Annotated in this window: 331 protein-coding genes, 1 other RNA gene and 6 pseudogenes; 145 read left to right on the top strand and 193 right to left on the bottom strand. The window is 60.0% G+C overall.

The genetic code is table 11. The features are described 5' to 3' along the window. Nucleotides 1-45: 45 nt before the first annotated feature. The gene (locus AC1DWG_RS01980; RefSeq protein ID WP_477762953.1) at nucleotides 46-1,101 is read right to left on the bottom strand and encodes a haloacid dehalogenase-like hydrolase; all 1,056 of its coding nucleotides are present in this window, start codon (nucleotides 1,099-1,101) and stop codon (nucleotides 46-48) included. Between the two features lie 255 nt (nucleotides 1,102-1,356). Between AC1DWG_RS01980 and AC1DWG_RS01975 the strand changes: the two genes are divergently transcribed. Further along, nucleotides 1,357-2,748, top strand: a complete 1,392-nt coding sequence (locus tag AC1DWG_RS01975; protein WP_477762954.1) for an L-cystine transporter — start codon at nucleotides 1,357-1,359, stop codon at nucleotides 2,746-2,748. A 113-nt stretch (nucleotides 2,749-2,861) separates the two neighbouring features. Here the strand turns inward: AC1DWG_RS01975 and AC1DWG_RS01970 are convergent, their stop codons facing one another. Continuing rightward, a complete protein-coding gene (locus AC1DWG_RS01970; protein ID WP_477762955.1) occupies nucleotides 2,862-3,374 on the bottom strand; it encodes a dihydrofolate reductase in 513 nt (170 codons plus the stop codon). A gap of 85 nt (nucleotides 3,375-3,459) precedes the next feature. On the opposite strand from AC1DWG_RS01970, the gene AC1DWG_RS01965 reads away from it, so the two are divergent. Together AC1DWG_RS01965 and AC1DWG_RS01960 are read left to right on the top strand one after the other, a co-directional pair. Continuing rightward, on the top strand, nucleotides 3,460-4,830 hold the full coding sequence (locus AC1DWG_RS01965) for a DUF2868 domain-containing protein (RefSeq protein WP_477762956.1): 1,371 nt from the start codon (nucleotides 3,460-3,462) through the stop codon (nucleotides 4,828-4,830). Then, nucleotides 4,823-6,199: a GTPase/DUF3482 domain-containing protein gene (locus AC1DWG_RS01960; RefSeq protein WP_477762957.1), complete on the top strand. Its 1,377-nt coding sequence runs from the start codon at nucleotides 4,823-4,825 to the stop codon at nucleotides 6,197-6,199. The genes AC1DWG_RS01965 and AC1DWG_RS01960 overlap by 8 nt, the downstream gene beginning before the upstream one ends. Before the next feature lie 132 nt (nucleotides 6,200-6,331). On the opposite strand, the gene AC1DWG_RS01955 is transcribed toward AC1DWG_RS01960, so the two are convergent. The 7 genes from AC1DWG_RS01955 to AC1DWG_RS01925 form a co-directional block, all read right to left on the bottom strand. Next, on the bottom strand, nucleotides 6,332-6,889 hold the full coding sequence (locus AC1DWG_RS01955) for a phosphonate degradation HD-domain oxygenase (RefSeq protein WP_477787162.1): 558 nt from the start codon (nucleotides 6,887-6,889) through the stop codon (nucleotides 6,332-6,334). Beyond that, nucleotides 6,889-8,022 carry a TIGR03364 family FAD-dependent oxidoreductase gene (locus AC1DWG_RS01950; RefSeq protein ID WP_477762959.1) on the bottom strand — a complete coding sequence of 378 codons (1,134 nt, stop codon included), beginning with the start codon at nucleotides 8,020-8,022 and terminating at the stop codon, nucleotides 6,889-6,891. Before AC1DWG_RS01950 ends, AC1DWG_RS01955 begins: the two co-directional genes overlap by 1 nt. 116 nt (nucleotides 8,023-8,138) lie before the next feature. Continuing rightward, entirely contained in the window at nucleotides 8,139-9,164 is a 1,026-nt protein-coding gene (locus AC1DWG_RS01945; protein WP_477762960.1) for a putative 2-aminoethylphosphonate ABC transporter substrate-binding protein, read from the bottom strand. Between the two features lie 39 nt (nucleotides 9,165-9,203). Next, nucleotides 9,204-10,928, bottom strand: coding sequence for a putative 2-aminoethylphosphonate ABC transporter permease subunit (locus tag AC1DWG_RS01940; protein WP_477787161.1), 1,725 nt, complete (start codon nucleotides 10,926-10,928; stop codon nucleotides 9,204-9,206). After that, on the bottom strand, nucleotides 10,928-12,004 hold the full coding sequence (locus tag AC1DWG_RS01935; RefSeq protein WP_477762962.1) for a putative 2-aminoethylphosphonate ABC transporter ATP-binding protein: 1,077 nt from the start codon (nucleotides 12,002-12,004) through the stop codon (nucleotides 10,928-10,930). Before AC1DWG_RS01935 ends, AC1DWG_RS01940 begins: the two co-directional genes overlap by 1 nt. Before the next feature lie 221 nt (nucleotides 12,005-12,225). Beyond that, nucleotides 12,226-13,089, bottom strand: coding sequence for a LysR family transcriptional regulator (locus tag AC1DWG_RS01930; RefSeq protein ID WP_477754017.1), 864 nt, complete (start codon nucleotides 13,087-13,089; stop codon nucleotides 12,226-12,228). A 16-nt stretch (nucleotides 13,090-13,105) separates the two neighbouring features. Next, complete coding sequence (locus AC1DWG_RS01925) at nucleotides 13,106-15,367, bottom strand: heavy metal translocating P-type ATPase (protein WP_477762963.1); 2,262 nt, start codon at nucleotides 15,365-15,367, stop codon at nucleotides 13,106-13,108. 93 nt (nucleotides 15,368-15,460) lie between these two features. Between AC1DWG_RS01925 and cadR the strand changes: the two genes are divergently transcribed. Next, nucleotides 15,461-15,910 (top strand): Cd(II)/Pb(II)-responsive transcriptional regulator, encoded by a 450-nt coding sequence (gene cadR / locus AC1DWG_RS01920; RefSeq protein WP_477762964.1) that lies wholly within the window; start codon nucleotides 15,461-15,463, stop codon nucleotides 15,908-15,910. A gap of 107 nt (nucleotides 15,911-16,017) precedes the next feature. Here cadR and AC1DWG_RS01915 read toward each other — a convergent pair whose 3' ends face one another. From AC1DWG_RS01915 to AC1DWG_RS01905, 3 genes are all read right to left on the bottom strand, one after another. Further along, complete coding sequence (locus AC1DWG_RS01915; RefSeq protein ID WP_477762965.1) at nucleotides 16,018-16,989, bottom strand: thymidylate synthase; 972 nt, start codon at nucleotides 16,987-16,989, stop codon at nucleotides 16,018-16,020. A 48-nt stretch (nucleotides 16,990-17,037) separates the two neighbouring features. After that, entirely contained in the window at nucleotides 17,038-17,850 is an 813-nt protein-coding gene (gene lgt, locus AC1DWG_RS01910; protein ID WP_047534642.1) for a prolipoprotein diacylglyceryl transferase, read from the bottom strand. Between the two features lie 97 nt (nucleotides 17,851-17,947). Further along, nucleotides 17,948-18,730: a sulfite exporter TauE/SafE family protein gene (locus tag AC1DWG_RS01905; RefSeq protein ID WP_477754013.1), complete on the bottom strand. Its 783-nt coding sequence runs from the start codon at nucleotides 18,728-18,730 to the stop codon at nucleotides 17,948-17,950. A gap of 134 nt (nucleotides 18,731-18,864) precedes the next feature. On the opposite strand from AC1DWG_RS01905, the gene AC1DWG_RS01900 reads away from it, so the two are divergent. Further along, nucleotides 18,865-19,611 (top strand): NRDE family protein, encoded by a 747-nt coding sequence (locus AC1DWG_RS01900; RefSeq protein WP_477762966.1) that lies wholly within the window; start codon nucleotides 18,865-18,867, stop codon nucleotides 19,609-19,611. A 112-nt stretch (nucleotides 19,612-19,723) separates the two neighbouring features. Here the strand turns inward: AC1DWG_RS01900 and ptsP are convergent, their stop codons facing one another. Continuing rightward, nucleotides 19,724-22,003 carry a phosphoenolpyruvate--protein phosphotransferase gene (gene ptsP, locus AC1DWG_RS01895; RefSeq protein ID WP_477754012.1) on the bottom strand — a complete coding sequence of 760 codons (2,280 nt, stop codon included), beginning with the start codon at nucleotides 22,001-22,003 and terminating at the stop codon, nucleotides 19,724-19,726. A gap of 22 nt (nucleotides 22,004-22,025) precedes the next feature. Beyond that, on the bottom strand, nucleotides 22,026-22,505 hold the full coding sequence (locus tag AC1DWG_RS01890; RefSeq protein ID WP_003229203.1) for an RNA pyrophosphohydrolase: 480 nt from the start codon (nucleotides 22,503-22,505) through the stop codon (nucleotides 22,026-22,028). Nucleotides 22,506-22,648: 143 nt separating this feature from the next. Between AC1DWG_RS01890 and AC1DWG_RS01885 the strand changes: the two genes are divergently transcribed. Next, nucleotides 22,649-23,305: a histidinol-phosphatase gene (locus tag AC1DWG_RS01885; protein ID WP_477762967.1), complete on the top strand. Its 657-nt coding sequence runs from the start codon at nucleotides 22,649-22,651 to the stop codon at nucleotides 23,303-23,305. Nucleotides 23,306-23,391: 86 nt separating this feature from the next. On the opposite strand, the gene AC1DWG_RS01880 is transcribed toward AC1DWG_RS01885, so the two are convergent. Together AC1DWG_RS01880 and ilvA are read right to left on the bottom strand one after the other, a co-directional pair. Beyond that, nucleotides 23,392-23,817 (bottom strand): DUF2269 domain-containing protein, encoded by a 426-nt coding sequence (locus AC1DWG_RS01880; protein WP_477787160.1) that lies wholly within the window; start codon nucleotides 23,815-23,817, stop codon nucleotides 23,392-23,394. 39 nt (nucleotides 23,818-23,856) lie between these two features. Next, nucleotides 23,857-25,371 (bottom strand): threonine ammonia-lyase, biosynthetic, encoded by a 1,515-nt coding sequence (gene ilvA, locus AC1DWG_RS01875; protein ID WP_007982951.1) that lies wholly within the window; start codon nucleotides 25,369-25,371, stop codon nucleotides 23,857-23,859. Nucleotides 25,372-25,652: 281 nt separating this feature from the next. Between ilvA and rpiA the strand changes: the two genes are divergently transcribed. Beyond that, nucleotides 25,653-26,327 carry a ribose-5-phosphate isomerase RpiA gene (rpiA, locus tag AC1DWG_RS01870; protein ID WP_477762969.1) on the top strand — a complete coding sequence of 225 codons (675 nt, stop codon included), beginning with the start codon at nucleotides 25,653-25,655 and terminating at the stop codon, nucleotides 26,325-26,327. Between the two features lie 120 nt (nucleotides 26,328-26,447). Here the strand turns inward: rpiA and AC1DWG_RS01865 are convergent, their stop codons facing one another. From AC1DWG_RS01865 to AC1DWG_RS01850, 4 genes are all read right to left on the bottom strand, one after another. Beyond that, nucleotides 26,448-27,365, bottom strand: coding sequence for an SdiA-regulated domain-containing protein (locus tag AC1DWG_RS01865; RefSeq protein WP_477787159.1), 918 nt, complete (start codon nucleotides 27,363-27,365; stop codon nucleotides 26,448-26,450). Between the two features lie 106 nt (nucleotides 27,366-27,471). Then, the gene (locus AC1DWG_RS01860; RefSeq protein ID WP_477762971.1) at nucleotides 27,472-28,398 is read right to left on the bottom strand and encodes an SdiA-regulated domain-containing protein; all 927 of its coding nucleotides are present in this window, start codon (nucleotides 28,396-28,398) and stop codon (nucleotides 27,472-27,474) included. 145 nt (nucleotides 28,399-28,543) lie between these two features. Then, nucleotides 28,544-29,209: a fumarylacetoacetate hydrolase family protein gene (locus AC1DWG_RS01855; RefSeq protein WP_007995532.1), complete on the bottom strand. Its 666-nt coding sequence runs from the start codon at nucleotides 29,207-29,209 to the stop codon at nucleotides 28,544-28,546. A 39-nt stretch (nucleotides 29,210-29,248) separates the two neighbouring features. Then, complete coding sequence (locus AC1DWG_RS01850) at nucleotides 29,249-30,643, bottom strand: FAD-binding oxidoreductase (protein WP_033052123.1); 1,395 nt, start codon at nucleotides 30,641-30,643, stop codon at nucleotides 29,249-29,251. Nucleotides 30,644-30,849: 206 nt separating this feature from the next. Here AC1DWG_RS01850 and serA point away from each other — a divergent pair, with 206 nt between their 5' ends. Further along, the gene (gene serA, locus AC1DWG_RS01845) at nucleotides 30,850-32,079 is read left to right on the top strand and encodes a phosphoglycerate dehydrogenase (RefSeq protein WP_477787158.1); all 1,230 of its coding nucleotides are present in this window, start codon (nucleotides 30,850-30,852) and stop codon (nucleotides 32,077-32,079) included. Nucleotides 32,080-32,139: 60 nt separating this feature from the next. Here serA and AC1DWG_RS01840 read toward each other — a convergent pair whose 3' ends face one another. Then, complete coding sequence (locus tag AC1DWG_RS01840; protein ID WP_477755142.1) at nucleotides 32,140-32,565, bottom strand: DUF4399 domain-containing protein; 426 nt, start codon at nucleotides 32,563-32,565, stop codon at nucleotides 32,140-32,142. 135 nt (nucleotides 32,566-32,700) lie between these two features. Here AC1DWG_RS01840 and AC1DWG_RS01835 point away from each other — a divergent pair, with 135 nt between their 5' ends. Then, complete coding sequence (locus AC1DWG_RS01835; protein ID WP_477787157.1) at nucleotides 32,701-33,291, top strand: transporter substrate-binding domain-containing protein; 591 nt, start codon at nucleotides 32,701-32,703, stop codon at nucleotides 33,289-33,291. A gap of 124 nt (nucleotides 33,292-33,415) precedes the next feature. Here AC1DWG_RS01835 and AC1DWG_RS01830 read toward each other — a convergent pair whose 3' ends face one another. Further along, a complete protein-coding gene (locus AC1DWG_RS01830) occupies nucleotides 33,416-33,901 on the bottom strand; it encodes a 2-thiouracil desulfurase family protein (RefSeq protein WP_477762975.1) in 486 nt (161 codons plus the stop codon). 2 nt (nucleotides 33,902-33,903) lie between these two features. Beyond that, nucleotides 33,904-34,536, bottom strand: coding sequence for a 2OG-Fe(II) oxygenase (locus tag AC1DWG_RS01825; RefSeq protein ID WP_150757513.1), 633 nt, complete (start codon nucleotides 34,534-34,536; stop codon nucleotides 33,904-33,906). A 108-nt stretch (nucleotides 34,537-34,644) separates the two neighbouring features. Here AC1DWG_RS01825 and AC1DWG_RS01820 point away from each other — a divergent pair, with 108 nt between their 5' ends. Continuing rightward, entirely contained in the window at nucleotides 34,645-35,397 is a 753-nt protein-coding gene (locus AC1DWG_RS01820; RefSeq protein ID WP_477755145.1) for a DUF2059 domain-containing protein, read from the top strand. Between the two features lie 73 nt (nucleotides 35,398-35,470). On the opposite strand, the gene bipL is transcribed toward AC1DWG_RS01820, so the two are convergent. After that, a complete protein-coding gene (bipL, locus tag AC1DWG_RS01815) occupies nucleotides 35,471-36,418 on the bottom strand; it encodes a phospholipase BipL (protein WP_477762976.1) in 948 nt (315 codons plus the stop codon). A gap of 96 nt (nucleotides 36,419-36,514) precedes the next feature. Here bipL and AC1DWG_RS01810 point away from each other — a divergent pair, with 96 nt between their 5' ends. After that, the gene (locus AC1DWG_RS01810) at nucleotides 36,515-37,096 is read left to right on the top strand and encodes a DUF6436 domain-containing protein (RefSeq protein WP_477755147.1); all 582 of its coding nucleotides are present in this window, start codon (nucleotides 36,515-36,517) and stop codon (nucleotides 37,094-37,096) included. A gap of 103 nt (nucleotides 37,097-37,199) precedes the next feature. After that, the gene (locus tag AC1DWG_RS01805) at nucleotides 37,200-39,599 is read left to right on the top strand and encodes a penicillin acylase family protein (RefSeq protein ID WP_477762977.1); all 2,400 of its coding nucleotides are present in this window, start codon (nucleotides 37,200-37,202) and stop codon (nucleotides 39,597-39,599) included. Nucleotides 39,600-39,744: 145 nt separating this feature from the next. On the opposite strand, the gene AC1DWG_RS01800 is transcribed toward AC1DWG_RS01805, so the two are convergent. Then, nucleotides 39,745-40,710: a GlxA family transcriptional regulator gene (locus tag AC1DWG_RS01800; protein WP_477762978.1), complete on the bottom strand. Its 966-nt coding sequence runs from the start codon at nucleotides 40,708-40,710 to the stop codon at nucleotides 39,745-39,747. 305 nt (nucleotides 40,711-41,015) lie between these two features. Here AC1DWG_RS01800 and AC1DWG_RS01795 point away from each other — a divergent pair, with 305 nt between their 5' ends. Next, complete coding sequence (locus AC1DWG_RS01795) at nucleotides 41,016-41,657, top strand: HD domain-containing protein (RefSeq protein WP_477762979.1); 642 nt, start codon at nucleotides 41,016-41,018, stop codon at nucleotides 41,655-41,657. A gap of 89 nt (nucleotides 41,658-41,746) precedes the next feature. Here the strand turns inward: AC1DWG_RS01795 and AC1DWG_RS01790 are convergent, their stop codons facing one another. The 7 genes from AC1DWG_RS01790 to AC1DWG_RS01760 form a co-directional block, all read right to left on the bottom strand. Next, nucleotides 41,747-42,637, bottom strand: coding sequence for an ABC transporter permease subunit (locus tag AC1DWG_RS01790; RefSeq protein ID WP_008015386.1), 891 nt, complete (start codon nucleotides 42,635-42,637; stop codon nucleotides 41,747-41,749). Next, nucleotides 42,634-43,515, bottom strand: a complete 882-nt coding sequence (locus tag AC1DWG_RS01785) for an ABC transporter permease subunit (RefSeq protein WP_477753094.1) — start codon at nucleotides 43,513-43,515, stop codon at nucleotides 42,634-42,636. The genes AC1DWG_RS01790 and AC1DWG_RS01785 overlap by 4 nt, the downstream gene beginning before the upstream one ends. A 35-nt stretch (nucleotides 43,516-43,550) precedes the next feature. After that, nucleotides 43,551-44,693 carry an ABC transporter ATP-binding protein gene (locus AC1DWG_RS01780; RefSeq protein ID WP_477762980.1) on the bottom strand — a complete coding sequence of 381 codons (1,143 nt, stop codon included), beginning with the start codon at nucleotides 44,691-44,693 and terminating at the stop codon, nucleotides 43,551-43,553. A 72-nt stretch (nucleotides 44,694-44,765) separates the two neighbouring features. Further along, the gene (locus AC1DWG_RS01775) at nucleotides 44,766-45,863 is read right to left on the bottom strand and encodes a polyamine ABC transporter substrate-binding protein (RefSeq protein WP_477762981.1); all 1,098 of its coding nucleotides are present in this window, start codon (nucleotides 45,861-45,863) and stop codon (nucleotides 44,766-44,768) included. 187 nt (nucleotides 45,864-46,050) lie between these two features. Beyond that, nucleotides 46,051-47,160, bottom strand: coding sequence for a polyamine ABC transporter substrate-binding protein (locus tag AC1DWG_RS01770; RefSeq protein WP_442096317.1), 1,110 nt, complete (start codon nucleotides 47,158-47,160; stop codon nucleotides 46,051-46,053). A 171-nt stretch (nucleotides 47,161-47,331) separates the two neighbouring features. Next, nucleotides 47,332-48,696 (bottom strand): aspartate aminotransferase family protein, encoded by a 1,365-nt coding sequence (locus AC1DWG_RS01765; RefSeq protein ID WP_477762982.1) that lies wholly within the window; start codon nucleotides 48,694-48,696, stop codon nucleotides 47,332-47,334. Between the two features lie 59 nt (nucleotides 48,697-48,755). Next, nucleotides 48,756-50,114, bottom strand: coding sequence for a glutamine synthetase family protein (locus tag AC1DWG_RS01760; RefSeq protein ID WP_477753070.1), 1,359 nt, complete (start codon nucleotides 50,112-50,114; stop codon nucleotides 48,756-48,758). Between the two features lie 667 nt (nucleotides 50,115-50,781). Between AC1DWG_RS01760 and AC1DWG_RS01755 the strand changes: the two genes are divergently transcribed. Together AC1DWG_RS01755 and AC1DWG_RS01750 are read left to right on the top strand one after the other, a co-directional pair. Then, nucleotides 50,782-52,158, top strand: a complete 1,377-nt coding sequence (locus AC1DWG_RS01755; RefSeq protein WP_015097275.1) for a glutamine synthetase family protein — start codon at nucleotides 50,782-50,784, stop codon at nucleotides 52,156-52,158. Between the two features lie 227 nt (nucleotides 52,159-52,385). Further along, on the top strand, nucleotides 52,386-53,024 hold the full coding sequence (locus AC1DWG_RS01750; RefSeq protein WP_477753071.1) for a TetR/AcrR family transcriptional regulator: 639 nt from the start codon (nucleotides 52,386-52,388) through the stop codon (nucleotides 53,022-53,024). A 4-nt stretch (nucleotides 53,025-53,028) separates the two neighbouring features. Here the strand turns inward: AC1DWG_RS01750 and AC1DWG_RS01745 are convergent, their stop codons facing one another. The 10 genes from AC1DWG_RS01745 to AC1DWG_RS01700 all read right to left on the bottom strand — a co-directional run bounded on the left by AC1DWG_RS01745 (nucleotide 53,029) and on the right by AC1DWG_RS01700 (nucleotide 62,751). Beyond that, complete coding sequence (locus AC1DWG_RS01745) at nucleotides 53,029-53,646, bottom strand: LbetaH domain-containing protein (RefSeq protein WP_477753072.1); 618 nt, start codon at nucleotides 53,644-53,646, stop codon at nucleotides 53,029-53,031. Nucleotides 53,647-53,772: 126 nt separating this feature from the next. Then, entirely contained in the window at nucleotides 53,773-53,988 is a 216-nt protein-coding gene (locus AC1DWG_RS01740; protein WP_007967989.1) for a TOBE domain-containing protein, read from the bottom strand. Between the two features lie 33 nt (nucleotides 53,989-54,021). Next, nucleotides 54,022-54,828, bottom strand: coding sequence for an aliphatic sulfonates ABC transporter ATP-binding protein (gene ssuB / locus AC1DWG_RS01735; RefSeq protein WP_477762983.1), 807 nt, complete (start codon nucleotides 54,826-54,828; stop codon nucleotides 54,022-54,024). After that, nucleotides 54,825-55,607: an aliphatic sulfonate ABC transporter permease SsuC gene (gene ssuC / locus AC1DWG_RS01730; RefSeq protein WP_477753074.1), complete on the bottom strand. Its 783-nt coding sequence runs from the start codon at nucleotides 55,605-55,607 to the stop codon at nucleotides 54,825-54,827. The genes ssuB and ssuC overlap by 4 nt, the downstream gene beginning before the upstream one ends. A 9-nt stretch (nucleotides 55,608-55,616) precedes the next feature. Then, complete coding sequence (gene ssuD / locus AC1DWG_RS01725; RefSeq protein ID WP_477762984.1) at nucleotides 55,617-56,765, bottom strand: FMNH2-dependent alkanesulfonate monooxygenase; 1,149 nt, start codon at nucleotides 56,763-56,765, stop codon at nucleotides 55,617-55,619. Between the two features lie 25 nt (nucleotides 56,766-56,790). After that, entirely contained in the window at nucleotides 56,791-57,756 is a 966-nt protein-coding gene (locus AC1DWG_RS01720; RefSeq protein ID WP_477762985.1) for a sulfonate ABC transporter substrate-binding protein, read from the bottom strand. 90 nt (nucleotides 57,757-57,846) lie between these two features. Continuing rightward, complete coding sequence (gene ssuE, locus AC1DWG_RS01715; RefSeq protein ID WP_007993145.1) at nucleotides 57,847-58,440, bottom strand: NADPH-dependent FMN reductase; 594 nt, start codon at nucleotides 58,438-58,440, stop codon at nucleotides 57,847-57,849. Nucleotides 58,441-58,723: 283 nt separating this feature from the next. Then, nucleotides 58,724-59,362 carry a peroxiredoxin gene (locus AC1DWG_RS01710; protein WP_477762986.1) on the bottom strand — a complete coding sequence of 213 codons (639 nt, stop codon included), beginning with the start codon at nucleotides 59,360-59,362 and terminating at the stop codon, nucleotides 58,724-58,726. 292 nt (nucleotides 59,363-59,654) lie between these two features. Beyond that, nucleotides 59,655-60,998, bottom strand: a complete 1,344-nt coding sequence (locus AC1DWG_RS01705) for an OprD family porin (protein WP_477762987.1) — start codon at nucleotides 60,996-60,998, stop codon at nucleotides 59,655-59,657. 412 nt (nucleotides 60,999-61,410) lie between these two features. Beyond that, nucleotides 61,411-62,751, bottom strand: a complete 1,341-nt coding sequence (locus AC1DWG_RS01700; RefSeq protein ID WP_057398764.1) for an OprD family outer membrane porin — start codon at nucleotides 62,749-62,751, stop codon at nucleotides 61,411-61,413. Nucleotides 62,752-63,184: 433 nt separating this feature from the next. Between AC1DWG_RS01700 and tauA the strand changes: the two are divergent. Further along, nucleotides 63,185-63,319, top strand: a pseudogene (gene tauA, locus AC1DWG_RS01695) (taurine ABC transporter substrate-binding protein); the annotation flags it as partial. 50 nt (nucleotides 63,320-63,369) lie between these two features. Here the strand turns inward: tauA and argA are convergent. Together argA and argE are read right to left on the bottom strand one after the other, a co-directional pair. Beyond that, nucleotides 63,370-64,668, bottom strand: a complete 1,299-nt coding sequence (gene argA / locus AC1DWG_RS01690) for an amino-acid N-acetyltransferase (protein ID WP_477762988.1) — start codon at nucleotides 64,666-64,668, stop codon at nucleotides 63,370-63,372. A 243-nt stretch (nucleotides 64,669-64,911) separates the two neighbouring features. After that, a complete protein-coding gene (gene argE / locus AC1DWG_RS01685) occupies nucleotides 64,912-66,081 on the bottom strand; it encodes an acetylornithine deacetylase (RefSeq protein WP_477762989.1) in 1,170 nt (389 codons plus the stop codon). 157 nt (nucleotides 66,082-66,238) lie between these two features. Between argE and AC1DWG_RS01680 the strand changes: the two genes are divergently transcribed. Beyond that, a complete protein-coding gene (locus tag AC1DWG_RS01680) occupies nucleotides 66,239-67,606 on the top strand; it encodes a CYTH domain-containing protein (protein WP_477787156.1) in 1,368 nt (455 codons plus the stop codon). Between the two features lie 113 nt (nucleotides 67,607-67,719). Here the strand turns inward: AC1DWG_RS01680 and AC1DWG_RS01675 are convergent, their stop codons facing one another. Next, nucleotides 67,720-68,184: an Lrp/AsnC family transcriptional regulator gene (locus AC1DWG_RS01675; protein ID WP_057398760.1), complete on the bottom strand. Its 465-nt coding sequence runs from the start codon at nucleotides 68,182-68,184 to the stop codon at nucleotides 67,720-67,722. Nucleotides 68,185-68,310: 126 nt separating this feature from the next. Here AC1DWG_RS01675 and AC1DWG_RS01670 point away from each other — a divergent pair, with 126 nt between their 5' ends. The 5 genes from AC1DWG_RS01670 (at nucleotide 68,311) to AC1DWG_RS01650 (ending at nucleotide 72,373) form a co-directional block, all read left to right on the top strand. Next, a complete protein-coding gene (locus AC1DWG_RS01670; RefSeq protein WP_477762991.1) occupies nucleotides 68,311-68,649 on the top strand; it encodes a hypothetical protein in 339 nt (112 codons plus the stop codon). A 90-nt stretch (nucleotides 68,650-68,739) separates the two neighbouring features. Then, nucleotides 68,740-70,524 carry a type IV pilus assembly ATPase TfpB gene (gene tfpB, locus AC1DWG_RS01665; RefSeq protein ID WP_477787155.1) on the top strand — a complete coding sequence of 595 codons (1,785 nt, stop codon included), beginning with the start codon at nucleotides 68,740-68,742 and terminating at the stop codon, nucleotides 70,522-70,524. 84 nt (nucleotides 70,525-70,608) lie between these two features. Then, nucleotides 70,609-71,529, top strand: a complete 921-nt coding sequence (locus tag AC1DWG_RS01660) for an SPFH domain-containing protein (RefSeq protein WP_046039079.1) — start codon at nucleotides 70,609-70,611, stop codon at nucleotides 71,527-71,529. A gap of 8 nt (nucleotides 71,530-71,537) precedes the next feature. After that, nucleotides 71,538-71,987, top strand: a complete 450-nt coding sequence (locus AC1DWG_RS01655) for an NfeD family protein (protein WP_477759739.1) — start codon at nucleotides 71,538-71,540, stop codon at nucleotides 71,985-71,987. Nucleotides 71,988-72,055: 68 nt separating this feature from the next. After that, nucleotides 72,056-72,373, top strand: coding sequence for a DUF2388 domain-containing protein (locus tag AC1DWG_RS01650; RefSeq protein WP_477753086.1), 318 nt, complete (start codon nucleotides 72,056-72,058; stop codon nucleotides 72,371-72,373). 194 nt (nucleotides 72,374-72,567) lie between these two features. Here AC1DWG_RS01650 and gcvP read toward each other — a convergent pair whose 3' ends face one another. Continuing rightward, nucleotides 72,568-75,441 (bottom strand): aminomethyl-transferring glycine dehydrogenase, encoded by a 2,874-nt coding sequence (gene gcvP / locus AC1DWG_RS01645; RefSeq protein WP_477762993.1) that lies wholly within the window; start codon nucleotides 75,439-75,441, stop codon nucleotides 72,568-72,570. A 154-nt stretch (nucleotides 75,442-75,595) separates the two neighbouring features. On the opposite strand from gcvP, the gene AC1DWG_RS01640 reads away from it, so the two are divergent. Continuing rightward, nucleotides 75,596-76,735 (top strand): DegT/DnrJ/EryC1/StrS family aminotransferase, encoded by a 1,140-nt coding sequence (locus tag AC1DWG_RS01640; RefSeq protein WP_477787154.1) that lies wholly within the window; start codon nucleotides 75,596-75,598, stop codon nucleotides 76,733-76,735. Nucleotides 76,736-76,750: 15 nt separating this feature from the next. On the opposite strand, the pseudogene gcvH reads toward AC1DWG_RS01640, so the two are convergent. The 9 genes and pseudogenes from gcvH to AC1DWG_RS01595 all read right to left on the bottom strand — a co-directional run. Further along, nucleotides 76,751-77,110 (bottom strand): annotated as a pseudogene (gene gcvH, locus AC1DWG_RS01635) (glycine cleavage system protein GcvH); the annotation flags it as partial. A 49-nt stretch (nucleotides 77,111-77,159) separates the two neighbouring features. Next, the gene (gene gcvT / locus AC1DWG_RS01630) at nucleotides 77,160-78,242 is read right to left on the bottom strand and encodes a glycine cleavage system aminomethyltransferase GcvT (protein ID WP_477762995.1); all 1,083 of its coding nucleotides are present in this window, start codon (nucleotides 78,240-78,242) and stop codon (nucleotides 77,160-77,162) included. Between the two features lie 155 nt (nucleotides 78,243-78,397). Further along, a complete protein-coding gene (locus tag AC1DWG_RS01625) occupies nucleotides 78,398-80,014 on the bottom strand; it encodes an ABC transporter permease (RefSeq protein ID WP_477753091.1) in 1,617 nt (538 codons plus the stop codon). 138 nt (nucleotides 80,015-80,152) lie between these two features. Further along, nucleotides 80,153-81,157, bottom strand: a complete 1,005-nt coding sequence (locus AC1DWG_RS01620; protein ID WP_477762996.1) for an extracellular solute-binding protein — start codon at nucleotides 81,155-81,157, stop codon at nucleotides 80,153-80,155. A gap of 232 nt (nucleotides 81,158-81,389) precedes the next feature. Then, nucleotides 81,390-82,607 carry a 2-octaprenyl-3-methyl-6-methoxy-1,4-benzoquinol hydroxylase gene (locus AC1DWG_RS01615; protein WP_477763145.1) on the bottom strand — a complete coding sequence of 406 codons (1,218 nt, stop codon included), beginning with the start codon at nucleotides 82,605-82,607 and terminating at the stop codon, nucleotides 81,390-81,392. A gap of 9 nt (nucleotides 82,608-82,616) precedes the next feature. Further along, nucleotides 82,617-82,727: pseudogene (locus AC1DWG_RS01610) on the bottom strand (tetrameric acyl-CoA thioesterase); the annotation flags it as partial. A 38-nt stretch (nucleotides 82,728-82,765) separates the two neighbouring features. Continuing rightward, on the bottom strand, nucleotides 82,766-83,953 hold the full coding sequence (gene ubiH, locus AC1DWG_RS01605; protein ID WP_477762997.1) for a 2-octaprenyl-6-methoxyphenyl hydroxylase: 1,188 nt from the start codon (nucleotides 83,951-83,953) through the stop codon (nucleotides 82,766-82,768). Continuing rightward, nucleotides 83,950-85,284, bottom strand: a complete 1,335-nt coding sequence (gene pepP / locus AC1DWG_RS01600; protein WP_477762998.1) for a Xaa-Pro aminopeptidase — start codon at nucleotides 85,282-85,284, stop codon at nucleotides 83,950-83,952. The genes ubiH and pepP overlap by 4 nt, the downstream gene beginning before the upstream one ends. 27 nt (nucleotides 85,285-85,311) lie before the next feature. After that, nucleotides 85,312-85,869 carry a YecA/YgfB family protein gene (locus AC1DWG_RS01595; protein WP_477762999.1) on the bottom strand — a complete coding sequence of 186 codons (558 nt, stop codon included), beginning with the start codon at nucleotides 85,867-85,869 and terminating at the stop codon, nucleotides 85,312-85,314. A 240-nt stretch (nucleotides 85,870-86,109) separates the two neighbouring features. Here AC1DWG_RS01595 and AC1DWG_RS01590 point away from each other — a divergent pair, with 240 nt between their 5' ends. From AC1DWG_RS01590 to AC1DWG_RS01575, 4 genes are all read left to right on the top strand, one after another. Then, nucleotides 86,110-86,319, top strand: a complete 210-nt coding sequence (locus tag AC1DWG_RS01590) for a TIGR02449 family protein (protein ID WP_007982902.1) — start codon at nucleotides 86,110-86,112, stop codon at nucleotides 86,317-86,319. Beyond that, nucleotides 86,316-86,633: a cell division protein ZapA gene (locus tag AC1DWG_RS01585; protein WP_477754658.1), complete on the top strand. Its 318-nt coding sequence runs from the start codon at nucleotides 86,316-86,318 to the stop codon at nucleotides 86,631-86,633. Before AC1DWG_RS01590 ends, AC1DWG_RS01585 begins: the two co-directional genes overlap by 4 nt. Nucleotides 86,634-86,663: 30 nt before the next feature. Beyond that, a non-coding RNA gene (gene ssrS, locus AC1DWG_RS01580) (6S RNA) lies at nucleotides 86,664-86,842 on the top strand. Nucleotides 86,843-86,928: 86 nt separating this feature from the next. Further along, nucleotides 86,929-87,534: a 5-formyltetrahydrofolate cyclo-ligase gene (locus tag AC1DWG_RS01575; RefSeq protein WP_477754657.1), complete on the top strand. Its 606-nt coding sequence runs from the start codon at nucleotides 86,929-86,931 to the stop codon at nucleotides 87,532-87,534. A 35-nt stretch (nucleotides 87,535-87,569) separates the two neighbouring features. Here the strand turns inward: AC1DWG_RS01575 and AC1DWG_RS01570 are convergent, their stop codons facing one another. Beyond that, nucleotides 87,570-87,725: a hypothetical protein gene (locus AC1DWG_RS01570; protein ID WP_007978897.1), complete on the bottom strand. Its 156-nt coding sequence runs from the start codon at nucleotides 87,723-87,725 to the stop codon at nucleotides 87,570-87,572. Nucleotides 87,726-87,920: 195 nt separating this feature from the next. Here AC1DWG_RS01570 and AC1DWG_RS01565 point away from each other — a divergent pair, with 195 nt between their 5' ends. Continuing rightward, nucleotides 87,921-88,370, top strand: a complete 450-nt coding sequence (locus AC1DWG_RS01565) for an EVE domain-containing protein (RefSeq protein WP_477763000.1) — start codon at nucleotides 87,921-87,923, stop codon at nucleotides 88,368-88,370. Nucleotides 88,371-88,469: 99 nt separating this feature from the next. Here the strand turns inward: AC1DWG_RS01565 and AC1DWG_RS01560 are convergent, their stop codons facing one another. Beyond that, nucleotides 88,470-88,877: a flagellar basal body-associated protein FliL gene (locus AC1DWG_RS01560; protein ID WP_477763001.1), complete on the bottom strand. Its 408-nt coding sequence runs from the start codon at nucleotides 88,875-88,877 to the stop codon at nucleotides 88,470-88,472. A 150-nt stretch (nucleotides 88,878-89,027) separates the two neighbouring features. On the opposite strand from AC1DWG_RS01560, the gene AC1DWG_RS01555 reads away from it, so the two are divergent. After that, a complete protein-coding gene (locus AC1DWG_RS01555; protein WP_477754654.1) occupies nucleotides 89,028-90,005 on the top strand; it encodes an NADPH:quinone oxidoreductase family protein in 978 nt (325 codons plus the stop codon). Between the two features lie 123 nt (nucleotides 90,006-90,128). Here the strand turns inward: AC1DWG_RS01555 and AC1DWG_RS01550 are convergent, their stop codons facing one another. Beyond that, nucleotides 90,129-90,797 carry a gamma-glutamylcyclotransferase gene (locus AC1DWG_RS01550; RefSeq protein ID WP_477754653.1) on the bottom strand — a complete coding sequence of 223 codons (669 nt, stop codon included), beginning with the start codon at nucleotides 90,795-90,797 and terminating at the stop codon, nucleotides 90,129-90,131. A 313-nt stretch (nucleotides 90,798-91,110) separates the two neighbouring features. Here AC1DWG_RS01550 and AC1DWG_RS01545 point away from each other — a divergent pair, with 313 nt between their 5' ends. Further along, nucleotides 91,111-91,587: a sn-glycerol-3-phosphate transporter gene (locus AC1DWG_RS01545; RefSeq protein ID WP_477754652.1), complete on the top strand. Its 477-nt coding sequence runs from the start codon at nucleotides 91,111-91,113 to the stop codon at nucleotides 91,585-91,587. A gap of 12 nt (nucleotides 91,588-91,599) precedes the next feature. Here AC1DWG_RS01545 and AC1DWG_RS01540 read toward each other — a convergent pair whose 3' ends face one another. The 5 genes from AC1DWG_RS01540 to AC1DWG_RS01520 all read right to left on the bottom strand — a co-directional run bounded on the left by AC1DWG_RS01540 (nucleotide 91,600) and on the right by AC1DWG_RS01520 (nucleotide 96,840). Continuing rightward, the gene (locus AC1DWG_RS01540; RefSeq protein WP_477754651.1) at nucleotides 91,600-92,568 is read right to left on the bottom strand and encodes a CDP-6-deoxy-delta-3,4-glucoseen reductase; all 969 of its coding nucleotides are present in this window, start codon (nucleotides 92,566-92,568) and stop codon (nucleotides 91,600-91,602) included. Continuing rightward, complete coding sequence (gene ubiD / locus AC1DWG_RS01535; RefSeq protein ID WP_108217171.1) at nucleotides 92,568-94,034, bottom strand: 4-hydroxy-3-polyprenylbenzoate decarboxylase; 1,467 nt, start codon at nucleotides 94,032-94,034, stop codon at nucleotides 92,568-92,570. The genes AC1DWG_RS01540 and ubiD overlap by 1 nt, the downstream gene beginning before the upstream one ends. 140 nt (nucleotides 94,035-94,174) lie before the next feature. Continuing rightward, nucleotides 94,175-95,434: a transcription termination factor Rho gene (gene rho / locus AC1DWG_RS01530; protein WP_046039047.1), complete on the bottom strand. Its 1,260-nt coding sequence runs from the start codon at nucleotides 95,432-95,434 to the stop codon at nucleotides 94,175-94,177. A gap of 247 nt (nucleotides 95,435-95,681) precedes the next feature. Further along, complete coding sequence (gene trxA / locus AC1DWG_RS01525; protein ID WP_003206727.1) at nucleotides 95,682-96,011, bottom strand: thioredoxin TrxA; 330 nt, start codon at nucleotides 96,009-96,011, stop codon at nucleotides 95,682-95,684. A 121-nt stretch (nucleotides 96,012-96,132) separates the two neighbouring features. After that, nucleotides 96,133-96,840: a FadR/GntR family transcriptional regulator gene (locus AC1DWG_RS01520; protein WP_477763002.1), complete on the bottom strand. Its 708-nt coding sequence runs from the start codon at nucleotides 96,838-96,840 to the stop codon at nucleotides 96,133-96,135. A gap of 256 nt (nucleotides 96,841-97,096) precedes the next feature. On the opposite strand from AC1DWG_RS01520, the gene AC1DWG_RS01515 reads away from it, so the two are divergent. The 5 genes from AC1DWG_RS01515 to ppx all read left to right on the top strand — a co-directional run bounded on the left by AC1DWG_RS01515 (nucleotide 97,097) and on the right by ppx (nucleotide 101,704). After that, nucleotides 97,097-97,882, top strand: a complete 786-nt coding sequence (locus AC1DWG_RS01515; RefSeq protein ID WP_477754648.1) for a transporter substrate-binding domain-containing protein — start codon at nucleotides 97,097-97,099, stop codon at nucleotides 97,880-97,882. 22 nt (nucleotides 97,883-97,904) lie between these two features. Further along, complete coding sequence (locus AC1DWG_RS01510) at nucleotides 97,905-98,573, top strand: amino acid ABC transporter permease (RefSeq protein WP_477759736.1); 669 nt, start codon at nucleotides 97,905-97,907, stop codon at nucleotides 98,571-98,573. Beyond that, nucleotides 98,570-99,220 (top strand): amino acid ABC transporter permease, encoded by a 651-nt coding sequence (locus AC1DWG_RS01505; RefSeq protein WP_477763003.1) that lies wholly within the window; start codon nucleotides 98,570-98,572, stop codon nucleotides 99,218-99,220. The genes AC1DWG_RS01510 and AC1DWG_RS01505 overlap by 4 nt, the downstream gene beginning before the upstream one ends. Continuing rightward, nucleotides 99,207-99,944 carry an amino acid ABC transporter ATP-binding protein gene (locus AC1DWG_RS01500; protein WP_477763004.1) on the top strand — a complete coding sequence of 246 codons (738 nt, stop codon included), beginning with the start codon at nucleotides 99,207-99,209 and terminating at the stop codon, nucleotides 99,942-99,944. The genes AC1DWG_RS01505 and AC1DWG_RS01500 overlap by 14 nt, the downstream gene beginning before the upstream one ends. A gap of 257 nt (nucleotides 99,945-100,201) precedes the next feature. Further along, nucleotides 100,202-101,704 carry an exopolyphosphatase gene (gene ppx, locus AC1DWG_RS01495; protein ID WP_477763005.1) on the top strand — a complete coding sequence of 501 codons (1,503 nt, stop codon included), beginning with the start codon at nucleotides 100,202-100,204 and terminating at the stop codon, nucleotides 101,702-101,704. Between the two features lie 154 nt (nucleotides 101,705-101,858). Here the strand turns inward: ppx and ppk1 are convergent, their stop codons facing one another. Beyond that, nucleotides 101,859-104,081 carry a polyphosphate kinase 1 gene (gene ppk1, locus AC1DWG_RS01490; protein WP_477763006.1) on the bottom strand — a complete coding sequence of 741 codons (2,223 nt, stop codon included), beginning with the start codon at nucleotides 104,079-104,081 and terminating at the stop codon, nucleotides 101,859-101,861. A gap of 18 nt (nucleotides 104,082-104,099) precedes the next feature. Then, on the bottom strand, nucleotides 104,100-105,113 hold the full coding sequence (gene hemB / locus AC1DWG_RS01485) for a porphobilinogen synthase (RefSeq protein WP_007998953.1): 1,014 nt from the start codon (nucleotides 105,111-105,113) through the stop codon (nucleotides 104,100-104,102). Between the two features lie 205 nt (nucleotides 105,114-105,318). Here hemB and AC1DWG_RS01480 point away from each other — a divergent pair, with 205 nt between their 5' ends. Then, on the top strand, nucleotides 105,319-105,951 hold the full coding sequence (locus AC1DWG_RS01480) for a DedA family protein (protein ID WP_477754328.1): 633 nt from the start codon (nucleotides 105,319-105,321) through the stop codon (nucleotides 105,949-105,951). Here AC1DWG_RS01480 and AC1DWG_RS01475 read toward each other — a convergent pair. Continuing rightward, entirely contained in the window at nucleotides 105,932-107,167 is a 1,236-nt protein-coding gene (locus AC1DWG_RS01475; protein ID WP_477754327.1) for a sterol desaturase family protein, read from the bottom strand. The genes AC1DWG_RS01480 and AC1DWG_RS01475 overlap by 20 nt on opposite strands. 115 nt (nucleotides 107,168-107,282) lie before the next feature. On the opposite strand from AC1DWG_RS01475, the gene elbB reads away from it, so the two are divergent. After that, nucleotides 107,283-107,951 (top strand): isoprenoid biosynthesis glyoxalase ElbB, encoded by a 669-nt coding sequence (elbB, locus tag AC1DWG_RS01470; protein WP_477763007.1) that lies wholly within the window; start codon nucleotides 107,283-107,285, stop codon nucleotides 107,949-107,951. 86 nt (nucleotides 107,952-108,037) lie between these two features. On the opposite strand, the gene AC1DWG_RS01465 is transcribed toward elbB, so the two are convergent. The 5 genes from AC1DWG_RS01465 to AC1DWG_RS01445 all read right to left on the bottom strand — a co-directional run bounded on the left by AC1DWG_RS01465 (nucleotide 108,038) and on the right by AC1DWG_RS01445 (nucleotide 113,919). Continuing rightward, on the bottom strand, nucleotides 108,038-108,493 hold the full coding sequence (locus AC1DWG_RS01465; protein WP_477763008.1) for a YaiI/YqxD family protein: 456 nt from the start codon (nucleotides 108,491-108,493) through the stop codon (nucleotides 108,038-108,040). A 46-nt stretch (nucleotides 108,494-108,539) separates the two neighbouring features. Then, the gene (locus AC1DWG_RS01460; protein WP_477763009.1) at nucleotides 108,540-110,438 is read right to left on the bottom strand and encodes an FTR1 family protein; all 1,899 of its coding nucleotides are present in this window, start codon (nucleotides 110,436-110,438) and stop codon (nucleotides 108,540-108,542) included. A 162-nt stretch (nucleotides 110,439-110,600) separates the two neighbouring features. Next, a complete protein-coding gene (rhtB, locus tag AC1DWG_RS01455; RefSeq protein WP_477763010.1) occupies nucleotides 110,601-111,233 on the bottom strand; it encodes a homoserine/homoserine lactone efflux protein in 633 nt (210 codons plus the stop codon). A gap of 194 nt (nucleotides 111,234-111,427) precedes the next feature. Then, a complete protein-coding gene (locus AC1DWG_RS01450) occupies nucleotides 111,428-112,009 on the bottom strand; it encodes a mechanosensitive ion channel domain-containing protein (protein WP_477763011.1) in 582 nt (193 codons plus the stop codon). Next, nucleotides 112,009-113,919 (bottom strand): ATP-binding cassette domain-containing protein, encoded by a 1,911-nt coding sequence (locus tag AC1DWG_RS01445; RefSeq protein ID WP_477787153.1) that lies wholly within the window; start codon nucleotides 113,917-113,919, stop codon nucleotides 112,009-112,011. Before AC1DWG_RS01445 ends, AC1DWG_RS01450 begins: the two co-directional genes overlap by 1 nt. A gap of 50 nt (nucleotides 113,920-113,969) precedes the next feature. Between AC1DWG_RS01445 and AC1DWG_RS01440 the strand changes: the two genes are divergently transcribed. Further along, a complete protein-coding gene (locus tag AC1DWG_RS01440; RefSeq protein ID WP_477754322.1) occupies nucleotides 113,970-114,434 on the top strand; it encodes a TIGR02444 family protein in 465 nt (154 codons plus the stop codon). Here AC1DWG_RS01440 and AC1DWG_RS01435 read toward each other — a convergent pair. After that, on the bottom strand, nucleotides 114,431-115,552 hold the full coding sequence (locus AC1DWG_RS01435) for an AlgP family protein (RefSeq protein ID WP_477787152.1): 1,122 nt from the start codon (nucleotides 115,550-115,552) through the stop codon (nucleotides 114,431-114,433). The genes AC1DWG_RS01440 and AC1DWG_RS01435 overlap by 4 nt on opposite strands. Nucleotides 115,553-115,744: 192 nt before the next feature. Here AC1DWG_RS01435 and AC1DWG_RS01430 point away from each other — a divergent pair, with 192 nt between their 5' ends. Further along, on the top strand, nucleotides 115,745-116,410 hold the full coding sequence (locus tag AC1DWG_RS01430; RefSeq protein WP_477763014.1) for an FKBP-type peptidyl-prolyl cis-trans isomerase: 666 nt from the start codon (nucleotides 115,745-115,747) through the stop codon (nucleotides 116,408-116,410). Nucleotides 116,411-116,470: 60 nt separating this feature from the next. Here AC1DWG_RS01430 and rsd read toward each other — a convergent pair whose 3' ends face one another. From rsd to AC1DWG_RS01390, 8 genes and pseudogenes are all read right to left on the bottom strand, one after another. Then, entirely contained in the window at nucleotides 116,471-116,929 is a 459-nt protein-coding gene (gene rsd / locus AC1DWG_RS01425) for a sigma D regulator (RefSeq protein WP_477763015.1), read from the bottom strand. A gap of 178 nt (nucleotides 116,930-117,107) precedes the next feature. Beyond that, nucleotides 117,108-117,659 carry a disulfide bond formation protein B gene (locus AC1DWG_RS01420; RefSeq protein ID WP_477763016.1) on the bottom strand — a complete coding sequence of 184 codons (552 nt, stop codon included), beginning with the start codon at nucleotides 117,657-117,659 and terminating at the stop codon, nucleotides 117,108-117,110. 263 nt (nucleotides 117,660-117,922) lie between these two features. Next, nucleotides 117,923-119,161 carry a heme biosynthesis HemY N-terminal domain-containing protein gene (locus tag AC1DWG_RS01415; RefSeq protein ID WP_477763017.1) on the bottom strand — a complete coding sequence of 413 codons (1,239 nt, stop codon included), beginning with the start codon at nucleotides 119,159-119,161 and terminating at the stop codon, nucleotides 117,923-117,925. Continuing rightward, nucleotides 119,158-120,321, bottom strand: coding sequence for a uroporphyrinogen-III C-methyltransferase (locus AC1DWG_RS01410; protein WP_477787151.1), 1,164 nt, complete (start codon nucleotides 120,319-120,321; stop codon nucleotides 119,158-119,160). The genes AC1DWG_RS01415 and AC1DWG_RS01410 overlap by 4 nt, the downstream gene beginning before the upstream one ends. A 16-nt stretch (nucleotides 120,322-120,337) precedes the next feature. Beyond that, nucleotides 120,338-121,105 (bottom strand): uroporphyrinogen-III synthase, encoded by a 768-nt coding sequence (locus AC1DWG_RS01405; RefSeq protein WP_477763019.1) that lies wholly within the window; start codon nucleotides 121,103-121,105, stop codon nucleotides 120,338-120,340. Further along, on the bottom strand, nucleotides 121,102-122,043 hold the full coding sequence (gene hemC / locus AC1DWG_RS01400) for a hydroxymethylbilane synthase (protein WP_477754314.1): 942 nt from the start codon (nucleotides 122,041-122,043) through the stop codon (nucleotides 121,102-121,104). Before hemC ends, AC1DWG_RS01405 begins: the two co-directional genes overlap by 4 nt. 138 nt (nucleotides 122,044-122,181) lie before the next feature. Further along, nucleotides 122,182-122,928, bottom strand: coding sequence for a LytR/AlgR family response regulator transcription factor (locus tag AC1DWG_RS01395; protein WP_223456459.1), 747 nt, complete (start codon nucleotides 122,926-122,928; stop codon nucleotides 122,182-122,184). Further along, nucleotides 122,925-123,047: pseudogene (locus AC1DWG_RS01390) on the bottom strand (sensor histidine kinase); the annotation flags it as partial. The pseudogene AC1DWG_RS01390 and the gene AC1DWG_RS01395, both read right to left, overlap by 4 nt. 341 nt (nucleotides 123,048-123,388) lie before the next feature. On the opposite strand from AC1DWG_RS01390, the gene argH reads away from it, so the two are divergent. Further along, a complete protein-coding gene (argH, locus tag AC1DWG_RS01385; RefSeq protein ID WP_477754313.1) occupies nucleotides 123,389-124,783 on the top strand; it encodes an argininosuccinate lyase in 1,395 nt (464 codons plus the stop codon). 124 nt (nucleotides 124,784-124,907) lie between these two features. On the opposite strand, the gene AC1DWG_RS01380 is transcribed toward argH, so the two are convergent. Further along, the gene (locus AC1DWG_RS01380) at nucleotides 124,908-125,567 is read right to left on the bottom strand and encodes a glutathione S-transferase family protein (RefSeq protein WP_477752297.1); all 660 of its coding nucleotides are present in this window, start codon (nucleotides 125,565-125,567) and stop codon (nucleotides 124,908-124,910) included. A gap of 124 nt (nucleotides 125,568-125,691) precedes the next feature. On the opposite strand from AC1DWG_RS01380, the gene AC1DWG_RS01375 reads away from it, so the two are divergent. The 3 genes from AC1DWG_RS01375 to AC1DWG_RS01365 all read left to right on the top strand — a co-directional run bounded on the left by AC1DWG_RS01375 (nucleotide 125,692) and on the right by AC1DWG_RS01365 (nucleotide 129,490). Next, entirely contained in the window at nucleotides 125,692-125,976 is a 285-nt protein-coding gene (locus AC1DWG_RS01375) for a hypothetical protein (RefSeq protein ID WP_007992234.1), read from the top strand. A 234-nt stretch (nucleotides 125,977-126,210) separates the two neighbouring features. Beyond that, the gene (locus tag AC1DWG_RS01370; protein WP_007980796.1) at nucleotides 126,211-126,456 is read left to right on the top strand and encodes a TIGR02647 family protein; all 246 of its coding nucleotides are present in this window, start codon (nucleotides 126,211-126,213) and stop codon (nucleotides 126,454-126,456) included. A gap of 190 nt (nucleotides 126,457-126,646) precedes the next feature. Further along, on the top strand, nucleotides 126,647-129,490 hold the full coding sequence (locus AC1DWG_RS01365; RefSeq protein WP_477763020.1) for a class I adenylate cyclase: 2,844 nt from the start codon (nucleotides 126,647-126,649) through the stop codon (nucleotides 129,488-129,490). Between the two features lie 7 nt (nucleotides 129,491-129,497). Here AC1DWG_RS01365 and rnk read toward each other — a convergent pair whose 3' ends face one another. The 3 genes from rnk to cyaY form a co-directional block, all read right to left on the bottom strand. After that, complete coding sequence (rnk, locus tag AC1DWG_RS01360; protein WP_007992229.1) at nucleotides 129,498-129,908, bottom strand: nucleoside diphosphate kinase regulator; 411 nt, start codon at nucleotides 129,906-129,908, stop codon at nucleotides 129,498-129,500. Nucleotides 129,909-130,135: 227 nt separating this feature from the next. After that, nucleotides 130,136-130,357, bottom strand: coding sequence for a DUF1289 domain-containing protein (locus tag AC1DWG_RS01355; RefSeq protein WP_477752295.1), 222 nt, complete (start codon nucleotides 130,355-130,357; stop codon nucleotides 130,136-130,138). Nucleotides 130,358-130,361: 4 nt separating this feature from the next. After that, complete coding sequence (gene cyaY / locus AC1DWG_RS01350; protein ID WP_007980802.1) at nucleotides 130,362-130,694, bottom strand: iron donor protein CyaY; 333 nt, start codon at nucleotides 130,692-130,694, stop codon at nucleotides 130,362-130,364. 295 nt (nucleotides 130,695-130,989) lie between these two features. On the opposite strand from cyaY, the gene lptM reads away from it, so the two are divergent. The 6 genes from lptM to AC1DWG_RS01320 are packed head-to-tail and all read left to right on the top strand — an operon-like array spanning nucleotide 130,990 to nucleotide 135,603. Further along, nucleotides 130,990-131,166: an LPS translocon maturation chaperone LptM gene (gene lptM / locus AC1DWG_RS01345; RefSeq protein ID WP_477752294.1), complete on the top strand. Its 177-nt coding sequence runs from the start codon at nucleotides 130,990-130,992 to the stop codon at nucleotides 131,164-131,166. A gap of 9 nt (nucleotides 131,167-131,175) precedes the next feature. Beyond that, complete coding sequence (gene lysA / locus AC1DWG_RS01340) at nucleotides 131,176-132,423, top strand: diaminopimelate decarboxylase (protein WP_477763021.1); 1,248 nt, start codon at nucleotides 131,176-131,178, stop codon at nucleotides 132,421-132,423. Between the two features lie 4 nt (nucleotides 132,424-132,427). Continuing rightward, complete coding sequence (gene dapF, locus AC1DWG_RS01335; protein ID WP_150671962.1) at nucleotides 132,428-133,258, top strand: diaminopimelate epimerase; 831 nt, start codon at nucleotides 132,428-132,430, stop codon at nucleotides 133,256-133,258. A gap of 13 nt (nucleotides 133,259-133,271) precedes the next feature. Then, nucleotides 133,272-133,997, top strand: coding sequence for a DUF484 family protein (locus tag AC1DWG_RS01330; protein ID WP_477752292.1), 726 nt, complete (start codon nucleotides 133,272-133,274; stop codon nucleotides 133,995-133,997). Nucleotides 133,998-133,999: 2 nt separating this feature from the next. Beyond that, a complete protein-coding gene (gene xerC / locus AC1DWG_RS01325) occupies nucleotides 134,000-134,899 on the top strand; it encodes a tyrosine recombinase XerC (RefSeq protein WP_477763022.1) in 900 nt (299 codons plus the stop codon). Beyond that, on the top strand, nucleotides 134,896-135,603 hold the full coding sequence (locus tag AC1DWG_RS01320; protein WP_477763023.1) for an HAD family hydrolase: 708 nt from the start codon (nucleotides 134,896-134,898) through the stop codon (nucleotides 135,601-135,603). Before xerC ends, AC1DWG_RS01320 begins: the two co-directional genes overlap by 4 nt. A gap of 197 nt (nucleotides 135,604-135,800) precedes the next feature. Here AC1DWG_RS01320 and sutA read toward each other — a convergent pair whose 3' ends face one another. From sutA to glnK, 4 genes are all read right to left on the bottom strand, one after another. After that, on the bottom strand, nucleotides 135,801-136,121 hold the full coding sequence (gene sutA / locus AC1DWG_RS01315) for a transcriptional regulator SutA (RefSeq protein ID WP_108217207.1): 321 nt from the start codon (nucleotides 136,119-136,121) through the stop codon (nucleotides 135,801-135,803). Nucleotides 136,122-136,222: 101 nt separating this feature from the next. Beyond that, the gene (locus AC1DWG_RS01310) at nucleotides 136,223-136,648 is read right to left on the bottom strand and encodes a secondary thiamine-phosphate synthase enzyme YjbQ (protein WP_008015517.1); all 426 of its coding nucleotides are present in this window, start codon (nucleotides 136,646-136,648) and stop codon (nucleotides 136,223-136,225) included. A 214-nt stretch (nucleotides 136,649-136,862) separates the two neighbouring features. Further along, entirely contained in the window at nucleotides 136,863-138,200 is a 1,338-nt protein-coding gene (locus tag AC1DWG_RS01305) for an ammonium transporter (protein WP_477759735.1), read from the bottom strand. A gap of 35 nt (nucleotides 138,201-138,235) precedes the next feature. Then, the gene (glnK, locus tag AC1DWG_RS01300) at nucleotides 138,236-138,574 is read right to left on the bottom strand and encodes a P-II family nitrogen regulator (protein ID WP_002555808.1); all 339 of its coding nucleotides are present in this window, start codon (nucleotides 138,572-138,574) and stop codon (nucleotides 138,236-138,238) included. A gap of 420 nt (nucleotides 138,575-138,994) precedes the next feature. Here glnK and AC1DWG_RS01295 point away from each other — a divergent pair, with 420 nt between their 5' ends. The 4 genes from AC1DWG_RS01295 to AC1DWG_RS01280 all read left to right on the top strand — a co-directional run bounded on the left by AC1DWG_RS01295 (nucleotide 138,995) and on the right by AC1DWG_RS01280 (nucleotide 142,807). Beyond that, a complete protein-coding gene (locus tag AC1DWG_RS01295; RefSeq protein ID WP_046038993.1) occupies nucleotides 138,995-139,255 on the top strand; it encodes an accessory factor UbiK family protein in 261 nt (86 codons plus the stop codon). 436 nt (nucleotides 139,256-139,691) lie between these two features. After that, nucleotides 139,692-140,138, top strand: coding sequence for a hypothetical protein (locus AC1DWG_RS01290; RefSeq protein WP_477787150.1), 447 nt, complete (start codon nucleotides 139,692-139,694; stop codon nucleotides 140,136-140,138). A gap of 102 nt (nucleotides 140,139-140,240) precedes the next feature. Then, the gene (locus AC1DWG_RS01285) at nucleotides 140,241-141,041 is read left to right on the top strand and encodes a hypothetical protein (protein WP_477787149.1); all 801 of its coding nucleotides are present in this window, start codon (nucleotides 140,241-140,243) and stop codon (nucleotides 141,039-141,041) included. Between the two features lie 272 nt (nucleotides 141,042-141,313). After that, a complete protein-coding gene (locus tag AC1DWG_RS01280) occupies nucleotides 141,314-142,807 on the top strand; it encodes a YifB family Mg chelatase-like AAA ATPase (protein ID WP_477763027.1) in 1,494 nt (497 codons plus the stop codon). A gap of 6 nt (nucleotides 142,808-142,813) precedes the next feature. Here the strand turns inward: AC1DWG_RS01280 and AC1DWG_RS01275 are convergent, their stop codons facing one another. Both AC1DWG_RS01275 and AC1DWG_RS01270 read right to left on the bottom strand, forming a co-directional pair. After that, nucleotides 142,814-144,028 carry an aldose 1-epimerase family protein gene (locus tag AC1DWG_RS01275; protein ID WP_477752282.1) on the bottom strand — a complete coding sequence of 405 codons (1,215 nt, stop codon included), beginning with the start codon at nucleotides 144,026-144,028 and terminating at the stop codon, nucleotides 142,814-142,816. Nucleotides 144,029-144,178: 150 nt separating this feature from the next. Further along, on the bottom strand, nucleotides 144,179-145,099 hold the full coding sequence (locus AC1DWG_RS01270; protein ID WP_477752281.1) for a LysR substrate-binding domain-containing protein: 921 nt from the start codon (nucleotides 145,097-145,099) through the stop codon (nucleotides 144,179-144,181). Nucleotides 145,100-145,256: 157 nt separating this feature from the next. On the opposite strand from AC1DWG_RS01270, the gene AC1DWG_RS01265 reads away from it, so the two are divergent. Next, nucleotides 145,257-146,654, top strand: coding sequence for a NorM family multidrug efflux MATE transporter (locus AC1DWG_RS01265; RefSeq protein WP_477763028.1), 1,398 nt, complete (start codon nucleotides 145,257-145,259; stop codon nucleotides 146,652-146,654). A 113-nt stretch (nucleotides 146,655-146,767) separates the two neighbouring features. Here AC1DWG_RS01265 and AC1DWG_RS01260 read toward each other — a convergent pair whose 3' ends face one another. Beyond that, a complete protein-coding gene (locus AC1DWG_RS01260; protein WP_477759734.1) occupies nucleotides 146,768-148,441 on the bottom strand; it encodes a putative bifunctional diguanylate cyclase/phosphodiesterase in 1,674 nt (557 codons plus the stop codon). A 264-nt stretch (nucleotides 148,442-148,705) separates the two neighbouring features. On the opposite strand from AC1DWG_RS01260, the gene rep reads away from it, so the two are divergent. Both rep and AC1DWG_RS01250 read left to right on the top strand, forming a co-directional pair. Continuing rightward, nucleotides 148,706-150,715 (top strand): DNA helicase Rep, encoded by a 2,010-nt coding sequence (gene rep, locus AC1DWG_RS01255; protein WP_477763029.1) that lies wholly within the window; start codon nucleotides 148,706-148,708, stop codon nucleotides 150,713-150,715. A gap of 55 nt (nucleotides 150,716-150,770) precedes the next feature. Continuing rightward, nucleotides 150,771-151,343, top strand: coding sequence for a xanthine phosphoribosyltransferase (locus AC1DWG_RS01250; protein WP_217829247.1), 573 nt, complete (start codon nucleotides 150,771-150,773; stop codon nucleotides 151,341-151,343). 105 nt (nucleotides 151,344-151,448) lie between these two features. Here AC1DWG_RS01250 and AC1DWG_RS01245 read toward each other — a convergent pair whose 3' ends face one another. The 6 genes from AC1DWG_RS01245 to dadA form a co-directional block, all read right to left on the bottom strand. Next, complete coding sequence (locus tag AC1DWG_RS01245) at nucleotides 151,449-153,380, bottom strand: acetyl-CoA hydrolase/transferase C-terminal domain-containing protein (RefSeq protein WP_477787148.1); 1,932 nt, start codon at nucleotides 153,378-153,380, stop codon at nucleotides 151,449-151,451. A 137-nt stretch (nucleotides 153,381-153,517) separates the two neighbouring features. Then, entirely contained in the window at nucleotides 153,518-153,940 is a 423-nt protein-coding gene (locus tag AC1DWG_RS01240; RefSeq protein ID WP_477752300.1) for a c-type cytochrome, read from the bottom strand. Between the two features lie 182 nt (nucleotides 153,941-154,122). Then, nucleotides 154,123-154,671 (bottom strand): cupin domain-containing protein, encoded by a 549-nt coding sequence (locus AC1DWG_RS01235; protein WP_008023455.1) that lies wholly within the window; start codon nucleotides 154,669-154,671, stop codon nucleotides 154,123-154,125. Between the two features lie 128 nt (nucleotides 154,672-154,799). Beyond that, entirely contained in the window at nucleotides 154,800-155,873 is a 1,074-nt protein-coding gene (gene alr / locus AC1DWG_RS01230; protein WP_477763031.1) for an alanine racemase, read from the bottom strand. A gap of 97 nt (nucleotides 155,874-155,970) precedes the next feature. Beyond that, entirely contained in the window at nucleotides 155,971-156,324 is a 354-nt protein-coding gene (locus AC1DWG_RS01225; RefSeq protein ID WP_477763032.1) for a RidA family protein, read from the bottom strand. Then, a complete protein-coding gene (gene dadA / locus AC1DWG_RS01220; RefSeq protein ID WP_477752275.1) occupies nucleotides 156,296-157,600 on the bottom strand; it encodes a D-amino acid dehydrogenase in 1,305 nt (434 codons plus the stop codon). The genes AC1DWG_RS01225 and dadA overlap by 29 nt, the downstream gene beginning before the upstream one ends. A 157-nt stretch (nucleotides 157,601-157,757) precedes the next feature. Between dadA and AC1DWG_RS01215 the strand changes: the two genes are divergently transcribed. Beyond that, nucleotides 157,758-158,246, top strand: a complete 489-nt coding sequence (locus AC1DWG_RS01215; protein ID WP_007975155.1) for an Lrp/AsnC ligand binding domain-containing protein — start codon at nucleotides 157,758-157,760, stop codon at nucleotides 158,244-158,246. An 80-nt stretch (nucleotides 158,247-158,326) separates the two neighbouring features. On the opposite strand, the gene AC1DWG_RS01210 is transcribed toward AC1DWG_RS01215, so the two are convergent. After that, nucleotides 158,327-158,680, bottom strand: coding sequence for a YkgJ family cysteine cluster protein (locus AC1DWG_RS01210; protein WP_477752274.1), 354 nt, complete (start codon nucleotides 158,678-158,680; stop codon nucleotides 158,327-158,329). A gap of 147 nt (nucleotides 158,681-158,827) precedes the next feature. On the opposite strand from AC1DWG_RS01210, the gene AC1DWG_RS01205 reads away from it, so the two are divergent. Then, nucleotides 158,828-160,135, top strand: a complete 1,308-nt coding sequence (locus AC1DWG_RS01205) for an NAD(P)/FAD-dependent oxidoreductase (protein ID WP_477787147.1) — start codon at nucleotides 158,828-158,830, stop codon at nucleotides 160,133-160,135. Between the two features lie 32 nt (nucleotides 160,136-160,167). Here the strand turns inward: AC1DWG_RS01205 and AC1DWG_RS01200 are convergent, their stop codons facing one another. After that, nucleotides 160,168-160,413, bottom strand: a complete 246-nt coding sequence (locus tag AC1DWG_RS01200; RefSeq protein ID WP_477787146.1) for a DUF1127 domain-containing protein — start codon at nucleotides 160,411-160,413, stop codon at nucleotides 160,168-160,170. A 179-nt stretch (nucleotides 160,414-160,592) separates the two neighbouring features. Between AC1DWG_RS01200 and AC1DWG_RS01195 the strand changes: the two genes are divergently transcribed. Continuing rightward, the gene (locus AC1DWG_RS01195; protein WP_477763035.1) at nucleotides 160,593-162,026 is read left to right on the top strand and encodes an aminotransferase-like domain-containing protein; all 1,434 of its coding nucleotides are present in this window, start codon (nucleotides 160,593-160,595) and stop codon (nucleotides 162,024-162,026) included. A 60-nt stretch (nucleotides 162,027-162,086) separates the two neighbouring features. Then, a complete protein-coding gene (locus AC1DWG_RS01190) occupies nucleotides 162,087-163,661 on the top strand; it encodes a phospholipase D-like domain-containing protein (protein ID WP_477763036.1) in 1,575 nt (524 codons plus the stop codon). Nucleotides 163,662-163,755: 94 nt separating this feature from the next. Here AC1DWG_RS01190 and AC1DWG_RS01185 read toward each other — a convergent pair whose 3' ends face one another. Both AC1DWG_RS01185 and AC1DWG_RS01180 read right to left on the bottom strand, forming a co-directional pair. After that, entirely contained in the window at nucleotides 163,756-164,898 is a 1,143-nt protein-coding gene (locus tag AC1DWG_RS01185; protein WP_477787145.1) for an MFS transporter, read from the bottom strand. Nucleotides 164,899-165,085: 187 nt separating this feature from the next. Beyond that, nucleotides 165,086-166,579, bottom strand: coding sequence for an aldehyde dehydrogenase (locus AC1DWG_RS01180; protein ID WP_007996504.1), 1,494 nt, complete (start codon nucleotides 166,577-166,579; stop codon nucleotides 165,086-165,088). Between the two features lie 235 nt (nucleotides 166,580-166,814). Between AC1DWG_RS01180 and AC1DWG_RS01175 the strand changes: the two genes are divergently transcribed. Continuing rightward, nucleotides 166,815-167,177 (top strand): cupin domain-containing protein, encoded by a 363-nt coding sequence (locus AC1DWG_RS01175; protein ID WP_108217231.1) that lies wholly within the window; start codon nucleotides 166,815-166,817, stop codon nucleotides 167,175-167,177. Nucleotides 167,178-167,294: 117 nt separating this feature from the next. Here the strand turns inward: AC1DWG_RS01175 and rpmG are convergent, their stop codons facing one another. Together rpmG and rpmB are read right to left on the bottom strand one after the other, a co-directional pair. After that, nucleotides 167,295-167,450 carry a 50S ribosomal protein L33 gene (gene rpmG, locus AC1DWG_RS01170; protein WP_003177274.1) on the bottom strand — a complete coding sequence of 52 codons (156 nt, stop codon included), beginning with the start codon at nucleotides 167,448-167,450 and terminating at the stop codon, nucleotides 167,295-167,297. A gap of 11 nt (nucleotides 167,451-167,461) precedes the next feature. Then, on the bottom strand, nucleotides 167,462-167,695 hold the full coding sequence (gene rpmB, locus AC1DWG_RS01165) for a 50S ribosomal protein L28 (RefSeq protein ID WP_007975166.1): 234 nt from the start codon (nucleotides 167,693-167,695) through the stop codon (nucleotides 167,462-167,464). A gap of 446 nt (nucleotides 167,696-168,141) precedes the next feature. On the opposite strand from rpmB, the gene AC1DWG_RS01160 reads away from it, so the two are divergent. Further along, nucleotides 168,142-169,728, top strand: a complete 1,587-nt coding sequence (locus tag AC1DWG_RS01160; protein WP_477763038.1) for an ABC transporter substrate-binding protein — start codon at nucleotides 168,142-168,144, stop codon at nucleotides 169,726-169,728. Between the two features lie 127 nt (nucleotides 169,729-169,855). Here AC1DWG_RS01160 and radC read toward each other — a convergent pair whose 3' ends face one another. Then, entirely contained in the window at nucleotides 169,856-170,530 is a 675-nt protein-coding gene (gene radC / locus AC1DWG_RS01155; RefSeq protein ID WP_477763039.1) for a RadC family protein, read from the bottom strand. Between the two features lie 135 nt (nucleotides 170,531-170,665). Here radC and coaBC point away from each other — a divergent pair, with 135 nt between their 5' ends. The 4 genes and pseudogenes from coaBC to argB all read left to right on the top strand — a co-directional run bounded on the left by coaBC (nucleotide 170,666) and on the right by argB (nucleotide 174,901). Then, complete coding sequence (gene coaBC, locus AC1DWG_RS01150; RefSeq protein WP_102700099.1) at nucleotides 170,666-171,874, top strand: bifunctional phosphopantothenoylcysteine decarboxylase/phosphopantothenate--cysteine ligase CoaBC; 1,209 nt, start codon at nucleotides 170,666-170,668, stop codon at nucleotides 171,872-171,874. A 5-nt stretch (nucleotides 171,875-171,879) separates the two neighbouring features. Beyond that, nucleotides 171,880-172,335, top strand: coding sequence for a dUTP diphosphatase (dut, locus tag AC1DWG_RS01145; protein WP_007975171.1), 456 nt, complete (start codon nucleotides 171,880-171,882; stop codon nucleotides 172,333-172,335). Nucleotides 172,336-172,601: 266 nt separating this feature from the next. Beyond that, nucleotides 172,602-173,978: pseudogene (locus tag AC1DWG_RS01140) on the top strand (phosphomannomutase/phosphoglucomutase); the annotation flags it as partial. A gap of 17 nt (nucleotides 173,979-173,995) precedes the next feature. Next, the gene (argB, locus tag AC1DWG_RS01135) at nucleotides 173,996-174,901 is read left to right on the top strand and encodes an acetylglutamate kinase (protein WP_008047078.1); all 906 of its coding nucleotides are present in this window, start codon (nucleotides 173,996-173,998) and stop codon (nucleotides 174,899-174,901) included. Nucleotides 174,902-174,999: 98 nt separating this feature from the next. Here argB and pyrE read toward each other — a convergent pair whose 3' ends face one another. Continuing rightward, nucleotides 175,000-175,644 carry an orotate phosphoribosyltransferase gene (pyrE, locus tag AC1DWG_RS01130; protein ID WP_477763040.1) on the bottom strand — a complete coding sequence of 215 codons (645 nt, stop codon included), beginning with the start codon at nucleotides 175,642-175,644 and terminating at the stop codon, nucleotides 175,000-175,002. 82 nt (nucleotides 175,645-175,726) lie between these two features. Here pyrE and AC1DWG_RS01125 point away from each other — a divergent pair, with 82 nt between their 5' ends. Continuing rightward, nucleotides 175,727-176,506 (top strand): exodeoxyribonuclease III, encoded by a 780-nt coding sequence (locus AC1DWG_RS01125; RefSeq protein WP_003176915.1) that lies wholly within the window; start codon nucleotides 175,727-175,729, stop codon nucleotides 176,504-176,506. Between the two features lie 106 nt (nucleotides 176,507-176,612). Here the strand turns inward: AC1DWG_RS01125 and gltS are convergent, their stop codons facing one another. From gltS to rph, 3 genes are all read right to left on the bottom strand, one after another. Then, nucleotides 176,613-177,818, bottom strand: coding sequence for a sodium/glutamate symporter (gene gltS, locus AC1DWG_RS01120; protein WP_477752266.1), 1,206 nt, complete (start codon nucleotides 177,816-177,818; stop codon nucleotides 176,613-176,615). A 383-nt stretch (nucleotides 177,819-178,201) separates the two neighbouring features. Further along, complete coding sequence (locus tag AC1DWG_RS01115) at nucleotides 178,202-178,570, bottom strand: DUF4870 domain-containing protein (protein WP_477763041.1); 369 nt, start codon at nucleotides 178,568-178,570, stop codon at nucleotides 178,202-178,204. 28 nt (nucleotides 178,571-178,598) lie between these two features. Next, nucleotides 178,599-179,321, bottom strand: a complete 723-nt coding sequence (gene rph / locus AC1DWG_RS01110; RefSeq protein WP_477763042.1) for a ribonuclease PH — start codon at nucleotides 179,319-179,321, stop codon at nucleotides 178,599-178,601. Nucleotides 179,322-179,589: 268 nt separating this feature from the next. Between rph and AC1DWG_RS01105 the strand changes: the two genes are divergently transcribed. The 6 genes from AC1DWG_RS01105 (at nucleotide 179,590) to AC1DWG_RS01080 (ending at nucleotide 184,897) form a co-directional block, all read left to right on the top strand. Then, nucleotides 179,590-180,453, top strand: coding sequence for a YicC/YloC family endoribonuclease (locus AC1DWG_RS01105; RefSeq protein ID WP_477763043.1), 864 nt, complete (start codon nucleotides 179,590-179,592; stop codon nucleotides 180,451-180,453). A 12-nt stretch (nucleotides 180,454-180,465) separates the two neighbouring features. Beyond that, nucleotides 180,466-181,086, top strand: coding sequence for a guanylate kinase (gene gmk / locus AC1DWG_RS01100; RefSeq protein ID WP_046038947.1), 621 nt, complete (start codon nucleotides 180,466-180,468; stop codon nucleotides 181,084-181,086). Nucleotides 181,087-181,253: 167 nt separating this feature from the next. Continuing rightward, nucleotides 181,254-181,517 carry a DNA-directed RNA polymerase subunit omega gene (rpoZ, locus tag AC1DWG_RS01095; RefSeq protein ID WP_007921129.1) on the top strand — a complete coding sequence of 88 codons (264 nt, stop codon included), beginning with the start codon at nucleotides 181,254-181,256 and terminating at the stop codon, nucleotides 181,515-181,517. 57 nt (nucleotides 181,518-181,574) lie between these two features. Next, nucleotides 181,575-183,680, top strand: a complete 2,106-nt coding sequence (gene spoT, locus AC1DWG_RS01090) for a bifunctional GTP diphosphokinase/guanosine-3',5'-bis pyrophosphate 3'-pyrophosphohydrolase (protein ID WP_477763044.1) — start codon at nucleotides 181,575-181,577, stop codon at nucleotides 183,678-183,680. A 28-nt stretch (nucleotides 183,681-183,708) separates the two neighbouring features. Next, nucleotides 183,709-184,089 (top strand): RidA family protein, encoded by a 381-nt coding sequence (locus tag AC1DWG_RS01085; protein WP_003229509.1) that lies wholly within the window; start codon nucleotides 183,709-183,711, stop codon nucleotides 184,087-184,089. A 67-nt stretch (nucleotides 184,090-184,156) separates the two neighbouring features. Further along, nucleotides 184,157-184,897, top strand: coding sequence for a hypothetical protein (locus AC1DWG_RS01080; protein ID WP_477752263.1), 741 nt, complete (start codon nucleotides 184,157-184,159; stop codon nucleotides 184,895-184,897). Nucleotides 184,898-185,024: 127 nt separating this feature from the next. On the opposite strand, the gene AC1DWG_RS01075 is transcribed toward AC1DWG_RS01080, so the two are convergent. Next, on the bottom strand, nucleotides 185,025-185,882 hold the full coding sequence (locus AC1DWG_RS01075) for an SDR family oxidoreductase (RefSeq protein ID WP_477763045.1): 858 nt from the start codon (nucleotides 185,880-185,882) through the stop codon (nucleotides 185,025-185,027). Nucleotides 185,883-186,070: 188 nt separating this feature from the next. Between AC1DWG_RS01075 and exbB the strand changes: the two genes are divergently transcribed. From exbB to AC1DWG_RS01045, 6 genes are all read left to right on the top strand, one after another. Next, nucleotides 186,071-187,042, top strand: a complete 972-nt coding sequence (gene exbB, locus AC1DWG_RS01070; protein ID WP_477787144.1) for a tonB-system energizer ExbB — start codon at nucleotides 186,071-186,073, stop codon at nucleotides 187,040-187,042. A gap of 6 nt (nucleotides 187,043-187,048) precedes the next feature. After that, nucleotides 187,049-187,477 carry a TonB system transport protein ExbD gene (exbD, locus tag AC1DWG_RS01065; protein WP_007975187.1) on the top strand — a complete coding sequence of 143 codons (429 nt, stop codon included), beginning with the start codon at nucleotides 187,049-187,051 and terminating at the stop codon, nucleotides 187,475-187,477. After that, nucleotides 187,474-188,223, top strand: a complete 750-nt coding sequence (locus AC1DWG_RS01060; RefSeq protein ID WP_477763047.1) for an energy transducer TonB family protein — start codon at nucleotides 187,474-187,476, stop codon at nucleotides 188,221-188,223. Before exbD ends, AC1DWG_RS01060 begins: the two co-directional genes overlap by 4 nt. 186 nt (nucleotides 188,224-188,409) lie before the next feature. Further along, nucleotides 188,410-189,339: a LysR substrate-binding domain-containing protein gene (locus AC1DWG_RS01055; protein WP_477763048.1), complete on the top strand. Its 930-nt coding sequence runs from the start codon at nucleotides 188,410-188,412 to the stop codon at nucleotides 189,337-189,339. A gap of 9 nt (nucleotides 189,340-189,348) precedes the next feature. Then, nucleotides 189,349-191,424 (top strand): ATP-dependent DNA helicase RecG, encoded by a 2,076-nt coding sequence (gene recG, locus AC1DWG_RS01050; RefSeq protein ID WP_223460471.1) that lies wholly within the window; start codon nucleotides 189,349-189,351, stop codon nucleotides 191,422-191,424. 78 nt (nucleotides 191,425-191,502) lie between these two features. Then, on the top strand, nucleotides 191,503-192,903 hold the full coding sequence (locus AC1DWG_RS01045; protein WP_477787143.1) for an aminoacyl-tRNA deacylase and HDOD domain-containing protein: 1,401 nt from the start codon (nucleotides 191,503-191,505) through the stop codon (nucleotides 192,901-192,903). 97 nt (nucleotides 192,904-193,000) lie between these two features. Here the strand turns inward: AC1DWG_RS01045 and AC1DWG_RS01040 are convergent, their stop codons facing one another. Further along, nucleotides 193,001-193,384 (bottom strand): helicase, encoded by a 384-nt coding sequence (locus AC1DWG_RS01040; RefSeq protein WP_477763049.1) that lies wholly within the window; start codon nucleotides 193,382-193,384, stop codon nucleotides 193,001-193,003. A gap of 387 nt (nucleotides 193,385-193,771) precedes the next feature. On the opposite strand from AC1DWG_RS01040, the gene AC1DWG_RS01035 reads away from it, so the two are divergent. Beyond that, nucleotides 193,772-194,164: a DUF6124 family protein gene (locus tag AC1DWG_RS01035; RefSeq protein ID WP_477763050.1), complete on the top strand. Its 393-nt coding sequence runs from the start codon at nucleotides 193,772-193,774 to the stop codon at nucleotides 194,162-194,164. 89 nt (nucleotides 194,165-194,253) lie between these two features. On the opposite strand, the gene AC1DWG_RS01030 is transcribed toward AC1DWG_RS01035, so the two are convergent. The 3 genes from AC1DWG_RS01030 to AC1DWG_RS01020 form a co-directional block, all read right to left on the bottom strand. Next, nucleotides 194,254-194,529, bottom strand: a complete 276-nt coding sequence (locus AC1DWG_RS01030) for an HU family DNA-binding protein (protein WP_003195589.1) — start codon at nucleotides 194,527-194,529, stop codon at nucleotides 194,254-194,256. A 194-nt stretch (nucleotides 194,530-194,723) separates the two neighbouring features. Next, nucleotides 194,724-195,872 (bottom strand): NAD(P)/FAD-dependent oxidoreductase, encoded by a 1,149-nt coding sequence (locus tag AC1DWG_RS01025; RefSeq protein ID WP_218431562.1) that lies wholly within the window; start codon nucleotides 195,870-195,872, stop codon nucleotides 194,724-194,726. 18 nt (nucleotides 195,873-195,890) lie between these two features. Next, entirely contained in the window at nucleotides 195,891-196,061 is a 171-nt protein-coding gene (locus AC1DWG_RS01020) for a rubredoxin (RefSeq protein WP_007995385.1), read from the bottom strand. Between the two features lie 200 nt (nucleotides 196,062-196,261). Here AC1DWG_RS01020 and AC1DWG_RS01015 point away from each other — a divergent pair, with 200 nt between their 5' ends. Together AC1DWG_RS01015 and ubiA are read left to right on the top strand one after the other, a co-directional pair. Beyond that, nucleotides 196,262-196,825, top strand: coding sequence for a chorismate--pyruvate lyase family protein (locus AC1DWG_RS01015; protein WP_477763051.1), 564 nt, complete (start codon nucleotides 196,262-196,264; stop codon nucleotides 196,823-196,825). Further along, nucleotides 196,825-197,715, top strand: a complete 891-nt coding sequence (gene ubiA / locus AC1DWG_RS01010) for a 4-hydroxybenzoate octaprenyltransferase (RefSeq protein ID WP_477787142.1) — start codon at nucleotides 196,825-196,827, stop codon at nucleotides 197,713-197,715. Before AC1DWG_RS01015 ends, ubiA begins: the two co-directional genes overlap by 1 nt. 78 nt (nucleotides 197,716-197,793) lie before the next feature. Here the strand turns inward: ubiA and AC1DWG_RS01005 are convergent, their stop codons facing one another. Next, nucleotides 197,794-198,177 (bottom strand): COG4315 family predicted lipoprotein, encoded by a 384-nt coding sequence (locus AC1DWG_RS01005; RefSeq protein ID WP_477763053.1) that lies wholly within the window; start codon nucleotides 198,175-198,177, stop codon nucleotides 197,794-197,796. Between the two features lie 153 nt (nucleotides 198,178-198,330). Here AC1DWG_RS01005 and phoB point away from each other — a divergent pair, with 153 nt between their 5' ends. From phoB to AC1DWG_RS00990, 3 genes are all read left to right on the top strand, one after another. Then, on the top strand, nucleotides 198,331-199,020 hold the full coding sequence (phoB, locus tag AC1DWG_RS01000; RefSeq protein ID WP_003229608.1) for a phosphate regulon transcriptional regulator PhoB: 690 nt from the start codon (nucleotides 198,331-198,333) through the stop codon (nucleotides 199,018-199,020). 75 nt (nucleotides 199,021-199,095) lie between these two features. After that, nucleotides 199,096-200,382 carry a phosphate regulon sensor histidine kinase PhoR gene (gene phoR, locus AC1DWG_RS00995; protein WP_477763146.1) on the top strand — a complete coding sequence of 429 codons (1,287 nt, stop codon included), beginning with the start codon at nucleotides 199,096-199,098 and terminating at the stop codon, nucleotides 200,380-200,382. Between the two features lie 123 nt (nucleotides 200,383-200,505). Continuing rightward, a complete protein-coding gene (locus AC1DWG_RS00990) occupies nucleotides 200,506-201,846 on the top strand; it encodes a hemolysin family protein (RefSeq protein ID WP_477787141.1) in 1,341 nt (446 codons plus the stop codon). A gap of 115 nt (nucleotides 201,847-201,961) precedes the next feature. Here the strand turns inward: AC1DWG_RS00990 and AC1DWG_RS00985 are convergent, their stop codons facing one another. The 8 genes from AC1DWG_RS00985 to AC1DWG_RS00950 all read right to left on the bottom strand — a co-directional run bounded on the left by AC1DWG_RS00985 (nucleotide 201,962) and on the right by AC1DWG_RS00950 (nucleotide 212,509). Continuing rightward, the gene (locus AC1DWG_RS00985) at nucleotides 201,962-202,858 is read right to left on the bottom strand and encodes a peptidoglycan DD-metalloendopeptidase family protein (RefSeq protein WP_477752250.1); all 897 of its coding nucleotides are present in this window, start codon (nucleotides 202,856-202,858) and stop codon (nucleotides 201,962-201,964) included. A gap of 89 nt (nucleotides 202,859-202,947) precedes the next feature. Then, nucleotides 202,948-203,856, bottom strand: a complete 909-nt coding sequence (locus AC1DWG_RS00980; RefSeq protein WP_477787140.1) for a response regulator — start codon at nucleotides 203,854-203,856, stop codon at nucleotides 202,948-202,950. A gap of 169 nt (nucleotides 203,857-204,025) precedes the next feature. After that, the gene (phoU, locus tag AC1DWG_RS00975) at nucleotides 204,026-204,787 is read right to left on the bottom strand and encodes a phosphate signaling complex protein PhoU (protein ID WP_046038908.1); all 762 of its coding nucleotides are present in this window, start codon (nucleotides 204,785-204,787) and stop codon (nucleotides 204,026-204,028) included. Between the two features lie 111 nt (nucleotides 204,788-204,898). Continuing rightward, on the bottom strand, nucleotides 204,899-205,732 hold the full coding sequence (gene pstB / locus AC1DWG_RS00970; RefSeq protein WP_477752248.1) for a phosphate ABC transporter ATP-binding protein PstB: 834 nt from the start codon (nucleotides 205,730-205,732) through the stop codon (nucleotides 204,899-204,901). A 176-nt stretch (nucleotides 205,733-205,908) separates the two neighbouring features. After that, nucleotides 205,909-207,579, bottom strand: a complete 1,671-nt coding sequence (gene pstA, locus AC1DWG_RS00965; RefSeq protein WP_477763056.1) for a phosphate ABC transporter permease PstA — start codon at nucleotides 207,577-207,579, stop codon at nucleotides 205,909-205,911. A gap of 15 nt (nucleotides 207,580-207,594) precedes the next feature. Next, the gene (locus tag AC1DWG_RS00960) at nucleotides 207,595-209,877 is read right to left on the bottom strand and encodes an ABC transporter permease subunit (protein WP_477763057.1); all 2,283 of its coding nucleotides are present in this window, start codon (nucleotides 209,875-209,877) and stop codon (nucleotides 207,595-207,597) included. Nucleotides 209,878-210,040: 163 nt separating this feature from the next. After that, a complete protein-coding gene (locus AC1DWG_RS00955; protein WP_007992839.1) occupies nucleotides 210,041-211,042 on the bottom strand; it encodes a phosphate ABC transporter substrate-binding protein PstS in 1,002 nt (333 codons plus the stop codon). A gap of 168 nt (nucleotides 211,043-211,210) precedes the next feature. Then, nucleotides 211,211-212,509: an MFS transporter gene (locus AC1DWG_RS00950; protein WP_477763058.1), complete on the bottom strand. Its 1,299-nt coding sequence runs from the start codon at nucleotides 212,507-212,509 to the stop codon at nucleotides 211,211-211,213. 363 nt (nucleotides 212,510-212,872) lie between these two features. On the opposite strand from AC1DWG_RS00950, the gene AC1DWG_RS00945 reads away from it, so the two are divergent. Both AC1DWG_RS00945 and AC1DWG_RS00940 read left to right on the top strand, forming a co-directional pair. After that, nucleotides 212,873-213,277, top strand: coding sequence for an acyl-CoA thioesterase (locus AC1DWG_RS00945; RefSeq protein ID WP_007942704.1), 405 nt, complete (start codon nucleotides 212,873-212,875; stop codon nucleotides 213,275-213,277). Nucleotides 213,278-213,334: 57 nt separating this feature from the next. Beyond that, complete coding sequence (locus AC1DWG_RS00940; protein ID WP_477763059.1) at nucleotides 213,335-214,234, top strand: D-hexose-6-phosphate mutarotase; 900 nt, start codon at nucleotides 213,335-213,337, stop codon at nucleotides 214,232-214,234. Between the two features lie 83 nt (nucleotides 214,235-214,317). On the opposite strand, the gene AC1DWG_RS00935 is transcribed toward AC1DWG_RS00940, so the two are convergent. The 5 genes from AC1DWG_RS00935 to AC1DWG_RS00915 all read right to left on the bottom strand — a co-directional run bounded on the left by AC1DWG_RS00935 (nucleotide 214,318) and on the right by AC1DWG_RS00915 (nucleotide 218,089). Then, nucleotides 214,318-214,854, bottom strand: coding sequence for a DUF3299 domain-containing protein (locus AC1DWG_RS00935; RefSeq protein WP_477752244.1), 537 nt, complete (start codon nucleotides 214,852-214,854; stop codon nucleotides 214,318-214,320). A gap of 86 nt (nucleotides 214,855-214,940) precedes the next feature. Further along, entirely contained in the window at nucleotides 214,941-215,186 is a 246-nt protein-coding gene (locus AC1DWG_RS00930) for a GlsB/YeaQ/YmgE family stress response membrane protein (protein WP_007928514.1), read from the bottom strand. A gap of 107 nt (nucleotides 215,187-215,293) precedes the next feature. Continuing rightward, complete coding sequence (locus AC1DWG_RS00925) at nucleotides 215,294-216,376, bottom strand: 5-(carboxyamino)imidazole ribonucleotide synthase (RefSeq protein WP_477787139.1); 1,083 nt, start codon at nucleotides 216,374-216,376, stop codon at nucleotides 215,294-215,296. A gap of 11 nt (nucleotides 216,377-216,387) precedes the next feature. Next, on the bottom strand, nucleotides 216,388-216,879 hold the full coding sequence (purE, locus tag AC1DWG_RS00920) for a 5-(carboxyamino)imidazole ribonucleotide mutase (protein WP_046038893.1): 492 nt from the start codon (nucleotides 216,877-216,879) through the stop codon (nucleotides 216,388-216,390). A 292-nt stretch (nucleotides 216,880-217,171) separates the two neighbouring features. Next, the gene (locus AC1DWG_RS00915; protein ID WP_008045548.1) at nucleotides 217,172-218,089 is read right to left on the bottom strand and encodes a LysR substrate-binding domain-containing protein; all 918 of its coding nucleotides are present in this window, start codon (nucleotides 218,087-218,089) and stop codon (nucleotides 217,172-217,174) included. Between the two features lie 180 nt (nucleotides 218,090-218,269). Here AC1DWG_RS00915 and AC1DWG_RS00910 point away from each other — a divergent pair, with 180 nt between their 5' ends. The 6 genes from AC1DWG_RS00910 (at nucleotide 218,270) to AC1DWG_RS00885 (ending at nucleotide 226,301) form a co-directional block, all read left to right on the top strand. Further along, a complete protein-coding gene (locus tag AC1DWG_RS00910; protein WP_046038891.1) occupies nucleotides 218,270-219,694 on the top strand; it encodes an aspartate ammonia-lyase in 1,425 nt (474 codons plus the stop codon). 494 nt (nucleotides 219,695-220,188) lie between these two features. Continuing rightward, nucleotides 220,189-221,640 (top strand): alanine/glycine:cation symporter family protein, encoded by a 1,452-nt coding sequence (locus AC1DWG_RS00905; RefSeq protein ID WP_477787138.1) that lies wholly within the window; start codon nucleotides 220,189-220,191, stop codon nucleotides 221,638-221,640. 107 nt (nucleotides 221,641-221,747) lie between these two features. Further along, nucleotides 221,748-222,752 (top strand): asparaginase, encoded by a 1,005-nt coding sequence (locus AC1DWG_RS00900; protein WP_477763061.1) that lies wholly within the window; start codon nucleotides 221,748-221,750, stop codon nucleotides 222,750-222,752. Nucleotides 222,753-222,914: 162 nt separating this feature from the next. Next, nucleotides 222,915-223,913 carry an AraC family transcriptional regulator gene (locus AC1DWG_RS00895; RefSeq protein WP_477763062.1) on the top strand — a complete coding sequence of 333 codons (999 nt, stop codon included), beginning with the start codon at nucleotides 222,915-222,917 and terminating at the stop codon, nucleotides 223,911-223,913. Between the two features lie 243 nt (nucleotides 223,914-224,156). Next, nucleotides 224,157-225,188 carry a histone deacetylase family protein gene (locus tag AC1DWG_RS00890; RefSeq protein WP_477787137.1) on the top strand — a complete coding sequence of 344 codons (1,032 nt, stop codon included), beginning with the start codon at nucleotides 224,157-224,159 and terminating at the stop codon, nucleotides 225,186-225,188. A gap of 12 nt (nucleotides 225,189-225,200) precedes the next feature. After that, entirely contained in the window at nucleotides 225,201-226,301 is a 1,101-nt protein-coding gene (locus AC1DWG_RS00885) for a polyamine ABC transporter substrate-binding protein (RefSeq protein ID WP_477763064.1), read from the top strand. A gap of 87 nt (nucleotides 226,302-226,388) precedes the next feature. On the opposite strand, the gene pdxR is transcribed toward AC1DWG_RS00885, so the two are convergent. Next, nucleotides 226,389-227,942: a MocR-like pyridoxine biosynthesis transcription factor PdxR gene (gene pdxR / locus AC1DWG_RS00880; protein WP_477787136.1), complete on the bottom strand. Its 1,554-nt coding sequence runs from the start codon at nucleotides 227,940-227,942 to the stop codon at nucleotides 226,389-226,391. Nucleotides 227,943-228,034: 92 nt separating this feature from the next. On the opposite strand from pdxR, the gene AC1DWG_RS00875 reads away from it, so the two are divergent. From AC1DWG_RS00875 to AC1DWG_RS00865, 3 genes are read left to right on the top strand one after another with little or no spacing between them, the layout of a single operon-like run. Continuing rightward, nucleotides 228,035-228,658, top strand: a complete 624-nt coding sequence (locus AC1DWG_RS00875; RefSeq protein ID WP_477763066.1) for an FMN-binding negative transcriptional regulator — start codon at nucleotides 228,035-228,037, stop codon at nucleotides 228,656-228,658. A 10-nt stretch (nucleotides 228,659-228,668) separates the two neighbouring features. Further along, a complete protein-coding gene (locus AC1DWG_RS00870; protein ID WP_477763067.1) occupies nucleotides 228,669-229,115 on the top strand; it encodes an N-acetyltransferase family protein in 447 nt (148 codons plus the stop codon). A gap of 16 nt (nucleotides 229,116-229,131) precedes the next feature. After that, nucleotides 229,132-229,803 (top strand): GNAT family N-acetyltransferase, encoded by a 672-nt coding sequence (locus AC1DWG_RS00865; RefSeq protein WP_477763068.1) that lies wholly within the window; start codon nucleotides 229,132-229,134, stop codon nucleotides 229,801-229,803. An 11-nt stretch (nucleotides 229,804-229,814) separates the two neighbouring features. Here the strand turns inward: AC1DWG_RS00865 and AC1DWG_RS00860 are convergent. The 3 genes and pseudogenes from AC1DWG_RS00860 to AC1DWG_RS00850 form a co-directional block, all read right to left on the bottom strand. After that, nucleotides 229,815-230,045 (bottom strand): annotated as a pseudogene (locus AC1DWG_RS00860) (hypothetical protein); the annotation flags it as partial. Between the two features lie 532 nt (nucleotides 230,046-230,577). Continuing rightward, entirely contained in the window at nucleotides 230,578-232,386 is a 1,809-nt protein-coding gene (gene oadA / locus AC1DWG_RS00855) for a sodium-extruding oxaloacetate decarboxylase subunit alpha (protein WP_223459013.1), read from the bottom strand. Between the two features lie 11 nt (nucleotides 232,387-232,397). Continuing rightward, nucleotides 232,398-233,813, bottom strand: a complete 1,416-nt coding sequence (locus AC1DWG_RS00850) for an acetyl-CoA carboxylase biotin carboxylase subunit (protein WP_046038868.1) — start codon at nucleotides 233,811-233,813, stop codon at nucleotides 232,398-232,400. Nucleotides 233,814-234,002: 189 nt separating this feature from the next. Between AC1DWG_RS00850 and AC1DWG_RS00845 the strand changes: the two genes are divergently transcribed. Further along, nucleotides 234,003-234,965: a LysR family transcriptional regulator gene (locus AC1DWG_RS00845; protein WP_477752235.1), complete on the top strand. Its 963-nt coding sequence runs from the start codon at nucleotides 234,003-234,005 to the stop codon at nucleotides 234,963-234,965. Here AC1DWG_RS00845 and AC1DWG_RS00840 read toward each other — a convergent pair. Both AC1DWG_RS00840 and hexR read right to left on the bottom strand, forming a co-directional pair. Then, the gene (locus AC1DWG_RS00840; RefSeq protein ID WP_007971698.1) at nucleotides 234,907-235,116 is read right to left on the bottom strand and encodes a PA3496 family putative envelope integrity protein; all 210 of its coding nucleotides are present in this window, start codon (nucleotides 235,114-235,116) and stop codon (nucleotides 234,907-234,909) included. The two genes, AC1DWG_RS00845 and AC1DWG_RS00840, sit on opposite strands and share 59 nt — an antisense overlap. A 176-nt stretch (nucleotides 235,117-235,292) precedes the next feature. Then, nucleotides 235,293-236,159: a transcriptional regulator HexR gene (gene hexR / locus AC1DWG_RS00835; RefSeq protein WP_007954250.1), complete on the bottom strand. Its 867-nt coding sequence runs from the start codon at nucleotides 236,157-236,159 to the stop codon at nucleotides 235,293-235,295. Nucleotides 236,160-236,512: 353 nt separating this feature from the next. Here hexR and AC1DWG_RS00830 point away from each other — a divergent pair, with 353 nt between their 5' ends. Then, nucleotides 236,513-236,827 carry a hypothetical protein gene (locus tag AC1DWG_RS00830; RefSeq protein ID WP_477787135.1) on the top strand — a complete coding sequence of 105 codons (315 nt, stop codon included), beginning with the start codon at nucleotides 236,513-236,515 and terminating at the stop codon, nucleotides 236,825-236,827. A 62-nt stretch (nucleotides 236,828-236,889) separates the two neighbouring features. Here the strand turns inward: AC1DWG_RS00830 and AC1DWG_RS00825 are convergent, their stop codons facing one another. Beyond that, the gene (locus AC1DWG_RS00825) at nucleotides 236,890-239,760 is read right to left on the bottom strand and encodes an EAL domain-containing protein (RefSeq protein WP_477787134.1); all 2,871 of its coding nucleotides are present in this window, start codon (nucleotides 239,758-239,760) and stop codon (nucleotides 236,890-236,892) included. Between the two features lie 257 nt (nucleotides 239,761-240,017). On the opposite strand from AC1DWG_RS00825, the gene uvrD reads away from it, so the two are divergent. The 4 genes from uvrD (at nucleotide 240,018) to AC1DWG_RS00805 (ending at nucleotide 244,450) form a co-directional block, all read left to right on the top strand. Next, nucleotides 240,018-242,201, top strand: coding sequence for a DNA helicase II (uvrD, locus tag AC1DWG_RS00820; RefSeq protein WP_477763072.1), 2,184 nt, complete (start codon nucleotides 240,018-240,020; stop codon nucleotides 242,199-242,201). A gap of 136 nt (nucleotides 242,202-242,337) precedes the next feature. Next, nucleotides 242,338-242,778: an EamA family transporter gene (locus AC1DWG_RS00815; protein WP_116579800.1), complete on the top strand. Its 441-nt coding sequence runs from the start codon at nucleotides 242,338-242,340 to the stop codon at nucleotides 242,776-242,778. 179 nt (nucleotides 242,779-242,957) lie between these two features. After that, on the top strand, nucleotides 242,958-243,836 hold the full coding sequence (locus AC1DWG_RS00810) for a Tim44 domain-containing protein (protein ID WP_477752233.1): 879 nt from the start codon (nucleotides 242,958-242,960) through the stop codon (nucleotides 243,834-243,836). Between the two features lie 206 nt (nucleotides 243,837-244,042). Next, nucleotides 244,043-244,450: an SMI1/KNR4 family protein gene (locus AC1DWG_RS00805; RefSeq protein WP_077430996.1), complete on the top strand. Its 408-nt coding sequence runs from the start codon at nucleotides 244,043-244,045 to the stop codon at nucleotides 244,448-244,450. A 22-nt stretch (nucleotides 244,451-244,472) separates the two neighbouring features. Here AC1DWG_RS00805 and AC1DWG_RS00800 read toward each other — a convergent pair whose 3' ends face one another. Then, the gene (locus tag AC1DWG_RS00800) at nucleotides 244,473-246,236 is read right to left on the bottom strand and encodes a cation:proton antiporter (protein ID WP_477787133.1); all 1,764 of its coding nucleotides are present in this window, start codon (nucleotides 246,234-246,236) and stop codon (nucleotides 244,473-244,475) included. A gap of 286 nt (nucleotides 246,237-246,522) precedes the next feature. On the opposite strand from AC1DWG_RS00800, the gene AC1DWG_RS00795 reads away from it, so the two are divergent. Next, nucleotides 246,523-247,005, top strand: coding sequence for an acyl-CoA thioesterase (locus AC1DWG_RS00795; RefSeq protein WP_046038855.1), 483 nt, complete (start codon nucleotides 246,523-246,525; stop codon nucleotides 247,003-247,005). Nucleotides 247,006-247,163: 158 nt separating this feature from the next. On the opposite strand, the gene pdxY is transcribed toward AC1DWG_RS00795, so the two are convergent. Beyond that, a complete protein-coding gene (gene pdxY, locus AC1DWG_RS00790; RefSeq protein WP_477787132.1) occupies nucleotides 247,164-248,036 on the bottom strand; it encodes a pyridoxal kinase PdxY in 873 nt (290 codons plus the stop codon). 119 nt (nucleotides 248,037-248,155) lie between these two features. On the opposite strand from pdxY, the gene AC1DWG_RS00785 reads away from it, so the two are divergent. Next, nucleotides 248,156-248,569 (top strand): DUF3301 domain-containing protein, encoded by a 414-nt coding sequence (locus AC1DWG_RS00785; RefSeq protein WP_056726805.1) that lies wholly within the window; start codon nucleotides 248,156-248,158, stop codon nucleotides 248,567-248,569. A 4-nt stretch (nucleotides 248,570-248,573) separates the two neighbouring features. Here the strand turns inward: AC1DWG_RS00785 and AC1DWG_RS00780 are convergent, their stop codons facing one another. After that, nucleotides 248,574-249,545 (bottom strand): CobW family GTP-binding protein, encoded by a 972-nt coding sequence (locus tag AC1DWG_RS00780; RefSeq protein WP_477787131.1) that lies wholly within the window; start codon nucleotides 249,543-249,545, stop codon nucleotides 248,574-248,576. Nucleotides 249,546-249,572: 27 nt separating this feature from the next. On the opposite strand from AC1DWG_RS00780, the gene AC1DWG_RS00775 reads away from it, so the two are divergent. Next, nucleotides 249,573-249,929, top strand: a complete 357-nt coding sequence (locus AC1DWG_RS00775) for an NADH:ubiquinone oxidoreductase (protein ID WP_477763075.1) — start codon at nucleotides 249,573-249,575, stop codon at nucleotides 249,927-249,929. Nucleotides 249,930-249,944: 15 nt separating this feature from the next. Here the strand turns inward: AC1DWG_RS00775 and zigA are convergent, their stop codons facing one another. Beyond that, complete coding sequence (gene zigA / locus AC1DWG_RS00770) at nucleotides 249,945-251,150, bottom strand: zinc metallochaperone GTPase ZigA (RefSeq protein ID WP_477763076.1); 1,206 nt, start codon at nucleotides 251,148-251,150, stop codon at nucleotides 249,945-249,947. A 142-nt stretch (nucleotides 251,151-251,292) separates the two neighbouring features. On the opposite strand from zigA, the gene AC1DWG_RS00765 reads away from it, so the two are divergent. Next, a complete protein-coding gene (locus tag AC1DWG_RS00765) occupies nucleotides 251,293-251,670 on the top strand; it encodes a glutamine synthetase (RefSeq protein ID WP_477787130.1) in 378 nt (125 codons plus the stop codon). Here AC1DWG_RS00765 and AC1DWG_RS00760 read toward each other — a convergent pair. Continuing rightward, nucleotides 251,667-252,869: an N-acetylmuramoyl-L-alanine amidase gene (locus AC1DWG_RS00760; protein WP_477787129.1), complete on the bottom strand. Its 1,203-nt coding sequence runs from the start codon at nucleotides 252,867-252,869 to the stop codon at nucleotides 251,667-251,669. The genes AC1DWG_RS00765 and AC1DWG_RS00760 overlap by 4 nt on opposite strands. A gap of 86 nt (nucleotides 252,870-252,955) precedes the next feature. On the opposite strand from AC1DWG_RS00760, the gene folE2 reads away from it, so the two are divergent. From folE2 to AC1DWG_RS00730, 6 genes are all read left to right on the top strand, one after another. Beyond that, nucleotides 252,956-253,852, top strand: coding sequence for a GTP cyclohydrolase FolE2 (gene folE2 / locus AC1DWG_RS00755; RefSeq protein WP_477763079.1), 897 nt, complete (start codon nucleotides 252,956-252,958; stop codon nucleotides 253,850-253,852). After that, nucleotides 253,849-254,517 (top strand): metal ABC transporter ATP-binding protein, encoded by a 669-nt coding sequence (locus tag AC1DWG_RS00750; RefSeq protein WP_477763080.1) that lies wholly within the window; start codon nucleotides 253,849-253,851, stop codon nucleotides 254,515-254,517. Before folE2 ends, AC1DWG_RS00750 begins: the two co-directional genes overlap by 4 nt. Next, nucleotides 254,517-255,383, top strand: coding sequence for a metal ABC transporter permease (locus tag AC1DWG_RS00745; protein ID WP_477763081.1), 867 nt, complete (start codon nucleotides 254,517-254,519; stop codon nucleotides 255,381-255,383). Before AC1DWG_RS00750 ends, AC1DWG_RS00745 begins: the two co-directional genes overlap by 1 nt. 11 nt (nucleotides 255,384-255,394) lie before the next feature. Next, nucleotides 255,395-256,270: a metal ABC transporter substrate-binding protein gene (locus AC1DWG_RS00740; RefSeq protein ID WP_477787128.1), complete on the top strand. Its 876-nt coding sequence runs from the start codon at nucleotides 255,395-255,397 to the stop codon at nucleotides 256,268-256,270. Then, nucleotides 256,267-256,827, top strand: coding sequence for a gamma carbonic anhydrase family protein (locus AC1DWG_RS00735; protein ID WP_477787127.1), 561 nt, complete (start codon nucleotides 256,267-256,269; stop codon nucleotides 256,825-256,827). The genes AC1DWG_RS00740 and AC1DWG_RS00735 overlap by 4 nt, the downstream gene beginning before the upstream one ends. Nucleotides 256,828-256,947: 120 nt before the next feature. Beyond that, entirely contained in the window at nucleotides 256,948-257,826 is an 879-nt protein-coding gene (locus AC1DWG_RS00730) for a His/Gly/Thr/Pro-type tRNA ligase C-terminal domain-containing protein (RefSeq protein WP_477787126.1), read from the top strand. An 84-nt stretch (nucleotides 257,827-257,910) separates the two neighbouring features. Here AC1DWG_RS00730 and AC1DWG_RS00725 read toward each other — a convergent pair whose 3' ends face one another. Then, nucleotides 257,911-258,432, bottom strand: coding sequence for a DUF3617 domain-containing protein (locus tag AC1DWG_RS00725; RefSeq protein WP_477763085.1), 522 nt, complete (start codon nucleotides 258,430-258,432; stop codon nucleotides 257,911-257,913). Nucleotides 258,433-258,564: 132 nt separating this feature from the next. Here AC1DWG_RS00725 and cls point away from each other — a divergent pair, with 132 nt between their 5' ends. Then, nucleotides 258,565-260,004, top strand: a complete 1,440-nt coding sequence (gene cls, locus AC1DWG_RS00720; RefSeq protein WP_477763086.1) for a cardiolipin synthase — start codon at nucleotides 258,565-258,567, stop codon at nucleotides 260,002-260,004. Here cls and cfaB read toward each other — a convergent pair. The 5 genes from cfaB to hflK (AC1DWG_RS00695) form a co-directional block, all read right to left on the bottom strand. Continuing rightward, complete coding sequence (cfaB, locus tag AC1DWG_RS00715; protein WP_477763087.1) at nucleotides 260,001-261,182, bottom strand: C17 cyclopropane fatty acid synthase CfaB; 1,182 nt, start codon at nucleotides 261,180-261,182, stop codon at nucleotides 260,001-260,003. The genes cls and cfaB overlap by 4 nt on opposite strands. Nucleotides 261,183-261,401: 219 nt before the next feature. Next, entirely contained in the window at nucleotides 261,402-263,312 is a 1,911-nt protein-coding gene (locus AC1DWG_RS00710) for a cation-translocating P-type ATPase (RefSeq protein WP_477787125.1), read from the bottom strand. Continuing rightward, the gene (gene hflK, locus AC1DWG_RS00705; protein ID WP_477763089.1) at nucleotides 263,309-264,367 is read right to left on the bottom strand and encodes a protease modulator HflK; all 1,059 of its coding nucleotides are present in this window, start codon (nucleotides 264,365-264,367) and stop codon (nucleotides 263,309-263,311) included. Before hflK (AC1DWG_RS00705) ends, AC1DWG_RS00710 begins: the two co-directional genes overlap by 4 nt. Further along, a complete protein-coding gene (hflC, locus tag AC1DWG_RS00700) occupies nucleotides 264,364-265,407 on the bottom strand; it encodes a protease modulator HflC (protein WP_477752220.1) in 1,044 nt (347 codons plus the stop codon). Before hflC ends, hflK (AC1DWG_RS00705) begins: the two co-directional genes overlap by 4 nt. After that, nucleotides 265,404-267,362, bottom strand: coding sequence for a protease modulator HflK (gene hflK, locus AC1DWG_RS00695; RefSeq protein WP_477787124.1), 1,959 nt, complete (start codon nucleotides 267,360-267,362; stop codon nucleotides 265,404-265,406). Before hflK (AC1DWG_RS00695) ends, hflC begins: the two co-directional genes overlap by 4 nt. Before the next feature lie 214 nt (nucleotides 267,363-267,576). Between hflK (AC1DWG_RS00695) and lpdA the strand changes: the two genes are divergently transcribed. After that, nucleotides 267,577-268,977, top strand: coding sequence for a dihydrolipoyl dehydrogenase (gene lpdA / locus AC1DWG_RS00690; protein WP_477787123.1), 1,401 nt, complete (start codon nucleotides 267,577-267,579; stop codon nucleotides 268,975-268,977). Between the two features lie 111 nt (nucleotides 268,978-269,088). Here lpdA and AC1DWG_RS00685 read toward each other — a convergent pair whose 3' ends face one another. Further along, on the bottom strand, nucleotides 269,089-269,562 hold the full coding sequence (locus AC1DWG_RS00685) for an Lrp/AsnC family transcriptional regulator (RefSeq protein WP_008045644.1): 474 nt from the start codon (nucleotides 269,560-269,562) through the stop codon (nucleotides 269,089-269,091). A 145-nt stretch (nucleotides 269,563-269,707) separates the two neighbouring features. On the opposite strand from AC1DWG_RS00685, the gene AC1DWG_RS00680 reads away from it, so the two are divergent. Continuing rightward, nucleotides 269,708-270,337, top strand: coding sequence for a LysE family translocator (locus AC1DWG_RS00680; RefSeq protein ID WP_223443659.1), 630 nt, complete (start codon nucleotides 269,708-269,710; stop codon nucleotides 270,335-270,337). 3 nt (nucleotides 270,338-270,340) lie between these two features. Here the strand turns inward: AC1DWG_RS00680 and AC1DWG_RS00675 are convergent, their stop codons facing one another. The 5 genes from AC1DWG_RS00675 to AC1DWG_RS00655 form a co-directional block, all read right to left on the bottom strand. Beyond that, nucleotides 270,341-272,455 carry a hypothetical protein gene (locus AC1DWG_RS00675; RefSeq protein ID WP_477787122.1) on the bottom strand — a complete coding sequence of 705 codons (2,115 nt, stop codon included), beginning with the start codon at nucleotides 272,453-272,455 and terminating at the stop codon, nucleotides 270,341-270,343. Further along, complete coding sequence (locus AC1DWG_RS00670; protein WP_477763093.1) at nucleotides 272,442-273,638, bottom strand: DUF3142 domain-containing protein; 1,197 nt, start codon at nucleotides 273,636-273,638, stop codon at nucleotides 272,442-272,444. Before AC1DWG_RS00670 ends, AC1DWG_RS00675 begins: the two co-directional genes overlap by 14 nt. Before the next feature lie 109 nt (nucleotides 273,639-273,747). After that, entirely contained in the window at nucleotides 273,748-275,778 is a 2,031-nt protein-coding gene (locus AC1DWG_RS00665) for a pyridoxamine 5'-phosphate oxidase family protein (protein ID WP_477787121.1), read from the bottom strand. Nucleotides 275,779-275,841: 63 nt separating this feature from the next. Then, complete coding sequence (locus AC1DWG_RS00660; protein ID WP_477763095.1) at nucleotides 275,842-276,468, bottom strand: glutathione S-transferase family protein; 627 nt, start codon at nucleotides 276,466-276,468, stop codon at nucleotides 275,842-275,844. Between the two features lie 126 nt (nucleotides 276,469-276,594). Then, the gene (locus tag AC1DWG_RS00655) at nucleotides 276,595-277,497 is read right to left on the bottom strand and encodes a LysR family transcriptional regulator (protein WP_477763096.1); all 903 of its coding nucleotides are present in this window, start codon (nucleotides 277,495-277,497) and stop codon (nucleotides 276,595-276,597) included. A 579-nt stretch (nucleotides 277,498-278,076) separates the two neighbouring features. Between AC1DWG_RS00655 and AC1DWG_RS00650 the strand changes: the two genes are divergently transcribed. Genes AC1DWG_RS00650 through AC1DWG_RS00635 form a run of 4 tightly spaced genes read left to right on the top strand, consistent with a single transcriptional unit; the run spans nucleotide 278,077 to nucleotide 282,886 of the window. Further along, the gene (locus AC1DWG_RS00650) at nucleotides 278,077-279,234 is read left to right on the top strand and encodes an AI-2E family transporter (RefSeq protein ID WP_477787120.1); all 1,158 of its coding nucleotides are present in this window, start codon (nucleotides 278,077-278,079) and stop codon (nucleotides 279,232-279,234) included. A gap of 14 nt (nucleotides 279,235-279,248) precedes the next feature. Further along, nucleotides 279,249-280,760, top strand: a complete 1,512-nt coding sequence (locus tag AC1DWG_RS00645; protein ID WP_477787119.1) for an efflux transporter outer membrane subunit — start codon at nucleotides 279,249-279,251, stop codon at nucleotides 280,758-280,760. Continuing rightward, nucleotides 280,753-281,871 (top strand): HlyD family secretion protein, encoded by a 1,119-nt coding sequence (locus AC1DWG_RS00640; protein WP_477763099.1) that lies wholly within the window; start codon nucleotides 280,753-280,755, stop codon nucleotides 281,869-281,871. Before AC1DWG_RS00645 ends, AC1DWG_RS00640 begins: the two co-directional genes overlap by 8 nt. Next, a complete protein-coding gene (locus tag AC1DWG_RS00635) occupies nucleotides 281,861-282,886 on the top strand; it encodes a DUF2955 domain-containing protein (protein WP_477787118.1) in 1,026 nt (341 codons plus the stop codon). The genes AC1DWG_RS00640 and AC1DWG_RS00635 overlap by 11 nt, the downstream gene beginning before the upstream one ends. A 46-nt stretch (nucleotides 282,887-282,932) precedes the next feature. On the opposite strand, the gene glmS is transcribed toward AC1DWG_RS00635, so the two are convergent. From glmS to rpmH, 21 genes are all read right to left on the bottom strand, one after another. Beyond that, complete coding sequence (gene glmS, locus AC1DWG_RS00630; protein ID WP_477763102.1) at nucleotides 282,933-284,765, bottom strand: glutamine--fructose-6-phosphate transaminase (isomerizing); 1,833 nt, start codon at nucleotides 284,763-284,765, stop codon at nucleotides 282,933-282,935. Between the two features lies 1 nt (nucleotide 284,766). Further along, entirely contained in the window at nucleotides 284,767-285,543 is a 777-nt protein-coding gene (locus tag AC1DWG_RS00625; protein ID WP_477763103.1) for a DeoR family transcriptional regulator, read from the bottom strand. Nucleotides 285,544-285,716: 173 nt separating this feature from the next. After that, the gene (gene glmU, locus AC1DWG_RS00620) at nucleotides 285,717-287,084 is read right to left on the bottom strand and encodes a bifunctional UDP-N-acetylglucosamine diphosphorylase/glucosamine-1-phosphate N-acetyltransferase GlmU (protein WP_477763104.1); all 1,368 of its coding nucleotides are present in this window, start codon (nucleotides 287,082-287,084) and stop codon (nucleotides 285,717-285,719) included. A 113-nt stretch (nucleotides 287,085-287,197) separates the two neighbouring features. Next, nucleotides 287,198-287,623: a F0F1 ATP synthase subunit epsilon gene (locus AC1DWG_RS00615; RefSeq protein ID WP_007969909.1), complete on the bottom strand. Its 426-nt coding sequence runs from the start codon at nucleotides 287,621-287,623 to the stop codon at nucleotides 287,198-287,200. A 45-nt stretch (nucleotides 287,624-287,668) separates the two neighbouring features. Continuing rightward, complete coding sequence (gene atpD, locus AC1DWG_RS00610) at nucleotides 287,669-289,048, bottom strand: F0F1 ATP synthase subunit beta (protein WP_034152182.1); 1,380 nt, start codon at nucleotides 289,046-289,048, stop codon at nucleotides 287,669-287,671. 27 nt (nucleotides 289,049-289,075) lie between these two features. Next, nucleotides 289,076-289,936 carry a F0F1 ATP synthase subunit gamma gene (gene atpG / locus AC1DWG_RS00605; RefSeq protein ID WP_085723558.1) on the bottom strand — a complete coding sequence of 287 codons (861 nt, stop codon included), beginning with the start codon at nucleotides 289,934-289,936 and terminating at the stop codon, nucleotides 289,076-289,078. Nucleotides 289,937-289,986: 50 nt separating this feature from the next. Beyond that, nucleotides 289,987-291,531 carry a F0F1 ATP synthase subunit alpha gene (atpA, locus tag AC1DWG_RS00600; protein ID WP_477787117.1) on the bottom strand — a complete coding sequence of 515 codons (1,545 nt, stop codon included), beginning with the start codon at nucleotides 291,529-291,531 and terminating at the stop codon, nucleotides 289,987-289,989. A gap of 21 nt (nucleotides 291,532-291,552) precedes the next feature. After that, on the bottom strand, nucleotides 291,553-292,089 hold the full coding sequence (locus tag AC1DWG_RS00595; protein WP_108218799.1) for a F0F1 ATP synthase subunit delta: 537 nt from the start codon (nucleotides 292,087-292,089) through the stop codon (nucleotides 291,553-291,555). A gap of 12 nt (nucleotides 292,090-292,101) precedes the next feature. Continuing rightward, entirely contained in the window at nucleotides 292,102-292,572 is a 471-nt protein-coding gene (locus tag AC1DWG_RS00590; protein ID WP_116262423.1) for a F0F1 ATP synthase subunit B, read from the bottom strand. A gap of 58 nt (nucleotides 292,573-292,630) precedes the next feature. After that, a complete protein-coding gene (atpE, locus tag AC1DWG_RS00585) occupies nucleotides 292,631-292,888 on the bottom strand; it encodes a F0F1 ATP synthase subunit C (RefSeq protein WP_003097235.1) in 258 nt (85 codons plus the stop codon). Nucleotides 292,889-293,022: 134 nt separating this feature from the next. Continuing rightward, complete coding sequence (atpB, locus tag AC1DWG_RS00580; RefSeq protein WP_477754448.1) at nucleotides 293,023-293,892, bottom strand: F0F1 ATP synthase subunit A; 870 nt, start codon at nucleotides 293,890-293,892, stop codon at nucleotides 293,023-293,025. 16 nt (nucleotides 293,893-293,908) lie between these two features. Then, complete coding sequence (locus AC1DWG_RS00575; protein ID WP_477763105.1) at nucleotides 293,909-294,316, bottom strand: F0F1 ATP synthase subunit I; 408 nt, start codon at nucleotides 294,314-294,316, stop codon at nucleotides 293,909-293,911. Between the two features lie 148 nt (nucleotides 294,317-294,464). After that, a complete protein-coding gene (locus tag AC1DWG_RS00570) occupies nucleotides 294,465-295,337 on the bottom strand; it encodes a ParB/RepB/Spo0J family partition protein (RefSeq protein ID WP_108218795.1) in 873 nt (290 codons plus the stop codon). Between the two features lie 9 nt (nucleotides 295,338-295,346). Further along, entirely contained in the window at nucleotides 295,347-296,144 is a 798-nt protein-coding gene (locus tag AC1DWG_RS00565) for a ParA family protein (RefSeq protein ID WP_007969897.1), read from the bottom strand. Between the two features lie 18 nt (nucleotides 296,145-296,162). After that, nucleotides 296,163-296,807: a 16S rRNA (guanine(527)-N(7))-methyltransferase RsmG gene (gene rsmG / locus AC1DWG_RS00560; RefSeq protein WP_007969895.1), complete on the bottom strand. Its 645-nt coding sequence runs from the start codon at nucleotides 296,805-296,807 to the stop codon at nucleotides 296,163-296,165. Next, a complete protein-coding gene (gene mnmG / locus AC1DWG_RS00555; RefSeq protein WP_477763106.1) occupies nucleotides 296,804-298,702 on the bottom strand; it encodes a tRNA uridine-5-carboxymethylaminomethyl(34) synthesis enzyme MnmG in 1,899 nt (632 codons plus the stop codon). Before mnmG ends, rsmG begins: the two co-directional genes overlap by 4 nt. A gap of 550 nt (nucleotides 298,703-299,252) precedes the next feature. Next, a complete protein-coding gene (gene mnmE / locus AC1DWG_RS00550; RefSeq protein WP_477754446.1) occupies nucleotides 299,253-300,623 on the bottom strand; it encodes a tRNA uridine-5-carboxymethylaminomethyl(34) synthesis GTPase MnmE in 1,371 nt (456 codons plus the stop codon). Nucleotides 300,624-300,702: 79 nt separating this feature from the next. After that, complete coding sequence (gene yidC, locus AC1DWG_RS00545; protein WP_477763107.1) at nucleotides 300,703-302,382, bottom strand: membrane protein insertase YidC; 1,680 nt, start codon at nucleotides 302,380-302,382, stop codon at nucleotides 300,703-300,705. A gap of 2 nt (nucleotides 302,383-302,384) precedes the next feature. Beyond that, the gene (gene yidD / locus AC1DWG_RS00540; RefSeq protein ID WP_010207715.1) at nucleotides 302,385-302,630 is read right to left on the bottom strand and encodes a membrane protein insertion efficiency factor YidD; all 246 of its coding nucleotides are present in this window, start codon (nucleotides 302,628-302,630) and stop codon (nucleotides 302,385-302,387) included. Continuing rightward, nucleotides 302,623-303,024: a ribonuclease P protein component gene (gene rnpA / locus AC1DWG_RS00535; protein WP_056727027.1), complete on the bottom strand. Its 402-nt coding sequence runs from the start codon at nucleotides 303,022-303,024 to the stop codon at nucleotides 302,623-302,625. The genes yidD and rnpA overlap by 8 nt, the downstream gene beginning before the upstream one ends. Nucleotides 303,025-303,040: 16 nt before the next feature. Then, nucleotides 303,041-303,175 carry a 50S ribosomal protein L34 gene (rpmH, locus tag AC1DWG_RS00530; RefSeq protein ID WP_003213577.1) on the bottom strand — a complete coding sequence of 45 codons (135 nt, stop codon included), beginning with the start codon at nucleotides 303,173-303,175 and terminating at the stop codon, nucleotides 303,041-303,043. Nucleotides 303,176-303,741: 566 nt separating this feature from the next. On the opposite strand from rpmH, the gene dnaA reads away from it, so the two are divergent. Genes dnaA through gyrB form a run of 4 tightly spaced genes read left to right on the top strand, consistent with a single transcriptional unit; the run spans nucleotide 303,742 to nucleotide 309,952 of the window. Further along, nucleotides 303,742-305,262: a chromosomal replication initiator protein DnaA gene (gene dnaA, locus AC1DWG_RS00525; RefSeq protein WP_477759768.1), complete on the top strand. Its 1,521-nt coding sequence runs from the start codon at nucleotides 303,742-303,744 to the stop codon at nucleotides 305,260-305,262. A 39-nt stretch (nucleotides 305,263-305,301) separates the two neighbouring features. Continuing rightward, a complete protein-coding gene (dnaN, locus tag AC1DWG_RS00520; protein WP_007969885.1) occupies nucleotides 305,302-306,405 on the top strand; it encodes a DNA polymerase III subunit beta in 1,104 nt (367 codons plus the stop codon). A 20-nt stretch (nucleotides 306,406-306,425) separates the two neighbouring features. After that, the gene (gene recF, locus AC1DWG_RS00515) at nucleotides 306,426-307,529 is read left to right on the top strand and encodes a DNA replication/repair protein RecF (protein WP_007985068.1); all 1,104 of its coding nucleotides are present in this window, start codon (nucleotides 306,426-306,428) and stop codon (nucleotides 307,527-307,529) included. 5 nt (nucleotides 307,530-307,534) lie between these two features. Further along, the gene (gene gyrB / locus AC1DWG_RS00510) at nucleotides 307,535-309,952 is read left to right on the top strand and encodes a DNA topoisomerase (ATP-hydrolyzing) subunit B (RefSeq protein WP_057397325.1); all 2,418 of its coding nucleotides are present in this window, start codon (nucleotides 307,535-307,537) and stop codon (nucleotides 309,950-309,952) included. Between the two features lie 62 nt (nucleotides 309,953-310,014). Here gyrB and AC1DWG_RS00505 read toward each other — a convergent pair whose 3' ends face one another. Continuing rightward, entirely contained in the window at nucleotides 310,015-310,731 is a 717-nt protein-coding gene (locus AC1DWG_RS00505; protein ID WP_477787116.1) for a response regulator transcription factor, read from the bottom strand. Nucleotides 310,732-310,901: 170 nt separating this feature from the next. On the opposite strand from AC1DWG_RS00505, the gene AC1DWG_RS00500 reads away from it, so the two are divergent. Beyond that, complete coding sequence (locus AC1DWG_RS00500; RefSeq protein ID WP_477763109.1) at nucleotides 310,902-312,437, top strand: sensor histidine kinase; 1,536 nt, start codon at nucleotides 310,902-310,904, stop codon at nucleotides 312,435-312,437. A gap of 206 nt (nucleotides 312,438-312,643) precedes the next feature. On the opposite strand, the gene AC1DWG_RS00495 is transcribed toward AC1DWG_RS00500, so the two are convergent. From AC1DWG_RS00495 to glyQ, 4 genes are all read right to left on the bottom strand, one after another. Then, nucleotides 312,644-313,423 carry a lysophospholipid acyltransferase family protein gene (locus AC1DWG_RS00495; RefSeq protein ID WP_477759767.1) on the bottom strand — a complete coding sequence of 260 codons (780 nt, stop codon included), beginning with the start codon at nucleotides 313,421-313,423 and terminating at the stop codon, nucleotides 312,644-312,646. A gap of 91 nt (nucleotides 313,424-313,514) precedes the next feature. After that, nucleotides 313,515-314,060 carry a D-glycero-beta-D-manno-heptose 1,7-bisphosphate 7-phosphatase gene (gene gmhB, locus AC1DWG_RS00490; RefSeq protein WP_477755072.1) on the bottom strand — a complete coding sequence of 182 codons (546 nt, stop codon included), beginning with the start codon at nucleotides 314,058-314,060 and terminating at the stop codon, nucleotides 313,515-313,517. 4 nt (nucleotides 314,061-314,064) lie between these two features. Continuing rightward, nucleotides 314,065-316,119, bottom strand: a complete 2,055-nt coding sequence (gene glyS, locus AC1DWG_RS00485; protein WP_477787115.1) for a glycine--tRNA ligase subunit beta — start codon at nucleotides 316,117-316,119, stop codon at nucleotides 314,065-314,067. Beyond that, a complete protein-coding gene (gene glyQ, locus AC1DWG_RS00480) occupies nucleotides 316,116-317,069 on the bottom strand; it encodes a glycine--tRNA ligase subunit alpha (protein ID WP_003187265.1) in 954 nt (317 codons plus the stop codon). Before glyQ ends, glyS begins: the two co-directional genes overlap by 4 nt. An 81-nt stretch (nucleotides 317,070-317,150) precedes the next feature. Between glyQ and tag the strand changes: the two genes are divergently transcribed. Both tag and AC1DWG_RS00470 read left to right on the top strand, forming a co-directional pair. After that, nucleotides 317,151-317,708 (top strand): DNA-3-methyladenine glycosylase I, encoded by a 558-nt coding sequence (tag, locus tag AC1DWG_RS00475; RefSeq protein WP_477755066.1) that lies wholly within the window; start codon nucleotides 317,151-317,153, stop codon nucleotides 317,706-317,708. 40 nt (nucleotides 317,709-317,748) lie between these two features. Further along, complete coding sequence (locus AC1DWG_RS00470) at nucleotides 317,749-318,636, top strand: lysophospholipid acyltransferase (protein WP_477755065.1); 888 nt, start codon at nucleotides 317,749-317,751, stop codon at nucleotides 318,634-318,636. A 108-nt stretch (nucleotides 318,637-318,744) separates the two neighbouring features. Here AC1DWG_RS00470 and AC1DWG_RS00465 read toward each other — a convergent pair whose 3' ends face one another. From AC1DWG_RS00465 to def, 5 genes are all read right to left on the bottom strand, one after another. Beyond that, on the bottom strand, nucleotides 318,745-319,068 hold the full coding sequence (locus AC1DWG_RS00465) for a tetratricopeptide repeat protein (protein WP_223459118.1): 324 nt from the start codon (nucleotides 319,066-319,068) through the stop codon (nucleotides 318,745-318,747). 110 nt (nucleotides 319,069-319,178) lie between these two features. Next, nucleotides 319,179-320,555, bottom strand: coding sequence for a Trk system potassium transporter TrkA (gene trkA / locus AC1DWG_RS00460; RefSeq protein ID WP_429386834.1), 1,377 nt, complete (start codon nucleotides 320,553-320,555; stop codon nucleotides 319,179-319,181). 22 nt (nucleotides 320,556-320,577) lie between these two features. Then, the gene (rsmB, locus tag AC1DWG_RS00455) at nucleotides 320,578-321,888 is read right to left on the bottom strand and encodes a 16S rRNA (cytosine(967)-C(5))-methyltransferase RsmB (protein WP_477763110.1); all 1,311 of its coding nucleotides are present in this window, start codon (nucleotides 321,886-321,888) and stop codon (nucleotides 320,578-320,580) included. Further along, entirely contained in the window at nucleotides 321,885-322,844 is a 960-nt protein-coding gene (gene fmt, locus AC1DWG_RS00450) for a methionyl-tRNA formyltransferase (protein WP_477763111.1), read from the bottom strand. The genes rsmB and fmt overlap by 4 nt, the downstream gene beginning before the upstream one ends. Nucleotides 322,845-322,901: 57 nt before the next feature. After that, complete coding sequence (gene def / locus AC1DWG_RS00445; RefSeq protein WP_477754537.1) at nucleotides 322,902-323,408, bottom strand: peptide deformylase; 507 nt, start codon at nucleotides 323,406-323,408, stop codon at nucleotides 322,902-322,904. A 173-nt stretch (nucleotides 323,409-323,581) separates the two neighbouring features. Between def and AC1DWG_RS00440 the strand changes: the two genes are divergently transcribed. From AC1DWG_RS00440 to tsaC, 3 genes are all read left to right on the top strand, one after another. Further along, nucleotides 323,582-324,406, top strand: a complete 825-nt coding sequence (locus AC1DWG_RS00440; RefSeq protein ID WP_477763112.1) for a peptidoglycan-binding protein — start codon at nucleotides 323,582-323,584, stop codon at nucleotides 324,404-324,406. A gap of 81 nt (nucleotides 324,407-324,487) precedes the next feature. Further along, on the top strand, nucleotides 324,488-325,594 hold the full coding sequence (gene dprA / locus AC1DWG_RS00435) for a DNA-processing protein DprA (protein WP_477754535.1): 1,107 nt from the start codon (nucleotides 324,488-324,490) through the stop codon (nucleotides 325,592-325,594). A gap of 54 nt (nucleotides 325,595-325,648) precedes the next feature. Further along, the gene (tsaC, locus tag AC1DWG_RS00430) at nucleotides 325,649-326,206 is read left to right on the top strand and encodes an L-threonylcarbamoyladenylate synthase type 1 TsaC (RefSeq protein ID WP_347909892.1); all 558 of its coding nucleotides are present in this window, start codon (nucleotides 325,649-325,651) and stop codon (nucleotides 326,204-326,206) included. A gap of 87 nt (nucleotides 326,207-326,293) precedes the next feature. Here tsaC and AC1DWG_RS00425 read toward each other — a convergent pair whose 3' ends face one another. Further along, nucleotides 326,294-327,271: an NADPH:quinone reductase gene (locus tag AC1DWG_RS00425; RefSeq protein WP_477787114.1), complete on the bottom strand. Its 978-nt coding sequence runs from the start codon at nucleotides 327,269-327,271 to the stop codon at nucleotides 326,294-326,296. Between the two features lie 163 nt (nucleotides 327,272-327,434). Here AC1DWG_RS00425 and hemF point away from each other — a divergent pair, with 163 nt between their 5' ends. Together hemF and aroE are read left to right on the top strand one after the other, a co-directional pair. Then, the gene (hemF, locus tag AC1DWG_RS00420) at nucleotides 327,435-328,349 is read left to right on the top strand and encodes an oxygen-dependent coproporphyrinogen oxidase (RefSeq protein ID WP_477763114.1); all 915 of its coding nucleotides are present in this window, start codon (nucleotides 327,435-327,437) and stop codon (nucleotides 328,347-328,349) included. Nucleotides 328,350-328,362: 13 nt separating this feature from the next. Next, the gene (gene aroE, locus AC1DWG_RS00415; RefSeq protein ID WP_477763115.1) at nucleotides 328,363-329,184 is read left to right on the top strand and encodes a shikimate dehydrogenase; all 822 of its coding nucleotides are present in this window, start codon (nucleotides 328,363-328,365) and stop codon (nucleotides 329,182-329,184) included. A gap of 78 nt (nucleotides 329,185-329,262) precedes the next feature. On the opposite strand, the gene AC1DWG_RS00410 is transcribed toward aroE, so the two are convergent. The 3 genes from AC1DWG_RS00410 to betC all read right to left on the bottom strand — a co-directional run bounded on the left by AC1DWG_RS00410 (nucleotide 329,263) and on the right by betC (nucleotide 333,434). Next, complete coding sequence (locus AC1DWG_RS00410; protein WP_477763116.1) at nucleotides 329,263-330,831, bottom strand: SulP family inorganic anion transporter; 1,569 nt, start codon at nucleotides 330,829-330,831, stop codon at nucleotides 329,263-329,265. A gap of 151 nt (nucleotides 330,832-330,982) precedes the next feature. Next, nucleotides 330,983-331,903 carry a choline ABC transporter substrate-binding protein gene (gene choX, locus AC1DWG_RS00405; RefSeq protein ID WP_477763117.1) on the bottom strand — a complete coding sequence of 307 codons (921 nt, stop codon included), beginning with the start codon at nucleotides 331,901-331,903 and terminating at the stop codon, nucleotides 330,983-330,985. A gap of 16 nt (nucleotides 331,904-331,919) precedes the next feature. Continuing rightward, nucleotides 331,920-333,434, bottom strand: a complete 1,515-nt coding sequence (gene betC / locus AC1DWG_RS00400; protein WP_477763118.1) for a choline-sulfatase — start codon at nucleotides 333,432-333,434, stop codon at nucleotides 331,920-331,922. A 114-nt stretch (nucleotides 333,435-333,548) separates the two neighbouring features. On the opposite strand from betC, the gene AC1DWG_RS00395 reads away from it, so the two are divergent. Beyond that, complete coding sequence (locus AC1DWG_RS00395; RefSeq protein WP_150728139.1) at nucleotides 333,549-334,499, top strand: choline sulfate utilization transcriptional regulator; 951 nt, start codon at nucleotides 333,549-333,551, stop codon at nucleotides 334,497-334,499. Here AC1DWG_RS00395 and AC1DWG_RS00390 read toward each other — a convergent pair. Next, a complete protein-coding gene (locus AC1DWG_RS00390) occupies nucleotides 334,496-335,158 on the bottom strand; it encodes an NAD(P)-dependent oxidoreductase (protein ID WP_477754527.1) in 663 nt (220 codons plus the stop codon). The genes AC1DWG_RS00395 and AC1DWG_RS00390 overlap by 4 nt on opposite strands. Before the next feature lie 86 nt (nucleotides 335,159-335,244). Here AC1DWG_RS00390 and AC1DWG_RS00385 point away from each other — a divergent pair, with 86 nt between their 5' ends. Next, nucleotides 335,245-335,571, top strand: coding sequence for a DOPA 4,5-dioxygenase family protein (locus AC1DWG_RS00385; protein WP_477754526.1), 327 nt, complete (start codon nucleotides 335,245-335,247; stop codon nucleotides 335,569-335,571). Here AC1DWG_RS00385 and AC1DWG_RS00380 read toward each other — a convergent pair whose 3' ends face one another. Beyond that, nucleotides 335,572-335,973, bottom strand: a complete 402-nt coding sequence (locus AC1DWG_RS00380) for a GFA family protein (protein WP_477754525.1) — start codon at nucleotides 335,971-335,973, stop codon at nucleotides 335,572-335,574. 366 nt (nucleotides 335,974-336,339) lie between these two features. Between AC1DWG_RS00380 and AC1DWG_RS00375 the strand changes: the two genes are divergently transcribed. The 9 genes from AC1DWG_RS00375 (at nucleotide 336,340) to AC1DWG_RS00335 (ending at nucleotide 346,650) form a co-directional block, all read left to right on the top strand. Then, complete coding sequence (locus AC1DWG_RS00375) at nucleotides 336,340-337,647, top strand: CitMHS family transporter (RefSeq protein WP_477754524.1); 1,308 nt, start codon at nucleotides 336,340-336,342, stop codon at nucleotides 337,645-337,647. Nucleotides 337,648-337,732: 85 nt separating this feature from the next. Continuing rightward, entirely contained in the window at nucleotides 337,733-338,500 is a 768-nt protein-coding gene (locus AC1DWG_RS00370) for a TerC family protein (protein WP_477763119.1), read from the top strand. A 292-nt stretch (nucleotides 338,501-338,792) separates the two neighbouring features. Then, nucleotides 338,793-340,451 (top strand): Na/Pi cotransporter family protein, encoded by a 1,659-nt coding sequence (locus AC1DWG_RS00365; RefSeq protein WP_477753455.1) that lies wholly within the window; start codon nucleotides 338,793-338,795, stop codon nucleotides 340,449-340,451. A gap of 56 nt (nucleotides 340,452-340,507) precedes the next feature. Beyond that, on the top strand, nucleotides 340,508-341,884 hold the full coding sequence (locus AC1DWG_RS00360) for a M16 family metallopeptidase (RefSeq protein ID WP_477787113.1): 1,377 nt from the start codon (nucleotides 340,508-340,510) through the stop codon (nucleotides 341,882-341,884). A gap of 175 nt (nucleotides 341,885-342,059) precedes the next feature. Continuing rightward, nucleotides 342,060-343,088: a DUF5924 family protein gene (locus AC1DWG_RS00355; protein ID WP_477763121.1), complete on the top strand. Its 1,029-nt coding sequence runs from the start codon at nucleotides 342,060-342,062 to the stop codon at nucleotides 343,086-343,088. A gap of 53 nt (nucleotides 343,089-343,141) precedes the next feature. Further along, complete coding sequence (locus AC1DWG_RS00350) at nucleotides 343,142-344,290, top strand: ABC transporter permease (RefSeq protein WP_477763122.1); 1,149 nt, start codon at nucleotides 343,142-343,144, stop codon at nucleotides 344,288-344,290. Continuing rightward, entirely contained in the window at nucleotides 344,287-345,090 is an 804-nt protein-coding gene (locus tag AC1DWG_RS00345) for an ABC transporter ATP-binding protein (protein WP_477763123.1), read from the top strand. The genes AC1DWG_RS00350 and AC1DWG_RS00345 overlap by 4 nt, the downstream gene beginning before the upstream one ends. A 1-nt stretch (nucleotide 345,091) precedes the next feature. After that, a complete protein-coding gene (locus AC1DWG_RS00340; protein WP_477763124.1) occupies nucleotides 345,092-346,030 on the top strand; it encodes an MlaD family protein in 939 nt (312 codons plus the stop codon). Beyond that, a complete protein-coding gene (locus AC1DWG_RS00335; RefSeq protein ID WP_477763125.1) occupies nucleotides 346,027-346,650 on the top strand; it encodes an ABC-type transport auxiliary lipoprotein family protein in 624 nt (207 codons plus the stop codon). Before AC1DWG_RS00340 ends, AC1DWG_RS00335 begins: the two co-directional genes overlap by 4 nt. Nucleotides 346,651-346,771: 121 nt before the next feature. Here AC1DWG_RS00335 and AC1DWG_RS00330 read toward each other — a convergent pair whose 3' ends face one another. Together AC1DWG_RS00330 and AC1DWG_RS00325 are read right to left on the bottom strand one after the other, a co-directional pair. Then, nucleotides 346,772-347,422, bottom strand: coding sequence for an HAD family hydrolase (locus AC1DWG_RS00330; protein ID WP_477763126.1), 651 nt, complete (start codon nucleotides 347,420-347,422; stop codon nucleotides 346,772-346,774). A gap of 26 nt (nucleotides 347,423-347,448) precedes the next feature. Continuing rightward, the gene (locus AC1DWG_RS00325; protein WP_477763127.1) at nucleotides 347,449-347,994 is read right to left on the bottom strand and encodes a gamma carbonic anhydrase family protein; all 546 of its coding nucleotides are present in this window, start codon (nucleotides 347,992-347,994) and stop codon (nucleotides 347,449-347,451) included. Between the two features lie 88 nt (nucleotides 347,995-348,082). On the opposite strand from AC1DWG_RS00325, the gene prlC reads away from it, so the two are divergent. Beyond that, complete coding sequence (prlC, locus tag AC1DWG_RS00320; RefSeq protein WP_477787112.1) at nucleotides 348,083-350,134, top strand: oligopeptidase A; 2,052 nt, start codon at nucleotides 348,083-348,085, stop codon at nucleotides 350,132-350,134. Next, nucleotides 350,131-350,418: a YheV family putative zinc ribbon protein gene (locus AC1DWG_RS00315; RefSeq protein WP_008018424.1), complete on the top strand. Its 288-nt coding sequence runs from the start codon at nucleotides 350,131-350,133 to the stop codon at nucleotides 350,416-350,418. Before prlC ends, AC1DWG_RS00315 begins: the two co-directional genes overlap by 4 nt. 41 nt (nucleotides 350,419-350,459) lie before the next feature. Here AC1DWG_RS00315 and AC1DWG_RS00310 read toward each other — a convergent pair whose 3' ends face one another. The 3 genes from AC1DWG_RS00310 to AC1DWG_RS00300 all read right to left on the bottom strand — a co-directional run bounded on the left by AC1DWG_RS00310 (nucleotide 350,460) and on the right by AC1DWG_RS00300 (nucleotide 352,250). Next, nucleotides 350,460-351,104, bottom strand: coding sequence for a phosphatase domain-containing protein (locus AC1DWG_RS00310; protein ID WP_477763129.1), 645 nt, complete (start codon nucleotides 351,102-351,104; stop codon nucleotides 350,460-350,462). A 158-nt stretch (nucleotides 351,105-351,262) separates the two neighbouring features. Further along, the gene (locus AC1DWG_RS00305; RefSeq protein WP_477787111.1) at nucleotides 351,263-351,847 is read right to left on the bottom strand and encodes a hypothetical protein; all 585 of its coding nucleotides are present in this window, start codon (nucleotides 351,845-351,847) and stop codon (nucleotides 351,263-351,265) included. A gap of 97 nt (nucleotides 351,848-351,944) precedes the next feature. Next, nucleotides 351,945-352,250 (bottom strand): hypothetical protein, encoded by a 306-nt coding sequence (locus AC1DWG_RS00300; protein WP_477763131.1) that lies wholly within the window; start codon nucleotides 352,248-352,250, stop codon nucleotides 351,945-351,947. A 209-nt stretch (nucleotides 352,251-352,459) separates the two neighbouring features. Between AC1DWG_RS00300 and AC1DWG_RS00295 the strand changes: the two genes are divergently transcribed. Continuing rightward, nucleotides 352,460-353,518: a PA0069 family radical SAM protein gene (locus AC1DWG_RS00295; protein WP_477763132.1), complete on the top strand. Its 1,059-nt coding sequence runs from the start codon at nucleotides 352,460-352,462 to the stop codon at nucleotides 353,516-353,518. Nucleotides 353,519-353,684: the final 166 nt, after the last annotated feature.

The following is a 353,684-nucleotide window of genomic DNA, read 5'->3' as shown; positions in this document are numbered from 1 at the left end:
AAAGATCGCAGCCTTCGGCAGCTCCTACAGTGAATATCGCCTGTGTTACTGGATGTCTTCAGGCTTGACGATCACCCAGTTCTTGTCCGCAGTCACCGTCAACCCTTCCTTGGCCTGGGCCGCGGCGTTCTTGGCCATCATGCCGTTGATCTGGGTCATGTACTTGTCCTTGCGGTTGACCCACAGGTGGATGCCGCCCTTGGCCACGTCAACGCTGTGGAACAGCATGTAACCGTCGCTGCTCGGGGTATCGCCGCCAACCAGCACCGGTTTTTTCCACTCGTCGATGTAGGTCAGGATTGCCGCCTGCTTGCCGGCCATCCAGGTTGCCGGGGTCCACAGGTACGGGGTCAGTTCCAGGCCGAGGTTGGCCTTCTCGTCATATTTGCCGGCGGTGACCTGCTTGCGCGCGGTGGTCAGCTCGCCAGTCTTCGGGTCCTTGAGCAGCAGCGATACGCCGATCACGTTCTGCGGTTTGACGTTGTAGCCGTACTTGGGATCGGCCGCGACCATGCGCACCAGTTCTTCGGAGGCGGCGGTCATCACATAGACCTCGATGCCGTTCTCCATCAGTTTGTTGTACAGCTCTTGCTGGCCGGTGAAGATTTTCGGCGGGTTTACGTCGAGTTTCTTGACCACGTCGCCTTCGTAATACGTGGCCGGCACCGATTTGCCGGACGCCATCATCTCGTCGACATAGCCCTTGAGTTCCTTGAGCGTAAAGCCGGAGAACACCTGGGCGACCCATGGATAGCAGACCATATCGTCGACTTCGCAGAGGCGGTAGTAGTAGCTGAACAGGCTTTCCTTGTGGTCGGCGGTGTCCTTGAACGGCATCAGTTTCAGGGAGGGATCGAGCTTGTCGCGGGTGATCAGGCCCTTGTTCTCCATGAATGGCAGCAACGACTCTTCGAGGTCGTAGCGGTAACTGGTGTTGTCCATGTCGAACACCGCGTAGTTACCCTTGTTGGCGTTGGCGGCGATCATGGCATCCAGCGCCTTGGCCTGATCGGCGGGCCAGTGCTTCAGATCCGTTGCAAGCACCTGGCCGGCGAGGCCCAGGCAAAGTGCTGCTGCCAGCAATTTCGGTGCGAACTTCATTGGCATGCTTCCCTTATAAAAAGACCCTGAATGAAAGAGATCGACGCTAACAAATAAGTGTGACAGTCCTCGTCTGTCAGCGACCGCCTTCGTCCCTTTCGCGCCAGTTGCATTTCTGACAGCGACATCCGCTTATTCCAAAAACGACGGAAACCATGCGTTTTTGATATTAATTCATTAATTTTCAAGCTGTTAGGCTTGCCGGTTCGCAGCTACCCCGGATGGTAGCTGGCACAAGTCTCACTCGGAGTTCTCATGAATCTGCCGCTGATCCTCAATCTGCTGGTGTTCCTCGCCCTGCTCCTGGGCCTGGCGCAAACCCGCCACACCACATGGAGCCTGGCGAAAAAAGTCCTGCTCGCGCTGGTGCTGGGCGTGGCGTTCGGTGCGGCGTTGCACACTGCCTACGGTGCCGGCAACCCGGTGCTGAAAACCTCGATCGGCTGGTTCGATCTGGTGGGCAACGGTTATGTGCAGCTACTGCAAATGATCGTGATCCCGCTGGTGTTCGCCTCGATCCTCAGCGCCGTGGCCCGTCTGCACAAGGCTTCGTCTCTGGGCAAGATCAGCTTCCTGACCATCGGCACGCTGCTGTTCACCACGGCCATCGCGGCCTTGATCGGCATCGGCCTGACCAACCTGTTCGGCCTGACCGCCGAAGGCCTGGTGGCCGGCACCCAGGAAATGGCCCGGCTGCAAACCATCCAGACCGATTACGCAGGAAAGGTCGCCGACCTGAATGTGCCGCAGCTATTGCTGTCGTTCATTCCGCAAAACCCGTTCGCCGATCTGGCGCGGGCCAAGCCGACGTCGATCATCAGCGTGGTGATATTCGCTGCGTTCCTGGGTGTCGCGGCCCTGCAGTTGCTCAAGGATGATGTCGAGAAAGGTCAGAAGGTGATCAACGCCATCGACACCCTGCAAGCCTGGGTCATGCGACTGGTGCGCCTGGTGATGAAGCTGACCCCGTACGGCGTGTTGGCGCTGATGACCAAAGTGGTCGCCGGCTCGAACCTGCAAGACATCATCAAGCTCGGCAGTTTTGTCGTGGTTTCTTACATCGGCCTCGGTCTGATGTTTGTGGTGCATGGCGTGCTGGTGTCGGCCGCCGGGATCAACCCGCTGCGTTTCTTCCGCAAGATCTGGCCGGTGCTGACGTTTGCCTTCACCAGCCGCTCCAGCGCTGCGACGATTCCGTTGAGCATCGAGGCGCAGACCAGTCGTCTGGGCATTCCGCAGTCCATCGCCAGTTTCGCCGCTTCGTTTGGCGCAACCATTGGCCAGAACGGTTGTGCCGGCCTGTACCCGGCGATGTTGGCGGTGATGGTAGCGCCGACTGTGGGCATCAACCCGCTGGACCCGCTGTGGATCGCAACGCTGGTGGCGATTGTCACGCTGAGTTCGGCCGGTGTGGCCGGGGTTGGCGGCGGTGCGACGTTCGCCGCGCTGATCGTGCTGCCGGCGATGGGCTTGCCGGTGTCACTGGTGGCGTTGCTGATTTCGGTCGAGCCGCTGATTGATATGGGGCGTACGGCGTTGAATGTCAGTGGGGCGATGACGGCGGGGGCGATTACCAGCCAGGTGATGCAGCAGACCGATAAGGCGCTGTTGGATGCGGATGAGCATTCGGAGTTGGCGCACGTTTGATCGGCGTCTGATAGACCGCTTTCGCTGGCAAGCCAGCTCCTACAGTTTGTGTGTCGATCGTGAAAATTGCGTACGACACGAACCTTGTAGGAGCTGGCTTGCCAGCGAAGCTTTCAAGCTTTTTCCCAAACCTCAAAGCTGTACGCCGGCTTGTCGTCCACCGCCGGGTTCGGCACATTCGACACCAGTTTCCACTGGTTCAAATCAAACTCCGGAAACCAAGCGTCCCCTTCCGGGCTCAGTGCCACGCGGGTCAGGTACAACCGATCAGCCTGCGCCAGCCCTTGCGCATACAACTGCGCACCACCAATCAGCATCAACTCATCAACGCCTTGTTCCTTCGCCCATGCTTCGGCGCGAACGACGGCAGCTTCCAGCGACGGATAAACCTCCGCGCCTTCCAGCACCAGATCCACCTGACGGCTGACCACGATGTTCAAGCGGCCCGGCAACGGACGACCGAGGGAGTCCCAGGTCTTGCGGCCCATGATGATCGGCTTGCCGAGCGTGGTGGCCTTGAAATATTTGAAGTCCCCCGGCAAGTGCCAGGGCATGCTGTTGTCGACGCCGATCACACGGTTTTCACCGAGGGCTGCGATCAGGCTGAGGGGGAGTGATTTAGTCATGCCCGCGAGGATACCAGAGCCTCGCTTTCGCCGATAAGCGCCACAGCGGTTATGCTCACAGCTCAATTAAGCGACGGGATGCCGCGTGACTGAACTCAATACCCTCTGGCTGACAGAAACCATCCGGCTGCGCGAAGAACACGCAGGCCCCCTGGAAGACCTTGAAGCCAACCGGCTGGCCCGCAGCGCCGGCGGCGATTTGCCGTCGCGCATTCAACGCCGGGCCCTGTGGCTGGCCGAGCGCGATGGCTTGAGCGATGCTCTCAAGCACTGGCTGCAAGGCGCGCGACTGGCGCTGATCGTCATGGCGGTGCTGGCGGTGATCAGCGGCGCCGGCCTGGCCTTTGCTGCAATGGGCGACGGCCTGCACCCGGTGAATGTGTTCTGGGCCTTGGGCAGCCTGCTCGGGCTCAATCTGATCCTGCTGCTGAGCTGGGCCCTGGGACTGGTGTTCGCCGGCGAACACGGCGCCAGCCTCGGACGCCTGTGGCTGTGGCTAAGTGAAAAACTTGCGCGTGACGCCAAAGCCGCACAACTGGCACCGGCCCTGCTTCTGTTGCTGCAACGCCAGAAACTCAATAGCTGGGCGATCGGTGTGCTGGTCAACGGCCTGTGGTTGCTGGCGATGCTCAGCGCGCTGGTGATCCTGCTGACGTTGATGGCGACCCGACGCTACGGCTTCGTCTGGGAAACCACCATCCTCAGTGCCGACACCTTTATTGCCGTGACCCAGGCCCTTGGCGCGCTCCCGGCCCTGCTCGGCTTCAGCGTGCCGACCGAGGAAATGATCCGTGCCAGCGGCGATGCCGCACTGAACATCGAAAGTGCCCGCCAAGCCTGGGCCGCGTGGCTGGTGGGCGTACTGCTGGTCTACGGCCTTGTGCCGCGTCTGCTGCTCGCGCTGTTTTGCCTGTGGCGCTGGAAGACGGGGCAAAAGGCGCTGCGTCTGGATTTGAACCTGCCCGGTTACGCACAACTGCGCGAACGCTTGATGCCCACCAGCGAGCGCCTCGGCGTCAGCGATGCGGCACCGGCACAACTGCATCGCGTGGAAAGTGGCGTGACTGAACAGCAAAGCGACGGCGCGTTGTTAGTCGCTATCGAGCTGGACGATCAACGCCCGTGGCCGCCACACCTGCCAAAAAATGTCAGCAACGCCGGCATCCTCGACAGCCGCGAATCGCGACACAAACTCCTCGAACAATTGAGCCGTTTCCCCCCGGCGCGCCTGGCCATTGCGTGCGATCCACGGCGCTCGCCGGATCGCGGCAGCCTGGCCTTGATTGCCGAACTGGCCCGCAGCGCCAGCGCCACCCGCGTGTGGTTGTTGCAGGCGCCGCCCGGTGAAGCGCTGGACGCCGAGCGCCTCGGCGACTGGCACGTGGCGCTGCAACAACTTGAGCTGCCATTTGCCGATTGCGCGCCGATGAACTGGCTGGAGTCCGGTCATGACTGACACCTGGAAGCAGCCTCTGAAACTCGCCGTGGTCGGCCACACCAACGTCGGCAAAACCTCGTTGCTGCGCACCCTGACCCGCGACGTCGGCTTCGGTGAAGTGTCCCATCGCCCCAGCACCACGCGACACGTCGAAGGCGCACGGTTGTCGGTGGACGGCGAGCCGCTGCTCGACCTCTATGACACCCCCGGTCTGGAAGACGCCATCGCCCTGCTCGATTACCTCGAACGCCTGGAGCGTCCCGGCGAACGTCTCGACGGCCCGGCACGTCTGGCGCGTTTCCTTGATGGCAGCGAAGCCCGGCAACGGTTCGAACAGGAAGCCAAGGTGTTGCGCCAGTTGCTGGCGTCGGACGCCGGGCTCTACGTGATCGACGCCCGCGAGCCGGTGCTGGCCAAGTATCGCGACGAGCTGGAAGTGCTGGCCAGTTGCGGCAAACCCTTGCTACCGGTGCTGAACTTCGTCAGCAGCGCCAACCACCGCGAGCCGGCATGGCGTGAAGCGCTGGCGCGGCTGGGATTGCATGCCTTGGTGCGCTTCGACAGCGTCGCGCCGCCGGAGGATGGCGAGCGTCGGCTCTATGAAAGTCTCGCCCTGTTGCTGGAGTCTGCCCGGCCGCAACTGGAACGCCTGATTTCCGATCAGCAAGCCCAGCGTCTGGCTCGCCAGCAAAGTGCGGCGCGGTTGATTGCCGAATTATTGATCGATTGCGCGGCTTGTCGGCGCAGCGTGGTCAGTGAAGCCGAGCAGGAACAGCAAGCCATCAGCGAACTGCGCAAAGCCGTGCGCCAGCGTGAGCAGCGTTGCGTCGAGGCCCTGCTCAAGCTTTACGCCTTCCGCCCACAGGATGCCGCCGCCAGTGATTTGCCGCTGCTCGACGGTCGTTGGGGCGATGACCTGTTCAACCCGGAAACCCTGAAGCAACTGGGCGTGCGGGTCGGTGGCGGAATCGCTGCCGGCGCGGCTGCCGGGGCCGGGGTCGATTTGCTGGTCGGTGGCATCACGCTAGGCGCAGCGGCATTGGCTGGAGCGATTGCCGGCGGCGCCCTGCAAACCGCCCGCAGTTATGGCAGCCGTTTGCTCGGCAAGCTCAAGGGCCAGCGCGAACTGACGATGGATGACAATGTGCTGCGGCTGTTGGCGCTGCGCCAGCGGCAATTGCTGCAAGCGCTCAATGCCCGTGGGCACGCAGCGATGGACAGCATTCAGGTGGCCACGCCTCAGGATAAAACCTGGCGCGAAGGCAAACTGCCCGAGGCGCTGAACAAGGCGCGGGCGCATCCGCAGTGGTCGTCGCTCAATCCTCATCCCAAATTGAATCAGGCGGAGCGGCAGGAGCAGGTTGAGGTATTGGCGCAGCAGCTCTAGTGGCCTGACCGGCCTCTTCGCGAGCATGCTCGCTCCCACAGTGGTTTCGCAGTGGACACAGAATCTGTGATCGACACAGCTCCCTTGTGGGAGCGAGCCTGCTCGCGAAGGCCGCGCCTCGGTTCAAAGGCTTTATGCAGCCAACAACCGCACCGCTTTTTCCTTCAACACCGCCAGATCAATCACCGGCACATGCATCTCTTTGGCCAGTTCATCCCACTGGCGCATGCGCAAACTCACGGCACACAGCGGGTCCTGCTCGAACGCCTCAGCCTCTTCAGCCGTCATCACCCCGCCCTGATATTCCAGGGTCCGGCGACTGGCTTCACTCAAGCGCTCGTAGTATCCCGCCTCCTTGAGCGTCAGATAACGCTTGGCTTGTACGTGGTATTCGACCAGCCGCGCCATGCGTTCGCTGAAGCCGGCGCGGCGCAGGTAGTCGGCACCGAGACGCTCATGGCTGACCACACCGAAGCCGTCCATGTTCTCCACGCTGTCCGCGCAGATATGCCCGATGTCATGAAAAAACGCCGCCAGTACCACTTCATCGTCGTAGCCTTCGGCCATGGCCAATTGCGACGCCTGGGACATGTGCTCGATCTGCGACACCGGCTCGCCGATGTAGTCGCTGTCGCCAAAACGCTCGTACAAGGCGAACACGTCGGCGATCACTTGCGCATTGCGCTCCATCAGATTTCATCCAATACCGTGGCAACGTTGTGTTCAGCCATTGCCGGCCCGACGCTCATGCCGACACCCGTGTGCATCAACGCCACGCTCAGACCTTCTGCCGGGCGCAGGAACGAGAACGGTCCCGGCCCCCGTGAACCATAGACCCCCTGCCAGCGTTCGACCACTTGCACCTTACAGCCCAGAGTCTGCTCGGCCAGCTCGATCATCCAGTCGTCGACCTGCTCGGCATTGAAGGGCGACGGATCGCTTCCGTAATGGTGCGAATCGCCAATGATCAACTCGCCATAGGGCGTCGGGCTGATCAGCAGGTGGATGCCGTTTTCGTGCAGGTGCGGTGCGGACTTCAGAATTTCTGCCTGTACCGCCGCGACCTCCGGCAAGTCGGCGAAGGCACCGTAGTGCACGCAGCTCAAACCGGTGAGCAGCGCGTGTTTCAGGTTGAGGTTGATTTGCGGACGGGCGCGGAGCATTTGCAGGCGGCAGATTTGCGGGTCGAGTTCGGCGATCTGTTCGGCCAGCAACGTCTGATAATCGTGGCCGGAACAGACGATGATCTGCTCTGCACTGAAGCTGCCGGCAGTGCTGTACAGGTGACCTGGCTCGATATCGCGCACCAGGGTAGAGAAGTGAAACTTGACGCCAAGGTCGCGACGCAGGAAATCGATCAACGCCGGAATCGCTTCGCGGGAATACAGCTGCTGATCGTCCATACCGTGCAACGCAGCGCGGTGATGGCGAAACTGACCGCCGTACAAATCGCGCAGCGCAGCGCCGCGCAACAGGTCGACGCGGTAACCGTGTTCGACGGCGCGGCCCTCGCAGAAGGCTTCCAGCAGTTGCTCTTCCGCCTCGGTGCGGGCGAACAGGTACGAGCCATTGCGCTTGAGTTGCAGGCCGGCGAGCTGCGCCCAATCGCCCCAGATACCGCGACTGGCGCGAGCCAGTTCCAGCATCGGCCCCGGCGGTTGGCCGGTGACCAATGCCTGGCCGAAGTTGCGCACCGAAGCGCCGAGGGGCGTTTCGCTGCGCTCGAAAACCGTGACCTTCAGACCGCGCTTGGCAGCGGCATACGCGTGGGACAAACCCAGGATGCCGGCGCCGACGATCAGCATGTCGTTGTGTTGTGTCATGGAGTCTTGTCCTGAATTTGAATCCGCCTTCGCGGGCAAGCCCGCTCCTACAGAGTTCACGTGCACTTGTAGGAGCTGGCTTGCCAGCGAAGAGGTCCTTTCAGCCGATAAAGATCTTACTTGGCCGCCACTTTCTCGGACTTGCCGTCGTAGCGCTTGCGCCATTCGGTCAGGATCTCGTCGCGGTTCTTCGAAGCCCAGGCGAAGTCGTTCTTGATCAGGCGTTGCTCGTAGTCGGCTGGCAGTTCGGTCTGCGGCTTGGCGATGCCAGGCTGGGCGAGCACGGCGAAGTTTTCTTTGTAGAGATCCATCGCCTCAGGGCTGGCGGAGAAGTCAGCCAGTTTCTTCGCCGCTTCTTCGTGGGCAGTGCCCTTGATCACGGCAGTCGCTTCGATCTCCCAGCCCAGGCCTTCCTTCGGCAGGATGATGTCCAGCGGTGCGCCCTGGCGCTTCAGTTGAACAGCCGGGTACTCGAAGGAAATACCGATCGGGAATTCGCCAGCAGCTGCCAGCTTGCAAGGCTTGGAACCGGAGTGAACGTACTGGCCGATGTTCTGGTGCAGGCCGTCCATGTACGCCCAGCCCTGTTTCTCGCCGAAGGTCTGCAGCCAGGCGCTGACATCGAGGAATCCGGTGCCGGACGATGCCGGGTTCGGCATGACGATCTTGCCTTTGTACTCAGGCTTGGTCAGGTCCTGCCAGCTCACAGGCTTGGTCAGGCCCTGTTTCTCGGCTTCGACGGTGTTGAAGCAAATGGTCGCGGCCCAGACGTCCATGCCGACCCAGGCCGGTGGGTTGGCCGCGTCGCGGTAGTTGGCGCCGATCTTGCCCAGGTCTTTCGGCGCGTAGCTTTGCAGCATGCCTTGCTGATCGAGGATCGCCAGGCTGGAAGCAGCCAGCCCCCACACGGCGTCAGCCTGCGGACGAGCTTTTTCGGCCAGCAGTTTGGCGGTGATAATGCCGGTGGAATCACGCACCCATTTGATGTCGACGTCCGGGTTGGCCTTTTCGAAAGCTTCTTTGTAGGTCTTCAGTTGTTCGGCTTCGAGGGCGGTGTACACCGTCAACTCGGTTTTCGCCGCAAAGGCGTTCAGGCTGAAAGCGGTGAGGACAGCAGCGGCCAGGGCCATAGGCTTGAACATGATCTTTTCCTGTTTTTTGAGTTGATGGGTTGTGCAGATTCAATGACCGGGCGCGGTCTGCCGCCAGGCCTGGGAGCGGCGCAGCAAACCGCGCGAGGCCCAGGCCAGCAGCAGGGACACGCCCGCCGAGGTAATCAGGATCAGGGTCGACATCGCTGCCGCACCGCCGACGTTGCCGGCGTCGTCCATGTTCAACACCGCCACCGCCGCGAGGATGGTGTCGGGGCTGTAGAGAAAGATCGCCGCCGAAACGGTGGTCATGGCCGAGACGAACAGGTAGCGCACGATGTCCAGCAGCGCCGGCAGGCAGATCGGCACCGTGACCCGCAGGTAATGGCGGTACAGTGGCGCCTTGAGCGACAGCGCGGCGGCTTCGAACTCGGCGTCGAGCTGACGCAGCGCGGTGGTGGCGGTCATTTGCGCGGTGGTCAAATAGTGCGCAATGGTGCAGACGATCAGCAGGGTCATGGTCCCGTAGAGCACATGCAGCGGGTTGCCGGTGAGGTTGAAGAAGAAGACGTAACCCAAGCCCAGTACCAGTCCCGGCACCGCCATCGGGACGAAACTGAGCATGCGCAAGGTCAGGTTCAGGCCGCGTTGGCCCTTGGTTTTTTCCATCAGGTAGGCGCCGGTGAAAATCAGCACGCTGCCGATCAACGCCGTGCCCAGGGCCATCTTCAGGCTGTTGCCGTAGGCCAGCCAGCCACCGCCGGCGGTTTCGTTGAACTGATAATGGTTGAGCGACAGCGACAGGTTGTACGGCCAGAACTTCACCAGGGACGAGAACGCCGCCATGCCGAATACCAGCAGTAAGGCGGTGCAGATCAGCAGGACGATGGCCAGGTAGCAGCCGTCGCGCAGCTTCGAGGGTGCAGGCTTGAACACTTGGGCGCGACCGCTCATGGAGTCGCCATGGCGCCGACGCAACCAGGCATCGACGCCGAAACTGAACAGCGCCGGCAGCAGCAACACCATACCGATCAACGCACCGCGACCGAACTGTTGCTGGCCGACCACGGCTTTGTAGGCTTCCAGCGCCAGCACCTGATAGTCACCACCAACCACCACGGGTACACCGAAATCGGTGATGGTCAGGGTAAACACCAGGCAGAACGCAGCGAATACGGCCTGACGGGTCGCCGGCCAGGTGATGCTGCGGAAGGCTTTGGCCGGGCTCGCGCCCATGCTGGAGGCGGCGTCGAACAGTCGCGCATCGGCCAGGGACAGGGCCGACAGAAGAATCATCAAGGCGTGCGGGAAGGTGTAGATGACTTCGCCAACTACAATGCCCCAGAAGCCGTAGATGTTGTCCGAGAGCAGGGCACGCAGCATGCCCTGGTTGCCGAACAGATAAACCAACGCGATGCCGGGCAGCATTGATGGCGCCATCAATGGCAGCAGCGAAATGCCACGCCAGATGCCTTTAGCCGGAATCAAGGTGCGTTGCAGGGCGAAGGCAAACAGGTAGGCCAGCGGTACGACGATGGCCGCGACGCTGAGGGAAACTTTCAGGCTATTGCCCAGGAGCCAGTGGAAGTTCTCGCTGGTCACCAGCTCTTTCGAGGCGACCCAGCCACCGCCCTGCCCGGCCTCGGCGCTGAAACCACGCCAGAAGATCGCCAGCAACGGCATCAATACGGCAACACCCAACAACATCAACAGAAGGACTTTTCCGCCGACCACGAACAGCCGGTCACCGATTTCGGCACGGGTGGTCTGCCGCAACTGCTTGTGTGGCAGCGGCAGCGCGATGTTCGCGCTCATCAGGCAAACACCTGCAGGCTGCGCGGCGGCAAGGCGACCATGATCTGCTGGGCGCCAAGGCGCGGCATGGCTTCCGGCGCCAGTTCCGCCAACAGCGCATGCCCCGGCAACTGATCGAGTTCGAAGCTCATGCGGCAGCGGTTGCCGAGGAAGGTGATTTCACGAACCTTGGCGGGGAACAGGTTTTCCTCATGCACCAGCGGGTTGACGTTGATCGCTTCCGGACGGCAGAACAAACGGCCCGAGGCGGTCTTGGCGCCGCCATCGGCCAGTCGCATGCTCATTCCGCCGACCTGGGCATGGCTGTCGCCGCTGCGCTGGAACGGCAACCAGTTACCCTGGCCGACGAACTCCGCCACGAATGGCGTGGCCGGACGGTTATAGATTTCCTGCGGCGTGGCGTACTGCTCGACCTTGCCGTTGTTCATCACGGCGATACGGTCGGCCATCAGCATGGCCTCGTCCTGATTGTGGGTGACCATCAGGGTGGTGATGCCGAGGTTGCGTTGCAGTTGGCGCAGTTCGGTGCACAGATGCTCGCGCACCCGGGCATCGAGGGCCGACATCGGTTCGTCCAGCAACAACAACGAAGGCGCAGGCGCCAGGGCGCGGGCCAGTGCCACACGTTGCTGCTGACCGCCAGACAACTGGCCCGGGTATTTTTTCTCGCTACCGGTCAGGCCGACCAGTTCCAGCATCTGACCGACACGACGGCGCACTTCGTCGCGACCGCTGCCGGCGAGGCCATAGGCAATGTTCGCTTCGACGGTGAGGTTGGGGAACAAGGCGTAGGACTGGAACAGAATGCCGTAATCCCGCGCCTGGGGGGCCAGGTGGGAAACGTCGCGATCCCCCAAGTACAACTCGCCGCTGTCCTGCTTCTCAAGACCGGCGATGCAGCGCAGCAAGGTGGTCTTGCCACAGCCCGAAGGGCCGAGCAGACACACCAGCTCACCGGCCGCCACGTCGAGGGAAACGTTATCCAGCGCCGTGAAGGCGCCAAAGCGCTTCTGCACTCCGCGCACTTTCATCGGTGCGCCGGGGTTGGTCAAGGCAGTTGCGATCGGGTTGTTCATGGACGGACCTCATCTGGCAGATGGGGCCATCCTAGAGTTGTAATGAGTCCGTCATGTGGCAGTAAGGCAAAAACCGCCGATAGTGGTATTCAAGGATTTTGGTTCAGGTGCTGTGTTGTCAGGACTGACGCCTTCGCTGGCAAGCCAGCTCCTACAAGGTTTCGCATTCCCCTGTAGGAGCTGGCTTGCCAGCGATGAGGCCTGAACAGCCGCCAAAGATCTCAGACCGGGGCCATTTCCTGCGCCAACCCCAGAAACGCCGCCGGCAGTCGCGCGTTTTTGCGCTCCTTGAGGCAGTACAGGTATTCGGGAATCTGCGGCGCATTCTCGATGGTCAGCACCCGCAGCTGCGGATCATGGGGCACTTCCTGGCGGGCAATGATGCTGATACCGATGTTGCGCAGTACCGCTTCGCGGATCGATTCGCGGCTGCCGATTTCCAGCAGCGGCCCAAAACATACGCCAGCACTGGCCAGCAACTCTTCGGTCAGGCGACGGGTGGTCGAACCCGGTTCGCGCATCAGTAGGGTATGCCCGGCCAATGCACTGAGCGAAACGTGATCGTGAACCGCCAGCGGATGATTGCGATGCACGGCCAACACCAGCGGATCGCTGCCGAGCACCCGGCGAATCAGCCGTGCGTCATCGAGTAACTGCGACGACGCCGCGACATCGACCCGATAATCCTCCAGCGCTTCAAGCACCTGTTGGGAGTTGCCGATTTCCACCGACACCTCCACTTGCGGCAGACGTTCGCGGAATGTTTTTACCAGGTCGAGGATGTAATACGGCGCCGTGGCAGCAATGCGCAATGTGCCCTGGACCTGGCCGCAGTTACGCAGGAAAAACTCGATGTCGGCTTCCTGCTGCATCAGCACCTTGACCATCGGCAGCAGCCGCGCGCCCTCCTCGCTGACACTGAGACGCCGGCCACCACGGTAGAACAGCTCGACCGAATACTGGCTTTCGAGGTTGCGGATCTGCGTCGTCACCGTCGGCTGGCTCAGGCCAAGCTTTTTTGCAGCCTGGGTAATGCTGCCCAGGCGGGCCACCATGTAAAACGCCTTCAGCTCCGCACTCAGCACAACCGTCCCTCATCCTTTACTTGCGCAGCAGGCGCAAACCGTTGAACACCACCAGCAAACTCACGCCCATGTCGGCGAACACTGCCATCCACATGGTAGCGAGCCCGGCGAAGGTTACCCCAAGAAAGATCGCCTTGATGACCAAAGCCAGGGCGATGTTCTGCTTGAGGATGCTTGATGTCTGCCGCGACAGGCCAATGAATGCCGGAATTTTTCGCAGATCGTCGTCCATCAGGGCGACATCGGCGGTCTCGATCGCGGTATCGGTGCCAGCGGCGGCCATGGCGAAACCGATCTCGGAACGCGCCAGTGCAGGCGCGTCGTTGATGCCGTCGCCGACCATGCCGACCCGATGCCCTTGGGCATAAAGAGCCTCGACAGCCTGCAATTTGTCGCCTGGCAACAGGTCGCCCTTGGCCTCGTCGATGCCGACTTGCGCGGCAATGGCTTGCGCGGTGTGGACGTTATCACCCGTGAGCATCAGGGTTTTGATGCCCAGGTCATGCAGTTGCCGGATGGCTTCGCGGCTGGACGCTTTTACCGTATCGGCGACGGCGAACAGCGCCAATGGCCCGGACTGATCAAGCAGCAGCACCACCGACTTGCCCTGTTTTTCAAGGGCGAACAGTTTCTCTTCCAGCGCCGGCGAGCACAGCCCCAGATCCTCCACCAGTCGATGGTTGCCCAAATGGTAGAGCTGGCCGTTGATTTCGCCGCGCACACCGCGCCCGCCCAGCGCTTCGAAGTTATCCACAATCAGCGTCGCGGTTTGGTTATCCACAGCCGCTTTGGCAATGGCCTGGGAAACCGGGTGATCCGAGCGCCTGGCCAGCGCGGCGGCAATGGCAGGCGCCGAATCGTCGGCGGTCGGATCCAGCGACAGGTAATCGGTCTGCACCGGTTTGCCGTGGGTGATGGTGCCGGTCTTGTCCAGGGCCAGGTAGTCGAGCTTGTAACCGCCTTCCAGATAGACGCCGCCCTTGACCAGGATGCCTTTGCGCGCCGCCGCCGCGAGGCCACTGACGATGGTCACCGGCGTGGAAATCACCAGCGCACAGGGGCAGGCCACCACCAGCAGCACCAGCGCCCGGTAGATCCAGTCGAACCACAACGCGCCCATGAACATTGGCGGGATCACCGCCACGGCCAAGGCCAGGATGAACACTGCCGGGGTGTAGATTTTCGAGAAGCTGTCGACGAAACGCTGGGTCGGCGCCCGCGCGCCCTGAGCCTGCTCGACGGCGTGGATAATGCGCGCCAGGGTCGAGTTGTCAGCCGCAGCGGTTACTTCATATTCCAGGGATCCGGCCTGATTGATGGTGCCGGCGAAGACTTTGTCGCCGACGGTTTTTTCCACCGGCAGGCTTTCACCGGTGATTGGCGCCTGGTCGATGGTCGAGCGACCGGACAGCACTTCGCCGTCCAGGCCGATACGCTCACCGGGACGGACCCGTACCCGCGCGCCAAGCCCAATGGTTTTTACACCCTGCTCAAGCCAGCCCCCGTCAGCCTGCAACACCGTCGCCGTGTCCGGGGTCATCTGCATCAGGCCGCCGATGGCGTTACGCGCACGGTCGAGGGACCTGGCTTCGATCAACTCGGCCACAGTGAACAGGAACATCACCATCGCCGCTTCCGGCCACTGGCCGATCAGAACCGCGCCGGTCACGGCAATGCTCATCAGGGCGTTGATGTTCAGGTTGCGGTTTTTAAGGGCGATCCAGCCTTTTTTGTAAGTACCAAGGCCGCCACTGAGAATCGAGACCAGCGCGATGACCGCCACCACCCAGTTCGGTGCGGAACCGGTGAAGTGGATAACTTCTGCCAGCAATGCACCAACACCGGACAGCGCCAAGGGCCACCACGGCTTTTGCCGGGGCGCCGGGGTCGGGGTTTCAGCCCCCTGGTCCATCGGCTCGGCCTGCATGCCCAAGGACTTGATGGCCTCGACGATCGGCTCGATACCGGGCAAATCGTGGGTCACACCAAGCACCCGATTAATCAGATTGAACTCCAGCTGCTGTACCCCGGTCAGTTTGCTTAGCTTATTTTGGATCAGCGTCTGTTCGGTCGGGCAGTCCATTGCCTCGATACGGAAACTACTCAGCCTAGCGCCAATCGTCGGCGATTCGCTCAGTTTTACCAGCGCAGGCGCTGCCGCTTTAGATGAGCAGCAGGAGTCGTCGTGACCGCCGTGCCCATGTTTTTGCACGGGCTTGAGCTTGTGGCTGTGCTCGTGTTCAGCCCCGGGTTTGTGGGAGTGCAGGGAATCGCTCATTGGTTACGTCCATAAGAGTGCCTGTTGCCAAGTAAAGACCCTGTAGCCACTATAGGGTCAAGCACCCATTCTGGAGTTTTGGAGATTGTTGTCATGAAAATTGGAGAATTGGCGAAACTCACGGACTGCGCCGTGGAAACGATCCGCTACTACGAGCGCGAGTACCTGCTGCCGGAACCAGCCCGCAGTGACGGCAATTATCGCGTCTACACCCAAGCCCACGCCGAGCGCCTGACCTTCATCCGTAACTGTCGCACCCTCGACATGACGCTTGAAGAAATCCGCAGCCTGCTGGCGTTTCGCGACAGCCCGCAAGACCAGTGCGAAAGCGTCAACGCACTGATCGACGAGCACATCCACCACGTCAGGGCGCGGATCGACGGCTTGCTGGCCTTGCAGACACAACTGCTCGAGCTGCGCCAACGCTGCGACGAGGGACCGGGTATCGATCAATGCGGGATTTTGCAGCGGCTGGAAGTGAGCGGCGGGGTGGTGGCGACGGAGGTTGAGCATTCCCATGTCGGGAGAAGTCATGGGCACTAAAGACGCCTTCGCTGGCAAGCCAGCTCCTACAGGTTATCGCGTTCCTCTGTAGGAGCTGGCTTGTCGGGTCGCCGCATCGCAGCGAACACCGCGTAGCGGTGCCAGATTCAGACCGCCATCGGCGCGGTCATCGGCGCGTGGTGCTCGTAGCCTTCCAGCGAGAAATCGCTCGGTTCCACCAGCTCCAGCCATTGCGGCTGATACTCACCAGTCTTGGCAAACTCCGGCACACGCTCGGAAATCACCAGTTTCGGCATCGGGAACGGCTCGCGCTTGAGCTGTTCGTTGAGCATGTCCAGGTGGTTTTCGTAGACGTGGGCATCACCGATGAAATAGGTGAACCAGCGCGGCGTGTAGCCCGTCAGGCGACCGATCAGGCTCAGCAGAGCAGCACCTTCGGTGAGGTTGAACGGCGTGCCCAGGCCCAGGTCGTTGGAGCGGATGTAGAGGGTCAAGGAAATCTCCCTGGTCTCGACATTCGGGTGGAACTGATACAGCAGGTGGCACGGTGGCAGGGCCATTTCATCGAGCTGGGCGCAGTTCCAGCCGTGGAAGAGGATACGGCGGCTGCCCGGGTCCTTGATGATGGTATCGACGCACTGGCGGACCTGGTCGATGGCCTTGTACAGCACCACGTAGGTCTGGCCGTCCTCCTCGCCTTCGGCAATCTGGCGGTAGCCTTGCTTCAGAGTCTGCTCGATGGCAGCCGGGTTGCTGACCGGGATCTGCTTGTACGCCGGCCATTTGCGCCATTGCACGCCGTAGATTTCGCCGAGGTCGTCTTCGCCCTGGCGGAACGGGTTGGCCAGCCACTGGGCGTTTTCGTTGGCGTTCTGGTCCCAGACCCTGCAGCCCAATGCGCGGAATTCGGCAGCGTTGTTCACGCCACGCAGGAATCCGCACATTTCGCCGATGGCCGATTTGAACGCCATCTTGCGCGTGGTGATCGCCGGAAAACCTTCCTGCAGGTCATAACGCAGCATCGCACCGGGAAAACTGATGGTGTTCACGCCGGTACGGTTGGCCTGCTTGGTGCCGTTCTTGATGACGTGGGCGACCAGTTCGAGATATTGCTTCATGAATTACCTGTGTCCTTGAACCCGGGACCCAAGCCCCGGGGTTCGATTTTATACGGCTGCCGCTGGAGTCGCCGGGGCGCGGTGATAGGCCAGCCAGATCAGGAACAGCCCGCCGACGATCATCGGCACGCACAGCACCTGGCCCATGGTCAGCCAGTTCCAGGCCAGATAGCCCAGCTGGGCGTCCGGTACGCGGACGAACTCGACGATGAAGCGGAAGATGCCATAGAACAGCGCGAACATCCCCGATACCGCCATGGTCGGACGTGGCTTGCGCGAGAACAGCCAGAGGATCAGGAACAGTGCCACGCCCTCGAGGGCGAACTGGTACAGCTGCGACGGGTGACGCGGCAACTGCGCCGGGTCGCTGAACGGCGGGAAGATCATTGCCCACGGCACGTCGGTCGGCTTGCCCCACAGCTCGGCATTGATAAAGTTGCCGATACGACCGGCACCCAGGCCAATCGGCACCATCGGCGCAACGAAATCCATCAGCTGGAAGAACGACTTGTTGTTCTTTTTACCGAACCACAACGCCGCCAGCATCACACCGATGAAACCGCCGTGGAACGACATGCCGCCCTTCCACACTTCGAAAATCAGCGTCGGGTTGGCCAGGTAAGCGCTCAGATCGTAGAACAGCACGTAACCCAGTCGCCCGCCGACGATCACCCCCATCGACATCCAGAACACCATGTCGGAGAGTTTCTCCTTGGTCCAGGTCGGGTCGAAGCGGTTCAACCGGCGGGACGCCAGCAGCCAGGCGCCGCCGATGCCGATCAGGTACATCAGACCGTACCAGTGGATTTTCAGCGGACCGATGGCCAGGGCCACCGGGTCGATCTGCGGGTAAGGCAGCATTGCGACTCCTCGTTAGAGTTCAAATCTTAAAAATTCCCGGGCGACGCTGCCACCTCAGGATTAAGCCAGGATTGCGCTGCCCGTCAGAGCAGATGCTTCAGACTAGAAAGTTCAGACCGACGCAGAACAGCAAAGCGGCAAACAGCCGTTTCAGCAACTTTGGCGACAGGTTGTGGGCCAGTCGCGCACCGAAGCGGGCGAAGACCATACTGGTCAGGGCAATGCCCAGCAACGCCGGCAAATAAATGAAACCGAGACTATGGGCCGGGAGCAACGGATCGTGCCAGCCCAGAATCATGAAACTTAATGCACTGGCCAGGGCAATCGGCAGACCGCAGGCCGATGAAGTGGCCACGGCTTGCTGCATCGGCACGCTGCGCCAGGTCAGGAATGGCACGGTCAACGAACCGCCGCCAATGCCGAAAATCGCCGAAGCCCAGCCAATCACGCTGCCGGCCACGGTCAGACCGAGTTTGCCCGGCACGGTTCGGCTGGCCTTGGGTTTAACGTCCAGCGCCAGCTGAGCGGCGATCACCAGGGCAAATACACCAATGAGTTTCTGCAGATTGGGACCGGAAATCGCTTCCGCCGTCAGCGCGCCGAACCCGGCACCGATCAGAATGCCGACGGTCATCCACATGAAGATCGGCCAACGTACGGCACCACGGCGGTGATGCTCGCGTACCGCGTTGACCGAAGTAAAGATGATCGTCGCCAGGGAGGTACCCACTGCCAGATGCGTGAGGATCGACGGATTGAACCCTTGGGCCTTGAAGCTGAACACCAGCACCGGGACGATGATGATCCCGCCGCCCACGCCAAACAGCCCGGCGAGCACACCTGCACAGGCGCCGAGCGCCAGATAGAGCAGAAATTCCATTGTCGTCCCGCCCGTATCCCCAAAACCGGAGCGGCATGGTAACGGATGCATGGCCTCGAGCTCCACTGTGCAAGGCGATGGATCGATGAGCGATGTCTGCGTACAGTGAGCAAAAAACACACAAGGACAGCCTTATGTGCCTGATTGTCTTTGCCTGGCGCCCGGGTCATGCCCAACCGCTGGTCGTGGCGGCCAATCGCGATGAGTTCTACGCCCGCCCCAGCCTGCCTCTGGCGCCATGGCCCGAAGCGCCGCACGTACATGCGGGGCGCGACCTCGAGGCCGGTGGCACCTGGCTCGGTGTCGGTGCCCAGGGACGTTTTGCGGCGCTGACCAATATTCGCGATCCCCATCGACCGCCGGGGCGCAAGTCTCGTGGGGAGCTGGTAGCGCGTTTTCTCACAGGGGAAATGCCAATTGACGACTATTTAGCCGACGTTGTCGACCGTTCGCTGGAATATGGTGGCTTTAACCTGCTGGTCGGCAATACCAATGAGCTCTGGCACTTCAATCAACTGGAATCGGAAGCGGTGATGCTGGCCCCGGGGGTCTACGGGTTATCCAATGCCGGGTTGGATACGCCGTGGCCGAAACTGCTCAAAGCCAAGGCGGCGTTGAGCGAGGTGCTGGATGATCCGCAGCCTCAGGCGCTGTTGGCGTTATTGAGCGATGCGCAGACCGCACCGCTTGCCGAGTTGCCAGATACCGGCGTGGGGCTGGCCACCGAGACGTTACTGTCGAGCGTGTTCATTGCCAGTCAGAGTTATGGAACGCGGGCGAGTACGGCGTTGATTGTGCAGGCGGATGGGGCGCGGCATATGGTCGAGCGCAGTTTCGGGCCGTATGGCGGGCATCTTGGGGAAGTGGAGATCAGGCTTTAGTTTTGTGTTGCCAGGTCCGGCCTCATCGCGAGCAGGCTCGCTCCCACAGGGGATTTGCGTCGTTCACAAGTCCAATGTAGGAGCGAGCCTGCTCGCGATGGGGCCTCGCGTTTTAGAGGGGCTTGATCGCCGCCGGATTGATCATCCGCGCCAACCCGAGGTTCTTCAGCGCCAGCTGTAACGAGCTGTGAATCACTTGCGGGTTGTCGATGGTCATTAGTTCCGCCAGCAATTCCTTGGCCTTGCTCAGGTTGATCTGGCGCAGCATCCACTTCACTTTCGGCAAGTTGGTGGCGTTCATCGACAGGCTGTCGAAGCCCATCGCCATCAACAGCACGGCCGCCGCTGGGTCACCGGCCATTTCGCCGCAGATGCTCACCGGCTTGCCTTCGGTATGGGCATCACGCACCACGTTCTGCAGCGCCTGAAGCACTGCCGGGTGCAAGTAGTCGTAAAGATCGGCCACCCGCGGATTGTTGCGGTCCACGGCCAGCAAGTACTGGGTCAGGTCGTTGGAACCGACCGAAAGGAAGTCCACTTGCCGAGCCAGCTCCTTGGTCTGATACACCGCTGCCGGAATTTCGATCATCACGCCAATCGGCGGCATCGGCACGTCGCAGCCTTCGTCGCGGACTTCGCCCCAGGCGCGGTGGATCAGATGCAAGGCTTCTTCCAGCTCGTGAGTGCCGGAGATCATCGGCAGCAGGATGCGCAGGTTGTTCAGGCCTTCGCTGGCCTTGAGCATGGCGCGGGTCTGCACCAGGAAAATTTCCGGGTGGTCGAGGGTGACGCGAATGCCGCGCCAGCCGAGGAACGGGTTGTCTTCCTTGATCGGGAAGTATGACAGTGACTTGTCGCCACCGATGTCCAGGGTGCGCATGGTCACCGGTTGCGGATGAAACGCGGCGAGCTGCTCGCGGTAGATCGCCAGTTGTTCCTTTTCGCTCGGGAAACGCTGGTTGATCATGAACGGCACTTCGGTGCGGTACAGGCCCACGCCTTCGGCACCGCGCTTCTGCGCCCGCGCCACATCCGCCAGCAAACCGGTGTTGACCCACAGCGGCATGCGGTGGCCATCGACCGTCACGCACGGCAGATCGCGCAGCGCATCCAGCCCCAGGGCCAGTTGTTTCTCTTCCTCGACCACCTCGGCGAACTGCTTGCGCAGCACTTCACTCGGGTTGGTGTAGACCTCGCCGTGGTAGCCATCGACGATCATCTGGATGCCGTCGACCTTGGAGTACGGCAGGTCGACCAGGCCCATCACGGTCGGAATACCCATGGCGCGGGCGAGGATGGCGACGTGGGAGTTGCCTGAGCCGAGCACCGACACCAGGCCGACCAGCTTGCCCTCCGGCACCTCGCCGAGCATCGCCGGCGTCAGTTCTTCGCTGACCAGAATGGTGTTGTCGGGGTAGACCAGGGTTTGCTGACGCTCTTCCTGCAAGTAAGCCAGCAATCGCCGACCAAGGTCCTTGACGTCCGAGGCCCGCTCGCGCAGGTAGGCGTCGTCCATCAATTCGAAACGGTTGACGTGATCGGTGACCACCTGGCGCAAAGCGCCCTGGGCCCACTGCCCGGTCTTGATCACGGTGGTGACTTCGCTGCCCAGCGCGGCATCGTCGAGCATCATCAGGTAGACGTCGAACAAGGCCCGCTCTTCCGGGCGCAGCTGCGTGGCGAGTTTGGCGGACAAGGTGCGCATGTCGGCGCGCACGCCTTCGATGGCGGTCTTGAACAAACCGAGTTCGGCGTCGATGTCGGTGATGTTCTTGTCCGGCACCACGTCCAGATCGGCGGGCGGCAGCATGACCACCGCCGTACCGACTGCCGCACCCGGCGAACCCGGAACGCCGATGAACTTGGCCTCCTGAATGCCTTTACCCTGACGGCCCAGGCCGCGGATCGAACCGGTGGCCTCGGCGTGGGCGATAACGCCAGCGAGCTGCGCGCTCATGGTCACGAGGAAAGCTTCTTCACCCTCATCGAACTGGCGACGTTCTTTTTGCTGGATGACCAACACGCCGACAACGCGGCGGTGGTGAATGATCGGTGCCCCGAGGAATGAGGCGAAGCGCTCTTCACCGGTCTCGGCGAAGTATCGGTAGCGCGGGTGATCCGCAGCGTTTTCGAGGTTCAGGGGTTCTTCGCGCGTACCGACCAGGCCAACCAGACCTTCGTTGGGTGCCATGCTGACTTTACCGATCGAGCGCTTGTTCAAGCCCTCGGTGGCCATCAGCACGAAGCGGTTGGTCTCGGGGTCAAGCAGGTAGACCGAGCAGACCTGGCTGCCCATGGCCTCTTTGACGCGCAACACAATAATCCCCAACGCCGCCTTGAGATCCTTGGCGGAGTTAACTTCCTGGACGATCTTGCGCAGCGTATTGAGCATGGCTCGGGGTCGAACTCCGTCGTCAGTCGCGCGCTAAAAGGCGCGGGGCAAGCTCTTTGAGAGCGCGTCGATACACCTCGCGCTTGAATGTCACCACCTGGCCCAACGGATACCAATAGCTGACCCAGCGCCAGCCATCGAATTCCGGTTTACCGGTCAAATCCATCCGCACCCGCTGCTCGTTGGAGATCAGGCGCAGGAGAAACCATTTCTGTTTCTGGCCGATGCACAGCGGTTGGCTGTGGGTACGCACCAGACGTTGCGGCAAACGATAGCGCAACCAGCCCCGGGTGCAGGCAAGAATTTCAACATCTTCGCGCTCAAGGCCCACTTCTTCGTTCAGCTCGCGGTACAAGGCGTCTTCCGGTGTCTCTTCGGGGTTGATTCCCCCCTGCGGAAATTGCCAGGCATCTTGATTGATTCGGCGAGCCCATAGCACCTGGCCGGCGTCATTCGTCAGAATGATCCCGACATTGGGGCGAAAACCATCGGGGTCGATCACGGCAACAACCTCGCAAACGCATGTCGCCGCATTGTTCCACAAAGGTTGTGAAGGCGGCAACGAAGGTTCCTACCTTATGTGCACTCTTGTGAAAAGACCGTATTCTTGTCGCCTTTTTACTGACTTTTCAGCGGGTAACTGCAATGCGCCTGGCTTTATTCGATTTGGACAACACCCTTCTGGGCGGTGACAGCGATCACGCTTGGGGCGATTACCTGTGCGAGCGCGGCTTTCTCGACGCCGTCGCCTACAAGGCTCGCAACGATGCGTTCTACCAGGATTACCTGGCCGGCAAACTCGATAATGCCGCTTACCTGAACTTCTGCCTGGAAGTTCTCGGCCGCACCGAAATGGCCACGCTGGATCAGTGGCACAGCGATTACATGCGTGACTGCATCGAACCGATCGTGCTGCCCAAGGCCATCGACCTTTTGGCCAAACACCGCGCAGCCGGCGACAAACTGGTGATCATCACTGCCACCAATCGCTTCGTCACCGGGCCGATTGCCGTGCGCCTGGGCGTCGAAACCCTGATCGCCACCGAGTGCGAGATGGTCGACGGCCGCTACACCGGGCGCAGCATTGATGTGCCGTGCTTCCGCGAAGGCAAGGTGACGCGCTTGAATCGCTGGCTGGAGGAAACCGGGTATACGCTGGAAGACAGCTACTTCTATAGCGACTCGATGAATGATTTTCCGTTGCTGGAGCAGGTGACCCATCCGGTGGCGGTTGATCCTGATCCGAACTTGCGGGCCGAGGCCGAGAAGCGGGGTTGGCCGGTGATTTCGTTGCGCGACTGATAAAGCAAAAGATCGCAGCCTTCGGCAGCTCCTACAGGGTATCGCGCACACCTGTAGGAGCTGCCGAAGGCTGCGATCTTTTTGGGTCAAACAGGCTTGGCCCCCATCAAACCGGCAATGGCAACAAAACAGACAAAACTGAACAACGCCAAGGCAAAGGTGAATTTACCTACACCCCCCGGCGTCTTGCGCAGTTTATTGAGGCGTACCAGCAACCAGAACCAAGCCAGCGCCGCCACGGCGTACAGCACACTGGACGCCAGCAACCAGGTCTGCCCCAATGGCCAGCCCACCAGATGCACCATCCACCAGCCGGTAAACGGCATGCTCAGCAGCGCCAACCCCATCAACAGCCAGACAAATACACGTGGCCGTTGCAGGGTGCGGCTTCCCGCCGTCGCATCACCCTTGCGCCGCGCAAGCAAAACCCAGGCTCCCAGACCCAGCGCACAAGCCAGCAATACAACAGTTGCCACCATGTGCGCCGCTTTCAGGGCAGTTAACGTTTCCATTGTTCGATTTCCTTATGACCCGCCCATCAGCGTAGCCCCTCAGCCAAGAAACAGCTGATAGGCCGGATTGTCGCTTTCGTCCCAGTACGGGTAACCGATTTCTTCCAGCGCCGCCGGTACCAGGTGGCGCTCGTCATGGGGCACTTGCAGGCCCGCGACGACACGGCCATCGGCCGCGCCATGGTTGCGGTAGTGGAACATCGAGATGTTCCAGCGCCCGCCAAGCTTGTTGAGGAAGTTGAACAGCGCGCCCGGACGCTCCGGGAATTCGAAGCGCAGGATCACTTCATCGACCACATGCGCCGCACGCCCACCCACCATATGGCGGATGTGCAGCTTGGCCAGTTCGTTGTCGGTCAGGTCCAGCACCGGGAAACCCTGCTCGCTCAGGCTGGCAATCAACGCGCTGCGCGGGTCGCTTTCCGGGTGGGTCTGCACACCGACAAAGATGTGCGCTTCGCTGCCGGTGTTGTAGCGGTAGTTGAATTCGGTGATCTGGCGCTTGCCGATGGCCTCGCAGAACGCCTTGAAGCTGCCCGGCTTCTCGGGAATGGTCACGGCGATGATCGCTTCGCGGCCCTCGCCCAGTTCCGCACGCTCGGCGACGTGGCGCAGGCGATCGAAGTTGACGTTGGCCCCGGAGTCGATGGCCACGAAGGTCTGGCCGCTGACGCCGCGCTGCTCGACATACTTCTTGATCCCGGCCACGCCCAAAGCGCCGGCAGGTTCGGTGATCGAGCGGGTATCGTCGTAGATATCCTTGATGGCTGCGCAGATTTCGTCGGTGCTGACGGTGATCACTTCATCGACATGGTCTTTGCAGATATCGAAGGTGTGCTGACCGATCTGGGCCACCGCAACGCCGTCGGCGAAGAGGCCCACGGTCGGCAGCACCACACGCTCGCCCGCCGCCATGGCGGCTTGCAGGCAATTGGAGTCATCCGGTTCGACGCCGATGATCTTGATGTCCGGGCGCAGGTACTTCACGTACGCCGCGATGCCGGCGATCAGCCCGCCGCCGCCCACCGGGACGAAAATCGCATCCAGTGGCTGCGGGTGCTGGCGCAGAATCTCCATTGCCACGGTGCCCTGCCCGGCAATGGTGTGGGGATCGTCGTACGGGTGAATGTAGACGTAGCCTTTTTCGTCGACCAGTTTCAGCGAGTAAGCCAGGGCTTCCGGGAACGAATCGCCGTGCAGCACCACTTTGCCGCCACGTGAGCGCACGCCTTCGACCTTGATCTCCGGAGTAGTTTTGGGCATGACGATGGTCGCCTTCACACCCAGCACCTTCGCCGCCAGGGCCAGGCCCTGGGCATGGTTGCCCGCCGACGCGGTGACCACGCCGCGAGCGCGTTCTTCGTCGCTCAACTGGGTCAACTTGTTGTAGGCGCCGCGAATCTTGAACGAGAACACCGGCTGCAAGTCTTCGCGCTTGAGCCAAATGCTGTTGCCCAGCCGCTCAGAGAGCTGGCGGGCAGTCTGCAGCGGGGTTTCTACGGCAACGTCATAAACGCGCGAGGTGAGGATCTTTTTGACGTACTGTTCAAGCATCGGAAAGCATCACTGAGCGGGTTGGGCAGGATCAAGGAGTCTAACCCGCATTTTGGCCGCACGACCACCAGTTGTAGGAGCGAGCTTGCTCGCGAAAAACGCAATGGCACCGCTGCACATCTATTTTCACGCGTTATCGTTCACGACCATCGTCGGATCGCCGCCCGGAGCAAGCTCGCTCCTACAAGGAACGGTCGACCTGCCAATCGGGCAATGACCTTCCCCGCCCCGAAGCCTATAATGCCGGCCTTTCGTTCCCTCCTCGGCACTCCGGAGCCCGCATGAACCAGGATCAACTCAAACAGGCAGTGGCTCAGGCCGCCGTCGACTTCATCCTTCCGAAACTCGACGACAACAGTATCGTCGGGGTCGGCACCGGCTCCACCGCCAACTGCTTCATCGACGCCCTGGCCCAGCACAAAGGTGCGTTCGACGGCGCGGTCGCCAGTTCCGAAGCCACCGCCGCGCGCCTCAAGGGCCACGGCATTCCGGTGTACGAACTGAACACCGTCAGCGACCTGGAGTTCTATGTCGACGGCGCCGATGAGAGCGACGAACACCTGAACCTGATCAAGGGCGGCGGCGCTGCCCTGACCCGCGAGAAGATTGTCGCGGCCGTGGCCAAGACTTTCATCTGCATCGCCGATGCCAGCAAACTGGTGCCGACCCTCGGTACCTTCCCGTTGCCGGTGGAAGTGATCCCGATGGCCCGCAGCCACGTGGCCCGCGAGCTGGTGAAGCTCGGCGGCGACCCGGTTTACCGCGAAGGCGTACTGACCGACAACGGCAACATCATCCTCGACGTGTTCAACATGCAGATCACCAATCCGGTGGAGCTGGAGACGCAGATCAATGCAATCGTCGGCGTGGTCACCAATGGTTTGTTCGCGGCGCGCCCAGCGGATCTGCTGCTGCTGGGTACCAGCGAAGGTGTGAAGACTCTGCGCGCGCAGTAAGCCACACACAGCCTTTGTAGGAGCTGGCTTGCCAGCGATAGCGGTGTAACAGCCAACAAACATGCTGAATGTCATGGCCTCATCGCTGGCAAGCCAGCTCCTACACAAGCAGGGCAAGCTTCAGGGTTGTCCCGATTTCTTGAAAACGTAAAACAGGTTTGGCTCACTGACGAGGTAAAGCGTACCGTCGTCATCCATGGCAACCCCTTCCGCTTGCGGTACGTTTTTCTGCAAGCCGTGCTGCCCCTTGCTCAATGACATTGTACTCAGCGGACGCCCATCCACATCCAGTTCCAGAATCAATCGCGACTCATCCGATAGCGCCAGCAAATGCCCGCTGCGCTCGTCGTATTGCAAACCCGACAGGTCCCGCACAAACATCCCGGCATCACGCTTGGGGTCGTTGATCACGTGCACCGAGTAGGATTCTTCAGGATTGAATCGCGGAAAACCGTACACCTCATAGATCAGCATCGGGTCGCGCTCCTTGGCCACGAACAGGCGCTTGCCCACTGAATCGTAAGCCAAGCCCTCGAAGCCCTTGTTGCTGCCCATGTGTACACCAACAGTCATCTGTTCGGCGTCTGCCGCGTCGACGAAGGTCGTGTCCTGCTCCAGATGAATTTTGATCAACCGTTGCTGGCTTTCGTCAGTGACCACGTAGGTGTCCGCGCTGATGAACTCCACCGCCTCGGGATCGCCGAAACCGACCAGTGCCACACGACGCAAGATCCTGCCGTCGAGGGACAACTCGATCAACTCGCTTCGCTTATTGGTAACGGTGAACAGGCTGTCGCGCACAGGGTCGTAGGTCAATGCTGAAACGTTGTCAACCTGGCCATCGATCACCCGCGCCTCGGTCACGACCTGATAATGGTCCAGCCCCATGGACCGGGAACTCACCGGCTGCCACAGCGCGTGCAGATTGAACCAGGCACGCTCGAACAGGCGCTGGTATTGGCCGAGTGCAATCAACGCAATCAGCGAGACCACCGACAGGATCAGAATCAGGAATTTGAGGCGGGCAAATCGACGCATTCGGGGGGCTCAGGTTCAATACAGGCGGATGAAATATCACGCCTGTCTGAACTGAAGCTTAATGGCCGCCGGCCTTTTACGTACAGGCAATCAGCGCAGGCGCTGGTTACTTCTGTTTTTCGAAGCGATAAAACAGGTTCGGCTCACTCACCATGTACAGCGTGCCCGCTTCATCCATGGTCACGCCTTCGGCACGGGGAATGGTATTTTTCAGGCCGTTGAAGCCACGCAGCAGCGTAATGAAACTGACCTGCTCACCCTTCTTGTCCAGCTCCAGCAGCAGGTGCGAGTCGGCGGACAGCACCAGCATGTGGCCGGTTCGCGGGTCGATGGCCAGTGCCGACAGGTTGCGCATGTCCAGCGCATGACTGGCTAACTTCAGCTTGTCGCCGGAAAGGACCTTGCCGTCACCTTTCCAGGCAAACAATGCCGGCGGGCGCTCTTCGCCCAGCAGCAGCTGCTGATTGCGCTGATCCCAGGTGACACCTTCAAAGGCCTTGTTCTGGTCTTTGGAAGGCCCGAGGTCGTATGTCGGGAAATCGGTGATGTTCAGTTCGCGGGTGTCGGCATCGACCTTGACGATGGCGATCAGGTGGTCGCGCTCATCGACAATCGCCATTCGGCCGTCACCCAGCACGGTGACGCCTTCAGGGTTGCTCCAGCCGACCAACGGCATTTTGCGCAGCACATCGCCCTGCAAGTTCAATTCGACCAGAAACGGGTTCTTGCCCATGACCGAAAACAGGGTCTTGGTCTGGGGGTCGTAGGACAGATCCGACGCTTCGTCCTTTTCCATGCCAGGCAACGGCTTCGCATCGATCACCGCGCGGTAGTCCGGAAGCCAGATACTGGCCTGACGCTCGGCCGGGCTCTTGAATTGCTCTTTCACCCAGAGCAGGCCCCGCGCATCCCAATGCATGGCAAAGGCGACGCCATAGGCGACAACGGCCACCAGCAGCAGCCAGGTGTGCCAACGCAGGGCGAAGCGTGAGCGGCGGGCAGGTTTAAGCGTGGAAAGCGGAGAAGTGGCCATCGGAGAATGCGTTCCAGAAATTCAGGCTAGGGGTAATAGCTGTAGGAGCTGGCTTGCCAGCGAAAGCGGTGCAACAGACAACATGGATGTTGAATGTTAAGGCCTCTTCGCTGGCAAGCCAGCTCCTACATTGGGCGTGGCGTGATCAGCGAACGCTGCTGGTGAACCGACTGGCGCCCGGCAACTCCAGAACGATCTCATCACCGACATTCAGCGGACCGACGCCCACTGGTGTGCCAGTCAGAATCACATCACCGGCCTGCAACGAGAAGCAGCCGGCCATGTGCTGGATCATCGGCACGATCGGGTTGAGCATGGCGCTGCTGTTACCGTCCTGGCGTACTTCGCCGTTGATGGTCAGGCGAATGCCGATGTCGGTCAGGTCGGCAAACGTGCTGCCGGACACGAACGGGGCAATCACTGCCGCGCCGTCGAAGGACTTGGCGATTTCCCAGGGCAGGCCCTTGGATTTCAGCTCGGCCTGCTTGTCGCGCAGGGTCAGGTCCAGGGCCGGGGCGAAACCGGAGATGGCGTCGAGCACTTCTTCACGGCTCGGTTTGGTCGACAACGGCTTGCCGATCAAGACCGCGATTTCCGCTTCGTAATGCACCGAACCACGCTCGGTCGGAATGCTGAAACCACCTTCCAGCGGCACCACACAACTGCCCGGCTTGATGAACAGCAGTGGCTCGGTCGGCACCGGGTTATCCAGTTCCTTGGCGTGTTCGGCGTAGTTACGGCCGATGCACACCACTTTCCCCAGCGGGAAATGAATACGCGTACCGTCGACATACTGGTGCTGATAGCTCATTACCGACTCCTGCCTTCATGGATGCTTAAGGATTGCAGATCAAACCGCGAAGATCTTGCCCGGGTTCATGATGCCGTTCGGGTCGAACACTGCCTTGACCGCTTTCATGTACTCGATCTCGACCGGGGAGCGACTGTAGGTCAGGTAGTCACGCTTGGTCATGCCCACGCCGTGCTCGGCAGAGATCGAACCGTTGTACTTCTCGACGGTTTCGAACACCCACTTGTTGACGGTGGCGCACTTGGCGAAGAACTCGTCCTTGCTCAGGTTATCCGGCTTGAGGATGTTCAAGTGCAGGTTGCCGTCGCCGATGTGGCCGAACCAGACGATCTCGAAGTCCGGGTAGTGTTCGCCGACGATCGCGTCGATCTCTTTCAGGAACGCCGGAACTTTCGACACAGTGACCGAAATGTCGTTCTTGTACGGCGTCCAGTGGGAAATGGTTTCGGAGATGTATTCGCGCAACTTCCACAGGTTCTGCAGTTGGGTTTCGCTCTGGCTCATCACGCCGTCCAGCACCCAGCCCTGCTCAACGCAGTGCTCGAAGGTTTCCAGGGCGTGGTTGGCCACTTCTTCGGTGGTCGCTTCGAATTCCAGCAATGCGTAGAACGGGCAGTCGGATTCGAACGGCGCCGGTACATCGCCACGGGCCATGACTTTGGCCAGGGCTTTGTCGGAGAAGAATTCGAAGGCGGTCAGGTCGAGCTTGCTCTGGAAGGCGTGCAGCACCGGCATGATCGAGTCGAAATCGGCGGTACCGAGAACCATCGCAGTGAGGTTTTTCGGTGCGCGATCCAGGCGCATGGTCGCTTCGACCACGAAACCGAGGGTGCCTTCGGCGCCGATGAACAGCTGACGCATGTCGTAGCCGGTGGCGTTCTTGATCAGGTCGCGGTTCAGTTCCAGCACGTCGCCCTTGCCGGTGACGACTTTCATGCCAGCGACCCAGTTACGGGTCATGCCGTAGCGAATCACCTTGATCCCGCCGGCATTGGTGCCGATATTGCCGCCAATCTGGCTCGATCCTGCCGAAGCGAAGTCCACCGGGTAGTACAGGCCTTTTTCTTCGGCCACGTTCTGCAGATGCTCGGTGACGACGCCCGGCTGACAAACGGCCGTGCGGTCAGTGAGGTTCACGTCGAGGATCTGGTTCATGTAGTCGAACGACACGACCACTTCGCCATTGGCCGCCACGGCAGCGGCGGACAACCCGGTACGACCGCCGGACGGCACCAGCGCCACCTTGTGTTTATTGGCCCACAGGACAATGGCCTGGACCTGCTCGGTGGTCTTGGGGAACACGATGGCGGTCGGAGCGGGGGCGAAATGCTTGGTCCAATCCTTTCCGTAAGCATTCAGGGAGTCGGCATCGGTCAGCACCTTGCCAGGCTCAACCAGGGTCTTCAGCTCTTCAATCAGGGCAGGATTGGTCATCGACAGAACTCTCGAACAATTCATGGTCATCCTGAGAACGCTTCACGTCGCAGGAATGAGTGTTTAGCGGGGTGCATATGCTAGCATACCGACCCCGCAGGATAGTGCCCAAGGGCTGTTCTGCGGTGACGGCTTTCCTGCCGTGCGGGTCAGCTCCGGGCTGCTCCCTTTCCTGCCATTTTTCTCCGGGATACAGGTTTACGCAGATGAGCAAGACTTCTCTCGATAAGAGCAAGATCAAGTTCCTTCTTCTCGAAGGCGTCCACCAATCGGCTGTCGACGTCCTCAAGGCGGCGGGCTACACCAGCATCGAGTACCTCACTGGTTCTCTGCCTGAAGCCCAGCTCAAGGAAAAGATCGCTGATGCTCACTTCATCGGCATTCGCTCCCGCACTCAACTGACCGAAGAGATCTTCGATCACGCGAAGAAGCTCGTGGCCGTAGGGTGTTTCTGCATCGGCACCAACCAGGTCGACCTGGACGCTGCCCGCGAACGCGGCATCGCGGTGTTCAACGCACCGTACTCCAACACCCGTTCCGTAGCGGAGCTGGTGCTGGCCGAAGCAATCCTGCTGTTGCGCGGCATCCCTGAGAAGAACGCTTCCTGCCACCGTGGCGGCTGGATCAAGAGCGCGGCCAACTCCTTCGAGATCCGTGGCAAGAAGCTGGGCATCGTCGGTTACGGTTCGATCGGTACTCAACTGTCGGTCCTGGCGGAAGGCCTGGGCATGCAGGTGTACTTCTACGACACCATCACCAAGCTGCCATTGGGTAACGCGACTCAAGTAGGCAACCTGCACGAACTACTGGCGATGTCCGACATCGTTTCGCTGCACGTACCGGAAACCACCGCCACCCAGTGGATGATGGGCGAGAAAGAAATCCGCGCTATCAAGAAAGGCGGCATCCTGATCAACGCCGCCCGCGGCACCGTGGTCGAACTGGACCACCTGGCTGCTGCCATCAAGGACAAGCACCTGATCGGCGCAGCCATCGACGTATTCCCGGTGGAGCCACGCTCCAACGACGAAGAGTTCGAAAGCCCGCTGCGTGGCCTGGACAACGTGATCCTGACCCCGCACATCGGTGGTTCCACCGCTGAAGCTCAGGCCAACATCGGTCTGGAAGTGGCGGAAAAACTGGTCAAGTACAGCGACAACGGTACTTCGGTATCGTCCGTGAACTTCCCGGAAGTGGCCCTGCCGGCTCACCCTGGCAAGCACCGCCTGCTGCACATCCACGAGAACATCCCGGGTGTGATGAGCGAGATCAACAAGGTCTTCGCCGAAAACGGCATCAACATCTCCGGTCAGTTCCTGCAGACCAACGAGAAGGTCGGCTATGTGGTAATCGACGTCGACGCCGAGTACTCGGACCTGGCGCAAGAGAAGCTGCAACACGTCAACGGCACCATCCGTAGCCGCGTGCTGTTCTAAAGAACAGCGGCGAGCTTGCATGTAATAAAAAGGGAGCCCCTGCGAAGGGGCTCCCTTTTTTTATTTCACATTGACGGTGATTTTCTTGGAAACGATCGGCGGCTCGAACGGCATATGGTTGCTATCGCCCAGTTCAAGCTGCAAGGTGTGTTTGCCCGGCGTGAGCGTTATTTCAGCCTGGGTCTGCGCACCGCCGAAATGCAGGTGGTTGGCATCCTTGGGGATCGGCGCACCGGCGGCTGGCAGCTCATCGACGTCGATCAGCACATGGTGATGACCGGTGTTCTTGGTGGTATCGCCCGCCGGTGCCAGGGCAATGTTCTCGACCGCGAACTTGACGACAACTGTCTGTGGAATCGTCGCACCGTCCGTGGGAGAAACAATGGACACTTCGGCGCCTTTCGGAGCCGGCGTTGCAGCACTGGCCAGCACCGAAACACCCATCAACAGGCCAGCCAAAGCAGCACGTGACATAAAGGTTTTCATTCTCTTCTCCAGTTTTTCCATAAAATTCGCGTGACCATGACAACTTCATGGCCATTCGTTGTCGAAGGCACTCGACAACCATAGCAAAGCGAGCCTGAATCAGAGGGTCCGCGATAAAAATTCAAAGGAGTGACCATGCGCTTTCTGCCTGGCCTGATCTGCCTGCTACCCCTTTTGAGCCCTTTGGCTCACGCCGAACTGATAGATGACGTCAACGACCGGGGCGAATTGCGCATTGCCGTTGAAGCCAACACTCCCCCATTCAACTTCAAGGATGACGACAAGCTCACCGGTTTCGAAGTCGAGCTGGGCCAACTGCTGGCAAGTGAGCTCGATGTCCGGGCCGACTTTGTCGTCACCGACGGCAGCGATCTGCTGACCGGCGTCGAAAGCGGCAAATATGACATCGCCATCAACCACATAGCAGCGACCCCGGATCTCCAGGATCGTTTCGACTTCAGCGAGCCCTACATTCAAACCCATGCGCAATTGATCGCGCAGAAAGAAGAGCCGCGCTCCATTCTGCTGGTGCAGTCGCTGACAGAAGAGAAGCCCAAAACCAACCCGGCCGTAAACCTGGCGATTCCGTTTCAGAAGGGTAATCCGGCGTTCCATGCCAGCCTGGAAAACGCATTGCAGCGGATCAAGGATGACGGGCGACTGCAAGCGCTGGAGCAGAAGTGGTTGGGGGCGGATGCCGGTGTGGGTGTGGTGCCGAAACAATAACCTGTAGGAGCTGGCTTGTCGGGTCGCCGCATCGCAGCGAAGGCGGTCTTCCAGCCAACATTTTTATCGACTGTGACGCCCTCTTCGCTGGCAAGCCAGCTCCTACAAGGAGGGGTGCTCGGTGTTAGCTCAGTGTTGCCAAGGCTGCCGCCGCTTGCGGCAACTCCAGCTCACTGAACACCTGCACCCCGTGGCGCTTGAGTAGCGCCGCTGTCACGCCCTCGCCACTGACCTTCACGCCGCTGAACGTCCCGTCATAGGTCAGCAGATTGCCGCAGGACGGGCTGTTGGCCTTGAGGACTGCGATGCGGATGCCATGCTTTTGTACCAGCTCCAGCACCTGATACGCCCCCGACAGAAACTGCGCACTGACGTCCTCGCCCTCGGTAGTGATCACCAACGCCTGGCCGTCGAGAACTTGCGCGCCCTGCCCGCCTGGAATTTCCGCTGCCGGCCGTGGCGTTGGCAAGCCACCGGCGACCTCTGGGCACAATGGCACGACCCGACCTTCATCCAGCCACTGCTGGAGCTGTTCGAACGGCCCGCTGGCCCCGCCGTCGTAACGGACGCGGTGACCCAATAGGCAGCGGCTGACGAGAATTTTCTGCATGATCAAAACGGCTCGTTGCCGCGCCGGCGGAACCAGCCGGTCAGCGACAGGCGATCCCGGGTCGCGGGCAGGACTTCGTGGGGAACCTCTCCGGAGAGAAACACCACCAGGCAGCCGCCAATAGGTTGCACGTCGTGGACGCGATCATTGTCGAGGTACATGCGCAACTGGCCGCCGTGTTCGGGAAGCCAGGCGTCATTGAGGTAAACCACCGCCGAAACCATGCGCCGGTCGTCATCGCGAAAGCGGTCGACGTGCTTCAGGTAGAACGCCCCGGGCGGGTACATCGCAAAATGGCTTTCGAAATCCTCCAGGCCGAGAAACAGACCGCGATTGATCGCCTCCCGCAGGCTGTCCATCAAACTCAGGTAGCTGTCGCAAGCCTCGGCCTGGCCGGGGTCGATCCACTGAATATGGTCGCCACGAATCCCTTCGCGGATCTCCGATGACGGCCCACGGCCCACAGCGGCCGGAGCCAGCTCACCCTCGGCAGCACGTTTGCGACACTCGCCCGCCAGCGCTCGGGTCAGATCCAGAGGCAGGAAAATATTCTGCTGCGACCAGCCGTGCTCGGCCAGGTCATCGACGATTCGTAACAGCAGCGGGTGATCAGAGGATATTTGCATGCCGCGCATAGTATTCCTGTGCCCGAAAATCCGACAGAGCCGCGCAGCGGGTTGATACGAATTCTCGACAAGTACGGATGCCGCACGGAGAATAGTCGCCTGCTGACTGGAGTCCCTATGCGCCGTTTGCTTTTATCACTGTTGCTGTTCTGCGTCTTGCCCGCCTGGGCAGACGGCCACGACCAGTTGTACAAGGTCGCCGGCTGGCCGGAACAACGCGCGCATTTCAACGACGCCCTCTCGGCTGCTCAGCAACGCTACCAGGGCAGCCTGCCTCCGGCGGTGTTTCAGGCACTGGTCAATAACAGCAATCAGCGTTTTTCCGCCAAGGCGGTGGACCAGCGTGCCGAAGCGCAATTGCGCAAGAACCTCGCCAACCCCAAACCCGCGCTGACGTTTTTCCAATCGCCCTTGGGCAAGAAAATCGTCGCCGCCGAGCTGTTGGCGACCCGTCGCGACCAACTGGCGAAAAACGCCAAGGGCCTGCCGAAGATGCAGGCCAGCGACAGCCGCCTGCTGATCATCGGCCACTTGGCACAATCCCTGCCCGCACGCGAGGCCGGCGCGGAAGTCAGCCTGGCGATTGCCGGTGTTGCCGCCGACAGCTTGAGTTCGATGATCCCGGGGTTGCTCGGTGCCGGCCAGGCCCAGGGCATGCTCAACGGCCAGCGCCAGCGCCTGATGGACCAGATCGGCAGCGACCTCAACAACACACTGCTGTATGTCTATCGCGACCTGTCGGACGACGAGCTGGAAGAGTTCGCGACCTTTGCTGAATCTTCGGAAGGCCAGGCTTATTATCAGGCCGCATTGGCTGCGATTCGGGCGGGGTTGGCGGTGGGGCAGAGCAATTCGAATCTGACCCAGTGATATTTAGAGCCAGATAGATCGCTATCGTCGGAACGCCGCCCGGAGCAGGCTCGCGATGAGGCCGGCACAGACGCTAAGGATTCCGGCCCTTGATCCGCTTGCTCAAAAACCCGAAAAATTCCTGCCGCATCACCAGCGTTTCATTCGCCAGATGATGCCGTGCCTCGGGCAGCATCAGCACCTGCGGCCGATCAAACTTGCCCCGCAACACTTCCAGGTTGTGCTCCCAATCCACCGTCATATCGGCTTGCCCCTGCACGATCAACGGCCGGCGGGTACTCATGGGGGCGGCCTCGATGCGTTTGATCCAGCGCGCCAATGCACCCACCCAGGCCGTCGGCAGGCGAAGCGGCTGCAACGGATCTGCTTGCAGGAACGGCAAAAACGCCGGGTCGTTGGAGTTCTCGCTGAAACGCCGGGCGATGGCTTTAACGAAAGGCTTGAGCAGGTAGTAACTCAGTTGCGACCAACCCCACGCCCGCGGCCGCACCAGCGGCGACAGCAGAATCACCTGACCCTGCGCCGGGCTGTTCGCCCCCGCATTCAACACATGATCAATCACGATCGCCCCGCCGGTACTCTGCCCGCACAGGTGCCACGGTTGCGGCAAGTCGAGGGATTGCGCCTCGCCGAACAACCCTTGCAACGCGTCCTGATACTCGGCGAAATCCTTGATGCTCGCCCGTTCGCCACTGGACAGGCCGTGCCCCGGCAAGTCGCAGGCAATCACCGCAAAGCCCTGGTCCAGCGCCCACTCGATCACATGCCGGTAGAGCCCGGTGTGATCGTAGAAACCGTGGATGACAAACAGCGTCGCCTTGGCTCGCTCGGGCCACCAGAACTGGCTGACCAGCTCATAACCATCGACCTCGAACCGCCCAAGGCCACTGCGCACCTGACACTGCGCAAAATCCAGCCCGTAGAATCGCCGGTAAGCCTGCGCCTGTGCTGACAACGGCTGCCCGGCTGCCAGAGGCAGCAAGCTGGCGCGTAGAAGATCAGGGTCGAAAGTAGCCGGCATGGACGATTCCAGAACGTGAAACAGACTTTATAGGCCTGCGATATTCTTCTGTCGCGGCAAGCATGGCAAGCTAGCCGACCTTCGAGGACTGAACCGATGCACTCGCCCTTTCGCGCCGCCCTGTTTGCCTGCCTGCTCGCCGTGGTGTGTGCCGGCGTGTTGTGGGCGGCCTACGACTGGTTCCAGGGGCGTTACCTGCGCACGTTCAGCGAGCACACCGCGATGTTTTCGGGTGATCCGCTACGCCTTCCCGAATCCCTCGCCGGCCCTGGCGCCATCCGCCTGGTGCATTTCTGGGACCCGGCCTGCCCGTGCAATGTCGGCAATCAACAACACCTGACCGAACTGGTCGAGCGCTATGTACCCCATGGCGTGGAATTCTATGTCGTGCAAAAACCCGGAAGCCACGGCCAGTTGCCGGGCACCTTGAGCAGCCTCAAATCCATCGACATCCTGCCCGGTTCCGAACAGATCCCCGCCAGCCCGGCCGTGGCGATCTGGGATCGCAGCGGCAAACTGGCGTACTTCGGCCCGTACAGCGAAGGCCTGACCTGCAACTCCAGCAACAGCTTTATCGAACCGATCCTGCAAGCGCTGGATGAAGGCCGTGCGGTGAGTGCCACGCACACACTGGCCGTGGGGTGTTATTGCCCGTGGCCTGTCGATCCCGCGAAATAGGGAAAAACGCGCCAATACGAATCCCTCCTACGGGCGATGCGCCATATCGGCGCGCCGTGTTACACAGTGGCGCCAGGAATCACAATAACAACAAGGAGTCGCCATGAAACGCAGCCTGACCGCTCTCGTGCTGTTGATCGTCGTGCTGGCCGCCGGGGCCGGCGGATACCTCTACAGCAAGCAGCCGTCACGCCAGGGCATGGTGGAACTGCAACACCTGCAAGGCTCGGTCACCGTGCGCTACGACGAGCGCGGCGTCCCGCACATCCGCGCCGAAAACGAAACCGACCTGTACCGCGCCCTCGGCTACGTCCATGCCCAGGACCGCCTGTTCCAGATGGAAGTCCTGCGTCGCCTGGCCCGAGGCGAGCTGGCTGAAGTGCTCGGGCCGAAACTGCTCGACACCGACAAACTGATGCGCAGCCTGCGAATTCGCGAACGCGCCGAAACCTACTTCGCGAACCTCGACAAGCAGTCGCCCTCCTTCATCGCCATGCAAGCCTATCTGGACGGCATCAACCAGTATCAGGACAGCCACGCAAAACCCGTGGAGTTCGATGTGCTGGGCATTCCAAAACGCCCGTTCACCGCCCAGGACACCATCAGCATCGCCGGCTACATGGCCTACAGTTTTGCCGCGGCATTTCGTACCGAACCCTTGCTGACATTCGTGCGCGATCAACTGGGGCCCGGATACCTGAACATCTTCGATCTCGACTGGCAGCCAAAAGGCGTGCTCAATGGGACCGCCCCCACATTGGCCAGCGCCGACTGGAAAGACCTCAATGCCCTCGCCCGCCTGAGCGAACAGGCCCTGGCTGACAGCGGCCTGCCACAGTTCGAGGGCAGCAACGCCTGGGTCGTCGCGGGCAGCCGGACCCAAAGCGGCAAGCCGCTGCTGGCGGGTGATCCGCATATCCGTTTTTCCGCGCCGTCGGTGTGGTACGAAGCGCAGCTCTCGGCTCCGGGCTTTGAACTCTACGGCCACTATCAGGCCTTGATGCCGTTCGCCTCCCTGGGCATGAACCACGACTTCGGCTGGAGCATCACCATGTTCCAGAACGATGACCTCGACCTGATCGCCGAGAAGGTCAACCCGGACAACCCCAATCAGGTCTGGTATCGCGGCAAGTGGGTGGACATGACGACCAGCGAGCAGCAAATCGCGGTCAAGGGCCAGGCACCGGTGACGCTGGTGCTGCGCCAGTCGCCCCACGGTCCGATCGTCAACGATGCCTTGGGCAACGGCGTCGGCAAGACACCGATTGCCATGTGGTGGGCGTTTCTCGAAAGCCAGAATCCGATCCTGGAGGGTTTCTACCAGCTCAATCGCGCCGACACCCTGGCCAAGGCCCGTGGTGCCGCGGCAAAAATCCAGGCCCCGGGCCTGAACGTTGTCTGGGCCAATGCCAAGGGTGACATCGGCTGGTGGGCGGCGGCGCAATTGCCTAAACGTCCGGCGGGCGTACGCCCGTGGTTCATCCTCGACGGCAGCACTGCCGAGGCGGACAAGGATGGCTTCTACCCGTTCACGGCCAACCCCCAGGAAGAAAACCCGGCGCGGGGCTACATCGTCTCGGCCAACTTCCAGCCGGTGTCGCCGACCGGCATGGAGATTCCCGGCTACTACAACCTTGCCGATCGCGGTCAGCAACTCAATCGCCAGCTCAGCGAAAAGGCCGTCAAATGGGACCTGGAAAACAGCCAGCTGCTGCAACTGGGCACCACCACCGCCTACGGCCCGCGCCTGTTGGCACCGCTGTTGCCGGTGTTGCGCGAAGTGGTGAGCGATCCCGCCGAACTCAAACTGGTGGAGCAACTGGCCCAGTGGAAAGGCGATTACCCGCTCGACTCCACCAGCGCCACGCTGTTCAACCAGTTCCTGTTCAACCTGGCTGACGCGACGATGCACGATGAGCTGGGCAACGACTTCTTCGAGACGCTGCTCTCGACCCGGGTGATCGACGCCGCGTTGCCCCGCCTGACCGCCAGCGCCGATTCGCCGTGGTGGGACAACCGCGGCACACTCGGCAAGGAAACCCGTGTCGACACGGTCAAGGCAGCCTGGCAAGCCAGCATCGCGCACCTCAAGACCACCCTCGGTGCAGACTCCGCGCAATGGCAGTGGGGCAAGGCGCACACATTGACCCATGGCCATCCGCTGGGGCAGCAGAAGCCGCTGGACCTGTTCTTCAATATCGGCCCCTTCGCCGCACCCGGCACCCATGAAGTGCCGAACAACCTCTCGGCGAAGATCGGCCCGGCTCCGTGGCCTGTCACCTACGGCCCTTCGACCCGGCGCCTGATCGACTTCGCCGACCCGGCCCACAGCCTGACCGTCAACCCGGTCGGCCAGAGCGGCGTACTGTTCGACAGTCACTATGATGATCAGGCCGAGGCCTACGTCGAGGGGATGTACTTCCAGGCGCATCTCAATGACGAAGAAGTCACGGCCAATACCCGCAGCACCTTGAAGCTGTTGCCGGCGCGGGCTGCGCCATAGATTTTTGCTGGCCGGGCTGGCCACATCGCGAGCAGGCTCGCTCCTACAGGTTTTTCTGGTGTTCACAAAATTTGTGTTCGACAGCGATCCCTGTAGGAGCGAGCCTGCTCGCGATGGGGACCTGACAGACAACAACAATGTCTCCTCAAACCATCGCCGCAAAATTCAACCGAAACTGCTGCGGCGTCACCCCCAATCTACGATTGAACACACTGCGCATGTGCTGGGCATCGCGAAAGCCGCATTGATAGGCCACAGTCTTGAGCGGCGCGCGGGTGCTTTCGAGCATCACCCGCGCCGCATCGACCCGTGCCCGCTCGACGAACTCGGCCGGGGTGATTTTCGCTTCCCTGGCGAACACCCGGGAGAAGTTGCGTGCGCTCATATTGGCGGCATTGGCCAGGTCGGCGATGGTCAAATCTCCCGTCAGGTTGGCCAGCACGTAATGCTGGACCATCGCCACCGCCGAAGTCGGTTCGGCGTGGGGCGTAAGGAACGGGCTGAATTGCGATTGCCCACCCGAACGCTGGGTGAACACCACCAGCCGCTTGGCGACATTCAGCGCCACTTCCGGCCCGTGATCCCGGCCCAGCAGGTACAGGGACAGATCGATGCCTGCAGTGACCCCGGCCGAGGTGAACAGCTCCCCGTCCTCTACGTAAAGGCGATCCGCTTCAACCCGGGTCGACGGGCACAACATTGCCAGCGCCGACGCATCATTCCAGTGGGTAGTGACCGTGCGCTCTTCCAGCAACCCCGCCCGAGCGAGCATAAACGCTCCATTGCAGATCGAGCCGAAGCGCTTGGCCCGCACACAGGCATCGCGCAACCAGCCATCGAATGCCACACCGAAATCCATGAACGGCAACTGCGGCCCCCCGGCCACCAGCAACAGGTCATACGCCTCCAGCGCTTCGCTGAAATGCCGATGGGCATTGAGCGCCAAACCGTTGGAGCACGCCATCATTCCGTGCTCGACGCCGATCACTTCCAGCCGGTAGTGATCCTGCGGGGCGAGGAAACGATTGGCCTCGGAAAACACATCCATGGGGCCAGTGATATCCAGCGACTGGACACCGGCGAACACCACGATGGCAACGGTTTTACTCATGGTTCGAAGCGCCTCTCATGCTACTGATTGCAACGCTCACCTGTAGGAGTGAGCCTGCTCGCGATGGACATCAACGATGACGGGGGCTACCTGGATGTACGCGGCGCCCTCACGTGCATCGCGAGCAGGCTCGCTCCTACAGGGTCTGCATGCACCCTAGCCAATCCAGGTCCAACAAGCGAGGTTGGCGCGATATGCACGCTCATTGGCCGGGATCGCAGCCATGGATCGATTGTCCGGTTTTGGGGCCCGGAACAGACTGAATCCCTCAGCGCCACCAGGGCGTTCACGACGAGGAATACTCCATGAGCACCACCATCGCCGGCATCAGGATCCCGGACAGCGCACTGGCCAAGGCCACCACCGAATACATCCGTGACATCGAATCGGACCTGCTCTACCACCACTCGCGCCGGGTCTTCCTGTTCGGTGCACTGAGCGGTGAGCGCAAGCAACTGGCCTACAACCCGGAGTTACTGTACGTCGGCTCGATGTTCCATGACCTGGGCCTGGTGCAAGGTCATCGCAGCGACAACGAGCGCTTCGAAGTCGACGGTGCCAATGCGGCAGCCGCATTTCTCAAGCCTTACGGATTGAGCGATGACGACATCGAACAGGTCTGGCTATCGATTGCCCTGCACACCACACCGGGCGTGCCTCAGCACTTGCGTCCCACCGTGGCGCTGGTCACGGCTGGCGTCGAGATGGACGTGCTGGGCATGGACTACGCGGCGTTTTCCAGCGTGCAGCGCAAAGCAGTGGTGCATGCACATCCGCGGGGCGAGGGATTCAAGGAGTGCATCATCTGCGCATTTGCCGACGGTTTGCGCCATCGTCCGCAGACCACGTTCGGTAATGTGAAGACTGACGTATTGGTAGATCAGGAGCCGGGGTTCAAGCCGATGAATTTCGTCGAGGTCATTCGCAAATCCCCTTGGGTGACCTAACCAAAAATCAAAAGATCGCAGCCTGCGGCAGCTCCTACAGGGAACCGTATTCCTCTGTAGGAGCTGCCGCAGGCTGCGATCTTTTGCTGTTAAGCCGCTTCCGGTGCCTGTGCGCGACGCACGTCCGGTTGCTTCCACGAATCGGCTGCCGCTTCTTCGATCGCTTGCTGGATCGCACGCTTGCGGCTTTCTTCGGCACGACGGCTGAAGAACCAGACCATGAAGGTCACGATCGACACCGCCAGCAGGATCAGGCTGGCCACGGCGTTGATCTCGGGCTTGACCCCAAGGCGCACCGCCGAGAACACTTCCATCGGCAGGGTCGTGGAACCTGGGCCCGACACGAAGCTCGCCAGCACCAGGTCATCCAGCGACAGCGCGAAGGACATCATGCCGCCCGCTGCCAGCGATGGGGCGATCATCGGAATGGTGATCAGGAAAAACACCTTCCACGGTTTCGCACCGAGGTCCATGGCCGCCTCTTCGATGGACAGGTCCAGCTCGCGCAAACGCGCCGAGACCACCACCGCCACATAGGCCGCACAGAACGTGGTGTGGGCGATCCAGATGGTGACGATGCCGCGTTCCTGCGGCCAACCGATCATCTGCGCCATGGCCACGAACAGCAGCAACAGCGACAGACCGGTGATCACCTCAGGCATCACCAGTGGCGCAGTCACCAGGCCACCGAACAGGGTACGGCCCTTGAAACGGGTGATGCGCGTCAGGACAAACGCTGCCAATGTACCCAGTGCCACCGCCGCCACCGCCGTGTAGCAGGCGATTTCCAGCGAACGCACCACCGAGCCCATCAGCTGGGTGTTGTCGAGCAGGCCGACGTACCACTTGATCGACCAGCCGCCCCACACCGTTACCAGTTTGGAGGCGTTGAACGAGTAAATCACCAGGATCAGCATCGGCAGGTAGATAAACAACAGACCCAGTACCAGCATCAGGCTGGAGAAACGGAAGCGCTTCATTCTTTACCCTCCATTTCCTTGGCCTGACTGCGGTTGAACAGAATGATCGGCACGATCAGGATCGCCAGCATCACCACCGCCAGGGCAGACGCCACCGGCCAGTCACGGTTGTTGAAGAACTCCTGCCAGAGTACTTTACCGATCATCAGGGTTTCCGGACCGCCCAGCAGTTCCGGGATCACGAACTCGCCCACCACCGGGATGAACACCAGCATGCAGCCTGCGATGATGCCGTTTTTCGACAGCGGCACGGTGATTTTCCAGAAGCTGTTGAAGGTGCTCGACCCCAGGTCCGACGCGGCTTCCAGCAGGCTCTGGTCGTGCTTCACCAGGTTGGCGTACAGCGGCAGGATCATGAACGGCAGGTAGGAATAGACCACGCCGATGTAGACCGCCAGGTTGGTGTTGAGGATCTGCAGCGGTTCGTCGATCCAGCCCATGCTCATCAGGAAACCGTTGAGCAGGCCGTTGTTGCTGAGGATGCCCATCCACGCATAAACGCGGATCAGGATCGCGGTCCAGGTCGGCATCATGATCAGCAGCACCAGCACCGTCTGCATTTCCTTGCGGGCAACGGAGATGCCGTAGGCCATCGGGTAGCCGATCAGCAGGCAGAGGATGGTGCTGAAAAGCGCCATCTTCAACGAGCCGAGGTAAGCGGCGATGTACAGCTCGTCACCGGCCAGCATCGCGTAGTTGCCCAGGTTAAGCAGCAACTGCAGCTTCTGCTCGGCGTAGCTGTAGATTTCGGTGTACGGCGGAATGGCCACGTCCGCTTCGGCGAAGCTGATCTTCAGGACGATGAAAAACGGCAGCATGAAGAACAGGAACAGCCAGATGAATGGAATGCCGATGACCATCTGACGGCCACCGGGAATTATTCGATCGAGACGACGTTTGAATTTGCGCATGTTCATGAGCGAAGTACCACGCCGCTGTCGTCTTCCCAGTACACGTAGACCTGATCACCCCAGGTCGGACGCTGCCCGCGACGTTCGGCGTTGGCCACGAACGACTGCACCAGCTTGCCACTTGGCAGTTCGACGTAGAACACCGAATGGCCGCCGAGGTAGGCGATGTCGTGCACCTTGCCGCTGGACCAGTTGTACTGGCAGGTCGGCATGTCGGCGGTGACCAGCAGTTTTTCCGGACGTATCGCGTAGGTAACCGACTTGTCCTGCACCGAAGTGCTGATTCCGTGGCCGACGTAGATCTGACGATCCAGGTCTTGGCAGGTAATGATCGCGTGGCCTTCGGCGTCGTCGATCACTTCGCCTTCGAAGATGTTCACGTTACCGATGAATTCGCAGACCAGGCGACTGGTCGGGGTTTCGTAGATGTCGATCGGACTGCCGATCTGGGCGATCCAGCCCAGGTGCATGATCGCGATGCGCTCGGCCATGGTCATGGCCTCTTCCTGGTCGTGGGTCACCATGACGCAGGTTACGCCGACGCGCTCGATGATCTCCACCAGCTCCAGCTGCATTTGCGAACGCAGCTTCTTGTCCAGTGCGCCCATCGGTTCGTCGAGCAGCAAAAGCTTCGGACGCTTGGCCAGGGAACGGGCCAGGGCCACACGCTGACGCTGGCCGCCGGACAACTGATGCGGCTTGCGCTTGGCGTACTGACTCATCTGTACCAGCTTGAGCATGTCGGCCACGCGGGCATCGACTTCAGCGTTCGGCAGCTTGTCCTGCTTGAGGCCGAAGGCGATGTTCTGCGCCACGGTCATGTGCGGGAACAAGGCGTAGGACTGGAACATCATGTTGATCGGCCGCTCGTAGGGCGGCATGTCAGTGATGTCTTCGCCATCGAGGAAAATGCGCCCCTCCGTGGGCCGTTCGAAACCTGCGAGCATGCGCAGCAACGTGGACTTGCCCGATCCCGAACCGCCGAGCAGGGCGAAAATTTCGCCTTTCTTGATTTCCAGGGACACATCGTCCACGGCAATCGTCTCGTCGAACTTCTTCGTGACCCGGTCGATTTTGACCAGCACCTGTTTAGGTGACTGGTCGCCCTCGAGGGCTTTCTTATAGGCGCCGGAGGCAACTGCCATTTACGAAACTCCCAGAAAAAAAGAGTGCAGTTCGCTCAAGGTGAGCCAACCTGGATAGTTTGAGCCTTGAAACTATTTACCCGACTTGACCTTGGTCCAGCTGCGGGTCATCAAACGTTGAATATTCGGCGGTAGCTCGATGGACACGTAGGTCTTGTCGAGCACCTCTTGCGGTGGATAAACCGCTTCGTCGGTGCGAATGGACTGTTCCATCAGTTTGTCCGACCCCGGGTTAGGGTTGGCATAGCCGACGTAATCACTGACCTGGGCAATCACCTCAGGCTTGAGCAAATAGTTGATGAAGGCGTGGGCCTGCTTGACGTTGGCCGAGTCCTTCGGAATCGCCAGCATGTCGAACCAGAGCGCGCCGCCCTCTTTCGGAATCGAGTAGGCGATGTTCACGCCTTTCTTGGCTTCTTCGGCCCGGTGCTTGGCCTGGAAGATGTCGCCGGAGAAACCGATCGCCACGCAGATGTCGCCGTTGGCCAGATCCGCGATGTATTTCGAAGAGTGGAAGTAGGTCACGTAAGGCCGCACCGCGAGCAACTTGGCTTCTGCCTTTTTGTAGTCTTCAGGGTTGGTGCTGTTGGCATTCAGGCCCATGTAGTTGAGCACTGTCGGCATCATTTCATCGGCGGAATCGAGGAACGCGACGCCACAGCTGTGCAGTTTCTTGATGTTTTCCGGCTCGAACAACACCCCCCAGGAGTCGATCTTGTCGACGCCCAGCACAGCCTTGACCTTGTCGACGTTGTAACCGATGCCGTTGGTGCCCCACAGGTACGGCACGGCGTACAGATTGCCCGGATCGTTCTGTTCCAGACGCTTGAGCAGCACCGGGTCGAGGTTCGAGTAGTTCGGCAGCTGCGACTTGTCGAGCTTCTGGAATGCCCCGGCCTTGATCTGTTTGCCGAGGAAGTGGTTCGACGGCACGACCACGTCATAACCGGTACGCCCGGCCAGCAACTTGCCTTCCAGGGTTTCGTTGGAATCGAACACGTCATAAACCGGCTTGATACCGGTCTCTTTCTGGAAGTCGGCCAGGGTGGTCTCACCGATGTAGTCCGACCAGTTATAAATATGCACGGTGCCGGCGGCCTGGACACTGACAGCAATCGTCAGCCCGGCGCCGACCAGCATGGCTTTGCGCAAGAAAGAAAAAACAGGCAAGTGGAGGTCCTCTGAAATTAGTTGGGCCCAAGTTGCCCCGCGTTACATGACAACCGTGGTTGCCCGGCAACAAAACCGGCGCGCAACTTACCCTCGAAAAACCGTTCCAGCAAAACTTTTGTCATTTAATTCAACCTGTTGCCGCCACCGCGCAGGTGGCGACAACAGGCTGTTGCATCAAACCGGCTTATTTACCGGATTTGATCTTGGTCCAGCTGCGGGTCATTTCACGCTGGGTCGCCGCTGGCAGGTCGGCGATGGCATACAACTTGGCCTGCACATCGGCTGGCGGGTAGATGCCTGGATCGCTGGTGATGTCTTTTTCTACCAGAGCTGTTGCAGCGGCGTTACCGTTCGGGAAACGTACGGCGTTGGTGATAGCGGCCATGACTTCAGGCTTCTGCAGGAAGGTCATGAACTTGTAGGCGCCCTGAACGTTCTCGGCATCCTTGGGAATCGCGACCATGTCGAAGAAGCTGCCAGCGCCTTCTTTCGGAATGGCGTAGCTTACTTTGACCTTGTCACCCGCCTCTGCGGCACGGGACTTGGCCTGCTGAACGTCACCCGAGTAGCCAACCGCTACGCAGATGTTGCCATTGGCCAGGTCCGAGATGTACTTGGACGAGTGGAAGTAGGTGATCGAAGGACGAATCTTGAGGAATAGTTCCTCGGCTTTCTTGATGTCTTCTTTCTTCTGGCTGTCGGTTGGCAGGCCCAGGTAGTGCAGCGCGACCGGGAGCATTTCGGTCGGCGAATCGAGGAAACTCACACCGCACCCCTTGAGCTTGGCAATGTTTTCCGGTTTGAGCAGCACGTCCCAGGAGTCGATGGTATCGACGCCCAACGCAGCCTTGACCTTCTCCGGGTTGTAACCGATGCCGATCGAGCCCCACATGTACGGGAAGGCGTGCTTGTTGCCAGGGTCACTGACCGAAACGGCCTTGAGCAGATCCTGGTTCAGGTTTTTCCAGTTAGGCAGCTTGGACTGGTCCAGCTCCTGATATACGCCGGCCTTGATCTGCTTGGCCAGGAAGTTGTTCGATGGCACGACCACGTCGTAGCCGGACTTGCCCGCCAGCAGTTTGGCTTCCAGGGTCTCGTTGCTGTCGAATACGTCGTAAACGACCTTGATCCCCGACTCTTTCTCGAAGTTCGCGATGGTGTCCGGAGCGATGTAGTCAGACCAGTTGTAGACGTGCAACACCTTGTCGTCCGCCTGAACCGCACCCGCCATCATGCCCGCGACGGACAGGGCGAGAAGTGTCTTGCCAGCAAGCTTTTTACCTAATGCCTTCATGCGTCATGCTCCAAATTTTTCTTTTTTGAACCACTTTGTTCAGCGACCGAACCCTGACAACTGGAACTGCGGCTAGTCTGGCAAGATCCGAGGCGGTCTTTCAAGAAAAGACCGGCCTTTGTGACAGCTTTGAGCGAGAGCGCCGCAGCTCCCTCGCTCTGAGCCTAGCACCTAGCCCTGCAATGCACTCAGGGTCAGGTCAAGGCACTTGCGAGCCTTGGTCACCAGCTCATCGATTTCCGCCGGCGTGATCACCAGTGGCGGAGCGATGATCATGGTGTCGCCGACTGCGCGCATGATCAGGCCATTGTCGAAGCAGAACTGACGGCAGATCATGCCGACGCCCTTGCCCTCGTAACGCTTGCGAGTGGCCTTGTCCTGGACCAGTTCGATGGCCCCCAACAGCCCGACCCCACGAACTTCACCCACCAGCGGGTGATCGTTCAGTTCCCGCAGACGCTTTTGCAAATACGGTGCCGTTTCTGCCTTCACACGCTCGACAATTTTTTCGTCGCGCAGGATACGGATGTTTTCCAGCCCCACAGCCGCCGCCACCGGGTGCCCGGAGTAGGTGAAACCGTGGTTGAAGTCGCCGCCCTCATTGAGCACCTCCACCACTTCATCGCGCACGATCAGGCCACCCATCGGGATGTAGCCCGAGGTCAGGCCCTTGGCGATGGTCATCATGTCTGGCTTGAGGCCGTAGAAATCGCTGCCAAACCACTCGCCGGTGCGACCGAAACCGCAAATCACTTCGTCCGCCACGAACAGGATGTCGTACTTGGCGAGGATTTCCTTGATGCGCGGCCAGTAGGTGTCTGGCGGAATGATCACGCCGCCGGCGCCCTGGATCGGCTCGGCAATAAAGGCACCGACGTTGTCGACGCCGACTTCCAGAATCTTTTCTTCCAGCTGGTTGGCCGCCCATACACCGAACTCTTCCGGAGTCATGTCGCCGCCTTCGGCGAACCAGTACGGCTGGGCAATGTGAACGATGCCCGGGATCGGCAAGTCGCCCTGTTCGTGCATGTACGTCATGCCGCCCAGGCTTGCGCCGGCCACAGTAGAACCGTGGTAACCGTTCTTGCGGCTGATGATGACTTTCTTTTTCGGCTGGCCCTTGATCGCCCAGTAGTGACGAACCATACGCAGCATGGTGTCGTTGCCTTCGGAACCGGAACCAGTGAAGAACACGTGGTTCATGCCTTGCGGCGCGATGTCGGCGATAGCCTTGGCCAGCTCCAGTACCGGTGGATGCGCGGTCTGGAAGAACAGGTTGTAGTAAGGCAGCTCGCGCATCTGTTTGCTGGCGGCATCGGCCAGTTCATCGCGACCATAACCAATCGCGACACACCACAGGCCGGCCATACCGTCGAGAATCTTGTTGCCTTCGCTGTCCCAGAGGTAAACGCCCTTGGCGTTGGTAATGATCCGCGGGCCTTTCTCTTTCAGCTGCTTGAAGTCGCTGAACGGAGCCAGGTGGTGATCATTGCTCAAGGTTTGCCATTCACGGGTTTGCGGATTGTTGCTGGTCATACGAATCTCCTAAGAAAATCAGGTGAAAGCGCCGCCAGGTAGCGGCGGCGCCCGACGTATCAGACGGCAAAGAGCAGGAATTCCCTTTCCCACGAACTGATCACGCGCTTGAAGTTTTCATGCTCGGCCCGCTTGACCGCGACGTAGCCAGTGATGAAATTTTTGCCCAGGTAACGCTCGACGATCGCGCTGTTTTCCATGCGTTCCAGCGCGTCTTCGATGGTCAGCGGCAGGCGCAGGTTGCGGCGTTCATAGCCACGTCCCACCACCGGCGCACTCGGGTTCAGGCCTTCGACCATGCCGATGTAACCGCAGAGCAGGCTCGCGGCAATCGCCAGGTACGGGTTGGCATCGGCGCCTGGCAGGCGGTTTTCCACCCGACGATTTTGTGGCCCCGCATCCGGCACCCGCAGGCCCACCGTGCGGTTTTCTTCGCCCCACTCCACGTTCACCGGCGCCGAGGTGTCCGGCAGGAAGCGGCGGAACGAGTTGACGTTGGGAGCGAACAGCGGCAACAGCTCGGGAATGAGCTTCTGCAAGCCACCGATGTGGTGCAGGAACAGCTGGCTCATGGTCCCGTCTTCATTGGAGAAGATGTTCTTGCCGGTCTCGATGTCGATGATGCTCTGGTGCAAGTGCATGGCACTGCCCGGCTCGCCGGTCATCGGCTTGGCCATGAAGGTCGCGGCGACGTTGTGCTTGAGCGCGGCCTCGCGCATGGTGCGCTTGAACACCAGGATCTGGTCGGCCAGGGACAGGGCATCGCCGTGACGGAAGTTGATTTCCATCTGCGCCGTGCCGTCCTCGTGGATCAGCGTATCGAGGTCAAGGTCCTGCAGTTCACACCAGTCGTAGACGTCTTCGAACAGCGGATCGAACTCGTTCGCCGCTTCAATGGAGAACGACTGACGACCGGTTTCCGGGCGACCGGAGCGACCGACCGGCGGCTGCAACGGGTAGTCCGGGTCGTCACTGCGCTTGGTCAGGTAGAACTCCATTTCCGGCGCCACAATCGGCTGCCAGCCTTTGTCGGTATAGAGTTTCAGGACTTTCTTGAGCACGTTGCGCGGCGACAGCTCGATCGGGTTGCCTTGCTTGTCGTAGGTATCGTGGATGACGATGGCGGTCGGCTCGATGGCCCATGGCACCAGGTACACCGCACTCTGGTCGGGACGGCAGATCATGTCGATGTCGGCCGGGTCGAGCAGTTCGTAATAGATGTCGTCTTCGACGTAATCGCCGGTCACAGTCTGCAACAGCACGCTCTCTGGCAGGCGCATGCCCTTTTCGGCGATGAATTTGTTGGTCGGCGAAATCTTGCCCCGGGTAATCCCGGTCAAGTCGGCGATCATGCATTCGACTTCTGTGATCTTGTGGTTTTTCAACCAATCGGTGAGCTGGTCGAGGTTGTTACTCATAAATGCCTCTAGGCTTGAGTTGTCTGACCCTTTTAAGGTCAGGCGTTGTTTGACGCATCGGCGTCGCGTTGTAGAGCGTTTGCGCGGCAGATTATCGTGCTTGCCAACACGGCTGCAGAGGCCGGGCGTGCTGAATCGCGAGCGGAGCCCTGAACGATGGTCAGGCCGCTATTGTGAATCGGTTCTATATTGAATGGAGTAACCGTAATGGGGGTGCCATCGCGACCGTCCAGAATAACGGACGGGGACGGTTGAACCGTCACGGATGGGAGGATCACCGGTACCGCTGAGGCCACGGAACGGACGGGCGTGTCATCACTGATGTGACAAACATGCCGACCGACCTGTCTTGAGCAGTCGGTGACGCCGATTATCGGCAGGCGAGACATGAAGCACCCCGGTATTATTGCTGTTATGGGTTTGATTCGAGCTTAGCCTTGTTCATTTTTTTACACAACACCCCCGTAAAAAATACAACACGGCCCGCTCAAGCCTGCGGGCGCCACAGGGGCCAAGGGCATAAAAACGCCAAAAAGCGCCTCAAAAAAGCCCCACGAGCGCTTTTTTAGGGCAAAAAAGGCCTCGCTTGACTTCGGCATGCCATTCGGGTTGACTGGAATCCGAAAAGATCAATGATTGATATTTTTAACAACAAAGGTGTTGCATCATGTCGGTACCCCCGCGTGCCGTTCAGCTTAACGAAGCGAACGCGTTCCTTAAGGAACATCCTGAGGTTCTGTACGTTGACCTTCTGATTGCGGATATGAATGGTGTGGTGCGCGGCAAGCGCATCGAACGCACCAGCCTCCACAAGGTTTACGAGAAAGGCATCAACCTGCCGGCCTCTCTATTTGCTCTGGATATCAATGGCTCGACGGTGGAAAGCACCGGCCTGGGCCTGGACATCGGTGATGCTGACCGAATCTGCTATCCAATCCCCGATACCCTATGCAACGAGCCATGGCAGAAGCGCCCGACCGCGCAACTGTTGATGACCATGCACGAACTCGAAGGCGAGCCATTTTTCGCCGACCCGCGTGAAGTGCTGGCCAATGTGGTACGCAAGTTCGACGAAATGGGCCTGACCATCTGCGCCGCGTTCGAACTGGAGTTCTACCTGATCGACCAGGAGAACGTGAACGGTCGTCCGCAACCACCTCGCTCGCCGGTTTCCGGCAAACGTCCGCACTCGACTCAGGTCTACCTGATCGACGACCTCGACGAATACGTCGACTGCCTCCAGGACATTCTGGAAGGTGCAAAAGAGCAAGGGATTCCGGCCGACGCCATCGTCAAGGAAAGTGCCCCGGCGCAGTTCGAAGTGAACCTGCACCACGTGGCTGACCCGATCAAGGCCTGCGACTACGCGGTCCTGCTCAAGCGACTGATCAAGAACATCGCCTACGACCATGAAATGGACACCACCTTCATGGCCAAGCCTTACCCGGGCCAGGCGGGTAATGGTCTGCACGTCCACATCTCGATTCTCGACAAAGACGGCAAGAATATTTTTGCCAGTGAGGATCCCGAGCAGAACGCCGCACTGCGTCACGCGATCGGCGGTGTGCTCGAGACCCTACCGGCGCAGATGGCGTTCCTCTGCCCGAACGTCAACTCGTACCGTCGTTTCGGCGCACAGTTCTACGTGCCGAACTCGCCGTGCTGGGGCCTGGATAACCGCACTGTGGCGATTCGAGTACCGACCGGTTCCGCCGATGCCGTGCGCATCGAACACCGCGTGGCCGGCGCCGATGCCAACCCTTACCTGCTGATGGCTTCGGTCCTGGCGGGCGTGCACCACGGCCTGGTCAACAAGATCGAGCCTGGCGCTCCGGTCGAAGGCAACAGCTACGAGCAGAACGAGCAGAGCCTGCCGAACAACCTGCGTGATGCACTGCGCGAGCTGGACGACAGCGAAGTCATGGCCAAGTACATCGATCCGAAATACATCGATATCTTCGTGGCCTGTAAAGAGAGCGAGCTGGAGGAGTTCGAACACTCCATCTCCGACCTCGAGTACAACTGGTACCTGCATACCGTTTAATCGGTTGCAGTAGCGAAGAAACGCCGCCGGCCTCATAGCCTGCGGCGTTTTTTTATGGCCGCCTTCGGCGGATCGCGAGCAGGCTCGCTCCCACAGGGATCTTCTGTGGGCAAAAAATTGGCGTTCAGCACAGATCCAATGTGGGAGCGAGCCTGCTCGCGAAGGCGGCCGAGAAGACAACACACAACCCGACTCGTACAATGCCCGCTGCCCCGCAGGAGACTCCAATGACACGCGTAGCCACCCCCCGCAAACCCCGCGCACGCAGCCAGACCCGGATCGATTCGATACTCGATGCGGCCCGTACGCTGCTGGCTGCCGAGGGCGTGGCCAGCCTGTCGATCTATAGTGTCGCCGAGCGCGCGGAGATTCCGCCCTCCTCGGTCTACCACTTCTTCGCCAGCGTGCCTGCCCTGCTCGAAGCCCTGACCGCCGATGTCCACGCCGCCTTCCGCGCCTGCCTGCAAGCCCCTATCGATCATCCTGCCTTGAACGGCTGGCGCGATCTGTCGCGACTGGTGGAACAACGCATGCTCGACATCTACGCAGAGGACGCTGCCGCCCGCCAACTCATTCTGGCCCAGCATGGCCTGACCGAAGTCACCCAGGCCGACCGCCAGCACGACATCGAACTGGGCGACCTGATGCACAAACTCTTCGATCATCACTTCGAGCTGCCGAAGCTTCCCGACGATGTCGATGTGTTTGCCCTGGCCATGGAGCTGGGTGACCGGGTGTATGCGCGCTCAGTGCAACAGCACGGACAGATCACGCCGCGCATGGCCGAGGAAGGAATGCGGGTGTTTGATGCTTACCTGGGGTTGTACCTGCCGCCTTACCTGCCCAAGCGCACCCTCGGCGACTGATGCACTAAATCACTTCGCAATCGTAAAGTGCCAGGCGTCGAATCACTGTTCCTGGTCGCAACAACCCGCCTGGTGCGACGACCGCGTTGGCACCGAGCCGCGATCCGTCGCCCAGCAGCGCGCCAAACTTGTCGCAACCGGTCGGCACCAGCACATCATCGACCCGCACGTTCACAGCTTTGTCAGCACGCTCGTTGCGATAGTTGGCAACGATGCTGCCCGCTTCCAGATTGACTCCGGCACCCAATACCGAATCACCGACAAAATTGAAGTGCGCCAGTTTGCTGCCGCCGAACACGAAGGAAGACTTGAGCTCGGCGCCGGGGCCGATGATGCAATGCTCATCCAGCCAACAACCACCACGCAGATAAGCACCGGCGGCGATAAAACAGCCAGCGCCAATGATCAGCGGCGCCTTGAGAATGGCGCCCTCTTCGACCTGCGCCGTGCGGTGGACGGCAATATCATCCAATACCTGGTAATCATCATCCGGCAACTGCTTGAGTAGCTCGCGCACACGCTCGGGGGCATTGCTCACCAGCTCCCAGGGCGTCAGGTCGGCCCATCGGGCAAGCTTCGAGAGGGCCACACCATGAATGTAATCCGAAATCCTGACTGTCATCTTTGATCTCCTTGTCGCCAATCCTTGCTGCGAAAAAAATCCACACCGGACTCTACCACCGCCAGCAAGGCCAACAAAAACCCCGAAGGGCTAAAACCGTCCGGGGTTGTTGTTTACGCATACGGCTTACAACTTGGCGATCGACACCTCGGTGGATTTCACAAACGCAATCACTTCACTGCCGACCGCCAGTTCCAGCTCTTTCACCGAGCGTGTGGTGATCACCGAAGTGACGATGCCGGACGCGGTTTGCACGTCGATTTCCGAGAGCACGTCGCCGAGGACGATTTCCTTGATGGAGCCTTTGAACTGGTTGCGAACGTTGATGGCCTTGATCGTCATGAAGTTGATTCCTGTCGTTGGGTAAGACTTGAGTTATTGAGCCCAGCGCAATTGCGTGGGCAAGGGTGAAACAGGTTCCGGTTCCGGCGGCTGGCCGGGCAGCGCCAGCACGCGATTGAGCACTTCGGATTCCAGCGCCGCCAGCCGATGGGAACCGCGCACCCGAGGGCGCGGCAGGTCCACGTGCAGGTCGAGGCCGACTTCGCCGTCTTCGATCAGGATCACCCGATCGGCAATCGCCACGGCTTCACTGACGTCATGGGTCACCAGCAACACCGTGAAGCCATGCTGTTGCCAGAGCCGTTCGATCAGTTGCTGCATTTCAATTCGGGTCAGGGCATCCAGCGCACCCAAGGGTTCGTCGAGCAACAGCAGGCGCGGCTGATGAATCAACGCACGGGCCAAAGCCACGCGTTGCTTCTGTCCACCGGACAGCGCTGCAGGCCACTCGTGGGCGCGATCGGCCAGGCCCACCGCTTCCAAAGCTTCAAGCGCCTGCGGCCGCCAGTTGCCCTTGAGGCCCAGACCGACGTTGTCGATGATCTTTTTCCAAGGCAGCAAACGCGCCTCCTGGAACATCAACCGCGTGTCTTCCCGTGCCTCACTCAAGGGCGCAGCACCGGCGAGCAACTCACCGCCCGTGGGTTGATCGAGGCCAGCGAGCAAGCGCAGCAAGGTACTTTTACCGCAACCACTGCGGCCCACTACAGCGACAAACTGGCCCGCCGGAATGTGCAGGTCGATCTCGCGCAGCACCTGTCGCGAGCCAAAGGTTTTTTGCAGCTTGCGCACCGCCAGCGGAATCCCGCGCAGCAGGCGTGGAGGTTGTTCCGCGATCATGCTGCACCTCCCTTGGCAGCCTGATACGCCGGGTGCCAGCGCAGCCACACACGCTCAAGTCCACGGGCCGCGAGGTCGGCCAGTTTGCCGAGCACCGCGTACAACAGAATCGCCAGCACCACCACGTCAGTCTGCAAAAACTCCCGGGCATTCATGGCCAGATAGCCGATGCCGGAACTCGCGGAAATGGTTTCCGCCACGATCAACGTCAGCCACATAAAACCCAGGGCAAAGCGCACGCCGACCAGAATCGAAGGCAGCGCCCCCGGCAGAATCACCTGCCAGAACAGACCGAAACCGGACAAGCCATAACTGCGCGACATCTCCACCAGCGCCGGGTCGACGTTGCGGATGCCGTGATAGGTATTGAGGTAAATCGGGAACAACGTGCCCAGCGCCACCAGGAAAATCTTCGCCGACTCGTCGATACCGAACCAAAGAATCACCAGCGGAATCAGCGCCAGGTGCGGCACATTGCGGATCATCTGCACCGAACTGTCGAGCAGACGCTCGCCCCACTTCGACAGGCCGGTGATAAAGCCCAGGGTCAAACCGATGCCGCCGCCAATGGTGAAACCCAGCGCGGCACGCCAGCCGCTGATGGCCAGGTGTGTCCAGATTTCGCCGCTGCGCACCAGGTTCACGCCGGCTTCGATCACGGCGATCGGTGCCGGCAGGATCCGTGTCGACAACCAGCCCGCCGACACACTCAACTGCCACACCGCCAGCAGCAACACCGGCAACGCCCAGGGCGCCAGGCTGTGGATGATTTTCTTCATGACCGCGCCTCAGCTCTGGGACGCGGCTTTGGGCAGAATGTCGTTGGCGACCATCTCGCCGAACGGGCTAACGTAGCCGGCACTTTTCGGCATCTCGGGACGTTCGATATCGAGGTGTGGGAACAGCAGTTCGGCCACCCGGTACGACTCTTCCAGGTGTGGATAACCGGAGAAGATGAAGGTATCGATGCCGAGGTCCGCGTACTCCTTCACGCGGGCGGCCACGGTTGGACCATCGCCCACCAGCGCCGTACCGGCACCGCCGCGCACCAGGCCGACGCCGGCCCACAGGTTCGGGCTGACTTCCAGGTTGTCGCGGCTGCCGCCATGCAACGCGGCCATGCGTTGCTGACCGACCGAATCGAAACGCGCCAGCGAGGCCTGGGCACGAGCGATGGTCTCGTCGTCGAGATGGGAGATCAGCCGATCCGCGGCGTTCCATGCATCTTCATTGGTTTCGCGAACGATGACATGTAAACGAATGCCGAAGCGCACGGTGCGGCCAAGCTTGGCGGCTTTGGCGCGGACCTGTTGGATTTTTTCCGCCACAGCGGCCGGTGGCTCACCCCAGGTCAGGACCATTTCCACCTGTTCGGCGGCCAGGTCTTGCGCGGCATCCGAAGAGCCGCCGAAGTACAGTGGCGGACGCGGTTGCTGGATCGGTGGATAGAGCAATTTCGCGCCTTTCACGCTGATGTGCTGACCATCGTAATCGACGGTTTCGCCTTCCAGCACCCGACGCCATATACGGGTGAACTCCACCGAGGCCTGGTAGCGTTCTTCGTGGCTGAGGAACAGACCGTCGCCCGCCAACTCTTCCGGATCACCGCCTGTCACCAGGTTGAACAGCGCACGACCACCAGACAGCCGATCCAGGGTCGCGGCCTGACGCGCCGCCACCGTCGGGGAAATGATCCCGGGGCGCAGGGCGACAAGGAACTTCAAGCGCTGGGTCACCGGAATCAGCGACGCCGCCACCAGCCACGAGTCTTCGCAGGAACGACCGGTAGGGATCAGTACCCCGCCGAACCCCAGGCGATCCGCTGCCTGTGCGACTTGTTGCAGGTAACCATGATCGACGGCACGTGCGCCTTCAGCGGTGCCAAGGTAATGGCCGTCGCCGTGGGTAGGCAGGAACCAGAAAATATTGAGGCTCATGGAGTGGTCTCCTTGGGGAATCGATTTATTGGGCTTTGGCAACGGCAGCCGGCGGCGTCCAGATCACGTCTTTGATGCTCAACTGCTTGGGAATCAGCTTGAGCTGGTAGAAGCTGTCGGCGATTTTCTGCTGTGCGGCGACCACTTCCGGGGTGAGGAACAGCGCGCCATAGCCCTGGCGTTTCACCGAGGTCAGGGTGATGTCGGCAGGCAGGCCGAGCAGCGGTGAAACCTGTTGGGTCACCTCTTGTGGGTTAGCCTTGGACCACTCGCCAACCGCGCGCACTTCTTCCACCAGGGTCTTGATTACCTCGGGATTTTTCTGCGCATAAGGCTTGGTCGCCAGGTAGAACTGATGGTTGTCGACGATGCCCTGGCCATCGCGCAGGGTGCGCGCTTGCAGCTGTTGTTCGGCGGCAGCCTGGTACGGGTCCCAGATCACCCAGGCGTCGACGCTGCCACGCTCGAACGCGGCGCGGGCATCGGCCGGCGGCAGGAATACGGTCTGGATGTCGATGTATTTGAGGCCGGCGTCTTCCAGTGCACGCACCAGCAGGTAGTGCACATTGGAGCCCTTGTTGAGCACGACTTTCTTGCCCTTGAGATCCGCCACCGACTTGATCGCCGAGTCCTTCGGCACCAGGATCGCTTCGCTGTGCGGCGCTGGCGGCTCATAGGCGACATAGAGCAAATCGGCGCCGGCCGCTTGAGCGAACACGGGCGGAGTCTCACCGGTAACACCGAAGTCGATGGAGCCGACGTTCAGGCCTTCAAGCAGTTGCGGGCCACCGGGGAATTCAGTCCATTGCACGTCCACGCCTTGGGCGGCGAGACGCTTTTCCAGGGTGCCTTTGGCTTTGAGTAGCACCAGGGTGCCGTACTTTTGATAGCCGATTCGTAAGGTCTCGGCCTGAGCTTGAGTAATGGCGCCGAAGGTGACAGCCGCAGCAAACAGAGCGACCAGACCACGACGCAAAATGACAGGGCGCATGGCGCTCTCCTTTTTGCAGTTGGGTTTTGGCTGCACCTGCTTGCCCGTTGGCGGGCGAGTAAGGCCAGTACTTCAATTTTTCGGTGAGACTCAAATGCTCCAGCGAGCACTCAACAAACGATCATTCAACAGGTTCGGATCAAGCGGCTTGGGCCGTCGCGCCATGGCGCTGAAAAACAGCTCCAGCGATTCATTCAGTCGTTGTTCCAGCTCCGGCGCCAACTGCGCCAGGGCGCTGCCTTCGCCGTAGGCGATCTGGCTGTCGACGGCGAAAATCCCTTGCAGCATTTCCTGGGCCTTCAATGCCGACAGCACCGGCTTGAGTGCGTAATCCACCGCCAGCATGTGGGCGATGCTGCCGCCAGTGGCCATCGGCAGAACCACCTTGTGGCTCAAGGCGCGTTCGGGCAGCAGATCCAGCACGACTTTCAGTGCTCCGGAAAACGATGCCTTGTAAACCGGTGTGGCGATCAGCAGGCCATCGGCGTTTTCAATCTGTTGCAGCAAGTCGATCACCTTGGGGCTGTCGAAGCGTGCGTGCAGCAAGTCCTCGGCCGGGAAGTCCCGTACCTGGTAACTCACCACTTCCACGCCCTGCCCTTGTAACCAACGCTGGGAGCGATCCAGCAGCACCCCGGAACGAGAGCGCTGACTGGGACTGCCACCGAGTGAGACGACCAACATTCAGACGATTCCTTGCACGGTGTTGGCGATTCGCGGCTTGCGATCTCGCTTCGATGGAGTGACCTTAACAGCTGATTTATATATCTATAAATCATATTTATTCATTTGGTTATTCGTTATAGAAATATGAAAACCGATTTCTTCCAGGCAAAAAAACAGGCCGTCGAAACGGCCTGAAATCCCCTGCTTTGTGGGTGCCTTGAAAAGATCGCAGCCTGCGGCAGCTCCTACAGGGATCGGCGTATGCACGTAGGAGCTGCCGCAGGCTGCGATCTTCTGACCTTCAACGGTTCGGCTGCGGCGTCAAGCGCAAGTAAGGCTTTACCGCCCGATAGCCCTTGGGAAAACGCTGCTTGATTTCATCCTCATCCTTGAGCGACGGCACGATCACCACCTCATCACCGTCCTGCCAGTTGGCCGGTGTGGCCACCTTGTAGTTGTCGGTGAGTTGCAGCGAGTCGATCACCCGCAGGATTTCATTGAAGTTGCGGCCGGTGCTCGCCGGGTAGGTAATCGTCAGCCGGACCTTTTTGTTCGGGTCGATCACAAACAGCGAGCGCACGGTCAGGGTGTCGTTGGCGTTGGGGTGGATCAGGTCATAGAGATCAGAGACCTTGCGGTCGGCGTCATCCAGGATCGGAAAGTTGACCACGGTATCCTGGGTTTCGTTGATGTCCTCAATCCACTTGTGGTGCGACTCCACCGGATCCACCGACAAGGCGATAGCCTTGACGCCACGCTGGGTGAATTCATCCTTGAGCCTGGCGGTGAAGCCCAGCTCGGTGGTGCACACTGGCGTGAAATCCGCCGGATGGGAAAACAGCACGCCCCAGCTATCGCCCAGCCACTGATGAAAACGGATGATGCCGGCGCTGGAGTTCTGTTCGAAATCGGGGGCGATATCGCCAAGTCTGAGGCCCATGGTGCTGCTCCTTCTGAGTGCTAGATGGGTTCAACTGTGCCTGTGTTTTTTAACTATTAAAAAGAATAAATATCGATTTATTTAGATCATAAAGAAATATTAAAGAACTGTTCACTGGACGTGCACGCACAAGCCGCCGAACATCGGCCACGAGGTTCGAGAAGGCCTTGAGTTGCTGCAAAGAGGGAACTTCAAGGCGGGATTACGGGGGTGAACCCGTCTTGAAAATGTAAAAGCCCCGCCCGGTGCAATACCGGGCGGGGCTTTTTTTGTCTCGATTACGCGAGCGCTATTACAACAGCGGGATCGAGTAGCTGAGGATCACACGGTTTTCGTCCTGCGAACGAGTGTTCGGCAGGTCGGTGCGCCAGGTAGCGTTTTTCCACGCCAGGCCCAGGTTCTTCAGCGGACCTTCCTGAACGACGTAAGCCACGCTCAGATCGCGCTCCCACTCGGAGGCACCATTGGCCGCCTCGCCACCCTTGGCGTTAACGGTATCGATATTGTCGCCATGCAGGTACACCAGACCCGCCGTCAGGCCAGGTACGCCGACCTTGGCGAAGTCATACGCGTAGCGTGCCTGCCAGGTGCGTTCGCCGGCACGGCCGAACTTCTGGATTTGCGAGTCGGTGATGATGTAGGCCGACGATCCGTCGCCCTGGTTCAGCCAAGGGAAGTCGCTGTCGCCGTTGCTGACCTGGTAACCGGCGCCGAAGGTGTGACCGGCAACGGAGTACAGGAACAGGCCGCTGTACAGGTTGTTGTCGACCTTGCCTTTACCGTTGGCTGCACCGCTGTAATTGCCAGTGGTGAAGAACAGAGGGTCGTGACCGTTGGCACCGTCGTCGGAGCTGTTGAAATAACGGAAGTCCGACTTCAACACGCCAGGGCCGATGGCCCAGTTATGCACCAGACCCAGGAAGTGTTGCTTGTAGAACTCTTCCAGGTTGCCATAGTAGTACTGGGCCGTCAGGTCCTTGGTGATCTTGTAGTCGCCACCGGCATAGATGAACTTGTTGCTGTCGCGGAATTTGGGGCCGCGAGTGTTCGCGCCCGAAATCGACATCTGCTCATTGTTGCTGGAGTTACGGCCTTTAACGGCTTCGATCTGGCCACCGACCAGGGTCAGATCCTTGATGTCGCCGGATGTGATCTGGCCACCCTGCCAGGTTTGCGGCAGCAGGCGGCCGTCGTTGGTCACGATCACCGGCAGTTTTGGCTGCAGGGTGCCCAACTTCAGTTCGGTCTGGGAAACCTTGGCTTTGGCGGTCAGGCCCAGGCTGGAGAAATCATCAACCGCCTCGCCGTTGGATTTGCTCGGGAAAACCGTGCCGCCGTAAGAGGTCGCCGTGGCGCCGTTGGTACCGCCACCCGAATCCAGCTTGACGCCCAACAGGCCGATCGCATCGATACCGAAGCCGACGGTGCCTTGGGTGTAACCGGAGATGAAACGCAGGTCGAAGCCTTGGCCCCACTCTTCGTTTTTGTTCGGGCCAGTGCCGTCACGGTAATCGGTGTTGATGTAGAAGTTACGCAGCCCCAGTGTTGCCTTGCTGTCTTCGATAAAACCCGCGGCGTTTGCCTGCTGGGCCAATGCCCCGACGGCCACAGCCATGGCCAAGGTGGACTTGTTCATGTTTCGCTCCTCTCGTTTCTAGTTCTGATGTTCCTGGTCCCGAATCGATTGCCCGGGATCCTGAATGCATAAATTCGCGGCAAACCGTCTAGGACGGTCGTTTGGCGGGCCGCAGGATACATGGCCTTAAAGCCAAAAGAATTTTTTAGCGGTTTTTAATGCCGTTTTGGAATATGACTTCCCACAACAGATCCGAGGTATCGGCAGCGAGGCCAATTCCTGTAACTGATCAATTGTCGAGGGAGGAAAATGCCAAATCCGAGCTCATGGATGAGTGTCGGACAGGTGCACTTTAAGGTGCGGATTAAAAAACCAAAAAGAATAAAAAAGAAATAGAACCTTTTCTTATGGAATATGAAATTCGACGCGAAAAAAAACCCCGCCAATCGACGGGGCTCTTTTCTTACGGCTATTACATGAAGCTGTAGGTGTAGTTGAAGATCAGACGGGTCTGGTCTTGATCGAGGGTGCTGGTGTTGCCACGGTAGGTACCGTGACGCAGCGTCGTACCAAACCCTTTCAGTGCGCCCGTTTGAATCACATAATCAATACGCGCGTCGGTCTCGTGTTCACTCAGGTCTTTACCAACACCGCTGGTAGCCTTGATGTCCTGGCCATTCAAGTAAGCAATCGAAGCTTTCAAGCCTGGTACACCCAGGGAGGCGAAGTCATAGGAGTACTGACCGAACGTGGTGTTTTCACCGGCACGGATAAAGCTGCCAACCGTGGCGTCGGTAAACGAGTAGAAGCTCGCGCCGCCGGCACCTTCTTGACGACCGTTGCTATCAATAAGACTGCCTTGGTTCAAGAAAACGAAGCCGCCGTCATCGCTGACACGCTGATGCCCGAGCAGGAACGCGTTGCCACCCAGGGTATAGGTGAACATGGCGCTCCAGGTCTTGTTATCGACCTCACCCGGGGTCTTGGCGAAACCGTTGTTGTTGTTGAAACGGAAACCCGGATCGCCGTTCTTGCCGTCGGAGCTGCTGTCGAAATAACGGATATCGGTCTTGAACGACTGATTGGCCGCGATCGGGTAGACGTGCACCAGGCCGAGGAAGTTCTGCTTGTAGAAGTCTTCCAGGTTCGCATAGTAGTACTGCAGCAAGAGGTCTTTGGTGACCTTCCAGTCAGCACCGGCGTATTGGAATTTGTTGCTGTCCTGAGTAGCGCCAGCCACAGACAGGCCAGTGGAGTTCGAGGAGGCGCGACCCGACGCGTGCTCCAGTTGACCCAAGTTGAAGGTCACGTTGTCGATTTCTTTGGAGGTGATGGTGCCACCTTCAAAGGTCTGCGGCAGCACACGGCTGTCGTTCGCGATCAGGATCGGCAGGTTAGGTGCCAGAGCGCCACCCAAGTGGGCTTCGGTCTTCGAGAAGCGAGCCTTGACGTTGCCATCCAGACGGCTCCACTCGTTGGCCGCCTCATTGCCATCGCTAGGGAAGAATGAGTTGCTGTTACCTATCGGGTGATGCCCCTTGCCGCCATCCAGGTGGATACCCACAAGAGCCTGGGCGTCGATACCAAAACCTACGGTACCTTGGGTGAAACCGGACAGGTAATCGAACTTCAGACCCTCAGCGGTTTCGCGCTGACGGTTGGCAGGAGTGCTCGCACCTTCACGCATATCGGCGTCGTAATACATGGTGCGAGAGCTGATGGAAGCCTTGCTGTCTTCCAGGAAACCGGCGGCGCCTGCCTGCTGCGCCAAAACCCCTACGGTCACGGCCAGAGCCAAGGTGGACTTGTTCATTGTGTAGCTCCTCTCGATTCTAATTCTTGTATTCCTGGTCTCGAGTCGACGCCCGAAATCCTAAGATGTGCGATTAGCGCCAGAGCGTGACCCACAAGTCAATCGTAACCATGTGTGTCTACGACCATAGTCTAATCCCCCGGTTTTTTGGTCCCTGCAGGGTCATGAATTCGTCATGAACCTGAAAAGAATTACCCGATTCTTTTCCAATACCGTTTAGGAATTTAGCTCCCCACTCCCCAACCATCCCAGAATAGAAGGTTTGGCACATAAGCCAATTCCTAATCGGTATTTATTTTTGATTTTTTAGATCAATTAGTTTCTGACGCAATTTGGAAACAAATCTTATACCGAAAGGCAGCCCCATGACGTCCAAACGCGCACTATCCGGACCAATTGTTACAGTTTGTGTATCGTTCGCATTTTCTTTCACTTTGAGGTCTGGGTGACGCGCAAGGATTACGCCGAAAAACATCCGGAGGTCGTGGCCGGTTCCGCTTTTCCGGATGCCAGGGCGCAACAGAGCGCTGCGCTGCTGGATAGCGGCACGGCCAAGGCGATTGGCGAGGGGGTTTGTCGGAACGCCGCATCACCACAAAGAAGCTCACAGCTAAAACATCAAAGGGCTTTTTCGAAGATCTTCGAATTACGCTGATAGTTGTACAGCGACGCCCGCGCCGACGGTAGCCGGTCGACGCTGCTGGGTTCGAAGCCACGTTCGCGGAACCAGTGCGCAGTGCGGGTGGTGAGGACGAACAAGGTTTTCAACCCCTGAGCCCGCGCGCGGTTTTCAATGCGTTCCAGCAGCTCATCGCCGCGACCGCCATGGCGGTACTCCGGATTTACCGCCAGGCACGCCAGCTCGCCCGCGTCCGAATCGGCGATTTGGTACAGCGCCGCACAGGCGATGATCATGCCTTCGCGTTCAACCACACTGAACTGCTCGATTTCGCGCTCCAGCACCTCACGGGAACGGCGCACCAGGATGCCTTGCTCTTCCAGCGGACTGATCAAGTCCAGCAAACCACCGACGTCTTCAATGGCCGCTTCGCGCACCACTTCGAACTGTTCCTGGGCGACCAGGGTGCCGCCACCGTCGCGGGTGAACAGCTCGGTCAAAAGTGCACCGTCTTCGGCGTAACTGACGATATGGCTACGAGCCACGCCGCCACGGCAAGCTTCGGCCGCGGCATCGAGCAATTCTGCCTGATAGTTGCTGCCCAGCCGTTGCAGATGCGCTGGCACTTGCTGTGGACGCAGTTCGCGCACCAGGCGCCCGTGTTCGTCGATCAGGCCCAGGTCAGCGCCGAACAGCAGCAGCTTGTCCGCCTCCAGATCGATGGCCGCGCGCGTGGCGACGTCTTCGCAAGCGAGGTTGAAAATCTCCCCGGTCGGCGAATAGCCCAGCGGCGACAGCAACACGATGGAGCGCTCGTCCAGCAGACGGTTGATGCCCTTGCGGTCGACCCGGCGCACTTCGCCGGTGTGGTGATAGTCGACGCCTTCGAGCACGCCGATCGGGCGTGCCGTCACCAGGTTGCCGCTGGCCACCCGCAGGCGTGAGCCCTGCATCGGTGACGAAGCCATGTCCATCGACAGGCGAGCCTCAATGGCAATGCGCAACTGGCCGACCGCGTCGATCACGCACTCCAGGGTCGCGGCATCGGTGATGCGCATGCCGTGGTGGTAATGCGGGGTCAGGCCACGGGCCACCAGGCGCGCTTCGATTTGCGGCCGGGAACCGTGAACCAGCACCAGACGCACACCCAGGCTGTGCAACAGCACCAGGTCGTGGACGATATTGCCGAAGTTCGGGTGTTCAACGCCGTCGCCGGGCAGCATGACGACAAAGGTGCAATCGCGGTGGGCGTTGATGTAAGGCGAAGCGTGACGAAGCCAATTGACGTATTCGGGCATGAACCTGGGCCTGTAATAAATAGCAGCCGAAAAAAGGGCGAAACTGAAAACGCACAGCGGGCTGATGGTTATCGTCGGAACAGGCTTGGCGACACGCGCGCTCTCCTCATGAATACGGGTTTGGAAACTGGCAATTTAATCGCGCCCCTGTAGGAGCTGCCGAAGGCTGCGATCTTTTGATCTTTGGCTTTAGAATCAAAATCAAAAGATCGCAGCCTTCGGCAGCTCCTACAAGTGTTGCGTTCAACTGGTTGGCACCGCCGTTTTGGCCGGTGTCAGGCAATAGTGTTCGATCAGTTGCCTTAATAGATGCACCGTAGGCTGCAAACGTGACATTTCGAGGTATTCCCCCGGCTGATGGGCGCAGGCAATATCACCCGGACCAAGCACCAGCGTTTCACAGCCAAGGCGCTGAAGATAAGGTGCTTCGGTGCCGAACGCCACTGCTTCGGCGCTATGACCGGTGAGCTTTTCAGCAAGGCGCACCAGCTCGGCGTCCTCGGCCTGCTCGAACGGCGGCACTTCGGGGAACAACGGCGCGTAATCGATCTTGACCTGATGCCGCTCGGCAACCGGCTTGAGCTTTTGCAGGATCTCGGCGCGCAGGACCTTGGGGTCCATGCCTGGCAACGGCCGCAAATCGAATTCCAGCGAGCACTGGCCGCAAATGCGGTTGGGGTTGTCGCCGCCATGGATACAGCCGAAATTCATCGTTGGTGTCGGCACGCCGAATTGAGGATTGCGGAATTCGCGCTGCCATAACAAGCGCAGGCCACGCAATTCACCGATGGCATCGTGCATGGCTTCCAGGGCGCTATGGCCCAGGCGCGGGTCAGAGGAATGACCGCTCTGCCCCAGGATGTCGATGCGCTCCATCATGATGCCTTTGTGCATGCGGATCGGCTTGAGCCCGGTCGGCTCGCCAATCACCGCCGCCCGCCCCAGCGGTCGCCCCGCTTCGGCCAGCGCGCGGGCGCCGGACATCGAGCTTTCTTCATCGCAGGTGGCGAGAATCAGCAACGGCTGTTTGAACGGCTGATCGAGCAGCGGCTTGACCGCCTCGATGGCCAGGGCGAAAAAACCCTTCATGTCGCAACTGCCCAGGCCGACCCAGCGACCGTCGACTTCAGTCAGCTTCAGCGGGTCGGTTTGCCACAGCGCACCGTCGAACGGCACGGTGTCGCTGTGCCCGGCCAGCACCAGACCGCCGGGGCCGGAACCGAAACTGGCCAGCAAGTTGAACTTGCCGGGGCTGACCTGCTGGATCTCGCAGGTAAAGCCCAGCTCTGCGAGCCACGTCGCCAGCAGATCGATGACCGGGCGATTGGTTTGATCGAGACTGGGTTGGGTGCAACTGACCGACGGTGCAGCGATCAACGCAGCGAATTGTTCTTTCATCGACGGCAATGGCATCGCTGACTCCCGGCACCCGAATTGAAGTCCATCATAGAACCAACCGATGGCAGGAATAAACCGTCGCGACGCGGACTAACCTTGAGTCCTGTACACTGCACGACCTTGGCAGCCACACATTCCCCCGGCTGCGCTCCCGATCCTGGATTTTCCGGCCATGCAGAAAGAAACCGAAATCAAACTCCGCGTCAGCCGCGAAACCCTCGCCGCCCTGCGCGAGCACCCGTTACTGAAAAAACGCAACAAAAGTGGCTGGGAACGCCGTGAGTTGATGAACCAGTACTTCGACACGCCCGAGCGCGACCTGGCCCAGGCCAAAGTCGCACTGCGCCTGCGCAAGGATGGCGAAGAAGTGATTCAGACCCTCAAGACCCGCGGCCAGAGCGTCGCCGGTTTGTCGGTACGTAACGAGTACGACTGGAACCTGCCCAAAGCCAAGCTCGACCTGAAGAAACTCGACGGCGAATGCTGGCCCGAGGAACTGGCCGAACTGGACAAGAAAACCCTGAAGCCGATCTTCACCACCGACTTCGTCCGCGAACGCGCGGAAATCGCCTGGGGCCGCGGCAAGACCAAGGTGGTCATCGAAGCCGCGCTGGACCTGGGCCATGTCGTGGTCGGCAAGCAGAAAGAAGAAATCTGCGAACTGGAACTGGAACTGCGCGAAGGCGAGCCGGCAGCCCTGCTGGAACTGGCCGCCGAACTGGCCGAGAAACTGGCCCTGATGCCATGCGACATCAGCAAGGCCGAGCGCGGTTATCGCCTGTACGACGCCCACAGCTATTCGTTGAGCCTGCCGGCGCCGCAGATCACCGCCGAAACGCCGCTGGACGACGCGTTCACCGCGCTGAGCTGGCATTTGCTCGGCAGCAGCCAGCGTCTGGCCGAGCAGTATCGCTTCAACGGTCACTGGCGCCTGTTGCAGGACTGGGTCGAATGCCTCGCGGAAATGCGCGCGCTGATCAGCAGCCTGGGCCAGGCCGCACCACGTCAGTCGACCCACGACCTGCGGATCGCCCTCGATGCCTTGCTGGAAGACTGGCGCCCGCTGGTCCAGGCCGGCCTGGAAGATGAAGACGTGCGCAAAGCGGCGCCCGAGCAGTTCCTCGAAGAACTCGAAGACCCACGCTGGGGCCTGTTCTCCCTGACCACCTCGCGCTGGCTGCTGGCCCGCACCTGGGCTGCCGACCGCAACACCCGTGGCAATCGCCAGGGCGCTGCGCAACTGGGCAGCTGGTTGCCGCGCCTGCTGGGCGAAGAGGCCAACTCGCTGCAATTGCAGCGCTACCAGCAACAACCGGAAGATCTGGCCGAGCAACTGCCGCGCATCGAACGCATCCAGGTCTGGCTGCACCATGCGCGCAACGTACTGGAGATCCCGGAAATGGATCGCCTGTACGGTGAGCTGAACAAACTGGCGCAACTGGCCAACGAATCGATCACCGACGAAGTCCTGGATGCGCGCAAGCAGCAGGCAATCGCGGTGTATCAGAACCGTGCCTGGAAGATGCTGTTGCGTCTGTAAATCCGCCTTCGCTGCGATGCGGCGACCCGACAAGCCAGCTCCTACAGAGAATCACCGAAACCCTGTAGGAGCTGGCTTGCCAGCGAAGAGGCCAGCTCATTCACCACAAAGTTTCAGACCGGCAAACTGGTGGTCGACTTGATCTCCGACAACGCCACGATCGAATTGACCTCCTGAATCCCCGGCACCATCGACAGCTTCTCGAAGAAGAAGCGCTCGTAGGCCTCGATGTCCGCCGTGACAATCCGCAGCAAGAAATCCACCGCCCCCATCAGCACATAACACTCCAGCACCTCCGGAAAGCCGCGAATCGCCTCGGTGAATTCGGTGAAGTTCGAACGCCCGTGGGCATTGAGTTTCACCTCCGCGAAGATCTGCGTGTTCAGGCCGATTTTCTTGCGGTCGAGCAAAGTCACCTGGCCGCGAATGATGCCCTCCTCTTTCATCCGCTGAATCCGCCGCCAGCACGGCGATTGCGAGAGCCCCACCTGCTCGGCGATCTGTGCGCTGGAAAGCGAAGCATCCTCTTGCAGCAAGGCGAGGATCTTGCGGTCGTAGCCGTCTAGTTCGCTTTGCATAAAAAAACCCTTAACCGAGTAATAAGTGAATTGATTGATTCTTCATTTCTGCAATACAGCCAATCATAGAGAAGAAATACCCGGCACAGGATGTAAACATTTCTCCAATGATTTTGGAGCCAGACCATGCCGTATCTCGAAGCCGTGAACACCCCACCTGCCCGCGCCGATGTCTGGAACGTCGGCAACGCCCATTGCCGGGTTCGCTATCAAATGCTGGCCGAGGCAGAACCGGACCTGCTGTGTCGCACTCTCAATCTGTTCGCTTTGCAATTGCTCACGCCGGAACAGGTCAACGCGCAGCGCCAGGACGACTGGCTGAGCATCGAGATCGTCATCGACGGTTTGAGCTGGCACCGCGCGCAAGTGATTGCGGAAAAACTTCGTAACTTGATCAGCGTCTGCTCGGTGGAGCTGCAAGAAGCTGATTCCACATGGGCCGAAGCGGTTCAAGCGGCGGGCTGAAAGACTCCGAAACGCCTTCGTCGGGTAGTGGCCCAGCGGTCAGCCGGGCCACGGCTATCCTTTGCGCACTGTCGTTCAAAAGGAGCCCGCATGTCCGTACATCTCGCCTTTCAGGACCGCTGGCTGGATCTCAATGACCTGCTGCGCGAACTGGTCGCCCAGGGCTTTATCAGTCAGGATTCGGCCGAACACGCGCTCAATGCCCGCCGCCGCAACGCCTCCCTTGGGCAGATGCATCCGCTGGAGTTCATTGCCAGCCAACAGCTGGACGATCTCAGCCGTCCCGGCAAACCGCTGGACCTCGAGAGCCTGACCCTGTGGCTATCCCGGCAGGCCAGCCAGCCTTACCTGCGCATCGACCCACTGAAAATCAATGTCGCGGCCGTGACCCCGCTGATGTCCTATGCCTTCGCCCAGCGCCACAAGATCCTCGCGGTAGCGATCGACCGCGAGGCGGTCACCGTGGCCAGCGCCCAGCCTTATGTCAGCGGCTGGGAGGCTGACCTGACCCACGTGCTCAAATTGCCGATCAAGCGCGTGGTGGCCAACCCGGTGGACATACAGCGCTTCAGCGTCGAATTCTTCCGCCTGGCCAAATCGGTCACCGGTGCGAACAGCGCCGACCCGCAAGTCAGTACCCTCGGCAATTTCGAGCAGTTGCTCAACCTCGGCGCCAGCGACCAGGAGCCGGACGCCAACGACGCACACATCGTCAACATCGTCGACTGGCTGTTCCAGTACGCGTTCCAGCAGCGCGCCAGCGACATCCACATCGAGCCTCGGCGCGAGCAAGGCACGGTGCGCTTTCGCATCGACGGTGTGCTGCACAACGTCTATCAATTCCCACCCCAGGTCACCATGGCCATCGTCAGTCGCCTGAAAACCCTGGGGCGCATGAACGTCGCGGAGAAACGCAAACCCCAGGACGGCCGGGTGAAAACCAAGACCCCGGACGGCGGTGAAGTCGAACTGCGCTTGTCGACACTGCCCACGGCCTTCGGCGAAAAAATGGTCATGCGGATCTTCGATCCGGAAGTCCTGCTAAAGGACTTCGACCAGCTTGGTTTTTCCGCCGACGACCTGCGCCGCTGGCAGGACATGACCCGCCAGCCCCACGGCATCATCCTCGTCACCGGGCCGACAGGTTCGGGCAAAACCACAACCCTCTACACCACCCTGAAAAAACTGGCGACGCCGGAGGTCAACCTCTGCACCATCGAAGACCCGATCGAAATGGTCGAGCCGGCGTTCAACCAGATGCAGGTCCAGCACAACATCGACCTGACCTTCGCCGCCGGCGTGCGCGCGCTGATGCGGCAAGACCCGGACATCATCATGATCGGCGAGATCCGCGACCTCGAGACCGCGGAGATGGCGATCCAGGCGGCGCTCACCGGGCACCTGGTGCTGTCGACCCTGCACACCAACGACGCGCCCAGCGCCATCAGCCGCCTGCTGGAACTCGGCGTGCCGCATTACCTGATCAAGGCCACAGTGCTTGGCGTCATGGCCCAGCGACTGGTGCGAACCCTGTGCCCGCACTGCAAGGCGCCGCTGACGCTGGGCGAAGACGACTGGCAAACCCTGACCCGGCCCTGGCAAGCACCGTTGCCGGCCAATGCCCAGCGTGCCATCGGTTGCCTGGAATGCCGCGACACCGGTTATCACGGTCGCGCCGGGGTCTACGAAATCATGCAGCTCAGCGACAGCATCAAAGCGCTGATCAGTCCCGACACCGATCTGCTGGCCGTGCGGCGGCAGGCATTCAAGGAAGGCATGCGCAGCCTGCGGCTGTCAGGAGCGCAAAAGGTCGCCGCCGGGCTGACGACCATTGAGGAAGTTCTGCGGGTGACGCCCCAGAGCGAGCAGAGCTGAGCCCGGCTGTACTTATCCGGCATCGGCACAGCTACACTCCAGCGATTGCAACTCCACAGATCCACACATCAACAAGGAATCGTTATGCAGATCGGTAGTGTGCTTTTGCTTTTTGTCGGCCTGGTGGTCGCCATTCTGTTCATGGGTTTCAAGGTCGTGCCCCAGGGCTTTGAATGGACCGTCGAGCGTTTCGGTCGCTACACCAACACGCTCAAGCCAGGGCTGAACGTCATCATTCCGGTCATGGACCGCATCGGGCGCAAGATGAATGTGATGGAAAGCGTGCTGGATATTCCGCCGCAGGAAGTCATCACCTCCGACAACGCCACGGTGCAAATCGACGCCGTGTGTTTCTTCCAGGTGGTCAACACGGCCCAGGCCGCCTACGAGGTGAACAACCTCGAACATGCCATCCGCAACCTGCTGCAAACCAACATCCGTACGGTACTCGGCTCGATGGAACTCGACGCCATGCTCAGCCAACGTGACGGGATCAACGAAAAACTGTTGCGCACTGTCGACGAAGCGACCGCGCCGTGGGGCATCAAGATCACCCGGATCGAGATCAAGGACATCAGCCCACCCGCCGACCTGATGGCGGCGATGTCGGGGCAGATGAAAGCCGAACGGATCAAGCGTGCCCAGATCCTCGAGGCCGAGGGCCTGCGCGCCGCAGCGATCCTGACCGCCGAAGGCAAGAAGCAGGCGCAGATCCTCGAAGCCGAAGGCAGTCGCCAGGCCGCCTTCCTGGAGTCCGAAGCCCGCGAGCGGCAAGCCGCGGCAGAAGCCCAGGCGACCAAAGTGGTGTCCGAAGCCATCGCCAGCGGCAACGTGCAAGCGGTCAACTACTTCGTGGCGCAGAAGTACATCGATGCGCTGGGCAAGCTGGCTTCGGCCAACAACAGCAAAGTGATCCTGATGCCGCTCGAGGCCAGTTCAATGATCGGCGCAGTCGGTGGCATTGGCGAAATCGTCAAGGCCACTTTCGATAACAAGAAAGCCTGAGGCGCGCCATGTGGGCATTTTTGCAGCACCTTTCGTTCTGGGACTGGTTGGCGCTGGGCACGGTGCTGTTGATTCTCGAAGTGTTCGGCGCCGGCGGTTACCTGCTGTGGATCGGCATGGCCGCGGCAGCCGTGGGCGTCTTGACCTTCCTGCTGCCGAGCTTGTCCTGGGAATGGCAGTTTCTGTTGTTCGGCCTGCTGTCGATCACCACCGCGTTGTACTGGTGGCGGCGTCAGCGCACGGCGATGCGTCCGAGCGATCAGCCGCACCTGAATCTGCGCGGCCAGGAACTGATCGGCAAAACCTTTGTGGTGCATGAAGCGATTATCGACGGTCGCGGCAAAATCAAGGTGGCCGACGGCGTGTGGATGGCCCGAGGACCGGACGCTGCACTAGGTAGCCGCGTGCGGGTGGTTGGCCAGCAAGGCGCGATCCTGCTGGTCGAAGCAGCGGAATAGGCGACCACGGAACTCGATTGGGGGTTGGCAATCCAACCGCGTAGTCAACCCAGTGGAGTCACCCTGTCATGCGTTTCAAACTTGCTGTCGCTACCGTCGCGCTGTTGTCCCTGCCTGTCGGTTCGGCGATGGCCGATACTTTTTGGCGTAACGTTCTTACCTCCGGTGCAACCACCGGTTCGAGCTATCTGACATCCAAGGATAACAAGATGGTCGTCGCGGCCCAGGACGATGCCAGCAGCTTCGTCGCCAGTGATGGCAGTATCCGCGGCCCGTACCTGGAAGCGGCCATGCAGAAAGTCCGCGCCGACAATCCTGGCCTGCAAGCCACGGACATGGAGTTGGCGAACGCGATTCTGGCGAAGAATGCCGTGGCTTCGAAGTAAGCGTTGCGAATGAAAAATGCCGCTCACATGAGCGGCATTTTTTTGCCCCGAGATTACAAACCCCACGTTCACCGAGCCTCCCTGTAGGAGCGAGCCTGCTCGCGATAGCGGTGGATCAGTGAAATATTCAGTGACTGTCACACCGCATTCGCGAGCAGGCTCGCTCCCACAGGGGTTACGTGCATCCAGAAGTGTCAGCGGTAATCATCCACCGGCACACAGGCACAAAACAGATTCCGGTCCCCATACACATTGTCCACCCGGTTCACTACCGGCCAATACTTGTGAGCCTTGGTGTGCGCGTCCGGCGTGACCGCTTGCACGATGCTGTACGGCCGCTCCCACACGCCGGTGATGTCGGCCAACGTATGCGGCGCACCTTTCAACGGGTTCTCTTCAGCCGGCCAGTTACCATTTTGCACCTCGTTGATTTCCGCGCGGATGCTCAGCATCGCCCCGATGAAACGGTCCAGTTCCGCCTTCGATTCACTTTCGGTCGGCTCGACCATCAGCGTCCCCGGCACCGGAAACGACATGGTCGGGGCATGGAAGCCGTAGTCCATCAGGCGCTTGGCCACGTCCTCTTCGGTAATGCCGGTCAACGCCTTGAGCGGTCGCAGGTCGAGGATGCATTCGTGGGCCACCCGCTCGTTGCGCCCGGTGTAGAGCACCGGGAAGGCACCGGACAAATGCCGCGCCAGGTAGTTCGCGGCGAGGATCGCCACTTCGCTGGCGTCCGCCAGTTGCGGCCCCATCATGGCGATGTACATCCAGCTGATCGGCAGAATGCTTGCGCTGCCCCAGGGCGCTGCGCTGACGGCGCCATTTTGCGGGTGCGGTCCGTCGATCGGCACCACCGGATGGTTGGCCACGAACGGCGCCAGATGCGCCCGAACACCAATCGGCCCCATGCCCGGCCCACCGCCACCATGGGGAATGCAGAAGGTCTTGTGCAGGTTCATGTGCGAGACATCGGCGCCAATATCGGCCGGCCGCGCCAGCCCGACCTGGGCGTTGAGGTTGGCGCCATCCATGTACACCTGACCGCCGTGATGGTGGATCACTTCACAGATTTCGCTGATGCCTTCCTCATACACGCCATGGGTCGAAGGATAGGTCGCCATCAGGCAGGCAAGTTTGTCTGCCGCCTGCGCGGCTTTTTCCTTGAGGTCATCAAGGTCGACGTTGCCCGCCTCGTCACATTCGACGATCACCACGCGCATCCCGGCCATTTGCGCCGACGCGGGATTGGTGCCGTGAGCCGACGAAGGAATCAGGCAAATGTCGCGGCCACCCTGTTGACGGCTCTCATGGTATTTGCGGATCGCCAGCAGCCCGGCGTATTCGCCCTGAGCACCGGAGTTGGGCTGCATGCAGATCGCGTCGAAACCGGTGATCGCGCACAGCCAGCGTTCCAGTTCTTCGATCATCAGCCCGTACCCGACGGCCTGTTCCTTGGGCACGAACGGATGCAGGTTGGCGAACTGCGGCCAGGTAATCGGGATCATCTCGCTGGTGGCATTGAGCTTCATGGTGCAGGAGCCCAGCGGGATCATCGATTGATTGAGCGCCAGGTCCTTGTTTTCCAATTGCTTGAGGTAGCGCAGCATCTCGGTTTCGCTGTGATGGGCGCTGAACACCGGATGGCGCAGATAAGGCGAAGTTCGCGCCAGCCCTTCGGGAATTCCGCCAGGCAAGACTTCGGCATCCAGGGCGTCGATGCTGAGCCCGTGATCGGCCCCCAGAAACACGTCGAACAGCTTCGCCACGGTGCCTTCGTCGCAGGCCTCGTCGAGGCTCAGGCCCAGTTGGCCGCGCCCGAGAATGCGCAGGTTGATCTGTGCGGCCCGGGCACTTTCGATGATCGCTGTCTGGGCTCCGCCGACCTCCAGCGTCAGGGTGTCGAAGAAGTGCCGGTTGACCCGGGTGATACCGTTGCGTTCAAGCCCGGCGGCAAGGATGCAGGTCAGTCGATGAACCCGCTGGGCGATCCGCTTGAGCCCTTCCGGGCCGTGGTAGACCGCATAGAAACTGGCGATATTGGCCAGCAGCACCTGGGCCGTGCAGATATTGGAGTTGGCCTTCTCCCGGCGGATGTGTTGCTCGCGGGTTTGCAGGGCCATGCGCAGGGCGGTGTTGCCCCGCGCATCTTTTGAAACACCGATGATCCGCCCGGGAATCGCTCGCTTGTATTCATCGCGACTGGCAAAAAATGCCGCGTGCGGCCCGCCGTAACCCATGGGCACGCCAAATCGCTGGGACGAGCCGAACACCACATCGGCACCCAGTTCACCCGGCGGGGTCAGCAACAACAGGCTCAGCAAATCCGTGGCGACACATACCAGGGCCTGTTGCGCGTGCAGGTGATCAACCAGCGGCCGCAGGTCGTGGATTTCACCGTGGGTGTCGGGGTATTGCAGCAGCGCGCCGAACACCTGGTGCTGCTTCAAGTTATCCACAGCGTCGACGATCAGCTCGAAGCCGAAACCTTCAGCGCGGGTCTGCACCACGGAAATGGTTTGCGGGTGGCAGTTTTCGTCGACAAAGAACAGGTTGCTTTTGGACTTGGCGACCCGCTTGGCCAGGGCCATGGCCTCCGCCGCGGCGGTGGCCTCATCGAGCAGAGAGGCATTGGCCAGTTCCAGACCGGTCAGGTCGATGGTCAGTTGCTGGAAGTTCAGCAGCGCCTCGAGCCGCCCTTGTGCGATCTCCGGCTGATAGGGGGTGTATGCGGTGTACCAGCCGGGATTTTCCAGCACGTTACGCAATATGACGGCCGGTGTGAGGGTGCCGTGGTAGCCCATGCCGATCAGGCTGGTCCAGACCTGGTTCTGCTCGGCATAACCACGCAGCTTGGCCAGCGCGGCCTCTTCATCGAGTGCCGGGGGCAGGTCCAGCGCCCGGTTGAGGCGGATGCCCGGCGGCACCGTTTGCTCGATCAATTCGACCCGACTGCCCAGGCCGAGGCTGTCGAGCATCGCCTGTTGCTCGGCGGCATCGGGTCCGAGGTGACGGCGCAGAAAGGCATTGGGGTCGCGTAACTGGCTCAGGGACGGCAATTGGGACATGACGGGCTCTCTCTTGACTGGCGCTCGGCGTCGATGCAACACGGTCAAAACAGCATAGCAGTCGATCTTCGCGTGGATGACGTGGCGCGGTCGACCAATCCGGATCATCATGTCCGTCGCCAACTTAATGTCCGCTGATCGGGTGACTGTATCCATGAGCCAACTGCCTTTCCTGCCGTTTTCCAAACCCACCATCGATGAAGCCACGATTGCCACCGTCGGCGAGGTATTGCGCTCGGGCTGGATTACCAGCGGCCCCAAGGTCCAGGCCTTCGAAGCGCAACTTTCGGAGTATTTCGGTGGGCGCCCGGTACGCACCTTCAATTCCGGCACCTGCACCATGGAAATCGCCTTGCGCATTGCCGGGGTCGGGCCGGGCGATGAAGTGATCACTACGCCGATTTCCTGGGTGGCCACCGCCAACGTCATTCTGGAGGTCGGCGCCACCCCGGTGTTTGCCGACATCGACCCGGTGACCCGCAACATCGATCTGGATCAGCTGGAAGCGGCGATTACCCCCCGCACCAAAGCCATCATCCCGGTGTACCTCGCCGGGTTGCCGGTGGACATGACGCGGTTGTACGCCCTGGCGAAAAAGCACGGCCTGCGGATCGTCGAAGATGCGGCCCAGGCACTCGGCTCCAGCTGGAACGGCCAGCGCATTGGCTCGACGGGGGATTTCGTGTCCTTCAGTTTCCAGGCGAACAAAAACGTCACCTCCTCCGAGGGCGGTTGCCTGGTGCTGAATACGGCCGAAGAAGTACGACTGGCAGAGAAGTACCGGCTGCAGGGCGTTACCCGCAACGGCTTCGATGGCCTGGACGTCGACGTGCTGGGTGGCAAATTCAACATGACCGACGTTGCGGCGGCCATTGGTCTGGGTCAGTTCGCCCATATCGACGCGCTCACCGCTCATCGCCGTGACCTGGCCCGGCACTATTTCGCCTGCTTTGGCGAGGATTTCGAAGCGCAGTACGGGGCGCAACTGCCTCCGGCGGATTTCACCCAAAGCAATTGGCATTTGTTCCAGCTGGTATTACCGGAACGTACAGACGGCAAACCGGCGCGGGCGACTTTCATGGAGCAGATGCAGGCATTGGGTGTCGGGATCGGCTATCACTACCCGCCGATTCACCTGTTGAGCCTGTACCGCGAGCGCGGTTTCAAGGAGGGCATGTTCCCGGTCGCTGAGCGGGTCGGTCGGCTGATTGTCTCGCTGCCGATGTTCACGGCGATGAGCAAAGCCGATGTCGAGCGTTCGGTGGCGGCGGTGAAGGCCGTACTCAAGCCTTGAACCATCCGTGTAGGAGCCGGCAGCATCCAGCAGCTTTTCCAGGTCTGCAGCGTTGCTTGGCTTGAGCTTGAAGATCCACGCGCCGTACGGGTCGCTGTTGAGCAGTTCCGGCGAAGCGCTCAGCTCTTCGTTGACCGCGATCACTTCACCGGCAATCGGGGAGTAGATGTCGGAAGCGGCTTTGACCGATTCAACGACACCAGCCTGATCTTCAGCGGCAAACACGTTGCCGACTTCAGTCAGCTCGACAAATACCACATCACCCAGCGCTTCCTGCGCGTGATCGCTGATGCCCACGGTGACGGTGCCATCGGCTTCCAGACGTGCCCATTCGTGACTTTCGGCAAAACGCAGGTTGGCAGGGATATCGCTCATGTTCTGTGTCCTCAGGAAAAGGGTCGGCGGGCATGCCCGCCAGAAAAGGTTAGATCAAGGTTTTGCCGTGACGTACGAAGGTCGGTTTGACCACTCGGACCGGGTACCACTTGCCACGGATTTCCACTTCAGCGCGGTCGGCAGTAGCCATCGGCACGCGCGCCAGTGCAATCGACTTGCTTAGCGTAGGAGAGAAACTACCACTGGTGATCTCCCCTTCGCCAACATCGGCGATACGGACCACCTGATGAGCACGTAAAACCCCGCGCTCCTCAAGGACCAGACCGACCAGTTTGTGCTGCACACCGGCGGCCTTTTCGGCTTCCAGGGCCTTGCGCCCGATGAACTGCCGGGTGGCAGGCTCCCAGGCGATGGTCCAGGCCATATTGGAGGCCAATGGTGAAACATCTTGCTGGATGTCCTGACCGTAAAGGTTCATGCCGGCTTCGACCCGCAAGGTATCCCGTGCGCCAAGGCCGATGGGAGAAATCCCGGCTCCGACCAGATCGTTGAAAAAGCCGGGCGCCTGATCAGCGGGCAGAATGATTTCCAGGCCGTCTTCGCCGGTATAACCGGTGCGCGCGATGAACCAGTCACCATCGGGCAGGCCTTCGAAGGGTTTGAGTAGCTGGATCAGGTTGCCGCGGGACTGGCTGACCAGCTCGGCAATTTTCTGCCGGGCGTGGGGGCCCTGGATGGCCAGCATCGCCAACTCGGAACGTTCGCGAAGTTGCACGTCGAAACCGTCGAGATGAGCTTGCATCCAGGCTATGTCCTGATCGCGAGTGGAGGCGTTGACCACCAGGCGATAACCCGCATCGAGACGGTAGACGATCATGTCGTCGACGATCCCGCCCTGCTCGTTGAGCATGGTGCTGTACAACGCACGGCCGGGGCTGTGCAGGCGTTCGACATCATTGGCCAGCAAATGCTGAAGCCAGGCTTTTGCCTGGGAGCCACCGACGTCGATCACGGTCATGTGGGATACATCGAAGACACCGCAATCGCGGCGCACCTGATGGTGTTCCTCGACCTGCGATCCATAATGCAGAGGCATGTCCCAACCGCCAAAATCGACCATCTTCGCGCCAAGTGCGAGATGAAGGTCATACAGAGGCGTACGCTGTCCCATGGGTTTCTCCTTCCGGGCGTGGCGAAGGTGCGGGCAGGTGCTGCACGGACTGAATGCCTTGAAACAAGGGCCTTCAGCCGCTTTCAGCTACCTGGTCTGTCAGACGGACCGCACCGAATGCCGCGCATTGTAGCCGCAAGGTGTAGGACTGACACCTAGCTGTTTCGATGTGCTGAACGCCGAATCAACCCGATGACCGGTAACAGCCCGACCAGCACCAGGGTCAATGCCGGCAAAGACGCCCGCGCCCATTCGCCTTCGCTGGTCATTTCGAAGATTCGCACCGCCAGCGTGTCCCAGCCAAACGGGCGCATCAGCAAGGTTGCGGGCATTTCCTTGAGCACATCGACGAACACCAGCAGCGCGGCGCTCAGCGTGCCGGGTAATAACAACGGTAGATACACTTTGAAAAACAGTCGTGGCCCACTGACGCCCAGGCTACGTGCCGCTTCGGGCAAAGATGGCCGTATACGTGCCAGACTGCTTTCCAGTGGCCCATAGGCCACCGCAATGAAGCGCACCAGATAGGCCAGCAACAACGCCGACAGACTGCCCAGCAGCAGCGGCTTGCCCGCGCCACCGAGCCAGCCCGAGAGCGGGATCACCAGCTCGCGATCCAGGTAACTGAACGCCAGCATGATCGACACCGCCAGCACCGAACCGGGCAAGGCGTAACCCAGGTTGGCCAGACTGACCCCGGAACGAATGACCCGGGTGGGCGCCAGTCGTCGGGCGAATGCCAGTAACAAGGCAACGCTTACGGTGATCAACGCCGCCATCGCCCCCAAATACAAGGTATGGACGATCAACCCGGTATAACGCTCGTCGAGATCGAAGCGCCCACGCTGCCAGAACCACACCATCAGTTGCAGCATTGGAATGACAAAGGCGCAGGCAAATACCAGCCCGCACCATGTCACGGCTGCCAGTGCCTTGAAGCCTCGCAGGTGATACAGCGCCTTGACCCGTGGTCGCTCGTTGCTCGCCCGGTTGGCCCCGCGAGCACGCCGTTCGCCATACAGTACTAGCATCACCACCAGCAGTAGCAAACTGGCCAGTTGCGCGGCGGACGACAGACTGAAAAAACCGTACCAGGTCTTGTAGATGGCCGTGGTGAAGGTATCGAAATTGAACACCGACACGGCGCCGAAGTCCGCCAGGGTTTCCATCAGTGCCAATGCCACCCCTGCACCGATGGCTGGCCGCGCCATGGGCAGAGCTACCCGCCAGAACGCTTGCCAGGGCGATTGGCCAAGGACCCGCGCCGCCTCCATCAGGCCTTTGCCCTGGGCGAGGAAGGCCGTACGGGCCAGCAGATATACATAGGGATAGAAAACCAGCACCAACACCACAATCACCCCGCCCGTGGAGCGCACGCGTGGCAGTCGCAGACCACTACCGAACCACTCGCGCAGCAGGCTTTGCACGGGCCCGGCGAAATCCAGCAGGCCGACAAACACGAACGCCAGCACGTAGGCCGGTATCGCGAAGGGCAGCATCAGCGCCCAATCGAGCCAGCGCCTGCCGGGGAATTCACAAAGGCTGGTCAGCCAGGCGAGGCTGACGCCCAGCAGGGTGACTCCCGCACCGACACCAAGCACCAGCGTCAGCGTGTTGCCCAGCAGGCGCGGCATCTGCGTGTCCCACAGGTGGGACCAGATTTGAACGTCGATGGTTTGCCAGGAAAGCAGCAGAACGCTCAGGGGCAACAGGACCAAAGCCGCGATGGCGAAGACGACTGGATACCAGCGGCGTTGGGCGGGATGGGCCAAGGAAAAGCTCTCTGGATAAATCTTGGAGTTTAGGGAAAACGCAAAAAGATCGCAGCCTGCGGCAGCTCCTACATTGGGTTGATGATCACCCTGTAGGAGCTGCCGCAGGCTGCGATCTTTAGCTTTTTTAAAACCGACTCAGTTCCAGCCAGCCCTGTCCATCATGCGGATCGCTTCAGCCTGGCGCTTGCCGGCAATTTCCACCGGCAAGGTATCGGCAATGAATTTGCCCCAGGCCGCCACTTCTTCAGAAGGTGCCACCGCCGGGTTGGCCGGGAACTCCTGGTTCACGTCGGCAAAGATTTTCTGCGCTTCAGGGGTGGTCATCCACTCCACCAGGGCCTTGGCCGCTTCCGGGTGTGGCGCGTGTTGTGTCAGGCCGATACCTGACAGGTTGATGTGTACGCCACGGTCAGCCTGGTTCGGCCAGAACAGTTTCACCGGCAGGTCTGGTTTCTGCTTGTGCAGGCGACCGTAGTAGTAGGTGTTGACGATTCCAACGTCGCACTGGCCGGCGTTGATCGCTTCCAGCACGGCGGTGTCGTCGGAGAACACGTCGGTGGACAGGTTCTTGACCCAGCCCTTGAGGATTTCCTCGGTCTTCTCGGCGCCGTGCACTTCGATCATGGTCGCGGTCAGGGACTGGTTGTAGACCTTCTTCGCCGTGCGCAGGCACAGGCGGCCTTCCCATTGCTTGTCGGCCAGCGCTTCGTAGGTGGTCAGTTCACCCGGCTTTACCCGATCAGTGGAGTAGGCAATGGTCCGCGCCCGCAGGCTCAGGCCAGTCCAGGCATGAGAGGCGGCCCGGTATTGCAGCGGAATGTTGGCGTCGATGGTTTTCGAGGTGAACGGCTGGAGGATGCCCATCTGCTCGGCTTGCCAGAGGTTGCCGGCATCGACGGTGAGCAGCAGGTCGGCCGGCGTATTCGCGCCCTCGGCCTTGAGCCGCTGCATCAGCGGCGCCTCCTTGTCGGTGATGAACTTCACCTTAACGCCGGTCTTGGCGGTGTAGGCATCGAATACTGGTTTGATCAGCTCGTCGATACGCGAGGAGTAGACCACCACCTCGTCAGCAGCCTGGGCGGCGGTGCTGCCGATCAGGGTCAGGGCCAGTGCGGTCAGTAGACGCTTTGGTGCCAACATGGGAGCGGTCCCTCGATTGAAAATGAGGGCAAATGATAAGGACTCACATTTACCTTCTCAATCGAACCTGTCCGCGGAGGAGTTACCAGATGTTGCGCAGGCGTTAAAATTTACCGCGTTCCATGTAGGAGCTGCCTCAGGCTGCGATCTTTTGATGTTGAAGAGCAAGATCAAAAGATCGCAGCCTGCGGCAGCTCCTACAGGGGAACCTCGCCGGCAGCCTCAACAAAAATCAGGCCTTGGCGAGAACGGGCAAATCCCCGATCAACCCCAGCGCTTCACGCACGAACAACGCCTTGGCTTCCGGCATCTTCTCCACCATTTTCAACCCGGTATTACGCAACCAACGCACCGGCAACGGATCAGCCTGGAACAACCGCTCGAAGCCTTCCATCGCCGCCATCAGTGCCAGGTTGTGAGGCATGCGCCGACGCTCGTAACGACTGAGGACTTTCACATCTGCCAGACGTTCGCCTCGTGTTGCCGCTTGCAGCAACACTTCGGCCAGCACGGCGGCATCGAGGAATCCGAGATTCACCCCCTGCCCGGCCAACGGGTGAATGGTGTGGGCCGCGTCGCCGATCAACGCCAGACCTTCAGCCACATAACGCTTGGCATGTCGCTGGCGCAGGGGCACGCACAACCGTGGGTCGGCGCTGAGCACTTCACCGAGTCGCCCCTCGAAGGCGCGCTCCAGTTCTTTGCAGAAACCCTGGTCATCCATCGCCATCAGGCGTTCGGCTTCGCCAGGCGTGGTCGACCAGACGATCGAACACCAATCCTGTTGGCCGTCGCGCTCAAGGGGCAGGAACGCCAACGGACCGTTGTCGGTGAAGCGCTGCCAGGCCGTCATTTGATGCGGTTTGGCGCAACGCACGCTGGTGACGATAGCATGGTGCAGATAATCCCATTCGCGAGTCGCGACCCCGGCCAAGCGCCGCACCGCCGAGTTGGCGCCATCCGCTGCGATCACCAGCGGCGCGCGCAGGGTGCGGCCATCGGCCAGGGTCAGCAGCCAGTCATCGCCGGAGCGGCGCATCTGTTCCAGGCGCGCATTGGCCAGCAACCCCAGATCGCAATCGTGCAGGCGCTCGAGCAAGGCATCCTGGACCACGCGGTTTTCGACGATATGCCCCAGCACCTCGGTATGCACGCTGGCCGCCGAGAAGTGGATTTGCCCGGTGCCGCTGCCATCCCAGACCTGCATGTCGGTGTAGGGGCTGCTGCGCCGCCCGGCGATGCCATCCCAGACGCCGAGGCGTTCGAGAATCCGCTGGCTGGCGGCCGACAAGGCGCTCACCCGCGGTTCAAAAGCGGCCTGAGCGTTGAAGGGTTTGACACTCATGGGGCTGCCGTCCAGCAGCAGGACTTCCAGCCCGCTGCCCTGCAACGCCAGCGCCAGGGCGCTGCCGACCATTCCGGCCCCGACAATCAGCAGATCTGCGCGCATTTCCATGCTTTAAGCCTGTCTCTCTTGCGGCTTGAGCCGCACGTAAAGGGTTTTCCCGACACGCGCCACCAAGTGGCCGGCGCCGTCATGAATGTCGACCTGCAATTGCGGCAGGTATTTTTATCAATCGCGCCTTGCCGAATCGGCGGATCAACCAGTTACGCACCTGGACGCGTACCCAAACCCATCGCCTGTCGGGCAAACCAGCGTTTGGCCGGTGGCAACAGGTCGAGGCCGAGCAGTCCGATGTTGCGCCCCAGGGATACCAGCGGCTGCGTACTGCCGAACAGGCGCGTGACCTGATCGGAGAAACCCACGGTGAGGTCCTGATCGAGACGCTGGCGTTCGCGATAGGCCTGCAACGTGGCGAAGTCGCCCAATGGTTTTTCGCTGGCGAGCAAGGTATCGGCCAGGGCCTGGGCATCGCGCAGGGACAGGTTGAACCCCTGGCCGGCAATCGGATGCAGGCTGTGCGCCGCGTTGCCGAGCACCGCCAGATGCGGACGCACCTGTTCTTCGGCCTCGACCAGTGTCAGCGGATACAGATGTCGTGCACCGACCTGTTTCAACGTACCAAGGCGATATCCGAATACCCCCTGCAACTCGCTAAGGAAACTGCGTTCATCCAGCGAAGCCAGGCGTTGCGCATCCATCCCCAGGCGGGTCCAGACCAGTGCACAGCGATTTTCCGGAAGCGGCAGCAACGCCATCGGGCCTTCGTCGGTGAAACGCTCGAAAGCCATGCCGTTGTGGGCTTCGCTCGGGGTGATGTTGGCGATCAGCGCGCTCTGGTTATACGGACGCTTGCGGATGCCGATCCCCAATTGCTCGCGCAGGCCGGAGCGGCCACCATCGGCGAGCACCGCGAGGTCGCATTCCAGGGTAGTTTCATCATTGAGGGTCAGACGATAGCCATCGGTCAGCGGCTCCATGCGAGCGACTTCCGCCGGGCAGCGCCAACTGATCACGTCCTTGTCCAGGCCTTGCCACAGGCATTGGCCGAGCCAGGCGTTTTCAACGACATAACCCAGCGCAGGAACGCCCTCTTCCATCGCCGACAACCGCGCCGTCGAGAAACGCCCACGGTCGGAAACATGAATCTGCTTGATCGGCTCGGCGCGGCGGGAGATTTCCTGCCAGACGCCCAGCCGTTGATAAATTTGCCGGGAGCCAAAGGACAACGCCGAAGAACGGGCGTCGTAACTCGGTTGATACGTGTCGCCGGGGGCGAACGGTTCGATCAGCACGATTTTCCAGCCCCGGGCCTTGGCTCCAGCTTGCAAGGCCAGCGCCAGACTCGCACCGACCAGCCCGCCACCGATGATTGCCAGATTGACTCGACTCATGCCGCTTGTGTCCGCGCGGCGGCCATCAGGGCCTCGATCTCGGCGACCGTTCTCGGCACGCCGCCCGTCAATATTTCACAACCGGTTTTGGTGACCACTACGTCGTCCTCGATGCGCACGCCAATGCCGCGCCATTTCTTCGCCACGCTCTGGTTGTCCGCAGCGATATAGATCCCCGGCTCCACGGTCAGCGCCATGCCGACTTCCAGCACGCGCCATTCGCCGCCGACCTTGTATTCGCCGACGTCATGTACATCCAGGCCCAGCCAGTGACCGGCGCGGTGCATGTAAAACGCTTTGTAGGCTTCGCTGGCGATCAGTTCGTCGACGTCGCCCCGGAGCAGCCCCAGCTTGACCAGCCCGGCCGTGATGACCCGGACCGTGGCTTCATGTGCCTGATTCCAGTGTTTGTTCGGGGTGATTTCGGCAAAGGCAGCCTCTTGGGAAGCCAGCACCAATTCGTAAATCGCTTTCTGTTCCGCTGAATACTTGCCGCTGACCGGAAAGGTCCGGGTGATGTCGCTGGCGTAGCAGTCGATCTCGCAACCGGCGTCGATCAGCACCAGATCCCCGTCCTTGAGCACTGCGTCGTTCTGCTGGTAATGCAGGATGCAACTGTTGCGCCCCGCCGCGACGATCGACCCGTAGGCCGGCATCTTCGCCCCGCCCTTGCGGAATTCGTAATCGAGCTCGGCTTCCAGGCTGAATTCGTGCAACCCGGCGCGACAGGCCTGCATTGCCCGTACGTGCGCCCGGGCGGAAATCCGCGCCGCCTCGCGCATCACTTTCACTTCTGCCGCCGATTTATACAGGCGCATGTCGTGCAGCAGATGATCCAGGGCAACGAATTCGTTCGGCGGCTGGGCACCGAGGTTGGCCTTGGAGCGGATCACGTTGATCCACTCCATCAGGTGGCGGTCGAATTCGGGGTTGCTGCCCATGGCCGAATACACCCGGTCACGGCCTTCGATCAGGCCCGGCAGGATGTCGTCGATATCAGTGATCGGAAAGGCGTCGTCGGCGCCGAAGTCGCGAATCGCGCCCTCTTGCCCGGCACGCAGGCCATCCCACAGCTCGCGTTCGGCATTGCGTTCGCGGCAGAACAGAATGTATTCGCCATGCACTCGCCCCGGCATCAGCACCAGTACGGCCTGGGGCTCGGGAAATCCGCTGAGGTACTGGAAGTCGCTGTCCTGACGGTAGACATGCTCGACGTCGCGGTTACGAATGGCCACCGCGGCGGCGGGCAGGATGGCGATGCTGTTGGGTTCCATCTGCGCCATCAGGGCCTTGCGGCGACGGCTGTATTCCGATTTCGGGATGTGGATCATGGGCAGATGGCGTTCCCTGGCAAACGATTAATGCAACGACGGTTTGGCGGCGGCCGACACGTCTTTTTTGGTCTCGGAGAACAGCAGCAGCGGTGCGACGCGCAGGTATTCCATGACTTCCATGTAGTCGCTCTCGCCGTCTTCGGACTCTTCCAGGGCATCCTGCACCTGGGAAATGGCCGCCAGATCCTGCAGCACTTCGGTGGCCTCGGTGCTCAGGGAGCTGCTGTCACGGCAGTTCAGGCCGAATCCGCTGAGGAAGCCCTGGCACCATTGGCCCAGTGCGGCGGCACGTTCGATGAGCGGAGCGTCGTCAGTTGGCAGCAACAGAACGACCGTCACGTCATCACCAGTGAGCTCGCCTTTAACCATCTCTTGCAGGCCGATCAGGGCACTGCGAACGTTGTCCTGAGGCTCGCTTTCGAGCAGTTCGGCGGCGTCGATCAGCCAGCCTTCGGCATCGAAACCGGCGCCAGCGCAACTGCGACCGAGCAGCAGGCCGTGCAGTTCGGCGGGCGAGACGTTATGACCGCTGGAAGTCAGCAGGGTGGCGAAGGCTTGGTACGGGGAATTCTGAATGGTCATGGGCAGCTAGGCGCCAGACGGCGCTATGTCTAGAATGAAGGCCTTGTATCCTACATCGACTACCCCTGTAGGAGCGAGCTTGTTCCGGGCGGCGTTCCGACGATGGTCGTCAACGATAACGCTGGGGACCTGATACTCCGCGGCGTTCTCAAGTTCATCGTCGGAACGCCGCCCGGAACAAGCTCGCTCCTACAGTGGTCCGCCCGCTACCTCCGGTCAGACACGAACTCAGTGGACACAATGGAAGACACCGATCTGCAAGCGCTGATGGCCAGACTCGAACTGCTGATTACCCGAGTCGAGCAACTTAAGAGTCAAAACGGACTCTTACTAGCTCAGGAAAAGACCTGGCGCGAGGAACGCGCGCACCTCATTGAAAAAAACGAAATCGCCCGGCGTAAGGTCGAATCGATGATTTCGCGCCTCAAGGCCCTGGAGCAAGACTCATGAGTTCAAGCAATAGCGTCACCGTGCAGATCCTCGACAAAGAGTATTCGATCATCTGCCCTCAGGAAGAGCGCAGTAATCTGATCAGCGCCGCCCGTTATCTGGACGGCAAGATGCGCGAGATCCGCAGCAGCGGCAAAGTCATCGGCGCTGACCGTATCGCCGTGATGGCAGCGCTGAACATCACCCACGACCTGCTGCACAAGGAAGATCGCCCGGATATCCAGGCCAGCGGCTCGACCCGCGAACAGGTGCGTGACCTGCTCGATCGCGTCGATCTGGCGCTCGCCACCGATCCGGACGTCACCAAAGGCTGATTCGCGCCACCACTTGCGGTATAATCCCCTCACTCCCTGGGGTGCTTGCCAGTTGGCGATGTCCCTGAGCCGATTTGCTATACCCTGGAGGTTGCACGTTGGGCTGGTGTGCATGTCCGCTAGACGGAAAGCCTTAAAGCCTACTGCATCTTCCACCTTGAACTTTCGGGTTCAAGGGCTAAGTCGACAGCGGCACATTCGGGGAGCCTGATTTCAGTCCAATGCCGGTTTTGATACCGGCATTGGCGTTTTTACGGGTACGCTTCACGTATCCGCATTGTTGAAGCCCGAATACATGACCGAACCTGCGCTGCTCCCCCGCCCGCAACTTCGACGCATGCTGCGCAAGGCCCGCCGCGCACTGACACCCAGTCAGCAGCGCCAGGCCGCTCGCGGGCTGTACAAGCAATTGGCCCAGCAACCGCTGTTCCGCCGCGCCAGACACATCTCGCTCTACCTGCCCACCGACGGTGAAATCGATCCGCGCCTGTTGCTGCGCGCCGCGCAGCGCCGGGGCAAAGCCACCTATCTACCGGTGCTGAGCGCCTGGCCGCGAACCAAAATGGTGTTCCAGCGCATCCGTCCTGGGGAAAAACTCAAACCCAACCGCTTCCGCATTCTCGAACCTCGGGCCAACCTCGCCCGGCAGCGCAAGATATGGGCGCTGGACCTGGTGTTGTTGCCATTGGTGGGGTTTGACGATGTCGGCGGGCGCCTGGGAATGGGCGGCGGTTTCTATGATCGGAGCCTGGCCTACCTGGCACGACGAAATGACTGGCGCAAGCCGACGCTGTTGGGGCTGGCCCATGAATGTCAGAAGGTGGGGCGATTGGCTCAGGCGAGCTGGGATGTGCCGCTGCAAGGAACGGTGACGGACAAGGCCTGGTATTACGCAGGCTAGGCGCCACTTCGATCAGCGACGCCGAGGCAACAGGATCAGCGCTTGAAGGCGGTCGACTGTTGCTGCAATTGGGCGAGCTCGACTGGTGCATCGGTCTTGCTGGCCCACAGGCTTTGGGCATAGCCAGTGGTCACGACGCCAAGGCCAAACAAAATGACCAAAATCCATAGTAAATCCGGTTTGCGTTTCATCGATTACCCCCCAAAGGCATATCTACACGATGACAGCAGCGGTTTCCGTTTATAGGCCGTGCAGCAGCGTCAAGCTTTAAAGGCCGGCATTTTGCGACAACGTGAACCGCTGCGCAAATGCTGACGTCAACCGACTGTCGGTTTGTCATAAAATCGCCGACAAGCGGCTCAATCACCTCGCAAGGAGCAAAAGACATGGCCTATTGGCTGATGAAATCCGAGCCCGACGAACTCTCGATAAAAGGACTGGAAAAGCTCGGAAAAGCGCGCTGGGACGGGGTTCGCAACTATCAGGCACGCAATTTCCTGCGGGCCATGGCAGTGGGGGACGAGTTCTTTTTCTACCATTCCAGCTGCCCTGAGCCGGGCATCGCCGGAATCGGCAAAATTGTCGAAGCCGCGTATTCGGACCCGACGGCACTGGAGCCGGAGAGCCATTATTTTGACCCGAAGGCCACCCCGGACAAAAATGCCTGGAGCGCGATCGATGTCGCGCATGTCGAGACGTTTGTCCGGGTGTTGAAGCTGGATTACCTGAAGCAGCAGACGGCGCTGGCCGAGTTGCCGCTGGTGCAGAAAGGCTCCCGGCTTTCGGTGATGCCGGTAACCCCGGAGCAGTGGGCGGCGGTTATAGCGCTGCGCTGATGACTGCCAAAAGATCGCAGCCTTCGGCAGCTCCTACAGGATTACGCGCCTGATGTAGGAGCTGCCGAAGGCTGCGATCTTTTGATTTTCAAAAAAGACTTACTGAATGATCAGGTTATTGAACAACAAATCCTCAACCACCGGCTTACCGGTTTCATCATTCATGATCTGCTGGGTCTGCTTCAGCGCTTCCTGACGCAGCTTTTCCTTGGCCTCGACGTTGTTCATTGTCTCGGTAGTCTGCTGGGCGAACAGCGCGACCAATTGATTGCGGATCAAAGGTTCATTGGCCTTCACCGCTTTGGCCGCCTCGTCACCGGTCACCCGCAACGCCACATCGGCCTTGTAGACCTTCAGTTTCGGCGTGCCGTCCAGCCCGTAGTTACCCACGAACGGCGGGCTCAGGGTGATGTAACTGACCTTCGGAGCTGTATCCTCTTTGGCTTCTTCGGCCACCGCTGTCACAGGCAGAGACAGGGCCAGCATCAACATGATCCACGCTTTCAAAATTCGCTCCTTATCCGGTTTGCGGCCTGGCATAACGACCCGCCGCGCAAGCACAAGCTTATGGCTGGCTATCAGGGTCGGGCATGCTCGTTGACCCATCGACCCACACACCTACACTTATCGGCCATCACTCCCAAAGGAATAGCCCTGATGAAAGCCGTGCTGTGCAAAGCCTTCGGCCCTGCCGAATCGCTGGTGCTGGAAGACGTCGCCAGTCCTGTCGCGAAGAAGAATGAAATCCTGCTGGACGTGCACGCCGCCGGGGTCAACTTCCCCGACACGTTGATCATCGAGGGCAAATACCAGTTCAAGCCGCCCTTCCCGTTCTCTCCCGGTGGCGAAGCGTCCGGTGTGGTCAGCGCTGTGGGCGAAAAGGTCAGCCACTTGAAAGTCGGTGACCGGGTCATGGCCCTGACCGGCTGGGGCAGCTTTGCCGAACAGGTCGCCGTGCCGGGCTACAACGTGTTGCCGATCCCGCCGTCCATGGACTTCAACACCGCCGCCGCCTTCAGCATGACCTACGGCACCTCGATGCATGCCCTGAAGCAGCGCGGCAACCTGCAACAGGGCGAAACCCTGCTGGTGCTTGGTGCCTCCGGCGGTGTCGGCCTGGCGGCGGTGGAAATCGGCAAAGCCATGGGCGCCCGGGTGATCGCCGCAGCCAGCAGCGCAGAGAAACTCGCCGTGGCCAAGGCCGCCGGCGCCGACGAACTGATCAACTACAGCGAAACCAGCCTGAAGGACGAAATCAAGCGCCTGACCGATGGCCAGGGCGCTGACGTGATCTACGATCCGGTGGGCGGTGACCTGTTCGACCAGGCCATCCGTGCCATCGCCTGGAACGGCCGCCTGCTGGTGGTCGGCTTCGCCAGCGGGCGCATTCCCGAATTGCCGGTGAACCTCGCGCTGCTCAAAGGCGCAGCGGTACTCGGTGTGTTCTGGGGCTCCTTCGCCCAACGTCAGCCACAGGACAACGCCGCGAACTTCCAGCAACTGTTTGGCTGGTTTGCCGAAGGCAAATTGAAGCCGCTGGTGTCACAGGTTTATCCGCTGGACAATGCGGCGCAAGCCATCAATGATCTTGGTCAGCGCAAGGCTGTCGGGAAGGTTGTTGTGCAGGTTCGCTGAGCCGAGGCAAGCGATCTGAACTTCGAAAGACGCCGTTCAGATCGCTTTTCATTGGCGCGTGGACCCAAGCACCTTGCGAAGATACTCAGGCAAAAAGCTCATGTGTTACGAACCAGTCGCCAGTCAGGGCAGCGTGGCATTCGTCCAGGCGGACTTTGATTTACAGCGCTTGAGCCGCGCCTCCAGATTCCGGTCTGGCATGGCGTGGCTGCGCAGGGCATGCGCGGTCTGCTCGACATAATCGCGAGTGGTGCCGTAGCGCCCGCAGGCGTTTTCGAACACATGGCTCAGCACATGGTCCGGCAGGTTGCCGGCATAGCTGGGCAGGTGTCGCTCCAGCACAAAGCCCAATGCCTGTACCTGGCTGCCATCTTCGAGACGGCAGTTGAGCCAGTGCGGACGGTAGGAAGGGAATGGCATCTCGCGCTGCCAAAGTGCGTACAGCGACGCTTCGAGTTGCTCTTCGGGCAAGCGATAGGCGAAACCGCTGCAAGAGCCACCGCGATCCAGGCCAAACACCAGGCCGGGCATTTCCGGGGTGCCACGATGTTCGTGGGACCACAGGTACAACCCGCGATGATAGCCATGCACCCGGCCGCGAACCCGCTCAACCGCTGTGCATTCAGGGCGCCAGATCAGCGAACCATACGCAAACAACCAGACCGGCCCGCCCTTGTGGCGCGCCATGGTCGATTGCATCGAGCTGAGCAGTTGTTCGTGAGTGAGTTGCGGCCCCAGATCGAGCCGCGGAGGGTAAGCCAGATTCAAAAAAGCAGATTCAATGGCGCTCATGGCAACAGTTGTTCGGCCCCGCAAGCATTACAAAATGTAAACACTATTAATGTAATAGAACATATAGCAGTAAAGGTAAAACGAAAAGTGATAAAGGACGTTTGCCTGACTGTTTATATACCCTAATGTCATTCTGCAAATATCTTAAATACCAGAATGAAATATGCATAAGCATTGAGTCCTTCCGGGAATAAAGCCGCTTATCAGAAACGTCCTACTCCCCCTTCAGATTTGCCGCCTTCTGGCCTCCATCGGGCGTCGCGTATAACGGCCACACAGGCGCAAGCCAGACTGCCTTCACAGGGGGCCGCCGATGAAAAAACCATGGTTTTACGCAGTGCTGTTGATGGTCTTGGCGCCATTGGCGCTGGCACAGCATGCAAGCTCAAAGGACACCGGCTCCTGGTATTTGCAGACCAGTGTTTATACGAAGCACTATTCGCCCGACCCCAGGCACAACAACAATCAGGATCTTATTGGTCTTGAACGTATCGACGCGTCCGACTGGCTGTTTGGCGCTGCCACTTTTCGCAATTCGTACAGTCAGCGCTCACATTATGTCTACGCGGGTAAACGCTACGAAAGCGCCTCCTATCCCGTGTATATCAAATTCACGGGCGGCCTGCTGGAAGGCTACCGTGGCAAACATAAGGACAAGATCCCCCTGAATCGCTTCGGGGTCGCACCGGTGATCATCCCCTCACTGGGCACACATTACGGTCCGGTGGCAGCCGAGCTGGTGTTGCTCGGCTTCAACGCCGCCATGGTGACCACTGGCGTGCGCTTCTGATCCCACGCTGACCTACGAGCGTGGCGCGTAGGCAAAAACGTCAGCACGCATCTGATGCGCATCCATTCCCGCTTCCACCAGCGCATCCAGCGTGCCGTAGACCATGGCCGGAGAGCCACTGGCGTACACATGCAGCGACTTGAGGTCAGGGAAGTCTTCACAGACCGCTTCATGCAACATGCCGCAACGCCCTTCCCAACCGCATTGATCACTGACGACCTTGTGCAGGAACAGGTTGGGCAGTTTCAGCCATTCGTCCCAATGCTCGACTTGATAAAAGTCTTCTGGGCGACGCACACCCCAATACAGATGCACCGGATGCTTGAAACCCGAGGCCCGGCAATGTTCGATCAGGCCGTGGACCTGGCCCATGCCGGTGCCAGCGGCGATCAGCACGAGAGGACCGTCCGGCAACTCCTCCAGGTGGGTATCGCCAAACGGCAACTCGACCCGCACCATGCTGTTGCGCTGAAGCTGTTCGATCAGGCTCAACGCACTGGATTCGCGCGCCAGTACATGGATTTCCAGGTCGCGCCCAGCATGTGGTGCCGAGGCGAGGGAGAAGGCGGACTTTTCGCCGTTCTCGCGTTCGATCATCAGGTACTGGCCGGCATGGTAGCGCGGCGGTTTACCGGCCGGAGCCCGCAGACGCACGCGCCAGGTGTCGCCGCCCACGTCCTTGCACTCAATGACCTGACACGACACGCTGCGCACCGGCAGTTCTCCCAGCGCGAGCACGCCATCCCACAGCACGATGCAGTCTTCCAGCGGCTCCGCTATGCAAGTGTAGAACTCGCCATGATCACGCACATCGCCGGTCTGTTCGACCCGGCCTTCCACCAGCAGTGCCGCGCACACGTGGCAATTGCCGTTGCGGCAGCTTTGCGGGCATTCGTAGCCCAAACGTCGTGCGCCATCGAGAATCCGCTCACCGGGCAATATCTCAAGCACTGCTCCGGAGGGCTGCAAGGTTACACGCATCAATCTATTCCTAACTGATTCCAGATGGCATCGATCCGCTGGGTCACGGCATCGTCCTTGACGATGACTCGGCCCCACTCGCGGGTGGTTTCGCCCGGCCATTTATGCGTGGCATCGAGGCCCATTTTCGACCCCAGGCCGGACACCGGCGAGGCAAAGTCGAGATAGTCGATCGGCGTGTTGTCGATCATCACCGTGTCGCGCTTGGGGTCCATGCGCGTGGTGATGGCCCAGATCACGTCGTTCCAGTCCCGGGCGTTGATATCGTCGTCGGTGACGATAACGAACTTGGTGTACATGAACTGTCGCAAAAACGACCAGACACCCAGCATTACCCGCTTGGCGTGGCCCGGATACGACTTCTTCATGGTCACGATGGCCATGCGGTACGAGCAGCCTTCGGGCGGCAAGTAGAAATCGGTGATCTCCGGGAACTGCTTCTGCAGGATCGGCACGAACACTTCGTTCAGCGCAACGCCGAGAATCGCCGGCTCATCCGGTGGACGGCCGGTGTAGGTGCTGTGGTAGATCGGTTTGATCCGGTGGGTGATGCGCTCGACAGTGAATACCGGGAAGCTGTCGACTTCGTTGTAGTAACCGGTGTGGTCACCGTACGGGCCTTCATCGGCCATTTCGCCTGGATGGATCACGCCTTCGAGGATGATCTCGGCGGTGGCCGGCACTTGCAGGTCATTGCCGCGGCATTTCACCAGCTCGGTGCGGTTGCCGCGCAACAGGCCGGCGAAAGCGTATTCGGAAAGGCTGTCGGGCACCGGGGTCACGGCGCCGAGGATGGTCGCCGGGTCCGCGCCCAATGCCACGGAAACCGGGAACGGCTGGCCGGGATGCTTCTCGCACCACTCGCGGTAATCCAGCGCGCCGCCACGGTGGCTCAGCCAGCGCATGATGACCTTGTTGCGACCGATCACTTGCTGACGATAGATGCCGAGGTTCTGGCGATCCTTGTTCGGGCCTTTGGTGACGGTCAGGCCCCAGGTGATCAACGGGCCAACGTCGCCCGGCCAGCAGGTCTGCACCGGCAACATCGCCAGGTCGACGTCGTCGCCTTCGATGACCACTTCCTGGCACACCGCGTCCTTGACGACTTTCGGCGCCATCGAAATGATCTTGCGGAAGATCGGCAGCTTGGACCAGGCATCCTTCAAGCCTTTCGGTGGCTCGGGTTCTTTGAGGAACGCCAGCAGCTTTCCAATTTCGCGCAGTTCGCTGACCGCCTCGGCGCCCATGCCCAGCGCCACGCGCTCGGGGGTGCCAAACAGGTTGCCGAGCACAGGAATGTCATAACCGGTGGGTTTTTCGAATAGCAGGGCCGGGCCTTTGGCGCGCAAAGTGCGGTCACAGACCTCGGTCATTTCGAGCACTGGGGACACCGGAACCTGAATGCGCTTGAGTTCACCGCGCTGTTCCAGCCCGCTGATAAAGTCGCGCAAGTCGCGATACTGCATGCGTAAGCCTCGTGTTGGCCGTGGCGTTCGGGGCAGGCAGTTTAGCGCCGAACCCTTCGGTTCAGAACCACGAACTGCCGCCCGATCAAAAATCGGATAGCAAAAAGCCGGGTTTCCCCGGCTTTTTGTGCCTGCTCGACTTACTTGCGTTTCATCGACAGGAAGAACTCATCGTTGGTCTTGGTCGTCTTCAGCTTGTCGACCAGGAACTCGATGGCAGCCACTTCATCCATCGGGTGCAGCAGCTTGCGCAGAATCCACATACGCTGCAGCTCGTCGTCGGCGGTCAGCAACTCTTCGCGGCGGGTGCCGGAACGGTTGATGTTGATGGCCGGGAACACGCGTTTTTCAGCGATACGACGATCCAGCGGCAGTTCCATGTTGCCGGTGCCTTTGAATTCTTCGTAGATCACTTCGTCCATCTTCGAGCCGGTTTCTACCAGCGCGGTAGCGATGATGGTCAGCGAGCCGCCTTCTTCGATGTTCCGCGCAGCGCCGAAGAAACGCTTCGGTTTCTCCAGGGCGTGGGCATCGACACCACCGGTCAGTACCTTGCCGGAGCTCGGGATCACGGTGTTGTAGGCGCGAGCCAGACGGGTAATGGAGTCGAGCAGGATCACCACGTCTTTCTTGTGCTCGACCAGGCGCTTGGCCTTCTCGATCACCATTTCGGCAACCTGCACGTGGCGGGTTGGCGGCTCGTCGAACGTCGAGGCAACCACTTCGCCGCGCACGGTGCGCTGCATTTCGGTCACTTCTTCCGGACGTTCGTCGATCAGCAATACGATCAGATGAACTTCAGGATTGTTACGAGCGATGTTTGCCGCGATGTTCTGCAGCATGATCGTCTTGCCGGCTTTCGGCGGTGCAACGATCAGGCCGCGCTGGCCTTTACCGATCGGGGCGCACAGGTCGATGACACGACCGGTCAAGTCTTCGGTGGAACCGTTGCCGGCTTCCATCTTCATGCGCACGGTCGGGAACAGCGGGGTCAGGTTCTCGAAGAGAATCTTGTTTTTCGCGTTCTCGGGACGATCGTAGTTGATCGTGTCGACCTTGAGCAGCGCGAAATAACGCTCGCCTTCCTTTGGAGGACGGATCTTGCCAACGATGGTGTCACCGGTGCGCAAGTTGAAACGACGGATCTGGCTCGGCGAGACATAGATATCGTCTGGACCTGCGAGATAGGAAGCGTCAGCGGAGCGCAGGAAGCCGAAGCCGTCCTGGAGAATCTCCAGCACGCCATCACCGGAGATTTCCTCACCGCTTTTCGCGTGCTTCTTGAGCAGGGAGAAAATCACGTCCTGCTTGCGCGAACGGGCCATATTTTCTATGCCCATCTGTTCGGCCAATTCGAGCAGTTCGGTAATCGGCTTTTGCTTGAGTTCAGTCAGATTCATATAGGAATGACGTAATCATTTATGGAGGGGGGAAATTAAGCTTTTGGCTTAATGAGGCCGCGCCGCAGAGAAGGCGACAGGATCGCGTACTTATTCGAAAAGGAGTGCGTCGGCGACGGCTAGCAGGGGGCAATGGAGAAACCAGTGCGGGGCCGAATGTACCACCTGAGTTTAGGAGCGTCTAGCCCTGAATACGCAAAAAGCCCCGCTATTTGCGGGGCTTTTTCAGGAAACTTTACAGCGACGCTTAGATGTTGGCGTCGAGGAAAGCAGCCAGTTGCGACTTCGACAGTGCGCCGACCTTGGTCGCTTCAACGTTGCCGTTCTTGAACAGCATCAGGGTCGGGATACCGCGCACGCCATGCTTGGCCGGGGTTTCCTGGTTTTCGTCGATGTTCAGCTTGGCAACGGTCAGCTTGCCTTTGTAGGTCTCGGCAATTTCGTCCAGAACAGGAGCGATCATTTTGCAAGGGCCGCACCACTCAGCCCAGTAATCGACCAGTACAGCGCCTTCAGCCTTGAGTACGTCGGCCTCGAAGCTAGCGTCGCTAACGTGTTTGATAAGATCGCTGCTCATGGAATTCTCCAGGGTTGTAAGCAAAAAAACGTGGCCCATCATAGCTGCCCTTCCCTCGTTCAGGAAGGTGCAGTTGATTGAGTCTCGCTATGGTGTTCCATGAGTTTGGGTATAGCCCAGGTCACGCCGTGGCGGGAGCGACGAAGGCGATTCCGGTGCGCAACGCCGCGTTACGCACATGCTCGTGCATGGCTTTCTGCGCGGCGCCAGAGGCTCGGCGAGCCAGCGCGCGAAGGATCTTGCGGTGTTCCTGCCAGGTTTCCATGGCCCGCTCGGCCCGGATGAACGGTAGCTTCTGGCTCTCCAGGAAGATGTCGGCGCTGACAGTCAGGATGCTCAGCATCGCCTGATTGCCGCTGGCCAGCAGGATGCGGCGGTGGAATTCGAAGTCCAGGCGCGCCGCCGCTTCGAAATCGGCGGCTTTCAGTTCGTTGCGCATGGCGGCGACATTGTCTTCCAGCGCATCGAGTTCATCGGTGCTCAAGGTCACGGCCGCCAGCCCCGCGGCAAACCCCTCCAGCGCATAGCGCAACTGGAAGATATCCAGCGGCGAAGCCTGCGCCGCGAACGGCCAGCCTGGCGCTGCCTCGCCTCGCGGCAGCTCCACCGGCGCCTGCACGAACACGCCTTTGCCCGGCTGGATGCTGATCACGCCCAGCGCACTCAACGATGACAACGCCTCGCGCAACGACGCCCGACTAACCCCCAATTGCACCGCCAGTTCCCGTTGCGAGGGCAAGGCATCCCCCGGCCCGAAGCCCTGCTCGGTAATCAGTTTGCGGATGGCTTGCAACGCCACTTCAGGTACGGCACGGGAGATCGAATTCATGGTTTTCCAGACGAACCAGGCCAATGTGCGCTCAGTTGTAAAGCTATTCGCGACGCCCGGCAAGTCGTGCCCCATGGGGGTTCGGTGATTTTCACGGCTGCGCCATCGGGGTGCGAAACGCAACCTGACTGTTCAGACCAGTAAGACCGTGCGACGCCAGCAAAACCGCGCCCTGGCGCCCTCAAAACCCCATGTTGGCATGGCCCATGCTCTGTCGATCCGCAGAAATCACTTCTTGCCGATTCGGAGATTTGCCATGACCCAGCGTTACAGCGCCCTCCTTGCTGCCCTGTTTGCCAGCCTGATGCTGAGCCAGGCACCCGCCCACGCCGACGGTCTGGACGATGTGGTCAAGCGCGGAGTCCTCAAGGTCGCCGTGCCCCAGGACTTCCCGCCGTTCGGCTCGGTCGGCCCGGACATGCAACCCCGCGGCCTCGACATCGACACCGCGAAACTGCTGGCCGACCAGCTCAAGGTCAAACTTGAACTGACCCCGGTCAACAGCACCAACCGCATCCCGTTCCTCACCACTGGCAAGGTCGACCTGGTGATCTCCAGCCTCGGCAAGAACCCGGAGCGCGAAAAAGTCATCGACTTCTCCCGCGCCTACGCGCCGTTCTACCTCGCCGTGTTCGGTCCGCCAGACGCCAACATCAAGGGCCTGGACGATCTCAAGGGCAAAACCATCAGCGTCACCCGTGGCGCCATCGAAGACATCGAGCTGACCAAGGTCGCCCCCGAAGGCGTGACCATCAAGCGTTTCGAAGACAACAACTCGACCATTGCCGCCTACCTGGCCGGCCAGGTCGACCTGATCGCCAGCGGCAACGTGGTGATGGTGGCGATCAGCGAGAAGAGCCCGAAACGCGTGCCGGCGCTGAAAGTGAAGCTCAAGGATTCGCCGGTCTACGTCGGCGTTAACAAGAACGAGCCGGCGCTGCTGGACAAGGTCAACCAGATCCTCGTGACCGCCAAGAGCGATGGCGCGCTGGAAAAGAACGCCCTGACCTGGCTGAAAGAACCGCTGCCAGCCGATCTCTGATTCGGCGCGCTGGAGACGTTTTATGGCTTATCAATTCGATTTCCTGCCGGTGGTGAACAACACCGATCTGTTGCTGCGCGGTGCGTTGTTCACCCTTGAGCTGACCGCCATCGGCGCTGTGCTCGGCGTGGGGCTGGGCATCGTCGGGGCGCTGGTGCGGGCGTGGAACATCCGGCCTTTCGCGGGGGTTTTCGCGGTCTACGTCGAGCTGATCCGCAACACGCCATTCCTGGTGCAGTTATTTTTCATCTTCTTCGGTTTGCCGTCCCTGGGCGTGCAGATTTCCGAATGGCAGGCGGCGGTGCTGGCGATGGTCATCAACCTCGGAGCCTATTCGACCGAGATTATCCGCGCTGGCATCCAGGCGATCCCCCGGGGTCAGTTGGAAGCCGCGGCGGCGTTGGCGATGACACGTTTCGAAGCCTTCCGTCACGTGATGCTGCTGCCGGCGCTGGGTAAGGTCTGGCCAGCCCTGAGCAGCCAGATCATCATCGTGATGCTCGGCTCGGCGGTGTGTTCACAGATTGCCACTGAAGAGCTGAGCTTCGCGGCCAACTTCATTCAATCTCGCAACTTCCGAGCCTTTGAAACCTACGCCCTGACCACGCTGCTCTATCTGTGTATGGCGCTGCTGATCCGCCAATTGCTGAACTGGATCGGGCATCGGTTTATCGCGAGGAACAGCCAATGAGCGATTTCACCTTCTGGGACATCGTGCGCAACCTGCTCACCGGCCTGCAATGGACGCTGGCGCTGTCGCTGGTGGCGTTCATTGGCGGCGGGCTGATTGGCTTGCTAATCATGGTCATGCGCATCTCGGATAAATCCCTGCCGCGCAGTTTCGCTCGCACTTATATCGAACTGTTCCAGGGCACGCCGCTGTTGATGCAGCTGTTCCTGGTGTTTTTTGGCGTGGCGCTGGCCGGGGTGGAGATTTCGCCGTGGATGGCAGCGGCGATCGCGCTGACGCTGTTCACCAGCGCTTACCTGGCGGAGATCTGGCGCGGTTGCGTCGAGTCGATTCCCAACGGCCAGTGGGAAGCCTCGTCGAGCCTGGCGCTGACCCCGCTGGAACAATTGCGCTATGTGATCCTGCCCCAAGCGTTGCGCATCGCCGTGGCGCCGACCGTGGGTTTCTCGGTGCAAGTGGTCAAAGGCACCGCCGTCACCTCGATCATCGGTTTCACCGAACTGACCAAGACTGGCGGCATGCTCGCCAACGCCACCTTCGAACCCTTCATGGTCTACGGCCTCGTCGCTCTCGGCTATTTCCTGCTCTGTTATCCCTTGTCGCTCAGTGCGCGCTACCTGGAAAGGAGACTGCATGCCTCTGCTTAGAATTTCCGCCCTGCATAAATACTACGGCGATCACCATGTGCTCAAAGGCATCGACCTGAGTGTCGAGGAAGGCCAGGTGGTGGCGATCATCGGCCGTAGCGGTTCGGGCAAATCGACCTTGCTGCGCACCCTCAACGGCCTGGAGTCGATCAACGACGGCGTGATCGAAGTCGACGGCGAATACCTCGACGCCGCCCGCGCCGATCTGCGCAGCCTGCGGCAGAAGGTCGGCATGGTATTCCAGCAGTTCAACCTGTTCCCGCACCTGACCGTGGGTGAGAACGTGATGCTCGCGCCGCAAGTGGTGCAGAAAGTACCGAAAGCCAAGGCCGCCGAGCTGGCGCGACAGATGCTGGAAAGGGTCGGACTGGGGGAAAAGTTCGATGCCTTCCCTGATCGGCTGTCCGGCGGGCAGCAACAGCGGGTGGCGATTGCCCGTGCCCTGGCGATGTCGCCGAAAGTGCTGCTGTGCGATGAAATCACCTCGGCACTGGACCCGGAGCTGGTCAATGAAGTGCTGAGCGTGGTCCGGCAACTGGCGAAGGAAGGCATGACGCTGATCATGGTCACCCACGAAATGCGCTTCGCCCGGGAAGTTGGGGACAAGCTGGTGTTCATGCACCTGGGCAAGGTGCATGAAACAGGCGATCCGAAGGTATTGTTCGCCAATCCGCAGACGGCGGAGCTGGCGAATTTCATCGGGACGGTTGAGGCGGTGGCCTGACAGATCTTTGGTGCCAGTGACGCCGCCTTCGCGGGCAAGTCGGACCGCCGCACCGCCGCTCCTACAGGGTCTTCTGTTGAAATACGATTGCGTATTCGCTGCAAAAACCTGTGGGAGCGGGCTTGCCCGCGAAGAGGCCAGTGGCCGCACCACTGGAGTCCCATGGTGAAAGATCGCAGCCTTCGGCAGCTCCTACGCGTTGGCGGCAGGCTGTGATCGTGGCACGATGTCGAGGTTATCGACCGAGACCCCTGACCATGCCGCAATCCCAAGCCAAGAATCTGTCCCTGATCGCCGCAATCGACCTGGGCTCCAACAGCTTTCACATGGTCGTGGCCAAGGCCCAGAACGGCGAGATCCGTATTCTCGAGCGTCTCGGGGAGAAGGTTCAGCTGGCCGCCGGCATCGACGAAGAGCGCCATCTCAACGAAGAATCGATGCAGCGCGGGCTCGACTGCCTCAAGCGCTTCGCCCAACTGATCAGCGGTATGCCCACCGGCGCCGTTCGCATTGTTGGCACCAACGCCTTGCGTGAAGCCCGCAACCGCGCCGAATTCATCCGTCGCGCCGAAGAAATCCTCGGCCACCCGGTGGAAGTCATCTCCGGTCGTGAAGAAGCGCGCCTGATCTACCTCGGCGTGTCCCACACCCTCGCCGATACCCCGGGCAAGCGCCTGGTGGCCGACATCGGCGGCGGCAGTACCGAATTCATCATTGGCCAGCGCTTCGAACCGCTGCTGCGCGAAAGCCTGCAGATGGGTTGCGTCAGCTACACCCAGCGCTATTTCAAGGACGGCAAGATCACCCCGGCCCGTTACGCCCAGGCGTACACGGCGGCGCGGCTGGAGATCATGAGCATCGAGCACGCCTTGCACCGCCTGACCTGGGATGAAGCCATCGGTTCCTCGGGCACCATCCGCGCCATCGGTCTGGCGTTGAAGGCTGGCGGTCACGGCACCGGCGAGGTCAATGCCGAAGGCCTGGCCTGGCTCAAGCGCAAACTGATCAAGCTCGGCGACGTCGAGAAAATCGACTTCGATGGTATCAAGCCGGATCGCCGTGCGATTTTCCCGGCCGGCCTGGCGATCCTCGAAGCGATCTTCGATTCCCTCGAACTGCAACGCATGGATCACTGCGAAGGCGCCCTGCGCGAAGGCGTGCTCTATGACCTGCTGGGCCGCCATCATCACGAAGACGTGCGCGAGCGCACCCTCACTTCGCTGATGGAGCGCTACCACGTCGATCAAGAGCAAGCGGTACGGGTCGAGCGCAAGGCGCTGCATGCGTTCGATCAGGTGGCCGCGGACTGGGATCTGGAAGACGGCGTCTGGCGCGAACTGCTCGGCTGGGCGGCCAAGGTCCATGAAGTGGGCCTGGATATCGCCCACTACCAGTACCACAAGCACGGCGCCTACCTGATCGAGCACTCGGACCTCGCCGGGTTCTCCCGCGAAGACCAATTGATGCTCGCACTACTGGTGCGCGGCCACCGCCGCAATATTCCCAAGGACAAGTTCGCCGATTTCGGCGACGACGGCATCAAGCTGATTCGCCTGTGCGTGCTGCTGCGCTTTGCAATCCTGTTCCACCACATCCGTGGCACCCAGCAAATGCCCCAGGTGGAGCTGAACGCCTATGGCAACAGCCTGGAAGTAGTGTTCCCGGAGAACTGGCTGGACGAAAACCAGCTGACCCAGGCCGACTTCGAAATTGAAGCACAATGGCTGACCCGGGTCGATATCGTGTTGAGCGCTCGCTAATAATGATGGACACAAACCTGTAGGAGCTGCCGCAGGCTGCGATCCTTTGATCTTGTTTTTTAAGAWCAAAAGATCGCAGCCTGCGGCAGCTCCTACAGGGCGGACACAAAAATGGCGATCCGCAGGGATCGCCATTTTTTACCCGAGGCTTGTTCTAACGCACAGCCAGTATCGGACTGCCCAAACGCTCCAGCAATGTCGCCTGGGCGCTGCGCGGGTTCTGGTTGCCGGTCGGTGTGTTACGGATGTAACGACCGTCCGACTGCAGGCTCCAGCTGTGGGTGTTATCGGTCAGATACAACTCCAGCTCTTTCTTGACCCGCATGATCAGCTTCTTGCCTTCCACCGGGAAGCAAGTCTCGACGCGCTTGTCGAGGTTGCGTTCCATCCAGTCGGCACTGGACAGGAACATCTGCTCGTCGCCGCCATTGAGGAAGTAGAAGACCCGGGTGTGTTCCAGGAAACGGCCAATGATCGAACGCACATGGATGTTGTGGGAAACACCGGCGATACCCGGTCGCAGGCAGCACATGCCACGCACCACCAGATCGATGCGCACACCTGACTGGCTGGCCTTGTACAGCGCGCGGATGATCTTCGGATCGGTCAGCGAGTTGAACTTGGCGATGATGTGCGCCGGTTTGCCGTCGAGGGCGAACTGGGTTTCGCGGGCAATCATGTCGAGCATGCCCTTTTTCAGGGTGAACGGCGCGTGTAGCAACTTCTTCATGCGCAGCGTCTTGCCCATGCCGATCAACTGGCTGAACAGTTTGCCGACGTCTTCGCACAAGGCGTCGTCGGAGGTCAGCAAGCTGTAGTCGGTGTACAGGCGGGCGTTGCCGGCGTGGTAGTTACCCGTGCCGAGGTGCGCGTAACGCACGATTTCGCCGGCCTCGCGACGCAGGATCAGCATCATCTTGGCGTGGGTCTTGAAGCCGACCACGCCATAGATCACCACCGCACCGGCCGCTTGCAGACGGCTGGCCAGTTGCAGGTTGGACTCTTCGTCAAAACGTGCACGCAACTCGATCACCGCGGTGACCTCCTTGCCATTACGCGCCGCATCCACCAGCGCATCGACGATTTCCGAGTTGGCGCCAGAACGGTACAGCGTCTGGCGCACCGCCAGCACGTGCGGATCCTTGGCAGCCTGACGCAGCAGGTCGACCACCGGGGTGAACGACTCGAACGGGTGCAGCAGCAGGATGTCCTGCTTGCTGATCACGCTGAAAATGTTCTCGCTGTTCTGCAGCAGTTTCGGAATCTGCGGGGTGAACGGCAGGTATTGCAACTCGCGCTGGCTGTCGAGGCCAGTGATGCTGAACAGCCGCGTCAGGTTCACCGGACCGTTGACCTGATACAACTCGCTCTCAGCCAGGTTGAACTGCTTGAGCAGGTAGTCGGACAGGTGTTTCGGGCAGGTATCAGCCACTTCCAGACGTACCGCATCGCCATAACGACGGGAGAACAGCTCGCCGCGCAAGGCACGGGCCAGGTCTTCTACATCTTCGGAATCCAGCGCCAGGTCGGCGTTCCGGGTCAGGCGGAACTGGTAGCAGCCCTTGACCTTCATCCCCTGGAACAGGTCATCGGCATGGGCGTGGATCATCGACGACAGGAACACGTAGTTGTCGCCTGCGCCGCCGACTTCTTCCGGCACCTTGATGATGCGCGGCAGCAGGCGTGGCGCCGGGATGATCGCCAGACCGGAATCGCGACCGAAGGCGTCGATACCTTCGAGTTCGACGATGAAGTTCAGGCTCTTGTTCACCAGCAACGGGAACGGGTGCGTCGGGTCGAGGCCGATCGGGGTGATGATCGGGGCGATCTCGTCGCGGAAATAGCGGCGGACCCAGGTTTTGAGCTTGGTCGTCCAATTGCGGCGACGGATGAAGCGGACCTGATGCTTTTCCAGCTCCGGCAACAGAATGTCATTGAGGATTGCGTACTGACGATCGACGTGACCGTGAACCAGCTCACTGATGCGAGCCAGGGCCTGGTGCGGTTGCAGACCATCGGCACCGGCCTGTTCACGGGCGAAAGTGATCTGCTTCTTCAGGCCGGCGACACGAATTTCGAAGAACTCGTCCAGGTTGCTGGAGAAGATCAGCAAAAACTTCAGCCGCTCCAGCAACGGGTAGGACTCGTCCAGCGCCTGCTCCAGCACGCGGATATTGAACTGCAGTTGCGAGAGCTCGCGGTGGATGTACAGGCTGCTGTCATCCAGACCGGGGATGGCCACCGCTGGCACTGGCGCAGCGGTCTCGACGACCGCCGCGGGCGGAGCCGGCTCCAGCTCCGGCGGGGTCTCGTCGACTTGCTCCACCACAGGTTGAGCGTCTTTTACGGCAACTTCAGTGAGCACTTCGGTATTCATCGAATGTTCCTGGGAGGGCTATTTTTGCTCTCGTAACAATTGAGCAGCACGAACGGCAAAGTACGTCAGGATGCCATCTGCCCCTGCACGTTTGAAAGCGGTCAGGGACTCGAGGATAACCCCTTCGCTCAACCAGCCATTCTGGATCGCCGCCATGTGCATGGCGTATTCGCCGCTGACTTGATAAACAAACGTCGGCACTTTGAATTCTTCTTTTACCCGGCACAGGATGTCCAGGTACGGCATGCCTGGCTTGACCATGACCATGTCTGCGCCTTCTGACAAGTCCGCCGCCACTTCGTGCAGGGCTTCGTTGCTGTTGGCCGGGTCCATCTGATAGGAGGCCTTGTTGGCCTTGCCCAGGTTCAGCGCCGAACCGACCGCATCGCGGAACGGGCCGTAATAAGCGCTGGCGTACTTGGCCGAGTAAGCCATGATTCGCACATTGACGTGACCGGCCACTTCGAGGGCTTCGCGGATCGCCTGGATGCGGCCGTCCATCATGTCCGAAGGCGCCACGACCTGTGCGCCGGCTTCGGCGTGGGACAGGGCTTGCCTGACCAGTGCGTCGACGGTGATGTCGTTCTGCACGTAGCCTACTTCATCAAGAATGCCGTCCTGGCCGTGGGTGGTGAACGGGTCCAGGGCGACGTCGGTGATCACGCCCAGCTCAGGGAATTGCGCACGCAGCGCACGGGTCGCGCGTTGGGCGATGCCTTCCGGGTTCCACGCTTCGGCGGCGTCCAGCGACTTGAGCTCCGAGGGTGTTACCGGGAACAGCGCCAGCGCCGGAATCCCCAGCTCGACCCACTTGGCCGCCTCTTCCAGCAACAGGTCAATGGTCAGGCGTTCGACACCCGGCATCGAGGCCACCGCTTCGCGACGGTTTTCACCGTCCAGCACGAATACCGGCAGGATCAGGTCATCGACGGTCAGGACATTTTCACGGACCAGACGACGCGAGAAGTCATCACGACGGTTGCGGCGCAGGCGGGTTGCGGGGAACAAACGGTTGGCGGGGGTAAAGCTCACGGCAGACTCCTGAGCCCGCAGACGTGCGAGCGTGACAGTTATAAGCGGCCATTATGACGAACGTATTACAGTTATGTGCACGCTGCGACAGGTAGCCGCATTCCATTGTCCTTGTAGGAAATGTTCACGTCGAGACACATTTGGACACTTTCCTGAATGTGTCCGAAGGGTTAGGCTGCGCGTTCATTTCGCCAGCACCCAGACAATGCTCCAACAATTCCTGCATGACTTCGGCTACTTTGCCCTCTTTCTAGGCACGTTCTTCGAAGGCGAAACCATTCTGGTACTCGCGGGCTTCCTCGCGTTCCGTGGATACATGGACATCAACCTGGTGGTGGTCGTGGCCTTCTTCGGCAGCTATGCCGGCGACCAACTGTGGTACTTCCTGGGACGCAAGCACGGTCGCAAGCTGCTGGCGCGCAAACCGCGCTGGCAAATGATGGGCGACCGGGCGCTGGAACACATTCGCAAGCATCCGGACATCTGGGTGCTGAGCTTCCGCTTCGTCTACGGTTTGCGCACGGTCATGCCGGTGGCCATTGGGCTGTCAGGCTATCCGCCGGGCCGTTACCTGCTGCTCAACGGAATTGGCGCGGCGATCTGGGCCGCCGCATTGGCGGCGGCCGCGTACCATTTCGGCGCCGTGCTCGAAGGCATGCTCGGCAGTGTGAAGAAGTACGAACTCTGGGTGCTCGGCGCCCTGCTGGTCCTGGGATTCGTGCTATGGCTGCGCCGGCGCTTCAAGAATGCCCGCCTGGCCAGGCAGGTCTACGCCGACGAGCAAGCCATGAAGGTCGAACGAACCAAAATCGAGGGTCCTACGACGCCAACCGAGTAATGCGATTTCTGCAACAGTAGAGACCGATTCCGCTCAACAGGCTGTAACTGAGCAGGCCGACCCAGCCCACCGCACTGGCCGGCCACAACCCCACCATCGGGGCCAGCCATACCAATGGCAGATTCGACGCCAGCCGCACCCACTCCAGCTTCAACGCCCACGGGCGATTCTCCAGGGCCACGCCCAGCACAAACAGACCGAACGCCACCGCCCCCCAACCCAACATAAGGGCGGCGACTGGCAGTTTCGGTTCAAGATTCATCAAGTAGCTGCCCAGCGCGATGTAGACGCAGAACTGCAGCAGGATATAAAGCTGCTGACGCCCGTCCAGCGGCACCTCGAATTTGCGGAACAAGGACAGGTCCGGCTTGTTCATCGGGTATTTGGCCGCCACGTCCGCCGGGCGCCAACCGGTGCGCATGAACCAGATCCGCAGCTTGTCCCAGGTGCTCTCAGCACGCCGCGCATCTGCCCACAATTGCGCGTAGAACTGCACGTTTGCCCACACAGGATTCCAGCTCGCCAGCGGCGTGGTCACGCCGAAGATTACCGGCTCGTTGTCGTCTTCTTCCTGGAACGAGCCGAACAGACGGTCCCAAATAATGAACACGCCGCCGTAGTTGCGATCCATGTAGAGAGCGTTCTGTGCATGGTGAGCCCGATGATTGGACGGCGTGACAAAGAACCATTCGAACCAGCCAAGCTTGGGAATGTGCCGGGTGTGCACCCAGAACTGGTAGAGCAGGTTGAGCGCCGCGACGCTGACGAACATCAGCAGCGGCACGCCGAACACGGCCATCGGCAGATAGAAGATCCAGCTCAGCAGGAATCCGGTACTGGTCTGGCGCAACGCCGTGGACAGGTTGTAGTCCTCACTCTGGTGATGCACCGAATGGGCGGCCCAGAGGATGTTGCGCTCGTGGCCCATGCGGTGCAGCCAGTAATAGCAGAAGTCATAGAAGACAAAGGCGAACACCCAGACCCACACACTGTCGACCGACAGTTCGAACAGCGCCAGGTACTTGAGGGCGAACGCGTAGGTCACCAGCCCCACGCCTTTGGTCAGCAGCCCCGTGGTGGTCGACAGCACGCCGGTGCTGATGCTGTTGATCGCGTCCGCCACCCGATAATTACTGACCCCGCGCCAACGGTCGGCCAGCAGTTCGACGGCGATCAGCACAAAGAAAAACGGCACCGCATACAGAATGAAGTCCATGACGCGCCCTGACCGGAATCTTGAGGACAGATGCTATGTGTAGTCGTGAATTAACCCTATGGCAACGAGTGACAAATTAGTGGACATTTAACGCCATGAATCTGGAGAAAAGCCCATGAGCAAAAAAGTTGCAGTGATCCTTTCCGGTTGTGGCGTGTACGACGGCGCCGAGCTCCACGAGAGCGTCATCACCCTGCTGCGTCTGGACCAGCGCGGTGCCCAGGTGCAGTGTTTCGCACCGAACATCGCGCAGTTGCATGTGATCAATCACCTGACCGGCGAAGAAATGCCTGAATCGCGCAACGTGCTGGTGGAGTCGGCACGGATAGCCCGGGGCAACATCAAGGATATCCGTGACGCGAACGTCGATGAGTTCGATGCGCTGATCGTGCCCGGCGGCTTCGGCTCGGCCAAGAACCTGTCCAACTTCGCCATCGAAGGCGCTGGCTGCACCGTTCAACCGGATGTCCTGGCATTGACCGAAGCCTTTGCCGAGGCCGGCAAGCCGGTGGGGTTGATGTGTATCTCCCCTGCCCTGGCGGCAAAGATCTACGGCCCTGGCGTGACCTGCACCATTGGCAATGACACCGACACCGCTGCCGCGATGAACAAGATGGGTGCCACCCATGCCGATTGCGCGGTCAGTGACATCGTCGAGGACAAGGCACGCAAACTGGTGAGCACACCGGCCTATATGCTGGCGCAATCGATCAGTGAAGCGGCATCGGGCATCAACAAGTTGGTGGACCGGGTACTGGAACTGACCCACGAAAACGATGCGTAAAAACAAGATCAAAAGATCGCAGCCTGCGGCAGCTCCTACAAGGGGACGGTGTATACCTGTAGGAGCTGCCGCAGGCTGCGATCTTTTCAGGCGTTGCGGGATAACCTGGTCAAAATCCGGTCCAGCGCATTAGCAAACGCCTGCTTCTCACGGTCGCCGAACGGCGCTGGCCCCCCACCCATTTGCCCCTGTTCACGCAAATCGGTGAACAGGTTGCGCACCGCCAACCGCTCCCCCATGTTCTGCGCATCAAACTCCTTGCCCCGCGGATCGAGCGCAGCCACGCCCTTCTTCACCAGACGGTCGGCCAATGGCACGTCGCTGCAGATCACCAGCTCACCGGGCACCGCGTGTTCCACCAGATAATCGTCCGCTGCATCCGGGCCGCTCGGCACCACGATCAGCTTGACCAGCGCCAGACCCGGCTTGATTTGCGGCTGCCCGGCCACCAGCACCACTTCGAACTGGCGCTTGAGGGCGAACTTCACCACCAGATCCTTGGCTGCCCGTGGGCAGGCGTCGGCATCGATCCACACACGCATCATGTTTTCCTCTATTGCCCGCGAATATGAGCGCAGCGAATGCCCTTTAAGAAACCTGCACCCGCTGCTTCTCAACCACCCGGCTACGGCCATACAACACGATGATTGCTGCAATCGCCACAGCCTGTGCACTCAGCGAATACGCATCGGCATGGATCCCCAACCATTCAAAGTCAAAGAACGGCACCGGTCGAGTGCCGAAGATCCCGGCTTCTTGCAGCGCTTTCACTCCATGCCCGGCAAACACCACCGACAAGGCGCACAAAAGACCGGCGTTGATGCTGAAGAACAGCGCCAGCGGCAGCTTCGCCGAACCGCGCAAAATCACCCAGGCCAGGCCGACCAGCAGCACCAGCGCCGTAGCCCCACCGGCCAGCACCGCGTTATGCCCCGCCGGACCTGCCTGCAACCACAGGGTTTCGTAGAACAGAATCACTTCGAACAGTTCGCGATACACCGAGAAAAACGCCAGGGTCGCAAAGCCGAAACGCCCACCGCCACCCACAAGGCTGGTCTTGATGTAATCCTGCCAGGCCGCCGCGTGACGACGGTCATGCATCCACACGCCCAGCCACAACACCATGACACTGGCAAACAACGCCGTCGCACCTTCCAGCAATTCGCGCTGCGAACCGCTGACGTCGATCACATAGGCTGCCAGCGCCCAGGTACCCAGTCCCGCCAAAAACGCCAACCCCCAACCGGCGTTGACGCTGCGTACCGCCGCCTGTTGACCCGTGTTGCGCAGGAAAGCCAGGATCGCCGCCAGCACCAGAATCGCTTCCAGACCTTCGCGCAGCAGAATCAGCAGGCCGGAAATGTAACTCAGCGACCAGCTCAAACCGTCGTTGCCCAGCAGGCCGGCCGATGCCTTCAACTTGGCCTTGGTCACGTCCAGGCGCTGCTCGACCTCGCTCACCGGCAGACCGTCCTGCAACGACTGACGGTAGGCCATCAGGGATTTTTCAGTGTCTTTACGCACGTTGGCGTCAATGTTATCCAGCGAGCTCTCAACCAGCTCGAAGCCTTCCAGATACGCCGCTACGGATAAGTCATAAGCCTGATCATGCTCACCGGTACGATACGCCGCGATGCTCTTGTCCAGAGTGGCTGCGGTGTAGTCGAGCAGTTGCGCCGGGCCACGCTTGACCTGCGGCGGTTGCGCCCGCTGGGCACGGAAGGTTGCGGTGGCTTGCGGGCCTTCGGCGGTCTGTACTTCGGCCGGGGTCTGACGAGCCAGGTCGGCGATGTTGTAGGTCTTTTCAGCCTTGGCCGTCGCCGGGTCAACACTGAAGCTGGCGATATAGGTGGCAAGGTCCCAACGCTGACGATCATCCAGTTGATCGGCAAAGGCCGGCATGTCAGTCCCCTCGACGCCCAGACCCAAGGTGCTGTAGATCGCGTAGAGGCTCTGTCGATCCAGCCGCTTGGTATCGCGCAGGTTGGACGGCGGTGGCTTCATCCCGACGCCCGCCGGGCCGTCGCCGGCCCCTGTATCGCCATGGCAGACCGAGCAATGCTGAGCGTACAACGGCGCGCCACGCGCCGGGTCCGGCGTAATGACCGGGGCCTGGCTGACTTCATAGGCCACAGCCAGCTTTGCACCGAGTTGCCGGGCCTGGCGAGTGACATCAGCACCGTCCTGACGGGCGCCGATGGAATTTCCCAGCGCGGTCAGGCTTTGCTCCAGCGCGGCTTTTTCCGGTTTGGCCGGCATGGCCGCAATCAGACTTCCCAGCGTCTTGACCGACTCTTGTTGCGCGCGAAATCCGGCCTGGTCCGTGATGCTGCCCGCCTGCACCGTGTCCGGGTAATCCGCGCCGATGTAATCGAGCAAGTGCAGCGCCTGCGGCGCACCTTCGGCGGGGGCGGCCAGCAGTTGAACGCTGCACGCCGCGAACAGCGGCAGCAACAGCCAGGCCAGCAAACGGGAGGGGGCAATCATGAATGAATCTCAATTTGAAAAACGAAGTTACATATTGTTAACGCCCAACGGGTTTCGCTCAAGCATTGTCGGGACTTCCGGTGAAATCACGGGCTCTCCAAGGTATTGATACACCAATGAAAAAGGCGACCTCATGGGTCGCCTTCCTGGATTTCTGCGGGTTTAGACCGCAGCTTTGCGCAGCGTCGCCATGAATGCTGCCGCACCGATGAACAGTCCGGCAAAGGTCCGATTCATGCGTTTTTGCTGTTTCGGTGTGCGCAGCAGACGCAACACCCTGGACGCCAGACCGGTGTAGCCGGCCATGACGATCAAGTCGACGCAGATCATGGTCACGCCGATCACCAGATACTGAATCAGCAGTGGAGCATGAGGATCGATGAACTGCGGCAACACCGCCAGCATGAACACCAGCGCCTTGGGGTTACTGATGTTCACCAGGAAACCACGGAACACCAGGGCCATCGGCTTGCCGATCTGACGCACCGCCGCGTCATCGCTCATATCGCTGGGCAGCGCACGCCATTGCTTGATCGCGAGGTAGACCAGGTACGCCACGCCAAACCATTTGATCGCAAGAAAGGCTGTGGCCGACGCCGTCAGAATCGCGCCCACACCGGCGCCGACGATGGCGATCTGCACTGCAAGGCCCAATTGCAGACCCAGGGCGTTCCAGTAGCCGCGCCAGAATCCGTATTGCAGACCGCTGGACATCGACGCAATGGCGCCGGCACCGGGGGACAGGCTGATCACCCAGCAGGCGGCAAAAAACGCCAGCCATGTTTCAAGCTCCATTGCACACCTCGACTCAGACTCGTGACAGATGTCTAAGCTAATGCGGCTTTGATTGGATGACTACCGATTTTTTACAGGACATGGCGACTGCTAACAGCCAAAAGCAAAGATCGCAGCCTTCGGCAGCTCCTACAGGGAAACGCATTCCAATGTAGGAGCTGCCGAAGGCTGCGATCTTTAGATCTTGAGCTGGCTTACTTTTCAAATCCGCTGGAAGGAAACACATCCGTCCCGCGCCAGCGCCGCACCGAACGCTGGAAGAACAAACTGTTGGGCACTTGCACCATGGCGCTGCCAGTGCCGAGTTCTTCGGCCTCGATCAGCGTGGTGTACAGCAGGTTGATCGCCACCACCCGGCCTTTGACGCCAGGCTTGTCGGTGGTGTCCACCAACTCGACCACATCACCGAGGCGGAACGGACCGACGGTAAAGATCAGAATCGCGCAGAGAAGATTGGAGAGTACGCTCCACATGGCGAAAAACGCCACCGCCGCGACCGCGACAAAACCGGATAGCGCGGTCCAGAGCACCGTGGCCGAAACCCCGAGGCGCTCCAGCACGAAAATCAACGCACTGCCCATGATCAGCCAGCGCAGGCCCCCGCGCAGCGGCATCAGCAACTGCGGCGGAAACGGGTAGCGCTCACCGAGACGAGTCAGGCATTTGGCAACAAAGCGCTGGGTGATGTAACCGGCGAGCAGGATCAGCAGGATTTGCACGCCGAGCCAGATCGGCTCGACCCACACCGCCGGCAGCGGCAGCTTGAAGGCGTCCATCAGGACAGTGCCTCCAGCTCCGCCTGCATGCCTTCCAGCAATTCCAGGGCTTCCATCCACGCGTCCTCCAGCTCCGCCTCACGCACCTTCAGCTTGGCCTGTTCGGCTAGCAGATCACGCAATTCGTTCTTACGTGCCGGTTCGTAGATGTCACTGTCGCCGAGACTGGCATCGATTTTCGCCAGCTTTTCGTGGAGCTTGCCCAGCTCGGCTTCGAGCTTGTCAGCCTCGCGCTTGTGCGGTGCCAGTTGCTGACGCAACGCAGCAGCGGCCTGACGCTGGGCTTTCTTGTCGGTCTTGTCCGGGTTGACCGGCGTGTTGCTGACCGGGGCGTTGCGCTGGCGATACTCCACCAGCCAGCGGGTGTAGTCCTCCAGATCGCCGTCGAACTCTTCGACTTTGCCGTCCGCCACCAGATAGAAATTGTCGGTGGTGCTTTTGAGCAAGTGACGATCGTGAGAGACCACCAGTACCGCACCACTGAATTCCTGCAGGGCCATGGTCAACGCCAGGCGCATTTCCAGGTCCAGGTGGTTGGTCGGTTCGTCGAGCAGCAACAGGTTCGGTCGGTCCCAGGCGATCAAGGCCAACGCCAGGCGCGCTTTCTCGCCACCGGAGAAATTCAGTACCGGTTCGTCGATTCGCGCGCCACGGAAGTCGAAACCGCCGAGGAAGTCGCGCAGGGTCTGTTCGCGCTCGGTCGGCGCCAGGCGCTGCAAGTGCAGCAAAGGGCTGGCCTTGGAATCCAGAGAATCGAGTTGATGCTGGGCGAAGTAACCGACCACGGTGTTCTCGCCACGGGTCAAGCGACCGGCCAATGGCGAGAGCTCACCGGCAAGGTTCTTGATCAGGGTCGATTTACCGGCACCGTTCGGGCCGAGCAGACCGATTCGCGCACCCGGGGTCAGTTGCAGCTTGACCTTCTCCAGCACGGCTTTGTCGCCGTAACCCAGGCGGGCATCGGACAGGTCGATCAGCGGGCTGGAAATCTTCTGCGATTCACGGAAGACAAAGTCGAACGGCGAATCGACGTGGGCAGCGGTCAGCTCTTCCATCCGCTCCAGTGCCTTGATCCGGCTCTGGGCCTGACGCGCCTTGGTGGCCTGGGCCTTGAAGCGGGCGATGTAGCTTTCCATGTGCGCACGTTGCACCTGCTGCTTCTCGTACGCCTGCTGTTGCTGGGCCAGGCGTTCGGCACGGGCACGCTCGAAGGCACTGTAGCCACCGCGGTACAGGGTGATCTTGCGCTGATCGACGTGGGCCACGTGATCGACCACGGCATCGAGGAAGTCGCGGTCGTGGGAAATCAGCATCAAGGTGCCGGGATAGCTCTTGAGCCATTCTTCGAGCCAGATGATGGCGTCGAGGTCCAGGTGGTTGGTTGGTTCGTCGAGCAGCAGCAGGTCCGATGGGCACATCAAGGCCTGTGCCAGGTTCAGACGCATCCGCCAGCCACCGGAGAAATCCCCGACCTGACGATCCATCTGCTCATTGGTGAACCCGAGACCGGCCAGCAACTTGCGCGCCCGGGCGTCGGCGGTGTAACCGTCGGCGCTGTCGAGTTCGGAGTGCAGGCGGGCCTGTGCGGCACCGTCATGGGCCGCTTCGGCTGCCGCCAGGTCGCGTTGCACCTGGCGCAGGCGCAGGTCGCCATCGAGCACGTAGTCGACCGCCAGGCGTTCGAGGGTGTCGACCTCCTGGCGCATGTGGGCGATACGCCAGTCGGCCGGCAGGAAGCAATCACCCGAGTCCGGGTGCAGCTCGCCCCGAAGCAAGGCGAACAGGCTCGATTTGCCGGCGCCGTTGGCACCGATGAGGCCGGCTTTGTGGCCGGCGTGCAGGGTCAGCTCGGCGTCTTCTAGCAGACGTTGCGGGCCACGCTGTAAAGTCAGGTTCTGAAGTCGAATCATAATGGCGGCGGAGTCTACCAGCTTCGCTCGCAACTGGCGCGAGTAGCACTATGTCCTCTGACCTGTGGAGTTTTTCCCTTAGTACTTATGCCCAGCCCGGCGTTGAACCCGCATGCCTGCAATTGCAGTCGGCGGGCATCAATGTGTGCTTGCTACTCTGCGGACTGTGGCTGGGAGAACGTGGCGTCGCCTTTAACGAACACCGATTGCAGCAACTGCGTAGCGTGGCCGAGCCGTGGGACGCAGACGTGGTGCGACCGCTGCGAGCCTTGCGGGTGAATTGGAAAGTCGTTGCCGCCGACGATGGCGAACTGAATGCTTTGCGCGAGCAAGTGAAGGCACTCGAACTGGAAGCCGAGCGACATCTGTTGGTACGACTGGAACGATCGGCGTTGAGTTGGCCGCAAGGTGAGGCGACCGATCTATCGGCCTGGCTCAATGGTGTGGCGGCAGGCGCCGCCCACCTGGACCGCGACGCGCTGCATCAGCTGCGCGTCGCGGTAACCGGCACTTAGGAAGCGCTGGTTGGGGTGGTTGCTGCGATCGATGCGGCGGCCGGCGTTGGCGCTGGCGTGGCTGTCGAGGTGGCTGCTGCTAAAGCAGACGTTGCTGCCGGAGCCGGGTTGGCTGGCTTGGCAACTGGCGCGGCGGCCGGCTTGGCGGCAACAGGTTTTTTCACTGCTGGTTTTGCAGCTGGCTTCGCCGCCGCTGGCTTGGCAGCGGGTTTGGCGGTGGCCGGTTTGGCAGTGGCCGGTTTGGCAGCAGCGGCAGGTTTAGCCGCAGCAGGTTTGGCTGCCGGTTTAGCGGCCGACTTGGCCGCTGCTTTTACAGCGGGTTTGGCCGCAGTTTTCGCAGCAGGTTTTGCAGCGGTTTTAGCCGCGACAGATTTGGCGGCCGGCTTCCCAGCAGGCTTCGCTGCTGCAGTTCTGGCTGCGGGTTTTGCTGCTGGTTTTGCTGCGGGTTTAGCGGCCGTTTTTGCAGCTGGTTTTGCAGCCGCGGTTTTCGCCACGGCGGGTTTGACAGCAGCAGTTCTTGCAGCACTAGATTTGGCTGCGGCAGGCTTGGCTGGCGTCGTTTTAACAGCCGGTTTCGCAGCGCTGGCAGCGACTGCTTTTCTCGCTGCTGGTTTGGCTGCGGCTTTCACCGGTGCTTTGGCGGCCGGCTTGGCCGGTGCTTTTGCAGCAACCGGTTTGGCAGCGGCTTTCTTCGCAGGTGCCGCAGCAGGTTTGGCTGCACGCAGGGACAACGCCTTGCCGACAGCCTCTTGTACACGACCGACGCCCTGGGCCAGTTTCAGGCTTTCCTGGGCATCGCGCTTGAGTTGCAGAATGTAGCCGCGGGTTTCCGATTGACGATCCTTGAGGGCATCGAGCAGCTCTTCAAGGTCGGCCACTGCGTCCTTGGCCTTGGCTTGTGCCTTGGCTTTTCCGGCCGCCGCAGCGTCCTGCAATTTGGTGCGGGACTTGTGCAGTTTTTCTTGCGCTTTTCCGCGCTGCTTTTCCAGTTTGGCGAGCAGTTTTTCAGCATCAGCCAAGGCTTCGGAACAAGCGGTTTCCAGGTGCTCGAGCAGGCTGCCCGAGAGTTGTTGGAGCAGGTGCAATGGAGTGTTTACTGGCTTCTTGGTGGCCGACATGGTTTACCTCCTGGCTGAAGTGAGTGCGGCTCATACTAGACCTCTGCTGCAACCGCCGCTAGGGCATGTTGACACTATCGAAAGCCCCGCGTTGCAAAGGATCGAAAAACTTCTGCCGCGACGCAAAAGCAGTTCACCGTTGCGCGCATTCTCACTGGCATAATCGCCCGCAATTCAGGTCGGAGAGTGCCCATGTCGCGCTACCTTTTTTTATCGCTGTGCGTGTTTTTTTCGGCGGCCCAAGCCGCCGCGACAACACAGGAAAATGAAGCCCGCGATCTCGCTTACAGCCTGGGTGCGAGCCTTGGCGAACGCTTGCGCCAGGAGGCTCCCGACCTGCAACTCCAGGCGCTGGTCGAAGGATTGCAGCAGGCCTATCAGGGCAAACCGCTGGCGCTGAAGGACGAGCAGATCCGGCAGATATTGACCGAACATGAAGCCCGGATCGCCATGCAGTCAGCCGAGCCGCAAAGCGAAATGGCGCTGGAAAAGGAACAGCGTTTTCTCGCCACAGAAAAGACCAAGCCCGGCGTGCGCGAACTGGCTGATGGCGTGTTGCTGAAGGAGTTGACGCCAGGCACTGGTGCCAAGGCCGGACCGAATGGCAAAGTGCAGGTGCTGTACATCGGTCGCTTGCCCGATGGCACGGTGTTCGATCAGAACAGCCAGCCACAATGGTTCAGTCTCGACAGCGTGATCGCCGGATGGCGCAGTGCATTGCAAAACATGCCGGTCGGGGCGAAATGGCGACTGGTGATTCCGTCGGCCCAAGCCTATGGCGCCGACGGTGCCGGCGACGTGATCGCACCGTTCACTCCATTGGTGTTCGAAGTCGAATTGCGCGGTGCAACCAGCTGACAGCGGAAATGAAAAACGGCGTGCCTTGGCACGCCGTTTCGGGGTCTTGCAGGAAGTGCTTCAGGCCTGAACCGAATCGGCTTCCTTGTGGGCTGTGTGCAGCACTTCGATCAGGCAGTCTTCCAGTTCGAAGCGTTCGTGCAACAGGCTACCCAGTTCCTTGAACTTCTGCGCAACGCATTTGCCTTCGTCGCAAAGGTCATTGAACGCAAGCAGCTTTTCAGTGATGACATCGATGCGCGGGTAGATGGTCTCGGCGAGCTCCAGCCCACGCTTGTCGTTGAAGGCCTTGGCCTCCCCCGTCAGCTGTTCGTAGATCTCGAAATGCCCGGCCGATACATAATCGACCAACACGCCGCAGAACTCCTGCAATGGCTTGCGATTCGTGGACAGTGCCTCTGGATCGGCACCGAGCTTGTCGTATGCATCGATCAGCTCTTCGCGCTCCTGCAACCAGCGATCGATCAGCAGGTGCACTCCACCCCAGCGTTCCTGAGCATTCTGACAACTTTCGAGCATGGTGATCTCTCTTCCCTTGTGGGTCAGCTGCTCAATGCCCGTCGCCCTCTTGTTACGTCGGGGGCGATTTCAGGCAGAGCGTCATCGAGCAACATAATTCCAATGACACGTGCGGGCCAGATTATGCCCGCACGACACTGGCTTCAAGGTACGCAGGCGATAAAGTTCATACAAGTGTTTAATCGCCCGCAAAGGCCCGGTGCGACGACTCGCCGCTAAGTGGTCGCTGATAGCTGGTCCAGACCAGTCGCAACGACTGGTAAACGGCCAGAATCATCATCGCGACGAAGAACAGCAGGCTCCACTCGGTGAGACTCAGATCGAACAGCGTCCAGGAAATTTCCACACAATCGGCAGCGCCCTTGAACATTTGTTGTACGACGGATAGCCACGGAGAACTGGCCAACAGGTCCTCCAGATGGGTCGAGCACTCTGCTGCCTGTTCCGTCGGAAGGCTTTGCAGCAGGACCTGTCGCCACGCCGTGACAGTGCCGGCGAGGCTGCAACAAAGACTGAGCAGCCAATACAGAACGTTTCCGATGCGACCGGGGCCATGGACCGAAGCCAACAGGCAGACACCGGCAAAGAGCGCCATGCAAAACCGTTGCAACAGACACAATCCACAAGGCCGCAGGCCGACTGCATATTCCAGGTAGTAGGAAACGCCCATCGCCAGAGCGCCCGCAATGAAAGCCATGAAAAACAAGGAGCGTGAGCAGGCCAAAGACATGGCTTTTCCGTAAAAGTAGTGACAGACCATTACGGTAGAGGAAAGCGCGACGGCCTTACAAGGCAAGTGCCCACAGACACTTCAGCACAGGCGTAGGGAAATCCCGACGCAGGCGAGAGGATAAAATGTAGTCCTCTGTAGGACTTTGCCTGCGACGAGATGCGGCAACTGAATTTCAACTATTCATCGCACTGCGGCGAGGGCGATCACTCCTTCGCCGCAGGTCATCGCTCAGACGCCGAAACCTGGCGCCAGCGAACGGGTCAAGCGCGGACTGGCACTGGCAGAGGGGCCGCGAGCAAGCGTTCATCCAATAACCCCAGGCCTTCCTGAAACAGCTGGTTGCTGCGCTCGGTATCGCCCATTTGCGCCAGCAAGCGTGCCAGTTCCGCACAGGCTTCCGGATTGCGTTGTACACGCAGGCTGTTTTCCAGATAGTCCCGGGCCTTGCCCCACAAACTGTTTTGCAGGCATAGACGCCCCAGTGTCAGTAGCAGGCCCGGATCGGCCGGATGGTCCTTGAGCCAGCCTTCGGCGGCCTGCAACTGGCGGGCCGGATCATTGCCGCGAACCAGTCCGTAGAGTCGTGCCAGATGACTGTCGTAACTGCGTTTGAGAGCAGTACGCAGCACTTCTTCGGCCTCGACCTGAGCCCCCAATTGACGCAGTTGTTCGGCATACGCGAGCACCAGTTGCGGCTCCTGACGCTGTGCCGAGGTCAATTGTTGCCAGGCACGTTCAAGCGATTGCTGCCCCTCCGTTCCGTTTTCTTCCCGTTGCGCTGCCAGAGACAGGTTCGCCCCCCAGGCCCGACGCTCCAGCTCGGCGAGCTCGGCCGCCGGCAGGATTTTGTCTTTGCGCAGCTCCGGCAGCAGGCGAATCACTGCCGACCAGTCACCACGCTGCTCAAGCAAGCGCTGCAACTGCCGCAGGGTCTGTGCGTTATGAGGATGGCGTTCACGCATGGCTTGCAGGGTGGCGAGTGCACCTTCGGTATCACCGCGATCGGTCTGCAACTGAGCGTGGCTCAAGGCGATAGCCAACTCGGCCTGAGGCTGACGCTCCAGGGCGCGCTCCAGCAAGTTGTCGCTTTCTTCGTAATGGCCTTGTTCGTTCGCGGCACGGGCCGCACCGAGGTAGTAAAGCAGCGGCTGGCGCTCGGCTTCGGCGGCCCGATGCAAGTGACGTTGCGCACTGGCCCAGCGACCCTCGGCCAGGTCCAGTTGACCGTGCTCGATCGCCACCTGCACCCGACGACTGCGGTTACGCCGAGACCACGGGTTGACCACGCCACTGGATGTCATCACCAGTTCGACCAGCGATTTGACGCCCCAGATCACCAGCCAGAGCACAGCCACCAGCGCCAAAGTAGCCCACAGGCTCGACTCGTAGCGGAAGGTCTTGTAGGCAATCAGCACGTAACCGGAGTGTTCGGCAATCGCCAGCCCCAGCGCAGCGGCAGCGGCGATCACGAGGAACACGATCACATAGAGGCGTTTCATGGCGTGGCCTCCGGCGCGGTGTTCGCGGCAGGCCTGGCCAGTGGCTTGACCGAGTCTTCGGCATTGACGTTGCGCCGCTCCAGATACCCCTGCACCGAGCTCAGGGTGCCGGTCATGTCCGGAGTGACTACGGTGACAGGTTGCTTGCTCAACTCGGCCACCTGCTCAAGCATCACTTTGCTTTGTGCGTTGTCCGGGTTGAAGTTGCCCTTGAGGATGTCCCGCGCTTCGTCCAGCACCTGGGAGTAAACCGCCGCCTGGCCATTGAGTGCGGCCCACTGCGCTTGCTCCAGCGCCAGGCTCAGGGCCAGGCGTACCTGACTCAGGCTCTGGCCGGCCAGCAATGGGCGAACGTTTTTGTCGGCACTGAAATCGATACGGATGTAGCGGGAAATCTGATCCCACCATTGCGCCCAGCGGCTGGCACCGTCGCCATCGGCGGTCAGGCCCAGCAACGAATCGCCACGGTCCTTGTACTCCGGCGCCAGCTCGGTGAGGCTGGCCACTTGATCGCGCAGCGCGCCCAGACGCAGAAACAGCCCGGTGCGATCCGGTTGTTCGGTACTGCGCAAGGCAATCAGGGTCTTGGCCACCTGCTCGCGAGCGGCAAAAGAGCCTGGGTCGTTCTGCTCGCGCAGTATCTCATCGGCACCCTGGACCAGTGCCTGGGCGCTGCTGATGTCCTGCAAGGCCGACAGTCGCAGGCTGGCCAGACGCAGCAGGTGCTCGGCCTCGGCCAGACGCCAGTCCTTGCGACTGGCGCCGAGTACGGTTTCCAGCCGTTGGTTCAGCCGCTGCTGATCACCTTGCAGCTGAATCACCAGACGGCTACGTGCTTCCAGTTCATCGGCGGGAGGTAATTGCGCCAGGCGTGCGCTCAGGCGCTCCTCATTGAGCTTGAGGTTTTGCGCCTGGTCATTCAGCACCTGCATCTGGCTCAGTTGCTGCTGATTATTGGCTTGCAGGTGACGCACCTGCCAGACACCCCAACCGCCCACCGCGACACCGGCCGCTCCCAACAGCAGCGCAATGATTGCCAGACCATTGCCTCGACGCTGCTCGGCAGCAGGTGGCGGCGGCGGTATTTCATCAACAGGTGCATCAACAGGTGCATCAAGCACCAGTCGCGAGTCATCTTTAGGCAAGGCTGTTTCGCTCACGTATCCATCCTTTGCATTAGAAAACGGGTACGGGATGCTCCCGTAACGCCGTCAGCAAGGCCGCGGCACTCGCACCGCGACAATCCACAACTGTTTTGGCCCCGGCGGCACGCGCCAGCTCGGCAACCCTGGGGCTTGGTACAAACAACGGCAACTGCGCCAACTGCGGCCAGGCGTCGCCGGCCAATTGATGCAGGTGCTCAAAACCTTGTCCACTGCTGACCACCAGCCCGTTCAGGCGTTCCGCCTGGATCCGTTGCGGCAGTAGTGTCGGCGGGTAAATCGGTAATGCCCGGCGGTACAGCTCCAGATACTCGACACTAGCACCAAGCTCACGCAAACGCTCAGCCAGCAACTCGCGCCCGCCCTCCCCGCGCAGGATCAGCACTCGCGCATCGGGTTGTGCGATAGCCTCGCGCAGTCGGGAAAGTTCGAGCAAGGCTTCACTGTCATCGCCCTCTGCCGGGAAGCTCACGTCCAACCCGTGATCCTCGAGGATCTGCGCAGTCGCCGCGCCGACGCTGAACCACTTCACACCGGGCGGTGTTGGCCAATACCGCTCGAGCAGTTCGACGCCGATCCGGGCGGCCGGCTTGCTGACCACGATGACGGCGCAGAACTGATCCAGCGCCAGAATCACCTGGCGCATTGTGTCAGTGGCCGCAATGGGCATGATGTCCAAAAGCGGCAGACTGTTACTGAATATCCCCTGCTCGGCCAAAAGACTGCTCAGCGCCGCCGACTCATCGGCGGGACGCGTCAGCAGCAAGCGCCAGCCGATCACTCGTGACCAGCCTCGCCATAGACCGCTTTGAGTATGGCGTCGGCACCCTGGCTGAGAAGGTCTTCGGCCACTCGCACTCCCAGCGCTTCGGCATCGCCGCGAGGAGCGCGGGCCTCTGCGCTGAGCAGCAGACCACCCTTTGGATCGCCCACCAGCCCGCGCAACCACACCTGCTCACCTTCCAGCACGGCGTAGCAGGCAATCGGCACCTGGCAGCCACCATTGAGGTGCTTGTTGAGAGAGCGTTCGGCGGTCACGCGGGTGGCGGTGTCCTGGTGATGCAGGGGCGCCAGCAGAGCGTGGATTTCACGGTCGGCGCTGCGGCATTCGATACCCACCGCGCCCTGGCCACCGGCTGGAAGGCTGTCGTCGACGCTGATGGCCGAGGTAATGCGATCTTCAAATCCCAGGCGTATCAGGCCGGCAGCGGCGAGGATGATGGCGTCGTATTCGCCGGCATCGAGCTTGGCCAGGCGAGTGTTGACGTTGCCGCGCAGGAAGCGGATTTCCAGGTCCGGGCGACGGGTCAGCAATTGAGCCTGGCGGCGCAGGCTGGAGGTGCCGACGATGCTGCCATGGGGCAACTCATCGAGACTGGTGTAGGTGTTGGAAACGAAGGCGTCGCGCGGGTCTTCCCTTTCGCAAATGCAGAACAGGCCAAGGCCTTCGGGGAAGTCCATCGGCACGTCCTTCATGGAGTGCACGGCGATGTCTGCTTCATTGTCCAATAGAGCGGTTTCGAGTTCCTTGACGAACAGGCCCTTGCCGCCGATTTTCGACAGCGGTGAGTCAAGCAGCTTGTCACCACGACTGACCATGGGGACGAGTGTCACCAGCAGGCCCGGATGAGCCGCTTCAAGACGGGCTTTGACGAATTCGGCCTGCCACAGGGCGAGAGCGCTTTTGCGGGTGGCGATGCGGATCTGGCGAGAGGACATGGATCAATCCGTACTGAATAGATACGGCGGATAATAACAGCTCAGCCAAATCCACTTTGACTTGTATCAGATACTACTCGGCCTCCCTGGCCCCGGATGTCCGGCAATCGGGTGTGAAATTCGCCTGCGAACAGCTGTTTAAAGCTGTTGCATCATCTTGCGCACGCCAGCCACATGACGCCGGCTGACGATCAGCGCATCACCATTGAGGCCTTTGAGGAACAGCTGAAAATGCCCCAGGGGTGTGCGTTGCAGTCGCTCGATACGCTCGCGGGCGACCAGCGCATTGCGATGGATACGCACGAAACGGTCACCGAATTCGTCTTCGAGGGCCTTGAGCGGCTCATCGAGTAGCACTTCGCCGCCTTCGTGGCGCAAGGTCACGTATTTGTGGTCGGCAATGAAATACACCACCTGATCCAGCGGAATCAGCTCGATCCCTTTACGGGTTCGGGCGCTGATATGGCTGCGCGGTCCGTTGCCGCTTTCGGCAGCAGGGCGGGTCAGGGCGGCGAGCTGGGCACGATTGGGGCGCTCGGCTCTCTTTAATGCGTCATGTAATTGTTCAGTTCTCACAGGTTTCACCAGATAGCCTACGGCGCTGGCCTGTAAGGCTTCCACGGCAAATTCATCGGGCCCGGCGCAGAACACCACGGCGGGAGGGGTTTCGCGTTCGCACAACCGCGCAGCCACTTGCAGGCCATCCAGGCCGGGCATGCGGATATCAAGCAGCACGATATCCGGTTTGTGGCTGTCGATCAGTGCCAACGCCTCTTCGCCATTCGTGGCACTAGGCTCCAGGACACTGTATCCCTCGAGTTCGCCAACCATTCGGCTCAGGCGCTCGCGGGCCAAGGGTTCGTCATCAACGATCAGGACATTCATATTGCGCTGGATTCCTGCGTGAGTCTCGCACAAGGATAGCGTAGACAGGTGAAGTGACGTCCGTCACCGCGATCCACGCTAAGACTAGCGCGAGCGTCAAAAAGTGCCGCTGGTCCGGCGGCTAAATTTTCATCTGCCGGGCGATTGGCGGCCCAGGCCCGCATTGGCGACACGTCGCCACAGGGTTTGCTGTTACGCAATCTGAACACTCCCCTCTTTTTATAATCAGCGGCTGCAACGAAAAGTGCGCTGATCCTACTGTCCAACTGTAGACGGTTGCCGGGACGATACAGCTCAATTGGAAAATATCGTTCCGCAAAAATGCGCGGGGCTTACCCAAGCCTGGACTCGTCCCCCCAAAAAAACCTGTCGACCAGTGTCAGCGACAGGATTGGCAACCCTGTTATTATCCGCGTCAGCGTTCCACGCCTTCCTACTTCAAGCCGATACGAGCGAATTCATGAGCACTGACAAGACCAATCAGTCCTGGGGCGGCCGCTTCAGTGAACCCGTCGACGCCTTCGTCGCCCGCTTCACCGCCTCCGTCACCTTCGACCAGCGCCTGTATCGCCACGACATCATGGGCTCGATTGCCCACGCCACCATGCTGGCCAAGGTCGGCGTGCTGACCGATGCCGAGCGCGACAGCATCATCGATGGCCTGAAGACCATCCAGGGTGAAATCGAGGCCGGCCAGTTCGACTGGCGCATCGACCTCGAAGACGTCCACATGAACATCGAGGCGCGGCTGACCGACCGCATCGGCGTGACCGGTAAAAAACTGCACACCGGCCGCAGCCGTAACGATCAGGTCGCTACCGACATCCGCCTGTGGCTGCGTGACGAAATCGACCTGATCCTGGCCGAAATCACCCGCCTGCAAAATGGCCTGCTGGAGCAAGCCGAGCGCGAAGCCGCCAGCATCATGCCGGGGTTCACCCACCTGCAGACTGCACAGCCGGTGACGTTCGGGCACCACATGCTGGCCTGGTTCGAAATGCTCAGCCGCGACTACGAGCGCCTGGTCGACTGCCGCAAGCGCACCAACCGCATGCCGCTGGGCAGCGCCGCGCTGGCCGGCACTACCTATCCGATCGATCGTGAATACACCGCTCAACTGCTGGGTTTCGACGCGGTAGGCGGCAATTCGCTGGATAACGTCTCCGATCGCGATTTCGCCATCGAATTCTGCTCGGCCGCCAGCATCGCGATGATGCACCTGTCGCGCTTCTCCGAAGAGTTGGTGCTGTGGACCAGTGCGCAGTTCCAGTTCATCGATCTGCCGGACCGTTTCTGCACCGGCAGCTCGATCATGCCGCAAAAGAAAAACCCGGACGTACCGGAGCTCGTGCGTGGCAAGACCGGTCGCGTATTCGGCGCGCTGATGGGCCTGTTGACCCTGATGAAAGGCCAGCCTCTGGCCTACAACAAGGACAACCAGGAAGACAAGGAACCGCTGTTCGACGCCGCCGATACCCTGCGCGACTCGCTGCGGGCCTTTGCCGACATGGTTCCGGCGATCAAGCCCAAGCACGCGATGATGCGCGAAGCGGCCCTGCGCGGGTTCTCCACCGCCACCGACCTGGCCGACTACCTGGTGCGTCGCGGCCTGCCATTCCGTGATTGCCACGAAATCGTCGGTCATGCCGTGAAGTACGGCGTGGACAGCGGCAAGGACCTGGCGGAAATGAGCCTGGAAGAGCTGCGCAAGTTCAGCGACCAGATCGATCAGGACGTGTTCGCCGTGCTGACCCTCGAAGGCTCGGTCAATGCCCGTAACCACATCGGCGGTACTGCGCCGGCGCAGGTGAAGGCTGCTGTAGTGCGCGGCCAGGCACTTCTGGCCAGTCGCTAAATCGTCAAATGCATCGCGAGCAGGCTCGCTCCCACACTGGATAGTGTTCGCACATCCAACCCTGTGGGAGCGAGCCGGCTCCGGGCGGCGTTCCGACGATGACTGACTTCAAAACCCCGCAGAACTACTTCTTGGCAGCAATCATCGCCATGAACGCCGGCATCGCCGCTTCCCTGTCCGCCGCCACTCGCTGAACGTTCGGGTTTTCCCCCAACCGCTGCAACAGCGCCTTGGCCGCCGGCAGCTCGGCCAACAGATCGATGTCAAACAACTTCTTGGCGACCCCACACGCCAGCGGCACGCTGAACAGGAAATACAGATCCGCCACGCTCAAGCTGTCGCCAGCCACGTAAGGGCTGAATTTGCCGTGCCGGCCCAGGGCTGCCATCCCCAACAACAGTTCGGCCTTGGTTTTTTCCTTGATCGCTTCCGGTACGGTCATGCCGAAGAATGCTTCGCCGTAACAGGCCCGCCCCGGCAATTCGATATACAGCTCGATCTCTTTGGCCAGTGCCAGCACCTGCGCGCGTTCGAACGGATCGCTCGGTAGCAGCGGCGTGCCGTTCTGACTTTGCTCGATGTATTCGAGGATCACGCTGGTTTCATTGATGAAGCCCTGTTCTACGTGCAACACCGGGACCTTTCCGCGGGGGCTGATTGCCAGTGCCTCGGGGCTGGTGCCGGCGTAAAACGGCACTTCTTCGAAGGGCAGTCCTTTTTCCAGCAGCGCCAGTTTGACCATGTTGTAGTAGTTACTGACGGAGAATCCATAAAGCTTGATCATCACAAAGCCTCCAGACCATGCGGGGTGGGCAGTGCCTGTTTATAGAACGCTGCCGGGATTCTTGCCAGCAGCATCACGCCGCCGAATGCGGGTAAACTGGCCGCCTTTCCCTGAGGAGCCTGCCATGAGCGAGCTGAACGATATCGACAACGACGAAGAAGAGTTCGCCGAAAGTACCCTGATCCAGGCCATCGAAAACCAGATCGAAAGCGACAACCCGCCAGCGGCCAAGGCGACGTTCAACAAGCTGACGCTGGTGGGTTACGAGCGGGAAGAAATCCTCAACTTGATGGCTCACGTTTTGGCGGTAGAAATCGACGCGATCCTCGAAGAAGACCGCGCGTTCAACACCGAATGGTATGAAGCGGCGTTGCGCGCGCTGCCTGAGCTGCCGCCGGAAAAGCAGTAAGATCAAAAGATCGCAGCCTTCGGCAGCTCCTACGTGGATCGCATTCCAGGTAGGAGCTGCCGAAGGCTGCGATCTTTTTTATGCGGTCTACACTGGAAACACCCCGCCGCCCCACCACTCGCCGAGGAATGCTTCCCGAGGCAAAAAATCTCTGCCGCCAGCACTGGACATGCCGGACAAGCGGGTTCACCTTAGGGGCGCTGTCGTCCAATTCCTAGAAAGTCTGGAGTCCTTATGTCGCTTACCCCTGAGTTGGTTGCCGAACTGGAAGTCCTCGCACTCTTCAACCTGGACAGTTCCCAGGAAGGTCTGAAAATTCATCAGACCGCTGCCCCGAAACACATTGCCGCCGCCAAACGCCTCTTTGAAAAAGAACTGACCGACCAGCCTGATGGCGGTTACCTGACCAGCCTGGGTCGTGACGCCGCGCAAAATGTGCAATCCGTGCTGACCATTCTTAACGCCGAAGTAACAGCCTGAATTCTGCCGCATCGCCCACGGAGACCCCGATCCAGGGATTTCCGCGGGCACATTCCCCTGATTTCCGTCTCCAGCCGATAGAATTCTGACACCAGAAAAAATCAGCTTAAAGGTCCTCGCCTCAAGACGCTAAACTGCCCCTCATCCGAAGAGCCCCACGTCCGAGCCCTGCGAGCCGGTTTGAGCTGACATGACCCGCAACCATGAAATCCGCCCCGATCTGGACGAGGGAATCGACCGCAAGGTTCTCAGCCAGCTGCGCGCACGCTTTCTGAAACTCAACGAAGGACGCATGGCTCGCGCCATGGAAGGGTTGTCGACCCGCCAGCAAGAGGTCCTGACCTTGCTGCCGCTGTTTTTCCACGTGAACCATCCGCTGTTGCCCGGCTACGTTTGCGGCAGTACGCCGGCCGGGCTGTCGAATTTCGAACCGGATGCCAATGTCCTCGCTGAAGCCCAGCGCCTGACCCGATCGTTTTCCTACAAACCGCGCCACGGCAGCAACCCGCCCCGGCCGATTCACGGACTGTTCCTGATGGGCAGCCTCGGCACCCTGGCTCAGGCCGACCAGAGCGACATGGATGTGTGGGTCTGCCATGGGCCGGACCTGACCGAGAACGAACTCGCCGAACTGCACAAAAAATGCCAGTTGCTGGAAGTCTGGGCCGCCAGCCAGGGTGCCGAGGCGCACTTCTTTCTGATCGACCCGACCCGTTTCGTCCGGGGCGAGCGCGATACCCAGCTGAGTTCGGAAGATTGCGGCACCACCCAGCACTACCTGTTGCTGGACGAGTTTTACCGCACCGCGATCTGGCTGGCCGGACGTACACCGATCTGGTGGCTGGTGCCGGTCTACGAAGAGTCGAGCTACGACCGATACACCCATACCTTGATCTCCAAACGCTTCATCCGCGCCGATGAAACCCTCGACCTCGGCAACCTGGCCTTCATCCCGCCCGGTGAATTTATCGGCGCCGGGCTCTGGCAGTTATTCAAGGGCATCGAGTCACCCTACAAATCGGTACTCAAGCTGTTGCTGACCGAGGTTTACGCCAGTGAACACCCAAGGGTCCATTGCCTGAGCCTGCGCTTCAAACAAGCGGTATTCGCCAACCGGCTCGACCTCGACGAGCTGGACCCGTATGTCGTGGTGTACCGGCGCATCGAGGAATACCTGGTCGCCCGCAACGAACCGGAAAGGCTGGAGCTGGTGCGTCGCGCGCTGTACCTGAAGGTCAATCGCAAACTGACCGGCAGCAGCCGCACCCAGAGCTGGCAACGCTCTTTGCTCGAGCGCCTGGCCCGCGAATGGCACTGGGACCAGCGCCAACTGGCCCTGCTCGATAGCCGCAGTCAGTGGAAAATCCGCCAGGTCAGCTCCGAGCGGCGGGCGCTGGTCAATGAACTGAACTACAGCTACCGCTTTCTCACACAGTTTGCCCGTCACGAACAAACGGTCAGCCGCATCAACAAGCGCGACCTGAGTGTCCTCGGCCGTCGCCTGTACGCCGCGTTCGAGCGCAAGGCCGGCAAAGTCGAGTTCATCAACCCCGGTATCGCCCCGGACCTGGCTGAAGACACCCTGACGCTGGTGCACGCACCGAAGAGGAAAGAACCGGGGCAAAGCCAGTGGGGCTTGTACAACGGCAACCTGACGGCGCTGGAGTGGGAACATTTCGCGCCGATCAAACGCAGCCGCCACTTGCTGGAACTGTTGACCTGGTGCCACCGCAATGGCGTGATCGACAGCAGTACCCGCCTGGCCTTACACCCCGGCACCAGCGACTTGAGCGAATTCGAACTGTTCAACTTGCTCCGCAGCCTGCAACAGACCATCGCCCTGCCCTTGCCCACCGTCGCCGAAGAACCGCTGCTGCGCGCCAGCGTGCCGAGTGAAGTGCTGATTCTGGTAAATGTCGGCATCGATCCGCTCAAGCACCATCGCGACCTGAACATCCTGATGACCACCGAGCGCACCGATTCCCTGAGCTACGCCGGTGTCCGGGAAAACCTGGTGCTGACCCTGGACCAGGTCACACTCAACAGCTGGAATGAAGTGCTGGTCGGTCGCTACGACGGCCCCCACGCCCTGCTCGACTGCATCCGCGATTACCTCAACAACCTGCCGGCCGGGCCACATCAGCCGAAGCTGCGGGTACGTTGCTTCTGCCATAACCGCGCGCAGTTCATTGCCCAACGGGTGGAGGAAATCCTCGATACCGCGCAGAACCTGCTGTTGAGCCGGCTCAATCATCGCTACCTGATCCAGGTCCAGCAGCACTACCACGTGCTGGAGTTGGTGCCCGGCCAGGTCCAGCACATCGCGCTGGCCACTCTACCGGCGCTGATCGATTACCTGGGCGAGGAAATGGCCAGCTACAGCCCGTTGCACCTGGATCCGAAGGCACTGGAAGACCACGACCTCGCGCTGTTCCTGCCGACGGGCCAGCCGGACTGCATACAAGTGTTCTATCGGGTCAACGAAAATCAGGCCGATCTGTACGTGCTCGATGAGTTCAATGCCCTGTGGCAGCAACGCCTGCCCTGGCACAACGAGCAAAGCCTGCTGGTGCCGCTGCAACGTTTCCTGCAATCGATCCAGCACCGTCGCGATACCCTGTTGCCAATGGATGCTGCCCCCCCCTTGAACCTCGACACCCTGTATTGCCAGTTGCTGCCGTCAGGCTCTGGCCGGGCGCGCCGCATCGAAGCCCGACCGGTACCGCAGACACCGGTGAACAAGCCGTTCTACGACGTGCAGGCGATCGTCGGCAAAGCCGCACCGGGTCAGGTGCAGGTCACGCTGTATTGCAATCAACGGGAGTTTTCCGAGTTGGAGCATGGCGACCAGCTGTTCAGCGTGGTCGCCCGGGAAATCGTCGGGCAGCGCCGGGAAGCCGAACGCTACCGCGGCTACATCACCGACCTCGACCTGTCAGGCCTGCTGGGCGAAGGTCAGAGTTCCACCCATCTGTACCTGCGCTACAAAGCCGACCTGGAGCACGCGTTGAACGAGGCGCTCGATCAGGTCTGAGGGGGTGTCACTCGGGGAACGCGCCGCCATTGGCCGGCTGCGATTCGACTTCCAGCAGCGTCAGCTTCAGGGTCTTGCCGCCCGGAGCCGGCCAATCGATATGCTGACCAACCTTCAGGCCAAGCAGCGCGCTGCCCACCGGCGCCAGGATCGAGACCTTGCCTTCGTCGGCATTCGCATCCTTGGGGTACACCAGGGTCAGGTGGTAGTCCTTGCCACTGCCTTCTTCTCGGCAATGCACACGGGAATTCATGGTCACGACATCCGCCGGCACTTCATCGTGGCCGACCACGGTATCGGCGCGATCCAGTTCGGTTTGCAGCGCAATAACGCCCGGCAGCGTCTCGTCCAGGCTGTCGATCAGACGCTCCAGACGCTGGACGTCCAGACGGGTAAGGGTGATGGAAGGTGCGGTCATGATCTGGGCAGACTCCTTTCTTCTGCACGAAAAAAGCAAAACCCCGCCAGAAAAAGGCGGGGTTTTCATAAGCCTCGGTGGGTTGAGGCATTTCCGGACACTATCACAGCTCAAAAAATATACAAGCCGCCACGCGGCGGCGTAGGAGCTGCCGCAGGCTGCGATCTTTTGATCTTGTTCTTCGGCAATCTTCAGAGCTGCCAAAAGATCGCAGCCTTCGGCAGCTCCTACAGAGCGCCAGCCTTGCGATTCGAAGCCTGCGCGCAAATCACCCGCCGACGTTCGTCATCGGCCGAACGCCACTCACGAATATCTTCGACATGACGAAAGCACCCCAGGCAGACTTTCTGTTCGTCCAGCCGACAGACACCGCTGCAGGGCGACGGCACCGCCAGGCTGACATTGCTGTAGAGCGGCTTGGGCGCACGGACAGGCGCAGGCTGGGTCACGATCTCACAGGCCTTCGAAATCGAGCTCGACGCCAGCCTGTTGCTGGACGATACGCTCGAGCATTTCACCCAACTGCTCTTCGCTCTTGTCGCACATCCAGCGCTCGCTTTCTTCGTCGTAGTCGAAGTGGAAACCGCCGGAAACCGCTGCCAGCCACAGCTGACGCAGCGGCTCCTGGCGACTGAAGATCAACTGGCTACCGTTCTCGAACTTGACGGTCAGCACACCGGCCGAGCTCTCCAGATCGATATCCAGATCGCTGTCGTCAAAGATGTCCTCCAGGGTTTGCTGGGTGGCATCGACCAGGTCATGGAAACGCGCTTCGGACAAACTCATTACGGCAACCTCAAAAAGTGTCTGATCAGGCTCAAGCGCCGCAAGATACGACCGAGCCCTATCGATTGCAAAGGATAACGACCTGTGGAAGCGAGCTTGCTTGCGAATGGCAGGTACATTCAACCTGTTCGTTGGCTGACACACCGCTTTCGCGAGCAGGCTCGCTCCCACACGGATTGCACGTTACCGACCTGCACCTGCCCAAGCCCCGCCAGACGGGCGGTCCGCTGCATAGGCAAGCTGCCGGGTGGCCGGTATACTCCGGCGCAATTAATGCATTTTCAAGGATTTCGCCATGAAGCGCCTGATCTCCTCCCTTGCTGCGCTCCTCGCGGTTGCCTGCCTGCTGTCTGCCTGCGGTCAAAAAGGCCCGCTGTACCTGCCTGACGAAAATCAGGACCCTGCCGAGCAGGCCAAATCGTCACAGCAGCAGCCTGCCTCCAAAGCACACAAGCACGACGTCTACCAATAAGGGAACCTCATGGACGCTTTTAACTACCGTGACGGTGAACTGTTCGCGGAAGGTGTTGCCCTCTCTGCAATCGCCGAGCGCTTTGGCACACCGACTTACGTTTACTCCCGTGCACACATCGAAGCCCAATACCTGGCTTACGCCGATGCACTGGCCGGCACGCCGCACCTGGTGTGCTTCGCGGTCAAGGCCAACTCCAACCTGGGTGTCCTGAATGTCCTGGCGCGTTTGGGCGCCGGTTTCGACATCGTCTCCCGTGGCGAACTGGAACGCGTACTGGCCGCTGGCGGCAGCGCCGACAAGATTGTGTTTTCCGGCGTCGGCAAGACCCGTGACGACATGCGTCGCGCCCTGGAAGTCGGCGTGCACTGCTTCAATGTCGAATCCACCGACGAGCTGGAACGCCTGCAAGTGGTCGCCGCCGAACTGGGCGTTAGCGCGCCGATTTCGCTGCGCGTGAACCCGGATGTCGATGCCGGCACCCACCCGTACATTTCCACTGGTCTCAAAGAGAACAAGTTCGGCATCGCCATCGCCGACGCCGAAGACGTGTACGTGCGTGCCGCGCAGCTGCCGAACCTGGAAGTGGTCGGCGTCGATTGCCACATCGGCTCGCAACTGACCACCCTGCCGCCGTTCATCGACGCTCTCGACCGCCTGCTGGGCCTGGTCGACCGCCTCGGCGATTGTGGCATCTACCTGCGCCACATCGATCTCGGTGGTGGCCTGGGCGTGCGATACAAGGACGAGGAGCCGCCACTGGCTGCCGACTACATCAAAGCCGTGCGTGAACGCCTCGACGGCCGCGACCTGGCGCTGGTGTTCGAGCCGGGCCGCTTCATCGTGGCCAATGCCGGTGTATTGCTGACCCAGGTCGAGTACCTCAAGCACACCGAGCACAAAGACTTCGCCATCGTCGACGCCGCGATGAACGACCTGATCCGTCCGGCGCTGTATCAAGCCTGGATGGACGTCACTGCCGTGCGCCCGCGCACCTCTGCTGCTCGCGCCTACGACATCGTCGGCCCGATCTGCGAGACCGGCGACTTCCTGGCCAAGGATCGTCAACTTGCACTGGAAGAAGGCGACCTGCTGGCCGTGCATTCGGCCGGTGCCTATGGGTTTGTCATGAGCTCCAACTACAACACCCGCGGCCGTACCGCTGAAGTGTTGGTGGACGGTGATCAGGCATTTGAAGTGCGTCGCCGTGAGACGGTAGCCGAGTTGTTTGCTGGCGAAAGCCTGCTGCCGGAGTAAAAACATGCTGCTGCGTTTTACCAAGATGCACGGCCTGGGCAATGACTTCATGGTCCTCGACCTGGTCAGCCAGCACGCACATATTCTGCCCAAGCACGCCAAGCAATGGGGTGACCGGCACACCGGCATCGGTTTCGACCAGTTGCTGATCGTCGAGGCGCCGAGTAACCCGGACGTGGACTTCCGCTATCGGATCTTCAACTCCGACGGTTCCGAAGTGGAACAGTGCGGTAACGGTGCGCGCTGCTTCGCCCGCTTCGTACTGGACAAGCGCCTGACCGCAAAACGGCAGATCCGCGTCGAGACCAAAAGCGGCGTCATCGAACTGGACGTGCGAAACGACGGCCAGATCGGCGTCAACATGGGCGCCCCGCGTCTGGTGCCTGCGGATATTCCGTTCCAGGCGCCGGAGCAGGCCAAGAGTTATCAGGTCGACGTCGACGGCACCCCGGTCGATCTGGCTGCCGTGTCCATGGGCAACCCCCATGCCGTGCTGCGGGTCAGCGATATCAACAATGCGCCGGTGCATGAACTAGGGCCGAAAATCGAACATCACCCGCGCTTCCCGGCACGGGTCAATGTCGGTTTTCTCCAGGTCATCGACCGGAGCCGCGCGCAGTTGCGCGTCTGGGAGCGTGGAGCCGGGGAAACCCAGGCCTGCGGAACCGGCGCCTGTGCCGCCGCAGTGGCCGCGATCAGCCAGGGGTGGATGGATTCGCCGCTATTGATCGACCTGCCAGGCGGGCGTCTGTCCATCGAATGGGCAGGCCCTGGCCAACCGGTGATGATGACCGGCCCGGCAGTGCGCGTATATGAAGGACAAGTGCGTCTTTGAGTGAGCGAAATCCATGACCGACAAGCCTCAGGTACCCGCACGACAAGCTGACGAATCACCGTCCGAAAGCCTGGAGGCGGCGGCTGTTGCCGCCTACCTGGAGGCTCATCCGGACTTCTTCGTCGAGCACGAAGAACTGCTCCCGTCCCTGCGTATTCCCCATCGACGCGGCGATACCGTGTCGCTGGTGGAACGACAGATGACGATCCTGCGCGACCGCAACATTGAACTGCGTCATCGCCTTTCGCATTTGATGGACGTGGCCCGGGACAACGACCGGCTGTTCGACAAGACCCGTCGCCTGATCCTGGCGTTGATGGATGCCGCCAGCCTGGAAGACGTGGTGATGTGCGTCGAAGACAGTCTGCGCCAAGAGTTCCAGGTGCCCTTCGTCAGCCTCATCCTGCTCGGCGACAACGCCATGCCGGTCGGCCGCTGGGCCACTCACGCCGAAGCACAAGTGGCCATCGGCGGCTTGCTCTCGGAAGACAAAAGCGTCAGCGGCAGCCTGCGCGAGCACGAACTGGACTTCCTGTTCGGTGAAGAACAGCGCAAGCAGATTGGCTCCACCGCGGTCGTTGTCATCAGCCACCAAGGCATCCACGGCATCCTGGCCATCGCCAGCCGTGATCCGCAGCACTACAAAAGCTCGGTGGGCACCCTGTTCCTGAGCTACATCGCTGAAGTCATGGGTCGCGTGCTGCCACGGGTCAACAACTCCCTGCGCTCGGTACGCTGAACATGGAACGGCAACTGGACGCTTACTGCGAACACCTGCGCAGTGAGCGGCAAGTGTCGCCGCACACGCTGTCGGCCTACCGCCGCGACCTCGATAAAGTGCTGGGCTGGTGCGTCAAACAGAGCATCGGCAGTTGGGCGGCGCTGGACATCCAGCGCCTGCGCAGCCTGATTGCCCGTTTGCACGCCCAGGGCCAATCGTCCCGCAGCCTGGCGCGATTGCTGTCGGCCGTTCGCGGGCTCTATCACTACTTGAACCGCGAAGGTCTGTGCGACCACGATCCGGCCAATGGTCTTGCGCCGCCGAAAGGCGAACGCCGCCTGCCGAAAACTCTCGACACCGACCGCGCTCTGCAACTGCTTGAAGGCGGGATTGAAGATGACTTTCTGGCGCGTCGGGACCAGGCGATTCTCGAGCTGTTCTATTCCTCCGGCCTGCGGCTGTCGGAGTTGACGGGGCTCAATCTCGATCAGCTCGACCTGGCCGACGGCATGGTCCAGGTGCTTGGCAAAGGCAGCAAGACTCGCCTGCTGCCGGTAGGCAAAAAGGCCCGCGAGGCGCTGGAACAGTGGCTGCCTCTGCGGGCCATGGCCAACCCGGCAGACGATGCGGTGTTTGTCAGCCAGCAAGGCCGGCGTCTCGGCCCGCGGGCGATCCAGGTGCGGGTCAAGGCTGCGGGTGAGCGCGAACTGGGGCAGAACCTGCACCCGCACATGCTGCGGCACTCCTTCGCCAGCCATTTGCTGGAGTCCTCCCAGGACCTGCGCGCGGTGCAGGAACTGCTCGGCCACTCGGACATCAAGACCACGCAGATCTACACCCACCTGGACTTCCAGCATCTGGCAGCGGTCTACGACAGCGCCCACCCACGGGCCAAACGCATGAAAGGCGACGATTCATGAGTATTCAGTTGATCACCTTCGACCTCGACGACACCCTGTGGGACACCGCCCCCGTGATCGTCAGCGCCGAAGCCGTTTTGCGTGAATGGCTGACCGAGCACGCGCCCAACCTTGGGGCAGTGCCGGTGGAGCACCTGTGGGCTATTCGCGAGCGTGTATTGAGCAACGAGCCAAGCCTCAAGCACCGCATCAGCGCCCTGCGTCGGCGAGTGCTGTTCCATGCGCTGGAAGAGTCCGGTTACGGACATCACGAGGCGTCGGATCTGGCGGACAAGAGTTTTGAAGTGTTTCTGCACGCTCGCCATCAGATCGATGTGTTTCCGGAGGTCGAACCGACCCTGGAAATCCTCGCCAACCATTACGCCCTCGGCGTGGTCACCAATGGCAACGCCGATGTGCGTCGGCTGGGGCTGGCGGACTACTTCAAGTTTGCGTTGTGTGCCGAAGACATCGGCATCGCCAAACCCGATGCGCGACTGTTTCATGAGGCGTTGCAACGGGGTGGTGCGACCGCTCAAACGGCGGTGCACATCGGCGATCATCCGGGTGATGACATTGCCGGGGCGCAACAGGCCGGGTTGCGGGCAATCTGGTTCAACCCGGCAGGCAAGGTCTGGGAAGCAGAACGACTGCCGGATGCGGAGATTCGCAGCCTGACCGAGCTGCCGGCGTTGCTGGCGCGGTGGAATACCGACAGGCTTTGACCCAAAACCTGTACCACCACAACACCCTGTAGGAGCTGGCTTGCCAGCGAAAGCGCCCTCAAAAGCTGCACAAGTCCAAAGGACCCTTCGCCGGCAAGCCGGCTCCTACAATGGATTGCGCATCGCCCTTGTATATTGTTTCAGGCACGAAAAAGCCCGCAGCGACGGCGGGCTTTTTCAGCAAGCGGGTAGCAGGCTCAGATAGGCCGGCTGCCGTACTTGTTGTCCGGCTTCTTGGGCGGATCGGCGACCACATTGGCCTCCACTTCCTGCACCTTGCCACCCTTGGCCAAAAACTCCTCCATGGCCCGCGCGAGAGCATCGCGTTCCTTGTTCTTGGCTTCGACACTCGGCAGCTCATCGACCGATACCGCTGCCTTGGCCTTGCCTTTGGCGGTCGGAACCGGCGCATCACCGCCGTCGTCTTCAGCGACGTCTTCCGCCGCTGCTTCCAGACCTTCTTCGGTTTCGTCGTCGCCTACTTCGAGGTCGTCGTTTTCCAGATCATCGTCGCTCATGTTCTACCTCATGACTTGCGAAAAGCAGATTAGTTATAGCCCAGCTTTGCCCTCTGTCGAAGGCTGCCGGAAAAAAATCAACAGCCGCTGCTGACCAGCGGTTATGCCTCTTCACCGTGCACGGTGGCGAGGACTTTGCGGGCACCGCCATGATCACGGTGCTCGCCCAGGTAAACGCCTTGCCAGGTCCCCAACGCCAGCCGGCCTGCCGAAATCGGCAAACTGAGCTGACAGCCAAGCACGCTGGCCTTGAAGTGCGCCGGGAGGTCGTCCAGGCCTTCGTCGTTATGCTCATAGCCGTCTGTTCCTTGTGGGATCAGACGATTGAAAAATCGTTCGAAGTCGCGACGTACCGCCGGATCGGCGTTCTCGTTGATGGTCAACGACGCCGAGGTATGCTGCAGCCACAAATGCAACAGACCGACCCGACACGCCTTGAGTTCAGGCAGGCCGGCGAGTAACTCGTCCGTTACCAGATGAAAGCCCCGAGGCCTCGCCCGCAAGGTAATCAGAGTCTGTTGCCACATACAGTTCTCCGCACGTTCGGGGCGCATTCTAGCGCGCTCTGGGAAAAAACAAAGGCCCTAATATTCCTTCAATCCTGTAAGCCTTCGACCGCACAAAAACACCCGGCGCAAACATCGCAAAACCTGTAGGAAAAAACCATTCAGCTGTTCCTCCAACGACAAATTTCAGACAAAAAAATGCCCGGCAAGCCGGGCAAGTTTTTTATGCGCGTGCTTACAAGTTGTAGCCGCGTTCGTTGTGAAGCGCCAGATCGATGCCGACCGCTTCTTCTTCTTCGTTAATGCGCAGGCCCATGACCGCATCCAGCACCTTGAGGATGATGAATGTGGCGATCGCGGTGTAGATCACCGTGAAGCCCACGCCTTTGCACTGAATCCACACTTGTGCGGCGATATCGGTGACGGTGCCGAAGCCACCCAGGGACGGCGCTGCGAACACACCGGTCAGGATTGCGCCGAGGATACCGCCGATACCGTGCACGCCGAAGGCGTCCAGGGAGTCGTCATAGCCAAGCTTGCGCTTCAGGGTGGTGGCGCAGAAGAAGCACACCACGCCAGCCGCCAGACCGATGACCAGCGCGCCCATCGGGCCAACGGTGCCGGCAGCCGGGGTGATTGCCACCAGACCGGCAACCACGCCCGAAGCGATACCCAGTGCGCTAGGTTTGCCATGGGTGATCCACTCGGCAAACATCCAGCCCAGCGCCGCAGCGGCGGTAGCGATTTGCGTCACCAGCATCGCCATACCGGCGGTGCCGTTGGCCGCAGCGGCGGAACCGGCGTTGAAACCGAACCAGCCGACCCACAGCATGGCCGCGCCCATCAAGGTGTAACCGAGGTTGTGCGGCGCCATCGGCGTGGTCGGGAAGCCCTTACGCTTGCCCAGCACCAGGCAGGCAACCAGACCGGCCACACCGGCGTTGATGTGCACCACCGTGCCACCGGCGAAGTCCAGAACACCCCAGTCCCACAACAGGCCGCCGTTACCGGACCAGACCATGTGCGCAATCGGCGCGTAAACCAGGGTGAACCACACGCCCATGAAAACCAGCATCGCGGAGAACTTCATCCGCTCGGCGAAGGCGCCGACGATCAACGCCGGGGTGATGATCGCGAAGGTCATCTGGAAGGTGACGAACACCGCCTCGGGGAACAGCGCCGCAGGACCGGTCAGGCTGGCAGGCGTGATGCCGGCGAGGAATGCCTTGCCCATGCCGCCGAAGAACGAGTTGAAGTTGATGACGCCCTGCTCCATGCCCGTGGTGTCGAACGCGATGCTGTAGCCATAAATGACCCACAGGACGCTGATCAGACCAGTAATGGCGAAGCACTGCATCATCACGGAAAGAATGTTTTTCGACCGGACCATACCGCCGTAGAACAGCGCAAGGCCGGGAATGGTCATGAACAGCACCAAGGCTGTAGAGGTCATCATCCAGGCGGTATCGCCGGAGTTGAGGACGGGTGCCGCCACTTCGTCTGCCGCCAAGGCAAGGCTGGGCATTACGATGGACAACAGGGCTCCTAGCCCTGCGAATTTACGCAGAGTCATATTGTTTTCTCCTGGGGCGTTGGGTTTGTGGCGGCTTAGATAGCGTCGGTATCGGTTTCGCCGGTACGGATGCGAATCGCCTGTTCCAGATTGACCACGAAGATCTTGCCGTCACCGATCTTGCCGGTGTTGGCAGCCTTGGTGATGGCCTCGATTACCCGGTCCAGATCCTTGTCGTCGATGGCGACGTCGATCTTCACCTTGGGCAGGAAATCGACCACGTATTCCGCGCCGCGATACAGCTCGGTGTGACCCTTCTGCCGACCAAAGCCTTTGACTTCAGTGACGGTAATGCCCTGCACGCCGATCTCGGACAGCGACTCGCGTACGTCGTCCAGCTTGAACGGCTTGATGATGGCAGTGACTAGCTTCATGAAAACTCTCTCCCGAATTGGTGAACTTGCCCCAGGAAAACAAACCCGTCTCAAGTCTAAGCGCAGTGCCTGGCTTTGTAACGCATCGTCGGCCTTACCTGCCCGTTCGACGCCAGCTAACCGCTCCTCACGAAGCACTCCCCCGTGTTTCGCTTGGCGCACTGCATTCGTCACAGCGACTGCATCAGTGCATGGGTCACCAGCATCTAAGCAGAAACCTTGCCATCTCCACAAAACTCATAGTTTTCAATCTTTTGCCGGCAGATGTCCGCCATATCGCAACAACACTCGCCGGGTTACGCACAATAACGGTGCGACGCCGTCCGTCCCCATGCGCGAAAAGTGTGCGCCCTTCGCCTGCGCAAAGAACTATAGACACTGCGTGATACACTGCCCGCCATTGTTTCCAGGACATTGCCCATGCTCGCGCCCAAAGACTTCCTCGACGCCCTCACCGGCACCGCCTCCCGCCTCTTCAGCGGCGACACGCCTCTGCCGAAAGCAGAAATCGAAAGCCAGTTCAAAATGTTGCTGCAAAGTGGCTTCAGCAAACTGGATCTGGTGAGTCGGGAAGAATTCGATAGCCAGATGGTTGTACTGGCGCGCACTCGGGCGCGGCTGGAGAGCCTTGAGGCGAAGGTGGCGGAGCTGGAAGCGAAGCTGAATCCGCCGACCGAGTAACCCCCCCAGCTCCCACCATCAAACCCGATCCAATTTGGGCGCGAGCTTGCTCGCGATAAGGTCGGAACGACCTTCAGAATCACCTGTAGGAATTGCCGCAGTCTGTGATCTTCAAGCCCGCAAGAATCCCGGCAACTTCCTACAAAGATCTCATTCGCCGTCCGATTGCGTCGCAAAGCTCCGGTTCCTAAGCTCACTCTCAGCTGAAGACCTTCGGGTCTGCCGGTTTTTTCCGGAGGCACCGGTTCGCCAACCCGCGCATCACTGCCACCCGATTCGTTTGACGAAAATCAGAGGCAGTTTCCTTCATTCGAATGCGGGAGCTGCACCCGCTCGAGAAAGTTCAAGCCCATGCTACATGGCTTGGATAATAGTTTGCGATGAACAAAATCTTCTAAATGGAATGCTGTTACCAACACCACAAGGAGCAACACCCATGAAACTGTATAAGTCTTTAATTGCGGCTTTCGCGCTGACTGCATTTCACATAAGTTCAGCTGTCGCCGGGCCGCCTGTGACAGTCACATTCAAGAACCTTGGAACACAGACCGCTACGTACACCCCCACAACCAACAATGAGGTTATAACAAAAGTAAACGCATCACCTACTCCACAAGAGTCCGTAATTGCAAATGGCTCGGATACGTACACCATACAAAGCCGGATGTTTCCTGGCCACAACTATGCTAATTTGCGATATCAAATGGGTAGAAAGAAATGTATTTATTTAACTACATTTGTGGAGACTGTTGGCCCAGGCGCGACCAAAATCCCAAAATGGAATAATACGGCAACGCCTAGCGGCGGCGCCACCTGCAACATCAAGGTAACTAGAACAAATCCGTCCTCCTATGCCTGGTCAGTAGTAATCACCATGAAATGAAGCATGTTGCGGGCCTTAAGTGGTTTGCAAAATCTTGCATAAGTATCAATATTATCAGGCGATAGATTATATTTTAGCCATCAAACATGGGAGTTGCAAAAAATGTTTAATTCACTAAACAATTCTGCAGTTAACAGCGGCCAAACGCTGGCTGGAACTAAAAAACTGACAGCGACTCCCAGCAAAAACCCAGGTGTCAACCAAAGTAGCCCCCAGGGCCCGTATGGCAACGCACGAGATAGCAGTACCGTTTCCACGCTAGCGAGCCAATTGAGCGAAGCCTCAGTACGTGCGCAGGCCCGGGATGTACGCCTGACTAAAATGGAACTGAGTTCGATAGCTAAAAACACATTCAACGAATTGGAGAGTGCTAATTATACTGCCAATAAATTAAAATACGACTCTGAAGCTCCCGACACAGATAATTCCACATTACTAGCGCGCGCCAAAAGTGCGACACAGTATACAAACGGGCTCGGCAAAAATCCGTTTTCGGGGATGCCCATGGGTCAACTGGCCTTAATAACCTACGATGGCAGCAGCACCTTTACCGTCAATGAAAGACGGGCAGCATTGGAAGAATCGGCCAAACAAGAATTTGCATGGCGACAGAAAGTGGTGGCCCAAGCAGAATTTGAATATAACAGCACTGGAAAGCTTACCAACTTCTTCCAAAATGTCCTTGACCATTACAAGGGCCTGCCTCCCGTGGAGCAAGCACAGTATCCAAACAACTACGAAACCAAACTCAAGGACTGGATAGATTTAGACTTCAACTATTTTACGAATATCGCAGAAGGCAAAAAAAAGATGGATACCGAGCGCTTCGCCAGCAAAATCCTGGACGGTGACAGTAGTTTGTTTGACGACACAACCTCTTCCAAAGAAGCTGCTTCAACATAAATTATTTGATTTTGCACGCAGAATAAATTCGAGAAATCAAATACCTGCGATATGTTTTGCAGACACTCCTTATGCAACTCGCAAACAGCGTTGAGTAGTGCGATTGCTCAGGAGGTGGATTTGCCACCGCAGCCGAACGCAGCGTTTGGCTGATGTTACAGATCGTGACCTCAGCAACATTCTGCGAAAGTTTCCGTCCTCTCCGGCAAGACTCCACGACTACCCTTCAAAAACCCGCAGGAAGCGGCCCCCGTTTAGCTCAAGGAACGACCATGTCCCTCTCCATCGTCCACAGCCGCGCCCAGGTCGGCGTGGAGGCGCCAGCCGTTACTGTTGAAGTCCATCTGGCCAATGGTTTGCCGTCGCTGACCATGGTCGGCCTGCCCGAGGCGGCGGTGAAGGAAAGCAAGGATCGGGTGCGCAGCGCGATCATCAATTCGGGGCTGCAATTTCCGGCGCGACGGATCACGTTGAATCTGGCGCCCGCGGATTTGCCCAAGGATGGCGGGCGGTTCGATCTGGCGATTGCCTTGGGGATTCTCTCGGCCAGCGTGCAGGTGCCGACGCTGACACTGGATGACGTGGAGTGCCTGGGGGAGCTGGCGCTTTCCGGTGCAGTGCGGCCCGTCCGTGGGGTGCTGCCGGCGGCATTGGCGGCGCGCAAGGCCGGGCGCTGGTTGATGGTGCCGCAGGCGAATGCCGAGGAGGCTTGCCTGGCGTCGGGGTTGAAGGTCATTGCAGTGGACCATCTGCTGCAGGCAGTGGCACATTTCAATGGGCACACGCCCATCGAGCCTTACGTTTCCAATGGTTTGCTCTACGCCAGTAAACCCTATCCCGACTTGAACGAAGTTCAGGGGCAAATGGCAGCCAAACGCGCGCTGCTGATTGCAGCAGCGGGTGCACACAACCTGCTGTTCAGCGGGCCACCAGGTACGGGCAAGACACTTCTGGCGAGCCGATTACCAGGGCTGTTGCCACCCTTGGCCGAAAACGAAGCACTGGAGGTCGCGGCGATTCAGTCAGTCGCCAGCTGTGTGCCGCTGAGCCACTGGCCGCAGCGACCGTTTCGCCAGCCACATCACTCTGCATCAGGTCCTGCACTGGTCGGTGGCGGCTCGAAACCGCAACCCGGCGAAATCACCCTCGCCCACCACGGTGTGCTGTTCCTTGATGAACTCCCGGAATTTGATCGCAAGGTACTGGAGGTACTGAGAGAACCGCTGGAATCCGGCCACATCGTGATTTCCCGCGCCAAGGACCGCGTACGCTTCCCGGCTCGCTTTCAACTGGTCGCTGCGATGAATCCCTGCCCCTGTGGATATCTTGGCGAACCCAGTGGCCGTTGTTCCTGTACGCCGGACATGGTTCAGCGCTATCGCAACAAACTGTCGGGGCCACTGCTGGATCGTATCGACCTGCACCTGACGGTTGCTCGCGAAGCCACGGCATTGAATCCTGCGTTAAAACCCGGCGACGACACTGCCACTGCCGCCGAATTGGTTGCCGATGCACGAGAACGGCAACAAAAGCGCCAAGGCTGTGCCAATGCCTTTCTCGACTTACCGGGCCTGCGTAGACACTGCAAGTTATCCACAACAGACGAAACCTGGCTGGAGACGGCGTGTGAACGACTGACCTTGTCACTGCGAGCGGCCCATCGACTGCTCAAAGTAGCGCGCACTCTGGCGGACCTTGAACAAGTCGATGAGATCAGACGCGAGCACTTGGCCGAAGCGCTGCAATATAGGCCAACAACACTCTAGTCAGCATCACCCCTTGCTGAGATCAACCAACGGCGTCTGCCGCACCTCAGTCTCCCGCCCACCCTGAATCTCGCTCACCTGCTTCAGCGCCTTATCCACAGCGGTCTTATCCGCCAGCAAGCCGTAGCTGATGCGGAACTGCTTCTGCTCCTTCGGCCCAATCATTGGCACCAGGTTCAGTGGCCGCTGATACCGGCGGTTGTAGGAAAAACTTGTGCCTGGCTCCAGCCCCGTGACATAGCCCTGCCCTTGGGTATCGGTGTTTTTCCACAGGGAGAACACGGGCAGTGTTTGAGTGTTGAAACCGACCGAGACGCCCAGGCTGCCGGCCTTGTTATGCAGGACGGTCAATGTATCGCCCTTGGCATCGGCGTACGGCACTACGTTGTAAACCGTTTCGTCGTAGTCCTTGGTCGGTGCACGATAGGTTTGCCAGTCCGGCAAATCGCTTTTGGCTTTATCGTTGAACGGCGACACCTGTTTCACCGGCGCGGCGAAGCGGGCGCCCTGCTCCAGGAATGGGGTGCTGAAGTTGCTGTGATACAGCGCCTGGTATTCCTTCGGATAGTCGCCGTTGTTGGTCAGGGTGTCGTTGAGGGCGAACGCTACGCTGCCGGGCTCGGTGACCAGTTCGGTCGCGACCGAGAAGTCGACTTTCTTGAAAGCCTGTTCTTTCAGCTCGCCGCGCAGGCTGATGGCGTACGGCGGTTTTTCATCGATGTGCAGAGTGACTTTGTTGGCCGGGATATTGGCAGCGCGACCGTGCAGGGTCAGCAGTTCGCCGTTGTCGATGCCGGGGTGGCCGACCCATTCGTAGCCGCAGCGGGTGACCAATTCATTGAAACCTTCCAGCCAGCCCAGGCCACCACGGCCGTTGAGTTCGATGAAGGACGGATTGACCACTTCCTTGACTGGCGAATCCCAACCCATGCGCACGTTACCGACCGAGGCCTGCAGGACGTTCATGCCGCGAGTTGGAACTACCGAAAGTTTCATCGTGCCGTTATCGATGTCGACGATGCTGACGCCTTCCTGCCGACCGCCGTGCAAGGTGCGCAGGGTCACGCTGAAAGGTTTGTCGGTTTTTACGCCGAGTTGCTGGCTGGTGATTTGCCAGTTCTGGGCGGCTTTGTCGGTGTCGAGCAGGACGTAATCCCAGGCTAGGGCTTGGGAGGCAGCGGACAGTGCGCTGAGGGCAACGAAGAGTTTGAGTGGGGTCATGGCAATAGCCTTTCTTGGAGTTGTGCCATTTTTATAGACCTGAAGAAACGTTTCAGCAAGCATAAAAGTGGAGACATCGGTGGCAAATGCCAAGAAAGACACTTGATCCGCAGATGTGCGACAAACGGAAATTGAGTCGATGCCATCGATTCAGTCCAGGCGTTCGACATCCGGTAACTCCATGGCCCGGACCTCGCCTTGCAGGAAATCGCTGAGGCGACGCAAACGCTCACCGCCGGGGCGGGTTTTCGGCCAGACCAGGTAATAATTCTCACCACTGGCGACGGCGGTCGGCCACGGCAAACTCAGACGTCCCTGCGCAACATCCTCCGCCACCATCAGCAAATCGCCCATGGACACGCCGTAACCTCGAGCGGCAGCGATCATGCCCAGCTCCAGCGTATCGAACACTTGCCCGCCCTTGAGCGAGATTCGATCGGTCAGGCCCATGCGCTCCAGCCAGTTGCGCCAGTCACGGCGGTCCGGTGTCGGATGCAGCAGCTCGGTACTGGCCAGACGCGTAACGTCCCACGGTTGATCCTTCAGAAGATTCGGCGCGCCCACCGGAATCAGCTCTTCGGGGAACAGGAAAGTCGCCTCCCAGTCCGGGGGAAAATGCCCGTTGCTGAGGATGACAGCGCAGTCAAAGGGTTCGTGGTTGAAGTCCACCGTATCGATGTCCATCCAGGCGCTGGTCAATTGCACTTCGTTCCCCGGTCGCAGGTGCCGGAAACGACTGAGCCGCGCCAACAGCCAACGCATGGTCAAGGTCGACGGGGCTTTCATGCGCAGGATATCGTCCTCGGCGCGCAAGGTATTGCAGGCGCGCTCCAGGGCGGTGAAGCCTTCGCGGATGCCCGGCAACAGCAAACGGGCCGACTCGGTCAGTTGCAGGTTGCGGCCACTGCGGTGAAACAAGCGGCAGGCAAAATGCTCTTCGAGCGTACGAATATGTCGGCTGACCGCACTCTGGGTAATCGACAGTTCTTCGGCGGCGCGAGTAAACGAGCTATGCCGCGCCGCCGCTTCGAATGCTCGAAGGGCATACAAGGGAGGAAGACGACGGGACATCAGGAAAGCTCCTACAGCACGATTGCTTCAACTTATCGGAAACTCTCTCACATGAGTTTTAATCATGCCACCCATCCTTTTTATCCCTTTGTGCAAACCCCGCAGAGCGCCGAGAATCGACGCTTCCTGTTTTCTCTGACAATCGAGCGTGATGATCATGCAGCATCCAGCACGTACTGAACTCCGGGCCATCCTGCGGCTGGCGGGGCCGCTGATTGCCTCGCAGTTGGCGCACATGCTGATGGTCCTCACCGACACCCTGATGATGGCGCGCCTGAGTCCCGAAGCACTGGCCGGTGGCGGGCTCGGTGCAGCGACCTATTCGTTCGTGTCGATTTTCTGCATCGGCGTGATCGCGGCGGTCGGCACACTGGTGGCGATCCGTCAGGGTGCCGGCGATATTGTCGGGGCTACCCGGCTGACCCAGGCCGGGTTGTGGCTGGCATGGCTGATGGCGCTGGCCGCCGGTTTGCTGCTGTGGAACCTCAAACCGGTACTGTTGTTATTCGGCCAGACCGAAAGCAACGTCCAGATGGCCGGGCAGTTTTTGATCTTCCTGCCGTTCGCCCTGCCCGGCTACCTGAGCTTCATGGCCCTGCGCGGGTTCACCAGTGCCATTGGCCGTGCGACACCGGTGATGGTCATCAGCCTGGGCGGAACCGTGGCCAATTTCCTGCTCAACTATGCGCTGATTACCGGGATGTTCGGCCTGCCGAAACCGGGATTGATGGGCATCGGGCTGGTCACGGCGATTGTCGCCAACCTGATGGCACTCGCACTGGCGTGGCACATTCGGCGGCATCCGGCTTATGAGGCCTATCCGCTGCGTCAGGGCCTGTCTCGGCTGAACCGCCAGTACCTGAAGGAGCTGTGGCGTCTGGGCCTGCCGATTGGCGGTACCTATGCCGTGGAGGTCGGGCTGTTTGCCTTCGCTGCGCTGTGCATGGGCACCATGGGCAGCACACAACTGGGCGCGCACCAGATCGCCCTGCAAATCGTCTCGGTGGCATTCATGGTCCCGGCGGGTATTTCCTACGCGATCACCATGCGTATCGGTCAGCACTACGGTGCCGGGCAACTGTTGGATGCACGGCTGGCCGGGCGGGTCGGTATTGCATTCGGGGCGGCGGCGATGCTGTGTTTCGCCATGGTCTTCTGGTTGCTGCCAAACCAATTGGTCAGTTTGTTTCTCGACCACAATGACCCGGCGTTTCGCGATGTCATCAACCTTGCCGTGAGCCTGTTGGCGGTGGCGGCCTGGTTCGAGCTGTTCGACGGCGTGCAAACCATTGCCATGGGCTGCATTCGCGGACTCAAGGATGCCAAGACCACTTTCCTCGTCGGCCTGGGTTGCTATTGGCTGATCGGCGCACCGGCGGCGTGGTGGATGGCGTTCCATTTGCAGTGGGGGCCAACGGGTGTCTGGTGGGGCCTGGCGCTGGGGCTGGCGTGCGCGGCGGTGAGCCTGACGTTGGGATTTGAATGGAAGATGAAACGGATGATCAAGCGGGACACGACGTCAGAGCAGCGCTTCGAGGTCGCTCAGACAGACTGATATCCCTTGTAGGAGTGAGCCTGCTCGCGATAGCGAACTATCAGCCGACATGAATGTTGACTGACCTGGCCTCATCGCGAGCAGGCTCACTCCTACAGGGGGTCGTGGGGTTTTTAATTCACGATTTCCAGCATCGACTGCTGATTGCTGCCAAACATCAGATACTCCACCAGCTCAGCCAACGGCAAAGGCTTGCTGATCAAATATCCCTGCACCTGATCGCATTCAAATCCGCGCAGCAGATCCAGTTGCTCCGGCGTTTCCACACCTTCTGCGACCACCTCAAGGTTGAGGTTGTGCGCCAGGTTGATCATCGCGTGGACCAGCTTGCGGTTTTCCTCACGCTGTTCCATGCCGCCGACAAAGCTCTTGTCGATCTTCAGCAAGGTGATCGGCAGACTGTTGAGGTGCACGAAGGACGAGAAACCGGTGCCGAAGTCGTCGAGGGAGAAGCGCACACCGAGACGCCCGAGAGCGTCCATGGTCTGCTTGACCAGATCGCTGCGGCGCATCACGGCGGTTTCGGTCAGCTCGAATTCCAGCCACTGCGCCTCGACGCCACGCTCGGCAATCAGGCGACTCAAGGTCGAAAGCAACTGACTGTCCTGGAATTGCCGGAACGACAGGTTGATTGCCATGTGCAATGGCGGCAAACCCAGCTCAAGCAGCGCCTGCATGTCGCGCAAGGCCCGGGAAATCACCCAGTAGCCCAGCGGCACGATCAGACCGCTTTGCTCAGCCAGCGGCACGAACTCACTCGGCGGCAACAAGCCGCGCTCGGCATGGCGCCAGCGCACCAGGGCTTCGAGGCCGACGATTTGCCCGTCTGCGAGGTTCAGCCGTGGCTGGTAGTGCAGCTCCAGCTCATCGCGGCGCAGCGCCCGGCGCAGCTCGGTTTCGAGGTCGGCGATGCTGCGGGCATTGCGGTTGATGCGTTCGTTGAAAATGTGAAAGGTGCAGCCCTGGGTGCTTTTGGCCTGCTGCATGGCGATATGTGCATGCCACATCAGCGGATCCGCATCGGTCTGGGCCCGGGCGTAGGCGATGCCCAGGCTGGAACCGATCAGCAGGCTTTCGCCGTCGACCCAATAAGGCTCGGCCAATGCTTCGCTGATGCGTTCGGCCATCCACTCGGCACGCTGGGGAGCGCGACGGGTGTCGATCAGCAAAGCGAATTCATCGCTACCCAGGCGTGCCAGTTGATCGCCGGTCTCGAGCTGGCTCTTGAGCCGCGCCACCACTTGCAGGATCAAACGGTCACCGGCCTGATGGCCAAGGGCATCGTTGGCATAACGAAAGTTGTCGAGGTCGAGATGACCGAGGGCCAGGCCGCGCCCGTCGTTTTCCGCCAGCCGCGCGGTCAGCAGGGTCTGGAAGCCCTGGCGATTGGCGATGCCAGTGAGCGGATCTTGCTCGGCCAGGCGTTGCAGAGTGTTTTCCAGGACGCCACGCTCGCGCACATGACGCAGGCAGCGGCGCAACATGCCGGTATCGAGCAGATCGCGCACCAGCCAGTCACTCACACCGTCGGGCGGGGTCAGCGGCTCATGGTCGAGCAGCAACACCGTCGGCAGGCCGCAACGGCCCGGCGCCGGTTGAAGTTGCGGGATGGTCAATAACACCGCGCTGCGGTTGTCATCGAACAGGCTGCTGACCGACTCCCAACTCGGCGCGCTGATGAGAACGGCCGAGCTCCCCATAGGAACCAGACACTCGCGCAACAACGCTGCCCACGCTGGCTCTTCGGCCAGTAGCAGCAAACGCAAGGGTTCGACAGGCGTAGACAAGCTAGCTCCCTAGACTCTGCAAAGATGTAGGCGACGGGCATTATGCCGTTCCGATGACTAATGACAATGACATCAGTTATCAAATCGAGCCCTTTGCATCTGGAATTACGAACATTAGCCGCAAATTCATTGCGCATCCTGCGTGAAAGTAACAAAACCGGCAATTACAGATAGCGTGGTACGTCACAAGTCGGACAGAGCAGCACAATTCGCTGAGCCTGTTAAAATGCCGGCCCATTTTGTGACTGACTCCTGAATTTACCTATGTCCCGACTCAATCCCCGGCAGCAAGAAGCCGTGAGCTACGTCGGCGGCCCTCTTTTGGTGCTCGCCGGCGCCGGCTCCGGCAAGACCAGCGTGATCACGCGCAAAATCGCGCACCTGATCCAGAACTGCGGCATTCGCGCCCAGTACATCGTCGCCATGACCTTTACCAACAAGGCCGCCCGCGAGATGAAGGAACGGGTTGGCACTCTGCTGCGTGCCGGTGAAGGTCGTGGGCTGACGGTCTGCACGTTCCACAACCTGGGCCTGAACATCATCCGCAAGGAACACGTGCGGCTGGGCTACAAACCGGGCTTCTCGATCTTCGACGAGACTGACGTCAAAGCCCTGATGACCGACATCATGCAGAAGGAATACTCGGGCGACGACGGCGTCGACGAGATCAAGAACATGATTGGCGCCTGGAAAAACGACCTGATCCTGCCGGCCCGGGCCCTGGAAAACGCGCGCAACCCCAAGGAACAGACTGCCGCCATCGTCTACACCCACTATCAGCGCACGCTCAAGGCGTTCAACGCGGTGGACTTCGACGACCTGATCCTGCTGCCGGTGAAGCTGTTCGAAGAGCACGCCGACATCCTGGAAAAGTGGCAGAACAAGGTGCGCTACCTGCTGGTCGATGAATACCAGGACACCAACGCCAGCCAGTACCTGCTGGTAAAAATGCTCATCGGCAAACGCAACCAGTTCACCGTGGTAGGTGACGACGACCAGTCGATCTATGCCTGGCGTGGTGCCCGCCCGGAAAACCTGATGCTGCTCAAGGAAGACTACCCGTCCTTGAAAGTGGTGATGCTGGAGCAGAATTACCGCTCCACCAGCCGCATCCTGCGTTGCGCCAACGTGCTGATCTCGAACAACCCCCACGAATTCGAAAAGCAGCTGTGGAGTGAAATGGGCCACGGCGACGAGATCCGCGTGATCCGCTGCCGCAACGAGGACGCCGAGGCCGAGCGCGTGGCCATGGAAATCCTCAGCCTGCACTTGCGCACCGACCGCCCGTACAGTGATTTCGCGATCCTCTATCGCGGCAACTACCAGGCCAAGCTGATCGAGCTGAAGTTGCAGCATCACCAGGTGCCATATCGCCTGTCTGGCGGCAACAGCTTTTTCGGACGTCAGGAAGTGAAGGACCTGATGGCCTACTTCCGCCTGATCGTGAACCCGGATGACGATAACGCCTTCCTGCGGGTGATCAACGTCCCGCGCCGCGAGATCGGCTCGACCACGCTGGAGAAGCTGGGCAACTATGCGACCGAGCGCAAGATCTCGATGTACGCCGCCACCGACGAGATGGGTTTGGGCGAGCATCTGGACAGCCGCTTCACCGATCGCCTGTCGCGCTTCAAGCGCTTCATGGACAGGGTGCGCGAGCAGTGCGCTGGCGAAGACCCGATCTCGGCCCTGCGCAGCATGGTCATGGACATCGACTACGAGAACTGGCTGCGCACCAACAGCTCCAGCGACAAGGCCGCCGACTACCGCATGGGTAACGTCTGGTTCCTGATCGAGGCGCTGAAGAACACCCTGGAAAAAGACGAAGAAGGCGAGATGACCGTCGAAGACGCCATCGGCAAACTCGTCCTGCGCGACATGCTGGAACGTCAACAGGAAGAGGAAGACGGCGCCGAAGGCGTGCAGATGATGACCTTGCATGCCTCCAAGGGCCTGGAATTCCCCTACGTGTTCATCATGGGCATGGAAGAGGAAATCCTCCCGCACCGCTCCAGCATCGAAGCCGACACCATCGAAGAAGAACGTCGCCTGGCCTACGTGGGCATTACCCGCGCGCGCCAGACCCTGGCCTTCACCTTCGCCGCCAAGCGCAAGCAGTACGGCGAGATCATCGATTGCGCGCCGAGCCGTTTCCTCGATGAGCTGCCGCCGGACGATCTGGCCTGGGAAGGTAACGACGACACACCGACCGAAGTCAAAGCCGTGCGAGGCAACAACGCATTGGCGGATATACGCGCGATGTTAAAGCGCTAGAATTGACCACTTTTACATGACCTTGGGCGCACAGGCGCCAAAAGAGGACAGCTTCATGGAAGCCCTGCACAAGAAAATTCGCGAAGAAGGCATCGTGCTTTCCGACCAGGTCCTGAAAGTCGACGCCTTTCTGAACCACCAGATCGACCCGGCCCTGATGAAGCTGATCGGCGACGAATTCGCCACGCTGTTCAAGGATTCGGGCATCACCAAGATCGTCACCATCGAAGCCTCGGGCATCGCCCCGGCGATCATGACCGGTCTGAACCTCGGCGTGCCGGTGATTTTCGCCCGCAAGCACCAGTCCCTGACCCTGACCGAAAACCTTCTGTCGGCAACCGTGTACTCGTTCACCAAGCAGACCGAAAGCACCGTCGCGATCTCCCCGCGCCACCTGACCAGCAGCGACCGTGTGCTGATCATCGATGACTTCCTGGCCAACGGTAAGGCGTCCCAGGCGCTGATTTCGATCATCAAACAGGCCGGCGCTACCGTTGCCGGTTTGGGGATCGTGATCGAGAAGTCATTCCAGGGCGGCCGTGCGGAACTGGACTCGCAGGGTTATCGCGTAGAGTCCCTGGCCCGGGTGAAGTCGCTGAAAGATGGCGTTGTGACCTTCATCGAATAAAGCCACACCGCAATGCCCCCTGTAGGAGCTGGCTTGCCAGCGAAGAGGCCATCACATCCAACATCTTTGTTGTTTGTCACGCCGCCTTCGCTGGCAAGCCAGCGCCTACAAGCGAGCGCGTGCAGTCGCCTTGAGGCCTGTGAGCAGCAGGCGCTGATACAAATCCTCCTTCAGCCCCTCCGAGTTGGCCAGTTGCATGCGCTGCAGATGCTCCGGGAACAACGCTGGCTCCGGCGCATCCAGCGCTGCCTTGCCCAATTCCAGCACCTCGCTCAGCTTGAACTTGCTCTTGAGCCAGTTCAGTGCCCGCAACAGATCGCGCTCGACCTCGGTGAAATCGCAGCCCAGCGGATACTCTGGAAGCAGCAGCGGATGCCGTGCCTGAATCGCCTGCAAACGCTGCGGACTGTTATCGGTAAAGCGTGGTTCGAGACGAAAGTCCTTGGGCAATTTGCCGACTTTCTGCGCCTGCTCGATCAATCCCGATTGAAAACGCGAGTCGCTGATATTGAGCAAGGCCTCAATCACTGCCGCATCGGTTTTGCCGCGAAGATCGGCGATGCCGTACTCGGTGACCACGATGTCCCGCAGATGCCGCGGAATCGTGCAGTGACCATACTCCCAGACGATGTTCGAGCTGACGTCGCCGCCGGACTCGCGCCAGCTGCGCAGCAGCAACACCGAGCGCGCGCCTGCCAGCGCATGGCCCTGAACCACGAAGTTGTATTGCCCGCCTACGCCGCTGAGCACACGTCCGTCTTCGAGCTGATCCGCCACCGCCGCACCGAGCAAGGTCACGGTGAACGCGGTGTTGATGAACCGCGCATCCAGGCGTTGCAAGCGCTTGAGTTCTTCCTGGCCGTAGAGCTCGTTGATGTAGCTGATGCGGGTCATATTGAATGCAAGCCGCTTGCTTTGCGGCAACTCGCGCAAACGCTCGTAGTAGCTGCGCGGACCGAGGAAAAATCCGCCGTGCACCGAGATGCCATCGGTTTGCGCAGTCTCGTCGAGGGTGCCGGCATTCGCCTGCTGTTGGGTAGCCACGTCTGGATACACCTTGCGCCGCACGATCCCGGCATCGGCCAGCACCAGCAAGCCATTGACGAACATTTCACTGCAGCCGTACAGACCCTTGGCGAAGGGTTCGATGCCGCCTTCGCGCTCGATCAGTTGCGCCCACTGGCTAAGGTTTACGTCTGCCAGCAAAGCGCTGTATCCGTCGTTGTCGGCTTGCCGTGCCAGCAGCGCTGCCGTCAGCGCATCGCCCATGGAACCGATGCCGATCTGCAAGGTGCCGCCGTCACGCACCAGGGTACTGGCGTGCAGGCCGATGAAATGGTCCTGACACCCCACCGGCATATTCGGCGTGGAGAACAGCGTGGTGTTGTCCTTCTGGTCGATCAGCAAGTCGAAGGTGTCGATGCCGAGCTCCGCATCGCCGGGCATGTAAGGCAGATCGTTGTGCACCTGGCCGACCATCAGGATGGTTTCTCCGGCGGCGCGGCGCTTGGCAATCATCGGCAGCAGGTCGAGGGTGATGTCCGGGTTGCAGCTCAGGCTCAAGCGGTCGGGATGTTCGGCATCGCTGGCCACCAATTGCGCCACCAGGTTCAACCCGGCGGCGTTGATGTCCCGCGCCGCATGGCTGTAGTTGCTGCTGACGTAATCCTGCTGCGCCGCGGCACTGTTGAGCAGGCTGCCAGGCTGCATGAAGAACTGCTGGATATGGATGTTGCCCGGCAGTTGGTCGCGACGCAGGTCGGCGAGAAATTCCAGCTCCGGGTAATCGCCGAACACGCGTTCGATAAAGGGTTCGAGAAATCGCTTTTGCAATCCGTCGCCCAAGGGCGGACGGCCCAGGCACAGCGCGGTGTAGATCGTCAGCCGCCGCTCGGGCAGTTGCGCGATACGTCGATACAACGCGTTGACGAAGTGGTTGGGTTTGCCCAGGCCAAGGGGCAGGCCCATGTGAATGTGGACCGGCAACCGCGCCAGTACGTCATCGACCGCCTGCTCGATAGAACACAGCTGAACCATCGGATCCTCCCTCACGCTCCATGAATTGGGGTTGGTCCGAGCTTGCCGGGTCTTTGCTGCAATGAACAGCCGCCAGGGTCAAATTACAGGCACAAAAAAGCCGCTCGATAGCGGCTTTTCAGCAGCAAGACTCAGGCTTATTTCAGGCCGGACATCTTCTGGATGGCGCCTTTGAGCTCGGCGTCTGCACAATCGGCGCAGGTGCCTTTTGGCGGCATCGAGTTGAGGCCGGAGATCGCCTTGGCGAGCAGGCCGTCAACACCACCTTCTTTCTTGGCACGCTCGCCCCAAGCGGCGGCATCACCGATTTTCGGCGCGCCCAACAGGCCTGAACCGTGGCAAGCGTTGCAATGTTTTGCAATCACTTCATCCGGGGTTTTCGCACCACCGCCGCCACCGGCTGAAGCGGCCACTTCCATGCCCTTGCACTCTTTACCCTGAACACAAACCTGGCCGACTGGCTCAAGGCGTTTGGCGATTTCGTCGTTGGTCACAGCTTGAGCGCTGACACTGACAGCCCATAGGGCCAATACGGTTGCTGGTGCAGCCAGCATTTTCATAATTAGGTTCACGCGTTCACCCTCAATGGTGGCTAGTCACGCCTACGGCCACGGTTCGCAGGCGGGCGCAAGTATAGCGGTAAGCCCGTCGCACTGAAACAACCCCAAAGTCGGAGGGGTCATAGGCTGCGGCGGAAACACAGCCCGGGCGCCTCTGCGATGCTGGCAGGACGCCTCTTTTCTTAGAAGTTCGCCGGCGTGGCTGCGCTGATTAGTCGCGCCGGCACATCGAACGGATTACGGAAACGGTGTGGCTTGGTACTTTCAAAGTAGTAGCTATCGCCGGCTTCGAGGACAAAAGTTTCGAGACCGACCACCAGTTCCAGTTTTCCTTCGACCAGGATGCCGGTTTCCTCACCCTCATGGGTGAGCATCTCGTCACCGGTGTCGGCGCCTGGCGGATAGATTTCATTGAGGAATGCGATCGCCCGGCTCGGATGGGCACGCCCGACCAGTTTCATGGTCACCGCGCCATCGGAAATATCGATCAGCTCGTTGGCCTTGTAGACGATCTGAGTCGGTTTTTCCTGCAGGATTTCTTCGGAAAAGAACTCGACCATGGACATGGGAATCCCGCCCAACACCTTGCGCAGCGAACTGATCGAAGGGCTCACGCTGTTCTTTTCGATCATCGAAATCGTGCTGTTGGTGACCCCCGCCCGTTTGGCGAGCTCACGCTGGGAAAGGCCTTTGAGCCTACGGATGGATTGCAGTCGTTCACCGACGTCCAAAGCTTGCGCCTCCAGGATTCAAAATTGTTGGAATAGTGAGCGTTATCATGGCGACAGCGTTCAGTATTTACAACACTTTGACCTGAATCCTGTTCAGCGAGGCGACTTCCGGTCTGGAGCTTCGGGCACTAAGCCCCGGAATAGAGCAGTGGCACTCGGCGCAGGTTGCAGAATATCTGGTATGGAATCGTGCCGGCAGCCATGGCCACATCACTGGCGAGGATGTTTTTGCCCCACAATTCGACGGTCGAACCGAGGCCGGCCTGCGGCACATCGGTCAGGTCGATGCAGAGCATGTCCATCGATACCCGGCCAATCAGCTGGCTACGCTGACCAGCCACCAACACCGGCGTGCCGGTCGGTGCCGAACGCGGGTAGCCATCGGCGTACCCCATGGCCACGACGCCAATGCGCATCGGTTTGGAGGTGATGAATCTGGCGCCGTAACCGACGGGCTCGCCGGCCGGCAGTTCACGCACACTGATCACTTTCGATTCCAGCGTCATCACCGGTTGCAGGCGCGCAGCCACTTCATTGGCTTCTTCGAACGGCGTGGCGCCATAGAGCATGATGCCCGGACGCACCCAATCGCTCGGAATTTGTGGCCAACCGAGCACTGCTGGCGAGTTGCGCAGGCTGACCTCGGCGTCCAGGCCCTTGCGCGCGGCCTCGAACACCGCAACCTGATCGGCGCTGGCCTGTTCGTGCAACTCATCGGCGCGCGCAAAGTGGCTCATCAGCACCACTTTCGCGGCCTTGCCGCTGGCCAGCAGTCGTTGGTAGGCCGCCTGATAATCCGCCGGATGCAGGCCAACCCGGTGCATGCCCGAGTCGAGCTTGAGCCACACCGTGATCGGTTTGCTCAACGCCGCTTTCTCGATGGCTTCGAGTTGCCACAGCGAATGCACCACGCACCAGAAATCATGCTCGACGATCAGTGCCAGCTCGTCGGCTTCGAAAAAACCTTCCAGCAGCAGGATCGGCGCACGAATGCCCGCCGCCCGCAGCTCCAACGCCTCTTCAATGCAGGCCACGGCAAACCCGTCCGCCTCGGCTTCCAGCGCTTGTGCGCATCGCACAGCGCCATGGCCATAGGCATCGGCCTTGATCACCGCGAGGGCTTTGGCCCCCGTGAGCTCACGGGCGATTTGGTAGTTATTGCGCAGGGCTTGAAGGTCGATCAGGGCACGGGCAGGACGCATGGCGGCAGACTTCTGGTCGGGTTATCGGGAAGAAAAACCGGCGCTGGCTGACGGCGTGAACCGCCAGCAGCACCGGGAGAGGGATCTGTCTGAAAGCTTATGGCAGAGCGGCGACAACCGACAGCTCGACCAGGATTTGCGGTTCGCACAATTTCGATTCAACCGTGGCGCGGGCCGGGGCGACGCCTTTTGGCAGCCACTTGTCCCACACCGCGTTCATGCCTTCGAAATGCGCGTCGATGTCTTTCAGGTAAATCGTCACCGACAACAGATTGTGCTTGTCGGTGCCCGCCAGATCGAGCAACCGCTCGATGTTGGCGAGGGTTTCACGGGTCTGCTGTTCAATCCCGGCGTTCATGTCATCGCCGACCTGTCCGGCCAGGTAAACCGTGCCGTTATGGGTGACGATCTGACTCATGCGCTCATTGGTGAGCTGGCGCTGGACTGACATGCTTTGCAGGCTCCTGGGTTTTGTTGTCATAACGGGAAATATCGAGGCCTTCGGCGCTGATCTGTGGCTTTTTCTTCGCCATCAGGTCAGCCAGCAAGCGACCGGAGCCACAGGCCATGGTCCAGCCGAGAGTGCCGTGACCGGTGTTCAGGAACAGGTTCTTGAACTTTGTTCCGCCGACAATCGGGGTGCCGTCCGGAGTGGTCGGACGCAGGCCCGTCCAGAAGCTGGCCTCGGCCAGATTGCCGCCCTGAGGATAAAGGTCGTTGACGATCATCTCCAGGGTTTCGCGCCGGCGCGGGTTCAGCGACAAGTCAAAACCGGCAATTTCAGCCATGCCGCCGACGCGGATGCGGTTGTCGAAACGGGTGATCGCGACCTTGTAGGTCTCGTCGAGAATGGTCGAAGTCGGGGCCATCGCCGGGTTGGTGATCGGCACGGTCAGGGAGTAGCCCTTGAGCGGATACACCGGCGCCTTGATCCCCAGCGGCTTGAGCAGCTGCGGCGAATAGCTGCCGAGGGCCAGCACGTAGCGGTCGGCGGTTTCCAGCTTGCCGTCGATCCACACACCGTTGATGCGGTCACCGGCGAAGTCGAGGCGCTGAATGTCCTGGCCGAAACGGAATTGCACACCGAGGTTTGCGGCCATTTCTGCAAGCTTGGTGGTGAACATCTGGCAGTCGCCAGTCTGGTCGTTCGGCAGGCGCAGGGCACCGGCGAGGATGTCCGTGACGCTGGCCAGCGCCGGCTCAACGCGGGCAATGCCTTCGCGGTCGAGCAGTTCGAACGGCACGCCGGACTCTTTCAGCACGGCGATGTCTTTCGCCGCGCCGTCGAGCTGGGCCTGGGTGCGGAACAACTGGGTAGTACCGAGGCTGCGGCCTTCGTAGGCGATGCCGGTTTCGGCACGCAGTTCGTCGAGGCAGTCACGGCTGTACTCGGACAGGCGGACCATGCGCTCCTTGTTCACCGCGTAACGGCTGGCGGTGCAGTTACGCAGCATCTGTGCCATCCACAGGTACTGGTCGATGTCGGCAGTGGCCTTGATCGCCAGCGGCGCGTGGCGCTGCAACAGCCACTTGATGGCCTTGAGCGGCACGCCCGGCGCGGCCCACGGCGAGGCATAACCCGGCGAGACCTGCCCGGCGTTGGCGAAACTGGTCTCCATGGCAGCAGCCGGCTGCCGGTCGACCACCACCACTTCGAATCCGGCACGGGCCAGATAATAAGCACTGGTGGTACCGATGACGCCGCTACCCAAGACCATGACGCGCATTTTCATATCCCTCATCGCGGCTAACCGCTGACGTTTGTTATTCTGAGCTTCAGATGCGCGCAGTGTAAAAAAGATTTGCCAGTGCTTTTCACTATATAAGCGCCTATATTTGGCGACAATTCTCGGCAAAAACCCTTTTCACGGAGGCGCATCCCCTATGCGTACCAACACTCAGACCAAACGTGAGCTGGACAAGATCGACCGCAACATCCTGCGGATCCTGCAAGCGGACGGGCGGATTTCCTTTACGGAGCTTGGAGAAAAGGTCGGACTCTCGACCACGCCCTGTACTGAGCGGGTCCGGCGTCTGGAGCGCGAAGGGATCATCATGGGCTACAACGCCAGGCTCAATCCGCAGCACCTGAAGGGTAGTCTGCTGGTGTTCGTCGAGATCAGCCTGGACTACAAATCCGGCGATACTTTCGAAGAGTTCCGACGTGCGGTGCTGAAATTGCCCCACGTGCTGGAGTGTCATCTGGTGTCAGGGGATTTCGACTACCTGGTGAAGGCGCGGATTTCCGAGATGGCGTCGTACCGCAAGTTGCTGGGCGACATCCTGCTCAAGTTGCCCCATGTGCGCGAGTCCAAGAGCTATATCGTGATGGAAGAGGTGAAGGAGAGCCTGACCTTGCCGATTCCGGATTGAAAATCAAAAGATCGCAGCCTGCGGCAGCTCCTACGGGTGTACACACGCTTTTTGTAGGAGCTGCCGCAGGCTGCGATCTTTTAAACCAACACCTGCCGAGTGTTGGCCATGTACTCAAACACCTGCGTCTCCACCCGCGGATGAATCAGCTCCACCGGCCCGCGCCCATTCGGGCACGGCAAGGTCTTGGTGGTGCCGAACAACCGGCAGATCAGCGGCCGCTCGTCATACACCGTGCAACCATTCGGCCCCAGATGCACGCAGTTGAGTTCTTCCATGGCGGCATCCTGCTCGGCGCGGGTCTTGCGCGGCAGGCGCGACATTTCTTCCGGCGAGGTGGTCACCGGCCCGCAGCAGTCATGGCAGCCGGGAACGCACTCGAACGAGGGAATCTGTTGTCGCAATGTGCGGATTGTCTGGCTGTTGCAGCTCATTGCAGCGGTGACCAATAGCGGAATAGAGCGGGATTCTGACGCAAAAGCTCCGATCCAGACAGTACCAGCCGACCAATGTTGCCCGCCCGGAAAGGTCCGGCTTATGCTCCGTCAAGTTTTCTAAAAGCAAGAACCAGGATCACGCACATGAATGCCCGTGCTCAACAGCCTGCTCTGAACCACACAGCTTCCTACTACGCCGCCAGCAGCCTGCCGCAGCCCGAACTTGCGGCGCTCAAAGGCGAAGTGCTGGCCGATGTCTGTGTGGTGGGCGGCGGGTTTTCGGGGTTGAACACGGCGCTTGAGCTGGCCGAGCGTGGCCTCAGCGTGGTGTTGCTTGAAGCCCATAAAATTGGTTGGGGCGCCAGTGGACGCAACGGCGGGCAGCTGATTCGCGGCGTCGGCCACGGCCTCGATCAATTCGCTAACATCATCGGCATCGAAGGCGTACGGCAGATGAAACTCATGGGCCTGGAAGCCGTGGAAATCGTCCGGCAACGGGTCGAGCGCTTCCAGATCCCCTGCGACCTGACCTGGGGTTACTGCGACCTCGCCAACAAGCCCCGTGACCTTGAAGGATTCGCCGAGGATGCCGAAGAATTGCGCAGCCTCGGTTATCGCTACGAGACCCGATTGCTGCAAGCCAATGAGATGCACACCGTGGTCGGCTCCACACGTTACGTCGGCGGCCTGATCGACATGGGCTCGGGGCACCTGCATCCACTGAACCTGGCCTTGGGCGAAGCAGCCGCGGCACAACATCTGGGGGTCCAGTTGTTCGAGCACTCGGCCGTGACCCGCATCGACTATGGCCCCGAGGTCAAGGTCCATACCGCCGAGGGCTCGGTGCGCGCCACAACCCTGGTGCTGGGCTGCAATGCCTACCTCAACAACCTCAATCCGGAACTCAGCGGAAAAGTCCTGCCCGCCGGCAGTTACATCATCGCCACCGAACCATTGAGCGAAGAACTGGCCCACGCCCTGCTGCCGCAGAACATGGCGGTCTGTGACCAGCGAGTGGCGCTGGATTATTACCGGCTCTCGGCGGACCGGCGCCTGCTGTTTGGCGGCGCCTGCCATTACTCGGGCCGCGACCCGAAAGACATCGCCGCGTATATGCGCCCGAAAATGCTGGAGGTCTTTGCGCAACTGAGCGCAGTGAAGATCGATTACCAATGGGGCGGCATGATCGGCATCGGTGCCAATCGCCTGCCGCAGATCGGACGACTCAAGGACCAGCCGAACGTGTACTACGCCCAGGCCTATTCCGGTCATGGCGTGAATGCCACGCACCTGGCCGGCAAGCTGCTGGCCGAAGCTATCAGCGGCCAGCACAGCGGCGGCTTCGATCTGTTTGCCAAGGTGCCACACATCACCTTCCCCGGCGGCAAGCATTTGCGTTCGCCGTTGCTGGCGTTGGGGATGTTGTGGCATCGATTGAAAGAGCTTCGCTGAATTCCATTCATCTGTCGGGAACGCGGTTCATCTTACAGGCGCCAGAAAGGCTTCAGCCCCTCCTCCCGCGCCTGCTCCCGCGTCAGCCCGATATCCTTGAGCTGGTCAGCCGTCAGGGCCAGCAAGGCCTTGCGCGTGTGCAGGCGACGCCAGAATCGGTCCCAGTGACTCTGGCCGGACGACGCATTGCGCATGCCCGCCTCCCGCGCGCCGTTGTTCTGCTCTGCCGCCAGTTCCTGACTGTGTAACGTCAGCCGCACATCGCTCAAACCGTTCATCTTGGATGCTCCTGTTTACTTGGGTAACCAGAGGCTCCATGATGCGTGGGCGCGCAAAAGCATTACAGATTCAAAACAACTGTATTAACTCCATACAGTTTTGCCGATTCCACCACTGAATCCCGATTTTTCGCTCGATCTGTACTGGTTAACCGAATCACCCCTATCGAGGCTGCACCATGACCCTTTACGTCAACCTCGCCGAGTTGCTCGGCACACGTATCGAACAGGGCTTCTATCGCCCCGGTGACCGGCTGCCCTCGGTACGGGCGCTGAGCGTCGAGCACGGCGTCAGCCTGAGCACGGTGCAGCAGGCCTACCGGGTGCTGGAAGACAGCGGGCTGGCCATGCCACGGCCCAAGTCCGGGTACTTCGTTCCTGCCAGTCGCGAATTGCCGGATTTGCCGGCGGTCGGTCGCCCGGCCCAGCGCCCGGTGGACATCTCTCAATGGGATCAGGTGCTGGAATTGATCCGCGCCGTGCCGCGCAAAGACGTGGTGCAACTGGGCCGCGGCATGCCGGACATCACCAGTCCGACCATGAAACCGCTGCTGCGCGACCTGGCGCGAATCAGCCGGCGGCAGGACATGCCTGGCCTGTATTACGACAACATCCACGGCAACCTCGAACTGCGCGAACAGATCGCTCGCCTGATGCTCGATTCCGGCTGCCAGTTGAGCGCCAGTGATCTGGTCGTCACCACGGGTTGCCACGAAGCGCTGTCCACCAGCATTCGGGCGATCTGCGAACCCGGCGACATTGTCGCGGTGGACTCGCCGAGCTTTCACGGCGCGATGCAGACCCTCAAGGGCCTGGGCATGAAAGCCCTGGAAATCCCCACCGATCCGCTGACCGGCATCAGTCTCGAAGCGCTGGAACTGGCCCTGGAGCAGTGGCCGATCAAGGTCATACAGTTGACCCCCAACTGCAACAATCCGTTGGGCTACATCATGCCGGAGTCGCGTAAACGCGCGTTACTGACGCTTGCCCAGCGCTATGACGTGGCGATCATCGAGGACGATGTGTATGGCGAACTGGCCTACACCTACCCGCGTCCACGCACGATCAAGTCCTTCGACGAGGACGGTCGGGTCCTGTTGTGCAGTTCGTTTTCCAAGACCTTGGCCCCGGGCCTGCGCATCGGTTGGGTCGCGCCCGGCCGCTATCTGGAACGGGTGCTGCACATGAAATACATCAGCACCGGTTCCACTGCCCCACAACCGCAGATCGCCATCGCCGAATTCCTTAAAGGTGGCCACTTCGAACCGCATTTGCGGCGGATGCGCACGCAATACCATCGCAATCGCGACCTGATGATCGATTGGGTAAGCCGCTACTTCCCGGCCGGCACCCGTGCCAGTCGTCCGCAAGGCAGCTTCATGCTGTGGGTGGAGCTACCGGACAGCTTCGACACCCTGAAACTGAATCGTGCATTGCACGACCAGGGCGTACAGATTGCCGTGGGCAGCATCTTTTCCGCCTCGGGCAAGTACCGCAATTGCCTGCGCATGAACTACGCTGCCAAACCAACACCGCAGATCGAAGACGCGGTGCGCAAGGTCGGTGCGACAGCGATCAAACTGCTGGCGGAAACCGATCAGCTCAGTGACTGACTTTTCTTCGGGAATCAGCGTCCATATGCCTATCTGCACCGCCAAACGGAACGATCCTACGTGAGAGCCAGACAACCCCTGCTTGCTCTTTTGCTGCTCGCCACGTTCCTGGGCGGTTGCTCCAGCTTCGACGCTCAGCGTGTGCCGAGCCAGGCGTTGCCGGCTTCAGACTCCGCATTCGGTCGCTCGGTCCAGGCACAGGCTGCACCTTACAAGGGGCAATCGGGCTTTCGCCTGCTGTCAGACAGCACCGAGGCCTTCACCGCCCGCGCCGAACTGATCCGTAACGCCCAAAGCAGCCTCGACTTGCAGTACTACATCGTGCACGACGGCATCAGCACGCGCATGTTGATCGAGGAGTTGCTCAAGGCCGCCGACCGGGGCGTGCGGGTGCGGGTACTGCTCGACGACACCGCCAGCGACGGCCTGGACCGCGTCATCGCCACCCTCGCCGCGCATCCGAAAATCCAGATCCGCGTGTTCAATCCGCTGAATCTTGGCCGCAGCACCGGCGTGACCCGTACCGTGGGCCGGCTGTTCAATCTGTCGCAACAACATCGACGCATGCACAACAAGCTGTTGCTGGCGGACAACAGCATGGCCATCGTCGGCGGACGCAATCTGGGGGATGAGTATTACGATGCCAAGCCCAACATGAATTTCACTGACATCGACATGCTCGGTGTCGGCCCCGTCGCCGAGCAACTCGGGCACAGTTTCGACCAGTACTGGAACAGCGCCCTGAGTAAACCGATCGACGAATTCCTGTCGAGCAAACCCACACCCCATGACCTGGAAAACACTCGCGCCCGACTGGAAGAGTCCCTGGCGGAAACGCGCAAACAGAATCACACGCTCTACAAACACCTGATGACCTTCACCACCCACCCACGCCTGGACATCTGGCGCCGCGAACTGATCTGGGCCTGGAACCAGGCATTGTGGGATGCGCCGAGCAAGGTACTGGCCAAGGGCGAACCCGATCCGCAGTTGCTGCTGACCACGCAACTCGCACCTGAACTCAATAACGTCAGCAAAGAGCTGATCATGATCTCGGCCTACTTTGTGCCCGGCCAGCCGGGACTGGTGTACCTGACCGGGCGCGCCGATGCCGGCGTTTCCGTGAGCTTGCTGACCAATTCACTGGAAGCCACGGACGTTCCCGCTGTACACGGTGGTTACGCGCCCTATCGCAGGGCACTGCTGGAGCACGGCGTGAAGCTGTACGAATTGCGTCGCCAACCCGGCGAGGGAGGCGACAGCGGTAGCGGGCCGTATCTTTTTTCCAGCAACGCCTATCACGGCTCTGAATCCAGCCTGCACAGCAAGGCGATGATCTTCGACCAGCAGAAGTCCTTTATCGGCTCGTTCAATTTCGATCCGCGCTCGGTACTGTGGAACACCGAAGTCGGCGTGCTGGTGGACAGTCCGGAGTTGGCCGCACGGGTCCGCGAACTGGCACTGCAGGGTATGGCGCCGGCCCTGAGTTATCAGGTGGAGCTGGAAACCGGTCAGATCGTCTGGACCACCGAAGACGACGGAAAAATGCACACCCTGACCAAGGAGCCAGGGAGTTGGTGGCGGCGATTCAATGCGTGGCTGAGCAATACGGTTGGGCTGGAGAAGATGTTGTAGAACCCTCAAAAGATCGCAGCCTTCGGCAGCTCCTACATTGAATTGCGATCCCCTGTAGGAGCTGCCGAAGGCTGCGATCTTTTGATCTTTTGAGCTATGCCGGTTGCGCGGTACCAAACGCACCTTGCCGCGACACCACGATCAATACGCCCAAGGCCCCCACCGCCATCAGCAACGGCAACGCATGACCGCTGATCCACTGGCTGCCGGCGCCCGCCAGCAGCGGCCCGATCAGGCAACCAATCCCCCACAGCTGGGCGATGTGGGCGTTAGCCCGTACCAACGCATCGTCGCGATAACGCTCGCCGATCAGGATCAACGACAAGGTGAATAACCCGCCAGCGCTGGCGCCGAACAACACCCACAGTGGCCAGATCAGCAGCGTGTCGATCAGCATTGGAATCGCCAGACTCGACAGCAGCAAGACGACTGCGCAGCCGGTAAACAATGCACGGCGTGACAAGCGATCGGCCAACGCACCAATCGGCAATTGCAGCACTGCATCGCCGACCACCACCGTACTGACCATCGCCAGGGCGATCTCCGTGGTGAAGCCCTGGCGCAGGCAATAGACCGGCAACAGCGTCAGAATCATCGCCTCGAACGCGGCGAACAGCGACACCGCCCAGGCAATTGCCGGCAGGCCACGGCAGAACTCAAGCAAATCACGCAGGGTTACGCTGCTGGCCTCGCTGCTCGGCGCACCACTGCGCCCCAGCAACAGAAACGGAGCAGCCATCAGCAAACCGACGCCGACCCAAAAACCATAATCGTGCTCGGCGCCAAGGAAGCCCAACAACACCGGCCCGGCCAGCTGACTCAGTGCGTAGCTGCTGCCATACAGCGCCACCAACCGCCCGCGCCATTGCTCGACCACCAGTTGGTTGATCCAGCTTTCACCGATGATGAATACGAGGGTGAGGATCACCCCGATCATCAGGCGCAACACCAACCAGATCGGATAGCTCGGCAACAGCGCCAGCAAACCGATCGAAACCGCCCCGGCCCACAGGCACAGGCGCATCAGATTGGCCGTGCCGAAACGCGCCGCCAGATGGCTGGAGATTTTCGCCCCCAACAGGACACCGATGGCCGGCATCGCCGCCATCACACCAATGGCAAACGAGCCGTAGCCCCAGCTTTCCAGGCGAAACGACACCAGCGGCATGCTGACCCCCAGGGCCAGGCCGACACTCAGGACAGATGCCAAAACGGCGAAATACGTCGCCCAACGCATGTTCCACGCTCCTGTGGATATTTTTATGTACAACACAAAACACTGTGGGAGCGAGCTTGCTCGCGATAGCGGTACAACATTCAACATTGAAGTCGACTGTTACACCGCTATCGCGAGCAAGCTCGCTCCCACAGGGGATCTGCGTCGTTCAGGACGCCCGACTTAACCATCGAGCTCCCTCACTGACTTACAACTTGATCCAGGTCGCCTTCAGCTCGGTGTACTTGTCGAACGCGTGCAGGGACTTGTCGCGACCATTGCCGGACTGCTTGAAGCCACCGAACGGAGCGGTCATGTCGCCGCCATCGTACTGGTTGACCCACACGCTACCGGCACGCAGTGCGCGGGCGGTGAGGTGAGCCTTGGAAATGTCGGCCGTCCAGACCGCAGCGGCCAGGCCATATGGTGTGTCGTTGGCAATGGCGATGGCTTCTTCTGCGCTGTCGAATGCGATGACCGACAGTACCGGGCCGAAGATTTCTTCCTGGGCGATTTTCATCGCGTTGCTCACACCGTCGAAAATCGTCGGCTCAACGTAAGTGCCGCCCGTTTCCTGGAGCGTACGCTTGCCACCGGCCACCAGCTTGGCGCCGTCGGCATGACCGGACTCGATGTAAGACAGCACGGTGTTCATCTGCTGGGTATCAACCAGCGCACCAACGTTGGTCGCCGGGTCCAGCGGGTTGCCCGGCTTCCAGGTTTTCAGCGCTTCGATCACCAGCGGCAGGAATTTATCCTTGATCGAACGCTCCACCAGCAGGCGCGAACCGGCGGTGCAAACTTCGCCCTGGTTAAAGGCGATGGCACCGGCAGCCGCTTCGGCAGCGTCTTGCAGGTTCGGCGCATCGGCGAACACGATGTTCGGGCTCTTGCCGCCTGCTTCGAGCCAGACGCGCTTCATGTTCGACTCGCCGGAGTAGATCAACAGCTGCTTGGCGATCTTGGTCGAACCGGTGAACACCAGGGTGTCGACGTCGTTGTGCAGGGCCAGGGCCTTGCCGACGGTGTGACCGTAACCCGGCAACACGTTCAGAACGCCTTTCGGGATGCCGGCTTCGACAGCCAGCTCAGCGATGCGAATCGCCGTCAGCGGCGATTTTTCCGACGGCTTGAGGATCACCGAGTTACCGGTGGACAGCGCCGGGCCCAGTTTCCAGCACGCCATCATCAGCGGGAAGTTCCACGGCACGATGGCGCCGACCACGCCAACGGGCTCACGAGTCACCAGGCCCAGTTGATCGTGCGGGGTTGCAGCGACTTCGTCGTAGATCTTGTCGATGGCTTCGCCGCTCCAGCTCAGGGCTTGCGCCGCGCCGGGAACGTCGATGTACAGGGAGTCGCTGATCGGCTTGCCCATGTCCAGGGTTTCAAGCAGGGCCAGCTCTTCGGCGTGCTGCTTGAGCAGGCCGGCGAAACGGATCATGGTGGATTTGCGCTTGGTCGGCGCCAGGCGCGACCAGACACCGGAATTGAAGGTGGCGCGGGCGTTTTCCACGGCGCGCTGGGCGTCGGCGGCGTCACAGCTGGCAATCTTGCCCAGCAGACGGCCATCGACCGGGCTGATGCACTCGAAAGTCTCGCCGGAGACGGCGTCGGTGTATTCGCCATTGATATAGGCGCGGCCTTCGATTTTCAGGTCGCGGGCACGTTGTTCCCAGTCGGCACGGGTCAGGGTGGTCATGCGAGTGTCCTCCTCTTATTGATACGACACCCGCGTTCTTCGCGGGCGCTGTCAGGAATTCTGCCCGGCCAGCCTGCTTATCGGCCCAAGGCATCCACCACCCTAAACCAGCCGCCCATGAAGTTTCAATATATTTGACATAACGCCGGCAAATGGCCTTGCGATGTTCATTTTAATAAACATAGACTTTGGGCTGACCAACCACTCGCGCCGTAATCACGGAGGGATAACAACAATGAACATCCAGAACGTCGTCGACTTCAGCCAGGCTACCACCGCCGCCGAACGCTACCGTCCGGACCCGACCAAAGTGCTCAAGGGCGACCCGGAGCAAGCGGTTTACAACCACTACAATAGCCCTTGTGGTCAGTTGAACGCCGGTGTGTGGGAAGGTGCCGTCGGCCAGTGGACGGTGAACTTCACCGAACACGAATACTGCGAAATCGTTCAGGGTGTTTCGGTGCTGCGCGACAGCGACGGCAACGCCAAGACCTTGCGCGCCGGAGACCGCTTCGTCATTCCGGCCGGGTTCAAAGGCACCTGGGAAGTGCTGGAGCCATGCCGCAAGATCTACGTGGCGTTTGAACAGAAGGCTTGAAGATTTCAGGTGTTTGAGCCGGCGAAGAGCCCCTGAAAGCCGACACAAAAACCCTCAGGCAACAAAAAAGGCCCGTATCTCGCGATACGGGCCTTTTTTGTAAGAGGGAAAAATCAATTACTTGATTTTGCCTTCTTTGTAGATCACGTGCTTGCGAACAACCGGATCATATTTCTTGATCTCGATTTTGTCCGGGGTAGTACGCTTGTTCTTGTCGGTAGTGTAGAAGTGACCAGTACCGGCGCTCGAAATCAAACGAATCAATTCACGCATGATTAGCTCCCTTAAACCTTGCCATCGCGGCGAAGTTCGGCCAGCACGACAGTGATGCCACGCTTGTCGATGATACGCATGCCTTTGGCAGATACGCGCAGACGCACAAAACGTTTCTCTTCTTCAACCCAGAAGCGGTGATGCTGCAGGTTCGGCAGGAAACGACGACGGGTTTTGTTGTTTGCGTGGGAAATGTTATTCCCGGTTACCGGACCCTTACCGGTAACTTGACATACTCTAGACATGCCTCAGCCCTCTAAAACCACATGCCCAACCCGGCATGGGTTGGCCGCTTAATCTCTCAGTCATTTGGCGCCAGGCGCCGCGTTTCTTTAGAGGTCTTACCGGCTACACCTACAGTGAAGGAACCGGGCCCCTAGAAAAGAGCGCTGCTTTATACCAGAAAGACTGGAGAGCAACAACATTCGGTGTGCGTTGAATTCACAAAAACCCCGTTTTTCGGACTCCGAGCGCCTTGGACAAAGGCTATCGTCGATGGCGACCGCTCGTCGCAGAGTATCGCTAACCGAGCCAACCAGAGAGTTTGCTCAGCCGTGGCACAGCAAATTCAGTCGCCTATAGTCCCCTTAAAATGAAAAAGGGGATAGTCATTTGCAAAAGAGCCCACTAGGGTAAGCCTTTTCCAGACTGCACTTGCAGATGGGCCTTCGACCTGAAAAGGAAGCCGACCATGCGCCTTGCTGCCCTACCGCTGTTGTTCGCCCCGCTTCTGCTGAGCCCACAGGCCTTTGCCGCCGCCCTGAGCGTCTGCACCGAGGCCAGCCCTGAAGGGTTCGATGTGGTGCAGTACAACTCGCTGACCACCACCAACGCCTCGGCCGATGTGCTGATGAATCGCCTGGTGGACTTCGACACGGCCAGTGGCAAAGTGGTCGCCAGCCTCGCCGACAGCTGGGAAGTCAGCCCCGACGGCCTGACCTACGTCTTCAAGTTGCACCCGCAGGTGAAATTCCATCGCACCGAGTACTTCACCCCGACGCGTGACCTGAACGCCGAAGACGTGATTTTCAGCTTCGACCGCATGCTCGACCCGGCCAATGTGTGGCACAAAGTCGCCCAGAGCGGCTTCCCCCATGCGCAATCGATGCAACTGCCGGCCCTGATCAAGAAGATCGACGCCCTCGACCCGCAGACCGTGCGCTTCACCCTCGACCACCCGGATTCGACCTTGCTGGCGACCCTGAGCATGGGCTTCGCCTCGATCTATTCGGCCGAATACGCCGACAAACTGATGAAGGCCGGCACGCCGGAGAAGCTCAACAGCCAGCCGATCGGCACGGGGCCGTTCGTTTTCACCCGTTTCCAGAAGGACGCCTCGGTTCGCTACAAAGCCAACCCCGAATACTTCGGCGGCAAACCCTCTGTAGATCCGCTGATTTTCGCCATCACGCCGGATGCCAACGTGCGCCTGCAGAAATTGCGCCGTAACGAATGCCAGATCGCCCTGTCGCCCAAGCCTCTGGACGTACAGGAAGCGCTGAAAGAGCCGGCCCTGAAAGTCGAAAAGACTGACGCGTTCATGACCGCATTCGTCGGCATCAACAGCCAGCATCCGCCGCTGGACAAGCCAGAAGTGCGTCAGGCCATCAACCTTGCCTTCGACAAGGTCAGCTATGTCAAAGCCGTGTTCGAGGACACCGCCGAGGCGGCCAACGGTCCGTACCCGCCCAACACCTGGAGCTACGCGAAAAACCTGCCGGGCTACCCTCACGACATCGCGAAGGCCAAAGCCTTGATGGCCAAGGCCGGACTCAAGGAAGGCTTCCAGACCACCATCTGGACCCGCCCTTCCGGCAGCCTGCTTAACCCCAACCCAAGCCTCGGCGCTCAATTGCTTCAGTCTGACCTCGCGGAAATCGGCATTCAGGCTGAAATCCGCGTGATCGAATGGGGCGAGCTGATCCGCCGCGCCAAGGCCGGTGAACACGACTTGCTGTTCATGGGCTGGGCCGGCGACAACGGTGACCCGGACAACTTCCTCACGCCGCAGTTTTCCTGCGCCGCGGTCAAGTCCGGCACCAACTTCGCCCGCTACTGCAATCAGGATCTGGACAAGCTGATCAGCGCCGGCAAGACCACTGGCGAGCAAGGTGTGCGCAGCAAGCTCTACGAACAGGCCCAGGCGCAGATCCAGCAGCAGGCACTGTGGTTGCCCCTGGCCCACCCGACGGCATTCGCGCTGACACGCAAGGATGTCGAGGGGTACTCGGTCAGCCCGTTCGGCCGACAGGATTACTCGAAGGTCAATATCAAATAACCCACCATACACAAAACCTGTAGGAGTGAGCCTGCTCGCGATTGCATTCTTTCAGTTATCGGACAAGTTGAATGACACGACGCCATCGCGAGCAGGCTCGCTCCTACAGGGGGTCGCATCATCCCGCTCACATCCACCCATACTCCGCCATCGACAACGGATCGCCGTCGCCGATGATGAAATGGTCAAGCACCCGCACATCAATCAACTCCAGCGCCTTTTGCAGGCGCTTGGTCAGCACCCGGTCGGACTGACTGGGGTCGGTGTTGCCCGAAGGATGGTTGTGGCAGAGGATCAATGCCGCTGCGTTGTTGGCCAAGGCGCGTTTGACCACCTCTCGCGGATGAACACTGGTGTTGTCGATGGAGCCGCGAAACAGCGTCTCAAACCCTAGTACCTGATGCTTGGAATCGAGAAACAGGCAACCAAATACCTCGTGAGGCTCGTGGCGCAGCATCGACTTCAGGTACTCACGAACCGCCTGCGGATTCTCCAGTGCCGATTTTTGGCGCGCACGTTCGGCCAGATGACGCCTGCTCATTTCTTGCGCAGCCTGCAACTGTGCAAATTTCGCTGGTCCAAGTCCCAACTGCTTGCTGAACGTTTCCTGATCGGCCTCAAGCAGCAAACGCAGGCTGCCAAACTGATTCAACAGGTGTCGCGCCAAATCTACGGCGCTTTTACCTACCACGCCCGTGCGTAAAAAAATCGCCAGCAATTCGGCGTCCGAAAGGCTTCCCGCGCCCTGTTCAAGCAACCTCTCCCGTGGTCGTTCCGCCGCCGGCCAATCGCGAATACTCATAGCACCTCCCTGTCTGTGGGCACCGCTGTTCCATAGCGGTCGCTGTGATATCGTAGCCCATCTTTTTTGCGGGCGAATTCACCCTGGGGAGGGGGTTTCGCCACGTAAGTCACCAACGAATTGAAAGGCAAGCCTATGCAGCGGCTGTATCGGAAACGCATTGTTCTGGGCGTCGGCGGCGGTATCGCCGCCTACAAGAGCGCCGACCTGGTTCGCCGCCTGATCGACCAGGGCGCCGAAGTGCGCGTGGTAATGACCCGTGGCGGCGCAGAGTTCATCACCCCGCTGACCATGCAGGCCCTGTCCGGGCACCCGGTCCACCTGGACCTGCTGGACCCGGCGGCCGAAGCGGCCATGGGCCACATCGAGCTGGCAAAATGGGCCGACCTGGTGCTGATCGCCCCCGCCACAGCGGACCTGATCGCCCGTCTGGCCCAAGGCATTGCCGACGACCTGCTGACCACGCTGGTGCTGGCCACCGACGCAGTGGTCGCCGTTGCACCGGCAATGAACCAGGCCATGTGGCGCGACCCGGCGACCCAGGCCAACCTGCAAACCCTCGAAAGCCGCGACATCAAGGTCTTCGGCCCGGCCTCCGGCAGCCAGGCCTGCGGCGACGTCGGGCTGGGGCGCATGCTCGAAGCCCTTGAACTGGCCCAGTGCGCCGCCGACTGCTTTCAGCGTCAGGCCCTGACCGGTAAACACGTGCTGATCACGGCCGGCCCGACCCAGGAAAACATCGACCCGGTGCGTTACATCACCAACCATAGTTCCGGGAAAATGGGCTTTGCCCTGGCCGAAGCCGCCGTGGAAGCCGGTGCCCGTGTGACCCTGATCACCGGTCCCGTGCATCTGCCGACCCCGGATCGCGTCACTCGCATCGATGTAGTCAGCGCCCGCGACATGCTCGCTGCCTGCGAAGCGGCGATCCCTTGCGACCTGTTCATCGCCTCGGCAGCCGTTGCGGACTACCGCCCGGAAGTCGTTGCCCCACAGAAACTCAAGAAAGACCCTACGAACGGCGACGGCTTGTTGCTACAGATGGTGCGTAACCCGGACATCCTGGCCACCATCGCCACCCGCCCCGACCGCCCGTTCAGTGTCGGTTTTGCCGCCGAGACCGAACACCTGCTCGATTACGCTGCGCGCAAGCTGAAAGACAAGAACCTCGATTTGATCGTCGCCAACGACGTCGCCAACCCGAGCATTGGCTTCAACAGCGAAGAAAACGCCTGCAGCGTGATCGACCGTGAGCTACACGCCACACTCTTCGCCCAGACCAGCAAGAGCAAGATTGCTCGCCAGCTGATCACTTTTATCGCCGAACGTCTGAACCAGGTTTAATTTACATGCACGCTTTGCAAGCCAAGATCCTCGACCCCCGCATCGGTACCGAATTCCCGCTGCCGCAATACGCCACACCGGGCTCCGCCGGCCTCGACCTGCGCGCCATGCTGGAACAGGACACCGTGATCAAGCCGGGTGAAACCGTGCTGATCCCCACTGGCCTGTCGGTCTATATCGGCGACCCGAACCTGGCGGCGCTGATTCTGCCGCGCTCGGGGATGGGCCATAAGCACGGCATCGTGCTGGGCAACCTGGTGGGCCTGATCGACTCCGACTACCAGGGCCCATTGATGGTTTCCTGCTGGAACCGTGGCCAGACCGAATTCACCATGCCGGTCGGCGAGCGCCTGGCGCAACTGGTGCTGGTGCCGGTGGTGCAGGCTCACTTCGAGATGGTTGAAGAGTTTGTTGAAACCGAGCGCGGCACTGGCGGTTTCGGCCATACCGGCACCCGCTGATCCGGACACGCGCTTCTTGTGGTGGGGGAACGGACTCCCTCGCCACAAAATTCAAATTGTCATCTGCAAGGTTTAGCACCGAAAATCAAGGCATTGCCCGGTCAAACCCCTGCCGTCAGGGGCGTCATGGCCCTTTCATACCACGAACTCTCTGTGGAAAACGCCGTCATACCCTTCAGTTTGAACCTGCCGCCGAATGAATCGGCGGCCTGTCCAGCCACTTTCGAGATGGAGCATTTCCACAGATGAACACCCCGGCCAAAGTCGCACCCAAGTTCCCTGACAGCATCTTCCGCGCCTATGACATTCGCGGCACCGTTCCGGAATTCCTGAACGCTGAAACCGCTTACTGGATCGGCCGCGCCGTCGGCTCCCAAAGCCTGGCCCAGGGCGAGCCAAACGTTTCCGTCGGTCGCGATGGCCGCTTGTCCGGCCCGGAACTGGTCGCACAACTGATCAAAGGCATCGCCGACAGCGGCTGCCACGTCAGTGATGTCGGCCTGGTCCCGACTCCGGCGCTCTACTACGCCGCCAACGTGCTCGCCGGCAAATCCGGCGTGATGCTTACCGGCAGCCACAACCCGTCGAACTACAACGGCTTCAAGATCGTCATTGCCGGCGACACCTTGGCCAACGAACAGATCCAGGCCCTGCATGACCGCCTCAAGACCAACAACCTGAGCAGCGGCCAGGGCAGCATCACCCAGGTCGAGATCCTCGACCGCTACACCACTGAAATCGTCCAGGACATCAAGCTGGCCCGTCGCCTGAAAGTGGTCGTCGACTGCGGCAACGGCGCGGCCGGCGTGATTGCCCCGCAACTGATCGAAGCGCTGAACTGCGAAGTCATCCCGCTGTTCTGCGAAGTGGACGGCAACTTCCCAAACCACCACCCGGACCCGGGCAAGCCTGAAAACCTCGTGGACCTGATCAACAAGGTCAAGGAAACCAAGGCCGATATCGGCCTGGCCTTCGATGGCGATGGCGACCGCGTCGGTGTGGTGACCAACACCGGCAGCATCGTCTACCCGGACCGCCTGCTGATGCTGTTTGCCCGCGACGTCGTGGCGCGCAACCCGGGCGCCGAGATCATCTTCGACGTCAAATGCACCCGCCGCCTGTTTGCGCTGATCAAGGAATACGGCGGCCGGTCGTTAATGTGGAAGACCGGTCACTCGTTGATCAAAAAGAAAATGAAACAATCCGGCGCCCTGCTGGCTGGCGAAATGAGCGGGCACATCTTTTTCAAGGAGCGCTGGTTCGGTTTCGACGACGGCATCTACAGCGCCGCACGCTTGCTGGAGATCCTCAGCAAAGAAAAATCCTCGGCCGAAGAGCTGTTCGCGACCTTCCCGAACGATATTTCTACGCCGGAAATCAATATCCATGTGACCGAAGAGAGCAAATTCAGCATCATTGATGCATTGCACGATGCGCAGTGGGGCGAAGGCGCTGACCTGACCACCATTGACGGCGTGCGAGTCGACTATGCCAAAGGCTGGGGCCTGGTACGCGCATCCAACACCACACCGGTGCTGGTGCTGCGTTTCGAGGCCGATGACGAGGCTGAACTGCAACGCATCAAGGATGTGTTCCACATCCAGCTCAAGCGCGTTGCACCTGATCTCCAACTACCGTTCTGATTCACCCGGAGCCCTGAATGACCCTCGAACGCGAAGCCGCCGCCAACACCGCCAAGGTCCTGTCCGAAGCGTTGCCTTACATCCGCCGTTATGTCGGCAAGACACTGGTGATCAAATACGGCGGCAACGCGATGGAAAGCGAGGAGCTGAAAACCGGCTTCGCCCGCGACATCGTGCTGATGAAGGCCGTGGGCATCAACCCGGTGGTGGTTCACGGTGGCGGCCCGCAAATCGGTGACCTGCTCAAGCGCCTGTCGATCGAGAGCCATTTCGTCGACGGCATGCGCGTCACCGACGCCGCGACCATGGACGTGGTGGAAATGGTCCTTGGCGGCCAGGTCAACAAGGACATCGTCAACCTGATCAACCGTCACGGCGGCAGCGCCATCGGCCTGACCGGGAAAGACGCCGAGCTGATTCGCGCGAAGAAGCTCACCGTTACCCGTCAGACCCCGGAAATGACCACCCCGGAAATCATCGACATCGGCCATGTGGGCGAAGTGGTCGGGATCAACACCGATCTGCTGAACCTGCTGGTCAAGGGCGATTTCATTCCGGTGATCGCGCCCATCGGTGTCGGTGCCAACGGCGAGTCGTACAACATCAACGCTGACCTGGTGGCCGGTAAAGTCGCCGAAGCGTTGAAAGCCGAGAAGCTGATGCTGCTGACCAACATTGCCGGCCTGATGGACAAGTCGGGCACGGTCCTGACCGGCCTGACAACCCAGCAAGTCGACGACCTGATCGCCGACGGCACCATCTACGGCGGCATGCTGCCGAAGATCCGCTGCGCACTGGAAGCGGTCCAGGGCGGCGTGGGCAGCTCGCTGATCATTGACGGTCGCGTGCCGAACGCAATCCTGCTGGAAATCTTCACCGATACCGGCGTGGGCACCCTGATCAGCAATCGCAAGCGTCCTTAAGCGATAGCGCAAACAAGAAGACCCCGCTCGGCCTGGCTGAGCGGGGTCTTTTTGTATGCGATCCCTGCGGAATTTGCACCTACCTGCAGGGTATTGCGTTAGACGCCGTACTGGGCGCGGTACGCTTCTACTGCCGGCAAATGCTGCTTGAGCTGCGGGTCATCAGCCAGGAACTCCAGCACCTGATTCAGCGAAACGATGCTGATCACCGGGATGCCGAAGTCACGCTCGACCTCCTGGATCGCCGACAATTCGCCGTTGCCACGCTCCTGACGGTTCAGGGCGATCAGCACGCCAGCGGCCTTGGCGCCGTCCTGGGAAGCGATGATTTGCATCACTTCACGGATCGCGGTGCCAGCGGTGATTACGTCATCGATGATCAGCACATCGCCGGTCAACGGTGCGCCGACCAGGCTGCCGCCTTCGCCGTGGGCCTTGGCTTCCTTGCGGTTGAAGCACCATGGCAGGTCACGGTTGTGATGTTCAGCCAGCGCCACGGCGGTGGTCGCCGCCAACGGGATGCCCTTGTAGGCCGGGCCAAACAGCACGTCGAACGCAATGCCGCTTTCAGCAATGGCGGCGGCGTAGAAACGCCCCAGTTGCGCCAGAGCCGAGCCCGAGTTGAACAAGCCGGCGTTGAAGAAGTAAGGACTGGTACGCCCGGACTTCAGGGTGAACTCACCGAAGCGCAAAACGCCGCGATCGATGGCAAAACGAATGAAATCGCGCTGATACGCTTGCATGAAAAAAACCCCAAATACCACGGATTTAGCTAATTAGCTTGACGCCGTGTATCATACACGCACGCGATTTTTGGGGCCATTTATGCGGATCATCAGTGTGAACGTCAATGGTATTCAGGCTGCAGTCGAGCGTGGTTTGCTCAGTTGGCTGCAAGCACAGAATGCCGACGTCATCTGCCTGCAGGACACCCGTGCCTCCGCCTTTGAACTGGATGACCCAGCCTTCCAACTGGATGGCTACTTCCTTTATGCCTGCGATGCCGAAGTCCCTGCCCAAGGCGGCGTGGCTTTGTATTCGCGGTTGCAACCGAAGGCTGTCATCAGCGGTCTCGGTTTCGAGACGGCCGACCGCTACGGGCGCTACCTGCAAGCCGATTTCGACAAGGTCAGCATCGCGACCTTGCTGCTCCCTTCGGGGCAGAACGGCGATGAAGACTTGAACCAGAAGTTCAAGCTAATGGACGACTTCGCCCGTTATCTGGATAAACAGCGACGCAAACGTCGCGAGTACATTTATTGTGGCTCGCTGTACGTGGCGCAACAGAAGCTGGATATCAAGAACTGGCGCGACAGCCAGCAATCTCCGGGCTTCCTGGCACCTGAACGTGCCTGGATGGACGAGATTGTCGGCAACATGGGTTATGTCGACGCCCTGCGGGAAGTCAGCCGTGAAGGCGACCAGTACAGCTGGTGGCCGGACAACGAACAGGCGGAGATGCTCAACCTCGGTTGGCGCTTCGACTATCAACTGCTGACCCCGGGCCTGCGCCGCTTCGTACGCAGTGCACGCCTGCCACGCCAGCCGCGGTTCTCGCAACACGCGCCGCTGATCGTGGACTACGACTGGACGCTGACGATCTAAGTGATTTTTCACTGAACAGTTTGATAGACGGTCGAAAAAATGCCCGTATCGCAAGATACGGGCATTTTTTATGCGTTCTATTCAGGGGGGCCCAACGGCCTGAACTTCAAACCGCGGCGAAAAACGGCAGTGCAAGGTACAACTTGATCACGATGACATTAATGATGTCGATGAAGAAAGCGCCCACCATAGGCACCACCAGGAACGCTATCTGCGAAGGCCCGTAGCGCTGTGTTACCGCTTGCATGTTAGCGATGGCCGTTGGCGTGGCACCCAGTCCAAAACCGCAGTGCCCTGCCGCCAGTACAGCCGCATCGTAGTTACTGCCCATCATCCTGAACGTCACAAAAATCGCGAACAGTGCCATGACCAGCGTTTGCGCAGCCAGGATGATGAAGATCGGCAAAGCCAGTGCAGCCAGATCCCACAGTTTGAGTGACATCAGAGCGATCGCCAGAAACAGCGACAAGCTGACGTTCCCCAGCACTGAGACTTCACGCTCAAACACCTGATACACGCCAAGCGCCGAAAGCCCGTTCCGTAAAAGCACGCCCACGAACAACACGCAAACAAACGTTGGCAACTCAAATGCGGTCCCCTGAAGCCACCCATTCAGGAGTGAGCCCGCCAGCAGGCTGACAGCGATCAAAGCCAATGTCTCGACTAGCGAAAACGACGTGATCGAGCGCTCTTTGTTCGGTTGTTCAAAGCCCTTGGGCAACCGTGGCTTTTCCTGCTCGCAGCCGGGTGTCTGGACACGACTGATGAGCAAGCGGGCAACAGGCCCACCGATCAAACCGCCCAGCACCAGGCCAAACGTCGCAGAGGCCATGGCCAGTTCAGAGGCAGACGCCAGACCGAACTTCTCGCTGAACGTCGCCCCCCACGCAGCACCTGTACCGTGGCCGCCTGCCAAGGTAATCGAGCCTGTCAGCAAGCCCATCAAGGGATCGAGCCCCAGCACCGTTGCAAGCCCGATACCCATCGCATTCTGGATCACCAGAAGTCCGACAACCGCCAGCAAAAAGATCCCCACGACGCGCCCGCCCTTCTTCAGGCTGGCGAAGTCTGCACTCAAGCCGATGGTGGCAAAAAACGCCAACATCAAGGGAGTTTGCAGCGAGGTATCAAATCGGATTTCGAAATCGAGGGTTCTCAAAGCCAGAAGACCCAAGGCAACCACCAGGCCGCCTGCTACAGGTTCCGGGATATTATAAGTACGTAAAAAGCCGACACGTGAGACAAGAGCGCGTCCCAGCAAAAGTACTAAAGAGGCGGCGACAAGCGTTCCATAAAAATCGAGCTGAAGCATTTGGGATATTCTTGCTTTTACATTCAGGGGCGAACTTTTTACCTGGACACGCCTCTTGAACAGGTTGATCCATCTCAACACTGACTAGTATTGGATTCAGAGGCCGTCAATGGTCCGAATATATCGAAATATTTCTTTATAAATATTACTTGCGGCAACTTTATCAATCGCCAAGTCTCATTGCCAAGCATACAAGCCGTACTGAGCCTTGCAGTTTGTGACTAAACGTGTAAGGAGTTTTATTTGCACGAATGAACTTCATTTGAATAGCGAGCGACCAAGTACGCAACATTAGAGATTAATCTGATTGCAAAAATACAAATGCCCCGACATGTCGGGGAATTTGTATTGAACTGCGCTTAAAACAGCACCAGCGTCCTGGCTTACTTGATCAACCGCCAGGTGAACGGATACCGATAAGGCTGCCCTTCATTGGCCTTCACCCCGGCAATGATCGTCAGCACCAGCGCACCGATCGCGATCAGGCCAAACAGGAAGAACCCGATAATCACCACCATCAGCAAGAAGCAAATGGCCGAGGCAATGGCGACGGAGATCTGAAAGTTCAGCGCTTCCTTGCCCTGGGCATCGATGAACGGGTCCATCTCGCGTTTCATCTGCCAGAGAATCAGCGGGCCGATGATCGTGCCAAACGGAATCCAGATCCCCAGCAAGGCGGACAAGTGGCAAAACATGGCCCACTGACGCACCTCTTGGTTCGGCGTGGGCAGTGGCAGTTGCTCGTCACTCATGGTGTCCTCCTTGCCTGGAGCAGTCCGATCAGTCGGCCAATACGGCCTTTTGCAGTTCGAAGATCTCGTTCATGCCTTTCTTCGCCAGCTCGAGCATGGCGTTCAACTCTTCAGGCTGGAACGGCGCGCCTTCGGCAGTGCCCTGGACTTCAATGAAACCACCAGCGCTGGTCATCACCACGTTCAGGTCCGTCTCGGCGGCCGAGTCTTCCAGGTAGTCGAGGTCAAGAACAGGCTCACCCTTGTACATGCCCACGGAAACAGCAGCGATCATCTGCTTGACCGGGTCACCCCCCTTCAGACCGCCACGCTTCTTGATGACTTTCAAGGCATCGATCAGCGCAACCATGGAGCCGGTGATCGAAGCCGTGCGGGTGCCGCCATCGGCCTGGATCACATCGCAGTCGACGTACAGGGTGACGTCGCCCAGCTTGGACATGTCCAGCGCAGCGCGCAGGGAGCGACCGATCAGACGCTGGATTTCCAAGGTGCGACCGCCTTGCTTGCCACGGCTGGCTTCACGCTGGTTACGCTCGCCGGTAGCGCGCGGCAGCATGCCGTACTCGGCTGTCAACCAACCCTGGCCCTGGCCTTTCAGGAAACGCGGTACGCCCGGCTCAACGCTGACGGTGCAGATGACCTTGGTATCACCGAACTCGACCAGCACAGAACCCTCGGCGTGTTTGGTGTAGTTGCGGGTGATGCGGATCGAGCGGAGCTGATCGGCAGCGCGACCACTTGGACGTATCATAGGGAGTACCTGTACTGGGGACGGAAAACTGCGGAGCATTATAGAGCCGACGGCCGCCACTGGGCACGTCTAAAAAAATCCGCCGACGACCGAGGGCTCTGTACCGCGCGTCGGTGCAGGCCTGCCGCTCTTTGTCACACCGTGTGTTTGGGCGCATCCGCGTCACTGCGCTACAATCCTGCGCCTTTGCTGCCAGTCGGCTTTAATTCATTGATATCGGATTCCCGGAACCTCGGTTCGGTGCCGATCTGCATTGCGAGGTACCGCCATGGTGCACAGCATGACCGCCTTCGCCCGCGTCGAAAACGCCGGCGTCCAGGGCACCCTGAGCTGGGAGCTGCGGTCGGTCAACAGCCGCTACCTGGAACCCCACCTGCGCCTGCCGGAGTCCTTTCGCGACCTCGAGGGCGCTGTTCGTGAAGCCCTGCGCCAGGGTATATCGCGGGGCAAGCTCGAATGCACCCTGCGCTTCACCGAAGAAAACATCGGCAAAGCGCTGCAAATCGATCAGGAGCGTGCCGCGCAACTGGTCGCCGCCGCCGAGACCATCGCCAGCCTGATCAAAAATCCGGCAGCGCTGAACCCGCTGGAAGTCCTGGCCTGGCCCGGCGTACTGGTAGGCGACGCCACCGACCCGCAAGCCTTGAACGCCGAAGCGCTGGCACTGTTCAATCAGGGTCTCAAGGAACTGAAGGCCGGCCGCGAGCGCGAAGGCGCGGAGCTGGCGCGGCTGATCAACGAGCGCCTGAGCTCCATCGAAGAAGACGTGGTGACCTTGCGCGAACTGGTCCCGCAAATGCTCGCCACCCAGCGCCAGAAAGTCCTCGACCGCTTCGCCGACATGAAGGCCGAGATGGATCCGCAGCGCCTGGAGCAGGAAATGGTCATGCTCGCGCAAAAAAGCGACGTCGCCGAAGAACTGGATCGCCTGAGTACTCACATCATCGAAGTTCGCCGGGTGCTCAAATCCGGCGGCGCCGCCGGTCGGCGCCTGGACTTCCTGATGCAGGAACTCAACCGCGAAGCCAATACACTGGGCTCCAAAGCCTTCGACCCGCGCAGCACCCAGGCTGCGGTCAACCTCAAGGTGTTGATCGAGCAGATGCGCGAACAAGTGCAGAATATTGAGTAAGGCTACCCCGACATGACACACAGCACCGGCACCCTGTACATCATTTCCGCCCCTTCGGGCGCGGGCAAGAGCAGTCTGGTCAAGGCCCTGACCGACGCCAATCCGGAGATCCGCGTCTCGGTCTCCCACACCACCCGCGCCATGCGCCCCGGTGAAGTGAATGGCGTGAACTATCACTTCGTCGACCGCAGCGAGTTCGTGAAGATGATCGAACACGGGGATTTTCTTGAGCGCGCCGAAGTGTTCGGCAATCTCTACGGCACGTCGCAAAGCCACCTGCAGCAGACACTGGACGAAGGCCACGACCTGATTCTGGAAATCGACTGGCAAGGTGCCGAGCAAGTGCGCAAGCTGATGCCTCAGGCCCGCTCGATCTTCATTCTGCCGCCGTCATTGCAGGCCCTGCACCAGCGCCTGACCAATCGCGGCCAGGACAGTGACGAAGTCATTGACGGCCGGATGCGCGAAGCCGTCAGCGAAATGAGCCACTACGTCGACTACGACTACCTGATCATCAACGACGATTTCGCCCACGCGCTGCACGATCTGAAGGCGATTTTCCGCGCCAATCAGCTGATTCAAAAGCGTCAGCAGCAGCGTCACGGCAAATTGCTGGCTGAATTGCTCGGTTAATCAGCTCTTCCCAAAACCGCTGCAAGGGCTTTACATTGGCACTTGCAGCGCGTTGTGGGGCTTGGTCAAAAAATCAGCGCTTCCCTAATCGCTGGTGATTTTTTAAACTGTTGAGTCCGCTCGCCCATCCGGGCAGCGCGCATATTGCATTTGCTACGAGGAAGACCATGGCCCGCGTAACCGTTGAAGACTGCCTAGAACACGTGGATAACCGCTTTGAGCTGGTCATGCTCTCTACCAAGCGTGCCCGTCAACTGGCCACCGGGGGCAAAGAGCCGAAAGTAGCATGGGAAAACGACAAGCCTACCGTCGTCGCCCTGCGCGAAATCGCTGAAGGCCTGATCGACTACGCAGCTATCGCCGAAGCCGAAATCGTTGAAGATGAACCGCTTTTTGCTGCATTCGAGGACGAGTCCAACGAGGCCGTCTAAGCCTATGCCTGGTCGACGTAGCACGGCGCGGGATAAAAGCTTACGGCAGGAGATATCATGCCGAGCATAGACGCCCTCGCCGATCGCTTATCGACCTACCTCGGCAACGACCAGGTCAACCTGGTCCGCCGAGCGTATTTCTACGCCGAACAAGCCCACGACGGCCAACGCCGCCGTAGCGGCGAGGCGTACGTCACGCACCCACTCGCGGTTGCGAATATTCTTGCCGACATGCACATGGACCATCAGAGCCTGATGGCTGCAATGCTGCATGACGTGATCGAAGACACCGGTATCGCCAAGGAAGCGCTGCAAGCGCAGTTCGGCGAAACCGTGGCCGAACTGGTCGACGGGGTCAGTAAACTGACCCAGATGAACTTCGAGACCAAGGCCGAGGCACAAGCCGAAAACTTCCAGAAAATGGCCATGGCCATGGCCCGCGACATTCGCGTGATCCTGGTCAAGCTGGCCGACCGCCTGCACAACATGCGCACCCTGGAAGTGTTGTCCGGCGAAAAACGCCGACGCATCGCCAAGGAAACCCTGGAAATTTATGCGCCCATCGCCAACCGGCTGGGCATGCACGCCATCCGCATAGAATTCGAAGACCTCGGCTTCAAGGCCATGCACCCGATGCGTTCCGCGCGGATCTACCAGGCGGTCAAACGCGCCCGGGGCAACCGCAAGGAAATCGTCAACAAGATTGAAGAGTCCTTGAGCCACTGCCTGGCCATCGATGGCATCCAGGGCGAGGTCAGCGGCCGGCAGAAACACCTCTACGGCATCTACAAGAAAATGCGCGGCAAGCGTCGGGCCTTCAACGAGATCATGGACGTCTACGCGTTCCGGATCATCGTCGACAAGGTCGATACCTGCTACCGCGTGCTGGGCGCTGTACATAATTTGTACAAGCCACTGCCGGGACGCTTCAAGGATTACATCGCGATCCCCAAGGCCAACGGCTATCAGTCGCTGCACACCACGCTGTTCGGCATGCACGGCGTACCGATCGAGATCCAGATCCGCACCCGCGAAATGGAAGAGATGGCCAACAACGGCATCGCCGCCCATTGGCTGTACAAGTCCAGCGGTGACGAGCAGCCGAAAGGCACTCATGCCCGCGCCCGCCAGTGGGTCAAGGGCGTGCTGGAAATGCAGCAACGCGCCGGCAACTCACTGGAATTCATCGAAAGTGTGAAGATCGACCTGTTCCCGGACGAGGTCTACGTGTTCACGCCCAAAGGCCGGATCATGGAGCTGCCCAAGGGCTCTACGGCGGTCGACTTCGCTTACGCGGTACATACCGACGTCGGCAACAGCTGCATCGCCTGCCGGATCAATCGTCGACTCGCGCCGCTGTCCGAACCGCTGCAAAGCGGCTCCACGGTCGAGATCGTCAGCGCTCCCGGCGCGCGGCCGAACCCGGCCTGGCTCAACTTCGTGGTCACCGGCAAGGCGCGCACGCACATCCGCCACGCACTGAAGCTGCAACGCCGTTCCGAATCCATCAGCCTCGGCGAACGCCTGCTGAACAAGGTCCTCAACGGTTTCGACAGCGCGCTGGAGAAAGTCCCGGCCGAACGCGTCAAGGCCATGCTTATCGAGTACCGTCTCGAACTGATCGAAGATTTGCTCGAAGACATCGGTCTGGGCAATCGCATGGCCTATGTGGTGGCCCGCCGACTGCTGGGCGAAGGCGAACATTTGCCAAGTCCGGAAGGCCCGCTGGCGATTCGCGGCACCGAGGGCCTGGTGCTCAGCTACGCCAAGTGCTGCACGCCGATCCCGGGCGACCCGATTGTCGGTCACCTGTCTGCCGGCAAAGGCATGGTCGTGCACCTGGATAATTGCCGCAACATCAGCGAAATCCGGCACAACCCGGAAAAATGCATCCAGCTCTCGTGGGCCAAGGATGTCACCGGCGAATTCAACGTCGAGCTGCGCGTCGAGCTGGAGCACCAGCGCGGCCTGATCGCCCTGCTGGCCAGCAGCGTCAACGCGGCCGACGGCAATATCGAGAAAATCAGCATGGACGAACGCGATGGTCGCATCAGCGTGGTCCAGTTGGTGGTCAGCGTGCACGACCGCGTGCACCTGGCCCGCGTGATCAAGAAACTGCGCGCCTTGTCCGGGGTGATTCGCATCACCCGCATGCGTGCATAGCTCGCCAACTCATTACAAGGAGTCATACATGACCAAGACTGTTATCACCAGCGACAAGGCCCCGGCCGCCATCGGTACTTACTCCCAGGCGATCAAGGCTGGCAACACCGTTTACATGTCGGGTCAGATTCCCCTGGACCCAAAAACCATGGAACTGGTTGAAGGCTTCGAAGCCCAGACCGTCCAGGTGTTCGAGAACCTCAAGGCCGTGGCTGAAGCCGCTGGCGGTTCGTTCAAGGACATCGTCAAGCTGAACATCTTCCTCACCGACCTGAGCCACTTCGCCAAGGTCAACGAGATCATGGGCAAGTACTTCGACCAGCCTTACCCTGCCCGCGCCGCCATCGGTGTAGCAGCCCTGCCAAAGGGTTCGCAGGTTGAAATGGATGCCATCCTGGTCATCGAGTAATGCGTGCGGCGCAGCCCAAGGCTGCGTCGACTGCTCTGCTGTAAAGAAAGTTTGAAAGGATTTCACCATGCGCAACGCGCTTGCTCTCTCGCTGCTCGCCCTGTTCCTGGGCGGATGTGCCAGCAACCCTGCCGACCGTGACATCAGCGGCACCTGGATCAACCAGATGGCGATTGACGCTGCATCCAAAGGTGTCCCCCTGCGCGAAGCGCTCCAGGCCAATGGCCCGAACCTGGAATGGGACATCAACACCAAGGCTGGTCAGGCCCGCTACACCAACGGTTTTGAAAATGTCGACGGCAAGCTGCTGGGTGAAGAGTCCGGCGCCTGGAAAGTCGACTTTTATGGCAGCTCGGCCAGTGAGTTGAAGCGTGACGGCAAGCAACTGAGCCAGTCCGCCAGCGACAATGAGCCTGAGCAAGTCTTCGACCGCGTACAGATCCAGGTACCGGATGGCGCACCGATGGGCGCCAGCTTCGAACGTGCGCTGTATTCAGCCTACATGGGCGGCGGCTGGACAATCGTCAACGGCCCAGGCGAAGGCAACACGGTTCAATTCCAGGCCGATGGCCAGGTGACCGGCCTGCCAGGCAGCGACCGCTATGCGCTGTGCCTGGCCGGCGATTGCGCATCCATGAGCGGCGGCAACGACAACATGTGGCTGCAACAAAATGGCCAGGGCAACGCCTGGATCTTTGCGCGAAAGGGCAAAGAGCTGGAGATTTTCCAGACCGTGAACACGGCGCAGGCTGACGAGATGCCCTCGTTTACGCCGGGCGAGCGCAAGTGGTTGCTCGAGAAGCAATAACCTACGCATAACCCATGTGGGAGCGAGCCTGCTCGCGATGGCGGCATGACAGTCAACGATGATGTTGAATGTTATTGCCTCATCGCGAGCAGGCTCGCTCCCACAGTTGTTTCAGGGTGCCTGAAGGTCAGCAGCGCCCTTCAATGATCGCCGCATACCCCTCGCGAAAACTCGGGTACTTCGGCGTCCAGCCCAAGGCTTTAGCCCGCGCATTACTGCAGCGTTTGCTGCCAGTGCGACGCACGCTGTCGTCATCGGCCCATTCAGTCACACCCAGATACTCACGCAACCAGCCCACCACATCGGCCAGCGCTGCCGGTGCGTCATCGACGCCGATGTAGATATCATCCAGCGCCACACCACGTCGATCCGCCTCAAGCAGGCACGCTATCAACCCCGCGGCATCGTCCGCATGAATCCGGTTGGCATACAACGGTGGTTCGACCGCTACGCGATAACCCCGGCGCACCTGCGTCAGCAGCCATTCACGGCCAGGGCCGTAAATGCCGGTCAAGCGCACGATACTGGCCGCAATGCCGCTTTTAAGGGCAAGTTGCTCGGCTTCGAGCATCACACGTCCGGAATAACCTGCCGCCACGGCTGGCGAAGTTTCGTCGACCCACTCGCCCTCCTGTTGCCCGTAAACACTGCTACTGGAAACAAACAACAGGCGATTGGGCACCTGCCCGTAGTCGTTCAGCCACTCCAGCACATGCTCCAGGCCCTGGACATAGGCAGCACGGTAACCGGCTTCATCGTGATCGGTGGCCGCCGCGCAATACACCAGGTAATCCACGGCGCCAATTGGCCAAGTGGCCGGGCAATCTTTGTTGAACAGGTCACCAGCAACACCGATAACGCCGTTGGGCAGGCGTGAAACGTCGCGTCGCAGACCATGGACCTCCCACCCCGTCGCCAGCAATTGTGTGGCCAGGCGGCTGCCGACATCACCGCAGCCGGCGATCAAAACAGTAGGCGCAGACATCAGAAAACTCCCATCGGAAAGCCACAGACTAGCGCCGGCAATAGATAGGCGGCTAGCAATGCAGGAAAAAAAGAGACGCTATTACTTCTGTTAACAAGAATTAATTGCAATAATGCGCCCCACTTTTGTTCTCGGCCTTTCGAGGCCTGGAAGAACATCACCCGTTTTTTCTCTCAGGTCCGGCCAGCATGACACGTAATCAATTCTCCGCTTCGCCAACCAAACGACCTCGCGCCTGGAGCGCGGTGGCCGCCCTGCTCCTCAGCCTGATGCTCGCGCCAGTCGCCGCTTTCGCCGATGCCCAGGCGCCAGCCACACCAGCCGCCACCGCACCTGCTCCGGCCGATCACGCCACACCGGTCGCTGCTCCGGGCGCGACCGATCCGGCCCAGGCCGCACTGGCAGAAACGCTGGGTGAAGACGCCCCTGAAGTCCTCGAAGCCGACAACACCCTGGGCATGGCCCATGACCTGTCGCCGTGGGGCATGTACAAGAACGCCGACATCATCGTAAAAATCGTGATGATCGGCCTGGCCATCGCCTCGATCATCACCTGGACCATCTGGATCGCCAAGGGTCTTGAGCTGATGGGCGCCAAGCGTCGTCTGCGCGGTGAAATCGCCCAACTGAAAAAATCCGCCTCCCTCAAGGAAGCCAGCGCCACTGCGGCGAAGGAAGGCACCCTGGCCAACCTGCTGGTGCACGACGCCCTCGAAGAGATGCGCCTGTCGGTCAACAGCCGCGAGAAGGAAGGCATCAAGGAACGCGTGAGCTTCCGTCTTGAGCGCCTGGTCGCGGCCTGCGGTCGTAACATGAGCAGCGGCACCGGCGTACTCGCCACCATCGGTTCCACTGCCCCGTTTGTCGGCCTGTTCGGCACCGTTTGGGGCATCATGAACAGCTTCATCGGCATTGCCAAGACCCAGACCACCAACCTCGCCGTCGTCGCTCCCGGCATCGCCGAAGCCCTGTTGGCTACCGCGCTGGGCCTGGTTGCAGCGATCCCTGCGGTCGTGATCTACAACGTCTTTGCCCGCTCCATTGCCGGTTACAAGGCTCAGGTGTCCGACGCGTCGGCACAGGTCCTGCTGCTGGTCAGCCGCGACCTCGACCACCAGCCTGAGCGCAGCTCGCAACCGCACATGGTGAAAGTGGGGTAATCGGCCATGGGCCTGCATTTGAAAGAAGGGGCAGACGACGATCTGTCCGAAAACCACGAAATCAACGTCACGCCGTTCATCGACGTGATGCTGGTGCTGTTGATCATCTTCATGGTGGCGGCCCCGCTGGCCACCGTGGACATCAAGGTCGACCTGCCCGCCTCGACCGCCAAGCCGGCGCCGCGGCCAGAGAAACCGGTGTTCCTCAGCGTCAAGGCTGACCAGCGCCTGTTCCTCGGCGAAGACGAGGTGAAAGCCGAAGCACTCGGCGCCACGCTCGACGCCAGGACCCAGGGCAAGAAAGACACGACGATCTTCTTCCAGGCCGACAAAGGCGTGGATTACGGCGACCTGATGAGCGTGATGGACAACCTGCGCTCCGCCGGTTACCTGAAGGTGGGTCTGGTCGGTCTCGAGACGGCAGCCAAGAAATGATCACGACGCGCCATAAGCTGACGCGTTACAGCGGTAGCCTGGCAGTAGTGCTGGGTGTTCACGCGCTGGCCATCGCGCTGGCGCTGAACTGGTCCGGCCGTCCGCCCATCGAATTGCCCCCTCAGGCAATGATGGTCGAACTGGCACCGGTTCCTGCCCCGCCACCGCCTGCTCCGCCGAAGGTCGTCACCCCGCCGCAGCCACCGGCTCCGGTTGAAGAACTGCCGATACCCAAGCTCGCCGAAGCGCCGAAAGCTGAAATTGCCGTGCCCAAGCCGGTCAAACCCAAGCCGAAGCCGCAGCCGCCCAAGCCGGTAGAGAAGAAACCCGAACCGCCGAAAGAAAAGCCGGCCGAAGAGAAACCGGCCGAAACGCAACAGACTCAAACGCCAACGGAGAAATCCGCCCAGCCTGCGCCCGGCCCTTCGTCAGCTCAACTGGCGGCCAAGGCCAGCTGGCAAGGCACCTTGCTGGCGCACCTGCAGAAGTACAAGAAGTACCCTGCAAGTGCCCAGGCGCGGGGCAAGGAAGGCATGAACCGTCTGCGTTTCGTCGTGGATGCCGAAGGCAATGTGTTGTCGTTTGAGCTGGTCGGCGCCTCGGGCACTGCCGATCTGGACCGGGCCACCCTGGAAATGATCCGCCGCGCTCAACCGCTGCCCAAACCACCGTCCGACATGCTGACCAATGGCTCCATCGAAATTGTTGCCCCCTTTGTTTACTCGCTGGAAAAACGCCGGCGTTAACAATCAAAAGATCGCAGCCTTCGGCAGCTCCTACACAGGTTGATGTAATCCCTGTAGGAGCTGCCGAAGGCTGCGATCTTTTTTGCCTTTCGCATTGCCCGGTGTCACTCGACACGTACAGTCTGATAACGTGCGTCTATCGATTGCAGCCGGTATGCTTGGCCCGCAACTTCATGGACGCTTGCTATGACTCTTACAGAATTACGCTACATCGTTACCCTCGCCCAAGAGCAGCACTTCGGCCACGCGGCCGAGCGTTGCCACGTCAGCCAGCCGACCCTTTCGGTGGGCGTGAAAAAGCTTGAAGACGAACTCGGTGTGCTGATTTTCGAGCGCAGCAAAAGCGCCGTGCGCCTGACCCCGGTCGGCGAAGGCATCGTCGCCCAGGCGCAGAAAGTGCTGGAACAAGCCCAGGGCATCCGCGAACTGGCCCAGGCCGGCAAGAACCAACTGACCGCCCCTCTGAAAGTCGGCGCGATCTACACCGTCGGGCCGTACCTGTTTCCGCATCTGATTCCGCAACTGCACCGGGTCGCCCCGCAGATGCCGTTGTACATCGAAGAAAACTTCACCCACGTGCTGCGCGACAAACTGCGCAACGGCGAGCTCGACGCGATCATCATCGCCCTGCCGTTCAATGAAGCCGACGTGCTGACCCTGCAACTCTACGACGAGCCGTTCTACGTGCTCATGCCAGCACAGCACCCGTGGACGCAAAAAGATTCCATCGACGCCAGCCTGCTCAACGACAAGAGCCTGCTGCTGCTCGGCGAAGGTCACTGCTTCCGCGATCAGGTACTGGAAGCCTGCCCGACCCTGACCAAAGGCAACGACGGCGCCAAGCACACCACGGTGGAATCCAGCTCCCTGGAAACCATTCGCCACATGGTCGCATCCGGCCTGGGTATTTCGATCCTGCCGTTATCGGCAGTCGACAGCCATCACTACGCCCCCGGCGTGATCGAAGTGCGCCCGCTCTCGGCACCCGTACCCTTCCGCACCGTGGCCATTGCCTGGCGCGCCAGCTTCCCGCGTCCGAAGGCGATTGAAATCCTCGCCGACTCCATTCGCCTGTGCTCGGTGGCCAAGCCAGCGGCACAAGTCGCTGCGGGCTAAGCACCGGTCATGAGCGAGTTGTCGCAAGTGTCGGTGACGGCACTCAAGGGTGTCGGCGAAGCCATGGCCGAGAAACTGGCCAAGGTCGGCCTGGAAAACCTCCAGGACGTGCTGTTCCACCTGCCCCTGCGCTATCAGGACCGCACCCGTGTCGTCCCGATTGGCGCATTGCGACCCGGACAGGACGCGGTCATCGAAGGCACCGTCAGCGGCGCCGACGTGGTCATGGGCCGTCGGCGCAGCCTGGTGGTTCGACTGCAGGACGGCACCGGGGGCTTAAGCCTGCGTTTCTACCATTTCAGCAACGCGCAAAAAGAAGGCCTCAAACGCGGCACGCGGATTCGCTGTTACGGCGAAGCGCGGCCCGGTGCTTCGGGGCTGGAGATCTACCACCCGGAATACCGCGCCATCACTGGTGACGAACCGCCGCCGGTGGATGAAACCTTGACCCCGGTCTACCCGCTCACCGAAGGCCTGACCCAACAGCGCTTGCGCCAGTTGTGCATGCAGACCCTTACCCTGCTCGGCCCCAGCAGCCTGCCCGACTGGCTGCCGAACGAACTGGCCCGCGACTACCAATTGGCGCCGTTGGCCGATGCGATCCGCTACCTGCACAACCCGCCCGCCGATGCCGATGTCGATGAGCTGGCCCTCGGTCACCACTGGGCGCAGCACCGTCTGGCCTTCGAAGAACTGCTGACCCATCAATTGTCGCAACAGCGTCTGCGCGAAAGCATGCGCTCCCTGCGTGCACCAGCGATGCCCAAAGCCACCCAACTGCCGGCCAAATACCTGGCCAACCTCGGCTTCAACCCGACCGGCGCCCAGCAACGGGTCGGCAACGAAATCGCTTATGACCTCAGCCAGCACGAACCGATGCTGCGGCTGATCCAGGGCGACGTTGGTGCCGGCAAAACCGTAGTTGCTGCCCTCGCTGCACTGCAAGCGTTGGAGGCCGGTTATCAGGTCGCCCTGATGGCGCCCACCGAGATTCTCGCCGAGCAGCACTTCATCACGTTCAAGCGCTGGCTCGAACCACTGGGCATCGAAGTCGCGTGGCTGGCCGGCAAGCTCAAAGGCAAGAACCGCGTGGCTGCGCTGGAGCAAATCGCCAGCGGCACACCGATGGTGGTTGGTACTCACGCGCTGTTCCAGGACGAAGTGCAATTCAAGAACCTCGCGTTGGTGATCATCGACGAGCAGCACCGCTTCGGCGTGCAGCAGCGTCTGGCCTTGCGGCAGAAAGGCGTCGGCGGGCGCATGTGCCCGCATCAATTGATCATGACCGCCACGCCGATTCCGCGCACGTTGGCGATGAGCGCCTACGCAGATCTCGACACCTCGATCCTCGACGAACTGCCACCGGGCCGAACCCCGGTCAACACCGTGCTGATCACCGACACCCGGCGGGTCGAAGTCATCGAGAGGGTGCGTAGCGCCTGCGCCGAGGGGCGTCAGGCCTATTGGGTTTGCACACTGATCGAAGAGTCGGAAGAGTTGACCTGCCAGGCCGCCGAAACCACCTATGAGGACCTCACCGCAGCCCTCGGCGAATTGAAGGTCGGGCTGATCCACGGCCGCATGAAGCCTGCAGAAAAAGCCGCGGTGATGGCCGAGTTCAAGGCCGGCAACCTGCAACTGCTGGTCGCGACCACGGTGATCGAAGTGGGCGTGGACGTACCCAACGCCAGCCTGATGATCATCGAGAACCCCGAGCGCCTGGGTCTGGCGCAACTGCACCAGTTGCGCGGCCGCGTCGGCCGGGGCAGCGCCGTCAGCCATTGCGTGCTGCTCTACCATCCGCCGCTGTCGCAAATCGGCCGTCAGCGCCTGGGCATCATGCGCGAAACCAACGATGGTTTCGTCATCGCCGAAAAGGATCTGGAACTGCGTGGCCCCGGCGAAATGCTCGGCACCCGGCAAACAGGTTTGCTGCAATTCAAGGTCGCCGACCTGATGCGCGATGCCGATTTGTTGCCCGCCGTACGGGATGCCGCCCAGGCATTGCTCGAACGCTGGCCGACCCACGTCAGCCCGCTACTCGACCGCTGGCTGCGTCACGGGCAGCAATACGGCCAAGTGTAAGCACCGTCGCAGTTTCCGGGCCATGGGTTTGAGCAAGCTGGTTATACTCCTGCAATTGTTTTGAAACGGATACTGTCCATGACCGAAGTTGCCCTCGCACCCGCCACCCCGCACGCTCCGTCGGTTATTCGGCTGATGCTGGGCAAGTTGGCCATTGCCTACGAAGAAGTGCTGGAACATCACGGCCTCAATGCCGCGCGCAAAGTGCAGGCCGTTCTGCTGGATGACAGCGTCGGCGCGTTGATGGTGTTGTTCCCGCAGAGCCAGTTGCTCGACCTCAATCGCCTGACCGAACTCACCGGTCGCCGCCTCACTGCCGTACCCGTCGAACGCCTGGAAAAAATGCTCGGCAAGCACAACCTGAGTCTGTTGCCCGGCCTGCCGGCGCTCACCAGTTCGCCATGCCTGTACGAAGAAAGCCTGCTGCGCGAACCAAAGCTGCTGGTCAATTCCGGTGAGCCGGGCGTGCTGCTGGAAATCTCCAGCGAAGACTTCAAGACCATGCTGACCAAGGCCAGCGCCGCCAACTTCGGCGAAAACCTGACCAGCATCCGTCCCAACCTCGACCGCCCCGATGACGACCGCGAGGAAATCACCCAGGCCGTCCAGGCGTTCACTGCTCGGCGTATCCAGCAGCGCCTGGAAGCGACCATCGAGATTCCACCGCTGGCCGAAACCGCGCAAAAAATCATCAAGCTGCGCGTCGACCCCAATGCCACCATCGACGACATCACCGGCGTGGTCGAAACCGACCCGGCGCTGGCTGCACAAGTCGTGAGCTGGGCCGCGTCACCGTACTACGCCTCACCGGGCAAGATCCGTTCAGTGGAAGACGCCATCGTGCGCGTACTGGGCTTCGACCTGGTGATCAATCTGGCGCTGGGCCTGGCCCTGGGTAAAACCCTGAGCCTGCCCAAGGACCACCCGCAACACTCCACGCCGTACTGGCAGCAATCGATCTACACCGCCGCCGTCATCGAAGGCCTGACCCGCGCCATGCCGCGCGCCCAGCGCCCGGAAGCCGGCCTGACCTACCTGGCCGGCCTGCTGCACAACTTCGGCTACCTGCTGCTGGCCCACGTGTTCCCGCCGCACTTCTCGCTGATCTGCCGCCACCTGGAGGTTAACCCGCACCTGTGCCACAGCTTTGTGGAACAACACCTGCTGGGCATCAGCCGTGAACAGATCGGTTCGTGGCTGATGCGCTACTGGGACATGCCCGAAGAACTGGCCACCGCCCTGCGCTTCCAGCACGATCCACACTACGACGGCGACTTCGCTGAGTACCCGAACCTGGTCTGCCTGTCGGTGCGCCTGCTGCGCAGCCGAGGCATCGGCTCAGGCCCCGACGAAGACATCCCCGACGCCCTGCTCGAACGCCTTGGCCTGAGCCGCGAAAAAGCCAACGACGTGGTCAGCAAAGTCCTCGAGGCCGAAATGCTGCTGCGCGAACTGGCTTCGCAGTTCACCCAAGGCTGAAAAGCATCGCGAGCAGGCTCGCTCCCACAGGATTTAGGTGAGCCCTGTGGGAGCGAGCCTGCTCGCGATGAATATCACTCGGTCTACCTGAAAGACCTCAAGCCTTGGGCTTGGCCTTCTTCGGCTTCAAATACTTGGTCAGCCCCTGGAACCAGATCACCAGCGCCGGGTTGCCCTTGATCTGAATCGACTTGTCCTGAATCCCCGTCATGAACGCCAGTTGCTTGTTCTTCGCCTGCATCGTGGCAAAGCCGTACGCGGCGTCTTTAAAGGCAATCGCAAACGCAGGCTCGGCATGCACACCCGATTGGCTGGTGATGCGCTGGTCCTTCACGCGGAAATGCCGCGCCACTTTCCCGTCCAGGGTCTGCAGCTGAAACACCAGGTCCTTGTCACCCAGCTGCTGCTGAAACGCCGGACTGGTCCGGCTGGCCTTACCCATCAACAAACCCAGCATCCACAGCAGAAAACGAAATTTCATGTGCACAGCCTCAAGAGAAAAATGAACGGCCGGAGCAGTTTAACGGCTTCAGCTGATAACACCAGTATCCAGCTGCATTAGGAGAAGATCATCACCATTACCTGCACGATGACTACCAAGTCACAATTATCAACACATCACTCCGGCCACTCCACACGCCACTTCTGTACCTGAAGAAACACATTCTGTAGGAGCTGCCGAAGGCTGCGATCTTTTGATCCCCCCACCCTACAAACCTATCGGAAACCTCCTTCAAAATGCTGCGCTATACATGAACTAGGCGAATTTTGAATTCATCGATAACCTCTGATCGTCACCACCAAAAACGGCGACCGGATGTGCAAGTCCGAAATCGGGAGCAAACTTCTTAACCAAGGATTTACACCAATGACTCCGATACCCGACGCATCCGAAAACGAAGCCACATCCCCCTACGAATCCCTCGATTCCAAAAAACTCCACGAAGCCGCCGAACGCGCCCAGGATCACTATCTCGCCCCACCAAAACAAACACCAACGAAACGCAGCGGCCAACTCTTCAGTGTCTGCCCGGACATCAATACCGAAGCACTCCTGGCCAACACCTCGGAAGATCTGCTGTCCATCAGCGCCATCGCCGCTGACCTGGCCGATGATGTAGACGGCTCGCGCCGCTCAGTAACCCTGGCGATCAGTCGCATGGCTGAAGGGACGCATTTGCTGGTAGAGCGGGCGCTGGATCATCTGGATGAGCCGCAAATGGCGGCGATTCTCGCCAAGCAACAAAGCGGGCTCGGCTGATTCGCCACCCACAAAAAATGGGCACCCAACCCTGGTTGGCGTGCCCATTTTTTATTCCACTCCCCCGCTACGCGAGAGGTGAAAACGGCTTACGGATTAACGCTGTCTTTCAACGATTTGCCTGGCTTGAACGCAACGGTGTTGCTGGCCTTGATTTTGACGGGTTCGCCGGTTTGCGGGTTTTTGCCGGTACGGGCACCGCGATGGCGTTGCAGGAAGGTACCGAAGCCCACCAGCGTCACGCTGTCTTTGCGGTGCAGAGCACCGGTGATTTCTTCAAGAACGGCGTTGAGAACGCGGTTGGCTTGTTCTTTGGTGAGGTCTGCTTTTTCAGCAATGGCTGCAGCGAGGTCTGGTTTACGCATGTGAGTGAAGCCCCTTTGACGGTTTGTTGTTGTTATGTCCGTGCTGCTCTCTGCGGAGCAGCGCCAAAAGCGCCGCAGGTGCTCTACTCTGCGGCAGACGGGAGTGAGGATGGCACGCAGTGAGGCCCCGCGCCAGTATCGGCGCGGCCATTGTTAGGGCAAAAGGGGGGTGATTCCGACAGAACGACCGGTATTTACGCCAACAGAGCCGGAAGCTCTTTGTTCAGGGCCAGTTTTTCCATCACGGCGGCACCGGTGAGGGCGTAACCGAGCAGCTTGCCCGCGGCATCGCGGCATAACACCTTGATGTCGGCGCCCTGCCCTTCGACTGTCCAGATGCCCTCTGCGCCCCGTGGCGGCGGGGATACCACCAACGGGCAGACCGGGGTTTTGACGGTGATCGGCATCGGGCCATAGGTGACGGCGGTCGGATTGCCGGCGAGGGTTTGCGCCAACGCTCGCGCACAGCTCATCAGGGGCATCACGTATAGCAGGTTCAACCCGTCGACCTCGGCGCAGTCGCCCAGGGCGTAGATGTTGGCGTGGGAGGTCTTCAGGTGCCGGTCGACCATGACGCCGCGGCTGACCTGCAGACCGGCCGCAGCCGCGAGGTCGACCCGTGGGCGCAGGCCGATGGCCGAGACCACCACGTCGCACGGGATCACCTGGCCATCGGACAGGTGCGCTTCCAGGCCATCCGCCACGCGTTGCAGGCGGTTGAGCACCGGCCCGAGGTGGAAGCGCGCGCCGAGGCTTTCGAGGCCTGCCTGCACCGCAGCGGCGGCCGCCGGGTGCAACAGGGTCGGCATGACTTGCTCGCACGGCGCAACCAGTTGCACTTCGTAGCCGCCCAGGGTCAGGTCGTTGGCGAACTCGCAGCCGATCAGGCCGGCACCGAGCAGCAGCACGCGGCGCTTGCCGGCTGCCGCCGCACGGAAGCGTGCGTAGTCTTCCAGGTCGTTGATAGGGAAGACGCAATCCGCCGCGTCGCCTTCGATGGGCACGCGCACGGTTTCGGCGCCCCAGGCCAGGATCAAGTCGCGGTAGATCACCGCTTCTTCACCGATCCACAGGCGTTTGTGGCCCGGGTCGATGCCGCTGATGCGCGTGTGGGTGCGTATTTCGGCCTTGAGCTGCTCGGCCATGGCGCCGGGTTCGGCCATGCTCAGGCCATCGGCATCCTTGTTTTTGCCGAAGCCGGTGGAGAGCATCGGCTTGGAGTAGGAGCGTCCGTCATCGGCGGTAATCAGCAGCAGCGGGGTTTCGCTATCGAGTTTGCGAAACTCGCGGGCCACGTTGTAGCCAGCCAGGCCGGTGCCAATGATGACGACAGGTGCGTTCATTCCTTACTCCTCAATTATTCAGGCAGCGATTTCGATCATTTCAAAATCCATTTTGCCCACACCGCAGTCCGGGCACAGCCAGTCTGCCGGCACGTCTTCCCAACGAGTGCCCGGCGCAATGCCGTCATCCGGCCAACCGTCGGCTTCGTTGTAGATCAGGCCGCAGACGATACATTGCCACTTTTTCATTCAGATACTTCCTCAGGGTTCAGGCGTTTTGCCGGCCGGACGGTCGATGGTTGTAGCACTGCCGTCCAACTCAGCGCGTTTTGTACTGATCGGGGCCGCTGGATGCAAGCCTGTTCGGCGCAACGGCAGGCCATTTCAATCGATATCGGCGGCTGACATGTTAAGCTCGCCGCCTCATTTGCTGCCAATAATGACTCATTGTGCATCACACAGAATCCCCCTCTCCAGCTCCTCTCTGGCTCTCGCGCAGCGAACTGGCGCCCCTCCCCGATGCCTCCACCCTCGACTGGCTGTTCGACGAAGGCTCGCTGACCAGACGTCTGATTCATCTGTCGAATGATGCCTTCAGCGTCTCGCCGATGTTCGAAGGCTGGCAACCCCTGCGTGCCGACGAATGCGCAGCGCTGGATCTGGCCGAAGGCAGTGAGGGTTGGGTGCGTGAGGTGTATTTGCGCGGTCACGGCCAGGCGTGGGTGTTTGCCCGCAGCGTGGCGTCACGCAGTGCATTGCAAGGCGACGGCTTGCACATGGACGAACTGGGTAGCCGCTCGCTGGGCGAATTGCTGTTTTGCGATCAGGCGTTCCAGCGCCGGGCCATCGAGGTTTGCCATTATCCGCAAGCGTGGCTGCCCGCCGAGGTGCAATCGCCTGAGCTGTGGAGCCGCCGTTCGCGTTTTGACCGTGGCGCGCTGAGCGTGCTGGTGGCCGAAATTTTCCTGCCTTCCCTCTGGGACGTCGCCTGCGCCCAATCGGAGAATCGTTGATGTACCAAAGCCTGCTCAAGTCCTTGAACCGCTTGAACCCTCGGGCCTGGGATTTCATTCAGCTGACGCGCATGGACAAGCCGATCGGCATTTACCTGCTGCTGTGGCCGACGCTGTGGGCGCTGTGGATTGCCGGCAAGGGTTCGCCGTCCCTGGCCAACATTTTGATTTTCGTCCTCGGCGTGGTGCTGACCCGCGCCGGCGGCTGCGTGATCAACGACTGGGCGGACCGCAAGGTCGATGGCCATGTGAAGCGTACCGAACAGCGGCCGCTGGTGAGCGGCAAGATCAGCTCCAAAGAGGCGCTGGTGTTCTTCGCATTGCTGATGGGCGTGAGTTTCCTGCTGGTGCTGTGCACCAATGCCGCAACAGTCTGGCTGTCATTGGGTGGTTTGGCGCTGGCGTTCAGTTATCCCTTCATGAAGCGCTACACCTATTACCCGCAAGTGGTGCTGGGCGCCGCGTTTTCGTGGGGGATGCCGATGGCATTCACCGCAGAAACCGGTGAACTGCCGGCTGTCGCGTGGCTGCTGTGGATCGCCAACCTGATGTGGACCGTGGGTTACGACACGTATTACGCGATGACTGACCGCGATGACGACCTGAAGATCGGGGTGAAATCCACGGCAATTCTGTTTGGCGATGCAGACCGGGTGATCATCCTGACGTTGCAAGGGTTGGCGCTGGGTTGCTTGTTGCTGGCCGGGTCGAAGTTCGAGCTCGGTGGCTGGTTCCATCTCGGCTTGCTGGCAGCGACGGGCTGTTTTGCATGGGAATTCTGGTACACCCGCGACAGGGACCGGATGCGCTGTTTCAAGGCGTTTTTGCACAATCACTGGGCGGGTTTGGCGATTTTCGTCGGGATTGTGCTGGATTACGCGCTGCGTTGAAGCATCAAAAAGATCGCCGCCTTCAGCAGCTCCTGCAGAGCAACGAAGGCAGCGATCTGGTGTGGCAGGCTACAACCGTTACATATGCTCGTGAACGACGTGCCAGACGTCTTTCTTCTTGTCGCCCTTCATTTCTCCGGCTTTCTTGTCGTCCTTGTAGTAGTACAGCGGCTTGCCGCCATAGGCCCATTGCATCATGCCATCGTCACGCTTGACGACTGACCATTTACCTTCAGCCTTGGCACCTGCCGGCGCCATCATTGGCGGCCAGTACTCAGCGCACTCGCCGTTGCACATCGACTTGCCTCCCGCGTCCTTGTCGTACGTGTAGACCGTCATGCCTTTGTGATCGACCATCATGCCGTCTTTCATCATCGCCGGTTCAGCGGCAAAGGCTAGTGTCGGCAGCGTTAACGCAGCAGTGACCAGCAAAGCCTTCCAGGATTGAGCAATGTAGTTCATGGAAACCTTCCTTTTGTGGTTGTCAGGATTCGGACTTAGAGCTTAGCTCAGGATCCAGCCACTCGCCGGTCGACTAAAATACTGTCACACGACTGCAATAATTCCGTTATCTAATGCGGCGCAAGACAGTTAAATGACAAGAGGATTAAGGGCATGGTTGGCAGGAGCATTCTGATCGTCGACGACGAAGCGCCTATTCGCGAAATGATCGCCGTGGCATTGGAAATGGCCGGCTATGACTGCCTGGAGGCTGAAAACTCCCAGCAGGCCCACGCCATTATCGTCGACCGCAAACCGGACCTGATCCTGCTCGACTGGATGCTGCCCGGCACGTCCGGTATCGAACTGGCCCGTCGCCTCAAGCGCGATGAACTGACCGGGGACATCCCGATCATCATGCTCACTGCCAAGGGTGAAGAGGACAACAAGATCCAGGGCCTGGAAGTCGGCGCCGATGACTACATCACCAAGCCGTTTTCCCCCCGTGAGCTGGTCGCGCGCCTGAAGGCCGTGCTGCGCCGTGCTGGCCCAACCGATGGCGAGGCGCCAATCGAAGTCGGCGGCCTGCTGCTGGACCCGATCAGCCACCGCGTGACCATCGACGGCCGTCCTGCCGAGATGGGCCCGACCGAATACCGCCTGCTGCAATTCTTCATGACTCACCAGGAGCGCGCCTACACGCGTGGCCAGTTGCTGGATCAGGTCTGGGGCGGCAACGTCTACGTCGAGGAGCGTACGGTTGACGTGCACATTCGACGCCTGCGCAAAGCCTTGGGCGATGCTTACGAAAATCTGGTACAAACCGTGCGCGGCACTGGCTACCGGTTCTCGACCAAGGCCTGATGATCGCAGCGGTTCCACTTTCAAGGACGTATTTTTTTCGTGAACCAAAACTGGCATGGCACCCTGATTCGCCACATGCTGCTGCTGGTCACCGCCTGCCTGGTGATCGGCCTGGTCACCGGCTATTACGGCTGGAGCCTCGCCGCAGGCCTGGGTCTTTACCTGGCCTGGACCCTCAAGCAATTGCTGCGTCTGCACGAGTGGCTGCGCCTGCACAAACCCGATGAAGCGCCACCTGACGGCTACGGCCTGTGGGGCGAGGTGTTCGACAGCATCTACCACCTGCAACGCCGCGACCAACGGGTACGCGGACGCCTGCAAGCGGTGATCGACCGGGTTCAGGAATCCACCGCCGCGCTGAAAGATGCAGTGATCATGCTCGACACCGACGGCAACCTGGAATGGTGGAACCGCGCCGCCGAAACCCTGCTGGGCCTCAAGACCCCGCAGGATAGCGGCCAGCCGGTGACCAACCTGGTGCGCCATCCGCGCTTCAAGGAATACTTCGAGCAAGACAGCTACGCCGAGCCGCTGGAAATTCCTTCGCCGACCAACGACCGCGTGCGCATTCAGCTGTACATCACCCGTTACGGTAACAATGAGCACTTGATGCTGGTGCGCGATGTGACGCGTATCCATCAGCTGGAGCAAATGCGCAAAGACTTCATCGCCAACGTTTCCCATGAACTGCGCACACCGTTGACGGTGATCTGCGGCTACCTGGAAACCTTGCTCGATAACGTCGACGAAGTGAACCCGCGCTGGAGCCGTGCCTTGCAGCAGATGCAGCAACAAGGCGGACGCATGCAGACCTTGCTCAACGACCTGTTGTTGCTGGCCAAGCTGGAAGCCACCGATTATCCGTCGGACAACCAGCCGGTGCCGATCGACGGCTTGCTGCAATCGATCAAGAGCGATGCGCAGCAGTTGTCCGGCCAGAAAAACCAGAAAATCATCCTGGAAGCCGACCCGACGATTCTGCTCAAGGGCAGCGAGGCTGAGTTGCGCAGTGCGTTTTCCAACCTGGTGTTCAACGCGGTGAAATACACCCCGGCCGAAGGCAATATCCGAATTCGCTGGTGGGGCGATGACCAGGGAGCGCACCTGAGTGTGCAGGACTCCGGGATCGGCATCGATGCCAAACACCTGCCGCGCCTGACCGAACGCTTCTATCGCGTCGACTCCAGCCGCAACTCCAACACCGGCGGCACGGGCCTGGGGCTGGCAATCGTCAAACACGTTTTGTTACGTCATCGGGCACGGATGGAAATCAGCAGTGTACCGGGCCACGGCAGCACCTTTACTTGCCACTTTGCCCCGGCTCAGGTCACCAAATCACGGGTTATCAGCACCGCCGATTGATACCGGCCAGCACGCGCCACTAGGCAACCGCCAAGTCAGCCGCTACATTGGCTGACTTGCGCCTGCCTTTCAGGCGCGACTTTTACTTCCCTTTCGAATACACGGAACCCGCAAAACTCCATCATGGACCCTTCCCCTGGCTTGACCCTCGCTACAATTTTCGCCGACTTCGGCATGATTCTTTTTGCTCTGATCCTGGTTTTGCTCAACGGATTTTTCGTTGCGGCGGAATTTGCCATGGTCAAATTGCGCTCGACCCGAGTCGAGGCCATCGCTGACAAAAACGGCTGGCGCGGGCACATCCTGCGCACCGTGCACAGTCAGCTCGATGCTTATCTGTCGGCCTGCCAATTGGGTATCACCCTCGCCTCCCTGGGCCTGGGCTGGGTCGGTGAGCCGGCGTTCGCGCACCTTCTGGCACCTGTATTGAGTGCCGTGGGCGTAGATTCCGCTGAAGTGGTCAAGGCGGTTTCGTTCTTCACGGCGTTCTTCATCATTTCGTACCTGCACATCGTGGTCGGTGAGCTGGCGCCGAAATCCTGGGCGATCCGCAAACCCGAGTTGCTGTCGCTGTGGACGGCGGTGCCGCTGTACTTGTTCTACTGGGCCATGTACCCGGCCATCTACCTGCTCAACGCCAGCGCCAACCAGATCCTGCGCATCGCCGGGCAAGGTGAACCCGGCCCGCACCACGAGCACCATTACAGCCGTGAAGAACTGAAACTGATCCTGCACTCCAGCCGTGGCCAGGACCCGAGCGACCAAGGCATGCGTGTATTGGCCTCGGCGGTGGAGATGGGCGAACTGGAAGTGGTCGACTGGGCCAACTCCCGGGAAGACCTGGTCACCCTGGAGTTCAATGCACCGCTCAAGGAAATCCTGGCGTTGTTCCGTCGCCACAAATTCAGCCGCTACCCGGTGTACGACAGCGAGCGCCAGGAGTTCGTCGGCCTGCTGCACATCAAGGATCTGCTGCTGGAACTGGCGGCGCTGGACCACATTCCCGAGTCGTTCAACCTGGCCGAACTGACCCGCCCGCTGGAGCGTGTATCGCGGCACATGCCGCTTTCGCAGCTGCTGGAGCAGTTCCGCAAGGGCGGCTCGCACTTCGCTGTGGTCGAAGAGGCCGACGGCAACATCATCGGCTACCTGACCATGGAAGACGTGCTGGAAGTGCTGGTGGGCGACATCCAGGACGAACACCGCAAGGCCGAACGCGGGATCCTCGCGTATCAGCCGGGCAAACTGCTGGTGCGGGGCGATACGCCGCTGTTCAAGGTTGAACGACTGCTGGGCATCGACCTCGACCACGTCGAAGCCGAAACCCTTGCCGGACTGGTCTATGAGAGCCTCAAGCGCGTTCCGGAAGAGGAAGAAGTGCTGGAAGTCGAAGGCCTGCGGATCATCATCAAGAAGATGAAAGGGCCGAAGATCGTTCTGGCCAAGGTGTTGATGCTGGATTGATGCGATTCGTTAAACCGCATTGATCCCAAAAGATCGCAGCCTTCGGCAGCTCCTACAGGGTGTACACATGACCCTGTAGGAGCTGCCGAAGGCTGCGATCTTTTGTTTCAAGGCTTCACTGCTTGCCCAACGCAAAGTTGGGCAACGCACCCACCGGCTGGTTGAACTGGTATGGAATCGATACCAGCCCCAGCCCGGTATTGCGCTGCACCACGAAGTGCAAATGCGGCCCGGTGCTGTTGCCGGTGTTGCCCGACAGCGCCAAGGCGCTGCCCACCTGTACCCGCTGACCTTCCCGAACGCAGACCGAGCCTTTCTTCAGGTGCAGGTAAACGCCCATGGTCCCGTCATCGTGCAACACCCGCACGAAATTGCCGGATGCATCGGTGCCGCGCCCGCTCTGGCGATTTTCGGTTTTCACCACCACGCCGCCCCGCGCGGCGATGATCGGCGTACCCTCCGGCATCGCGATGTCTATGGCGTAACGACTCTTGGGGCCGAAGTGGCTATAGGGGCCATTGGCGCCCTGACTGATCCGGAACGGCCCGCCACGCCAGGGCAACGGGTACCGATAGCCCACCGTGGGCCCTGAGGGGTCGCCCAGGGAGTATTTGAACTTCGGGACGTACGCGAGGGGCCTCCCACCTTTAGTTTCCGTGAGCTGCGCCAGGCGAACGCTGCTGCGCAGCGGTATCACGCGCCGAATCGTCCGCCCCGGCGCACCGCTGGCATTCTTCACCCCGGCAAAACTCAATTCGACCTCTACCGGCGCATACAGGTCATTACGCACGTACACGCTGTGCACGCCATTTTTCTTCATGATGATGAGGCGCACCTGACGCTCAAGGTGCTCGACCATGCCATCGCGAAAAACGAACACGTGGGCGCCTTTGCTGGGGCGGTCGCTGTAGGAAACCACGCCATAAGCGTCTTTGGACTTGTAGATGGTCATGGCCATGGCCGAGGTGGCGACCATGAACAGGCCACATAAAAACAGCAGGCGCGTGAACATGAGCAAGGATTCTGTCGAGTGAGGCCTGGGATTGAGCCTAGCAGCTGCAATGGACCCGAGTTGTCGACAGTTGTTTCAAAGAGACAAGATCACGCGCCGGGAATGAAGTGCTTCTGCGCCGTACCCCGCGCAATCAGGCGCGAGATGTAATCGAGCTTCTGCGCATCCTGATCGACAAAGCGGAAGGTCAGTTGCAGCCAGTCGCTGTCGGGCTTCGGTTCGTGGGCCACGACGGCGTGCAGATAGCCGTTGAGGCGGGCGATTTCGGCATTGTCGCCCTGCTCCAGGTCCAGCACGGCGCTGTCGAGGATCTGCGGCAGGGTCTCGGTACGCTTGACCACCAACAGGGCTTCCTTGAGGCTCAAGGCCTTGATCACGCATTGCGCGATGCCATTCGGCAAGCGCAACTGGCCCTGACTACGGCCGCTGGTGGGTGCCGAAGAGGCCGCAGGTGCCTTGACCGGCGGGCTGTTGAGCAAGCCTTTGGACGGTGCGGGTGCGGGTGCGGCCGTTGGCGTGGCGACGGGCGCCTTGCCACCGGTCAAGGCGGCGAGGGAGTCGTTACCGAATGCCGGACTCGTTTTGGTCGCGGCTACGTTGATCAAGGCGTCGAGCTTGCCGACCTTGTGCAACGCCTGCTTGACCTTGGTGAGCAGTTGCTCGTTGGTGAACGGCTTGCTGACGTAGCCGGATACCCCGGCCTGGATCGCCTGGACGACGTTCTCCTTGTCGCCACGGCTGGTCACCATCACGAAGGGCATGGCTTTGAGATTGTCTTGCTCGCGGCACCAGGTCAGCAGTTCCAGGCCGGACATTTCCGGCATTTCCCAGTCGCACAGGACCAGGTCGAAGGCTTCCTTGGCCAGCATGGCCTGGGCCTTTCTGCCGTTGATCGCATCTTCGATCCGCATGCCCGGGAAATAATTGCGCAGGCACTTCTTCACCAGGTCACGAATGAACGACGCATCGTCCACGACCAACACACTGACCTTACTCATCCAAAACCCCTTTAAAAAATCCCGGCCAGCATACCGCCTTGCTGATGGCACATTGCCAAAAAACCTTCAGTCACGCCGGACTTTTCGTTCGCGGGGTGCTGCTTTTCGAATTCGTACGCCGCAAACAAAAACGCCCGGCCAAAAGGCCGGGCGCTTTACTTGGGCAACCTTACTTATCGTCAGTTTTGCCCGGAACATTAGCGCTTTCGCCACTGGTTCCTTCAACTTCTTCCTTCATGCGCTTGAGCCCCAGGTGCCGCACGTCGGTGCCGCGTACCAGGTAGATCACCAGCTCCGAGATATTGCGCGCGTGGTCGCCGATACGCTCCAGCGAACGCAGCACCCAGATAATGCTCAGAACCCGCGAAATGGAACGCGGATCTTCCATCATGTAGGTGGCCAGCTCACGCAGGGCAGTCTTGTATTCGCGGTCGATGATCTTGTCGTACTGCGCCACCGACAAGGCCAGCTCGGCGTCGAAACGGGCAAAGGCGTCCAGTGCATCGCGGACCATGTTGCGTACCTGGTCACCGATGTGGCGCACTTCCACATAACCACGCGGCGCTTCGCCTTCTTCGCACAGCTGGATGGCGCGACGGGCGATCTTGGTCGCTTCGTCACCGATGCGCTCCAGATCGATCACCGACTTGGAAATGCTGATGATCAGGCGCAGGTCGGAAGCCGCCGGCTGACGACGAGCCAGAATGCGCAGGCATTCCTCGTCGATGTTGCGCTCCATCTGGTTGATCTGGTCGTCGATCTCGCGCACCTGCTGGGCCAGGCCGGAGTCGGCCTCGATCAGCGCGGTTACCGCGTCGTTGACCTGTTTCTCGACCAGCCCGCCCATGGCCAGGAGGTGGCTGCGCACTTCCTCCAGTTCGGCGTTGAACTGCTGGGAGATGTGGTGTGTAAGGCCTTCCTTAGAAATCATGTTGTCTGCTCCGCAAAAGCTGTGAGCTGCAAGCTACAAGCTGCAAGCTGATGTGTGTCGTACCCGAACCGCTCTTACTTGCCGCTTGAAGCGTGCGGCTTGTGGCTACTGCTAGCCGTAGCGACCGGTGATGTAGTCTTCGGTCTGCTTCTTCGCCGGATTGGTGAACAGCGTATCGGTGTCGCCAAACTCGACCAGCTTGCCCATGTACATGAACGCTGTGTAGTCGGACACCCGCGCCGCCTGTTGCATGTTGTGGGTCACGATCACGATGGTGAACTTGGATTTCAGTTCGTAGATCAGCTCTTCGACTTTCAGCGTGGAGATCGGGTCGAGTGCCGAGCACGGTTCGTCGAGCAGCAGCACTTCCGGCTCCACGGCGATGGTGCGGGCGATCACCAGACGTTGCTGCTGACCACCGGACAGGCCCAGTGCCGATTCGTGCAGACGGTCCTTGACCTCGTCCCACAGTGCCGCGCCTTTCAACGCCCACTCAACGGCTTCGTCGAGGACGCGCTTCTTGTTGATGCCCTGGATGCGCAGGCCGTAAACCACGTTTTCGTAGATGGTTTTCGGGAACGGGTTGGGCTTCTGGAACACCATGCCGACGCGACGACGCAGCTCGGCCACGTCTTCGCCCTTGCGGTAGATGTTGCTGCCGTACAGGTTGATCGCGCCATCGACACGGCAGCCGTCAACCAGGTCGTTCATGCGGTTGAAGGTACGCAGCAGCGTGGACTTGCCACAGCCGGACGGGCCGATGAAGGCGGTCACGCGCTGTTTCGGGATGTTCATGCTGACGTCGTACAGCGCTTGTTTGTCGCCGTAGAACAGGCTCAGGCCCGGCACTTCGATGGCTACGGTTTCCTGCTCGAGGTTCAGGCTCTGCTTGTCGCGACCCAGCGCCGACATGTTGATGCCGTGGGTATGTGCTTCGTGCTGCATGGGAGGCTCCCTGTGCTAACAAATTCGGTTCGGTTGCCACTGGCCAAGGCCTGCGGTTACACAATTCTTTCTGTAGGAGCAGCCGGTCGACGCTCGACTGCTCGCGATGGTCGTTCAGACACAGAAAATGTGTCGGATGTACCTTCTTCGCGAGCAGGCTCGCTCCTACAGGGTTATCAGCTGTCCAGCGCCTTGTACTTCTCGCGCAGGTGGTTACGGATGTACACCGCCGACAGGTTCAACGTGGCGATCACCAGCACCAGCAGCAGCGCCGTGGCGTACACCAGCGGTCGTGCGGCTTCGACGTTCGGGCTCTGGAAGCCGACGTCATAGATGTGGAAGCCCAAGTGCATGATCTTCTGGTCCAGGTGCAGGTACGGGTAGTTACCGTCCACCGGCAGCGACGGCGCCAGTTTCACCACACCTACCAGCATCAGCGGCGCCACTTCACCCGCGGCGCGGGCCACGGCGAGGATCATGCCGGTCATCATCGCCGGGCTGGCCATCGGCAGCACGATCTTCCACAAGGTTTCCGCCTTGGTCGCGCCGAGGGCCAACGAGCCTTCACGCACGGTGCGAGGAATCCGCGCCAGGCCTTCTTCGGTGGCCACGATCACCACCGGCACCGCCAGCAGCGCCAGGGTCAACGAGGCCCAGAGCAGACCCGGTGTGCCGAAGGTTGGTGCCGGCAAGGCTTCCGGGAAGAACAGACGGTCGAGCGAGCCACCCAGCACATAGACGAAGAAGCCTAGGCCGAACACGCCGTAAACGATGGCCGGAACACCTGCCAGGTTGTTCACCGCGATGCGGATCACCCGGGTCAGCGCGTTCTGCTTGGCGTATTCACGCAGGTACACCGCCGCCAGCACGCCGAACGGGGTCACGATCATCGCCATGATCAGGGTCATCATCACGGTGCCGAAGATCGCCGGGAAGATCCCGCCTTCGGTGTTCGCTTCACGCGGGTCGTCGCTCAGGAACTCCCAGACCTTGCTGAAGTAGAAACCGATCTTGGTGGTGGTGCTCATGGCGTTCGGCTGGTAGGCATGAACCACTTTGCCGATGCCGATTTCGATTTCCTTACCGTTCGCATCGCGGGCGGTCAGGCTGTCACGGTTGAACTGCGCATGCAGATCGCTCAGGCGCGCTTCAACATCCTGATAGCGAGCGTTGAGTTCGGCGCGCTCGGATTCCATGTCCGCTTGTGCGGTGGCGTCGAGTTTGCCTTCCAGCTCAAGCTTGCGACCGTGCAAGCGGATACGCTCGAGGCCGGCGTTGATCGCGCCGATGTCGGTTTTTTCCAGGCTCTTGAGCTGCGCGGCCAGCTTGTTGACACGGTCGACACGGGCCTGCAACTCAGGCCATGCGGCTTCGCCTTCAGCGATGACTTTGCCATCCTGTTTGACGTTGACCAGGTAACCGTAGAAGTTGCCCCACTCACGACGCTCGATCGCCATCAGCTCCGGCGGCGTGGTCTGGTTGGTCAGCCACTCGCCGACGATCCAGGTGAAGTCGTTGCCGTTCAGGTCACGGTTGCCGACCTTGATCAGCTCGCGGGTCATGAACTCAGGGCCTTCGTCAGGCACCGGCAGGCCGGCGCTCTTCAGACGGGCACGGGGTACTTCTTCCTTCTGTACCACTTCGCCGATGACCAGGTGTTGGCCCTGGCCCGGTACGTCGTAGCTGGCGTGGATCAGATCCGCCGGCCAGAAGTGACCCAGGCCGCGCACGGCAATCACTGCCAGCAGGCCAATGGTCATGATGACCGCGATGGACACCGCGCCACCGCTGATCCAGACGCCGGGGGCGCCGCTCTTGAACCATCCATTCAGGGAGTTCTGTTTCACAGACTTCTACCTTTCTTAAAGCGACGAGTATTTCTTGCGCAGACGCTGACGGATCAGTTCTGCGAGGGTGTTCATGACGAAGGTGAACAACAGCAGCACCAGCGCCGAGAGGAACAGCACGCGGTAGTGGCTGCCGCCGACTTCCGACTCGGGCATTTCCACTGCAACGTTGGCGGCCAAGGTGCGCAGGCCTTCGAACAGGTTCATTTCCATGACCGGGGTGTTACCGGTGGCCATCAACACGATCATGGTTTCACCGACCGCACGGCCCATACCGATCATCAGTGCCGAGAAGATGCCCGGGCTCGCGGTGAGGATCACCACGCGGGTCATGGTCTGCCACGGCGTGGCACCGAGGGCCAGGGAGCCCAGGGTCAAGCCGCGAGGCACGCTGAACACGGCGTCTTCGGCGATGGAGTAGATGTTCGGGATGACCGCGAAGCCCATCGCCAGACCGACCACCAGGGCGTTGCGCTGGTCGTAGGTGATGCCCAGGTCGTGGGAGATCCACATGCGCATGTCGCCGCCGAAGAACCAGTTCTCCATGAACGGGCTCATGTACAGCGACAGCCAGCCTACAAACAGAATCACAGGAATCAGGATCGCGCTTTCCCAGCCGTCCGGCACTTTCAGGCGGATCGACTCAGGCAGGCGACTGAAGACGAAACCGGCCACCAGAATACCGATCGGCAGCAACATCAGCAGGCTGAAGATGCCCGGCAAGTGCCCTTCCACATACGGCGCAAGGAACAGACCGGCGAAGAAGCCGAGGATCACCGTCGGCATCGCTTCCATCAGTTCGATCACCGGCTTGACCTTGCGGCGCAAGCTCGGGGCCATGAAGTACGCGGTGTAGATCGCAGCAGCAACGGCCAGTGGAGCGGCCAGCAGCATGGCGTAGAACGCGGCTTTCAGGGTTCCGAAGGTCAGCGGCGACAGGCTCAGCTTGGGTTCGAAGTCGGTGTTGGCGGCAGTCGATTGCCAAACGTATTTAGGCTCGTCGTAGTTCTCGTACCAGACCTTGCTCCACAGCGCGCTCCACGATACTTCCGGGTGCGGGTTGTCGAGCAGCAGCGGGTGCAACTTGCCGCCGGCTTCCACGATCACGCGGTTGGCGCGCGGCGACAGACCGAAAACGCCTTGGCCTTCTGCGACTGGCTCCACCAGCAAGGTGCGGTGGGCAGTGCTGTGGAACACGCCAAGCTTGCCGGAAGCGTCGAGGGCAACGAAGCCCTTGCGGCGCTCTTCGGCGGTGATTTCAACGATAGGCGTGGTGCCCATCTGGAAAGTGCGGATCTGCTTCAGGCGTTGCTCGCCATCCGGATCACGGGCCATGAACCACTGGGCCAGACCACCTTTTGAGTCACCGATGATCAGCGAGATGCCGCCCACCAGCTGGGTGCTGGCGGTGACTTGCGCTTCACCGTCTTCAAGCAGTTTGTAGCGACCGTTGAGGCTCTTGTCGCGCAGGCTGAACACGTCGGCCTGGGCACGCCCGTTGATCACATACAGCCACTGCTGACGCGGGTCGACGAAGATGTTCTTCACCGGCTCGTTCATCTGCGGCAGGTCGATGCGTTTCTGCTCGTTGGTGACTTCGCCGGTCATCATGTTCTCTTCGCTGGTCAGCGACAGAACATTGAGTTGCGAACCGGTGGCGCCGACCAGCATCAGGGTCGAATCGTTGGCATTGAGGCTGACATGCTCCAGCGCACCGCCGGCTTCGTTGACCGCGATCGGCGTTTCGCCATACGGGTACTCGACGGCCGGGGTGATGGTTTTCTTGCCTTCCGGGTAACTGACTTTATAAGTGTGACGGAACACCAGTGCCTGACCGTTGGACAGACCCACCGCCACCAGCGGGTGACCTGGCTGGTCTTCACCGATGGAGGTCACGGTGGTGCCGGCCGGGATCGACAAATCGACGCGCTTGAGTTCAGCGCCACTGTCGATGTCGAAGAACAATGCCTGGCCCTTGTCGGAAACCCGCATCGCAACCTGGTTCTGCTCTTCCAGGGAGATCATCAGCGGCTTGCCGGCGTCTTGCATCCAGGCTGGCGTAATGGCGTCCTTGGACGTCAGGCTGGCACCCTGGAACAGGGGCGCGACGACGTAGGCAAGGAAGAAGAAGATCAAGGTGATCGCGCCCAGTACAGCGAGGCCGCCTACGAGGACGTACCAGCGGGTCAGGCGGTCTTTGAGCGCGCGAATGCGGCGCTTGCGTTGTAGCTCAGGCGTATTGAAGTCAATTCGCTTGGGGGGATTAGTAGTCATGTTGGAATTGGCCAGATCATTCATGCGCACACCCTAGCGATCCTGTATGACAGAAAGATGACAATGCAGTGACGCAACAGATCCGCCGCTAGCGGTAACCAGCAGTGGATAGAGAATTTGAGGTGTATGGGGGCGGCTCCTGCCGCCCCCATGTGAGTCCAGAGGGGGTCACTCTAGACTCAATTTGTTACTTTTTTGCGACTTCAGCGCCGCCTTCCGCCAGACCCAGGTCAGCCAGAGCTTTGGCAGCTACTTTGGCCGGCAGTGGGATGTAACCGTCTTTCACTACAACTTCCTGACCCTGTTTCGACAGAACCAGTTTCACGAACTCGGCTTCCAGCGGGGCCAGAGGCTTGTTCGGAGCTTTGTTCACGTATACGTACAGGAAGCGGGACAGCGGGTACTTGCCGTTCAGGGCGTTTTCTTCGGTGTCTTCGATGAACTCGGTGCTGCCCTTCTTGGACAGGGCAACGGTTTTCACGCTAGCGGTTTTGTAACCGATGCCCGAGTAACCGATGCCGTTCAGCGAGGAGCTGATCGACTGAACGACCGAAGCCGAACCTGGTTGTTCGTTCACGTTTGGCTTGTAGTCGCCTTTGCACAGGGCTTCTTCCTTGAAGTAGCCGTAGGTGCCGGATACCGAGTTACGACCGAACAGTTGAACCGGCTTGTTGGCCAGGTCGCCGGTGACGCCCAGGTCACCCCAGGTCTTGACTTCGGTTTTAGCGCCGCACAGACGAGTGGACGAGAAGATCGCGTCGACTTGTTCCATGGTCAGGTGCTGGATCGGGTTGTCCTTGTGGACGAATACAGCCAGGGCGTCCACTGCAACCGGGATAGCGGTTGGCTTGTAGCCGTACTTCTGCTCGAAGGCAGCCAGTTCGGTGTCCTTCATCTTGCGGCTCATCGGGCCCAGGTTGGAGGTGCCTTCAGTCAGCGCAGGTGGCGCAGTGGCGGAGCCAGCGGCCTGAATCTGGATGTTTACGTTCGGGTATTCTTTTTTGTAGTTCTCGGCCCAGAGGGTCATGAGGTTGGCCAGAGTGTCGGAACCAACGCTGGACAGGTTGCCCGACACACCAGTGGTCTTGGTGTAGCTCGGGATAGCAGGGTCAACAGCGGCAACCGCGTTGGCAGTCGCAACGCCAGCAGCGACAAAAGTCATTGCCGCCATCAAACGCTTCAGTTTCATGCCTTACTCCTAGCAGATAGGGTGTGTTATTCGGGGCCAAGTATCAGCAGGCCGTGTGAACACTCTATGGCTGAAATATGACAATTGGATGAAAGGCCAGCACTCCGCTAAGAAGGCTGGCCTTTCAGTTGTAACTGTAGATGTGAGGAGTGCTGTGATCGTTCGCTGTCAGCGGCCCTTCTTCCAGAGATATGCACCTACCAGAATCCCCACCCCACACAGCACCGCCACATAATAAGCAGGTCCCATCGCACTTTCCTTGAGCAACAGGCTGACGATCATCGGCGTCAGGCCACCGAAAATCGCGTAGGCAACGTTGTACGAGAACGACAAGCCGCTGAAGCGCACCACCGGCGGGAACGCTTTGACCATCACGTACGGCACCGCGCCGATGGTGCCGACCAACAGACCGGTCACGGCATACATCGGGAACAGCCAGTCGGGATGGTCGGCCAGACTGTGATAGAAGGTCCAGGAGCTGGCCAGCAGCGCGGTACAGCCGATCACGAAGACTCGTCCCGCACCGAAGCGATCGGCCAGTGCGCCGGCAATGATGCAGCCAAAGCTCAGGAACACGATCGCCACGCTGTTCGCCTGCAGGGAGGTGGTAGGCGAGAAGTGATAGACCGTCTGCAACACAGTCGGGGTCATCAGGATCAACACCACGATGGCGGCCGACAGCAGCCAGGTCAGCAGCATCGAAATGGCGATGGCGCCACGATGGTCACGCAGCACCGCCCGCAGCGGCACTTCTTCGGCCAGGGCCTTGCGCTGTTGCAGCTCGGCGAACACCGGGGTTTCGTGCAGCCAGCGACGCAGGTACACCGAGAACAGGCCGAACACACCTCCGAGCAGGAACGGGATTCGCCAGGCGTAATCCGACACTTCCACAGAGGTATAAATGCTGTTGATCGCCGTGGCGACCAGGGAGCCTAGAAGGATGCCCGCCGTCAGACCGCTGGTCAGGGTGCCGCAGGCGTAGCCGACATATCGCTGCGGAACGTGTTCGGAAACGAAGACCCAGGCCCCCGGCACCTCACCGCCAATGGCCGCGCCCTGGATTACCCGCATCAGCAGCAACAGGATCGGTGCCCACATCCCGATCTGCGCATAGGTCGGCAGCAGGCCCATGATCAGCGTCGGCACGGCCATCATGAAAATGCTCAGGGTGAACATTTTCTTGCGGCCCAGCAGATCGCCGAAGTGCGCCATCACAATGCCGCCCAGCGGCCGCGCCAGGTAGCCGGCGGCGAAGATGCCGAAGGTCTGCATCAGGCGTAGCCACTCGGGCATGTCCGCCGGGAAGAACAGCTTGCCCACCACCGTGGCGAAGAACACGAAGATGATGAAGTCGTAGAACTCCAGCGCGCCGCCCAGGGCAGACAGCGATAGAGTCTTGTAGTCGTTGCGGGTCAGCGGGCGTGCGGGTTGCTCTGGCTGCGCGATGCTCGAGGGCGCTGTGGTCATGGCAAGGGCTTCTCTTATAGTCGGATCTGCAACCTCAACAACGCTGGCTGAGGTTTGGGCAGGTCCGGCACGATAGCAAATTGTTCGAAAAAGCACATAGAGGTGCGTTTTTGACAGTCAAAATGAGAACCGGACGGTCGTCGCGGAGTCTACCGACCGATATACTCAAACCTTGCTCCGGTTTTTTAGGGGTTGCTGTGCGAAAACGCCTGTCAGGTTCATAGGCGATTTCGCAGAGTTTCCCTTTAGGCGCCTTATGGAAAACGTGACGAACGTAGTATGTTCGGTGCTGAATCGTTTTTCCCGAAGACGGCTACCACCAGCAATACCAACGAAGAGTCACGGGTCAGAGGCACCCCCGGCATGATAGAGCTCGAACAAGAAGATCCGATCCCGCAAGGCGACCTGGCCCTGCAAATCACCGCGCTCCCTCGCGAAACCAACGGCTTTGGCGATATTTTCGGCGGCTGGCTGGTGGCGCAGATGGATTTGGCAGGCACCGCGATGGCCAGCAAGGTCGCTGGCGGACGCGTTGCCACCGTCGCGATCGACCGCATGGCATTTCTGGTTCCGGTGGCGGTGGGCGCGCAGCTCTCCTTTTATACCCAGGCCCTGGAAATCGGTCGCAGCTCGATCAAGATGATGGTCGAGGTCTGGAGCGACGATCCGCTGTCCAGCGAGTGGCGTAAAGTAACCGAAGCGGTGTTTGTGTTCGTTGCCATCGACGGCAGCGGTCGCACCCGTTCGGTTCCGCCTCGGGCTCGCTAAACCTGGCAGCCGTTTTGCGGTCGATAGTCGTCCACTTTACTGATCGAGAGCTGTCCCATGAGCACGCCCAATGTTGAAGCCGTAAAACTGGATGAACTGAACTGCTGGCGCATCCGCCACGGTCAGGCCGAATTACTGGTGGCCCAGCAAGGCGCACACATCCTCAGCTATCAACTGGCTGGCCAGCCGCCGCTGATCTGGCTCAACGACGAGGCCGTGTTCAAGACCGGCAAGAGCATCCGTGCCGGCGTGCCGGTGTGCTGGCCGTGGTTCGGCAACTTTGCGCGCAACCCGCAAAGCGTTCAGGCGATGCACACCAGCAATGAAGCGCCGTCGGCTCATGGCTTCGTGCGAGCGATGGATTGGGAGCTGGGCGGCATAGAAGCCGAAGGCGAAAGCCTGAAGGTCGAATTCCTCCTGCCCTACCCCGAAGGCGGCTTTCCCGGCTGGCCGCACCAGGTGGATTTGACGTTGAGCATTCGCCTCGACGAGCAATTGCATATCCAGCTGACCAGCCACAACCGGGGCGCCGAAACCGTCAGCATCAGCCAGGCGTTGCACAGTTATTTTGCCGTCAGCGATGTGCGCGAGGTGCATGTCGAAGGTGTGGATGGCTTGAGCTACATCGAAACCCTGGAAGACTGGAAAACCAAGCAACAGTCCGGTGATCTGCGTTTTACCGGCGAGACCGATCGCATCTATCTCGATGCACCACCGCAGTTGAGCATCGTCGATCTAGCCTGGGAACGGCGCATCGTGCTGACCAGCACCGGCTCGCGTACGGCGGTGATCTGGAACCCGTGGATCGACCGCGCCGCCGCGTTCAGCGACATGGCCGACGACGGCTGGCAGCGCATGCTGTGCATCGAGACGGCGAACGTGATGGGCGATGTGGTGACGCTCGCAGCGGGCGCGAGCCACACCTTGGGTGTCAGCATCGGTAGCAAACCGCTTTAAGATCAAAAGATCGCAGCCTTCGGCAGCTCCTACAGAGATCGGTGTAGGAGCTGCCGAAGGCTGCGATCTTTTTGTCTACTTGATTACAGATCCGACTCTTTCACTACTCTGACCTTCTGCGCATCCAGCGCATACGCCGCATCGGCGAGGTCATTGCTGACCTTCTCGACTTTCAGCGTACCGGTGACCCACAGCGGCGTGTAGATATCGTTCAGCTTCAGGCCCTTTGGATAGCGCACCAGCACCAGTTGGTTGGGTGGCGGCGGTGGCACATGGATGCACGCGCCCGGATACGGCACCAGGAAGAACAGCGTACTGCGGCCCTTGGCGTCGGACTCCAGCGGCACGGGGTAACCGCCAATGCGGATGTTCTTGTCGTTCATCGACGCAACGGTCTTTGTCGAGTACATCACCGCCGGCAAGCCTTTGGCCTGCTTCATCCCACCCTTGTCGGTGAAAGTGCCATTGGCTTCAGGGGAGTTGTGGTCGATTTCAGGCATGGCCTCGAGGGCCTTCTGATCCGACTTGGGCATCAATTCGAGCCAGTCGGTTTCTGGCAATTCGCCAGCATGGGCAAAGCCCGAACCCAGTAAAACAAGAGTCAGTAAAAGACGGCGCATGAAGGTGCTCGGTAAAGGGAAGAACAGGAAACGCCGAGCATTCTAGCCCTCCCGGCCAGTTTGGCGGAGAGGGCTTGTCGCCTGGATCAGTTCTTTTTGACCAGCCCGTAGATCACCAGCAGCACTACGGCGCCCACCAGCGCACCGATGAAGCCTGCTCCTTGGCCAGCCTGATAGATGCCCAGGGCTTGACCGCCGTAAGTCGCCGCCAGCGAACCGCCAATACCGAGCAGGATGGTCATGATCCAGCCCATGCTGTCATCGCCCGGTTTCAGGAACCGTGCCAGCAGGCCGACAATCAAGCCGATAAAGATGGTTCCGATGATTCCCATGGCATTTCCCTCTGAATGAAGTGGCTATGCGAAAGCCTAGTCAGACTTTGGCATCCTGCCATGAGAGAACGGCGGTCCCTGAATGGTTCCGCCGCTGCCACATGAAACTATTCGGCGATCAGCGCTTCGACCTTGAGGATCTGCACGGTCAGCGTTTCGCGATCCGCACAACGCAAGTTGGCGTGACCGACCTTGCGGCCGACCTTGAACGCCTTGCCGTAGTGATGCAGATGGCAATCGGCGATGGCAACGACCTTCTCGGTGTCCGGCACTTTGCCAATGAAGTTGAGCATCGCGCTTTCGCCGACCTTGGCCGTCGAACCCAACGGCAGACCGGCAACGGCCCGCAGGTGGTTTTCGAACTGGCTGCACTCGGCGCCTTCGGTGGTCCAGTGCCCTGAGTTGTGCACCCGGGGGGCAATTTCGTTGGCCTTGAGGCCACCGTCGACTTCAAAGAACTCGAACGCCATCACGCCGACGTAATCCAGCTGCTTGAGCACACGGCTGGAGTAGTCTTCGGCCAGAGCTTGCAACGGGTGATCGGTGCTGGCCACGGACAGCTTGAGGATGCCGCTTTCGTGGGTGTTGTGTACCAGCGGATAGAAGCGGGTTTCACCGTCGCGGGCGCGCACGGCGATCAGCGAGACTTCACCGGTGAACGGCACGAAGCCTTCCAGCAGACAGGCCACGCTGCCCAGTTCGGCGAAGGTGCCGACCACATCTTCAGGGGTGCGCAGGACTTTCTGGCCCTTGCCGTCGTAACCCAAAGTACGGGTTTTCAGCACCGCCGGCAGACCGATGGAAGCCACGGCGGCGTCCAGGTCGGCCTGGGACTGGATGTCGGCGAACGCCGGGGTAGGAATCCCCAGATCCTTGAACATGCTCTTCTCGAACCAGCGATCGCGGGCGATGCGCAGGGCTTCAGCGCTCGGGTAGACCGGGACGAATTGCGAGAGAAAAGCCACGGTCTCGGCCGGAACGCTTTCGAACTCGAAGGTCACCAGATCGACTTCATCGGCCAGCTGACGCAGGTGATCCTGATCGCCGTAATCGGCTCGCAGGTGTTCGCCCAACGCGGCTGCGCAGGCATCCGGCGCAGGGTCCAGAAAAGCGAAGTTCATGCCCAGCGGAGTGCCCGCCAGCGCCAACATGCGGCCCAGTTGGCCGCCACCGATTACACCAATCTTCATCGTCAACAACCTCAGGCGATGCGTGGGTCTGGATTGTCCAGGACGCTGTCTGTCTGCTCAGCACGGAAGGTTTTCAGCACCGCGTGGAACTGCGGGTGCTTGGCGCCCAGGATACTCGCCGACAACAGCGCTGCGTTGATCGCACCCGCCTTGCCGATGGCCAGAGTGGCAACCGGAATGCCTGCTGGCATCTGCACAATGGAGAGCAGCGAATCAACGCCCGAAAGCATAGCGGACTGCACGGGTACGCCCAGCACCGGCAAGTGGGTCTTGGCCGCACACATGCCTGGCAAGTGGGCCGCGCCACCGGCACCGGCGATGATCACCTCGATGCCACGTGCCTCGGCTTCTTCAGCGTACTGAAACAGCAGGTCCGGGGTGCGGTGGGCAGAAACCACTTTCACCTCGTAGGGTATGCCGAGCTTTTCCAGCATATCGGCGGTGTGGCTAAGGGTGGACCAATCGGACTTGGAGCCCATGATCACGCCAACCAGTGCACTCATCGTCGTGCCTCTTCTCTCTGGGCGCCCGCAGGCGCGTCAAAAAACAACAAGCCACGCAGGATGCGTGGCTTGATTGTACGAATTATGGCCGGTCGTAACCGGCCGAAGGCCGCGCAGTATACCTCAATGAAGCAGATAAACAGCCCCCGATACGACCATCTGTCATACGGCGCAAAGTGCCGGTTTTATTGACTCGAAGGTCAGCCAACGCTCAACACAAAACACCGTGGAACTTGATCCCGATCCTGATTGCTCCAAACAACAAAACCTCCTGTGGGAGCATTTGGTGGTTTCAAGAACCGGTTGTGCCTTGGGCCGCACCACCTTCCAACTTGCGCCACAACAACCGCACATTGGCCTTGCGCACCAGCGCGCAGCGATACAGGCGAATCTCCAACGGCACATGCCATTGCGGGCCGCCGCAGACCACCAGTTCACCGCGTGCCAGTTCGGCGCGCACGCTCAGTTGCGGCACCCAGGCGATGCCCAGGCCTTCCAGGGCCATGCTTTTGAGGCTGTCAGCCATGGCGGTTTCGTAGATCGTGGTGAAGCGCAGCGCCCTTTGGCGCAGCAGCATGTTCACCGAACGGCCGAGAAACGCACCGGCGCTGTAGGCCAGCAACGGCACGCTGCCTTCGCCTTCCAGATCGAACAGCGGTTTGCCGTCGGCGTCGGCGGCACACACCGGCAGCATTTCGGTGTGGCCCAAGTGCAGTGACGGGAAGATTTCCGGGTCCATCTGCATCGCGGCATCCGGGTCGTAGAAGGCCAGCATCAGATCGCAGCCACCTTCGCGCAAGGCATGCACCGCGTCACCCACGTTGGTCGCAACCAGTCGCGTGGCGATGTTCAAGCCTTCGTTGCGCAACTGTGCGATCCAGCGCGGAAAGAAACCCAGCGCCAGGGAGTGTGCGGCAGCCACCTGCATTACCTCGCCCTGCCCGCCTTCCAGGTGATGCAGATGGCGCAACACTTCGCCGAGCTGCTCGACCACGGTGCGTGCGGTGACCAGAAACAATTGCCCTGCCGCTGTCAGTTCCACCGGCGTGCGTGAACGATTGACCAGCGTCAGCCCCAGCGCCGCTTCCAGGCTGCGGATTCGTCGGCTGAACGCCGGTTGCGTCACGAAACGCCGCTCGGCGGCCTGGGAGAAACTGCGGGTGGCGGCCAGGGCACTAAAGTCCTCCAGCCATTTGCTTTCCAGATTCATCACGTCCTCCCGGGCACGCACCAATTTAGGTCACACGTCCGCCATCAAGCCGGCGTCACACGGGCATTATGCCGAATATGCATAGCCTAGTGTTTAACAGCATTGGCCCAAAATTCTCCACAGGCCTAGCATTCGCAGTGTTCCGGCACAGACCGGGTCCATATTGAGATGATTTCTATCATGTCCTCCGCTGCATCATTCCGCACAGAAAATGACCTGCTTGGCGCCCTCGAAGTACCGGCTCAAGCGTATTACGGTATCCAGACCCTGCGAGCGGTGAATAACTTCCGCCTTTCGGGCGTTCCGATTTCGCACTACCCGAAACTGGTTGTCGGTCTGGCCATGGTTAAACAGGCCGCCGCTGACGCCAACCGTGAGTTGGGTCACCTGAGCGAAGCCAAGCACGCTGCCATCAGCGAAGCCTGTGCACGTTTGATCCGCGGCGACTTCCACGAAGAGTTCGTGGTGGACATGATTCAAGGCGGCGCTGGCACTTCGACCAACATGAATGCCAACGAAGTCATCGCCAACATCGCACTGGAGGCCATGGGTCACCAGAAAGGCGAATACCAGTACCTGCACCCGAACGACGACGTGAACATGGCGCAGTCGACCAACGACGCGTATCCAACGGCGATCCGCCTGGGTCTGTTGCTGGGTCACGATGCCCTGCTCGCCAGTCTCGACAGCCTGATTCAGGCGTTCGCGGCCAAGGGTGAAGAATTCAACCACGTCCTGAAGATGGGTCGTACCCAACTGCAAGACGCCGTTCCGATGACCCTGGGTCAGGAATTCCGTGCGTTCGCCACTACCCTGGGTGAAGACCTGGCACGCCTGAAGACTCTGGCACCAGAAGTGCTGACCGAAGTGAACCTGGGCGGTACCGCGATCGGCACCGGCATCAACGCCGACCCGCGTTACCAGCACCTGGCCGTTCAGCGTCTGGCAGTGATCAGCGGTCAACCGCTGGTACCGGCCGCCGACCTGATCGAAGCCACCTCCGACATGGGCGCCTTCGTGCTGTTCTCCGGCATGCTCAAGCGTACCGCGGTCAAGCTGTCGAAGATTTGCAACGACCTGCGCCTGTTGTCCAGCGGCCCACGCACCGGCATCAACGAGATCAACCTGCCGGCACGTCAACCAGGCAGTTCGATCATGCCAGGCAAGGTCAACCCGGTTATTCCGGAAGCGGTCAACCAGGTGGCGTTCCAGATCATCGGTAACGACCTGGCGCTGACCATCGCGGCCGAAGGCGGCCAGTTGCAACTGAACGTGATGGAGCCGCTGATCGCCTTCAAGATCTTCGACTCGATCCGCCTGCTGCAACGCGCCATGGACATGCTGCGCGAGCACTGCATCGTCGGCATCACCGCCAACGAAGCACGCTGCCGTGAACTGGTCGAGCACTCGATCGGCCTGGTCACCGCGCTGAACCCGTACATCGGCTACAAAAATGCCACCCGCATCGCCGGCCTCGCTCTTGAAAGCGGCCGCGGCGTGCTGGAACTGGTGCGTGAAGAAGGTCTGCTCGACGAAGCCATGCTCGCCGACATCCTGCGCCCGGAAAACATGATTGCTCCGCGTCTTGTGCCCCTGAAGGCATAACCCGACGCGTTATTTGTAGCACCGCTCACCAGGTCGAGGGACTAGACACCTCTCACCTTTTGAGGGCCTGGAGATCAATCTCCAGGCCCTTTTTTTTAACTGTTTTGTAGGAGCGAGCTTGCTCGCGAAAGATGTTTAACGATAACGCGTAAACCTGATGGCCAACGGCGCCCTTGAGTTTTTCGCGAGCGAGCTCGCTCCTACAGGAGCCAGACGCCAGTAACGACAGGTGCTTCAAAGGCTTCGCTTCACCGAATACACCACAACCGTGCAGACGGACGGCACTGTCATCGGTATAGTGCCGCCCCTCTTCGCATGAGCGGTCGTCGGTAGCGAGGCCACAACCCATGCGAAACCCGAACTAATAACAAACCCGTGATATGAAACCGGGACGAACTTCGAACCACCCATTGTGCCGTGCGCCAAGGGGTGTAACTCGATGTGTCTGTCCGGCCAGCATTGTTGCCTACACAAAAAACAGCGAGGAATAATCCATGCTCGAAGTCATTAACGACTTCCTCTCAGGGAAAGTACTGATCGTGCTCATTGTCGGGCTCGGTAGCTACTTCACGATCCGCTCGCGTTTCGTTCAATTGCGTCACTTCTTCCACATGTTCGCGGTGTTCCGCGACAGCCTCAAAAGCAGCGCAGGGCAACTGAGCTCGTTCCAGGCCCTGATGCTCAGCCTCGCCGGCCGCGTCGGTGCGGGCAACATTGCCGGGGTCGGCATTGCCGTGACCCTCGGTGGCCCCGGTGCCGTGTTCTGGATGTGGGTGACCGCGCTGGTCGGCATGTCCAGCAGCTTCTTCGAATGCTCCCTCGGCCAGCTCTACAAGCGCTGTGACTCCGACGGCACCTTCCGTGGCGGCCCGTCCTATTACATCCAGCACGGCCTGCAAAAACGCTGGCTGGGCATGCTGATGGCGTTCTTGCTGCTGGTGACGTTCGGCTTCGCCTTCAACGGTCTGCAAGCCCACGCTGTGACGCACTCGTTGAACAATGCGTTCGGCCTCGACACCACATACACCGGCATCGGTCTGGCCGTGTTGCTGGGCCTGGTGTTCATCGGCGGGATCAAGCGCATCGCCAAGGTCGCCGACCTGTTGGTGCCGGTGAAAACCCTGGTGTACATCGGTGTGACCCTCTACGTGATCGTGCTGCAGTTCGACCATGTGCCGGGCATGCTGATGACCATTGTCAAGAGCGCTTTCGGTCTGGACCAGGCCTTTGGCGGCCTGATTGGCAGCGCCATTGTCATGGGCGTGAAACGTGGAGTGTTCGCCAACGAAGCAGGCCTGGGCAGTGCGCCGAACGTGGCGGCGGTTGCGGCGGTCGAGCACCCGGTGGCACAAGGTGTGGTGCAGGCGTTCAGCGTGTTCCTCGATACCTTTGTGATCTGCACCTGCACCGCGCTGCTGATCCTGCTTTCCGGCTTCTACACCCCGGGCTTCGAAGGCGACGGCATTGCCCTGACCCAGAACTCGCTGGCCGCCGTGGTCGGTGACTGGGGCCGGATGTTCATCTCCGTGGCCCTGGCGTTGTTCGTGTTCACCTCGATCCTCTATAACTACTACCTGGGCGAGAGCAACCTGCGCTTTTTGATCGGTGAAAACCGCAAGGCGCTGATGGGCTATCGCGCACTGGTACTGGTGCTGATTTTCTGGGGCGCCATCGAAAACCTCGGCACCGTATTTGCCTTCGCCGACATCACCATGACCATGCTCGCGTTCGTCAACCTGATCGCGCTATTCCTGCTGTTCAAGGTCGGCATGCGCATCCTGCGTGACTACGATGACCAGCGCGCCGCTGGGATCAAGACGCCGGTGTTCGACTCTGCCAAGTTCCCGGACCTGGATCTGGATCGCCAGGCGTGGCCGGCCAACCCGCCAGCCGCTGTCGGCAAGACTGAAGTTGAGTCGCAAGGTGTGCCTGCAGCGCAACGCTGACAGGTGAAATGACAGGCGCGCCCCCAGCGCCCGTCAGTTAAAGTTCGAAAAACTGGGGGAGCGAGCAAGCTCGCTCCCCTAGGAACTCTTCCTTTCGGAGATTCTTCATGAATTCGTCGACCTACCCTGCCGCCCAGCACGTCATGGTGCTCTACACCGGCGGCACCATCGGCATGCAGGCCAGCGCCCATGGCCTGGCCCCGGCGTCCGGTTTCGAAGCGCGGATGCGCGATTATCTGCACAGCCAGCCTGATCTGGTGGTGCCGCAATGGCGCTTCCGTGAAATGTCGCCGCTGATCGACAGCGCCAACATGACCCCGACGTATTGGCAGCAGCTGCGTGAAGCGGTGGTCGACGCAGTGGATGTGCAGGGCTGCGACAGCGTGCTGATCCTGCATGGCACCGACACGCTGGCCTACAGTGCCGCCGCCATGAGCTTCCAGTTGCTCGGCCTGCATGCCCGCGTGTGCTTCACCGGCTCCATGCTGCCGGCCGGCGTCACCGATAGCGATGCCTGGGAAAACCTCGGCGGCGCGCTGGTTGCACTGGGCCAGGGCCTCGCGCCGGGCGTGCATCTGTACTTCCATGGCGAACGGCTGGACCCGACCCGCTGCGCGAAGGTACGCAGTTTCGGCCGCCATCCGTTCAAGCGCCTGGAGCGTCAGGGCGGTGGCGTGAAGGTGCCTTCTTTACCAACACAGCTGAATTACAACCAACCCAAACAATTGGCGAACGTCGCGGTGCTGCCGCTGTTCCCCGGCATCAGCGCCGAGGTGCTGGATGGTTTGCTCGACAGTGGCATTCAGGGCCTGGTGCTGGAGTGCTACGGTAGCGGCACCGGTCCGAGCGACAACCCCGGGTTTCTCGCCAGCCTTGGGCGTGCGCGGGACAAGGGTGTTGTAGTAGTGGCCGTCACGCAATGCCACGAAGGCGGGGTTGTACTGGACGTCTATGAAGCCGGCAGTCGCTTGCGTGGCGTTGGGGTGTTGTCCGGTGGCGGCATGACCCGTGAGGCGGCGTTCGGCAAGTTGCATGGGTTGTTGGGTGCGGGGCTTGAAACGGACGAAATCCGTCGGCTTGTCGAACTCGACCTGTGCGGTGAACTGAGCTGACACCACACCACCCTTGTAGGAGCGAGCCTGCTCGCGATAGCGGTCTACCATTCACATTGATGTGACTGATCCACCGTCATCGCGAGCAGGCTCGCTCCCACAGGGGACATCACCCGGCATACAACTTGCTGCGCTCCAGCTATCCCAAGGCTGGAAGTCCTCATGCTCCACTCCCACCTCACCACGCTCAACGCGGTCTCCCTGGTACTCGATGCCTTCAGGGCACAAGGCTTGTCCAGCGAAGCGCTGCTGGCCGGCAGCGGCATCAGCGCGGCGGATCTGAACCGTGCCGACACACGCATCACCACCAATCAGGAAATGCAGGTCTGTGCCAACGCCGTTGCTCTCAAACGTGACATCGGCCTGGAACTGGGCCGGCGGATGCACGTTTCCTGCTACGGCATGCTCGGTTACGCCCTGCTCACCAGTGCCACCTTCGGTGACGCTTTGCGTCTGGCGATGCGTTATCCGGCGCTGCTGGGAACACTTTTCGAGTTGAGCCTTGAAGACGATGGCGAGCGCATCTGGTTCGCCGCCGCTGATTACCGCGAGAGCCCGGCCATGGCGGTGTTCAACGCCGAATTCTGCCTGGTGTCGCTGAAAGTCACCTGCGACGACCTGCTCGGCCATCCCCTGCCGTTGCTCGGCGCCCGCTTTGAACACGCCGCCCCCGATTACGAAGCGACCTACGCCGAACACTTCAATTGCCCGGTGCACTTCGGCGCCCGTAACAATGCCTTTGCCTTCGACAAGCGCTGGCTCGACCAGCCACTGCCGCTAGCCGACATCATCACCCACCAGGCCATGGCCGAACGCTGCCGCAAACAGAACATCGAGTTCACCGGGCGCCAGGCGTGGCTGGGACGGATCCGCCAATTGCTCAGCGCGCAATTGAATGCGGCGCCGGGGCTGGAGGGATTGGCCGAACAAATGAACTGTTCGGCGCGGACCTTGCGCCGGCATCTCAAGGACATGGGTTGCAGCTATCAGGAACTGCTCGACGAACTGCGCTTCGAGCAGGCCAAGCAAATGCTTTGCGAGGATCAGTTGCCGATCTATCAGATTGCCGAAGCCCTGGGTTTCAGCGAGACCGCGAGTTTTCGGCATGCGTTTGTGCGCTGGAGTGGTGTGGCGCCGAGTCAGTTTCGGCCACACGGATAAACCCTGTAGGAGCGGGCTTGCCCGCGAAGAGGCCAGCGCATCCAACGCATCTGTATCGCCGCAATACCGCCTTCGCTGACAAGCCAGCTCCTACAGGGTGTGTATCCCATACGCTGAACAGGGGCGAATTTCGGTCAAATGTTTTGGCCATATCGATCCCCTTTTGGCCTTTCCTGCCGTTCTCCGATTCGCCGTGCGCCGCAACACTGGGGGCAACCGAATCAGCCCTGCGGAGAACAAGAAATGCTGACGATCTACTCAGACGATCACCACCTGCACCACGGCCGTTGCGAATTGATAGACGGGCAACTCAAGCCCTGCTTCGAAATGCCTTCCCGTGCCGACCACGTACTGGCACGGGTGCAAAATCAAAATCTGGGCCCTGTCGAAGCGCCAAAGGATTTCGGCCTCGGGCCGATCGAGCGCATTCACAGCCGAGACTACCTCGACTTCTTCAAGGGCGCCTGGGCGCGCTGGACCGAGTACAACACCGACGGCGACTTGCTGCCCTACACTTGGCCAGCCCGCACCCTGCGCCGCGTCAAACCCTCCAGCTTGCATGGCGAACTCGGTTACTACAGCTTCGACGGCGGCGCCCCGATCACCGCCGGCACCTGGCAAGCGGCGTACAGCGCAGCGCAAGTCGCGCTCACCGCCCAAGCGGAAATCCAGCGCGGCGCCCGTTCTGCTTTCGCCCTGTGTCGTCCGCCGGGACACCACGCCGCCGGCGACTTGATGGGTGGTTATTGCTACCTCAACAACGCCGCCATCGCCGCCCAGGCGTTCCTCGATCAGGGCCATGAAAAGATCGCGATCCTCGACGTCGACTACCACCACGGCAACGGCACCCAGTCGATTTTCTACGAACGCAGCGACGTGCTGTTCACCTCGATCCACGGCCACCCGGAAGCCGAGTTCCCGTTCTTCCTCGGCTATGAAGACGAACGTGGCGAAGGCGCTGGCGAAGGGTTCAACTTCAACTACCCGTTGGCCGCCGGTTCAGGCTGGGACACCTGGAGCGCAGCGCTGGAACAGGCCTGCAAAGAGATCGAAAGCTACGGTGCCGACATTATCGTCGTGTCCCTCGGAGTCGATACCTTCAAGGACGACCCGATCTCGCAGTTCAAACTCGACAGCCCGGATTACCTGGCCATGGGCAAGCGCATCGCCGGCCTCGGCGTACCGACGCTGTTCGTGATGGAAGGCGGTTACGCAGTGGAAGAAATCGGCATCAACGCCGTGAACGTTCTCGAAGGTTTTGAAAGCGCTCAATGAGGAAGTAGAACAATGAAAAGTCTTAAGCGCTTTATCGTGCCAGCCCTGTGTGCCACGGTACTCAGCGGCGCAGCACACGCTGAAGAACGCACGTTGCGCGTCTACAACTGGTTCGACTACATCACGCCCAAGGCCCTGGAAGACTTCAAGGCCCAGAACACCCAGACCAAACTGGTCTACGACATTTTCGACAGCAACGAAGCACTGGAAGCCAAGCTGCTGACCGGCAATTCTGGCTACGACGTGGTGGTGCCGTCCAACGTGTTCCTCGCCAAGCAGATTGAAGCGGGCGTATTCCAGCCGCTGGACCGCAGCAAGTTGCCGAACTGGAATCACCTCGATCCCAAACTGATGAAGCTGATCGAGGCCAACGACCCGGGCAACAAGTTCGCCGTGCCGTACATGTACGGGACCATCCTGATCGGCTTCAACCCGGCCAAGGTCAAAGCTGTGCTCGGCGACAACGCGCCGGTGGACAGCTGGGACCTGATCTTCAAGGAAGAGAACATCAGCAAGCTCAAGCAGTGCGGCGTCGCCCTGCTCGACTCGCCGTCTGAGATCCTGCCGCTGGCCCTGCAACACCTCGGCCTGGACCCCAACAGCAAAAAGCCTGCGGACTACGACAAGGCTGAAGCACTGCTGATGAAGATCCGTCCGTACATCACCTACTTCCACTCGTCCAAGTACATGGCCGATATCGCCAACGGTGACATCTGCGTTGCGGTCGGATATTCCGGCAGCTTCTCGCAAGCGGCCAACCGCGCCAAAGAAGCCAAGAACGGGGTGGTCGTCGACATGCGTTTGCCGAAGGAAGGCGCGCCGATCTGGTTCGACATGCTGGCGATTCCGAAGGGTGCGAAAAACCCCGACGACGCTTACACCTTCGTCAACTACCTGCTGCAACCCCAGGTGATCGCGCCGGTCAGTGACTTCGTCGGCTACCCGAACCCGAACAAGGACGCCACGGAGATGGTCGACCCGGTGATCCGCAACAACCCGAACCTGTACCCGACCGACACGGCGATGAGCACGCTCTACACCCTGCAACCGTTGCCCCGCGATGCCGAACGTGCGCGGACCCGGGCCTGGACCAAGATCAAGTCCGGCACCTGATACCCGCTTCACTCCCGCCGTCACCAGGACCTGCGCTCGCGCAGGTCTATTTTTGCCTGCGGCACATCAGCGCCCGACGCGCTCCTTTCAAAGAAAACGCCAGACCGCCCGCAGCCGCTCCAACGCGGCTTCGATAGCCTTTTCCGGCACTGCTGCAAACCCCAGAACCAACCCGGCACGCTGATCCATCGGGATCGTGGACTCGGGCAGCCAATAGCCACTCAAGCCATTGATCTCGACATCGACGCTACGTGCCAATTCAATCAACGCCTGTTCTCGCTCAATGCTGTCGACCGGCACTGTCATGTGCAACCCGGCGGCGACCGTGGGCAACTGGCCGATACCGGGAATGCCCCCCGGCCAGCCGCTGAGCAACGCATTACGCCGGCTCAGCGCCGCACGCCGCATGCGGCGGATATGCCGCTGGAAATGCCCGGCCGCCATGAACTCGGCCATTACGGCCTGGGTACTGACCTCGGAATGCCGTACGTCCACCGCCCGACGCTGGGCAAACGCCTGCACCAGATCCATCGGTAATACCAGGTAACCCAGGCGCAACGCCGGAAACGCCACTTTGCCGAACGTGCCGACGTAGAGCACCCGGCCTTGCCGATCCAGGGCCGCCAAAGGCGCCAGCGGCGCACCGCTGTAGCGGTACTCGCCGTCATAGTCATCCTCGACGATCCAGCCCTGCGTGCGTTCGGCCCAGGCCAGCAACTCCAGACGGCGAGCCAGGCTCATCACCACCCCGGTGGGGTACTGATGGGACGGAGTGACGTAGGTCAGACGGCAATCGTCAAGCTGTGCCAGTTCACCGCAGTCGATACCCTCACTATCCACCGCCACCCCATGCAGCCGGGCACCTGCTACGGCGAACGCATGACCGGCCGCCCGATACCCGGGATTTTCAATCGCCACCCCGTCACCGGGCTCCACCAGCAGCTGTGCACAAAGGCTGATTCCCTGCTGCGCGCCACTGGTGATCACAATTTGTTCAGCCGTGCACTGCATGCCCCGCGAGCTGCGTAGATACGCCGCGATCATCCCCCGCAAGCGTGCATCGCCTGCCGGGTCGCCGTAGCACAACTGCTGGAAATCCGGTTTACGCCAGAAAGCCGCATTCAGCTTGGCCCAGACCTCGAACGGAAACAGATCGAACGCCGGAACACCGACCCGAAAAGCCCTGGGCGGACCACTGGGCGGCATGGGTAAATGGTTCTTTTCAACGCGGGACAAGGCTTCCCTGTGGGTAACTTTGCTGGATGAATCCACAGGCAAATCAAGCCAATTTGTGGATAAAGCTGTGGGTAAGCCTGTTGAAAACCCTGTGGATACTTTTGTGGATAGTTTTTTTGCCGGCAAGGTTGCCTGGGGTAATTGCGCGACGTAAGTCCCGTCGCCTACCCGCCCCTCGATAAACCCTTCAGCGTAAAGCTGATCGTAGGCGCGCACTACGCTGTTGCGGGAAATCGCCAGCGCGGCAGCCAGATCCCGACTGGCCGGCAGACGCGTGCCGCTGGCCAGTCGCCCGTCGAGCACCCGCATCCGCAATGCCTGATAGAGCTGCCGACTCAGCCCCTGGCGACGATCAAGTTCTATACCCGCCGGGTTGAAGGTCAAGGACAGTGGTTCGCTAGTCATCGCAATGGACCCATGAAATTGGTCATTAGTGGCTCTTACAACAGACCAATAGCCTGCCTAGGATGCAGATATTCGCCAAGGAAAATATCTCCATGTACACGCCACGTGCTTTTGCCATCGACGAGTTGTCCCAACTGCATGAACTGATCCTCGCCACCCGTCTCGCCATATTGGTGACCCACGGTGAAAGCGGCCTGCAAGCCAGCCATGTACCGGTGCTGCTGCATTGCGAACAAGGCTCGAACGGCACGTTGTACGGGCATCTGGCCAAAGCCAATCCACAGTGGAAAGAGCTGCGCGACGGCGCCGAAGCCCTGCTGATTTTTGCCGGTGCCGACGCCTACGTCAGCCCTGGCTTCTACCCGAGCAAGGCCGAACACGGCAAAGTCGTGCCAACCTGGAACTACGTCGCCGTACACGCCTATGGCCGAGCCGAAACCTTCAGCGATGGCGGGCGGCTGCTCGACATCGTCAGCACCCTCACCGATCGTCATGAAGCTGGCCGCGCCCAACCGTGGTCAGTGGCCGATGCCCCCGCCGATTACATCGACGGCATGCTCAAGGCCATTGTCGGTTTCGCCATTCCCATCGACCGTCTGGAAGGCAAGCGCAAGCTCAGCCAGAACCGCAGTCCCGCCGACATCGCCGGCGTGCGCAAAGGCCTGGAAGCCAGCCCCGACGTCAACGACCAAACCCTCGCCCAATTGATGCGCTAAGGAAGTCACCATGAGTCAAATCGACATTCGCCAAGTCAGCGCCGGTGATCACGCGGCCTGGTTGCCGCTGTGGCAGGCCTACCTGCGCTTCTACAAAACCGAACTGCCGCAAGCCGTCACCCAAAACACCTGGCAGCGCATGCTCGATCCGAACGAGCCAACCCACGCCGCCCTCGCTTGGGCCGACGGCAAAGCGGTGGGCATGGTGCATTTCATCTACCATCGTTCGAACTGGGCCATCGAAAACTCCTGCTACCTGCAAGACTTGCTGGTGGCCCCGGAAACCCGCGGCACCGGCGTCGGCCGCCAGTTGATCGAGTTCGTCTACGCCACGGCCAAGGCTGACGGCTGCAACAAGGTCCACTGGCTGACCCACGAAACCAACGTCACCGCGATCCAGCTTTACGAGCGCATCGCCGAACGCCCCGGTTTCATCCAGTTTCGCAAAGCCATCTAGGTTCAAGGAGAACAGCATGTCGATTTCACTCGCCGACTGGAAAGGCGTCCCGGCCCCCACGACTCAATTGATCGAAGGGCGTTACATCCGCCTGGAAAAACTCGACCCGGCGCGCCACGGCGACGACCTGTTCAACGCCCTGCAAGGCCCCGGCGCCGACCCGAAACTCTGGGACTACCTGCCTTACGGCCCCTTCCCGGAGCGCAGCGTCTTCAACGATTGGCTGAACAACCACGCGGCCAGCAGCGATCCGTATTTCTTCAGTGTGATCGACCGCGCCAGCGGCGAGGTCCAGGGCATTCTCAGCCTGATGTCCATCGTCCCGGCCCAGGGCCGCATCGAAATCGGCCACGTCACCTTCGGCGCACCGATGCAGCGCTCGCCGAAAAGCACCGAGGCGGTTTACCTGCTGGCCAAGGAATCCTTTGCCTTGGGCTACCGTCGCCTGGAGTGGAAGTGCAACAACGCCAACGCCCGCTCCAAATACGCGGCCGAGCGCCTGGGCTTCAGTTTTGAGGGGGTGTTCCGCCAGCACATGGTGGTCAAGGGGCAAAATCGGGACACCGCGTGGTATTCGATTCTGGATTCGGAATGGCCGGCGATTGGCGCCGGGTTCGAGAAGTGGCTGAGTGATGAGAACCAGACGGCTTCGGGGCAGGTTAAAGGGTTGGTGGAGTGTCGCGGCTGACGCCCTAACGGCAAAAGATCGCAGCCTTCCTGAATCAGGATGTGTGCAGCATTGGCAAAATGCTCAAGGTCATGACCTTCGGCCTCTTTCACACACAGACATGTCACGCTGTTGAGTAGATTGCGCGCGGCTTTGATTCGATGAGTAGCGGTTTCGAGAAGGTCGGAAGTCCGGGCTTCGGTGTCGATGTACAACGTGTTGCCAGAACTGAAGCCACCTTGAAGTGGATGAAATTGGGGCATGGCATTGATCTCATCTGATAGGAAAATCTCCCACCCCTTCGCGGCTAAACGAATTGGGGAGGTAGCTGTACGCGGGTTAGCCGACCGGACAGATGCACCCGGCACACCCGAAGGTGTCCCACGCACAGCCACCATAGACATACAAATGCCAGGCAGCAAAAAGCGCCGCGATTATACGGGCGCTTGTGCAACATCTGTTACGACCGGCTAAAGTCGATCACCGATTCGTCGGTGACGGCCGAACTATAGGTGAGGATCCAACGAAGTAAAACCCGGGTTTCTCATCTCAGAGGAGTCCTACATGAAGCCGGGATTGGACTGACAATCCCGCACTCCATTGGCCGCCTTAACCGCGCTATCTCGCCGCGAAAGCGGTAGCACACTCAGCATGTGTATAGGCTGACACTCCGCCTTCGCGAGCAAGCCCGATCCCACAGAGTTTGTGGCATCTCCAGAAATGGATTTACAGGAATAAAAAAAGGGGAGCACATGCCCCCCCGAGGTATAAAGCGTTGTTATCTCGGCTGTTAACTCAGCCTTCGATCTCGATCAGTATCTCGCCCGGATTCACCCGGTCGCCCTTGGCCACGTGAATGGCGGTGACTTTACCGGCGATGGCTGCCTGGACTTCGGTTTCCATCTTCATCGCTTCGGTGATCAACACGGCCTGGCCTGCCTTGACGGTGTCGCCCTCCTTGACCAGCACGTCGACGATGTTGCCCGGCATGGTGGTGCTGACGTGACCCGGTGCAGTGGCTTGCTTGCGCTTGCTGCTGCCGCCGCCGACGAATTCGTTGAGCGGCTCGAACACCACTTCTTCCGGCATGCCGTCGATGGACAGGTAGAAGTGACGCTTGCCTTCGGCCTTGACGCCCACACCGGTGATGTCGACGCGGTAGGTTTCGCCGTGAACGTCGATGACGAACTCGGTCGGTACGCCTTCGCCACCAGCCGAGGCGACGCCGCCGGCTTCAGGAATCGGCAGCAGCACTTCGGGTGTCAGGGTGCCCGCAGCACGCTCCTCGAGGAACTTGCGGCCGATGTCCGGGAACATGGCGAAGGTCAGCACGTCTTCTTCGGACTTGGCCAGTGCGCCGATGTCGGCACGCAGCTTGGCCATTTCCGGCTTGAGCAGATCGGCCGGGCGAACGTCGATCACTTCTTCGCTGCCGATGGCCTGGCGACGCAGTTGTTCGTTCACGGTGCCCGGCGCCTTACCGTAGCCGCCTTGCAGGTACAGCTTCACTTCGTTGGTGATGGTCTTGTAGCGCTCGCCGGCCAGCACGTTGAAGAACGCCTGGGTGCCGACGATCTGCGAAGTCGGAGTCACCAGCGGCGGGAAGCCGAGGTCTTCACGAACGCGCGGGATTTCGGCCAGCACTTCGCTCATACGATTGAGTGCGCCCTGCTCTTTCAACTGGTTGGCCAGGTTGGAAATCATCCCGCCCGGTACCTGGTTGACTTGAACACGGGTGTCGACGGCGGTGAATTCGCTTTCGAACTGGTGGTACTTCTTGCGCACGGCGTAGAAGTACAGACCGATCTCCTGCAGCAGTTCCAGATTCAGGCCGGTGTCGAACTCGCTGCCTTTAAGGGCGGCGACCATCGACTCGGTGCCCGGGTGGCTGGTGCCCCAGGCAAAGCTGGAGATCGCGGTGTCGATGTGATCGGCACCGTTTTCGATCGCCTTCATTTGGCACATCGCGGCCAGACCAGCGGTGTCGTGGGAGTGAATGAACACTGGCAGCGATTGCTCGGCTTTCAGCGCCTTGACCAGTTCGCCGGTGGCGTACGGGGTCAGCAGTCCGGCCATGTCCTTGATCGCCACCGAGTCGCAACCCATGGCCTCCATTTGCTTGGCCTGGTTCACGAAGGCCTCGATGGTGTGCACCGGGCTGGTGGTGTAGGCGATGGTGCCCTGGGCGTGTTTGCCGGCGGCTTTCACCGCTTCGATGGCCACGCGCAGGTTACGCACGTCGTTCATGGCGTCGAAGATACGGAACACGTCGATGCCGTTGACCGCAGCCTTGGCGACGAAGGCTTTGACCACGTCGTCGCTGTAGTGGCGGTAGCCCAGCAGGTTCTGGCCGCGCAACAGCATTTGCAGGCGGGTGTTAGGCAGCGCGGCGCGCAACTGGCGCAGACGCTCCCACGGGTCTTCTTTCAGGAAACGTACGCAGGCGTCGAACGTCGCGCCGCCCCAGCATTCCAGCGACCAGTAGCCGACTTTGTCGAGCTTGTCGCAGATCGGCAGCATGTCTTCGGTGCGCATGCGGGTGGCGAGCAGCGATTGGTGGGCGTCGCGCAGGATGGTGTCGGTTACATGAATCTTCTTGCTCATTGTTCTATTCCTCACAGGCCTGCGTGGGCGGCGATGGCGGCGGCGATGGCCAGGGCCAGCTCTTCGGGTTTGCGCTTGATCGAGTAGTTGGTCAGTTCAGGGTGGCTTTCAACGAAGCTGGTGTTGAACTGGCCGCTACGGAATTCCGGGTTACGCAGGATTTCCTGGTAGTACGCGGCAGTGGTCTTGACCCCTTGCAGACGCATGTCGTCCAGGGCGCGCAAGCCACGGTCCATCGCCTCTTCCCAGGTCAGCGCCCACACCACCAGTTTCAGGCACATCGAGTCGTAGTACGGCGGGATGGTGTAGCCGGTGTAGATTGCCGTGTCGGTGCGCACGCCAGGGCCACCGGGGGCGTAGTAACGGGTGATCTTGCCGAAGCTCGGCAGGAAGTTGTTCTTCGGGTCTTCGGCGTTGATCCGGAACTGCAACGCGAAACCGCGGTGCTGGATGTCTTCCTGTTTCACCGAAAGCGGCAGGCCGGAGGCAATGCGAATCTGCTCACGGACAATGTCGATGCCGGTGATTTCTTCGGTGATGGTGTGTTCCACCTGCACCCGGGTGTTCATCTCCATGAAGTACACCTCGCCCTCGGCGAGCAGGAACTCCACGGTACCGGCGTTCTCGTATCCCACGGCCTTGGCTGCGCGCACCGACAGGTCGCCGATATAGGCGCGCTGTTCCGGGGTCAGTTGCGGGCTCGGGGCGATCTCGATCAGCTTCTGGTTGCGGCGCTGGATCGAGCAGTCACGCTCGAACAGGTGCACCACGTTGCCGAAGCTGTCGCCGAGGATCTGCGCTTCGATGTGCTTGGGATTGACGATGCATTTTTCCAGGAACACTTCCGCCGAACCGAACGCCTTGGTGGCTTCGGAAATCACTCGCGGGAAAGCCTGTTCAAGTTCTTCACGGCTGTTGCAGCGACGAATGCCGCGGCCGCCACCACCGGAAGTCGCCTTGAGCATCACCGGGTAACCGATGCGATCACCTTCGGTCAGGGCTTCTTCGATGCCCGACACGTTGCCTTCAGTACCCGGGGTTACTGGTACACCGGCCTTGATCATGCTGCGACGGGCTTCGGTCTTGTCGCCCATGCGGCGAATGACTTCGGCCGACGGGCCAATGAATTTGATCCCGCGTTCGGCGCAGATCTCCGCCAGTTCGGCGTTTTCCGAAAGGAAGCCATAGCCGGGGTGCAACGCATCGCAGCCGGTTTCAACAGCCAGGTTCACCAGCTTGCGCGGGTTCAGGTAACCGGCCAGAGGTTCGGCACCAATGCTGTGGGCCTCATCTGCACGCTTTACGTGCAGGGCATGACGGTCGGCGTCGGAGTAGATCGCGACCGAGCGAATGCCCATTTCGGCGCAGGCACGTACGATTCGTACGGCAATCTCACCACGGTTGGCGATCAGGATCTTTGTTATCACTTGGAGGTTCCCTTGAGCCGGTGTACCCACGACCTGCTAGACCAGGTCGACGAGTGACCAAATGTTTCAATTTGGTCGCAGGGCCACACTAGCGCTCACAAGGGATTAACAAAAATGAATAAAAATTGGGTCGTGCATAAGTAAAGACTTATAGTTGATTCATCAGCCAGCGACGAGAGCGACCAGATAATGCGTAAGTCATTGATGCGTATGACTTTGCGGCAATTGCAGATCTTCAATGAGGTCTGTGATTTGCGGTCCTACAGCCGCGCGGCCGAGGAAATGTCTCTCACACAACCTGCCGTCAGCCTACAGATTCGTCAACTTGAAGAGCTGATTGGCCAGCCTTTGTTCGATTACGTCGGCAAAAAACTCTACATGACCGAGGCAGCTGAAGCGTTACAGCGGGCCAGTCGGGATATTTTCGGGCGCCTGGAAAACCTCGACATGCAGCTGTCGGACATGCAGGGCTCGTTGCAGGGGCAACTGAAACTGGCGATCGAATCCAGCGCCAAATACTTCGTACCGCATCTGTTTGCCGCGTTCAAACGCCAGCACCCGGAAGTGAACCTGCAATTGACGGTGGTCAATCGCGGTCAGGTCATTCGACGTCTGTCAGACAACCGCGACGACCTGGTGATCATGTCCATGGTGCCTCAGGACATGGGCCTGGAATTCCTGCCGTTCCTGAACAACCCGATCGTCGCCGTGGCGCCACCGGATCACCCGCTGTGTCATATGGGGCCGCTGCGCTTGCAGGATCTCGAGCCCTATACACTGCTGCTGCGTGAGCCGGGCTCCGGGACGCGGCTGGCGTGCGAAGAATACTTCAAGGAGAAGCGCGTGCACTTCAACCAGACCCAGGAGGTCTCGTCTGCCGAAGCTCAGCGTGAATGTGTACTGGCAGGCCTGGGCGTTGCGCTGTTGACGCGCCACGCCCTGAGCCTTGAGCTGGCAACCGGTGGACTGATCGAGCTGCCGGTCGAAGAGCTGCCGCTGTTTCGCAGTTGGTGCCTGGTGCAGGCCAAGGCGAAACGCCTGTCACCGGTGGCTCACGCCTTCTTGGCGTTTATCCGTAGCGAACGGATTCAGATCAGCGCGCTGGTTGAGCGTTTCGACGGGAAGTCGAGGGAGATGCCTGCCAGAAATTGAGCTCCAACTCCGGAAAATCGCCAATTTCGGCCAGAAGCTGACGGCGTTCGCAGCGATCTTCGATGGCGCGGCGGAATTCCATGCGGCGCTGATCTTCTTGCTGACGACGGGTTTTGACAGCGCTGTTGCGTTCTTCGTAAGGCATGGCCATTTCGAGTCTCCCAAGGCGAGTACGGGAGTTTCAAGATAGGCGCGGGGGATGACGGTTTGGCGGCTTGGGCGTTACAGGGAGATGAACATTCAGAAGCAAAGATCGCAGCCTTCGGCAGCTCCTACGCAGGAACGCGAATACCTGTAGGAGCTGCCGAAGGCTGCGATCCTTTGATCTTAGTCGTCCAGCGCTTTCACCGACTTGGGCGACAACCGCAAGCTGCGCAGGCTGCGTTTGACGCTCTTGAGGTGGTTGACCAGGCTCGGGCCACGCGCCATGGCCACGCCCATCGCCAGAACGTCGATCACCACCAAGTGGGCGATACGCGACGTCAGCGGCGTATAGATTTCAGTGTCTTCATGCACATCGATCGCCAGATTGACCGTAGACAGCTCGGCCAATGGTGTCTGGCTCGGGCACAAGGTGATCAATGAGGCACCGCTTTCGCGCACCAGGTTGGCGGTGATCAGCAGGTCCTTGGAACGCCCGGACTGGGAAATGCAGATGGCCACGTCAGTCGGCTTCAGCGTCACGGCCGACATCGCCTGCATGTGCGGGTCGGAATACGCCGCTGCCGTCAGCAGCAAGCGGAAGAACTTGTGCTGGGCGTCCGCCGCGACCGCACCCGAGGCGCCGAAGCCGTAGAACTCGACACGCTGGGCCTGGGACATGAGCGTCACCGCCCGCTGCAATTCCAGCGGATCGAGCTTCTCGCGAACCTCCATCAGCGTATGCAGGGTGGTGTCGAAGATTTTCAGACTGTAGTCGGCGACCGAATCGTCTTCGTGGATCGCAAACTGGCCGAAACTCGCACCTGCCGCCAGGCTCTGGGCCAGCTTCAGCTTCAGGTCCTGAAAGCCGGAACAACCGATGGCACGGCAAAAACGCACGATGGTCGGCTCGCTGATGCCCACGCTGTGGGCCAGATCGGCCATGGAGCTGTGCATCACGGCCGCAGGATCAAGCAGCACGTGGTCGGCGACCTTGAGCTCCGACTTGCGTAACAGGTGGCGAGACTGGGCGATGTGTTGCAGCAGATTCAAGGGGCTGGACTCTTTGTTATTGGCAGGTGCCGGGGATGTAGCACGCTTGTAGTTATACTACATGAATCGGCTTTTTGCCTGCTCAATGCGTAACCACATCCCTCGACATTCAGGCACGCGCGCTCCATGTAGCGCTCATCGCCAGCTTTCCCGTTGCTCACCAATGCTCGCCTTTTGGCATTGCAGCAAAAATGAGCCTTTCCCTTACAAACATCGCCGCTAGTTGTCTCAACAACAACGCTTAGCCCACATTAACTTACAAACAAGTTAAATGTCGCCACCCACCAACTAAACAAAGATGGATATATTGAATAGGCAGGACGCAATTAACTTAATTACAGGAGTTACACACAATGACCATTACAACCAAAGATTGGGTCGCCCAAATTGACCGCATGCCCGGCGCGCCTTCCTTCCGTACCTTTGGCACGGTAACCGTTGCACACTCTGGCATTACGCCAAGGCTGGTACTGAGCGAAATTCAGGACAAGTCATTTGATTTGCGACTCAACCTGGAACTTGAAACAACCCACGAAGCTGCATTGCAAGTCCTGACAGACAAGTTTGTCGAATATAAGTTGGCAGGCGCATCCAATGTCACCGGCGTAAGTATTTTTTTCGAAGGAAAGTTACTGCACCATATTGATAAAGTACTGATCACCGATTAAAGAACTACCCGCTGCGAACTTCCCGTCAGACCGCCAAAGGGCCTGACGGGAAGCAACTGCAATCAAACCTCGCCCTGCCCTCGCAGCAGACCGGCCAGGCCAAGCGCCTCGATCGGCCGACTGATCAGGTAGCCCTGAACCTCGTCGCAGCGCTCACTCTTGAGAAACTCAAGCTGCTCTTGCCGCTCCACGCCTTCCGCGACGACCTTCAATGACAAGCCATGAGCCATGGCAATGATCGCCCGGGTGATCGCCGCATCCTCGGTGCCTTCCCCCAGCCCCCGGATAAACGCCTGATCAATCTTCACGTAATCCACAGGAATGCGCTTGAGGTAGCTCAGGGATGAATAGCCGGTGCCGAAATCATCGATTGCCAGTTTCACCCCAAGTTCACGCAACTGCTGGAAGGTCGCGATGATGTGCTCGACGCTGTCCAGCAACTGGCTTTCGGTCAATTCCAGCTCCAGGAAATGCGGCGCCAGCCCGGTCTCTTCCAGCACCTGTCGCACCAGGCTGACCAGTTTGCCCTGGCGCAGCTGATGCACCGACAGGTTGACCGACACCCGTATCGGCTCAAGTCCCTGACGCTGCCACTCACAGGCTTGCCAGCAGGCCTGACGCAATACGAACTCACCGATTGGGCCGATCAGTCCGGTTTCCTCGGCCAACCCGATAAAGTCTCCCGGCGGCACACGCCCCATGGTTGGATGATCCCAGCGCACCAGCGCTTCGGCGGCATTCAGGCGACCGGTGGCCAGACACAATTTCGGCTGGTAGTACACCTTCAGCTGTTTTTCCTCGATCGCTTTGCGCAACTGGTTTTCCAGCTGTAAACGCTCCAAGGTGCTGGCTTGCAGGCTGTCGGTGTAGAACTGGAAATTATTACCGCCCAAATGCTTGGCATGTTGCATGGCCATGTTCGATTGACTGACCAATGCCGAAATTTCCCGGGCATTGTCCGGCAGCAGGCTGATGCCCATGGACGCGCTGACCACCAGCTCATGCCCCTCGACCGCCACCGGTAGCCGCAGCTTGGTCGACAACCGTGTCGCTACCCGCGCCAGACTCGACAGGTTGCCGTAGGAATTGAACAACACCGCAAATTCATCGCCGGACAAGCGCGCAATGGTGTCGGCCTCCGGCAGCGCGTTGACCATTCGCCGGGCCATTTTCTGCAACAGTTGGTCGGCGATTTCATGGCCGAGGCTGTCGTTGAGCAGTTTGAAGCGGTCCAGATTGATATGCAGCAACGCCAGGCTGCGATAGCCACCCTGACGTACCCGCTGATGCGCCTCGCTCAGCCGCTCACGAAAAAGAGAACGATTGGCCAGGCCGGTCAATTCGTCATAGTGCGTCAGGTAGCGCATGCGCTCTTCGGATTCGCGTCTCGCTGAAAGATCAGCGAAAAAGCCTACTATATGGCTGATTTTTCCCCGAGGATCACGCACGGCATTCAGCTGAAGCCATTGCGGGTACATCTCCCCGTTCTTGCGGGTTTCCACCAGTTCGCCCTGCCAGCTGCCGTGCTGCTCCAGCGCTTGATGGATGGCGGTGAAATGCCGGCGGGCATCACGACTGCACGGCAGCTCGACCACGCTGCGCCCGAGAATCTCCTCGATGCCATAACCCGTTACTCGGCTGAAAGCCTGGTTGACGGCAATCAGTGCGTAAGAGGGATCAAAAATCACGATGCCTTCACTGGCCGCCTCGAACACCGTCGCTGCCAGTTGCTGTTGCTCCTCCAGCACCTTGCTGGCACTGATGTCGCGGCGCGTCCCGACCATACGAATAACCCGGCCGTTTTTGCTGCGCTCGACCGCCCGGCCACGGTCCTCGATCCAGACCCAGTGGCCGTCGCCATGACGCACCCGGTACTCGATCTGGTAATCCTCGGTTCGGCCCTTCAAGTGCTCGACCAGCGCCCTTTTCAGCGCAGGAAGATCCTCGGGGTGAAGGCGCGGCTTGAGGTGACGCAATATCGCCGTGACCTGTTCCGGCTCCAGGCCGAACAATTCCTGAATCTGCGTGTGATGGACTTCGTCGGTTTGCAGATTCCAGTCCCACAACCCCAACTCGCTGGCCTTCAATGCCAGCGCCAGACGCGCCTCACTCTTGCTCAGCGCCTGGTTGGCGGCGTCCAGTTCCAGGCTGCGCTGAGCGACACGGTTTTCCAGGTCGATCTGAATCTCTCGCAATTCATCCTCGGCACGTCGACGCTGTTCTATCTCCCTGGCCAGCTTCTGATTGAGCTGATCACTGCAGCTTTGCGCCTGCTGTAGATGCTCGATCAGTGCCTGGTTCTGAAAACGTCGCATCAAGCCCCGATCGATCAATCGATTGACCTGCCAGGCGACGACACTCAGCGCACCGAGCAATATCAGGCCGAACCAGCCCCAGCCTTGCTGCTGTTCGTCAGCTCCCCAAAACATATAGGCGATGGCCGGCAACAGGCAGGGCAAGGTGAATGACAGAAAGGCCGGCAAACTGACCGCGTAAGCCACGCTGGCCGAAAGTGCCGCGGCACCGATGAGGCCGAAGACCCAGGCTTGCTGAATGAAGTTATCGGCGGGAACCAGGGCGATGCCGGCACCGGCCAGGGTCAGACCGGTGAGGCCGGAACCCAGCAAAAACATCCGTCGCCAAATGGGATGGGCCTGACGATTGGGAATGGCCGAATCGAAGGCTGCGACCTGAATCACCCGCAACGCCACCAATGACAATAACCACACCAGCCATACACTGACCAGGAAATAGCGCTGCGGGCTCCAGAGCAAACCGGCACAGACCAGGCCATTGATCAGCATGAACAACGTGGGCAGCAGCGAGCCCTGATACAACAGGCGCGTGCGTTCAACCGCCATTTCCATGGCGTACTGTTTACGGATAACCCTGGGCTCCACAATGGGGCCCGACAGGTCGAAGCTGAGGGTCATAGGCGATGTTCTTGTTCTTATAATGATGAGCATGGGCCCGAAACTGCTCGGAGCATACACAAGCAATTGCCCGGACCAAACTGCTGCTGATCAATAAATGGCCAAATTTTTTCGGTCGCCGACACCCCTGAAAACGCTACGGACACGCCCCGCCAACGCCTGCAGCCAATGACCGACCGGTCGTCCTTCGCATAACTTTCATCGGCTAAAGCAAAGCGGTGTTTGCCCGGTGTGCCGCAGCCCCCTAGAATGCCCCGATGCGCGATGATCTCTCCCTTCTGCTGAACTCCCTCAACGATGCCCAACGCCAGGCCGTAGCAGCCCCCGTGGGTCGTCAGTTGGTCCTGGCCGGTGCTGGTTCCGGTAAAACCCGAGTGCTGGTGCACCGTATCGCCTGGTTGATCCAGGTCGAAAACGCCTCGCCCCACTCCATCCTGTCGGTGACCTTCACCAACAAGGCTGCTGCCGAGATGCGCCAGCGCATCGAACAGCTGATGGGTGTCAACCCGGCCGGCATGTGGGTCGGCACCTTCCACGGCCTGGCGCACCGCTTGTTGCGGGCACACTGGCAGGAAGCGGGCTTAAGCCAGACCTTCCAGATTCTCGACAGTGACGACCAGCAACGGCTGGTCAAGCGGGTGATCCGCGAGCTCGGTCTGGACGAACAGCGCTGGCCGGCCCGTCAGGCCCAATGGTTCATCAACGGCCAGAAAGACGAAGGTCTGCGCCCGCAACATATTCAAGCCAGCGGCGACCTGTTCCTGGCGACCATGCGCGGCATCTATGAAGCCTACGAGGCCGCCTGCCTGCGTGCGGGCGTCATCGACTTCTCCGAGTTGCTGCTGCGCGCCCTCGATCTGTGGCGCGATCACCCAGGCCTGCTCGCTCACTATCAAAAGCGCTTCCGGCACATCCTGGTGGACGAGTTCCAGGACACCAACGCCGTGCAATACGCCTGGTTGCGCCTGCTGGCCAAGGGTGGCGACAGCCTGATGGTGGTGGGCGACGATGACCAGTCGATCTACGGCTGGCGCGGCGCGAAAATCGAGAACATCTACCAGTATTCCGAAGACTTCCCGGACGCCGAAACCATTCGCCTGGAGCAAAACTATCGCTCCACCGCGGGTATCCTGAAGGCAGCCAACGCCTTGATCGCCAACAACACCGGGCGCCTGGGCAAAGAGCTCTGGACCGATGGCGGCGAAGGCGAAGCGATCAATTTGTACGCCGCGTTCAATGAACATGACGAAGCCCGCTACGTTGTCGAAACCATCGAAAGTGCGCTGAAAACCGGCTTGTCTCGAAGCGATATCGCGATTTTGTATCGCTCCAACGCCCAATCGCGGGTTCTGGAAGAAGCTTTGCTGCGCGAGCGCATCCCATACCGCATTTATGGCGGCCAGCGCTTCTTCGAACGGGCGGAAATCAAAAACGCCATGGCCTACCTGCGCTTGCTCGAAGGACGGGGCAACGACGCCGCGCTGGAACGGGTCATCAACGTGCCGGCCCGTGGTATCGGCGAAAAAACCGTCGAAGCGATCCGCGACCATGCGCGCCACAGTGATGTATCGATGTGGGAAGCAATGCGCCAACTGGTGGCCAACAAAGGCCTGACTGGCCGTGCGGCCGGTGCCCTTGGCGCGTTTATCGAGCTGATCGAGAACCTCGCCGCCAAGTGCACGGAAATGCCGCTGCACCTGATGACCCAAACCGTCATCGAGCAGTCGGGGCTGATCGCCTATCACGAAGCGGAAAAAGGCGAGAAAGGCCAGGCCCGGGTAGAAAACCTCGAGGAACTGGTCAGCGCCGCGCGCAACTTCGAAAACAGCGAAGAAGACGAAGACCTGACGCCATTGGCAGCGTTCCTCGGTCACGCGTCGCTGGAGGCCGGCGATACGCAGGCCGACGAGCACGAAGACAGCATTCAACTGATGACCCTGCACAGCGCCAAGGGCCTGGAATTCCCTTACGTGTTCCTGGTAGGCATGGAAGAAGGCCTGTTCCCGCACAAGATGAGCCTGGAAGAACCCGGTCGCCTTGAGGAAGAGCGGCGTCTGGCCTACGTAGGCATCACCCGGGCGATGCAGAACCTGGTGATGACCTATGCCGAAACCCGACGCCTTTATGGCAGCGAGACCTACAACAAGGTCTCGCGTTTCGTACGCGAAGTTCCGAAAGGCCTGATTCAGGAGGTGCGGCTGTCCAACAGCGTCAGCCGTCCGTTTGGTGGCAACCAGTCGATGAGTGGTAGCAACCTGTTCAGCGGCAGCGAGATTCCGGAAACCGGCTTCAGTCTGGGTCAGACTGTGCGCCATTCGATCTTCGGTGACGGCGTGATCCTCAACTTCGAGGGCGCCGGTGCTCAGGCCCGGGTGCAGGTGAACTTCAGCGAAGGCAGCAAGTGGTTGATGCTGGGGTATGCGAAGCTGGAAGCTATTTAAGGTCACACTGACTGTTTTTCTGTGGGAGCGAGCCTGCTCGCGAAGAACGATGACGCGGTGTTTCAGAAGACACCCTGATATTCCCATTCGCGAGCAGGCTCGCTCCCACAGTTGATCTGACTAAAGGCGCTGAAAAATGGGCACAGGTTTCTTTTCTTCCTGGACATTCTGGGCCCTGTTATCGGCGGCATTCGCGGCAATGACCGCCATTTTCGCGAAAGTCGGCATCGAAAACGTCAACTCAGACTTCGCCACCCTGCTACGTACGATAGTGGTATTGGTCAGCCTGGCCTTGATTTTGTACGCCACGGGCCAATATCAGTCATTGGGATCGATCTCTGCGAAGAGCTACCTGTTCCTGCTGTTGTCGGGCCTTGCCACCGGTGCATCGTGGATCTGTTATTTCCGTGCACTCAAGGTCGGTCCGGCGTCACTGGTTGCCCCAGTGGACAAACTCAGCGTGGTGCTGGTGGCTGTTCTTGGCGTTGTCCTGCTGGGAGAAAAACTCGACCTGCGCCAATGGGGCGGAATCGGTCTGATCACGGCCGGTGTCGTCATGCTGGCCCTACGGCGCTAGGCGAACGTCCTACAAAACTTATCCACTCATCTGACATATCAAAGTCAAAAGGCCCTATTGCGCTGACTGAAGCTGAACACGACCTATCAGGCAAAAGCCCGAAACACTCTGCCGCTAGCCAGTAACACTTCAGCTGTGCAACATGGCGCGCGTGCCTTCCACAAATGGGAATTCCCTTTATGAAACGTTTTCTTAGCATCGCCATGGCGTTGTGCATCGGCCTGACGATGAGTCTCGACGTCAATGCCGCCAAGCGCTTCGGTGGTGGCAAAAGCGCCGGCGCTGCGCCGACACACCAGACCAGCCAGATGGCTCCTTCTTCTCCAGGCATGGGCGGCGCTGCGGCGACCGCTGGTGCTGCCGGTGCCGCTGGCGCCGCTGCCAAGGCCGGTGGCGCTTCGCGCTGGCTCGGCCCTCTGGCCGGTATCGCGGCCGGCGGCCTGCTGGCCTCCATGTTCATGGGTGGCGGCTTCCAGGGCATGCAGATCTTCGACATCCTGATCATGGCGGTCATTGCGTTCCTGATCTTCCGCTTTATCGCCGCCCGTCGTCGCAAGCAGCAAGAGCACTACGCTCCGGCCGGCCACGCACCGATGCAACGTGAGGCATTCGAACAAAAGCCCGCCGGCGGCTCGATCTTCGGTGGATCGCCAGCGCCTGTTGCCACTCGTCCAGTGATCAACGCGCCAGCCTGGTTCAATGAAAGAAACTTCGTCGAAGCGGCGCGCAATCACTTCCAGTCCCTGCAACAGCACTGGGACGCCAACGAAATGGACAAGATCGCCGAGTTCGTGACCCCGCAAATGCTGGAGTTCCTCAAGCGTGAGCGTGCTGACCTGGGCGACGGTTTCCAGTCCACCTACATCGACAACCTCAATGTACAGCTGGACGGTGTGGACGATCGCGCCGACAAGACCATCGCCACCCTGACTTTCACTGGCGTGTCGAAAACCTCGCGTTTCGACCAGGGTGAAGTCTTCAGCGAAAGCTGGAACATGGAACGTGCACAGGGCGAAAACCAGCCTTGGCTGGTAGCCGGTATCCGCCAGAACGGCTGATCCCGCGTAGTTCTATTCGGAAGGTGCCGAGCCTGTTTTTAACGCCGTATGATCGACGCGCAGGCACGTTCCGGACAGAACTTCACCTGCTGTAAACAAAACCCCGGCTCAGGCCGGGGTTTTCTATTTCGCGGTTGCATCTATAGCAAGCTACTGTATAAACCGCCCCATATAAACCGCGCCATACAAGCAAGAGGATCCCGGACGTGGAAGAAATCATCGAACAACTGCGTGAAGCCAACGAACCGGTACCGGTCCCCTTGGAATTGCCTGACGAAGACCTGCTGGTCGAAATCGAAGAACAATTGTTCATCGACATTCCGTTTGTCTTCAGAGAGTTTCTGCTGACCGTCAGCGACGTGGTCTACGGCAGCCTGGAACCGGTCACCGTGACCGACCCTCAATCCCACACCTACCTGCCCGACGTTGCTGCCAACGCCTGGGACGCCGGTGTCGATCGCAGCATGATTCCGATTTGCCAGGACGGAGACGACTACTATCTGGTCGAAGAAGACGGCACCGTGGTGCTTTGGCAAGCTGAAGAAGAGCTCATCGCCGAAGAAACCTGGGAGTCGGTGTGGCACTGGGCGCGGGACGTCTGGCTGGAAAGCTGATCCAGTCAACGCCGCTGGGTGGTCAATGCCCGGACGACTCCTTGTGATTGTCGAGGGTTTCCAGCAACGCCACCTGCATCCGCGTATGCACACGAATGAACCAGCGCCACAGCAGTGCCGCCACGGCGGCCGCGACCACGGCGATCAGTACCAGCAACTTGTTGGTCGGCAGAATACTGGCCGACAAGGCTGCCAGCAGTAAAAAGATCACCAGCAGCGACAGGATCGGGATCACTTCGGCGATCACCCGGCGCACTCGCTGCGTGTGGCGCCCGGCCATCTCCGGCTTCACGCCAATTTCCGCCAGCAACATCGACAGTGCCTTTAGCTTGCGGTACGCCGCAATCAAAAACGGCAGCGATAACAGCAGCGCCCCACCCCAGATCAACGCCTTTTGCCAGCTCGGATCGCTAATCCAGCCTTGCAGGTACGCCGACATGCGTTCGGCGAAGTACGCCCCCGAGAAGAAGATCGCGATCACGAGCGCCAGATTGACTCCAACCTGCAGCAAAATCCTGCGAATCATGGATGCCAGTAACGCGCCCTCACCCTGAGGCTGGATGCTACGCAGCCATTCGCCGTACATCCCCAACACCCGTCCCAGGCGTTCTGGCATGGCGCCGGCAAGCTTGATCGACAGTGGATCAGCCGCACGAATCAGATAAGGCGTCAGCAAGGTCGTGATCACCGAAACCGCCACAGCCACGGGGTATAAAAAGTTGCTGGTGACCTGCAACGTCATGCCCAGTGCCGCGATGATGAAAGAGAATTCGCCAATCTGTGAAAGACCCATCCCGACACGCAGCGAGGTGCGTCCGTCATTGCCGGCGATAAATGCACCAAGACCACATGACAGCATCTTGCCGAGCACTACGGCTACGGTAATGACGGCGATTGGCCAGGCGTACTGAAGCAGGATCGCCGGATCGAGCATCAGCCCGATGGCCACAAAGAAAATCGCACTGAAAAGATCGCGAACCGGTTCAATCAGTCGTTCAATTTTCAGCAGTTGCCGGGATTCAGCCATGATTGCGCCAATCAGGAATGCCCCGAGGACCATGCTGTATTCAAGCTTGACCACCAGCAGGCAGAAGCCAAAACACAGGCCCAGCACCGTGATCAGCAGCATTTCGTTGCTTTCGAACCTGGCGACGTAGGCCAGCAGCCGCGGCACCATCAGGATGCCGATGACCAATGCGACGATCATGAACAGCGACAACTTGCCGACCGTGAAAAACACTTCGCCGGAGCTGACCGTACCGCTGACCGCTATGCTGGACAGCAGCGCGATGATGCCGATGCCCAGAATGTCTTCGACGATCAGCACTCCGAATATCAACTGGGCAAATCGCTCGTTCTTCAACTTCAGATCATTGAGCGCCTTGACGATGATGGTGGTCGAGGAAATCGCCAGGATCGCGCCGAGGAACAGTGAATCCATGGTGTTCCAGTCGAACCAGCGACCAATCTCGTAGCCGATCCAGATCATCAGCACGATTTCCAGGAATGCCGCGATGAATGCCGTGGCACCGACCTTGAACAACTTGCGCAGGCTGAACTCCAGGCCCAGGCAGAACATCAGGAATATCACCCCGAGTTCGGCCAGGGTCTTGATGGTTTCTTCGTCGTGGATCAGGCCGAATGGCGGGGTGTGCGGGCCAATGATGAAGCCGGCGACGATGTAGCCCAGCACCACCGGTTGCTTCAGGCGATGGAAGAGCACGGTTACCACGCCTGCGATCAACATGATCACTGCCAGATCTTGAATGAAACTGATGGCATGCATGGCGTGAGACTCCCTGGGTGGCATTGCTCGATCACCGGACGCAGGAAAAGTCTGATCGAGCAGAACAAAAATCGGAATTGCACGTAGGAAATGCCCTTGAGGCAGGGCTTTTTGCAGGGTAGCACCGCGACTTCCGGCAGAAATGCGGTGCAATATATGGAAACAGATCGATCCGGCGTGACGGCGACCCTGCACCCGGCGTCCCGATAACTGTTGGTTTGAAAAAACCGCCGAGGCACCCGCAGAGGTGCATCCCTCAAACCTGGCCTTGACCCGTGAGAATGCTATGGAACCCGGAAACGCCCAGCTGTCGATGACGGTATTGATGACCCCCGACATGGCCAACTTCTCTGGCAATGTTCACGGCGGCACCCTGCTCAAATACCTCGACGAAGTGGCCTACGCCTGCGCCAGCCGTTATGCCGGCCGCTATGTGGTGACCCTGTCGGTGGATCAGGTCATTTTCCGTGAGCCGATCCATGTCGGCGAACTGGTGACCTTTCTCGCCTCGGTCAACTACACCGGCAACACCTCCATGGAGGTGGGCATCAAAGTGGTGACCGAGAACATCCGCGAACGCTCGGTGCGCCACACCAACAGTTGCTTCTTCACCATGGTCGCGGTGGATGACCAGCGTAAACCTGCATCGGTACCACCGCTGCAACCGCAGAACAGCGAGGACAAGCGCCGCTATATGCAGGCTCAACAGCGTCGGCAGATTCGTCAGGAGTCGGAAAAGCGCTATCAGGAGATCAAGGGCGACGTCTGACGTGTTCGATCGTTCAATCGCCATCGCGGGCAAGTCGAATCGTCGCACCGCCGCTCCCACAGGGATTCAAGTTGTAAGCACTCTTTGTGCAACACAGCAAAACCTGTGGGAGCGGACTTGCTCCGGGCGGCGATCCGACGATTGGCGTCAACGCCAGATCAGAGGCTGATCGAGGTCGCCTCGAACCGCACCCGCGGATGGGCAATCCGGTCCTGGGCCCGGACCAGTTCCAACTCGTAGCTGGTACACGCCTGGGTTTCCAGCAGCACTTCATGCACCGCCGACGCCGTGAACTCGAAAGCTGCCACCAGGCTGTCACCCAACAACACACGCGCCAGGAACAGCCCGGACGTCAGATCGCCAACGCCCACCGGCTGACGCGGGAACGCCAGCAGCGGGCGCTGCAAATGCCAGCTGCCTTCGGCCGTCACCAGCAGCATCTCAAAGACCTCCGCCGGTTTACCGGGATAGTCCAGATGCTTGACCAGCACTGCTTTCGGGCCGCACGCCAACAATGCACGTGCCATGGCCAGGCAATCGAACAGCGATTGCGGCTTGCGCCCGGAGAAGCTGTCCAGCTCCAGCTGGTTCGGACACATGAAGTCCGCCACGGCGGCGGCCTCTTCCAACAGGAAATCACTGACCTCCGCCGGAACACTGCAGCCCTTCTCCGGATGCCCCATGACCGGGTCACACAGGTACAGCGCCTTGGGATTCATCGACTTGATCCGCGCCACACCAGTCAGGATCGCCCGACCCTGGGCCGCACTGCCGAGGTAACCGGAGAGCACCGCATCGCAGTTACCCAACTCGCCAATCGCCGCGATACCCTCGACCAGGTCGGGGATCTGGTGCGGCGCCAGCACCTCACCGGCCCACTGACCGTACTGGGTGTGATTGGAGAACTGCACGGTGTTGAGCGGCCAGACATTCACCCCGACCCGTTGCATCGGGAAAACCGCGGCGCTGTTGCCGGCGTGACCGAATACCACGTGGGACTGGATAGCGAGCAAATGCGGTGTACGTTTCATGCGGTGGATTTCCGTAAAACGATTGAAATTCTAGCCGCGCAGTATGCGACTAAACGCAGCCTGTACGACAGACCAGCGACGCAGTTAAGCTGACACTATCTTGTTGGAGCACCCTGTTGATGCTGACCCTTGGAAATATATTCGTGCTGATGCTGTTCGCCACTGCCGGCGCATGGCTATGGCACAACCACGGCTTGCGCGAGCGCGCGCTGGAGCGGGTCAAGCAGCATTGCGGCAAACTCGGGATCGAATTGCTGGACGGCAACGTGGCCTTGAAAAGAATCGCGTTCATCAAGGATGCCAGTGGTCGGCGACGCCTGGCCCGTGTGTACAACTTCGAATTCACTGTGACCGGTGAAAGCCGGCACAACGGCACCATCACCCAGTTCGGCGCTCACAGCGCACAGATTGAGCTGGCGCCCTACCCGGTCCCGTTCGACGAGACCGAACCGGTGGTCGACGTGGCGAAACCTCGCGCGGAAGTGATCGAGCTGAGCCAGTGGCGTCAGGACCATACAAAGTGGCGGCCATGAGCCGTTAACCCGATCCGGATCGGCACGCTACCAACTCACGCTGCAGTCGTTCTGCATTCTGCGCTCCACTGAAAATCAGCTCGATACGCGAATCCTGCCGCCATTCACTGGGCTGCCAGTCCAGCACCGAGTTATCCACCGCATTCGCCGAGACCCACCCATGGGAGCTGTGGATAACCAGCTTCGCCCGCCTCCAGCCAAGGCTTTCAAGCCACCGGCCAACCAGAGCGACATCAAACACCTGGCTTGGGTGCCAACGCCATCCGATGCTCCAGCCTCCGTCCTGTTCCTGACTCAAGCAAATGGGCAACGCGGGATCGCTCCAGACCGCCGGCAACTGCGCCAAGCCCTTGGGCACGACGAAGTTATCCACACCTGCCCGCGCTTTGGCCTTCAGCCCCGGCAACTCGCTCAAGGGTAAAGCCGCCTGCTGCGTCCAGTACAGAGGGGTCGGCGGCAATTGCGCGGCGATTCGCTGGCGGCTTTCTTCTTCGAGACCTTCAGATTTGTTCAGCAGTAACAATCCCGCATGGCTCAGCGCTTGCTGTTGCGCATCCGGCAACAGTTTGCCAGCGGCGAGCGCCTGGGCGTCCAGTACCAGCACACAAGGCTGAACAGCCAATACACCTTGCCACGGCGCTTCGCTCAATTGCCTGAGCAATTGCGCCGGATGCCCCAGCCCTGAGGGTTCGATGAACAGCCGATCCGGTTGCGCCTTGCGCAACAAGCGCCCAAGACCAATCTGAAACGGCGCACCGTTGACGCAACACAAGCAGCCACCGGCCACTTCCCCCAGTGCGATACCATCGGCGTCCCGGGTCAGTAGCGCAGCGTCGAGACCGATCTGGCCAAACTCGTTGATCAACACCGCCCACCGCTCGCCAGCCGGGCGCTGGGCCAGCAGGTGCTTGATCAGGCTGGTCTTGCCGGCGCCCAACGGGCCGGCAATGACATGAGTGGGGATATTCTGCAGCATGGTTGATGATTTCTGAGGAGGTGGTGGATGCGGTTGATCGGCTTGTCGTTGCTCCTGGCACTCGTTTCAGGCGAGGCACTGGCCCAGGCGTGTGTGGTTCACAGCCAGGGCGAGCGGCTTGACGTCCAGCTTTGCCAGCAGAACCGCAACATCCCGCCAAAGCTCTTTGCCGATGGCTTCTGCCAGCCGAACCTGGCGGGGCAGAAAGTCGAAGTGCAGTATGTCGATCAATGCCCCGGCGGCGCATTTGGTATCTGCAGCAACGCCCAAGTCGCCAATATGCCCTACCGACAGGATATTCACTATTACGGCGTTGCCACCGACGCGGCGTATTTGCAGCCGTACTGCGAGGCCCAGAGTCAGGGCACCTGGCTCAAGCCTTGAAGCGCCAGTAGTGGATCAGGCAGCCTCTTCGTACCAAGGACCGAATGGATCGGGCAGCAAACGCCAGCCCTCTACGCCCAGCGCCATTTCCTCATCGGTCAGCAGGCAGGCGTCCAGCTCGGCCGTGAGTTGCGTGAAGTCGATGTTCTGGCCGATGAATACCAGTTCCTGGCGACAATCCCCGCTGTCGGCGGTCCAGTTTTTCATGATCCCGGTGGTACTTTCTTCGTCCTGCGGCCATTGGTTTTTCGGTACGAAACGCCACCAGCGCCCGGCAAAACCATAGCGCATCAAACCACCGGCCTGAGACCAACTGCCGGCGTCCATGTGCTTGCTCGCCAGCCAGAAAAAGCCTTTGGAGCGCAGCAGCTTGCCGTTGTCCCAAGGACCGTCGATGAAGTTGAAGAAACGCTGCGGATGGAACGGCCGGCGAGCCCGGTAAGCACTGGAAGCGATGCCGTACTCTTCGGTCTCCGGTACGTGTTCGCCGCGCAGTTCCTGCAACCATCCCGGTGCCTGGGCAGCCTTTTCGAAGTCAAAACGACCGGTGTTGAGAATCTTGTTCAAAGGGATTTCGCCCATCGCCATCGGAATGATTTCCGCCCGGGCGTTGAGCCGTTCAAGTATGGCGATCAGTTCTTCGCGTTGGTGGCGGCTGATCAAGTCGATCTTGCTGAGCAAAATCACATCGGCGAACTCGACTTGCTCGATCAATAGATCGGTAATTGAACGCTCGTCTTCTTCCCCAAGTGTTTCTCCTCGGGAAGCCAGGCTTTCGGCAGCCTGGTAATCGAGCAGGAAGTTCATGCCATCGACCACCGTGACCATGGTGTCGAGACGTGCGATGTCGTTGAGGCTCTGGCCGTTTTCATCGCGGAAGGTGAAGGTTTCCGCCACCGGCAGCGGTTCGGAAATACCGGTGGACTCGATCAGCAGATAGTCGAAGCGACCCTCCCTGGCGAGTTGACTCACCTCCTCCAGCAAGTCTTCACGTAACGTACAGCAAATACACCCGTTACTCATCTCCACCAACCGTTCTTCAGCCCGATTTAGGCTGACATCACGCTGGACTTCGGTGCCATCGACGTTGATTTCGCTCATATCGTTAACGATGACTGCAACTCGCAATCCATCGCGATTACGTAGTATGTAATTAAGAAGTGTACTTTTTCCGGCGCCTAGAAAGCCGGAGAGAACGGTCACGGGGAGTCGATTGGACATCTGCATATTCCTTACAGGGATGCCCGGTCGCGGTGTCGGGCTTACATAATGTTATACTGTTACAACACAAATAAACCATCCCCTCTTGCCCGGCAGAGCAAAGGACAGATTGCTGAACGCCGCTCCCTTCGTGAGAAAGCCCATGCGCAACGCCCTTAAACCTGCATTGATAATGCTTTCCCTGCTGGTGGCTGCCGACGCTATGGCCCAGGTCACGAGCCTGGCCAGATGCACCCGTAGCGCCAACCTGCTGGCCTGCGTGGATGCGGATGGTAACGCCTACAGCGTCAACACCATCGGCAGCACCATCTACCTGCGGGGTTTCGAAACGGCCGGAAAACGCTATTGGGCGCAGACCAACAGCCGCTACGGTCAGCTGACGTTTTTCACCGGTATCGCTTCCGATGGCGAGGCCTGGGTCGGTTACAACCGGCGCGTCGGCTGGACCACGATCAACCGGTTTTCCAGCTCCGGCGGCAGCAGCGCCAAGTTCACCTGCAGCCGGATCGCTGGCTGTTAGGCCGGCTTGTTTTTCTGCTCTTGCTGCCAGGCAAGGTAGCTGTTGATTGGCGGATTTTTCTGAAAGTAGCGCTGCAACCCTTCGAACAGACCGTCAGCCACCGCCTGCTGATGGCGTGCGATCACCAGCCGCTGGCTGTCGCGGGCATTGGATATGAAGCCGGTTTCCACCAGGATTGACGGCACATCCGGTGACTTCAACACCGCGAACCCCGCCTGCTCCACACGCTTCTGATGCAAGGTGGTGATACCCGCCAGGCTACCGAGCACGGTATTGCCCATCTCCAGACTGGCGGTGAGGGTGGCGTTCATCGACATGTCGAGGATGACCCCGGCGAGCATCGGATCCTTGTCCTTGAGATTCAAAAGGCTCGTCGCTCCCAGCAGGTCCGCGCCATTCTCTCGCTGCGCCATGAAGCGCGCAGTGGCGGAGGTCGCCCCTCCTTCAGACAGGCAGTACACCGACGCGCCCGATGCCGTAAGACGCGGTGCCGCATCGGCATGCTCCGAGATGAACATATCGGCATTGTGCTTGCGGGCGATGTCCACGCGCTTGCGCAACGGCACAAAGAAATCGTCATTGCGCACCAGTTTCACGTCGAATCCTTTTTCGCGTTTCAGACGCCTGGCCAGCAACTGAGCGATGGACAGCACCACATCTTTCTCACGCTCGCCCTTGGCCCCGATCGCCCCTGGATCCTTGCCGCCATGACCGGGATCGACCACCACGATGACGTCGCGCATGGGATGGGCCTTGGCTATGGCCACTGCTGGCTCCGCTGGAGACGACGATGGCAACGGTGCGCTGGTTTTCAGATCGAGCACCAGCCGGTGCCCCTGCCCATCCTGGGGCGGCAGCAGGAAGCTGTTGAGCTGTACCGGCTCGCTGAGGTCGAGGACGATCCGCGTATCACCTTTGCCGAAATGCCCGGAGCGAATCGAACGGATCACGCCATCACCCAGGGCCAACTGACTGAAGTCGCCGCTGAGGCCGGCGCCACTGAGGTCGATGATCAGCCGCTCTGGGGCACTCAGTGAGAAGGTCTTGTACTGCACGGGTCCACTCAGATCGAACACCAGCCTGAGCTTCCCATCCGAGCGCCAAAGCCGTGCGTTACGAATTTGCGTAGCCGCCGCGCCGAAGGGTAAAGCGAAGGCCGCACTGGCCAGAATCAGGTTGAGCAAGTGGCGTCTGTGCATGATGAAGGCCCGTTCATGAAAAAGGCATCGTCGATTGTATTGTTATACTATAACATACCAAATCAACTCCCACGATGGACCTGCTCATGAATGCGCTGACTCTGCCGGATATCGCCGCGCAGGCCTCACGCCAAGCCCTGCCACTGGAGTGGGTGGGCATGTGCGGCATTGCTCTACCTGTTTTGTTTGATGACCAACGATTGAATGCAAAGGTCGATGCCGGCGTGAGCCTCGACGATGGCAGCGCGCGCGGCATTCATATGTCACGGCTCTATCTGGCGCTTGAATCGCTGGAGCAGGAAAACCTTTCTCCGGCTTTATTGAGGCGGGTTCTGCAGCGCTTTCTTGAGAGCCATGAAGGGTTGTCCTGCAGCGCACACCTAACCATTCATGCCGATTTGTTGCTGAAAAGGCCGGCGCTGATCAGTCCATTGTCTGGCTGGAAAAGCTATACGGTGAACATCGAAGCGCGGTTGAAAAACGCGATGTTCCACGTGGAACTAAAAATCGATGTGCCTTATTCCTCAACCTGCCCGTGTTCCGCTGCCCTTTCTCGACAGTTGATTCAGCAGCAGTTCGTCGACGATTTCGCCAACAAGGCACTGCAACACGCCGACGTTTTAGCGTGGCTCGGCTCCACGGACGGCATCGTCGCCACACCTCACAGCCAACGCAGCAGCGCAAAGTTGCGCGTACGGTTGGCTGATTTTTTGGACGAGTTTCCTCTGATCGCCGTCATCAATGACGCCGAAGCCGCACTCGGCACCGCCGTTCAAACAGCGGTAAAACGCGCCGACGAACAGGCCTTCGCCCTGGCCAATGGTCAGAACCTGATGTTCTGCGAGGACGCCGCACGCCGTTTGAATCTGGCCCTGAAAAGCTCCACAGGCATCAACGCCTTCCACATTCGTGTCACTCACGCCGAAAGCCTGCACGCCCACGACGCCGTCGCCGAAAGTCGTTTCAACTGGGAGGTCGCATGATTGCTTGCCACGCTTTGCGCTGGGGCGCACCGGGACAGCCACTCACCCCCGCGCTGGACTTCGAACTGTCGAAGGGCAGCCTGACCGCCATCATCGGTGCGAACGGTTCCGGGAAAAGCAGTCTGTTGAAGGTCATTGCCGGCTTGCAAAAACCGTTGGCCGGGAAGGTGCGACTGAGTGTTCCAATCAAGGGCGGTGTGTCGTTTCTGCCCCAGCAACAACACCTGGACAGACAATTTCCGATCAGCCTTCAGGCATTGGTCGCCACCGGTTTCTGGGGCAACAAACAGTCACCAGATATCCGTAGCCAACGACTGAAAACCGTCCTCGAGAACTGGCGCCTGAACGGCCTGGCAGATCGACCCTTGATGGCCCTCTCCGGCGGCGAATTGCAACGCGCCCTGCTCGCCCGATTGAGCCTGACCGACGCACCCGTGCTGTTGCTCGATGAACCCCACGCGGCCCTCGATGAACTCGGCCAGGCATTGCTCTGGAAGCACATACACGATTGGCACCTCGAAGGCCGGACACTGGTGATCGTATGCCATGACCTGGCCGCTGTCCGCGAGCACATCCCATACACGTTGCTGATAAAAAGCAGCGGTTGTGCATTCGGCCCAAGCACCGAACTGATCCGCCAACAACCACAGGCACAGGTGGCCTGATGATCGCTGCCGCGCATCTTTGGCAACCGTTCCAGGAGTTCGTCTTCATGCGTCGGGCGCTGCTCGGCGGACTGGTGTTGGCGTGCAGCACGGCACCACTTGGGGTGTTTCTGATCCTCCGGCGCATGAGTCTGATCGGCGATGCCGTCGCCCACGGCATCCTTCCCGGTGCGGCTCTGGGTTTCTGGTTTGCCGGGTTGAGCCTCCCGGCGTTGACCATCGGCGGCCTCGGTGCCGGCCTGAGCATGGCCGGCCTCGCGGCCTGGATTACGCGACGCACCGGCCTGCGAGAGGACGCCAGCCTCGCGGCGATCTACCCGATATCCCTGGCCGGTGGCGTGCTGATCCTCGGCATCGCCGGCAAACGCCTGGACCTGTTGCACCTGCTGTTTGGCTCGGCTTTGGCTGTCGACGGCCCGACCTTGACTGGCATGCTTTGGGTCTCGGGCCTGAGCCTGATTGCCATGATACTGATCTACAAACCACTGCTGCTCGACACCCTCGACCCGCTTTTTCTGCAGACCGTCAGCCGACTCGGTCCACTGGCCCACGGCGTGTTCCTGACGCTGGTGGTGTTGAATCTGGTCATCGGATTCCAGGCGATCGGCGCATTGATGGTAGTCGGCCTGATGATGTTGCCTGCCGCCGCGGCACGTTTCTGGAGCCGCCGCCTGCCGGTGCTGATCGTCGTCGCTGCCTTGCTCGGCAGCCTCTCGGTGTGGCTGGGTTTATTGATCTCGTTCTATTACTCGCTGCCCAGTGGCCCGGCAATCGTGCTGGTGGCCGGTGGTGGGTATCTGTTGTCCGTGGTGTTCGGGCCGGTGCACGGCTTGCTGCGCCGCCCGCCTTTGCTCACATCCCAATGAGGTGTTACCCGATGCGCGCTTTACTCGTGCTGTTCAGCTTGATGGTGTCGATGTCGCTGTCTGCCGCCGAAAAACTCCAGGTGGTCACCAGCTTCAGCATCCTTGCCGACATGACCCGCCAGGTCGGCAAGGATCATATCCAGATCACCAACATGGTCGGCCCGGACGCGGATGCCCACACGTACGAGCCGACACCGGACGACGCCAAAGCGCTGCTCAAGGCCAGACTCATCATCAAGAACGGTCTGGGTTTCGAGCCTTGGCTGGATCGCCTGGTGACGAGCACCGAGACCAAAGCACCGGTCATCAGCGCAAGCCACGGAGTCATACCGCGTAGCCTGGATGAAGACGGTGAAACCGTTCCCGACCCGCATGCCTGGCACAACCTGGCGAACACCGAGTTGTACATCGCCAACATCACCAGGGCGCTGATCGCCGCTGACCCGGCGAACACAGCCGATTATGAGCGCAACAGTAAGGTGTACCTGAAGCAGATCTACGCCCTGCTCGCCGAAGCCAAGGCCAAGCTCGGCTCACTGCCACCGGGCAACCGCAAGATCGTGACGTCCCATGACGCCTTCGGTTATCTCGGCCAGGCCTACGGCATCGAGTTCATGGCGCCTCAAGGTCTCTCCACCGAGCGCGAACCTTCAGCCGCCGAAGTGGCCGCACTGATCACCCAGATTCGTCAGGCCAAGGTCAAGGCGGTGTTTATGGAGAACATCAAGGACGCGCGCCTGCTCAAGCAGATCGCGGATGAAAGCGGCGCGCAGATCGGCGGCACGCTGTACTCCGATGCCCTCGCGGCGAGCGGTCCGGCCAACACCTTCACCGGGTTATTCGAGTACAACCTCAACACCCTGTACAACGCTCTGAGCAAGCCATGATCCGCAAGAACCCTTCCGGAGATTTACCGCTGATTGCCGAGTCGGCCTACGTCGACAAGACAGCGATCATCTGCGGCAAAGTGGTGATCGGCGAGAACGTGTTCGTTGGGCCCTATGCCGTGATCCGTGCTGACGAAGTCGATGACTCAGGCGACATGCAGCCGATCACCATCGGCGCCAACTCGAACATCCAGGACGGCGTGGTGATCCACTCCAAATCCGGTGCGGCGGTCACCATTGGCGAGTTCAGTTCCATCGCCCACCGCTCGATCGTGCATGGTCCCTGCACCGTGGGCAATCGAGTGTTCATTGGCTTCAACAGCGTGCTGTTCAACTGCGTGGTCGGTGACGGTTGCGTGGTGCGGCACAACTCGGTGGTCGATGGTCGTGACCTGCCTGAAGCCTTCTACCTGCCCTCCACCACGCGGATCGGCCCCAACACCGACCTCTCGCAATATCCGCCGGTGAGCGTCAGTGCCTCGGAGTTTTCCGAAGACGTGGCGCGCACCAACGTCGACCTGGTGCGCGGCTACAAGGCCCTGCAAAACGAGTTCTGACGCGGGAGGCCAAAAACAGCCATCGTGTCAGGACAAACTGCCTGGCACGACAAACGTCTTAATGTTTGCCCCTACGGTTTATGCGATAACGCTCGTTAGAAGCACCTGAGTACGCCGACCATGATCCAGATCACCCTATCCGACGGTTCATTGCTTGAGTACGACCAGCCGCTGTCCGTGCACGAGGTGGCCGCCAGCATCGGCCCCGAACTGGCCAGCGCGGCTGTAGCGGGCCGAGTCAATGGTGTGCTGGTGGACTGTGAATACATGATCGAGGCGGATGCCCGGGTCAGCATTGTCACCCCCCGGGAGCCGGACGGCCTGGAGATCTTGCGCCGCTCCTGTGCCTTGATGCTGGCGATGGCGGTCAAGCAACTCCACCCGCATGCGCAAATGCGTGCGGGCAAGGAATTGGGCGACGGTTTCTTTTACGAGTTTGCCGTCGAGCCACCGCTGACCGCGGCAGACCTGCCCCTCATCGAAGCGCGCATGCAATCACTGGCATCGACCAATCACTCGATCCGTCGTCGGCAACCGCGCGAAGAGGTGTCGCTGTACCGGCTGGGGGACACCGAGTACCAGAGCCATGGACCGCATGTCCCCATCACCAAAGTCTTGCAGGCGTTTACCCTCGACCACATCAACGGCACGTTACAACAACGGATCTACGGCACCTGCTGGTCCAGCCATCAGGAACTGCAACAGTGGCGCGTTCCACCCCACGTGGTCGTTGTGAGCATGGATGATCGCCAGGCGACTTATGCACAAGCGGTGACCGAATCCTTGCGCCAACGGGGCGTGCGCGCCAGGGCCGACCTGCGTAACGAAAAAGTTCACTACAAGATTCGCCAGCACAGCCAGACCGTGCCGTATCTGGTGGTGGTGGGCGAGAAAGAACAAGCTGGGGGATTTGTCAGTGTGCGCAGCCGCACGGGGGAAGATTTTGGCCGGATGCCTGTCGAGGCGGCGTGTGAATGGTTGAGTCGGCCGGGGATTTAGGGAGCTGTGCGGACGCTTTCGCGAGCAGGCTCGCTCCCACAGAGAACGCACGATCAATGTGGGAGCTGTGCTCGCGAAGCTCTTTTAAGCTCTTGGCTTCACCGTGCCGCAATCCTGTCCCAACCAGACGGCGCGGGATTCAAGGCTGCCCTTCTGCTGAATGCCGGTGGCGTTGAACGTCCCGTTGACCTTGGTGGTGAATTCACGATCGCTGACGAATGTCGCCACGCCGGCACCTTGGGCTCGCGGGCAACTGAAGCGGAATTTCCACTGATTGCCGGAGCGGTCGGTGATTTCCTGTTTGCAGCCCGATTGCGGATCGGTCAGCGGAATGTTGTCGGTCTTGACCTGTTCCGGGGTCAGGCACGCCCGGACCCCTTTGCCGCCCATGGTGATGCCCTGTTTTTCCAGCTGTGCACGCTGCTCAGGGGTCATCTGGCTCTGGAGCTGACCGAGGATCAATTGCAGGTCCGGCATATTCTGCTCATCGACCTTCATGTTGCTCGTGGTCAGCTCCCACAATCCCGGTTGCAGCATTTGCGCGTGAGCCGCCACAGGAAGTGCCAAACCCAGTGCCATGGCCAAACCCAGCAGACGAACGTTCATCGAGTAACTCCTGATCAGTAGTGGCCGTTAGACGTCAGCCGCAGGCTTCGGTTCATGGGCCAATTAATTAGCGACATTCTGCACGGAACATGGTCTGTTAAGCACTGAATCTTCAGGAGCAAGGCAGCCCCCATGGATTACTTCGGACCGCATATTTTCGGTTATACCATCGCCCTGCTGCACTCGTTGGGCATGATCGCGGCCATACACGCCGTGTTGACCGTCCGTACCGCCCAAGGCGCGATCGCCTGGGCCCTGTCGCTGTTTTTCATCCCTTACCTCACACTGATCCCGTACCTGGTGTTCGGCCGCAGCACGTTCGATGGCTACATCAAGGCCCGGCGGCAGGCCAACGAGGAAATGCGCAAGGCCATCTCCGAACTCAACTGGCGACCCTGGGTGGAAGAAGCACTCACCGCCCGCGCCTCCTCGGCATATGCCTCACTCAGAGCGCTGCCGAAGCTGGGACACATGCCGTGCCTGGCCAACAACGAGATGCGGCTGTTGATCAACGGCCAGCAGACATTCGACGCCATTTTCGATTCCATCAGCCAGGCGAAAGAAGCCGTGCTGATCCAGTTTTTCATCGTTCACGACGACCGCCTGGGCCAACGCCTGCAAACCCTGCTATTGAAAAAAGCCGCCGAAGGCGTGGCGGTTTACCTGTTGTATGACCGAATTGGCAGCCACTCCCTGCCCCACGGCTACGTGCAGACCTTGCGTGATGGCGGGGTCGAGGTCAAAGCCTTTGCCACCCGCAGTGGCTGGCTCAATCGCTTTCAGGTGAACTTCCGCAACCACCGCAAGATCGTGGTGGTGGACGGCATTCTGGGCTTCGTTGGCGGGCACAACGTCGGTGACGAATACATGGGTGAGAAGCCGCCCCTGGCACCATGGCGCGATACACACGTGCAAGTACGCGGGCCGGTGGTGGCTTGCATGCAGGAGTCTTTCGCTGAAGACTGGTTCTGGGCGGCTCGTGCACTGCCGCCGCTGATCCTGCCCGAGGTTTATCCGGAAGACGGCGTGCTGTGCCAATTGCTCGCCAGCGGGCCGGCCGATGCCTACGAAACCTGTTCACTGTTCTTTGTCGAAGCCATCCATGCGGCGACGGAACGAGTCTGGATTACCAGCCCGTATTTCATCCCCGACGAAGCCGTGTCCGCAGCTTTGCGCCTGGCGGTATTGCGTGGCGTGGATGTGCGCCTGCTGTTGCCGTCCCGGCCTGACCACCGGATCGTCTACGCCGCCTCCAGCCTCTATGCCTTCGAAGCGGTGCGCGCCGGCGTGCGGGTATTCCGTTACCAACCCGGATTCCTGCATCAGAAAGTGGTGTTGATCGACAGCGAATTCAGCGCCATCGGCAGCGCCAACATGGACAACCGTTCGTTCCGGCTGAATTTCGAAGTGATGTTGCTCACCGTCGATAGCGCGTTCGCCGCCGAGGTGGAACAGATGCTCAACGATGACTTTGCCAACGCCCACGAAATCGCCAAAGAAGAAGGCCGGGAGACCCACCGCCTGCAGCAGGTCGGCATGCGGGTCGCCCGGCTTATTTCACCGATTCTCTAGAGGTAGATATCGTCGCGGGTCCAGGGCAGTTCATGACTGCCATCGGCGTGGGCCTTCACGGCGAGAATCTGGTGCAGGTTGATCCAGCCACGGGCGAAGGCGTAAGCGCAACCGGCCAGGTACAGCCGCCAGATGCGCAGGGCTTGCTCCGGTACGAGTTTGGAGGCCGCTTCGAGGTTGTCTTCCAGGCGTTCGCTCCAGTGATCGAGCGTGCGTGCGTAGTGCAGGCGCAAGCTCTCGACGTCGACGATTTCCAGCCCGGCCTCACTGATCTCCGCAGAGATCATCGACAGGTGCGGCAGCTCGCCGTTGGGGAACACATATTTCCCGATGAAATCACCGGCACCACGCCCCACCGGACGGCCATCGGTGTATTTGGCGGTGATCCCGTGGTTCATCACCAGGCCGCCCTCTTTCACCGCGTCGAACAGGGTCTTGCAGTACTCGGCAAGATTGGCGTGGCCGACGTGTTCGAACATGCCGACGCTGACCACCTTGTCGAAGCGGCCATCCTGCGGCAGATCGCGATAGTCGAGCAGTTGCAGTTCGACCAGATCCTCCAGGCCCTCCGCTTTTACGCGCTCCCGGGCCAAGGCCAACTGCTCCTTGCTGAGGGTGATACCGAACACTTTCGCGCCAAATTCTCGCGCAGCAAAACGCGCCAATCCGCCCCAACCACAACCCACATCCAGCAGATATTCGCCGGGCTGCAGGCGCAGCTTGCGACACAAATGACGGAACTTGGCTTGCTGGGCCTGCTCGAGGCTTTCGCTGCCGGTCTCGAAATAAGCGCAGGAATACGCCATGTCGCTGTCGAGCCACAGCTGATAGAACGCGTTGGAAAGGTCGTAGTGGTAGGAAATCGCCTTGGCATCTGTCTCTTTGTCGTGGACCGTACGGACAGGCTGATCGTCGTCTTCATTGAGCAACGCCTGGCTCCATTCATCGCAGACGCGGATCACATCGCTGATGGAGCCTTCGAGTTCCAGTTTGCCTTCGACAAATGCAGCGCCAAGGGCATCCAGGCTTGGATGGGTAAACTGGGCGACCATTTGTGGGTCCTTGACCACAATCGTGACACTGGGTGTCGGCCCCAGATTGAATTCATGGCCATCCCAGAGTCTCAGGCGAAGCGGTAGCTGCAGATTCTGTAAGGCCGGTGGAAGATGCGCGAGCATGGAGAATCCCCCTTGTTTCAGACGTCTAAACAGAGGGTAGACCATCTTTGAAAAATAGCTGGCTATCGAATCAATAGCCGTTTTCAATGAATCGCGATGCCCAAACCGGCCGCCGCGAACGCACAAAAATGATGTGCCCTCATCTTCAATGACTACGAACCGGGCGCACAGTTCTAAAAAGTTGAAGCCCCGTGATTACCCGGTTTAGAGCGTTCTCCTTCAGGTTTCGTCCTTGAGCTTGAGCAACGGCTCCTGGAACCGCAGCAAACGACCGGCATTGCCCAACACCAGCAAGGTGCTGAGGTTATGCAGCAACGCCGCAATCATCGCCCCGGCAGCGCCAAGCCAGCCGAACGCGGCGAAGGCTACGATCGCCAGGGTCCAGCCCAGTCCGATGATCACATTGACCTGCAACGTCTGGCGGCACTGACGACTCAGGCGCACGCAGGTGCCGAGGCGGCGCAGGTCACTGCCGATCAGCACGATGTCCGCCGATGCCAGGGCGATGTCTGCACCACCGGCGCCCATGGCCACCCCCACCACACCAGCCTTGAGGGCCAGGGAGTCGTTGATGCCATCGCCGACCACCATCGGCCGGAAGCCGCTGTCGATTTCCTTGAGCACGCGGTTGAGTTTGTCTTCGGGCAAGGCTTGCGCTTCGACGTCACTGATCCCGACATCCCGGGCCAGCGTTTGCGCGACGCTGTGCCGGTCACCGGTGAGCAACAACTGGCGGCCCAAACCCAGTTCACGCAGTTCGCTCAAGGCAAACTGTGCCTCGGGTTTGACGCTGTCGGCCAACAACAGCCACGCGAGGAATTCACCGTTGAGCGCCAACCCGGCAATCGGTCCGTCGTGATCGGGCACCGCCGATGTGCTGATGCCCAGTTGCGCGAACAACTCCGGCCGGCCGAGCGCTGCCTCACCCTGCCCGGTCATCGCCACCACGCCCAGGCCCTGACGCTCATGGATGTCAGAAAGCAGCAGGAAATGCTCCTGGGTCACCAACCCCGCGAGCGCACGGCTGACCGGGTGACTGCTGGCGGAGCCGAGGCTGGCAGCCAGCTTCAGGACATGGCTGCGATCCTCCAGCGGACTGTCGATGGATTGCAGTCGCAATGTACCGAAGGTCAGCGTCCCGGTCTTGTCGACTACCAGCGAGGTGAGGTCCGCCAACTCTTCAAGGAACGCGGAACTGCGGATCAAAATACCGTGACGCGCCGCCACTGCCACTCCGGCAATCGCGGTGGCCGGTGCCGACAACACCAGTGCACAAGGACAGGCCGCCACCAACACCGCGAGCATCGCTTGAGCGTTGTTGGTGATGAACCAGGTCACGGCCGCCAACAGCAAGACCAGCACCATATAGCTGCCGGCGTAACGCTCCAGCAGACGAGTGATCGGCGGTTTCGAGCGCTCGGCGTTTTGCATCAGGGCGATGACTTTGCCGAGGGTCGACTCATGGCCGGTACGGGTCACTTCGATTCGCAGCAGGCCATCGAGGTTGATCGCGCCACCGAACACCGACATGCCGACGCCCGACTCCATCGGTACCGATTCGCCGGTAATGGAAGCAGTGTCGAGACTGGCCTGACCGGACAACACCCGGCCATCCGCCGGCACCCGGTCCCCAGCTCGCACCTCGACCAGATCGCCAGCTTTGAGTGTGCCGTTGTCGACTTCGATGATGGAACCGTCCGCCTGAATCTTTCGCGCGTGGCTGCGGGTCAGTTTACCGAGGGCGTGAATCGCTTCCTGGGAACCGATCACGCTACGCTCTTCCAGCACGTGGCCGAAGATCATGATGATCGGCAACAACGCCGCCGTCAGCAGATCCCCGGTGGCCCAGGCACCTAGCATGGCCAAGGCAATCAATTGATCGGTGATGCCGTGCAGGCTTGGATATCGCAAGCTGTACCAGGCCGAGCGCATGACCGGCACGGCGACCAGCAGCGAGGCAAAACCCAGCAGCAACTGACTGACGCCATTTTGCTCGGGCGCGAGCCAACGCCAGATCAGTCCCAGGGCAAGCAGGCCCAATGCGAGCATGGCCAGTGTCAGTTGACGCGCGGCCCGGCGCTGTTCGGTCGAAGACAACAGGCTCGGTGCCGCGGCAGTTTGAGCGGTCATTGTGCAGCTCCCTGAATGATCAGGCGGGAATCGTCTTTAGGGTCGACCGTCGTGACGGAACCGGCCTGGCCGAGGATTTTCGGCATTCGTTCACGGTAAATACGCAACAGCATTTGCGGATCAGTCCCCTGTTGTTGCGCCTTGGCCAGGCTTAACACAGTGGCCGTGTCAGCCGACGCCTTGGCCAGTCGTTCACTCGCCTGGGCATGGGCCACCTGCAGCGTGCGGTCGGCTTGCTCGTTGGCGGTCTGCGTGAGTTTCTCGGCTTCGGTGCGTGCATTGGCGACGGCCTTATCGGCTTGCTGGCTGGCCGTCAGTACCGCGTTGAAAGCGTTCACCGCAGGACTGGGCAGACTCGATTGCACATCGACCCGCGCCACTTCGATCCCCAAGCCTTGCCCGGTTGCAGTGAGTTCGGCCAGCCGTTGATTGATGCCCTGCACCAGATCACCACGCAAGCGCTCGCGTCTTTCCGCCGCCTGGCTATCGGCGCCGATCAATTCCGGGCGAGCAACCAGGATAGTATCCAGATCCCGTGCGGCCGTGAGCGCAACTGCACTGCGGGTTACCAGTCGGTCCAGCGCCGGCAACACGTGTTCGCCCTGGAGCACGAATGCATAGGGCTCGGTGACTTTGTAGAAAACCCGCACATCGAGTTGCACCACACCGGCATCACCCGTTAACAGATAGCCGGAGCCTGCGAGGGCATCGCTGATGGGCGTGGCAAAACTGGCCACGCGATCTGCCTGCATCGCGGTACCACTGCGCAACAGACTGTCCACTCGACGCTCGATCACCCGATCTGCCGCTGGCAACAAAATCACCTGCTCGAAGGGTTGAGGCCAGGCCAATAACAGCCCGGCATTCTGAATGCGATCCAGCGCGCCGAAATGCAAAACCACCGCGCGATTTTGCGGATCGATCTGCCGCACATTGGAAAACGCCCACGCCAATGCCGCCAACACCGTTACCGCATACAGGGCAATAAATGCCAAGCGCCCGGCCTGAATCCAGGGGCTACTCAACTCATTTGTTCCACGTGGAACCAAACTCATGGCTGCGATCCGGATTTGTTGTCGAGGCTCGGCGGACCGTCAACCAACACGCGGAATGGTGCGGCGTCGGTGCGCAGAATCAGCTTGGTCCCCGGCGTCACCACCGTTCCCAAGGTGTCGAGCGAGCGCAGCAGGTTGTAGAGCTGTGGTGATCCAGCATAGGCACGACCATAAATCTGCGCCGCTTCGACACGCGATTGCGCTTCGATATCTGCCGCTTTCACTGTGGCATCGGCCTGCACGATCCGCGCATCACGTTCGGCGGCGGAACGAATTTGCGCGGCTTCACGCTTGCCGATCGCCGTGCGTTCAGTAGCGATGGTTTCACGCTCGGCGCGCATCCGGTCGACAGTCGCGGTGAGCGTCACCGAAGGTAGCGTCAATCGTTCGATACCGACCTGCAACACGCGCACGCCATAAGTGGTGAGCAGCTGCTGATCGATTTGCTTGCGCAGTTGTGCTTCGAAATCGGCGATGCGTACTTGGCTGGCATCGGTATTGACCAGGTTCGCCAAATCAAAACTGCTGGCGGTGGTTTCCAGTGCGGAGCCGACAAAGGTGCGGATCTGCCGCGCAGCTTCATCGGGTTGGTTCTGCACCGCGCGCATGAAACGTTGCACGTTGTCCGAATCACCCTGCACCTGCCAAGCCACGTAGGCCTGAACGATGATGCGCAAACCGTCCCGGGTGCCGACATCCTGCAAACCGCTGGACGTGGTGCGCAACCGCAGATCCACCGGGATCGCCGCCTCGAACGGTGCCGGCCAACGCCAGCCCAGTCCCGGTTCCAGCAAAACTCGCGATGGATTGCCGAAGCGTGTGATCACTGTGGCTTCCCCCGAACGCACCTGCACCAGGCTCGCGGCAGCGACCGCAAACGCCACCAGCAATGCAGCCCAACCCATACGGCGCCATGGAAACGGTCCGGCCTCCTGAGGATCGCCGTGGTGATGATGGTGATGGCCGTGGTGGTGATGCCCGCCATGGCCGTGATCGTGGCCGGCGTGGTCATCGTGATCATGAGTATGGGACTGGCTCAATTGGCAGCTCCTGGCTGAGCGGTTTTACGCGACGGCGCAGGGTCAACCGGCAGCGTGAACGTACGGAGGTCGATGGTCGGCGCATTGCTGCTGCCGCCCAGTCGATGATCGAGAACCAGCAATTTGGCGTTGGCCAAACCCTGGGACAACTGGCTGAAATACTGCTCCAGCACGAAGGCCTGGCCAGCGCTGGCATAGGCTTTTTGCTCGGCGTTGAATTTCAGGTCCGCCGCCTGGGCGCCTGCATTGATCTCTCGGGCGCTGGCCGTCGCCTGATCGCGGGCGATGCTGGCCTGCAACTGCGCCTGGTTGGTGGCCTCGGCAGCGGCGCCGCGTTCACGGGCGATCAAGGCTTGCGCACCTATCTGCGCCGCTTGCACGCCGTGATAGGCGTTGGCTGCACCGGCCGGAGGGTGAATCGCCTCGACCACCGTGGCGAGAATTTCCACGCCACTGTCGAGCTTTCGCAAGTCAGCCTGGACGGCGCGGCCGATTTCTTCGGCCAGCCCTACCCTATCCTCGCCCAGCAAACCGTCGAGGGTGCGCGAAGCGAAGTCGTGAACCAGGATTCGGCTGGCGGTGCTGCGAATCAACATCGGCACATCGGCACTGTTATAGGTCGCGGCCAACGCCGCCTGATCGGTCAGGCCAATGCGATAGACGAAGCGCACGTCCATGTTGACGATCTGAAAACTCTGCTTGTCGGCTCGGCTGCTGGCAATCACCTGGGATTTGTCGTTCACATGGCTGGCGTCCCACAAACGATTGGCAATTGCCGGGGCCGGGCCTTCGGCGGGGTCGGCCTGAGCGGGGGCCGAGGTTTCGCCAACACTGGTGGCCAACTCGTGAACCACGCCATTTTCGACGCTCAACACCCGGCCCAATGGCCAAGGCAAACCCATATGCAAACCTGGGCCGAACACCTCCACTGGCTTGCCGAATCGCTCGTAGATGCCACGCCCTTGCAGGGCAATTTCGTGAATGCCGGTCAGCGACCAGCCAACCAGCGAAACCACCGCCAACACCGGCAGGAATGCCCGGCGCATATAAGTGAAGGCCCAGATTTGCCGCAGATCGATGCCGAAGCGGTTATGCAATTCGTGCTGCAACGCCAGCAATGGCTGTGGTGGCCAGCGCAGCATGTCAGCGACAACGCTGCGCGCCAGTAGCTCCGGCTCAAGGCGTTCGCGGCGCGGGCTGAACAATGACAACAGCGCACGCAGCAACAGTTCTGCCGCCACCAGCCCCGGCAGCAGTCCGATCAACACCGCCAGGCGTACGGGCCATACTGAAGTTTCATCGGCAAACAACAGACAAAAAGCACCGAGTACCAGGCTGATGATTGCCACACGGGTCAATTGTGCCAACGCAGCGGCTTCCGGCCATTGCGCGGTGTTTTCCTGCGCCAGATGGCGCTCCATCACCAATAGGCCGAACGCCAACAGCAAAAAGCACGCAGCCCCGACAGTGGCCGCCAGGCCCAGCGCTGCCGAGGGCAACGTGAGGTTCCACGCCTGTTCGACGCCCAATACCGCCAGCAATGCCCAGCCGCCAAGCCACAGCGTCGGCGCGCCAATTTGTCCGAGCAAGTGTTGAGATTGCCGGCCGATCCGGTCCAGCAAGCGTTCATACCACCCGGTAGGCGCGACAGACTCGTCGACAACCACCACCGGCACCACGGGATTCATGGCGCGGGCACGCCACTGGGCGACCCACCAGGCCGATTGCAAACCCGCCATCAACACGACAAACGCCATGCTCAGGTTCAACAGCAACGCTGGCCACAATGTTTGCGACGTAAACAGCCCGGCAAACAACGCCAGCAGCACACCCACCGTCGCAAGTACGCCCGCACCGATGGCGAACTGGCGCAAACGCCGCCCTTGAATGAACGCCTGCTGAAAGCGCGGCAACCCGGCTAACGGCGTTTCATCAACATCGAGATCGACTTGCATACCACTCCAGAGTGTCTTCGCTTACAGGGCAGTTCGTTACGATATAACGAAAATGGTGAAATTTCCGTATTCAGGCGCGCTATCTAAAGATGCCCAACCTGTCGCTTACCTGAAGCCTTGACCGAAATGCGACAGAATGCACATATTACGTTCGTAATTTTATCCAGTAACTACTTTTACCCATCCCTTCCCCTTTCGATCCAGGAGTACATCCATGAGCACTTATGACGTCGTGATACTCGGCGGTGGCCCCGGCGGTTACAACGCGGCGATCCGCGCCGGACAACTGGGTCTGAAAGCCGCCTGCGTGGAAGGACGCGCCACACTCGGCGGCACCTGCCTGAACGTCGGCTGCATGCCATCCAAGGCATTGCTGCATGCCTCCGAACTGTACGACGCGGCCATGGGTGCGGAATTCGCCAATCTGGGGATCGACGTCAAACCCAGCCTCAACCTCGCCCAGATGATGAGGCAAAAGGATGAAAGCGTTACCGGGCTGACCAAGGGCATCGAGTTTCTTTTCCGCAAGAACAAGGTCGACTGGATCAGAGGCTGGGGCCACATCGACGGGCCGGGCAAAGTCACGGTGACCGATAGCGCCGGCGGCAAGACTGAGTTGAACGCCAAGGACATCATCATCGCCACCGGCTCCGAGCCCACGCCCCTGCCCGGCGTGGACATCGATAACAAACGCATCCTCGACTCCACCGGTGCCCTGGCGCTGACCGAGGTGCCCAAGCATCTGGTGGTGATCGGCGCCGGCGTGATCGGCCTGGAGCTGGGCTCGGTCTGGCGGCGACTGGGAGCTCAGGTGACGGTGGTCGAATTCCTCGACCGGATTTGTCCCGGCGTGGACATCGAAGCCGGCAAAACCCTGCAGCGTTCCCTGAGCAAGCAAGGCTTGAGTTTCAAATTGAGTTCAAAAGTGACCAGCGCCACCACTTCCACCACCGGCGTGCAACTCAGCGTCGAGCCTGCCGCTGGCGGTGCTGCCGAGTTGCTGGAAGCCGATTACGTGCTGGTGGCCATCGGGCGCCGACCTTATACACAGGGCCTGGGCCTGGAGAACGTCGGCCTCGCGACGGACAAGCGCGGCATGCTCGCCAACAAGGGACATCGAACCGAAGCCGCCGGGATCTGGGTGATTGGCGACGTGACCTCGGGTCCCATGCTCGCGCACAAGGCCGAGGACGAAGCCATGGCTTGCGTCGAGCAAATCGTCGGCAAGGCGGGCGAGGTCAATTACGACCTGATCCCCAGCGTGGTCTACACCAGACCGGAGCTGGCCAGCGTCGGAAAGACCGAAGAGCAGCTCAAGGCTGAAGGTCGGGCGTACAAGGTCGGCAAGTTTCCCTTCACTGCCAACAGCCGGGCGAAGATCAACCACGAAACCGAAGGCTTCGCCAAAGTGCTGGCCGATGAGCGCACGGACGAAGTCCTCGGCGTGCATCTGGTCGGCCCGAGCGTCAGTGAAATGATTGGCGAGTATTGCGTGGCCATGGAATTCAGCGCCTCGGCCGAAGATATTGCCCTGACCTGCCACCCACACCCGACCCGCTCAGAGGCCTTGCGCCAGGCGGCGATGAATGTGGAGGGGATGGCGACGCAGATGTAAGACTTGAAGCGTTGCAGTGACTGATCTATCGCATTCGCGAGCAGGCTCGCTCCCACAAGGTTTGCGCTGTACCTGTGGGAGCGAGCCTGCTCGCGATGCAGACGACTCGGTCTAGAGCGGCAAATGCTCCAGCGGCAACGACCCCGGGGCCTTCACCGTGTGAATCGCAAAGTTGCTGCGAATATCACTCACCCCCGGCAGCTTCAGCAATCGCCCGGTGAGAAAGCGGTCATAGGCGCGCAAGTCCGGCACCACCACCTGTAGCAGAAAATCCGACTCTCCCGACACCAGGAACGCCGAAATCACCTCGGGCAATGCCGTTACCGCCAGGCGAAAGGCTTCGGCTTGTTCATCGTTATGACGCTCGACCTTGACCCCGACAAACACTGTCAGCCCCAACCCCACTTCATCGCGGTCCAGGTTGGCCTGGTAGCCGCGAATCACCCCCGCCTCTTCAAGCATCCGCACCCGGCGCAAGCATGGCGATGCCGACAGGCCAATCTCGTCCGCCAGTTGCACATTGCTCAGGCGGCCATCCCGTTGCAGCGCGGCGAGGATCTTGCGGTCGTAGGCGTCGAGTTTCATGGTTTGGCAGATCCTGATGGTTCAATCTTGATTAAGTGGCAGATTATGCCAATACACGTCCTGATAGAAGCTGACAACGCAAGCACCTGCCCCGCCCTCCAGCCCTAGACTGGTACGACCAAATCGACAACGAACGGGGTGCAACATGCAAGGTCTCTGGCTGTTTTTCATGGCACTGGCAGTGGTCTACCTGTTGCCGGGGCCAGACATGATCTTGCTGTTGCAGACCGGTGCCCGCCAGGGCAAAGGCGCCGCGCTGGCCACGGCCGTGGGCCTGGGCATCGCCCGGGGTTGCCATGTGGCATTGGCGGCGCTGGGGCTGGCGGCACTGTTCAAGGCGGCGCCCTGGACTTTCGACGTGGTGCGCCTGGCCGGTGCCGCGTATCTGCTGTGGATCGGCATTCAGTGCCTGCGAACCACGATGCTGCCGAGCCTCACCAGCGCCGACGCAACCGGCGAAAAACCACGCTGGGGCGCAGCCATCCGACGCGGACTGCTGACCAACCTGCTCAACCCCAAGGCACTGCTGTTCTGCTCGGTGCTGCTGCCGCAATTCATCAACCCACAGGCCGGGCCGGTGCTCGGGCAATTTGCGACGTTGGGCGTGGTGCTGGTCGGTGTCGGTTTGCTGTTCGACAGCGCCTACGCTTTGATCGGCGCGGCACTCGGCCGTTGGCTGCAACGCAGCCCCTCAGCCCAGCGCCTGCAACAATGGTTGTTCGGCAGCCTGTTGATCGGTTTCGCCGTGCGGCTGACCTTTGTGCAACAGGCTTGAACCTCACTGCGCCTTGCGGCGGCGCTTGAACATCAACAGCGCGGCTGCCACGAACACCACTAAGCTACCGACCTGTAACGGTGTCTTGTACGGGCGCAAGGTCGAACGCGCAGCGTCGGTGACTTGGGTCACGTAGCGTTTGTCGGCGTTTTCGAAGTCGGGGTATGGGCACTGGTGGCCGAAATCGGCGGCCCATTCCACGTAAGGCCCTTCTTTGACATAACGCTGATAAATCGCACTTTGCTCCTCGAGGCTGCTGTTCCACCCCGACGCCTCGCACAGCACCGCCGCAAACGCCTGACTGGTGTGAGGCAAGTTATCCGCCGCCTTGCTCGCCAGCGCGGTGGCCACGAAGCGATAGTGATAACGCTGATCTGGCTGGGCAGCGCTGGCCTGCTGGCGCTTCACTTCGTCCTCGGCCACCAGCGGACCGACCTTGAGTTCGTCGTTTGCCAGGGTGAAGTTACCGCCGAGCGTGGCGTAATCCGGCGCCATTTCGTAGCCCAGGATGTCCATGCCCCACTCGCGGGCCGTCCAGGCCGCATTGAACAGCGCAGCGGCGCGACGGGTCGGCCACCAGGCTGAATCAGCCGCCAGACGTTGCTCGCCATACAACCTCGCCTTATGCCGCAAGCCGTCATTGTCGAAGTACGCCGGCGCTTGCTCGTAATGCCCCTCGCGCAACAAACGCCGACCCAGCAGATTGCGCAGGCTCGCCGCCACCGGCAAGGGCACGTAGTTGTCGCGGTCCTGCTGGCTGAGCGGCGGCGGTGCCGGTACTTGAGTGTCGACGTAGTGTTTGAGCTCTTCGAGGGTCAACACGCGCTCGGCAACGGTGGCGGCGTCAAACCAGTAAATGCTTTGGCTGCGATACAGCTGATCGAAGGCTTGGAGGTAATCCCCGCGTTGCAGGGCCAGGATCGCGCTTTCACCCTCGACCCGGCATTTGGGCTGGAGCGTTTCGTAATCGTAGTCCGGGGTGCGGCGCTCGCCCCAGGATTCATTCTGCGGGAAGGCCTGGACCGCTTTGGCATAGGCTGCGGCGGCCGCGCTCTTATCGCCCTCGCGCACCGCCAGTTTTGCCCGCAACCACCAGGCCAAACCGCCATCGCCGGAATGTTCGAGGAAAGCCTTGGCGCTGGCGTAATCACCCTGTTGATAATTCATCGCCGCCAGGCGGTCGGCGTTTTCGAGACTGCCACGGGTGCTGTTTTGCAGCAGCTTGATCATTTTTTGTTCGTTGGCCGGTTGATCGCCGAACGACCAACCCAACCGGCTGATCAGCGACGCGGTCACCAGTTGCTGCACTGGTTGGCCCTTGAGCAACTCGGCCACTTGATCCTCCGGCAGCGTCATCAGGTCCGCCATCAACAGCTTCAGCGAGGTGTAGCCCACCGCAGAGCCGTGCAGATTCTGCGTGGCGTACAGCTCGATGGCGCGGTTCCAGTCACCGGCAGTGCGCACCACCCGGGCTTCTTCGCCGAGGCTAGCGACACCCAGTTCCAGTGGATCGCTGAAGCCGTCGATGCTCAGTTGCCGGGTTTGCTCAAAGGCCTTGCGCGATTGTTCGAGCAAATCCGGGGCCGCATCGGCTTCGACGCTCATGGCGAACAACGCGCGCCCCAACGAGTAAGCCGCCCAGGTGCTGCGCGAAGCCCGTTGTTCTGCGGGCAGGGCCAGCACTCTCTTGAAATAGCCGGCGGCCAAGGCCGTATCCCCCGCGCCAAATGCCACAGCGCCGGCCAGGTACAACCTGAGCTCAGGCGGCAGTTGCGCCCCTTGGGTTTCAACCTGACGGGCATCGGTCAGGCTGCGCAGGTGTTTCACCAACACTTGTTGCTCAGCGGAAAGTCCCACCTGCTCGGCCTGATCCCGCAGCGCAACAGGGTCAGTCTCATCCGCGTAGTTGGCACCAGCGGTGACGTTCTTCAACCCGTTGATGGCGTGGCCGAGGCGGCTGATTTCAAAGCTGAAGTTGCCTTCCGGCAGTTCCGCCAGCGACTGGCCACGGTTATCCAGCAGGCGCATGGGGAAGTCCGGGCCGCAGGCCAGCGCCGAACCCAGTGGCAGGCTGAGGCTCAGGCAAAGCAAATGACGCGGCCAGTTACGGGTGAACATTCGAACCTCCTTGATCAATGTGTGCGCAGCGAGCCCAACCAATGGCACGCTGTCCGCCGGCCGGTATTCGACCGTCGCGCAGGCGGGTGAAGGTAAGCAGATCCGGGCTCTGTTGCAACGCGTAACCGGCCAGGGCATCGGCCCCCTCACAATCACTGACCGCCAGGGTCAGACGTTCGGGCCAGGCGCGATCGAGATTGCCCTGGTTGCTAATGCCGATGTCATAGAGGTCATTGTCGGCCGAGAGCTGCAGTTTCAATTGACTGTCGAGGGCGTCACCACGCGCCACGGCGCGCAAAGTGATCAAGCTCCAGGCCCGACGGTCGTTGGCCAATGGCAGGCGAAACCAGATCAGGCCCGCCATATGTTTCGGCGGATCGGCACGCAACTCGGTGCCGAGGGTGCGCAATGACTGCGGATCGGCAAGTAATTCACGGCGCAGGCCTGCACGCTCCACCGTCACTTCACTTTCCACAACAGGTGCGCCGCCCACCGACGGCAGCAACGCCACGCCATAAGCCGGCAGCGCCAGAAAGAAAGGTTTTGTTGTGATGCGGCTCCAGGCCTTCGCCCATTGCCGCGCCTGATCGGCATCAAACAAGCCGCGACGCGGATCGCTCACCGCGTGCACCTGCAACACGCTGCTGTCGACTGTGGATAACAGCGCCGGCAGTTCACGACTGTCGAGCCAGGACGGCAACGCCGTGATGCTCAGCGGCAGCGAAGTCGGCAATGCTTCGCGCAAATGCACGAGAAACTCGCGGTACGCCGGTAGCCGGGCATTACCGGCATCGTGGTCGATTTCCACGCCGGTGAGGTTCAACCCCTGTCCCTGCCAATCGCTGATCACCTGGCGGATCTGCGCAGTGACTTCCTCCTGATCCAGTGCCTTGAGCTGCCCATCCAGGCGAACCACCGCAATCACCGGCCGGCCATCACGCTTGAGCAGTGCCGGGTCAATTCGGGCCCGACTCCAGCCCGCGTTGGGGAAAGCCTGCAAGGCCAGCACTCGCAACGTCGAAAAATCGGCGCGGCTGTCCCTGAGGGCAGCGTCGTGGGCCGGCGTCCACTGCCGCTGCCAGACGTAAAGCTGTTGATCCAGCGGCGGTGCATCCTGTCTTTCGCATCCGGTGGTGAGCTCCAGCGCCATCAGCAAGACCATCGAGCGAGTGAAAAAAACCATTGAAACGCCTGTTCCTGAAATGCAGAAAGGGCCTCTGCGGCCCTTTTTCGTTCTGCCCACTACCCTACCCAGCCATCGACCGGCGGGCAATGTTGGCCTGCAATGATCTTTAGATATCGAGCACCAACGGCTGCGCCCCCTGCGCCGGAATCGCACAGCAAATCAGCACTTGTCCGTCATCCGGCACCTCCGCGGGCGGCAGTGGATAATGTACCTGTCCGCTGATCAAGCGCGTCTTGCAGGTGCCACAGGAGCCGCCTCGGCAACTGAATTCCGGGCGCAGGCCACGGCTTTCCGCCAGCTCCAGCAAGCTGCCGCCCTCTGGCTGCCAGCGCGCTTCCTTGGCCGAGCGCTGGAACACCACGGGCACCGACGTGGTGGCGGCTGGCGGTTGCTCGATGACCACCGCATTGGGGTCCGGTCGCCGGCGCAAGGTGGACGGGCCGAAGGTTTCGGCGTGAATCCGCGAATCGCGAATGTTCAATTCGCGCAAGCCGTCGTACAACGCCTGGGTAAAACTCCCGGGACCACAGACGACAAAATCCAGCTGATCGTAGTCCTCGACTGTCAGCAGATCCTTGAGCAGCGCGACATCGATCCGTCCACTGAGGTCGAAGTCCTCTCCTTGCATCGCCTCGGGTTCCGGTTGGCTGAGCAAACGCACCACCCGCACCGCGTCACCGGCGTCTTCGAGCAAGCGATCCAGTTCGCGGCGAAACGGCTGGTCACCCAGCGTACGCGAACTCTGGATAAACCATGTCGGGCGGATACGGCGGGTACGCAATCCCTGGTAAACCACCTCCCGCAGCATCGACAACAGCGGCGTGATGCCCACCCCGGCCGCCAGCAACACCAATGGCCGACGCTCATGGGGTGCCACGGTGAAATGCCCTTGCGGCGCCCGCGCCTCCAATACATCGCCAACACGAATCTGCTCGTGCAAATGCGTAGACACCCGCCCGTCACGCTTCACGCTGATGCGGAAAAAATCATCGGACGGCGCGCTCGATAAACTGTACGTGCGGATGTGCACTTCACCGTCGATATTGAAACGCAGAGGCAAATGCTGCCCGGCCTGGAACAGTGGCAACCCGGCTCCGTCAGCGGGCTCCAGGTAAATCGAGCGAATGCTGTGGCTTTGCGCTTCAATCCGCGCCACCCGCAACGGCCGCCATTGATCGCCCAGGGCCTTGGCCTGCAAACGCGCCTTGGCCTGCTCCCAGGTGCCAGTGAGCAAACTGGTGGGTGAAACACCGTCGAAACGCCAGCGCAGCGCCAGAGCGGCGGGGCGACGTACCACCTGCTCGACATCGATTGTCCACAGGCGCTCGGCTCCCTGGAACGCCTCGACCTGAGGGCCCTCCAGGATGATTTCAGTGCGTCCGCTGAGCTGCAGCAAATCACCGCTATTGAAATCGATGAACAGCAATCCGGCCCGGGGGTTGAGCAGCAGGTTGCCCAAGGTGTTGAAATGCAGGTTGCCGGCGAAGTCCGGAATGGTCAGGCGATTGCCTTCCACCCGTACGAAACCGCTCTGCCCGCCACGGTGAGACACATCCACCGAACGTTCACCGTCGACCTCCACATAACTGGCAACGAAGAACGTGTCTGCCTCGGCGATCATGGCTTTGGCCGCGTCATCCAGTTCGTTGAAATGCTGGGCGGCACGCGTCGAAGGATCGGTCAGCGGCACCGAGCGAAACTGGCGCAACTGAATGTACTGGGGGCAATTGCCGAAGGACTGGTCTACCGTCACCGCGAAACCACCCGCAGTCATGGCGCGGACATGGCCATTGATGCGGTTGCGACGGCGAGTGTGCAGCTCTATACCCAACAGGCCAATGGCCGAGCCGTCGCTCATCTGCGCAGGATCGTCAACGGCAGGCAGGCCGCGAAATTGCAGCAAGCCAGGTTCAGGCGAGTGGGCGAAACCAGGCTCACCTTCAAGGATGCTGGCCCAGGGATGACCGTCGGCATCCACCGCCCCGTACAGCATGAACGGCAATTGCTGATAGAACGTGCGGTGCTGCTCCGGCATCTCGCTGCGAATCACCTTACGACCGAACACCTCCATTCGCTCGGCAACGCCCACATGCGCCTGCAATTGCTTCTCGCCGGCATGCCAGGGTGAACGGTCCATACGGCTTCTCCCTTGCGCCAGTGGCGCAGAACGGGGCGGTCCGGTAACTCCGGGCCGTCAGCATCAGGCGGTTTTTTGCAGACCGGCAACGGTGCGCGGCATGCCGACAAAACCCGGCAAGGCTTCGATGCGGGCCAGCCAGGCTCGAATGTTGGCGTACTCGTCCAGCGACACATTGCCCTCGGGCGCATGGGCGATGTAGCTGTAGGCGGCGACGTCGGCAATCGTCGGTTCAGTGCCGGTCAGATACAGCGTATTGGCCAGTTCGTGATCGATCACTTTGAGCACGGTATGGGCGTAGGCAATCACTTCTGCAGCGTTGTAAGGCGCGCCAAACACAGTGATCAATCTTGCCCGGGCAGGACCGAAGGCAATCGGGCCGGCAGCCACCGACAACCAGCGCTGGACCTTGGCCGCACCCTCCGGATCAGCCGGCAGCCAGCGACCGTTGCCGTACTTTTGCGCCAGATACACCAGAATCGCGTTGGAGTCGGCCAACACCACGCCCTGGTCATCAATCACCGGCACTTGGCCGAATGCATTGAGCGCCAGGAACGCCGGTTGCTTGTGCTCGCCCTTGGCGAGGTCAACGAAGATCAGTTCGGTCGGCAATTTCAGCAGGGACAACATCAACTCGACACGGTGAGCGTGGCCGGAACGTGGGAAGTTGTAGAGTTTGATCACTTGCATGGTCGACACCTCGGGGGAGTGGTGCTGCTCAGGAAGACCAGCGCCGATGAGGCGTATACTCTACCTTCAACCAAAACTACAGAATCACCATAAAACGCAATCAATTATTTCACTGGGTGAAATAACTCAACACTTGAGCGCCGGATGCTCGCGCAGGGTCTTCACCGCAAAATCAACAAAACTGCGCACCCGGGCCGGCGCTTTACGCCCGCCCTGATAGACCACATGGATGGGCAACGGCGGCAGTTCGAAGTCGGCCAAAATGATATCCAGCTCACCAGCGGCCACCTTGCTCGCGATTTGATAAGACAGTACCCGCGTGAAGCCCAACCCCAGACAGGCTGCCGTGATGGCCGCCTGATTCGCTGTCACCACCAGTCGTGGTTCAGCCCGGACACTCAAGGTTTCGCCGTCTTCAATGAATGGCCAACTCCGCAATTGGCCTATGGCCGATGTCGCAATGATCGGCGCCTGAGCCAGCTCCTGTGGATGCCTGGGCCGACCATGGCTGGCCAGATACTGTGGCGATGCGCAGATCACCCGCCGCACCTCACCCACGCGGATCGCATGCTGATTGCTGTCAGGAAGTTCGCCGATGCGGATGGCCACATCGACGCCCTCCTCGACCACGCTCACTACCCGGTCCACCAGCAGCGCGTTGATGCAGACTTCGGGGAATTGCGTCAGGTAGCTCACCATCAGCGGCGTGACAAACAGCTCGCCGAACAAAACCGGAGCGGTGATGGTCAGTTGCCCACGAGGATGGATATGGCTGCCCGCTGCCGAATCCTCGGCTTCCTGCACCTCGGCGAGAATTCTCCGACAGTCCTCCAGATATCGCTGACCGGCCTCGCTCAAATACACGCTGCGCGTGGTACGTGTGAGCAGTTGCGTGCCAATACGCTGCTCCAGCGCCGCCACCGCTCGGGTGACGCTGGCCGCCGACAGCCCCAAACGCCGCGCCGCCGCCGAAAAACCCTGTTCCTGGGCGACGGCAGCGAAGACCTGCATTTCCTGGAAACGGTCCATGGGCATGTCCTTATTTCAGATAGATAAATCGCAATAAAAGGCCGGGATGTTAAACGCAAGTGCTCAATATCAAAGTTGGGCGTCCGACCATCAATTAAATCAATGGGCTACTGCACTCTAGCGCCTGCGCTGTAAAAACCAAGCGCGGCACAAACCTCAAAGAGCAGGCCGGGGGATTATTGATAATTAATGAGGGTTATTTTCTTGCGACAGGTGCGACTGTTCGCAATTATCCGGACCCACCCGCTGCAACGGCTAATGCCTGACAGGGAAAAAGAGCCACTGGCTCGGCCCCCAACCCGTTTCCAGGCATGGGCTCGTCAGCGGACGATATCCACAGCGGCAGAATTCCAGCCTGCATAAACAGGCGGAATATACGACTGCTCCTATACTACAAGCCACCCTGTTACCTATTGAGTATTAGTAGGTACCTCGTTGAAATCTTCCCTACGTGAAATAAGGCGTTAGTTGTTAGCGCTTGGACGCCTGTCCATCGATCTTGCTTCCAAGAGTCACTGAGTAGGGAAGAGTGAACTTCAACTAGCTGGCTAACCTGGTGACACCGCAAGGAGTTCGAGAATGTTGCGCACAAACATTTCCGCAAGAGCACTGTCCGGTGGTTTGCTCGATGTACTGATACGCGCCGGGTTGATTACCGTGCTGGTGCTGTTCTGCTTTCAGATCTTCCACCCGTTCCTCAACCTCATGCTCTGGGCGCTGATTCTGGCCATCACCCTGTATCCGCTGCATGCGCTCATCAAGCGCAAGCTGGTCAACAAGGACGGTCGTGCCGCCACCCTGATCGTGGTGGTCTCCCTGGCCTTGCTGATGGTGCCGATCTACCTGCTGGGCACCTCGATCAGTGAATCGATCCAGGGCACTCTGGCGATCCTCAAGTCCGATACGCTGCAGATTCCGCTACCCAGCGAAAAAATCGCTTCCCTGCCGCTCATTGGCAAGCCGCTCTACGGCTACTGGATGCAAGCCGCCACCGACATGAGCAGCGTGCTGATGAAGGTGATGCCCTATATCAAGTCCGTCGGGCTGACCTTGTTGGGCAAAATGGCCGACGTTGGCGTGGGCTTTCTGTTGTTCATCGGCGCCCTGATCATTGCTGGCGTGCTCATGGCCTATGGCGAAAACGGCGAAAGAAGCGCCCTTGCCATCACCTCGCGCCTTTCCGGACCGGAGCGTGGCCCACGCATTACCGAGCTGTGCACTGCAACCATCCGCGCGGTCGCCCAGGGTGTGGTGGGCATCGCGTTCATTCAGATGTTGCTGGTCGGTGTGGGCTTCGTGCTCATGGGCGTCCCCGGTGCCGGGCTGCTGGCCATGGTGGCGCTGTTGATGGGGATCATGCAATTGCCGGTGCTGCTGGTGACTCTTCCGGTGATCGCTTATGTCTTCGCCACCGAAGGGACCAGTCTGGCCACCATTGTGTTTGGCATCTACAGCCTGATTGCCGGGATGGCCGATAACGTCCTCAAGCCGTTGATGCTAGGCCGCGGCGTCGATGTCCCGATGCCGGTGATTCTGATTGGCGCCTTGGGCGGTATGGTGAGCGGCGGCTTCATTGGTTTGTTCATCGGGCCGGTTGCGCTGGCGGTGGGCTACCAACTGTTCTGGCAATGGGTCCAGGACCAACCGTCTGCCGAGGTAATGAACGAGACACCCGAGATCGAGGCGTTGAACGAGACACCGAAGACAGAGGCAATGAACGATCAGCGTCCTGTCTGAGGAGTTTGCGCTTGATGCCACGCCCTGCTCGCATCAGCCGGCTTCTGCTCTGTGGCACCGTCGTTCTGGGGGGCTGTGTGCAACTGGGCCCGGATTTCCAGTCGCCGGCCCAGCCCTGGGTCGACCACTGGAACAGCCCGGCCCTGGAAATCGCCGGCCAACAACACGCGCAACCTGACAGCCGCCAATGGTGGCGCGTGTTCAACGACCCGGTGCTCGACCATTTGATGGCCGAAGCCGACGCCCATAACTCCGACTTGCAAGTCGCAGGCCTGCGGGTCATGGAGTCCCGCGCGCAATTGGGCATCGCTCTGGCCGGCCGCTACCCGCAATTGCAACAAGCCAGCGCCGACAGCCTGTACCTGAACCGTCGACAGTCGGGCGGCGCCAACCCCCAGGACACGCATTTCTGGCAACACAGCGTCGGCTTCGATATCGGCTGGGAACTGGATTTCTGGGGGCGTTTCAGCCGTGCCATCGAGTCGGCCGACGCCTCCTGGTTTGCCGCCCAGGCCAACTACGAAAATGCCCTGGTGCTGTTGCACGCGCAACTGGCGCAAAACTACTACGCCTTGCGCACCGCCGAGGCGCGCCTGGCCATCGCCCGCAGTAACGCCAAATTGCAAAAGCGCAGCTACGAGATCACCGAGCGCCTGTTCAACAGCGGGGCCGAAGCCGAACTCGATCTGCAACAAGCCAAGACCCAGTACCTGGGCACCCTGAGTACCATCCCGGATTTCGAGAGCCAGGTGGCGAGCTTGCGCAATGCGCTGTCTACCCTGATCGGCCAGCCACCCGGCACGATCCCTGATCTTGATCGCAACACCGGTGTGGTGCCACTGCTCGATACCGCGGTCTTGCAGGATGTGCCGGCCAACCTGCTGGTGCGGCGCCCCGATGTCCGTGCTGCCGAGCTGCAAGTGGCAGCGCAGTCGGCGTTGATCGGTGTGGCCGAGTCCGACCTGTACCCCTCCATCAGCCTGCTGGGCAGCATCGTCTGGTCCGCCAGCTCGCTCAACGCTGCGCCCAATACCCTCGACTTCGTGGCCGGCCCCAGCCTGCGCTGGGACATCTTCGACCACGGCCGGATCACCAACAACGTTCGCGTGCAGGATGCGCGCTTGCAGCAATTGATCGTTATCTACCAGGACAGCGTGCGCCAGGCGGCGCGCGAGGCTGACGATGCCGCTACCGGTTTGATCAAAGCGCTGGAGCGCGACCAGATCCTCAGCGAAGCCTCGGTAGCCGCCGAACGTTCGGTGACCCTGGCCAATGCCCAATACCGCGAAGGCTATTCGGATTTCCAGCGCGTGCTGGATGCCCAGCGGGCCCTGTTTGCCCAGCAGGATATTTACCTGGTCAACCGTGGCACCGCCGTCAACAGCCTGATCGCCCTCTACAAGGCTTTGGGCGGAGGTTGGTACAGCGACCAGCCGATGGTCGACCCGGCCACCCGCCAACAGATGCAACAACGGACCGATTGGGGCGATCTGCTCGACGAACCGAAGGAAAGTGCCCATGACTGACAGCCAACAACCGGTCGACGAGAAAGCCCCGGCACCTGCCGCCGACCCTGCGAAAAAAGCGATCAACTGGGTGGTGCTGCTGATCATCCTGAGCCTGGTCTGGTACCTGATGGCCGACCGTTACACCCCCTACACGCAACAGGCACGGGTGCAGGCCTTCATTGTGCCGGTGGCCGCCGAGGTATCGGGCCGGGTGACCAAAGTGCATGTACGCAACAACCAGGACGTCAAGGCCGGCGAGTTGCTGTTTGAAGTCAATCCCGAGCAATACCAGATTGCCGTCGATCGCGCCCGCGCCGACCTTGAGTCGACCCGTCGCCAGGTGGGCGCCAACACCGCCGGCGTCGACTCCAAGCAAGCGTCCCTGCGTGCATCCCAGGCCAACGAGCTCAAGGCACGCCAGGACATCCAGCGGCTTGAACGCCTGTACCGCGAAGACCCGGGCACCATCTCGCTACGACGCCTGGAAATATCCCGCGCCACCCTGGAAGAGTCCATCAGCCAGGTCGCCGCAGCCAAGGCCGAAGTACAACGTGCACGCGAACAACAGGGCGGTAACGAAGACGAAAACGCCCAGTTGCTCAGCGCCGCAAGCAACCTTGAAAAAGCCGAGCTGGACTTGAGCAATACCAGGGTCCACGCGCGCTCGGCCGGCCTGATCACCGATTTGCGCACCGATGTCGGCCAGTTTGCCGCCGCCGGTGCGCCGGTGATGACCCTGATCGCCATCCACGATGTGTGGATCAGCGCCGACATGACGGAAAACAACCTGGGAAGCGTCCAGCCCGGGACGCCGGTGTCCATCGTCCTCGACGCCCTGCCGGGAGAGATTTTCAAAGGCCATGTGCGCAGCGTTGGCTATGGCGTCGATATCGGCCAAACCACCCAGCCGGGCAGTCTGCCGAAAGTGGAGAACAGCCGCGATTGGCTACGCCCTGCCCAGCGCTTTCCGGTCATCATCGAGTTCGAACCCGGTGAGTTGAGCAGCCCGCAAGGCATCCGCTCCGGCGGGCAAGCCGAAGTCATGGCGTTCCCGAGTGAAAGTAACCCGCTGAATATTCTGGGTCGCCTGTTCCTGCGCCTGATGAGCTGGATGTCCTATGCGTATTGAGCGTCCGGCCCGGGTTCAGCGCGCCCTGCGTCTGAGCTTCGGTACGGCGCTGTGCCTGGCGGCGAGCTTTGGTCTGGCCCTGCCCATCCCGTTCCTCGCGCCGATGCTGGCGCTGATGATGCTGGCGGCGATGAACCGACCGTTGCCGTTCAAGGCCAGCCTGGGCCTGATCCTGATCCTGATGCTAACCACCGGGACCGGCCTGCTGCTCATTCCCCTGCTGCGTTATTACCCCTTCAGTGGCGTGTTGCTGGTCGGACTGTGCCTGTTCCTGGCCTTTGGTTATGGCTTGCGTGGCGGCAACCCGCTGGTGGCGACTTTCCTGGTGGTGGGCCTGACCTTGATCAGTTCGGCCGGAACCGCTGAATTCAGCCTGGCGCTTGAGGTGATCGTGGCCCTGGTCAAGGGTTTGTTCTTGGCCGTCACGACGCTGACCATCAGCCATTGGCTGTTTCCCGAGCCCGCCAGTGCCCCCGCGGCCAAACCGGGCCCGAGCCTTACGCCAACCGAAAGCGGTTGGCTGGCGCTACGGGCCACGCTGGTGGTGCTGCCGACTTTCCTGCTGGCCATGATCGACCCGGCCAGCTACCTGCCGATCATCATGAAAGCCGTCAGCCTCGGCCAACAAAGCTGCGCGACCAGCGCCCGCACCGCCGGCCAGGAGTTACTCGGCTCTACCCTGCTCGGTGGCTTGATGGCGATTCTTTTCTGGTGCGCGCTGAGCCTGTTCGTCAACCTGTGGATGTTCTTTCTGTGGATGTTGCTGTTCGGATTGCTGGCGGCCAGAAAGCTCTATGGCCTGGCCCGGACCCGACAACCACCGAGTTTCTGGCTCAACAGCCTGGCGACCCTGATCATTCTGCTCGGCCAATCGGTGCAGGACAGTGCAGCGGGCAAGGACGTTTACACCGCCTTCGCCATCCGCATGGGCCTGTTCATTCTGGTGACCTTGTACGCCTGCGTCATGGTCCATCTGCTGGACACGCGGCGCCAGCGTCGAATTACGACCACCTAGAAACAGAAAAACCCCCTGAGAAGGGGGTTTTTCATCTGTGGATAACTTATTCCACGGTTACCGACTTCGCCAGGTTGCGCGGCTGGTCGACGTCGGTGCCTTTGAGTACGGCAACGTAGTACGACAGCAGCTGCAGCGGGATGGTGTAGAGGATCGGCGACAGGATGTCGTGGATGTGCGGCATGTGCACCACGTGGGTGCCTTCACCGTTGGTCATGCCGGCCTTCTCGTCAGCGAAGACGATCAACTGGCCACCGCGGGCGCGGACTTCCTGGAGGTTGGACTTCAACTTCTCCAGCAGTTCGTTGTTCGGCGCCACGGTCACCACTGGCATGTCGTTATCCACAAGCGCCAACGGGCCGTGTTTCAACTCGCCGGCCGGATAGGCTTCAGCGTGGATGTAGGAGATTTCCTTGAGCTTGAGTGCCCCTTCCATCGCTACCGGGAACTGCGCACCGCGGCCGAGGAACAGCGTGTGGTGTTTCTCGGCGAACAGCTCGGAGATTTTTTCCACGGTGCTGTCCATGGCCAGCGCTTCGCTCAGACGGGCTGGCAAACGACGCAGTTCTTCGACCAGCGTCGCTTCAACATCTTTGGCCAATGTGCCACGAACCTGGCCCAGGGAAAGCGTCAGCAACAACAGGCCAACCAATTGCGTGGTGAAGGCTTTGGTCGATGCCACACCGATTTCGCGACCGGCCTGGGTCAACAGGGTCAGATCGGACTCGCGTACCAGCGAGCTGATGCCGACGTTGCAGATCGCCAGGCTGGCGAGGTAACCCAGTTCCTTGGCGTTGCGCAGTGCGGCCAGGGTGTCGGCGGTCTCACCGGACTGGGAAATGGTCACGAACAAGGTGTCCGGCTGCACCACCACCTTGCGGTAGCGGAATTCGCTGGCGACTTCGACCTGGCAAGGAATGCCGGCCAGCTCTTCGAGCCAGTAACGCGCGACCATGCCGGCGTGGTAACTGGTGCCACATGCGACGATCTGTACGTTACGCACTTTGGCGAACAGCTCGGCCGCCTGTGGGCCGAATGCTTGAACCAGTACCTGGTTCTGGCTCAGGCGACCTTCCAGGGTGCGCTGCACCACGGATGGTTGCTCGTGGATTTCCTTGAGCATGAAATGGCGGAACTCGCCCTTTTCAGCGGCTTCGGCACCGTCGCGATACTGCACGGCTTCGCGCTCGACAGCCTTGCCGTCAACGTCCCAGATCTGCACGCTGTCGCGGCGGATTTCGGCGATATCGCCTTCTTCCAGATACATGAAGCGGTCGGTGACCTGACGCAGGGCCAACTGGTCGGACGCCAGGAAGTTTTCCCCCAGGCCCAGGCCGATCACCAGCGGGCTGCCGCTGCGGGCTGCGACCAGACGATCAGGTTGCTTCGAGCTGATCACTGCCAGACCGTAAGCACCGTGCAACTCTTTGACGGTCGCCTTGAGGGCCACGGTCAGATCGCGCAGATCCTTGAGTTTGTGGTTCAGCAGGTGCGCGATGACTTCGGTGTCGGTGTCCGAAGTGAACACATAGCCCAAGGCCTTGAGTTGTTCACGCAGGGCTTCGTGGTTTTCGATGATGCCGTTGTGCACCACCGCCAGGTCACCGGAGAAATGCGGGTGGGCATTGCGCTCGCACGGTGCACCGTGGGTGGCCCAGCGCGTGTGGGCGATACCCAGACGACCGACCAGCGGCTCGGTGGCCAATGCCTGCTCCAGCTCACTGACTTTGCCCGGGCGACGCAGGCGCTCGAGTTTTTCATCGTTGGTGTAGACCGCCACGCCAGCGCTGTCATACCCACGGTATTCGAGGCGTTTCAGGCCTTCGACGAGGATGGCGGTGATGTTACGTTCTGCGACTGCGCCGACAATTCCACACATGCTATTTCTCCTGACTGATAGCCGCGCAAATCAAATTGATGCCGCGGGCCTGAATCTGATCGCGAGCCTCAAGCGGCAGGCGTTCATCCGTAATAAGGGTATGGATGCTGCTCCAGGGCAGCTCCAGGTTGGGAATCTTGCGGCCGATCTTGTCGGCCTCCACCATCACGACCACTTCGCGGGCGACTTCGGCCATGACCCGGCTCAGCCCGAGCAGTTCGTTGAAGGTGGTTGTACCGCGAACCAGATCGATGCCATCGGCCCCGATGAACAGCTGGTCGAAGTCGTAGGAGCGTAGTACCTGCTCGGCAACCTGCCCCTGAAAGGACTCGGAATGCGGGTCCCAGGTGCCACCGGTCATCAACAGCACCGGTTCATGCTCAAGTTCGCTCAGGGCATTGGCGACATGCAGCGAGTTGGTCATCACCACCAGACCGGGTTGCTGCCCGAGTTCCGGGATCATGGAGGCGGTGGTACTGCCACTGTCGATAATGATGCGCGCATGCTCGCGAATCCGCGCGACGGCGGCACGAGCGATGGCTTGCTTGTATATGGAAACCGGCTGACCAAGGTCCGCGACCAGCTCCTGAGGCATGGTGATCGCCCCGCCGTAACGACGCAGCAACAGGCCATTGCTTTCAAGTGCTGCCAGATCCTTGCGAATCGTAACTTCCGATGTTTCGAAGCGCTTGGCCAACTCATCCACACTGACTTCGCCCTGCTCATTGAGCAAGGCGAGGATGTTGTGACGACGTTGAGGTGTGTTGCGCTTCGACATGAGCTGATAAGTTTCGTTTCGAAAGATAGCAGAAGCAATCAAAACCTATCAGCGAAACTTCGTCAAGCGCCATGCGATAAAAAGAGTTGTGGATAAAAGCATCGCGGGCAAGCCCGCGAATGCAATGGATCTGGCTGTGAATAACTGCAGCCGAGCATTGGACTGTGGATAACTCAGCTCTTCTTGATCTTCTCCGGCCGCTTCCAGCCGTCGATGTTCTTCTGACGAGCACGCCCAATGGCCAACTGGGATTTATCCACAGCCGAGGTAATAGTCGAACCGGCCGCCGTGGTCGCACCATCCAGGATATCCACAGGTGCTACCAACGAGTTGTTGGAACCAATGAACACATCTTCACCCAACACGGTTTTCCACTTGTTGGCGCCGTCATAGTTGCAAGTGATGGTGCCAGCACCGATGTTGGTGCGCGCGCCCACTTCAGCATCACCCAGATAAGCCAGGTGACCGGCCTTGGCGCCTTCTCCCAAGTGCGCGTTTTTCAACTCGACGAAGTTACCCACATGCGCCCGGGCTTCCAGCACGGTACCTGGACGCAGACGCGCGAATGGGCCGGCATCGCTGCCTTCACCCAGAATGGCGCCTTCGATATGGCTGTTGGCCTTGATGACCACGCCTTTGCGCAAGGTGCTGTCCTTGATCACGCAGTTCGGGCCGATCACCACGTCGTCTTCGATTACCACCTTGCCTTCGAGGATCACGTTGATGTCGATCAGCACGTCGCGGCCTACGGTCACGTCTGCGCGCACGTCGAAACGTGCCGGGTCGCGCAGCGTCACACCTTGAGCCATCAAACGACGACCGGCGCGCAATTGATAATGCCGCTCCAGCTCGGAAAGCTGCTTGCGGTCGTTGGCACCCTGCACTTCCATGGCGTCATGCGGTTGCTCGGTGGCCACCACCAGACCATCGCTCACTGCCATGGCAATGATGTCAGTCAGGTAGTACTCGCCCTGGGCGTTGTTATTGGAGAGGCGACTCATCCAGTCGCCAAGACGGGCAAAAGGCAGCGCCAGAATGCCGGTATTGCCTTCGGTGATCTGGCGTTGGGCTTCATCGGCATCTTTCTGCTCGACAATGGCGGCAACCTTGCCAGCGCTATCACGAACGATTCGGCCGTAACCGGTCGGGTCATCCAGTTCGACGGTCAGCAGGCCCAATTGCTCTGGACCCACTTGCTTGAGCAGGCGCTGCAGGGTTTCGACCTCGATCAACGGCACATCACCATAGAGCACCAGCACGGTGTCGGACTGAATGAATGGCACTGCTTGAGCAACGGCGTGACCGGTACCCAACTGTTTATCCTGCAGGACGAAGTTGAGGTCATCCGCCGCCAGGCGTTCGCGCACGGCGTCGGCACCATGACCGATTACGACGTGGATGCGCTGTGGATCAAGTTGCCGAGCGCTGTGGATAACATGACCGAGCATGGAGTTGCCGGCAATCGGGTGCAAAACTTTTGGCAAAGCGGAACGCATGCGCGTGCCTTGGCCTGCAGCGAGAATAACGATTTCAAGAGACATGACTGGCTACCAATCCTGGGTGGTCAGCGGCTGCGACCGGGTTGTAAAAATCGGAAAAGAAAAAAGGGTAGCCGAGGCTACCCTTTTTAATCAATCACACAACAAGTGCTGCCTTAGTGGCCGAACTTCTTGCGGATCTGCTGGACGGTGCGCAGCTGAGCTGCAGCCTCGGCCAGACGTGCGGCAGCGGAACCGTAATCGAATTCAGCGCCACGTTCATGCAAGGCCTTCTCGGCAGCCTTGACGGCTTCCTGAGCGGAGGCTTCATCCAGGTCGGCAGCACGCTGCACGGTGTCGGCAAGTACCTTGACCATGTTCGGCTGAACCTCGAGGAAACCACCGGAGATGTAATACACCTCCTCTTCCCCGCCCTGCTTGACCAGGCGGATCGGACCTGGCTTCAGATTAGTGATCAGCGGCGCGTGACCCAGAGCGATACCAAGATCACCCAGTGCACCGTGCGCAATCACCATCTCGACCAGACCGGAAAAGATTTCCCCTTCCGCGCTGACGATATCGCAATGGACTGTCATAGCCATCTGATTGCCTCAACCTAAATTAGCGCCCGTTGCCGGGCGCCGGGATTACAGTTTCTTGGCTTTCTCGATCGCTTCTTCGATGCCGCCAACCATGTAGAACGCTTGTTCTGGCAGGTGGTCGTAGTCACCGTTGAGGATGCCTTTGAAGCCAGCAATGGTGTCTTTCAGGGAAACGTATTTACCTGATGCACCGGTGAAGACTTCAGCCACGAAGAACGGCTGCGACAAGAAGCGCTGGATCTTACGAGCACGGTTTACCAACTGCTTGTCGGCTTCCGACAGCTCGTCCATACCCAGGATCGCAATGATGTCCTTCAGTTCTTTGTAACGCTGCAGAACGTACTGAACGCCGCGAGCGGTGTCGTAGTGGTCCTGGCCGATTACGTTCGGGTCCAGCTGGCGCGAAGTCGAGTCGAGTGGATCGACCGCCGGGTAGATACCCAGGGAAGCGATGTCACGGGACAGAACGACGGTAGCGTCCAAGTGGGCGAAGGTGGTCGCTGGCGACGGGTCGGTCAAGTCATCCGCAGGTACGTATACCGCCTGGATCGAAGTGATCGAACCTTCCTTGGTCGAAGTGATACGTTCTTGCAGAACGCCCATCTCTTCAGCCAGGGTCGGCTGGTAACCTACTGCCGAAGGCATACGGCCCAGCAGTGCGGATACTTCAGTACCGGCCAGGGTGTAACGATAGATGTTGTCGACGAACAGCAGAACGTCGTTACCTTCGTCACGGAACTTCTCGGCCATGGTCAGGCCGGTCAGAGCTACGCGCAGACGGTTACCCGGCGGCTCGTTCATCTGACCGTAAACCAGTGCCACTTTGTCCAGAACGTTGGAGTCCTTCATCTCGTGGTAGAAGTCGTTACCCTCACGAGTACGCTCACCCACACCGGCGAACACGGAATAACCGCTGTGCTCGATGGCGATGTTACGGATCAGTTCCATCATGTTTACGGTTTTGCCTACACCGGCACCACCGAACAGACCGACTTTACCGCCTTTGGCGAACGGGCAAACCAGGTCGATAACCTTGATGCCGGTTTCCAGCAGGTCGTTACCGCCTGCTTGTTCAGCGAACGAAGGTGCTGGACGGTGAATGCCCCAACGCTCTTCGGTGTCGATCGGACCAGCTTCGTCGATCGGGTTACCGAGGACGTCCATGATCCGGCCCAGAGTCGCTTTACCGACCGGTACGGAGATGGCTGCGCCAGAATCGGTAACTTCCAGACCGCGCTTCAAGCCCTCGGTGGAACCCATCGCAATGGTGCGAACCACGCCGTCGCCCAGCTGTTGCTGAACTTCCAGAGTGGTTTCAGCCGCGCTCATTACTTTCAGCGCGTTGTAGATGCTCGGTACGCTGTCGCGTGGAAATTCCACGTCGATAACGGCGCCGATGATTTGAACGATACGTCCGCTACTCATAGCTGGATCCTCTGAATATTTGAACCGTTAAACCGCGGCAGCGCCGCCGACGATTTCCGAGATCTCTTGGGTGATCGCAGCCTGACGCGCCTTGTTGTAGACCAGCTGCAAATCGCTGATCAAATCACCGGCGTTGTCGGTAGCGTTCTTCATCGCGATCATCCGCGCAGCCTGTTCAGCCGCGTTGTTCTCGACCACCGCCTGGTAGACCTGCGACTCGACGTAACGGACCATCAAGCCGTCAAGCAGCTCTTTGGCATCCGGTTCGTAGAGATAGTCCCAGTGGTGCTTGAGGTCTTGATCCGGGGTTGCCACCAGTGGAATCAACTGCTCCACGGTAGGCTGTTGCGTCATGGTGTTGATGAACTTGTTGGACACCACGGACAGGCGGTCAATACGGCCGTCCAGGTAGGCATCCAGCATCACCTTGACGCTGCCAATCAGATCATTGATCGACGGCTCTTCACCCAGGTGGCTGATAGCTGCTACGACGTTACCGCCGAAGTTGCGGAAGAAAGCCGCACCCTTGCTACCAACGACACACAGATCGATCTCGACGCCGTTTTCGCGGTTTACCGCCATGTCCTTGACCAGAGCCTTGAACAGGTTGGTGTTCAAGCCACCACACAAACCACGGTCACTGCTCACTACGACATAACCAACTCGCTTTACTTCACGGTCGATCATGAACGGGTGGCGATATTCCGGGTTAGCGTTGGCCAGATGACCAATAACCTGGCGGATGCGCTCCGCGTAAGGACGGCTAGCAGCCATGCGCATTTGTGCCTTGCGCATTTTACTGACCGCCACTTTTTCCATGGCGCTGGTAATCTTTTGCGTGCTTTTGATGCTCGCAATCTTACTGCGAATCTCTTTTGCGCCTGCCATGTAACACCTATCAGGTTAGCAAGCGGGAGCCTTGCGGCTCCCGCTGCGGCTTACCAGGTTTGGGTGGCCTTGAACTTCTCGATACCGGCTTTCATGCCAGCGTCGATTTCGTCATTGAAGTCACCCTTCACGTTGATCTTCGCCATCAAATCGGCGTGATCGCGGTTGAAGAAAGCAATCAGCGCTTGTTCGAAGCTGCCGATCTTGGCGATTTCAACGTCAGTCAGGAACCCACGCTCAGCGGCATACAGCGACAGCGCCATGTCAGCGATCGACATTGGTGCGTATTGCTTCTGCTTCATCAGCTCGGTAACGCGCTGACCATGCTCAAGTTGCTTACGGGTCGCTTCGTCCAGGTCAGAAGCGAACTGGGCGAATGCCGCCAGTTCACGGTACTGAGCCAGAGCGGTACGGATACCACCGGACAGCTTCTTGATGATCTTGGTCTGAGCGGCACCACCCACACGGGATACCGAAACACCGGCGTTCACTGCAGGGCGGATGCCCGAGTTGAACATGGCCGATTCCAGGAAGATCTGACCGTCGGTGATGGAAATCACGTTGGTCGGAACGAACGCGGAAACGTCGCCAGCCTGGGTTTCGATGATCGGCAGTGCGGTCAGGGAACCGGTTTTGCCGGTCACTGCGCCGTTGGTGAACTTCTCTACGTATTCTTCCGAAACGCGGGATGCGCGCTCCAGCAGACGGGAGTGGAGATAGAACACGTCGCCTGGGTAAGCTTCACGGCCTGGTGGACGGCGCAGCAGCAGGGAAATCTGGCGGTAAGCCACTGCTTGCTTGGACAGATCGTCATAAACGATCAGCGCGTCTTCACCGCGGTCGCGGAAGAATTCACCCATGGTGCAACCGGAGTACGGTGCCAGGAATTGCAGCGCAGGAGATTCCGAAGCACTGGCAGCCACGATGATCGTGTTGGCCAGGGCGCCGTTTTCTTCCAGCTTGCGAACCACGTTGGCGATGGTCGATTGTTTCTGACCGATCGCTACGTAGACGCAGAAAATGCCGCTGTTCTTCTGGTTGATGATCGCGTCGATCGCCAGAGCGGTTTTACCGATCTGACGGTCACCGATGATCAGCTCACGCTGGCCACGGCCGACCGGGATCATGGCATCGACAGCCTTGTAGCCAGTCTGTACAGGCTGGTCTACCGACTTACGCCAGATCACGCCTGGAGCAACTTTCTCGACCGCGTCGGTCTCGGTGTTGCCCAGTGGACCTTTGCCGTCAACAGGGTTACCCAGTGCGTCGACTACGCGACCCAGCAGTTCCTTACCAACCGGAACTTCGAGGATGCGGCCAGTGCACTTGGCGCTCAAGCCTTCAGCCAGAGACTGGTATGCGCCCAGTACAACGGCACCTACGGAGTCTTGCTCCAGGTTGAGGGCCATGCCGAAGACGCCGCCCGGAAACTCGATCATCTCGCCGTACATTACGTCGGCCAGACCGTGAATCCGCACGATACCGTCAGATACGCTGACGACAGTGCCTTCGTTACGGGCTTGGGAGGTCACATCGAGCTTGTCGATGCGGCCCTTGATAATTTCACTTATTTCGGAAGGATTGAGTTGCTGCATTGCTCTGCTGCCCCTTCAAACTCAAGATTTCAATGCTTCGGCCAGTTTCGCGATTTTGCCGCGAATCGAGCCATCGATAACCAGGTCGCCGGCGCGGATGACGACACCACCAATAAGGGCAGCGTCCTCCGCAACTTGCAGGCGCACTTCCCGGTTGAGTCGTGCACTGAGAACCTTGGCGAGTTTGTCTTGCTGTTCTTGGTTCAATGCAAAAGCACTGGTCACTTCAACGTCTACCGACTTCTCTTGCTCGGCCTTGTACAGGTCGAAAAGAGCGGCAATCTCCGGCAATAGCAGGAGACGGTCGTTTTCGGCAACGACATTGATGAAGTTCTGTGCCTTGGCATCAAACTTGTCGCCACACACGTCAATGAACGTGGTGGCCTTTTCTGCGCTCGTCAGTCGCGGGGCCTTGAGCACGCGCTGCAGAGTGTCGTCTTGCGACACCGCTGCAGCCAGGCCGAGCATGGCTGACCAATTGGCCAGTTGCTGGTGGGCCTGAGCGTGCTCGAAGGCCGCCTTAGCGTAAGGTCGGGCCAACGTGGTCAGTTCTGCCATGATCGCCCTCGCTTAGATTTCAGCAGCCAGTTGGTTAACCAGCTTTGCGTGCGCGTTTTGATCGATTGTGGCACCCAGGATCTTCTCGGCGCCTTCGACTGCCAGCAAGCCCACTTGGGCACGCAGCACGTCTTTGACACTGTTCAGTTCCTGTTCGATCTCGGCCTGAGCCTGAACCTTCACACGGTCAGCGTCGACACGGGCTTTTTCAACAGCCTCTTCGACAATCTGATTACCGCGTTTCTTGGCTTGCTCGATGATTTCAGCTGCCTGAGCTTTCGCTTCGCGCAGTTGCTGACCCGCTTTCTCTTGGGCCAACTCCAGGTCGCGAGCTGCTCGGCTGGCAGCGTCCAGACCATCAGCGATCTTCTTTTGACGTTCGTGCAGAGCCGCAATGACCGGAGGCCATACGAACTTCATGCAGAACAGTACAAAAATCAGGAACGCAACGGACTGGCCAATCAGGGTCGCATTAATGTTCACGCCAACACCTCGCAGTTACGTTGTCCATCACACCAAATTACCCGGAAGATCCGAGTAATCAGCCAGCGATTTGACCAACGAACGGGTTCGCAAAGGTGAAGAACAGAGCGATACCAACACCGATCATGGTTACGGCGTCGAGCAGACCGGCAACGATGAACATTTTAACTTGCAGCATTGGAACCATTTCTGGCTGACGCGCTGCGCCTTCCAGGAACTTGCCGCCCAGCAGGCCGAAACCAATTGCGGTACCCAGTGCGCCCAGGCCGATCAACAGTGCAACAGCGATAGCGGTTAGACCAACTACAGTTTCCATCTTTCCTCCCGACTTTTACGTCGTATGGTTTAGGTTTTTTTAATTTAAAGCGGTAAAACAAATCGTTTCAGAGGCCCCGTTAAGAGCCCCCTCCCGTTTAACGGGGAGGGACATCAGACTAGTCGAGACTGGTCTTAATGGTTTTCTTCGTGTGCCATCGACAGGTAGACGATGGTCAGCATCATGAAGATGAACGCCTGCAGGGTGATGATCAGGATGTGGAACACAGCCCACGCCCACTGCAGAACAACGCCCAGGCCACTAAGCCAGAGCAGACCGCTGCCGAACATCACAGCAATCAGAATGAAGACCAGCTCGCCGGCATACATGTTGCCGAACAGACGCAGAGCCAGGGAGATCGGCTTGGCGATCAGGGTCACGAATTCCAGCAGGAAGTTCACCGGGATCAGCAGCGCCTGAAGGAAGATGTTCTTGCTGCCGAACGGGTGCAGGGTCAGCTCGCCGATGAAGCCGCCGAGGCCCTTGATCTTGATGCTGTAGAAAATGATCAGCGCGAACACCGAGAAGGCCATGGCCAGAGTAGCGTTCGGGTCGGTGGTCGACACGGCACGGAACGGGATGTGGTGATCGCCGGAGATCAGGATGGCCAGCTGAGGAATCCAGTCGACCGGTACCAGGTCGACGGCGTTCATCATGAACACCCAGACGAAGATGGTCAGTGCCAGTGGTGCAACCACCGGGCTACGGCCATGGAAGCTGTCTTTCACGCTGCCATCGACGAATTCGACCAATACTTCAACGAAGTTCTGCAAAGCACCAGGAACACCGGTAGTCGCCTTCTTCGCCGCCATGCGGAAAAGGAGAACGAAAATCAGACCCAATGCGACCGACCAGCCGAGAGTATCGACGTGGAAAGCCCAGAAGCCCATTTCCTTGGCTTCTGCTGCGGTGTGGGCAAAGCCCCAGCCGCCGTTGGGTAGCTGACCGAAGGTCAGGTTCTGCAAGTGGTGCTGGATATAGCCCGAAGCGGTTGTTTCTGCCATGGTTGCCTCAAACGCCCTAAGGTCTCGAAAGTCTTGTTCTCATCAGCAGGGGAGCGAACCAGCTGACCGACTGAGTCAGCACGAAGGCACCGAATACTGCAATCGGCGCCAGTGGCTTCACACCTGCAAACACCAGTGCAAACAGCACTGCCGTCAAAATCAGTTTGCCTGCCTCGCCGGCATAAAAAGACCGGACGATGGACTGGGCTGCTCGGGCGCCGGTAAACCGAAATGCCTTGTGAGCGAAATAAATATTGGGAAGCAAGGCTATCAGGCCTCCGCAAAGTCCCGAGTACCCGGCAACGACTCCATACCGTTGCCAGAGCGCCAAAGCGGCAATGAGCAGAACGACAAATTGAGCCATTAACACCGGAAAAACTGCCAGGCGATGGAAGGGCAGGCGGTTTGGCGTGCGGGTTTCCATCACTTTTACTCCCCAATGGTCGGCTGCCGAAATTCAATAACTTGGCATAATTTGTGCCGACAAAATGCGCGCAGAGTATAGGGGCGGTTCTGCCCCTATTCAACTGTCAGGTAGTGATTTCCGACTGCGCGCTACATGAGGAAATGTTTCAGCGGATATGCGCAAGTACGCCTTGAAGCTCATCCAGTGAGTTGTAGCCAATCACCAACTGCCCTTTACCCTTCTTACCGTGGCGGATCTGCACCGCAGAGCCTAGGCGCTCGGCCAGGCGCTGTTCAAGACGGGCGATATCCGGGTCCGGTTTTGCCGCTTCAACAGGCTCCGGTTTACCACTCAACCACTGGCGAACCAGTGCCTCGGTTTGGCGCACGGTCAGCCCGCGTGCGACAACATGTCGCGCCCCTTCAACCTGTTGAATTTCCGGCAAACCGAGCAAAGCACGGGCGTGACCCATTTCCAGGTCGCCGTGGGACAACATGGTCTTGATGACTTCCGGCAAGGAAATCAGGCGCAACAGGTTAGCCACTGTCACCCGGGACTTGCCCACTGCCTCGGCGACCTGTTGCTGGGTCAGCTGGAACTCCTGCTGCAACCGCTGCAGAGCCACCGCTTCTTCGATCGGGTTCAGGTCTTCGCGCTGGATGTTCTCGATCAGCGCGATGGCAATAGCGGTTTCATCGGGTACATCGCGAACCATCGCCGGGATGGTTTCCTTCCCGGCTTGCTGGCTGGCGCGCCAGCGGCGTTCGCCGGCAATGATTTCAAAACGGCCGCTGCCGATCGGGCGAACCACGATGGGCTGCATGACGCCCTGGGCCTTGATCGACTGCGCCAGCTCTTCGAGCGCCTGCGGATCCATGTCACGACGCGGCTGGTATTTGCCGCGCTGGAGCAGATCCAGGGGAAGGTGCTGCAGCTCACGCTGATCGGCTTGCGCCGCTTGTTCTTCCAGCGAGCTGACAGTCGGACCACTCAACAGAGCATCCAGTCCACGTCCGAGACCTCGTTTCTTGACGGCCATGGGGATTCCTTAAGTTGCCTGAGCAGCGGCGATGCGTGAGTTTTTGCGTTGACGACGAACCATTTCGCCCGCCAATGCCAGATAGGCAACGGCGCCTCGCGATGCTTTGTCGTACGCCAGCGCCGGCATGCCGTAGCTTGGCGCTTCGGCCAGACGGATGTTGCGCGGAATGACGGTGTCGTAGAGCTGTTCGCCGAAGTGTTCCTTGAGCTGCGCCGAGACATCGTTCATCAGGCTCAGGCGCGGGTCGTACATCGTCCGCAGCAGGCCTTCGACCTTCAGGTTCGGGTTCAGCAGTTCAGCGATACGCTTGATGTTATCCACAAGGTCGCTCAAGCCTTCGAGTGCGAAGTACTCGCACTGCATGGGGATAATTACCCCGTCGGCGGCAACCAGTGCGTTCAGGGTCAGCATCGACAGCGACGGTGGGCAGTCGATCAGGATGTAATCGTAGTTTTCCCGGATCGGCGCCAGCGCGCTGCGCAGACGGCTTTCCTTCATCTGCATTTCCAGCAGCACTACTTCGGCCGCGGTGAGGTCGCGGTTGGCTGGCAACAACTGGTAACCACCGTGTTCGGAAAAGTGCATGGCCTGGGCCAGGTCGCACTCACCGATCAGCAGGTCGTAGACCGAGTTTTCCAGGCCATGTTTATCCACACCGCTACCCATGGTGGCGTTGCCCTGTGGATCAAGGTCGATCAACAGCACCCGGCGCTTGGTCGCGACCAGGGATGCTGCGAGGTTGATGCAGGTGGTGGTTTTGCCCACGCCACCCTTTTGGTTCGCAATCGCGAATACCTTAGCCATTCTTGCTTGTGTTCCCAATCATGCCGTGCGGCGCAGTATCAGCAGATGGCGTTGGCCTTGGCAACCAGGTACGGCCAGGGCGTGTTCGCTATCGAGGTGGAAGTCTGCCGGCAATGCTACCAGCTCATCGGCCGGATGAACGCCCTTCATTGCCAGCCAGCGTGTTTCGCTATCGCCGAGGTGGCGAGTCCAGTTGCTGAAGTTCTCCATGCTGCTGAACGCCCGGGAAATGATCCCGTTGAACGGCTGGGCAGGCTGGAAGGCTTCAACGCGACTGTGGATAACTTGCAGGTTATCCAGTTTGAGTTCGAGTTTTACCTGGGTCAGGAAGCGGGTTTTCTTGCCGTTGCTGTCCAGGCAGGTCACCTGGGACTCGGGAAACAGGATCGCCAGCGGAATGCCAGGCATGCCGCCGCCACTGCCGACGTCGAGCCAACGACCGTTTTCGATGAACGACATCACACTCAGGCTATCGAGCAAGTGACGGGAAACCATTTCGTCCGGATCACGCACGGCGGTGAGGTTGTAAGCCTTGTTCCATTTGATCAACAGGGCCAGGTAACCCAGCAGTTGTGCGTGCTGGGTTTCTGTCAGCGTGACGCCAAGCTGGCGGGCACCTGTGGATAACTCTTCTGCGTGTTGCGAAGTGACCAACGAACTCAAGCGCTTTGCTCCAACTGACGGCCCGCGCCGCGTTTTTTCAAATGAATCATCAACAGCGAAATGGCTGCCGGCGTAACGCCCGGGATACGCGAGGCCTGGCCCAAGGTTTCTGGACGGGTCGCGCCGAGCTTGCTCTGGATCTCTTTGGAGAGACCGGAAATATTTGTGTAATCGATATCCACAGGCAATTTGGTGTCTTCGCTGGCGCGCAGGCGGGCGATTTCATCCTGTTGACGATCGATGTAGCCGGCGTACTTGGTCTTGATTTCGACCTGCTCGGCAACCTGTGGATCTTCTGCGCCCCCACCGGTCACGGCGATCAGACCAGCGTAGTCGATTTCCGGACGGCTCAAGAGATTGAGCAGGTTGTATTCGTGAGTCAGTGGCGTGCCGAACTTTTCGGCAATCGCATCGCCTTGTTCGGTGCCCGGGCGTACCCAGGTGCTTTTCAGGCGCTGCTCTTCGAGTTCGATGCTTTCGCGTTTTTTGCAGAAAGCCGCCCAGCGCACGTCATCCACCAGGCCCAGTTCGCGACCTTTTTCGGTCAAACGCAGGTCGGCGTTGTCTTCGCGCAGAATCAGACGGTATTCGGCACGGGACGTGAACATCCGATACGGCTCTTGGGTACCGAGGGTAATCAGGTCGTCGACCAACACGCCGATGTAGGCCTCGTCGCGACGCGGGCACCAGGCGTCTTTGCCTTGCGCACGCAGCGCAGCGTTGGTCCCGGCGAGCAACCCTTGGGCACCGGCTTCTTCGTAACCGGTTGTGCCGTTGATTTGCCCGGCGAAGAACAGGCCGCCGATGACTTTGGTTTCCAGGCTGAATTTCAAATCCCGTGGATCGAAGTAGTCGTACTCGATCGCGTAGCCCGGACGCACGATGTGCGCGTTTTCCATGCCGCGGATCGATTGCACGATCTGCAATTGCACGTCGAACGGCAAGCTTGTGGATATCCCGTTCGGATACAACTCATGGGTGGTCAAACCTTCCGGTTCGATGAACACCTGATGGCTTTCCTTGTCGGCAAAGCGATGGATCTTGTCTTCGATCGACGGGCAATAACGCGGGCCGATGCCTTCGATCTCACCGGCAGCGGAATACATCGGCGAACGGTCGAGGTTCGCGGCAATGATTTCGTGGGTGCGGGCGTTGGTATGAGTAATCCAGCAGCTGACTTGCTTCGGATGCTGCTCTTTGGACCCCATGAACGACATCACCGGGATCGGCGTATCACCCGGTTGCTCGGACATCACCGAGAAATCCACAGACCGGCCGTCGATACGCGGCGGAGTACCGGTTTTCAAACGACCCACACGCAATGGCAGCTCACGCAGACGGTGAGCCAGCGCGATCGATGGCGGATCACCGGCGCGACCGCCGGAAAAATTCTGCAAACCGATGTGGATAAGTCCACCGAGGAATGTGCCAGTGGTCAACACCACGGAATCGGCGAGGAAACGCAGGCCCATTTGGGTGACAACACCACGGACTTGTTCCTGCTCGACGATCAAGTCGTCAGCGGCCTGTTGAAATATCCACAGGTTCGGCTGGTTCTCCAGGATTTCGCGGACAGCTGCCTTGTACAGAACCCGGTCTGCCTGTGCGCGGGTTGCTCGCACGGCCGGGCCTTTGCGGCTGTTCAACACGCGAAACTGGATACCGCCTTTATCGGTAGCCATGGCCATCGCGCCGCCGAGGGCGTCGATTTCCTTGACCAGGTGGCTTTTGCCGATCCCGCCAATGGCCGGATTGCAACTCATGGCACCGAGGGTTTCCACGTTGTGCGTCAGCAACAGGGTTTTAACCCCCATACGTGCTGAGGCCAGTGCTGCCTCGGTACCGGCATGACCGCCGCCGATGACGATCACTTCAAAACGGGAAGGGAAATCCACCACGCACCTCGTGCCTGCTTAAGTAGGTAATTCAGGAATAGTTTGAGCTCAGGTTTTTGGACCTGGTCGACAAGTATAGGGACTTCGCCCTTCCTAAAGAACCCTTTGCACAAAATTTAACCAGCTGTGGAAAAGTCGGAGTTATAGAAATTAAAAAGAAAGAAATTTATTAAATCTTTGTTTTTATGTTTATTTCTATGCAGGCAACTATCTGTGGATAGATCTATGAAGCCCTTTGTTTTCAATGTGTACAGTGATTCAAAACCCTGTGTTCATGTGCCAATGAGGCCCTTGGATAACCGGTGTAAGCCTGTGGATGAAAGGGGTGGTTATCCACAGAGGCGGTTATGTTCAGTTTTAGAGGCCTGTTATCAACTGACCTTAGCTGCGGTTATTCACAGGGCTTAATCCACAGAAAAGTGCCGTTCGCTCGAAATTCGGGTACAGGAATTGCGCTCAAACAGACGAAGTCCGCTCGGCACTGGAGGTTTTTTTCAGAAAAGGAGGGAGCAGACAGGCACGAATGGCCTGTCTGTGAATAACAGGAGGGCTACTTACCGATACAGAAGCTGGAGAAAATTCGCCCCAGCAGATCGTCAGAGCTGAAAGCACCGGTGATTTCACCCAGCGACTGCTGAGCCTGGCGCAAATCCTCGGCCAACAACTCGCCAGCGCCGGCCAGGGTCAATTGGGCACGGCCATGCTCGAGGGCAGTACTGGCATGACGTAGCGCCTCAAGGTGTCGCCGGCGAGCACTGAAGCTGCTTTCGGACGTTTGTTCATAGCCCATGCAGGCCTTGAGGTGATCACGCAGCAGCTCTAGCCCGACACCACCAGACTTGGCGCTCAGGCTGATGGTGACATGGCCGTCGTCGCTGACCTCCATGGCAATGGGTTCAGCCGTAAGGTCGGCCTTGTTGCGGATCAGGGTGACTTTCGCGGGATCGGGACGGATTTCGAGAAACTCCGGCCAGAGTGCGAACGGATCGAGGGCTTCAGGTGCCGTGGCATCGACCACCAGCAGTACCCGATCCGCTTCGCCAATGGCTTTCAAGGCACGCTCAACGCCGATTTTTTCCACATGATCATCGGTATCGCGCAGACCGGCGGTATCCACCACGTGCAGCGGCATGCCATCGATGTGGATATGTTCACGAAGCACGTCACGGGTGGTGCCAGCAATTTCGGTCACGATCGCCGCTTCACGCCCGGCCAGTGCATTGAGCAGGCTGGATTTACCGGCATTCGGACGACCGGCAATCACCACGGTCATGCCGTCACGCAGCAAGGCACCCTGCCCGGCTTCGCGCATGACGGTAGATAACTCGTCGCGCACTTTGTCGAGCATGCTCAGGACGTGGCCATCGGCGAGGAAGTCGATTTCCTCTTCCGGGAAATCGATGGCCGCTTCGACATAGATGCGCAGGCCGATCAATTGCTCGGTGAGGTTATGCACACGTGACGAGAAGGCACCCTGCAGGGAGCGCAACGCGTTTCGCGCAGCCTGGGCAGAACTGGCTTCAATCAGGTCGGCAATGGCTTCGGCCTGGGCGAGGTCCAGTTTGTCGTTGAGGAAGGCGCGCTCACTGAACTCCCCCGGTCGGGCGAGACGGCAACCCAGTTCCAGGCAACGCTTGAGCAACATATCCAGAACGATCGGGCCACCATGACCTTGCAGCTCCAGTACATCTTCGCCGGTGAACGAGTTTGGCCCTGGAAAATACAGCGTGATGCCCTGGTCCAGCACCTCGTCGTTTTCACCGAGAAACGGACCGTAGTGGGCAAATCGCGGCTTGAGCTCGCGACCGCTGAAAGCCTTGGCCGCAACGCTGGCCAACGGCCCGGAAATACGCACGATGCCTACACCGCCACGACCTTGAGCGGTGGCGACGGCGGCGATGGTTTCACGAGGAACGCTCATAAACCGGTATCCAGACAAAAGTGACAGATAGCAAAACGCCCCACTAGGGGGCGTTTTGAGTGGTTATCCACAGTGTAAATCAGGCAGCTGCTTTGGTAGCCGCTTCGATCTTACGCGTGATGTACCACTGTTGGGCGATCGACAGGCAGTTGTTCACTACCCAGTACAGCACCAGACCCGCCGGGAACCACAGGAAGAAGAAGGTGAAGATGATTGGCATCAGCTTCATCACCTTGGCCTGCATCGGATCCGGTGGAGTCGGGTTCAACTGCTGCTGGATGAACATGGTTGCACCCATGATGATCGGCAGAATGAAGAACGGATCCTTGATCGACAGGTCAGTGATCCACAGCATGAACGGCGCCTGGCGCATTTCGACGCTTTCCAGCAGAACCCAGTACAGCGAGAGGAAAACCGGCATCTGCACGAGGATTGGCAAGCAACCACCCAGCGGATTGATCTTCTCTTTCTTGTACAGCTCCATCATGGATTGCGACATTTTCTGCCGGTCATCGCCATGTTGCTCTTTCAGCGCGGCCAGTTTCGGTGCCACTGCACGCATGCGCGCCATGGATTTGTAGCTGGCAGCCGACAGTGGGAAGAAAATCCCTTTGATCAGCATGGTCAGGAAGATGATCGACCAGCCCCAGTTACCCACAATGGCGTGGATGTGTTGCAGCAACCAGAAGATCGGTTGGGCGATGAACCACAGAATGCCGTAGTCGACCGTCAGTTCCAGACCTGGGGACAACTCTTTCAGCACGGCCTGGCTTTTCGGACCGGCGTACAGAACAGCACTGGTCTCGGCCTTGGCACCCGGCGCAACACTCATCGATGGGCCGGTGTAGCCGATGATGTAGTTGCCTTTGCTGTCTTTACGGGTCTGGACGACGTTGTTTTCGCCCTTGGCCGGTATCCATGCGGTCACGAAGTAGTGCTGCAACCAGGCAACCCAACCGCCAGTGATGGTTTCTTTCAGCGGCGCCTTGTCCATGTCCTTCATGGACACTTTCTTGTACGGCTCGGAACTTGTCCACAGGGCAGCGCCCAGGTAAGTCGCGGTGCCGGTGGCGGTTGTGGAAGATGGATCGGCGCTGGCGTCACGCTTCAATTGCGCGAACATCGCACCGGTCCAGGGCTGAGCGCTCTGGTTGTCGATCAGGTAGGAAACGGTTACGTCATACAGGCCACGTTTCAGGGTGAAACGCTTGATGTAGTTGACGCCGTCCTTGCTGAACTTCAGGTCCACGACCAATTGGTCCTGACCGTCAGCCAGCTGATAAACCTTCTTCTCCGAGGAATAAACCGGACGACCGGCCGGATTGGCATCCGGACCGTTGGTGCCGATCAGACCGCTTTGCGCCAGATAAGTACGTTCGCCGCCGTTATCGAACAGCTGGAACGGAATTTCCGGGTGATCCTGACGACGCGGATACAGCGGCAGGGTCAGCTGGGCAACATCACCACCTTGTGGGTCGACAGCCAGGTCCAGTACATCCGTTTTGATCTGGATGAGGTCCTTGCTCACAGCCACCGGCGTTTCGGCAGGTGCGCTGGTGTCGCTTGCAGCACGTGGAATGTCGTCACTGGCGGAAGCGTTGGAGCCAGATGCCGTATCCGGCAGGCCCGATGCAGTCGTATTGGTGGCAACATTCTGAGTCGGCAGGGCAGCCTGGCCATAGTCCTGGTTCCATTTAAGAACCATAACGTAGGACACGATTGCCAGGGCGACGATCAGGATCGTGCGTTTGATATCCATGATTACTCGGCCATCGAAGAAGAACGGGAGGTAGGGATAGGTGGAACCGGGTCATAACCACCGGGATTCCACGGATGACAGCGACCTAAACGACGAAAGGTCAGCCAGCCACCGCGAAGAAGGCCATGATTTTCGATGGCTTCTAACGCGTAGCAGGAACAACTGGGGTAGAAACGACAGTGACTGGCCATCAGGGGACTAATGGCATAGCGATAAAACTGGATCGGAACGAGTGCCAGTTTACGCATCTGGACTGTCTACCCCTACAGTTTCGGTTTTGACTGCTGGTACCGGCGAACTGCGAGCCAGACGTTTCCAGAGTTTGCCGAAATGCTGAATCAATTCGGGGTTTTCTACATCACCCAAACCTTTGCGCGCGACGATAACGATGTCCCAACCGACCAGAGAGTCCTGGTTCAGGCGAAACGATTCGCGCATCAGACGTTTGAGGCGATTGCGCTCGACGGAGAGCTTTACGCTCTTTTTCCCGATAACCAACCCGAGACGGGGGTGATCGAGATCGTTGTTGCGCGCAAGGAGCAGGAGATTTTTCCCCGGAACCTTGCCGGTAGGGGAGTCAAAGACTGCCTTGAATTGCCGGGGGGTAAGCAGACGCTTTTCCCGACTGAAGTCCTGACTCACCTCCAGTGCCGGATTATCAAACTGCCAGACGCGCACGACCTTTGGCGCGACGACGCGACAGGACGGCACGACCGTTCTTGGTAGCCATGCGAGCACGGAAACCGTGGGTACGAGCGCGTTTGATAGTGCTTGGTTGGAAAGTACGTTTCATTGTCGTGTTACCTGGTTCGTCCACAACGGGCCGGAATGGCCCCCGTTTTAAGAGACCGGGGATTCTAGAGAAAGCAAGCCTTCAGGTCAATTTCCAACCAGCGTTTCCTTATAAATAGATCTCCGGACGTTTTGCGCTGAACGAACCGTCGGCAAATATAAAAATAAGAAAGGAAAGTATTTAAAGCTTTTCTGTAAAGCTTATAAAAGCTAGGCCCGCGCCCATCTGTGGATAAGTCGATTAAGCCCTTGTGTTACCTGATGTACAGAGAATGACAACTACAGTGGAAAACAGTGTTCAGCCTGTGCTGCGCTGTCGGATAACCTGTGTGTGGAAGGTCGGTTTATCCACAGGCCGGTTATCCACCGAGTTCCGCCCCCACTTGTGCAATGACCTTAACCCCGGTTATCCACAGAGCTTATGCACAGACCACTGGTCGCCTTTTTTGCGTATGAAACGGTGATTCTTCTTGGTCGATGAACCACCTTCGTGTGGATAAGTCGGCGTCTGGTCGCTACAATGGCCGCTTGTTTTTGCCTCACCGGCTTTCAACTTAGGGGATATCCGTGTCAGTGGAACTTTGGCAGCAGTGCGTGGAGCTTTTGCGCGATGAGCTGCCTGCCCAACAATTCAACACTTGGATCCGTCCACTACAGGTCGAAGCCGAAGGCGACGAGTTGCGTGTCTATGCACCCAATCGTTTTGTTCTGGACTGGGTCAACGAAAAGTACCTGGGGCGTGTTCTCGAATTGCTCGATGAGCACGGCAATGGCATGGCGCCTGCGCTTTCCTTGTTAATAGGCAGCAAACGCAGTTCGGCACCCCGTGCCGCGCCCAATGCTCCCCTGGCTGCCGCCGCTTCCCAGGCCCAGGCTGCTCAAGCGCCTGCCAGTCCACCGCCAGCACCTGCCGCCGCATCGACCAAACGTACGACGCGAAAAGTGGATGAGGTCACCGAGCAAGAACCTTCTCGTGACAGCTTCGACCCCATGGCCGGCGCCAGTTCGCAACAGGCCCCGGTTCGCGCCGAGCAACGTACCGTGCAGGTCGAAGGTGCGCTCAAGCACACCAGTTACCTGAATCGCACCTTTACCTTCGAGAACTTCGTTGAAGGTAAATCCAACCAGTTGGCGCGCGCCGCCGCCTGGCAGGTGGCAGACAACCCCAAGCACGGTTACAACCCGCTCTTCCTTTATGGTGGCGTCGGCCTGGGTAAAACCCACTTGATGCACGCTGTGGGTAACCATCTATTAAAGAAGAACCCGAATGCCAAGGTGGTGTACCTGCATTCCGAGCGTTTTGTGGCGGACATGGTCAAGGCTCTGCAACTGAACGCGATCAACGAGTTCAAACGCTTCTACCGTTCGGTGGATGCATTGCTGATCGATGACATTCAGTTCTTTGCCCGGAAGGAGCGTTCCCAGGAAGAGTTTTTCCACACCTTCAACGCCCTGCTCGAAGGTGGCCAGCAGGTCATTCTCACCAGTGACCGCTACCCGAAGGAAATCGAAGGCCTTGAAGAACGTCTCAAATCCCGTTTTGGCTGGGGCCTGACCGTAGCGGTCGAGCCGCCGGAGCTGGAAACCCGCGTGGCGATCCTGATGAAGAAGGCCGATCAGGCCAAAGTCGAGTTGCCGCACGACGCGGCGTTCTTCATTGCCCAACGCATTCGCTCCAACGTACGTGAGCTGGAAGGCGCGCTCAAACGCGTGATCGCCCACTCGCACTTCATGGGCCGCGATATCACCATCGAGCTGATTCGCGAATCCCTGAAGGACTTGTTGGCGTTGCAGGATAAACTGGTCTCTGTGGATAACATTCAGCGCACCGTCGCCGAGTACTACAAGATCAAGATATCCGATTTGCTGTCCAAACGCCGTTCGCGTTCGGTCGCTCGTCCGCGTCAGGTCGCCATGGCGTTGTCCAAGGAACTGACCAACCACAGCCTGCCGGAAATTGGCGATGTGTTTGGTGGTCGCGACCATACAACGGTCTTGCACGCGTGCCGCAAGATCAACGAACTTAAGGAATCCGACGCGGACATCCGCGAGGACTACAAGAACCTGCTGCGTACACTGACCACTTGATGAATACCAGCGCAGCTAATTAAGGCAAGGGACTAGACCATGCATTTCACCATTCAACGCGAAGCCCTGTTGAAACCCCTGCAACTGGTCGCAGGCGTCGTCGAGCGCCGACAGACCTTGCCGGTGCTTTCCAACGTGCTGCTGGTTGTCGAAGGCCAGCAATTGTCGCTGACCGGTACCGACCTGGAAGTCGAGCTGGTCGGTCGTGTTCAACTCGAAGAGCCGGCGGATCCGGGTTCCATCACCGTGCCGGCGCGCAAGCTGATGGACATCTGCAAAAGCCTGCCGAACGATGCGCTGATCGACATCAAGGTCGATGAGCAGAAGCTCGTGGTCAAAGCCGGCCGTAGTCGCTTTACCCTGTCGACACTACCGGCCAACGATTTCCCTACCGTGGAAGAAGGCCCGGGTTCGCTGACCTGCAGCCTGGAGCAAAGCAAACTGCGTCGTCTGATCGAGCGCACCAGCTTCGCCATGGCCCAGCAGGACGTGCGTTACTACCTTAATGGCATGCTGCTGGAAGTGTCCGCTGGCGTGATCCGCGCCGTGGCCACTGACGGTCACCGTCTGGCCATGTGCTCGATGCAGGCCGATATCGGTCAGCCGGATCGTCACCAGGTCATCGTGCCGCGTAAAGGTATCCTCGAGCTGGCTCGTCTGCTCACCGAGCCAGACGGCAATGTCAGCATCGTGCTGGGTCAGCACCACATCCGCGCCACCACCGGTGAGTTCACCTTCACCTCGAAGCTGGTCGACGGAAAATTCCCGGACTATGAGCGTGTTCTGCCTAAAGGCGGCGACAAGCTGGTACTGGGCGATCGCCAGGCGCTGCGCGAAGCGTTCAGCCGTACCGCGATTCTGTCCAACGAGAAGTACCGTGGTATCCGTCTGCAACTGGCCAGCGGTCAGCTGAAGATCCAGGCGAACAACCCGGAGCAGGAAGAAGCGGAAGAAGAAGTGGGCGTTGAATACAACGGTGGCTCTCTGGAAATCGGCTTCAACGTGAGCTACCTGCTCGACGTACTGGGCGTGATGACCACCGAGCAGGTTCGTCTGATCTTGTCCGACTCCAACAGTAGCGCGCTGGTGCAGGAATCGGATAACGACGACTCGGCCTACGTTGTCATGCCGATGCGTCTGTAATCATGCTCAGCAGAAGCTAGATGTCCTTAAGTCGCGTCTCGGTCACCGCGGTGCGCAATCTGCACCCGGTGACCTTCTCCCCCTCCCCCCGCATCAATATTCTTTACGGCGCCAACGGCAGCGGCAAAACCAGTGTTCTGGAAGCCATCCATCTGCTGGGGCTTGCCCGTTCGTTTCGCAGCACCCGTCTGTTGCCGGTGATTCAATACGAACAGCTTGCCTGTACGGTCTTTGGCCAGGTTGAACTGGCGGAGGGTGGGCATAGCGCTTTGGGCATCTCACGGGATCGACAAGGCGAATTCCAGATCCGTATCGATGGGCAGAATGCGCGCAGTGCCGCGCAACTGGCCGAGATCCTGCCGCTGCAACTGATCAATCCGGACAGCTTTCGATTGCTGGAAGGTGCGCCGAAAATTCGCCGGCAGTTTCTCGACTGGGGCGTGTTCCACGTGGAACCGCGCTTCATGTCAACCTGGCAGCGCTTGCAGAAGGCCCTGCGCCAGAGAAACTCTTGGCTGCGGCATGGTACACTTGACGCCGTTTCGCAAGCGGTTTGGGACAGGGAGCTGTGCCAGGCCAGCGCTGAAATTGATGAATACCGCCGCGCTTATATCAAAGCCTTGAAACCAGTCTTTGAACAAACCTTGAGCGATCTGGTTGAGCTTGAAGGCTTGACGCTCAGCTATTACCGCGGCTGGGACAAGGACCGTGAACTGAGTGCTGTGCTCGCTGGGTCTCTTCAGCGGGACCAGCAAATGGGGCATACCCAGGCCGGACCACAACGCGCTGATTTGCGTCTCAGACTGGGTGCGCACAACGCCGCGGACATCTTGTCCCGTGGCCAGCAGAAGTTGGTGGTTTGCGCATTGCGGATTGCCCAAGGGCACTTGGTCAGCCAGGCTCGGCGCGGTCAGTGTATTTATCTGGTGGATGACTTGCCGTCCGAGCTGGACGAGCACCACCGTCGTGCGCTTTGCCGCTTGTTGGAAGACTTACGCTGCCAGGTCTTTATCACCTGTGTAGATCACGAATTATTGAGGGAAGGCTGGCAGACGGAAACGCCAGTCGCTCTGTTCCACGTGGAACAGGGCCGTATCACCCAGACCCACGACCATCGGGAGTGAAGGCATTGAGCGAAGAAAATACGTACGACTCAACGAGCATTAAAGTGCTGAAAGGCCTGGATGCCGTACGCAAACGTCCCGGTATGTACATTGGTGACACCGACGATGGCAGCGGTCTGCACCACATGGTGTTCGAAGTGGTCGATAACTCGATCGACGAAGCTCTCGCCGGCCACTGCGACGACATCAGCATCATCATTCACCCGGATGAGTCCATCACCGTTCGTGACAACGGTCGCGGCATCCCGGTAGACGTGCACAAAGAAGAGGGCGTTTCGGCAGCCGAGGTCATCATGACCGTGCTGCACGCCGGCGGTAAGTTCGACGACAACTCCTACAAAGTATCCGGCGGTCTGCACGGTGTAGGTGTGTCGGTGGTGAACGCACTGTCCAAAGAACTGGTCCTGACCGTTCGCCGCAGCGGTAAAATCTGGGAACAGACTTACGTCCACGGTGTTCCACAAGAACCGATGAAAATCGTTGGTGAGAGTGAAACCACGGGCACCCAGATTCACTTCAAGCCATCGGCCGAGACGTTCAAGAACATCCACTTCAGCTGGGACATCCTGGCCAAGCGGATTCGTGAACTGTCCTTCCTCAACTCCGGTGTTGGCATCGTCCTCAAGGATGAACGCAGTGGCAAGGAAGAGTTGTTCAAGTACGAAGGCGGCCTGCGTGCGTTCGTTGAATACCTGAACACCAACAAGACTGCGGTCAACCAGGTGTTTCACTTCAACATTCAGCGCGAAGACGGCATCGGCGTGGAAATCGCCCTGCAGTGGAACGACAGCTTCAACGAGAACCTGTTGTGCTTCACCAACAACATTCCACAGCGCGACGGCGGTACTCACCTGGTGGGTTTCCGTTCCGCGCTGACGCGTAACCTCAACACCTACATCGAAGCAGAAGGCCTGGCGAAGAAGCACAAAGTTGCCACCACCGGTGACGATGCCCGTGAAGGCCTGACCGCGATCATTTCGGTGAAAGTACCGGATCCGAAGTTCAGCTCCCAGACCAAAGACAAGCTGGTGTCTTCCGAAGTGAAGACCGCGGTCGAACAGGAAATGGGCAAGTACTTCTCCGACTTCCTGCTGGAAAACCCGAACGAAGCCAAGCTGGTCGTCGGCAAGATGATCGATGCGGCGCGTGCCCGTGAAGCGGCGCGTAAAGCCCGTGAAATGACCCGTCGCAAAGGTGCGCTGGATATCGCCGGCCTGCCGGGCAAACTGGCCGACTGCCAGGAAAAAGACCCTGCCCTTTCCGAACTGTACCTCGTGGAAGGTGACTCTGCTGGCGGCTCCGCCAAGCAGGGACGTAACCGTCGGACCCAAGCCATCCTGCCGCTGAAGGGCAAGATCCTGAACGTCGAGAAGGCGCGTTTTGACAAGATGATCTCTTCGCAAGAAGTGGGCACCTTGATCACCGCGCTGGGCTGCGGCATCGGCCGCGACGAGTACAACATCGACAAGCTGCGTTACCACAACATCATCATCATGACCGATGCTGACGTCGACGGTTCGCACATCCGTACCCTGCTGCTGACCTTCTTCTTCCGTCAGTTGCCGGAGCTGATCGAACGCGGCTACATCTACATCGCTCAGCCACCGCTGTACAAGGTCAAGAAAGGCAAGCAAGAGCAATACATCAAAGACGACGACGCCATGGAAGAGTACATGACGCAGTCGGCCCTGGAAGATGCGAGCCTGCACCTGAACGAAGAAGCACCAGGCATCTCCGGTGAAGCGCTTGAGCGTCTGGTGAATGACTTCCGTCTGGTGATGAAGACTCTCAAGCGTCTGTCGCGCCTGTACCCACAGGAGCTGACCGAGCACTTCATCTACCTGCCAGCGGTGAGCATGGAGCAACTGTCCGATCACGCAGCGATGCAAGATTGGCTGGCTCAGTACGAAGTTCGCTTGCGCACCGTAGAGAAGTCCGGCCTGGTTTACAAAGCCAGCCTGCGTGAAGACCGTGAACGTAACGTCTGGCTGCCAGAGGTCGAACTGATCTCCCACGGCCTGTCGAACTACGTCACCTTCAACCGCGACTTCTTCGGCAGCAATGATTACAAGACTGTCGTTTCGCTAGGCGCTCAACTGAGCACCCTGCTGGACGACGGCGCGTACATCCAGCGTGGCGAGCGCAAGAAGCCGGTGACGGAGTTCAAGGAAGCCCTTGAATGGCTGATGGCTGAAAGCACCAAGCGTCACACCATCCAGCGATACAAAGGTCTGGGCGAAATGAACCCGGATCAGCTGTGGGAAACCACCATGGACCCAAGCCAGCGCCGGATGCTCAAAGTGACCATCGAAGACGCCATTGGCGCGGACCAGATCTTCAACACCCTGATGGGTGATGCGGTCGAACCACGTCGTGACTTCATCGAAAGCAACGCCCTGGCGGTGTCCAACCTGGACTTCTGATCCCGGTCGATGCCAACGAAAAGGCCAATGCATTTGCATTGGCCTTTTTTATTGCCTGAGTTTCACTCGCTCGCCGGCGCCACGCTCTCCAACCGATACCCATACCCGTAAATCGTCAGCAACTGCCAACCGCGATCCGCTGTCAGGCCAAGCTTGTTGCGCAGGCGATAGATGTGGGTGTCCAGCGGCCGTGACGACGACATTTCTTCATGGGGCCAGAGTCGTTCGTACAGGTAATCCCGCGACAGGGGTCGACCGAGGTTGCTGAACAGGCAATGCGCCAGGCGGTATTCGCGTTCGGTCATGACGATTGGTTTGCCGTCGCGAGTGACGGTCAGTTCGGCGTCGTCGAAAACCAGATCATTGAAGCTCAACCCTTCGGCAGCCGCGCGCTGCTGGCCGTGTCGGCGCAGGACCGCGCCAACACGGGCTTTCAGTTCATTTGGGCGGAACGGTTTGCTGACGTAGTCGTCGGCGCCAGCATTCAGGGCCTGAACGATATCGCTTTCGCCGTCGCGACTGGTGAGCATGATTGTCGCCGGCGGCGCTTCCATATGTTCGCGGGTCCATAGCAGCAATGACAAACCCGTGAGGTCTGGAAGTTGCCAGTCGAGGATCAGCAGGTCGAAGGTCTCCCGACGCAGTTGGCGCAACAGGTCTTCGGCCCGTTCGAAGCTGTGCAGCGACCACGGCTGCTCTCCGGTTTCGGCCATCTGTTGCAGGGTTTGTTCGACCCGGCGCAGTTCGGCGGGCTCATCGTCCAGAATCGCAACGCGCATACAGGGTGATTCCTTGTCGCTTGGGCAGCTCTTTATCGACGATAGCGGCTCAATCGATACAGTGAAAGCAAGCGGCCCGCCGTTGGTCGCGGCGTCCGCTATGATTCTTTGAGTCGACACCTCTGGCGTAGGAATCATGAAATCATTCACCCCGCCCTGTCCTGTTGGCCATGTTTGACCAACGCCGCCGTGAAAGCCGAGAGCCAAGCCAGGTACAGCGATTGTTTCGGCAATTGGTCCGCGAGTGGTTGTGGATAAGTCTCGTGCTGTTGCCGCTGACAACGTTGCTGTCCTATCGCGCGCAAATCAACTTGGGCGATGCATCCCCAGGCTTGAGTGCATGGCTTTCCCTTGGTCTGGTGACGTGCGTACTCGGGCTGTTGCTGTGGCGCCCGCGCCTGGCGCTCTGGCTGACGCTCACGGGGATGGCTTGTGCGTTGCTGATCAGCGCCGGCCTTGCGGAGTTCAAGCGCTGGTGGTGGTCTCCGACGCCTGCGGTGCTGGGGATGCTGTTTGGTTATCTGATCTGGAACTGGCGGCGCCTCAGTGTGGTGCTGACCTATTTCGGTTGGGAATTGGCGCGGCTGGACAGCGAGCCGAAAGTGTTTCCGGAGCGCCGTCGTGCCCAGTATCCCGGTGGCGACCGTTTGCAGAAGCAGATCATGGCGCTGGAACAAGCCATGAGCCTGACCCGCGATACCCACCGATTCATCGCCGATGGTCTGGAGTACTTGCCGGTGGCCACGTTGATCAGCGATCCCCAAGGGCAGATTCTGCTCGGCAACCGCAAGGCTCGCGACCTGTTTGGCGGGGATCTGGTCGGCGATGATGTGCTCGGGCGACTTAAACAGCTCGGTTATCCGGATATGAGCCGTGGGCCGGGCTCGTCTTTATCGACACTGCCGCTGCTGGAGTTTCGCGACCTCAAGGAGCGCAGCCTGCGTCTGGAGCGTGCCGGGTTGTTGCCGGTAGACGGTGATATTCCGGTCGGCTGGCTATGGAACCTGACTGATTTGAGTGTTGAGCGCGATGCGGAGGAACAGCGCGCGGTCCTGTTGCGGTTCCTGTCCCACGACCTGCGGGCGCCTCACTCGGCCATCCTTGCGTTGCTCGACGTCCACCGTCATCAGGTGGGCGGTGATTCGCAACTCTTTGATCAAATCGAGCTACAGGTACGTCGGGCCCTGGAACTGACTGACGGTTTCGTACAACTGGCGAGGGCCGAGTCCGAGGCTTATCAGTTTCAGCCGAGCCTGTTTGCGATGCTGGTGCTGGATGTGTTCGACCAGGCGCTGCCCATCGCGCAGCTGAAACAGATCGAACTGGTTCATCAAGTGGAAGAGGAAGCCCAGGAAAGTCTGGTTCTGGCGGATCAGGCGCTGCTGACCCGGGCGTTGTTCAATCTGCTGGAAAACGCCATCAAATACAGTGTTTCAGGTACTCGTATCCGTTTGCGCGTCAGTCAACGCGACGGCTGGCTGATCTGTGAGCTCATCGATCAGGGCAAAGGCATCGCCGCTGAGGAGTTACCCGAACTGTTCAGCCAATACCGACGCTTTTCTTCCGCCCAGGGTATCGATGGTGTGGGATTGGGATTATCGATGGTCAAAGCCGTTGTGGATCGGCACGGCGGGCGAGTCGAGTGTCAGAGCGAGGTGGGTCAGGGCACGACATTCAGGCTGCAATTTCCACTGTTTACAGAATGAAAGCGGTCGCCCTGTCCTGCCGACAATCTGCGATTGTTCCGGGCATAAAAAAACCGGCTATATCAGCCGGTTTTTTTACGTCCGAAAAAAACTTATGCACGTTTTTATGGTTTTTATCTCTCTGAGAAATATGTAAAAAAATCATAAAGTTACGTACAAATAACGACGGTTTTCAATGAAACGGTACACAGGTTATCCACAGAATCTCAGACAGCCACCTGATCGTTTGAAACCGGCGCTTGCGGAGCCGGTGGCAGCGAGCCCATTTCCCGTTGCATCTGCTCGTTCCACGCCTGGACCCGGTCGTTCAATTCGGCAATGGCTCGTGGCCCGTTGCCTTCGGCATACATCGGCTCGCCAATGATCACAGTGATGATGCCCTGCTTCTTCGCCCAACCGGTTTTCGGCCAGAACTTGCCTGCGTTGTGCGCAATCGGCAGCACTGGCAATTCGGCATTTACCGCCAAGGCGCTGCCACCGCGCGAGAACTTTCCGACGGTGCCGAAAGGAACGCGCGTGCCTTCAGGGAAGATCAGCACCCAGACATTGTCCTTGAGCAGTTCATCGCCCTTCTTCGCAACATGCTTGAGTGCGGCTTTCGGGTTGTCGCGATCGATGGCGATCGGTCGCAGCATGGCCATGGCCCAACCGAAGAACGGCACATAGAGCAATTCACGTTTGAGCACCTGGCTCAGCGGTGAAAAGTAGGCAGAGAGAAAGAACGTCTCCCACGTGCTCTGGTGGTTCGACTGAATGACGCAAGGCCGTTCAGGTACGTTCTCGGCACCCTTCACTTCGTAGCGGATACCCAGAAACACTTTGCTCAGCCATAAGGCGCAGCGGCACCAGTACACGTTGATAAAGCGGTAACGTGCCTTGAATGGCAGAAACGGCGCGATAAAAAAGCTCAGGCTGCACCACAGCAAGGAGCTGGTGCCCAGCAGCAGGTAAAAGAGGAAGGTTCTGATGGCCTGCAATATCGACATGGTGACGTTTACCGTTGCGGGAATTGCCCGTCCTATATAAAGCGCACTTCCCTTTCATCCCTGGTCAGGACCAATCGAAGCGCACACTTACTCAAGGGCATTTGTGGATAAGTTCTGCGGCAATCGCCGCCAGATCGTCAAAAATCAATGTGCCTACCGGAAGGGTCTTGCCCAAAGTCTTTTCGCCTTTCCCGGTCTTTACCAAAACTGGCTGTGAATCGACGGCTTTGGCGGCTTCCAGGTCACCAAGGCTGTCGCCGACGAACCAGAGATTGGTCAGCGACACGTTGTAATGAGCGGCGATGGTTTTCAACATCCCGGGTTTCGGCTTGCGGCAATCGCAGCCTTCGTCCGGCCCGTGCGGGCAGTAGACGATCAGGCCGACTTCACCGCCCTGCTCCGCCACCAGCGCGCGCAAGCGCTCGTGCATGGCGTCCAGAGTGGCGAGGTCGTAATAGCCGCGAGCGATGCCCGACTGGTTGGTAGCGACCGCTACCGTCCAGCCGGCCTTGCTCAACTGCGCGATGGCTTCGATCGAACCGGGGAGTGGAATCCACTCCTCCACTGACTTGATGTAAGCGTCGGAGTCGTAATTGATCACTCCGTCCCGATCGAGAATCAGCAGTTTCAACAGCAGTCCCTCAACCCAGCAGCGAAATGTCGGCGACGCCGAGGAACAAACCACGCAGACGCGCCAGCAACGCATAACGGTTGGCACGGACTTTTGCGTCCTCCGCGTTGACCATCACGGCTTCGAAGAACGCATCCACCGGCTCGCGCAGTGCAGCCAGGCGCGCCAGCGATTCGCTGTACTGACGGGTCGCAGCCATTGGCTGCACCGCTTGATCCGCTTGCTGGATCGCCGAGTACAGGGAGAACTCGGCGGCGTTGTCGAAGTACTTGGCTTCGACGGTGGTCGGCATGCTGCCTTCGAGTTTGCTCAGCAGGTTCGATACGCGCTTGTTCACCGCGGCCAGTGCAGCGGCTTCCGGCAATTTGCGGAACGCTTCCACCGCTTGTACGCGCTGATCGAAATCCAGGGCCGAACCCGGTTTCAGGGCACGTACCGACAGGTAGGTGGCGACGTCGACGCCTTCGTCTTCGTAACGGGCACGCAGACGGTCGAAGATGAACTCCAGCACCGAATCAGCCAGGCCGGCAGCCTTGACCTTGCTGCCGAACGAGTTGACGGCGAAGGCCACGGCGTCGGTCAGGTCGAGGTCGAGCTTCTTGTCGATCAGGATCCGCAGCACACCGAGCGCGGCACGGCGCAGGGCATACGGGTCTTTGCTACCGGTGGGCAGCATGCCGACACCGAAGATCCCGACCAGGGTGTCGAGCTTGTCGGCGATCGCCACGGCCGCACCGGTCAGGGTGGTCGGCAGTTCAGCGCCGGCACCGCGCGGCATGTATTGCTCGTTCAGCGCCAGCGCGACATCTTCCGGCTCGCCATCGTTGAGGGCGTAGTAGTAACCGGCGACACCTTGCATCTCCGGGAACTCACCGACCATCTCGGTCGCCAGATCACATTTGGACAGCAGACCGGCACGCGCCGCCCATTGAGCGTTACCGCCAATGTGTGGAGCGATGAACGCGGCCAGTCTGGAAACGCGTTCGGCCTTGTCGTAGACGCTGCCGAGTTTTTCCTGGAACACCACGTTTTGCAGGCGCAGGTTGAAGTCTACGAGCTTCTGCTTCTTGTCTTGCTTGAAGAAGAACTCAGCGTCGGTCAGGCGTGGGCGAACCACTTTCTCGTTACCGGCGATGATCTGCTGTGGATCTTTACTCTCGATGTTGGCCACAGTAATGAAACGTGGCAGCAACTTGCCGTCGGCGTCCAGCAGGCAGAAATATTTCTGGTTGTCCTGCATGGTGGTGATCAGCGCTTCTTGCGGCACATCGAGGAAGCGTTCCTCGAACGAGCACACCAGCGGCACTGGCCATTCGACCAGCGCGGTCACTTCATCGAGTAGGGCTGGCGGAACGATTGCCGTGCCTTCCTGACGGGTGGCCAGCTCCTCGGTGCGCTTGCTGATGATCTCGCGACGCTCGTTGGCGTCGGCCAGCACATAGGCGGCACGCAGGTCGGCCAGGTAGCTGGACGGCGAGCCGATGCGCACGCTTTCCGGGTGGTGGAAGCGGTGACCACGGGAATCGCGGCCGGCCTTCTGGGCGAGGATGGTGCAATCGATGACCTGGTCACCGAGCAGCATCACCAGCCATTGGGTCGGACGAACGAATTCTTCCTTGCGCGCGCCCCAACGCATGCGTTTCGGGATCGGCAGGTCGTTCAGGGAATCTTCGACGATGGTCGGCAGCAGGCTCGCGGTCGCCTTGCCGGCGATGCTCTGGCTGTAGCGCAGCTTCGGGCCGCTCTGATCGATTTCGCTCAGATCGACGCCGCACTTCTTGGCAAAGCCCAGTGCCGCTTGGGTCGGGTTGCCTTCGGCATCGAACGCGGCCTGACGTGGCGGGCCATCGAGGTTGATGCTGCGATCCGGCTGCTGGGTGGCCAGTGCGGTGATCAGCACGGCCAGGCGGCGCGGGGCGGCATAAACGGTTTTGCTTTCGTAGTTCAGGCCGGCGGCTTGCAGGCCTTTGTCGATACCGGCGAGGAACGCCTCGGCCAGGGTGTTCAGGGCTTTAGGTGGCAGTTCTTCAGTGCCCAGTTCAACCAGAAAATCCAGAGCACTCATTGTGCAGCCTCCAGCTTGGCCAGTACTTCATCACGCAGGTCCGGGGTCGCCATCGGGAAGCCCAGCTTGGCGCGAGCCAGCAGGTAGGCTTGCGCAACGGAACGCGCCAGGGTGCGTACACGCAGGATGTATTGCTGACGCGCAGTCACCGAGATTGCCCGGCGCGCATCCAGCAGGTTGAAGGTGTGGGAAGCCTTCAACACCATTTCATAGCTCGGCAACGGCAGCGGCTGGTCGAGTTCGATCAGGCGCTTGGCTTCGCTTTCGTAGAAATCGAACAGTTCGAACAGTTTGTCGACGTTGGCGTGTTCGAAGTTGTAAGTGGACTGCTCCACTTCGTTCTGGTGGAACACGTCGCCGTAGGTCACTTTACCGAACGGACCGTCAGCCCAGACCAGGTCGTAGACCGAGTCCACGCCTTGCAGGTACATGGCCAGACGCTCGAGACCGTAGGTGATCTCGCCGGTCACCGGATAGCACTCGATGCCGCCCGCTTGCTGGAAGTAGGTGAACTGGGTCACTTCCATGCCGTTGAGCCAGACTTCCCAGCCCAGACCCCAGGCGCCAAGGGTCGGCGATTCCCAGTTGTCTTCGACGAAGCGGATGTCGTGGACCAGCGGGTCCAGGCCGACGTGCTTGAGGGAGCCCAGGTACAGTTCCTGGAAGTTGTCCGGGTTCGGCTTCAGGACCACCTGGAACTGGTAGTAGTGCTGCAGACGGTTCGGGTTTTCGCCGTAGCGGCCGTCAGTCGGACGGCGGCTTGGCTGCACGTAGGCGGCGTTCCAGGTTTCCGGGCCGATGGCGCGCAGGAATGTAGCAGTGTGGAAAGTGCCGGCGCCTACTTCCATATCGTAGGGCTGAAGTACCACACAACCTTGCTCGGCCCAGTATTGCTGGAGGGCGAGGATCAAGTCTTGGAAGGTACGCACGGCTGGCGTAGGCTGGCTCACGAAATTCACCTGTTTCTTGGGCTGCGATTTAAAGAGCGGGAGTATACCCGATTCATGGCTGCGCACGCCCCCTGGAGCCTTATGCCACGCTGCTTTTGGTGTTCCGAAGATCCGCTGTACATGGCATATCACGATCAGGAGTGGGGCACGCCGCTACGCGATGCGCAGGGATTGTTCGAGTTGCTTTTGCTCGAAGGGTTCCAGGCCGGCCTTTCCTGGATCACCGTGCTGCGCAAACGCGAGCATTATCGTCAGGTGATGTTCGGTTTTGATGTCCAGCGCGTGGCGCAGATGAGCGATGCCGAAATCGACGAGTTGATGCTCGATCCGGGCATCATCCGCAACCGCCTCAAGCTCAACGCGGCCCGGCGCAATGCCCAGGCCTGGCTGGCGCTGGAGGACCCGGTGGAATTTCTCTGGTCGTTCGTCGGTGGCACGCCTGTGATCAATCATTTCAAGGATCGCAGCGAAGTGCCGGCCGTGACGCCGCCCGCCGTGGAAATGAGCAAAGGCTTGAAAAAAGCCGGTTTCACCTTCGTCGGGCCGACCATTTGCTACGCGCTGATGCAGGCCTCGGGCATGGTCATGGATCACACCCGCGATTGCGACCGCTACGCGCAGCTGGCGAACGCCGGTTAGAATGGCCGCCTCGCGCACAGCACAAGATCAGGAGTGACCTGTGGATAAGTTGAAAGGCGCCTTGCTGGTAGGCGCTCTGCGGCTGTTTGCCCTGCTTCCGTGGCGGGCCGTGCAGGCCGTGGGCTCGGCAATTGGCTGGGTCATGTGGAAAACCCCGAACCGTTCCCGCGACGTGGTACGGATCAATCTGTCCAAGTGCTTTCCGGACATGGACCCCGCTGAGCGTGAACGCCTGGTGGGCCAGAGCCTGAAGGATATCGGCAAGTCCCTGACCGAAAGCGCCTGTGCCTGGATCTGGCCGGCCCAGCGCTCCATCGACCTGGTGCGCGAGGTCGAGGGCCTCGACATATTGAAGGACGCCCTCGCCTCCGGCAAAGGCGTGGTCGGCATCACCAGCCACCTGGGCAACTGGGAAGTGCTCAACCACTTCTACTGCAGCCAGTGCAAACCGATCATTTTTTACCGTCCGCCCAAATTGAAGGCGGTGGATGAATTGCTGCAAAAGCAGCGGGTGCAACTGGGTAACAAGGTCGCTGCTTCCACCAAGGAAGGCATCCTCAGCGTCATCAAGGAAGTGCGCAAAGGGGGGGCAGTGGGCATTCCGGCTGACCCGGAACCGGCCGAATCCGCCGGGATCTTCGTGCCGTTCTTTGCCACTCAGGCCCTGACCAGTAAATTCGTGCCGAACATGCTCGCGGGTGGCAAAGCGGTCGGCGTGTTCCTGCACGCCCTGCGTCTGCCTGACGGTTCGGGCTACAAAGTGATCCTCGAAGCCGCGCCAGAAGCCATGTACAGCACCGATACCGCGGAGTCTTGCGCGGCCATGAGCCAGGTGGTCGAGCGCTATGTGCGGGCGTATCCGAGCCAGTACATGTGGAGCATGAAGCGCTTCAAGAAGCGTCCGCCGGGTGAAGCTCGCTGGTATTGATGCAAAAAATCAAAAGATCGCAGGCTTCGCCAGCTCCTACAAAGGCTCGGCGTACACCCCGTAGGAGCTGCCGAAGGCTCGGGCCGCGTTCGGACGATCTTTTGATCTTTATTGGCCTGCGTGCGCCTGACGCTCGAGCTTCTTCAGGAACACCGTCATTTCCTTCTCGGCCTGTTTGTCACCATGGCCGCGAGCAGCTTCCAGGCCTTGCTCCCAGGCTTGCCGCGCGGCCGCAAAGTCCGCCAGCGCCAGATGGGCCTTGCCCAGTAGTTTCCACGCCGCCGAATACTTCGGATCGAATTCGACGCAGCGCTGGAAATGCTCCACTGCCTTGGCATTCTCTCCCAGATCCAGATAACCCTTGCCCAGGCCGAAGCGCAGCAAAGCGTTATCCACACCCTTGGCGAGCATTTTTTCCAGGGATTCGATCATGTTGGTTCCTTTGGCGCGTTGAAGCGAAGATCAAAAGATCGCAGCCTGCGGCAGCTCCTACACCGATCCATGTAGGAGCTGCCGAAGGCTGCGATCCTGGCAATGTTGGATCAGAAGAAGCTCAACCCCACATGGAATAACTTCTCCACATCGCGAATATGCTTTTTATCCACAAGGAACAAAATTACATGGTCGCCCGTTTCGATCACGGTGTCGTCATGGGCAATGATCACTTCTTCGTCGCGGATAATCGCACCGATAGTGGTGCCCGGTGGCAGGCCGATGTTCTCGATGGCCTTGCCGATCACCTTGCTCGATTTCGCATCGCCATGGGCGATCGCCTCGATGGCTTCTGCCGCACCCCGGCGCAGTGAGTGCACGCTGACGATGTCGCCCCGGCGCACGTGGGCCAGCAAGGTGCCAATGGTTGCCAGTTGCGGGCTGATGGCGATGTCGATGTCGCCGCCCTGGATCAGATCGACATAAGCCGGGTTGTTGATGATGGTCATCACCTTCTTCGCACCGAGGCGTTTGGCCAGCAGCGAAGACATGATATTGGCTTCGTCGTCGTTGGTCAGGGCCAGGAACAGATCGGCGTCGGCAATGTTCTCTTCCATCAACAGGTCGCGGTCCGAAGCGCTGCCCTGCAACACCACGGTGCTGTCGAGGTGGTCCGAGAGATGACGGCAACGTGCCGGATTCATCTCGATGATCTTTACCTGATAACGGCTTTCGATGGCCTCGGCCAGACGCTCGCCGATCTGCCCGCCACCGGCGATGACGATGCGTTTGTAGGTTTCGTCGAGACGGCGCATTTCGCTCATGACCGCGCGAATGTTCGCTTTGGCGGCGATGAAAAACACTTCGTCGTCGGCCTCGATCACCGTGTCGCCTTGGGGCAGGATCGGTCGGTCGCGACGGAAAATCGCCGCGACGCGGGTTTCCACGTTCGGCATGTGTTCGCGCAGCTGCCGCAGTTGCTGACCCACCAGCGGCCCGCCGTAATAAGCCCGCACGGCCACCAATTGCGCCTTGCCTTCGGCGAAGTCGATCACCTGCAAGGCGCCGGGATGCTGGATCAGGCGCTTGATGTAGTTGGTAACCACTTGTTCCGGGCTGATCAGCACGTCCACCGGAATCGCTTCGTTCTGGAACAACTGCTCTTCGCGGGTCAGGTACGCGGCTTCGCGAACCCGGGCGATTTTGGTCGGAGTGTGGAACAGGGTGTGGGCGACCTGGCAGGCGACCATGTTGGTTTCGTCACTGTTGGTCACCGCGACCAGCATGTCGGCGTCATCGGCCCCGGCCTGACGCAGCACGGTCGGGAATGAACCGCGACCCTGCACCGTGCGGATGTCCAGGCGGTCGCCGAGGTCGCGCAGGCGTTCGCCATCGGTGTCGACCACGGTGATGTCGTTGGCTTCGCTGGCCAGGTGTTCCGCCAGCGAACCGCCCACCTGCCCTGCTCCGAGGATGATGATTTTCATCCATTCACTCCATTGAATCCATTTAACCGCGAGCGGCGGCGATCTTGATCAGCTTGGCGTAGTAGAACCCGTCGTGGCCGCCTTCCTGGGCCAGCAACTGGCGACCATGGGGCTGTTTGATGCCGGCCGCCGTGGCGAGGTCCAGTTCACGGGCGCCCGGCGTGCGGGCGAGGAAGGCTGCGATGACTTCAGTGTTTTCGGTCGGCAGCGTGGAACAAGTGGCGTACAGCAGAATGCCGCCCACCTCCAACGTGTTCCACATGGCGTCGAGCAATTCGCCTTGCAGCAGCGCCAGCGCGGCGATGTCGTCGGGTTGGCGGGTCAGCTTGATGTCCGGGTGACGACGAATCACACCAGTGGCCGAACATGGCGCGTCCAGCAGGATGCGCTGGAACGGCTTGCCGTCCCACCACGCCTGGGTGTCGCGGCCGTCGGCGGCAATCAGTTCGGCGCTCAGTTTCAGGCGTTCGAGGTTTTCTCGCACCCGCACCAGGCGCTTGGCCTCCAGGTCTACCGCCACGACGCCGGCCAGTTTTGGCTCGGCTTCGAGAATATGGCAGGTCTTGCCGCCGGGTGCGCAGCAGGCGTCCAGCACCCGTTGGCCCGGCGCCAGATCCAGTAGATCAGCGGCCAGTTGCGCGGCTTCGTCCTGCACACTGATCCAGCCTTCGGCGAAACCCGGCAGGCTGCGTACGTCAGCGGCGGCTTCGAGCACGATACCGTCGCGGCTATAGACACACGCAGTCGCGGCGATACCGGCGTCGGTCAACAAGCCGAGGTAGGCGTCACGGCTGTGGTGGCGACGGTTGACCCGCAGGATCATCGGCGGATGCGCGTTGTTGGCGGCGCAGATGGCTTCCCATTGCTCTGGCCAGAACGCCTTCAGGGATTTCTGCAGCCAGCGTGGGTGAGCGGTGCGCACCACCGGATCACGCTCCAGCTCGGCGAAAATCGTTTCGCTTTCGCGCTGAGCATTACGCAGCACAGCGTTGAGCAATGCCTTGGCCCAAGGTTTTTTCAGCTTGTCGGCGCAACCGACGGTTTCACCAATGGCGGCGTGGGCCGGGACGCGGGTATAGAGCAGCTGATAGAGACCGACCAGCAACAGCGCTTCGACATCGGCGTCGGCGGCCTTGAACGGTTTCTGCAGCAGCTTGGCCGCCAGTGCCGACAGGCGTGGCTGCCAGCGCGCGGTGCCGAACGCCAGGTCTTGGGTGAAACCGCGATCACGGTCCTCGACCTTGTCCAGTTGCGTTGGCAGCGAACTGTTGAGCGAGGCTTTTCCGCTCAGGACGGCAGCGAGTGCCTTGGCGGCGGCCAGACGCGGGTTCATTGAGCGTCCGCCGCTTGACCGAGGACAGTGCCAATGGCGAATTTCTCACGGCGGCTGTTGAACAGGTCGCTGAAGTTCAGCGCCTTGCCGCCGGGCAACTGCAGGCGAGTCAGGCACAAGGCCTGCTCGCCGCACGCGACGATCAGGCCTTCCTTGCTGGCGCTGAGAATTTCACCCGGGGCACCTTTGCCTTCGGCAAGGTTCGCGGCCAGCACTTTCAGTGCTTCGCCGTTCAAGGTGCTGTGGGTGATCGGCCATGGGTTGAAGGCACGCACCAGACGCTCCAGCTCAACCGCCGGTCGGGTCCAGTCGATGCGTGCTTCGTCCTTGTTCAATTTGTGCGCGTAGGTCGCCAGGCTGTCGTCCTGCACTTCGCCCTCCAGGGTTCCGGCGGCGAGGCCGGCAATCGCCTGGACCACGGCCGGAGGGCCCATTTCCGCCAGACGATCGTGCAGGCTGCCGCCGGTGTCTTCGGCGCTGATCGGCGTGGCGACCTTGAGCAGCATCGGCCCGGTGTCGAGGCCGGCCTCCATACGCATCACGGTCACGCCGCTTTCGGCGTCCCCCGCTTCCACGGCGCGCTGGATCGGCGCCGCACCACGCCAGCGCGGCAGCAGCGAGGCGTGACTGTTGATGCAACCCAGGCGCGGAATATCCAGCACCACTTGCGGCAGGATCAGGCCGTAGGCGACCACCACCATCAAGTCCGGCTTCAGTGCAGCCAGTTCAGCCTGAGCATCTTCGTTGCGCAGGGTCGGCGGTTGCAGCACCGGGATATTGTTCTCTAGAGCAAGCTGCTTGACCGGGCTCGGCATCAGTTTTTGCCCGCGACCGGCCGGACGATCCGGTTGGGTGTAGACCGCGACGATCTCGTAAGGGCTGTCGAGCAGGGCCTTGAGGTGTTCGGCGGCGAATTCCGGGGTGCCGGCAAAGACAATGCGCAGTGGCTCAGTCATGGGTGACGTCTCTTGAAAAGAAAAAGGCTTGCCGCAGCAAGCCTTTGAAGATGGGCATCAGGCGTTCTGGCGATGGAGCTTTTCCAGTTTCTTCTTGATGCGGTCGCGTTTGAGCGTGGACAGGTAATCAACGAACAATTTGCCGTTGAGGTGGTCGCATTCGTGCTGGATGCACACGGCGAGCAAATCTTCGGCGATCAGTTCGTAAGGCTGGCCGTCGCGGTCCAGCGCCTTGACCTTGACCCGTTGCGGGCGATCGACGTTTTCGTAGAAACCCGGCACCGACAGGCAGCCTTCCTGATACTGGCCCATCTCGTCGGTCAACGGTTCGAGCTCGGGGTTGATGAACACTCGCGGTTCGGTGCGGTCTTCGGAGAGGTCCATCACGACGATACGTTTGTGCACGTTGACCTGGGTAGCGGCGAGGCCGATGCCAGGCGCTTCATACATTGTTTCAAACATGTCGTCGACCAGCTGACGCACTTCGGCGTCCACTACGGCCACTGGCTTGGCGATAGTGCGCAGGCGCGGATCAGGGAATTCGAGGATGTTCAAAATGGCCATAAGCTTGATGATTGCACGTGTGAAGTAAGGTCGGGTCGATGGCCTGGCGGGTCCGAAGAAATGCAGGCTACCGTTGTAAAACGTAGCTCCCTTCTGTTGACAAGCAAGCCGGGAGCGAGCCACTGACGGCTCTGGCGTTTCACGCGAACGTACATAATAAAGGGATTCACCGCATGAGGAAATCACTACTCGCCCTGCTGCTCCTGGCCTCGGCCGGTCTGGCGTACGGGCAAGTGCAACTTCGGGAAGATATTCCCACCATAAAGCTGTCGCCTCAGGTGCGCAGCAGCCCGGTGACCGAGGCTATCCCCAGCATTGCGCTGAAATCGATCAACAGCTTTCTGCTGAGCAACCGCATCGTCGACAAGGCCGAGGATTTCGACAAGGCGCCCTACATCGTCGCTGGCGATGCCGAACGCGTACTCAGCGGCGCGGGTGACCGTATCTTTGCCCGTGGCCATTTCGATCCGGCGCAACCGGTGTACGGCATCTTCCGTCAAGGCAAGGTCTACACCGATCCGCAGAGCAAGGAAATTCTAGGGATCAACGCCGACGACATCGGCGGCGGTGAGGTCGTGGCCATCGAAGGCGACGTTGCCACCCTGGCGTTGCAACGCACGACCCAGGAAGTGCGCATCGGCGATCGCTTGTTCAGCGGTGAAGAGCACGCGATCAACTCGACCTTCACGCCCAACGCACCGAGTCACGAAATCAACGGTTTGATCATCGATGTGCCGCGTGGGGTCACGCAGATCGGCGAGTTGGACGTGGTTACGCTGAACAAGGGGCAGCGCGACGGTCTGGCCGAAGGCAATCTGCTGGCGGTGATGAAGACCGGCGAAACCGTGCGCGACCGGATCACCGGCCAGCCGTTGAAAATTCCCGATGAGCGCGCTGGTCTGCTGATGGTTTTCCGTACCTACGACAAACTCAGTTATGGGCTGGTGCTTAGCGCTTCACGCTCGCTGTCGGTGATGGACAAGGTGCGAAATCCGTAAGCGTGCTTCACAAGTTACCAACAGAGTTATCCACAGCTTATTCCCGTTTGTACGGGTACTTATTACGATCAAGGATGATCCATGTCGCTGTCTACTGTTACACCGGTTTCCCCCGCGGAACTGGAAGCTCGATTACGCCTGCATCGTTTGCCGGAACTCGGTCCTGCGCGTTTCAAGAAATTGCTCGAAGCCTTTGGTTCGGCATCCAAAGCCATTAGCGCACCGGCCAGTGCCTGGCGTTCGCTGGGTTTGCCACTGGCGTGTTCCGAGGCCAGACGAAGCACCGAGATTCGTGACGGCGCCAGCCACGCATTGGCCTGGTTAGAGCACCCGGCCCAGCATTTACTGATGTGGGACCAACCGGACTACCCGGCACTGCTGGCACAAATCAGCGATGCACCCCCGCTGTTATTTGTCGCGGGCAATCCGGGCATTCTGGAAAAACCACAACTGGCAATGGTCGGCAGCCGGCGCGCGTCCCGGCCGGGGATGGACACCGCTGCGGCGTTTTCCCGCAGCCTGGCCGGTGCCGGTTTTGTCATTACCAGCGGCCTGGCCCTGGGCATTGACGCCGCCGCGCACCAGGCCGCGCTCGACGTCGGTGGGCAAACGGTCGGTGTGCTCGGCACGGGGCTCGAGAAGTTTTATCCACAGCGAAATAGACGCCTGGCGGACGCCATGATCGCTTCGGGCAGCGCAGTGCTTTCGGAGTTTCCGCTGGATGCAGGCCCCAGCGCTGGCAACTTCCCCCGGCGCAACCGGATCATCAGTGGTTTGTCTCTCGGGGTGCTGGTGGTCGAAGCCAGTGTCGCCAGCGGTTCACTGATCACCGCGAGGCTGGCGGCGGAACAGGGGCGCGAGGTGTTTGCGATGCCCGGGTCGATCCATCACCCCGGCGCCCGCGGCTGTCATCAGTTGATTCGGGACGGTGCGGTGCTGGTGGAAACCATCGAACATATCCTTGAAGCCTTGCGCGGTTGGCAACGACTGTCGTTATCCACGCAAACCTGCACTCCTATGACGACTCACCCACTGCTGAAGCTGCTGCATGCCGCGCCTCTCACCAGCGAAGCGCTGGCCGACGCAAGCGGCTGGGCCTTGCCAAAAGTGCTGGCTGCGTTGACGGAACTGGAAATGGATGGCTGCGCCGTGTGCGAAAGCGGACGCTGGTTTGCGCGGGTGAGCTAGGTTTTATAAACAAGATCGGTAAACTGCGCAGAGCCTTATTCTGGAGTGTTTTTCATGGTCAACAGTTGGCGTGTGCAACAAGCCGCGCAAGCAATTCGCGCCGGGGCGGTGATTGCCTACCCAACCGAAGCAGTCTGGGGCCTGGGGTGCGACCCGTGGGACGAGGAAGCGGTGGAGCGTCTGCTGCTGATCAAGGGCCGGTCTGTGGATAAGGGGCTGATTCTGGTCGCCGACAATATCCGTCAATTCGATTTCCTCTTCGAAGACTTTCCCGAGTTGTGGATGGACCGCATGGCCAGCACGTGGCCAGGTCCGAACACCTGGCTGGTGCCGCACCAGAACCTGCTGCCGGAGTGGATTACCGGGGTGCATGAGACGGTAGCGCTACGCGTCAGCGATCACCCGCTGGTGCGGGACTTGTGCGCGCTGGTCGGGCCGTTGGTGTCGACGTCGGCCAACCCGCAGGGGCGCCCGGCGGCACGTACGCGGATTCGCGTCGAACAGTATTTCCGTGGCCAGGTGGATCTGGTGCTGGGTGGCAATCTGGGCGGGCGCAAGAACCCGAGCGTGATTCGCGATCTGGCGACCGGCAGGGTTGTGCGCCCGGACTGATATCACGTCATCGTTCTTCGCTGGCAAGCCAGCTCCTACAGGTTTATCGCGAAACTTGTAGGAGCTGGCTTGCCAGCGAAGGCGTCCTCAGGGCAACAAAATAACCGAGCCCGTCGTACGCCGCGCCGACAACTCGGTCTGCGCCTTCGCCGCTTCAGCCAGTGGATAACGCTGGCTGATGTCCACGGTCAGCTTGCCGCTGATGATCATCTCGAACAACTCGTCGGCCATGCGTTGCAGGTTCTCGGCGTTGTTCGCATAAGTGCCGAGGGTTGGCCGGGTCACGTACAGCGAGCCTTTCCCTGCCAGGATCCCCAGGTTCACGCCGTCGACCGCGCCGGACGCATTGCCGAAACTCACCACAAGCCCGCGTGGCGCGGCGCTGTCGAGTGAAGTCAGCCAGGTGTCTTTGCCAACGCCGTCGTACACCACCGGGACTTTTTTGCCGTCAGTCAATTCCAGCACGCGTTGCGCGACGTTTTCATGACTGTAGTCGATGGTCGCCCAGGCTCCGTTGGCCTTGGCCAGTGCAGCTTTCTCTGCCGAGCTGACCGTGCCGATCAGCTTCACGCTCAAGGCTCTGGCCCATTGGCAGGCCAGGGAACCGACCCCACCGGCCGCCGCATGGAACAAGATGGTTTCGCCACTCTTGAGTTCATAAGTCTGGCGCAGCAGGTACTGCACGGTCAGGCCCTTGAGCATCACGCCGGCGGCCTGTTCGAAGCTGATGGCGTCCGGCAGTTTCACCAGATTGGCCTCGGGCAAGACGTGAACATCGCTGTAGGCGCCCAGAGGGCCGCTGCCATAGGCCACGCGATCGCCAATCTTGAAGCGGGTCACGTCGCTGCCCACTGCCTCGACCACGCCCGCACCTTCTGAGCCAACACCCGACGGCAGGGACGGTGGTGGATACAAACCGCTGCGGTAATAGGTGTCGATGAAGTTCAGGCCGATGGCCTTGTTGGTCACGCGCACTTCCTTCGGACCTGGCTCGGCGGGTTGGTAATCCACATATTCGAGCACTTCGGGGCCGCCATGGGCGCGGAACTGGATACGCTTTGCCATCAGAACTCTCCATAGGTCGTTTTACCAAGCGCCCTATCGGACTCCTAAGCTTGATCTTCGTCAACTGCGAAGGGGTAACTTGCGATGTTATGCTACGGGCCCATTTGCGCAGGCTGAGCTCCAATGGAGCACCGCGTAGTTTTGCCCGATTCAAGGTGATGACATGACGACCCGCACCGAGGCCGTAAAAGCCTACCTGCTCGACCTGCAAGAGCGCATTTGCGCTGCCCTGGAAGCCGAAGACGGCGGCACGCAATTCGTCGAAGACACCTGGACCCGGCCTGCTGGCGGTGGCGGTCGCACCCGCGTGATCGAAAACGGCGCGGTGATTGAAAAGGGCGGCGTCAACTTTTCCCATGTCTTCGGCAGCGGTCTTCCACCGTCTGCCAGCGCTCATCGACCGGAACTGGCGGGCCGTGGCTTTGAAGCCCTGGGCGTGTCGCTGGTGATTCACCCGCACAACCCGCACGTGCCGACTTCCCACGCCAACGTGCGCTTTTTCATCGCTGAAAAAGAAGGTGAAGAACCGGTCTGGTGGTTTGGCGGCGGCTTCGACCTGACCCCGTATTACGGCAACGAAGAAGACTGCATCCACTGGCACCGCGTCGCCGAGCAGGCCTGTGCGCCGTTTGGCCCGGACGTTTACCCGCGTTACAAGGCCTGGTGCGACAGCTACTTCCACATCAAGCATCGCCACGAGCCGCGCGGCATCGGCGGGTTGTTTTTCGACGACCTGAACGAGTGGGACTTTGACACCAGCTTCGCCTTCATGCGCGCCATCGGCGACGCGTACATCGACGCCTATCTGCCGATCGTGCAGCGCCGCAAGAACGATGCGTTCACAGCCAAGCAGCGCGAGTTCCAGGAATTCCGCCGTGGCCGCTATGTTGAATTCAATCTGGTCTACGACCGTGGCACGTTGTTCGGCCTGCAATCGGGTGGACGGACCGAGTCGATCTTGATGTCGCTGCCACCACAAGTGCGCTGGGGTTACGACTGGAAGGCCGAGCCTGGCAGCGAAGAAGCGCGCCTGACCGAGTATTTCCTGCAAGACCGCGATTGGTTGGCCGAAGCCTGAATGAGGAATCCTGATGGACCGTTATGTCGTATTCGGTAACCCGATTGGCCACAGCAAGTCGCCGTTGATCCATCGTCTGTTCGCCGAGCAGACCGCGCAAAAGCTGGACTACAACACGCTGCTGGCGCCACTCGACGACTTTTCCACCTGTGCCCGGACGTTTTTCCTCGAGGGTCGCGGTGCCAATGTGACGGTGCCGTTCAAGGAAGAAGCCTATCGATTGGCGAACAGCCTGACGGCGCGGGCGCAACGGGCCGGAGCGGTGAACACCCTGAGCAAACTGGCCGATGGCAGTCTGCTGGGCGACAATACCGACGGTGCCGGGCTGGTGCGCGATCTGACGGTCAACGCCGGATTCAGCCTCAAGGGCAAACGCATCCTGTTGCTCGGCGCTGGCGGCGCGGTGCGCGGTGCTTTGGAGCCGTTGCTGGCCGAGCAACCGGCATCGGTGATCATCGCTAACCGCACGGTGGACAAGGCCGAGTTGCTGGCGGAACTGTTCTGCGATCTGGGGCCGGTCTCGGCCAGTGGCTACGACTGGTTGCAGGAGTCAGTGGACCTGATCATCAATGCGACCTCCGCGAGCCTGACGGGCGATGTGCCGCCGATTGCGCCCAGCCTGATCGAACCGGGCAAAACAGTGTGCTACGACATGATGTACGGCAAGGAACCGACCTCGTTCTGCCGCTGGGCCAGCGAACACAGGGCGGCGGTGGCGATGGATGGCTTGGGGATGCTGGCCGAGCAAGCGGCGGAAGCGTTTTTCCTGTGGCGCGGTGTGCGACCGGATACGGTGCCGGTGTTGGCTGAACTTCGCCGGCAGTTGGCCCTTTAAAGTCAAAAGATCGCAGCCTTCGGCAGCTCCTACTGGCGATCACACAACCCGTAGGAGCTGCCGAAGGCTGCGATCTCTTTAATCTTCAAACCGGATCGGGCACTTCTGCGCCCCTTCCAGCTTCCTCAGCTCTTCCACCACTTGCGGCCGGGCCCGGCGCAAGGTCAGGCTGCGGTCCTGGCGAAGCAGGCGCCGCGCTTCCTGATGCAGCATTTCCACCCCTGAATAGTCGATGAAGTTGATCTGCTGCGCCTCGATCACCACGCGCGCGCCGTGCATGCGTTGCAGGCGCACTTGCAGGTAATGGCTGGCGCCAAAAAAGATCGAACCGCCCACCCGCAGAATGTCCTCCTCGCCATCTCGCACATGCTGCACCCGTGGTTGCGATGTGCGCTTGAGGTAGAAAAAAAGCGAGGCCAGCACGCCAGCGTAGATCGCTGTCTGCAGTTCCAGCAGCAGCGTGGCGACGCAGGTCAGCGCCATGACCACGAACTCAGCGCGGCTGACCCGCAACAACGCGCGAATGCCGCGATGGTCCACCAGTCCCCAGGCGATCAACAGAATGCTGCCGGCCATGGCCGGAATCGGGATGTGCGCGATCAGGCTCGCGCCGAAGATCGCAAACAGCGCCACCCACAATGCCGAAAAAACCCCGGCCAGTGGCGAACAGGCCCCTGCTTCATAGCTCAGGGCTGAGCGAGTGAAGGAGCCGGCCGACAGCGAGCCGGAAAAAAACGCACCGACGATGTTCGACAGGCCTTGGGCACGAACTTCCTGATTCGCGTCGAGTAATTGCTGCGAACGTGCAGAAATCGAGCGGGCAATCGACAGGCTGGTGACCAGCCCGAGCATTCCGACCGCTACCGCGCTGGGTAGCAGGCGCAGGATCAGATCGAGGTCCAGCGGCAACGGACTGAAGGGCGGCAGTTTGCCAGTGAAGGCGCTGACCAGTTGCACATGGCCAAACATTGATGGCCAGAGCCAAACCAGCAAACCGCCGAGAATCAGGGTGATCAAGAGCGTCGGCCAGCGTGGCAACCACAGCTTGAGGATCACGCCCACCACCACCGTCGCCAGCCCCAGCGCCAGCGAAGGTTTGTCCATTTCGCCTAGATGGCGCAGCAACGTGATGAAACTGTCCAGCGCGGTGGCCTGGCTGGGCAAGTCCAGCCCCAGCAGGTTAGGTAATTGACCGATGGCAATCACCACGGCAGCACCCAGGGTGAAACCCAGCACCACCGAGTGAGAGACGAAATTCACCAGGGCGCCAAACCGCAGCAAACCCAGCAGCCACTGAAAGAGGCCGGCAAGAAACGTCAGCAACAGGATCAGCATGACGTAGTCCTGCGACGCCGGAACGGCCAGAGGACTGACGCTGGCGTACAAGACAATCGAGATGGCCGCCGTAGGACCGCAGATCAGATGCCACGACGAGCCCCACAGGCAGGCGATCAATACCGGGATGATCGCCGCGTACAGGCCGTATTCAGGTGGGAGACCCGCGATGAGTGCGTAGGCAATGGATTGCGGCAACGCGAGAATCGCGCCGCTGAGGCCAACGATCAGGTCACGACCGACACTGGCGCGGGTTTGCCGGGGCAACCAGGTGAGGAAAGGGAAGAGTGAATGGCGACTTGGCAGGGCCATGGGGCCTCTCGGTGAATGACTGTAAATGCGTCAGGGTGGTGTTTCAGAGGCAGCGGCGCAAGGGCATAAATCGATTCGCGAGCAGGCTCGCTCCCACAGGGTGTGCGCGGACCTGTGGGAGCGAGCCTGCTCGCGATGGCGTTCTCGAACCTTACAGTTTCGCTTTGACCGCCGGCAACGCATCCTTGCCATCCACCGTCTTCACCCCATCAAGCCATTTATCCAGCACCGCCGGGTTGGCCTTGATCCAAGCCTTGGCCGCATCGGCATTGCTGACTTTCCTGTTCACCACCTCGGCCATGATGCTGTTTTCCATGTCCTGGGTGAAACTCAGGTTGGTCAGCAGTTTGCCAACGTTCGGGCAGGCCTGTGCATAACCTTTACGGGTCAGGGTATGCACACTGCCGGTGTCGCCGAAGTATTTCTCGCCACCCTTCAGATAGTGCATTTTCAGCTGCACGTTCATCGGGTGTGGGGTCCAGCCAAGGAAGGTCACGAATTTCTGTTTTTTCACTGCGCGGGACACTTCTGCCAGCATTGCCTGCTCGCTGGACTCGACCAGTTTCCACTGGCCCATGTCGAAATCGTTTTTCTTGATGATCTCTTGCAGCGAGATGTTCGCCGGCGCGCCGGAGCCGATGCCGTAGATCTTGCGGTCGAACTTGTCGGCGTATTTGTTCAGGTCGGCAAAGTCATGCACACCCGCGTCCCACACGTAGTCCGGAACGGCGAGGGTGAATTCGGTGCCGTCGAGGTTCTTCGTCAGTTGCGTGACATCGCCGTTGGCGACGAACTTGTCATAGAAGCCCTGCTGCGCCGGCATCCAGTTACCCAGGAACACATCGACCTGGCCATCCTTGAGCCCGCCAAAGGTGATCGGTACCGCGAGGGTGTCGACCTTGGCCTTGTAGCCCATGCCGTCGAGCAGAAACCCGGTGATGGCATTGGTCGCGGCGATGTCGCTCCAGCCCGGGTCGGCCATTTTCACGGTCTCGCAACTCTGATCGGCAAACGCCGATGCACTGCCCAGAGTCAGGAGCCCGACCGTCAGTACTGTGGATAACCTTTGCATGGACTTCCCCTTAACATTATTGGTTTTGGCAGGGTTGTGGATAACGTGCTTTACGCTCCAGATCGTCGAGGTCGATGTGGTTGCGCATGTACTGCTGACTGGCGTCCACCAGTGGCTGGTGATCCCAGCTCTTCAGCTTGCCGAGGGTCAGTGCCTCGGCCACGAAGCGCCGACGCCGCTGGCTGGCGAGCACCTGCTGGTGAATCGCCGGAATGTTCCATTTGGCCCGCGCTTCGGCAAGAAAATCGTCGAAAAGATGGTGATTTTGCAGCGAATGACTGAGTTCTTCCAGTTCGCTAGGGTCGTTGTGTACGTCGAAGAGTAGGCAAGGGTCGTCTTCGCTGTAGATGAATTTGTAGGCACCGCGACGGATCATCATCAGCGGGCTGATGGTGCCTTCGGCCATGTATTCGCCGAACACCTCGTCGTGGCCGCCCTGCCCTTGCAGGTGCGGGACCAGAGAGCGGCCGTCCAGCGGCAAGCCCGGTTCCAGCGAGCCGCCGGCCAGTTCGACGAAGGTCGGCAACAGGTCCGCCGTGGAAACACTGGCGCTGACCCGACCAGCGCCGAACTGCCCCGGTGCGCTTATCAGCAGCGGCACCCGTGCGGCCATTTCATACCAGTGCATTTTGTACCAGAGGCCGCGCTCGCCGAGCATGTCGCCGTGATCGCCGGAAAACACGATGATGGTGTCATCGATCAGCCCGGTATCTTCGAGGGTTTGCAGGAGTTTGCCGACGTTGCTGTCGATATAGCTGCACGCGCCGAAATAGGCACGGCGGGCATCGCGGATCTTATCCACAGGCAGCGGCTTGTCCCACAGGTCGTAGACCTTGAGCAGACGTTGCGAGTGCGGATCGAGGGCATGCGGGTCCGGGGTTGTAGGCAGCGGGATATCGGCATCGTCGTACAGATCCCAGAAAGCCTTGGGAATCGTGTACGGATCGTGTGGGTGAGTCATCGAAACAGTCAGGCAGAACGGCTGGTTGCCATCCTCGCGGATATGGTCGAACAGGTACTGCTGGGCCTTGAACACCACCTCTTCGTCGAAATCCAACTGATTGGTGCGCACGCACGGGCCGGCTTGCAGCACCGACGACATGTTGTGATACCAGGTCGGGCGCACGTCCGGTTCATCCCAGTTCACCGCCCAGCCGTAGTCGGCCGGGTAGATGTCGCTGGTCAGGCGTTCTTCGTAGCCGTGCAACTGGTCCGGGCCGCAGAAATGCATCTTGCCCGACAGGGCAGTGCGGTAGCCGAGGCGGCGCAGGTAGTGGGCGTAGGTCGGTACGTCGGCGGGGAAATCGGCGGCGTTGTCGTAGGCGCCGATCTTGCTCGGCAACTGGCCGCTGACCAGGGTGAAACGCGACGGCGCGCACAGGGGGCTGTTGCAATAAGCGGAGTCGAACACCACGCCTTGTGCGGCGAGGCGGCTGAGATGAGGCAGTTTGATGGGCGATGGGCCGTAGAACGGCAACATTGGCGCGGCCATTTGATCGGCCATGATGAAAAGAATGTTCTTGCGCTTCATGTGATCGCGGCATTCCATAGTGGATGTTTATGCGAGAGTGCTGGCTTCGAGAATGAAACCCCAGCACCTTGCGGTAAAGCCCATGCACGGCAATGACTAGGATAAGTACAGCTTATGTATGACGCCCTTGGTGACCTGTCACTGGATCTGCTTCGCGCCTTCGAAGCGGCGGCCCGTCAGCGCAGCTTTACCGCGGCGGCGGTTGAACTGGGCACCACGCAACCGGCCATCAGCCAGCAGATCAAGCGCCTGGAAGAACAACTGGCGACACGCCTGTTCGACCGTATTTATCGCGGTATCGAGTTGACTGAGGCCGGGCAGATACTTTTTGAGCAGGTTCAGCTCGGTTTGCAGAACATAGACGCAGGATTGAGCGCAATCAGCGCACAGCAACAGCATGAAGTGCTGCAGGTGGCCACGGATTTTGCCTTCGCCGCCTATTGGTTGATGCCGCGTTTGCACCGCTTTCACGCGGCCAATCCGCAAGTGGATGTCAGCCTGGTCACCAGTGAACGCAGCCATAACATGCTACGTACCGATATCGATGTGGCGGTGCTGTTCGGCGATGGCCGCTTCAAGCAGGGTGAGAGCCATTGGCTGTTCAGCGAGGAAGTGTTTCCGGTATGCAGCCCGCAGTTGTTGAGCGAACGTCCCCTGCCCTTGCCGGCCCAGGCATTGCTGGAGTTTCCGTTGCTGCACCTGCGTGGGGAACACAGCAGTAACTGGTTCGACTGGAGTGGTGTGTTCCGCGAGCTGGGCATCACCTCGCCCCCGGCGCCCGGGCAGTTGCGCTTCGACAATTACACTTTGTTGATTCAGGCGGCGATTGGCGGCCAGGGCGTAGCCATTGGCTGGCGGCACCTTGTGGATAACTTGCTGGCGCAAGGATTGTTGTGCCGACCGATCGGCGAAACGGTGATGTCGAGGCTGGGTTACTACGTGGTGCTGCCCCAGCGCAAAAGACGCGGAGCGTTAATTCAACAGTTTGTGGATTGGTTGATGGCCGAGCAGGCCAGCAGTGCGCAATCGCTCAACGGCCTGACGCTGCCGTCCATTGCGGTTTAGCTGTCGGTTGCGATGAAGTTGACGTGCTCTCGGATGTGCAGGTTCAAGTGCAATTCATCGGCAATGCCCACGGCGGTGCGGGCCAGCCGTTCCAGCGGTTCGGCCAACCGCGGCTCGAGGTTGCCACCGATTTCGGCAAAATGTTCGATGGTCAGCCCCGGTACCCCGCGCGGTTCGTTAACCAGCGTCCACTTCAAAGGACTGCTTTGCAGTGCCTCGCGGATTTCCTCGGCGGCGTGACGTTGCAAGCTGTCCTCGACTTCCGGATCGTCCAGCACGTCGAAATCACCCACCAGAAACAATCGGGAAATGTTTGCTGTCTGCATGCCATCGATTAGTGCATCCACTGCCAGCACCTGCTCGACTGGGCCCGGTACGATGGTTTTTTCTACGTGTTCGCTGTTGAACGGTAAGCCTGGAGCGTCCAGTAAACAGATGACCACGGAGCTGCCGGCCACACTCTGCTTGACCCGTTGCGCGTCGAACAGATCGCCAGTCTTGGTGCGCAGCCCCGGACGGGGTGCCAGTGCATTGAGGTCATCGAGAATTGCGATCACTTCATGCTGGCGCCGCAGCATTTCAGCCATCAGCGCACTGCCCAGGCTACTCATGGCACCATACAGCACCACTTTCACGACGGGGGTTTCGGCATTTTTCATGGCTGGGCTTCCTGTTTTCCAGCGCCTATATGATGTTTGACCCGCAGGAACTGGCGAGGGTTCGAACAGTTTTCAGAGGGGTTCAGATGCAGCAGATCACGGGTTACCACGCCCACGTTTATTTCGATGCCAGCACGATCGGGCAGGCGCGGGCCTTGTGTGAACAGGCGGCGCGTTTGTTTCCACTGAAAATGGGTCGCGTGCACGAACGCCCGGTCGGTCCGCACCCGGACTGGAGCTGCCAGTTGGCGTTCGAGCCGCAGGTGCTGGGCGACGTGCTGCCGTGGCTGGCGCTGAACCGCAAGGGTCTGGTGGTATTTCTGCACCCGGACACCGGCAACGATCTGCTTGACCACACCGAGCACGCGATCTGGATGGGCGCTATTCGTCCGCTGGACCTGTCTATTTTTTGATCAGAGTGTTTCTCCAGCCTCGCCGGGCAAATGTTCGTCCAGGTGCAGCCATGGCAAACGGTTGTCGGTCCAGATGTGCCGCTCGGCCGGTGCTTGCTCGGGATGGTCGAGGGTGGCGATGGTCAGGTCGATGCTTTCCGGGCTCAGGTGCGTCACCAGCGCCAGTTGCGCCCCACAGTGGCCGCAGAAATATCGCGCACAGGTGGATGAAGAATCGTACCGCGATGGCGTCCCGGCCAGCCATTGAAAGGCTGATGCTGGCACGGTGATCCAGGTGGTCACGATGCCGCCGCTGACCCGCCGGCAAATCGAGCAATGGCAGTGGGCGATGTCGTGCGGCGGCCCGCTGAATTGATAGCGCAGTTGCCCGCAGTGGCAGCCGCCGGTGTGAACTTCGACCATGCTGTTTCCTCCTGAAGTGGATTGACTGACGCCTTCGCGAGCCTGCTTGCGAAGGCCTCAACCCGATTTACACCTCATTGTCCCAATCCGACGACCGGTTGTACTTCCGGTCAACGCTTTCATTCTCGAAAGCTGGCTGAAAGCTTCCCCGATTAGGATCGCCCCCACTACCGGCAACAGACCGGTTGGCCAATGCCAGCGTTTTATTGCTCGCACAGCCCATTTAACAACAACAATGGTGATTCTGATGTCCTCTTCTACCCGCCACTTCGCTGTAACTCCGCCCGTACGTCTCGTGCTTCCCGTTCTGCGCTGATCCCGCCCGATCTGCCCATTCCCTAGTCGCGCTACGCCTGGAGTATTCCCATGCTGACTTTCCTTGGCTTCGCCATGGTCATCACGTTCATGTTCCTGATCATGACCAAGCGCCTGTCCGCGCTGATCGCCCTGATCATCATTCCGATCATCTTTGCCCTGTTCGGCGGTTTTTCGCCGAAGATCGGCCCGATGATGCTCGAAGGCATCACCAAGCTTGCGCCAACCGGCGTGATGCTGATGTTCGCTATTCTGTACTTCGCCCTGATGATCGACTCCGGCCTGTTCGACCCGGCCGTGCGCAAGATCCTCAAACTGGTCAAGGGCGACCCGCTGAAAGTTTCGGTCGGCACCGCCGTACTGGCGCTCGTCGTTTCCCTCGATGGTGACGGCGCGACCACTTATATGATCTGCGTGGCTGCCATGCTGCCGCTCTACAGCCGTATCGGCATGAGCCCGCGGATCATGGCCGGCCTGATCATCCTCGCCGGTGGCGTGATGAACATGACCCCATGGGGCGGCCCGACCGCTCGCGCTGCCAGTGCGTTGCATGTTGACCCGTCCGATATCTTCGTACCGATGATTCCTGCGATGTTGGCCGGTGTGGTGGCGATCCTGGTCATCGCCTACTTCTACGGCAAGCGTGAACGTGCTCGCCTGGGTGAACTGCACCTGGTGGGCGATGAAATCGACCACAGCGAAATCAGCGTTTCGCAGTTCCCGGATGCCCGTCGTCCGAACCTGATCTGGTTCAACGGCGCCCTGACCCTGGCCCTGATGGGCACCCTGATCGCCGGCCTGCTGCCGTTGCCGGTGCTGTTCATGGTGGCGTTCAGTATCGCCATGATCGTCAACTATCCTTGCCTGCAACAGCAGAAGGATCGCGTGGCGGCTCACGCCGGTAGCGTTCTGGCGGTAGTCGGGTTGATCTTTGCGGCCGGTATCTTCACCGGTATCCTGACCGGCACCGGGATGGTCGATGCCATGTCGAAAAGCCTGCTGGCGGTGATTCCGGATTTCCTCGGCCCGTACCTGGCGGTGATCACGGCGCTGGTCAGCATGCCGTTCACCTTCTTCATGTCGAACGATGCATTTTATTACGGCGTGTTACCGGTTCTTGCCGAGGCCGCCAGCCATTACGGTATAACCGCGGTGGAAATGGCACGTGCCTCGATCGTCGGTCAGCCCGTCCACCTGTTGAGCCCGCTGGTTCCATCGACCTACCTGTTGGTGGCCCTGGCCGGCATCGATTTCGGTGACCACCAGCGCTTCACCCTCAAGTGGGCAGTGCTGGTTTGTACCTGCATACTGATTGCTGCATTGCTGTTGGGGACTTTCCCGGTGTTCAGCACTCTATAAGCCCAAGACTCACCACTTCGGGTCCAGGCTTCGCTGTTTGAAGCCCGGGCCCGTTGTGGTTTAACAATTGCTCAAAGGAATACACATGGAATGGCTGACCAACCCTGAAATCTGGGTTGCCTTCTTCACCCTGACCGCCCTGGAAATCGTCCTGGGTATCGATAACATCATCATGATTTCGATCCTGGTCAGCCGCATGCCCAAGCACATGCAGGCGCGCACCCGGATTTTCGGTCTGGCGCTGGCCATGGTCACGCGAATCCTGCTTCTGCTGTCGATCACCTGGGTCATGCGCCTGACGGCGGACCTGTTCGTAGTCTTCGGCCAGGGTATTTCCGGACGCGACCTGATCCTGTTCTTCGGTGGTCTGTTCCTGCTGTGGAAAAGCTCGCAAGAGATGTACCACGCGCTGGAAGGTGAAGATGAAAGCAACGACGAACCTTCGGGCAAGGGCGGCAACTTCCTCTACACCATCATCCAGATCGCAATCATCGACATCGTGTTCTCCTTGGACTCGGTGATCACCGCGGTCGGCATGGTGTCCCACGTACCAGTCATGGTCGCGGCGATCATCGTGGCGGTACTGGTGATGATGTGGGCATCTGGCACCATCAGTGAGTTCATCGACAAGCACCCATCGCTGAAGATGCTGGCGCTGTCGTTCCTGTTGATCGTTGGTACGGTGCTGATTGCCGAATCCTTCGACGTGCACGTGCCAAAAGGCTACGTCTACTTCGCCATGGCGTTCTCGCTGGCGGTGGAAGCGATCAACATCAGGATGCGCACTGCCATCGCGAAAAAGAAGAAACAGCAGGATCCGGTAAAGCTGCGCAAGGACATTCCGGGCCAGTAACCCGAAAGCGCTAAATACGCAAAACCTGTGGGAGCGAGCCTGCTCGCGATGGCGGTCTGTCAGTCAACATCAATGTTGAATCTGGAGGCCTCATCGCGAGCAGGCTCGCTCCCACATTGTTTTGTGTGGCTGGAAGGCCAATGTTTCATGACAGTTTTGTTTCAATCCCTTCTTTGGCTATGCGATGCTGGCGCGCAGACCGTTAGCCAACTACAGCTTAAGTACAGAACGTAGAACGTCGCGCGGTACCGTCAACTTGCTCCATTGGGGCGCTACACCACAGGGGGTCATTATGCTCACCCTGCTCAATTTGCTTTCTGCCGTGGCCCTGCTGATCTGGGGCACGCACATCGTCCGAACCGGCATCCTGCGGGTCTACGGCACCAATTTGCGCCATGTCATCAGCCATAACATGTCCAACCGCTGGCTGGCTTTCGTCTCCGGGATCGCCGTGACGGCGATGGTCCAGAGCAGCAACGCCACCGCCATGCTGGTCACTTCCTTTGTCGGCCAGGGCCTGATGGCGCTGACCCCGGCACTGGTCACCATGCTCGGTGCCGATGTCGGTACGGCCCTGATGGCGCGGGTGCTGACGTTCGATCTGTCGTGGTTGTCGCCCCTGCTGATTTTTGCCGGGGTGATTTTCTTTCTGTCGCGCAAGCAGACCCGACTCGGGCAGATGGGCCGTGTCGCCATTGGCTTGGGCTTGATCATTCTGGCGCTGCAACTGATTGTCGAAGCCGCGCATCCGATTACCCATGCCAAAGGGGTGAAGGTGATTTTCGCCTCGCTCACCGGCGACCTCCTGCTCGACGCCCTGGTCGGCGCGCTGTTCGCGATGGTTTCCTATTCCAGCCTGGCCGCAGTGTTGCTCACCGCGACTCTGGCGGGCGCCAACGTGATCAGCCTGCCGGTGGCCATCGGGCTGGTGATCGGCGCCAATATCGGCAGCGGCGTGCTCGCCTTCCTCAGCACCAGCATGCAGAACGCCGCCGGGCGGCAAGTGGCGCTGGGCAGCCTGCTGTACAAACTGATTGGTCTTTTATTGATCATTCCGGTACTTGATCCGCTGGTGCGCTGGCTCGATGGCCTCGACTTCAGCCCTCAGGAAATGGTCATCGGCTTTCACCTGCTCTACAACACCGTGCGCTGTCTGATCCTGCTGCCCAGTGTCGGGCCGATGGCCAGATTTTGTGCCTGGGTACTGCCGGAGCGCCTGCAGGCCAACGGCACGGCCAAGCCCCGGCACCTTGACCCCACAGCGTTGGTCACGCCCGGTTTGGCGCTGGCCAACGCGGCCCGGGAAACCCTGCGCATGGGCGACCTGATCGACAACATGCTCGAAGCCATGCTCGACGTGTTGCGCGGCAAGCAAACCGCCGTCACCCAGGAAATGCGCCGCCTGACTGACGATGTCGAAGCGCTCTACAGCGCGATCAAGTTGTATCTGGCGCAAATGCCCCGGGAAGATCTCAGCGATCAGGACAGTCGGCGCTGGGCGGAAATCATCGAACTGGCGATCAACCTGAAACTCGCCAGCGATTTGATCGAACGCATGCTGCGCAAGGTCCAGCAGCAGAAAACCTCGCAGCGCCGGTCGTTTTCCGAAGTCGGGCTGGACGAATTGACCGGGTTGCAGACGCAGTTGATTTCCAACCTGCGACTCGGGATGTCGGTGTTTCTCAGCGCCGACCCGGAAAGCGCTCGCCAGTTGGTGCGTGAAAAACGTCGTTTCCGTGCACAGGAGCGGCGCCTGGCCCATGCTCATGTCAGCCGTTTGCAACGTAAAATCGTGCAGAGTATCGAAACCAGTTCGTTGCACCTGGAGCTGATCGCCGACATGAAGCGTCTGAATTCGCTGTTTTGCAGCAGTGCCTACGTGGTGCTGGAAACATCAGACACCGGCGCGCTGGTGGTCGACGATTTGACTGACATTACGCATTCACCCTGAACGTCCACAGTTACTTGAAGTCTGTTGAACTCACGCTAGCCGTACGGAAGCTTGTTATGCGTTGCCTGTTGTTCGCCTGCCTGTTGCTTGGTTCTTTTCCGTCGCTGGCCCTGGATCGCTTCCAGGTCGAGGGCTACACCCTGCGCAACGGTTTGCAGTTGCTACTCAAACCCGGCACTGACCGCGGGCATGTGGCGATCCGGCTGGTGGTCGGCGTTGGCCTGGACGATTTCAATTGCGAAGAAAAGGAATTGCCGCATCTGCTGGAACACCTGTTGTTCAGCGGCATCGACGCCAGTGGCGAAGGTGGCCTGGAAGAACGCATGCAGGCCCTGGGCGGTGAGTGGAACGCCTTCACCAGCAATGCCGATACGACTTTCGTCATCGAAGCGCCGGCGAAAAACCAGCGCAAGGTGCTCGACCTGCTGCTGGCGCTGCTGACCCAGACCCGTTTCGACGACAACGCCATCCACGCGGCCAAGCAAGTGGTCGAGCGTGAAGACGGTGGCCACTACTCGCACCTGCAACGCTGGCTCGATCGTCAGGACCTCGGCCACACGGCTAGCAACCAACTGGCCGTGGAGCTGGGCCTCAAGTGCCCGGAGCGTGCGCAAGTCGATGATCTGACCCATGAGCAACTGGAGCAGGTGCGCAAGGACTGGTATGCGCCGAACAACATGACCCTGATCGTGGTCGGCGACCTCGACAAGTTGCTGCCGGCCTATCTGGAGCGGGCGTACGGCGCGCTGGACGCGATTACGCCTGGCGAGCATCCGCCGCTGCCGCAAATCCAGGCCAGCGCCGCCCATGAGCGCACCTTGACCCACGGTCTGGTCGGCAACAGCGCCAAGTTGCATTGGCTGGTACCGGAGCCGGTGCTGGACGACGGGCACGACCAAACCTTCGATTTGCTCAAGGACTACCTGGATTGGGCGCTCTATCGGCAGCTGCGCCTGGCTCACGGTTTGTCCTACGGCCCGTGGGCGGAACGCGAGGTGTTCGGCGGCGTGGGTTTCATGAGCCTCAATGCCGACCTTGATCGCGACGACGTGCTCGCGGCCGAACAAGTGCTCGATGACTTGAAGGCCGGACTGCTCAAGGACGGCCTCAATGCCGACACCTTCAACCGCCTCAAACAGGCCGCGATTGCCCGTCAGGCCTGGGCCGTACAAGGCAACAGCGCGTTGGCCGACTACTACTGGAGCGCCATCGGTGATTACGAGGACGGCCGCTTCACCGACCCGGCCCGTGAGCTGCAAGGGGTGACGCTGGAAGAGGCGAACAAGGCCGTGCGTGAGCTGCTGTTGCAGCCGGGGTATTTGCGGATCGAGAAGCCGCTGTTCAGCTATGACCAGTTGATGTGGTTGGCGGTCGGTGTGGCGGGGCTGATCGTACTGATATTGCTGGGCTGGCGTTTGCACCGCCGACAGTAATCATTCCATCTGCGAGTGACTAACTGTGGTGATCCGACAAGCCCCCTCGCCACATTTGATCTTCTGTCTGCTCACAGGGTTTTATGTTCGGTCAGGCTGAACGGCCCCTCGCCACAGCGCCGCACCAACGGTACCCTGTCGAGGTTTTTTCCTACGACTACTGTGAAACCGCCGAATGCAAAACCTGACCCTATTCGTACAGCGCATCCTCGAATTGATGAAGCGCTACCCTGGGGTTATTGCACTTGGTGGTTTCATCTCCGGGGTGGGCAGTTTCATTCTGGTCGATCGCCAGCAAGGCCTGGCGAGCTGGATCACCACCATCATGCTGATCAGCTGGATCTGGCTGATGCTGGAAAACAGTCTGACCAAGCTGTTCACGCGCATTTTCAAGCGCGAAATTCCGGAACCGTTGCTGCGCTATGCAACGCAGATGATCCATCAGGAAAGCCTGTTCTTTGTCCTGCCGTTCTTCTTCATCACCACGACGTGGAACAGCGGCCAGCTGGTTTTCACTGGGCTGCTGGGCGTCGCGGCGCTGATTTCGATCATCGACCCGCTCTACTACAAGTGGCTGGCGCCACGGCGCTGGGCGTTTCTGGCCCTGCACACCCTGACCCTGTTCGCCGCCCTGCTCACTGCGTTGCCGGTGATCATGCACCTGACCACCGCACAAAGTTTCAAATGGGCGCTGGGCATCTCGGTGCTGTTGTCGTTTCCGAGCCTGGCGTCGATCTTCCCGATTCGTACCATACGCAGTGCGTTGGCGATTTTGAGTATCACCCTGGGCATTGGCGTCGTCGGTTGGGAGCTGCGCTCGTGGGTGCCGCCGGCGACGCTGTGGATGACCGACGTGGCCATCAGCACGCAAATGCAGGACCGCACGCCTGGTGCCAGCCTCGAAGAAGTCAGTGCCGAACAGATACGCAATGGCGGGCTCTACGCGTACACCGCGATCAACGCCCCGCGTGGCCTGGACGAGCGGATTTATCACGTCTGGCAGTTCAACGGTAAAGAGGTCGACCGCATTCCTCTGGATATTCACGGCGGGCGCAAGGAAGGTTACCGGGCCTGGACCCACAAGCAGAATTTCCCGGGCAACCCGGCTGGCAAATGGCAGGTTCGGGTGCTGACCGAAGATGGCCAGGTCATCGGCGTGCTGCGCTTCAAAGTCACGGACAGCACAGCGATCAAAGAAAAGTAATCCGGTTCGTGCTATTACGTAGGCTGCGTAATCACTGAACAAGCACGGAGCTTATGATCAGCAGCACGATGGCCGGCAACGCCCGATTAGACACGTCGCTTACCCCTGCGCGGTTGCGGGTGACGGGCGACTGGACGCTTACCCATTACGCTGACCTCAAACTGTTGAGCGAAAAGCTCCACGGCCAGTACGACGCCAACACCCCCATCGATCTCAACGGTCTCGGCGCCCTCGACACCGCCGGCGCCTCGCTATTGGTAGAGCTGCTCGGCTCCGAGCGCCTTGGCCGCTCCGCCGAACATCCTGATTGCACACTCTGCGCCGCCGATCGGGCGTTGCTGCAAACCGTCTACTGCTCGTTGACCGATTTCTGCGTACCGATCAAGGAACCGGAAGTCAGCGTTTCCATTCAGTTACTGACCCGCATTGGCCGCGCGGTGGACACCGTCTGGCAGGACACCCTGCAATTGCTGGGTTTCGTTGGCCTGATCATCGAAACCATCGCCCGCGGCCTGTTCCGGCCCAAACGCTGGCGTGTCACACCGATGATCGCCCATATCGAACAGACCGGCCTCGATGCCGCCCCAATTGTTGCCCTGCTGACCTTTCTGGTGGGCGCCGTGGTGGCGTTTCTCGGATCGACGGTGCTGGCCACTTTCGGCGCCACCGTCTTCACCGTGGACCTGGTGGGGTTCGCCTTTTTGCGCGAATTCGGTGTGTTGCTGACCGCGATCCTGATGGCCGGGCGCACCGCCAGTGCGTTCACGGCGCAAATCGGTTCGATGAAGGCCAACGAGGAAATCGACGCCATCCGCACCCTGGGCCTCGACCCCGTGGAATTGCTGGTGGTGCCGCGGGTGCTGGCGTTGCTGATCGCCCTGCCGATGCTGACCTTTCTGGCGATGCTGTCGGGGATTATTGGCGGTGCCGTGGTCTGCGCGGTGGCGCTGGATATCTCGCCGGCGATGTTCCTGTCGCTGCTGCAAACGGACATCGGCGTTCAGCACTTTCTGGTGGGGATCGTCAAAGCGCCGGTCTTCGCCTTCCTCATCGCTGCCATCGGTTGTCTTGAAGGCTTCAAGGTCAGTGGCAGCGCCGAGTCTGTGGGCGCGCACACCACGTCGAGCGTGGTGCAGTCGATTTTCGTAGTGATCGTAATGGATGCGATAGCCGCGATGTTTTTCATGGAGATGGGTTGGTGAGTCGTATCCCCCGAGCGCCCTCCGAGGCAGTGATTGAAGTACGTGGGCTGTGCAATCGCTTTGGCCGCCAGAGCGTGCACGAGAACCTCGACCTGGACTTGTACAAAGGCGAGATCCTCGCCGTGGTCGGCGGCTCCGGCAGCGGCAAATCGGTGCTGCTGCGCAGCATTGTCGGGTTGCGCCAGCCCAGCGAAGGCGTGGTGAAAGTCTTCGGGAAAAACCTGCCGACCTTGTCCGAACACGAGCGTTCGCTGGTGGAGCGGCGATTCGGCGTGCTGTTCCAGAAAGGCGCGCTGTTCTCTTCGCTGACCGTAACCGAGAACGTCGCCCTGCCGCTGATCGAACACGCCGGCTTGAGCCGCAACGACGCCGAGCACCTGGCAGCGGTGAAAATGGCCCTGGCCGGGTTGCCGCTGTCGGCGGCGGAGAAGTATCCCTCGTCGCTGTCCGGCGGCATGATCAAGCGTGCCGCGCTGGCCCGGGCATTGGCGCTGGATCCGGATATCCTGTTTCTCGACGAGCCCACCGCCGGCCTCGATCCGATCGGTGCCGCTGCGTTCGACCAATTGATCCTGACCCTGCGCGATGCCCTGGGCCTGAGTGTCTTTCTGGTGACTCACGACCTCGACACGCTCTACACCATCACTGACCGGGTGGCGGTGCTGGCGCAGAAAAAAGTGCTGGTGGCGGACGCCATCGACAAGGTGTCGGAAACCAACGATGCGTGGATTCACGAATACTTCCATGGCCCTCGTGGCCGCGCGGCATTGACGGCCGCCCAACAGCTCAACGAGGTCTGACATGGAAACCCGAGCCCATCATGTATTGATCGGCCTGTTCACGGTGATTGTGGTGACGGCCGCGCTGCTGTTCGGCCTGTGGCTGGCCAAGTCCAGTGTCGACACCGAGTTCAAGGACTACGAAGTCGTGTTCAACGAGGCGGTCAGCGGTTTGTCCAAGGGCAGTTCGGTGCAGTACAGCGGGATCAAGGTCGGCGACGTGATCTCGCTGCGCCTGGACCCGAAAGACCCGCGCCGGGTGCTGGCGCGAATTCGCCTGGCCGGCGATACCCCGGTCAAGGAAGACACCAATGCCAAGTTGGCCCTGACCGGCGTCACCGGGACTTCGATCATCCAGCTCAGCGGCGGCACACCACAGAGCCCGACGCTCAAGGGCAAGGACGGCAACCTGCCGACCATCGTCGCCTCGCCCTCTCCCATCGCCCGCCTGCTCAATGACAGCAACGATTTGATGTCCGGCGTGAACACGCTGATGCGTAACGCCAACCTGATGTTTTCCACGGAAAACATCGAGCGCATCAGCAACACCCTGGAGCACCTGGAGCAAACCACCGGGACCATTGCCGAGCAGCGTGGCGATATCCGCCAGGCCATGCAGCAACTGGCCTCGGTGGGCAAGCAGGCCAACACCATGCTGGAGCAGACCACGGCGCTGATGCGCAATGCCAACGGGCTGCTCAACGAGCACGGCAAGGAGGCGCTGGGCAGCGCCGAGCAGGCGATGAAATCCCTGCAGGAGAGCAGCGCCACCCTCAACAAACTGATCACCGCCAATCAGGACTCGCTCAACAGCGGCATGCAAGGCCTCAACGGCCTGGGCCCGGCCGTGCGCGAGATGCGCGAAACCCTGAGTTCGTTGCGCACCATTACCACACGCCTGGAAGCCAACCCCAGCGGTTACCTGCTGGGCAGTGAAAAGACCAAGGAATTCACGCCATGAAGCTGATTCGGATTGCCCTCCTCGCTGGCTTCACGCTGATCAGTTCGTGCTCGATCCTGCCCAAGCCCGAGCCCTTCGAGGTCTATCGATTGCCGTCGGCCAAGAGCGCATCGGCCAGCCATGGCACACCGCAGCGCTGGTCGCTGCGCGTGACCAAATTCCAGTCCAGCGAAGCGTTGAACAGTCCGAACATTGCCGTGATTCCCCAGGGCGATGTGATCAGCCACTACAAGGGTTCACGCTGGAGCGACCCGGCGCCGGTACTGGTGCGCAATCGCCTGTTGGAAGGTTTCCAGCATGACGGACGGGTGCCGTTGCTGAGCACCGATGACAGCATTTTCCAGACCGATCTTGAATTGGGCGGCAGCCTGCAGGCGTTCCAGACTGAATACCAGGGCACGAATGCCAGCGCGGTCGTGCGTCTGGATGCATTGCTGGTGCGCAGTTACGACCAGCGCATCCTCGCCAGCCGCCGCTTTGAAGTGCGCCAGCCACTCAGCGATGTGCAGGTCCCGGCGGTGGTGGTCGGGTTCGGTCAGGCGAACGATCAGTTGACCACGCAGGTGGTGAACTGGGCGGTTGAGCAAGGACAGAAACTCGCCCCGCTGCCCAGACCCTGAAGACTTACGCCGTCCCCCTGTGGGAGCGAGCCTGCTCGCGATAGCGGTGTGTCAGACACTTTGATTTTGAATGTGCGGCCGTCATCGCGAGCGGGCTCGCTCCCACAGGGGTAAAGCCGTATCAGCGCTGCAAAAACGCCTGATGCAGTTCAACCAGCGTTTCAAAATGATACGCCGGCGCTTCGGCGCTCAACTCTCCGTGGCTGCCGAACCCGTAACCCACCGCTGCCGCGTCCAGCCCGTTGCTGCGTGCGCCGATCAGGTCGTGCTTGCGGTCGCCGATCATCAGGGTGTTGGCCGGGTCCAGGTTTTCTTCGGCCATCAGGTGAGCAATCAGCTCGACCTTGTTGGTCCGGGTGCCATCCAGTTCGCTGCCGTAAATCACCTTGAAGTGTTTGGCAAAGTCGAAATGCCGGGCGATTTCCCGGGCGAACACCCACGGCTTCGAGGTCGCAATATACAGCTGTCGGCCTTGCCCGCTCAGGGTTTCCAGCAGCGGCGTGACACCATCGAACACCCGGTTTTCGTAGAGTCCGGTGACCTTGAAGCGCTCGCGGTAGAAATTCACCGCCTCCCACGCCTTCGGCTCGTCGAAATCGTAGAACTGCATGAACGCCTGCAACAGCGGCGGGCCAATGAAGTGTTCGAGTTTGCTCAGGTCCGGCTCATCGATCCCTAGTTTGCTCAAGGCAAATTGAATAGAGCGGGTGATGCCTTCGCGTGGGTCGGTCAGGGTGCCATCGAGGTCGAACAAAACGGTTTGGTAATGCATGTTGAATCCTGAATAAGAGTGCCGGGTCAAAGCTGGTCGTAACCTTCGGCCAGATGCAGGTCCTTGAGCTTCACGTAGTTCGCCGCGCTGTAGGTGAAAAAGGCGCGCTCCTTGTCGGTCAGCGGGCGGATCTGCTTCACCGGGCTGCCCACATACAGGAAGCCGCTTTGCAGATGCTTGCCCGGCGGCACCAGGCTGCCGGCACCAATGATCACATCATCGTCGACCAGCGCACCGTCCATGACGATGCTGCCCATGCCGATCAACACTCGGCTGCCTACCGAACAGCCATGCAGCATGACCTTGTGGGCGATGGTCACGTCATCGCCGATCAGCAATGGAAAGCCATCCGGGTTGAACGGCCCGGCGTGGGTGATGTGCAACACGCAGCCATCCTGCACGCTGGTGCGCGCGCCGATGCGGATGCGGTGCATGTCGCCACGAATCACTGTCAGCGGCCAGATGGAGCTGTCTTCGCCAATTTCAACGTCGCCGATCACCACCGCCGAGCCGTCGACAAAAGCGCCTTTACCCAGCAGCGGCGTGTGGTTCTGATACTTGCGAAGGTTCACGATAGGGTTTCTCTCTGTTGCTGATAGCTGCGGTGAGCGTCGATTGTAATTAAGATGACTGCATGTTTCTCCAGCCAAGGTATCAACCGTGAGCGTGAACAACCCTCTTTTGCAGTCCTATGACCTGCCGCCGTTCTCCGCCATCCGCGCTGAACACGTACAACCGGCCATTGAACAGATCCTGGCTGATAACCGTGCCGCCATCGTCGAGATCCTCAAGACCCAGGTCAAACAGCCAACGTGGGCTGGCCTGGTGCTGGCGATGGACGAACTCAATGACCGTCTGGGTGCCGCCTGGAGCCCGGTCAGCCACCTCAACGCCGTGTGCAACAGCGCCGAACTGCGTGAAGCCTACGAGTCGTGCCTGCCGGTCTTGAGCGCCTATTCCACCGAATTGGGCCAGAACCGCGAACTGTTCCAGGCTTTCGAAGCCCTGGCCAGCAGCCCGGAGGCCGCCGGTTTCGACGTGGCGCAGAAAACTATCCTGGAACACTCCCTGCGTGACTTCCGTCTGTCGGGTATCGACCTGCCGGAAGCCGAACAGAAGCGTTACGCCGAAGTGCAGAGCAAGCTGTCCGAGCTGGGCAGCCGTTTCTCCAACCAGTTGCTCGATGCCACTCAGGCCTGGACCAAGCACATCACCGATGAAGCCGCCCTCGCCGGCCTGACCGACTCGGCCAAGGCGCAAATGGCCGCCGCGGCTCAGGCCAAGGATCTGGACGGCTGGCTGATCACCCTGGAATTCCCGAGCTATTACGCGGTGATGACCTACTCCCATGACCGCGCATTGCGTGAAGAAGTTTACGCCGCGTACTGCACCCGTGCGTCGGACCAAGGCCCGAATGCCGGCCAGAACGATAACGGCCCGGTCATGGAAGAAATCCTCGACCTGCGTCAGGAACTGGCAAAACTCTTGGGTTTCAGTAGTTTTTCCGAGCTGAGCCTGGCGACCAAAATGGCCGAATCCAGCGATCAGGTACTGAGTTTCCTGCGCGACCTGGCCAAGCGCAGCAAGCCGTTCGCCGCCCAGGATCTGGAGCAGCTCAAGGCTTACGCCGCCGAACAAGGCTGCCCGGATCTGCAGAGTTGGGACAGCGGTTTCTACGGTGAAAAACTCCGTGAGCAGCGTTACAGCGTGGCCCAGGAAGCCCTGCGCGCCTACTTCCCGATCGACAAGGTGTTGAGTGGTCTATTTGCCATTGTTCAGCGCCTGTACGGCATCGAAATCGCCGAGCTCAAAAGCTTCGACACCTGGCACCTGGATGTCCGCCTGTTTGAAATCAAGGAAAACGGCCAGCACGTCGGTCGCTTCTTCTTCGACCTGTACGCTCGCGCCAACAAGCGCGGCGGTGCCTGGATGGATGGCGCCCGCGACCGTCGCCGCACGGCTGGCGGCGTGCTGCAAAGCCCGGTGGCGAACCTGGTGTGCAACTTCACCCCGGCCGACAGCGGCAAGCCTGCGCTGCTGACCCATGACGAAGTCACCACCCTGTTCCATGAATTCGGTCACGGCCTGCATCATCTGCTGACCCGCGTCGAGCATGCTGGCGTGTCCGGCATCAACGGCGTGGCCTGGGATGCGGTCGAACTGCCAAGCCAGTTCATGGAAAACTGGTGCTGGGAACCGGAAGGCCTGGCGCTGATTTCCGGTCATTATGAAACCGGCGAACCACTGCCGCAGGACCTGCTGCAGAAAATGCTCGCGGCGAAAAACTTCCAGTCCGGCCTGATGATGGTGCGCCAACTGGAGTTCTCGCTGTTCGACTTCGAACTGCACGCCACCCACGGCGACGGCCGCAGCGTGCTGCAAGTGCTCGAAGGCGTGCGCGACGAGGTTTCGGTGATGCGACCACCGGCCTACAACCGTTTCCCCAACAGCTTTGCGCATATCTTCGCCGGTGGTTATGCCGCGGGTTATTACAGCTACAAATGGGCTGAAGTGCTGTCGGCCGATGCGTTCTCGAAGTTCGAAGAAGAAGGCGTGCTCAATGCCGACACCGGTCGCGCCTTCCGTGAAGCGATCCTGGCACGCGGCGGTTCCCAGGAGCCTATGGTGTTGTTCGTCGACTTCCGTGGCCGTGAGCCATCGATTGACGCACTCTTGCGCCACAGCGGCCTGAGTGAGGGCGCAGCAGCATGAGTGAGGGACCTGTGATTACGAAAAAACGCTTTATCGCCGGGGCGGTCTGCCCGGCATGCAGCGAGCCGGACAAATTGATGATGTGGAATGAAGACCAGGTCCCGCACCGTGAGTGCGTGGCCTGCGGTTACTCCGACACGCTCAATGAACAAGGGCTATCGGTGCCCAAGGAGTTGGGTACGCGGGTTAATACCAGCGCACTCAAACCAGCCGACACCAAGGTTCAGGCGGTTCAGTTCTTCCCGAACCCGAAACTGAAGAAAAAGCCGGACGAACAGCACTGAGTGAAAAAAAGCCCCCTTGCGCCATGCAACGGGGGCTTTTTTTATTCAATATGGGCGGACTTGAACCAGCTCTTCATCGAGCACGTGGCGAACGGGCTGGTGCTGCAATCGCCATTGGCCAGTGCCGTGCGCAGTTTTTCGACGTCGGCCTGCATCATGTAGCGGATGCCGTCCTTGAAGTGGGTACTGTCACCAAAGCCGCCCTGGGTCATTTCGTTCAGGGCCTCTTCCTTGGTCCAGCCCTGGATGACAACCCGGTACATGGCCGCCATCAGGCCGGTACGGTCGGAGCCGTGTTTGCAATGCATCAGCACCGGGCCTTTGGCTTCGGCAGACTTGATGGCGCGCAAGGCCTTGAGTACATCGGCGTCATCCACATGGTTGGTGCGATAAGGCAGTTGTACTTGAGTGATGCCTGGCGTAGACAACCAACTGGAGTCCGCTTCAGGCAGGAAGTTGATCACCGTCCCGACCTTGAGTGTCTCCAGCAGCGGCACCGCCCCCTTGTCCGGCAAGGCGCTGCGATAGAGCGTCGGCGACATCTGGAAGAGGTTGTATTGCTTCTCTACCGGTTGAGCCCAGTCTGCCGGACGGTGCGCAGTACTGTCGTCGGCAAACGCTGGTGTCTGGCTGAACAGAGCGACCAGCGAAAGGCACAGTGCAGGGAAAAGGCGTGGTAGGAACATGCTCGAATGACCGTTCAGAAAGAGTCTGGATATTCACAAGCAGCATCAACTCTCACCGGTCAAAGGCCTGTGAGGGTCGTGTGAATGAAATGTGAAACATCGGCGCGGGTTGATCGTAGAGGTGCCAAAGCGCCTGGACAGCTTTCAGTAAGCCAGATTTACAGTTTGAACTTGATGAATGTTTTGACCAGTTCGTCCAGCCCCGTAATGGTCATCGGAGGGGAATGAGGGTAGAGCCTGCGAGTTTGAAAAGTCGCACCATCGTCAAGGGAGGATGCAATCAGGAGAAAGTCCAGCTCCGGTTGATCTCGATCCTCCATGTTCACTACCTCAACGCTTACTGATATTTTCGCAGGCGGGAGGGGCGGAACGGGTTGTTCCGGATCAAAAATATCAACCAGGTCGGGAGGGTCCAGAGAAATAAACACCCCAGAGTCCAAGTCAATTACCGTTTGATTGTGGTAAGCGAGAGCAAGTTTGGTAATGGCCTCGACGTCCTTCTCATCAATGCTGTTATCGCCGTTGATATTCATATCGGACCACGGATCAAAATCGAGTTTATGCTCGTCGGTACCCTCGTAATTAAAATTCAAGCTTATGGTTGTTATGTTGTTGTAGAAGTTGTCAGAGAATGGGTTTGTATTGTTTTCGGTGTTTTCTCTTATCAACTTTATCGTTATTTTTTTATATTGAGGCTTTTGTATTTCTTGTAAAAATACGCCTGCATTTCTGGGCGCCCACATATTAATATCCCTGTTTTTTTCAGTCTACTGCGCATGATCTCCAAGCGCAGCAGATCAGTGTGGTTTCTATTTTCTCTACGTGAAGATCAGTCCCCGATCACGGATTTTTGAAACCTGCATAAGCTTTAGCCAGCGCCAGCAGCTTAGCCTTGTCATCTGTATCGATATCACTGTCACCGTCGATATCTTTATTGGCATTGCGGATACTGAACGTTTGTCCGCCATCATACGAGGCTGCCAGAAGCGTAGTGGAATCCACCAGGGCAGTAGTGACTACAGAATTTTCCGCATCCCAACCCTCCTGTTTCAATGCAAACTGCATCGATACCAGTACTTCGTCCGGGTTTACAGGCGTTGGGCCGAGTTTTTGCAAAAAGATACCACGACTGTTTAAAACTGACATGATCAAATCCCTTTATGAAATATCAATATTCAAGTTTGTTGCGATGGAAATAGTACCGACGCTTTTGCCATGTCAGCCAGACTTTATATGTGTCTCTTGGTTGCCTGGATATAATGTATTCAATATAAAAAAGAGCAGATGCCGAACGGCACTGGTGATCTGCCATTTTTAGCTATACTGTATGTGCATACAGTTATCAGGATTTTGCCATGCACACGCCATTGCCTCCCCGTGGCCGCGGCACCGCAACCAACCCGCACAACCGCTTTGCCCCCAGCCAGTCGGTGGCCGAAGACGATGGCTGGTATCAGGAAGTGCCGCTCACCCAAGGCACCGAGGTGCGCATCGAAACGGCGAAAACCATCATTACCCGCAACACGTCGCCGGACTTGCCCTTCGATCGCTCGATCAATCCCTATCGCGGCTGCGAGCACGGTTGCATTTATTGCTATGCGCGCCCCAGTCACGCCTATTGGGACATGTCGCCGGGGCTGGATTTCGAGACGAAACTGATCGCCAAGACCAACGCCGTGGATGTGCTGGAGGAGCAGCTGTCCAAACGTGGTTATCAATGCGCACCGATCAATCTGGGTTCCAACACCGACCCGTATCAACCGATTGAGCGTGAATACCAAATCACCCGCCGAACCCTCGAAGTGTTGCTGCGCTACCGCCATCCGGTGACCATCGTCACCAAGGGCTCGCTGATTCTTCGCGACCTGGACCTGCTGAGCGAACTCGCGCGGCACAGGTTGGTGGCGGTGATGATCAGCCTCACCAGCCTCGATGACGAACTCAAACGCATCCTCGAACCCCGCGCAGCGGCGCCAAAGGCTCGATTGCGGGCCATCCGGGTGATGCGCGAAGCGGGCATCCCGGTCGGTGTCCTGTGTTCGCCGATGATCCCGATGATTAATGACAGCGAACTCGAAAGTCTGCTTACCAAGGCCCATGCGGCCGGGGCGCAGAACGCCGCCTACATGATGCTGCGCTTGCCGCTGGAAGTGGCGCCCCTGTTCGAGGAATGGCTGGCGGCCCACTACCCTCAACGGGCGGCGCATGTGCTGAGCCTGATTCGCCAGAGCCGTGGCGGCGAGCTTTATGACAGCCGCTTTGGTGCGCGGATGCGCGGTGAAGGCCCGTTTGCGGACCTGCTGGCGCAGCGCTTTGCCAAAGCGATCAAACGGCTGGGACTCAATCACCGGGAAGGCTTCAACCTGGACTGCAATGCCTTTTGTCCGCCCGGTCGCCAAATGTCGTTGATTTGAGGACAATTGGCCTATGGTTGAGTACTGAAGATTGCGCTCACGCCTTAGGCTGGTCACGTTTTTTGTGACCTGGAACACGCGTCCTAGAGCGTTTTATTCAGTTTCAATTAAGATTAGGCCGCTACCTTGTTCATCGAGTGACTGATGGGTCGAGATGTTTGGCCTG

It is taken from the genome of Pseudomonas sp. P4_B3 (assembly GCF_056402295.1).
Note: the sequence above shows the minus strand (reverse complement) of the source record. Positions and strands in the feature narration are given on the sequence as shown.

Bases quoted from the DNA above. Each gene is read 5' to 3' on its own strand.
- AC1DWG_RS00315 (WP_008018424.1), top strand. From the start codon at position 350,131: ATGAGTGAGGGACCTGTGATTACGAAAAAACGCTTTATCGCCGGGGCG.
- betC (WP_477763118.1), bottom strand. From the start codon at position 333,434: ATGAAGCGCAAGAACATTCTTTTCATCATGGCCGATCAAATGGCCGCG.
- xerC (WP_477763022.1), top strand. From the start codon at position 134,000: ATGGAACGGCAACTGGACGCTTACTGCGAACACCTGCGCAGTGAGCGG.
- AC1DWG_RS00800 (WP_477787133.1), bottom strand. From the start codon at position 246,236: ATGCATGCCATCAGTTTCATTCAAGATCTGGCAGTGATCATGTTGATC.
- sutA (WP_108217207.1), bottom strand. From the start codon at position 136,121: ATGAGCGACGATGATCTGGAAAACGACGACCTCGAAGTAGGCGACGAC.
- AC1DWG_RS01505 (WP_477763003.1), top strand. From the start codon at position 98,570: ATGAGCGATTTCACCTTCTGGGACATCGTGCGCAACCTGCTCACCGGC.
- pyrE (WP_477763040.1), bottom strand. From the start codon at position 175,644: ATGCAAGCGTATCAGCGCGATTTCATTCGTTTTGCCATCGATCGCGGC.
- phoB (WP_003229608.1), top strand. From the start codon at position 198,331: ATGGTTGGCAGGAGCATTCTGATCGTCGACGACGAAGCGCCTATTCGC.
- AC1DWG_RS00760 (WP_477787129.1), bottom strand. From the start codon at position 252,869: ATGCACAGACGCCACTTGCTCAACCTGATTCTGGCCAGTGCGGCCTTC.
- hflK (WP_477787124.1), bottom strand. From the start codon at position 267,362: ATGCAAGTCGATCTCGATGTTGATGAAACGCCGTTAGCCGGGTTGCCG.
- AC1DWG_RS00640 (WP_477763099.1), top strand. From the start codon at position 280,753: ATGACTGACAGCCAACAACCGGTCGACGAGAAAGCCCCGGCACCTGCC.
- AC1DWG_RS01935 (WP_477762962.1), bottom strand. From the start codon at position 12,004: ATGAACAACCCGATCGCAACTGCCTTGACCAACCCCGGCGCACCGATG.
- glmS (WP_477763102.1), bottom strand. From the start codon at position 284,765: ATGTGTGGAATTGTCGGCGCAGTCGCAGAACGTAACATCACCGCCATC.
- AC1DWG_RS00955 (WP_007992839.1), bottom strand. From the start codon at position 211,042: ATGAAACTGAAGCGTTTGATGGCGGCAATGACTTTTGTCGCTGCTGGC.
- AC1DWG_RS01585 (WP_477754658.1), top strand. From the start codon at position 86,316: ATGAGTTCAAGCAATAGCGTCACCGTGCAGATCCTCGACAAAGAGTAT.
- AC1DWG_RS01225 (WP_477763032.1), bottom strand. From the start codon at position 156,324: ATGTCAGTCCAGCGCCAGCTCACCAATGAGCGCATGAGTCAGATCGTC.
- rnk (WP_007992229.1), bottom strand. From the start codon at position 129,908: ATGACCGCACCTTCCATCACCCTTACCCGTCTGGACGTCCAGCGTCTG.
- AC1DWG_RS00340 (WP_477763124.1), top strand. From the start codon at position 345,092: ATGGAAACCCGAGCCCATCATGTATTGATCGGCCTGTTCACGGTGATT.
- AC1DWG_RS01660 (WP_046039079.1), top strand. From the start codon at position 70,609: ATGCAGATCGGTAGTGTGCTTTTGCTTTTTGTCGGCCTGGTGGTCGCC.
- oadA (WP_223459013.1), bottom strand. From the start codon at position 232,386: ATGAGCAAGAAGATTCATGTAACCGACACCATCCTGCGCGACGCCCAC.
- AC1DWG_RS01850 (WP_033052123.1), bottom strand. From the start codon at position 30,643: ATGACCAATCCTGCCCTGATTGAAGAGCTGAAGACCCTGGTTGAGCCT.
- AC1DWG_RS01305 (WP_477759735.1), bottom strand. From the start codon at position 138,200: ATGACTCTGCGTAAATTCGCAGGGCTAGGAGCCCTGTTGTCCATCGTA.
- AC1DWG_RS01650 (WP_477753086.1), top strand. From the start codon at position 72,056: ATGCGTTTCAAACTTGCTGTCGCTACCGTCGCGCTGTTGTCCCTGCCT.
- AC1DWG_RS00745 (WP_477763081.1), top strand. From the start codon at position 254,517: ATGATCGCTGCCGCGCATCTTTGGCAACCGTTCCAGGAGTTCGTCTTC.
- AC1DWG_RS00570 (WP_108218795.1), bottom strand. From the start codon at position 295,337: ATGGCCGTCAAGAAACGAGGTCTCGGACGTGGACTGGATGCTCTGTTG.
- purE (WP_046038893.1), bottom strand. From the start codon at position 216,879: ATGAGTGCACTGGTTGGCGTGATCATGGGCTCCAAGTCCGATTGGTCC.
- ssuE (WP_007993145.1), bottom strand. From the start codon at position 58,440: ATGTTGGTCGTCTCACTCGGTGGCAGTCCCAGTCAGCGCTCTCGTTCC.
- AC1DWG_RS00300 (WP_477763131.1), bottom strand. From the start codon at position 352,250: ATGTCAGTTTTAAACAGTCGTGGTATCTTTTTGCAAAAACTCGGCCCA.
- AC1DWG_RS01555 (WP_477754654.1), top strand. From the start codon at position 89,028: ATGAAAGCCGTGCTGTGCAAAGCCTTCGGCCCTGCCGAATCGCTGGTG.
- trkA (WP_429386834.1), bottom strand. From the start codon at position 320,555: ATGAAAATCATCATCCTCGGAGCAGGGCAGGTGGGCGGTTCGCTGGCG.
- AC1DWG_RS01030 (WP_003195589.1), bottom strand. From the start codon at position 194,529: ATGCGTAAACCAGACCTCGCTGCAGCCATTGCTGAAAAAGCAGACCTC.
- exbD (WP_007975187.1), top strand. From the start codon at position 187,049: ATGGGCCTGCATTTGAAAGAAGGGGCAGACGACGATCTGTCCGAAAAC.
- AC1DWG_RS00350 (WP_477763122.1), top strand. From the start codon at position 343,142: ATGATCAGCAGCACGATGGCCGGCAACGCCCGATTAGACACGTCGCTT.
- AC1DWG_RS01575 (WP_477754657.1), top strand. From the start codon at position 86,929: ATGACCGAACCTGCGCTGCTCCCCCGCCCGCAACTTCGACGCATGCTG.
- AC1DWG_RS01615 (WP_477763145.1), bottom strand. From the start codon at position 82,607: ATGCGCGCAGATCTGCTGATTGTCGGGGCCGGAATGGTCGGCAGCGCC.
- AC1DWG_RS01675 (WP_057398760.1), bottom strand. From the start codon at position 68,184: ATGCAAAGCGAACTAGACGGCTACGACCGCAAGATCCTCGCCTTGCTG.
- uvrD (WP_477763072.1), top strand. From the start codon at position 240,018: ATGCGCGATGATCTCTCCCTTCTGCTGAACTCCCTCAACGATGCCCAA.
- argA (WP_477762988.1), bottom strand. From the start codon at position 64,668: ATGCCCGAATACGTCAATTGGCTTCGTCACGCTTCGCCTTACATCAAC.
- AC1DWG_RS01310 (WP_008015517.1), bottom strand. From the start codon at position 136,648: ATGTGGCAACAGACTCTGATTACCTTGCGGGCGAGGCCTCGGGGCTTT.
- AC1DWG_RS01240 (WP_477752300.1), bottom strand. From the start codon at position 153,940: ATGAAAATGCTGGCTGCACCAGCAACCGTATTGGCCCTATGGGCTGTC.
- lgt (WP_047534642.1), bottom strand. From the start codon at position 17,850: ATGCTGCCTTACCCGCAGATCGACCCGGTGGCCCTGGCCATCGGTCCG.
- rep (WP_477763029.1), top strand. From the start codon at position 148,706: ATGTCCCGACTCAATCCCCGGCAGCAAGAAGCCGTGAGCTACGTCGGC.
- def (WP_477754537.1), bottom strand. From the start codon at position 323,408: ATGGCCATTTTGAACATCCTCGAATTCCCTGATCCGCGCCTGCGCACT.
- cfaB (WP_477763087.1), bottom strand. From the start codon at position 261,182: ATGCTCGCGCATCTTCCACCGGCCTTACAGAATCTGCAGCTACCGCTT.
- AC1DWG_RS01915 (WP_477762965.1), bottom strand. From the start codon at position 16,989: ATGAAGCAATATCTCGAACTGGTCGCCCACGTCATCAAGAACGGCACC.
- atpE (WP_003097235.1), bottom strand. From the start codon at position 292,888: ATGGAAACTGTAGTTGGTCTAACCGCTATCGCTGTTGCACTGTTGATC.
- AC1DWG_RS00440 (WP_477763112.1), top strand. From the start codon at position 323,582: ATGAGGAAATCACTACTCGCCCTGCTGCTCCTGGCCTCGGCCGGTCTG.
- AC1DWG_RS00865 (WP_477763068.1), top strand. From the start codon at position 229,132: ATGTCGATTTCACTCGCCGACTGGAAAGGCGTCCCGGCCCCCACGACT.
- glyS (WP_477787115.1), bottom strand. From the start codon at position 316,119: ATGAGTGCTCTGGATTTTCTGGTTGAACTGGGCACTGAAGAACTGCCA.
- AC1DWG_RS01710 (WP_477762986.1), bottom strand. From the start codon at position 59,362: ATGGGCCTCAGACTTGGCGATATCGCCCCCGATTTCGAACAGAACTCC.
- fmt (WP_477763111.1), bottom strand. From the start codon at position 322,844: ATGACTGAGCCACTGCGCATTGTCTTTGCCGGCACCCCGGAATTCGCC.
- AC1DWG_RS01960 (WP_477762957.1), top strand. From the start codon at position 4,823: ATGACTGACACCTGGAAGCAGCCTCTGAAACTCGCCGTGGTCGGCCAC.
- AC1DWG_RS00660 (WP_477763095.1), bottom strand. From the start codon at position 276,468: ATGCAAGTGATCAAACTCTACAACTTCCCACGTTCCGGCCACGCTCAC.
- exbB (WP_477787144.1), top strand. From the start codon at position 186,071: ATGACACGTAATCAATTCTCCGCTTCGCCAACCAAACGACCTCGCGCC.
- AC1DWG_RS00765 (WP_477787130.1), top strand. From the start codon at position 251,293: ATGCGCAACGCCCTTAAACCTGCATTGATAATGCTTTCCCTGCTGGTG.
- atpD (WP_034152182.1), bottom strand. From the start codon at position 289,048: ATGAGTAGCGGACGTATCGTTCAAATCATCGGCGCCGTTATCGACGTG.
- AC1DWG_RS00870 (WP_477763067.1), top strand. From the start codon at position 228,669: ATGAGTCAAATCGACATTCGCCAAGTCAGCGCCGGTGATCACGCGGCC.
- AC1DWG_RS00665 (WP_477787121.1), bottom strand. From the start codon at position 275,778: ATGGACCGTTCACCCTGGCATGCCGGCGAGAAGCAATTGCAGGCGCAT.
- AC1DWG_RS01945 (WP_477762960.1), bottom strand. From the start codon at position 9,164: ATGTTCAAGCCTATGGCCCTGGCCGCTGCTGTCCTCACCGCTTTCAGC.
- argB (WP_008047078.1), top strand. From the start codon at position 173,996: ATGACCCTCGAACGCGAAGCCGCCGCCAACACCGCCAAGGTCCTGTCC.
- AC1DWG_RS00650 (WP_477787120.1), top strand. From the start codon at position 278,077: ATGTTGCGCACAAACATTTCCGCAAGAGCACTGTCCGGTGGTTTGCTC.
- gcvT (WP_477762995.1), bottom strand. From the start codon at position 78,242: ATGGGACAGCGTACGCCTCTGTATGACCTTCATCTCGCACTTGGCGCG.
- AC1DWG_RS00785 (WP_056726805.1), top strand. From the start codon at position 248,156: ATGCTGACCCTTGGAAATATATTCGTGCTGATGCTGTTCGCCACTGCC.
- hflK (WP_477763089.1), bottom strand. From the start codon at position 264,367: ATGAGTTTGGTTCCACGTGGAACAAATGAGTTGAGTAGCCCCTGGATT.
- choX (WP_477763117.1), bottom strand. From the start codon at position 331,903: ATGCAAAGGTTATCCACAGTACTGACGGTCGGGCTCCTGACTCTGGGC.
- AC1DWG_RS01005 (WP_477763053.1), bottom strand. From the start codon at position 198,177: ATGAACTACATTGCTCAATCCTGGAAGGCTTTGCTGGTCACTGCTGCG.
- AC1DWG_RS01820 (WP_477755145.1), top strand. From the start codon at position 34,645: ATGCGCCGTTTGCTTTTATCACTGTTGCTGTTCTGCGTCTTGCCCGCC.
- AC1DWG_RS00940 (WP_477763059.1), top strand. From the start codon at position 213,335: ATGAGCACGCCCAATGTTGAAGCCGTAAAACTGGATGAACTGAACTGC.
- rpmH (WP_003213577.1), bottom strand. From the start codon at position 303,175: ATGAAACGTACTTTCCAACCAAGCACTATCAAACGCGCTCGTACCCAC.
- yidD (WP_010207715.1), bottom strand. From the start codon at position 302,630: ATGCGTAAACTGGCACTCGTTCCGATCCAGTTTTATCGCTATGCCATT.
- AC1DWG_RS01565 (WP_477763000.1), top strand. From the start codon at position 87,921: ATGGCCTATTGGCTGATGAAATCCGAGCCCGACGAACTCTCGATAAAA.
- AC1DWG_RS01020 (WP_007995385.1), bottom strand. From the start codon at position 196,061: ATGAAAAAGTGGCAATGTATCGTCTGCGGCCTGATCTACAACGAAGCC.
- AC1DWG_RS01380 (WP_477752297.1), bottom strand. From the start codon at position 125,567: ATGATCAAGCTTTATGGATTCTCCGTCAGTAACTACTACAACATGGTC.
- AC1DWG_RS00985 (WP_477752250.1), bottom strand. From the start codon at position 202,858: ATGTTCACGCGCCTGCTGTTTTTATGTGGCCTGTTCATGGTCGCCACC.
- AC1DWG_RS01075 (WP_477763045.1), bottom strand. From the start codon at position 185,882: ATGTCTGCGCCTACTGTTTTGATCGCCGGCTGCGGTGATGTCGGCAGC.
- AC1DWG_RS00725 (WP_477763085.1), bottom strand. From the start codon at position 258,432: ATGAACGTTCGTCTGCTGGGTTTGGCCATGGCACTGGGTTTGGCACTT.
- AC1DWG_RS00305 (WP_477787111.1), bottom strand. From the start codon at position 351,847: ATGTGGGCGCCCAGAAATGCAGGCGTATTTTTACAAGAAATACAAAAG.
- AC1DWG_RS01765 (WP_477762982.1), bottom strand. From the start codon at position 48,696: ATGACCAGCAACAATCCGCAAACCCGTGAATGGCAAACCTTGAGCAAT.
- AC1DWG_RS00425 (WP_477787114.1), bottom strand. From the start codon at position 327,271: ATGGCAAAGCGTATCCAGTTCCGCGCCCATGGCGGCCCCGAAGTGCTC.
- AC1DWG_RS01465 (WP_477763008.1), bottom strand. From the start codon at position 108,493: ATGCGTGTGTGGATCGATGCCGACGCCTGCCCACGGGCAGCCAAGGAT.
- AC1DWG_RS01270 (WP_477752281.1), bottom strand. From the start codon at position 145,099: ATGTCCCGTCGTCTTCCTCCCTTGTATGCCCTTCGAGCATTCGAAGCG.
- AC1DWG_RS00735 (WP_477787127.1), top strand. From the start codon at position 256,267: ATGATCCGCAAGAACCCTTCCGGAGATTTACCGCTGATTGCCGAGTCG.
- AC1DWG_RS01180 (WP_007996504.1), bottom strand. From the start codon at position 166,579: ATGACCACCCTGACCCGTGCCGACTGGGAACAACGTGCCCGCGACCTG.
- AC1DWG_RS01175 (WP_108217231.1), top strand. From the start codon at position 166,815: ATGAACATCCAGAACGTCGTCGACTTCAGCCAGGCTACCACCGCCGCC.
- AC1DWG_RS00635 (WP_477787118.1), top strand. From the start codon at position 281,861: ATGCGTATTGAGCGTCCGGCCCGGGTTCAGCGCGCCCTGCGTCTGAGC.
- AC1DWG_RS00815 (WP_116579800.1), top strand. From the start codon at position 242,338: ATGGGCACAGGTTTCTTTTCTTCCTGGACATTCTGGGCCCTGTTATCG.
- AC1DWG_RS00625 (WP_477763103.1), bottom strand. From the start codon at position 285,543: ATGTCGAAGCGCAACACACCTCAACGTCGTCACAACATCCTCGCCTTG.
- AC1DWG_RS01855 (WP_007995532.1), bottom strand. From the start codon at position 29,209: ATGAGCTATCAGCACCAGTATGTCGACGGTACGCGTATTCATTTCCCG.
- AC1DWG_RS01365 (WP_477763020.1), top strand. From the start codon at position 126,647: ATGACCCGCAACCATGAAATCCGCCCCGATCTGGACGAGGGAATCGAC.
- AC1DWG_RS01440 (WP_477754322.1), top strand. From the start codon at position 113,970: ATGTCCTCTGACCTGTGGAGTTTTTCCCTTAGTACTTATGCCCAGCCC.
- AC1DWG_RS01210 (WP_477752274.1), bottom strand. From the start codon at position 158,680: ATGAGCTGCAACAGCCAGACAATCCGCACATTGCGACAACAGATTCCC.
- AC1DWG_RS00675 (WP_477787122.1), bottom strand. From the start codon at position 272,455: ATGTTCACCCGTAACTGGCCGCGTCATTTGCTTTGCCTGAGCCTCAGC.
- AC1DWG_RS01745 (WP_477753072.1), bottom strand. From the start codon at position 53,646: ATGACAGTCAGGATTTCGGATTACATTCATGGTGTGGCCCTCTCGAAG.
- AC1DWG_RS01245 (WP_477787148.1), bottom strand. From the start codon at position 153,380: ATGGTTCAGCTGTGTTCTATCGAGCAGGCGGTCGATGACGTACTGGCG.
- AC1DWG_RS01185 (WP_477787145.1), bottom strand. From the start codon at position 164,898: ATGCGTTGGGCGACGTATTTCGCCGTTTTGGCATCTGTCCTGAGTGTC.
- AC1DWG_RS01160 (WP_477763038.1), top strand. From the start codon at position 168,142: ATGCGCCTTGCTGCCCTACCGCTGTTGTTCGCCCCGCTTCTGCTGAGC.
- AC1DWG_RS01760 (WP_477753070.1), bottom strand. From the start codon at position 50,114: ATGAGTAACAACCTCGACCAGCTCACCGATTGGTTGAAAAACCACAAG.
- alr (WP_477763031.1), bottom strand. From the start codon at position 155,873: ATGCGTCCTGCCCGTGCCCTGATCGACCTTCAAGCCCTGCGCAATAAC.
- rpoZ (WP_007921129.1), top strand. From the start codon at position 181,254: ATGGCCCGCGTAACCGTTGAAGACTGCCTAGAACACGTGGATAACCGC.
- AC1DWG_RS01480 (WP_477754328.1), top strand. From the start codon at position 105,319: ATGCTCCAACAATTCCTGCATGACTTCGGCTACTTTGCCCTCTTTCTA.
- AC1DWG_RS00410 (WP_477763116.1), bottom strand. From the start codon at position 330,831: ATGGCCCTGCCAAGTCGCCATTCACTCTTCCCTTTCCTCACCTGGTTG.
- AC1DWG_RS00960 (WP_477763057.1), bottom strand. From the start codon at position 209,877: ATGAATGATCTGGCCAATTCCAACATGACTACTAATCCCCCCAAGCGA.
- AC1DWG_RS00615 (WP_007969909.1), bottom strand. From the start codon at position 287,623: ATGGCTATGACAGTCCATTGCGATATCGTCAGCGCGGAAGGGGAAATC.
- tsaC (WP_347909892.1), top strand. From the start codon at position 325,649: ATGGTCAACAGTTGGCGTGTGCAACAAGCCGCGCAAGCAATTCGCGCC.
- AC1DWG_RS00810 (WP_477752233.1), top strand. From the start codon at position 242,958: ATGAAACGTTTTCTTAGCATCGCCATGGCGTTGTGCATCGGCCTGACG.
- AC1DWG_RS01445 (WP_477787153.1), bottom strand. From the start codon at position 113,919: ATGATTCGACTTCAGAACCTGACTTTACAGCGTGGCCCGCAACGTCTG.
- lysA (WP_477763021.1), top strand. From the start codon at position 131,176: ATGGACGCTTTTAACTACCGTGACGGTGAACTGTTCGCGGAAGGTGTT.
- ppx (WP_477763005.1), top strand. From the start codon at position 100,202: ATGCCGCAATCCCAAGCCAAGAATCTGTCCCTGATCGCCGCAATCGAC.
- AC1DWG_RS00890 (WP_477787137.1), top strand. From the start codon at position 224,157: ATGCTGACGATCTACTCAGACGATCACCACCTGCACCACGGCCGTTGC.
- AC1DWG_RS00295 (WP_477763132.1), top strand. From the start codon at position 352,460: ATGCACACGCCATTGCCTCCCCGTGGCCGCGGCACCGCAACCAACCCG.
- AC1DWG_RS01540 (WP_477754651.1), bottom strand. From the start codon at position 92,568: ATGCGTGTAACCTTGCAGCCCTCCGGAGCAGTGCTTGAGATATTGCCC.
- AC1DWG_RS01375 (WP_007992234.1), top strand. From the start codon at position 125,692: ATGAGCGAGCTGAACGATATCGACAACGACGAAGAAGAGTTCGCCGAA.
- AC1DWG_RS00655 (WP_477763096.1), bottom strand. From the start codon at position 277,497: ATGGACCGTTTCCAGGAAATGCAGGTCTTCGCTGCCGTCGCCCAGGAA.
- glnK (WP_002555808.1), bottom strand. From the start codon at position 138,574: ATGAAGCTAGTCACTGCCATCATCAAGCCGTTCAAGCTGGACGACGTA.
- AC1DWG_RS01860 (WP_477762971.1), bottom strand. From the start codon at position 28,398: ATGGCCACTTCTCCGCTTTCCACGCTTAAACCTGCCCGCCGCTCACGC.
- AC1DWG_RS01460 (WP_477763009.1), bottom strand. From the start codon at position 110,438: ATGATTGCCCCCTCCCGTTTGCTGGCCTGGCTGTTGCTGCCGCTGTTC.
- AC1DWG_RS00910 (WP_046038891.1), top strand. From the start codon at position 218,270: ATGTCCTCCGCTGCATCATTCCGCACAGAAAATGACCTGCTTGGCGCC.
- AC1DWG_RS01395 (WP_223456459.1), bottom strand. From the start codon at position 122,928: ATGAATGTCCTGATCGTTGATGACGAACCCTTGGCCCGCGAGCGCCTG.
- rpmB (WP_007975166.1), bottom strand. From the start codon at position 167,695: ATGTCTAGAGTATGTCAAGTTACCGGTAAGGGTCCGGTAACCGGGAAT.
- trxA (WP_003206727.1), bottom strand. From the start codon at position 96,011: ATGAGCAGCGATCTTATCAAACACGTTAGCGACGCTAGCTTCGAGGCC.
- AC1DWG_RS01700 (WP_057398764.1), bottom strand. From the start codon at position 62,751: ATGAACAAGTCCACCTTGGCTCTGGCCGTGACCGTAGGGGTTTTGGCG.
- ssuB (WP_477762983.1), bottom strand. From the start codon at position 54,828: ATGATCGCGGAACAACCTCCACGCCTGCTGCGCGGGATTCCGCTGGCG.
- AC1DWG_RS01085 (WP_003229509.1), top strand. From the start codon at position 183,709: ATGACCAAGACTGTTATCACCAGCGACAAGGCCCCGGCCGCCATCGGT.
- elbB (WP_477763007.1), top strand. From the start codon at position 107,283: ATGAGCAAAAAAGTTGCAGTGATCCTTTCCGGTTGTGGCGTGTACGAC.
- AC1DWG_RS01275 (WP_477752282.1), bottom strand. From the start codon at position 144,028: ATGACCCCACTCAAACTCTTCGTTGCCCTCAGCGCACTGTCCGCTGCC.
- AC1DWG_RS01970 (WP_477762955.1), bottom strand. From the start codon at position 3,374: ATGACTAAATCACTCCCCCTCAGCCTGATCGCAGCCCTCGGTGAAAAC.
- AC1DWG_RS01045 (WP_477787143.1), top strand. From the start codon at position 191,503: ATGACCGAAGTTGCCCTCGCACCCGCCACCCCGCACGCTCCGTCGGTT.
- AC1DWG_RS01670 (WP_477762991.1), top strand. From the start codon at position 68,311: ATGCCGTATCTCGAAGCCGTGAACACCCCACCTGCCCGCGCCGATGTC.
- gmk (WP_046038947.1), top strand. From the start codon at position 180,466: ATGACACACAGCACCGGCACCCTGTACATCATTTCCGCCCCTTCGGGC.
- yidC (WP_477763107.1), bottom strand. From the start codon at position 302,382: ATGGATATCAAACGCACGATCCTGATCGTCGCCCTGGCAATCGTGTCC.
- AC1DWG_RS00680 (WP_223443659.1), top strand. From the start codon at position 269,708: ATGCAAGGTCTCTGGCTGTTTTTCATGGCACTGGCAGTGGTCTACCTG.
- AC1DWG_RS01570 (WP_007978897.1), bottom strand. From the start codon at position 87,725: ATGAAACGCAAACCGGATTTACTATGGATTTTGGTCATTTTGTTTGGC.
- AC1DWG_RS01060 (WP_477763047.1), top strand. From the start codon at position 187,474: ATGATCACGACGCGCCATAAGCTGACGCGTTACAGCGGTAGCCTGGCA.
- AC1DWG_RS00330 (WP_477763126.1), bottom strand. From the start codon at position 347,422: ATGCATTACCAAACCGTTTTGTTCGACCTCGATGGCACCCTGACCGAC.
- AC1DWG_RS01940 (WP_477787161.1), bottom strand. From the start codon at position 10,928: ATGAGCGCGAACATCGCGCTGCCGCTGCCACACAAGCAGTTGCGGCAG.
- AC1DWG_RS00925 (WP_477787139.1), bottom strand. From the start codon at position 216,376: ATGAAGATTGGTGTAATCGGTGGCGGCCAACTGGGCCGCATGTTGGCG.
- AC1DWG_RS00465 (WP_223459118.1), bottom strand. From the start codon at position 319,068: ATGATCGAATCCCTGGAAAAAATGCTCGCCAAGGGTGTGGATAACGCT.
- AC1DWG_RS01055 (WP_477763048.1), top strand. From the start codon at position 188,410: ATGACTCTTACAGAATTACGCTACATCGTTACCCTCGCCCAAGAGCAG.
- zigA (WP_477763076.1), bottom strand. From the start codon at position 251,150: ATGTCCAATCGACTCCCCGTGACCGTTCTCTCCGGCTTTCTAGGCGCC.
- AC1DWG_RS01770 (WP_442096317.1), bottom strand. From the start codon at position 47,160: ATGAAGGCATTAGGTAAAAAGCTTGCTGGCAAGACACTTCTCGCCCTG.
- AC1DWG_RS01840 (WP_477755142.1), bottom strand. From the start codon at position 32,565: ATGAAAACCTTTATGTCACGTGCTGCTTTGGCTGGCCTGTTGATGGGT.
- AC1DWG_RS00355 (WP_477763121.1), top strand. From the start codon at position 342,060: ATGCAAAACCTGACCCTATTCGTACAGCGCATCCTCGAATTGATGAAG.
- AC1DWG_RS01680 (WP_477787156.1), top strand. From the start codon at position 66,239: ATGCAGAAAGAAACCGAAATCAAACTCCGCGTCAGCCGCGAAACCCTC.
- AC1DWG_RS01550 (WP_477754653.1), bottom strand. From the start codon at position 90,797: ATGAGCGCCATTGAATCTGCTTTTTTGAATCTGGCTTACCCTCCGCGG.
- rho (WP_046039047.1), bottom strand. From the start codon at position 95,434: ATGAATCTGACTGAACTCAAGCAAAAGCCGATTACCGAACTGCTCGAA.
- AC1DWG_RS00710 (WP_477787125.1), bottom strand. From the start codon at position 263,312: ATGACCGCTCAAACTGCCGCGGCACCGAGCCTGTTGTCTTCGACCGAA.
- ssuC (WP_477753074.1), bottom strand. From the start codon at position 55,607: ATGAAGAAAATCATCCACAGCCTGGCGCCCTGGGCGTTGCCGGTGTTG.
- AC1DWG_RS00945 (WP_007942704.1), top strand. From the start codon at position 212,873: ATGATAGAGCTCGAACAAGAAGATCCGATCCCGCAAGGCGACCTGGCC.
- AC1DWG_RS01205 (WP_477787147.1), top strand. From the start codon at position 158,828: ATGAATGCCCGTGCTCAACAGCCTGCTCTGAACCACACAGCTTCCTAC.
- AC1DWG_RS01880 (WP_477787160.1), bottom strand. From the start codon at position 23,817: ATGGAAACGTTAACTGCCCTGAAAGCGGCGCACATGGTGGCAACTGTT.
- AC1DWG_RS00750 (WP_477763080.1), top strand. From the start codon at position 253,849: ATGATTGCTTGCCACGCTTTGCGCTGGGGCGCACCGGGACAGCCACTC.
- AC1DWG_RS01830 (WP_477762975.1), bottom strand. From the start codon at position 33,901: ATGCAGAAAATTCTCGTCAGCCGCTGCCTATTGGGTCACCGCGTCCGT.
- AC1DWG_RS01750 (WP_477753071.1), top strand. From the start codon at position 52,386: ATGACACGCGTAGCCACCCCCCGCAAACCCCGCGCACGCAGCCAGACC.
- pepP (WP_477762998.1), bottom strand. From the start codon at position 85,284: ATGATCCACATCCCGAAATCGGAATACAGCCGTCGCCGCAAGGCCCTG.
- rsd (WP_477763015.1), bottom strand. From the start codon at position 116,929: ATGCTCGAAAGTTGTCAGAATGCTCAGGAACGCTGGGGTGGAGTGCAC.
- AC1DWG_RS01975 (WP_477762954.1), top strand. From the start codon at position 1,357: ATGAATCTGCCGCTGATCCTCAATCTGCTGGTGTTCCTCGCCCTGCTC.
- AC1DWG_RS00365 (WP_477753455.1), top strand. From the start codon at position 338,793: ATGCTCACCCTGCTCAATTTGCTTTCTGCCGTGGCCCTGCTGATCTGG.
- AC1DWG_RS01950 (WP_477762959.1), bottom strand. From the start codon at position 8,022: ATGACACAACACAACGACATGCTGATCGTCGGCGCCGGCATCCTGGGT.
- AC1DWG_RS01590 (WP_007982902.1), top strand. From the start codon at position 86,110: ATGGAAGACACCGATCTGCAAGCGCTGATGGCCAGACTCGAACTGCTG.
- gcvP (WP_477762993.1), bottom strand. From the start codon at position 75,441: ATGTCCCAATTGCCGTCCCTGAGCCAGTTACGCGACCCCAATGCCTTT.
- AC1DWG_RS01330 (WP_477752292.1), top strand. From the start codon at position 133,272: ATGACCGACAAGCCTCAGGTACCCGCACGACAAGCTGACGAATCACCG.
- AC1DWG_RS00310 (WP_477763129.1), bottom strand. From the start codon at position 351,104: ATGTTCCTACCACGCCTTTTCCCTGCACTGTGCCTTTCGCTGGTCGCT.
- AC1DWG_RS00915 (WP_008045548.1), bottom strand. From the start codon at position 218,089: ATGAATCTGGAAAGCAAATGGCTGGAGGACTTTAGTGCCCTGGCCGCC.
- lpdA (WP_477787123.1), top strand. From the start codon at position 267,577: ATGAGCACTTATGACGTCGTGATACTCGGCGGTGGCCCCGGCGGTTAC.
- cadR (WP_477762964.1), top strand. From the start codon at position 15,461: ATGAAAATTGGAGAATTGGCGAAACTCACGGACTGCGCCGTGGAAACG.
- recG (WP_223460471.1), top strand. From the start codon at position 189,349: ATGAGCGAGTTGTCGCAAGTGTCGGTGACGGCACTCAAGGGTGTCGGC.
- AC1DWG_RS01200 (WP_477787146.1), bottom strand. From the start codon at position 160,413: ATGAACGGTTTGAGCGATGTGCGGCTGACGTTACACAGTCAGGAACTG.
- AC1DWG_RS01805 (WP_477762977.1), top strand. From the start codon at position 37,200: ATGAAACGCAGCCTGACCGCTCTCGTGCTGTTGATCGTCGTGCTGGCC.
- ptsP (WP_477754012.1), bottom strand. From the start codon at position 22,003: ATGCTCAATACGCTGCGCAAGATCGTCCAGGAAGTTAACTCCGCCAAG.
- AC1DWG_RS00775 (WP_477763075.1), top strand. From the start codon at position 249,573: ATGCGGTTGATCGGCTTGTCGTTGCTCCTGGCACTCGTTTCAGGCGAG.
- AC1DWG_RS01740 (WP_007967989.1), bottom strand. From the start codon at position 53,988: ATGACGATCAAGGCCATCAACGTTCGCAACCAGTTCAAAGGCTCCATC.
- AC1DWG_RS01195 (WP_477763035.1), top strand. From the start codon at position 160,593: ATGACCCTTTACGTCAACCTCGCCGAGTTGCTCGGCACACGTATCGAA.
- AC1DWG_RS00505 (WP_477787116.1), bottom strand. From the start codon at position 310,731: ATGCGCGTTGCGATTCTGGACGATGAGCCCGCCGAACTGCGCCGGGTC.
- AC1DWG_RS01035 (WP_477763050.1), top strand. From the start codon at position 193,772: ATGACTCCGATACCCGACGCATCCGAAAACGAAGCCACATCCCCCTAC.
- pdxR (WP_477787136.1), bottom strand. From the start codon at position 227,942: ATGACTAGCGAACCACTGTCCTTGACCTTCAACCCGGCGGGTATAGAA.
- AC1DWG_RS01595 (WP_477762999.1), bottom strand. From the start codon at position 85,869: ATGACCATTCAGAATTCCCCGTACCAAGCCTTCGCCACCCTGCTGACT.
- dnaN (WP_007969885.1), top strand. From the start codon at position 305,302: ATGCATTTCACCATTCAACGCGAAGCCCTGTTGAAACCCCTGCAACTG.
- hemF (WP_477763114.1), top strand. From the start codon at position 327,435: ATGACGACCCGCACCGAGGCCGTAAAAGCCTACCTGCTCGACCTGCAA.
- folE2 (WP_477763079.1), top strand. From the start codon at position 252,956: ATGAATGCGCTGACTCTGCCGGATATCGCCGCGCAGGCCTCACGCCAA.
- coaBC (WP_102700099.1), top strand. From the start codon at position 170,666: ATGCAGCGGCTGTATCGGAAACGCATTGTTCTGGGCGTCGGCGGCGGT.
- AC1DWG_RS00395 (WP_150728139.1), top strand. From the start codon at position 333,549: ATGTATGACGCCCTTGGTGACCTGTCACTGGATCTGCTTCGCGCCTTC.
- AC1DWG_RS00830 (WP_477787135.1), top strand. From the start codon at position 236,513: ATGACCATTACAACCAAAGATTGGGTCGCCCAAATTGACCGCATGCCC.
- ilvA (WP_007982951.1), bottom strand. From the start codon at position 25,371: ATGCTTGAACAGTACGTCAAAAAGATCCTCACCTCGCGCGTTTATGAC.
- AC1DWG_RS01420 (WP_477763016.1), bottom strand. From the start codon at position 117,659: ATGTCTTTGGCCTGCTCACGCTCCTTGTTTTTCATGGCTTTCATTGCG.
- recF (WP_007985068.1), top strand. From the start codon at position 306,426: ATGTCCTTAAGTCGCGTCTCGGTCACCGCGGTGCGCAATCTGCACCCG.
- AC1DWG_RS00825 (WP_477787134.1), bottom strand. From the start codon at position 239,760: ATGACCCTCAGCTTCGACCTGTCGGGCCCCATTGTGGAGCCCAGGGTT.
- AC1DWG_RS00495 (WP_477759767.1), bottom strand. From the start codon at position 313,423: ATGTCGATATTGCAGGCCATCAGAACCTTCCTCTTTTACCTGCTGCTG.
- AC1DWG_RS01885 (WP_477762967.1), top strand. From the start codon at position 22,649: ATGCGCCTGGCTTTATTCGATTTGGACAACACCCTTCTGGGCGGTGAC.
- AC1DWG_RS01520 (WP_477763002.1), bottom strand. From the start codon at position 96,840: ATGAATTCGATCTCCCGTGCCGTACCTGAAGTGGCGTTGCAAGCCATC.
- AC1DWG_RS01430 (WP_477763014.1), top strand. From the start codon at position 115,745: ATGTCGCGCTACCTTTTTTTATCGCTGTGCGTGTTTTTTTCGGCGGCC.
- AC1DWG_RS01295 (WP_046038993.1), top strand. From the start codon at position 138,995: ATGCTCGCGCCCAAAGACTTCCTCGACGCCCTCACCGGCACCGCCTCC.
- AC1DWG_RS00595 (WP_108218799.1), bottom strand. From the start codon at position 292,089: ATGGCAGAACTGACCACGTTGGCCCGACCTTACGCTAAGGCGGCCTTC.
- AC1DWG_RS00390 (WP_477754527.1), bottom strand. From the start codon at position 335,158: ATGAAAAATGCCGAAACCCCCGTCGTGAAAGTGGTGCTGTATGGTGCC.
- atpA (WP_477787117.1), bottom strand. From the start codon at position 291,531: ATGCAGCAACTCAATCCTTCCGAAATAAGTGAAATTATCAAGGGCCGC.
- AC1DWG_RS01370 (WP_007980796.1), top strand. From the start codon at position 126,211: ATGTCGCTTACCCCTGAGTTGGTTGCCGAACTGGAAGTCCTCGCACTC.
- atpB (WP_477754448.1), bottom strand. From the start codon at position 293,892: ATGGCAGAAACAACCGCTTCGGGCTATATCCAGCACCACTTGCAGAAC.
- AC1DWG_RS00795 (WP_046038855.1), top strand. From the start codon at position 246,523: ATGGAACCCGGAAACGCCCAGCTGTCGATGACGGTATTGATGACCCCC.
- AC1DWG_RS00950 (WP_477763058.1), bottom strand. From the start codon at position 212,509: ATGACCACAGCGCCCTCGAGCATCGCGCAGCCAGAGCAACCCGCACGC.
- AC1DWG_RS00845 (WP_477752235.1), top strand. From the start codon at position 234,003: ATGCGTAAGTCATTGATGCGTATGACTTTGCGGCAATTGCAGATCTTC.
- AC1DWG_RS00980 (WP_477787140.1), bottom strand. From the start codon at position 203,856: ATGAGTAAGGTCAGTGTGTTGGTCGTGGACGATGCGTCGTTCATTCGT.
- AC1DWG_RS01810 (WP_477755147.1), top strand. From the start codon at position 36,515: ATGCACTCGCCCTTTCGCGCCGCCCTGTTTGCCTGCCTGCTCGCCGTG.
- AC1DWG_RS01620 (WP_477762996.1), bottom strand. From the start codon at position 81,157: ATGTTGGCACCAAAGCGTCTACTGACCGCACTGGCCCTGACCCTGATC.
- AC1DWG_RS01415 (WP_477763017.1), bottom strand. From the start codon at position 119,161: ATGAAACGCCTCTATGTGATCGTGTTCCTCGTGATCGCCGCTGCCGCT.
- AC1DWG_RS00670 (WP_477763093.1), bottom strand. From the start codon at position 273,638: ATGGTTTTTTTCACTCGCTCGATGGTCTTGCTGATGGCGCTGGAGCTC.
- AC1DWG_RS01040 (WP_477763049.1), bottom strand. From the start codon at position 193,384: ATGAAATTTCGTTTTCTGCTGTGGATGCTGGGTTTGTTGATGGGTAAG.
- AC1DWG_RS01510 (WP_477759736.1), top strand. From the start codon at position 97,905: ATGGCTTATCAATTCGATTTCCTGCCGGTGGTGAACAACACCGATCTG.
- rph (WP_477763042.1), bottom strand. From the start codon at position 179,321: ATGATACGTCCAAGTGGTCGCGCTGCCGATCAGCTCCGCTCGATCCGC.
- ubiD (WP_108217171.1), bottom strand. From the start codon at position 94,034: ATGCAGTATCGCGACTTGCGCGACTTTATCAGCGGGCTGGAACAGCGC.
- tag (WP_477755066.1), top strand. From the start codon at position 317,151: ATGCCACGCTGCTTTTGGTGTTCCGAAGATCCGCTGTACATGGCATAT.
- AC1DWG_RS01835 (WP_477787157.1), top strand. From the start codon at position 32,701: ATGCGCTTTCTGCCTGGCCTGATCTGCCTGCTACCCCTTTTGAGCCCT.
- rhtB (WP_477763010.1), bottom strand. From the start codon at position 111,233: ATGGAGCTTGAAACATGGCTGGCGTTTTTTGCCGCCTGCTGGGTGATC.
- dapF (WP_150671962.1), top strand. From the start codon at position 132,428: ATGCTGCTGCGTTTTACCAAGATGCACGGCCTGGGCAATGACTTCATG.
- AC1DWG_RS01755 (WP_015097275.1), top strand. From the start codon at position 50,782: ATGTCGGTACCCCCGCGTGCCGTTCAGCTTAACGAAGCGAACGCGTTC.
- AC1DWG_RS00375 (WP_477754524.1), top strand. From the start codon at position 336,340: ATGCTGACTTTCCTTGGCTTCGCCATGGTCATCACGTTCATGTTCCTG.
- AC1DWG_RS00645 (WP_477787119.1), top strand. From the start codon at position 279,249: ATGCCACGCCCTGCTCGCATCAGCCGGCTTCTGCTCTGTGGCACCGTC.
- spoT (WP_477763044.1), top strand. From the start codon at position 181,575: ATGCCGAGCATAGACGCCCTCGCCGATCGCTTATCGACCTACCTCGGC.
- AC1DWG_RS01865 (WP_477787159.1), bottom strand. From the start codon at position 27,365: ATGCGTCGATTTGCCCGCCTCAAATTCCTGATTCTGATCCTGTCGGTG.
- AC1DWG_RS01545 (WP_477754652.1), top strand. From the start codon at position 91,111: ATGAAAAAACCATGGTTTTACGCAGTGCTGTTGATGGTCTTGGCGCCA.
- AC1DWG_RS00360 (WP_477787113.1), top strand. From the start codon at position 340,508: ATGCGTTGCCTGTTGTTCGCCTGCCTGTTGCTTGGTTCTTTTCCGTCG.
- phoR (WP_477763146.1), top strand. From the start codon at position 199,096: ATGCTGCTGCTGGTCACCGCCTGCCTGGTGATCGGCCTGGTCACCGGC.
- hemC (WP_477754314.1), bottom strand. From the start codon at position 122,043: ATGTCCTCTCGCCAGATCCGCATCGCCACCCGCAAAAGCGCTCTCGCC.
- AC1DWG_RS00840 (WP_007971698.1), bottom strand. From the start codon at position 235,116: ATGGCCATGCCTTACGAAGAACGCAACAGCGCTGTCAAAACCCGTCGT.
- AC1DWG_RS00685 (WP_008045644.1), bottom strand. From the start codon at position 269,562: ATGAAACTCGACGCCTACGACCGCAAGATCCTCGCCGCGCTGCAACGG.
- AC1DWG_RS01500 (WP_477763004.1), top strand. From the start codon at position 99,207: ATGCCTCTGCTTAGAATTTCCGCCCTGCATAAATACTACGGCGATCAC.
- AC1DWG_RS01655 (WP_477759739.1), top strand. From the start codon at position 71,538: ATGTGGGCATTTTTGCAGCACCTTTCGTTCTGGGACTGGTTGGCGCTG.
- serA (WP_477787158.1), top strand. From the start codon at position 30,850: ATGAGCAAGACTTCTCTCGATAAGAGCAAGATCAAGTTCCTTCTTCTC.
- AC1DWG_RS00905 (WP_477787138.1), top strand. From the start codon at position 220,189: ATGCTCGAAGTCATTAACGACTTCCTCTCAGGGAAAGTACTGATCGTG.
- AC1DWG_RS01080 (WP_477752263.1), top strand. From the start codon at position 184,157: ATGCGCAACGCGCTTGCTCTCTCGCTGCTCGCCCTGTTCCTGGGCGGA.
- AC1DWG_RS00575 (WP_477763105.1), bottom strand. From the start codon at position 294,316: ATGGAAACCCGCACGCCAAACCGCCTGCCCTTCCATCGCCTGGCAGTT.
- AC1DWG_RS01115 (WP_477763041.1), bottom strand. From the start codon at position 178,570: ATGAGTGACGAGCAACTGCCACTGCCCACGCCGAACCAAGAGGTGCGT.
- AC1DWG_RS01925 (WP_477762963.1), bottom strand. From the start codon at position 15,367: ATGAGCGATTCCCTGCACTCCCACAAACCCGGGGCTGAACACGAGCAC.
- AC1DWG_RS01980 (WP_477762953.1), bottom strand. From the start codon at position 1,101: ATGAAGTTCGCACCGAAATTGCTGGCAGCAGCACTTTGCCTGGGCCTC.
- AC1DWG_RS00500 (WP_477763109.1), top strand. From the start codon at position 310,902: ATGTTTGACCAACGCCGCCGTGAAAGCCGAGAGCCAAGCCAGGTACAG.
- AC1DWG_RS01320 (WP_477763023.1), top strand. From the start codon at position 134,896: ATGAGTATTCAGTTGATCACCTTCGACCTCGACGACACCCTGTGGGAC.
- AC1DWG_RS01475 (WP_477754327.1), bottom strand. From the start codon at position 107,167: ATGGACTTCATTCTGTATGCGGTGCCGTTTTTCTTTGTGCTGATCGCC.
- AC1DWG_RS01515 (WP_477754648.1), top strand. From the start codon at position 97,097: ATGACCCAGCGTTACAGCGCCCTCCTTGCTGCCCTGTTTGCCAGCCTG.
- rpiA (WP_477762969.1), top strand. From the start codon at position 25,653: ATGAACCAGGATCAACTCAAACAGGCAGTGGCTCAGGCCGCCGTCGAC.
- AC1DWG_RS00370 (WP_477763119.1), top strand. From the start codon at position 337,733: ATGGAATGGCTGACCAACCCTGAAATCTGGGTTGCCTTCTTCACCCTG.
- AC1DWG_RS00730 (WP_477787126.1), top strand. From the start codon at position 256,948: ATGATCCAGATCACCCTATCCGACGGTTCATTGCTTGAGTACGACCAG.
- AC1DWG_RS01280 (WP_477763027.1), top strand. From the start codon at position 141,314: ATGTCCCTCTCCATCGTCCACAGCCGCGCCCAGGTCGGCGTGGAGGCG.
- pdxY (WP_477787132.1), bottom strand. From the start codon at position 248,036: ATGAAACGTACACCGCATTTGCTCGCTATCCAGTCCCACGTGGTATTC.
- gltS (WP_477752266.1), bottom strand. From the start codon at position 177,818: ATGCTTCAGCTCGATTTTTATGGAACGCTTGTCGCCGCCTCTTTAGTA.
- rsmB (WP_477763110.1), bottom strand. From the start codon at position 321,888: ATGAACCCGCGTCTGGCCGCCGCCAAGGCACTCGCTGCCGTCCTGAGC.
- AC1DWG_RS01265 (WP_477763028.1), top strand. From the start codon at position 145,257: ATGCAGCATCCAGCACGTACTGAACTCCGGGCCATCCTGCGGCTGGCG.
- AC1DWG_RS00335 (WP_477763125.1), top strand. From the start codon at position 346,027: ATGAAGCTGATTCGGATTGCCCTCCTCGCTGGCTTCACGCTGATCAGT.
- AC1DWG_RS00740 (WP_477787128.1), top strand. From the start codon at position 255,395: ATGCGCGCTTTACTCGTGCTGTTCAGCTTGATGGTGTCGATGTCGCTG.
- ssuD (WP_477762984.1), bottom strand. From the start codon at position 56,765: ATGAGCCTCAATATTTTCTGGTTCCTGCCTACCCACGGCGACGGCCAT.
- AC1DWG_RS01450 (WP_477763011.1), bottom strand. From the start codon at position 112,009: ATGGACGCCTTCAAGCTGCCGCTGCCGGCGGTGTGGGTCGAGCCGATC.
- AC1DWG_RS01435 (WP_477787152.1), bottom strand. From the start codon at position 115,552: ATGTCGGCCACCAAGAAGCCAGTAAACACTCCATTGCACCTGCTCCAA.
- AC1DWG_RS01795 (WP_477762979.1), top strand. From the start codon at position 41,016: ATGAGCACCACCATCGCCGGCATCAGGATCCCGGACAGCGCACTGGCC.
- AC1DWG_RS00875 (WP_477763066.1), top strand. From the start codon at position 228,035: ATGTACACGCCACGTGCTTTTGCCATCGACGAGTTGTCCCAACTGCAT.
- dprA (WP_477754535.1), top strand. From the start codon at position 324,488: ATGTCGCTGTCTACTGTTACACCGGTTTCCCCCGCGGAACTGGAAGCT.
- tfpB (WP_477787155.1), top strand. From the start codon at position 68,740: ATGTCCGTACATCTCGCCTTTCAGGACCGCTGGCTGGATCTCAATGAC.
- AC1DWG_RS01285 (WP_477787149.1), top strand. From the start codon at position 140,241: ATGTTTAATTCACTAAACAATTCTGCAGTTAACAGCGGCCAAACGCTG.
- AC1DWG_RS01215 (WP_007975155.1), top strand. From the start codon at position 157,758: ATGCGTACCAACACTCAGACCAAACGTGAGCTGGACAAGATCGACCGC.
- AC1DWG_RS01900 (WP_477762966.1), top strand. From the start codon at position 18,865: ATGTGCCTGATTGTCTTTGCCTGGCGCCCGGGTCATGCCCAACCGCTG.
- AC1DWG_RS00990 (WP_477787141.1), top strand. From the start codon at position 200,506: ATGGACCCTTCCCCTGGCTTGACCCTCGCTACAATTTTCGCCGACTTC.
- lptM (WP_477752294.1), top strand. From the start codon at position 130,990: ATGAAGCGCCTGATCTCCTCCCTTGCTGCGCTCCTCGCGGTTGCCTGC.
- AC1DWG_RS00895 (WP_477763062.1), top strand. From the start codon at position 222,915: ATGCTCCACTCCCACCTCACCACGCTCAACGCGGTCTCCCTGGTACTC.
- AC1DWG_RS01125 (WP_003176915.1), top strand. From the start codon at position 175,727: ATGCGGATCATCAGTGTGAACGTCAATGGTATTCAGGCTGCAGTCGAG.
- radC (WP_477763039.1), bottom strand. From the start codon at position 170,530: ATGAGTATTCGCGATTGGCCGGCGGCGGAACGACCACGGGAGAGGTTG.
- AC1DWG_RS01905 (WP_477754013.1), bottom strand. From the start codon at position 18,730: ATGGAATTTCTGCTCTATCTGGCGCTCGGCGCCTGTGCAGGTGTGCTC.
- AC1DWG_RS00565 (WP_007969897.1), bottom strand. From the start codon at position 296,144: ATGGCTAAGGTATTCGCGATTGCGAACCAAAAGGGTGGCGTGGGCAAA.
- AC1DWG_RS01720 (WP_477762985.1), bottom strand. From the start codon at position 57,756: ATGCGCCCTGTCATTTTGCGTCGTGGTCTGGTCGCTCTGTTTGCTGCG.
- cls (WP_477763086.1), top strand. From the start codon at position 258,565: ATGGATTACTTCGGACCGCATATTTTCGGTTATACCATCGCCCTGCTG.
- mnmE (WP_477754446.1), bottom strand. From the start codon at position 300,623: ATGAGCGTTCCTCGTGAAACCATCGCCGCCGTCGCCACCGCTCAAGGT.
- AC1DWG_RS01250 (WP_217829247.1), top strand. From the start codon at position 150,771: ATGGAAGCCCTGCACAAGAAAATTCGCGAAGAAGGCATCGTGCTTTCC.
- ubiH (WP_477762997.1), bottom strand. From the start codon at position 83,953: ATGAGTCGAGTCAATCTGGCAATCATCGGTGGCGGGCTGGTCGGTGCG.
- AC1DWG_RS00385 (WP_477754526.1), top strand. From the start codon at position 335,245: ATGCAGCAGATCACGGGTTACCACGCCCACGTTTATTTCGATGCCAGC.
- AC1DWG_RS01790 (WP_008015386.1), bottom strand. From the start codon at position 42,637: ATGAAGCGCTTCCGTTTCTCCAGCCTGATGCTGGTACTGGGTCTGTTG.
- AC1DWG_RS01290 (WP_477787150.1), top strand. From the start codon at position 139,692: ATGAAACTGTATAAGTCTTTAATTGCGGCTTTCGCGCTGACTGCATTT.
- bipL (WP_477762976.1), bottom strand. From the start codon at position 36,418: ATGCCGGCTACTTTCGACCCTGATCTTCTACGCGCCAGCTTGCTGCCT.
- argE (WP_477762989.1), bottom strand. From the start codon at position 66,081: ATGCCATTGCCGTCGATGAAAGAACAATTCGCTGCGTTGATCGCTGCA.
- AC1DWG_RS01640 (WP_477787154.1), top strand. From the start codon at position 75,596: ATGAGCCAACTGCCTTTCCTGCCGTTTTCCAAACCCACCATCGATGAA.
- AC1DWG_RS00885 (WP_477763064.1), top strand. From the start codon at position 225,201: ATGAAAAGTCTTAAGCGCTTTATCGTGCCAGCCCTGTGTGCCACGGTA.
- AC1DWG_RS01800 (WP_477762978.1), bottom strand. From the start codon at position 40,710: ATGAGTAAAACCGTTGCCATCGTGGTGTTCGCCGGTGTCCAGTCGCTG.
- rpmG (WP_003177274.1), bottom strand. From the start codon at position 167,450: ATGCGTGAATTGATTCGTTTGATTTCGAGCGCCGGTACTGGTCACTTC.
- ppk1 (WP_477763006.1), bottom strand. From the start codon at position 104,081: ATGAATACCGAAGTGCTCACTGAAGTTGCCGTAAAAGACGCTCAACCT.
- argH (WP_477754313.1), top strand. From the start codon at position 123,389: ATGAGCACTGACAAGACCAATCAGTCCTGGGGCGGCCGCTTCAGTGAA.
- dut (WP_007975171.1), top strand. From the start codon at position 171,880: ATGCACGCTTTGCAAGCCAAGATCCTCGACCCCCGCATCGGTACCGAA.
- dadA (WP_477752275.1), bottom strand. From the start codon at position 157,600: ATGCGCGTCATGGTCTTGGGTAGCGGCGTCATCGGTACCACCAGTGCT.
- AC1DWG_RS01825 (WP_150757513.1), bottom strand. From the start codon at position 34,536: ATGCGCGGCATGCAAATATCCTCTGATCACCCGCTGCTGTTACGAATC.
- AC1DWG_RS01780 (WP_477762980.1), bottom strand. From the start codon at position 44,693: ATGGCAGTTGCCTCCGGCGCCTATAAGAAAGCCCTCGAGGGCGACCAG.
- AC1DWG_RS00780 (WP_477787131.1), bottom strand. From the start codon at position 249,545: ATGCTGCAGAATATCCCCACTCATGTCATTGCCGGCCCGTTGGGCGCC.
- AC1DWG_RS00930 (WP_007928514.1), bottom strand. From the start codon at position 215,186: ATGGGAATCATCGGAACCATCTTTATCGGCTTGATTGTCGGCCTGCTG.
- AC1DWG_RS00900 (WP_477763061.1), top strand. From the start codon at position 221,748: ATGAATTCGTCGACCTACCCTGCCGCCCAGCACGTCATGGTGCTCTAC.
- AC1DWG_RS01105 (WP_477763043.1), top strand. From the start codon at position 179,590: ATGGTGCACAGCATGACCGCCTTCGCCCGCGTCGAAAACGCCGGCGTC.
- AC1DWG_RS00380 (WP_477754525.1), bottom strand. From the start codon at position 335,973: ATGGTCGAAGTTCACACCGGCGGCTGCCACTGCGGGCAACTGCGCTAT.
- pstB (WP_477752248.1), bottom strand. From the start codon at position 205,732: ATGCAGCACGAAGCACATACCCACGGCATCAACATGTCGGCGCTGGGT.
- atpG (WP_085723558.1), bottom strand. From the start codon at position 289,936: ATGGCAGGCGCAAAAGAGATTCGCAGTAAGATTGCGAGCATCAAAAGC.
- phoU (WP_046038908.1), bottom strand. From the start codon at position 204,787: ATGATTTCTAAGGAAGGCCTTACACACCACATCTCCCAGCAGTTCAAC.
- aroE (WP_477763115.1), top strand. From the start codon at position 328,363: ATGGACCGTTATGTCGTATTCGGTAACCCGATTGGCCACAGCAAGTCG.
- AC1DWG_RS01705 (WP_477762987.1), bottom strand. From the start codon at position 60,998: ATGAACAAGTCCACCTTGGCCATGGCTGTGGCCGTCGGGGCATTGGCC.
- AC1DWG_RS00935 (WP_477752244.1), bottom strand. From the start codon at position 214,854: ATGCGCCGTCTTTTACTGACTCTTGTTTTACTGGGTTCGGGCTTTGCC.
- cyaY (WP_007980802.1), bottom strand. From the start codon at position 130,694: ATGAGTTTGTCCGAAGCGCGTTTCCATGACCTGGTCGATGCCACCCAG.
- AC1DWG_RS01955 (WP_477787162.1), bottom strand. From the start codon at position 6,889: ATGGAGCGCAATGCGCAAGTGATCGCCGACGTGTTCGCCTTGTACGAG.
- AC1DWG_RS01025 (WP_218431562.1), bottom strand. From the start codon at position 195,872: ATGAACGCACCTGTCGTCATCATTGGCACCGGCCTGGCTGGCTACAAC.
- ubiA (WP_477787142.1), top strand. From the start codon at position 196,825: ATGTACCAAAGCCTGCTCAAGTCCTTGAACCGCTTGAACCCTCGGGCC.
- glmU (WP_477763104.1), bottom strand. From the start codon at position 287,084: ATGTCTCTTGAAATCGTTATTCTCGCTGCAGGCCAAGGCACGCGCATG.